Source organism: Streptomyces sp. NPDC087300, from assembly GCF_044744425.1.
Taxonomy (GTDB): domain Bacteria; phylum Actinomycetota; class Actinomycetes; order Streptomycetales; family Streptomycetaceae; genus Streptomyces.
This window is the reverse complement of sequence record NZ_JBIUYI010000003.1, coordinates 287,472-745,710: the sequence shown is the minus strand read 5'-3', so window position 1 is coordinate 745,710 and position 458,239 is coordinate 287,472. Positions and strand designations below refer to the sequence as shown.

The window sequence follows — 458,239 nt, the reverse complement described above, 5'->3', positions numbered from 1 at the left end:
GACAGGTGCCACAGCGCGACCTTGTTCCTGCGCCGGGCGTCGGTCCTGACCTCCACGAGCGGACTGCCGTCGAGCGCCACGTCGTTGGAGAGCGTGATGACGGCCTCGTAGCCGCGGCGCCCCGCGATGTCGAGGTAGTCCCGCACCTGTTCGGCCTTGAGGGGATTGCCGTTGGTCTTCGTCTCCACGAGGGCCGTCCACAGCTTGCCCGCGCGCTCGACGCGGATGACGCCGTCGGGGCGCCGGGGGTGGTCCGCGTTCGGCAGGACGACCTCGGTGAACGTCTCCATGCGGCCCGCGGGCGCGCCGAAGGCGGCCGTCAGCCTGCGGCCGAACTCCGGCACCTGCGCCATCACCGACAGCAGGATGGACGTCGCCCGCACCTCACGGTCCTTGTCGCTCTTCAGTGAGGAGAGCGGGAAGAGCCGCGCGGTCCGCCACTCGTCGTTCTCCGCCAGCGACGGTTTGCCGGGTGCCCTCGGGAGCCTGGCCTTCTTCTTCGCCGTACGCAGCCGACGGGGCTGCGGGGCGGCAGGCCCCGGCACGGGTGGCGCGGGCGGCGCGAGGGAGGCGGTGGCGGGCGCGGTGGCCGGTGCGGCGGGGGCGGGGAGTGCCGGAGGAGCGTCGGCGGCCGTCTCGGGAGCGGCGGAGGCGGGCTGCGGCGGTACGTCCTGGTCGTCGTCCTCGTCGATCTCGATGCCGTAGTCCGTGGCGAGGCCCGCGAGGCCAGTCTCGTACCCCTGACCGATCGCGCGGAGCCGCCACTCGCCCGCGCGGCGGTAGATCTCGGCGAAGACGAAGGCGCTCTCGACGGTCGCGCCCGCGATGGCGAAGCCGACGAGGTCGTCGCCCGACCCGCCGGTGAGCGTGAGCCGGAGGTCCTGCAACTCGCCGAAGCCCGCGCGCCGGTACCGGCTGGCCGCGATGACCACGCGCTCCACCGTGCCGGGCAGCGCCGACAGATCGAGCCTGATCCGGTCCTCGCTGCCGTTGTCGGTCGGTGTCTGACCGAGCAGCTGGACGGACCCGTCCGCGGCCACCGGACGGTTGTAGAAGTAGAAGTCGTCGTTCCCGCCGACTCTGCCGTTCTCGCGGAGCAGCAGGACGGACACGTCACAGTCGCCCTCACCGCTCGCGCTGCTCCAGCCGAGCCGCGCCATGAAGGAACCGCCCCCGTCGGCGAGTGCCGGCAGAGCCGTGTTGGCACCTTTGGTCAGTTCGCGCACGCGCGCCCCCGAGGTAGGGAAGGGCGGCGCGGTCGAAGGCCGAACGGCCCTCCTGGTAACGGAAGTTGAATACTCCTCTGACATAGGAGCTTGAGCCGTGAACGGTCACTCTGGCAAGGCCGCGACAGCCCCCGGCTCCTGCGTCGATCCTTTGTTCCCGCGATGGCTGCCCGGGGTGATCCCGTACTCCTTCCGGAAAGCCAGATGAAACCCGACCAGGCTGCCGTAGCCGATGCGTCGTGCGATGTCCTGTTGGGGCAGGGACGTCTGGGTCAGGAGGCGTCCGGCCTCTTGTAGGCGGCGGGTCGTCAGGTAGCGCATCGGGGGCTCGCCCACCAGGTCACGGAAGGTCTGGGAGAACACCGAGCGGGACATGCCGGCCTCGCGTGCGAGGGATTCCACCGTCCACGGCTCGGCGTAGGAACCGTGGACCGCCAGCAGCGCCTTGCTGATGCCCGGGTGGTGCAGGGCCCGCAACGCGGGTGATTCCGCGGCGAGTTGCTCCATGGCGATCCGCAGGGACAGGACGAACACCGTCTCGAAGGCCCGCAGGGTGACGAGGCGGGTTCCCGGTGCCGTGCGCTCGATCTCGGACGGCAGGGAGTCCAGGGTGCGCAGCAGTAGCGGCTCGTCCGCCAGCATGTGGCGGCGCAGCACGATGATCCGGGGCAGCGCGGCGTAGAGGCCGGGGTCGCTGAGCGCGTTGTAGTGCAGGCTCGCGCAGAGCATGCGCGTACCGAAGGGGGGAGTTCCGACCCTGACGATGCCGGACCCGCCGGGGCGGCGGTGCGGCATCAGGTCCGGCAGCGGGACCGTCCGGACCCCGTGCGCGGAGGCGAAGGTGTGCCCGGTGCCGTGCGGGAAGATCGCCAGGTCGCCCTGGTGCAGGGCCACGGGGGCCGCCTCACCCCCGAAGTCGACGACGCAGCCGCCTTCGACCATGTGATGCAGGATCGCGCACGGGTCGTCATGGCCCTCGACGCCCCAGTCGCCGCCCGCCTCCCACCGGCTGTGGAAGACGTCGGCCAGCCACAGCGGGCGCAGCAGTTCACTCAGCAGGTCGTCGGGCACGGACGATCCTTAAAAGGGTTGGGGGTTTGGTTAATTGATCGTATGTGCTGTGCCCAGGACGATGGGGGCGAGGGCGGGCCTTGGGGCGGGCCTTGGGGCGGGCCTTGGGGTCGGCCTTGGCCCGTTTCCGTACCCGCCCCCCCACGCATCGCACCCGTGTCAGGAGAGACATGACTCGCCCCAGCGGTCAGGAACACCCCGCGTCACCGCGTGACCGACGGCGGGCCCTTGCCCTTCTCGCCTGTACGCAGTTCGTCCTGCTCCTGGACACCTCGATCATCAACGTGGCCGCGCCCTCCATCGGCGCGAGCCTGGACGTCCCGCCCGCCGACCTCTCCTGGGTGGCCAACGCCTATCTGGTCGCCTTCGGCGGGCTCCTGCTGCTCAGCGGGCGCGCCGCGGATCTGCTGGGGCAGCGCAGGGTGTTCGTCTGCGGCCTCGCCGTCCTCGCGGCCGCCTCGCTGCTCGGCGCCCTGGCCGACGGCGTGCCGCTGCTGATCGCCGCGCGGGTGGTCCAGGGCGTCGGCGCCGCGATGGCCGGTGCCGCGGCGTTCGCCCTGGTGCTCACGCTCTTCGGCAACGGCCCCGAACGGCACCGTGCGCTGGGCGTGTTCGCCGCCATGGCCGGTGCGGGTGGGGCCGCGGGCACGGTGCTCGGCGGGGTGCTCACCAGCTGGCTCGGGTGGGAGTCGACGTTCGTCCTCAACGTGGTGGCCGGCATCGCCCTGATCCTGCCCGCGCCCCGGCTCCTGCCGCGCGGGACGGCGGCCGCGGGCGCGAAGGAGTTCGACGTGCCCGGCGCGGTGACGGTCACCGCGGGCCTCGGGCTGCTCGCCTACGCCGTGGTCAACGCGGGCGGAGCGGGCTGGAGTTCACCCGCCACGCTGACCACGGGCACCGTCGCCGTGCTGTTCCTCGCGGCCTTCGTCCTGATCGAACGCGGCGTGACCCACCCGCTCGTACCGCCCTCCTTCCTCGCCCGGCCGACACTGCGCCTCGCCAACGTCCTTGCCGCGCTCTGGCAGATGTCGCTGTTCCCGATGTTCTTCCTGGTGAGCCTGTATCTCCAGGCGGTACTGGGGTACGAGCCGGTGCTCGGCGGCCTCGCCTTGCTACCGCTCTGCGCCGTGGTCATCGCCGTCGCGTCGCGCACCGACCGGCTGATCGCCAGGTTCGGCCCGCGCGTGGTGACGGGGGCCGGCTTCGGCCTGGTCACCGTCGGCATGGCCTGGCAGTCCCTGCTCTCCGTGGACGGCTCCTACCTGGTGGACGTCCTGCCGCCGAGCCTGGTCCTCGGCGCCGGGCTGCCCCTGGTCTCCATCGCCACGAACATCGCGGCCACCGTCGACACCCGCGAGGAGGAGGCCGGTCTCGCCTCCGGGATGGTCAACACCAGCCTCCAATTCGGCTCGGTGCTCGGCCTCGCCGTCCTCTCGGGAATCGCCGCCGCCGACACCGGCGCCTCCTCCGCGGCCCACGACACCGCGCTCACCGAGGGCTTCAGCACCGCACTCCTGGCCGGGGCGGTACCGGCCGCGGTCGGCCTGCTCCTGGCGTTCCGGCTGAGGTTGCGCGCCGCCCACGGAACCCAAACCCACCAAGACATGACCAACCCCATCAAGACCCCATAAGGAAAGGCACGACATGACCCAAGAGCACCGCAAGCACGTCCTCGTCACGGGAGCCAACGGCTTTCAGGGCGGCGCGGTGGCCCGGCTCCTCGCCGGACAGGGGCACCAGGTGCGCGGTCTCGTCCGCGACGAGACCAAGGCGGCGGCCGCCCCCGTCCCGGGCGTCACACCGTTCCGCGGCGACCTCGGCAGCCGCCAAGACCTGCGCGCCGCCTTCGAGGGCGTCACGCACGCCGTCGTCGTGATGCCCCTGGAGTACGACCTCGACGTGGTGACCGGTTACGCGCGCGACATCGCCGACGCCGCCCAGGAGGCGGGCGTGCGGCGCCTTGTCTACAACGCCAACACCCCGATCCCCGAGGGCACGACGCCGTACGCGGGGTTCGAGACGCGGCGTCGGGCGGCGGACGCGCTGCGCGCGGGGCCGGTCCCCGTTGTCGTCGTCGAGCCGCCGGTCTACCTGGAGAACCTCTTCAGCCCCTGGAACGGCCCCGCCCTCGTCAACGACGGCGTCCTCGCCTATCCGCTGCCCGCCGAGCAGCGCGTGGCCTGGATGTCCCACGACGACCTGGCGCGCGTCCTCGCGCGCGCCCTCGACGAGGACGTACCGGCCGGTCAGATCCTGCGCGTCGGCGGCGCGGACGTGCTCACGGGGCCCGAGCTCGCGGCTGTTTTCGGGCAGGCGCTCGGGCGCGAGATCCGCTATCTCCCGCTGGACGTCGACCGGTTCGAGGCGGGCCTCGCCCAGGTCATCGGCGCGCCGGGCGCGGCCGGGGTGGCGGGGATCTACCACTACGTGGGCGCGGGCGACGCCGACGGCTTCCTCGCCGGGACGCACTCGACGCCCGCGACGGTGCAGACGGACCTCGGGGTCCCGCTCACGCCGGTGGCCGAGTGGGTCCGGGCGCAGCCCTGGGAACAGTGGGCCGCACCGGCCGAGTGACCGAAGGCGATGTCCACTTCTTGGTCTTTCACCTGATCAGGACCGTATCCTCACAGCCCCCGTCGGAGGGCCGCCGCGAGATGTGGGAACGTGGCCGGGTGAGTGAGACGAAGACTGAACACCTGCAATACCGCTTCGACGGGCCAGAAGACGCCCCGGTGCTCATCCTCGGCGCATCGCTCGGGACCACCTGGCACATGTGGGACCGGCAGATACCCGAGCTGACCCGGCAGTGGCGGGTGTTCCGCTTCGACATGCCCGGCCACGGCGGGGCGCCCGCCCACCCCTGCGGGTCCGTGGGGGAGCTCGCGGCGCGGCTGCTGGCCACGCTCGACGAGCTCGGGGTGCAGCGGTTCGGCTACGCGGGCTGCGCCTTCGGCGGTGCCATAGGCGTCGAGCTCGCGCTGCGGCACCCGCAGCGCGTCGCCTCGCTCGCGCTGATCGCCGCCTCGCCGCGGTTCGGCACCGCCGACGAGTTCCGCCAGCGCGGCGTCATCGTGCGCAGCAACGGACTCGACCCGATCGCCAGATCCGCGCCCGACCGCTGGTTCACGCCCGGTTTCGCCGCCGCGCAGCCCGCGATCACCGACTGGGCGGTGCAGATGGTGCGCACCACCGACCCCGGCTGCTACATCGCCGCCTGTGAGGCGCTCGCCGCCTTCGACGTACGGGCCGAGCTCGGCAGGGTCGGGGTGCCCACGCTGGTGCTCGTGGGGTCCGAGGACCAGGTCACGGGGCAGGGGGAGGCGCGCACGCTGGTCGCGGGGATCCCCGACGCGCGGCTCGCCGTGGTGCCGGGGGCCTCGCACCTCGCACCCGTGGAGCAGCCCGCCGCGGTCACCGACCTGCTCGTACGGCACTTCTCCTCGGCGTGGCAGGACCCGCAGGCCGCGATCACCGCGCCGCCGGTCAAGCCCGTGCTCGCCCCGCCGCTGGTGGCGCCCATGGCGGAGATCGCGCCCCTGGAGCAGCCGGAGCCGGTGGAGGGTGCCGTCAGGGCCGATCCGTACGAGGCGGGGATCAAGGTCCGCCGCGAGGTGCTCGGCGACGCCCACGTCGACCAGGCGCTCGCCGCCGCCGACGACTTCTCGGGCGACTTCCAGGAGCTGGTCACGCGCTACGCGTGGGGCGAGGTCTGGAGCCGTCCCGGGCTCGACCGCCGCTCCCGCAGCTGCGTCACGCTGACCGCGCTGGTCGCGGGCGGTCACCTGGACGAGCTGGCCTTCCACACCAGGGCCGCGCTGCGCAACGGACTGACCCCGGCCGAGATCAAGGAGGTGCTCCTGCAAGCGGGCGTCTACTGCGGTGTCCCGGCGGCCAACGCGGCCTTCAAGGTCGCCCAGGGCGTGATCCGCGAGGAAACCACGCCCCAGGAGTAGCAGGATGGAGGCATGACGACCTCCACCCAGCGCATCACGTTCACCAAGATGTCCCACGCGTGCGTGCGTCTCGAAAAGGACGGACGCACGCTCGTCATCGACCCGGGCGGCTTCAGCGAGACGGACGCGGCGCTCGGCGCCGACGCGATCCTCGTCACCCACGAGCACCCCGACCACTTCGACGAGGGGCGGCTGCGGGCCGGCATGGCGGCCAATCCGGCCGCCGAGATCTGGACCCTCGGGTCCGTCGCAGGCCAGCTCTCGGCCGCCTTCCCCGGGCGGGTGCACACCGTCGGGAACGGCGACACGTTCACGGCCGCGGGGTTCGACGTCCAGGTGCACGGCGAGCTGCACGCGGTGATCCACCCGGACCTCCCGCGGATCACCAACGTCGGCTATCTGGTGGACGGTTCGGTGTTCCACCCCGGTGACGCGCTGACCGTCCCCGACCAGCCGGTCGAGACGCTGATGCTCCCCGTGATGGCCCCCTGGAACAAGATCTCCGAGGTCATCGAGTACGTACGGGAGGTGAAGCCGCGGCGCGCGTACGACATCCACGACGCGCTGCTCACCGATCTGGCCCGGCCGATCTACGACAACCAGATCGGCGCCCTGGGCGGCGCCGAGCACCTGCGGCTCACGCCGGGCGAGTCGGCCGACCTGTGACTGTCAGTGCCGCCCGGTAGGTTGTGAGGCATGCGCATTGCGACCTGGAACGTGAACTCGATCACCGCTCGGCTGCCGAGGCTCCTGGCCTGGCTGGAGAACACCGGCACGGACGTGCTGTGCATCCAGGAGACCAAGACCACCGCCGAGGCGTTCCCCGCCGACGAGCTCCGCGAGCTGGGCTACGAGTCGGCGGTGAACGCGACCGGCCGGTGGAACGGCGTCGCGCTGGTCTCCAAGGTGGGCCTCGACGACGTCGTCAAGGGCCTGCCCGGCGGCCCCGACTACGACGGCGCGGAGGAGCCCCGCGCGATCTCCGCGACCTGCGGCCCGGTCCGCGTCTGGTCGGTCTACGTGCCGAACGGCCGCGAGGTGGAGCACGCGCACTACGCGTACAAGCTCCAGTGGTTCGAGGCCCTGAAGACGGCGATCGCGAAGGACGCGGCGGGCCCGCGCCCCTTCGCGGTCCTCGGTGACTTCAACGTGGCGCCGACCGACGACGACGTGTGGGACCCGGCGCTCTTCGAGGGCGCCACGCACGTGACGCCCGCCGAGCGCGCCGCCCTCGCGGCCCTGCGCGAGACGGGCCTGACCGACGTCGTGCCGCGCCCCCTCAAGTACGCCCACCCGTTCACGTTCTGGGACTACCGGGAGCTCGGCTTCCCCAAGAACAAGGGCATGCGCATCGACCTGGTCTACGGGAACGAGCCCTTCGCGAAGGCCGTCTCCGACGCGTACGTGGACCGCGACGAGCGCAAGGGCAAGGGCGCGTCGGACCACGCGCCCGTGGTCGTCGACCTGGACGTGTAGAGGTCGGGTGACCAGCCCGTCCGGCGTTTGAGGACGAACGCGGCGAAGCCGGTGATCTACCGCGCCAGAAGGCGCAGATCCACCGACTCCGCGAGCGCCGCGAGCCCCGCGTCGCCCGGATGCAGATGATCCCCGCTGTCATAGGCGGGGAGGATCCGCGCCGGGTGCGCGGGATCCCGGAGCACCGCGTCGAAGTCGAGCACCGCGTCGAAGTCATCGCCCCCGCGCAGGTAGGTGTTGACCGCCTCCCGCTGGGCATTGGCCGCCGCCGTGCAGAGCGACTCGCCCTCGCAGGGCGCGATGGTCGCGGCGACGGCCCGAAGGCCGCGCGCGTGGGCGCGGTCCGCGATCTCCCGCAGACCCGCGATCACCTGGTCCGCCGAGGAGCCCCAGCGCACGTCGTTGATCCCCTCGAAGACCACGACGGTGCGCGCCGACGTCTGGGCGAGGACGTCGCGGTCCAGGCGGTGCAGGGCGCTCACCCCGCCGGTGTCGGTGGAGACGCCGTCGCCGGGGTAGCGGTCGGCGACGATGCGGTTCGCGGAGATGCCCTGGTTGAGGACGCCGTAGCGCGGCACCTCCGACTGGTTCAGGAGACGGGTCGCCAGGACGTTGGGCCAGCGGTGGTTGGCGTCCTGCGTCGACTTCACGCCGTCGGTGATGGAGTCGCCGAGCAGCACCACGGAGCCGGGACCGCCGCTCACGTCGACGCCGGTGAGCAGCGGCCAGCTCGTGATCGTCGAGGTGTACGCCGTGCCGGAGCTCTCCGCGGCGTGGTCGCCGGGCGTGCTCACGTACGAACGCTGGATGGCCTGGCTGTGCACGGGCGCCGTGGTCACCGTTCCCGGCAGGTGGAAGCTGACCAGGAGGTTCGCGTCGGCGGGCACGGCGAAGCCGAGCGGGTCGCTGAACGCCTGGGCGCCCGCGGGGATCTCGGTGCCCCCGGCGCCGCGGAAGGACAGCCGCCGCGGCGCGCCCTCGGCGCCCGCCCCGCTGCCCTGCACGGCCACGGTCGCGCTGCCGATCCGTACGGGAGCGGCGGCGAAGGTGTTGTCGAGCCTCATGCGCACCCGGGGACCGCCGGTGCTCGTGTGCACGACGAGCCGTACGGTGCGGTCGGTCCAGGGGCCCACCGTGGTGTACCCGGCGGTCGACGCCGACCAGCTGCCCGTCCAGCCCGTGGCGGGGGCGCGCACCGACAGGGCGAACACGTGCAGGTCCGCGGCGCCGGGGTCGCGCGGCAGGTCCACCGAGGCGACCTCGCGGCCGGGCGCGAGCGGCACCGTCACGACGTACAGCCGTGCCTGCTCGGCGAGTTGGCCGCCGGGGGTGTTGATGTGCGGCAGGGCGACGGACTTGGTGGCGGGCGGGCCCGAGCGCCAGTCGGGCGCGGTGAGCCGGTAGGCGGCGCGTGAGCCGTCCCGGTAGCGCACCGTCCCGGTGCCGGTCGCCTCGCCGCCGGTGCCCGCGACCAGGAAGGCGAGGGCGTCGCCGCGGCCGCGCACCCGGACCGACTGACCGTCGGCGCGCACGTTGTCGTCGTCGCCCGGCCGGGTGCGGGGCCAGCTGAGGCGGCTGCCGTCGACGGCCAGGGTGCGGCCGGGGGTCCAGCCCGCGGCCGTCAGGTCACGGGCGGAGAGTGAGCCGCCCGCGCCGTCGAAGTCGGCGTCCGCGGGGCGGGCGTCGTCGCTGACGGCCCGGTTGTCGAAGAGCCGCTCCAGGGGGAGCGGCCGTGGTCCGTGTCCGGTGGCGGCCTCGGCGGACGCAGCCGGGGCGATGCCGGTGAGCAGGGCGAGCACGGCGGCCGCTCCCCAGATTCTTCGGCGCACGAAAGACCCCTCCCGTGTGATGGCGGATGCGCCATGAAGCTAAGGAGGCGGCAGAGGCGCGTCAATGAGACGCGCGTGAACATGACGCGAACTCGGCAGGGCGATGGGGTGCGTTGGAGTGGCCGGGCCGGGCGGGCGGGCCTTGCGCGCGCCCGGCTGTTTAGTAGAGTAACTCAAGCAATTACTCAATCAATGAGCGTGACAACCGATGGGAGTCGGTGTGGGCGAGGTGGAGGCAGAGGGCCGGTTATGGGACCGGGGGACCCAGGACTGGGCCGAGTTCCAGGAGGCCCAGTTCCAGTCGTCCTTCGAGGATGCGCTGGGCCAGGCGGAGGTCGGACCGGGGTGCGAGATGCTCGACGTGGGCTGCGGATCGGGGCTGCTGCTGCGGCTCGCCGCGGCGCGCGGTGCCACGACGGCGGGGCTCGACGCCTCGCCGGGACTGCTCGGCATCGCCCGCGAACGACTGCCCGAAGGATCCGACCTGCGCGTCGGTGACCTTCAGGAACTTCCGTACGGCGACGGGGAGTTCGACGTCCTCGTCTCGTTCAACGCGCTGCGCTACGCGCGCGATCCGGTCGCCGCGGTGCGCGGCTTCGGCCGGGTCGTCAGGTCCGGCGGCGCGGTGGTCGTCGGCGGCTGGGGCGAACCGGCCAAGTGCGAGACCACCGCGATGCTCTTCGACGTGCTCAAGCTGCTGCCCGAGCCCCCGGCGGGCTCCGGCGCCGGTGCGGCCAACACGCCCACGCAGGTGCGGCGCGCCGTGCGCGAGGCAGGGCTGCCGATCGTCTTCACCAAGGAGCTCTCCTGCCCCTTCGGCTACCCGGACCTGGCGACCGCCTGGGCGGCCCTCGGCGCCACCGGCCTTTTGCGGCACGCGAGTTCGGTGGCGGGCGAGGGCGCGGTCCGGGCCGTCTTCGACCGGCACTTCCTGGGCTCGGTGCGCGCCGACGGCACCGTCGTGCAGCACAACACCTGCGAGTACGCGATCGCCCGGGTTCCGTGAGGCGGTGCCCACGTCCGCGTTCCCCAGCCCGATGTCCTTGACGCGAAAGGGAGTTCGTCCATGCACACCACGTTGATCGTCGCGCGGCACCTGCCAGGGAGCGAGGCCGAGATCGCCCGGCTCTTCGCCGAGTCGGACGCCGGCGGGCTGCCCGAGCGGATCGGTGTCCGCACCCGCAAGCTCTACACCTTCCACGACGTGTACATCCACCAGGTCGAGTCGGAGGCGGTCGCGGGACCGCACATCGAGCGCCACCGCAAGGACCCGCTCTTCCAGCAGATCAGCAAGGCGCTCGACGAGTACATCCAGCCCTACCAGGGCAATTGGGGCTCCATCCACGCCGCGTCGGCGACGCAGTTCTACCAGTGGGAGCGGGGCCGCGGCGTCGTCCCTGTCGAGTAGCCGGGCCATGGCCGACCCCAAGGAGTGCCGGGCACGGGCCGAGGGCGCGGGCGGCCGCGGGCTGGCGCTGGTCTGCGCGCTCGCGGTCCTGCCGCTCGCCGCCGCGGTACTGCTGCTGTGGCAGGGGGTGGGGTCCGTGCCCGCGTCCGGCGCGGGCGCCGCGCGCGAGGGCGCGGCGGGCGGTTCCGGCGACGGCACGACCGGCTGGCGCCTGCTGCTCGCCCTCGCGGTGATCATCGCCGCCGCGCGGGCCGCGGGCGCCCTGTTCAGCCGCTTCCTCGGCCAGCCCAGAGTGATCGGCGAGATGGTCGCGGGGATCGTCCTCGGCCCCTCGGTCCTCGGCATGCTCACCCCCGGCCTCTACCGCGCGCTGTTTCCCACGGCGCTGCTGCCGCATGTCGAGGCGGTCTCCCAGATCGGCCTCGCGCTCTTCATGTTCCTGGTGGGCCTGGAGTTCGGCGCGGCCCGCCACGAGGGGCAGGGGCGCACCGGCATGGCCGTCGGCCTCGTGGGAGTCGCGCTGCCGTGCGCCCTCGGCGTCGGACTCGGCTGCGCGATGTACCGGACGCTCGCCCCGCACGGCGTGGAGTTCGTGCCCTTCGCCCTCTTCATCGGCGTCGCCATGAGCGTGACCGCCTTCCCCGTGCTCGCCCGACTGCTGATGGAGCGCGGACTGCTGCAGTCGCGGGCCGGTTCGCTCGCGGTGCTCGGCGCCGCCGTCGCCGACCTGGTCTGCTGGCTGCTCCTCGCCCTCGTGGTGACGCTGCTGCGCAGTTCCTCGCCGCTGGGCGTGGTGCGCACGCTCGCGCTGACCGCGCTGTTCCTGGCGGGGATGCTGTTCCTCGTGAGGCCGTTGCTGCGCAAGCTGCTCGGCCGCCCCGAGCGGTGGCTGCCCGACGGCGGCCTGCTCGCGCTCGTCCTGGTCGGGGTGCTCCTGTCGGCCGTGGCGACCGAGCGGATCGGGGTGCATCTGATCTTCGGCGCCTTCCTGTTCGGGGCGGTCTGCCCGGCGGGCGTACCGGCCCTGGACGCCGCGCAGGACCGGATGCAGGAGTTCACCACGTCGGTGCTGCTCCCGCCGTTCTTCGCGTACGTGGGGCTCAAGACGGACCTCGGACTGCTCACCGACGACGCCGGACTCTGGCTGTGGGCGGGGGCGACCCTGTTCGTGGCGGTGGCGGGCAAGATCGTGGGCTGCGCCACGGCGGCCGCGCTGATGGGCGTGGAGCGCGCGGACGCGCTGCGGGTCGGCACACTGATGAACTGCCGCGGCCTGACCGAGCTGGTCATCCTCACCATCGGCCGTGAACTCGGCGTGCTCTCACCCGCCCTGTTCACCGTGCTCGTGCTCGTCGCGCTCGCCGCGACGGTGATGACCGCGCCCCTCCTGGACGTGCTCGACCGGCGGACGGCCGACGTGACACTTCTATCCATCCACCACTGACTTCTGTAATGATTGACCAAGACCGTCGTTTTCCCCACCGACGGCCTCGAGGCACGTCACAGCAGAGGTGAGCGAACATGACCACGACCACGGCGCCGCCCGCGGCCGGCAAGGCGGCGGAGAGCGTGCTGCTCAGCAGCCTGTTGGACTTCGCGCAGGCGCACCAGGACCAACTGGTGAGGACCGCGGCCGACTTGGGCATCACCGTGCCCCAGGCGCGGGCGCTCTACCACGTCGTCACGGCGCCCACCGTGCGCAAGCTCGCTGTGAAGCTGCGTTGCGATGCCTCCTATGTCACGGGACTGGTGGACCGTCTGGAGGAGCGCAAGCTCATGAAGCGGCAGGTGGACCCGGACGACCGCAGGGTCAAGATGCTCACCCTGACCGCCGCGGGTCGTCGCATGCACACGAAGGTGGCGCGCACGATGGACACGGCGCCCGCCCTCGAAGCCCTCACCGACGAGGAGAAGACGCGGCTCGGCGCCCTCCTGGAGAAGGTCTCGGCACAGGCGCCCCCGGGCCGCTGACGCGCACCCCTCCCGGGCGCCGGGGGTCTCCTCCTGAACGCCACGGACCTCCTCCCGGGGACCGCGGACTTCCTCCCGGGAGCCGCGGGCCGGCTACGCATCGCCCGTCCCCTCCGCGAGCAACTCATCCGCGTACGTGGCCCGGTGGCGCCCCGACCTGAAGCGCGGATCCGCGAGGACCCGGAGCAGGAAGGGAAGCGTCGTACGCATCCCGCGGCCCTCGATCCGGAACTCGCCGAGCGCCCGCTCCATGCGGGCAAGCGCGGCCGCCCGGTCGGGGCCCCAGGTGATCACCTTGGCGAGCAGCGGATCGTAGGCGCCGGAGACGCGCGCGCCCGCGAAGCCGTAGCCGTCGACCCGTACGAAGGGTCCGCCGGGCGGCTCGTAGACGTCGAGGACGCCCGGCGTGGGCGCGAACGCCCGTTCCGGATCCTCCGCGTTGACCCGGCACTCCACGGCGGCCCCGCGCGGCCGCACGTCCTCCTGGCGCACGGAGAGCGGCAGTCCCGCCGCCACCCGCAGCTGTTCGGCGACCAGATCGATGCCGGTGACCATCTCGGTGACCGGATGTTCCACCTGGATACGGCAGTTGACCTCGATGAAGTGGAAGCGGTCGTGGTCGTCCACGACGAACTCGAAGGTGCCCGCGCCCTCGTAGCCCGCCGCCAGCGCGCCGCGCACGGCGGCCTCCGCCATCTCGCGGGCCGCCTCCGGCGGGAGCGTCGGCGCCGGCGACTCCTCGATCAGCTTCTGACGGCGGCGCTGCACGGTGCAGTCCCGCACGCCGAGGTGGACGGCGCCGCCGTGCCGGTCGCAGAGGACCTGCACCTCGACGTGGCGGGCGGGGCGCACCAGGCGCTCCAGATAGACCCGGCCGTCGCCGAAGAGCTGCTGCGCCTCGGCGCGGGCGGCCCGGAAGGCGTCCCGCAGTCCGGCCGCGTCCTCGGCCGTGCGGATGCCGCGCCCGCCGCCGCCCGCGGCCGCCTTGACCAGCAGCGGATAGCCGACGGCCGCGGCGAGCGCGAGGGCGTCGGCCGCGTCGTGCGGGGGCTCCTCGCTGCCGGGCGGCAGCGGCACGCCGACGCGGCCCATCAGGGCGCGGCCCGCGGGCTTGTCGCCGAGCCGCTCGATGACGGCCGCGGGCGGGCCCACGAAGGCGAGGCCGTTCTTCGCGCAGACCTCCGCGAAGTCCCGGTCCTCGGAGAGGAGTCCGTAGCCGGGGTGGACCGCGTCGGCGCCGGTGCGCAGCGCGGCCTCGACGATGTTGTTCATCCGCAGATAGCTGTGCCTGGCGGGCGCGGGACCGATGCACACGGCCTCGTCGGCCATGCGCACGACGGCGCTGCCGGTGTCCTCCGTGGAGTGCACGGCGACCACCGCGATGCCCAGTTCGCGGCAGGTGCGCGCGATGCGCAGCGCGATCTCGCCCCGGTTGGCGATCAGTACCTTGCGGAACACAGCGCCTCCCCGTGCCGTACCGAGCCGTCCATGTTCCGGTAGCGCCGGGTGCGCCGGGCGACCAGCTCGTCGGGGGAGAGCGCGAGGCAGTCCCGCAGGGCCCACCAGAGCGCGCCGCGCAGCCGCTCGGCGGCCAGCGCGGGATCGGTGTGCGCGCCGCCGGACGGCTCGCGCACCACGCCGTCCACGATGCCGTGCCGCAGCAGCCGCTCGGGCACCAGGCCGAGTTCCTCGGCGGCCCGGGGCGCGGCCGCGGGATCCTGCCACAGGATCGCCGCACACCCCTCCGGACTGATCACCGAGTACGTGGCGTTCTCGCAGATCAGCACGCGGTCCGCGACGGCCAGACCGAGCGCGCCGCCGCTGCCGCCCTCGCCGATGACGACGGCGACCACCGGGACCGGCAGGGTGCTCATCAGGCAGAGGCTCTCGGCGATCGCGAAGGCCTGGCCGTTCTCCTCCGCCTCGATGCCCGGATGGGCGCCCGGGGTGTCGATGAGGGTGACGACGGGCAGACCGAGCCGGGCGGCGAGGCACATCAGGCGCCCCGCCTTGCGGTAGCCGGCCGGGGACGCCATCGCGTAGTTGCGGGCGGCGAGTTCGGCGTGGGTGTGCCCCTTCTGGTGGCCGATGAGCATCACGGGCACGCCGTCCAGGGTGCCGATGCCGCCGACCATGGCCGCGCAGTCGGCCGAGGCGCGGTCGCCGTGCAGCTCCTCGAAGCCGTCCAGGACGCGGCCCGCGTAGTCCAGGACGGTGGGGCGGGCCAGCTCGCGCGATCCGGTGACCACCGGCCACGGGGCGCGGTCGGGGAGCAGCTCCGGGTCGGTCACGACGTACTCGGGCGGCTCGTTCGGCGCGGGTTCCGGCGCGGGTTCGCGCGCGGGCCCCGGCAGCGGCGCACCGCCGGGCCCCGGCACGGCGGGACGCTCGGCCGCCGCGAGCAGCCGCGCCAGCGCGGGGCGCAACGCGCCGCGCCGGTACACGCCGTCCACCAGGCCGTGCGCCAGCAGGAATTCGGCGGTCTGGAAGCCCTCGGGCAGCCGCTGGCGGATCGTCTGCTCGATCACCCGCGGGCCCGCGAAGCCGAGGCGGGTGCCGGACTCGGCGACGATCACGTCGGCGAGGGTGGCGAAGGACGCGGCGACACCGCCGTACGTCGGGTCGGTGATCAGCGAGACGGTGAACACGCCGGCCGCCCGCAGCCGCGCGAACGCGGAGCCGGTCTTGGCCATCTGCATGAGGGAGTGCGCGCCCTCCTGCATCCGGGCCCCGCCCGATGCCGTGACGACCAGGAACGGGGTGCGGGTGCGCAGCGCCTCCTCGGCGGCGCGCGTGACGAGTTCGCCGACCGCGCTGCCCAGGCTGCCGCCGAGGAAGCGGAAGTCCATCACGGCCACCACCACGGGCCGCCCGGCCAGGGTGCCCCGCGCGCAGACCACCGCCTCGTCGAGACCGGTGGCGGCGCGGGCGCGGGCCAGGCGCTCCGCGTACGGCAGGGTGTCGGTGAAGTCGAGCGGGTCGGTCGCGGCGACCGGGAAGTCCAGCCGCCGTACGGAGCCCGGGTCCAGGAGCGTACTCAGCCGTTCCGGCGCGCTCAGCCGCTGGTGGTGGCCGCAGTCCGGGCAGACCCGCAGCGCGCGCTCCAGACGCCTGCGGTAGACGACCCCGCGGCAGGCGGCGCACACCGCCCAGTCGGAGTCGCCGTCCGCCGCCCGGGACGTGCCGTCCGCCGCCGCCGGTTCGGCCCCGGCGGCATGGTGCGGTCGTGCGCTGCTCACGGTCATCGTGTACCCCCTGTGCACGAAGCCTGTGTGATTCATCTGCTGCGCCCGACCCTAATCGCGGCCGGTGGGGCCGCTCAACGCATCCGGCCCAAGGACAGATCCGGACCGCTGGGGGTGGCATGGCGGCGTAGGGCGGGTGGGGGAGGGGGCATCCCTCCTTCGACAGATGCGAGAGGGGCCGGTCGGGGGAGGAAACGCCCTCCCGGTAGTCGAGTTGGCTGTCCGAATCGGCATATTGCGACATTGACGTCGTGCGGGATGACCGGAGTAACGTCACTCGTAGCGTGGTGGGACCGGTGAGTGACACTTACTTGTCCGCCGCGGGCCGAAGGCGGAAGGGCAGTGCTGGACGATCATGACCGCACACCTGACCAGTACGGGGGACCGTGACCGGCGCACAGCTGTGGCCCGCCACAGGGCCCGACCCCGCCCGGCCTGCGGGCGACCGCGGCGCGCACAGCGCACGCCCGGCCCGCCCGCGTGACCGCGTGACCGAACCGGGGAGACCGCTGTGAACGAGGTTGCCACTGATCACTTACGCCGCGGACCCGAGATCGCCGAGGCCCTCGGGGCCCGTCTCGAGTCCGTGCTCCACCTCTACGAACAGCGCCTGCTCGCCTCGGGCGTGGGGGTCGACGACCCGCGCGTGCTGAGCTTCTGCACCCTTCAGGCACGGGCCGTGATCGAGGACTCGCTGCGGGCGCTCGGCAGCTGCCGCCCGCTGGAGCGGATGCGTTCGGTCGACGCCGAACGCGGCACGGGCGACGGCAACGGCACGGTCTCCTTCCCCTACCAGGCCGACTGGCGCCTGGAGGACCCGCGCACCGCGGTGATGCTCCTCTTCGACGTGGTCGTGGAGGCGGTCGCGGCGTCCATGACGCACCATCCGGAGACCTCGCGGTGCACCGTGGAGGCCGCCGTCAGCCTGCACCACAGCATCATGTGGCGGTTCCAGGCCGCCCTGGAGACCAAGACCAGGGAGATGCTCCACGAGACGGCCCAGAGCTTCCTGGAGAACCGCCGCAGGATCTCCCGCGACCTGCACGACCGGGTCGGCTACGCGGTGAGCGTGGCCAAGCAGAACGTCGAACTGGTGCGGCTCTACCGGGCGTTGGACGCACCGTCGGCCGACGCCAAGCTGGTGGAGGCGGAGACCTCGCTGCGCACCGCGCTGGAAGAGGTCAGGCAGCTCGCGTCCGAACTGCGGGTGCACGCCCGCATCGAGGGCCTGGAGAACGCGCTGCGACACTGCGCGCAGGCCCTGCGCACGCCGGGCGCCGCCCTGGACATCGTCGTCACCGGGCACGAGAGCTGGCTCTCCGACGACACCATGGACGAGCTCTTCCAGGCGCTGCGCGAGGCCCTGCGCAACGCCTTCGCGCACTCCATGGCGAGCACCGTCACCGTGCGCGTCGACATCGCGCCGCACGAGACGCGGGCGGTGGTGGAGGACGACGGGGTCGGCTTCGAGGTGGCCAGGCGGCCCGGCGGCGTGGGGCTCGCCTCGATGCGCGAGCGCATCGAGCGCCTCGGCGGCTCGGTCGCCGTCTCCAGCCACACGGGCAGGGGCGTCTTCGTCGAGTTCCTGCTCCCCACGAAGAGCGGATGAGGGCGCGGATGCAGACCGTGGTGACCCGCATCGTCATCGTCGACGACCACACGCTCGTGCGCGACGGGCTGAGCGAGATGCTCAACGCGGAGCCGGAGTTCCTGGTCGTCGGCGAGGCGGGGGACGGCGTGCGGGCGGTCGAGGTGATCGGCGCCAAGTCCCCCGACGTGGTGCTGCTCGACGTCGGGCTGCCGGACGGCGACGCGGCGGGGACGCTGCGGCGCATCCTCGACGTGGCCCCGGCGGTACGGGTGATCATGGTGAGCGTGTACGACGAGCCGCGCACCGTCCAGGAGTTGCTCAGGGGCGGCGCGCGCGGCTATCTGCTCAAGACCGTCTCGCGGCAGGACCTGGTCGCCGCCGTGCGGGCGGTGGTCGCCGACGACGAACGCGTGGTCCTCTCGGTCTCGCGGGCGAGCATGGCGCACGTGCACACCCCGGCTCCCTCCGAGCCGGGACTGCTCTCCGCCCGCGAGCGCGAGGTCATGACCCTGGTCGCCCAGGGCATGACCAACGGCCAGACGGCACGTCAACTCGCGGTGGCCGAGGGCACCGTGAAGCACCATCTGCGCAACATCTTCGCCAAGTTGGGCGCCACCTCGCGGATCGACGCCGTGAACAAGGCGATCGCGGCCTCGCTGATCCCTCCGCAGCAGGACCGCGGCTGAGCGCTCAGGCGGCGGCGGGTTCGATGGCGAGCAGCGGCTGCCCGAACTCGACCGGTTCCCCGTCGGGGACGAGGAGTTCGGAGATCAGGCCCGCCGTCTCCGCCGCCACCGGGGTCATCAGCTTCATCGCCTCGACGACGCCGATCTGCTGGCCGGGGGCGACGGCGTCCCCCGGCCTGACGAAGGGCGGGGCGTCCGGCTGCGGGCGGTGGTAGAAGGTGCCCACGCAAGGGGAGAGCACCCGGGCCCGGGTGTCCTCCTCCTGGTGCGGCTCCGCCCCGGACCCGGACCCGCCCGCGCCCGCGTCGTGGCTCGCGGCGGGCGCGCCCTGCTGATGCGCCGCGGGTGCCCCGTGCCACTCCACGACCAGCGCGGTGCCGCCCGCGCTGAGCCGCAGCCGGCTGAGCCCCGGCCCCGCGAGCCTGACCAGGCGCTCCGCGCCCCGGCACAGTTCGTCCAGCTCGGCGCCGGTGCCGTCGTCGGCGCGTCCGGTGCCGCTCATACCGCCCCGCGCCGGGTGTCGGCCTCGATGCGGTCCCTGATCAGGGCCATCTGCACCTTGCTGTTGCGGTTGATGTTGTCCCGCATCCAGGCGTCGTCGACCGGGGCCTCGGGCTTCATGGCGAACTCCTGCCGCCAGCGCATCAAGGTGCCGTCCGCCACCTCCTCGTACGCCCAGTGGATGCGCATGAACGCGAACGGGCCGGTCTCCACGCGGTGTGCGCGCACGGTGCGTCCCGCGCGGTCCATGACCCGTTCGGAGACCCAGCTCCACTCCTTGCCGTCGTCGTCCGGGTGGAGGGTGAGGCGGAACAGGACGCGGTCGCCGTCGCGTTCGAGGACCTCGACCTCCTTGTACTCGCTGAAGAGGTCGGTCCAGCGCTCCACTTCGTTGGTGCGTTCCCACACGACGTCGAGCGGCGCGTGGATGACGATCTCGTTCTCGGTGAGCTCGGGCACGGTCAGGCTCCCTTCGGTGTGCCGGTCGGTGCGCCCGCCTCCTCGGCGAGGCGGCGGTTGACGACGGCGAGCAGCTCGCCGGGCGCCGTCGCCTCCTCGGCGTCCTTGCCGAGCTGTACGCCGTAGCGGTTCTCCAGCTCGGCGACGATGCCCAGGGTGCCGAGCGAGTCGACGCCGAGATCCTTGAACGCGGCGTCGGGCTCGGCGAGTTCGGCCGGGCGCAGCGCCACTCCGGCGCACTGCTCGACCAGCACGGCGAGCGTCTCGAACGTGAGGGGTGTTCCTGTGGTCATGAGGTCTCTCCCAACGAGGCCGGACGGCCCAGTACCAGGGCGGAGTTGTTGCCGGTGAGGCCGCGCGCCAGAATCAGCGCGGTGCGGACCGGCACGGTGCGCGCCCGTCCGGTGACGAGGTTCAGGTCGCGCAGGGCCGGGTCGACGGCGCCGACCCGGGGCGTCGGCGGGATCACGCCGTGCCGCAGCGTGCTCATGGCGAGGGCCACGTCGAGTGCGGCCGCGCCCGAATAGGCGCGTCCCGTACCGGACTTGGGTGCCGTCACCGGCACCGACCGCAGGCGCGCGCCGAACACCGCACGCAGCGCGGCCACTTCGGCGGCGTCCGCCTCGGGCACGCCCAGCGCGTCGGCGAAGACCACGTCGACCTCGTCCGGGCGGACGCGCGCCTCGGCGAGCGCGATCCGGGCCGCCGCCGCGAGCCCCTCGGCCGAGCGGGCGAAGCGGCGCGCGCCGGTGAACGTCGTGCCGTGCCCGAGGACTTCGGCCCCCGGCTCGGCGCCGCGCGCGGCCGCCGCTGCGGCCCCCTCGACGACGACCATCGCGCCGCCCTCCGCCGGGACGAACCCGGGGGCCCGCGCGGTGAACGGCAGATAGCCGCGCCCCGGCGCGCGCTCGGCGCTGAGCAGCCCGTGCCCGAACTGGCAGGCCATGGAGAACGGGGAGAGCGGTGCCTCAGCGCCGCCCGCGAGCATCGCCGCGGCCCCTCTGCCGATCTCCCTGCGGGCGTACGCGACCGCGTCGAGGCCGCCCGCCTCGTCGGTGACCAGGACGCCGCTCGGGCCCTTGAGGCCGTGCCGCAGCGAGATCTGGCCGGTGGACGCGGCGTAGAACCAGGCGATGGACTGGTAGGGGCCCACGTGCCGGGGCCCCTTGCTCCACAGCCGCTGGATCTCCTGCTGGCCGAACTCCACGCCGCCCGCGCAGCTCGCCGTGACCACCCCGAAGGAGTACGGCGGGAGGTCGGCCGGCGAGAGGCCCGCCTCGCGCAGCGCCATGTCGGATGCGGCGAGCGCGAGATGGGTGAACCGGTCCGTCTGCGCGACGATCCGGCCCTCCAGGTGTTCCAGGGCCTCGAACCCCCTGATCTCGCCCGCGAGCGCGAGCGGGGTGCCCCGTGGGTCGTAACGGGTGAGCGGGGCGATGGCGCACAGTCCTTCCCGCGCCGCCTTCCACACCAGGTCGATGCCGATTCCGGTGGGGGCGACGGCGCCGACCCCCGTGATGACCGTGCGACGCGTCACCTCAGCTCCCTCCGGTCCAGGACGACGGCCGACTGGAAGCCGCCGAACCCGCTGCCCACCGAGAGGACGGTGTCGAGACGGGCCTGACGCGCCGTCACCGGTACGTAGTCCAGGTCGCATTCGGGGTCGGCGTGCTCCAGGTTCGCGGTAGGCGGCACGAGCGAGGCGTCCATCGCGAGCACGCAGGCCGCCAGTTCGATCGCGCCGATCGCGCCGAGCGAGTGCCCGACCATCGACTTGATGGAGCTGACCGGCACCTCGCGGGCGCGCCCGCCGAGGGCGAGCTTGAAGGCGGCCGTCTCGTGCCGGTCGTTCTGCTTGGTGCCCGAACCGTGCGCGTTGACGTAGTCGATCGCGTCGGGGCCGCGGCCCGCCTGCTGCATCGCGCGCTCGATGGACTCGGCCAGCTCGATGCCCTCCCTGGTCAGCCCCGTCATGTGGTACGCGTTGCTGCGCGTGGCGAACCCGCCGACCAGGCAGTGGACTTCGGCGCCGCGCCGCCGCGCGTGCGTCAGCTCCTCCAGGACGAGGACGGCGGCGCCCTCGCCGAGCACGAAGCCGTCGCGGTCCCTGTCGAAGGGGCGCGAGGCCCGCTCCGGCGCGTCGTTGCGCTCGGACGTGGCCCTGATCGCGTCGAAGCAGGAGACGGTGATGGGGGAGACGGGCGACTCCGAAGCGCCGGTGATCATGACGTCGGCGCGGCCCTCCGCGATGGCCTGGAAGGCGTAGCCGACCGCGTCGAGCCCCGATGTGCAGCCGGTGGACACGGTGTGCACCACGCCCTGGGCGCCGCTGAGTTCGGCGATCTCACCGGCCAGCGGCGCGGGCGAGAAGACCCGGTGCAGGGCGGGCGAGGTGCGCTCGTGGTCGACCTCCCAGCTGCTGCCGCGCTCGGAGGCGCGGATGTAGTCCGACTCCAGGAGGGTGGTGCCGCCGACCGCGCTGCCCAGCGACACGCCGGTGCGCCAGGGGTCCTCCGCCGCCGGGTCGAGGCCGGCCGCGGCGAGCGCCTCGCGGGCCGCGACCGCGGCGAACTGCACATAGCGGTCCATGCGCGCGGTCTCGTGCGCGGTCAGGCCGTGCTCGGCCGGGTCGAAGTCGCACTCCGCCGCCATCCGCGAGCGGAAGCCCGTCGCGTCGAAGAGCGTGATGGCGCGGGTCGCGGTGCGCCCGGCGCCGAGGAGCTCCACGAAGGCGTCCGAGCCGATCGCGCCGGGCGCCACGACGCCCACCCCCGTGACGGCGACCTGCCTGGTCATGTCCCGTCCCGCTGTTCGGTGTCGACGTGCCCGAGTTCGGGCCGGGGCGCGAGCGGGCCGAGGTGGAAGACGATGCGTACGTCGACGTCGCCCGCGTTGCGGACCCGGTGGCGCATCCCGATGGGCACCAGCAGGGCCTGGTCGGTCCCCAACCGGTGCGGCACGTCGTCGAGTTCGACGACGACGTCGCCCTGCACGACGTAGAGGAACTCCTCGGAGTACGGGTGGTAGTGCTCGGCGATCCAGTCACCCGGTGCGATGCGGGCGACGCCCATGAAGCCGGACGTGGCGCCCACGGCCTTCGGCGTGAGCAGGGTGCGCAGCTCTCCGCCGCGCCGGGTGTTGGGCGCGGCATCGCGTGCGTCGACGACGCGCACGGTGTGCGTGGTCATGGTTCTCCTTGTCCCCGTTGGGTGCGGATCAGAGCGGTGCGGCCGTGCGCAGGCGCACCGCGAAGGGTTTGTGGACGTAGCCGGCCGAGGCCGCGGTGACGGGTGCGGCCAGGTCCGGCTGGCCGGGGCTCTCGGCCCAGGCGCGGTAGTGCGCGGCCGATGCCCATTCGCTGGTGATGAGCCATTCGTCGGGGTCGGTGAGGGACTGGCACAGCTCGTCGCCCAAGTGGCCGTCCGCCTGGGCGACTTGGTGGCGGATCTGCTCGTACGCCGTCACGAACCGGTCGGCGCCGCCGCTCTCCACCCGGACGAGGAAGAGCACGCGGAGGCGCGGCTCCCGCTCGCTCATACGGTGCCCTCCACCACGTGCAGGCTGGTGCCGGGCACGGGCCGGTAGCCGTGGTAGGTGAGCCCGGCCGCGGCGAAGAGCTCGGCGAGGCCGGCCGCGGTGTGCTTCTTGCCGCCGACGTTGAGCAGCAGGAAGAGGTCCATGGCGGTGGTGACCTTGAGTTCCGTGCTGTCCTCGACGAGGTTCTGCACGAGTGCGACGCGCGATCCGGGCCGTCCCGCCGCCGCCATGGCGCGCAGTGCGGCGAGCGAACTCTCGTCGTCCCACTCCAGGACGTTCTTGCACAGGTAGAGGTCCCGGTCCTTCGGCACGGACTCGCGGCAGTCGCCGCCGATGATCTCGCAGCGCTCGGCCAGCGGGCCCTCGCGCAGCTCGGGCAGCGCGCCCGCGACCACGCCGGGCAGGTCGAACAGCGTGCCGCGCAGGGTCTGGTGACGCTCCAGGAGGGTGTGCACGAGGTGGCCCTGGCCGCCGCCGATGTCGACGACGGAGGCGACCCCGGTGAGGTCGAGGGCGTCGGCGACCGGCGCCGACGTGATGCGGCTCGACTGGGTCATCGCCCGGTCGAAGGTCTCGGCGGCCTCCGGGTCGTCCTCGGCGAGGTGCGCGAAGAACTGCTTGCCGAAGAGCGTGTCGAAGACCCGCTCGCCGCTGCGCACCGCGTCGGCGAGCAGCGGCCAGGCCTGCCAGGTCCAGGGCGCGGTGGCCCACAGCACGATGAACCGCATGCCGCCCGGCGCGTCCTCGCGCAGCAGCCGGGAGAGGTCGGTGTGCGCGAACCGGCGCCCGTCCCGCTCCACGAAGACGCCGTGCGTGGTCAGGGCGCGCAGCAGGCGCTCCAACGTCGGTGCGTGCGCGCCGAGTTGGGGAGCGAGTTCGGCCGCGGTGCGGGGTTCGTCGTCGAGCGCGTCCGGTACGCCGAGCGTGACGGCGGCCCGCAGTGCGCCGGCGAAGCCCAGGCTCATGCCCAGCTCACGGAGTTTCGTGGCGGCTTCCGGCGTGGGGCGCAAGGGAGTTGACGTCATGGTGAGGTGCTCCTCCGGTGAAGCAATTTGGGGACCAATCCATTGACTTACTCAATCAACGACTCTACATAATGGCTCAAGCCGCGCAAGAGGCAACCGAGAGAGTGAGGGCAGCTCCACATGGCCGAGATCTCCGCCGACAACGAGTTCGCCACGTTCATCAACCTGTTTCCGACCAAGCCGCGGGACCAGCAGAAGCTGGTCGACCTGATCGTCAAGGCGCACGAGGAGCTGATCCGGCACCGGCCCGGCTACATCTCCGGCAACGTGCACCGCAGCGTCGACGGCTACCAGGTCGTCGACTACACGCAGTGGCGCCGACGCGAGGACTTCGAGGCGATGGTGCGGGACCCCGCGTCCGCCCCGCACTTCATGCCGATCGGCGAACTGACCCAGGGCAGGCAGGGCGCGTACGACGTCGTCTACACCCACGTCACCCAACAGGCCGAAGGAGTACGGCAGTCCGGCACCGAGAGCACCGCCATGAGCACCGCCAAGAGCCGGACCAAGAGCGCCACCAAGAGCGTCACCGAGAGGGGAAACGGCGATGAGTGACCAGCAGCGCCACTACGACGTCGTGGTGGTCGGCGGCGGCCCGGCCGGCGCCTCCACCGCGGCCCTGCTCGCCACCGAGGGCCGCAGCGTCCTCGTCCTGGAACGCGAGAAGTTCCCCCGCTACCACATCGGCGAGTCCCTCATCCCCGGCGTCTGGCCCACCCTCGACCGGCTCGGCCTGCGCGAACGCCTGGAGAACATGGGGCTCGTCAGGAAGTACGGCGGCACCCTGGTGTGGGGCCGCGACCTGCCGCAGTGGACCTTCTCGTTCGCCGACGGCGGCCCCTACCCGTACGCCTACCAGGTCCGCCGCGCCGACTTCGACGCGCTGCTCCTCACCCGCGCCAGGGAGCTCGGCGCCCACGTCGTGGAGGACGCCACCGTCAAGGAGCCGCTCTTCGACGGGGAGCGGATGACCGGCGTGCGCTACCAGCCGCGCGGCGGCGACCCGGTGGCGGCGCACGCCGGTCTCGTCGTCGACGCGTCGGGCCAACAGCGCTGGCTGGGGCGCCACTTCGACCTCATCCGGTGGCACGAGGACCTGCGCAACATCGCCGTATGGGCGTACTTCCAGGGCTGCCGCAGGTACGAGGGGCAGGAGAGCGGCAACGTCCTGATCGAGTACCGGCCCGGCGGCTGGCTCTGGTTCATCCCGCTCGGCGACGGCACCACCAGCATCGGCTACGTCACCCCGACCGCCACGCTCGCCGAATCCGGCCTGACCGCCGAGAAGCTCTGGGCCGAGCAGACCGGCGAATCCCGCGAGGTCGCCCGGATGATGGAGCCCGCGACGCGCGTCAGCGGCTTCCGCACCATCAAGGACTGGTCGTACAACCTGGAGCGCTTCCACGGTCCTGGCTGGCTCGCCGTCGGCGACGCCGCCTGCTTCGTCGACCCGCTGCTCTCCACCGGCGTCACCCTCGCCCTGCGCGGCGGCGCCACCGCGGCCACCGCCGCCGGGATGATGCTCGACACCCCCGCCACCGCGCACGAGACGGGCCGGCGCTACGAGGAGAGCTACCGCCGCTTCCTCACCGGCATCCTCGACTTCGTCCGCGCCTTCTACGACCAGCGCAAGAACCGCGGCGAGTACTACGAGGACGCCAAGAAGATCCTCGACCGGGGCGAAGGGCTGCCCGCCGACGTCGACTTCGTGACCCTGGTCTCCGGCCTCTCCGACGGCGGCGACTTCTTCGAGAGCCCGCCCGAGGACCGGTGGGAGCTCCTGGAGAAGCTGCGCGACCGCGTCTCGGCACCGCCGATGACCGTGGAGCGGGGCCGGTGACGCCCGAGGAGCAGAGCGCGCTCCTGATGCGGGTCTCCACCGGCAGCTGGCTGATCCACGCGCTCAACGCCGTGGCGCAGCTCGGCGTCCCCGACGCTCTGGACGACGAGCCGCGCCCCGTCGAGGAGTTCGCGGCGGGACTCGGCGCCGACGCCGACGCGCTCGGCAGGACCCTGCGGGCCCTCGCGGCCCTCGACTTCTTCACCGAGGGACCGCGCGGGCACTTCGCCCTCAACGAGGCGGCGCGGCTGCTGCGCGCCGACTCGCCCGCCCCGCTGCGGGCCTTCCTCTCGGTCGGGGTGGAGCGGGTGCTGCCGCTCTTCGGGGAGCTGGAGCACACCCTGCGCACCGGCAGGCCCGCCGCCGAGAAGATCTACGGGATGCCGTACTTCGAGTACCTCGACAGCCATCCCGAGGCCGACCGCGCGTTCACCAGGTCGCTCGGCCGCAGCGCCGCCGCCTTCTTCGACACGGCCCTGGACCGGATGGACCTGGACGGCGCGCGGCACCTGGTCGACCTGGGCGGCGGCGACGGCACCCTGATCGAGCTGGCGCTGCGCAGACACCCACGGCTCACCGCCACCCTCCTCGACCGGCCGGGCATGCTCGGCGCCGCACGGGAACGGATGCGCGAGGCGGGCCTGGCCGACCGGTGCGCGCTGGTCGGCGGCAGCTTCTTCACCGAGGTGCCCGCGGGCGGCGACGTCTACTGCGTCGCCCGCTGCCTGCACAACTGGGACGACGACACGGCCCGCACCCTGCTGCGCACCGTGCGCTCCGCGATGGCCCTGGACGCCCGCCTGCTGATCGTGGAGGACGTCGTGGCGGAGGGCCCGGCGACCGCGACGGCCGGCTACTCGGACCTGGTGATGATGCTCATCGGCGGCCGTGAACGCACCCTCGCCGAGTACCGGGCGCTGCTCGACGACACGGGGCTCGCCCTGACCGGCGCCCGGCCCATCGGCACCGTCGCCGCGCCCCGCCTGCACCTCGTCGAGGCCGTCCCCGTCCCCCCGGAGTGAGGAAGCACGATGACCGATCACGTATCCGTGCTCGTCGTGGGCGGGGCGCTGGGAGGACTCTCCTCGGCCCTCTTCCTGGCCCGCGCGGGCGTCCCCGTGCTGCTGGCGGAGCGGCACACCGCGACGTCGGACCAGCCGCGCTTCCGCGGGCCCACGATCCGCTCGATGGAAGTGCTGCGCGGCGTCGGCCTGGAGGACCGCGTCCGCGCGGCGGGCACCAGTGACCGCGAGATCGGCGGCATCGCCTGGGTCGGCGACAGCCTCGCCGACCCCGTGGTCCGCTGGAACGTCGAACCCTGGGAGGAGGATCTGAGCGGCGTCAGCCCCACCGTGGCCTGCGCCTGCGACCAGGACAAGTTCGAACCGCTGCTCCTCGACCGGGCCCGCGAGCTGGGCGCGGGCATCCGCTTCGGCACCGAACTCACCGCGTTCGAGCAGGACGCGGACGGTGTCACCGCCGTCCTGCTCGACCGGGCTGCGGGCACCGAACGCGCCGTGCGCGCCGCCTACTTGATCGCCGCGGACGGCACCCACAGCTCGGTGCGCGAGAGCCTGGGCATCGCCCGGCAGGGCCCGGGACTGCTCGGCCACCGCATCAGCATCTACTTCGACGCGGACCTGCGCCCCGAACTGGACGGGCGGGCCTTCTCCGCCTGCTTCGTCGAGGGCATGGGCGCCAGCCTGCTGCCGCGCGACTCGGGCCTGTGGCAGCTCTCCGTCCCCTACCGGCCCGAACAGGGCGAGCGCCCGGCCGACTTCACGCCCGAACGGTGCCGGAGCCTGGTGCGGTCCGCGCTCGGCAGGGACGACGTGCACGCCGAACTGCGCAGCACATCGCCCTGGGAGATCGCCATGCTCGTCGCCGAACGCTTCCAGGAGGGCCGGGTCTTCCTCGTCGGCGACAGCGCCCACGTGATGCCGCCGACGGGCGGGTTCGGCGGCAACTCCGCGATCCAGGACGCCCACAACCTCGCCTGGAAACTGGCCGCCGTGCTCGCGGGCACCGCGGGCCCGGGGCTGCTCGACACCTACGGCCCCGAGCGGCGCGCGGTCGCCGAACTCACCGTGGCCGCCACGGCCAGCAGGCTGCCCGCCTCCTGGGTCGGAGACTCCGCGCACGGCGCCGCGCACGGCCTGCCCCCGACCGGCGGACCCACCCCCGCGGGCGGCATGCCCCCGGCCGCCGACCACAACACCGTCTCCCTGGGCTACCGCTACCGGTCGGCGGCCGTCCTGCTCGACGAGGACGACGGCGCCCCCGTAGAGGACCCGCGCGCACCCACCGGCCGCCCCGGCACCCGCGCGGCCCACGTCGTCCTCGAACGCCCCGACGCCACCTCGGTCTCCACGCTCGACCTGTGGCGCGACACCTGTGTCCTGCTCGCAGGTGAGCGGGGTCAGGAGTGGCTCACCGCCGCCCGCGAGGCCGCCGGTGAACTCGGCATCGCGCTGCCCGCGCACCGGGTGGGACCGCCCGGCGGTGACGCGGACCTCGCGGACCCGACGGGCCGCTGGCCCACGGCGTACGGCGTGCCGGGCCGGGGCGCGACCCTGATCCGCCCCGACGGCTTCGTCGCCTGGCGCGCCCGCGCGCTGCCCGACCATCCGCGGGCGGTGCTCACGGACGCGCTGCGCAGGCTGCACGACCGGGGGCGCGGCGGCGCGAACGGGGCGGGCGCGCGGCCCGGCCCGGCGGGGAGGCCCACATGAACAGGACGGGCGTACTCTTCCCCGGCTTCTATCCCGGCAGTTCGCTGCCCCCGGACCCGGCCGTCCTCACCACGGCGGCGCGGGCCGCCGAACGCGCGGGGTTCGACGGGTTCTGGGTCCCCGAGCGGGTCACGGGCCTGGTGAGCGACCCGGTCGTCGCCCTCGCCTACGCGGCCGCCGTGACCGGCGGGATCGGGCTCGGGACCGCCGTGCTCACCCTGCCGGGGCGCCCGCCCGCGCTGCTCGCCAAGCAACTGGCGAGCCTGGACAGGGTCAGCGGCGGCAGGCTCACCGTCGCCCTCGGACTCGGCCGCGCCGACCCGGCGGAGCAGCAGGCGTTCGGCGTGCGCAGGACCGACCGCGCCGCCCTGTTCGACGAGGCGCTGCCGCTGCTGCGCGGCCTCTGGCGGGACGACCCGGTGACCCACGAGGGCGCCGCCGCCCGCTACGAGGACCTGGCCGTGCTGCCCAAGCCGGCGCGGCCGGGACCCGCCCTCTGGCTGGGCGGCGCGAGCGATGCCCAACTGCGCAGGGCGGGACGGCTCGCCGACGGCTGGCTCGGCGCGTCGACGACCACGCCGCGCGCCGCCGAGCGGGCCCGCACCGTGATCGCGGCGGCCGCAGCGCGCGCGGGCCGCGCCATCGGCGACGACGGCTACGGCTCCGTGGTGCCCTACCGGCGCCGCGACGAGCCGCTCGGCCCCGTGCAGCGGATGGTGCTCGACCGGCTGCGCGCCGAGCGCGTGGTCGGCTCCGTCGAGGAGTTCGCGCCCACCCTCGACCTGCTGCCCGAGCGGCTGCGGGCGCTCGCCGCGGCCGGACTCTCCACCTTCGTGCTCGTGCCGTTCGCCGAACCGGCCGACTGGGAGGAGGAGTTGAGCGCCCTGGCCGGGGCGGTGCTCACCGCTCGCACGCCGCGACGACCAGCTGCCACGTCCGGATGAAGTCCTTGCGGGCCGCGGGTGAGAGCCGGGCGAGCGCGTCGTGCAGCGGGGCGAGCCTGAGCCGCGCGCACTGCTCGATCAGCGAGCGGTGCGGCTCAAGGACGCTGACGATGGTGCGCCGCCGGTCGGCGTCGTCCTCGGTCCGCGCGACGAGCCCGCCCCGGTGCAGTTCGTTGACGAGCTGGCTGGTGGTCGTCGGGCCGAGCGCGAGCCGCTCGGCCAGCTCGCCCACCGATGCCGGGCCGTCCATCGCCAGCGAGATCAGCGGCTCCATGTGGCGGTTGGCGAGCCCGGCGTCACCGAGCAGGGCGCGCAGGGCCGCGGGCGCGGCCTCCCCGGGATCGCGCACGCGCCGCGTGAAGCGCGTGACGAGCCGGACGAGGTCCCGCACGTCGTCGGCCAACTCGGTTGCTGCTGCGGCCGGTTCGGATCCGGCGGAACGGGGGCCCATGGCTTGAAGTCCAGCACGTGCGGTGCTGTACTGCAAGACGCATCGAACTTCGAGCTAATGGGATTCAGAGGCAATTCGGAGGCCGCGATGGGCGCCCCAGCCGCGCACGACTTACCGGAGCACACACCCAAGGAACGCCTGGGGAAGGAGATCTGGGTCCCCGCGGGCGTGGTCGTCCTCGGCGCGATCATGGCGGTGCTCGACACCACGATCGTCAACGTCGCCCTCAGCACCCTCAGCGAGGACCTCGACACCGGCCTCACCACGCTCCAATGGGTGGTGACCGGCTACTTCCTCGCGATGGCCATGGTGATACCGCTCGTCGGCTGGGCCGTCGAACGCTTCGGCACCAAACCCCTGTGGCTGCTCTCGCTCACCCTCTTCGCCCTGGGCTCCGCGCTCTGCGGCACCGCCTGGAACATCGAGAGCCTGATCGCCTTCCGCGTCCTCCAAGGGCTCGGCGGCGGCATGCTGATGCCGCTGGCGCAGACGATCCTGGCCACCGCGGCGGGACCCCAGCGGATGGGCCGCGTGATGAGCATCATCGGCGTGCCGATGCTCCTCGGCCCGGTCCTCGGTCCCGTGCTCGGCGGCTGGCTCGTCGGCATCGACTGGCGGCTGATCTTCTACATCAACGTCCCGCTGGGCGTCCTCGCGGTGACCGCCGCCGTGAAGTGGCTGCCCCGCACGCCACCCAGGGAAGGCGGCGGAGGGCGCCTGGACACCCGGGGCCTCGCCCTGCTCTCCGCCGGGCTCGTCGCCCTGCTGTACGGCCTCTCGCGCGCGGGCGCCGAGGGCTTCGACGACGGCATCGCGGCCGTAGCCCTCACCGTCGGAGTGCTGCTGGTCGCCGCCTTCACCGTGGCGGCGGGCCGGCGGGGCGCCGACGCGCTCATCGACGTACGGCTGTTCCGCAACCGCACCTTCGGCGCCGCCTCGCTCACCAACCTCCTGTTCAGCGTCGGCCTGTTCGGCTCCATGCTGCTGCTGCCGCTCTTCTACCAGACGGCCAAGGGCGAGAGCGCGCTCACCGCGGGGCTGCTGCTCGCCCCGCAGGGCCTCGGGGCCGCGCTCGCCATGCCGGTCGCCGGGGTGCTCACCGACCGCCTCGGCGCGGGCCGGGTGGTGCCCGCGGGGGTGACCCTGGCCCTCGCGGGGACCTTCCTCTACACCCAGGTCGACCCCGACACCTCGTACACCCTGCTCGCCCTGTCCCTGCTGGTCCGCGGCTTCGGCCTCGGCGCGACCATGACCCCCGCGCTGTCCTCCGCGTACGCCACGCTCACCAAGGACGCCGTGCCCCGGGCGAGCAGCACCCTCACCATCGTCCAGCAGATCGGCGGATCGTTCGGCAGCGCCGTCCTGAGCGTCGTGCTCAGCAGCCGCATCAGCGCCAACCTGCCCTCGGGGGCGGGGAGTTCCGGAGGAGGCGGGGCGGGCGAGCTGCCCGACGCCGTACGGCAGCGGTTCGAGGAGCCGCTCACCACGGCCTTCGCCGAGACCTTCTGGACGGCGTTCGGACTCGTCGCGCTCATCTATCTGCCGGCGTTCTTCCTGCCGAGGAAGCCGCTGCGGAAGGAGACAGGAGCACCCCATGAAGCCACGCAAGGAGCCGCCGACCACGACCGGCCACAACGGGGCTGACCGGACCGATGGAGCTGATCCGACGGACGGAGTCGACCTGCCAGGCCGGGCCGAACCGGAGGCGCCCGTCCCCGACTTCCCCCTGGACCGCGCGCCCGACCGCCCCCTCGACCCGCCGCCCGCCTACGCCAGACTCCGCGCCGAGCGGCCGCTCTCCCGCGTACGCCTGTGGAACGGCGACGACGTCTGGCTCGTCGTCCGCTACGAGGACCAGCGCGCCATCCTGTCCGACACCCGCTTCAGCGCCGACCCCACCCTGCCCGGCTACCCGCAGCAGAGCGCCGCCGTGGCGATGGTCTCCCGGATGCAGCGCGACGCCCGCCCCTTCGCCACCCTGGACGGCGAGGAGCACGCCTTCCACCGCCGCATGCTGGTCCCCGAGTTCACCGCCCGGCGCATGCGGGCGCTGCGGCCCGCGATCGAGGCGTTCGTCGAGCAGCTCCTGGACGCGATGGCGGCCAAGGGCCCCGAAGCCGACCTGGTCGAGGCGTATGCGCTGCCGCTCCCCTCCCTGACGATCTGTCAACTCCTGGGCGTGCCCTACCAGGACCACGCCCTCTTCCAGCGCCTGGCCGAGGTCCTGGTCTCCCGGCTCTCCTCCAAGGAGCAGGCCATGGCCGCGGGGCAGGAGCTGAACAGCTATCTGGACTGGCTGATCGGCTTCAAGGGCGAACGGCCCGGCGACGACATCGTCAGCCGCCTGGTCGCCGAACAGCTGCGGGACGGCCGGATCAGCCGCGCCCGGCTGATCTCCACCGCCCGGCTGCTGCTGCACGCGGGACACGAGACCACCGCCCACCAGATCGCCCTCGGCACCCTCGAACTGCTGCGCAATCCGGACCAGTTGGCCCAGTTGCGCGACACGGCGGACCCGGCGCTCGTCGAGTCGGCGGTGGACGAGCTGCTGCGCCGCCTCAGCATCACGCACGCCGGGCGCCGCAGGGTCGCCCTCGCCGACGTGAGCGTGGCGGGCCGGCTGATCCGCGCCGGGGAAGGCGTCGTCCTGCCGCCCGAGTCCGCCAACCACGACGCGGCCGTCTTCGACGGACCCGACCGGCTCGACCTGCGCCGCCCCGCCCGCCCGCCGCACCTCGCGTTCGGCCACGGACCGCACCAGTGCATCGGCCGCACCCTGGCCAGGCTGGAACTCCAGGTCGCCCACCCGGCGTTGCTGCGCCGCTTCCCCCGGCTCCGGCTCGCCACCGCCTTCGAGGAGCTGCCCTTCCGGCACGACATGCTCATCTACGGCGTACACGCCCTGCCCGTCACCTGGTGAGAGCGGGACGGGCGGGAACTCAGTGGTCCGCCGACACCAGACCCGAGCGGTACGCGATGATCACGAGCTGCACCCGGTCACGGGCGCCGAGCTTGGCGAGCAGCCGCGTCAGATACGTCTTGGCCGTGGCCACGCTGATGCAGAGCCGCTCGGCGATCTCGGTGTTGGACAGCCCGCCGCCGACCAGCGTGAGCACCTCGCGCTCCCGCTCGGTGATCCCCTCGACCAACACGTCACGGCTCGGCGGGGCCGTGCCGGGCCGGTCGGCGAACTCCTTGATGAGGCGCCGGGTGACGCTCGGCGCGATCAGGGCGTCCCCGGCCGCGACCACCCGGATCGCGGCGAGGATGTCGTCGAGCGCCATGTCCTTGACCAGGAACCCGGAGGCCCCGGCGCGCAGCGCGGCATAGACGTACTCGTCGTCGTCGAACGTGGTGAGCACGATGACCCGGGTCGGCTCGGCGCCCGCCGTGATCAGCCCGGTCGCCTCGATGCCGTCCATGCCGGGCATGCGGATGTCCATCACCACGACGTCCGGGCGGAGTTCGGCCGTCAGGCGCACGGCGTCCGCGCCGTTGTCGGCCTCGCCCACCACCTCGATGTCGGGGACATCGGTGATGACCATGCTGAGTGCCGTACGGATCAGGGGCTGGTCGTCGACGAGCAGTACGCGGACGGTCATCCCGCCACCGCCGCTGCCACGGCCGCGGGTACCGGCAGGACGGCCGTCACCAGGAAGCCGCCGCCGGGGCGGGGTCCCGCGCTGAACTCCCCGTGCAGCAGGGCGGCGCGTTCGCGCATCCCGGCGAGGCCGAAGCCGCCGCCGGAGACGGGGGCCGCGACCGTGCCGCGGCCGCTGTCGGCTATCTCGATGACGAGCTCCTCGGTGCGGTGGTCGACGCTCACCCGGCACGCGTCGGCGCCGGAGTGACGGACCACGTTGGTGATCGACTCCTGGATGATACGGAACGCCGAAAGGTCGACGTCGGGCGGCAACGGCCGCTGCTCGCCGCTCCGTACGACCTCCACGCGCACCCCTGCCGCGCTGGTCACCGCGGCCAGCCGGTCGAGATCGGCGAGGCCCGCCGCGGGCCCGCGCGGCGCCTCATCGCGCCCGCCGCCCCCGGCCCCACCCGGTGCCGCGCCGCCCGCCGCCGCGTCCGTATCGGCCTGCCGCAGCGCGCCGAGCATCCGCCGCAGCCCCGAGAGCGTCTCGCGGCCCGCGGTCTCCACGGCCACCATCGCCTCGCGCGCCCTGGCCGGCTGGGTCTCGACGACCCGCGCGGCGGCGCCCGCCTGGAGGGCGATGATGCCGATGCTGTGCGCGACCGTGTCGTGCATCTCGCGGGCGATGCGCAGCCGTTCGGCGGTCACGGCCTGCGTCGCGGCCTGCTCGCTCATCCGCCGCGCGTAGACGCGGGACTGCCGCACCGACTTGCCGACAAGCCAGCCGACGGCGGCCAGCAACGAGAAGGTCTGCCAGCCCGTCCAGCTGGTGTCGACGGTGTGCGCGAGCTGGACGGGGAGCCCCGACCACTGCCGGGTGAGCGCGTAGCCGGGCAGCACGCAGAGCGCGACGACGAGGGCGGTCCAGCGGGCGGGGCGCGCGCCGACCGCCACGATGAAGGCCATGGCGACGTCGATCGTCAGGTAGTGCAGGAACGTGATGCCCGTCTCGCCGTTCGCCAGCGTCGTCGCGAACGTCGCGGCGACGAAGAGCGCGAGCGACGTCAGCGGCCGCCGCCCCAACAGCCGCGCGGCGGCGACCACGACGCAGAGGCTCGCGGCGACGAGCACCCAGTCGCCCACGCCGAGCAGCGGGTCGCCCGTCGGCATCCCCGGAATGCCGAACTGGGAGCGCAGGGCGTTGGCCGACCCCAGGCACCAGGCCACGGCGGCCCACGCGCCCACGGACACGCGCTTGAGCGGGGAGAACAGCGAAAGGGCAGGCATGCGCCGAGCGTAACCGCGGGCCCGTCGCGCGGGCATCGGACCTGGGCCGTACAACCAGGGTCGACACCCGGGCCGCGGAATGCCAGTCCTGGTCCGACGACGCGGGGGGTGCTCTCACGACACCGTGGTGTGCGTGATCGAAGTCAACGAACTGACGAAGCGGTACGGGTCCGAAACGGCCGTCGACGGCCTGAGTTTCACGGTGCGCCCGGGGCAGGTGACCGGCTTCCTGGGACCGAACGGCGCGGGCAAGACGACCACGCTGCGCATGCTCCTGGGACTCGTCGAGCCCACGGCGGGCACGGCGACCATCGACGGGAGCCCCTTCCGGGCGCGGCCGCGCGGACTGCGGCACGTCGGGGCGCTCCTCGACGCAGGTGACGTGCACGGCGGGCACAGCGCACGGGCCCATCTGGCCGCGCTCGCCCGCACCAACGGGATTCCGGCCGCCAGGGTCGGCGAGGTGCTCGCCGAGGTGGGGCTCGCGGACGTGGCGGGGCGCCGGATCGGCGGCTTCTCGCTCGGCATGCGCCAGCGCCTCGGCATCGCCACCGCGCTGCTCGGCGAACCGCCGGTGCTCCTCTTCGACGAACCGCTCAACGGCCTCGACCCGGAGGGCGTGCAGTGGGTCCGCGGACTCTTCCGGCGCCTCGCCGCCGAGGGCCGCACGGTGTTCGTCTCCAGCCATCTGATGTCCGAGATGGAGCACACCGCCGACGAACTGGTCGTCATCGGCCGCGGCCGGCTCATCGCCGCGGAGAGCCTGTCCGCGTTCGCCGCCCGCTCCTCGCGCGCCACGGTGACCGTGCGGACCCCCGACGAGGCCGGGCTGACCCCGCTGCTCACCGCCGAGGGCGCGAGCGTCGCCCCCGACGGCGCGGGACGCCTCGACGTGACCGGCATGGCGGCCCCGCGCATCGCCGAACTCGCCCTGCGCCACCGGGTCCTGCTGCACGAGCTGACCCCGCACACCGCCTCCCTCGAAGCGGCGTTCATGGAACTGACCGCCGACAGCGTCGAATACCTCGCAGGAGAACCCCGATGACCACCACCACGACGCCGCCGCTCCCGCTGACCGCGGCCACCGAACCGCGCCCCCGCTTCGTGGACCTCGTCGCCGCCGAGTGGATCAAACTCCGCTCGCTGCGCTCGACCCCCTGGGCGCTCCTGATCACCACGCTCGCCGTCGTCGCCTTCAACGTCGGCGAGGCGTACGACACCTACCGCTACTGGTCGGCCGAGGAGGCGGACGAGGCGGGCCACCGGGCCAGGTTCATCCGCGACGGCATCCCGCTCCAGGAGGCGTTCACGACCAACGCCACCATGGTCCTGCTGCTCGCCGCGGGCGCCTTCGGGGCGCTCGCGATCGTGGGGGAGCACCGAAGCGGCCTGATCCGTACGACGTTCACGGCGGTGCCCGCCCGCCGTTCGCTGATGGCGGCCAAGGCGCTGGTCGTCGCGGCGGTCACCGCCGCACTCGGTGCGCTCGTCGCGGGCACCTCCTTCTGGCTCACCCAGGCGATCCTGTCCGGCAAGGGCGCGGGGGTCTCCCTCGGCCACCCGGGAGCCTGGCGCGTCGTCGTCGCGTCCGCGCTGCTCGCACCCGTGGCCGCGCTGGCGGGGCTGGCGCTCGGCGCGCTCCTGCGCCACCCGGGCAGCGCGGTCGTCGCCGCCTTCGTCCTCCTGGTCCTGCTGCCCGGCGTGCTCAGCGACGACCGCCACTGGTCCGCGGTGGCCGGGCACACCACGCCGTACCAGGCGTGGCTGCGCCTGGTCGAGACCGGCGCACCGGCCACCCCCTTCCCGTGGACGACCGGCGGGGCCTGGCTCGTCCTCGCGCTCTGGCCGCCGCTCGCGGCCGCCGTCGCCGTCCTCGCCGCGGACCGCCGCGACGTGTGAGCGCCCGGGTGACTCATGCGGGCGTGCCGCGGAGCCGAAGAAGGGGAGTAGTCCCCACGGGCCGGTGAGCGCGGCCCGGCGGGGCGTCGGGAGCCGCCGTCCGGCGGCGGGGAGTGAGGAGAGCGCGTGGTGCGCAGGGGCCTGGTGGCCGTGCTGGTGATCGTGGCGCTGGCGGCGGCGGTCCTCGCCGTGACGGCCGCCCCGTGGTGGTGGGCCGCGGCGGGCCCGCTGCTCGCGGCGGGCGCCGTGGGGACGTACGACGTGACGCAGCGCCGCCACTCAGTCCTCCGGAACTACCCCGTCGTCGGGCATCTGCGCTACCTCATGGAGGCCGTGCGCCCCGAGCTCCAGCAGTACTTCATCGAGCGGGACTACGACGGCCGCCCCTACGACAAGGACACCCGGTCCACGGTCTACGAGCGGGCCAAGGGCGTCGCCGACCAGGACCCCTTCGGCACCGAACTCTCCGTCTACGGGCCGGGGTACGAGTTCTTCACCCACTCGATGGCGCCGAGCCCGCTGCCCGACCACCCGCCGACGGTGCGCGTCGGCGGCGCCGACTGCACGCGGCCGTACGAGATGGCCCTCCTGAACGTCTCCGCGATGAGCTTCGGCTCGCTCTCCGCGCAGGCGATCCTCGCTCTCAACCGGGGCGCGGCCGAGGGCGGCTTCGCCCACGACACGGGGGAGGGCGGCATCTCCGAGTACCACCTGCGCCACGGCGGCGACCTGGTCTGGGAGATCGGCACCGGCTACTTCGGCTGCCGCACCCCCGACGGCGGCTTCGACCCGGACGAGTTCGCCCGCAAGGCCGCCGGCGACACCGTGCGCTGCGTCTCCCTCAAGCTGTCCCAGGGCGCGAAGCCGGGGATGGGCGGCGTGCTGCCGGGGGCCAAGGTCAACGCGGAGATCGCCCGGGTGCGCGAGGTGCCGCAGGGTCGCACGGTGATCTCGCCGAGCTACCACAGCGTGTTCTCCACGCCCCGCGAACTGGTCCGCTTCATCGCACGGATGCGCGACCTCGCGGGCGGCAAGCCGACCGGCTTCAAGCTCTGCGTCGGCAGCCGCGGGGATGTGCTGGCCCTGTGCAAGGCGATGATCGAGGAGGACGTCACGCCGGACTTCATCGTCGTCGACGGCGCCGAGGGCGGTACGGGCGCGGCGCCCATGGAGTTCGTCGACCACGTCGGCACGCCGCTCACCGAGGGCCTCACCACCCTGCACAACGCGCTGGTCGGCAGCGGTCTGCGCGAGCGCGTCCGGATCGGCGCGAGCGGCAAGGTGGCCACCGGCGCCGACATCGTCAAGCGGATGATCCAGGGGGCGGACTACACCAACGCGGCCCGCGCGATGATGTTCGCGGTCGGCTGCATCCAGTCGCAGCGCTGCCACACCAACCGCTGCCCAGTGGGCGTGGCCACCCAGGACGCGCGGCGCGGGCAGGCGCTCGACGTCGAGGACAAGTACCGGCGGGTGGCCAGGTTCCAGCGGGCGACCGTGCACAGCGCGATGGAGATCATGGCCTCGCTCGGCGTGCGCGACCCGGCGCGGCTGCGCCCGGCCATGCTACGGCGGCGCGTCTCGCACGACGCGGTCCGCTCGTACGCGGACCTGTTCACCTGGCTCGAACCGGGTCAGCTCCTGACCGCGAAGTCCCTGCCCGCGGAGTGGCACCGCGACTGGGACGGCGCGGATCCGGACACCTTCACCCCGTGATCCCGTGCGCCCCGCCGCCCGGCACCACCCGGATCACCACCGCGTACGAGCCGAGCCCGAGCAGCCCGCTGCCCGGCACCTGCTCGCCGCGCGAGGTGTGCAGCGTGCCGACGGCGCCCGACTCCGGGTCGAAGGCGATGTCGCGGACCGTCCCCACCAGGTCGCCGAGTTCGGTCAACAGGCGCTTGCCGAGCGGGTTGTGGACCTCGGGGGCGGCCGCGGAGGTGAAGCGGGCCGCGGCGAGCGCCTCGACGACGACCGCGTCGGGCCCGACCGCGTGCACGTCCGACCAGGGGATGACGTCGCCGCCCGAGGAGACGCCGGTGAGCCGCAGCGCGCTGATGCTCGCGTGCTCCGGGTCCACGACGAGCCCGGCCACGGTGCCGACGCGCGAGGCGTCGGAGGCGCTCAGGACCGGGCATCCGAGCGTCCGGCTGAACAGCATCACGAGGTCCCCTCCGCTCCGGCGGGGTCGTGCCCGCCCTTCTCCATGAGCCGTTTGCGGCCCACCGCGGCGGGCAGCTCGGCGATGTCGTCGACCACGTATTCGATGTCGGCCGCGGGGACCAGCAAGGTGTCGCCGGTCATCGCGGGCCGGGCGCCGAGCGGCAGGAACACCTTCCGCTGGTGCCTGCCGAGCGCCTCGGCCGAGTCCACCTCGATGGCCACCGCCCGGCCCTCCCGGCCCGTCTCGACCACCACGTCCAGCACGGTGCCCACCCGCAGCCCGCGGTCCGTGAGCACCCCGGCCCCGCGCACCAGACCGGCCGCGGCCTCGTCCCAGGAGGCGACCGCGGCCTTGTCCTCCAGGGCGTCGGCCGAGGTGATCATCACCGCGTCGGCCCCCAGCGAGTGCACCGCGGCCCACGGCAGGCTCTTGCGCAGCGGACCCGCGAGGAGTCCCCGCCCGGCCAGCGTGAATCCGGCGATCCTGCCGTTGGCCGCGTCGAGCACCACGTCCTTGACCTGGGCGACCGCCTCGCCGCCGAGCGTGACCACCGGGCGTTTGGTGATCCGCGCGGCACGTTCCAAGGGGTTCACCGCGCCCGGATCCATCGCACCGGGATTCACCGCGTCCGGATTCATCGCACCCTCCCGCCCCGCGGCCGCCGTCCGCGCCGCACCACGATCACGCCGCCGCTGCGCCGCCGCGCCTGCACCCCGAGCACTCCGCCCACCAGCACGCCCGCCGCGACGACCACCACGACGAGCCAGATCCACCACACCATCGCCGGCCTCCCGATCCCGATCCGGTCCCGGATCACCTCACCGAGGCCCCCACGAGTACCCATCTCCGGCCGTTCGAGACCTCAGGGTGATTCACCTGATTCCGTGATCAACTGATGCAAGATAGATTCTTGGAAATACGGACATTCGCGCCCAGCTGCGCATCCGGCTGTGCCACCCGATGGAGAGGCCGATCATGAACATTCCGTTCCTCGACAAGTGGCGCAAGCGGCACTCCGCGACCGAGCGTGCGGAGGGGCTCGCGGCCGCGTTCGACGAAGATCCCGAGGGTGTCGCCGAACTGCTCTCCGAGTGCGAGCTGCTGCGCTCCCAGGCCGGCGCCGCCGGGCTCGAACTCGACGACTCCCCGGCCTCGTTGGCCGCCCTCGACCAGCTCCTGCCGCTCTGGCGCGACGACCCCGAACTGCTGCCCTGGCTCGGCAACGACGCGGGCCTGTACCTGGGATCGGTCGTCGTGCGCACGGTGCCCGGCGCCTCCTGGTACGTGTGGCCCGGCGGCAGCCCCGTCGTCCGGCTCGCCTCCGGCCGGGAGATCCCCGTGGTGGAGGCGGGGCTCGACTGGGCGGTGCAGGGAGCCCCCGAACTCTCCCAGGTCTACGCGGAGTCCTCCGAAACGTAACCGTAATTGCCTCAAATACGGTTAATGCCCATACGTGCGTGTCGTCCTGTAAGTCCCGTTTAAGCGTGGATAGTTTGCGCGGACGTACACAGCTGAGAGTGGGCAGGTCTTGCCATGGCCGTCGATCCGTTGATCGAGCTGCGTGATGTGAACAAGTACTACGGAGAGCTCCATGTCCTCCAGGACATCGACCTCACCGTCGGCAAGGGGGAGGTGGTGGTGGTCATCGGCCCTTCGGGGTCGGGCAAGTCGACGCTCTGCCGGACGATCAACAGGCTCGAGACCATCCAGTCCGGCGAGATCAGACTCGACGGGCGGCCGCTGCCCGACGAGGGCAAGGCGCTCGCCAGGCTCCGCGCCGAAGTGGGCATGGTCTTCCAGTCCTTCAACCTCTTCGCGCACAAGACCGTGCTGCAGAACGTCTCCCTCGCGCAGACGAAGGTCCGCGGCCGCAAGAAGGAGGAGGCGGAGCAGCGCTCCCGCGAACTCCTTGAGCGCGTCGGCCTCGCCGCGCACGCCGACAAGTACCCGGCGCAGCTCTCCGGCGGCCAGCAGCAGCGCGTGGCCATCGCCCGCGCCCTGGCCATGGACCCCAAGGCGCTGCTCTTCGACGAGCCGACGTCGGCCCTCGACCCGGAGATGATCAACGAGGTCCTGGAGGTCATGCAGCAGCTCGCCCGCGACGGCATGACGATGGTCGTGGTCACCCACGAGATGGGCTTCGCCCGCTCCGCCGCCAACCGGGTCGTCTTCATGGCCGACGGCAGGATCGTCGAGGACCGGTCCCCCGAGGACTTCTTCACGAACCCCGAGAGCGAACGCGCCAGGGACTTCCTCTCCAAGATCCTCAAGCACTGACGGGGGGTGACGTGCTCTTGAAGCGACACAGCAGCATCACGCGTACCACCCGGCTGGCCGCGGCGCTCGTCCTGGCCGCCCTCGTCTCCACCGCCTGCGGCAAGGAGGGCAGCCCGCCGACCAAGGGGCCCGCCGCGGAGGAACTGCCCGAGTACCAGGTGGCGACCGGCTTCCAGCTGCCCGATTCGGGGACCTGGCGGAAGGCGAAGGGCCGCGGCCGTTTCGTGGTCGGTGCCAAGGAGGACCAGCCCTACCTCGGCGAGAAGGACCCGGCGACGGGCACGTACTCCGGTTTCGACATCGAGATCGCCAAGATGATCTCGGCGTCGCTCGGCCTCGACCCGCGGCGGATCGAGTACAAGACCATCGCGTCGGCGAACCGCGAGACCGCCCTGCAGAACGGGCAGATCGATTACTACGTAGGCACCTACACCATCAACGACAACCGCAAGAAGCTCGTCGGCTTCGGCGGCCCGTACTACATGGCGGGACAGGGCCTGCTCGTGCGGCACGACGAGGAGGACATCAAGGGCCCCGGCGACCTGGCCGGCAAACGCGTCTGCTCGGCGGCGGGATCCACCCCCTACCAGCGCATCCAGCAGGACTACCCGAAGGCCACCCTCGTCGCGTACGACACCTACTCGGTCTGCGTCGACAACCTGCTGACCTACCAGGTCGACGCCGTCACCACCGACGACGCGATCCTGATCGGCTACGCGGCCAAGGTGCCCGACGAACTCAAAGTGGTCGGCAAGCCGTTCTCGAAGGAGCCGTACGGCATCGGCGTCCCCAAGGGCGACAGCGCCCTGCGGTTCGCCGTCGACGACGCGCTCGCGGCCCGCGAGAAGGACGGCGACTGGAAGAAGGCGTACGACGCCACGCTCGGCCTCTCCGGAGTCCCTGCGCCGCAGCCGCCCGCCATCGACCGCTACCCGGCGAGCTGAGGAGGCGTCACGTGGACGTACTGACAGACAACTTCTCGACCTTCGGCAAGGGCTTCGTCGGCACCGTCGAACTCACCTTCTTCGCCTCGATCCTGGCGCTGGTGCTCGGCTTCCTCATGGCGTCGTTCCGGGTCGCGCCCGTCGGATCCTTCCGGGTGTTCGGCACGGTGTGGGTGACGGTCCTGCGCAACACCCCGCTCACGCTGCTCTTCTTCGCGGTGCTGCTGGGTCTGCCGCGCTTCGGACTCGTGCTGCCCTTCAAGGTGTTCGCGGTGCTCGCGCTCGGCTGCTACACCTCCGCCTTCATCTGCGAGGCGATCCGCTCGGGCATCAACACCGTGCCCAGGGGGCAGGGCGAGGCGGCCCGCAGCCTGGGCATGTCCTTCGGTCAGACGCTCTCGATGGTCGTGCTGCCGCAGGCGTTCCGCTCCGTCATCGCGCCGGTCGGCTCCAACCTCATCGCGCTCGCCAAGAACTCGGCGATCGCGGGCGCGTTCAGCGTCACCGAGCTGCTCGGCACGTACAAGACGCTCAGCGAGCTCGGCTACAACATCATCTGGACCTTCGTCTGGATCGCCCTCGGCTACCTCATCATCACCCTCGCCATCAGCGCGATCTTCAATGTCCTCGAGAAGCGCTGGGGAGTCGCCCGATGAAAGCCCTCTCCCACGATGCCACCGCCCTCTACGACGTCCCGGGGCCCAAGACCGTACGGCGGCACAAGCTGTACGGGGTGCTGTCCACCCTGGTGGTCCTCGGGCTCGTCGCCTGGATCCTGTATCTGCTCTTCGACACCGACCAGTTCACGGCGACGAAGTGGACGCCCTTCGAGTACAAGGGCATCCAGGAACTGCTCCTGCGCGGCCTCGGCAACACGCTCAAGGCCTTCGCCATCTCGGCGGTCCTCGCGCTCGCCCTCGGCGGACTGCTCGCCATGGGACGGCTCTCCGACCACCGGCCCGTGCGCTGGGTGGCCACGCTGCTCGTGGAGTTCTTCCGGGCGATGCCGGTCCTGGTGATGATCTTCTTCGTCTTCGTGGCGCTGAAGGTCCAGCCGCTGCCCGCACTCGTCGCCGGACTCACGCTCTACAACGGTTCGGTGCTCGCCGAGGTCTTCCGATCCGGCGTCAATTCTGTGGAGAGGGGGCAGCGGGAGGCGGCCTTCGCGCTCGGCATGCGCAAGACCCAGGTGATGTCGTACGTCCTGGTGCCGCAGGCCGTACGCGCGATGTTGCCCGCCATCATCAGCCAGTTGGTGGTGGCCCTGAAGGACACCTCGCTCGGCTATCTGATCACCTATGAGGAGTTCCTCCATGCCGGGAAGCTCATCGCGTCGAATCTCGACTACGATTTGCCGTTCATCCCCGTGGTCATGGTGATCTCGCCGATCTACATCGGGATGTGCATGTTGCTGTCGTGGTTCGCCCAGTGGGTGTCCAGGCGACAGCGGCGCAATCCCAAGACCGAGGCCGCGGAAGTCGCCCCGGCCGAACCAGGGACGCTGCTGCCGGGTACGCAGTAGCTCGCAGGGCCCATGCCCACCCGGCAGCAGCCGGTGATCACTGCTCGCGCAGCGGGACGGACACGTACGACGGGTCCGCCTCGGGCGAGGAGAAGGTCAGCTGCGCGCCGGACGGGTTGTGCTCGATGTAGAGCGGGTCGACCGTGTCGACGACCAGGGCGAGCCGGTGCCCAGCCGGGACGTCGTAGGCCGTGGAGAACAACTCCAGGTCCACGCCGAACGGCTTGCCGGGCGTCTTGCCGTGGAAGGTGTACGGCGCGTTGCTGACCAGCTTGCCGAGGCCGAGCGGGCCCACGTCGTAGAGGTACGCGACGAGGGTGCCGCTCTCCTTGGTGCTGGAGAGCGTGGTGTGCAGCTTCGCCGTCCCGCGCACGCGCTGGGGGCCGTCGTACCGCTCGGACTGCCAGACGCCCGCGTAACGCCGCGGCAGCAGCGGCATCGAGGCCACCGGCGGGAGCTTGAAGAACTGGTCGAGGGCGTTCGAGAGGATGGCGATGCCGCCGTTGGCGCCCGAGTCGACGTTCGTCCGGATCGTGGTGGAGCCCGCCATGGCGATCTTCTCGCGGGTCGGGCCGACCGACTTCCAGTCGGGGTAGCCCTCGTAGCCGCCCGTGGAACGGGACTTGAGCTGGACCGGCTGCTCCTTGTCGACGCCGTTGTCCTGGCCCTTGAGGTAGTGGTCGAACCAGCGCTCGGTGTTGGTCCAGGTGTCGTTGGGCAGGCCGAGCAGTCCGGTCGCCTCCGCCGTCGCGTGGTCGCCGGGGCGGAACTCCAGGCGCTTGGGTCCGGTCAGGCGCTCGTAGAACTTCGCGTACTGGTTGGGCGGGAAGAGCGTGTCGCCCCAGGCGTTGCCCAGCATGACGGCCGCGCCGTTCGCGTTGATCTGGTCGAGGTAGGTCGCGGGGGAGCGCTTCTTGCCCCACGCGATCATCTCGTCCTCCTTGTCCAGGTTGGACCCGAGGAAGTCCTTGAGGGTCTGCCGGAGTTCGGGGCTCGGCCGTCCGGTCAGCGCGCCCGCGCCGCCGAGCAGGGCGGCGGCCTGGAAGTGCTGGGTGCGGCCGCTGTAGATCGAGTCGATCAGGTCGCCCCAGCCGCTCATCGCGGCGACGGCCTTGATCCGCTTGTCGTGCCCCGCGGCCAGCAGGCTGATGCCCGCGCCGTACGAGACGCCCGCCATGCCGACCTTCGACGGGTCGGCGGGGGTGTTCTTGAGGGTCCAGTCGATGACCTTGGAGGCGTCGGCGATGTCCTCGGGGCCGGCGGTCTCGATCTCGCCGCCGGACTGCCAGAAGCCGCGAGAGTTGTAACTCACCACGACGTAGCCGGAGTTCGCGAGCTTCTGGGCCTGGGCGACGTACTCGATCTGGGGCATGGCCCAGCTGGTGGGCAGCACGATCGAGGGGTACTTCGCGCCGGGCTTCGCGTCCTTGGGGGTGAAGACGTTGGCCTTGAGGACCGTGCCGCCGTCGCCCGGGATGTCGACGAAGCGTACGTCGGCGGCGCTCGCGGCCCGCGGCGCCGCGGCCGGGGCCGCCTGTGCCGCCGGGGCCAGGCCGAAGGCGGCCCCGGCGACGAGGGTCGCCGAGACGGCGCCCACGGTGGTCGTGCGCAGGGCGCGGTGCGGGTGCGACTGGCTCACGGGTCACTTCCTCACTCGTTGAAAGTGCAAAGTGACCCGACGGTAACCGCGATCCTTTACCGGGGGTAACCCGTCGGTAAGTTACGCCCCGGTAACGATCGTTGAAGCGTGCACGCTTACTTCAGCGCGCTCTTCGCCTGCCAGTTGGACCAGGAGATGTTCCACTCGCCGTAGCCGTTGCCCGGGTCCGGGACGCCCTTGGAGCCGCTGCCCGTGACCTCGAACGGGTCGCCTATCTGGGCCTGGCCGTAGAGCCAGCCCGCGTCGCCGTCGCTCATGCCCACACAGCCGGAGCTGTGGTTGGTGTTGCCGAAGTACGAGGCGTTCCAGGGGGCCGCGTGCGCGTACATGCCCGACCAGGTGAGCCGCATCGAGTAGTCGACCATCTTGTCGTAGGCGTCGCCCAGGCCCACGGTCTCGGAGCGCATGTTGATCGTGCCCTCCTTCGACATCAGGACCGAGGTGCCGCCCCAGGACGCCTTGTCGCCGCCCGGCGTGCCGGCCGACATCGGCAACGACTTCAGCTTCTTGCCGTCGCGGATGAGGGTCGCCGTCTTGCTGTCCAGGTTCACCTTGACGACCTGGTTCTTGCCGATGGTGAAGTTCGTCGCGTAGTCGCGCACGAACCAGTCGTCGCCGCCCGAGTCGATGCCGTTGAGCCGCGCGTCCAGCTTCACCTTCGTACCGGACTTCCAGTACTCCTTGGGGCGCCAGTCGACGCGGTCCTTGCCGTCGTAGTTCTTGATCCAGCCCCAGGAACCCTCGGTGTTGTTCGAGGTCGTCACCTTCAGGTGCTTCTCGACCTCGGCCTTGTTGCGCACCGGGTTGTCGAAGGTGATCGACAGGGGCTGGCCGATGCCGACGGTGGTGCCCTTGCCCGGTGCGAGGGTCACCTTGTTGACCTTGTCGGGCGCGGCCGTCTTGAAGGAGTGCTTCGCGCTGCCGCCCTTGTCGGTGGTCGCCTCGACCTGGTAGGCGGTGCCCGGCGCGGCCTTGCGCTCCGAGGTCCAGCTGGTGCCGTTCTTCGACAGCTTGCCCGGCAGCTTCGCGCCCTTGGCGTCGGCGACCGTGACGTCCTTCAGTTTCCCGTCGGCGAGCTTCACCTCGACCGGGCCGCCCGCCTTGGCCTGCTGCCCCGAGAGGTTCACCGAGATCTTCGGTTTCTCGGCGGCCTTGTCGTCGCCGGAGGAGCCGCTGCCGCCCGAGCAGGCGCTCAGGGCGGCGGCAAGGACCGCGACTCCCGCGGTCGCCACGTGGCGGGTGCGAAGGGGGCGTCGGCGGCTCGAAGAGCTCTGGGGGGTCAAGGAAACGTACCTCCGTGCGAGTGTGTACTGCACGGAGAGAGTCCTGAAGACGCCTTCAGGCTGCACGATGTCCGGAAATTGCCTGCTAGATCACAGCAGGTCCCGGATGGTGTCGGCGCACGGTGAGCGCGGTGTCACTTGGCGCGATGGGAGCTGCGGCCCGAGGGCACCGGCAGCGGGGCCTGCGCCGCGCGCGTCACGTCCCCGACGAGCTCGACGACGTCGGGTCCGTACGCCTGGGAGTTGACGACCTTCAGGAGCAGCACGAAGGAGTTGTTGCCGTGCTTGCGGGCGAGCTTCTCGTGGTGGCGCGCGAGATAGCGGGTGGCCGCCTGGCTGGTGACCGCGCGCTGGCCGCAGAAGAGGAAGACGGGTCTGGCCTCCTGCCCCTGGTCGGCGGTGAGCCTGGCGAGGACGACGTACTCGCACAGGCCCGACTCCAGGCGGTAGCGCTCGCTGCCGATCTGGAAGGCGCCGCGGTCGGGTATCGGCTCCGGCTCGGTGTTCACGCGGACGCCGGGCAGCAGCGAGTGCATGTGCGCGGCCATCCGGCGGTTCGCCACCGGGCTGCCCACGCAGAACTCGGTCCGCTCGCCGAAGCCCTGCTGCGCCGCGTCGTGCGCGACGATCTGCGCGTGCGACCCGCACTCCTTGATGACGGCGGCCAGCTCGACGAGCGCGAACACGTCGTGGCGCACCACGGTCAGCTCGGGACCGCCCGCGTCGCGGTTGACCACGAGCAGCGACTCGGAGTTCTCGGGCAGCCCGAAGAAGGCCTGCTTGCGGCGGAGCCTGCGCTTCCACAGGGAGGAGCGGGCCACCCAGCCAAGGACGGCACTGATGCCGACCGCGATCAGGCCGAGGACGATGGTGCGCACGTCGTCAGTCATGGGGGCGCATGCTAGCGGGCCGACGGACCCGTGTTCGAAGAGGTCCTGACGCGACGGGGGGCGCGAAGTTACGCTGCGCAGACGGCTGTTGACTGGAGGTACGAATGCGTCGCGCTGTCGTACGGAATCTGACGCTATTGGCGGTCGGAGGGGTATTGGTGTCGGTCGGTGCGGCCACGCCCCCTTCGCCTACGCGCTCAGCGGAACCGGCTCCGCAGAAGGTGCCGGTCGCCGTGGGCTACGGAGGCGCGGTCGCCAGCGTCGACGCGGACGCCTCCGCGGCGGGCATCGAGGTGCTGCGCAAGGGCGGCAACGCCGTGGACGCGGCTGTCGCCACCGCCGCCGCGCTCGGGGTGACCGAGCCCTACTCGGCGGGCGTCGGAGGCGGTGGCTACTTCGTCCACTACGACGCCAAGACCCACGAGGTCAGCACCGTCGACGGCCGCGAGACCGCGCCGCGCACCGCCGACTCCGGGCTCTTCCTGGAGAACGGCAAGCCCCTCGCGTTCGACGACGCGGTCACCAGCGGCCTGAGCGTGGGCACCCCCGGCACGCCCGCCACCTGGCAGTCGGCGCTCGACAAGTGGGGCAGCAAACGGCTCGGCACGCTCCTGAAGCCGGCCGAGCGCCTCGCCCGCGACGGATTCACGGTCGATCCGACCTTCCGCTCGCAGACCGAGTCCAACCAGAAACGTTTCAAGGACTTCCCCGCCACGGCGAAGCTCTTCCTGCCGGGCGGGCAGCTCCCGGTGGTCGGCTCGACGTTCAAGAACCCCGATCTGGCCCGTACGTACGAGCAGCTGGGCCGCGAGGGCGTCGGCGCGCTGTACCGGGGCGGCATCGGCAAGGACGTCGTGCGCACCGTGAACAAGCCGCCGGTCGATCCGGCGTCCGGCCGCGTGGCCCGGCCCGGCGACCTCTCCGCCAAGGACCTCGCCGGGTACCGGGTCAAGCACCAGAAGCCCACCAAGGCCTCCTACCGCGGTCTCGACGTGTACTCCATGGCGCCCTCCTCCTCCGGCGGCACGACCGTCGGCGAGGCGCTCAACATCCTGGAGCGCACCGACCTGTCCAAGGCCTCCGAGGCGAAGTACCTGCACCGCTACATCGAGGCCAGCCGGATCGCGTTCGCCGATCGCGGGCGCTGGGTGGGCGACCCGGCCTTCGAGGACGTACCGACCAAGGAGCTGCTCAGCCAGCGGTTCGCGGACGCGCGGGAGTGCCTGATCAAGGACGACGCGGTGCTCAAGAGCCCGCTCGCGCCCGGCGACCCGCGCCACCCCGCGGCGTGCGCGGCCGGTGACAAGGCGGCCCCCACGACGTACGAGGGCGAGAACACCACCCACCTGACGGCCGCCGACAAGTGGGGCAATGTCGTCTCCTACACCCTCACCATCGAATCGACGGGCGGCAGCGGCATCACCGTGCCGGGCCGCGGCTTCCTGCTCAACAACGAGCTGACGGACTTCTCCTTCGCGCCCGCCGACCCCGCGGTGCACGACCCGAACCTGCCGGGTCCCGGCAAGCGGCCGCGCTCCTCGATCGCCCCGACGATCGTGCTCAAGCACGGCAAGCCCGTGGTGGCGCTCGGCTCGCCGGGCGGCGCCACCATCGTCACCACCGTCCTGCAGACCCTGACCGGCTTCGTCGACCGGGGCCTGCCGCTGGTCGACGCGATCGCCGCGCCGCGCGCCAGCCAGCGCAACGCCGCACAGACCGAGCTCGAACCCGGCCTGTGGGACAGCCCGTTGCGCGGCCGGCTCGAATCGATCGGCCACTCCTTCAAGCAGAACCCGGAGATCGGCGCGGCCACCGGCGTGCAGCGCCTGCCGAACGGCAAGTGGCTCGCGGCCGCGGAGAAGGTCCGCAGGGGCGGCGGCTCCGCGATGGTGGTGCACCCCGCCAAGTGACCCGCGGCGCCCCCGTACGGCTAGGGTCTTTCGTTTGGATCAGGCCGGGCTCGCGGGGTCTGGCACGCACTCCCCCAAGCTCTCGGCTTCGCTCGAGCAGGGAGGTGCCCCCTCCGGCGTTGTCGTCGGTTGTCAACGCTCCGCGTTGTCGCCCTCCTCCGCCTTGCGATCGCACGCACCAGACCCCGCTCCCTGATCCGGCCTGATCCAAACGAAAGACCCTAGGAGGCGGGTGACGCCGCGCAGTTCTGCTCCAGCTCGTTCGCGGCCCAGCGGATCGGCGACTCCGGGTCGTCGTGCAGATACCGCAGCGTGGGCAGCGCCTCGCGGACCGCGGCGAGCTGGGCGTCGCCCCGGCCGCCGCGCGCCTGGCGGACGTCGGCGAGGTCCGCGATGAGCAGGAGCAGGGTGCTGCGGGACCTGTTGTCCGGGTCCGTCATCAGGTCGACCAGGAAGGGGATCGCGGGGACGGCGGCGGTCGAGGCCGCGTCCTTGGAGACGAGCAGCCGGTAGAGGTCGTGCACCGCGTCCATGGCGGTCTTCTTGTCGTCGGATGTGACCTTGCCGATCAGCTCCGGGATCATGGTTCCCGGCCCCCGGGCGGTCCACAGGGAGCCCCAGTCGACGCCGTCCAGGCGCAGCTGGAGATCGCGGTGCGGCCAGAGCCTCGCGAGGTCGAGACCGAGCGCGGACGTGCCCTGCTGGTGGGTGACGTTCAGCGTGCCGTCCGGGTCGAGGCCGAGGAACCTGATGCCGGTGCCGATGCGCAGACCCGCCACCGCGTCCGACGCGAGGTCCCAGACGCGGACCAGGCCGTCGTCCCAGGCGGCCGCGAGCGCGGGCCCGGTCGACAGCCGGGCGGCGCTCAGCGCCCGTACGGGGGAGCGGCGGCGGGCGAAGGGGGCCCGCAGCGGCTTGCGGCGGGTGCTCCAGTAGCGGATCACGCCGTTCTCGTCGCCGCTGAGCACCAGGCGCTCGCCGCTCTCCAGCTTCAGGCAGGTGAGCGCGGTGACGGGCGCGCGGTGCAGGGCCAGGGTGATCGTCTCGGGCGACTCGTCGTCCGTCTCCAGGACGTGCACCGAGCCCTCCGAGTCGCCCGCGGCGAGCGTCGTCACGTCCTGGTCGGCGGCCACCGACCGTACGACGGCCGGGAGTTGGACGAGCGAGGCGGCGGAGCCCGGCACCGCGTGCGGCGTGCCGCGGCCGTGCGGGAGGACGCTCCAGCGGCCCCGGGAATCCCTGGCGCCCACCGCGAGGGAGAGCGGCCCGAGGTCCTCCAGGGGTGCGGGCGCCTCGGTGGGCTGCCGGATCGCCTTGTCGCCGGTCCAGTCGACGCCGAGGGTCTCGGCGACCGCGACGAGGGCGTCGCGGGTGCGGGCGTTGATGACGACGAGGAAGCCGGCGCCGGGCCCGCGCCCGTGCCGGATCACCGCGTCGGGGCCGCCGTAGGACAGCGCGTCGGTGTCCATCTCCTGCCAGGGCAGCAGGCCGAGTTCACGGTACGAGGCGGTCAGCCTGTGCAAGATCTCCGGGTCGGCGTCGGCCTCGGCGGCGGGCACCCGCAGGGTCCAGCCGTAGTGCGCGGGCAGCCGCTCGAAGGCCAGCTGCGTCAGGAACTCCGAAAGCGAGCGGCTCTGCACGACCCACGCGCCGCCGACGCTCACGACGACGCGGGGGTCGGGCAGTTCGGCGTCGGCGGCGAGATAGCCCCATGCGTGGCTGTAGTGGTACTCGGACATGAAGACGCAGACCCGGCGGTCGGCGCCGGGTGGCGCGAGGTCGTCGTCCGGGGCGAGCTCGATGTCGGAGACCGCCGGGGGCCACTGGGTGTGGACCCAGTACAGGCGCGGGTTGAAGGCGAAGGAGTTGACCGGCGAATCCCACCACTCGGTCAGGGCCTGGGGGACCGGGAGTTGCCAGTCGATGCCGTCCCGCCGGTTCTCGCCGCCCCAACGGGAGTGGCCGGGCTCGCCGCCGGGGTCCTCGTAGCCCCACTCGCGCTGCACCGCGTCGAGCAACTCCCATCGGGAACCGCCCTGTTGCCACTGTCGGAGCCGTTCCGCGAACTGTCCGTAGTCGATGATCTCTGCTGTCACCGGTGAATCGTACGGATGATCTAGTGCGCGGAATGTTCCCGTGAGGTCACAGTGCCGTGAGGATCCTGGGACCGTCCTCGGTGATCGCCACCGTGTGCTCGGCGTGCGCGGCGCGGCTGCCGTCGTTCGTGCGCAGCGTCCAGCCGTCCGGCGCCGCGTGGTAGTGGTCGCCGCCGCCCGCGATCACCATCGGCTCGATGGCGATCGCCATGCCGGGGCGCAGGGGCATGCCGCGCCCGGGGCGGCCCTCGTTCGGCACCCCCGGGTCCTCGTGCATGTGGCGGCCGATGCCGTGGCCGCCGAAGTCCTCCGGGATGCCGTACCCGGCGGCGCGGCAGACGGTGCCGATGGCGTGCGCGATGTCGCCGATGCGGTTGCCGGCGACGGCCGCGGCGATGCCCGCGTCCAGGGCGCTCTCCGCCGTGCCGATCAGGCGGGTGTCCTCGGGGCGCGCGGTGCCCACCGTGAAGCTCCTCGCGGAGTCGCCGCACCAGCCGTCCAGCTCGGCGCCGAAGTCGATGGAGACCAGGTCGCCGTCGCGCAGCCGGTACGCGGTCGGGATGCCGTGCACGATCGCGTCGTTCACCGAGACGCACAGGACGGCGGGGAAGGGGGTCGGGGCGAAGTGCGGCCGGTAGCCGAGGAAGGGCGAGGAGGCGCCGGCCTCGCGCAGCACCGCGTGCGCGGCCTCGTCCAGGTCGAGCAGGGAGGCGCCGACCCGCGCCGCCGCGCGGGCGGCGGCCAGGCCTTGTGCCACGATGCGGCCCGCTTCGCGCATCGCGTCGATCGAGGTTTTCGTCTTGAGTTCCACCATGCCAATTACTATACCGGTATTTCAATGGGGATCCGCTACGATGGGTCCATGGTTCGAAATCCCTTGACCTCTGAGGAGCGCGAGCGCGGTGAGCGGCTCGGGCATCTGCTGCGGGACGCGCGCGGGGCGCGGAGCATGGTGTCGGTCGCGGCGGAGGCCGGGGTCTCCGCGGAGACCCTCCGCAAGATCGAGACGGGGCGGGCGCCCACGCCCGCGCTCTTCACCGTGGCGGCGCTCGCCTCCGTGCTCGGGCTCTCGCTCGACGAGATCGTCGTGCGGTGCGAGCTCGTGCCGGTGTGACTCGTGCCGGTGTGACTCGTGCGGGTGTGACTCGTGCCCTTGTGACTCTTGCCCTCATTCCGGAAAACTGCGTGTAGTCGTCCCGTAACGCGACTGGTGTTATCTTCCGGACCGGAAGACTCCAGGCTCCACGGGGCGGTGCTGGTCGGATGGCAGTGGGACAACTCCCGGATCAGGTCAGGGAGTTCGCGAAATACTTGAGGGAGCTGCTGGCGCGGCTCGACCAGGGCGCCGGCTGGTGCGGCGTGTTCTGGCAACGGGACCCGGACGGCATGCGCGCCTGTCTGGACGGCGACGAGGTGCCCCCCTGGGACGTGGTGCAGGCGCTGCTCCACGACCTCGCTGCGGACCGCGGCGTGCCGGAGGCCGAGCGGGAGACCGGGCACGCCCGCGTCCTGCACCGGGCCTCGCTCACCGCGTACGACGCGCGCCCCGGCGGCCGCGAACTGCTCGGCGAGCGGCTCGACATGATGCTCAGGGAACAGCGCTACGCGACCGACCGCGAGGCCGACCTCGGCAGACGGCTGAAGGACGCACAGGACCCCGACGAGGCGGACCGCATCAACCTGGACCTGGCCTGGGTCCGCGACGACCACGAACGGGCGACGGCGCGCTGCGTGGAACTCCAGGAACGCCTGGACCGCCTGGAGGCGGCGCGACGGCCGTCGTGGGTGGATCTGAGCCGGACGGATGCGGGTATCGGGGGCGGGGACGGGGGCCTTGGCGGCCGGCCGGGGGCGGAGGGGGGTGCGGGGCGGTCTGGGGCGGATGGCTTCGGTGGTCGGCCCGGTGCGGGCGGCTTCGCGGACCGGGGCGGCCGGGATGGCTTTGCGGGGCAGCCTGGTGCGGATGGTTTCGACGGGCGGTCCGGGGCGGATGGTTTCGCTGGGCACGGTGGGGCTGACGGCCTTGGTGGATCGGGTGGGGCTGACGGCTCTGGTGAGCCGGGGCAGAGGGCCGGGGCTGATGGCCACGGGGAGGCGTTCGGTGCGGGTGCCGTGGACCGTGGCGTCACGGACGGCGTGCACCGCGTGCCCCCGCAGGCTCCCGCCCCGGAGCCCGAGTCCCGGTCGCGTCGGCGCGCGCGGGGCGGGGCCCGGTTCGCGGGGTTCGGTGGAGGCGGCGGCGCGGCGGCTGCCCCCGAGCCCGTCCCCGGGGGAGAGGTGCCGGAGAGTCACGCGGCGCCCCGTGGTGCCCGGTTCGCGCGCCCGGAGGGCGACGTGGGGCCGGTCGCGGGCGGGGGCCGCGAGGGCACGTTCGAGGACGGGTTCGGTGGTGGGTTCGTGGACGAGGAGGAGCGGATCACCGCCGCGGCCGTGCAAGAGCTCGTGCGGCTGCGCGGCGAGGGTCGCAGCGGCGAGGCGCACGGCGTGCTCGTCGAGGCCGCGATGTGGCCCGCGACGCGCCTGCCCGGCCTCGCCGGTGAACTGCACCGCGCGGGCCTCGGCGCCGACTGGGCCACCCTGCTCTGGGAGGTCGCGTCCCTGCCACCGGACCGGCTGGTCGCGGTGGCCGACGCGCTGGCGGGCGCGGGCCGCCCGGACGACTGCAGGAAGCTGCTGCGCCAGGGCGTCGCACGCCCCGCGCCCGAGATGGCGGAGGCGCTGCTCGGCCTGATCGACGCGGGCCGCGAGCGGGAGGCCCGCGCGCTCCTCGACTCGTATCTGCGCGTGCGCACCCCCGAGGACGCCGCGCGCTGCGCGCACACAGACCCCGGCCGTCTCATACCCCTGCTCCTGGAGACGGCGAAGGCGGTCTCCGACGAGCACCACTGGGACCTCGTGCACGCACTGCGCGTCGCGGGGTTCAGCGCCTGACCCGGTCCGGATCCCCGCGCCCCCGGTCCGTTTCTCGCCCGCTCGGGTGCGAAACGTGATCGACTCAGCCGGTTCACGACGATGGTCTTGCTCAGCCCGTCGGCGGAGGCTTACGTTCTCCTATCTACGCATCAAGTCTACGTGCGTAGAAGCTCTCTGACGTCCTCTCAAGGGCATGTGAAGGAGCAGCTCATGGTCAACGTCGTACGCGCCGCACTGGTCCAGGCGACCTGGACGGGCGACACGGAATCGATGATCGCCAAGCACGAGGAGCACGCCCGCGAGGCGGCACGGCAGGGTGCGAAGATCATCGGGTTCCAAGAGGTCTTCAACGCCCCCTACTTCTGCCAGGTCCAGGAGGCCGAGCACTACCGCTGGGCGGAACCCGTGCCGGACGGGCCCACCGTGACGCGGATGCGGGCCCTCGCCCGCGAGACCGGCATGGTGATCGTCGTCCCGGTCTTCGAGGTCGAGCAGTCCGGCTTCTACTACAACACCGCGGCCGTGATCGACGCCGACGGGTCGTACCTCGGGATGTACCGCAAGCACCACATCCCGCAGGTCAAGGGCTTCTGGGAGAAGTACTACTTCAAGCCGGGAAACGCGGGCTGGCCGGTCTTCGACACGGCGGTCGGCAAGGTCGGCGTCTACATCTGCTACGACCGGCACTTCCCCGAGGGCTGGCGGCAGTTGGGCCTCAACGGCGCCCAGATCGTCTACAACCCCTCCGCCACGTCCCGCGGCCTCTCCGCCTACCTCTGGCAGCTGGAGCAGCCCGCCGCAGCCGTCGCCAACGAGTACTTCGTCGCCGCGATCAACCGCGTCGGCCAGGAGGAGTACGGCGACAACGACTTCTACGGAACGTCGTACTTCGTCGACCCGCGCGGCCAGTTCGTCGGCGAGCGCGCCAGCGACAAGGCCGAGGAACTCGTCGTCAGGGACCTCGACTTCGGCCTCATCGAGGAAGTACGCCAACAGTGGGCGTTCTACCGGGACCGGCGTCCCGACGCCTACGAAGGGCTGGTGGAGCCGTGACGGATCTGTACGACCGCCATCGGGCCGTGCTGCCCGACTGGCTCGCGCTGTACTACAGCCGCCCGCTCGAACTCACCCACGGCGAGGGCCGGCACGTCTGGGACGCCGAGGGCAAGCGGTACCTGGACTTCTTCGGCGGCATCCTCTCCACCATCACCGCGCACGCCCTGCCCGAGGTCACCAAGGCCGTCGCCGAGCAGGCCGCGCGGATCATCCACTCCTCGACGCTGTACCTCAACCGCCCGATGGTGGACCTGGCCGAACGCGTCGCCGCGCTGTCCGGCATCCCCGACGCCCGGGTCTTCTTCACCACCTCGGGCACCGAGGCCAACGACACCGCCCTGATGCTCGCCACCGCGTACCGCCGCTCCAACCAGATCCTGGCGATGCGCAACAGCTACCACGGCCGCTCCTTCACGGCCGTCGGCATCACCGGCAACCGCGCCTGGTCGCCGACCAGCCTCTCGCCGCTCCAGACGCTGTACGTGCACGGCGGCGTGCGCGCCCGCGGCCCCTACGCCGCCCTGAGCGACGCCGAGTTCACCGAGGCCTGCGTCGCCGATCTGCGGGACGTGCTCGGGCAGGCGCGCGGGGGAGTGGCGGCGCTGATCGCCGAACCCGTCCAGGGCGTCGGCGGCTTCACCTCGCCGCCCGACGGGCTGTACGCCGCGTTCCGCGAGGTCCTCGACGAGCAGGGCATCCTGTGGATCTCCGACGAGGTGCAGACGGGTCTGGGCCGCACCGGTGACCACTTCTGGGGCTGGCAGGCCCACGCGGAGAACGGCCCGCCGGACATCCTCACCTTCGCCAAGGGCATCGGCAACGGCATGTCGATCGGCGGCGTCGTGGCCCGCGCCGAGCTCATGAACTGCCTGGACGCCAACTCCATCTCGACGTTCGGCGGCTCCCCGGTCACCATGGCCGCGGGCCTCGCCAACCTCACGTACCTCCTGGAACACGACCTCCAGGGCAACGCGCGTCGCGTCGGCGGACTGCTCATCGAGCGGCTGCGGGCGATCTGCGCCCAGCTGCCCGGCGTGCGCGAGGTGCGCGGACGCGGCCTGATGATCGGCATCGAGCTGGTCAGGCCCGGCACGGACGAGCCGGACCTCGCGGCGGCGTCCGCCGTGCTGGAGGCGGCCCGCGAGGGCGGACTGCTCATCGGCAAGGGCGGCGGCCACGACACCAGCGTGCTGCGCGTCGCGCCGCCGCTCTCACTGACCGTGGCGGAGGCGGAGGAAGGCGCCTCGATCCTCGAACAGGCCCTCGGCAGCGTCTAGTTCACGCCCGGGTTCCCGTCAGTTCCGCAGGTACAGGAAGCAGGAACAGGAAGGGGAGTACCCCCATGAGTACTCGCACTCTGATCACCGGCGGTCTCGTGATCACGGCCGCCGAGGAGGTCCACGCCGACGTACTGATCGAGGACGGCCGCATTGCGGCGCTCGCCGCGGCGGGAACCCAGGAGTGGCGCGCGGACCGTGTCCTGGACGCCACGGGGAAGTACGTGATCCCGGGCGGCGTCGATGCCCATACGCACATGGAGTTCCCGTTCGGCGGCACCGCCTCCTCGGACACCTTCGAGACCGGCACCCGGGCGGCGGCCTGGGGCGGCACCACCACGATCATCGACTTCGCGGTGCAGTCGGTGGGGCGCTCGCTGCGTGAGGGGCTCGACGCCTATTACGCCAAGGCGGCGGGCACCTGCGCGATCGACTACGGCTTCCACATGATCGTCTCCGACGTCAACGAGTCGACGCTCAAGGAGATGGACGGCCTGGTGGGCGAGGGCGTCACCTCGTTCAAGCTCTTCACCGCGTACCCCGGGGTCTTCTACAGCGACGACGGGCAGATCCTGCGCGCGATGCAGAAGGCCGCCACCAACGGCTCCCTGATCATGATGCACGCGGAGAACGGCATCGCGATCGACGTCCTCGTACAGCAGGCGCTCGCCCGCGGCGAGACGGATCCGCGCTACCACGGCGAGGTGCGCAGGGCGATCCTGGAGGCCGAGGCGACCCACCGGGTGATCCAGCTCGCCCGGGTCGCGGAGGCGCCGCTGTACGTCGTGCACGTCTCGGCCGAGGAGGCCCTGGCGGAGCTGGCCGCCGCGCGGGACAAGGGACTTCCGGTCTTCGGCGAGACCTGTCCGCAGTATCTGTTCCTGTCCACCGACAACCTCGCGGAGCCGGACTTCGAGGGCGCGAAGTACGTCTGCTCGACGCCGCTGCGACCGCGTGAGCACCAGGCGGCGCTGTGGCGCGGGCTGCGGACGAACGACCTCCAGGTGGTGTCGACCGACCACTGCCCGTTCTGTTTCACCGGCCAGAAGGAGCTGGGCCGCGGCGACTTCTCGAAGATCCCGAACGGCATGCCGGGCGTCGAGAACCGCATGGACCTGCTCCACCAGGCCGTCGTGGAGGGGCACATCACCCGCCGCCGCTGGATCGAGATCGCCTGCGCGGCCCCGGCCAGGATGTTCGGGATGTACGGCAAGAAGGGCACGATCGCGCCGGGCGCCGACGCGGACGTGGTGATCTACGATCCGGCCGCCGAGCAGGTGATGTCCGCCTCGACCCACCACATGAACGTGGACTACTCGGCGTACGAGGGGAAGCGGACCACCGGGCGGGTGGAGACGGTCCTCTCGCGCGGTGAACTGGTCATCGACCAGCGGGAGTTCACCGGGCGCGCCGGGCACGGGTCGTACGTCACGCGCGGTACGACCCAGTATCCCGGCTAGGGTCTTTCGTTTGGATCAGGCCGGGCTCGCGGGGTCTGGCACGCCCTCCCCCAAGCTCTCGGCTTCGCTCGAGCAGGGAGGTGCCCCCTCCGGCGTTGTCGTCGGTTGTCAACGCTCCGCGTTGCCGCCCTCCTCCGCCTTGCGATCGCACGCACCAGACCCCGCTCCCTGATCCGGCCTGATCCAAACGAAAGACCCTAGCCCAGGAGCCCCTGCTCCAGCCGCGCCGCCATGTGGTTGCGCGCGGGCTTGCCGCTCGCGGTGCGGGCGACGGCGCTGCGCGCCACCTCGACGACGGAGCGCGGGGCGAGTCCGAAGTCGGCCGCGACCCGGTGGGCGATCGCGGTGGTGTCGAGGTGCGCGGCCCGCTCGGGGACGACGAGGAGGGTGAAGGACTCCTCGTGCGGCAGGGCCACGCACTCGGCGACGCCGGGCAGTTCCAGCGCCACCTGCTCGACGTCGGCGGCGAACACGTTCACGCCGCTGACGCTGATGCGGTCGCTCCTGCGGCCGCTCAGATAGAGCCGCCCGGCGCGTAGACAGCCCACGTCGCCGGTGTCGAACCAGGTGGTGCGGTGGTCGGTGGTCCCGTCGTACCCGTTGAACAGCGTGGCGCCGCGCAGTTGGACGGCGCCGACCTGCGCCTCGGCGCACTCCAGGCCCGCCGCGTCGACGATCCGCAGGTCGAGGCCGGGCATGGTGGTGCCCAGGCACGCGGTGCTGACGGGCCCTTCGGTGCGAAAGCCCGTCTCGGCGTCCGTGTAGCGGTGCGAGGTGGCCATCAGCGCGGCCTCGGCGAGGCCGTAGCAGAACACGAGCGCCGTCGGGTCGAAGCCCCAGTGGCGGGTCGCGCTCACGAAGGTGTCGACGGACGGCTTGCGGATCGGTTCGGCCCCGCAGAACACCGTGCGCCAGGCGCGGAACAGGCCGGGGTCGGGGGCCTCCTGGCCCGCCGCCTCGCCGATCCGGGCCGCCAGATAGCGCAGCATGAAATCGGGGAAGGCGCTGTGCACCGCCTCGGCGTCCCGCACCAGGCGCAGGGCCGCGAGGGGCCTGCGCAGGAAGGTGCCGGGCTCCTCGACGACCAGGTCGATGCCCTGGACCAGCGAGGTCAGCACCCCGATGAGGCCCATGTCGTGGTGGAGCGGCAGCGCGATGAGCCCGGCGTGGCCCGGCTTCATGCCCGCGACGTCACGGATGGCCTCGATGTTGCCGAGGACCGCACGGTGGCTGAGCGGGATGGGCCGCGGCATGCCGGTGGAGCCGCTGGTGTACTGGATGAAGGCCAGGTCATCGGGGCCGCCGGGCGCGGGCCCTGGAGCGGCCTGAGGGCGCAGCACGAGCCGGAGTTCGGTCAGGCCGTGCCCGGAGACGCGGAAGCCGTGGCGCGCGTCCTGCTGCCGCATCACCGTGGCGAAGTACTGGGTGAGGATCGCCCCGGGGACGTGCGGCTTGACGGAGACCGGGACGGCGCCCAGGTGGATCAGGCCGAGCAGGGCGAGCACGCCCTCCTTGGAGCTGCCGATACGCAGCATCACGCGGTCCCCGCGGCGTACGCCCTGCTCCGCGAAGCCGCCCGCCGCCGCGGCGATCTGCGCGGCGAACTCGGGGTAGGCCAGGCTCTCGCGCCGGGCGGAGGTGCCGAAGGTGACGGTCGCCTCCGTGCGGTCGGCCTGCCCCGCGAGGGCCTCCTGGAGAGTGGTCGCGATCATCGGTCCTCCTTCGGCAGGTCGAGCAGTGCGTGCAGGTCGGCCCGCCGGATGCGCTTGGTGTCGCGGTCCACGAGCCCGAGCCTGACCCGGCCCCTGGCCACCACGGTGGTGTCGGTGCGCTCGACGTCCTGGGCGAGGGTGAAGCTGTACGCCGAGCGCTCCACCAGCGAGGTGCGGACCACCAGACGGCCGACCGGGTCCCAGTCGACCGCCTTGAGGTAGTCCAGCTTGAGCTGGAGGACCACGGCGACCGGCGTCCCTTCGCTCAGGTCGCCGCCGTGGGCCCGGCCCCACTCCCAGCGGCCCGTCTCCAACAGCTGGACGTACACGCTGTTGTTGAGGTGCCCGGCCCAGTCGAAGTCGTTGGGGCGCAGGGCGACTTCGCAGGCGTGTTCCAGGCGCGGCGGTGCGGTGGTGGTCATGGCGTGTCCCTTCCGTCACTCGGCGGCCGGGCCAGGAGCACCACCACCGCGCCCGCCAGATCGCCGGTGTGGCTGATCGACAGCTCGACGTCGATCCGGTTCCGCTCGCGCCAGGCGGCGAGCTCCCCGTGCAGGCGCAGCCGGGGCTGGCCCGCGGGTCCGTGCACCACCTCGACCTCGGGGAAGGTGTGCGCGGGCCCGCCGCCCATCGAGCTGAGCGCCTTCACGAACGCCTCCTTGGCCGCGAAGAGGCCGGCCAGGGAGGCGTCCGGGGCGGGGCGGGCGCGGCAGTGCGCGCGCTCGCCCCCGGTGAACAGGGCGCCGCTAGCGAGCAAGTGCCGCTTCTCGCGCAGCTCCGTCACGGACTGCAGATCGAATCCGGTCGACATCGTTCGTCCGCAGGCTGGCGAAGTAGGCACGCTTGAGGTCCTCGTACGACTGGGTGTGGATGCCGGTCACCTCGCGGACCAGGGCGAACACGCTGGTCAGCTTCTTCATGTGGACCGAGCCCTCGTGCAGCGCGTCGTCGCCGAGGCCGAACTCCTCCTCGGCGGTGCGGGTCCGCTCCCACCAGTTGACGAAGCCCTCGCGCTCGGTCTGCGCCTCGCGGGCCGAGCCGAACGTCTCGCCGCCGTCGGGCCGCACCCAGGTGTACGCCATCGAGAGGACGTCCTTGATGGGGTAGACCCCGGACTCGACGAGGGCCTTGGCGAAGGAGGCGAAGTACTGCCGGTGCTGCACCTCGTCCTTCATGATCGTGTGGAAGACGTCGCGGACCAGGCCGTCCTCGGTGGTGCGGGACTGCCAGCCGTACGACACGCAGGCCTCGATCTCGACGCACGCCTGGAGGATGCAGACCCGGGCGTAGTTGTCGGTGGGGAAGGCGCCCCGGTGCTCGATCACCTCGTCCTCGTCGATCGGTTCGACCCCGGCCATCTCCATCAGGCGGCCGAAGGCGACCTCGTGGTGGGCCTCCTCCTCCAGCCAGTACCGCGCCGACCAGGCCGCGGCGATGTGCAGCACGTTGGCGCCGAGCGGGTTGGACTCGCGTATCTCGTTGGCGAGTTTGACGCCGTCCACGGCGAGCCTGATGCCCGCGGGCTGGGTGGTGAGTTCGGCGCGCGAGGCGTGCCACAGCGCGGCCTTGTCGCCCTCCGCGGGCCGGTTGAGCCTGCGGCCGTCGAAGAGTTTGTCGGTGCCCCAGCGGCGCTGCTCGTGGTAGCTCTGCTGGACGCGCAGCACATCGCTGACGGTGGCTCCCGCGCGGAGCTCCTTGACGATGTCGGTCATGATCAGCATGGGTCGGGACGCCTTCCGGTCAGGATGAGGTGGTGGCGAGCTGCTTGCCGAGCGCCGACACGACGTCCTCGGCGGTGTGGTCGAGGGTCATCGTCGGCAGCTCCACGTCGTCGTCGACACCGACGTCGGCGAGGGCGCCCGCGAAGGCGTCGAGCAGGTCGATGGAGTTGATGGCGTCGGGCGACGCGACCAGGACGGCGGAGAGCGGCCGCCCGTCGAAGACCTCCTCCTGCGGCAGCCCGAGCCTGCGTGCGACATGGGTCCTGAGTTCGGCGAGCATGGCTGTCTCCCTGTGGGTCGTTCGGTGGGTCAGTGCTGCGGTGCGGCGGCCGGCGCGGTCCAGCCGGGCGTGCGCCCGAGGGCTGCGAGGACGAGGTCGAGGGTGCCCGCTTGCCTGGCCGGGGTCAGGGCGGGCACGAACGCCGCCCCGGGGCCGAGCCTGCGGTCGTCGTCGGGGACCCGCAGGGCGAAGACGAGCGCGGCCTCGGCGACGGATTCGTCGGTACCCGGGTCGGTGCCGAGGGTCTTGGCGACGTCCCAGCCGTGCACGACGTAGTCGAGGAAGTGGAACCCGATCGCGACCGAGGCCGGGAACGTGGTCGTCGTGCTGATCTCCGGCAGGGCGAACTCGCGGGTGAGCACGCCGGGCAGGGCGAAGGCGTCGAGGACTTCGGTGGCGGCGGCGCGGTAGGTCCGCACCGGGTCGTCGCCGAGGTCGGCGGGCCGCCACTCGGAGAGGTCGGTGCCCCCTCCCGCGGCGGCGGCCGCGAAGCCGTGGTGCTGGCCCGCCATGTGCGCGACCAGTTCGCGGAGGTCCCAGCCCGCGCACGGGGTGGGGGCCGCCCAGTCGGCGGGCGTCGCCCGTTCCAGGATGCGAACGCTTTCCAGCACTGCCGTCCGGTCGAGCTTCAGGATGTCCATGCGGATCCTTTCGGCGAGTGGTCGTCCCACACGGCGATATGAGCCGCGGTCGCTCACGTGGGGAGCGCGGACGGAAAAACAATAGCACGACCGTACGTTTAGTTATTGGCGAATGAAAGGGCCGAGGGGTCCCGCCCGCGCGGCCGGACCCCTCGGCCTGGTGCTCCGTGCCCGTGCCGCTACCCGGCGGCCTCCGCGGCCTGCTCGGTGATGAACGCGGCCAGCCTGCCGATGCCGTCGGTGATCTCCGCCAGGCTCAGGGAGCTGCAGGAGAGCCGCAGTTGATGGTCGCCGCCGCCGTCCAGATAGAAGTCGCTCATCGGCGTCCAGAGCACGCCGTAGCCGCGCGCGGAGCGCTCAAGGGCCTTGGTGTCGGCCACGAACGGGACGCGTACGACGAGGAAGAAGCCGCCGTCGGGGCGGTTCCACTCGACGCCCAACTCCTGCCTGCGCTCGGCGGGGAAGTGCCTCTCTAGCTCCGCGAGGATGGCGTTGAGGTTGCGGCGGTAGTACGTGATCCCCGCCGCGTTGGCCTCGCGGAGGCGGCAGCCCGACTCGACGAGGATGCCGCCGATGACGGCCTGGCTGATGGCCGAGGTGTTCACCGTCGTCATGCTCTTGATCTTGGAGAGCTGGTCGGCGAGCAGCGTCCGCTCGCCCGTCGGGCCCACCACCTCCTGGTCGGCCACCACATAGCCGACGCGCGCGCCGGGCAGCGCGGTCTTGGAGAACGACCCCAGGTGCAGCACGCGGCGCTCGCGGTCCAGGGCCTTGAGGGTCGGCCGTGCGGACCCCTCGCGCACGAAGAACCCGTACGGATCGTCCTCCAGGATCAGCAGGTCCTCCTGGGCGGCGATCTCCAGGAGCCGCTCGCGGGCGGCGACGGTCATGCTCGCGCCCGACGGGTTGGCGAAGTCGGGGACCACGTACAGGGCGCGCGGCCTGCGCCCCTGCGCCCTGGTCTCGCGCACGGCGGCGAGGATCGCGTCGGGGTCGGGGCCCGCGGTGCCCTCGGCGACCGGGCGCACCGCGATGTCGAGCAGCCGGGCCGCGCCGGTGACGCCGACGTAGCAGGGCGAGCTGACCAGCAGGGTGTCCTCGGGCCGCGCGAACAGGGCGCGCAGGGAGAGCAGCATCGCCTCCTGGCAGCCGGTCGTCACGACCACCGACTCCGGGCTCACCTCGATGCCCTCGTCGTTGGCGAGGGTGCGGGCGATGAGGTCGTGGATGACGCCGTTGGTGCGGCCGTACTGGAAGAGCAGCGTGCGCACCTGGTCGCGCGACCAGCCGCGCTCCTGCTCCAGGTGGTCGGAGTAGGAGCGCAGGTGGCGCGCGAGGTCCTCGGGCTCGAAGGCGCCCTCGACGGGCCTGCCCGGCGCGAAGGAGATCGCGTCGGGGAAGCGGGCGACGACCTCGTTGAGGAAGTTCATCGCGTCGAGCACCGGATCGGTCAGCGCGCCGTGCAGCTCGTCGAGGCCGAGCGCCCCGGGGACGGGGGTCGCGGGGGTGGTGTCTGCCATGGGATCAGCTTTCCGTGGTGGCGCCGGCGAAGGCGGTGCGCAGATAGGTGGCGGCCTGCTCGACGGCGCGGCGGCCCGCGTCCAGGGTCCCCGACATGGCGAAGAAGCCGTGCGCCACGCCCGGGTAGCGGGTCGCTTCGACGCGTACGCCGCTCTCCCGCAGCCGCGCGGCGTACTGCTCGCCCTCGTCGCGCAGCGGGTCGTACTCGGCGGTGATCACCAGGGCCTGGGGCAGTCCGGAGTGGTCGGGCGCCCGCAGCGGGGAGACCAGCGGGTCGGTGCCGTCCTCGGGCGAGGCCAGGTAGTTGTCCCAGTACCACTGCACGGACTTGTCGTTGAAGAGCAGCGGATCGGTGTTCTCGCGGCGCGACGCGGTGTCGGCGAGGTAGTCCGTGTTGGGGTAGACGAGCAGCTGGGCCAGGAGGTCGGGGCCGCCCGCGTCGCGCGCCATGAGCGAGACCACCGCGGCGAGGTTGCCGCCCGCGCTGTCGCCGCCGACGGCCACCCGCGCGGGGTCGCCGCCGAACCGGCCCGCGTGCTCGACCGCCCAGCGCACGCCCGCGAGGCAGTCCCGCGGCGCGGCGGGGAACTTGTGCTCGGGCGCGAGCCGGTAGCCCACGGCGACGGTGAGGCATCCGGCGGCGTTGGCCAGGCCACGGCAGATCGCGTCGCTGGTCTCCAGGGAGCCGAGCGTCCAGCCGCCGCCGAAGAAGTAGACGAGGACCGGCAGCGGGCCCTCGCCCGCGGGCCGGTAGACGCGCACGGGAAGCGGTCCCGCGGGCCCTGGTATCGACTCGTCGGTCACCTCCGCCACCGGCTCGGGGGTCCCCGAGTCGGCCTGGATGGCGGCGAGATCGGCTGCCCGCGCCTCCTCCAGGGTCATCGTGTACAGGGGACGGACCCCCTGCTCCACGCGCTGGTCGTACAGCGCCTGGAGTTGTGGATCGAATGCCATGGTGCCTCCGGACCAGGGCCGCGGTCCGGCGGACCGCGGTGGGTTTCAGGGTGTGTCGGGCAGCAGGGACGATTCCGTCGCGACGTCGCGGAGACGGTTCAGGATGCCCTCGGCCGCTCTGGCGTAGCAGGTGAAGTTGTCGTGCAGTACGGATTCGGAGTTGGCCATCTCCAGCAGGGCGACCAGCTCGAAGGCGAGTTGGGGGATGTCGGTGTCGTCACGCACCTCGCCCGCCCTCCTCGCCTCGTCGATCGTCTGTTCAAGATATTTGAACCAGCTGCCGTGGGCACCGGCGACCGTGTCGTGCACCTTGCCCTCGCGTGCGTCGTACTCGGCCGAGACGGAGTAGAAGAAGCAGCCGCCGGGGAAGACCCGCTGCTCGGAGTAGGTGAGCCAGCTGGCGCACAGGCTCCACAACCGGTCCACTCCGGCGGGCAGTTCGCGGTTGGGCTGCACGACGTACTCGATGTAGATCTTGATGGCGGCGCGGACGGTGGCCAGTTGCAGCTCTTCCTTCGAGCCGAACAGCGCGAAGACTCCGCTCTTGCTGAGCTTGAGTTCACCTGCCAGACGCCCCAGTGACAGCCCTTCGAGGCCTTCCACCGATGCGATCTCCACGGCGCGCCGCAGGATCAACTGCCGGGTCTGGTTTCCGCGTGCGATCCGCCCGTCGGTGCGGGTCGTGGTCACGCACCACCTCCTCAATCTCCCTGCTCGGGGGGTCGGTGTCCCAGCGGCCGGGATGCACACCCTACTAAGTGGACGACCGTGCGGACATTGTGCAAGAGTACAGTTACTGTACGGCCGTGCGTTTAGTTTGGTGCACGGGTTGAGTGAGTACGGGGGAGACGAAGAGTGACGGCGCTGACGTTGCGCGAGTACCGGGCCGAGGCCGAGGGGCGGCTTCCCGGCCCCGTGTGGGACTTCCTCGAAGGGGGCAGCGGCACCGAGTCGATGCTCACCGAGGGGCGTGCCGCGCTCGACCGGATCCGGCTCCGCCCCCGCGCCCTGGTCGACGTCTCCGCGTGCGACCCGGGCGTGACCCTGCTGGGTGCGCGGCTCGCCGCACCGCTGGGCATCGCGCCCATGGCGTACCACCGACTGGCGCACCCCGAGGGTGAGGTGGCGACCGCGCGAGCGGCCGGCGCGGCGGGCACGCTGCTCACGGTCAGCATGTTCGCGAGCCGCACCCTGGAGGACATCGCCGCGGCGGCGAGCGGCCCCCTGTGGCTCCAGCTGTACTGGCTCAGGCGGCGCGAGCTGCTCGTCGAGCTGGTGCGGCGGGCCGAGGACGCCGGCTATCAGGCGCTGGTCCTGACCGTCGACGCGCCGCGCGTGGCCCACCGGCCGCGCGACGCGCGCAACGGTTTCGCCGTGCCCGCGGGTATCCGCGCGGTGAATGTCGACCCGGCCGTCATGTCGGCGTCCCACGGGGGAGCGGCGGGCGAGTCCGCCATTGCGCGGCATTCGAAGGAGCAATTTGACCCGTCCATTACCTGGAAGGATCTTGCCTGGCTCCGCGAGCGCACTTCTCTGCCGCTCGTATTGAAGGGCGTCCTCGCGCCCGAGGATGCCGAGCTCGCCGTCAAATACGGCGTGGACGGACTTGTCGTCTCGAATCACGGGGGCCGTCAGCTCGATTTCGCGGTCCCGGCGGCCGACGCCCTTCCGGAGATCGTCGAGGCGGTGGGCGGACGTTGTCGGCTCATCCTCGACGGGTCGATCCGGCACGGTGCCGATATCGCGAAGGCGCTCTGTCTGGGCGCCGACGCGGTATTCGTGGGGCGGCCCGCGCTATGGGGACTCGCGCACTCCGGAAGTGCCGGGGTGGGCGGCGTGCTGCGGGTGCTGCTGGATGAGTTCGAAGAAGTGATGGCGCTCATGGGAGCGGCGCGAGTGGGGGACTTCGGGAATTCAGGAATTGTTCATTATTGAACTTGGCATTTGAACGATTCAGCCGATTCCCATTCACCGGATTCATCGGGGTGGATGGGGGTTTTGGCGTGCCCGAAAACGGAAATGTGAGCCGTTTCGGCGGCCCTACTTGCAAGTAGTAATTTAACAGAAATCGACTCTTGATTACTCGATGGTAGTAAGTAACGATGGAGACGTCGCCGAGGGAATAACGGTGGATCTGACACCGAGGGGTTACGGCGACTACCTGCCCGACATGTCTCCGGACAGTGTTGTCATCACGGCATTCGGGTTGTTCGTTGGGGTTTTTAGATGGGTGGGATTGCAGTGGGGGAAACGGCACCCAAAAGGTGCACCGAAGGCGCCTGGGTCGATGACATATTGCTCCAGGGCGACGGAAAGGACATCGCACTTCACCTGGGTGAACCCGTACACCGCGCGGAGCTCCGCGAGCTCGTCGCCGCCGAACAGGCCCGCTTCGAAGCGGCCGGACTGGTCGCGGGAGGCGTGGTCGCCGTCCGGCTGCCGCCCTCGCTCGGCTGTATCGTCGCGATGCTCGCCGGCTGGCGGGCCGGCGCCCAAGTGGCGCTGCTCGACTACCGGCTGACCACCCACGAAGTGGGCAAGGCCGTCGCACGGCTGACCCCGCAGCTCGTGGTGGAGCCGGTCACCGACGTCAGCGGAACGCTCCGCGGCTTCTTCGACGTACGCACCCGCGTCACCCCCCTGCGCACCGGCCGCCCGGCCGCGTCCAAGCACGTCCTCCTCCAGCTCAGCTCCGGTTCGACGGGCCCCTCCAAGGTCATCGGCAGGACCGTGGGCAGCCTCCTCGCCGAGATCGACCGGTACGGCAGGCTCGACGGCTTCCCCCACCGGGGCGAACGCACCGTCGTGCTCGCCTCGATCGTCCACGTGCTCGGCCTGGTCGGCGGCCTCCTCTACGGCCTTGCCAGCGGGACCCAGGTGGTCCTGCCCGCGCGCCAGACGGTCGACGGCATCCTCAAGGCCGTCGCCGCGGGCGACGAACCGACCACCGTCCTCGGAGTCCCCTCGCAGGCGGCGGTGCTCGCCGCCGCGCAGAACCCGCCCCCGCTGCCCCAGCTGCGCCGCATGATCACCGGCGGCGAGCTCGTCAGGGCCGACGTGTGGGAGCGCTTCACCAACGGCTACGGCGCCGAACTCGGTGTCATGTACGGCATGACCGAGGCCGGCGTCATCGCCGCCGACCTCACCGGCGCCACCCGCCCCGGTCTGACCCCCGCGCCCGGCATGCGGGTCCGGGTCGAGGACGGCCAGATCCTGCTCGGCCTGCCCGAGACCCCCTACGTCGGACCCTCCGACCCCGCCCGCTTCGTGGACGGCTGGCTGCGCACCAAGGACGCGGGCAGCTTCGACGACGCCACCGGACTCCTCACGGTGCTCGGCAGGCTCGACTCACAGGTGTCCGTCGGCGGACTCAAGGTGGACCTCTCCGAAGTCGAGGCGTCCATCAGCGCCCTGCCCGGCATCACCGGGGCCGTGGTCGTCCAGGGCACCGGCATCGAAGCCTTCGTGATGGTCGAGGAGCGTGCCGTCTTCGACGGCCTCGCCGACTGTCTCGCCGCCCGCCTCGCCCCCTACAAGCGGCCGCGCACCCTGCACGTGCTGCCCGAACTGCCCCGCACCGCGACCGGCAAGCCCGTGCGCAACGCCGACGTCCTGCGCGCCGCGGCGCGTTCGGCCGCCGGTGTCTGACCGGCTCAGCCGAACTCGCTCGCGGACACCCTGCGCACGTCGAGACGCACGTCGTCGGCGCACGGGGCACTCCCGGTGCCCCCGTGCAGCGCGACACCGATGACGTGCCGCCCGCCGTCCACCACGACAGCCGCGGACACCACACCCGGATCACCGGGCAGCCGCCGCGGCACCACAGGAGCGCCACCCGGCGGCGGCCACTGCCCCGGCAGCGGCACCCGGCGGCTCATGCCGCCCTGCCGCAGGCCCTGGCCGAGCGCCTTGCCGACCGACTCCTTCTGCGTCCACAGCCACAAGAACGCCACTGACTGATCGTCCTCGGGCAGTGCCGTGACCCATGCCGCCTCGGTGGGGTCCAGCCATGCCCGGGACATCGCCGCGGCGCGCAGTCGCCGCACCACTTCCACATCCACCCCCACGGGCGCGAGACCGGTCACCGCGACGGCCAGCGCCCCGCGAGCGTGCGTGACGCTGACGTGCAGCGACTTGCCCGCCCCCGCGAGGACCGGGCGGCCGCTCGCCTCGTGCTCCAACCAGATCTCGGACGGCGCGACACCGGCAAGACCGGCCGCGGCCCGCACCGCCAAGGTGTGCGCCCCGCGCCGCTCGTCGCCGTCCGTGGTGCACCACAGCACCGTCACCGTGTCCGGGGAACCGCCCGGATGCCTGTCCATGAAGAGGGAGTCAATCAAATGTCCGCTGAGGTTGAGAAGTTCATCATCGAGGCCCTCCAGAACATGAACTACGACGTTTCCGACGTAACCGGCGAGACCCCGCTCGGCCCGGCGGGCCTGGACCTGGAGTCCCTCTCCGTCGCGGAGATAGCCATCCAGGTCGAGGACACCTACGGCGTGAAGTTCGAGGAGGACGAGATGGAGACCGTCGCGCTCCTGACCGTCTCCGGCCTGGTCAAGGAGATCGTCGAGCGCGCGTCCGCCGCCGCCGCGACGGCCGGGTGAACCCAGGAACCGTCCTGGCCCGCCGGGCGAACCCTCCCCGCCCCGGTGCCCACGGCAGCGGGCGGGAGGGAATGTCCCGCGGCCGGTGAGCGAGGCGGTCCGAGCGCGCGCACCCCGCCCACGGCGCCTGCCCTCGCCCACGGTGCCCGCGCGCACCCCCTCGCTCGTACGCACCCCCTCGCTCGCGCGCACCCCTCGCTCACCGAGCGTCCTTACGCCACGAGCACGACCCAGAGAGTGGAGACACCGGGGAATGAATCCCAAGAACGAGCGCGCAGAGCTCGCCGGCGACCAAGGTCTCGGCGTCGGCAACGTGCTGACCACGCTGCTCGAGCGGGGCACCGGCCTCGACGCGCCGAGCATCACCTTCGACACCGAGGTCGACGGGCACCCCGCCTGGCAGGCCCACACCCTCGCCGGGCTGGGGGAGCGGGTCGCGGCGCGGGCCGCGGCACTGCACGCCCGCGGCGTCCGGCCCCGTGACGTGGTCGCCGTCTATGTGACCGCGGGCGCCGACCAGGTGCTCAGCTACCTCTCCCTGACGCGGGTCGGCGCGATCCCCGCCCTGGTCAACGGACGGGTCCCGGCCGAGCAGGCCGGCGAGTACATCAAGCGGCTGCGGGCCGTCGGCGTCATCGCCGACACCGCGCACTGGGACTCCCTCAAGGACCGGGACATCGAGACGCCGCTCCTGGCGGACCCCGCGGACCTCGGCAAGGGCGATCCGGCGGCCGCCCCCAAGCCCTACCGCCACCACGGCAGCGAGCCCGCGGTCATCACCCACTCCTCGGGCACCACGGGACTGCCCAAGGCCGTCACCCACTCGCACCACAGCCTCTTCGCGGCCATCCGCCACCGGCTCTCGCTGCCCAAGGGCCAGGGCGTCGACCGGATGCTGGGCGCACTGCCCTCGGCGCACGCGGCCACCGTCATCGCGGTCAACCTCGCGCTGACCAACCGTACGCAGCTCGCCGTGCTCTCCCAGCAGGCCGGCGGCCCGGTGCTCGACGCCATCGAGTCCTGGCAGCCGCACAGCGTCCTCGGCTTCGCCACCACCTGGTCGGAGCTCGCGGGAGAGGACTTCACCCACCGCGACCTGGACTCCGTGCGCACCTGGTGGAACACCGGGGACTGCGCGCACGAGGCGCACATCCGCAAGCTCATCGCCGTCGGCATGCGCGAGTCCGTCACCTCCAAGGGCCGGGTCCGTACGCGGGGTTCGTTCTTCGTCGACGGCCTCGGCTCGTCGGAGATGGGGCACTCCCAGTTCCACATCACCCACACGCCCGAGACCACCCGCTACGGCCGCTGCATCGGCAAGCCGCACGCGTTCTCCGACGTGGCCGTCGTCGACGACGAGGGCGAGCGGCTCGGCACCGGACAGGTGGGACAGCTCGCGGTCAACGCGCCCACGCTGTCGCTCGGTTACTGGAACGACTCGGTGACCACCTACCGCACCCGCAGGGACGGCTACTTCCTCACCGGGGACCTCGTCTTCCGTGACGAGGACGGCTACTACTACCACGTCGACCGGATGGTGGACTCCGTCGAACTCGCCGACGGCAAGCGGCTCTTCACGATGCTGTGCGAGGAGCAGGTGCTCGCGGACTGCGCCGACGTGCGCGAGTGCACCGTCGTCGCCGTACGGCAGGACGAGCGGGTCGTCACCTCCGTGCTGCTCTTCCTCGACCCCGAGGCCGACCAGGAGGCCGACCGCACCGCGGAGGTGCTCGCCGCCCTCGAACCCCATGTGGCCGCCACCGTCGACCGCGTGGTCGTCGTCAGCCCGGACCGCATCCCGCTCGGCGCGACCGGCAAGGTCCGCAAGATCCTGCTGCGCCAGCGCTTCCTGGACGGCGAACTCCTCTCCGCCCGGGGCACCGCGGGGGTGGCGGCATGACACGGCCCACCGCCGCTTCCGGCGCCGTCGTCACGGGTCTCGGCGCCTTCACCCCGCTCGGCCGCGGCGCGGCGGAGAACTTCGACGCGCTGTGCCACGGCAAGTCGGGCCTGCGCAGGCCGCCCGAGGGCCACCTCCTGGCCGGCAGCGTCGACGTCGCGGGCATCGCCCCCGCGATCGAGGCACGCGAGGTGCTGCCGCCCAGCGAGGGCCGCCTCGTCGACCGCTACGCCCTGATGGCGCTGGCCGCCGCGGACGACGCGCTCGCCGACGCGGGCCTGGTCGTCGGCCGCGACGTCGACCCGCACCGGGTCGCCGTGATCGTCTCCAGCGGCGCCGGCGGCCTCTCCACGTACGAGGAGCAGGCCCAGGCCAGGGCCCAGCGCGGCCCGACCGCGGTCAGCCCCTATCTGCTGCCGGGCATGCTGCCGAACATGGCGGCCGCCCGCATCGCCATCAAGCACGGGATACGCGGCTGGAGTTCGGCGATCGCCACCGCCTGCGCCGCCGGTGCGCACGCCGTCGCCGAGGCCGCCAGGCTGATCCGCTACGGCGAGGCCGACGTGGTGGTCTGCGGCGGCGCCGAGGCTCCGCTCAACCCGACGTCCGCCCTCGCGTTCGCCCACGCCAGGGCCCTCGCGCAGGGCTGGGGCGACGACCCGGAGGCGGCCAGCCGCCCCTTCGACCGGCGCCGCAACGGCTTCGTGCTCGCCGAGGGCGCGGGCGTGCTCGTCGTCGAGCGCGTCGGCCACGCGGACGCCAGGGGCGCCGCGGGCTACGCCGACCTGCTCGGCTGGGGCGCCACCACCGACGCCCACCGGCCCACCGCGCCGCGCCCCGACGGCGACGGAGCCGCGCACAGCATGCGCGGCGCGCTCGCCACGGCCGGGCTCACGCCCGAGGACATCGGCTACATCAACGCGCACGGCACCGCCACCAAGCTCGGCGACGTCGCGGAGACCAAGGCCGTCCGTGCCGTGTTCGGCGCGAACGCCCCCGCGATCAGCAGCACGAAGTCGATGACGGGACACCTGCTGGGCGGATCCGGCGCGGTCGAGGCGGCGTTCAGCGCCCTGGCCATCTCCCGGGGCGTCCTGCCGCCGACCCACAACCTCGACGAGGTGGACCCCAACTGCGACCTCGACCACGTGCGGGGCGAGGCACGGCAGCAGCGCGTGGAGGCCGCGATCTCCAACTCGTTCGCCTTCGGCGGCCACAACGTCAGTCTGCTGCTCGGCACGGCCAGCAGCCGCAAGAAGCGCTAGAGGAAAGGGAATCGTGAACATCGGAGCTGTCGACCACATCGAGTTCTACGTCGGGGACGCCCAGCAGTCGGCGTTCTTCCTGTGCACCGCGTTCGGCTTCCGGGTGTGCGGCCAGGCGGGCCCCGAGACGGGCCAGGCCGACCGGCGCTCGCTGCTGCTGCGCCAGGGCGGCATCGAGGTCGTGCTCACCTCCGCGCTGACCCCCGAGCACCCGGCGGCCGCGTACGTCGCCCAGCACGGTGACGGCGTGGCCAACATCGCCTTCGAGGTCGACGACGCCGCCCAGGCGTTCGCGCTGGCGGTGGAGCGCGGTGCCACCGCCGTCGAGGAGCCGCGCACGCACGCCAAGGAGGGCACCGAGGTGGTCACCGCCGCCGTGCTCGGCTTCGGCGACGTCGCCCACCGCTTCGTACAGCGCACCGGCGACCGGGCCGAGTTCCTGCCCGGCGTGATGGACATCTTCGCCGAGGACCCGGACGAGGGCGCGCACCTGCTCAACTCCGTCGACCACGCGGCGATCTGCCTGCCCGCCGGCCAACTGCGCCCCACCGTCGCCTTCTACGAGAAGGTCTTCGGGTTCAGCCAGATCTTCGAGGAGTTCATCGAGGTCGGCGAGCAGGCCATGGACTCCAAGGTGGTGCAGAGCCCGTCCGGCAAGGTGACCTTCACGCTCATCGAGCCGGTCACCGACCGCAAGCCGGGGCAGATCGACGGCTTCCTCGCCCGGCACGGCGGCGCGGGCGTGCAGCACCTGGCGCTCCTCGCCGACGACATCGTCGCCGCGGTGCCCGCCCTGGAGGCGCGCGGCGTGCGGTTCCTGGAGACCCCCGACGCGTACTACGACGAGCTGGAGGAGCGTCTGGGCCGTCCCGAGCTGAAGATCGAGGACCTGCGGCGCACCAACGTCCTGGTCGACCAGGACCACTGGGGCCAAGTCTTCCAGATCTTCACCCAGTCCCTGCACGTCAGGAAGACCTTCTTCTGGGAGGTCATCGACCGGCACGGCGCCCGCACGTTCGGCAGCGGCAACATCAAGGCCCTCTACGAGGCCGTCGCCCGCGAGAAGGCCACCGCCTGACCGGACGGAGCCGTCCGCGCTCCCCGCTCCCGCACCACTGCGGCGCAGCACCCTCACCACCCTCAGTACGACCTGCGCCGCAGCATCCGCATCGCAGCACTCGCACCGAAGGAAGACCCGTGACCGTTCACGATGCCACGCTGTTCGAACTGACGGAGGAGGAGCGCGAACTCCTCCCCACCGACGAGGACGTCCTCTTCTACGCCCAGCACGGCTGGTACCTGTCCAAGAAGCTCTTCACGGACGAGGAGATCGACCTCCTGGAGTCGGCGAGCGAGAACTTCTACGCCGGGCACCGCGACCGCACCCTGCCGGTCCGCCCGCCCAAGCTCGCCTACTGGGAGCCGGAGCACGGCCCGGTCCAGCGGCACAACGACTACATCCACTACGAGGACGACACGATCGGCCGCATCCTGCGCAAGCCGCTGCTCGGCGCGGTGGCCGCCAGGATCGCCGAGGCCGAGCAGATACGGGTGTTCCAGTCCACCCTGATCTTCAAGCCGCCGGTGGCCGAGGAGCAGTCGAACATCGTGCCCTGGCACTTCGACCGGCACTACTGGGCCACGTCCACCTCCGAGCGGATGCTGACGGCGTTCATCCCCTTCCACGACTGCGGCGAGGAGATGGGCACCATCACCATGGTGGACGGCAGCCACCAGTGGAAGGAGATCGCGGAGAACGACACGACCTCGCTGCACTTCGCCGAGCGCGACCGCAGCGAACTCGACGTGATGCTGGAGGAGAACGCGAGCTACAACGGCGTCGAGGTCGTCAAGATCCCCGTCCACATCCCCAAGGGCCACGTCAACTTCCACCACTGCCGCACCTACCACGGCAGCGGCGCGAACGTCAGCGACCGCCCGCGCCGCGCCATCTCCTTCCACCTCCAGGACGGCGAGAACCGCTACCGCGACTTCCGCCGCTCGGACGGCACCGCGGTCGCCTACAACCACGACGTGCTGGTGCGCAGGACCGCCGCGGGCACGCCCGACTACAGCGACCCCGAGTTCCTGCCGCTGCTGTGGAGCAGCCGCTGATGCGCAGTGCCGCGGTGGTCGGAACCGGACTGATCGGTACCTCCATCGCCCTGGCCCTGCGGGGCCGGGGCGTGCCCGTCCACCTCATCGACCGCGACCCCGAGGTGGCGCGGACCGCCGCGGAACTCGGGGCCGGCGAGGTCGGTTTCCCGCGCACGCCGGTGGACATCGCCGTCCTCGCCGTACCGCCGCAGCACGTCGCCGCGACGCTGCACGAGTACCAACTGCGGGAACTGGCGGTCGACTTCACCGATGTGGCCAGCGTCAAGGTGCGGCCGCAGGAGGAGGCGGCGGAGCTCGGCTGCGATCTGACCCGCTATCTGGGCGGCCATCCGATGGCGGGCCGGGAGCAGTCGGGGCCGCTCGCGGCGCAGGGCGACCTGTTCCGCGGCAGGCCGTGGGTGCTCACCCCGGCGCCGCAGACCGGTGCGGCGACCGAGCGGCGGGTGCGGGAACTGGCCGCGCTCTGCGGGGCGAGGCCGCTGGTGATGGCGCACGCCGCGCACGACAGGGCGGTGGCCCTCACCTCGCACGCCCCGCACGTGGTGGCGAGCCTGGTGGCCGCCCGGCTGCTCGACGGCGACGACTCGCAACTCCAGCTCGCCGGGCAGGGGTTGCGGGACGTGACGCGGATCGCCGGGGGCGACGCGGAGCTGTGGACCGACATCCTCGGCTCCAACGCCACGGCGGTCGCGGAGGTACTCGCCGAGGTCGCCACCGAGCTCGGCACGCTCGTGGACGCGCTGCGGGTCATGGGCGCGGCCTCGCCCGCCGTACCGCCCGAGCGGTACGGAACCAGCAGGGCGCACCTCACCACGGCCCTGGTGCGCGGGGTGCGGGGGCGCGGCAGGATCCCGGGGCTCGCCCCGGCCGCACCGCGCCTGACCGGTGCGGCGGCCGCCACCTGAGGCACCGGTGACCGGGGTGCCGACGCCGGGCCGTGGGACACGGCCACAACGACTTTCGATTCAGTGGAGAGACTGACTATGACCAGCCGACGGCTCGACGTCTGCCTCATCGGTGCCGGGCCCCGCGGGCTCTCGGTCCTTGAACGGCTGTGTGCGAACGCCGTGTCGGCCCCGGCGGAGACGGTGATCACCGTGCACGTGGTCGACCCGTTCCCGCCCGGCGCCGGGCAGGTGTGGCGTAGCGACCAGTCCGCACACCTGCTGATGAACACGGTGGCCTCCCAGGTCACCATGTTCACCGACGAAAGCGTGGAGGTCCGTGGTGAGCTCGCGCCGGGGCCCAGCCTCTATGAGTGGGCGCGCTTCCTCGTCCTGATCGGCCCGATGGACGACCGGCACTACGCGGATCACGTGCTGGCCGAGGCCCGCGCGCTCGGACCCGACTCCTACCCCTCGCGGGCCTTCTACGGCCACTACCTGGAGTGGGTCTTCCAGCGGGTCGTGAAGACGGCGCCGAACCGGCTGACCACCGTCGTCCACCGGGCCCGTGCGGTGGCCCTGGACGACGAGCCCGGCCCGGCGGACGGGCCCGGCGGCGCGGACCGGGGCGGCCTGCTCGACGGCCGCACGCAGAGCGTCCTGCTCGACGACGGCACCCTGATCGAGGGGCTGGACGCCGTCGTCCTGGCCCAGGGCCACCTGCCGGTGCGCCGCTCGGCGCGCCAGCGCGAACTCGGCGGCTTCGCGCGGACGCACGGCCTCGGTTACGTGGTGCCCGCCAACCCCGCCGACGTGGACCTCTCGCCCGTGGCGGCGGGCGAGACGGTCGCGCTGCTCGGGCTGGGCCTGAACTTCTTCGACTACATGGCGCTCCTGACGCTCGGCAGAGGCGGCAGGTTCGAGCGGCGTGCCGAGGACGCCGGTGGCGGGCTCGTCTACCGGGCGTCGGGCCGCGAGCCGCGGCTGGTCGCCGGGTCCCGGCGTGGCCTGCCCTTCCACTCGCGCGGCGAGAACCAGAAGGGCGCGCACGGCCGGCACGAGCCCGCCGTGCTGACCCCCGACGTGATCAAGGACCTGTGCGAGCGGTCCGGGCGCCACGGCGGCATCGACTTCCGCGCCACGCTGTGGCCGCTGGTCTCCAAGGAGGTCGAGACGGTCTACTACACCGCGCTGCTCACCGGCCGGGGCCGCCCGGTCGACGCCGAACTGCTGCGTACCCGCTATCTGGCGGCGGAGCCGGGCGGCGCGCGGGAGCAGGAGATCCTGGACGCGTACGGCATCGAGGCGGCGGACCGCTGGGACTGGGACAAGATCGCCCGTCCCTGTGCCGGACGGGAGTTCGGCGAGCCCGCGGAGTTCACCGACTGGCTCGTCGGCCATCTGCGCGAGGACCTCAGGGCGGCCCGCGCGGGGAACGTGGCGGGGCCGCTGAAGTCGGCGCTCGACGTCCTGCGCGATCTGCGCAACGAACTGCGGCTGATCATCGACCACGGCGGCCTGACGGGCCGTTCGCACCGCGCGGACCTGGACGCCTGGTACACGCCGCTGAACGCCTTCCTCTCCATCGGGCCGCCCGCCCGGCGCATCGAGGAGGCCATCGCGCTGATCGAGGCCGGGGTGCTGCGCGTGCTCGGCCCCGACGTGCGGGCGGCGCAGGACGAGGACGCGCGGGCGTTCACCGTCGAGTCCGCCGCGGTGCCCGGCTCGCGGACCTGGGCGAGCACCCTGATCGAGGCCAGGCTCCCGGAGATCGACCTGCGGGTGACCGCCGATCCGCTGCTGCTGCGGCTGCTCCAGGAACGCCAGTGCCGTTCGTACGAGGTGACCGACCCCGACGGCTCCGTGTACGAGACGGGCGGACTCGCCGTCACCGACGCGCCGTTCCACCTGATCGACGCGGCGGGCCGGGCCCATCCGCGGCGCTTCGCCTTCGGGGTGCCCACCGAGTCCGTGCACTGGGCGACCGCGGCGGGCATCCGGCCCGGCGTGAACTCCGTGACGCTCCAGGACTCCGACGCCATCGCCCTCGCCGTACTCGGCCTCGGCCGGGGCGCGGGCCAGGAACGGGACGAGGACCAGCAGGACAGCGAGATGTGGGGAGAGCTGACAAGGTGACGAGCTCCGTGCACCCGATCGACACCGGACTGCTCAGCCCGGTCCGCGCGGGAACCCCGGCCGAGGCCGCGACGTCCGACGGCGCCTGGCTCCAGGCCATGCTCGACGCCGAGGCGGCCCTCGTCCGCGCCCAGGCGGCGCTGGGCAACGTGCCCGCGCGGGCCGCCGGGACCATCACCGAGCTGGCCCGCGCCGACCTTCTGGACCTGCGGGAACTCGCCGTGCTCAGCAGGGGCGCGGCCAACCCGGTGGTCGCCCTGGTGCAGGCGTTCACCCGCCTGGTGGCCGACAAGGACCCGGCGGCGGCCGACCACGTGCACCGGGGTTCCACCAGCCAGGACATCTTCGACACGGCGCTGATGCTGGTCGCCGACCGCACCCTCGCCGTCCTGCTGGCGGACCTGGAGCACATCGCGGGCTCGCTGCACGCGCTGGCCGAGGAGCACACGGACGCGCTGATGGCGGGCCGCACGCTCGCGCTGCACGCGGTGCCGACGACGTTCGGCCTCAAGGCGGCGGGCTGGCTGACCGCGGTGGCCGAGGCCGCGGACCGGCTGCGGGTGCTGCGGGACGGCGGCCTCGTCGTCCAACTGGGCGGCGCGGCGGGCACGTTGGCCGGCTACGTCGAGTACGAGAAGCTGCACAGGGGCGGCCCGTTCGTGGAGGGTTACGCGCGGCGGCTGACCGACCGGTTCGCCGCGGAGACGGGCCTGAGCGCCCCGACGCTGCCCTGGCACAGCAACCGCCTGCCGATCGCGGCGATCGCGGCCGAACTCGCCCTGGTCGTCGGGGTGCTCGGGAAGATCGCGGTGGACGTGCAGTCGCTGGCCCGTACCGAGGTCGCCGAGGTCGCCGAGCCGGCCGCGGCGGGCCGGGGCGTCTCGTCGGCGATGCCGCAGAAGCGCAACCCCGCGCTCGCCACCCTGATCCGCTCGGCGGCCCTCCAAGTCCCGGCGTACGCGAGCGTGCTGACGCAGGCGATGCTGTCGGAGGACGAGCGCTCGGCCGGTGCCTGGCACGCCGAGTGGCAGCCGCTGCGGGAGTGTCTGCGCCTCGCGGGAGGCGCCGCGCACACCGCGCGCGAGCTGGTGGCCGGCCTGGAGGTGCGTCCGGCGCGGATGCGCGAGAACCTCGGACTGACCGGCGGTCTGATCGTCTCCGAGCGCCTCGCGGCGGTGCTCGCGCCCGCGCTCGGCAAGGCCGTGGCCAAGGAGGTCATGAGCCGGGCCGCCCGCGAGTCCGCCGCCTCCGGCCGCTCCCTGGTGACGGTGCTCGCCGGGGAGCCCGAGGTCGCCGAACGCTTCGACGCCCGCGCCCTGGAGGAGCTGCTCGACCCGGCCGGATACACGGGCGCGGCAACGGAGTTGACGCACGAGGCACTGCGTCGCCACCCCTCCGCATCCGTGCGGACGGAGGGGGACGCATGAGCCGCGCGGAGCTGGTCGTCGGAGGTGTCCTGAACGCGGTGGCGCGGCCCGCGCCGGGGCTCGCGGGGCGGCTGGCCTTCGGGCTCTTCCGCACCCCGGTGCGGCGCGGGAAGGTACTGCCCGCCGAGCGCGCCGCCCATGAGCGCGCCGTGACCGAGGAACTCACCGTCAACGGCAAGCAGGTGCGGGTCTACCGCTGGGGCACCGGCGAGCGTCCCGTCCTGATGCTGCACGGCTGGCAGTCGAGGGCCTCGCGGTACGCCGCGTTCGTGCCGCGCCTCGAAGCGCTCGGCCTCACCCCTATCTCCTTCGACGCCCCCGGACACGGGAGTTCGGGGGGCCGCTCCACGACGATCCTGGAGTACCGGGAGATCATCGGCCGACTCCAGCGGACGTACGGGGCGTTCCACTCGGCCGTCGCGCACTCCCTCGGCGCCACCAGCATGCTCCTGGCGCTGCGCGGCGAGGTGCGGGCCGGTCGGCTCGTCACCGTCGCCGCGGTGAAGGACTTCGGGCACTTCCCCGACGAGTTCGCCCGGATCCTGGGGCTCCGGCGTGCGCTGCGCGAGGACCTGCGCGACCGCATCGAGCACCGCCTGTTCGCCGAAGTCACCGACCCCTGGAGGCTGTTCGACGCCACCCGCGCGACGGAGGAGATCGACGTGCCGATGCGGATCATCCACGACACGGACGACGAGATGGTGCCGGTGGCGCAGGCGCACGCGCTGAAGGCGGCCTACGGGGAGCGCGCCGAGCTGGTGATCACCGAGGGGCTCGGGCACCGGAAGGTGCTCGGCGCACCGCAAATCGTCGAATCCGCCCTGGAGTTCATCGCGCGTTAGAGCGGCCGTCAGCCGTCCGTGCCGGTCCTCCCTTTTAAAAGAACGACCGGTCGTTTAGTTTTATCGGGCATCCGATGCCGGCTGCGGATCCGACCACGAAGGGAACCACCCATGACCACCAGTTCACCTCCCTCGCCCGGGGCGGGGCAGAGGGACGTCGCAGGTGTTGGCGACGGGCAGGCGCAGCAGGCCACGACCGGCTCGTCGGCGGCCGCGAAGCTCGCGCTGTTCGTCGCGTCCGGTGCCACCTTCCTCGCCGTGCTCGACACCACGGTCGTCAACATCGCCTTCTCCGACCTGCGCGGCGACTTCACCGACGCCTCGCTGTCCCAGCTGACCTGGGTCGTCACGGCGTACACCGTAGTGTTCGCCGCGCTGCTCGCGGTCGCGGGCCGCGTCGCCGACGTCATCGGGCGCAAGAAGCTGTTCCTCTGGTCGACGGTCCTGTTCACCGTCGCCTCGGTGCTCAGCGGGTTCGCCACCGGCGTGCCGATGCTGGTGGGCGCCCGTGCGCTGCAAGGCGTCGGCGCGGCCGGGATGATCCCCTCCGCGCTCGGTCTCGTCCTCCAGCACACCCCGCCGGCCCGCCGCCAGGTCGCCGTCGGCGTGTGGGGCGCGGTCGGCTCCATGGCCGCGGCCGTCGGGCCGAGCCTCGGCGGACTCCTGGTCGACGTGTGGGGCTGGCGCAGCGTCTTCCTGATCAACCTCCCGATCGGCCTCGTCATCGTGGCCATCTCCGCCCGCCTGACCGGCGACACGCCGAGCGGCCGCAAGCTGCCCGACCCGGTCGGCACCCTCGCCCTGGCCCTCGGCATCGGCGGCGTCGTCTTCGGCGTGACCCAGGGCACCGACTGGGGCTGGGGCAGCGGCTCGGTCCTCGGGCTGATCGTCGGCGGCCTCGCGCTCGCCGTCGTGGCGCTGCTGCTCTCCGGGCGGCAGAGCGCGCCCGCCATCGAGCTGGACCTGTGGCGCAACCGCACCTTCGCCGCGACCAACGTCTCCTCGCTGCTCTTCGGCGCGGCCATGTACTCCTACCTGCTCAGCTCCCTGCTGTTCCTCAACGCCATCTGGGGCTACTCCGAGCTGAAGGCGGGCCTCGCGGTCACGCCGGGTGCCTTCAGCGCCGCGCTCGGCGCGATCGTGGTGGGCCGCAGGGTCGGGCCGCGCTCGCAGTGGGCCGCGGTGGCCGGCGGGTCGCTGCTCTTCGGCGCCTCGTGCGCCGCGATGTACCTGTTCCTCGACACCGACCGGCAGTACGCGGCAGTCTGGCTGCCCATCGGCATCCTGGGCGGCCTCGGCATCGGTGCCGCGCTGACCGCCATCTCCAACGCCGCCACCGCCGCACTGGAGCCGCAGCGCTTCGCGTCCGGCACCGGCCTGCTGATGACGACACGTCAGATCGGCGGCGCGCTGGGCATCGCGGCGCTCGCCGCGATCCTCGAACGCCACAACGTCCTGGACGACACGGGGTACTTGCAGGTGTTCCTCGCCTGCGCCATCGGCTCCGTCGCGGCCGCCGCGGCGGCGCCCTGGATCCGCGCCCGAACGCAGTAGCACCGCAGGTGGGGGGTGACCGGTCCGCCCGGACCGGTCACCCCCACCACCTCCCGACCACGAAGCGAAGAGAGAGCGCAATGCCACCCATCGACCGGTCCGACCGAGGCGCCGCACGCGCGGAGCATTCCCTCCTGGCCGAGCTCCAGCCGGTGGTGGAGGAGAACCTCCACCGCCACCACGGGGTCGCCAAGGAGTGGTTCCCGCACGAGTACATCCCCTGGAGCCAGGGCCGGGACTTCGAGGGTCCGCTCGACGGCGCGGCCTGGGCACCGGAGGAGGCCACCCTCCCCGAGGTCGCCCGCACCTCGCTCGTGGTGAACCTGCTGACCGAGGACAACCTGCCCGGCTACCACTTCGCCGTGGCCGAGTTCGGCAAGGACGGGGCCTGGGGCACCTGGGTCAACCGCTGGACCGCGGAGGAGGCCAGGCACGGCACCGCGCTGCGCGACTACCTCCTGGTCACCCGCGCCGTCGACCCGCGCGCCCTGGAGCGGGCCAGGATGGCGCACATGGAGGGCGGCTACGACCGGCCCGACAACTTCAGCGCCGTGCACGCCATCGCGTACGCCGCGTTCCAGGAGCTCGCCACCCGCATCTCGCACCGCAACACCGGCCATGTGAGCACCGATCCGGTCTGTGACGCCCTGCTCGCGCGGATCGCGGCCGACGAGAACCTCCACATGGTCTTCTACCGCAACCTCGTCGAGGCCACGTTCGAGCTGGCGCCCGACACCGCCATGGAGGTGGTCAGGGACGTCGTCATCGGGTTCGAGATGCCCGGTTCGACGATCAAGGACTTCGGGCGCAAGTCCGCGGAGATCGCCCTCGCGGGCATCTACGACCTGCGCCTGCACCACGACAGCGTGGTCATGCCGATCCTGCGCAAGCTGCGCGTCTTCGAGCGCGACGGGCTCGGCCCCGCGGGCGAGGCGGCCCGTGAGGAGCTCGCCCTGTTCCTGTCGAGGCTGGACACCCAGGCCACCTCCTTCACCGACCGGCGTGAGGGCATCAGGGCGTCCCGTGCCAAGCGAGCGGCCGCGATGGCCTCCTGAGGGCCCGCCCGATCTCTACGGCCCCTCCGTGGAGGCGATCTCCGCGGCCCCCCGTGGAGGCGGGCAGGCCCCGTCCGCTCCGTACCGGCACCTACTCGAGAACAGGACAAGCTCATCAGTACCGACAAAGTTCAGCTGTCGCCGTACCAGCGAGACATCTGGTTCGCGGAATCCCGGGCGCCCGGCAGCCCGCAGTTCAACGGTGCCGTCTACGAGCGGTTCACCGGAGCCGTCGACACCGAGCTCCTGCGCGCCTGCTTCACGCGCGTCCTGGAGCGGCACGACACCTTCCGGCTCCGCTTCGACGACGCCGACGGCGTGCCGTGCCAGTGGCTCGCCGACACCCTGCGGGACGACGGCGACCCCGTCGTCGACATCGTCGACCTCGCCGCGGAACCCGACCCCGAGGCGGCCGCACGGGCCTGGCGCGAGCAGACCATGGCCGTCCCGTTCGAGCTGCGCGAGAAGCGGCTGTTCCGCGCCACGCTGCTGCGCGAGGGCGACGACGCGGTCCAGCTCTTCCTCAAGGGCCACCACCTGCTGCTCGACGGGCGGGGAGCGGAGGTCCTGCACACCGAGCTGATGGAGGACTACGCGCGCCGCGCCCGGGGCCAGGCGCCCCGCGACCGCGGCCCCGCCCCGTCCGTGCTCACCGTCGTCACCGGCCGCGACGAGTACTTCGCCGCCCAGGAGTACGCGGACGACCGGGCGTACCACCGCAGTGAACTGGCCCTGATGGAGCCGGACTTCTTCACCCGGCACGTCCCCGAATCCGGCGCGTCGTTCGGACTGCACGCCTTCACGCTGCCGGGCGCCGTGGTCGAGAGCATCAAGGAGAGCGGCAGCACCCCCTTCGCGTACGTCGCCGCCGCGCTCGGCACCTGGCTGGCCCGGGTGCACCGGTCCACGCAGGCCGTGATCGGCATACCGCTGCTCAACCGGCGCACCCGCGCCGAGCTGACCGCCATCGCGCAGTACGCCAACACGCTGCCGCTGCGCATCGAGGTGCCCGAGGGAAAGCCGCTCGCGGACATCGCCGCCGCCGTCCAGGAGTCGGCGGGCGACCTCCAGCAGCACCAGCGGCTGCCGATCGGGGACCTGCTGCGGGAACTGCCCGCCGACGGGTCGAGGGAGCGCAGGCTCTTCGACGTCACGCTGTCCTATCTGACGCTGCGCAATCCGCTGCCGCTGGACGGCGTGGAGCGCGGGGGAGTGTCGTTCACCGCGCCACCGCACGAGCAGGAGGCCCTCGCGGTCGCCGTCGTCGCCTCCCGGGCCAGCTCCGACCTGCGCATCGAAGTGCGCTACGCCACCGACGTGTTCGACGACGACCTGACCGTCACCTCGCTCGTGGAGCATCTGACGTCGCTGATCGCGCACGCGCTCGACAAGCCCGAACTGCCCGCGGGCGAGCTGTACATGCTCGCCGCGCGCGAGCAGGAGGACCTCCAGCGCTTCGCCAGGGGCCCGCGCGTCCCGTTCGCCGACGACACCACCCTGCACGCCCTGTTCGAGGAACGGGCGGCCCGCTTCCCGGACTGTCCCGCGCTGCTCGGCGACGACGAGCAGGAGACCATCGGCTACGCCGAACTCGACGCGCTCGCCAACCAGGTGGGCCGCACCCTGCGCTCGCGCGGCGTGGGCCGCGACGACCGCGTCGCGGTGCTCATGGAGCGCGGCCCGCGGATGCTCGCCGCCGTCCTCGGCGTCCTGAAGTCCGGCGGCGCGTACGTCCCCGTCGACCCCGGCTACCCGGCGGCACGCATCGGCCACCTCCTCCAGGACAGCGCGGCCAAGGTCGTCATCACCGACGCCGAGGCCCCCGGCCTGCCCGTACCCGAGGGCACGCCCGTCTGCCCCGTCGACGACCTGATGCAGGGCCCCGCGGGCGCCCTCGAACCCGTCGCGGGCCCCCGCGACCTGGCCTACGTCATCTACACCTCCGGCTCCACGGGCCGTCCCAAGGGCGTGATGGTCGAGCACCGCTCGGTGGTCAACCGCCTCGCCTGGATGCAGCGCGCCCTGCCGATCGGCGAGGACGACGTACTCCTGCAGAAGACGCCCATCTCCTTCGACGTCTCCGTGTGGGAGCTGTTCTGGTGGGCGGTCGAGGGCGCCCGCGTGGCGCTGCTGCCGCCGGGCGCCGAGAAGGACCCGCGCCGGCTGCTGCGGAGCATCGCCCGGCACCGGGTCAGCGTCGTGCACTTCGTGCCCTCCATGCTGGGTCCCTTCCTCGACCTCCTGGAGGAGTCGCCGCGCCACCGGGCGCAAGCCGGTTCGCTGCGCCACGTGGTGTGCAGCGGCGAGGCGCTGTCCCCGGGCCGCGTCGACCAGTTCAACCGCGTCTTCGCCGGTGTCGCGGGGGCACCGGCGCTGACCAATCTGTACGGGCCGACCGAGGCGACCGTGGACGTCTCCGCCCACACCTGCCCCGCCGACCCGGCGCGGCCCGTCACCCGGGTCCCCATCGGCCGCCCCATCGACAACACGGAGCTGTACGTCGTGGGCCCCGACGGCACGCCCCAGCCCATCGGCGTACCCGGTGAGCTGTGCATCGGCGGCGTCGGGCTCGCCCGCGGCTACCTCGGCAGACCCGAGCTGACCCGGGAGAAGTTCGTGCCCGCGCCGTTCGTCGAGGGCGGCAGGCTCTACCGCACCGGCGACCTCGCCCGCTGGCTCGCCGACGGCACCCTGGAGTACCTCGGCCGCATCGACGGCCAGGTGAAGGTCCGCGGCAACCGCGTCGAACTCGGCGAGGTGCAGGACGCCCTGGCCCGCATACCCGGCGTACGCGACGCCGCCGTGGTGGACCGCACGGCCCCCGACCGCGGCACCTTCCTCGTCGGCTACTACACCGCCGGCGACGACCTCGACGCGCACTGGCTGCGCGGTCAACTGGCAGCAGAACTCCCCGAGTTCATGCTTCCCGCGCACCTCCTGCGGATCGACGCGATACCGCTGACCCCCAACGGCAAGCTGGACCGGCGGGCCCTGCCCGACCCGGCGGCGCGCCGCGGCGAGCCGGGTGCCCCGCCCCGCACCGAGACCGAACGGGTGCTCGCCGACATCTGGGCCGAGGTGCTCGGCGTGGCCCACGTGGGCGTCCACGACGACTACTACGCACTCGGCGGCGACTCGCTCCTCATGCTGCGCCTGCGCGCACTCGCCGAACGGCAGGGCGTCCACTTCTCGCTGAACGACCTCGTGTGGCACCCGACGGTCGCGGCCCTCGCCGCGCACGCCACCACCGGGCCCGCGGACACCGCCACCGAACTGCCGCCCTTCGGGCTCGTCTCCCGCGTGGACCGGGCCCGCATCACGGACGCCGTCGACGCCTTCCCGCTGACCCGGCTCCAGCTCGGCCTCGTCTACCACAGCCGCCAGAGCGAGCGGTCCGCCGTCTACCACGACGTGTTCCGCTACCGGCTCGCGACGGCCTGGGACGAGCCGCGCTTCCGCGCCGCCTTCGCCCGGCTCGCGGCCCGGCACCCCGCGCTGAGCTCCTCCTTCGACCTCGGCGGCTTCACCGAGCCGCTGCAGATCGTGCACGCGGACGCGCCCGGCGGCCTGGACGTGGTCGACCTGCGCGGCCGTACGGAGGCGGACACCGAGGCGGAGATCGACGAGCACATCGAGCAACGCCGCTACCACCGCTACCAGTTCGAGCGGGCCCCGCTGTACCTGTTCCGGGCCCATGTCCGCGACGGCGGCGTCGACCTGGTGCTCAGCTTCCACCACGCGCTGCTCGACGGCGGCAGCGTCGCCAACCTCCTCACCGAACTCCTCCAGGACTATCTGCACGCCCTGGGCGCGGACATCGAACCCGTCACGGACGACGCCCCGCCCGCCGCCGCCCACCACGTGCGCGGCGAGCGCGAGGCGCTGGCCGACCTGGCCGCGCGCGAGCACTGGACGACGCTGACGGCGGGCGCCGACGCGCTGCGCCTCGACGGCTTCGGGCCCGCCGAACCGCCGCGCGGCGAAGGCCTGGTGGTCCGGCTCGTCGACCTGCCCGACGACGTCGTGAGCCGCGCCCGGGAGCTGGCGCGAGAGCAGGCGCTGCCGGTCAAGTCCCTGCTGTTCGCCGCGTACGCCCTGACGCTGCGCCTGTTCTCCGGGGCCGACGACTTCACCACCGGACTCATCACCCACGGCAGACCCGAGCGCGCGGGCGCGGAGCGGATGGTGGGGCTCTTCCTCAACACCGTGCCCGTGCGGGTCACCGACGCCGAGGGCAGCTGGCTCGACGTGGCGCGCGAGCTGTTCCGGCAGGAGCGCGCGGGCCGCCCCCACCAGCGCTACCCGCTCAGCGCCGTCCAGGAGGACCGCGGCGCCCCGGTGCTGCACACCGCCTTCAACTACGTGCACTTCCACGTCCTCACCGATGTGCTGAGCCTGCCCGAGGTGGCGCTCAAGGAGTTCACGACCTGGGAGGAGACCGACTTCCAGCTCCTCGTCAACGCCTTCACCCACCCGGTCGACGGCGGTGTGACGCTGCGCATCGACGGCGAGGGCCGCGGCATCACGCCCGCCCAGGCCGAACTCTTCGGCGACACCTACACCGAGGTGCTGCGCCGTCTCGTCACCGAGCCCGACGAGGCACCCGACTTCGCCTTCCTCGCCGGGGATGCGACGGATGCGACGGACACGACGGACACGACGGGCACGGCGACCGGTGCGAAGGACGGCACGGCCTTCGACGAAGACGTGGTGCGGCTCTTCCTGCGCCAGGCCGAGCGCACCCCCGAAGCACCAGCCGTCTCCACCGGCGAACACGCCTGGACCTACCGGGAGTTGGCGAACCGCGCCCAGCACGTCGCCCGGCGGCTCGGCGCGCTCGGCGCCCGCCCCGGCGCCCGCGTCGGCATCGCCATGGACCGTTCGCCGGAGACGATCGCCGCGATCCTCGGCACGGCGCTGGCCGGTGCCGCCTGCGTGCCGCTGGACACCAGCTATCCGGCGGCCAGGATCGCCGCCATGGTGGCGGACGCGGCGCCCTTCCGGATCATCGCCCGCGCCACGGACGCGGGACGGCTCGGGGAACCCGCGCTGCTGCTCACGGCCGAGTCGCTGTTCGACGAAGAGCCGTCGGACGCACCGGAGTTGAGTCTCCACACCCCCCTCGCGCCGGACAGCACCGCCTACATCCTCTTCACCTCCGGCTCCACCGGACGCCCCAAGGGCGTCGTGATGCCGCACCGGTCGCTCGCCAACCTGATCGGCTGGCAGACCCGGGCCGCGAGCGCGGCCACGGGCGCCGTCACCGCGCAGTACGCGCCGCTCAGCTTCGACGTCTCCTTCCAGGAGATCTACTCCACGCTCTGCTCGGGCGGCACCCTGCGCCTGATCGCCGAGGACGAGCGCCGGGACATGCCCGCGCTCCTGCGGCTGCTCGACCGCGAGGGCGTGGCGCGGATCTTCCTGCCGTACGTCGCCCTCCAGCAGCTCGCGGAGGCGTCCGCCGCGCTCGGCGTCGTACCGCGCGCGCTGCGCGTCATCTGCTCCTCCGGAGAGCAGCTGCGGGTCACCGACGAGATCAGGGCGCTGCTCGCCGCGCTGCCCGGGGCCCTCCTGGAGAACCAGTACGGGCCCACCGAGTCGCACGTGGTCTCCGCGCACACCCTGACCGGCGACCCGGCCGCCTTCCCGGCCCTCGTCCCGATCGGCACGCCCATACCCGGCGCCGGCGTGCTCGTGCTCGACCCGCGGGGGCGCCCCGTCCCCACGGGCGTACAGGGCGAGCTGTTCCTCACGGGCGCCGCGCTCGCCGACGGCTACCTCGGCGATCCCGCGCCGACCGAGGAACGCTTCGTACGCGTCGGGCCGCCCGGCGGCGAGGTCAGGGCCTACCGGACCGGCGACCTGGGCCTCGTGCTGCCCGGCGGTGCCCTCGTCTACGCGGGCCGGGCCGACACCCAGGTGAAGATCCGCGGCTACCGCGTCGAACCGGCCGAGGCCGAGGTCGCCCTCGTGCGCGCGGCAGCCGGACTCGCGGGCGGCGGCATCAAGGAGGCCGCCGTGGTCGCCCGCCCCGACGCGGACGGATCCACCTGCCTCGTCGCCTTCCTCGTCGGCGACCCCGAGGCCGCCGACCTGGCGGCGCTGCGCGGCGAACTGCGCGCACTCCTGACGGAGTTCATGGTGCCGGGCCACTTCGAGTGGCTGCCCGCACTGCCGCTGACACCCAGCGGCAAGCGGGACGACGCGGCGCTGCGGGCCCTGCGGATCGGCCGGACGGGCCCGACGGACGGGCAGGCGCCCAGGGACGCGTACGAGCGGACGCTCGTGGGGCTGCTCGGGGACCTGCTCGACACCGAGGGTATCGGCGTCCACGACGACATCTTCGCGCTCGGCGCCACCTCGCTCACCACCATGCGGCTCGTCGTCCTCATCGAGCAGCGGTACGGCGTGACGATCCCCATCTCCGGGTTCATCGCGGCGCCCACGGTGGCCGCGCTCGCCGAGCTGCTGCGGTCCGGCGGCGCCACGCTCTCCTTCGACCCGCTGGTGCCGATCCGTGCCGACGGCGACCGGGTGCCGCTCTTCCTCGCCCACCCGATGGGCGGCAACGTGCTCTGCTACGTGCCGCTGGCCCGCCATCTGCCGGACGGGCAGCCGCTGTTCGCCTTCCAGGCGGCGGGCGGCGACCTCGGCACCGAGCCGCTGCGCTCCGTCCCCGACATCGCCGCCAGCTACATCGAGGCGATGCGCGGGGTGCGGCCCCAGGGTCCGTACGTCATCGGCGGCTGGTCCTTCGGCGGCTTCGTGGCCTTCGAGATGGCCCGCCAACTGCGCGCCTCGGGCGACGAGGTGGCCGAGGTGATCCTCCTGGACACCGTGGCGCTCGGCCCCGCCGAGGAACGCCAGGGCTACACCGATGAGGCGCTGCTCGGCTGGTTCTTCTGGGAGCTGCTCCTGCTCGGCCGCGGCGGCGACTCACCCCTTGAGGCCATCCCCGCCGAACTGACCACCCTGGACGAGAAGTTCGACTTCATCGCGCGCACCGCAGCCGACGAGGGCATCCTGCCCGCGGACAGCAACGGCTCGCTCGTCGGCAGGCTGTTCCGGGTGTACGAGGCCAACTGGCGGGCCACCCAGCACTATCAGCCCGCGCCAGGCGCCGACGACATCACCCTGGTCCGCGCATCCGAGCCGCTGCCACAGGTCCTGCGGGCGATGCACGGCGCGGGCGGCACCCAGCACACCGACCCGGCCAACGGGTGGCACACCATGACCACCGGCCACGTGAAGGTCGTCCACGTACCCGGCGACCACCTCTCGATCATGGAGGAGCCGCACGTGGCCGACGTCGCCGCGGCGGTCGCCGAACTGGCCGAGTCGAGCACCGCCGAGAAGGGACAGCGACGTGCCTGAGCGCACCAACCCCCGAGCCATCGTGATCGGAGCCGGCATCGGAGGCCTCGCGGCCGCCGTGGCACTGCGCCGCGTGGGCGTGGAGGTGGAGATCTACGAGCGGGCGCCCGAGCTGCGCCCCGCGGGCTTCGGCATCTCCGTGATGAGCAACGCGGTGGCCGCCCTGCGCGCCCTGGACATCGACCTGGGCCTGGAGAAGCGCGGCCAGACGATCCTGCACACCGAGATCATGACCGACAAGGGCCGCACGCTGCGCTCGCTGCCGCTGGAGACGGCGGGCGACCGGCTCGGCGCCCCCAGCGTCGCGATGTACCGGGGCGACCTCCAGGCGGCGCTGCTCGACGCGCTCGGCGGACTGCCCGTCTCGCTGGGCGCGGTCGCCACCGGCTACGACACGAGCGGCGACGGCGTACGCGTCACGTTCGAGGACGGCAGGGAGGCCACCGCCGACATCCTGATCGGCGCCGACGGCATCAACTCCGCGATCCGCCGGGCCGTCACCGGGGACACCCGGGCCCCGCGCTACGGCGGCTTCCTGTGCTGGCTCTCCGTCACCCCCTTCACCCACCCGAAGATCACCAAGGGGTTCAACGCCCACTACTGGGGCCTCGGCAGCCGGTTCGGCCTGCACGACGTGGGCAAGGGCCGCGCCTACTGGTGGGGCACCGTGAACATGCCCGCCGACGCCGCCCGCACCTGGGGCGGCGACAAGGACCAGATCGTGCGCGCCTACCGGGGCTGGGCCGACGAGGTGCGCGAGGCGATCAGGACCACGCCGGTCGAGGACATCGTCGCCGTACCCGCCCAGGACCGCCCGTTCCTGGAGCAGTGGGGCGACGGCCCTGTGACGCTCCTCGGGGACGCCGCCCACCCCATGCTGCCCAGCCTCGGCCAGGGCGGCAGTACCGCCATCGAGGACGCCGTGGTGCTCGCGCAGTGCCTGGCCTCGCGCAAGGACCCGGTCGCGGCCCTGCGCGCGTACGAGAACCTGCGGCGCGAGCGCACCAGGGAAATGGTGGAGGTCTCCCGCAAGTTCGGCGGTTTCGAGCAGCTGGAGAACCCCGCGCTGCGCGCCGTCCGCGACGTCTATCTGCGCTACGCCCCCCAGTCCGTGCTCTTCAAGCCGTTCCAGCGGGCCCTGACGCCCCAACTGCTCGACGAATGACCCATCGACCTGACTTACGGGAGCAGCCATGAACCACCCCGATTCCGGCGCCGAGGCCAAGAGCGTCGTGCACCGCTACCTCAAGGCTCTGCGCGAGCGTGACGCCGCGGCCATCCCGCAGCTCATCGCCGCCGACGCCGTCTACCGCATACCGGGCGACCACCCGGTGGCGGGCACCTGGAAGGGGCTCGCGGAGATCGCCGAGAAGTTCCTGCTGCCCATGGGGGAGCGCTTCGACCCGACGGCCGACTACGCGGTCGACGTCCTGCACGTCATCGCCGAGGGCGGCGAGGTGTCGGTCGAGTGCGTCACCCGGGCCACGACCCGTGACGGCGCGCCCTACGAGCTGGACATCAGCGCCCAGTTCACCGTCGAGGACGGTCAGATCCGCAGCATGCGGGAGTACTTCGACACCCAGTACTTCGCCCGTACGCTCTTCGGCAAGGGCTGAGGGGTGACCGCCGCCAGAACCCGCTTCGGCGGGAAAGAGCTCCGGATGAGCAGGCTCTCGCGAAGAGCCGACGAACGGTATCTGTTCGTTCCGTTGGACCACTCCGTCTCCGAAGGACCGGTCGCCGACGCCGTCGAGTTCGACCGGCTGCTCGGCCGGATCGTGGCGGGCGGCGCGGACGCCGTGATCGTGCACAAGGGCAGGGCGCCCAGCATCGACCCGCGCCACCTGCGGTCCTGCGCGCTGATCGTGCACCTCAGCGCGGGCACCGTGCACGCGGCCGACGAGCACGCCAAGGTGCTCGTCGGCGGCGTGGAGGACGCCGTCAGGCTCGGCGCCGACGCGGTCAGCGTGCACGTCAACGTCGGCTCCGAGACCGAGGCGGCACAGCTCGCCGACCTCGGCCGCATCGCCACCGAATGCCAGCACTGGAACCTGCCGCTGCTGGCGATGATCTACCCCAGGGGCCCCAGGATCGCCGACGCCTGCGACCCCGCCCTGCTCTCCCACGTGGTGAACATCGCCGTCGACCTGGGCGCAGACCTGGTCAAGACGTCGGCGGCCGCGCCGCTGCACCGGATGGCGGAGGTCGTGGCGAGCTGCCCGGTCCCCGTCCTGGTGGCGGGCGGACCGCAGAGCGGCGCCGACCTGAGTGCCTACGCCAGGGCCGTCCTCGACGCCGGCTGCGCCGGACTCGCCGTCGGACGGCGGGTGTTCACCAGCCAGGACCCCGAGCGCCTGGTGCGCGAGCTCGCCGACACCGTGCACGGGCCGCGCGAGCCCGCGGAGCTGGCGGGGCCGGTCCCCGGACTGCCCGCGCTGTACGGCACCGTCGCCACGGCCTGACGCCCGCGCCCGCCCCGCCCACGACCCACCCTTACCGAGCCCACCGAGGAACACACGTGAAATTCGCCTGGATCGACATCCGTTCCGTCGCCCCCGAGCAGGTCGCCGCAGTCGTCGACGCGGCCGTGCACGCCCGGCTCGACGGCATCGTGGACTCCCACTCCGAGGTGCTCGCGACCCTGCCGCCGACGGTGCGCAAGGTGCTGCTCCCCGCGGGCGCCGCGACCGCGGACACCAAGGCCAAGGCCAAGGGGGAGAAGACCAAGGACGGCAAGGCCGACGCGCCCAGGGCGGGCGAGGCCCCCGACCTGCTCGCCGTGACGATCACCGACGAGCAGGAACTCAACGCGCTGCGCCTGAAGTTCCTCGCGGGCGACAAGTCCGCCACCGCGTACGTCGAGGTGACCGACCAGCGCACCCTGGACCTCGCCTGTGGCGCGGCCACCGACCTGCCGTACACCGTCGTGCGCTTCCGTGACCCGACCAAGATCCCGCTGGAGATCGTCATCGCGGCCGCCGACCGCTCCGAGGGGCGGCTGATATGCGAGGTCGGCTCGGTCGAGGAGGCCGAGATCGTCGTCGGCGTCCTGGAGAAGGGCTCCGAGGGCCTGCTGATGGCGCCGTCCGGCGTCGACGACGTCTTCAAGCTCGCCGAACTCCTCGCCGCCAAGACCGAGCCGCTCGACCTCACCTCGCTGACCGTCGAGTCGATCGAGCACTCGGGCATGGGCGACCGCGTCTGCGTCGACACCTGCACGCACTTCGAGAAGGACGAGGGCATCCTGGTGGGCTCGTACGCCCACGGCTTCGTCCTCTGCGTCAGCGAGACGCACCCGCTGCCGTACATGCCGACCCGCCCGTTCCGCGTCAACGCCGGTGCCCTGCACTCCTACACCTACGGCGCCGACAACCGCACCAACTACCTGAGCGAGCTCCAGGCGGGCGCGAGCGTCCTCGGCGTGGGCGCCGACGGCCGGACGCGGCGGATCGCGGTGGGCCGCGTCAAGCTGGAGTCCCGCCCGCTCCTGACCATCAAGGCGAAGTCCCCCGAGGGCGTCGAGGTCAGCCTGACCGTCCAGGACGACTGGCACGTGCGGGTCCTCGGCCCCGGCGCCGCCGTCCTGAACGTCACCGAACTCAAGGCGGGAGACCAGCTGTTGGGGTACACGCCGACCGACAAGCGGCACGTGGGCTGGCCCGTCGCCGAGTTCTGCATCGAGAAGTGAGCGGGTCCCGTGGAGAGCGAACCCGACAACGCACCCCTCGCCGGCGCACTCGCGCGGGCGCTGGCGGACCGGCCCGCCGACACGGTCTGGGCACGGGCCGAAACCGAGGTGACCTGGGGCCGACTGCGCACTGAAGTCGTCGCACTGGAAAGGGACTTCGCGGCGCGCGGCATCGGCCCCGGATCGGCCGTCGCCGTACGGATGACACCGAGCTTCAGCTACCTGTGGACCGTCATCGCGCTCTGGTCCCGCGGCGCGCAGGTCGTCCTCGTCGACCCGCGCTCGACCCGGGCCGAGGTGGACAGGATGCTCGCCCTGTGCGCGCCGGGCCACCTCGTCGAATCGGGCGAGACGGGGGCGGTCCGCGTCGAGTTCCGGGACACCTGCGCGTCCCGGACCGTCGCCCGCCCCGAGGGGCGCCCGGCGCGCACCCCGCACGCGCTCATCCAGTTCACCTCGGGCTCCACGGGACACCCGAAGGCCATCGGCCGCACCGCGGCGTCCCTGCTCGCCGAACTCGACCGGTTCGCCGCCCTGCCCGAGATGCCCCGGGCCGGTGAACGGGTGCTGCTCGGCAACTCGTTGACGCACTCCTTCGGTCTGCTCGGCGGCGTGCTGCACGCGCTCCGCGCGGGCGCCACCCTGCTGTTCGCACCGGACGCCAGGCCCCGGACGCTCCTGACCACCCTCGCCGAACAGCGGGCGCACGTCCTGTTCGGCGTGCCGTTCCACTTCGAGCTGCTCACCCGCGTGTCCGACTCGGTCGCCCTGCCCGCACTGCGCCTCGCCGTCTCCGGCGGGGAGGCGCTGCGCGTCGAGGTGTACGAACGGTTCGAGGAGCGGTACGGGGTCAGGATCGGCCAGGCGTACGGCATGACCGAGACCGGCATCGCCGCCGTCGACCTGGCGGGCGCGCACCGGCCCCCGGTGGTGGGACTCCCGGCCCCGGGCATGGCACTCGAAGTACGGGCGGGCGAGCTGTACATCCGCACGGACGCCTCCCCGTACGCGTACGACGAGGGCGGCGCGGGGGAGCGGTACGCGGACGGCTGGCTGCGCACGCACGACCGCTGCCGCATCGACGCCAACGGAGTGCTCTCCCTGCACGGCAGGACCGACGCCCTGGTGGTGGTCGGCGGGCTCAAGGTCGACCTCAGGGAGGTCGAACTGGCCCTGAGCGCGCACCCCGGCGTCACCGAGGTGGTGGTGCTCTTCGAGAACGCCGTCGAGGCGTTCGTGGGTGTGCGGGACGGCACGACGGCCCGCGACCTCCAGGACTGGTGCCGCGAGCGGCTCAGCCTCTACAAGGTCCCGCGCCGCTTCGAGGTCGCCCCCGCGATCCCGCGCACCAGCAACGGAAAGCTGCTGCGCGACCGCGCTTCGCTCGTCGCCCGCATGGGCGCGGCCGTCCCGAGCGGGGCCCCGGCATGATCATCCAGCCGATGACGCACGGCTCCCTCTGCGTCAACGCCCATCCGGACGGCTGCGCCCTGCGCGTGCGCGAGGACATCGCGTACGTACGGGAGCGGCCGCTGCCCGCCGGTGCCGCGCGGCCCCGCTCGGTCCTCGTCATCGGGGGCTCGGCGGGCCTCGGCCTCGCCACCCGGCTCGTCGCCGCCGTCGGCCTGGGCGCCGCCACGCTGAACGTGTGCCGCGAGAGCCCCGGCGCGCCCGGCCGCACCGGCACCCCCGGCTGGTACAACACGGCAGCACTGGAAGGGGAGTTGGCGCGCATCGGGCGCTACGGCCGCACGGTCGTCGGTGACGCGTTCAGCGACGAGGTCAAACACCGCACCGCCCAGGCCGTCCGCGACGACCTCGGGCAGGTGGACCTGGTCGTGCACAGCCTGGCCGCGCCGCGCCGCACCCACCCCGAGACCGGCCGCACCCACCGCTCCGCGATCAGGCCGCTCGGCGCCCCCTTCACGGCCAAGACCTACGACAGCGCCACCGGCGAGGTCGGCACGGCGACCCTGGAACCCGCCTCCGAGCAGGAGATCGACGACACGGTCGCCGTCATGGGCGGCGACGACTGGCGGCGCTGGACGGACGTGCTCGGCGCCGCCGGTGTCCTCGCGCCCGACGTCACCACGCTCGCCTTCAGCTACCAGGGCAACACCGCGCTCGCCCCCACCTACCGGGCGGGCACCCTCGGCCGGGCCAAGGAACACCTGGAGGCGACCGCGCACGCCCTGGACGCCGGGCTCAGGACCACCGGCGGCCGCGCCGTCACCGCCGTGATGCGCGCGATGGTCACCCAGGCCAGCCGGGTCATCCCGGCCCAGACGCTCTACACCGTGATCCTCGGCCGGGTCATGCGCGAACGCGGCCTGGAGGAGGGCCCCGTCGCCCAGGCCCACCGGCTGCTCGGCGAACACCTCTACCCGGGCACCCCGGCGAGCAGGTCGTTCCCCGGCGCGGACGAGCACGGGCGGCTGCGCCTGGACGACCGCGAGCTGCGCCCCGACGTACAGGCCGAGGTCGACCGCAGGCTCGCGCAGGTCACCACCGAGAACATCGGGCGGCTCGGCGACCCCGACGGGTACCGCGCGCAGTGCCTGGCCCTCAACGGCTTCGGCCTGCCGGACGTCGACTACGCGGCCCCCACGGACCCCGTCCGCGACCTCGCGGAACCGATCCACGTGGCGCCTCGGGCGCCCGACACCACCAGGAGAACCGCCGTGCGGCACGAGCACGAGGCGGCCACGTGATCACGACGGACGAGATCCGCTGGCTGCTCACCCACTACTCGATCGTCCCGCTCACCCTGGCGGAACTCGACGAGGACACCCCGCTGACCCTCGACTCGCTGGCCCTGGTCTGGTTCCAGCACGCCATGGACGAGGAGCACGGCGTCAGCGTCGACCCCTACGGCGCCGACCTCGACCTCTTCACCTCGGTCCGCGGCATCCACACCTTCCTCGCCTCCCTCCAGGCGGGCACCGATGCCCGCTGAGAGGAGCGCGGCGCGCGCACCGGGCGGCACGGACGTGTGGATCACCGGGTACGACACGTTCACCGCCTTCGGCCACGGCGCCGACGCGCTGCGCGAGGGCGTGTTCGCCGGGCGGCCCGCCTTCGCCCCGGTCGAGCGCTTCGACACCGGTCCGTTCCGCAATCGCTACGCCGCGGCCCACGGCACCGGTCCCGCGCCCGCGCTGACCGGGACCGTCGTCGACTGCGCGCGCGGCGCGCTGGGCGCGGCGAAACTCGACCCGGCCGCGGTCGACGCGCACCGCGCCGCCGTACTCATCGGCACCCAGGGCGACTTCACCGGCATCCACCGCTTCTGGCAGGACACCGCGGCGGGCCGGACCCCGGACCCCGCCGACGCGCACCGCAGCTTCGCGGGCGGCGTCCCGGCAGCGGTCGCGGCCGACCTCGGATTCGCCGGTCCCCGACTCGCCTTCATCAACGCCTGCGTGGCCTCGCCCAGCGCCGTCGCACACGCCTGCCGGCTCATCGAGGCGGGGCGGGCGGACCTCGCCGTGGTCGGCGGCGGCTATCTGGTGGAGGAGGAACAGTTCGCCAAGTTCGACTCCGGGCGCACCTTCGCCAGGGACGGACGGGTACGCCCGTTCGCCCGGGGCCGCAGCGGCATGCTGCTCGGCGACGGCGTGGCCGCGCTCGTCCTGGAGTCCGGCGAGCACCTGCTGCGGCGCGGCGGCCGACCGCTGGCCCGGGTCGCCGGGTTCGGCGCGGCGGCCGACGCCCACCACGTCGTCAAGCCCCACCCCGAAGGACACGGCATGGCGCGGGCGGTCGTCCGCGCCCTCGGCAGGGCCAGGACCGCGCCGACCGGCATCCAGTACGTCAACGCCCACGGCACCGGCACCGAGATCAACGACCTGGCCGAGACGGCCGCCCTGCACGCCGCGTTCGGCACCCACGCCGGGCGGCTCATGGTCAGCTCCACCAAGAGCGTGACGGGCCACATGCTGGAGGCCACCGGCGCGGTCGAACTCGTCGTCGCCGTCATGGCCGTCGAGTCCGGCACCGTGCCGCCCACCGCGGGTTTCGACGCGCCCGACCCCGGCTGCGACCTCGACTACGTGCCCGACGGGCCGCGCCGGGCCGACCTGCGCCGGGTGCTCTCGCTGAACGCGGCCTTCGGGGGCATGAACACCGCGATCATCCTGGAGCAGCCGTGACGGTCCTCGAAGGAAGGCCCGCGCTGGCCGTGGCCGCCGCGGCGTGCGTCGGGCCCCTGGCGGCGGGCGCCGAACCGCCCGCCGTGCCCGGCTTCGTCGCCTCCGCCTTCAACCCGCTGGTCCGCGAGACGGTCCGGCGCTGCCTGGGCGAACCGGGCGCGGACAACCCCCTCGTCGGTCCCCACCCCGATACGACGGCCGTCGTGCTCGCCACCGTCGCCGGGGACGCCACGACGTCCGACCTGGCGAGCCAGCGGCTGGTCTCCGGCCGGGTGCACAACCCGCTCCTCTTCCTCCAGTCGGTCACCACCTCGATCCTGGGCCACCTCACCATCGAGTACGGCCTCACCGGGCCCGTCTCCTGCCTGGCCGCCGACAGCGGCGTCGGCGACGAGGCGCTGGACGCGGCCGAACTGCTGCTCCTGGACGACGACATCGACCAGGTCCTGGTGATCGGGGCGGAGCTGGCGCCCAATCCGCGCACGGAGGCGGCGTTCGCCCACCTCGCGGCGTCGGGCGGCACGGGGGCGCCGCCCGGGGGAGACCTGGCGGTGGCGCTGCTCCTGAGGACCGCGGGAGCGCCGGGCGTTTCCGCACCGGACACCGCCGCGTCCGACGCCTCGCCGGAGCGTGCGGGCACCGGTCACCTGGCCGCCCTCGTCCGGCACACCGACCGCGCACGGAACGCACTGGGAGCGACGCGATGAAGCAGCCGATGGACCGGATCATGGCCGACCTGCCCGCCGAGCTGGCGGCGGAACAGCTGGTGAACCGCCTGGGCATCAGGATCACCGAGTGGTCGCGCGAGCGGGTGGTCGGCACGATGCCGGTGGCGGGCAACCGGCAGCCGTTCGGCCTGCTGCACGGCGGCGCGAGCGCGGCCCTCGCCGAGACCCTCGGCTCCCTCGCCGCGGCGGCCTACGTGGCCCCCGACGGCATGCTGGTGGGCCTCGAACTGAACTGCACCCACCACCGAGCGGCCCGCACCGGCCTCGTCACCGGCGTCTGCGAACCCCTCCACGAGGGCGCCCAGATCGGCACGTACCAGGTGACGATCACGAACGACCGCGACCAACTGGTGTGCACGGCCCGTCTGACGTGTTTGCTGCGTGAGGGGAAGGGGGCGGGGTGAGGTTCCACGGGGTCTCTTCGGCGCCGATCCGCACAGTACGCGGGGCTGACCGATACCCAGACCGATGCGCTGTGGAGGCTGAGCCGTGAGCCGGAGATGACCGCGAGCCGGCTGCCCTTCGCCCGCCTCGACCACGAGAGCAGGCTGCGCCTGCACGCGCTTCTCCGCCGAGCGATCGACGACGACGCGACAGGGGAGACCACCGAGGTCACGGTGACCCCGCAAGAGGAACAGCGGTGAGCGGCAGGACCGCCTGGAGCAGTGGTCACAGGTAAGAGCACTGGCCGCGGAACTGGCGGCCGACGGCCACCCGGTGGACATCCTCATCAACAACGCGGGGGCCGCCTTTCCCCGGTACGAGCGGACGGCGGACGGCGTGGAACGCGCCTACGCGCTCAACCACCACGCGCCGTTCCCGCTCACGCACGCCTTGCTGGCCGAAGGGGCGCTCGCGCCCCAGGCGCGGATCATCAACTTGTCCTCGTTCGTGGAGAAGCGAGGCACACTCGACGCCGCCGATCCGGACGTGGCGGGAACGTCGTGGAGCAACCGCTTCTACCACCAGATCAACGTCTACGCGACGAGCGGGCTCGTCAGCCTCCTGGCGGCGCGAGAGCTCGCACGCCGCCTGCCTGATGGCATGAGCCTGTACAACGCCAATCCCGGCATGGTCAAAGGCACCGCGCTGAACAGCGATGCGGGCGGGCTGATGCGGTTGAGCGCCCCGCTGTTCCGGCCGTTCTCCCTCACCCCGGACGAAGGGGTGCGGACCCCCGTCTGGCTCGCCACCGCTTCGCCCGCACCACACCCCAGCGGCGGTTTCTTCAGCAAGTCCCGGCCGGACACCCCTTCGCGCCCGGCTCTGAACGACACCCTCACCCACACCGTGTACACCAAGACCGCGGGCCTCCTCGGGGTGCTGCCCCTCACGAGGTCGTAGACCAGGTTCGGACCCTGTCCGCGGGTCAGGCCGGCGGGGCGGGGGCGTATCGGGCGAGCATGGTCCGGACGGCCTCTTCGACGGCGTGGTGGATGTCGGCGGCCGCCGGGTTCCAGTCGGTCAGCAGCATGCGGGGCCACAGGACGTAGTTGGCGATCATGCCGAGGAACTGGTTCGCGGCGCTCTCGGCGTCGGGGGCGTCGGCGCCGCCCGCCTCGTGCTCGGATTCCAAGTACTGCTGGACGGAGGCGAAGTACGGCAGTTTGCCGAGCTGGAACTGCATTCGCCCCAGCTCGGGGAAACGGGGCAGTTCGGCGATGACGATCCGGAACAGACCCGCCATGCGGGGCTGGCCGATCAGGTCGGCGTAGCGGTGGCCGATGGCCGTCAGGCCGGAGCGCAGATCTCCCGCCTGCGGCCGCGCGGCGGTATCGCCGGCGTCGCGCTGCCAGGACTCGGTGACGATGGCCTCGAAGAGGGCCGCCTTGGTGGGGAACTGCTTGAACAGGGTGGACTTCGAGACCTCGGCCGCTTCGGCGATCCGGGCGAGGGAGGTGCCGTCGTAGCCGCGGTCCAGGAACAGTTCCGTGGCTGCGGAGGTGATCGCCTCGCGCTTCTGCCGGGCGAGCCTGCGGTGATGCGCGGTGAGTTCTGCTGCCATGCGGAGAGTATGCCGCAGTCCCGAGGCGAGTCACTTGACTCGCCTCGGGGGTCCGCTTACGGTGCACCGGTAAGGCGAGTCGAGTGACTCGCCTCGGATCTCTGGCGCCTGGGCGCATCCTGGCTGCCTGCCGCACGGTGGAGGAAGTTCATGACAGTCGACAAGATCGCTCTGGTGACCGGTGCGAATCGCGGCCTCGGGCGCAGCGCGGCCATCGCCCTGGCCACGCGCGGGGTGCGAGTCGTCGTCACCCACCGCGGTGATGCGGCCGGGGCCGCGAAGACGGTGGAGTGGGTGCGGGCCGTGGGCGGGACCGCCGCTGTTCTCCGGCTCGACATCGGCGACGTCTCCTCCTTCGCGTCTTTCACCTCCGAACTGGGCGCGCAGCTGGAGCGCTGGGGTGCTTCGCGGCTCGACATCCTGGTCAACAACGCGGGAGTGGGAGTCTTCGGGCCGCTGGAGACCGTCACGACCGACGACTTCGACACGGTGATGGGCACCAACGTCCGGGGCACGTTCTTCCTCATCCAGTCGCTGGCGCCGCTGCTGGCCCAGGGCGGTCAGGTCATCAACGTCTCGACGTCACTGACCCGCCACACCAGCCCCGCCACCTCGGTCTACTCCGCATCGAAGGCCGCCGTCGAGGCGCTGAGCCGCACCCTCGCCGCGGAACTCGGACCTCGCGGCATCCGGGTCAACTCCGTCGCCCCAGGGCCGACCGCCACCGACTTCAACGGCGGCGCGATGCGGGACGACGCCGTAATGCGCGAGGCGCTGGCCGGACAGACCGCGCTCGGCCGCGTCGGCGAGCCTGAGGAGATAGGTGACGCCATCGCCACGCTGGCCTCGGAGGGACTGCGCTGGGTCACCGCGCAGCGCGTCGAGGTCTCCGGCGGCGCGCTTCTGTGAGGCGGGGTGAGGGCCGGTAGGGAAGCGGGCGGCGGCTTCTCGGCGACCTTCCGGGTCTCCGACACCTGCCGGCCCTCCGACTGCCGGGCCTCCGACACCTGCCGGGCCTCCGACACCTGCCGGGCCGGCGCGCTCACTCCGGGCAGGGGGCACCCGGCGACGGCGCAGCCAGGCCACCGCCTGGTTGAACAGCGCCACCGGCCCCTCGACATGCGTCCACGCCCGCCCGTGCAGGAAGGCGGGCGCTCAGGGATCTTCCGTCGAACGTTGCCGCCGCGCCTCCCCGCCCTACGGCCTACGTCCCACGACGAGCCGCAGGCCCAGCGCCGCGTCCTGCCAGGGCGTGTGGACCTGGGCGAGGCCCGCGGTTCGCAGGGTTTCCTCCATGTCGGCGGACGGCTCGGACGGCACCGCGCCGCCCGCCACGGCGAGTTCGAGCCGGACCGCCGCGGCGCCCAGCGGGCGCTTGGGCGGGAGCGGGCACGGGACGACGAGCCAGCCGCCGGGCAGCAGTGCGCCCGTGGCGTCGGCCACGGCCCGCCGCAGTCCCTCGGCCGTACGGCCGCCCGCGGGCAGCCAGGCCAGGGCGAGCCGGTCGTCCGGGGCGAAGCCCGCCCGTTCCCCGGCCCGGACCTGGATCCGGTCCGGGGCCTCCCGCTCCCTCGCCGGATCGCGGGGCCGCACCACAGGCGGCACCCCCCTCTGCTCCGGTTCCAGCGCGAGCACCGGCACCGAAGGGACGTGCCGGGCGAGCTGCGCGGCGGTGCGGCCCCCGTCGGCGGCCGCGCAGCCGATCCGCGCGCCGGGCGCGTCCAGCGTCCAGGGCAGGCCTTCGAGCCGTCCGAGCAGACTGTCGACGAGCGCGTCGGCGAGCACCGCGGCCTCGCCCCCGCAGCCCGGCACCAGCGTGCGGCCCAACCCCCGTGTCCCCGCGCGCAGTCGGGCGCCCGCGATGACGGTACGTCGCAGTCGCGCGGCGAAGGCCGCCGCGCGCGGGCCGCCGATGAGGACGCGTTCCAGGCCAGGTTCGACGGTATGACGACCGGTGTCGTCCCCGTGGATCAGCGCGGCATCGGTCAGGATCCGCAGGAGTCCTATGGTCAGGTCCTCGGAGAGGCCTTCGGCCGCTTCCTTCGTCGTCGCGGGTCGCACCAGACGGTTCAGGAGGCCGGTCTCGTGCGCGACCGCGCACGCCACCAACGCCCATGCCCCGTCGGCCAGTTCGGCGAGCCGTCCCTCGAAGAGGCCCTCGGGCCCCGGCGGCAGCGCGTCGGGCGCCTGCCCGGACCGTACGGCGGTGAGCAGCGCGTGGGCGCGGTCGAGCAGCGCGGCCACCGCGCCGAGCTCCTCGGCGGTGACGTCGTCGTCAAGACGCGCCGCGGCGGTCACCTCCCGCACGGCCTCGGCGAACCGCCCCGCGTCGGCGAACCGTTCCGCACCGGCACCGGCACCCGCACCCGCGCCCCGCCGCTCCACCGCGTGCAGCGCCCACCAGGCGTCCGCACACCGCGCGACGGACCGCTCGGCGGCCTCCTCGCGGGCCCGCCGGCCCTCCAGGCCGACGATCGCGCGCTGCCCGAGCTGGATGAGCAGCGTCTCCTGGGAGCCCTGCCCGGAGATCAGGCCGAGGATGTCGCGCATGAACCGCTCCCAGGGGAACGCGGACATGTACGCCTCGCCGCCCTGGAGGCCCATCACCAGGCGGCCCACGCTCAGTGCCGCCTCCGCCGCCTGGTGCTTGGCGACGGTCGCGAACTCGTCGAAGTGCGGGTCGCGGCCGGGTGACCGGGTGCCGTCCAGGGCGCGGTGGATGCCCGCGCGCGCACTCTGGAGCAGCATGCGCATCTCGCCGACCGTGCGCTCCACGTTGGTGTAGTCGAGTACGGGACGGCCGCCGCGCCTGCGCGGCGTGAGCGACTCCACGCAGGCGTCGACGACCCCGTCGAGCGCGCCGAGCACCCCGCAGGCGCTCATCGTGCGGCGGATGCGGGCGTAGGTGTTGAGCTCGCTGAGCGCGTCGGCCCGCCACACCAGGCGCCACGCGGGCAGCCGCACGTCGTGCAGGACGACCTGGCCGAGGCCCATGGTGTGCAGGCCCATCGTGTCCATGTGCACGGCCCGCACGCCCGGATCGTCCGTCTCGACGGCGAAGGCGAGCATGTCGTTGGACGCCTCGTCGCGCACGAACAGGATGAACAGATCGGCGAACCTGGCCCCGGCGAGGAACCGCTTGGCGCCGTTGAGCACCCACTCCTCGCCGTCCAGGCGCGCGGTGGACCGGTAGTCGTAGGGGTCCCGGTTCTCGTAGGCGCCCTGTACGCCGAAGCGCCGCCCCGCCATGAGGTCGGGGACGTACGCGTCGATCAGTTCGGGGCTGCCGCTGGACAGGAGCAGCTCGGTGATCTCGACGGTGATGTCGAGCAGCACGGCGAAGCCGGGGTCGCGCGAGAGCCGGGCGAGCTCCTCGACCACCACGCCCCAGGCGAGCTTGTCCCGGCCTTCGCCACCCGCCTCGGCGGGCAGCGAGAACCGCAGCAGACCGAGGTCGCCCGCCTGCTCGAAGAGGCGCTTGTCGAGCGCCTGGCGGCCGTGGTTGAGGAAGTACGAGCCGGGATTGACGTGGTCGAGGACGAAGCCCCCGAACCTGTGCCGAGCCTCCAGCCTGACCCGCTCCACCTCGTCGTCGAGCGTGGCGTGGGCCAGGTCCCCGCGGTTCATGACGTCGGCCGCGTGGGCCCGGGGCGTCATGCCGCGGCCCCGGGCGCCGAGCGGGCCGCGTCGGTACGCATGGCCTCCACCAGGTCGTCGAGGGTCTCGTCGCCGAGGAAGCGGTCGAGGGCGATGGTGGCGCCGGTGCGCTCCTCGACCTCCACGGAGAGCTGGGCGGCGGTGAGCGAGTCGATGCCGAGCTCGCCGAGCGGCCGGTCGGCGGGGAGGTCCTCTTCGATGCCGAGCAGCTCCCCGATGAGCGCGGAGAGCCAGGCTCCCGCGGACTCGGCGGTGCCGTGGGCGTGGTCGGTGGTGGTGATGGCGTACTCCCTGGATTCGTTCCTGTGCCGGCCCACGCCGGTCGGGTCAGCCGCGGTGCTGGGGCGCGATCCGCAGCGGTACGAGCGAGAACGCCCGGTCCCCGTCGTCCAGTTGGACGAGATCGCGCACGAGGAGCTCCTCGGCGTCGGGGTCCGGCGCGACGGGCCTGCCCAGCCGGGTGAGGACGCGGCGCAGCGCGAGGGAGACCCAGTGCCGCCCGGCGGCGAGCCCGCCGAGTGCTTCGCCGCGCACGCGCCAGGTGTGCAGGACGCAGGCGGCCGCGTGGAGCAGGCAGTGCGTGCGGGCCGCCTCGTAGGCGTCGGCCGTGCGTCGCGTGCCGAGCGCGCCGAACGCCGCCCGGTTCTCGTCGCGAACCAGCAGCAACGTGCGTACGAGAGGGGCGAGTTCGGCGTCGTCGGCCAGTGCATCGGCGCTCTCGTCGAGGAGGTCGACGATCTCGTCGGCGCCGCCGAAGGTCAGCGCGGGCCGCAGCTCGCGCGGGGCCGGGGACGGCGCGGGCTCGCCGAACCCGAAGAGCAGCGCGAGCGGCAGCTGTGCGGGCCTGCGCGGCCGTCGGGCAGCCGCCGCCAACTGGGCGCGGACCGTGTCGAGTTGTACGAGTTCGGTGCCCTCGAAGACGGGGGTGATGGATATGTCGCGCAGCAGTTTCTGGAACGCGCCGCCCGCGACGCCCTCGCGCAGATGGGCCCGCGCGCTGAGCACTTCGCCGCAGGCGTGCACGGCGTCCACGCACAGACCGGGCACCGCGTACTTCGCCACCGCGGACCACAGGGCCATCCGGGGCCGCGCCACGTCGAGGCCGCGCGCGGCGGCCAGTTGGGTGCACTCGGCGACCAGCAGATCGCTGAAGGCCCTGGCGAGCAGCGCGCGCACCGGGGGCAGGGCGAGCGCGGGCTGTCCGTACAGGACGCGCTCGCGAGCGTGCCGCAGCGCGATGCGCAGGGCCGTGTCGGCCGTGCCGAGGCTGCTCGCGCCGACCAGGGTCCGGGTGAACTGGAGCATCCCTGAGACCATTTCGATGCCGCGCCCCGGCCGCCCGAGCACGGCGTCGGCGCCGACCCGGCAGCCGTCGAGGACGAAGCCGCTCAGATCGTGCCCGCGCAGACCGTGCGTGCGGACCTTCGGCAGCCGCCGCACCCCGGCGCCGCCGATGCGCTCGAAGTCGAGCAGGAACAGGCCGTACGACGGGTCGGACGCGGCGAGCACGGTGGCGAACGCGGACCTGCCGCCGTTGCCGACCAGCCACTTCCTGCCGTGCAGCAGATGCCCCGCGCCGTCCGGGACCGCGCGGGTCGCGGTGGCGAGCAGATCGCTGCCCGCCGCCTCCTCGCTGATGCCCGCCGTGCCCCAGGCCCGGCCGAGCACCAACTCCGCGACGCGGGCGCGCTGTTCGTCGTCTCCCCAGATCCACACGGGCGTCGCGGCGAGCAGCGTCGAGCCGAGGCCCACGGAGACCGCGAGGTCCCGGCGCGACACGGCGCGCGCCACGGCCGCGAACGATTCGAAGGAGGCGAGGCCGCCGCCTTCGGAGACGGGCACCAGATGCCGGTGCAGACCGGCGGTCCAGGCCGCCTCGTAGGCGGCGACGGGCTCGCTCTCGTCCTCGTCCGCGCGCACGCCCCCGGCCAGCGACATGCCGGTCCCGGGGTCGAACGGGCAGCCCAGCGTGCGTTCGAGACGGGCCGCGCCCTCGAAGGCGGGCGGCGTGCCCCCGGCGGTGCCCGGCATCTCCTCCTCGACGCCGACGGCGGTCATATCCGCTCCACCACCAGGGCGCACGGCCCGCCGTCGTCGTCGGCGAGCCTGATCTCGTGCACGAAGGCGAGCCCGCCGTCGTACCGGTACGCCGTGCTGCGCACCTCCAGGAGGTCCCACAGCTGTCCCGACCGCAGCCACGTCACGTCGACCGCGCGGATGTCGTCGGCCAGCGCGCGGCGCAGCGCGGGGGCCGAACGGCCGTGCCGCAGCACGAGTTCCTCCCTGGCGCCCGCGGCGAACCCGAGGGTCTCCGCCCAGTACCACTGGTCGGCGACCTCGCAGTGGTGGCGGTGCACGCGGTACGTCGTGGTGCCCGCGGCGAGCCGCTCCCCTTCCCGCTCGAACCTGCCGCGCAGCGCCCGCACCTGGGAGCGGTGCGGCGAGCGCTCGACCTCGTCGTCCTTGAAGTCGGCGAGGAGCGCGTCGGGCAGCGGCGCGGGCGCCCCGGAGAGCGCCTGGTCGCCGCCGAGCCGCAGCGGCACCGAGGCGCCCCGGGTGCGCACCGCGACCCCGGCGGGCCCGGAGAGCGTCATCTCCACCTCCAGCTGCGAGGAGGCGGGGCCGCGCAGCCGGGCACGTACGTCCACGACCGCCGCGTCGGCGTCGTGGAAGCCGAGCGGTGTCTCGTACTCCAACTGCCATGACCACAGCACGAATCCGACCCGGTGCTCGTCCACCAGGGCACGGTGGCTGCACACGTGGTCGCGCATCCAGCGGGCGCCGGCCTGGAAGGCGAGCCTGCCGACCGCGGTGGTCTGGAGCTGCGTCGGGGTGAACTGGCCCGCGTCGAGCACGGTCTCGTAGGTCGAGGTGCGCGGCATCGGCTAGCCCCCGGAGATCGCGGTGACGATGTCCACCCGGTCGTCCTCGGTGGCCTCGCGGTCCAGCTCGCCCCGGGTGAGCCGCTCGCCGTTGAGGGCGATCAGATGAGTGGGGCGCACGGTCCCCTCCCGGTCGAGCAGCACCTCGCGCAGGCGCGGGTAGCGCTCGGTGAGCCCGGTGAGTCCGGCGCGCACGGTGGCGCCGCCGATCTCGATCTCGTTCTCGTAGTCGGTGAAGCGGAGCAGTACGCCCCTGACCTTGACGATCATCGTCCGGCCCTTTCGTCGGTGCTTGCGAGTTCCGCCAGTTCGCCGGCGAGATAGTGCTTGCGGGCCAGCCAGCGCTGGACCTTGCCGCTGGAGGTCTTGGGGATGGTGCGCGGCCGCACCAGGACGACGGCGCCCGGCCGGAGGTTCAGCTCCTTCGACACGGCCCTGCGGATGCCGTCGATGGCCTCCGTGTACCGCGCCTCGTCGGCGACGTCCGCCTCGTACACGACGACGAGCCGCTCGGCGCCTCCCTCGGCGCCGTCGACCGCGAACACGGCTCCGCAGTTGCGCCGGATGCCGGGCACGTCGGCCTCGCAGACCCGCTCGACGTCGACCGGGTGGAGGTTGCGGCCGTTGATGACGACGAGGTCCTTGAGCCGTCCCGCGACGAAGAGTTCGTCGTCCAGGACGAACCCGAGGTCGCCGGTGCGCAGATAGGGGCCCGCACCGGCCGCGGTCCGCGCGCCGAACGTCTCCGCGGTCTCCTCGGGGCGCCGCCAGTACCCGTCGGTGACGCTCGGCGAGTCCACCCAGATCTCCCCGACGGACCCGTCGGGGAGCGCCTCGCGAGTGGCCGGGTCGGCGATCAGGAGACGGGTGCCGGGGCCCGGCCTGCCGCAGCTCACCAGGGATCTCGACGGCTGCCCGGCCGTCGCGGGCCGCGCCGTGCCGTGCGCTTCGAGTGCCTCGCGGTCCACGGCGAGGGACTGCCAGCCGCCCAGCGGCTTGGCGCCCGTCACGTACAGGGTCGCCTCGGCGAGGCCGTAGCAGGGCAGGAAGGAGGCGGCGCGGAACCCGGCGGGCCCGAAGCGTGCCGCGAACCGCTCCATGGTCTCGGCCCGCACCGGCTCCGCGCCGGTGAAGGCGAGTTCGACCCCGGACAGGTCGAGGTCCGCGACCTCGGCGTCCTTCGCGCGCCGCACGCAGAGGTCGTACGCGAAGTTCGGGGCGCCGATGATCGTCGCGCGGTACCGGGAGACCATGCGCAGCCAGGACAGCGGGCGGCGCAGGAACGTGACGGGTGACATCAGGGTCACCGGGATGCCGGTGGCGAGCGGCGTGAGGATGCCGCCGACCAGGCCCATGTCGTGGTACGGCGGCAGCCACAGACCCCCCGAGCTGCCCGGATGGATCCCGAAACCGCGCGCGATCTCCTCGCAGTTGGCCCGCAGCCTCGCCTGGTCGAGCATGACGCCGCGCGGCAGCGCCGTGGAGCCCGAGGTGTACTGGAGCAGCGCGGGCACCCCGGCCACGGGCGCGGGCGGCGGCGCGACGGCGCCGGCCACGGCGTCGAGCGTGTCGACGGCGAGCAGGCACGGGGCCCGGCCGCCGAAGGTGGTGGTGAGCCAGTCCGCCATGAGCGGCGCGATGTCCGAGGTGGTCAGGACGGTGCTCGACCCGGCGTCCTCGATGATGGCGGCGAGCCGGGGCAGGGTGCGCGCGAGCCGGGTCGGGTCCGGCGGGAAGGCGGGCACCGCCGGTACGCCCGCGTAGAAGCAGCCGAACAGCGCGGCGAGGTAGTCGGGTCCCGGCGCGAACAGGAGCAGCACCGGTTCGGGGCGCCCGTCGGTGGCCGCGAGGACCCCCGCCGCGACGGCGCGTGCGCGTGCGTCGAGCGCGGCGTGGGTGAGTTCCTCGGCGGACTCGTCCTCGTGGACGAACCGGTGGGCGACGACGTCGGGCGCGTGGCGCGCCCGCTCGTGCAGGAGCTGTGCGAAGCCGAGCCCTTCGAGGCCGCTGAGGTCAGGGACAGCTGACACTGGGCGCCTGTTCGACCGGGAGCGTGTCCCACTTGCCGGGTCTGCCCTGCCACTGCTCGCCGTCGGGCAGCGGCTCCACGCGCGTGGTGGCCAGGGGGAGTTCGGTGGCGAGACGGGCGTTCCATTCGAGCGCGGGCGCGAGTTCGGGCGGCAGCTCGTCCTCGGGGTAGATCGCGTCGGCCGGGCACGCCTCGACGCAGTTGCCGCAGTCGATGCACTCCTCTGGGTCGATCACCAGGAACGTGCCGGCCTCCCGGAAGCAGGCGACGGGGCAGTAGGTGACGCACTCCGCGAACTTGCAGTGCACGCACTGCTCGGTGACCACGTGCGTCACGCGCCCGCCTCCTGAACTCCGTTGTTGGCGGCGGTAGTTGTGGACGCGCCCACGAGCAGCTCGCCGTGCGCGTCGGCGAACCGGTGCCCCGCTTCGAGGCCGATCTCGTACGCCTTGACGAGCCCGTCGGCGGTCGCCGACGCGTAGTCGACGCCGAGGTTCTTGAGGTCGTCCGCCGGCTTGACCACCAGGACGCGGGCCCCTCCGATGACGGAGCCGTCCACGATCTCCTCGGACGCGTAGAGGTCGCGGAAGAGCGGGAAGGGGTCGGAGCCGATGGCGATGAGCACGTCCACGCCCTTGGCCGCCACCTCGCGCGCCGGACAGGAGCAGGTGTAGGAGGCGTCGACGTACGCCTCTCCGTCGATCTCGGCGGGGACGGACCAGGCGTGCAGCATGCGCGTCGAGGCGTAGGAGACCGCGTCGTAGTTCTCCGGGGTCAGCCGCGGCTCGCCGCCGCCGGGCTCGGCGCGGGAGGGGAAGACCACGGTGGCGAGGTTCTCCGCCACCCAACTGCGGTCCCCGGCGAAGACGTTGCGCAGCAGGTCCCTGCCCAGTGCCTTCGCCCCGGACCCCTGGGTGATCTCGGCGGCGGCCGCGTTGGTGACCTTGCCGGTGGCCAGCAGGAACTCCGGGGCGGCCGCGGCGAAGAGGCCCTCGCGCAGGACCGGGCCGTACTCCTCGATGCTGTCGAGGACGACGGCGCTCATGCCCTTCTCGGCGGCGGCCGCGGTGGCCTTCAGCCAGTAGTCCACGCCGGTGCGCCGGGCCCTGCCGACCGCGGCGAGGCCGCCGGACAGGACGGAGGACGACGCGGTGCCGTACACGTCGGCGCGCAGCCCGCGTTCCTCGAAGGCGGAGAGCACGCCGTGGCCGTAGACCCCTTTGAGCATCCCCGACGCGACGGCGATGCCTATGCGCTCCGTGGCGCCTGCGTCAGTCATTGCGTCCCTTCCCTGGCTGGTCGGTGGTGTCGGCGAACTGCCCGTTGCAGCCGGACAGGAGCGTGGCGTCGATCAGGCCGTCCAGGTCGTCCTTGAACGACTGGTTGGGGCCCGGATACCTGTCCGCCGCTGCGTCCGCGTCGGCGGGGTGCTGCGTCGCGAAGTGCGGGAGCGTCATGGCGTCCTCCAAGCAGGGGAGAGCTGACGTCGCGAACGTTAGCACGACCGTCCGTTCACTTTTCTGGTTCGAAGTTACTCCGGGGGAATCAATATGAGCGAACGGTCGTGCTAACATCTCGGCATTCCTGATCATCTGGAGGGCGTGGGATGAATCCCGCTACAGCAGCCGCACATGCTGCCCCGAGCGAGCAGGCCGAGGAGATGTTCGACCTCTTCCGCCGCCCTCAGGGCCGCAGCAGGGCCAGGCCCGACGAGCGCGAGATCATCGAGAGCGCGCGGACCTCGGAGCTGCCGGTCAACGGCAAATCGGCCGTCGTCTACCGCTGGGGCGACGGCGCACGGCCGGTGCTCCTGGTGCACGGCTGGGAATCGCGTGCCTCGCGCTACGCCAAGACCATCGCCCGGCTCACCGGCCTCGGCTTCAGCCCGGTCGCCTTCGACGCGCCGGGCCACGGCGAGGCCACCGGCGACAGCACGACCATGATCGAGTACCGCGACATCATCGTCGAACTCCACCGCGTGCACGGGGACTTCGAGGCGGTCGTCGGGCACTCCTTCGGCGTGACCGCGACCTACTTCGCGCTCCAGCACGGCGTGCGCACCGGCCGCATCGTGGCGATCAGCCCGGTCCCCGACTTCGCCTACCTGGTCGACAGCTTCTGCGCGGCGGCCGGGCTGCCCGCCCAGGCCAACGACGAACTGCGCGGGCGCATCGAGCGGGAGGTGTACCCGGGGCAGCGGGACATGTGGACGCGGTTCTCCGTCTTCCACGGCACCGCGGGCCTCGGCGTACCGCTCCTCGTCATCCACGACGAGAACGACGGTTCCGTCGACCCCGGCCAGGGGGCACGCCTCGCCGAGTTCTTCGGCGCGCGTCTGGTCACCACGCGGCGGTTCGGGCACCTGCGCATTCTGGGCGCGCCCCAAGTCGTCGAAGAGGTAACGGAGTTCGTCATGGCCGGTGCCCGTGAGCCCGGCAGGAGGACCGAGGTGGTGGCGGGATGAGCGGGATACTCGCGGGCAAGCGCGTGCTGGTGACCGGGGTGCTCATGGAGTCCTCGATCGCCTTCCACACGGCACGGCTCGCCCAGGAGCAGGGCGCCGACGTGGTCCTCACCGGATTCGGCAGGCTCAGTCTGGTCGAGCGCATCGCCAAGCGGCTGCCGCGCCCCGCGCCCCTGATCGAGCTCGACGTGCGCGACAAGGGGCACCTCGACAGCCTCGCGGACCGGGTCAAGGAGAGCGTCGGCGGTGACGCGCGCCTGGACGGCGTGGTGCACTCCATCGCCTTCGCCCCGCAGGACGCGCTCGGCGGCAACTTCCTGGAGACCGGCTGGGATTCGGTGGCGACCGCCGTCGAGGTCTCCGCGTACTCCCTCAAGTCCCTCGCCATGGCCTGTCTGCCGCTCATGGAGGAGCGGGGCGGCTCCGTGGTGGGCCTGGACTTCGACGCGAGCACTGCCTGGCCCGCGTACGACTGGATGGGCGTGGCCAAGGCCGCCCTCGAGTCCACGTCGCGCTATGTCGCGCGCGACCTCGGGCCGCGCGGCATCCGCTGCAACCTCGTCGCGGCGGGCCCGATCAAGACGATGGCGGCCAAGTCCATCCCGGGCTTCGAGACGTTCCGCGAGGTGTGGCGCACCCGCGCGCCCATCGGCTGGGACCTGTCCGACCCGGAGCCCGCGGCCCGCGCGGTGGTCGCGCTGCTCTCGGACTGGTTCCCCCGCACGACGGGCGAGATCGTGCACGTCGACGGCGGCGTGCACGCCATCGGGGCCTGATCCCCCGCGGGGTTCGCGCCCCGCCCCTGAACGCGTCGTGCGAGGGCCCGTCACCCCCGGTCGGGCCTTCGCACGGCGTCCCCCTACGAGGCGTCGTTGATCGCCTCGGGCAGCAGCGACGGGTCGGTGGCCACGCCGCGCAGCCGGTTGAGGATGGCCGTGGCCGCCTTGTCGTAGCTGGTGAACTCGTCGTGCAGGACGGACTCGGCGTTGGCCATCTCCAGGAACGCGATCAGCTCGAAGGCGAGCTGCGGGACGTCGGCGTCCTCCGCGATCTCCTCCGTCTGCTGCGCCTCCCAGATGGTCTGCTCCAGATAGGTGGACCAGTTGGTGCGGGCCGCGGCGAGGGTGTCGTGCACCTTGCCGTCGCGCGCGTCGTACTCGGCCGACGTCGAGTAGAAGAAGCAGCCGCCGGGGAAGACGCGCTCGCGCGAGTAGGTGAGCCAGCTGGTGCACACGCGCCACAACCGGTTGATCCCCGGCGGGAGTTCACGGGCCGGCTGGACCACGTGCTCCAGATAGACCTTGATGGCCGCGCGCACCGTGGCGAGCTGGAGGTCCTCCTTGGAGCCGAACAGGGCGAACACGCCGCTCTTGCTGAGCTTGAGCTCGCCCGCGAGCCTGCCGAGGGAGAGCCCTTCGAGGCCTTCGACCGATGCGACCTGCATGGCGCGCTTGAGGACCAGCTGACGGGTCTGATTCCCGCGGGCGACCCTTCCGTCGACGTGTGTCGCTGCCATGGTTGTGCCTACCTATCCACTGGGCCAGGTGCTCGCGGTGCCCGATAGACGCCCAGTGTACCGAGTAAGTGGACGATCGTGCGGTCAGTGTGTGAGAGTGTGGTAACTGAACGACCGTGCGTGCAGTGTTATTGCCCGTGGCCGCAGTCGCACGCCACATCTCAGTGACGGGGGATCCCATGTTCCGGTCGATGGTCGACGTCCTCGCCTCCCGAGCGGGAGAGCACCCGGACAGGACCGCCTTCCGCTTCCTGGCGAACGGGGAAGCGGACGACGCGGACGTGACGGAGGTGTCGTACGCGCGCCTCGACCGCAGGTCACGCGCGATCGGCGCCGCACTGCACGAGCGCGGACTCACCGGGGCCCGCGCCGTCCTGCTGCACCCGCCGGGCGTCGAGTTCATCGCCGCCTACCTGGGCTGCCTCGCGGCCGCGACGGTCGCCGTGCCCGGCCTGCCCCCGCAGGGCCGCGTGCTCAAGGCCCGCGCGGTCTCCCGGGTGCGGCGCCTGATCGCCGACGCGGACGCCAGGGTGATCCTCGCGACCAAGCCGGTCATCGCCGCGCTCGACGCCATGTCCGAGCACCTCCCCGAACTCGACGAGATCACCTGCCTCGCCACCGAGGACATCCCCGACGACGCGGGCGGCTCCTGGCGCGCGAGCGACCTCACCGCCGACTCGATCGCCTTCCTCCAGTACACGTCGGGGTCCACGTCCGCGCCGCGCGGAGTGATGGTCACCCACGGCAATCTGATGGACAACCAGGTGGTCCTCTCCCGCGGCATGGGCCACACGCCCGAGATCGTCGAGGAGTACGGCGGCGAGCTCTACGTCAGCTGGCTGCCGCTCTACCACGACCTCGGACTCATCGCCCCGGTCCTCAACAACCTCTATCTGGGCGGCACTTCGACGCTCTTCTCGCCGCTGCACTTCCTCCAGAAGCCCGAGCGCTGGCTGACCGCGCTCTCCCGGTACCGGCCGCACACCAGCGGAGGACCCAACTTCGCGTACGAGCTCTGTCTGCGCGACGCCACCCCCGAACTGGTCGGCGGCCTCGACCTGAGCCGCTGGCGGGTGGCGCTCAATGCCGCCGAGCCGCTGCGGGCCGGCACGCTGCGCCGCTTCGCCGAGACCTTCGCCCCCGCCGGGTTCAGGGCCGGTGCCCTGCATCCGGGCTACGGCCTCGCCGAGGCCACGCTCATGGTCAGCGGCGGCCCGGTGGGCCAGGAACCGAGGACGGCGGCGGCGGGCGACGGGGCGGCGGCGGACGGGGAATGGGTGAGCTGCGGCCCGCCCGGCGTCGGACTCACCGTCGTGATCGCCGACGCCGAGCGGCGCACGGAGCGCCCCGAGGGCGAGGTGGGCGAGGTCTGGGTCGCGGGAGCGAGCGTCACCCAGGGGTACTGGCGCAACGCACGGGCCACCCGCGAGGTGTTCGGCGCGTCCCTGACGGACGGCAGGGACGGCTTCCTGCGCACCGGCGACCTGGGGTTCCTGCGGGACGGCGAACTGTACGTCACCGGGCGGCAGAAGGACCTCCTGGTGATCGACGGACGCAACCACTACCCCCAGGACCTGGAGCTGACCGTGGAGACGGCGCACCCGGCGGTGCGGGCGGGCTGCGTGGCGGCGTTCTCGGTGGCGGGCGAGGGCGACAGCGGGGCGGGGGAGCGGCCGGTGGTGGTCGCGGAAGTGGCGGCGGGCGCGTCGGCGAACGCGTCGACGAATGCCGCCGCGGACGTTGCGGACACTGGGGACGCCTCGGCGGGTGGCGCGGAGTGGCTCGGCGAGGTCGAGGCGGAGATCCGCGGCGCGGTCGGCCGCGCCCACGGTCTGGCGCTCGCCGTGGTCGTCCTGATCGAGCCGGGCACCGTTCCCAAGACGTCCAGCGGCAAGATCCAGCGGGCGGCCGCGCGGGCGGCGCACCTGGGCGGAACGCTCGCGGTCGTCGGCCGGTAGCGCGCTCCACCGGGCGCTCGGCGGAGCGCGCGTACGACAGAAGACACCCGTGACCGAGCCCGCGGAGATGCTGCCCCGATGACCGCCAGAATCCCTGAGAAGTCCGCCGAGGAGCCCGCCGAGGAGTCCGCGGAACGGCCCTCGGAGCGGCCCGCGGGCTCCTCCCCGGCCCCGCCGGTCGACGCCACGCCGGAGGCGGTCCGCGCATGGCTGACGGACGCCGTCGCCCGGACGGCCGGTGTCGACCCCGCGCAGGTCGCCGCGGACCGTCCGCTGGCCGAACTTGGTCTCGGCTCACGGGACTTGGTGGCCCTCGGCGCACGCCTGTCCGACCTGCTCGGCAGGCCGCTCGCGCCGACGCTCGCGTACGACCACCCGACGATCGGGGAACTCGCCGACGCGGTGGCGTCGGGCGGAACGGCGGCACCCGTCGGCGCCGCCGCGCCCGCGCAGGAACCCGGGCGGGCGGCGGCCGACGACGTGGCGATCGTGTCGATGGCCTGCCGCTTCCCCGGCGCGGACGACCCCGCGCAACTGTGGCGGCTGCTCGCCGACGGCGTGGACGCGGTGTCCGACGTCCCAGCCGACCGCTGGGACGCGGCGGCATTGCTCGACGCGGACCCGGACGCCGCAGGCCGGGCGTACTCGCTGCGCGGCGGATTCCTCGACGGCATCGACCGTTTCGACGCCGCGTTCTTCGGCATCCCGCCGCAGGAGGCCGCCGCGATGGACCCCCAGCAGCGGCTGCTCCTCCAGACCGCGTGGGAGGCGATCGAGGCGGCGGGGATGCTTCCGGAGTCGCTGAGGGGGAGCGCCACCGGCGTCTACGTCGGCCTCTTCGAGAGCGGCTATCTGGGCGCCGCCGCCCTCGACCAACTGGACGGGTACGTCGCCACGGGCACCTCGGCGAGCGTGGCCTCCGGACGCATCGCGTACTCCCTCGACCTGCGCGGACCCGCCGTCACCGTCGACACGGCCTGCTCCTCCTCGCTGGTCGCCCTGCACCTGGCCGCGCAGGCGCTGCGCGACGGCACCTGCGACCTCGCGCTCGCGGGCGGCGCGACGCTGCTCGTGAGCCCCCGCACGCACGTGGAGTTCAGCAGGCTGCGGGGCATGTCACGGTCGGGCCTGTGCAGTCCGTTCGCCGCGGACGCGGACGGCGCGGTGTGGGGCGAGGGCTGCGGCCTCGTCCTGCTCAAGCGCCTCGCCGACGCGCGGCGCGACGGCGACCGGGTGCTCGCGGTGGTCAAGGGCTCCGCCGTCAACCAGGACGGCCGCAGCCAGGGCCTGAGCGCGCCGAGCGGCCCGGCGCAGGAGCGCGTGGTGCGGGCCGCGCTGGATGCGGCGGGGCTGCGCCCCGACGACCTGGACCACGTGGAGGCGCACGGCACCGGCACGACGCTGGGCGACCCCGTCGAAGGCGGCGCCCTCGCCCGGGTGTTCGGCCCCGGCAGGCCCGCGGACCGGCCGCTCGCGGTGGGCTCGCTGAAGTCGAACATCGGCCATACGCAGGCCGCGGCGGGCATCGGCGGCATCATTAAGACGGTCCTCGCGCTGCGCCACGAACTACTTCCGGCGTCCCTGCGCGCCGACCGGCCGACCGACCGGATCGACTGGGCGGGCGGGGGCCTGGAACTGTGCGCGGCGCCCCGCCCATGGCCGCGCGGCCCGCGCACGCGTCGCGCGGGGGTGAGCGCGTTCGGGGTGAGCGGGACCAATGCGCATGTGGTCCTTGAGGAGGCTCCGGGGAGGCGGGAGGAAGCCTCGGGGGTGCGGAAGTCCGTCCCCACCCTCTTCCCCCTCTCCGCCCGCACCCCCGAGGCCCTGCGCGCGCAGGCCGCGCGGCTGAGAGCCGCGCTGGCCGACGGCGGTCCCGCGACGTCGCTCGCCGCCGTCGCGGGGACGCTGGCCCACCGACGTACCCACTTCGAGCGGCGCGCCGTCGTCGTGGCTCGGGACCGCGCGGAGCTGCTGGCCGGTCTCGACGCGCTCGCGGCGGGACGGGACACGGACGCGGGTACGGGCACGGTCACGGACGGGATCGTCGTCGGACCCGAACAGGTCAGGCCCCAGGGGAAGTTGGCCTTCGTGTTCCCCGGTCAGGGCACGCAGTGGGCGGGGATGGCGCGCGATCTGCTGGCGCGCTCCCCGCTGTTCGCGGACGAGATCGACCGCTGCGACGCGGCCCTGCGCCCGCACACCGGCTGGTCCGTCGGCGCCGTGCTGCGCGGTGAGCAGGGCGCGCCGCCGCTGGAGCGGGTCGATGTCGTGCAGCCGACGCTGTTCGCCGTGATGGTGGCGCTCGCCGCCGTGTGGCGGGCGCGCGGCGTGCGGCCCGACGGTGTGGTCGGGCACAGCCAGGGCGAGGTCGCCGCGGCCTGCGTCTCCGGCGCGCTCGGGCTCAACGACGCGGCCGCCGTCGTCGCGTTCCGTGCCCGCGCCCTGCGGGCCGTCGCGGGCAGCGGCGCGATGGCGATGGTGGCGCTCGGCAGGGACGAGGTGGTGCGACGGCTCGCCGCGTACGGCGGACGACTCTCCGTCGCCGCCGTCAACAGCCGTACGGCCACCGTGGTTTCGGGCGACACGGAGTCGCTCGCCGCGCTCGTGGCCGACCTGGAACGCGAGCGGGTCTTCGTACGCAGGACGGGCATCGACTACGCCTCGCACAGTGCCCAGGTGGAACCCGTACGGGAGGCCATGCTGGCGGACCTGGCGGGGATCACGACGTCTCCCGCTTCGACGGCTTGGTACTCGACGGTCACCGGCGAGCCGGTCGCCGACGAGCTCGAAGCCGAGTACTGGTACCGGAACCTGCGGCAGCCCGTCCGCTACGCCGACACCGTCGAGCGGATGGCGGCCGACGGGTACCGGTGCTTCGTGGAACTCGGCCCGCACCCGGCGCTGACGCACGCGACCCGCGCCGTCGCCGAGGACACCGGCCACGACCTGGTCGTCGTCGGCTCCCTGCGGCGCGACGCGGACGGGCCCGCCTGCCTGGACCGGGCCACGGCCGAACTGCATGCCACGGGACGGCGGATCGCCTGGCGGCGCCTCGTGCCCGAGGGGCCCGCCGCCGAGCTGCCGACGTACGCGTGGGACGCGCGGCGCCACTGGACCGACGCGGCGGACGCGGCCGGCCGGGGCGGCACGCCGTTCGTGGGCACGCACATGGAGTCCAGCGACGATCCTGACCGGCACCTCTTCGAGACACGTGTCGACCTCGGCGACAGCAGGTACGCGTATCTCGCCGAGCACCGGATCACCGGCGAAGTCTGGCTGCCCGCCGCCGCGTTCGTGGACATGGCGCTCGAAGCGGCGGCCGCGCTGCGGGAGTCCGGTGGCGCGCCGTCCGCAGGGCGGGACGGCGGCGGACGCGTCGAGCTGTCCGGCCTCCGCTTCGAGCGGCCGCTCGCGCTCGCACCGGACGCACCCGTGCTGCTCCAGCTGGTCCTGGGGCCCGCCGACGCGGGCGGGGCAAGGGAGTTCACCATCTCGGCGCGTACGACGGGTACGGCTGACGCGGCGCGCACCCCGTGGCGGCGGCATGTCACGGGACGGGTGCACGCCCCGGACGCGGTGGCGGAGGCGACGTACGACGTGGACACGGACGAGGCGGATACCGAGGGCACCGACCCCGTCGACCTGCCCCGGCTCTACGCCTCCCTCACCGCGCTCGGCATCGACTACGGCCCCGCCTTCCGCGGCCTGGAGCAGGCGCTGCGCGGCCCGTCGCGGTCGTACGGGCGGCTGCGCGCGACCCCCCGCGCGGGGCACCTGCTGCACCCCGCGCTGCTCGACGCCGCCTTCCACGCCGCCGCGCTGCCGACGGACGCGCCCTCGGGCCGCGCGTACGTCCCCGCCGAGATCGGGCGCCTGCGGTTCACGGGCCTGCGCACCGCGCCGGTCCGCGTCGCGTGCGAACTGCGCGGCGCCGACGCGGACCGGGACGGCTACTCCGTCGACCTGCGTCTCCTGGACGACGAGGGACGCCTCGTCCTCGCCGTCGAGGGGCTCCGACTCGCCGCACTCTCCCCGCTGGACGGGTCCCTCTTCGAGGTGCGCTGGCAGCCGCGTCCGCCGGTCGGCGAGCCGCGGACGGCAGAGACCGGCGGCCCCTGGCTGATCTTCGCCGACGACTCCGGCGTCGGGGAAGAGATCGCCCGACGCCTCGGACCGACACCGCACGTGGTCGTGCGCAAGGGCGCGGCGTACGGCTCCGAAGGACCTGGACACTTCACGGTCGACCCGGAGGATCCGCGGCAGCTGGCGCGTCTGCTCGACGAGGCGCCGGAGTTCGCCGCCGGGCCGCCGGCGCGCGTGGTGCACCTGTTCGGACTCGACGCACCGGCACTGGCTCCAGGTGCCGGGCCGTCCGGGGCGGCCGAGACGGTCGCCGAGGCCGCCGCGCTCTGCTGCCTCAGCCCGCTGAACCTGGTGCGGGCCCTCTCCGGAAGGACCGGCGGCGGCGCGTCGCCCCGCGTCCATCTGGTCGCCAGGGGCAGCCAGGCCGTCCGCGACAGCGCGGAGGTCACCCACCCGGAGCAGGCGCTCACCTGGGGCTTCGGCGCCTCGGTGGCCCAGGAGCGGCCGGAATTCGCCCTCACCCTCATCGACCTGCCGTCCACCGGGGGAGCGCAGGAGCTGTGGGCGGAGCTGTGCGGCGCCGACGACGAGCGGATGGTGGCGCTGCGCCCCACGGGACGCTTCGTGCCACGCCTCGTACGGGCGACCGCTGCCGCGCCCCTCGCGGAAGAGGCGGGCCGCGTTCGCCCCGACGGCGGCTACCTGATCACCGGCGGCCTCGGCGGCCTCGGCCGGGTCGTCGCCGAACGCCTCGTACGGCAGGGCGCCAGGCACCTGGCCCTCCTGGGCCGCCGCGCCCCCGACGCGGACGCGGCCCGCTGGATCGCCGGACTGCGCGACGGCGGCGTCGCCGTGCACGTCGCCCAGGCCGACGTCACCGACCGCGAAGGTCTGCGCGCCGCGCTCGACGAACTGCGCCGCGCGCTGCCCGCGATCGCGGGGGTCCCCGGGATCGCCGGGATCGTGCACGCCGCGGGCGTCCTCGACGACGCGACCCTGCCGAACCTGACGCCCGAACGCGTCGCCCGCGTACTCGCTCCCAAGGTGATCGGCACGGCCCTGCTCACCGAACTCGCCCCCGAGGCGGAGTCGTTGGTGCTCTTCTCGTCGGTGGCGGGCCTGCTCGGTTCGGCGGGACAGAGCCCGTACGGCGCGGCGAACGCGTTCATGGACGCGTGGGCGCACCACCTCGCGCGCGAGGGGCGTCGGGCGCTGAGCCTCGACTGGGGCGTGTGGGCGGACGTCGGCCTGGTCGCGGACTCCGGGGTGCGGACCGCGGCGATCGGCCGTTCGGGCCTGCTCGCCCTCTCGCCCCGGGCGGGCGGCGACCTCTTCGAACGGGCGCTGGCCACGGACCGCCGCCAGCTCGCGCCGCTCGCCCTCGACTGGGAGGCGTTCGCACGCGACCCGGACCAGGCGCGGTCACGGCCCCTCCTGCACGGCCTCGTCCCGCTCCCCGCGGACGCGCCCGCCGCCGAAGGCCTCGCCGCCCGGGTGCTCGCCGCCGCGACGGAGGAGGAGCGGACCGCCCTGCTCGAAGCCCACGTACGACGGAAGGTCGCCGATGTCACCGGCGGCGACGCCGACGGCCTCACGCCGGCCACCGGCCTGAAGCAGCTCGGGCTCGACTCCTTGATGACGGTCAGACTGCGCAACGTCCTCGGCCGCGACCTCGGCGTCGAACTGTCGGCGTCCGCCGTCTTCTCGGCGGACGACGTCCGGGGGCTCGCGCGGGAGCTGCGGGTCAAGCTGGAGGGCGGGGCGTCGGCGTCGGTCTTGGCTTCGGCATCGGCCTCGACTGCGGCGGATGCGGGCGCCGGTACCGGTACCGATGTCGGCGTCGTGCCCGATGCCGAACTGCGCCCCGCCACCCGTGACGTGGTGCGGCTGCTCCGCACCGCGCAGCACGGCGCGCCCAGTGCCGCGCACTCCCTCGGCCTCGCGCTCCGGCTCACCGAGCCGACCACCCGGGAGCGGCTCGCGGACATCCTGGAGCGGCTCGCGGGACGGCACGCTGCGCTGCGGACGGGTGTCGTCAACGGATCCGACGGCGCACGTCAGTTGAGGACCGTGCGGGCTCCAGGGGCGCCACTGCTGCGGTGGACCGACCTCGGCGACGCACCCGGAGGCTCCCCGGGAGGCGACGCGGCCGATGACGCCCCCGGCGCGCGACTCGCCGCACTCCTTGAGCCGCCCTTCGACCTGACGGCCGCGCCGCTCTGGCGCTTCGAGCTGCTCGACCGGGGAGCGGCCGGACAGATCCTGCTCTTCGGTGCCCATCACAGCGTGAGCGACCTCCAGTCGCTGCTGCTGGTGGCGGCCGAGATCGACACCGAGCTCACCGGCACCCGGCTCGGCGGCGAGGTGTCCAACCGCGACGTCGACCTGCTCCTCCAGGCGCAGCCCGTCAGGCCGGCGGCGGCCGAGGACGGGGCGGCGGCCCGCCGCGAGGAGTTCGACGGCAGCGACCGCCTGGATCTGACGCTCACCCAAGAACGCCCGGACGTACGCTCGTTCAGGTCCGGCAGCCTGACCCTGGAGATACCCGAAGGGCTCATGCGGCGCGTCGCGGACCGGGCGCGGCAGCTCGCGATCACTCCGGCCGCCTTCTGTCTCGGCGTGCTCACGGTGCACCTCGCCAGGCTGCGCCGGCGCGACCGTTTCGTACTCGCCGTACCGGTCGACACCCGCATCCACGTGGACGCCTTCGACGCGGTCGGCTTCTTCGGCGTGCCGGTGCCGTTCCCCGCGCAGGCCGCACCGGGCGAGCGCATCGACGAAGTACTGTCCCGCACCGACGGCAGGCTCGAACGGATCCTGGCGAAGGGCGCCATGTTCTCCGACTCCCTCGCCGCGCTCGCCGCGCAGGGTCTGCACCGGGAGAACGCGCCGTTGGTCGAGGTCTACTTCAACTACGTACGCTCCGCCGCGAAGTTCGAGCGTCTGGAGGTCCTCCCGGCCGGGACCGGGCACTCCGACCTCGACCTCATGATCATCATGATGCCGGACGCGGGCCTGGTGCGCTTCGACCACAACGTCGACATCATGGACGAGGCGGCCTGCGACGAACTCGCCGCCGCCTACCTCGACTTGCTCGCGGACGCCGCGGACGACCCGACCGCACCGGCCAGGCCGCCCGCCCCGCGCCCCTCGGCGGTCGCGCCCGGCTCCCTCGCGCTCGCCGCCACCTTCGCGCTCGGCAATCTCCGGCTCCTGTGCGAGGCGGCGCTGGCGGAGGGTGTGACGGACGACCCGTCGTACGGCCTCGGGGGCTCGGGTGGACCCGGCGATCCGGGTCCTGTCGTCGCCGAGGCGCCCTACCACCACGTACTGGCCGCCCTGAAGGATCCCTCCGGTGTCTTCGTCCAGCCGTCGACGGCGTACGGAGTCGTGCTGTTGCGTGCGGCCGACCTGGAGCGGTTCGGTCCGGCGGGGGACGAGGCGTTCACCGAGCTGGGAAATGAACTACCGCTAGCCATACGCCAGTTGGCCGAGTCGACCCGACGGCCGCTGATCGTCGGATTTCTCCCCGCCGCGCAGCACGACGTACGGCACGAGCGGTGGGAGCGGGACGTGGCAGGGCGGCTGGCAGGGGTGCCGGGCGTCGCGGTGCTGTGTGCCGAGGACTGGACCCGGCACCACGACGTCGCCGAGCGGTTCGACGCGCGTACCGAGGAGTTGGCGCATCTGCCCTTCACCCCGGAGTTCCAGGCCGCCGTGGCGCTCACCCTCGCCGAGACCGTGCGCGCCGTGGGCCGCGCGGCGCCGAAGGTGATCGCGGTCGACGGCGACGAGACGCTGTGGAGCGGTGTCGCGGGCGAACTCGGCTCGGACGGCGTGGACCTGAGCGGGGTCAGGGAGCTGCTGGCCCGGCGGCTGCTCCAGTGGCGGGCGGCGGGCGTCCTGCTCGTCCTGGTCAGCAACAACGACGAGGACACCGTGCGCGCGGTCCTCGACCGTCCCGACAGCGTGCTGCGCGCGGAGCACTTCAGCGTGATCTCCGCGGAGTGGGGCCGCAAGGCCGACCGGATCGCCGCGGCGGCCGGGACGCTGGGGCTCGGGCTCGACGGTTTCCTCTTCCTCGACGACAACCCGGTCGAGATCGCCGCCGTACGCTCCGCGCTGCCCGAAGTCCTCTCGGTGACCTGTCCGGCGGCCGACGAACTCGACGCGTTCCTGCGCCGGTTGTGGCCGCTCGTGCCGGTGGCGGCGACCGCGGAGGACGCCCTGCGGGCGGACTTCTACCGGCAGGAACGGCACCGGGACGCGGCGCGCGAAGCGGCCGGTTTCGAGGAGTTCCTCGACGGCCTCGCGCTCGACGTCACGGTGCGGCCGCTGACCGATGAGGACGCCCCGCGCGCCGCCCAACTCGTCCGGCGCACCAACCAGTTCACCCTGCGCGGCCGCTCCGCCGACGGCGGCGACCTGGAGCGGTGGCGGCAGCGGGGCGAGGTGTGGACGGCGGCGGCCCGCGACCGGTTCGGCGACTACGGCCAGATCGGTCTGCTGGCGGTCCGCGCGGAGGGTGGCAGGCTCGACGTACTGGCGTGGTCGCTGAGCTGCCGGGCGCTCGGGCGCGGTGTGGAGGAGCGGCTGCTCCAGTGGCTGGCGGACCGGGCCGACGAGCTGGGCTGCGCGACGGTACGGCTGACGGCGGAGCGCACCCCGCGCAACGCACCGGCCAGGCGCCTGATCGCGGCCCTCGCCGGCGCCGACCGGGCCGCGGACGCCCCGCACGTGGAGGCTGAGTCCACCCCGGAGCGCTTGAGGGCCTTCCGGTCCTGGCACCGGTGACAGGGCGGGCCCGGTGGGCCGGACAGGGAAGCGCACGCCAGGAGAGGGAAATCGAGGAGAGGCAGCTCATGGGGGACGCGGACGTGGACGTGAATATGAACGCGAACGACGAGGATCCGGCGGCGCGCGGGCTGGCCGAGACCGGGCAGCGTACGACGGGCGAGTCGATCGAGCGGGGTGGCGGCGGCATCGGGGTAGCAGGGCTGCTGGCGAAGGTGGGGGCGACTGCCTCGAAGGTGGCGGCCGCCGGGAGCGCGGCTGCTGGGAACGGGGCTTCCGGGGACGCTGTCTCCGGGGACGCCCCTGTTGGGAGTGCCGCCTCAGGGAACGGGGCTGCTGGAACCCTGGCCGAAGCCATCTCCGCGATCGCCGCCCGCTTCCTGCCGGGCGTTCCCATGGGCCCCGACACTGACTTCTTCGACGTGGGCGGCACCTCGGTCGACGCGGTGGAGCTCGTCGCCGCGCTCTCCCGCGAGATCGGCGTCGAGGTCGGCCTGGACGACGTGTTCGCCGATGCCAGACCGCGCAGGCTCGCCGAGCGGACCCTCGCGCAGGACCCCGCGTACGCCCCGTCGCCCGCTTCCTTGCATGCCGCCTCCCACGTGGCTCCTCACGTGGCCCCCGAAGCGGCTCCGCACGCGCCTTCCCACACCCCCGCGACGCACCCCCCGCACCTGCCGATCCCGGCCGCCCGGCCCCTGCCGGTCCCCGCCGCCCCCGCCCCCGCATCCGCCCCCGACGAGGACCTCGCCCTCGTCCTCGCCGATCTGGCCCGCGCCGACACCCTGCCCTGGGCGCGCCGACCCGAGCCCGTCGCGCCGCGCCGGGTCCTGTTGACCGGGGCGACCGGCTTCCTCGGTGGGCACATGTTGCTCGATCTGTTGCGGCACAGCGACGCCCACGTGGTGTGTCTGGTGCGCGCGGCCGACGAGGAGGCGGGGCTGGCGCGGCTCGGTGCGGCGCTGAGCGGGTTCTCGTTGCCGTGGTCGTCGGAGATCCGCAGGCGCGTGACCGTGCTGCCGGGGGATCTGCGCGAGCCGCGGCTCGGGCTCACGGAGGAGCGGTGGCGGGCGCTGGCCGACGAGGTCGACTCCGTCGTGGGGGTGGGCGCCGCCGTGGACTTCCTGCGGGGCTACGCGTCGCTGCGCCGCAGCAACGTGGCCGGGCCGCTCGCCCTCGCCGAACTGGCCGCGGCGGGACGGCCCAAGCCCCTGCACCACATCTCCTCGATCGCGGTCTTCAACGAGGTCGGCATCGAGTCGATGGGCGAGGACGACCCCGTCGCGCACATCGACGCGCTGGCCGCCGGGTACGACAAGTCGAAGTGGGCCGCGGAGGCCGCGCTGCGCAGGGCCCGCGAGCACGGACTCGTGGTCACCATGCTGCGCCCCGGCGGCATCGGCGGGCACACGAAGACCGGCGCGGGCAATCCGCAGGACCTGAGCAGCGGCATGATGTCGGCGTTCAGCAGGTTCCGTACGGTGCCGGGGTTCCGCTACATCAACGCCGCCCCGGTCGACTGGGTGAGCCGGATCGCGGTCGCCGTGGTGTGCGAGCCGGACGCCTGGGGCTACAACTACAACCTGACGGGCGTGCCGAGCGCCCTGTCCGACGTGGTGCGCGACATGAAGTTCGCCGGGATGAACGTCCGCGTGCAGGACTGGGACGAGTGGCGCCAGGACGTCGTACGCCGCCTGAAGGCGGAGCCCGTGCCCGAACTCGACTTCCTGGCAAGGGTGTTGGAGAGCCCCACGGCGAGGAAGCTGTGCGAGGCGACACTGAAGGGGCCCGCCGTCACCTGCGAGCGCACCGAGGCGTTCGTCGCCGAACAGGGGCTGCCGGCCGCCGTACGGTACGGCATGCGCGAGCAGACCGAGGCGTTCGAGCGGCTCGCGCGCGACGGCCTCGCCCGGCTTCCCGACCGGTCCGACCCGCCGTACCTGTGGTTCCCCGAGACGATGGAAGGCGCGCTCGGCCCGGTCGGCGCGAGCGCCGACAGCCGCTGCACGCTGTCGCTGACCCTGTCGATCGCGAGCATGTACCAACTGGTGCGCGAGCGCCGCGTCGACGTCCGCGGCGAGCTGTCCTGCCCCCTGCTGCACCCCGAACCCCTCGTGGTGGAGCGGGGCGACCTGTGGGTCCGCCCCGAGGAGGGCATCCCGCTGGAGCACGGCATGCGCCACCCGCTGCTGCGCTACCGCTTGCTGCTGCGCGACGCCGACGGCCGTCAATGGTGGCTGGAGGGAAGGAAGTTCGCCCGCGCGCGGCGTGACCTGTGGCGCCAGACGCGCGCGCTCAGCGTACGGCTCGGGCGCGAGGGGCAGCCCGCGACGCTGGCCGGCGAGGTCGTCGTGCCCTCCGACAGCTATGTGCGCGACCAGGTCGACGGCATCCGGGTCGACCCGCGCCTGTCGGGCCAGGAGAAGCGCGTCGCCAAACTGACCTGGCTCGCCTGGTTCGGCCTGGAGATCGGCCGCGGCCTGCTCGCCCCGTTCGCCCGGGTCGGCGCCGACCTGCTCGACCTGCGCGGCACCACGACACCGACGGAGCGCACCCGATGACCACCACCTCGCGAGCCACCCTGCGGCCGCTGTACGCACGCCTCGACGACGCGTCCGTGGAGGAGATCCCCTTCCACGCGGGCGACGGCACCAAGTTGGGCCTGACCCGGGTCACCAGGGGCCACCAGGACCGCCCCGCCGTGCTCCTGCTGCACGGGCACACCGCATCGTCGGACATGTTCACGCAGCCCGAGACCCGCAACCTCGTCGAGGTGCTGCTCGACGAGGGGTACGAACCGTGGCTGCTCGACTGGCGGGGCAGCTGCCGCCTGCCGTACAACGAGACGGGCCGCAGATACACGTACGACGACGTCGCCCTCTACGACATCCCCGCCGCCGTCTCGTACATCAGGCAACGGACCGCGGGACGCCCGCTGTTCGCGGTGGCGCACTGCATCGGCGCGCTCTCCCTGTCGATGAGCATGACCGCGGGGCTCGTGCCGGGACTCGCGGGTGTCGTCGCCCAAGGCGTGTTCCTCACGCCGAAGCTCGCCGGGCGCACCTCGCTGAAGATGTCGGTGGCCGGTGAGCTGTTCCGCTCCCGCTTCGACCACATCCCGGTGGACTTCCGCAAGGTCGGCTTCCGGTCGCGGTACACCGCGCTGTTCGCGCTCGCGTCGCGCGGGGCGAGCTGCCCCGACCCCACCTGCCAGATCCTGTGCAACTCGGCCTGGGGCGTGGGTGCTTCGCTCTACGAGCACGACAACCTGTCGTCCGCCACGCACGACCGCTTGGCCGAGCTGCTCGGCCCCGCGCCGCTGTGGATCCTGCCGCACCTGCGCCGCGTCACCCTGGCGCGCAGCGTGGTGCGCTGGAACCAGGACGACCACCGCTACCGCGCGCTGCCGGAGAACGCCCTGGACCGGGCGTCCGTGATCGATACTCCGGTGCTGCTGCTCTCCGGCAGCGAGAACGGCATGTGGCTGGACTCGCAGAAGCTCTGCCGCGACGTACTCGCCGCCCGCCAGCCCCAGTTGGACGTGCGGTACACGGAGATCCCGGGGTACGGCCACTTCGACGCGTTCGTCGGCAGGGGAGCGGCCCTCGACGTGTTCGGGCACATCCTGGAGTTCCTCGGCGAGCGGGCGTGACGGGTGTAGTGAGCGTGACGGGCATGACGGAGCGCGGGACCTGGCCGGGTCCCGCGCGTCGGTCGGGCCGGGGCGCGCTCAGTCCGCCGCGGGGACCGCGTCGGGCCGCGTCCCCGGGCGCCCCTCGGCGGCCGGGCCGTGCTCGACGAAGTCCAGTACGGCGCGCACCACTTCGGGGTCGCCGAGGATCCTGCGGTGGCCGAGGCCCTGCGTGGTGATCAGCCGCGCCTGGTCGCCGAAGGCCGCGGCGATCCCGCGCCCCTGGGCGACGCCGATCCGGGTGTCGTCCTCGTCGTGCACCACGAGGACCGGCGCCGTGATGACATCGGTGGCGTGCGAGACGGAGAACGGCATGCGGTCGGCGGGCACGCCCGGGAAGAGGTCCTTGCCGATCCGGGTCATCAACTCGCCCTTGAGGGAGGGTCGGAGCTTGAGTTCCGAGCAGAACTCGTCGACCAGGTACTCGAAGTCGCAGACCCCGCTGATGGCGACGATCCGCTCCGCCTTCACCCCCTCCTTGAGCGCGTAGAACGAGCCGAGCGCGCCCAGCGAGTGCGCGACCAGGGCCTCGAACGTGCCGTACTGGTCGTGGAGTTCGGTCAGGATGCTGCGGTACTCCAGGATGGTGGTGCTGCGGCCCGTGCCGTCGCCGTGGCCCGGCGCGTCGAAGGTGACGACGCTGTAGCCCCGGTCGAGCAGTCCGCCGATGAAGTCGCTGAAGCGCGAGCCGCGCGACTGCCAGCCGTGCACGAGCAGGACGGGGCGCTCGCCGGTGCCCCACCGGTAGGTCACCGCGGACTTGCCGTTGACGCGGACGCGCCCGCGGTGCGCGGCGTCGAACAGTTCGCGCTCCGCGGAGCGCATCTTGCTCCGGGCCAGCGGCATGTGGAACAGGGCGTAGGCGCCGGTGCCCGCGAGCCGCCCCGAGACGCGGGAGACGGTGTTGAGGGTCGTACTCACAACTGCCTCGGTGGGGTCCATGTCCAGTACTCCTCGGTCGGCGGTAGCAGGAACGTGGTATATTAGCACGACCGTCCGTGCTTTTATATTCAAGGGTTCACGGACCCGAGCGCACATGAGGGGAACGCCATGCCGTCCACCATCTGGTTCGCGCCATGGACGTCGGGACCGGCGGCGGAGGCCGCGCGGGGCGAGGACGTGACGGGCGCCGCCGTCGTCAGCGTCACCGAGTTCACCCCGCACCGGCCGTGGACCGCGGTCGGCGTCAACATCGCGGGGGCCGTCCTGCGCAAGTCCTGGGGCGATGTCACGGGCGCCCTCGGGCTCTGGCTCTGGGTGGACCCCGACCCCCGCCGCCCCCGCTCGGGGTCGGTCTCGGTCTGGCGCGAAGGGAAGGACCTCCAGGGCTTCGTGGCGCGCCACGACCACCTGCGCGTGATGCGCTCGTATCGTGACCGGGGCACGATGCGCTCGGCCCTGTGGGAGACCGCGCGCTTCGACGCGGAGGCGACACGGGCGGAGGTCCGGTCCTTCCTCTCCGGGCGGTCGCCGTGGCCGCGCGATCCCGCCGTACGAGGTGGGCGCGCGTAGACGCCCTCTTGCCACGGCCCCGGAACGGGTCCAGGATCGTCCCTCCCGCGGGTGGTCGCCGAGGCGTCGCACCGCACGGGAGTGCGCGAGCTCAGTACCTGAACGAGGAGGTCCTGCCGTGGATTTCGGCCTTGTGCTCCAGACCGACCCGCCCGCTTCGACGGTCGTCGAACTCATGCAACGCGCGGAACGCAACGGCTTCCGCTACGGGTGGACGTTCGACTCCGCGGTGCTCTGGCAGGAGCCGTTCGTCGTCTACAGCCGCATCCTGGAACACACCGAGCGGCTGATCGTGGGACCCATGGTCACCAACCCGGGGACCAGGACCTGGGAAGTGACCGCCTCCACCTTCGCCACCCTCAACGACATGTACGGCAACCGCACCGTCTGCGGCATCGGACGCGGCGACTCCGCGATGCGCGTGGCCGGGCGCAAGCCCAACACCCTGGCCCGGCTCGGCGAGGCCATCGACGTCATCCGCGATCTCGGCGAGGGCCGCTCCGCCGACGTCGGCGGGCAGACGCTGCGGCTGCCGTGGGTGCGCGAGGGGAAGCTGCCGGTGTGGATGGCGGCGTACGGGCCCAAGGCCCTCGCCCTCGCCGGGCAGAAGGCCGACGGGTTCATCCTCCAGCTCGCCGACCCCTACCTCACCGAGTGGATGATCAAGGCGGTGCGGGACGCGGCGGCCGAAGCGGGCCGTGACCCGGCCGACGTGAAGATCTGCGTCGCCGCGCCCGCCTACGTGAGCGACGACCTCGCGCACGCCCGCGAGCAGTGCCGCTGGTTCGGCGGCATGGTCGGCAACCACGTCGCCGACCTCGTCGCCAAGTACGGCGAGCATTCCTCGATGGTGCCCGAGGCCCTCACCGAGTACATCAAGGCCCGCGAGGGCTACGACTACAGCCACCACGGCCGCACCGACAACCCCGACACCGCCTTCGTCCCCGACGAGATCGTCGACCGCTTCTGCCTGGTCGGCCCCGTCGCGTCCCACCTCGAACGCCTGCGGGAACTGCGCGACTTGGGCGTCGACCAGTTCGCGCTGTACGCGATGCACGACGCCAGGGAGGACGTCATCGACGCGTACGGCACGCGGATCGTCCCCGCGTTCGCGTGACCGCACCCGGAGCGTGCGGCGCCGGTCAGGTGCGCGGGCGCACCGCGGTCACCAGCCAGACCGCCGCCCGCATGCGGACGCCCGCCGGGGTCGCGTAGGGGCGCAGGGTGTCCTCCGCGGCCACGCGTTGGGCGAGGGAGAGGGTGCGGCCCGGGGTGCGGGTCAGGAGGAAGTCGACCGCGTCCGAGGGGTCGCGGCCCCAGTGGGTCTCGACGGTCAGCGGGGTGACGCTCACGTCGTCGTACGCGGCCAGCGACCCGCGGATGTGGTCGGGGTCGGAGAGGGAGGCCATGGCGGTGCGGGCGTCGGCGGTGTCGGGGGCCGGGGCGGTGCCGGTGGGCTCGCTCGCGTCGAGCAGATCGGACAGCAGGGCGAGAGCCGTGGACTCCTCCGTGCCGGCGTCGCCCTTGAGCCGCGGGCAGGCGAAGACCAGGCGGCCGCCGGGCATCAGGGCGCGGGCGATGTTGTCGAAGGCCGCGGCGTGATCGGCGAAGAACATCACGCCGCCCCTGCTGATCGCCACGTCGTACCCGGCCACGGGGAACGGGTACGTCTGCGCGTCGGCCTGCTGGAACGTGACGTTCCTGACGCGCTCGGCCTTGGCCCGTGCCCGGGCGCGTGCCAGGAGCGGCGCGGAGATGTCGACGCCGACCGCGTTGCCGAGGCCCGCGAGCCGGGCCGCCGTGCGCGTGACGGTGCCCGCGCCGCAGCCGATGTCCAGGACCCGGTCGCCGTTGCGGAGGGCGGCCGCTTCGAAGAGGCGGTCGTCGAGCGCGGAGCTCATCGCGTCGTAACGGTCCTGCTGTTCGGCCCAGTGGTGGCCCAACGGGCCGTTCCAGAGCTCTTCCTGACGGGCATTCGGATTCGCGGTGGCGGTCGTGGCGGTCGTGGTCACGGTGGTCCTCATGGTCGCTCCCTCTGCTGTCCGGGTACCGATGCTGGCCGCGAGGGGTACCCCCGGTCGTCGTACACGGGAAGGGAGTTAGGCCTACCTCACCCGGGCCGCGCCTCGACGGGACTACTCCCGTGGGAGTAGCCGGGGAGGGGTCCGTGCGGGGGACGCCGTTGTCGGTGGCGGCGGTTAGGGTGCGGAGCATGAAGGGGGCCGGGGCGCGGGACGCCCACGCAGTTCCGGGGTGGCGCGGGCCGGCCGCCGACGTGACGCTCGGCGTCCTCATGGCGGCGCTCGTGATCGTCGCGTCGGCGTACCAGGGCGAGGCGACCGCCGTCGACTACGCCCTCCTGTGCGCCGGTTCCCTCGCGCTCACCGCGCACCGGTCCCTGCCCCGCGTCGTGCTCGCCGTCACCACGGCCTGCCTCACCGGCTTCGTGCTGCACACCGAGCCCAGTGCCACGGCCGCGTTTCCGGTGCTCGGCGCGGTGCACATGGCCGCCCACCGGGGGCACCGCGGCGCGGGCCTCGCCGCGAGCGCCGTGTTCCTCGTGGGGTTCTTCGCGGCGGACCCGGGGGACCCCGGCATCGTCGAGCGGACCCTGCTGCTCGCCGGGTGGTTCGTGTGCGCGCTCGCCATGGGCGTCGCGGGCAAGACCTGGCAGGCGTATCTGCGCCAGACCGAGGAACGCGCCCTGGAGGCCGAGCGGACCCGCGAGGAGGCGGCGCTGCGCAGGGCGGGCGAGGAACGCCTGCGGATCGCGCGCGAGCTGCACGACTCGCTCACCCACAGCATCTCGATCGTCAAGCTCCAGGCGGGCGTCGCCGTGCACTTGGCGCGCAAGCGCGGCGAGGAGGTGCCGCCCGCGCTGCTCGCCATCCAGGAGGCGAGCGGCGAGGCGATGCGTGAACTCCGCTCCACGCTTGAGGTGTTGCGCACCGACGAGCCCACCGGGAGTCCCGCCCTGCTCGTGGAGCGGGCCCGCTCGGCGGGGCTCGCGGTCGAGCTGACGGTGACCGGGCGCGAGCGCCCCCTCTCGCCGGAGCTGGACAGGGCCGCCTACCGCATCGTGCAGGAGTGCCTGACCAACGCGGCGCGGCACGCGGGCGGCTCGGCGCTCGTGCGGGTGCGCATCGGCTATGGGGAAAGGGAGTTGGGGATCCGGGTGGAGGACGACGGGGCCGGTGACGCGGCGCGCCCGCCGGTGGAGGGCACCGGCCTGACCGGGATGCGGGAGCGCGTCGCGGCCCTGGGCGGTGCGCTGTCGGCGGGGCCGCGCGCGGAGGGCGGGTTCGCGGTCCGGGCCGAACTGCCGCTGGACGGGCGACTCGACGGCATGCCGGACCGAACCTCGGACGGAACGCCCGGCGTGCGGCTCGAAGCGCGGATCGACGGGAGCGCCGGCCAGGTCGCCGGAAGCGCCGCGAGCCCCGGACCGGTCGGCGGGCAGCGGCTCAAGGGAGCGGCGCAGTGATCCGCGTCGTGCTCGTCGACGACCAGGCCCTGATGCGCGCCGGCTTCAGGGCGCTGCTCGACGCGGAGGACGGCATCGAGGTCGTGGGGGAGGGCGCCGACGGCGCGGAGGGCGTCGCCGTCGTACGCGAGCAGGTGCCCGACGTCGCGCTCCTCGACGTGCAGATGCCCGTGATGACCGGCATCGAGGCCACCCGCAGGATCGTCGCCGAACCACGCCTGGCCGCCGTGCGCGTGGTGATCCTCACCAACTACGGCCACGACGAGTACGTCTTCGATGCGCTGCGCGCCGGGGCCAGCGGATTCCTGCTCAAGGACACCGAGCCCGCCGCCCTGTTGCAGGGCATCGAAGTCGTCGCGCGCGGCGAGGCGTTGCTCTCGCCCTCGGTGACGCGCAGCCTGATCGGCGAGTTCGTCGCCCGGCCCCCCGACCGGACGAGCGCGCCCGGCCTGGAGACCCTCACCCGGCGCGAGCGCGAGGTGACCGCCCTGGTCGCACGCGGTCTCACGAACGAGGAGATCGCCGCGCACATGGTCATCAGCCCGTTCACGGCCAAGACCCATGTGAGCCGCGCGATGACCAAGCTGGCCGCGCGCGACCGGGCCCAACTGGTCGTGTTCGCCTACGAGTCGGGCCTGGTGACGGCGAGGAACGGCGAGGTGTAGACCGAATTGCCCCGAAACCGTGCTCCGCGACCGTCATGGCATGATCGCGGCGTGACCGTCATACCGAGACCGCTCAGACATGCCGTGGCCCTGTCGGCGACCGCGCTCCTCGTGGCCGGCTGCGGGCTGTCCGCGGAGCTCGACCGCGAGGCGAACCCGGAGCGCGAGCCGACGGCGACGGACACCGGGTCCGGGCCCGGGTCCGCGGGGCCAGCCCCGACCGCATCGGCCTCCCACGGCCCCGAGGACGTGGAGCTCGGCCCCGACGCGCCTGCCACCGGCACCCCGCGCTGCCCGAAGTCCGGTGTGACGATGTCCCCCGGCATGGTGACCGCGACGATGGGCCTGCGCGCGATGTCGGTGACCGTGACCAACTGCGGCAAGGGGACGCGGCAGCTCAACGGCTACCCGGACATCCGCGTCCGCGGCGTGGACAAGCAGCTGTTCCGCGTGAACGTGCTCAAGGGCACCGAGCCGGTCACCACCATGGACGACCCCGGACCGCGCCGGGTCACCCTGAAGCCGGGCGAATCCGCGTACACCTCGCTGGTCTGGCGGTACTCGGCCGTCGACGCCGCCACCCTCGCGGGCAGCGGCGTCTATGTGGAGATCGGCACCGGCAAGGGCGCGGCCCGGCAGACCATCGAGCCGGACGGCGGCCTCGACATAGGCGAGACGGGCATGCTCGGCACCACCGCCTGGCAGCGCAGCCCCGAGGACGAACTGGCCGGGCGCCCCGGCGACCGGCCTACGGCACCCGCGCCGTCCACTCCGGCGAGCTGAACTTCGTCGCGGCGAGATCCCGCGCCCGCGCCAGCTCCTCGTCGGTGACCTTGCCGTCCGTCAGGCCGTACCGCCCGCGGAAGGAGTCGATCATCCGCTCGATGACCGCCTCGCGCGGCAGCCCCGTCTGGCGACGCAGCGGGTCCACGCGCTTCTTGGCGCTCTTGGTCCCCTTGTCGGACAGCTTCTCCTTGCCGATGCGCAGCACCTCCAGCATCTTGTCCGCGTCGATGTCGTACGACATCGTCACGTGGTGCAGCACCGCGCCGGGGCCGCCGCCGGGCGCCACCATGCGCTTCTGCGCGGCCCCCGCGATCTTCCCCGCGTCCGTCGCGATGTCGTTCAGCGGCTGGTACCACGCCTTGATGCCCATGTCGGCGAGTGCGCCGAGCACCCAGTCGTCGAGATAGGCGTAGCTGTCCTGGAAGGAGAGCCCCTGGACGAGGGCCTCGGGCACGGACAGGGAGTACGTGATGGTGTTGCCGGGCTCCACGAACATCGCGCCGCCGCCGGAGATCCTGCGGACGACGTCGATGCCGTGCCGGGCCGCGCCCTCCGGATCGACCTCGTTGGCGAGCGACTGGAAACTGCCGATGATCACCGAAGGGGCGCCCCACTCCCACACGCGCAGCGTCGGCGGGCGCCGGCCCGCCGCGACCTCCTGGGTGATCACCTCGTCGAGCGCCATGTGCAGGGCGGGCGCCTGCGGGCCCTCGTGCACGAGCTGCCAGTCGTAGTCGGTCCAGTCCGTCGCGTGCGCCAGGGCGCGGCGCACCGCGACGCCGATCCCGTCCGACGTCAGGCCGTACATCACGGTGCCCTCGGGGAGCGCCGCCTCGATCCGGGCGGCGAGGCCCGCGGTGTCCGTGTCGGCGGGGGCGCCGTCGAGCGCTCCGTTGATCGCGTCGAGCGCCTCGTCGGGCTCCAGGAAGAAATCACCGGCCACGCGCGTGTGCCGCAACGCGCCGTCCTCGACGTCCAGATCCACCACGACGAGCTTGCCGCCGGGGACCTTGTACTCACCGTGCACCGTGCTGCCTCCATGCCCAGGGGTCGGTTCGGCCTGCCGCGGCCGTTCCGAATTATTCCTTACGTCGACTGTGTCCTGTCAGGGCGCCGACCGTGTCCTGCCCGGGGCGGACGATCGCCCGGCGGGCGCCTCGCCACCGGCGCTAGCCTGCGGATCATGTTCACGACGCGTCCCACACTCCAGGGCACCTTCGGCATGGTGTCGTCCACCCACTGGCTCGCCTCCCAGTCCGCGATGGCCGTCCTGGAGGACGGCGGCAACGCCTACGACGCGGCGGTCGCCGCCGGGTTCGTGCTGCACGTGGTCGAGCCGCACCTCAACGGGCCCGCGGGCGAGGTCCCGATCATCCTCGCGCCCACGGGCGGAGAGGTGCGCGTGCTCTGCGGCCAGGGCCCGGCCCCCGCCGGGGCCACCGTGGCCCACTACCGCTCGCTGGGGCTCGACCTGGTGCCCGGCACCGGACCGCTGGCCGCCGCGGTGCCCGGCGCCTTCGACGCCTGGCTGCTGCTCCTGCGCGACCACGGCACGAAGACGCTCGCCGACGTCCTGAAGTACGCCATCGGGTACGCGGAGGACGGGCACGCGCCCGTGGAGCGCGTCGTGGAGACCGTGGCGACGGTCCGCGAACTCTTCGAGCGGGAGTGGCCCACCTCCGCAGACGTCTATCTGCCGGACGGCGAACCGCCGCGCACCGGCGAGCTGTTCCGCAATCCGGCGCTCGCGGCCACCTGGCGACGGCTCATAGCCGAGGCGCGGGAGACGGCGGCGGCCGACGGGGGCGGCCGGACCGCGGAGATCGACGCCGCGCGCGAGGTCTGGCGCACCGGCTTCATCGCCGAAGCGCTGGTGCGGCAGGCCGGGCGGCCCACCATGGACACCAGCGGACAGCGGCACACCGGGACGCTCACGGCGGACGACCTGCGCGACTGGTCCGCGGGGTACGAGGCCCCCGTCACCTACGACTGGCACGGCTGGACGCTGTGCAAGGCAGGCGCCTGGAGCCAGGGGCCCGCTCTCCTCCAGCAGTTCGCCCTGCTGCCCCGCGCGATGACGGAGCTGCCCGCGTACGGCTCCGCCGAGTACATCCATCTCCTGGTCGAGGGCTGCAAGTTGGCCATGGCCGACCGCGAGGCCTGGTACGGGGACGCGGGCGGCGGGGCAGGGGACGTGCCCGTCGCCGAGCTCCTGTCGGCCGAGTACAACGCCCTGCGGCGACGGCTCGTCGGCGAGAAGGCCTCGCACGAGCTGCGCCCCGGGAGCCCCGGCGGACGCGAGCCCAGGCTCTCGGCGCACGCCAGGGCGGTGGCCGCGGGGGAGCGGCCGCACGCCGACGCTGCGGGCGGCGTCGCGGCAGCGGGGGCGGGCGAGCCGACCGTGGCGGGCGACGGCGGGACCCGCGGCGACACCTGCCACCTCGACATCGTGGACCGCTGGGGCAACATGATCTCGGCGACGCCCAGCGGCGGCTGGCTGCAGTCCAACCCCGTCGTGCCCGAGCTCGGCTTCCCGCTCGGCACCCGGCTCCAGATGGCGTGGCTGGAGGAGGGGCTGCCCAACTCGCTCGCCCCCGGACGGCGGCCGCGGACCACGCTCTCGCCGTCCCTCGCGCTCAAGGACGGCGTGCCGGTGCTGGCGTTCGGCACCCCGGGCGGTGACCAGCAGGACCAGTGGCAGGTGCACTTCTTCCTGGGTGTGGCGCTGCGGGACGCGGTGCGCGGCGGCCTCGACCTGCAAGGCGCGATCGACGCCCCCAACTGGCACACCGACGCCTTCCCCGGCTCCTTCCACCCGCGCGAGATGCACGCGGGCAGCCTCACGGTCGAGTCGCGCACGGACCCCGAGGTGGTGGCGGAGCTGCGGCGGCGGGGGCACGACGTGACGGTGGGAGGACCGTGGTCGGAGGGGCGGCTGTGCGCCGTGGCGCGCGATCCGCGTACCGGTGTCCTGTCCGCGGCGGCCAATCCCCGCGGGATGCAGGGGTACGCCGTGGGGCGGTGAGAGAGTGGGCGGGCGACGGGGAGCGGCACGGGAGGTTCACCGTGAGGTAAGGGGGCGTTCAGGTGGGGCGTACGGGATGTCAGTGGGGCGTGCTCTCATGGACGCATGATCGAAAAGTTTCTGATGCACGGCGTGCACGGCGTTGAAGAGGCCCTCCGCAAGGCCGCCGCGGCCGAGGTCATGCCCCGGTTCCGGCAGCTCGCGGAGGGCGACGTGGTCGAGAAGTCCGGGCCGCACGACGTGGTCACGGTCGCCGACCGCCGCGCCGAGGAGCAGCTGACCGCCGACCTCGCCGCGCTGCTCCCCGGCTCGGTCGTGGTCGGCGAGGAGGCGGTGCACGCGGACCCGACGCGGTACGAGGCGATACGCGGCGCGGCCCCGGTCTGGATCGTCGACCCGGTCGACGGGACCCGGCAGTTCGTGAACGGCGACCCCGGCTTCTGCATGCTGGTCGCCCTCGCGGTCGACGGCGAGGTCCAGGCCTCCTGGACGTACGCGCCCGCGCTGGACGAGTTCGCGGTGGCCATCCGCGGCAAGGGCGCCCTGCTCGACGGGCGGCCGCTGGTCGCGGGCTCGCCCGAGCCCGGCGCGGACATCGAAGTGGCCACCTCGCACCCGGACTTCACCACCGACGACCAGAAGCGGGCGCTGAGCGGGCTGCGCACCGAGGGCGTGCGGCCGCGGCCCTGCGGCTCGGCGGGTCTCGAATATCTCGCCATCGCCAAGGGCGAGTTGGACGCGGTCGCCTTCTCCTGGGAGCTGGCCTGGGACCACGCGGCGGGTTTGCTGCTCGTCGCCGAGGCCGGGGGCGCCGACCTGACCCTGACGGGCGAGCCGTTCCGGATAGCCGGCGGCAACGCGCTGCCGTTCACCGCCGCGCGCGACGCCGCCACGGCACGGCGTGTACGGGACCTCCTCGCCGGCCCGGCCTGAGCGTCCGCACGGGACGCCCGGAGCGTCCCGGCGGGCACGAACTGAACCGCACGGGCCGCAGGGCCGGGGGCCCGCGCCCGCCCAGGGGGACCGCGCCGACCGCGGCGGAGGTGCCCCGGCCTATCCTGGGCGCCAGTGGCCATCGGCTGACGAAGGAGTCCGAAGGTGCCGTCGATGCTTGATGCCGTCGTCGTGGGGGCGGGACCGAACGGGCTGACCGCCGCCGTCGAGCTGGCCCGCCGCGGCTTCTCCGTGGCCGTCTTCGAGGCCAGGGACACGGTGGGGGGCGGTGCGCGCACCGAAGAGCTGACGCTGCCCGGCTTCCGGCACGACCCCTGCTCCGCCGCCCACCCGCTGGGCGTCAACTCCCCGGCGTTCCGCGCCATGCCCCTGGAGCGGTACGGCCTGGAGTGGCTGCACGCCCCGCTGCCGATGGCGCACCCCTTCCTGGACGGCACCGCCGCCGTGCTCTCGCGTTCCATCGCCGAGACCGCCGCCTCGTTCGGGCCGCGTGACGCGGGGGCCTACCGACGCCTGGTGGAGCCCTTCGTCGGCAAGTGGGACGTCCTGCTGCGGGACTTCATGTCGCTGCCGCTCAGCTCCCTGCCCCGGGACCCCGTCACGCTGGCCCGGTTCGGGCTCGCCGGTCTGCCGCCCTCGACCTGGCTGATGCGGCGCTTCCGCGACGACCGCGCACGCGCGCTCTTCGCCGGTCTCGTCGCCCATGTCATCGCGCCCCTCGACGGCATTGTCACCGGCGGCGTCGGCATGGTCTTCGCACTGGCCGCGCACGCCCGCGGCTGGCCGGTCGCGCGCGGCGGCTCGCAGTCCATCTCCGACGCGCTCACCGCGTACCTGAAGGACCTCGGCGGCACCGTCCACACGGACTACGAGGTCAAGCGGCTCGACGACCTGCCGCCCGCCCGCGCCTATGTCTTCGACACCTCGCCGACCGCCCTCGCCAGGATCGCCGGCCTCGGCCGCGCCTACGAGGGCTACCGGTACGGGGCGAGCGTCTTCAAGGTCGACTACGCCCTCGACGGACCCGTGCCGTGGACCGCCCAGGAGCCGCGCACCGCGGGCACCGTCCAGATCGGCGCGAGCAGCACCGAGATCGGCGCCGCGCTGCGCGCCGCGTCGCGCGAGGGCCGCGCCCCGGACAAGCCGTTCCTGATCACGGTCCAGCCCAGCGTCGTCGACCCTTCGAGGGCCCCGGCGGGCAAGCACGTCTTCTGGGCGTACGGCCACGTCCCGGGCGGCTGGGACGGTGACCTGACCGAGGTGGTCGAGCGGCAGCTGGAGCGCTTCGCGCCCGGCTTCCGCGACCGCGTCCTGGCCCGCGCCACCGCGGGCCCGCCCGAGCTCGCCGCGCGCAACGCGAACTACGTGGGCGGCGACATCGCCTGCGGAGCCGCCAGCGGACTCCAGCTGCTGCTGCGCCCCAAGCTCTCCCTCTCCCCGTACCGCACCCCGCACCCCGCCGTCTTCATCTGCTCCTCGGCGACCCCGCCGGGACCCGGTGTGCACGGCATGTCGGGGCACAACGCGGCGAAGGCGGTCTGGAAGCGGCTCAGGAGCGCGTGAGCGGGCCGCCCGAGGGCGGCGGGGGCGTGCACGGGTCCTGGTGACGCGAGGTTGATGTCGGATTCTCGCCAGCCCGGACGGTCGGGATCGACGATCCTTGAGGCATGCACACCGACACCGAGCGCTGCGTGCGCGCCGTTCAGTCGAAGGACGCCCGCTTCGACGGATGGTTCTTCACGGCCGTCACCACCACACGGATCTACTGCCGTCCCAGCTGCCCGGTCGTGCCGCCGAAGGCCGAGAACATGACCTTCTACCCGAGCGCGGCGGCCTGCCAGCAGGCCGGGTTCCGCGCCTGCAAGCGGTGCCGCCCCGACAGCAGCCCAGGCTCGCCCGAGTGGAACCAGCGGGCCGACCTGGTGGCCCGCGCCATGCGGCTGATCGGCGACGGAGTCGTCGACCGCGACGGCGTCCCCGGTCTCGCCGCCCGGCTCGGCTACAGCGCCCGGCAGGTCGAGCGCCAGCTGCGCGCCGAGCTCGGCGCGGGACCGCTCGCGCTCGCCCGCGCCCAGCGCGCCCAGACCGCGCGGCTGCTCATCGAGACGACCGCGCTGCCCATGGCGGAGATCGCCTTCGCCGCGGGATTCGCCTCGATCCGCGCGTTCAACGACACCGTGCGCGAGGTCTTCGCGCTGGCCCCCGGCGAGCTGCGCGCCCGAGCGCCGAAGCGCGGCGGTGCCCCGGCGGGCGCGGCCGCGGCCGTGGCCGTGTCGTCAGGGGCCCCCGGCGTCCTCTCGCTGCGGCTGCCGTTCCGCAAGCCGCTCAACCCCGACAACCTCTTCGGGCACCTCATCGCCACCGGCGTGCCCGGCGTCGAGGAGTGGCGCGACGGGGCGTACCGGCGCACCCTCTCCCTCCCCTTCGGGCACGGCATCGTCGCGCTCACCCCGCACCCCGACCACATCGGCTGCCGGCTCAGCCTCACCGACCCGCGCGACCTCACCATCGCCATCAGCCGCTGCCGCCGCATGCTCGACCTGGACGCCGATCCGGCCGCCGTGGACGGCCAGTTGAGGCGCGATCCGCTGCTCGCGCCGCTCGTCGACAAGGCGCCGGGACGACGCGTGCCCGGCACCGTCGACGAGGCGGAGTTCGCGGTGCGCGCCGTGCTCGGGCAGCAGGTCTCCACGGCCGCGGCCCGCACCCACGCGGCCCGCCTCGTCACCGCGCACGGCACGCCCGTCGACGACCCCGACGGCGGCCTCACCCACCTCTTCCCCACTCCCGGCCAGCTCGCCGCGCTCGACCCGGAGACCCTCGCCCTGCCGCGCAGCCGCCGCGCCACCCTGACCACGCTGGTGGGCCGCCTAGCCGACGGCAGCCTCAAGCTCGGCGCCGAGAGCGACTGGGAGGAGTCCCGCGCCCGGCTGGCCGAGCTGCCCGGGTTCGGCCCCTGGACGGTCGAGGTGATCGCGCTGCGGGCCCTCGGCGACCCGGACGCCTTCCTCGCCTCCGACCTCGGGATCCGGCGCGCCGCACAGGAGTTGGGCCTGCCGCACACCCCGGCCGCGCTCACCGCGCGCGCCGCGGCCTGGCGCCCCTGGCGGGCGTACGCGGTCCAGTACCTGTGGGCCATCGACGACCACCCGATCAACTCCATCCCCGCGTAAGGGACGTACTCATGGAACGCCTGCACACCGTCATCGACAGCCCCTACGGGCCGCTCACGCTGGTCGCCACCGACGGCGTCCTCAGCGGTCTCTACATGACCGAGCAGCGCCACCGCCCGCCGCAGGAGACCTTCGGCGACCGCGATCCGGCGCCGTTCGGCGAGGCGATCAGCCAGCTGGCGGGCTACTTCGCCGGTGAGCTGACCGAGTTCGACCTGCCGCTGCGCCTGGCCGGCACGCCGTTCCAGCAGTCCGTGTGGCAGGAGCTGCGGCGCATCCCGTACGGGGAGACCCGCTCGTACGGCCAGCTCGCCGAGGCCCTCGGCAAGCCCAACGCCTCGCGTGCCGTCGGCCTCGCCAACGGCAAGAACCCGATCGGCGTGATCGTGCCCTGCCACCGCGTCGTCGGCGCCGACGGCAGTCTGACGGGGTACGGCGGCGGGCTCGACCGCAAGCGGCAGCTGCTCGCCTTCGAGGGCGGTACGGAGGGCGGCGCGGACGCCCTGTTCTGAGCGCCGGGCCGCTCCGAACCCTGGGGAACGCGTGGGGGCGGGGCCGTCGGATCAGGCCACCCGGTGGCCGTCCTCCAGCTCCGCCGTGCCGCCGCCGTGCGCCAGGACGTCGAGCGCGGCCTCGACCCGCCGGCCGAGCTCGCCCGGCAGCAGCCCGGCGAGGTCCGCGCGCTCCACCAGGCGCCAGGAGAGCAACTCCTCCTCCTGGAGCCGGATCGACTTCAGACGCTCCTCGTCGAGCACCCCGCCGTCGTACAGATAGGCGACCAGCGGCGGCCGCACCCGCTCGGCGCCCGCGGGCACCCAGTCCACCGCGAGCAGCGGGCCGAGCGTGACGTCGAGCCCGATCTCCTCCGCGGTCTCCCTGCGGGCGCCCTGCCGGGGCGTCTCCCCGGCGTCGGACTCGACGGTCCCGCCCGGCAGCGCCCAGCCCTCGCGGTAGTTGGGCTCGACGAGCAGGACGCGCCCCTCGGCGTCGCGGAAGAGCGCGGCGGCCCCGACGATCACCCGGGGGAGTCCTGCGATGTACGTGGCGAAGTCCTGGATGGTCACGGGGGAAGGGTAGCCGGGGGCCACGTCAGCCCGCCGGTGGCCGGGGGTCGGTCCTGATGCGCTCGGTGGCGAGCGTGTCGGGGTGGTCGGGGCCGAGGACCCTGCGGCGCGCGTCGCGCACGCTCCGCGCGATGTCGAGGGCCTCCGGCAGCCGGCCCGCCCCGCTCAGCGCGACGGCCAGTTCGTGGCCGCTCGCCAGGGTGTCGGGGTGGTCGTCGCCGAGCGTGAGCGCCCGTCCTGCGCGGGTGGCACGGGCCTCGGAGACCGCCTCCTCGTAGCGGCGCAGCGCGATGAGGGTGACGGCCAGGTTGTGCCGGCACAGCAGGGTGTCGCGGTGGTTCTCGCCACGGACCGACGTCCAGAGGGCGAGGACCGTGCGGTAGATGGTGTGCGCTTCCTCGTGGCGGCCCATGCGGTCCAGTACGAAGGCGCACTGCTGGTGCGTGGTCAGGGTGTCGGCGTGCTCCCTGCCGAGCACGGAGTCGCGGCTGGAGGCGCAGGCGGAGAAGGTGTCGAGGGCCTCCTCCAGGCGGTCGAGGGCGAGCAGCAGATGGCCCGTCTCGTACTGGGTGGACAGCAGATGCGGATGGTCGGGGCCGAGGTGTTCGTCCTGGCGGGCCCCGAGCCGCTCCAGCCAGCTCAGCGCCGCCTGGTGGTGCCCGTCGCGGCCGTGCGCCACCGCGGCGAGGAACTCGTCGGCGAGCATGGTCTCCAGCGGGACGCGCCGGGGGAGCGGGAGCCGGAAGGGGATGCCGGGCGGGGGCGTGCGCGCGTGGTGGAGCACGGGGCCGCGGCCGGTGAGGTCGATGCGGAAGTCGAAGTCGATGGGTCCCCGCTCCACGCCCTCCAGGAGGAGGAGATGGATCCCGAGGTCTTCGAGCCAGCCCACGTCACCCGGCAGCCCCTGCCAGGTGAGGACCATGATCAGGCTGGTCAGGAACGGGCGTGGGGTGCCCGCCGCACGGGCGTCGGCGAGCAGCTTCCTGCGCCGCACGCGCTCGCTCTCCAGCGCGTACTTCAGGGACTGCGGGGCGGCGGCCGTGAAGACGTGGGGCAGCGCGGTGCGCGTCGTCGCCCGCAGATACCGCTCGGTCGAGTCGAGCATGTGGAACTGCACCGCTGCCGGGGGGTGCCGCTCGGCGATGCCCCTGACGATCTCGTCGAGGACGGCGGTCCAGCCCGCCTCGGTGCCCTGGATGATGCCGTGCGGTCCCATGCCGCGCAGGTCCAGTACTACGTTGGCACCGTCCTCGCCCCGGCCGAGCGGCACGGACAGCGGGCCCCGGGACCCACCGCTCGGGACGGCCGCCTCCAGGAACGCCTCGAAGTGCGCGGCCACTTCGGCCGCCGTCGGCCGCTCGTCGAGCAGCGGCGACGAGCAGCGCCCCAGGATGCCGGTCAGGAAGGCGGGCAGGCCGGGACCCGCGGCCTTCAGGAGCACGAGACCGAGCTTGGAGATGTCGTGGGCCGCGCCGTCCGCGTGCTCCTGCACGCACCAGCCGGTGACGCACACGCCTTCCCGCATGAGCAGCACCCTGCGCTGCCCCAGGTCGCCGTGGAGGATGCCCCGCACATGGGCGTCCGCGAGGACCCCCGCGAGCCGCTGGCCCAGCGCGGCGAACAGCACCGGGTCGTCGTACCGCTCGCCGGCCAGGACACGGCCTTCCATGTGCGGGGCGGGCACCCCGTCCTCCAGACAGAGCCCCGTCGCGAGCCAGGACGGCTGTGCCGCCGGGTCCATGTCCACGATCCGGGGCACCGCCGTGCAGCTGAGCAGGCGCAGCGCCTCGGCCTGCCGGGGCAGCGAGGCGCGGCGCACCGATTCCGGGCGGGTGAGCCGGAGCGCGGCGATCCGGCCGTCCTCGCGCCGCCCGAGGAACATCCCGCTGGTGGACCGCGCGCTCGCGTGCCGGGCGAACAGCCGCCAGGGGCCCGCCCACCGGGGGTTCGCGGGCCGCAGCGAGAGCCACTCCGAACCCGGCGCGTCCACGTACGGGGGAGGCTCGGGACCGGCGTCGGGCGCGGGCGTCTCCCGGTCCCGGGGAACACCCACCCCGAGCCTGCGCAGGAGCCGTTCGTCCACCCAGCCGAACGGCCGCGTGCCGTCCCCGACCCGGCCCGCGCCGTCCGGGTGGGCGAGCCAGGCGGGGAAGTCGGCCGAACGGCCCGCTAGTTCGCCCAGACGATCCGTCACCGTACGGCTGGTGCGCAGGAGTTCGCGGACCGGCGCGGTGCCCAGGAGGATGTCGCGCGCCTCCGCCGTGACGTCGTAACTCCGGTGCTGCGGGGCGAGTTCCACGGCACCGTCGCAGCGCCCCATCAGGCCGCTCAGGAACACCTCCGCCAGATGCCCGGTCGTCACCTCCGGGCCGAGCGCGTCCTGCACCAGCCGCATCACCGGTACGGACACCGGGGCGACCGCGGCGAGATGCGCGGCGAGGCGGTACGCCTCCGGGGACGACGTGTCCCGGAACCGCAGCACCCGCCGTCCCGCGTCCAGGTCCGCGGGCGGCGCCTGAGCGGGCGCGAAGGGCGCCGTCAGGAGCGGAAGGACCGCGCTCGCCCCGGGCGACGCGACCAGGCCCGCCCAGGCGCCGACCGGGCCGGGCTCGGGCGCGAGCACCGGGACGGGGATGCCGTCGAACGCGGCGAGCCCGGACGGCAGCACCGGATCCGCCACGTCCCAGGTGAGGTTGGGCGCGCCGCGCCGCCGGGTGGTGACCTGCCAGCGTTCGGCGCGGATGCCCGAGCCGTCCCACAGGTGCGGCGGCAGCGCGTGCAGTACGGCGGTGGGGCCGAACCGCCCCCACTGCTTGAGGAGTTCGGGCATCCGGCCGTCCCGCCAGGCCGCGCCGACGCCGTCGCTGAGGACGAGGATCAGCGTGTTGCCGCCGGGGTCGGTCACGGTGGCGGGCGGCAGCACGGCGGTGCCGGGCGTGAACGGGCGGCGGCCGAGCAGCGGGGCACCCGGCGTACGGGTGTCGAGACCGTGGACGCGTACGTCACGGAAGGCGCCGCTGCGCTCCAGGAGCAGCCGGGTCTCGGTGGCCAGCCGCTGCCACAGGAGCATCGAGGCGCCGTCGTCCACGAGCAGCGTCAGATCGAGCCAGCGCGCACGGGCGGGGCGAAGCACGGCGTCGGTGAGGCCGCTGTGGGCCGTCGAGTCCGCGGTGGCCGTCTCGTCGAGCTCCCAGCGCCTGCGGTCGGCCACGGTCTGCTTCAACGGTCGCAGCGCACGCCCCAGTTGGAGCTGGCGGGAGCCGAGGGCGCGGGTGCCGGGTGCGCGGACGGGGCGGGCGGGGACGGTGCGGTGGTGCGGGGCGGGGTCGGGGGCGGTGCCGCCGTAGAGGGGGGAGGGGTGGGGGCGCGCACGGCGGACGTCGGCCGTGCGCACGTGCGGGGTGTCGGTCCGCGCGTCGGTGGCCGGGGCCGGCTCGACGGCGTCGGGCTGCCGTCGAGCGGCCGGCTCCTCGGTGCGTCGCCGCCAGGGCACGGACCTGCTGAGCAGCGGCGGGACCCCGCCCGGCGTGACGTCCGGTGGCACCCGCTCGTCGTCGTGCGCCTGTTCCGCCGGTGGAAGCGCCCCCGCCACCCGCGCCAGCGCCGTCGACGCGCCCTCGGGCAACCGCCCGGCCAGCCACAGCGCGTCGAGCAGCTCCTCCTGCGCGAGCTCCACGCCGCTCTCCGTCAACGCGGCGATCACCTGGCGCAGTTGATAGGGCCTCGCGCGGGCCGCGGACGCCCTCAGCACCCGCTTGAGCAGGTCGTCGCCGGACGGCTCGGGTCGCACCCTAGACCGCCCCGCCGAGCCGGTGGAGCACCGCGTCGAGCAGGGCGCCGGGCGGCAGGTCGAGGCCGCCCTTGCGCAGGAACACCGCGTTCAGGAGCTGGTCGGTGGCCAGTTCGCCGGGGGCGCGGCGGCCCAGGAAGGCGCGGAGCAGGTCGTCCACGCCGTCCAGCGCCGCGTCGCCGAGGTGCGCCTCGACGATGTCCCGCAGCCGCTGCTCGTCCGGCTCCGCGAGGTCGAGGCGTACGCAGCGGCGCAGGAACGCGGGCGGGAACTCGCGCTCGCCGTTGCTGGTGATGACCACCACGGGGAACTCGGAGCAGCGCACCCGGCCCCGCGTCACCCGCGCCCGCACCCGCGGGTCCGTGGTGAGCACGTCGACGTCGGACTGGTCCTCGGGCAGCCTGGCCAGCTCGGGGATCTCGAACTCGCCCTCCTCGAAGACCGTCAGGAGGTCGTTCGGCAGGTCGACGTCGCCCTTGTCGAGCTCGTCGACGAGCAGGACGCGCGGGCGCTCGCCGGGGACCAGGGCGGTGCCGAGCGGGCCGAGCCGGACGTACGAGCCGATGTCGGGGCCCGCACTCTCGCCCGTGGCGTCGCCCGTGCCCTCACCCGTGCCCGTAGCGGCGTCCGCGGCGGACTCCCGGCGCAGGTTGGACTCCCTGAGGCGGCCGATCGCGTCGTAGTCGTAGAGGGCGTCGCGCAGCGTGGAGCGGCTGTTGACCGGCCAGGCGAGGACGCGGCCGAGCGACAGCTCGTGCGCGATCGCGTGCGCCAGGGAGGACTTGCCGGTGCCGGGATGGCCGGTGACCAGGAGCGGACGGCGCAGCAGCAGCGCGGCGTTGACCACCTCCGACTCGTCGGGACCGATCAGATACGGGCGGGGTCTGGGCGCGCCGTCCGCGGGGGTGAAGCGGCGCCACGGCGGGGCCTCGGGGAAGTCGACGTGCCGGGCGTCGCCGTCACCCCGGAACAGCCGCCAGTCGCCCTGGCGGGGCGGCGGGGGAGGCTGGGGCGGCGGGGAGCCCTCGTGTGCGGTCATGAACGGCGTGCTCCTTCGTCGGATAGCGGGCGCGGCGCGTCGGGGTCCGTCAGCCTCGGCTCGTGCTCGGACCCCACGCGGTCCTGCCAGGCCAGGTCCTCCCAGACGAGGGAGGGGCGGGCCGGGAAGCCCGCCGGGTCCGGAAGTGCGGCAGCCCTGAACCGGTGGACCCGCGAGGGGAGTTCGTGCAGCCGGCCGGTCGGCGCGAGGGGTTCGAGGCGGTCGGCGTGGTCGTGCCCCTCGGCCTCGCGGTCCCAGAGCACCACGGGCACGCCGAGGGCCAGACAGAGGTCGAGGAGCTGGGTGCGGAGCGCGGGCGGGCCGTGCAGGACGACGTGGTTGGCGTCCCGGTGGGTGGAGTTGAGCAGCGCGGCGACCTGCCGTCCGTCCGCGCAGCTCGGGTCGATGACCAGCGGTCTGCCGTGTCCGTCGCCCCAGCGGCGGCGGTGCTCGACGTCGCGCCGGGGCACCCGGCGGCTCATCTCCGGGCAGCGCAGGGTGAGCGGGAAGGACGCGCCGAGCGGCAGGCTGGGCACGAACTCGTTCGGGCTGCCCGCGTCCCACTCGTCGACGGGCAGATGCAGCCCGGCGCGGTCGACCTCGATGTCCACGGCGGGCAGCAGCCCGTCCCCGGAGCGCTCGGCTCCCTCCCGGATCAGCGCGCCGACCTGCTCGGGCGTGAGCGGCGCGTCGCCCGCCGCGGTCTCCAGGCGGCGCACCGACCCGTCCGCGCGCTGCTGCCACAGGCGGCACCGGTAGCGCTCGGTCCGCTCCGCGCCCGCGCCGGGGCCCGTGCCTTCGCCCTCCGGTTCGGCCCTGACCAGCCGCGCGAGCAGCCGCGTCACCTGGGGCGCCCGCGCGCCCGCCCAGTGCGCGGCGTCGGCCCTGCGCTGGTCGCGCGCCGCGGGATGCACCCCGAGCCGCTCGCAGACCCGCTCGCTCCAGCGGCTCAGGCCCTCGCCGAGGGCGCCGCCCGTCGCCGCGGCGATGAACTCGACCAGGTGCACGAGCGCTGGCACCCGCGGAGTGCCCGCAGGCACGCTGCCGCCGTCCTGGTACTCCTCCAGGTCCGCGATGACCTGCCCCAGCGCCTCCGGCCGCAGCCGTGCGGTGCACAGCGCGGAGGGGAGCGGGATGTAGCGCAGGGCCTCCTGGGCCGCGCGGCCGGGCAGCGTCGGGTCGGTGAGGACGACGCGCCGCAGGTGCTTGGCGAGGAAGGCGTGCTCGCCGCACGAGAGCAGCCCGGCCGCCTCGACCGCGCGTCCGGTGCCGAGCAGCGCGGTGAGCCGGTCGGGGCGCGCGCCGTGGGGTCCCGCGGCGAGCAGCGACTCGCTGAGGGTGGGCAGGGCGCGGTGCCGGGCGAGCAGGACGGCGGTCAGCTCCTCGACACGGGGCGCCGAGCCGTCCTGCGGCGCGGTGAGGCCCAGTTCGGCGGCGAGCCGCCGGGCGTGCTCGGCGCGCACGGCGGGTTCGGGCAGCAACGAGCGCAGCAGCTCGGTGAGTTCGGCCGCGAGCGGATCGTCGGGCGGGGCGGCGCGCCGCGTGCGGCAGTCGGCCACGACGGCGCCCGCCCCCGCCGCGTACAGCTGATCGCGCACGGCCTGCCAGGGCAGCGCCCAGGTGCGCCGCAGGGTGTGCGCGGGGTGCGCGGCGGCGTCCGGTTGGCCGAGCTGCCCCACCACGAGCCCGGCCACGCTGTCCCCCGAGTCGGTCCAAAGCGGTCCGCCGCTGAACCCGGGGCCGATCGCCGCGCCGGACAACGCCGCGTCCAGATAGCCCAGTTGACCGTCGAGCAGTTTCAGGACGGTGTCCGCGAAGGTGATCGGCTCCCCGCAGCCGTGCCAGGCCCGCAGCGACTGACCCTCCGTCATCTCCGTCCAGACCACCGGATCCGCGCCCGGGGGTGCGGGCTCGGCGAGCTGGAGCACGCACAGGTCGCCCTGCCAGGCGGCGGCGCCGCGCAGGGGCGGCAGCCACACCTCGATCTGGGCCTTGATCCGTACCGTGCGCCGCGCGAACCCGACCTGGAGCACCTCGTCCGCGGGTGCCGTCCCGCTCAACGCGGGCCGCCCGAGCGCTTCGTTGACCACGTGCGCGCAGGTCAGGGCGCGGCCGGGGGAGAGCAGCGCGGCCGCGCCGACCGCCGCGTCGCCGTGCCGCCCGAGGACCGCGACCACCGGCGGCGGCTGCTGCGCCGCCCTGAACCAGCCCACGGCTAGGCCCCGGTGGAGTCGCCGGACGTCCCGCCGGCCCCGGCGCCCTGTCCGGTTCCATGCCCGGCTCCGGCGCCGGCGTCCTGTCCGGTTCCAGGACCGGTTCCGTCTCCGGCTCCCGCTCCGGCCGCGGACGGCTCCTCCGCACCCCGCCACGTCGCCGACACCGTCATGGTGGCCGACCCCTTGAGCCCCACGATGCCGAGCTTGAGGTCCTTGCCCACCTCGATGCCGAACTCGACCGTGAACTCCGCGGGCGGCCGCTGGGCCCGGGACACCGAGGCGTGCACCTCGTCGAGGAGCGGCCCGAGCGGACTCAGCGTCGCCCGCAGCGCCCCGGCGGCCAGCGCCGCGCCCCGGCCGCCGCCGGTCGAGACGGGCTCGGGCACGCCGAACTCCGGCGGCAGCGCGCCGGATCCGGCCGCCTGCCCCACGTCGGCGAGCTCGACGCGCAGCGCGGCCCCGGCCAGGTCGAGTTCCAGGTACTCAGGCATGGGATCATTGTGCGGCCAATTCCGCGGTGCGCGCCGCGAGTTCGCTGATCCGGGCGCCGTCGAAGCCGAACACCGCGCTGCTGACCCGGTCCTCCAGCGGCTCGGTCCACTGCGCGGGGATCGCCGCCGCCCCGCACAGGACGCCCGCCACCGAGCCCGCCGTGGCGCCGTTGGAGTCGGTGTCCAGTCCGCCGCGCACGGTGCGCGCGACGGTCTCGGTGAAGTCCCCCTCGCCGTACAGGAGTCCGGCGGTCAGGACGGCGGCGTTCGGCACGACGTGGATCCAGCCGAGCCCCGCGGTCTCCTCGCCCACCGTGTCGAGCGTGTCGGCCCAGCCGAGGCCCGCCTCGTGCAGCGAGGTCACCCGCCGCACGGTGCGGGCGAGCCGGCAGCTCGCGGGGATAACGGTGAGCGCGCTGTCCACCGCGGCGCGCGGGGTGGCCGCGGTGAACGCCGCGGCGACGAGCGCGGCCGCCCACATCGCGCCGTAGACGCCGTTGCCCGTGTGCGAGAGCACGGCGTCGCGGCGGGCGAGCGCGGCGGCCCGGCGCGGATCGCCCGGCGAGGTCCAGCCGAAGACGTCGGCGCGGATCAGGGCGCCGATGTACTCCTGGTACGGATTCTCGTACGTGGCGGTGAGCGGCGGCCGCAGCCCGTTCGCGAGATTGCGGTAGGCGGCGCGCTCCGCGGTGAACGTCTGGAGGTACGGCAGCCGCAGCAGCCAGAGATCGCCGACCTGCTCGGTGCTGAACGCGAACCCGTGGGTCTCCAGGAGGTGCAGGCCGAGGATCGCGTAGTCGACGTCGTCGTCACGGCAGCTGCCGCGGACCCGGCCGCGCACACATCTGCGCCATTCGGGACGCAGCCGTAACTCCGTGTCCTCGTCCGGGGGTTCGGGAAGGTAGTCGGTCAGCGGCAGCGCGCCGGCGTCGTGCAGATAGCGGTCGATGCGGTCCCGTGTCCAGTGGTCGCCCCGCTCCACCGGTTTGCCGAGCATGTTGCCCGCGATCCGCCCGAGCCAGCCGCCGAGCACGCGGTCCCCGAGGTCCGGGGCCGTGGGGGTCGTGGAGGTCATGCGACAGGTCTATCGAATCCGGGAGAGTCCCGCGCGGCCGGGCCGTGCGTACGGGGCGGGCGGGGGAGCGGGCGGGGGAGCGGGGAGGTACGGGGGCGGGCCGAGGCCGCCGGACGCCTCCGGGCGGGCCGGGCCGGGCGGGGCGGCGGCCCAGGAGCGGCCACCACCCCGCACGCCCCGCGCACCCCGCGCACTCCGCACGCTCCGCGCACCGGCGCACCCCGCACCCCACGCACCCCGCACAAGGCGCCCCAGCCCCCCCCAGGCCCCCAGGCACCGTGCGGTCAGTCCTCGTCCTGGCTGCGGGACCTGACGATCCGTCGCAGCCGGGGGTGACGCTCCGGGGTCTGCTCGGTGATCGCGTCGCCGACCATCGTGCGCACCGCGTCCCGCAGGCCGTGCAGCGCGTGGCCGCGCGCGGGTCCCGCGCCCGGGTCCTGGCGCAGTTCCTTGAGCAGCGCCCAGCACAGCGTCAGCATCACCACGACGAACGGCAGCGCCACCAGGATCGTCGCGCTCTGGAGCGAGCTGAGGCCGCCCGCGACGAGCAGCACCGCGGCCACCGCCGCCATCAGCACGCCCCAGGTGACGACCAGCCAGGTCGGCGGGTGCAGCGAGCCGCGGCTGCTGAGGGAGCCCATCACCAGGGAGGCCGAGTCGGCGCTCGTGACGAAGTACGTCATGACGAGGATCATCGCGACCCACGAGGTGATCGTGCCCAGCGGCAGCGCGTCCAGCATCGCGAAGAGCGAGGACTCCGCACCCTCCTTGACCTTCTCGGCCATGTCGACCTTGCCGGTGGAGTCCAGGCGGATCCCCGTGCCGCCCATCACGCAGAACCAGATGACGGTGGCACCGCTCGGCACGAGCAGGACGCCGATCAGGAACTCACGGATCGTACGGCCGTGCGAGATCCGCGCGATGAACGTGCCGACGAACGGCGCCCACGACAGCCACCACGCCCAGTAGAAGATCGTCCAAGCGCCGAGCCAGCTGCTGTCGGTGAACGCGCCCGTGCGCGAGGCCATCGGCAGGAGCTGATGGAGGTAGCCGCCGACGCTGGCCGGGATCGCGTCCAGGATGTAGACGGTCGGTCCCAGCACGAAGACGAACAGCATGAGACAGGCGGCGAGCGCGAGGTTGAGGGTGCTGAGCCACTTCACGCCCCTGTGCACCCCGGAGAACGCCGAGGCCACGAACGCCGCGCCGAGGGAGACGATGATGATCAGCTGGAGCGTGGTCGAACTCTCCACGCCCGTCGTGAGGTTGAGCCCGGTGGCGACCTGGAGGGCGCCCACGCCGAGGCTCGTCGCGGTGCCGAAGACGGTGGCGAAGACCGCGAGCAGATCGATGATCCGGCCCGGCCAGCCCGCCGCCCGCCGGGCGCCGATCAGGGGGACGAAGACGGCGCTGAGCCGGTTGCCCCGGCCCTTGCGGAAGCCCGCGTAGGCGAGCGCGAGGCCCGCGATGCCATAGATGGCCCAGGGGGTCAGGGTCCAGTGGAAGAAGGAGTACTCCAGGGCGGTCCGCGCGGCGCCGCCGGTGCGGGGCTCGGCGCCGGTGGAGGGCGGTGGGTTCAGATAGTGGGTGAGGGGCTCGCCGACGCCGTAGAACATCAGGCCGATGCCCATGCCCGCGCTGAACATCATCGCGATCCACGCGAGGTCGGTGAACTCCGGCCGCGCGTCGTCCTTGCCGAGCCTGATCCGGCCGAACCTGCTGACCGCGATGACCACGCACAGCACGAGGAAGACGTCCGCGGCGATCACGAAGAGCCAGGCGAAGTTCTCCAGGACCCAGGCGAGCGCCGTGCTCGACGCGCTCTCGAAGGAATCCTTGCCGATCGCCGCCCAGGCGACCACCGCGAGGACGGCGACCACGCCGATGCCGATGACGGCGAAGTCCGGACTGCCGTCCGAAGGGGCGCCGCCCGCGGGATCGTTTCCGGTGGACGGCGGGCCCGGCGGACCCTCGTCGGGCAGAGGCTGATCGATCATTTCCGTGCTCATGACGCACCACTATGGTGCGCTAAAGGCCCATTTTTCACCGGGCCACGCCGTCCTGGGCGAAGGGCGGCCATGGGCAGGGAGCCCCTCCTGCGGTTATGGTCGCAGCGGCGCGACTGCCTTGACGCGAGCAAGGCCCGGAAAGCAAGGGGAATGCAAGGTGGCGGACGCTGCAGGGACGGCGGGACACGAGCGGCAGACGCAGCGTGTGCTCATCGCCGCGGACAAGTTCAAGGGTTCGCTCACGGCCGTCCAGGTCGCGGAGCGGGTGACGGCGGGGCTCCACCGGGTCGCGCCCGGCGTGGCGGTCGAGGCGCTCCCCGTCGCCGACGGCGGCGACGGCACGGTCGCGGCAGCCGTCGCGGGCGGCTTCGAGCGCCGCGAGGTGCGGGTGACGGGGCCGCTCGGCGACCAGGTCACGGCCGCGTACGCGCTCAAGGACGGCACCGCCGTGGTGGAGATGGCCGAGGCCTCCGGCCTCCAGCTGCTCCCCGACGGCGTCTTCGCGCCGCTCACCTCCACGACGTACGGCTCCGGAGAGCTGCTGCGCGCGGCGCTCGACGCGGGGGCCCGCACGATCGTCTTCGGCGTCGGCGGCAGCGCCACGACCGACGGCGGCGCGGGCATGCTGGCCGCGCTCGGCGCGCGCTTCCTGGCCGCGGACGGCGAGCCCGTCGCGCCCGGCGGCGGTCCGCTGAAGGACCTCGCGAGCGCCGATCTGTCCGGCCTGGACCCGCGCCTGAAGGACGTCGAGATCGTCCTCGCGAGCGACGTCGACAACCCGCTGACCGGGCCGAAGGGCGCGCCCGCCGTCTACGGCCCGCAGAAGGGCGCGTCCCCCGAGGACGTGGCGGCCCTCGACGCGGCCCTCGCGCACTTCGCCACCGTCCTGGAGAAGGCGATCGGCCCCAAGGCCGCCGAGTACGCGCAGTCGCCCGGCGCCGGAGCCGCGGGCGGCATCGGGTACGGCGCGCTGGTCGGTCTCGGCGCGGGTTTCCGGCCCGGCATCGAGGTCATGCTCGACGTGCTCGGCTTCGCGCCCGCCCTGGAGCGGGCCACCCTGGTCATCACCGGCGAGGGCTCGCTCGACGAGCAGACGCTGCACGGCAAGGCGCCCGCCGGGGTGGCCGCCGCGGCCAGGGCCGCGGGCATCGAGGTCGTCGCGGTCTGCGGCCGTCTCGCCCTCGCCCCCGAGGTCCTCGGCAAGGCGGGCATCCGCCGCGCCTACCCCCTCACGGACGTCGAGCCCGACGTGGCCCGGTGCATCGCGGAGGCGGGCCCCATCCTGGAGACGGTCGCCGAGCGCATCGCCCAGGACTTCCTGACCTGACACACCGGATCCCCGGTACGCCCGGTACCTGATACACCCTGTCCCTGACACACCCTGTTCCGTACGTCCGACGAGGCCCCGCCACACCCTGGCGGGGCCTCGCCGTCGTTCCGTGACGGCTGTCCTGAAGCCCCCGTATCCGACCCGGAACTTGATCGTTTCTTCAGTACGTGAAGAGGAGTCGATCTTGACCGGGTGGGCGGGTCTCGGCGTCGGCGGTCTGGGCATCGCCGCGACCCTGTGCCCGGTGGCCGGCGCGTCCGTCGCCGCGCACGTCGAGGCGCTCGGCGTGGCCCTGACCGGGCACGTGGAGATCTGCCGCCCCGACGAACCCGTCGCCGAGGCCGCCGTCGGCATCGCGCCCGCCCCGGCCCCCGAGGCACCGCACCAGGACCCGCCCCAGCCCCCGGCCCCCGCACCGCCCGCCGACCGCGCGGCCGAGCCCCCTGGCCCCGAGCCGCCGGACCCCGTCCGCACCCGCCCCGCCGCACCGGACCCGGCCCCCGCCGCGCCCCGCGTGCGGGAGCTCGTCGTCCCCGTACGCCTGGAGTCCACGCCGCCGCACGGGCCGCCCGCGCCCGCGCCGCCCCGGGACCCCTCCTTCCCCGCACCGCACTACCGCCCCGCCGAGGGTCCCGAACCCCCGGCGGGCCGGTCCGTGGTGACCACCACGATGGTGGTCACCACTCCGGCGGTCCTCGCCGCGGCCCTGCTGCGGCCGCGCTCGGGCTCCCGCTCGGGCGCCGCTTCCCGTTCCCGCACCCACACCGGAGGATCTTCGTGACGGAATGGCTCGTACTCGCCGTCGCCATGGCGCTGGCCTGCGCGGTCGTTCTGACCGTCACCGTCCTCAGGCACCGCCGCGTGCCCGAGGACGACGACCCGAGTCAGACACCGGACGTCATCGAGTACATGGTGATGATGGTCGGCGTCGTGTACGCGATCGTCCTCGGGCTCGCCATCGCGGGCGTCTGGGAGGCGCGCGGCGCCGCCGAGGACGGCACCCGCCAGGAGGCCCAGGCGCTGCACGAGATCAACAGCCGCGCCACCATCTACCCGGCCGCCGTACGGGACCGGATCCAGCAGGACGTGCGGAGTTACACGCGGCACGTGACGGCCGTCGAGTGGCCGCGCATGATCGAACGCCACGAGCTCACCGACCGGGGCACCGAACTCCTCGACACGCTCCGCGAGGACATCGCCGAGCGCGAGCCCGCCAACGACCTGGAGGCGCAGACCTATCAGCCGCTGCTCGACCAGGTGGCCGCCGCCGACGAGGCACGCAGGGCCCGCGCCGACAACGCGGAGGCGACGCTGCCCGGCGTGGTCTGGTTCGGCCTCCTCGCCGGGGCGATCGTCACCGTCGGCCTGATCTTCACGCTCCAGATCAGACGCTCCGCACGGGAGTTGCTGCTCGCGGGGACGTTCAGCGCCCTGATCGCCTTCCTGCTCTTCCTGGTCTGGAACTTCGACGCGCCCTTCGGCAGGTCCGTGACGGAGTCGGCGAGCGCCTTCCAGGATCTGCTCAGCGTCTAGCGCCGTCTAGCGGACCCTTCGGACCGGCCGCCGGCTCGGTACGTCAGCACGTCAGTACCTCAGTACGTAAGTGCTTTGCCCGCGGCGCCAGGTGGTGGCGGCGAAAGGCGGTGGGCCTCCACCGCGAGCGCCACCTCCACCAGGTCGCGGGGCCGCGCCAGCGAGCGGGCGGTCAGCTGTTCCAGCCTGCGCAGCCGGTTGAAGACCGTGTTGCGGTGGCAGTACAGCCGTCCGGCCGCCCGCCCCGCCGATCCCTCGCAGGCCAGCCACGCGTCCAGCGTCTCCAACAGGACCGCGCGGTCCCCGGGTTCGAGCGCGAGGACCTCGCCGAGCACGTCGTCGACGAGCAGCCCCGCGAGCTCCGGCTGGCTCACCACCAGGGCCGTCGGCATCCGCCGGTCGAGGCGTACGATCCCCGTCGCGTCCGGCGGGCAGGTGCGCAGCGCCAGCTCCGCGAGGCGGCGCGCCCTGCCGAGCTCCGCGAGTGAGCCCACCACCGGGCTGATCCCGCCGGGCCCGGGACAGCGCCCGTCGACCAGGCGCGCGAGCCCGTCGAGCCCCTCGTCCGCGCCGAGCGCGACCACGCCGACCTCGCAGTCCGTCCGCATCCGCCAGATGAAACGGAAGCCGCCGCGCTGGATCTGCCGGTGGAACGCCTCGCGCCCGTCGCGCCGTTCCACGCGCAGGACCACCACCGCGTAGGGGCCGTGCTCGGGCAGGTCGAGCCCGGCCGCCGCGCGCGCCGCGACGCCCGGCGCCGACTGGCCCTCCAGAAGCGCGTCGAGCAGCGCCTGCAACTGCTCGTCCGTACGCCGCCGCAGTTCCATCTCGGTCGCCCGGTACGCGTCGGATGCCACCGCGGCCTGCGCGTCCACCGCCGACCAGACCATCGTCGCCGACCGCATCAGGACCGCGAGCCGCTCCGGGTCGCGCCCGGCCGCGCCCTCCAGGAGCGAGTCCCACACCAGGTAGCCCGCGTTGCGGTACGAGTGCACCAACAGATCGAGCGGCAGGCCCTGTTGGGCCCGGCGCCGGCCCGCCTCCTCCGCGTACTCCAGGTCGCGGCGCGGTGAGGCGCGGGGCGCCGACATCGCCTCGATGCCGATCCGCATCGCTTCCTCGGCCTCCCGCCACTGCACGTCGTGCGGCAGGACGCGGCCGAACACCGGTGAGTGCGCGGAGAGTTGGCGCAGATGCTCGTCGACCAGCTCGGGCAGGCGCGGCAGCAGCGCCGTGCACGCCTCCTTCAGGAGCTTCCAGTCGTGCCCGGTCCGCGGCCTGCGCCCGAACGCGTGCCCGCCCATGGATCCTCCTCCGCCGCGCTCCGGGACGTCGTTGGTGCGGAGGATGCCATGCGGTGGTGCGCTCCGGCAGGCCCCTGACGCGCGACGTTGTGCGCGTGCACAACGGCGGGCCGCCGCCGCTGGTCCGGGGCAGCGATTCGCCCGCGGCCCGTGGACGGGCCGCCGCCGCGGTGCTGGGGTGAGCGCCACGCGGCGGACGGGCCGCGCGGGACAGGGGGTTGGTACGTGGCTGGTTCCGACGTGGACGATGCGGGCGCTGACCCTTCCGGCGCGGCCGGGGCCGGTCTCGTCGTACGCGACCTCTCGGTGGGGTACGGCCCCGTGCGCGCCCTGCGGCGGGTCTCGCTCGACCTGCCCGACGGGGAGGTGGTCGCCGTGCTCGGCGCCAACGGTGCGGGCAAGTCGACGCTCCTGCGCGCCATTTCCCGCACCCTGTCCTTCCAGGGCGGGGCGCTCGCCTCGGGCTCCGTCCACTTCGCCGGACGGCGCCTGGACACGCTCGCGCCGGACCGGGTGGTGGCCGCGGGGATCTCCCATGTCCCCGAGGGCAGGCAGGTGTTCGCCCGGATGACCGTCGCCGACAACCTGCGCGCGGGGGCGCTCGGCTCCACCGGGTCGCGGGCCGCGAAGGCCGACGCGCTGCGGCGCGTCCACGCGCTGTTCCCCGTCCTCGCCGAGCGCGGCGCCCAGCGCGCCGGACTGCTCTCCGGCGGCGAGCAGCAGATGCTCGCGGTGGGCAGGGCCCTGATGGCGTCGCCGAGGCTGCTGCTGCTCGACGAACCGTCCCTGGGGCTGGCCCCGTTGATGGCCGCGCGCATCGCCGACACCATCCGCGAGATCAACGCCCAGGGCACCTCGGTGCTGCTCGTCGAGCAGAACGCGGCGCTCGCGCTGCGGCTCGCCACCCGTGCGTACGTCCTGGACGTCGGCGAGGTCGCCCTGGCGGGCGCGGCGGCCGAACTCGCCGCGTCCGACGAGGTGCGCCGCCGTTACCTCGGCGTGGTCGACGAGGACGCGGCCGACGACGCGTCGCGTGGCCTCGGCGCCCTGCCGACGCTGCCGCGCTGGGTGGAGGCGGGCCGATGAGCGGGCCCGTCGTCGCGAACCCCGACGTGTCCGTACCGCCCCTCGACGTCCGCGAGTTGACCGTCCGTTTCGCCGGGCTCACCGCCCTGGACGCCGTCAGCTTCACCGTCCGCCCCGGCACCGTGCACGCCGTCATCGGACCCAACGGCGCGGGCAAGTCGACCTGCTTCAACGTGCTGTCCGGCGTGTACCGCGCGAGCTCCGGCAGCGTCCGCTTCGGCGGGCACGAGCTCACCGGGATGCGCCCGCACCGCATCGCGGACCTCGGCGTCGCGCGGATCTTCCAGAACCTCGCCCTGCCGCCGCGCGCCACCGTCGCCGACAGCCTGCTCCTGGGCCGCCACCGGCTGACCAGGACCGGCTTCGTCGCGGCCGGTCTGCGCCTCCCCTCGGCCGCCCGCGAGGAACGGCGGCACCGTGAACGCGTCCGCGAGATCGCCGCGTTCGTCGGCATCGAACGACAACTCCACAAGCCCGCCGGGTCCTTGCCGTACGGGCAGCAGAAGCTCGCCGAGCTGGCCCGCGCCCTGTGCATGGAGCCACGGCTGCTGCTCCTGGACGAGCCCGTCGCGGGCATGACCGCCGACGAGCGCCGCCGCACCGCCGCGGTCATCGCGGGCGTCCGCGACAGCCTCGGCATCTCGATCGTCCTGGTGGAACACGACATGGGCGTGGTGATGCGACTGGCGGACGCGGTGACCGTACTCGACTTCGGCCGCCGCATCGCCGACGGCGCCCCCGGCGCCGTACAGAACGATCCGGCGGTGGTCCGCGCCTATCTGGGCGGGGACGAGGGGGCGGAGGGAGACCCGGCCGCAGGTGACGGACCCGCCGGAGACCGCCCCGACGGCAAGGAGGCCCCCCGCCCATGACCACCTTCGTCGAACTCCTCCTCAACGGGCTCTCGTTGGGGTCCGTCTACGCCCTCATCGCCCTCGGCTTCGTCGTCATCTTCCGTGCCACCGAAGTGGTGAACTTCGCGCACGCCTCGCTGCTCCTCGCCGGCGGGTACATCACCGCCTCCCTCCACGACGACATCGGCTTCTGGGCCGCGCTGCTCGTCGGCATCGCGGGTGCCGCGGTGGTCGGTGCCGCCGTCCAGTTCCTCGTCATGCGGCGTTATCGGGGCAGTGACCACAGCGTCCTCGCCATCGTCACCATCGGCGTCGACATCCTGCTCACCACCGAACTCACCCGGCGCCTGGGCACCGACGTCCTCGCGCTCGGCGACCCCTGGGGCGACGCGGTGCTCACCGTCGGACCCGTCTCCCTCGCGCACACCAGGATCGCCGCGTTCCTCGCCGCCGCGCTCCTCATCGGCGTCTTCCTGCTCGCCTTCCGGTACACCTCCTGGGGCGTGGCGATGCGCGCCGCGGCCGAGAGCCCGGGGACCGCCGCGCTGATGGGCGTACGCCTGGGCAGGGTGTCGCTCGGCGCTTGGGCGGTGGCGGGCGGGCTCGCCGCCGTGGCCGCGCTCTTCCTCACCGTGTTCCCGACCCCCGGCCTCGAACGGGCCACGTCACTCGCCGCGTTGAAGGCGTTCCCCGCCGCGATCCTCGGCGGCCTCGACTCCACCACGGGCGCGCTCGTCGGCGGTCTCGTGGTCGGCGTGACCGAGTCCCTCGCCACCGGCTACCAGAGTGAACTCACCTTCCTGGGCAGGGGACTCGGTGACCTCGCGCCCTACCTCGTGATGACCGTCATCCTGCTCGTCAGGCCCGCGGGCCTCTTCGGCACGAAGGAGCTCGCCCGTGTCTGAGGCCGTCACCACCGGGCCGCGCTCCCGCGGTCGTACGCTGATCAGCAGCCGCCGCACGTACGTCCGGGCCGCGGCCGCCGTCCTGCTCCTCGCGCTGCCCTTCTACGTCGACCGCTTCTGGCTCCAGGCGGGCCTCTTCGCGATGGCCGCGGCGATCGGCGCCATCGGCATCAACCTCCTCACCGGCGCGACCGGCCAACTCTCCATGGGGCACGCCTTCTTCCTCGCCGTCGGGGCGTACGGCTACTGCGTCCTTGCGGCGGACGGCGGTGCGGGCCTGACCGGGCTCGGCCTGCCGACCTGGCTCGCCGCGGTGCTCGCCGTGGCGGCCGCCGGGCTCGCGGGCGGGCTCTTCAGTCCCATCGCGGGACGGCTGCGCGGCGCCTACCTCGGCATCGCGACCCTCGCGCTGATCTTCATCGGGCAGCACGTCCTGTTCAACGCCCACGACCTGACCGGCGGCGCCAACGGACGCGACGTACCGCCCCTGAACCTCTTCGGCCTCACCTTCGACGACCGCGAAGTCGTCGTCGCCGCCGTGCCGTTCGGCTCCGCGGAGAAGCTCTGGTACGCGGGCCTCGTGCTGCTGCTCGGCTGCGTGATCTTCGCCCGCGGCGTGCTGCGAGGGCGCCCGGGGCGCGCCATGAACGCGATCAGGGACCACCGCGTCGCCGCGGGCGTCATCGGCGTCCCGGTGGCCCGCTACCGCGCCGGGGTGTTCGTCCTGTCCTCGATGTACGCGGGGCTCGCCGGAGTGCTGCTCGCCCTGGTCTTCCAGCGCACCGTGCCCGACTACTTCGGCATGACGCTCTCCCTGGAATACCTCGCGATGATCGTCATCGGCGGCCTCGGCTCGGTCGCGGGAGCCGTGGCCGGCGCCGCGCTCGTCTCCCTGCTGCCCCAGCTGCTCACCCGCTACAGCGACGCCCTGCCCCTCGTCTCCGCGCCCGGCACCGGCGGGATCGCACCGGGCGAGGCGTCCCGCTATCTGTACGGCGCCGCCGTCGTCGCGGTGGTGCTCTTCCTGCCCGGCGGCCTGGTGAGGATCACCGCACGGCGCAGCAAGCCAACTCCAGGGGAGGAAGCATGAGTTCCAGGGTCAAGGGCACCAGGAAGGCGCTGAGCAGGGCCACCGCGGCCGCGACCGCGCTCGCCGCGCTGCTCGCGCTCGGCGCGTGCAGCTCCAAGGCGAAGGACGACGACGGGGGTGGCGGCACCAGCGCGGGAGGCGTCAAGACCGGCAAGGGCGTCTCCGGCAAGACCATCCACCTCGGCGCGCTCACCGACATGACGGGCGTCTACGCCACCCTCGGCAAGAGCGTCACCCAGGCACAGCGGCTCTACGTCGACCAGGCCAACGCGGCCGGCGGCATCTGCGGCCACCAGCTCGAACTCACCGTCCGCGACCACGGCTACGACCCGCAGAAGGCCGTCGCCGCCTACACCGAACTGGAGCCCGACGTCCTCGGCTTCACCCAGTTCATCGGCTCCCCGTTCGTCGCGGCCGTCAAGCAGCGCGTCGACGGCACGGACAAGGGCCTCGTCCTGCCGCAGGCCTGGTCGGCGAACCTCCTGGGCAGCCCCTACGTGCGCGTGCTCGGCTCCACGTACGACCTGGAGACCATCAACGCGATCGACTTCCTGATGAAGGAGAAGGGCCTGAAGAAGGGCGACAAGCTCGGCCACGTCTACTTCGAGGGCGACTACGGCGAGAACGCCCTCAAGGGCTCGACGTACATGGCGAAGCAGGCGGGCCTCACGGTCGTCGAGCAGAAGATCAAGCCGACGGACAACGACATGACCGCGCAGGTCTCCGCCCTCAAGAAGGCCGGGGTCGAGGCCGTCGTGATCAGCGCGGGCCCGCGCCAGGCCGCGTCCCTGGTCGGCGTCGCGGCGGCCGGCCGCTTCGACGTGCCGATCATCGGCAACAACTCGGCGTTCGCCCCGCAGCTCCTCGCCACCCAGTCGGGCCCCGCGCTCCAGAAGAACTACTACGTCGCCTCGCCCACGCTGCCCATCGGCGCGGACACCGAGGCGGCCCAGAAGCTCGTCGCCGACTACCGCAAGGCGTATCCCAAGGACTCCCTCGACAACGGCGTCGTGGCGGGCTGGACGGCGGCCGCCGTGTTCGGCGAGGCACTGAAGAAGGCCTGCGCGAAGAAGGACCTCACCCGGGAGGGCGTCGACGAGGCCCTGCTGACGATCGACGACTTCGACACCGGCTTCGGCGTCCCGCAGGACTTCACCGACCCCAAGGCCCCGTCGTCGGACAAGAGCGTCATCCTGCGCCCCGACAAGTCGGCGACCGGCGGCATGAAGGTGGTCCGCGAGGCGCGGGCGGCCGAGGAGACGAAGGGCTACACGCCGGGCGCGTGAGGGGCCGGGTACGGCGCGATCCGGCGGTGGCTCGACGGGCGCTGCGCGTCCCCCCCCGGCTGGGAGTGGGCTTGTCCCGCTCGTCGGGTGCGGGGCCGGGGGTGGTGTGCGCAGTTCCCCGCGCCCCTGAGCGCGCGCCGCGCACGCGCCGTCACATCTGCCGTCGCACCTGCTGTCGCACCTGGGGATCGCGCGACAGCAGGTCCCAGTGACGGTCCGCCGGGGCGCGCAGCGCCCGCCACGTCCGGACGAAGAGCCGCGTCGCGTCGAGCCCCGGCCAGTCGCCCGGCAGCAGCTCGGCGGGCAGCCGCGGATCGCGCTCGAACGTGCCGCGCCAGGCGTGCACGAGCCGCGTCCGCAGGACGAACGCCGCCTCGTCCGACGCGGCCCGCGCCCCGCCGAAGCGCCCGCTGAACCCCTCGTGGACGGCGCGCACCGCCGCCAGGTCCCAGGCCCCCGCGACCAGCTCGGCGTCCCGTTCGGCCCGGCACGTCAGCCACGTCGCGTGCCCGGTGAGCCCCTGCTCCCGCAGCAGCCCCTTCAGCGCGTCCACGCCGCCCGCGTCCGCCGCGACCCACACGCCGCGCTCCAGCGGCCCGAAGCCCTCGAAGGCCAGCTGCTGCGCCACCAGGGCATGCCCCTGCGCGGGCCCCCGCAGCAGCAGCTGCTGCCACTCGCCGTGCCAGGGCGTCGCCCGCACCGCGCGTTCGAGCCGGTGCGTCCACGCCGTGAGCAGCGCGACCAGACGCGGCTCCAGGACCAGGACGGTGCGGCGGCCCACCGGCTCCGTGCGCAGCCAGCCCTCCTGCACGAGCCTGCTCACCGCGCGCCGGGTCGCCGCCTCGCCGATCCCGCAGGCGCCGAGCGCGCCGACCACGGCGCGGGACCACACGCGCGCGCCGCCCGCGTACCGCACGTACTCCCCGAGGACGGTCAGGAGCAGGGTCCGCGCGCTGGGCGAGCCGTCCGCGCGGCGGCGGGTCCGTGGCGCCTCCAACGGTCCACCCCCTCCTGTGTGTTGACCTCTCACGGGCTCCGGTATAGGACGTGAGACACAAATCAGCGACCGCCCGATTTTATGTCCGACGTCCTTCCCGGTGAAAGGCGTACGCATGGATCACCAGGGCCCCGCCCCGCTCACCCCCACCCGCTTCGGCACCTTCCTCGCGCCCTACCACGGCCTCGCGTCGAACCCCGCGCTCCAGCTCCGCCGCGACCTCGACCTGGTGCGCCACCTCGACGCCCTCGGCTTCGACGAGGCGTGGATCGGCGAACACCACTCCGCCGGGTACGAGACGATCGCCTCGCCCGAGGTCTTCATCGCGGCGGCGGCCGAGCACACCCGCCGCATCAGGCTCGGCACCGGCGTGAACTCGCTGCCCTACCACCACCCGCTGATCCTCGCGGACCGCATCCGCCAGCTCGACCACCAGACGACGGGCCGCGTGATGCTGGGCGCGGGCCCCGGCCAGCTCGCCTCCGACGCCTTCATGATGGGCATCGACCCGCTGCGGCAGCGCGCCATGATGGCCGAGGCGCTGGAGGCCGTCGTACGGCTGCTGCGCGGCGAGACCGTCACCATGCGCACGGACTGGTTCGAACTGGCGCAGGCGCGGCTCCAGCTGCGTTCCCACCGCCCCGAGGGCGTCGAGCTGGCGGTCGCCTCCACCGTCTCGCCCACGGGCGCCGTGCAGGCGGGACGGCACGGCATCGGGCTGCTCTCCCTCGCGGCCGGCGACCCGACCGGGCTCGCCGCGCTGACCGGGAACTGGGCCGCGTACGAGAAGTCCTGCGCCGAGCACGGCCACACCGCGGACCGGGCAGCCTGGCGGCTCGTCGTGCCGATGCACCTCGCGGAGACCGCCACCGAGGCCCGCGAACAGGCCGCGTACGGGGTGCTGCACCTGGTCCGCTACATCGAGGGCCTCTCGGACAGCACGCTCCCGTGGGGCCGCACCGCGCAGGACGCGCTCGACCGCTGGACCGGCGAGGGCCTCCCGGTCTTCGGCGTCGCGACCATCGGCACCCCGGCGGACGCCGTCGCCCGCATCGAGGCGCTCGCCGAGGCCTCCGGCGGCTTCGGCACGCTGCTCCTGCTCGACCTGCCGACCGGCACACCGGAGGCCAAGCGGCGCAGCTACGAACTCTTCGCCGAGTACGTCGTGCCGCACTTCACCGGCGCCAACCGGGCCCGCGAGGAGTCCATGGCCTGGGCCCGCGCGCACAGCGAACGCTTCCTGGGCGCCATGCGCGCGGCCGTCGACGCCGCCGTCGGGGAGGCGCGATGAGGGCGGCGGTGCTGCGCGCGGGACGCTTCGTCGAGACCGAGGTCCCCGAGCCGCCCGCGCCGGGGCCCGGCCAGGTGCTCGCCGAGACGCTGGCCACCGGCATCTGCGGCTCCGACCTCTCGGCGGTCCGGCACACCGAGGACTTCCTCGCGGCCTGGCGGGACTCGGGCACGGAGGCGTTCCTCTTCGACCCCGGGCAGGACCTCGTGATGGGCCACGAGCTGTGCGCGCGGGTGCTGAGCCCGGGGGAGTGGCAGGGCAAGGTCGTGGTGGGCCTGCCGTGGGCCCTGGACCCCTCGGGAACCCTGCGCACCATCGGCTACTCGACGCACTTCCCCGGCGGCTTCGGCGAGCGCATGACGCTCCAGGAGGCGGCCCTCGTCGCGGTCCCCGACCACGTACCGCCGCGCGTCGCGGCCCTCACCGAGCCGCTCGCCGTCGGCTTCGGCAACGTCGCCCGCGCGGCGCAGGCCCCCGGTACGGGCGCCCTGGTCATCGGGGCGGGTCCCATCGGCCTCGGCGCCACGGCGGCGCTCGCCGAGCGGGGCGTCGCCCCCGTCGTCGTGTCGGAGCCCTCCCCGCGCCGCAGGGCGCTGGCGGCCCGCTTCGGGGCGCACACGGTGGTGGATCCGGCGGTGCGCGACCCCTTCGACGTCTGGCGCGATGCGCGCGCGTCCGGCCAGTCACTGACCGTGTACGAGTGCTCGGGCAGGCCCGGCATGCTGAACACGGTCCTGCACCGTGCCCCGCGCTCCACCCGCGTCCTGCTGATCGGCGCCTGCATGACGGAGGACGTCTTCCGCCCCGCCGTGGGCATCTGCAAGGACATCACGGTGACCATGTGCATGCAGTACCCGCCGGAGGAATTCCCCCGCACGCTGGAGAGGATCGCGGACGGGAGGGTGGACGCGGCGGCGCTGATCACGGGGGAGGTGGGCTTCGGACAGGTGGACGAGGCGATGGAGACCCTGGCCCACCCGGACGACCACGTGAAGGTGCTTGTCATGAAAAGCCCGTCCGGCGTTTGAGGACACGCCCGAAGGGCGCCGGACACAAAGCAACGGGGGCCCGGACCAAAAGGTCCGGGCCCCCGAAGAACACTGCTCAAGCGCCGCTACGGCAACTGCGCACGGGCTTCCCGCCGGTTGTCCCGGAAGTTGTTCACCCTCCGAGCCGTGGCGAAGAGGGGGATCACCGCGCCGAGGACGACCTGGAGCGCGCAGCCGGTCTGCAGGAGGAGCAGGCCGCCGGGCGCGTCGAACGCCCAGGCCGCGAGCAGCCCCATGGCCGCGACGATCCAGGAGAGCATGGCCACCGCGAGGGGACCCCGCGGCTTGGGGTACTCGACCCGGCTGACCATGAGCCACGCCGTCCCGATGATCGCCAGGAGCGTCGCCCAGAAGGGCAGCTCCAGGAGCACGATCGAGACGACCGTGAGCGCCCCGAAGGGCGATGGCATGCCCTGGAACGTGCCGTCCTTCACGGTCACGCACGAGAACCGCGCAAGCCGCAGCACCACCGCCAGCAACACGACGATCGCGCCGACCGCCGCCACCCGCTGGTGTGCGTCGTCGGCGACCATGCCGTAGACGAGGACGAAGTACGCCGGGGCCAGACCGAAGCTGATCAGGTCCGACAGGTTGTCGAGCTCGGCGCCCATCGGCGAGGACCGCAGCTTGCGTGCCACGAGCCCGTCGAAGAGGTCGAAGACGGCCGCGCAGAGCATCAGGATCACGGCGGTCGCGGCGGAGTGCCGCGCCATGCCGCTCTCGTTGCTGCCCTGGAGGTGCGGGATGAGGATGCCCGTGGTGGTGAAGTACACCGCCATGAACCCGCACGTGGCGTTACCGAGCGTGAGGGTGTCCGCTATTGAGAGGCGCAGCGAGAGAGGCATCTCCTCGTCGGCCTCGTCCTCCGCGGCCTCGGGCACCCAGCCCGCTTGTGTCTCAGGATCAACCACGGTCAATGCGAGTCACCCCAGCCACGGTCTTCTGACCGACCTCGACGTCCACCTCGACACCCTCGGGGAGGTAGATGTCGACGCGGGAGCCGAAGCGGATCAGGCCGATCCGCTCGCCCTGCTCCACCTTCGAGCCCTGCGGCACGTAGGGCACGATGCGCCGGGCCACCGCGCCCGCGATCTGGATCATCTCGATGTCGCCGAGCTCGGTGTCGAAGTGCCAGACAACGCGCTCGTTGTTCTCGCTCTCCTTGTTGAATGCCGGGACGAACCCGCCGGGGATGTGCTCCACGGACGTCACCGTGCCCGCGAGGGGCGCGCGGTTGACGTGGACGTTCAACGGGCTCATGAAGATGGCGACGCGGGTACGCCCGTCCTTCCACGGCATGATGCTCTGCACCACGCCGTCGGCCGGCGAGATGACCCGGCCCTGAGTGATCTCGCGCTCGGGGTCGCGGAAGAACCACAGCATGCCCGCCGCCAGCGCGGTGGCGGGCACGGCGACGGCCGCGGCGCCCTTGGACCGGCGCGCGCGGGCGAGGCTGAGTGCCGCGGTGGCGACGGTCGGCAGGAGCCACGGCGATGCTCCGCGAGCAAGGCGTCCCTGAAGAATGCCGTCGCGTGGTGCAGAGGTTTGGCTGTGGGGCATGGATGACCTTCGTAGCGGATGATGCCGCGCAGTGAATGGGGGACGGCGGCTTTCTCCGGATGCTATCGGTTGCGAGGCACAACTGGGCAAGCCAGGAAGCCGAGTCGACGGCCGAAGAGTGTTGACAGGGTGTGATCTTCTTCGCGAAGAAACCACCTCAAACCGGGCATCTAGCCCTGGAATCGATACTCTTCGAGCAGTCGACGACCAATGATCATTTTCTGGATCTCGGCGGTACCTTCACCGATCAGCAGCATCGGGGCCTCCCTGTAGAGGCGCTCGATCTCGTACTCCTTGGAGAAGCCGTAACCACCGTGAATCCTGAACGCGTCCTCCACGACTTCCTTGCAGTACTCGGATGCGAGGTACTTCGCCATCCCTGCTTCCAGGTCGTTTCGTTCCCCTGAGTCCTTTTTGCGTGCTGCATTGACCATCATCGCATGCGCGGCCTCGACCTTGGTAGCCATCTCGGCAAGCTTGAACTGAATCGCCTGGTGCTGGGCGATCGCCTTGCCGAAAGTGTGCCGTTGTTGGGCATACGAGACACCGAGCTCAAATGCACGCTGAGCGACGCCGCAACCACGCGCCGCCACATTGACGCGGCCGACTTCGACGCCGTCCATCATTTGGTAAAACCCTCGGCCGGTGGCTCCGCCGAGCACGCGATTGGCCGGAATGCGTAGCCCGTCCATGATGAGTTCGGTGGTGTCGACCCCCTTGTAACCCATCTTGTCGATCTTGCCGGGGATGGTGAGGCCCGGCCTGACCTCTCCGAAACCGGGCTCCTTCTCGACAAGGAACGTGGTCATCGACTTGTGGGGGGCGGTGCCCTCGGGGTGTCCTTCGTCACTTCGGCACAGGACGGCCACCAAAGTGGATGTGCCGCCGTTCGTCAACCACATCTTCTGGCCGTTGAGGACGTACTCGTCGCCGTCCTTGACGCCCTTGGACGTGATCGCCGACACATCGGAGCCGAGCCCCGGCTCCGACATGGAGAACGCGCCGCGCACCTCGCCGGCCGCCATCCGCGGCAGGAACGTCTCCTTCTGCTCCTGCGTGCCGTGCTGCTTGAGCATGTAGGCGACGATGAAATGGGTGTTGATGATGCCGGAGACCGACATCCAGCCCCGCGCTATCTCCTCCACGCACAGCGCGTAGGTGAGCAGCGACTCGCCGAGGCCGCCGTACTCCTCCGGAATCATCAGGCCGAACAGGCCCAACTCCTTGAGACCGTCGACGATCTGCTGCGGGTACTCGTCGCGGTGCTCCAACTCCGTCGCGACCGGAATGATCTCCTTGTCGACGAAGTCCCGGACGGTGGAGAGGATCTCCCGTTGGATGTCGGTGAGACCGGCGGTCTGCGCGAGTCGGCTCATGACGTCACTTCTCCTGGCTCTTCTTGGGAATGTCCAGCGGCTCCGGGCGGCCGGGCTGCTCTCCCCCAAGGTCTGAATGACCAGGGAGGTGCCCCCTTCCGCGCTCCTTGACGTACGTCTCGGTGGGCACCATCACCTTGCGGCGGAACACGCAGACGATCGTGCCGTCCTGCTTGTAGCCCTTGGTCTCCACGTGGACGATGCCGCGGTCGCTCTTCGACCTCGACGGCGTCTTGTCGAGCACGGTCGTCTCGCCGTAGATGGTGTCGCCGTGGAAGGTCGGCGCCACGTGCTTGAGCGACTCGACCTCCAGGTTGGCGATCGCCTTGCCGGAGACGTCGGGCACGGACATGCCGAGGAGCAGCGAGTAGATGTAGTTGCCCACGACGACGTTCTTCCCGAAGTCCGTCGTCTTCTCCGCATAGTTGCTGTCCATGTGGAGGGGGTGGTGGTTCATGGTCAGGAGACAGAAGAGGTGGTCGTCGTACTCGGTGACCGTCTTTCCGGGCCAGTGCTTGTACACGGCGCCGACTTCGAACTCTTCGTAGGTGCGGCCGAACTGCATGGTCCTATGCCTCCGGAGCCTCGAACTTGGACGTACGCCGCATGCCCGCCGCACGGCCCTTGCCGGAGATGACGAGCGCCATCTTCCGGCTCGCCTCGTCGATCATCTCGTCGCCGAGCATCGCCGAGCCCTTCTTGCCGCCCGCCTCGGACGTGCAGTACTCGTACGCGTCCAGGATCAGCTCGGCGTGGTCGAAGTCCTCCTGCGAGGGCGAGAAGACCTCGTTGGCCGCCTCGACCTGGCCGGGGTGCAGGACCCACTTGCCGTCGAAGCCGAGCGCGGCGGCGCGGCCCGCGACCTCGCGGTAGCCGTCGACGTTCTTGATCTGGAGGTAGGGGCCGTCGATCGCCTGGAGGTTGTTGGCGCGGGCGGCCATCAGGATCTTCATCAGGATGAAGTGGTAGGCGTCGGCCGGGTAGCCGGGCGGCTGCTCGCCGACGACCAGGGACTTCATGTTGATCGACGCCATGAAGTCGGCCGGGCCGAAGATGATCGTCTCGACGCGCGGGGACGCCTCGGCGATCGCGTTGACGTTGTTGAGGCCCCGCGCGTTCTCGATCTGCGCCTCGATGCCGATCTTGCCGACCTCGAAGCCCATCGTCTTCTCGATCTGCGTGAGCAGCAGGTCGAGCGCGACGATCTGGTCGGCCGTCTGCACCTTCGGCAGCATGATGCAGTCGAGGTTCTGGCCCGCGCCCTCGACGACCGTGACGACGTCGCGGTACGTCCACTCGGTGGTCCAGTCGTTGACGCGCACCACCCGCGTCTTGCCCGTCCAGTCGCCCTCGTTCAGGAACTTCACGATGGTGTGCCGGGCCTCGGGCTTGGCGAGCGGCGCGCAGGCGTCCTCCAGGTCCAGGAAGACCTGGTCGGCGGGGAGGCCCTGGGCCTTCTCCAGGAAGCGCGGGTTCGAGCCGGGTACGGCCAGGCACGAGCGGCGAGGACGCAGGCGGTTGATGGGCGCTGTCATGCGGGGACCTCCAGAGGGTCGAGCTTGTTCGCTTTCCGGATCTCGTCGACGATACGGCCGATGATCTCCGTGATGCCGAAGTCCTTGGGCGTGAACACGGCGGCCACACCCGCGCGCTTCAGGTCCTCGGCATCGGCGTTGGGGATGATGCCACCGACGATCACGGGGACGTCGGTGGCGCCCGCCTCGCGCATCCGGACGAGGACGTCGGGCACCAGCTCGGCGTGCGATCCGGAGAGGATCGACAGGCCGACGCAGTGCACGTCCTCGGCGAGCGCGGCGGACACGATCTGTTCCGGGGTGAGCCGGATGCCCTGGTAGACCACCTCGAACCCGGCGTCGCGGGCGCGCACGGCGATCTGCTCGGCGCCGTTGGAGTGGCCGTCCAGGCCCGGCTTGCCGACGAGCAGCCGGAGCTTGCCGCCGAGTTCGTCGCCGGTCAGGGCGACCTTGCGGCGGACCTCGGCCATCGGCGTGCCCTCCTCCGCGGTCACCGCGACGGGCGCCGACGAGACCCCGGTGGGGGCCCGGAACTCGCCGAACACCTCGCGCAGGGCGCCCGCCCACTCGCCGGTCGTGACCCCGGCGCGGGCGCATTCGAGGGTGGCCTCCATGAGGTTCTCCGTACCGGCGGCCGCCTCCTTGAGACGGTCGAGGGCCTGCCCGGTGGTCGGGTAGTGGAACGGGTCGCCCATGCCCTGGCGGTCCGAGGACTCCTGCCGCGTGGTGCGCCAGTCGCCGACGGCCCGCACGACCTTCGCCTCGACGGCGTGGTCCACCGTCATGATCGCGGCGTCCAGGTCGGCGGTGAGCGGGTTGGGCTCGGTCGACTCGTACACGTTCACGCCGACGATCTTCTCGTGGCCGGCCTCGATCCTGGCGCGGCGCTCGGCGTGCGAGGAGACGAGCTGCGACTTGAGGTAGCCGGACTCGACGGCGGCCATCGCGCCGCCCATCTCCTGGATCCGGTCCATCTCGGCGAACGAATCGGAGACCAGCTCGTCGACCTTCTTCTCGATGACGTGCGAGCCCGCGAAGATGTCCTCGTACTCCAGGAGGTCGCTCTCGTGCGCGAGGACCTGCTGGATGCGCAGCGACCACTGCTGGTCCCACGGCCGGGGCAGCCCCAACGCCTCGTTCCAGGCGGGGAGTTGCACGGCACGCGCGCGGGCGTCCTTGGAGAGGGTGACGGCCAGCATCTCCAGGACGATCCGCTGGACGTTGTTCTCCGGCTGGGCCTCGGTCAGGCCGAGCGAGTTGACCTGCACGCCGTAGCGGAACCGGCGCTGCTTCGCGTTCTCGATGCCGTACCGCTCGCGCGTGACCTGGTCCCAGATCCGCCCGAACGCCCGCATCTTGCACATCTCCTCGATGAAGCGGACACCCGCGTTCACGAAGAAGGAGATGCGGGCCACGACGTCCCCGAACTTCTCCTCGGGGACCTGCCCTGAGTCGCGCACGGCATCGAGAACCGCGATGGCGGTGGACATCGCGTACGCGATCTCCTGGACCGGTGTGGCCCCCGCCTCCTGGAGGTGGTAGCTGCAGATGTTGATCGGGTTCCACTTGGGGATGTTGGCCACCGTGTACGTGATCATGTCGGTGGTCAGCCGCAGCGAGGGCCCCGGCGGGAAGACGTGCGTCCCGCGGGAGAGGTACTCCTTGACGATGTCGTTCTGCGTCGTCCCCTGGAGCTGGGTGATGTCCGCGCCCTGCTCCTCCGCGACCACCTGGTAGAGCGCCAGAAGCCACATGGCGGTGGCGTTGATCGTCATCGAGGTGTTCATCTGGTCCAGGGGGATGTCCTGGAACAGCCGCCGCATGTCACCGAGGTGCGAGACCGGGACGCCGACCCGGCCGACCTCGCCGCGGGCGAGGATGTGGTCGGGGTCGTAGCCGGTCTGCGTGGGCAGGTCGAACGCGACCGAGAGGCCCGTCTGCCCCTTGGCGAGGTTGCGGCGGTACAGCTCGTTGGACGCCTCCGCCGTGGAGTGACCGGCGTACGTCCGCATGAGCCACGGCCGGTCCTTCTGACGCTCTGTCATGTTCCGCTGCTCCTAGCTCGGTTCAGACGTTGCGGAAACGGTTGATGGCGTCGATGTGCTTGGCCCGCTTCTCCGGGTCGCGCACGCCCAGACCCTCCTTGGGTGCGAGCGCGAGGACGCCGACCTTGCCCTGGTGGGCGTTGCGGTGGACGTCGTGGGCCGCCTGCCCGGTCTCTTCGAGCGAGTAGACCTTGGAGAGCGTGGGGTGGATCTTGCCCTTGGCGATCAGGCGGTTGGCCTCCCACGCCTCGCGGTAGTTGGCGAAGTGCGAGCCGATGATGCGCTTCAGGGACATCCACAGGTAGCGGTTGTCGTACTCGTGCATGTAGCCCGAGGTGGAGGCGCAGGTGGTGATGGTGCCGCCCTTGCGGGTGACGTAGACGCTGGCGCCGAAGGTCTCGCGGCCCGGGTGCTCGAAGACGATGTCGATGTCCTCGCCGCCGGTGAACTCGCGGATGCGCTTGCCGAAGCGCTTCCACTCCTTGGGGTCCTGGGTGCGCTCGTCCTTCCAGAACTTGTAGCCCTCGGCGCTGCGGTCGATGATCGCCTCGGCGCCCATCGCGCGGCAGATGTCCGCCTTCTGCTCGCTGGAGACGACACAGATCGGGTTGGCGCCGCCGGCCAGCGCGAACTGCGTGGCGTACGAGCCGAGTCCGCCACTCGCGCCCCAGATCAGCACGTTGTCGCCCTGCTTCATGGCCGCGCCGTTGCGCGAGACGAGCTGGCGGTAGGCGGTGGAGTTCACCAGGCCGGGGGCGGCGGCCTCCTCCCAGCTGAGGTGGTCGGGCTTGGGCATCAGCTGGTTGGACTTGACGAGCGCGATCTCGGCGAGGCCGCCGAAGTTGGTCTCGAAGCCCCAGATGCGCTGCTCGGGGTCGAGCATCGTGTCGTTGTGGCCGTCGCTCGACTCCAGCTCGACGCTCAGGCAGTGCGCGACGACCTCGTCGCCGGGGTGCCAGGCGTTCACGCCGGGGCCGGTGCGAAGGACGACGCCCGCCAGGTCGGAGCCGATGACGTGGTACGGCAGGTCGTGGCGCTTGGTGAGCTCGCTGACCCTGCCGTAGCGCTCCAGGAACCCGAAGGTCGAGAGCGGCTCGAAGATCGAGGTCCACACGGAGTTGTAGTTCACCGAGGAGGCCATGACGGCCACCAGGGCCTCACCGGGGCCGAGTTCGGGAACCGGCACGTCGTCCAGGTGGAGGGACTTGCGGGGGTCCTTGTCGCGGGTGTCCAGGCCCGCGAACATCTCCGTCTCGTCCTTGTGCACGGTGATCGCGCGGTACGAGTCGGGCAGGGGGAGAGCGGCGAAGTCGGCAGACGTTGCGTCCTGCGACTGGATCGCGTCCAGGATTTCCTTCACGGTTTTGCCTCCGGCGAAGAAGCGTTCTGCGGGAACGCTGCTTGAGGGTTACGTCGGGGTGCTCTTGCGGTGCTGTGGAGGTGTGCCGTCGGTTCGGCGAAGGGTGGTGCTCGGCGACGCCTTGGTGGGGCGTGGGAGGTGCCTGTGACGCAGGCGTCCGGGCGCTCGGGCCAGTGGCCTGAGGGGACAGCCGGCGTACGGAAGATCTCTGCACGCCGGCCGCCCGGACAACATCAACGTATGACACCGCGTGCCAACGGGCAAGACACTGAGTGCCATAAGTTTTTGACCGATGATCGATCAGTGCAGGTCAGAGGGGGTGGCGGCGCGCCGAAGGGGGCGCTACCGGTGGGTAGCGCCCCCTCAAAAGCCAAGGACGAATCGGGCGAAAGTTGGCCTAATTCCGTTCGCGGAGTGCCTTCTCGATCGTCCGCATGACCTCGTCGAGCGGAGCGTCCGTACGGGCCACGGTGACGAGGACCTCGCCGTGCGCGGAGACCGCGGCGGGGGCGGTGGCCGGTGCCGACGAGCGGCCCGCGCCGATCCCCGTGCCGAAGGTCCGCCGGACGATGCCGAACGCGTGGTCCAGATGGTTCTCCAGGTCGCCCTGGCCGCCCGCCCGCAGCCAGCGGCGCAGGACGTGGTTGTGGGCGGTGACCACCGCGGAGGCGGCGACCTCGGCGAGCAGCGGGTCGTCGTTGCCGTCGTGGTGCGCCTGCTCGTCGAAGTGGCCGAGCAGATACCGCGTGAACAGCCGCTCGTAGCGGGCCACGGAGGCGATCTCGCGCTCGCGCAGCGTGGGCACCTCACGGGTCAGGCGGTAGCGCTCCACGGAGACCGCGGGCGAGGCCGCGTACATCTTCATGACTTCCTTGATGCCGCGGCACACCGTGTCGAGCGGGTGCTCGTGCGCCGGTGCCGCGTTCAGCACCGCCTCCGCGCGGATCAGGGTGTCGTCGTGGTCGGGGAAGATCGCCTCTTCCTTGGAGCGGAAGTGCCGGAAGAAGGTGCGGCGCGCGACCCCGGCGGCGGCGGCGATCTCGTCGACCGTCGTCGCCTCGTACCCCTTGGTCGCGAAGAGCTCCATGGCCGCCGCAGCCAGCTCCCTGCGCATCTTGAGGCGTTGGGCGGCGGCACGGCTGCCCGCGGCGCTCTCCGGAGCGTCGGGGGTGGCGGTGCGTGAGGACTTGGCGGCCTTGGACATGCCACGAACGTACTGCATATGCGCAGCACGGTGCTCGTGTGGGAGGGGGCCGCCCGAGGGTTCGAGCAGCCCGCCCCAGTCCGTCAGGGAGTCCAGGCGGTCCTCGGCCGGCTCAGCGCCGGGCATATTCGCGGAAGCCACGGCCCGTCTTGCGGCCGAGGCAGCCCGCGGCCACCAGGTGTTCGAGCAGCGGCGCGGGGGCCAGGCCCGGGTCGCGGAACTCGCGGTGCAGGACCTTCTCGATGGCGAGCGAGACGTCCAGGCCGACCACGTCGAGGAGCTCGAAGGGCCCCATCGGGTAGCCGCCGCCGAGCTTCATCGCGGCGTCGATGTCGTCCAGCGTCGCGTAGTGCTCCTGGACCATCTTGATCGCGTTGTTCAGGTACGGGAAGAGCAGCGCGTTCACGATGAAGCCCGCCCGGTCCCCGCAGTCCACCGGGTGCTTGCGGACCGCCGTGCAGACCTCGCGGACGGTGGCGTGCACCTCGTCCGAGGTCAGCACCGTGCGGACCACCTCGACCAGCTTCATCGCGGGCGCCGGGTTGAAGAAGTGCATGCCGATCACGTCCCGCGGGCGCGAGGTGGCGCGGGCGCAGGCGACGACCGGCAGCGAGGACGTCGTGGTCGCCAGGATCGCGCCCGGCTTGCAGATCTTGTCGAGCGCCGCGAACAGCTGCCGCTTGACCTCCAGGTCCTCCGCGACGGCTTCGAGGGCCAGGTCGACATCGGCGAACGCCTCGTAGGTACCCGCCGGAGTGATCCGCTCCAGGGTCTCGGCCGCCGACTCGGCGGTCAGCCGCCCCTTCTCCACCGAGCGCGAGAGCGACCTGCCGATACGGGACTTGGCGGCCAGCGCCTTCTCCTCGCTGCGCGCGGCGAGCACCACGTCGTAGCCCGCCTTGGCGAAGACCTCGGCGATGCCGGACGCCATCGTGCCGGAGCCCGCGACGCCGACCGCGCGCACGGCCCGGCCCGGCGTGCGCCGCTCGTCCTCCAGCGGGGTCAGCGCGTCGCGCACCACCTCGGTGCTGCCGGGCTCCGCGTACGTGTAGAAGCCGCGCCCCGACTTGCGGCCGGTCAGACCCGCCTCGCTGAGCTGCTTGAGGATCGGCGCGGGCGCGTGCAGCCGGTCGTGGGACTCGGCGTACATGGCGTCCAGGACCGTACGGGCGGTGTCCACGCCGATCAGGTCGAGCAGCGCGAGCGGGCCCATCGGCAGACCGCAGCCCAGCTTCATCGCGGCGTCGATGTCCTCGCGCGAGGCGTACTTCGCCTCGTACATCGCGGCGGCCTGGTTGAGGTAGCCGAAGAGCAGCCCGTCGGCGACGAATCCGGGCCGGTCGCCGACCGCGACGGGCTCCTTGCCCAGGGCGTACGCGAGGTCGGTGACCGCGGCGACGGCGGCCGGGGCGGTCAGCACCGACGAGACGACCTCGACGAGCTTCATCGCGGGCGCCGGGTTGAAGAAGTGCAGACCGAGTACGCGCTCGGGGCGGGCCGACTCGGCGGCGAGCCGGGTCACGGACAGCGCGTTGGTGCCGGTCGCGATGATCGTCTCCGGCCGCACCACGGCGTCGAGTTCGCGGACGATCCGCTGCTTGATCTCGTACGACTCGGGGACCACCTCGATCACCAGGTCGGCGTCGGCCGCGGCCTGCAGATCGGTGAACGTGCGGAAGCGGGCGAGGGTCCCGCGCCGCTCCTCCTCGGTGAGGCGCTCGCGCCGCACCGCGCGGGCCGTCGACGCCTCCAGGGCCGTCACCGCCCGGGTGGCCGCCGCCTGGCTGATGTCGATGCCGATGACCTCGCGGCCCGCACGGGCGAGCACCTCGGCGATGCCGGTGCCCATCGTGCCCAGACCGATGACGGCGACGGTGTTCATGGAAGCGTCCATGCGTGGACTCCAGGAAGAGAGTGACGACTGAGGGCGCACGCGGGCACGGCAACTGCCGTACGGCGTGCGGAGAGTGGTGCGTGTCGTGTCCGGGCGGCGCGCAGGGCACGCCCGGTGAGGAGCCGACCGGCTCTGTCCCGGAGCCACGTCGTACTGGATGGTGCTGCGGTACCTGAAGTACCGAACCGACAGTCACTCACGACGGCTGCGTCACCAGGCCGCCATGAGGAGGTGCTACGGGGAGTGTGCCCCGCTCACATGAGATTAACCGGCGAGTAACGAGCGCGCCAGCCCTCAGTGTTTGTGATCTACGTCGCCACGGGGCGTCGACGGTTAGGCTCGCGGCCATGGATGAGGAGTTGCGGACGGTGACGGAACGTTTACGCGCCGAGGCGGGCGGCTCGAAGGAGTACGAGAGGCTGATCGCGACCGGCGGCCTCGACGAGCTCGCCGAGGTGCTCGTCTCGCCGGGGCAGCCGCTGTGGGTGCGGGAGTTGGCTGCCGTACGGCTCGGTGTCGCCGGTGACCGGCGGGCCTTCGAGTCGCTCGTGCTCCTCCTCAACCACCGGGACCCGCCGCGCTGCGCGGCGGCGGCGTACGCCCTGGCCCGGCTCGGCGACCCGCGCACGGCGCGCGCGGCGGCGGCCCTCGCGACGAACGAACTCCGCGTCGCCTACGCCCTCCACCCGGTGCGCCTCCTGACGGAGCTGCGCGCCCCGGAGTCGGCCCCCGCCCTGATCACGACGCTTCAGCGACGCCTGGTCCCGCACGACCCGTTCGGCAAGATCGCGCTCGCCTGCGTGGAGGGCCTCGGCGCGCTCGGCGACCCCCGGGGCAGGCCGGTCCTGATGGCGGCACGCGCGCACCCCCGCCTCGCGGCCGCGGCCTCGGCCGCGCTGGCGCGGCTGCCGGAGTGAGGCCGGGGGCGCGGACGCTCGCCGGGTCCGGCGGGCCGCTCGGCGCCTACTCCGCCACCACCGCGAACGCCTCGATCTCCATCAGGAACTCGGGCGCGACCAGCGCGCCCACCTGCATCGCCGAGGCCGCGGGAAGGCGCTCGGGATCCAGGTGGACGTCCCGTGCCACCCGGATCGCGGGCATGTGCGCCATGTCCGTCACGAAGTACGTCATCTTCACGACGTCGTCGAACGTGGCGCCCGCCGCGGCGAGGCAGCGCCGCAGGTTCTCGAAGACCTGGAGGGCCTGCGCCGCGGGGTCGCCCGCGCCGACCAGCTTGCCGTCCTCGTCCAGGGCCAACTGCCCGGACACCGCTATGAATCGGCCCGAGCCCATCACGACGTGGGTGTAGGCGGTGGCGGGGGCGACGCCCTCGGGGGCGTTGATGTGGGTCAGTCGGCTCATGCCCCCATGGTGGACCACGGCACTGACATCGCCCCGCGCCCGGTGCCCTGCGCACCGCCCCGCGCGCTCCGCCTCTCGGCGGGCAGCGGCTCGGGTTCCGGCGTGGCCGCGCACACCGCGTCGACCTCGCCGCCGCTCGACGGCAGCTCGCCGGATGCCAGATACGCCGCCAAGTGCCCGTCCAGACAGGCGTTCCCGCTCAGCGTGACGCCGTGGTTGCCGCCGCCGCGCTCGACGACCAGGCGCGAGCCGCGCAGCGCGCGGTGCAGGGTGATCGCCCCGTCGTACGGGGTGGCCGCGTCGTCGGTCGCCTGGAACATCAGGACCGGCGGCAGCGACGCGTTGGACACGTCGGGCGGGGTGAGCGAGTGCGTGGGCCAGAACGCGCACGGAGCGTTGTACCAGGCGTTGTTCCAGGTGTAGAACGGCGCCTTCGCGTACGCCCGCCGGTTGTCGTCGCGCCAGGTGCCCCAGTCGCGCGGCCAGTGCGCGTCCCTGCACAGCACCGCCGTGTAGACGCTGTAGCCGTTCTCCCCTGCCGCGTCGACCGCTCCGTAGGTGTCGTACGCCGCGAGCAGCGGCTTCGTGTCCTTGTGGTGCACATACGCGGCGAACGCCGCCGCGAGCTCGGGCCAGGCGCCGTTGTAGTAGCCGCCGGGCAGGAAGGTGTCCTCCAGTTCGGCGGCGCCCACCTTCTTGCCCGCGGGCTTCCTCGCGAGCGCGGCCCGCATCGCGTACCACTCGGCCTCGACGGCCGCGGGGTCCTTGCCGAGCCCGTACGCCTTGTCGTGCCGGGCGATCCAGGCCATCAGGGCCTTGTGGCGGGCGTCGAAGGCGTAGTCCTGGCGGAGGTTGGAGGCGTACCAGACGCCCGTCGGGTCGACCATGGAGTCCAGGGCCATGCGGCGCACGCGGTGCGGATAGAGCTTTCCGTAGACGGCGCCCAGATAGGTGCCGTACGAGTAGCCGAAGTAGTTGAGGCGCTCGGCACCCAGCGCCGCACGGATGGCGTCCATGTCCCGGACCGTGCTCACCGTGTCGATGAACGGCAGCAGATCCGGGTACTTCGCCGCGCACGCGTCCGCGAACGCCCGTGCCCTGGCGAGCTGGGCGCGCTCCAGGGCGCGCGTGGTGGGGACGGTGTCGGGCCGCACGGGCGCGAAGTGCTCGGGACGGCAGTTCAGGGCGGGCCTGCTCCTGCCGACGCCGCGCGGGTCGAAGCCGATGACGTCGTACTGCGCGGCCGCCTTCTCCGGCAGCGCCGACGCCACGGACCCCGCCATGGTGAGCCCGCTGCCGCCGGGTCCTCCGGGGTTGACCAGGAGCGGCCCCTGATACGCCTTCGCGGTGTGCGCGACCCGGGACAGGGCGATGGTGATCTTCCTGCCGTGCGGCCTCTCGTGGTCGAGCGGCACCTCCAGCGAGGCGCACTGGAGCCGCGGAGCGCTCTTGGTGGCGCACTTCTTCCAGTCGAGCGCGGTGTGCGTGGCGGTCCCCGGCGGGCCCGCCGCGCCCGCCGGCGGTGGCACCGCCGCGACAAGCCCCGCCACGGCGGCGGCGACCCCGAACAGTGCGACGGCGCGTTTCCTCATCCGGCCTCCCAGGACGACGGGACCCGGCCGTGCACACCACGGCCCCCGACGCATGATCCCGAAATGCCCGCCCGCGAGGGCCTTTTCCGGGCGTGAATACCCTGAAAGGGGCACGCGGCACGCCCGCTCAGGTCCGGGGAGCTCGGAACCGGGCGCTCAGGACGGGGTGCTCAGGTCACTCCTCCTCGATGCCCGCGTGCGAGCGCAGCAGCCTGCGCAGCGACGCCAGCCGCCGCGCCCTCGCCGTATCGGCCTCGCTCCAGCGTTCGAGTGCGCACTCCGCTTCGTGCGGGACGCCCAGATGACGGCAGCCGGCGGGGCAGTCCGCGGTGCCCTCGGTCAGGTCGGGGAAGGCGTCGAGCACGTCGTCGGAGGTGACGTGGGCCAGTCCGAACGAGCGGATGCCGGGGGTGTCCACGGCCCAGCCGCCGTCCGGCAGCGGCAGCGCGACGGCCGAGGTCGACGTGTGCCGGCCCTTGCCGATGGCGCTGACCTCCCCGGTGACCCGCCCGGCCGCCGGGATCAGGGCGTTGATCAGCGTGGACTTGCCGACGCCGGAGTGCCCGACCAGCGCCGAGACCCGCCCGGCCAGCACCTCGCGCAGGGCGTCGGGGGCCTGGTCGGAGCGGGTGACCACGATCGGCAGGTCCAGATGCGCGTAGGTGCTCACCAATTCCCCGGGGCCCTTCAGATCGGCCTTGGTCAGACAGAGCACCGGTCGCAGTCCGCCCGCGTAGGCCGCCACCAGGGCCCGGTCGATGAACCCGGCGCGCGGCGTCGGCGACGCCAACGCGCAGACGATCACCAGCTGTTCGGCGTTGGCGACCACCACCCGCTCGTAGGGATCCGTGTCGTCGGCGGTGCGCCGCAGCACGCTGTCGCGCCGGGCGACCCGGACCATGCGGGCCAGGGTGCCCGGCTTGCCGGACAGATCGCCGATCACGTCGACCCGGTCGCCGATCACCGCCGACTTGCGGCCCAGTTCGCGGGCCCGCATCGCGGTGACCCGGCTCCCGGGGTCGGAGTCGAGGACACAGGTCCACCGGCCGCGGTCGACCCCGATCACCATGGCGGAGCGGGCGTCGGCGTGCTCGGGGCGGTTCTTGCTGCGCGGGCGGGAGCTACGCCGCCCCGGCCGGACCCGTACGTCGGACTCGTCCAAGTGCTGCCAGTCCTGCCTCACGCAAACTCCAGATCGCAGTCGTCGGACAGAAGGTGGGGCGTCGTACGGCTACCGTTCCCTGCCGAGCACCCGCTCGTAGTGGGCCAGCGCGAGGCCGGCCGCGTGGCGCACACCGAACTCGTCGGCGAGCCACTCCCTGCCGGCCCGCACCTCGGCCAGGAACGGGGCCGGATCGTCGAGCAACCGCCTTACGTTCGCGGCTAGTTCGGCCATCTGACCGGGCGCGGCGAGCAGGGAAGGGGTCACCTTGCCCACGGTGTCGCACAGACCGCCGACCCCATAGGCGACCACCGGCGTTCCGGCCAGCATCGCCTCGACGGCGCTGCCGCCCAACTCCTCGTGCACGGACGGCATCAGGAGCACGTCCAGGGCGGTCATCACGGCCGGGATCTCGTCGTTGGGCAGGAACCCGGTGAACACGAAGCGGTCGCCGAGCCCGGCATCGGCCACCGCCTGTTCCATGTCGGCCCGCTGCGGCCCGTCACCCACGACGAGGAAGGTGAAGTCCCGCTCCTTCAGCGCGCGCACCGCCTGTACGGCGTGGCGCCAGCCCTTCTCGTGGGCGATCCTGCCGACGAACCCGATGACGGGCCCGCCGTCCCGCGCCAGCCCGAAGCGCTTCCTCAGCCGCTCCACCTCGGCGGGCGCGGCCTCGGCGCGGTCGGCGTCGACGGCGTCGGGCACCACGTCGATCACGCCCCGGCCCGCGCCCAGTTCGGCGGCGAGGACCGTGGCGGTGCGCTCGGTCAGCGCGGTGATCCCGGCCGCACCGCGCAGCACCCAGCGCTCGACGGCGGTCACCAGGGGGTGCTGGACGCGGTCGACGGTGGACATGGGCCGGTACACCGCGAGCCGGGAGCAGTGCACGGTGACCGTGTAGGGCACGCCCGCGATCCGTGCGGCGACCGGCCCCGCGAGCAACGCCCAGAGCTGGCCGTCCAGATGGACCTGGACCAGGTCGGCGGGCCAGCGGCGGCGCAGCCGCACGCACTCGGTGAGCGCGGCGGCCAGCCACGCCTGGTTGAGGCCGACCAGACCGGTGATCCTGGAACGCACCCGGGGCAGCGGGGCCCTGGTGATCCGCACCACCAGGTTCTCGGAGTCGCGCCGTACCCTCGGCAGGCCGGGGAAGCCGACGGTGAGCACCTGTTGGCTCACCCCCAGCTCGGCCAGGGCGCGGGACATCCGCAGGATCTGCACCTGCATGCCGCCCACCGCGTCGAACTCGGCGGGCCAGCTGTCCACGCAGTCGTGGTGGTAGAACGGGGTGAGCCGGAGAACGCGCACGCTGTACCTCCCTCAGTCCTTCGTGACCACGTAGACGAGCTCGTCCCCGAACTCGATCTCGTCGCACTTCCAGGGCCGTTCCGCGATGCGTCTGGCGAACTCCGCCGAGTGGGTCCGGTACATGCCCCTGGAGTGCCGGCCCAGCGTCTTGGTGGGGAAACTCACCACGAGTACGGGGGAATTGATCTGGTCGAGCAGCTTCCAGCCGAGGCCCTTGCCCTGGGCCTCCAGGCAGGGGACGGCCTTGAACAGGAAGGTGACGTCGGCCGGTTCGGGGTCCGGCTCGGTCAACAGGTCGCGCACTTCCACCCGGTTGCCGACGCCGAGCGTGCCGAGCACCGTGCCGACGAAGCCCATCAGCCGGTGGTCGATGTCCGAGGCGACGTAGGTCGTCCCGGCGGGCAGCGGCATCCAGGGGACGGTCAGCGGGTTCATCCCGCAGGCGAGGTCGCGCACGGTCGCGGGAGCGGTGTCGAGACGGTCGAATATCCCCGCGTACAGCTCGGTGAGGATGGGGAGCCGTTCCCTGGTGGAGGAGTGGGCCCCGAGGGCGGGTTTCAGGGCGGCGCGGATCGCCTCCGCGTCATCGAGCGCGACGGCCTCGCGCACCGCGTGCAGCAGCGCCTCGTACTTGGGCGTCATCGGCATGAAGGCACCGAAGACCTCGTGGAGTCCGCGCTTGGTCCGCTTGGTGGCCCTGGTGACGTCGCCGCCCTCCACGGAGAGGGCCGCCCTGGCCAGCCGGCGTACCGCCTGGTCCGTCACGCTCCGATACCGCCTGCCGGACCGTACCGCCTCCACCACGCGCGTTAACTTGGGGTCCTCGTCGGCCGCGGACTGCGACATGGGCCTTCCTCTCCGTATGGGGGTGAAGGAGCCGGGAGGGACGGAGCGGGCGCCCGCCCCCACCCGTGTCGAGGAACGTACTGATCTTCGGAGCCCCGGATCATGGGCAACGATCACATCGGCCGAAATCACACCAGGCCCGGCACGGTACGCGCGGCCGCGAGGCGCGCGGGCAACTCCTGTATCTCCGTGCCGAGTTCGGGGTCGCCGACACGTCCCTGGCGGATCAGCCACAGGGCGACCTCGGTGACGCGCGAAGGACCGCTGCGCTCCTGGTACGACGGCGCGAGGCGGTTCAGCAGGCCGAGGTCGAAGACCTGGTCCCAGCGGGACGTCTCGGCGAGGAACTCGGCGTCCTCCAGCTGCTCGGCGGCCCACTCCGCGGGCACCGACGCCGGGTCGAAGGGGCGTCCGAGGGCTTGGTGGACCCGCTCGTACATCTCGCGCCAGGACAGCGGGTGCCGGGAGGCCAGGTGGACCAGGACTCCGCGCGCGCTGTCGTTGGCGAGCAGCTCGGCGAGCGCGGCGCCCGCGTCGTCGGCGTGCAGCAGGTTCCACAGCGCCGCGCCGTCGTCGGCGAGCACGGCGGGCGCCCCGGCCGCCGCGTGGGCCAGCCAGCAGCCGTCCTCGGCGAGCTGGCCGTCCAGATCCGCGCCGAGCCGGTAGACCGCGCCCAGGCGCACCAGCAGGGCCCGGGACGTGCCGTCCGACCAGGCGGCGCGGACCGTCTCCTCGACGGCCAGCTTGTCGGTGCCGTACTCGGAGAGCGGGGGCGTCGCCGTGGCCTCGGTGACGGGCGTGGTGGTCGCGGGCCCGGCCGCCGTCACCGAGGAGACCACCACGAGGCGGTCGACCCCGGCGCACGCCCGCAGGGTGACGGCGGTGCCCGCGGCGTCGTGACAGGTCAGATCGATGACGGCGTCGGGCCGTTCGGCGGCGACGAGACGGGCGTAGGCGTCGGGCTCGGTGCGCTCCAGGCGTACGGCGCGTACGCCGTGCGGCAGCAGGGCCGGACTGTAGCCGCGGCTGGCCACCACGACGTGGTGGCGGGCGGCGCTGAGTGCCCTGACGACACCCACGCCGACGTTGCCGGAGCCTCCGATGACGAGAACTCGCACAGCATCCTCCTCGAAATGCAGAGATTGGCCGATAACTCGGGCTTGCGCGGGGCGAGTTGACCGCCCCCGAACCCGTCCTGCCGAGGGCCTCCGTCACCGGACGGCGAACGGATGGTCACCCTTCAGGTGGTCGACGTCGCCCGCCACGAAGGTGGCGTGGGTGTGCAGGTCGGAGCCGTCGACCCAGGACTTCACGGTCTCGGGCAGCCGGATCGGCGGCATGTCGAACCACTCTGTGTAGTGGGTCATCGCCAGCAGGGGCCGCGGGGCCGCGCTCAGGTTGGGTACGCCGCGGTGCCACAGCCTGCCGTCGCGGACGACGACCGAGCCGACGGGGATGGGGAAGCGGACCGGCGGCGCGACCGCCCGGCGCCGCTCCAGCTCGACGGGGAGCACACAGCCCCGGTCGTCGTAGCACTCCTCGGGGTTGAGGACGTGCGAGCCGGGCCAGTACTCGGTGCTGCCGTTCTCCAGCGTGAAGTCGATCAGGGGGACGTCGACGCAGAGGCAGTACGGCGGGTGGCTCACGCCGGGCCACAGGTGCGGCTCGTCCAGATGGACCGGCTGCTCCTTGCTGCCCGGCAGGTTCATGTTGCCGCTGTAGACGGCGTTGCGGGCGTCCGTGCCGAGCACGGCGTGGCTGATCTGGTAGACCACCGGGTTGAGCAGCACCTCGGGGAAGAGCAACGCGTCGCGGGCCGGCGGGTCCTGCTGGAGGTGGCCGGGCACGAAGTTGGTCGGCGCGTCCGGCTGGCGCAGCACCTCGGGCAGGTCGTCGAGCATCGCGGTGCGCAGCTGGTCGGTGAGCCGGGCCCCGAGCATGCCGGTGAGCACCAGGATGCCGTGCTCGGCGAGTATCCCGAGCGCGCGGTCGAGTACGGCGGGGTCGAGGGTCTTGTCGTCCGGTGTCAGGGCGACGGTCAGTTCGCCGGGGGGAGCGGCGAGTGCCATGGCTGGTCTTCCCCTCTCAGGGGTGTCAGGGGTATCAGGGGTCTCGGTCGTCGGGGCCGGGGGTGACGCCGGGGGCGGGGCGGGCGCGCGACGGCACGCCACGCCCACGGCGGCTCCAACAGGCCGGTCGGGTAAGGCGGTTATGTCGGCTCCGGCGGCTCAGCCCGCCTTGTGGGGCTCGTGCGCCTCGTGCAGCTCGTGCAGGTTGTCGCGGACCTTGACGACGGCTTCGAGGATGTCGGCGAGGTCCTTGTCGTCGCCGGTCAGCAGCGCGTGGTGGACCCAGACGGACTCGTCGGCGGCCGCGCGGTCGGTGATCGGCAGGTCGACGCTGTCCGGGCCGATCCGGTCGCCGTACCGCTCGGCGATCATGGGCCAGTGCGCCGCGTCCACGGCGAACAGTTCGCTCTTGTGCACCGGCGGGTAGAAGGCGTCGCCCTCCAGCTCGATGCCCTCGGCGAGGATCGCCGACAGCACCCGGTCGCGGTGCAGTCCCTCCCAGGCGGCGGGGTCGAAACGGTAGATGACCTCGTAGTACTGGCGCTTGGTGATCCTCGGGTCGTCGTCGCCCACGGGGGTGAAGCCGCCGATCTCGGCGAGCCCCGCGGTGAGCTTGGCCGCGCTCGCCGCGCGCTTGGCGTGCAGGGCGTCGTGCTGCTCGACCTGCCCGATCATGAAGGCGGCCTGCAACTCGCTCGCGCGGGCGTTCCAGCCGAGGGTGCGGCCCTCGAATCCGTCGTAACCCGGTTCCTTGCGGCCGCAGTTGGTCAGCGACATCATCCGCTGGTGGACGTCCTCGTCCCTGGCCACCAGGAAGCCGCCCTCACCGGCGGTCATGATCTTGCTGCTCTCGAAGCTGAAGCTGCCGGCCTCGCCGTGGGTGCCCACGCACCGCCCCCGCCACTCGGCGAAGTGACCGTGCGCGGTGTCCTCAAGGATGGCCAGTCCGTGCTTGTCGGCGACGGCCCGCAGCGCGTCCAGGTCGGCGATCTGATTGCCCAGGTGGACCGGGATGATCACCTTGGTGCGCGGGGTGATCGCCGCCTCCACCGCCGCCGGGTCGATGCACCAGGTCGTGGGGTCGATGTCCACCAGGACCGGCACGGCGTTGATGTGCACGACCGCGGCGGCCGTGCCCATCCAGGTGTAGCCGGTGGTGATCACCTCGTCCCCGGCGCGCACGCCGAGGGCGCGCAGCGCGATGGAGAGGCTGATGGTGCCGTTGGCGACCATCAGGCCGTGCGGGGCGCCGAGCTTGCCGGTGAACAGGTCGGCGAAGGCGGTGTGGTGGGTGTTGGGGAAGGGGATGCCGCCGAAGTTCCCCGAGTCCAGCACGGACTTGAGGCGGTCCAGATCGTGCGGCCCGATGTGCGGGCCGTCGTAGAACTCCTCGCTCCGTACGGGAGTTCCGCCGAACAGCGCCAGCTTCTTGCTCATAGCGACTCCTTGTCGGGTGTCACGGCGGCCAGCGTGGCCAGTGCCATCCGCTGGGCCAGGTCCTCGGGGAAGCCCGCCGGACTCCACAGCCGCTCGCACGGGACGGACGCGCCGTCCGGCCGGTACGAGAGGACCTCGGTGGTGTCGGCGGCGGTCAACTGCGAGCGGTACAGCGCGAGATCGGCCTGCTTGGCCTCCTCGTGGCCCCTGAGGTCGACCAGCCAGGGTCGATGGCCCGCGGGCGGCTCGACGGGGCTCTCCAGCGCGTAGGGCAGGTCCTCGTACCAGAGGCAGGGGGTGGCGCCGAGCGACTGGCGCACCGCGCCGCGCACGATCCGGTGATCCACGTGGCCGCCGACGCCCAGCGGCGCGACGACCAGGTCGGCCCCGGCGAGCGCCGCCGCGAGCAGCTGCCGCACGGCGGCCCGGCGCGGATCGCCCGCCTCGGGGGCGATGAGCTCCTCCTCGTCGTCCATGCCGAGGCAGGAGCAGTCCTCCTGCCGCAGCGAGGTGAGGCGAAGACCGTGCCGCCGCGCGTAGGCGCGGTCCTCGCGCTCCCGGAGCGCGCTGACGGCCTCCTTGGTGACGGCGTGCGGGCTGTGCGGCGCGTACAGGGTCGTGCCGAACACGGTGAGCAGGTCGAACCGCCACCCCTGGGCCCTGAGCCTGCGGGTGTGGGCGGCGACCCAGCCGCCGAAGGACAGCGCCACGTCGTCGGGGTGGGGGGAGACGAGGAGGACCCTCACAGCCCTATCTCCCGGTAGATGCCCGCCAGTTGGTCGCCCGCCGCCGCGAGCGAGTACTTGGCGGCGGGCAGCGGTGCGGCGTTCTCCGCCATGCGCTCGCGCAGCTCGGGATCGTCCAGGAGCCGCTCGACGGCGTCGGCCATCTCCGGGGTCCTGAACGGGGGTACGACGAGTCCGGTGGTGCCGTCCTCGATGAGCTTGTTGACCCCGTTGACGTCGTGCGCGACCAGCGGCCTGCGCATGGTCATGCACTCCAGGATGACGATGCCCAGCTCCTCGTACCGGGACGGCAGCACCACGAGTTCGCCCAGCGAGATCATGGACGGGATGAACTCGTGGGACATGAAGCCCGTGATGGTCACCCGGTCGCGCAGCCCGCGGGCGTCGATCAGCTTCTCCAGGTCCGGCCTCGCGGGTCCGTCACCGGCGATGACGAACTGGCAGTCCCGGCCCCTGCGGGTCAGTTCGGCCGCGGCCTCGATGTAGTACTCCACGCCCTTCTCGGCGGCGATGCGTCCCACGTAGAGGACGATCGGGCGGTCGTCGAGGCCGTAGCGGGCCCGCAGTTCGGCCCGGCGCGCCTCGGTGTCGGAGTCCTTGAACTGGTCGCTGGCCAGATACGCGAGCCGGTGCACGCGCTCCGCGGGCAGCTCGGCCTTCTGCCGCATCTCGTCCCGCGCCTTGTCGGTGAGCATCAGGACGGCGGCGGCCTTGCGGACGGCGTGCCGCTCCGCCCACTTGGCGATCGGGTCGGTCACCCGCTCGAAGACCGTGGTCGGGTGCTGGCTCAGATAGCGGCTGGAGTGGATCTGGACCACCAGCGGCACGCCGAGCGCGCGGGACATCACGTACGGGTAGAAGGCCGCGGCGCCCGAGCCGTCGCAGTGCGCGTGCACCGCGCCGATCTCCTTGCGCAACCGCGCGCGGTTGCGCAGCACCCACAGCAGACTGCCCTTGGCCCAGGCGCCGACGAGCCCGAAGTAGCCCTCCAGGTCGGAGGGGATGGGCAGCACCGGAAGGCGCCGGGCGTGCACCTTGATCCGCTGCCCGATCCTGATGTCCTTGGGCACCTTGGGCGGTGACATCGTCAGGACCCGGTGCGGCACGCCACGGCCCGCCATCTCCTCGACCAGGGCGCGCACCAGCAGGTGCATGCCGCCCATCGGGTCGAACTTCGGGTCCCAGTGGTCCTGGTACTCCGAGTACAGAAAGAACGGGGTCAGCGCGAGCACGCCCTTGGCAGGCTCGGTCATGGTCCCTCCATCGATGGGGTGCGGTGGGGATGCTGCGGCGGGCGGGCGGACTCTGCGGGCGGTCATCCCGAGCCCGTCGGCGCCGCCGCGCCGGCCGGGACCGGATCGCCGGAGAGCCGCAGCGTCCGTCCCTCGGCGTGGCTCCGGTAGCCGGTGGCCAGGACGCGGGCCGAGGCGAGCGCCTCGGCGGGGCCGTGCGTCAGCGGGATGCCCTGGCCCACCGCCTCGATGACGGCCCCGTCCTGGTGGTGGTAGCCGCTCGCGCGGATCCACTCCCATTCCGGATGCACCCAGCCCTGCTCGGGGTCCCAGACGTCCTGGTAGCCCTTGTCCGAGTAGGCGCGCAGCCCCATGCCGGTCCACAGGTCGACCTCGACCCTGCCCTGGGTGCCGATGATCTCCGCGGTGACCTGCTCACCGCCCTGGGTGGCCCAGGAGACGTCGCACTGTCCGACCGTGCCGTCGGCGAACTCCATGACCAGCAGCGCCTGGTCCTCCAGGATGTCCCGCGCGGTGCCGGGGCCGCCTTCCGATTCGCCGCCCGGGAGCGGTCGCACCCGTTGAAGGCGGGCGCTGACGGAGGCGACCTCGGCGCCGCCGAGCAGCCACCGGCACAGCTCCACCGCGTGGCAGCCGAGGTCCAGCAGGGCGCCGCCGCCCGCCAGTTCCCTGGACGCGGCCCAGGCGGCCTCGGGGCCCGAGTTGCGGAAGACGACCCTGACCAGGTGCGGCCTGCCGAACGCCTCGGTGTCCGCGACCAGTTGACGGGCCCGGACGAACTTCGGGCTGTGCACGAAGTTGCTTCCGTGGGCCAGGACCCGGCGGTGCCGGCCCGCCAGCTCGATGAGCTCGGTCACCTGCTCGGGCGTGACGCCGAGCGGCTTCTCCACCAGGACGTGCTTGCCCGCCCGCAGCGCTGCGGCCGCCTGCGCGTGGTGCAGGCCGTTGGGCGTGGTGATGATGAGCAGATCGATCGCCGGGTCGGCGAGCAGCGCCTCCCAGGAGGGCTCGGTCCGCTGGGCGCGGAACCGTTCGGCGAGCTCCCGCGCGGCGGCGGGGTCGAGGTCGTGCACCGCCTGGAGCCGGGCGCCGGGATGCGCGGCCACCACCTCGGCGTGCACCCCGCCCATGAACCCGGCGCCGACGACGCCGACCCGCACGGGGGCGGTCACCGGGCACCGTCCAGGACGGCCGCGTCGGCGCTCCGCCCGCCGGGCCGCGGGGCCCGCGCCAGCTCGTCCACCACCGAGTCGACCAGATCCCTGGGCGCCGCCGTCAGCACGGTGCCCTCGCTGCGCAGCACCTTGCCGGGCGATTCGAGGAGCACCATCGGGTAGGAGGCCGCGTCGACCGGCAGATAGCCCCGCTTGTTGTCGAAGGCGAGCCGGTGCCTGACGGCCGACAGTGACACGTCGGACGGGATGTGCAGCGCGACGCCGGTCTTGCCGACGAGCTCCCGGTGCAGCTCGACGAGTTCGGCCGAGGCCCAGCCCGACCGGTGGGAGACCCGGGCGGCGGCGATCATGCCGAGACCGACGGCGGCGCCGTGCGGCACGGCTCCCTGCGAGGAGTGCTCCACCGCGTGCCCGACGGTGTGCCCGTACTCCAGGACGAGTCCCTCGCCGCGCTCGTACTTGTCGTACGCGGTGACCTGGGCCTTGGCGGCCAGGCTCTCGTAGATGATCCAGCGCATCGTGTCGTCGGGATAGCGGCCGTCGGGACGCAGCCCCGCCGACAGCTGGTCGATCATGCTGGGGCGGATGGCGAGCGAGTTCTTCACCACCTCGCACATCCCCGACCTGATCTCGCGGACCGGCAGGGTGCGCAGCATCGCGGTGTCGGCGAGCACCTCGACGGGCTGGTAGAAGGTGCCGACCAGGTTCTTGCCGACGCCCGCGTTCACGGCCTGCTTGAGCGAGAGCACCGAGTCCAGCATGGCCACCACGGTGGTGGGCACGTGGACCAGGCGGATGCCGCGGAAGAGCAGCGCGGCCAGCAGCCCCGCGATGTTCCCGGTGACCCCGCCGCCGAGCGCCACGACGATGCTCTGCCGGTCGGCGCCGCGCCGCAGGGCCTCCTCGGCGAGGTCGTGCAGCGTGGGCAGGCCCTTGTTCCGCTCTCCCGACGGGTGGGTGATCAGCTCGGCGGGCCCCGCCAGGGCCGCGAGTTCCTCGCACAGCCGCTGCCCGTACAGCTCGGCGACCGTGGGGTCGCTGACGACCAGATAGCGGCTGGCGCCGAGCTCGCCGAGGCGCGTGACGATGTCGTCCAGGCAGTCCGTGCCTAATCGGTAGGGGTACTGGACGTCGTCCATGGTGACGGTGGTGACCTGCATGGTCTCTCCCCAATCGTGAAGGCGTGAGTGACGGCTTCGGCTCAAGCGGCCAGGGCCGCGCCGTGCTGGAGAACCTTGGTGAACGCTTCTGCGATGTCCCGCATGTCCGACTCGTCGCCGAGCAGGGCGGCGTGGTGGAAGGTGACGAGCCGGCGTGTCAGACGGCCGCTCACCGGGAGCACGAACCGGGCGGGGTCGATGAGCTTCTCGTGCTGCGGCCCGAGCGCGAACCGGCTGCGGCTCGACGGGTCGTACAGCGGATTGGCGTTGAGCGGCGAGTAGGACGGAGTCACCGGGAAGCCGAGTTCGGCGGTGAGCGCTTCGGTGACCTTGGCGATGTCCGCGCCGGGCAGCTCCGCTTCGGGCAGCTCGGCGGCGTACGTGTAGTACGTGCGGGCGGTGGTGCCCGGCGCGCTGCGCTGCGGCCGGTACCCGGCGTCGACGAGCAGCGCGTCGAGGAGCTCCGCGTTGTGCGCGCGCCGGGCGTTGAACCGGTCGAGCTCGCCCAGCTGCTCGGTCAGGACGGCGGCCTGGAACTCGGACAGGCAGCGGTTGCTGCCCATCAGCTCGCCGGTCTCGACGAGCTCCATCCGGCCGGAGAGGGGCGCCGTGTCGCCGTAGCAGCGGCCGTCCGCGCGCAGGTGTTCCATCCGGCGGGCGAGCACCGGGTCGGCGGTGATGGCCGCGCCGCCCTCACCGCTGGTCAGGACCTTGCTCTGCTGCATGCTGAAGGTGCCGACCGCGCCGAAGGTGCCGACCTTGTGCCCCTCGAACTCGGCGCCGTGGGCCTGCGCGCAGTCCTCGATGAGCACGATGCCGTGCCGGTCGGCCACCTCCTTGAGACGGGTGAGGTCGGCGACGGCCGCGTACAGGTGGACGACGACGATCGCCTTGGTGGCCGGGGTGATGGCCGCCTCGACGGCGTCCGGGTCCAGGCAGAGGGTCTCCGGGTCGATGTCGGCGAACACCGGCACCGCGTTGACGCCCACCACGGTGGAGGCGGAGGCGACCCAGGTGACGCCGGGCAGGATGACCTCGTCCCCGGCGCCGACGCCACAGGCCTCCAGGGCCAGCATCAGGCTCGCCGTACCGCTGGAGGCCGGTACGCAGTGGGCGATGTGGTGGTAGTCGGCGAAGCGGCGGGCGAAGCGGCGCTCGGCCGACTCCACGCCACGGTAGGGGCCGCTGATGGCCCAGCGGCCCGAGCGCAGGACGCGGGAGAGCGCGTCGAGGGCTCCGTCGGCGGGCTGCGGCCACACCGGCCAGGGGCGTCGGCGGACGGGGGTTCCCTCGTCGACCGCGAGCCGTGAACTGTGCAGGGGCATGACACATACCTCCAAGAGGAGAAGGGACGCCCGTCAGGCGATGCCGACCGCGATCCGCCGGGCGTTGGCCTGGATGGTGAGGGTCGGATTGAAGTTCCCGGCGAAGGGGAACGTCGCGCCGTCGGCCGACCACACGTTGTCGTAGTCGTGCAGCCGGCCCGTGCGGTCGGTCACCGAGGTCGCGGGGTCGGCGCCGGCCCGCAGCGTGCCGTGCAGATGGGTACTGCCGGTCGCGAAGCCGCTGTCGACGGCCTCGGTCCGCTCGGCCCCCGCCGCACGCAGGACGTCCCTCGCCCTGCCCTGGAGCACGTCGAGGCGTTCGGCGTCCAAGGGGTGCTGGCGGTAGTCCATGACGATCCGCACCAGACCGTCCCGGTCCCGGCTCTTCGCGAGCCGCACCATGTTGCGGGCCTGCGGCCGGTCGCCGAGCAGACACTCCAGCTGGAGCAGCGAACCGGCGCCCGGCCGGTCGGCCTCGGGGTCCTCCCACGGGTTGGCCTCGTAGATGATCCCGCCGACCTGCCCGGGGAACTCCTCGCCGCGCAGATGGTCCAGGACGCAGACGCTGGAGTAGCGGTGGCGCAGCGGCTGGTGGGCGACGATCCGCTCGCGGACCCGGCCCCGGACGTAGACGCTGTTCTTCATGGCCAGATGGCGGCCCACCTGACCGCTGGAGTTCCCCATGCCGTCCGGCTCGCGCCGGTCAGCCGAACGCAGCAGCAGCGCCGCGGACTGGATGGCGTTGGCCGCGAGGACGAACCGCCCGGCACGGATCGTGTGACGCCCGCGCGGACTGCCGCCCAGTACTTCGAGACGGTGCGCCCGCCCCGCCGCCGAGTCCACGAACCGCACCGCCCGGGTGTCGAGGGCGACCGACACGTCCCCCTCGGCGCGGGCCAGCACGCGGCTGATCACATCGGCCTTGGCGTTGACCGGGCAGGTGAAGCCGGTGCACGGCGTCAGCTCGGCGCACCCCGGGCCGTGCCCGTCCCTGCTCCCGCTGATCGCCATCGGGGTGGCCAGCGGGGTCAGTCCGAGCGCCCGCGCGCCCTGGGCGAGCGCGCCGCCCATCGCGGTGTGCGGCAGGGACCCTCGCGCGTAGTGCGGAAAGACGTAGTCGCCCACCTTGCCGTGCGAAGGGCCGCTCACCCCGAGCCGCTCCTCCACCCAGTCGTAGTGCGGCTCCAGTTCGGCGAGCCGCAGCCCCCAGTGCGCGTAGTCGGCGTCGCCCAGGAGCGCGGGCGGCGGGTCGAGGTCGCGCTGCTCGTAGCGGAAGGAGATGCCGCCGTAGAACACCGTGCCGCCGCCGAACGCCATGGCGCTCCAGGGGTAGCCCTCCTTGCTCCAGCCGTCGCCGTCGCGGGCGTACGCCCAGGTGTCGGGGTCCTCCACGTCGTCGTGGTCGGTGCCCGGCGGGATCGCGGTGCCCTGTTCCAACACGAGTACGGACAGGCCCCGTTCGGCGAGCACGGCGGCGGTGATGGCGCCGGAGGCGCCGCTGCCGACCACGCAGACGTCGAAGGTGCGGCGGGCCGCGTCCGGTGCGGAGACGATGCGCACCCCGGCCTCACAGGTCGCCGAGCGCGGCGGCGAACCGCTCGAGGAGCTCGTCGGTGTGGTCCGCGGTGTGGAACATCATGTTGAAGTCGTCGCCCGTGTCGCAGAAGATCCCGTGCCGCAGCAGCGCCGCTTCGAGCCGCTCGGCGAGTCCCTCCTCCGCCTCGTCGAAGTCCAGCTCGAACATCGGGCCCCAGCCCGGCGCCGCGATGGGCAGGCCGTGCCGGGCGAACAGCTGGAGCACGCTCTTGCGGACCTTCTCACCCGTGCGTTCGGTCACCGCGGCGACGTCGTGCAGGACCAGGAAGTCCAGCGACGCCAACGCGGCGGCGAAGCCGACCTGTTCGTTCTGGTACGTCGACCAGACGTGCGCCTCGCTCAGCTCCTGGGTGAGGCTGCGCTTGCCCACGACGGCGGAGATGCTGTGCCCGTTGGCCATGCCCTTGGACACGGTCACGGCGTCCGGCTCGATGCCGGCCCGTGCGCTGAACCCGCCCTTCCCGGCCCGGAATCCGGTCTTGACCTCGTCCACGACGAACAGGCAGCCGTACTCCTTGGCCACCTTGCACAGCTCCTGGTAGTAGGCGTGGCCGAAGCGGTGCGGCTCCGGCGTCACCACGACCGCGGCGACCTCCTCGCCGTGCCGCTCCAGCCAGGAGCGGTAGAGCCCCAGGTCGTTGTGGAACTCGGTGGCGTACGACTCAAAGGTCTTCGGCTTGGCCTCCGGCACCGCTTCCAGGTGCCAGTCGTGCCAGCCGTGGTAGCCGGAGCTCAGCACCCGGTTGCGACCCGTCGCGTGCTGGGCGAGCCGGGCGGCGGCGGAGACCGCGCAGGAGCCGGTGCGGTAGAACACGGCCTGTTCGGCCCAGGGGAACCAGTCGACGAGCCGCTCAGCGAGGGCCAGCCGGCGCGGGCTCGCGCCGGTGTAGAAGAGATTGCCCTCGGCGAGGACGTCGGTCACCGCCCGTACGACGACCGGTTCGGCGTGCCCGATGAGCACCGAGCCGAAGGAGCCGGTGAGGTCGAGGTAGGCGTTGCCGTCCAGGTCGTGCACGCGGGCGCCGCTGCCCCGGGTCAGTACGCAGGGGTAGTGGCCGTCCTCGTCGGGACGCGGATCGGTGGTGACGGCGTGGGAGCGGCGCAGGTGTTCGGCGGACCGGCTCCAGTCGAGAACAGGGTGGGTGGACACAGTCGTTACCCCTTCGAGTAGGTGGTGGGCCGCTGCGCGGCGGGCTCGGCGGCCGTGCGCTCGGGGAACCAGAACCAGGTGAGGCCCGCGATCAGCAGGCAGGGGAGGCTGAACCACGACGTCAGGCCGGAGACGTCGGTGACGGTGAGGGCGGTGGCCGCGACCAGGTACCAGCCGACCGAGGAGACCTCGGCGCCGAAGCCCGCGACGGAGGTGATGGTCGCGCGGGCCGCTCCGACGATGGCGTCCTGGAGCCAGAGCCCGGACACCACGATGCCCCACTGGATGATCCCGAAGGCCACGGCGATCGAGAGCATGCCCCACTGGTGGTGGCTCTGCGCGCCGATGAGCAGCAGCGGCCCGGTGGCCGCCACGGTGAGGAACGCGGTCCTGCGCGAGACCCCGGTGGAACGCCCGGCGAGCCAGCTGCCCACCGAGGCACACAGCACGGGGATCGCCACCAGGAGCGGGATGAGGCTCTTGGCCGCGCCGTTCTCGTGGGCGAGCAGCGGGAAGTACTCGTCGATGGCCGTCATGCTCTGGAGGATCGCGGCGATCAACACCAGCCGCATGACGGCCCGTTCCCTGCGGACCTCGCCGAGACCGGCCTTGAAGGTGGCGAGATAGCGGTGGAAGCCGCCGCGTTCGGATTCGACCTGGTGGCGCGGTGGATCGGGGAAGCACAGCGCGGTGACCGCGCCCGCCAGGCCGGCCCCGACGCTGACCGCGCCGACCAGACCGTACCCGCCGAGGAGGAAGAGCGGCCCGGCGAGGAGCAGCGCGGTGAGCGTGGCGAGCAGGGAGATGGCCCGTCCGGTGCCGATGACCGGGCCGTAGGTGTCGCCTTCGCCGCGGTCCTGGAGTTCGTCGTAGACGAGGGACTCCAGGGTCCCTGAGGTCAGGGCGTCACAGATGCCCCAGCACAGGAAGCCGACGGCGAAGGTCCAGTAGCCGGGCGCGATGAACCAGAGACCGAAGCCCCCCGCCCGCAGCAGGACGCTGAACGCGAGCAGCAGCCTGCGGGACATCAGGTCGCCGAGGGCGCCCGAGGGGATCTCCAGGACGAAGGTCGTCATCGACCACAGGACGAGCAGCGAGGAGATCGCCGACCCCGACAATCCGTGGTCGGAGAAGAGCAACGGGTAGAGCGGGAACAGCGGAACGAGCTCCATCAGCCCCATGAACGTCCACAGCCGTAAGGCCGTGGCGTTGACACGTGGGCCCCGTGACACGCTCATCCCTGATCTCCTCACTGGAAGGTGCGGCGGTGGCGGCGGAGCAGAGCGTTTCCGTACGGGACGCGCGCGTGGGCCCTAGTCGCGCAGGTTGAAGAAGGAGCGCACGTTGCCGTCGGTGCGGGACAGCGCCAGGTCGATGGCGGTGGCGTAGTCGGCGAGGCCGAACTCGTGGCTGAGCAGCGGCTCGACCGCGATGTCCGTGCCCTTGGCGAGCAGTTCGACGGCGTCGTCGAAGCGGCCGCCGGGGCCCAGCGAGCCGCGCAGGGTGAGCGCCTTCACCGCGATGTGCTGCGGGGACATCGGCCCCGTCTCCTCCACCCGGTAGCCGATCAGACCGACCCGGCCGCCCGGCCTGACCACCTCGATGGCCTCCTGGAGCGCGGCCGGATAGCCGGACGCCTCAAGGACCACGTCGGGCGTGAGCTCGGGGCGCCGGGCGACGAGTTCGGCCAGCTGGCCCGGCGCCGCGGAGCACAGCTCGGTGGCGCCCAACTGCCCGGCGACCGCCCGTCGTTCGGCGACGGGCTCGGACACCACCGTCACCTCGCCGCCGAGGTACTTGGCGACCTGCATGAGCATGAGGCCGATGCCGCCCGCTCCCATGACGGCGACCCGGTCCCCGGGGTTCACCCCCGCCGTGCTCACCGCGTTGAGCGCCACCGCGAGGGGTTCCACCTGGCAGGCGGCCCGCAGCGGCAGCGCGTCCGGCAGCGGCCGGAGGTTGTCGACCGGGATCGTCATGTACTCGGCGCAGGCGCCGTCCTTGGTGAAGCCGAGCTCCTGGAGGTTCTCGCAGAGCACGGGGGTGCCGCGCCCGCAGGCCGCGCAGCTCCCGCAGGCGCAGGTCAGATCGCCCACCACGTTCCTGCCGACCAGCGACTGGTCGTGGCCGTTGGCGCCGTTGATCTCGACGACGGTGCCGCTCCACTCGTGGCCGGGCACGACGGGGTAGCCGAAGCCGTGCCAGACCCCGCGGTAGAGCGAGAGGTCACTGCCACAGATGGAGTTGTACGCGATGTGCACGAGGGCTTCGCCGGGCCGTGGGGTGGGAACGTCGCGCTGCTCGAAGGTCGCCTTCTCGGGACTGTGGAACACGAGTGCCTTCACGGTGTCTGCTCCTCTGTACGGGTGCCCCGGTGTGGGCGGGGCACGAGGGGTGATCGGGAGACGCCTTCTCTCAGCGGGTCACACGTCGGCCCTGCCGCGCCGGTCGAGCGACTCGGCAAGACGCAGCCAGCCCTGCGCGCAACTGCGGGCCAGGGCAGCCACGGCGGCGGCCCGGTGCGGCGGCACGCAGCGGACGAACCGCGCGGCCCCCTGATCGCTGAGCACGGCGGAGCCGAGCCAGTGCAGCAGGATCCGGCCGTCCTCCGTGAACCGCAGCGAGGGGTCCTTACGCAGCCGGCCGAGCAGGTCGGAGGGGACGGGGGCGCGGGCGGGGCCGCGGGGGGAACGGGGGAGGGGCGGGTCGGTCGAGGGGGCGGCGGCTGCGTTTGCCGGGGCGGGTGTGCGAGTGGTGCTTGTCGCGTCTGCTGCGCCGGGCGTGCGTGCCGCGCCGGCCGAATCCGCCGCGCCGACCGCTTGGGCCGCGCCAGCCGCGCGTACGCGTACCGCACCAGCCGTGCCTGCCCCGCCGGTTACGCCCGTCGCACGTGTCGCGTCTGTCGTATCCGCGGTGTCCGGCGCGCCCTGTGGGGCTGTCGCAACTGCCGTATCCGCGGTGCCCGGTGTGCCGTCCGCGCCTGCTGTGCCCGCCGTATCCACCGTGCCGCCCGCGCCCGCCGCGCTGTGCGGCGCGGCAGGTACCGGCTTCGGCCTCGGCTTCGGCTTGCACAGCGCGGGAGGCAGCAGATCGTTGCCCGCCCGCAGTCGCGCCCGTACGTCATGGGCCGTGCTCAGGGAGATCCCCGCGGCCTTGGCCACCGTACGCAGGGACGCCTGCGGCTGTTCGGCGAGGAACTGCCCGGCCAGCTCGCGCCGTTGGGCGATGTCCTGGGGGCGGATGCGGCCGTCCATGCCGAGCCGCGCGTTCGACTGCGCGGTCCGTACGGTCGAACGCTTGCGGACACCGCCCACGGTGCTGGCGGCCAGGCCGGTGACGCGGGCGATGCGGCGGTCCGACCAGTGCGGATGGGAGGCGATGATCCGCGCCGCGGCCCTGCTGCGGTCGGCAGCGGAGAGCGCGAGCCCCTGGGCGTTGTTGAGGGCGACGGAGAGCACGAAGGCATCGGCCTCGCCGCCGTCGAAGAACCGCACCCGCACCTCCGTCTCCCCACGGGCACGCGCGGCCAGCAGCCGGTGCGTCCCGTCGATCACCCGCAGGGTGGGGCGGTGCACCACGATGGGCGGCAGCGGGCCCTCGATCAGGGCGAGCGCCTCGACATGCCGGTCGTCCACGCCTGCGACGCGGGGGGACACCGCCGGCAGCAGCAGATCGAGAGGTACGCGCACCGAACTCCGGTGAAAGAGTTCGGACTTGCTTTCCGGGGGAAGCGGAACGGCCTGGATATCACTCTCGCGCACCGTGGTGGGAGCGCTACCGTGAACCTGCTCTGCCAAGGCTGGGCCCTTCTCTGTGAGGAGCCGAAATCCATCGCGGCGTTGCCCGTCAGTGGTGTCACCGCAGCGGGTTCCTGACGGAGTTCATCTTTGGCGGTGTTCTGCGGCCCGCCTTATCGGCGCAGCCGAAGGCGGCACGAATGAACGGTGAAGTGACTGCCGGAGCGATAGGGAGCGGGGGAGGACGAAGCCTGTTGGTCCGGGTCGGTCGGCCCGGCGGCGTGCAGGCTCTCGTCTGGCGCGCTGCTACGGCCGAACGTGTCACGCGGACCATCACGGCGGCATCCGCCGTGCGCCGCGCCGGGCGGACCCGGCCGTTCGACCTGGACAGACAGTAGCCAGCTGATGATTGACCGTCAACTTGTCCGCTGTTGCGAACAGTTGAACAGACCTGGTCACGGCGTGGCCGGATTCTCACCGGCCCCGTGGTCCCCTGCTTGGCGAAGGCGTACCGTGTCAGCCGTCCACTTCGGCGAAGGTCTCACCCTTCGGTCTGGACAAGGGGAGGGTGACGCATGAGGGACGGTAATACGGGGCGTTCCGAAAGCGGCAGGCTGCTGCTGGATAAACTCGACCAGCGCATCAAAGACCTTATTTGCGCCATCTATCCGGACAAGGACAGCCGCCCCGGTTACGCGCGGCTCGCCCGGGAAATAAGAGAAAGTACCGGCGGGACCATCTCCGGAACGTACCTATGGGAATTGGTCACCGGAAAGAAGCGCAACATAACTCTGGAGCAACTCGGCGTACTCGCGGAGTACTTCGGGGTTCCGCCGGAGTACTTCCTCAATGACGAGGTATCCGAACGGGTAAATGCCCAACTCGCCCTCGCAACGGCTCTCAGGGACAACCGGATCCGCAATCTCGCGCTCAGGGCGGAAGGCCTTTCGCCGTCCACCCTCGACGCGCTGCTGGTCATGGTGAACGAGGCTCGGAAGATCCAGAACCTGCCCCAACCGGCTGACGACGACAGGCACGATCCCCAGCGCACGGAGTGAAACGAGCGTAGGCGCGCCGCCTCCCGCCTCGGTGCGGAGGACAGGTGGACGGGGAGTTGTGCCGCGTATGTCGCCGGAATCCCATCGGCACCCCGCATCACCCTGTCCTCGCGATCGGGAGGGTCAATGCATGTCCTCAGCTCCAGCTACTACCGATGCCCCGCTCCAGGTCAACGGAAAGAGCATATGTCATACATATATGTGAAACTCCGGCAGCGGTGCCAGGCGATCGTGGACGGACTCAGCCTGCCGCATCCCTTCACCGTTGAATCCTTCTGTACGCGCCTTGCGGCTCAGCGTCAGCGTTCACTTCATCTGCACCCCTTACCGCGCCAGGCGGCCAAAGCGGGTGCGTGCGGATTATGGCTGGCCACGGACGTCGACGACCACATCTTCTTCGAGCAGCGCACGGCCCGGCTGCATCAGGACCACATCATCCTGCACGAGGTCGGGCATATGCTCTTCGGCCATCAATCGCTCGAACTGGGCGACGACTTGGACGACTTGGGGGACGCGCCCCAGCTCTTCGGTGACCTCAGCCCGCAGCTGATCCGGCGCCTGCTCGCCCGCACCGACTACACGACTCGGCGCGAGCAGGAGGCCGAGATGCTGGCGAGCCTGATCCGCACCAGGGGCGAACAGCCCACCGGTGAACGGCGGGACGAGCGGCGGCCGGACGGCGTGCCGCACTACCTCGGCGAGGCGCTCGGCGTGGGGGCGACGACCCGTGGCGGCTGACATGACGCAGGTGGCGTCCGTGGCCCAGTACGTCAGCACGGCCGGCATGGGGGCGGTGGTCCTGCTGCGCGCCCCCGCGGCCGCCAGGAGTCCCGCCCAGCGCGGCCTGTGGCTGGCCGTGGCGACGGCCGCGGTCGCCATGGCGCTCCAACTGCCGGTCGTCATCAGGACCGCCCTCGACCTCACGGGCAGCCTGCACGAGGTGGGCCTGACCAGGAACCTCTTCGGGGTCCTGTCGGCGGGCTGCGTCCTGTACTTCGTCACGGGGGCGGCCAGGCACCGCTGGTGGCACCGGGGGCTGATCTCCTCGGTGGCGCTGGTCGTGCTCGTCCTGGTCCTGCTCGACACGGCGCGGGAGCAGCACGCCCACCCGGGCGGGCCGACGTCCGTCAGTACGTACTGGGCCATCCTGATGGGCAGTCACATCGTGGCCAACGTGGTGTGCGTGCACGTGTGTCTGCGGCAGGGCAGCCGTTCGTCGAGTCCCTCCCTGCGGCTCAGCCTGTGGGTGTTCGGGGCGGGCACGGCGCTCGTCGGTGCCTATTGGTGCGTGGCGCTGGGCCGGCTGGTCGTCGGCGGCCCGCCCGTACGGCATCTGTCCCTGTTGATGAGCCTGCACGGCATCCTGCGCGCGGCCGCCCTGCTGGTGCCCATGTGGGGCGCGATGCGACGGCTGCCCGCGCAGATCAGGACCCTGTGGGTGCTGTGGCCCCTGTGGCGGACCCTGGTGCAGGCGGTGCCGCACGTGGCGCTGCACCGGCGGCGCTCCCGGATCGCCGAAGTGGTGTGGCCGCGCGCCCCGCGCCGGCTGGTCGTCTACCGCAGGCTGATCGAGATACGGGACGCGATCCTCTCCCTGCACGGGTACGTCCATCCCGCGCTGCCGCAGCTGGCCAAGGACCGGGTGGAACAGCTGGGCCTGCGCGGGAGCTCCGCCGAAGCGATGGTGCTGGCCTGTCTCCTGCACGAGGCCCTGCGGGCCCAGCGGATGGGGGCGGCCAAGGACTTCGACGCGGTCATCCCGCACGACTGGGACAGCGTGAACATCTCCAGTGAAGAATCGTTTCTCCTGGAACTGGCACGCGCATTCCGTACGCCGGTCGCCGCCTCGCTCGACGGCCGGACGGACGGCCTCGCGCAGATCGGCGACGGATGAGGCCCGTGCGCGCGGGCGCGCACGGGCGAGCGACGGTCGGAAGGTCAGGGGGCGTGCGTCAGATCAGCTCGTCGGCGAGCAGGTCCATCAGCAGGGCGTCCTGCCAGGCGCCGGTCGTGTGGTCACGCGCGTACGCGCGCATGACGCCGACCGGCTTGAACCCCACCTTGCTGTAGCTGCGGACCGCGCCCGCGTTCGCCACCGCCGGGTCGATGGTGATCCGGTGGTGCCCCCGCTCCTCGATCAGCCAGCGCGACACGGTGCGCACCGTGTCCGTGCCGAGGCCCTGGCCGTGCCGGCTCGCCGTGAGGAAGATGTCGATCCCGGCGTGCCGGAACTCCGGGTCTTCCTCCTCCTCGTACTGCACCGCCCCGATGACCTCGCCGTCGAGGGTGATGGCGAGCATCTCCTCGTAGTCGTCGGGGGTGGACCACCAGGCGGCCACCTCGGGCTCTCTGACGATCTTGTCGAGCTTCTTCACGTCGCTGTCAAGTACGGGCCGCAGTAATACTTTTTCACCGTTCAGTTCCACTCCTGCATTGTGCCCGAGGGCGCCGTGCGAAGGGGACCCATTAATTAGAACGGTCGTTCCTCGCGGGGCGCGGGCGGGACCGCCGTGGCGCCTGCGGATGCAGCAGCTCGCGGGAGCCCGCATGCTGATGGTGACGGCTAGAACCAAGGAGGCCGACCATGTCCGTGATGGACAAGCTCAAGCAGATGCTCAAGGGCCACGAGGACCAGGCGGGCCAGGGCATCGACAAGGCCGGCGACTTCGTCGACGACAAGACCCAGGGCAAGTACAGCAGCCAGGTCGACACGGCCCAGGACAAGCTCAAGGACCAGCTGGGCAGGGACCAGGACCAGCCGCCCCAGTCGTGACGCGGGGCCGTTAGAGCGGGCATAGGGGGCGGCGGCGTGCCGAACGCCGCCGCCCCGCTGTCCGTCGCCCCCGCCCCCGCCCGTGCCCTTCGCGGGCGGCCGCGCCCGCGTCCGCCCCCATGGCGCCCCGGCCCGCCGTAGGACCGGCGCGCCGTGCGATGGATGATCGGACCCATGCTCGTCGAGTCCCTGTCCGTCGCCGCCCTCGCCGTGGTCCTGGTCTGCGCCGTGGTCCGCCCCTTCCGCTGGCCGGAGGCGGCCTTCGCCGTACCGGCCGCCGGGCTCGTCGTCGCGACCGGCGCGATCCCGCTCGACCACGTGCGCCAGGAGGCCGAGCGGCTCGGACCGGTCATCGGCTTCCTCGCGGGCGTCCTCGTCCTCGCCAAGCTCTGCGCCGACGAAGGGCTCTTCCACGCCTGCGGGACCTGGATGGCGCGCTGGGCGGCGCGCCGCCCCCGACGGCTCCTGACCGCCGTCTTCGGGCTCGCCTCCGTGATCACCGCGGCGCTGAGCCTGGACGCCACGGTGGTCCTGCTGACCCCGGTGGTCTTCGCCACGGCCGCGCGCATGGGCGTGCCGCCCAAACCGCACGTCTACGCGAGCGCCCATCTGTCCAACACCGCCTCGCTGCTGCTGCCCGTGTCGAACCTGACGAACCTGCTCGCGTTCACCGCGACCGGGCTGAGCTTCACGCGCTTCGCGCTGCTCATGACGCTGCCCTGGATCGTCGCCATCGCCGTCGAGTACGCCGTGTTCCGGCGCTTCTTCGCCGCCGACCTCGACGCCCCGGCCGACGGCGGCGACCCGGCGGAACCGCCCGAGATGCCGCTCTTCGCGCTGGTCACCGTGGTCGCCACGCTCGCCGGGTTCGCCGTCGCCTCGGCCGTGGGCGTCGACCCGGCCTGGGCCGCGGCGGCCGGTGCCGCGGTCCTCGGCGTACGGGCCCTGGTGCGGGGCCGTACGACTCCGGTGGCGATCCTGCGCTCGGCCTCGCTGCCCTTCCTGGCCTTCGTCCTCGCGCTCGGCGTCGTCGTCAGGGCCGTCGTCGACAACGGACTCGGCGACGCGCTCGGCCACGTCCTGCCCGACGGCAGCGCGCTGCCCGCCCTGCTCGGCACCGCGGCCGTCGCCGCGCTGCTCGCCAACCTGATCAACAACCTGCCCGCGGTCCTCGCCCTGGTGCCGCTGGCCGCGCCGTCCGGTCCCGGCGCCGTCCTCGCCGTACTGATCGGCGTGAACATCGGCCCCAACCTCACCTACGCGGGCTCCCTCGCCACCCTCCTGTGGCGGCGCATCGCGCATCAGCACGAACACGACGTCGACCTCAGGGAGTTCACCCGCCTCGGCCTTCTCACCACCCCCGCGGCCCTCCTCCTTTCGACCCTCGCCCTCTGGGGCTCCCTGCGGCTGCTGCCGGTCTGAGCGCGCCCCCGACCAGGGACCCGATTTGGGACGCCGGTGGGCAGGGTGGTTGGCTTTCCGCGAACCCCCCGATAAACCAAGTGCTGGAGGAAGTGCAATGGCGCAGGTCGAGGCGACCACGGAGCGGACCATCGCGGCACAGCCCGACGATGTCTTCGACGCACTGGCCGACTACAACGGCACGCGCGGGAAGATCCTCTCGGACCACTTCAGCGAGTACGAGGTGCGCGAGGGCGGTGACGGCGAGGGCACCCTCGTGCACTGGAAGCTGCAGGCCACCAGCAAGCGCATCAGGGACTGCCTCCTCGAGGTCAGCGAGCCGAACGACGGCGAACTGGTCGAGAAGGACCGCAACTCCTCGATGGTCACCACCTGGACCGTGACCCCGGCGGGCGAGGGCAGGTCCCGCGTGGTCGTCTCCACCGTGTGGAACGGCGCGGGCGGCATCGGCGGTTTCTTCGAGAAGACGTTCGCGCCCAAGGGCCTCGCGCGGATCTACGACGCCGTGCTCGACAAGCTCGCCGCCGAGGTCGAGAAGTAGCCCCAACTCCCGCGTAACCCATCAGGGTTGTTTGCACGCTCACCGTTTCGAGTGGTTTTCGTTCCGGCCCCGTTGTACGCCGTAGGGCTCCGACCGGCGGATACGTCCGTCCGGGCGGCCGGAGACCGCGGAAAGGGCGACTCGTCGCGCTTGCTCACAGTTGTCGCGTAATGCGAGAAATGGGCGGCGCAAGCGCGACGAGGGGAGCAGTACGTGGGCGGGACGACGCTGGTGAAGGCCGTCGAGCAGGACGGCACGGAGGCCGTCGAGGCGGCCGACGCACCACCCGAGGAGGGCGCGGCACAGGCGCCGCACCCGCCCCCGGCCCGGATCTCCGCGACGGACGGGCTCAGCCCCCGCCGCGTCCGGATGGTCTTCGTCGGGCTGATGCTCGCGCTGCTGCTGGCCGCGCTGGAGCAGATGATCGTCGCCACCGCGCTCCCGAAGATCGTCGGTGAGCTGCACGGCCTGGACAAGATGTCCTGGGCGATCACCGCCTACCTGCTGACCTCGACGATCGGCCTGCCGATCTACGGCAAGCTCGGCGACCTCTTCGGCCGCAAGGGCGTCTTCCAGTTCGCGATCGTCCTCTTCGTCATCGGCTCCGCGCTGGCGGGCTGGTCGCGGACCATGGACGAACTCATCGCGTTCCGCGCCCTCCAGGGCGCCGGCGCCGGCGGCCTCATGATCGGCGTACAGGCGATCATCGCCGACATCGTGCCGCCCCGGCAGCGCGGCCGCTACATGGGCCTGATCGGCGCCGCCTTCGGCCTCGCCTCGGTCGCCGGACCACTGCTCGGCGGCTTCTTCACCGACCACGCGTCCTGGCGCTGGTGCTTCTACTTCAACGTGCCCTTCGGCCTGGTCACGCTCGTCGTCGTCAGCCTGGTCCTGAAGCTGCCCAAGCCCGCGGCCAGGGGCAGGCTCGACGTCGTCGGCGCGCTGCTGCTCGCCGCCGCCTCCACCTGCCTGGTGCTGCTGACCAGTTGGGGCGGGACCGAGTACGCCTGGGGCGACCGCGTCATCCTGGGGCTCGGCGCCGGGGCCGTCGTGTCGACCCTGCTCTTCCTCGTCGCCGAGCGCTTCGCCGCGGAACCGATCATCCCGCTGCGCCTGTTCCGTGATCCGGTCTTCAACATCACCGGTCTTGTAGGCATGGTCGTCGGGATCGCCCTCTTCGGAGCGGCCAGTTATCTGCCGACGTTCCTACAGATGGTCGACGGGGCGAGCGCCACCGAGTCCGGCCTCCTGATGCTGCCGATGATGGGCGGCATCGTCGGCGCCTCGATCATCTCCGGACAGCTGATCAGCCACACCGGGCGCTACAAGATCTACCCGGTGCTCGGCGGCGCCCTCTCCGTGGTCGGCATGTGGCTGCTCTCGCGCCTCGAAGTCGACACGCCCCGGCTGGAGTACAGCATCTGGATGGCCGTGCTCGGCGCCGGTATCGGCATGGTCATGCCGGTCCTGGTCCTCGCCGTGCAGAACGCGGTGGGGCCCGCCGACCTCGGCACCGCCACCAGCGCCAACAACTACTTCCGGCAGATCGGCGGCAGCGTCGGCGCCGCCGTCTTCGGCACGCTCTTCGCCAACCGGCTCGCCGACGCGCTCGCCGACCGCATCCCCGCGGACGCCGGAGCGGCCCTGCCCGACGCCGAGTCCATCACCCCGCAGCTCGTCCACACGCTGCCCGCGCCGCTGCGCGACGGCTACATCCAGGCCTACGCCGACGCGATGCCGCGGATCTTCCTCTACCTGGTGCCGGTGCTCGTCCTCGGCATGCTGATCGCCTTCTTCCTCAAGGAGACCCCCCTGTTGTCCAGCGCAGCTTCCCAGAACGCGGCCGCCGCGGAGCCCGTGCCCATTCCCCAGGCCCGTACGACGGCGTACACCGCGGGGGTCCCGGTGTGCGGCACCGTGCAGCACCCCGACGGCACCGTGGTACCCCGCGCGGCCCTCACCCTCATCGACGTCGCCGGGCAGCAGATCGGCCGCGGCGCGAGCGGCGAGGACGGCCGGTACGCCCTGTCGACGCCAGGATCGGGATCGTTCGTGCTGATCGCGGCCGCGGGCGGGCACCAGCCGCAGGCCGTCACCGTCACGGTCGGCGAGCGTCCCGTAGAGCTCGACGTGGTCCTCGGCGGCGCGGGCCGCCTCGCGGGCACCGTCGTCACCGCCGACGGGACGCCCGTCAGGGACGCCGCCGTCACCCTCACCGACGTCCGCGGCGAGGTCGTCGCCACCACCCGCAGCGGCCGCGAGGGCAGCTATGTGATCACGGAGCTGGTGGCGGGCGAGTACACCCTCGCGGCGAGCGCCCCCGCCTTCCGGCCCGCCGCGCTGCCCGTCTCCGTGCAGGCGTCCAGGGAGACCCGCCAGGACGTGGAACTCGCGGGCGGCGCCGTGCTCCGGGGCACCGTGCGAGCCAGCGGCGGGCGGCCCGTGGAGGACGCCCGCGTGACGCTGCTCGACGCGGCGGGCAACGTCGTCGACACCCTGACCACGGGAGCGGACGGCACGTTCCGCTTCGTCGACCTGTCGTCCGGCGAGTACACCGTCATCGCCGCGGGTTACCCGCCGGTCGCCACCGTTCTCCAGGTCGCGGGCGGCGGCCGCACCGAGCGCGACCTCCAGCTGGGCCACGAGGACTGAGCGCGGGACGGGCCGCGGGGGGCGTGCGCCGGAGGTCCCGCCCGCGGCCAATTCCCGTATTGCGCCGCACGACAACCTGCCCCGGTCGTACGGTGGTTGGTGGCGGCTCAGATCTTGCGCTGTCGCGGGAAGGGGCAAGGGCCATGGAACAAGGCACTCCGGGCAGTGGGCCTGTGGCGCGGCGTGCCCTGGCCGGGCGCATTCCGCTCGCCGTGGTCGTCGTCGACGGCAGCGGTCTCGTCTCCCACTGGAGCACCGGCGCGCGACGCCTGTTCGGGTACGCGAAGGAAGCGGCCGTGGGACGCCCCGTGGGCGACCTGCTCCCCGTGCACGGCGCGATCCCCGACGACACCGCGTTCGGGGCGTACGACGGACTCGGCCCCGACCTGGAGAGCTCCCTCGACGGACGCATCTCCTACCCGGCGGCGGGACGCGCCCGCCTCAGCGAGCCGGGCGGCGATCCCGGCGATCACCGCCTCGACGTCCTGTGGTGGGCGTATCCGCTGGTGGGCCCGGGGCCCGAGCGGCTACTCGTGCTCGCGGCCGACGCCGCCGCGCTGGCCGACGCCCATCGGACGGACAGCGGGGACGAGCAGGAGGAAGAGGCGCAGGAGGGGGCCGCCGCGCCCTTCAGGCACTGGGGGAGCATCGCGCCGGGGTTCGCGCTGCACACGGACTTCCCCGGCGCCGACCAGCTCGCGGACCGGCTGCCCGAGATCCTGCCCAGCATGAGCGTCGGCGAGAGCTCCCGCATCGTCGCGCAGGTGCTCGAACTGGGCTATCCGGTCCTTGAGTTCAGCCAGCACGACCGGGTGCCCGTCACGCCCGACTGGGGCGTGGCCCGGCGCGCCGAGCGCAAGGAGCGCAGGGAGCGGGCCGAGCGGGCCGCCGCGCACGGACTGCCGGTCGCCGACGTGCTGGACGACGAGGGCGAGGACCTGGAGTACGCCGCGGTGCGCGAGCACCTGGAGTTCCTCAACGAGGTGAGCGGACGCATCGGCTCCTCGCTCGACCTGTCGCGGACGATCGTCGAGGTCAGCAAGGCCGTCGTGCCGCGCTTCACGGACGTCGCGGGCACCTATCTGCGCGAACAGGTCATCGCGGGCGAGGGATTCCCCGAGGGCCCGCCCGACGAGACCACGATGTGGCACCGGGTCGCCGTGGAGCACACCGACGAGCCGGGCCGCTGGGACGACGTGGTGCCGGTCGGCGAGTCCATGCCGTTTCCCGCGCACACGCCGTTCTTCCAGTGCATGACCTCCGGGGACCCGGTGCTCGTGCCGCGCATCACCGAGGAGATGGGCAACGCCATCGCCTCCCAGTTCGAGAAGCGTGACATCCGCCCGCTGATCAACCACCGCTCGATGCTCCTCGTACCGCTCAAGGCGCGCAACGTGGTGCTCGGCTTCATGATCCTGCTGCGCCACCGGGAGCGGCCCGTCTTCAACGACATGGACCGCGTCACCGGCGCCGAACTGGCCGCCCGCGCGGGCCTCGTGCTCGACAACGCCCGCATGTACACCTACCAGGAGAGCGTCGCCGACACCCTCCAGGACAGCATGCTGCCGCACATCCAGCCCCGCATGCCCGGCGGCGACATCGCCACCCGCTATCTGCCGGGCACGCTGCTCGGCCGGGTCGGCGGCGACTGGTTCGACTCCGTGAAGCTGCCGGGGTCGCGGACCGCGCTCGTCGTCGGCGACGTGATGGGCCACGGCCTGAACTCGGCGGCGATGATGGGCCAGTTGCGTACCGCCGTACAGACCATGGCCGCCCTTGACCTGCCGCCCGAGCAGCTCCTGCGCAACCTCGACGACCTCGCCCAGCGGCTCGGCGAGCACTACCTGGCGACCTGCCTCTACGCGGTCTACGACCCCATCGCGGGCGAGCTGAGCCTCGCCAACGCCGGGCACATCCCGCCCGTCCTGGTGCGCGCGGAGGACGGCCGCAGCGAGCTGCTCGACCTGCCGACGGGCGCGCCCATCGGCGTCGGCGGCGTGCCGTTCGAGTCCGTACGCGTCCGGGTCGCGCCCGGCGACCGGCTGCTGATGTGCACGGACGGGCTCGTCGAGGTCCGCGGCGAGGACATCGGCGTCGGCCTCGCCACGCTCACCGAGTCCGCCGCGCACCCCGCCGCCTCCATGGACGACGCCTGCGACACGATCATCCGGGCGCTCAACACACGCGGCGGCCGCAAGGACGACGTGGCGCTCCTGATGGCCCGGCTCAACGGCATCGCCGCCCAGGACGTCGCGCACTGGCGGTTGACGGCCGACCCCGCCGAGGTGGGCAGGGCCCGCGCGCTGGTCCGCGCCCAGCTGCGGGACTGGTCCCTCGACGCGCTCGCCGACACCGCCGAGCTGCTCGTCAGCGAGCTCGTCAGCAATGTCGTGCGGCACTCCCGCAGCGAGCGACTCACCCTGCGTCTGGTGCGCTCCGCCGTGTTGATGTGCGAGGTCGAGGACGACGACCACACGCTGCCGACGCTTCTGAGCGCGGGCGGCGCCGACGAGTTCGGGCGCGGTCTGCGGGTGGTCAGCGCGCTCGCCAAGGAGTGGGGCACGAGCCGTACGAACGCGGGGAAGACCGTCTGGTTCGAACTGGCGCTGCCCCGGCGGTAGCGGCGCGTCCGGGGGCGCCCGGTCGAACGAGCGGTGAAGGATCGCGCCGGTGTCTTGTCCGCGTGCCCCGGAGCGCGGTAGACCGATCTCGCCGTCGGTAGGGCGGTTCTCGTCGCACCCTGGGGAGCTGGTCATGAGCGTCACGAGTAGGTACCGGGCCGCCTGGGAGTCGTTCTGGAGCGATGCGCCCGAGGGGCAGGGCGGCGTGTTCTGGGACGCCGAGCCCGCGCTCACCGCGGGAATCCATCTCGCCCTCCTCGAACCGCACCTGGTCGCCGCGGGGCTGCCCTTCATCGACCTGGGCTGCGGCAACGGCACGCAGACGCGGTTCATCGCCGACCGCTACCCGCGCGTCCTGGGCGTCGACCTCTCGGCCGCCGCGCTCGACCACGCCCGGCAGGAGGACCCGGCGGGGCAGGCGGACTTCCGCCAGCTCGACGTCGCCGAGCGGAGCGTCGCCGAGCAGCTGCACGCGGAACTGGGCGATGTGAACGTCTATATGCGCGGCGTGCTGCACCAGTGCGACGCGGACGACCGGCAGCCGCTGCTCGACGGCATCGCGCGCCTGGTGGGCGAGCGCGGCAGAGCCTTCGTCGTGGAACTCTCCGAGTCCGCGAAGCCCGTGCTGCTCGGCCTTGCGCAGGGCCCCGCGGGCCCGCCGCCGAAGCTGGCCCCCGTCTTCGCACACGGACTCGCCCCCGCCGAGGTCGTCGACGACGCGGTGCTGGGATACATCGAGGCCGCGGGCCTCACCGTCCTCGCCGAAGGCGAACTCCCGCTGAACACCACCGAGTTCGCGCCCGACGGCACCCGGATCGAACTGCCCTCGTGGTGGCGGGTGCTGGGCGGCGCGGAGTAGGAGGCGCTGCCCCTGTCGTCCGTTCCGGCCTCACATTCCGGGCCGCTGTCTCGTCGGACCACTGAGACGTACGACGGAATGACTGGACGGAGAGTGCGATGCCTGAGGACGAAGCCGAGGTCAGGGCCCTGCTGGAGAGCCGAGTCGACGCCGCGCGGGCGAAGGACGCCGACCGGCTCATGGCGCATTTCGCGCCCGACGTCGTCTACTTCGACGTCGTGCCGCCGATGCGGTTCACGGGGCACGAGGAGGTGCGCAAGAACTTCGTGCGGTGGTTCGAGGGGTACGAGGGGCCCATCGCCCTGGAGACCCGGGAACTCACCGTCGAGGTCGGCGCCGGCCTCGCGTTCGCGCACATGCTGCATCTGGACTCAGGGACCCGTACGAACGGGATGCGCAGCTCGATACTGGTCCGGTCGACCGTGTGCTGCCGGCGGGTGAGCGGGGCCTGGCTGATCACGCACGAGCACATCTCGCTGCCGATCGACCCGGAGACGCTGCGGGCCTGGCTGCCGGCGGAGGCGTGAGACGGGCGCGCGGCAGGCGGGAGGCAGGCGTGCGGCAGGTGGGTGGGCCGGGACGGTGTGTCCGTCCGGGCCCACCCACCGGAGCCGACGCTCAGGCCGGGGGCGCGATCGGCAGCTGGCGCTTGTGGTCGGTGAGCCGGTAGCGGCGGACGATCGACTCGAACGCGGTGTCGGAGACCGGCTTGCCCTCCAGGAAGTCGTCGATCTCGTCGTACGTCACGCCGAGCGCGTCCTCGTCCGGCTTGCCCGGGTCGAGGGTCTCCAGGTCCGCCGTCGGGACCTTCCACACCAGCTCGGCCGGGGCGCCGAGGACCTCCGCGACCGCCCGCACCCGGCGCTTGGTCAGACCGGTCAGCGGCACGACGTCGGCCGCGCCGTCCCCGAACTTCGTGAAGAAGCCGGACACCGCCTCGGCCGCGTGGTCGGTGCCGACGACCAGGCCGTCCTGGGCGCCCGCGACCGCGTACTGCGCGATCATCCGCTGCCTGGCCTTGATGTTGCCCTGCACGAAGTCCTGGTGGCGCTCGTCCTTGAAGGTCACCCCGCCGTCCAGCGCGGCATCCAGGGCGGCGTCGCTCGCGGCCTTCACGTCCACGGTCAGGACCTGGTCGGGGGCGATGAAGCCGAGCGCGAGCTGGGCGTCCTTCTCGTCGGCCTGGACGCCGTAGGGCAGCCGCATGGCGTAGAACGTCGCCTCGTGCCCGGCCGCGCGGGCCCGCTCCACCGCGAGCTGGCACAGCCGCCCCGCGGTCGTGGAGTCCACCCCGCCGCTGATGCCGAGCACCAGGGAGCGCAGCCCCGTCGAGGTCAGCCGCTCGGCGAGGAAGGCGACGCGGCGCTCGATCTCGCGCTCCGGGTCGAAGCTCGCGGACACCTGGAGATCCCGGGCGATCTCCTGCTGCAGTTCGGTGGACGCCGGGTCGGTCACGGCTGCTCCTCGTGGTCGGTCGCGGTGGTGAGGGCGCGACCCGCCGGCGAAGGGACGGCGGGACCCGCACCCCCGACTCTATGCGGACCGCGTACGGGACCGCGGGGCGGTCCGTGAGCCGGTCCGCGAGCTTCTCCGCGAGCCGGGTGGATCAAGGCCGATTGACGCCCCGTACCGGGCACCCGGAGAGTTAGGCTTGCCTAACTCGCACGGCGGTCCGTGTCGGCAGCCGCGCACGTCCGGAGCGGAAGGGGAACGACTGTGACGAACGGTGGAACCGGAGCGGCGGATGCCGGGGACGTGGCGGGGGAGCGGGACGCGGCGGACCCCAGGCAACTGGTCCAGCTCGTCTTCGGCAGCATGGCGGCGCAGACACTGCGTGCGGCCACGCGGATGCGGGTGGTCGAGCTGATCGGTGACAAGGAGCGGACCGCCGCCGAGGTCGCCGCCGAGGCCGCGGCCCGTCCCGAGGGCATGATCCGGCTGTTGCGCGCACTCGCGGGCCTCGGCGTGCTGGAGGAGCGCGCGGCGGGCACCTTCGCGGTGACGGCCACGGGCGCCCTGCTCGACTCCGGGCGCCCCGGCAACGTCGCGGCCCTGGTGCTCACGATGACCGACCCCACGATGCTGCGCGGCTGGGAGCACCTCGACGAGGCCGTACGGACGGGTGAGCCCGCCTTCGACACGGTCTTCGGCACGGACTTCTTCGGCCATCTCAAGGAACACCCCGAGGAATCCGTCCGGTTCAACGCGGCGATGAGCCAGAGCACCAGGGCGACGGCCGACACGCTGCCCCGCGCCTTCGACTTCGCCAGGTTCGGTACGGTCGCCGACGTCGGCGGTGGCGACGGCACCCTGCTCTCCGCCGTACTGATGGAGCACCCGGACCTCACGGGCATCATCTACGACACCGAGGAGGGCGTGGCCCAGGCCCCCGCGACGCTGGAGCGGAACGGGCTCACCGAGCGGTGTTCGCTGGTGGCAGGCGACTTCTTCCGCTCGGCCCCGCAGGGCGCCGACCTCTACCTCCTCAAGAGCATCGTGCACGACTGGTCCGACGACCGGGCGGTGGCCATCCTGAGCAACTGCCGCGCGGTGCTGCCGCCGGAGGGCCGGGTACTGCTCCTGGAGCACGTCCTGCCCGAGGCCGTCGACCCGGGGGCCCCGGGGTTCGCATATCTGAGCGATCTGAACATGCTCGTGAACCTGGGCGGCGGGGAACGCACCCGGGCCGAATTCGACGAGCTCTGCGGCAGGGCCGGGCTCTCCGTCGTGTCCGTGACGCCGCTGGGGGCGCCGAACCCGCTCTCGATGATCGAGGTGGCCGCCGCCTGACGGCGGCGGCCGGGGCCGGGGCGGCGCCGCGTCAGCGGCCCGCCTTCCGCTTGTTCCAGACGTCGAAGCCGACCGCGGCGAGCAGGACCAGGCCCTTGATGACCTGCTGGTAGTCCGTGCCGATGCCGACCAGCGACATGCCGTTGTTGAGGACGCCGAGGACGAGGCCGCCGATGACCGCGCCCAGCACCGTGCCGACGCCGCCGCTCATCGAGGCGCCGCCGATGAACGAGGCGGCGATCGCCTCCAGTTCGAAGTTGAGACCGGCCTGCGGGGTGCCCGCGTTCAGGCGTGCCGCGTACACGCAGCCCGCGAGCGCCGCGAGGACGCCCATGTTCACGAAGACCAGGAACGTGACCCGCTTGTCCTTGACGCCGGACAGCTTCGCCGCGGCCTTGTTGCCGCCGAGGGCGTACACATGGCGGCCGATGACGGCGTTGCGCATGACGTAGCCGAGCGCGATGAGCAGGCCGCACATGATGAGCATGACGACCGGCACGCCGTGGAAGCTGGCCAGCGTGAGGGTGAACGCCACCACGGCCGCGGTCATCGCCACGCACTTCGCCGCCCACAGGCCGGTCGGCAGTACCTCCAGTTCGTACGCCAACTGCCGCTTGCGGTCGCGCCATTCACGCAGCAGCAGGAAGGCGACGGCGAGCAGACCGAGGACGAGCGTCGGGTTGTGGTACTGGGTGTAGGGGCCCATCTCCGGGATGAAGCCCTTGGCGATGTTCTGGAACCCGTCGGGGAACGGCGCGAGCGACTGCCCTTCGAGGACGATCTGGGTGAGCCCCCGGAAGAGCAGCATCCCGGCCAGCGTCACGATGAACGAGGGGATGCCGACGTAGGCGATGAAGAAGCCCTGCCAGGCGCCGGCGACCGCGCCGATCAGGAGCGAGAGGACCAGGGCGAGCATCCAGGGCATGTCGTGCTTGACCATCATCACCGCCGACATGGCGCCGACGAAGGCGACCAGCGAGCCCACGGAGAGGTCGATGTGGCCCGCGATGATGACGATCATCATGCCGATGGCCAGGATGAGGATGTAGCCGTTCTGCTGGATCAGGTTGGAGACGTTGTTGGGGAGCAGTAGCGTGCCGTCGGTCCAGATCTGGAACAGCACGACGATGAACGCCAGGGCGACGAGCATCCCGTACTGGCGCATGTTGGCGCGCACGCTGTGCAGCAGCAGGGCGCCCGCCGTCCGCCCGGCGGGTGGCGGGGCGGCGGACGCGTCCCGGGAGGAGCCCGGGGGAGTGGTCGTGGTCGTCATCGCGGGCCTCAGCTCTTGGTGCTTCTGGTCTGGGTCATCTGGCGCATCAGGACTTCCTGGGTGGCCTCCGCGCGCGTGACCTCACCGGTCATGCGGCCCTCGGCCATGGTGTAGATCCGGTCGCACATGCCGAGCAGTTCGGGGAGTTCGGAGGAGATGAACAGGACCGCCCTGCCCTGCGCGGCGAGCTTGTCGATCACCGTGTAGATCTCGTACTTGGCACCCACGTCGATGCCGCGCGTCGGCTCGTCGAGGATCAGCACCTCGGGGTCGGCGTGGATCCACTTGCTCAGGACGACCTTCTGCTGGTTGCCGCCGGAGAGCCGGCCGACCTCCTCGAAGACGGTGGGCGCCTTGATGTTCATGGACGTGCGGTAGCGCTCGGCGACGGCCCGCTCGTGGTGTTCGTCGACGACGCCGCGGCGCCGCATGCCGGACAGCGAGGGCAGCGAGACGTTGCGGTTGATGTCGTCGATGAGGTTGAGCCCGTAGCGCTTGCGGTCCTCGGTGACGTACGCGATGCCCGCGTCGACCGCGGCGGGGACGGTCCGCGTGACCACCGTCCGCCCGTTCACCGCCACTTCGCCCGCGACGTACGTCCCGTACGAGCGGCCGAAGACGGACATGGCGAGTTCGGTGCGGCCCGCGCCCATCAGGCCCGCGATGCCGACGATCTCGCCGCGCCGCACGGTCAGCGACACGTCGTCGACGACCGTGCGCTGCTGGTCGACCGGGTGCCGCACCGTCCAGCCCCGGACGGCCAGCGCGAGCGCGCCCGCGTCCTCACCCGTATAGGGCGTACGGTCGGGGAAGCGGTGGTCGAGGTCGCGGCCGACCATGCCGCGGATGATGCGGTCCTCCGACAACGCGGCCTCCGCGTCAGGCTGTTCACGGACCGTCAGCGTCTCGATGGTCCGCCCGTCGCGCAGGATGGTCACCGCGTCGGCGACGGCCCGGATCTCGTTCAGCTTGTGCGAGATGACGATGCAGGCGATGCCCTGTCCGCGCAGCTCCAGGATCAGGTCGAGCAGCTGCGCGCTGTCGTCGTCGTTGAGCGCGGCCGTCGGCTCGTCCAGGATGAGCAGCCGCACCTCCTTCGACAGGGCCTTGGCGATCTCCACCAACTGCTGTTTGCCCACGCCGATGTCGGCGACCGGTGTCTGCGGCTTCTCGCGCAGACCGACCCGCTTCAGGAGCGCGCCCGCCCGGCGCAGGGTGTCGTTCCAGTCGATGAAGCCGCCGCGCGCCCGCTCGTTGCCGAGGAAGATGTTCTCCGCGATCGACAAGTAGGGGACGAGCGCCAGCTCCTGATGGATGATCACGATGCCGTGGCGTTCGCTGGCCCGGATGTCCTTGAAGGCCGTGGGGCCGCCGTCGAAGAGGACGTCCCCGTCGTAACTGCCGTGCGGATGAACGCCGCTGAGGACCTTCATCAGCGTCGACTTGCCCGCGCCGTTCTCCCCGCAGATCGCGTGGATCTCCCCGGGGCGCACGGTCAGGTTCACGTCGCGGAGCGCGGTGACGCCGGGGAACGTCTTGGTGATGCCGCGCATCTCCAGGATGGGCGCGCTCACTTCAGCTGCCCTTCCTTGAAGTAGCCTTCGTCGATGAGGAGTTGCGTGTTCTTCCGGTCGACGCTGACCGGCTTGAGCAGGAAGGACGGCACGACCTTCTCGCCGTTGTCGTAGTCCGTGACGTTGTTGACCTGCACCTTCTTGCCGGTCAGTACCGCGTCGCCCATCTCCACCGTCTGCGCGGCGAGCTTGCGGGTGTCCTTGAAGACGGTCTGCGTCTGCTCGCCCCGGATGATCGACTTCACCGACGCGAGCTCGGCGTCCTGCCCGGTGATGACCGGCAGCGGCTCGCTCCTCGTGCCGTAACCCGCGCTCTTGAGCGCCGAGATGACGCCGATGGAGATCCCGTCGTACGGCGAGAGGACCGCGTCGACGCGCCGGTCGCCGTAGCTCTTGCTGATCAGGTCGTCCATGCGCTTCTGCGCGGTGCCGCCGTCCCAGCGCAGCGTGGTCGCCTGGTTCATCCGCGTCTGCTTGCTCCGCACGACGAGCTGCCCGGTGTCCAGGTAGGGCTTCAGCACCTCCATGGCGCCGTTCCAGAAGTACTTGGTGTTGTTGTCGTCGGGGGAGCCCGCGAACAGCTCGACGGAGTAGGAGTCCCCGGAGTCCTTGTCCGGCTCGCCCAGCTTCAACTTGTCGACCAGGTACCGGCCTTGGAGCCTGCCGACCCGCTCGTTGTCGAACGACGCGTAGTAGTCGACGTTCTTCGTGCCCAGGATGAGACGGTCGTACGAGATCACGGGGATGCCCGCGTCGTGCGCGCGCTTGAGGACGTCGGTCAGCGCGGAGCCGTCGATCGCGGCGACGACCAGGAGCCGGTGCCCCTTGGTGATCATGTTCTCGATCTGGGCGACCTGGTTCTCCACCTTGTCGTCGCCGTACTGGAGGTCGGTCGCGTAACCGGCCTTCTTGAACTGCGCGGCCATGTTCCTGCCGTCGGCTATCCACCGCTCGGAGGCCTTGGTCGGCATCGCGAGGCCGATGGTGCCGCCCTTGCCGTCGTCGGGCTTGTAGCGGCTGCCGCCCTTGGCCTCCTGGCCGCACGCGGCGAGCGAGAGGGTGAGCAGCGCGGCCGTCGCGGTGACGGCGAGCGTGCGGGTGCGCATGGGTCAGTCCCCTTCCGGGGTGGGGAATCGGCGCAGCGCGCCGGGGAGTCGCGAGCCGAGCGGCGACATGCCGCCGTCCGCGCCGTGCCGGGCGAGCAGATCGAGGGCGAGGCGGCCGCGGCGCACGCGCTCGCGGGCGGTGGCGAGGGTGTGTTCGCGCAGCTGGGCGCCGTAGGGGTAGATGCCGGGCGACCTGCTGAGGCCGAACTTCACGTACAGCGGGGCACCGCGCCGGATCAGCTCGGCGATCTCGTACATCCGGATGTAGCCGCCGAGGTCGTCGGGCGCCTCGACGTACATGTCCATGGGGGCGCGGCTGACCCGGCGGATCTCGGTGAGGTGGTCCGCGGTCAGGTCGGACGGCACGTTCAGGGAGTCGGCGCCGAGCCGCTCGTAGACCGCGAACGAGGCGGGATTGACCGGGCCCGTCAGGGCGGACAGCTTGAGCGTGGTGCCGGCGGGCAGCACCCCGGCCGCGCGCAGCCGGTGCAGGGTCCACAGCACGCCCTCGTCGGCGACGAGCAGGCACCGCACCCCCAACTCGGTGGCGCGCAGGGCGTCTTCGACGCAGCCCGCGAGCGCGTCGTGCCCCCGGGCGCGGGCTCCGGCCCCGCCGGACTCGGTCCGCGTGGAGCCGCCGATGTCCCAGGTGCCGCGCGGCCCGGTGAACAGACAGAGCTCGATGTCCCGCTCCGCGCAGGACTCCGCCATCTCGGTGATCTCGGCGTCGGTGAGCATCCAGACGCCGCTGCCCTGGCTGATCCGGTGCACGGGCACGTCGAGCCGAGCGCTCTCCTTGAGCACGGCGCCGAGCGCCTCGGGCCCCTCCACCGAGGGGATCTCGGTACGCCAGGTGCCGCCGTCGGGAAACGTGTGGGGCGAGGCGTCGGTGGGGTCGGGCTCGGGCGCGCCGAGTCCGACGAGGGCCAGGGCGGGTTCGCCGGGCAGGCGGGGGCGTACGGGGGAGGTGTCGATCACAGGCTGCCCTTCGTGTCCGATATACCGAACGAGGTTCGAGTCACAGTGCGTGGGGCGCCCCCGAGGGGGCGCGGGGAACCGCGTGACCAGCCACAACCGGCCCGCGGACAAAGCCGTCTCAGGGCCGAAGCAGCACCTTCCCTGTCGAGGGATCACCCCCGCCGACGAGAGAAACCGCCTCCCCGAACCGCTCCAGCGGAAACTCGTGCGTGATCAGCGCCGCGGGATCGACAAGACCGAGCCCGAACGCCCGCACCGCATCCGACCAGGCCGCGGACGACGCCCCGAAGACGGACCGCACCTCCAGCTGGCTGAGGGAGAGATGTACGGGGTCGATCCCCACGGCCCCCGCCGCGAACATCCCGGTGAGCACGACCCGCCCACCGCGCCGGGCGAGCAGACACGAGGACGCGGCGGTGGTCGGCGCCCCCGCGGTCTCCACGACGAGGTCGAACGTTCCCCGCACGGACTCGGCCTCGGCGGGGGACAGCGCCGAGGTCGCCCCGAACTCCCGCGCCCGCGCACCCGACGCCCCGCGCGGATCGACCACCACCAGCTCGCCGGGGCCGGAGGCCGCCAGCAACTGCACGGCGAGCAGCCCGAGCGTCCCCGCACCGACCACCGCGACGCGTTCACCGGGCCGAAGGCCACCCGCCCGCACCGCAGCCGTGACCACCGCGGCCGGTTCGAGCAGCGCGGCGGCGCGCAGGTCGGCGTCCTCCCGCAGTGGGTGCAACAGCCGTACGGGCACGGTCAGATGGTCGGCGAAGGCGCCGGGCTCGGTGAAGCCGGTCTCCGCGTACCCGCCGGTGCACAGGCTCGTCTCGCCGCACCGGCACCGCTCGCAGACGCCGCACGTCCGGAACCCCTCGGCGACCGTGCCGCGCCCGAGGAGGCCGGGGTCGACGCCCTCCCCGACCGCCGCCACGGTCCCCGACCACTCGTGGCCGGGGATCACGGGGTAGCGCACGTACGCGGCGTCGCGATGCCCGTCGTACAGCTCGCGGTCGCTCCCGCAGATGCCCGCAGCGGCCACCCGCACCAGTACCTCGCCGGGTCCTGGGGTGGGGATGTCCCGGGACACCAGGCGGTGTTCGCCGGGCCGCTCGACGACGATCGCGCGACTGCTCACGCCGTGCTCCCGCCCGAGGTCGCGCTTGTGGCCCCGGCCGTGGCGCCGCCCGTGCTCCCGCCCGGTGACCGCTTCTCCCAGCCCTCGGCCCACAGGTCGAACCGGGCCTGCTGCTGCGGGAATTCGGCCGCCGCGTCGACGTCGAGCTCGACGCCGAGGCCCGGCGCGTGGGACAGCTCGAAGCAGCCGGTCTCCGGGTCGACCCGCGGGGCGCCCTTGACGACCTTCTTGATGTCGGCGTCCGCGAAGTCGTTGAAGTGCTCCAGGATCTTGAAGTTCGGTGTGGTGAAGCCGACTTGGAGGGACGCGGCCGTGAGCACCGGGCCGCCGACGTTGTGCGGGGCGACGAGCATGTAGTGCGTCTCGGCGGTGGCCGCGAGCTTCCGCGTCTCCCAGATGCCGCCGATGTGGCCCACGTCGGGCTGGAGGATGTCGGCCGCCTGGCTCTCGAACAGCTCGCGGAACTCGATCCGGTCGTGGATCCGCTCGCCCGTCGCCACCGGCATGTCCACCCGCGCCGCGACCTTCGCCAGGGCCTTCAGATTCTCCGGCGGCACCGGCTCCTCCAGCCACGCGGGCCGGAACGGGGCGAGGTCGCGGGCGAGCCGGATCGCCGTGGCGGGCGAGAACCGACCGTGCATCTCCAGCATCAGCTCGGCGTCGGGACCGATGGCGTCGCGCACCGCCTCGATCAACGACACGGCGTACGCGCTCTGTGCGTGGTCGAGCTCGAAGTGGCCCGTGCCGAACGGGTCGATCTTCAGCGCGCGGTAGCCGCGCGCCATCACCGCCTCGGCGGCCTTGTGGTAGGCCTCCGGGGTGCGTTCCGTGGTGTACCAGCCGTTCGCGTACGCCTTCACGCGGTCGGCGACCTTGCCGCCGAGCAGCTGCCAGACGGGCACGCCGAGTGCCTTGCCCTTGATGTCCCAGCAGGCCGTCTCGATGACGGCGATGCCCGACATGACGATCTCGCCCGCCCTGCCGTAGTCGCCGTACTTCATCCTGCGCACCAGGTCCTCGATCGCGAACGGATCGGATCCGGCGATGTGATTGGCCTCCGCCTCGCGGAGATAGCCGATGAGCGCGTCGGTGCGGCCGAGCATGCGGGTCTCGCCGATGCCGGTCAGGCCCTCGTCGGTGTGCACCTGGACGTAGGTGAGATTGCGCCAGGGCGTGCCGACCACGTGCGTGCTGATTCCCGTAATGCGCAAGGCAGTTGCCCCTCGACTTGTTCGGTATTTCGTCACACGTTCGAAATGGTGGCGCGACCGTATTCACGGTGCCCGGAGGGTGTCAATGGGTCGCGCTCGACGGTCCCTGGCGGGCGTCGGCCAGGACTCGGCGGGGCATTGCGCCGCGAACTGCCGCGCGCCTACGCTGTGTTCGTCATATCGATCAGCGGCCGAAATGCCGGACGCGCAGGGTGGGAGAGGCCGAACTCATGGGACGACTGGTGCCCGCGGTGACCAGGTCGCTGGACATACTCGAACTGTTCCTGGAGGGCGAGGGGACCCTCTCCGCGCCCGAGGTCACCCGCAGGCTCCAGCTGCCGCGCACCACCGTGCACGAGCTGCTGACCACCCTGGCGGCCCGCTCGTACCTCGTCCAGGTCCCCGGCCAGCCGGGCCGCTACCGCCTGGGCGTGCGCACCTACCAGCTCGGCAGCCGGTACGCTGAGCAGCTCGACCTCGCAGCCGAGGGCAAGGAGGTGGCGCGCGAGGTCGCCGAGACCTGCGACGAGACCGTCCACGTCGCCGTCCTGGAGGACACGGACGTCATCTACATCGCCAAGGTCGACTCCACGCACGCCGTGCGCATGGTCTCCGCGGCGGGCCGCCGACTGCCCGCGCACTGCACGTCCGTCGGCAAGATGCTGCTCGCCTCGCTGCCGCAGGACGAGCTCGAAGCACGCCTGCACGGCCGGGAGTTGACCGCGATGACGCCCGCCAGCATCACCGATCCCGCGGCGCTGCTGGCCGCGCTCGCCGGGATCAGGGAGCGCGGCGTCGCGGTCGAGCACCAGGAGTCCAACCCGGACGTCAGCTGTGTGGCCGCGCCGGTGCGGGACCGCTCGGGCCGGGTCGTCGCGGCGCTCTCCATCTCCGTACCGATGATCCGCTGGAGCGGGACCCGCGAGGGCGAACTGGCCGATCTCGCCGCCAAGGGCGCCGCCGATCTGTCCCTCCGCCTCGGCCACCGGTACGCGTGATGGGCCGCGCGTACGAAGTGGCGGTGCGCGCGTGGGCCTCGCTGGGCGAGGGCCCCACCTGGGACGCGGCCGCCGAACGCCTGATCTGGGTCGACATCCTCGCCTCCCGCGTCCACACCTACGCCCCCGCGACCGGCCGCCGTACGGTCATGGCCACCGAGCAGCACGTCGGCGCGGCCAAGCCCCGCGCGGGCGGCGGCCTGGTGGTCAACCTCAGGGACGGCATCGGGCTGTACGGACCCGACGGGTCCTCCTTCCGCTGGCTGGTGCGCGACCCGGTGCCCGGCAGGCGCGGCAACGACGCGGCCGTCGCCCCCGACGGCGCCCTGTGGGCGGGCACCATGCGCTACGACGAGGCGCGGGGCGGCGGCGGCCTGGCCAGGATCGCCCCCGACGGCACGGTCACCGCACAGCCGGGCGAGGTCTCGGTCAGCAACGGCACGGGCTGGAGCCCGGACGGACGCCTCATGTACTACGTCGACAGTCCCACGCACCGCATCGACGTCTTCGACTACGACACCGCAACCCAACGCGCCCTGAACAGGCGCCCGTTCGCGCACATCGAAGAGGGTGCGGGCTTCCCCGACGGACTCACCGTCGACGCCGAGGGCCGCGTGTGGGTGGCCCTCTGGGACGGCGCCGCGATCCGCCGGTACGCACCGGACGGACGACTCGACCGCGTCGTCGGCCTGCCGGTGCGTCGCCCCACCGCGTGCGCCTTCGGCGGTCCGGAGCTCCGGGACCTCTACGTCACCACGGCCCGCACCGGCATCGAACGGCCCCATCCGCTCTCGGGGTCCGTCCTCGTGCTGCCGGACGCGGGCCGCGGTCTGCCGGGTAGCGCCTTCGCGGGCTGAGCCCGGCCGCCGCTCAGCCCTTGGCGGCGAGCTCGCGCAGATACGTTCCGAACTTTTCCAGGCCGTCCACGTCGCGGGGCCCGCTGATGCCTTCGTTGTAGTCGAGGACGAAGAAGTTGTTCTTCTTGACGGCGGGCAGCTCCCTGGTGTGCGGGGACTTCTTCAGGAAGGCGATCTTGTCCTTCGCGGGCTTGTCGCCGTAGTCGAAGACGATGATGACCTCGGGCTCGGCCTGGGTCACCGCCTCCCAATTCACCTGCGTCCAGCGCTCGTCGAGCCCGTCGAAGATGTTCCTGCCGCCGGCCGATTTGATGATGTCGTTCGGCGGCACCTGGCTGCCCGCCGTGAACGGCTGGTCGGTACCGGAGTCGTAGAGGAAGACCGGCACCGGCTTCCCCTCCTTGGGCGCCTTCGCCTCGACCGCCGCCACCCGCTTCTTGAGACCCGCGACGACCCGGTCCGCCCTCTTCTCGACCTTGAATATCTTCCCGAGCCGCTCCAGGTCGCTGTAGAGCGCGTCGAACGGCGTCATCTTCTGTGGAAAACCCGGGTAGTTGAAGCAGCTCTCGGTGTGCAGGAAGCTCTGGATGCCGAGCTTGTCCAGGATCTTCGGGGTGATGCCGCGCTGGTCGCTGAAGCCGGAGTTCCAGCCCGCGACGACGAAGTCGGCCTTGGCGTCGACGACGAGCTCCTTGTTGAGCAGGTCGTCGCCGAGCATCTTCACCTTGGCGTACTCGGCGGCCCAAGGGGACTCGCTCACCGGCGGGTTGGCGGGCGGCATCACGTACCCGTGCACGTGCTCGGTGAGGCCGAGGCTGAACAGCTTGTCGGCGCTGCCGCCCTCGTACGCCACCGCGCGCCGCGGCACCTCGTACGTGACGGGCTCACCGCAGCGCTCGACGGTGCTCTTCTCGGACGCCTTCGCGGCGCCGTCCGGCGCGACGTCGGCGCCGCAGCCGCTCAGGAGCAGCGCGGCCGTGAGGGCCACGGAGGCCGGAGGGATGAATCTGCTGTGGGACATGGGGAGTTGCTGCCTCTCAGTGAATCTCGGGACATCGGGGGAGGGGGCTCAGGGGGTGGGCAGCAGGGAGTACAGGAGCTGCGGGTCGCCCGTCAGCGGATGCGGGACGACGGTCGCCGCGACGCCGAACACCTCGGCGACGAGCTCCTCGGTGAGGACCTCCGCGGGCGTCCCCGACGCGACCAGACGCCCCCGCGACAGCACGCCGAGCCGGTCGCACGCGGCCGCCGCGAGGTTCAGGTCGTGCAGCACCACCAGGACGGTGAGACCGGCGCCGCGCAGCCGCGAGAGGACCTCGACCTGGTGGCGTACGTCGAGGTGGTTGGTCGGCTCGTCGAGCACCAGGATCTCCGGCTCCTGGACGAGGGCGCGGGCGAGCAGCACGCGCTGGCGCTCCCCGCCGGACAGCGTGAGCACACCGCGCCGCGCCAGATGGCCGATGCCGAGCCGTTCCATCGCCGCCGCGCACAGGGCGCGTTCGCGCGCGCCCAGCGCCTGGTTGCCCCGCAGGTGCGGGGCCCGGCCGAGCGCGACGACCTCCTCGACCGTGAAGTCCAGGTCGACGGAGCCGTCCTGGGTCAGCGCGGCTACCCGCCGCGCGCTGTCGCGCACCGGCAGCCCGGAGATGTCGTCGCCGCCGATCCTGACCGTGCCCGCGACCGGGCGCAGCGCGCGGTACACGCAGCGCAGCGCGGTGGACTTGCCGCTGCCGTTGGGACCCACGAGCCCCACGACCTCGCCGCTCGGCACGTCGAGCGACAGCTCGCGCAGCAGGCTCCTGCCGCCGATGTCGACCCCGAGTCCCTCGATGCGCAGGTCCATCTCAACGCCCCCCGAAGACATGGCTCTTGCGGCGCATGAGCCCGATGAACACCGGCACGCCGACGAGCGCGGTGATGACGCCGAGCGGCAGTTCGCGCGGCGCGACCACCGTCCGGGACAGCAGGTCGACCCAGACCATGAAGACGGCGCCGACCAGCGGAGCGACGGCCAGCACGCGGGCGTGCCCCGCGCCCACGACCATGCGCACCACGTGCGGCATGACGAGCCCCACGAAGCTGATCGCGCCGCTCACCGCGACGAGCACCCCGGTGATCAGGGACACCAGGACGAGCAGGAAGGCGCGGCGCCGGTCGGCGCTGACGCCGAGGCTCGCCGCGGTCTCGTCGCCGAGCGAGAGGACGTCGAGGGCGCGGCCCTGGCGGTACAGCACGCCGAGGCCGAGCAGGACGACCGCGGCCACCACGGGCAGCGCGCCCCAACTGGCCGCGCCGAAGCTGCCCATCGTCCAGTACAGGACCATGCTGGTCGCCTCGCTGTCGGGCGCGAAGTAGATGATCACGCTCATCAAGGCCTGGAAGCCGAGGGACAGGGCGACCCCGGTGAGCACCAGGCGCAGCGGCGAGAGGGTGCCCCTGCTCCTCGACGCGGCGTACACGAGGAAGGAGGCGACGAGCGCACCGGCGAAGGCGCCCGCCGACACCGCGTACACACCGAGCGCGGCGAGCCCGCCGGTGACGGTCACCCCGACCGCGCCCACCGACGCGCCCGAGGAGACGCCCAGGACGAAGGGGTCGGCGAGCGCGTTGCGGACCATCGCCTGGATGGCCACGCCGACGGCGCTCAGACCGGCGCCGACCAGCGCGGCCAGGAGCACGCGCGGCGTCCTGATCTGCCAGATGATCTGGTACGTCGTGGTCTCCTCCGCGCCGATCCTGCCGCCGGTGAGCGCGGCCCACAGATAGCGGGCGGTCTCGCCGGGGGTGACGACCGCGGCGCCGAGCCCGATCGCCACCACGACGGAGACGACCAGGAGCAGGAGGAGCAGGGCGCAGGTCAGCAGGAGCGTCGCGGGGGAGGCCAGGCGGTCCCGTACGCCGGCGGGTGCCGGGTGTTCGACGGGCCCGGCGGGCGCTCGGACGGTCACCGTCATACGAGGTCCGCCTCCTCCCGTACCGGACCGGCCCGCAGCACCAGCACGGCCGCCGCGACGGCGGCGACGACGAGTGCCCCGAACACCGCGGCGACGCCCGGGTATCCGGCGAGCCCGAGGCCCGCGCCGCCGAGCGCGGCGCCGACGAAGACGCCCAGGCTCATGCCCGCCGCGTTGATGCCGAGCGCCGCGCCGCGCAGGCCGGGGCCGCAGCGCCGTACGACGAGGCTCACCACGCAGGCCGCGACGACGGCGTGGCTCGCCGCGTGCAGCGAGGTCAGGGCGAGGGCCAGCGGCAGCCAGTGCGTGAAGTAGAAGCCGACGACGGAGACGAGCGCCGCCAACAGGCCGACGAACAGCAGGCGTTCGGTGCCGAAGCGCGGCTCGTCGGCGTTGGTGAGCCGCCCGGTGAGGAGGTTGCTGACGAAGAACGAGGCGCCGCTCAGCGTCCAGACGAACGCGAAGAGCCCGGCGTCCAGACCGAACCGCTCCTCGTAGAAGGCCGCCAGATACGACAGGTAGCCCATGAACACGGCGGTGCGCAGCAGGGCGATCAGCAGCAGCGGCACGACTCCGCGCACCGCGCCCAGGGCCTTGAACGAGGCGACGTAGCCCAGGCGTTGACCTCCGGACGCGGTCTCCCCGGCGTCCGCGGTGTCCTTGCGGCGCGCCACGAACACCACCGCGAGCAGCAGCGAGAGCGCGGTCACCGCGAACAGGTCGCCCTGCCAGCCCCAGAACAGCGCGGGCAGCGCGATCACCGGCGCCGCGAGCATCGCCGTCATCGACTGGGTGGCCGTCACCAGGGTCGCGGCGCGGCCCGCCGCCCTGCCGCTCCCGAAGCGGTCGGCGGCCGCGGCGGTGAGCGCCGGGTTCAGCACGGACGTACTGGCGCCGACGAGCAGGCAGAACGCGGCGAGCAGCAGGAAGTCGCCGCTCGCGCCGAGCGTCGCGGAGAGCCCGAGCGCGGCGAGCCCGCCGGCCGCCGCCCACTCCCTGGGCACCCGGTCGATGAGCGGCGCGAGCGCGGTGCCCACCAGCAGGGCGGCCAGGCCGCCAAGGCCGCGCAGCCCGCCCATCGCGGCGACGCTGCTGCCCGCCTCGTCGGCGATGGGCACCAGATACGTACTGAAGATGGTGAACGGCAGCAGGCCTACGGCGGAGGCGAGCAGCACGGGCCACAGCGCCCGCGCCATGCGCAGATCGCCCGGCACGGGGTCCGCCGAGCGGTCCCGCGCCGTGCCCTCGGAGGCGTCGACGCTCATGCGGCCGCTCCTTGCGCGAGAGCGGCGCGGTACCGGTACATGGGCGTGGGGTCGGCGCTGAACTGGGAGAACGTGAAGGGCTCCGCGTTCAGTCCGGTGACGCCCGCGCCGAGGAAGGCGCGGGCCACGGCGCTGCCGCTCTGGGCGTAGACGATCAGCGGCACCGCGTGCTCGACGCAGTGCGCGAGGATCAGGTCGAAGGTGCCGTTGCTCAGCGTCATGCCGGTGGCGATCACCGCGTCGGCCGTCGCGAGCACCTCGGTCATGTCGTCGCTGACGGGCTCGCCCCAGGCGGTGGTCCGCAGGTTCAGATCGCAGGGCAGGCAGACGCCGCCCCGCTCCCGTACCGCCGCGACCAGCGGGTTGACGACGCCGATCAGGGCGACCCGCGCGCCGGGCGCGATGTCGAGCAGCCCGGCGATCGCGGCGTCCCTGGCCTCGGCCCTGACCTCGGGGGTACCGGCGGGCAGGAGCACGCGCTCGGCGTCGGCGGCGTCGCGGTGCGGGTGCGCCCTGGCCAGATAGGCGTCGAGCGCGGCGGTCCGCACGGGCGCGGACTCGTGCCGAAGGAGCTTGTCCAGGGAGTGCCCGGAGGCGTTCTCGCAGAATTCCGGGGCGAGTTCACCGGCCTCGAAGGAGCAGGCACCGAAGGCGTCGCCGACGCGCAGCAGCAGGTAGTGGTTGTGGTACGTGACGTCGCCCCCTGCCAGGCGGGTCGTGTTGTACAGCCAGAAGGCGCTGGTGACCGTCAGGTCCCTGGGGTCGGGTCCGTGTTCGCCCGCGAGGACGGCGTCGGTGAGCGCGGCGACGGTCCGGGGCATGGGGTGTGACATGTGGGTGCTTTCTCGGGGGAGTCGACCGGCGGGTCAGGAGGAGGAGACGGCGGCCGCGGTGGGCGCGGGCCACGGCGCGGTGGACCAAGGGAGGCGCAGCTCGTCGAGCGAGGTGATCTCGTGGGGCTTCAGCGTGTCGATGTCCAGGGCCCGTTCGTGCCGGGCGTAGGCGCTCTCGACGTAGCGGTGGCCGGTGTCGGCGGCGATGAAGACGTAGGTGCGCGAGTCGTCCCCGCGCCGCTCCCACAGCGCGCCGAGGTAGGCGGCGCCCGCCGAGAGCCCCGCGAAGATGCCGCTGGTGCGCAGCAGTTCGACCGCCCCGGAGACGGCGCACTCGAAGTTCACCCAGTGCACCCGGTCGTACAGCTCGTGCCGGACGTTCCTGAACTCGATCGCGCTGCCGATCCCGGCGATGATCATGTCGGGGTCCGCGACGCGCTCGGACCCGAACGTGACGCTGCCGAAGGGCTGTACCCCGACGAGTGACACGTCACGGCCCGCCGCGCGCAGATAGCTGGCGACGGCGCCGGTCGACGCCCCCGATCCGACCCCGCCGACGAGCGCGAGCGGGCCGTCCGGCAGGTCCCTGTCGACGGCCTCGGCGACCTCGCGGTAACCGGCGTAGTGGATGTCGTCGTGGTACTGCCGCATCCAGTGGTACGAGGGGTTGGCGGCCAGGATCTCGCCGATCCTGCGCACCCGCAGTTCCTGGTCCAGGCGCAGGTCCTGGGAGGGCGGGACCTGTTCGAGGGTGGCGCCGAGTATCTCCAGCTGTACCCGCGTCGAGCGGTCCACGGTCGTGGAGCCCACGATGTGGCACTTCATGCCGTAGCGGTGGCAGGCCAGGGCCAGGGCCTGCGCGTAGATGCCGCTGGAGCTGTCGATGAGGGTGTCGCCCGGCTCGACGGCGCCCGTGTCGAGCAGTTGCCGGACGGCGCCGAGGGCCGAATAGATCTTCATGCTCTCGAACCGGAGACAGGCCAGGTCGGGCGCGAGGGATATGAGGTCGGGTTTCTTCACCGCTTCGGCGATGTGTGCGTGCATGACGGAGATCCCCCAGAGGGACGTGGTGAGGGCAGGAAGTGCCGGGGGAGGGCGTCGCTGTGTCTGCCGCTCCCCGGGACGCCGAGAGCATCACACTAGATGAAAATGATTGTCAAGAGCGTGTAGGGTCGGCGCAACGCTGTCGGCATCGACACATCGACCCATCGCCGTAGGCGTCGACGTAGCGCCGTACGAGGGAGGAAGCGCGTGAAGCTGTACGAAGAGGCCGCGGCAAGGCCCCGCCCGCCGGGCCGGGAGCCCGTGCGCACGGGGGTCGGCACCGCGTTCGGCACCTTCGGTGAACTGCTCCAGGGCCAACTGCCCGAGGGCGACAGGGACTTCCTCGTGACGCTGCCGGTCGCCCGCTGGACCATGGCGACCTTCAGGACGGGGTCGGCCTCCGGCGGCATCGAGGTCCGCCCGGCCCACAAGACCAAGGCGCTCCGGCTGGCCCGGATGATCGCCGAGGAGGCCCCGCCGGGCGTGGGGCGGGCCCGGGGAGGCGTACTCACCGTGAGCAGCGTGATCCCCGAGGGCAAGGGGCTCGCCAGCTCCTCCGCCGACCTCGTCGCCACCGCGCGGGCGGTCGGCCGGGCCCTCGGCGTCCCCATGCCGCCCGCCAGGATCGAGCGCCTCCTGTCCCGCATCGAACCCACCGACGGGGTGCTCTACTCCGCGATCGTCGCCTTCCACCACCGCACCGTGCGCCTGCGCGCGGTCCTCGGCGCGCTGCCCGCGATGGCCGTGGTCGGCATCGACGAGGGCGGCTCGGTCGACACTGTGGACTTCAACCGCGTCCCCAAACCGTTCACGCCCGCCGACCGGCGCGCCTACGCGGACCTGCTCGGACGGCTCACCGAAGCGGTGCGCACGCACGACCTCGCGGAGGCCGGCCGGGTCGCGACCCGCAGCGCCCTGATGAACCAACGCCTCAGGTTCAAGCGCTCGTTGGACCCGATGCGGGCGATCTGCTGCGAGGTCGGCGGCCTGGGCGTCGCCGTCGGCCACAGCGGTACGACGCTGGGCATACTGCTCGACGCCACGGACCCCTCGTACACGCGCCGGGTCACGGCGGCGGCGCAGGCGTGCGGGGAGCTCACGGGCGGCGCGCCGGGAGGCGGCGTGGAGGTGTACCGGACGCTCAGTTTCCGCACGGCGGGCGGGTCGCTGTCGGAGCCGGTCCCGGTGTCGGAGCCGGTGGGGGAGGGGGCGTGGTGAAGGAGCGGCGCCCCGGGGCCGGAGGGCCTGCTCCCCATCCGCCCGAGGGCGGCGCGCACGAGCGGTCCGGTCTCGGAGGCGGCCCACGGCGGACGCAGCCGCGCGCGGCCGTGGTCGAAACGCTGGGCAGGCACGGCGAGTTCGTCTCCGCGCAGGAGCTGCACGCCTTGCTCGCGGCGGCGGGCCGCGGTGTCGGCCTCACCACCGTCTACCGCGTGCTGCGCGAACTCACGGGCGCCGGTCTCGTCGACGTCGTACGCGACACGAGCGGCGAGCGGCTCTATCTGCGGCGGCCCGCCGGTGAGCACCGGCACCACCTCATCTGCCGCCGCTGCGGCGGCAGTCGGCCGATCGACGCGCGGGTCGTCGAGGCATGGGCCGAGCGGCTCGGCGCGCGCACCGGCTTCGCGGAGCTGGAGCACACCCTCGAACTCAGCGGGGCGTGCGGCCCGTGCCGGGGCGCGGAGCCCGCCAAGTCGTGAGAGTTCACTGGGTACGTGACCCCTGCGCGGCGGCACACGCATCCGCGAACTCCCGCGAGCCGCCCCCGTCGTCCTGGCCGCCCCCGTCACCCTGGCCGCCCCCGTCACCCTGGCCGTCCTGGCCGTCCTGCGCGCGATGCACTCCCACGCCCGTGCGCCCCGGCGCGATCTCCGGTCGCAGCACCAGATCCGCGTCGTACTCCCCGCCGTTCTCGTGCCGGAAGGGCAGCGGGCGTTCGGTGGGCAGGGCGCGCAGCCGCTCGCGCAGTTCCGCCGCGCGGCGCGCGTAGCCCGTCGGTGTCAGACGGTCGGCCCCGTAGACCACGAACGGCGGGAGCGCGGCCATGCCCGTGTACCAGAACGTGCCGTGCAGCAGCGGGAACAGCACCTCTTCCATCGAGCCATGGATGCCGCGCGGCCCGAAGCCGGACGCGCGGGCGCCGACCGACGTGACGACCAGGGCGCGCTTGCCGGCCAGACCCCCGTCCCCGTACCGCAGGGTCCGCCCGTCGGGCCCCTCGACGCCGAACCCGAAGCCCTGCACCAGGACGCGGTCGAACCACCCCTTGAGGATCGCGGGCGGCCCGAACCACCAGAGGGGGAACTGGAGGACGAGCGCGTCCGCCCAGGCGATCTTCTCCTGCTCGGCACGGATGTCCGCGCTCAACTCCCGCTCCCGGTAAGCGCGTTCCTGCTCCCGTCCGACGAAGAGCCGCTCGCCGGTCCCGCTGCCGAAGTCCTCGCGGTCCACGACGGCCTTCCAGCCCATGGCGTACAGATCGCTGACGCGATGCTCGTGCCCGAGTTCTTCCAGGGCGCGCAGACCGTCGGCCATCAGGTGGCCGTTGAGGGAGTGCTGTTCGGGGTGGGCGGATATCCAGAGAATCTTCATGCTTCGAGCGTGCGGGGTGCGCTGCCGGACGAACGAGTGGCCAGATGGACAGGTCCCGCAAGGATCTGGCCAGCGGGGAATCAGGGCCGGACCGCCCGGGTTGGTGAGGCCATGACCTCGACACCGCCCTTCAGCCCCCGCGCCCTCCTCGCCGCGAGCCGCCTCGGCGTGCTCGCCACCATCAAGTCAGACGGCCGTCCCCAGCTCTCGCCGGTCATGCCCTTCTACGACGAGGAGGCGGGTGTCCTCTATGTGTCGATGACCGAGGGGCGGGCCAAGACCGTGAACCTGCGCAGGGATCCCCGGGCCACGCTGGAGGTGACCGCTTCCGACGGCAGGCAGTGGGCCACCGCCGAGGGCGTCGCGACCCTCACGGGGCCGTCGCGGGACCCGCACGGATCCGAGGTCGACGCGCTGGTGGAGTACTACCGCAAGGCCGCGGGCGAGCACCCCGACTGGGACGAGTACCGGGCGGTGATGGTGGCCGACCGCCGGGTGCTCATGGTGATGACCGTCGACCACGTGTACGGGGAGAGCCTGCGCTGACGCGTTCGGCGCGGGGCGTCAGGGGGACGCGGGCGGCGGGTCCGCCGGATGGGACTCCGCCCGCATCCCCGTGACCACCACGGTGACGACGCAGAACGCGATGACCGTCTCGGCCCAGAGGAACGCGATGTAGTCGAGCAGCGAACCGATGGGCGGTGAGCCGGGGGCGGTGTTGCGGAAGGCGGCGAGCGCGAACAGGGTCGCGGCCATCCAGCCGAGGGCGGGCCAGGTCAGGCCCTTGCGCCGGGTGACGAGGAACCACGCGCCGATCAGTACGGCGACGGCGAGCGCCCACATCGCGGCCATCATGAACACGGCGAAGATCAGGACGCTGGTGGAGCGTTCGAGCCCGACCTCGAAGACGGCGGCGCCGCCTGCCTCGGCCGCGCCGACGTCGGCCGCGAACAGCGCGTCGTTGTTGGTGAGCGTCATGCGGACGGGCACCGCGTCGTCGTCCCGCACCGCCGCGCCGAACTCGAGCGTCGTCTCGTACGCGTCGAACGGATAGTCCGTGATCGAGCCCGCGGACAGGGTGACCGGCACGTCCACGGTGGAGATCCTGCTGTGCGCGGGAAAGGTGAGATCTCCCCGTACCGACGACGACGTCTGGAGCGTCAGGGTCTCGGCGGGCGAGACGCCGCCCGCCTCCGCCAGGTTCCCGCGCGGGGTGACCAGGAGGCGGAGCACCAGCTCGCGGCCCGCGGCGTCGACGCGCTGGACCGAAGCGGCGATGTCCACCCGGTCGGGAGCCGCGCCGCCCGCCCGGTACCGGGTGTCCAGGGCGTGGCGCTCGCCGAACTGGAGCCAGATCCCGACGGCGGCGGCCGCGGCCACGGCGCACAGCACCAGGACCGCGGTCAGCACTCTGCCGCGGGACCTGGTGAGGCGTCGCATCGTGAGCAAAGCCGCTCCGTAGGGGTGGGCCTGGGTCAGTCGACCGGCTTGCCGGGCTCGTCGTGCGTGGAGCAGTGGATGCCACCGCCGCCCGAGGCGATGGTGTCGATGCCGACCTGCACGACGTCGCGCTTGGGGAAGTGCTCCTGAAGGATGCTCCTGGCCCGCTTGTCGGCCTTCCTGTCGCCGAACTTGGGCAGGAACACCGAGTCGTTGGCGACGTAGAAGTTGGCGTACGTCGACACGAAGTCGTCGCCCTCGCCGGTGATCTCGTACAGGTCGGGCTGCGGCAGGTCGATGACCTCGAAGGACCTGCCCTTGGCGTCGGTGGCCTTGCTCAGCACGGACTTCGCCTGGTCGGCCGCGCGCGACCAGGAGTCGGCGGGGGTGTCCGGGTGCGCCCTGTCGAGCAGCACCACACCGGGCGCCGTGAACCGTACGAGGCTGTCCACATGGGCGTCGGTGATGTCCTGGCCCCGCACGCCCGCCAGCCAGATGACCTTCTTGATGCCCAGGGTCGCCTTGAGCTCGTCCTCGATCTGGTCCCGGCTCTTGCCGCGGTTGCGGTTGTCGTTGACGATCGAGCTCTCGGTGATCAGGAGCGTGCCCTCGCCGTCCGTCTCGAAGGAGCCGCCCTCGGCGACCAGCGGGGCCTTCTCGCGGGGGATGTCGTACTCGGCGAGGAGCTTGCGGCCCACCTGGCCGTCGTTGCCGTGCTCCTGCTTGTTCCCCCACCCGTTGAAGTTGAAGTCGATGCCGGTGACCTTGCCGTCGTCCTCCACGAACACGGGCACGGTGTCGCGGGCCCACAGGTCGTCGACCGCCAGTGGAATGACCTCGACGTCGCGCCCGCACGCCTTCTGCGCGGCCTTCACCTGGTCGGGCCTCGCCATCATCACGACGTACTCGTACTCCGCGATGGCGCGGGCGATGCGGGCGATGTCCTCGCGCACGTAGCGGAGGTCCTCCGCCCACACCGACTCCAGGGCGGGCCAGGACATGAACGTGCGCGCGTGGCTCTCCCACTCGGCGCCCATGCGGCGGCCCTTCGCGTCCGTGTCCTGGTCGGCGGCCGCGCTCGCCACGTCGGTGTCACCGGGGCCGCAGGCCGAGGCGCCGAGGACGACGGCGCCGATGCCGGCGAAGGTGCGGAGCGCCGAACGGCGGGAGGGGAGGAGGGGGGACACGGTGAACTCCGATCATCGTGATGGGGACAAGCTAGCCGCAGGTGCTGCGGGCCGCTCGCCGAGCGCGGTGCGGCGCGGGCGGCGGGGTGGGGGTGTGATCCTCACTGTGACACGGACTGAAAATTCAGTCAAAGACCGTCACGGCAGGCTGTCGCGCCAGCTGCGCGAGCTCCACGGCGATCGCGTCCCGCATCAGCTCGCGCGCGTGCCCCAGCGGCAGCAGCTCGCTGAGCCAGCGCGTGCTGAGCGCCTCGAGGGTGGCGGTGAGCCGTTCGGCGGCGACGGTGCGGGCGGGCTCGGGCGCGGCGGGATGGATGCGGCCGAGGGTGTCGGTCAGCTCGCCGATCCAGATCAGACGCGCCTCGGCGAGCGCCTCCCGCAGCTCGGGATCGAAGACCGCGGTGGCCTGCAACTCGCCCCAGGCCGTGCTGTTCTCACGCACCTCGGGCCGGTCCTGGAACTCCAGCAGGAGTGAACGCTCCAGGTCACGCCGGGGATCGCCGTCGCGCTCGCGGCGCGGGTGCGCCGCGGTGTAGCGCTCCGCCCGGTCGCTGATGAACTCCAGGGTCCGGTGCAGGATGCCCGCGCGGTCCTTGAAGTGGTAGTACACGAGGGCCGTGGAGATGCCCGCCTCCGCCGCGACCTCCGCCACGCGCAGACCCCGGACGCCGTGCCGGGCGATGACCCGGGCCGCCGCTCTCAGGATCTCCGTCCTGCGGTCCGCCCCCACGCCCTGCCCTCCTCGTGCCCCGGTCCGGTCGATCGCCGAGGCGCATCGTCTCACATTGACTGAAAGTTTAGTTAGCGGCACGATCATCCCTCGTACCGGCATCCCCGTACCGCATCCCCTGCGTCGCATCCCCGTGTCGGCCCGCGGCCATCCGCACCACGGCCCCGCCCTCTCGCCCTCTCGCCGTCTCGCCGAAAGAGCCACCGCATGTCCCCTCAGCCTCCCGGCGTGCCCGGACTCCCGTCCGCCCTCGCGGCCCTGTCGGCCGACGACCCCCGCGAGATCGGCGGCTATCGCCTGCACGCCAGGCTCGGCGCCGGCGGCATGGGGGTCGTGTACCTCGCCCACACGCCGGGCGGACGGCCCATCGCCCTCAAGGCGGTACGGGACGAGTTCGCCGCGGACCCCGAGTTCCGCAGGCGCTTCGCCCACGAGGTGGCCAGCGCCCGCAGCATCCACGGTCTGTTCACGGCGCAGGTGGTGGACTCGGGCGTGGACGCCCCCACGCCCTGGCTCGCCACCGCGTACGTCCCCGGACTCTCCCTCCAGGAGATCGTCGGGCGGCACGGTCCGCTGCCCGTCCGTACGGTGCTGCTGCTCGTGGCGGGCGTCGCGGAGGCGCTCCAGGCCATCCACCGGGCGGGCGTCGTCCACCGCGACCTCAAGCCCGCCAACGTGCTGATCGCCGGGGACGGACCCCGCGTCATCGACTTCGGCATCGCCCGCGCCGCCGACGCCACGGGCCTGACCGGCACCGGGCTGCGCATCGGCACCGCCGCGTACATGGCGCCCGAGCAGGCGCAGGGCCTGGCCGTCACCCCGGCGACCGACGTCTTCGCCCTCGGCGCGCTCGCCGCCTACGTGGCCGGGGGAGTGCTGCCCTTCGGGGACGGGCCCGAATCCGCGGCGCTCTACCGGGTGGTCCACGAGGCGCCCGACCTGTCCAGGGTCCCCCCTGACCTGCACGAACTGCTCGGCCGCTGCCTGGCCAAGCACCCCGGGGACCGGCCCGCCCCGGGCGACCTGATCTCCGCGGCGCACGTCCATCCCGCGGTGGGGGGCCGCCCGGAGTTCACCGAGGGATGGCTGCCGCACGGGGTCAGCGAGGAGGTCGCCACGCGTGATGCGCCGCGGGATCCGTATCCGTACCCGGATGTGGATGTGGATGCGGATGCGTACCCGGGCCCGGAGCGCGGCGCCGGGGCCGGGACCGGAGGCACCGAGCGGGTCCACGTCCAGCCCACGGTCGCCGCCGTCCCCGTCCCCGGCGTCCCCGCCACGCGGCGGGCGCCCGACGGCGAGGAGCGGTCCGGCCGGGCGCCGCGGCGGCGCCGACCGTGCAGGACCGCGCTCGTCCTGACGGTCGCGCTCGCGGTCCTGATCCCGCTCGGCGGCGCCGCGTACTACGTCCTGGACCGCCGCCACGACGCGTCGCGGAAGTCGTCCGACGCCCCTGCCGCTTCGGCTCGTGCCTCTTCCTCCCCCGCCTCGAAGGAGCCCTCCGCCCCGCCAGCGACCCCACCTTCGTCTTCGTCCGGGGGCGCGTACGTCCCCGACTACGCGGACGCCGAACTCACCGCCCCCGACCCCGACTACGAGTTCGACCTCGCGGCCGGGAAGGTCGTCCCCGCCGAGACCGCCGAGTGGTACCTGGAGCGGACCGGCACCGAGTTCGTCCTGTCCGACGACAGCGACGCCTTCGTGGCCGCCGGGTACGTGCTGAGTCCCGCCGACTGCGTACGGGGCATCGAGACGGAACCGGTGACCGAGCTCCCGTTCGGCGACCTCGCCGACGAGCGTCCCTTCTGCGTCCGCAGTCCGGACGGGAAGAGCGTCGTCATCGCCCGGCTCGTCGAGGCCGTGCCCGGCGAAGGGCCGGTCACGGTGGTCATGAGCCGCCACCGGAAGAGCGCGTGAGCCACCACGCTGATAGGGCGTGCGCCGCCGTCGAGGCCCCGCCTGCCCGGCGTCCGGCCGAGATCACCGGGCCCGGACCGGCCCGGTAGGGTTCGGATCCATGGCGCCTCGCACTACTCAGATCCTCGAAGCGGCCGCACGGCTGATCGCCCGTCGCGGCGTCCGCGGCCTGCGCGTCGAAGAACTCGCCGCCGAGGCGGGCGTCTCGACGGGGCTGATCTACTACCACTTCAAGGACCGCACCGGGATCCTGCGCCAGACCCTGGAGTTCATCAACGACCGCGCCGAGCGCTACACCACGGGACGCGACCCGGACGCCGAACCGCTCGCTCCCCGCGAGGAGTTGGAGGAGATCCTCCTCCTCGAACTTCAGGACACCCCCGAGGTCAGGGAGAACAGCTCCGCCTGGGGCGAGCTGCGGGCCAGCGCCGTCTTCGACGAGGTGCTGCGCGAGGACCTCGCCAGGGCGACGCTGGTGTGGGTGCAGGAGGTGGCGGCGCTGCTCGGGCAGGTGCGGCCGATGACCCCGGCGCCCGCGCTCGCGGCGGCCGGCGAGCGGCTCACGGCGCTCCTCGAAGGGCTCAGCATGCGCTGGCTCAGCGGCGGGCTCCAGCTGGACCACGCGCGTGACCTGGTGCGCGGCGCGATCGACGCGGAGCTCGCGCTGCTGCGGGAGAAGTAGCGGGGCGCCGCCTCGCGGCGGACAGGCTGACGGAGCCGCTCACCTCGGTGGGCGGTTTTTCGTTTCCAAGTCATTGACTGAAAATTCAGTCAGTGTCACAGTGATGCCGCCCGACGCGCTTTCCGGCGAGCCGTACTTCCCGGAGAGCCGCGCTTCCCGGGGCGTCGCACTTCACTGAGCGCCGCACTTCACGGATCGAGGAACGAATCCATGCCGCTGACCCCCACCGAACGTGACCGGCTCCTGCTGTTCACCGCCGCGGAGCTGGCACGGGCCCGGCACGCGCGGGGACTCCGGCTCAACGTCCCCGAGGCCACCGCGCTGATCGCCGACACGGTGTGCGAGGCGGCCCGTGACGGTCTGCGCCTGGCCGGGGCCCTGGAGCGGGCCCGTGCCGTGCTCGGTCCTGACGACGTCCTGCCGGGCGTCGCCGACGTGGTCACCGAGATCCACGTGGAGGCGGTCTTCGACGACGGCACGCGCCTGGCGGTCGTGAGCGATCCGTTCGGCGCGTGGCCCCGGCGCGAGGACGCCCCCGGCGCCGTCCTGCCTGCGTCGGACACCGTGCCCGCCCCGGCCCCCGCGGTGACGCTGACCGTACGCAACACCGCCACCGTGCCCGTCTCGGTGACCTCCCACTTCCACTTCTTCGAGGCCAATCCGCGGCTCGACTTCGACCGCGCGGCCGCGTACGGCATGCGGCTCGCGGCCCCGGCCGGTGCCTCGACCCGTTTCGACGCGGGGGGATCCGCCGAGGTCGGGCTCGTGCCGATCGGCGGTGCGCGGGTCGCGATCGGCTTCGCGGGCCTGGTGGACGGTCCCCTCGACGCGCCGGGGGCGAAGGAAGAGGCCCTGCGCAAGGCGGCGGCCTGCGGCTACCTGGGCGCGAGCGCCACCGACGACATCGCAGGAGTACGCGCATGAGCAGGCCCACCAGACACAGCGAGCACTGCGCGCCGGGCAGCCGGCACATCGACGCCCAGGAGTACGCGACCGTGCACGGCCCGCGCGCCGGTGACCGCGTGCGGCTGGGTGACTCCGGTCTGACGATCCGGGTCGAGTCCGATTCGCAGAAGCACGGCGACGAATTCCTCGCCGGTTTCGGCAAGACGGCCCGCGACGGGCTGCACCTGAAGGCCGCGGCGGTCCGCGAGATGTGCGACGTGGTGATCAGCAACGTCGTGGTCATCGACGCCGTGCAGGGCATCCGGAAGGTGTCCATCGGCATCCGGGAAGGCCGTATCCATGCCATCGGGCGGGCCGGGAATCCCGACACTCTCGAAGGCGTCGACGTCGTCGTCGGCACGGGGGCCACGATCATCTCCGGTGAAGGGCTGATCGCGACCGCGGGAGCCATCGACACCCACGTGCATCTGCTGTCTCCGCGGATCATGGAGGCGTCGCTCGCCTCCGGCGTGACGACGATCATCGGCCAGGAGTTCGGGCCGATGTGGGGCGTGGGGGTCAACTCGCCGTGGGCGCTGCGGCACGCGTTCAACGCCTTCGACGCCTGGCCCGTCAACATCGGCTTCCTGGCGCGGGGTTCCTCGTCGGACGCCGCGCCCCTCGTCGAGGCATTGGCCGAGGGTGGCGCGTGCGGTTTCAAGGTGCACGAGGACCTCGGGGCCCATGCGCGTGCGCTGGACACGGCGTTGCGGGTGGCAGAGGAGCATGACGTACAAGTCGCGCTGCACAGCGATGGGTTGAACGAGTGTCTGTCGGTCGAGGACACGCTGAAGGTCCTGGACGGGCGGACGATCCATGCCTTCCATATCGAGGGCTGTGGCGGCGGTCATGTGCCCAACGTGCTGAAGATGGCGGGCGTGCCGAACGTGATCGGCTCCTCCACCAATCCCACGCTGCCGTTCGGCCGTGACGCGGTCGCCGAGCACTACGGGATGATCGTCTCCGTCCACGATCTGAAGACGGATCTGCCGGGGGACGCGGCGATGGCCCGTGACCGGATCCGGGCCGGGACGATGGGCGCGGAGGACGTGCTGCACGATCTGGGCGCGATCGGGATCACGTCATCGGACGCGCAGGGCATGGGCCGGGCGGGCGAGACGGTGCGCCGCACGTTCGCGATGGCCGGGAAGATGAAGGCCGAGCTGGGCCCGATGGAGGGCGACGGCGAGCGCGACGACAACGCGCGTGTGCTGCGCTACATCGCCAAGCTGACGATCAACCCGGCGCTGGCGCACGGTCTGGCGCATGAGGTGGGGTCGATCGAGGTCGGCAAGATGGCCGACGTCGTGCTCTGGCGTCCGCAGTTCTTCGGTGCGAAGCCGCAGATGGTCCTGAAGTCCGGGTTTCCGGCCTACGGGGTGACAGGGGATCCCAACGCGGCCACCGACACCTGTGAACCCCTCGTGCTCGGGCCGCTGTTCGGCGGGCACGGCGCCGTCCCCGCCGACATCTCCGTCGCCTTCGTCAGCAGGGCCGCGGCCGAGTCGGGCTCGTTCGGCAGGCCGTACGACGCGATGGCCACCCGGCGCCGCCGCGTCGCCGTGCGCGGCACCCGTGGCATCGGCCCGGCGGACATGGTCGGCAACGACCGCATCGGCGAGGTCCAGGTCGACGCGCGCACCGGCCTCGTCACGCTCGACGGCGCGCCCCTGCGGTCCGGCCCCGCGCAGGAAGTCTCCCTCAACCGCCTCTACTTCCTCTGACCCCGCCCGCCCCTCCCGAATCACCCCACCCCAACTCCTCCCACCCCTCCCTCCCAAGAAAAGAGACACCCGATGACCGCGTACCGCATGCCCGCCGAATGGTCCGAGCACGAGGGCTGTCTGATGGCCTGGCCCACCCGCGTCGACCTGTGGGACGGCGTCCTCGACCAGGTGAAGGGCGAGTACGCCCAAGTCACCCGCGCCATAGCGGAGTTCGAGCCGGTCACCATGGTCGCGCCGCCCGGCCACGGGGGCGAGGCCCGCGCGCGGTGCGGCGACGGCGTCGAGGTGATCGAACTGCCCCTGGACGACTCGTGGTTCCGGGACTCGGCCCCGCTGTTCGTCCTCGACGGGGACGGCCACCGCGCCGGGGTCGACTTCCGCTTCAACGCGTGGGGCCGCAAGCACCACCCGTACGACTCCGACGACCGCGTCAGCGGCCTCCTGCTCGATCGCCTCGGCATCGACCGCATCGCCTCGGACATGATCCTGGAGGGCGGCTCGATCACCGTCGACGGCGAGGGCACGCTGATCACCACCGAGCAGTGTCTGCTCCACCCCAACCGCAACCCCGGCATGAGCCGCGCGGAGATCGAGGCCGAGCTCGTCGCCCGGCTCGGCGTCGAGAAGGTCATCTGGCTCCCGTACGGCGGTCTGCTGGACACCGAGACGGACGGACACGTCGACGGGGTCTGCGCGTTCGCCGCCCCCGGCAAGGTCGTGGTCTCCCTGCCCGAGGACCCCGAGCACCCCGACCACGCCCGGATGCGCGCCAACCGGGCCGTCCTGGCGGCGAGTACCGACGCGCGGGGCCGCTCCCTGGAGATCGTCGACGTCCCGCAGACCGGGTACGCCGAGGTGGCCGGTGCCGACGTCGAGGTGTCGTACCTCAACTTCTACGTCGCCAACGGCGGTGTCGTCGTGCCGGTCGCCGGGCTGCCCGCCGACGAGGACGCGCTCGCGGTGATCGCGTCGGCGTACCCCGGGCGCAAGGTCGTCGGGGTGCGGGCCGCGGCCGTCGCGTACGGCGGCGGGGGAGTGCACTGCATCACCCAGCAGGTCCCCGTCGCGTCCCCCAGCGCGTGACGTCCGGGTGAGCGCCCCCATGACCATGCCATCCCGGCCCCGCGCCGCGAGACGCGGCAGGCTCCGGCGGCTGACCGCCGCGGCCGCCGCCCTGGCCTCGCTGGCCGCGCTCGCGGCGTGCGCGGGCCCGCCGAGGAACGCCTCCGGCATCGACTACGCCCTGTCGGCCGCGACCCCGCGCGCCAAGGGCGACATCGACTCCTTCACCTGGGCCCTCTACGCCGAACCGCCCACGCTCGACTACACGGTGGCGTTCGACTACCCGCAGAACATGGTCCTCTCCAACGTGTGCGAGAGCCTCATGCGCTGGACGCCCGGACTCACCACCGAACCGGGCCTCGCCCGCGAGGCGTCCCACCCGGACCCCACGACCTGGGTCTACGACCTGCGCGCGGGCGTGCGGTTCCACGACGGCGGGACGATGACCGCCGACGACGTGGTGTTCAGCCTGGACCGGCAGCGCGACCCTGACAACGCCGCCGCCTGGGCGCAGATCTTCCAGAACGTCACCTCGATCCGGAAGACCGGGCCCCTCCAGGTCACCGTCAGGCTCAAGAAGCCCGACTCGCAGTTCCCCCAGTACATGGCGACCGCCGCCGGAGTGGTGGCCTCCGAGGCGGGGGTCCGGGCGGCGGGCAAGGACTACGGCACGTCGGGCGGTCTCGCCTGCACGGGCCCCTTCTCACTCGGCGCCTGGCACAAGGGCCAGTCCATCGAGCTCGACCGCTTCGACGGCTACTGGGGCAGGCGCGCCAAGTCCGGCAAGGTGATCTTCCGTTTCCTGCCCGACGCGTCGGCGCGGACCAACGCCCTGCTGAGCGGCGAGGCCGACGGCAGCTATCTCATCCCGACCGAGAGCTACGCCAGGCTGCGCGGCAGCGGCGTCGGCGAGCTGTACTTCGGCGAGGGGCTCAGCACGGTCAACGTGGCCGTCACCAGCACCCGGGGCGCCCTCGGCGACCCGCGCGTACGCCGGGCCCTCTCGCTCGCCCTCGACCGCACCGGCTTCGTCCAGGTCGGCCTGGGCGGCGCGGGCACCCCCACCGGCGCGCTCACCACCGCGGCCGCCTGGGCCGGCGCGCCCGAACGCACCAGGAAGCGGGCCTTCGCGGGCCTGCGGCCGGGCGCCCCGGACATCAAGCGGGCCAGGAAGCTCGTCGAGGAGGCGGGCGCCACCGGCAAGCCCCTGACGATCGCGACGAGTTCCGTCGGCCAGGACGTCTCGCTCCTCGCCACCGCCGTGCAGGCCGCGGGGACCCGGATCGGCCTGGACATCCGGCTCAAGTCCATCGCGCCGAACGCGTTCACCGCCCTGTTCACCGACCCGGGGGCGCGCAAGGGCATCGACATGTTCCCGCTCACGTACTACGGCTCGATCACCGATCCGCTCGACCTCCTGGTGAACTTCAAGACCGGCGCGTACCTGAACTTCGCCGGGCACAGCGACAAGACGTACGACCGGCTCGTCGACCGGGCGGGCGCCGTCGACGACCCGCGGCGGCGCCTCGCGCTCGAAGCGACGATCCACCGGCGTGCCGCGCGGGACCTGCTGTGGATCCCCGTCGCCGAGTGGCCCACCGCCGTCTTCCTCAACAAGAGGATCACCGGGGCGCCCACCACCATCTCGTACATGTACCAGCCGTGGGCCGCCGGAGTGGGGGCCGCGCGATGACCTTCGTCAGATTCGCGGTGCGGCGCGTCGCCGAGATGGCCGCCACCCTGCTCGCCGCGTCGTTCGTCGTCTTCGGCGCGATGTACCTGGCGCCGGGCAGCCCGGCGAGCTTCCTGCTCTCCGGCCGCTCGGCCTCACCGGAGGCCGTGCGGGCCATCAACTCCCAGTACCACCTGGACGATCCGTTCGCCGTCCGGTACTCCTCCTGGCTCGGCGGCGTCCTGCGGGGCGACTTCGGACGGTCCATCACCTACCGCACCGATGTCTCCCGGCTGCTCGCCGACCGGCTCCCCACCACCCTGCTGCTCATCGCGATGGCGCTGACCGTGGTCGTGGTCGTCGGTCTCTTCCTGGGCAGGCTGGCGGCCGTCCGCGGCGGGCTCACCGACTCCGCGGTCCTGGTCGCCACCACGTTCGCCGTGGGCACCCCCTCCTTCGTCGCGGCGGTCCTGCTCCAGGGTCTTTTCGCCGTGCGCCTCGGCTGGTTCCCCAGCGGCGGCACGGGCGAGGGAGCGGCCGACACGGTCCTGCACCTGACCCTGCCCGCCGTCGCGCTCGCCCTCTATCTGATCGGCATGCTCGCCCGGGTCACCCGCTCGGCCATGCTCGAAGAACTCGGCAGCGAGCACGTCACCGTGGCCCGCAGCAGAGGCGTCCCCGAACGCCGGGTGATCCGCCACCACGTCTTCCGCAACTCGCTCGGCACCGTCCTGACCACCGGCGGACTCGTCGTCTCCACGCTCCTGGTCTGCACGGTCCTCGTCGAGACCGCCTTCAGCGTCGGCGGCATCGGCCAGCTGCTCGAACTCTCCACCACCACCAAGGACTTCCCGACCGTCCAGGCCATCGCGCTGATCATCGTGGCCCTCTTCATGGCCGTGAACCTCGTCGTCGACCTGCTCCTGCCGCTGGTCGACCCGCGGCTCACGCTCGGCACCAGGGGGCACGCCGCATGACCGCCGTCCTCACCCGCCGCCCCGGCCTGCGCGGGATCCGCGCCGCCGGTTCGCCGCTCCACCTGATCTGCCTGGCCTTCGTCGTGCTCGTCACCACCGCCGCGCTGCTCGCCCCCTGGCTGGTGCCGTACGACCCCAACGTCGTCGACCTCGGCAGCGCGCTCGCCGGCACCTCGGCCGACCATCCGCTCGGCGTGGACGCCGCGGGCCGCGACACCCTCTCCCGGCTGCTGCTCGGCGCACGGACCTCGCTGCTCGGCCCGCTCGGCGTGGTCGTCTTCGCCACCCTGGCCGGGGTCGCCGTCGGCACCGTCGCCGCCTGGCGGGGCGGCTGGCTCGACTCGCTGCTCTCCCGCGGCACCGAACTGGTCTTCGCCTTCCCGGGGATGCTGCTGGCGATCCTCATCATCGCGGTCTACGGGGAGGGCCTGCTCGCCCCGGTGATCGCCCTCGCCATCGCCTACCTGCCCTACGTCAGCCGCCTCACCCGCTCCCTGGTCCTCGCCGAACGGGCCAGGCCCTACGTCAGCGCCCACCTCGTCCAGGGCCACTCGGCCGTCCAGATCTGCCTGCGCCACGTCCTGCCCAACATCGCCCCCGTCGTCCTCGCCCAGGCCACCATCAACTTCGGCTACGCGCTGATGGACCTCGCGGGACTCTCCTTCCTCGGCCTCGGCGTGCCCCCGCTCACCCCCGACTGGGGCCGCATGGTCTTCGACGGCCAGACCGCCGTCCAGCACGGCTATCCGCTCTCCGCGGTGCTCCCCTGCGTCCTCATCGTCCTGACGGTGGTCGCGTTCAACGTCGTCGGCGAACGCTGGGCCGACCGCGTGGCCAGGAGGGACCGATGACCACACCCGCCACCCCGCCGCCCCCGCGCGCGCTCGACATCCAGGGGCTCCGCATCACCCTGCCCGGCACGGCACGCCCCGTGCTCGACGGCGTCGACCTCACCGTCGCCGCGGGCGAGACCGTCGCCCTCGTCGGCGAGTCGGGCTCGGGCAAGACCCTCACCTCGCGCAGCGCCCTGCGGCTGCTGCCGCCCGGCGCCGTCACGGAGGGCACCGTCCGCGTCAACGGCGAGGACGTGCTCGGCGCGAGCGCGGAGCGGCTGCGCGCCCTGCGCACCGGCACGGCCGCCATGGTCTTCCAGGACCCGCGCGCCGCCCTCAACCCCCTGCACCGCATCGGTGACTTCCTCACCGAGAGCGTCCGCACCCGGCACGGCACGAAGCAGGGCAGGAAGCACCGCGCGGAAGCGACCGCGCGGGCCGCCGAACTCCTCGGCGCGGTCGGGCTCGACGCGGACGTCCTGCGCGCCTACCCCGGCCAGGTCTCCGGCGGCATGCTGCAACGCGTCATGATCGCCGCGGCCCTCATGGGCGACCCGGCCCTGCTGCTCGCCGACGAACCCACCACCGCCCTCGACGTCACCACCCAGGCCGAGGTCGTCGCCCTCCTCGGCCGGCTGCGCGAACGCTTCGGCACCGCGCTGCTCTTCGTCACCCACGACCTCGACCTCGCGGCGGCCATCAGCGACCGCGTCTACGTCATGTACGCGGGCCGGATCGCCGAACACGGGCCCGCCACCGCGCTCTTCGGGCAGCCGCGCCACCCCTACACCGCGGCCCTGCTCGCCTCCACGCCCCGCCTGGAGACGGCCGGGGACAGGCTCACGGCCATCGAGGGGCAGCCGCCCGACCTGCGTACGGCCCTGACGGGCTGCGCCTTCGCGGCCCGCTGCCCGCTCGCCACCGAGGTGTGCGACACGCGGGCGCCACGGCAACGGCCCGCCCCCGACAGGCCCGAGCACCGGGCCGCCTGCCACCACAGCGACCGGCTCGAAGGGAGCACCGCCGATGCCTGATCCCACGAGCCGTACGAGTCCTGCGAGACCCACGGGCCCCACGGGTGCGAAGGTGCTCGAAGTCAACGGCCTGCGGCGCAGCTTCGGCACGGTCAGGGCCGTGGACGACGTGAGCTTCGCGGTGCCCGAGGGCGGCTCCCTCGGCGTCGTCGGCGAGTCCGGCTCCGGCAAGAGCACCACGGCCCGGATCATCGTCGGCCTGGAACGGGCCGACACGGGCGACATCCGCGTCCGCGGCGTCACCCGCCCCGCCGGCGTACGGGGCCGGACCCGGCGGCTCGCCAGGGCCCGCGAGGTCCAGATGGTCTTCCAGGACCCCTATCTCTCCCTCGACCCGCGCACCAGCGTCGACGCGGTGCTCCGCGAGACGCTGCGCCTGCACTTCCCCCGCATCGACCACGGCAGGCGGGTGCGGGAACTCCTCGACCAGGTCGGCCTCGGCACCCGCGCGGCCGACGCGCTGCCCCGGCAGCTCTCCGGCGGACAGCGCCAGCGCGTCGCCATCGCGCGGGCGCTCGCCGTGGAGCCCGCGGTGCTCGTCCTGGACGAGGCCGTCGCCGCGCTCGACGTGTCGGTCCAGGCCCAGATCCTCAACCTGCTCGCCGACATCCGGGAACGCACCCCGGTCGGCTACCTCTTCATCACCCACGACCTGGGAGTCGTCCGGCACGTCACGGACGACGTGATCGTGATGCGGCACGGCGCCGTCGTCGAGGCGGGCCGCACCGCGGACGTCCTCGCCGAGCCCCGGCACCCGTACACCCGGCTGCTCCTCGACTCGGTGCCCCGGCCGGGCTGGGACCCGGAGCGCATCGCGGCGGCCCGCCGCTCCCTGACCGACAACAGCCCCAACAGGAGGTCCAAGTGAACGACCACACCTCGCGCGGCCACCGGAGGCCGTCCCCGAGCAGGCGCACGTTCCTGACGGCGGCCGCGGTCGCCGCCGCGGGCGCGGCCCTGGGCGCCGCCGACGGACGGGCCGGCGCGGCCCCGCACGGATCCGCCGCCGGCCCCTTCGCCGTACCGGCCGAGGACGCCCGCCACACCAGGACCTGGATGGCCTGGCCGGACAGCTCCGGCATCTGGGGCCGCCAACTGGGCGGAGTCCAGGCGGACATCGCCCTCATCGCGCGCACCGTCGCCAGGTACGAGCCCGTCACCCTCTGCGCCAATCCCGCGAGCGCCGCCAAGGCCCGTTCGCTGTGCGGGAGTTCGGTCGAGGTCGTCACGGACGTCCCGGTGGACGACTGCTGGGCGCGCGACACGGGCCCGGTGTTCCGCACCGACGGCGCGGGCGGACTCGACGCGGTCGGCCTGCACTTCAACGGCTGGGGCGGCAAGCAGACCCATGCCAGGGACGCGCGGGTGGCCGAGCGCATCGCCGCCCGCGTCGGCGTGCCGTTCACCGGCGCGGGCCTGGTGGGCGAGGGCGGCGCGGTCGAACAGGACGGCGCGGGCACCCTGATGGCCACGCGGAGCAGTCTGCTCAACAAGAACCGCAACCCCGGCAGGACCGAGGCGCAGCTGACGGCCGCGCTGTGCGGGGCGTACGGCGCCGAGCGGGTCATCTGGTTCGACGGGGTGTACGGCCAGGACATCACCGACGACCACGTCGACGCCACCTCGCGCTTCCTCGCTCCCGGCCGGGGGCTCGTGCAGTGGCCCCTGGACAGCGACGACGACGCGTACGCCAAGGACGCCCGCCGCCAGTACCGGGTCCTCGCCGCCGCCACGACGCCCGACGGCGACCCGATGGCGGTGACCAGGCTCCAGGGTCCCGACTACGGGAAGATCCGCTCCCGCGACCCGGAGTTCCTCGCCTCCTACGCCAACTACTACCTGTGCAACGGCGCCGTGATCTGCGCGCACTTCGGCGACGGCGGGGCGGACGCGGCGGCGAAGGCGGCCCTCGCCCGGCTGTACCCGGGGCGAGCCGTCGTACAGCTCGACATCGACCGGCTCGGCGCGGGCGGCGGTGGAATCCACTGCGTCACCCAGCAGCAGCCCGCCCCGTGACGCGGCGCGCCGAGCCCCTCGCCGGGCGTACGCCAGGACAGTCCTTTTGTGTCCGTTCGTTCCGCCCGGGATGCCCCTGAGTCCCTGGAGAAGGGCGAGCCGGATGCGACACGATGGAACGGTCGGTTCGCCCCATTTCCGAGTGTGACCAGCCCGGAACGAGCCGATGAGCAAGGAGCAACCATGAAGTCTTGGCGTACTCGTATCGGTGTCGGTCTCGCTGTCGGTGCGGCGGCGGTCGCCATCCCGCTGACCAGCGGCACCGCGTTCGCGGCCGGCCCCCCGCCCGGCGACGGCTGGCAGCCCGTCGGCGGTGAGTCGTACGACTCCTGGCAGGCCTGCTACGACCAGATGCAGAGCGACCTGCCGCTCAACCCCCAGTACCACGAGGCCACCTGCGTCGCCGACCCCCAGCCCGGCCTGCCCAACTTCTACACGGAGTGGATGCGCTGAGCCGGTCCGCCCCGGACCTCCGACGGTCCGGGGCGGTGGACCGATGCCGGGCACGTCGCCCATGGTCCGGGCATCCGGCGACGAGTACGGTGGGGCGCCATGAAGATCCTCATCAGCGCCGACATGGAGGGCGCCACGGGAGTGACCTGGCCGGCCGACGTGCTGCCGGGCACCGCGCAGTGGGAGCGATGCCGGTCGATGTTCACCTCCGACGTCAACGCCGCCGTGCTCGGTTTCCTCGACGGCGGCGCCGACGAGGTGCTCATCAATGAGGCGCACTGGACCATGCGCAATCTGCTGCTCGAAGAACTGGACGAGCGGGCCGAGATGCTCACCGGGCGGCACAAGTCGCTGTCCATGGTGGAGGGCGTGCAGCACGGCGACGTGGACGGCATCGCGTTCATCGGCTACCACGCGGGCGCCGGCATGGAGGGCGTCCTCGCCCACACCTATCTCGCCAACCAGATCACCGGCGTGTGGCTCAACGGCGTGCGCGCCAGCGAGGGCCTCCTGAACGCGCACGTCGTCGCCGAGTACGGCGTCCCCGTCGTGCTCGTCACCGGCGACGACCTGGCCTGCGAGGACGCGCTCGGCTACGCGCCCGGCGCGCTGAAGGTCGCGGTCAAGGACCACGTCTCGCGGTACGCGGCGGTCTGCCGCACCCCGGCCCGCACCGCCTCAGACATCAGAGCCGCCGCGAAAGAGGCCGCCGCGCTCGCCGGACGCACGGAACCGACGGCCGACGGCCCCTTCACCGTGGAAGTCGAGTTCGACGCGGAACACCTGTCGATGGCGGCGACCGTGGTACCCGGTGTGCGCCGTACGGGGGAGCGCAAGGTCGCCTACGACAGCGGGACGATGTACGAGGGGATCCGTACCTTCAAGGCGGTTACGACGATCGCCTCCGCCGCCGTGGAGGAGCAGTATGGCTGACCAGCAGCAGGCTCAGGAGCAGGACGACGACCACGCGGTGGACGCCCGCGCCCTCGACGAGGTCGTGACGTTCACCTCGGAGCTCATCCGCATCGACACCACCAACCGGGGCGGCGGCGACTGCCGCGAGCGGCCCGCCGCCGAGTACGCCGCCGAGCGCCTCGCCGACGCGGGCCTCACCCCCGCGCTCCTTGAACGCACCCCCGGGCGCACCAACGTGGTCGCCCGCATCGAGGGCACCGACCCGTCCGCCGACGCGCTGCTCGTGCACGGCCACCTGGACGTGGTGCCCGCCGAGGCCGCCGACTGGTGCGTGCACCCCTTCTCCGGGGAGCTCAGGGACGGCGCGGTCTGGGGCCGCGGCGCGATCGACATGAAGAACATGGACGCGATGATCCTCTCCGTCGTACGGGGCTGGGCGCGTGCGGGGGTGCGGCCCCGGCGGGACATCGTGATCGCCTTCACCGCGGACGAGGAGGCGAGCGCCGTCGACGGCGCCGGGTTCCTCGCCGACCGGCACGCCGGGCTCTTCGAGGGCTGCACCGAAGGCATCAGCGAGTCCGGTGCCTTCACCTTCCACGACGGAAGGGGCAACCAGATCTACCCGATCGCGGCGGGCGAGCGCGGCACGGGCTGGCTCAAGCTCACCGCGCGCGGCACCGCGGGCCACGGCTCCAAGGTCAACCGCGCCAACGCCGTGAGCAGGCTCGCCGCCGCCGTCACCCGCATCGGGGAGTACCGGTGGCCGGTCCGGCTCACCCCGACCGTGCGCGCCTCGCTGGTCGAACTCGCCACGCTGTACGGCCTGGAGACCGACCCGGAGGCCCCCGGATTCGATGTGGACGCGCTGCTCGAGAAGCTCGGACCGACCGCCGCGCTCGTCGAGCCCACTGTCCGCAACAGCGCCAATCCGACGATGCTCCAGTCGGGTTACAAGGTGAATGTGGTTCCCGGGGAAGCCGTGGCCTATGTCGACGGCCGCTTTCTGCCCGGCGGCGAGGAAGAGTTCCGCCGCACGCTTGACCGGCTCACGGGCCCTGACGTCGACTGGGAGTTCCACCACCGCGAGGTGGCGCTCCAGGCGCCGGTCGACTCACCGACGTACGCGAAACTGCGCGCGGCCGTCGAGGAGTTCGCGCCCGAGGGGCACGTCTTGCCGTACTGCATGTCGGGCGGCACGGACGCCAAGCAGTTCTCGCGGCTGGGCATCACCGGCTACGGCTTCTCGCCGCTGAGGACACCGGAGGGTTTCGACTACCAGGCGCTCTTCCACGGAGTGGACGAACGTGTTCCCGTCGACGCACTGCACTTCGGCGTCCGCGTCCTCGACCGCTATCTGCGCACGGCCTAGGAAAAATGGGGGAAGTAGAGGACATGATGCAGACCCGGGCGTACGGATCATGGCCGTCACCGATCGACGCCGAGCTCGCCGCCACCCACGACGGGGCGCCGGGGTTCGTGGGCTTCGTCGGAGCCGAGGCGTGGTGGACCGAACCACGGCCCGTGGAGGCCGGCCGGCGCGCGCTGATGCGGCGGCTGCCGGACGGGACGGAGCAGTCCGTGCTGCCCGCCCCGTGGAACGTGCGCAGCAGGGTCGTCGAGTACGGCGGCCGCCCCTGGGCCGGCACCGAGCGCCCCGAAGGCCCCCTCGTGGTCTTCGTGGACTTCGCCGACCAGCGGCTGTACGCCTACGAGCCGGACGCCCCCGGTGACCGGGCGCCGCGACCGCTGACCCCCCTCTCCGAGGTGGGCGGCGGGCTGCGCTGGGCCGATCCGGTGCTGCGCGCCGAGCGGGGCGAAGTCTGGTGCGTCCTGGAGGAGTTCACCGGACCCGGGCCCACCGACGTGCGCCGTGTCATCGCCGCGGTACCGCTCGACGGCTCGGCCGCGGGGGACCGGGGCGCGGTGCGTGAACTCTCCGACGACCGGCACCGGTTCGTCACCGGACCACGGCTCTCGCCCGACGGCACCCGGGCTGCCTGGCTCGCCTGGGACCACCCGCGGATGCCGTGGGACGGCAGCGAGCTGATGCTCGCCGAGGTGCGCCAGGACGGCACCTTCGGCCCCGCCCGGGTGTTCGCGGGCGGCCCCGAGGAGTCCGTCGCGCAGGTCGACTGGGCGCAGGACGGGCGGCTGCTCTTCGCCAGCGACCGCACCGGCTGGTGGAACCTGTACCGCGCGACACCCGAGGACAGCGCCCGCGCCCAGGCCCTCTGCCCCCGCCAGGAGGAGTTCGCCGGTCCGCTCTGGCAGATCGGCCTGAGCTGGTTCGCGCCCCTGGACAGCGGCCTGATCGCCGTCGTGCACGGCAAGGGCGCCACCGCGCTCGGCATACTCGACCCCGAGACGGGCGAGGTCGTCGACGCGGCGGGCCCCTGGACGGAGTGGGCGGCCACCGTCGCCGCGCACGGCCCCCGCGTCGTCGGCATCGCGGCCAGCCCGCGCAGCGCGTACGAAGTGGTGGAACTGGACACCGGTACGGGCCGCGCCCGCGTGGTCGGCGCCGCCCACGACGACCCGGTGGACCCCACGTACTACCCGGAGCCGCAGATCCGCACCTTCGCGGGCCCGGCGGGCCGGGAGATCCACGCGCACGTCTACCCGCCGCACCACCCGGGCCACCTGCCGCCCGACGACGAGCTGCCGCCCTACGTGGTGTGGGCGCACGGCGGCCCCACCAGCCGCTCGCCGCTCGTACTCGACCTGGCCATCGCCTACTTCACCTCGCGCGGCATCGGCGTCGCCGAGGTCAACTACGGCGGCTCCACCGGGTACGGGCGCGCCTACCGCAACCGGCTGCGCGAGCAGTGGGGCATCGTCGACGTCGACGACTGCGCGGCCGTCGCCCTCGCCCTCGCCGACGAGGGGACCGCCGACCGCGACCGGCTCGCGATCCGCGGCGGCAGCGCGGGCGGCTGGACCACGGCCGTCTCGCTGACCGGCACCGACGTCTACGCCTGCGGCACGATCATCTATCCCGTGCTCGATCTCGCCGCCTTCGGGTCGGGGGAGACCCACGACTTCGAGTCGCAGTACCTGCACTCCATCGTGGGCCCGTTCGACGCGGTGCCGGGGCGGTACGCGGAGCGCTCGCCGGTGACCCGGGCGGACCACCTCACCACGCCGTTCCTGCTGCTCCAGGGGCTCGACGACGTGATCTGCCCGCCCGCGCAGTCCGAGCGGTTCCTCGCCAGGATCGAGGGGCGCGGCATCCCGCACGCCTACATCGCCTTCGAGGGGGAGGGGCACGGCTTCCGCCGCGCCGACACCATGGTCCGCGCCCTGGAGGCCGAACTCTCCCTGTACGCCCAGGTGTTCAGGCTCGATCTGGCGGGCCGCATAGCGACGCTGGAGCTCGCCAAGTGAGACCGCTCGTCCGGCCCGCGCGCCTCACCCCCGGCGCGCGGGTCGCCGTCGTGGCGCCCAGCGGCCCCGTCCCCGACGACGGGCTCCAGACGGGCCTTGACATCCTGCGCGGCTGGGACCTCGACCCGTTCGTCCTGCCCCATGTCCTGGACCGTCACCCGGAGTTCGACTACCTCGCGGGCGCGGACGCCGCCCGCGCCAGGGACCTGGAGCGGGCCTGGTGCGATCCTTCGGTGTCCGCCGTGTTCTGCGCCAAGGGCGGGTACGGCTCCCAGCGGATGGTCGAGCTCGTCGACTGGGCCGCGATGCGCGCCGCCCTGCGCTCCCACGGGCCGAAGGTGTTCCTCGGCTACAGCGACATCACCCCGCTGCACGAGGCGTTCGCCAACCGCCTCGGCGTCGCCACGCTGCACGGGCCGATGACGGCCGTGCTCGACTTCCTCAAGAACGCGCGGGCCCAGGAGCACCTGCGCACCACCCTGTTCGCGCCCGAGGAGGCCCAGGTGATCCGGGCCGTGTCCGAGGCGTCGCGCGCGCTCGTCGGCGGCCGGGCCAGGGGCGTCACGCTCGGCGGCTGCGTGTCGCTGCTCGCCGCCGAACTCGGCACCCCGCACGCGCGGGCCTCCGCGCGCGGCGGCCTGCTGTGCATCGAGGACATCGGCGAGGAGGCGTACAGCGTCGACCGCATCCTCACCCAACTCCTGCGCGCCCGCTGGCTGGAGGGCGTCGCGGGCGTCGTGCTCGGCTCCTGGCAGGAGTGCGAGCCGGCCGACCAGGTGCGGGCGCTCCTCGCCGACCGGCTCGGCGGTCTGGGTGTACCGGTCCTCACGGAGTTCGGGTTCGGGCACTGCGAAGGGGCGCTGACGATCCCGTTCGGCGTACCGGGTGAACTGGACGCGGACGCCGGGACGTTGACGCTGGACGTGCCCGCCCTCGCCTGAGGTGCGGGCCGTCTCCGGCGCGGCGGCCCGCGACAGGTCCTTCACGGAATCTCCCGACAGAAACCGCTGTCACGGTCGTTGACCTCCGTATGACACGTGTCACAGCATGACGTCGGCTGGTACTGACCGGTCAGTAGCCGCCGTTGGCCGCCCGCCCTCGGCCGTCCTCAGCGTGGAGGTCCCCTTGTCCCGTCGCCGTGCCCTGACCCTCGCCGCAGCGGCCGCGCTCGCCGCGCCCCTCGCCGTCGCCGCGCCCGCGCCGGCGGGCGCGAGCGGCCAGTACACCGTCACCGCGCTGAAGTTCACCGTCCAGGCGGGCGGCAGGAGCTGCACGGTCGACGCCGATCTGTACCGGCCCGCCGGGGTGGACGCCGCGCACCCCGCGCCCGCCGTGCTCTCCACCAACGGCTTCGGGGGCAGCAAGTCCGACGGCTCGACCGCGGCGGTCGGCAAGGCGTTCGCCGAGCGCGGTTACGTCGGGCTCGTCTACTCCGGTCTCGGCTTCGGCAAGTCCGGCTGCCTGATCACCCTCGACGACCCGCGGATCGACGGGAAGGCCGCCGCCGGGCTCCTCGACTTCCTCGGCGGGCAGCGGGCCGCCGACGACGGCACCGAGGTCGACTACGTGACCTCCGACGGCGAGGGCGACCCCCGCGTCGGCATGATCGGCGGCTCGTACGGCGGCGCCGTCCAGCTCGCGACCGCCGCAGTGGACCACCGCGTCGACGCGCTGGTCCCGATGATCACCTGGAACGACCTCGCGTACTCGCTCGACCCGAACAACGCCGCCGACCGGCGGGTGCCCGGCGCCGCCAAGTGGCAGTGGATGAACGGCTTCTACCTCATCGGTGAGGGCCAGCCGCTGCTCGTCCCGAGCCTGGACCCCTCCCGCATCAACCGGCTCGACTGCCTGCACTTCGCCACCGCCGCCTGCGAGACCATCCGCACGCTCAACTCGGGCCGCTACCCGGCCGACAAGACCGAGGCGCTCCAGAAGTACGCGCGGAGCGTCTCCCCGGTCTCGTACCTGGACAAGGTGAAGGCGCCGACGCTGCTCGTGCAGGGCCAGGCCGACACCCTCTTCAACCTCAACGAGGCCCAGGCGACGTACCGGACGCTCACCGAGCAGGGCACCACGGCCAAGATGATCTGGCAGTCCTGGGGGCACAGCGGCGGCATGAACGACCCGGCGTCCGGCGAACTCAACCTCGCGGAAGGCAACTTGGAGACGTCCTACGTCGGCAAGCGCGTCCTGGCCTGGTTCGACCGCTACCTCCAGAAGAAGAGCGGCGTCGACACCGGCCCGGCCTTCGCCTACTACCGCGACTGGATCGGCGACCCGGAGCACACCTACGCGACCGCCGCCGAGGTCCCGGCGCTCAACCGCAAGCTGTACCTGTCCGGCGACGGCAAGCTCGTCGACGACCGCGCCAAGGTGCGGCGGGGCAGCCGCGAGTACCGCAACTGGCTGATCCCCACGAGCCATTCGGAGTCCTCGCTGGCCGGTCTCATCGGCCTGCCCGACCCGGCACCGCGCGACACCGAGGGCACCTACCTCGACTGGACGACCGAGCCGTTCGCCGACGCGGTGGACGTGGTGGGAGCGCCCAGGGCCACGCTCAAGGTGATCTCGCCGAAGACCGAGCGGGTGCAGCACTCCGGGGACGCGGCCGACAAGCTGGTCCTGTTCGCCAAGCTCTACGACGTGGCGCCCGACGGCACGAAGACGCTGGTGCACCGGCTCGTCTCGCCGGTCCGGGTGCCGGACGTGACCAAGCCCTTCACCGTCTCGCTGCCCGGCATCGTGCACCGCTACGAGAAGGGGCACCGGCTGCGGTTCGTGGTGGCCGCGAGCGACGGGGCGTACGGCGGGAACAGGGGCGTCAAGCCGGTCACGGTGACCAGCGCGCCCAAGGACACCGGCGTCCTGGAGCTGCCGGTCGTCGGGGACTGACGTCACCCGCTCGGCCCAGTGCCCCACCCCGGAGACACGTCCACCGCGCGCGATCCCGGCCCAGCTGCCCATGCTGGTGCCGGGGGAGGCCGGACGTACCTCCGACGGAAAGGTCCACACCATGAGCCCCAACACCTCCACGGGCGGCTCGAAGAGCAGCGGCTCGGGCGGCGGGCTGATGACACCCGGCAGGGTGGCCGTCGCCGCGATCGCCGTCCTCACCCTGGTCTTCATCTTCGAGAACACCCGCAGCACCAAGATCCGACTGCTGATCCCCGAAGTGACCCTGCCCCTGTGGATGGCGCTGCTCGGCACGGCTCTGATCGGTGCCCTGTGCGGGGCCTACTTCATGAGGAGGCGCAAGTGAAGGTGTCAGTGCGGCCGGGGCTCCGGCGCGCGGGCGTGGTCCTGGGCGGCGCGGCCGCCGCGACCCTCCTCACGGTGACCACGGCGGCCGCGGCGGGACCGCCGATGCCCGAGCTGCGGGGGCGGGGCCTGATGCACGTCTTCTCGACCCTCGACTACCGCACCCGGGTCGAGGTCCGTGACGTCGGCGGCTCCCACCGCAACGTCCTGTGGCCGCTGAGCTGGAAGGTCTGCACGCAGTCCCCGGCGCCGGGCGCCAAGCTCGACGGGGAGACGGTCACCGTCGGCGTCGTGAAGAACGGTGAGAGGTGCCCCCGGAAGTAGCCGGCCGTGGCGGCACCGGAAGCAGCTGACCGCGGCGGCCCTGGAAGCAGCTGACCGCGGCCCCGCAGGGTCGTTTCGGCAGTGAATTCCTTCACTCGCACGGGTGGGTTCCGCTTCTCGGCCATTCCGGAACCCGCTCTCCGCCCGATACACCCTGATCCGTGACAAAGAACCTGATGCGCGGCATGGCCGCGCTCGTCTTCGCTGCCCTGCCCCTCCTCGCCACCACCCAGTCCGGCTACGCCGCCGAGCACGCCCCCGCGCTCTCGGCGCGGGACACCTTCGACATCCGCAGCGGCCTGCACGACAAGTGCCTGGCCACCAACGGCGACAACGTAGAAGTGCAGACCTGCCGGGGCACCGGCAACCAGCTCTGGTTCTGGGAGGACGGCAAGCTGCGCAACCTCGCGGAGCTGCACTGCCTGGACGTACGCAACGGAGAGATCGACGCCGCCGTCCAGGCCGTCGGCGACTGTCACGGCCTGCCCAACCAGCAGTGGAAGCAGGACGGTTCGTGGCTGCGAACCGATGTGAACCGCCAGTGCCTGAGCATCCAGGGACGCGGTGACTCCAGCGAGCACGCGGGGGTCAACGTACGGGACTGCGAGAACGCGGCCTGGCAGTTCTGGAAGCTGTAGCCGCGAGGACACCCGGCGGGTGGCACCGGCAGGGGACGGATAGCGTGGCTTGATGTCCGATCGAGCCACCTATCTCACCGAAGGCCCCCGCGTGGGCATACGTCACTTCACCCACGCGGACTCCGCCGAGTTCACCGCGCGTACGCGGGAGAGCCGGGACCTGCACAGGCCCTGGCTCTTCCCGCCGTCGGGGGACGACACCTACCGCGCCTACGCCACGGTGCTCATCGAGGACCCGACGAAGGCCGGGTTCCTGGTCTGCGAGCGCGACAGCGGCGCCATCGGCGGCTTCATCAACATCAACAACATCGTCCGGGGAGCCTTCCGCTGCGGCGCCCTCGGCTACGGCGCGTTCGCGCACGCCGCCGGGCGCGGTCTGCTGACCGAGGGGCTCGGGCTCGTCACGGCGTACGCCTTCGGAGCCCTCGGCCTGCACCGCCTCGAAGCCAACATCCAGCCGGACAACGCCGCCTCCCTCGCGCTCGTCCGCCGCGCGGGCTTCCGCCTGGAGGGCTTCTCGCCGGACTTCCTCTTCATCGACGGCGCCTGGCGCGACCACGAACGCTGGGCCCGCACCGCCGACATGGCGGATCCCGAAGAGGGTTGAAAACGCGGGCCCGCCTCGCGGAGGATGATCCGCATGCGGAACATCGTGGTCGTCGACGCCCCCTCCAACCTGGGCCTGCGCCCGCCCGCCCCCGGCACCGTGCCCGGCTGCTACAAGCTGGCGGGCGCCATGCGGGAGCGGGGGATCCTGCGCAGGCTCGGCGCGTTCGAGGGCGGCGTCGTGGTGCCGCCGCGCTACGACCGCGGTGACTGGCAGGAGGGCGACGGCGTCTTCAACGCGGAAGCCATCGCCGCGTACACCGTGCGGCTCGCCGACCGCATCGAACACCACGTGCGCGCGGGCGACTTCACCGTCGTGCTCGGCGGCGACTGCTCGATCCAGCTGGGCGCCGCGGTCGCCCTGCGCCGCATCGGGCGGTACGGCATCGCGGCAGTCGACGGCTCCGCGGACTTCCGGCACACCGGCAACTCCGACGGGATCGGCGCCGCGGGCGGCGAGGAGCTCGCCCTGGCCACCGGGCGCGGCCAGGATGACCTCACCGACATCGAAGGGCTGCGGCCCTATCTGCGCGACGAGGACGTACGCCTCTTCGGCATGCGGGACGACGACGAGGACCGCGCCGAGTTCAGGGACCTGAAGATCTCCAACGCCACCGTCGGCGAGATCAGGGAGTGGGACCCCGACGAGATCGCCCGCGCCGTCGTGACGACCCTCGAAGTGCCCGTCCTCGACGGCTTCTGGGTGCACCTGGACGCCGACGTGCTCGACCCGACCGTGATGCCCGCCGTCGACAGCCCCGACCCGGGCGGCCTGCTCCCCGACGAACTCCTCGCGCTGCTGAGGCCGTTGGTGAACTCGCCGCGCTGCGTCGGCCTCAATCTGACCATCTACGACCCCGACCTCGACCCGGCGGGCACGGCGGGCGACCTCCTCGCGGATCTGCTCGTGGCGGCCTTTGCGGAATCCTGACCGGGAGAACCCCTGGTCGCCGCCCGGTCGAACGTGTTCCATGGTGATCGTGAAGACCACCGTGCGCCGTGACGTACTGACCCTGCCCGCCGCCCCGTTGGGTCCGGAGAACCCCCTGCCCGCGCTGCGGCCGCTCGACGAAGTGCACACACTGGACGAGCGTGCCAAGGAAGGGCTGCCACGCGACATGGCGCGGCAGCTCGGGTACGAGCCGCTGCGCGGCATCCTGCCCGCGCGGCTCCTCGACGGGTACGGCCGCGAGCGGACCGAGACGCCGATCGACACGATCGTCATCGAGAACGACCGGCTGCGCGCCACCGTCCTGCCCGGCTACGGCGGCCGCGTCCACTCCCTCTTCCACAAACCCACCGGGCGCGAACTCCTCTACCGCAACCCGGTGCTCCAGCCCGCCGCCTTCGCGCTCAACGGCGCCTGGTTCTCCGGCGGCATCGAGTGGAACATCGGCGCCACCGGACACACCACCCTGTCCTGCGCGCCCCTGCACGCCGCCCGGGTGACCGCGCCCGACGGCGGCGAGATGCTGCGCCTGTGGGAGTGGGAGCGGCTGCGCGACCTGCCCTTCCAGGTGGACCTGTGGCTGCCGGAGGGCTCCGACTTCCTGCACGTCGGCGTGCGGATCCGCAATCCGCACGAGAAGCCCGCGCCCGTCTACTGGTGGTCGAACATCGCCGTGCCCGAGGAGCGCAGGGTGCTCGCGCCCGCCGACGAGGCATGGCGGTTCGCGTACACGGGCGGCCTGAACCGGGTGCCGGTCCCGGAGTGCGACGGGGCCGACCGGACGTACCCGACGCGCAGCGAGTACCCCGCCGACTACTTCTACGACGTGCCCGACGGCACCCGGCGCTGGATCGCCGCGCTCGACACCGAGGGGCACGGCCTCGTGCAGACCTCGACGGACCTGCTGCGCGGCCGCAAGCTCTTCGTCTGGGGCGCGGGCACCGGCGGCCGGCGCTGGCAGGAGTGGCTCACCGAGCCCGGCACCGCGGGCTACGCCGAGATCCAGGCCGGTCTCGCCCGCACCCAGCTCGAACACGTACGCCTGGACGCCGAGAGCGAGTTCAGCTGGCTGGAGTCCTACGGGCCGCTCTCGGCGGAGCCCGGTCTCGTGCACGGCGACGACTGGGCGGGCGCCCGGGGCGAGGCCGCGGCGCGGCTCGCCGAAGCGCTGCCGAAGGAGGGCGTCGACGCCGCCTACGAGGCGTGGCTGACCAGCGCCGACACCGAACCCGGCGAGACGCTCGCCACCGGCTCGGGCTGGGGCGCGCTCGAAGTCCTGCGCGCCGAGTACAAGCTGCCCGGCACGCCGTTCGCCGAGTCGACGCTCGGCCCCGAGCAGACGCCGTGGCTCGAACTGCTGCACACCGGCGCCGTGCCGGAGCCGCGCCGCGTAGCCCCGCCGGGACCGAGCCTGGTGTCGCCGCACTGGCGCGACATGCTGGAGACCGCGCCCGCGCGCCCGCAGGCCGAGTACCACCTCGGGATCGCGCAGTGGCACGCGGGCGACCGGGCGCAGGCCGTCCGCAGCTGGGAGCGCGGGCTCGAACTCGCGCCGTCCCGCTGGCCGTTGCTGCGCTGCCTCGCCGTCGCCGACCAGGCGGAGGGACACGCCGAGCGGGCCGCCGACAGCTACGCGGCGGCCTTCGACGACCTCTGCGAGGAGCGCAGGGACGACGGCGAGCTCTGGACGGCGGCGACCGCGGCGCTCGGCAGGGAGGCGCTGGCCGCGCTGCTCGCGGTGGGGCGGACCGAGGCGGCCCGCGCGGTGTGGGAGCGTCTGCACGCGCGCACCCGGGCCGAGGGCAGGTTCCGCCTGACCGAGGCCCAACTGCTGTTCGCCGAGGGGGACATGGACGGCGTACGGGCGGTGTTCGACGAGGGCTTCGAGGCGGCCGACCTGCGGGAGGGCGCGGAGACCGTGGGCGAACTGTGGGCCGCGGCGACCGGCGAGGAGATACCGGCGCGCTACGACTTCCGGATGCGGCCGCCGGGGGAGTGACGCGGAAGGGGCCCCCACCCGGCGGTGGGGCCCCGCGATTACCGCGTACGGAAGGGGAGTTACACCAGCTTCCCGTTCCTGGCCACGACCTTGCCGCCGTGCACCACCATGTCCCGCCGCGGCATGTCCACCACGACCTGCGGCAGGCACTCGGCGCGGACGAGCACGAAGTCGGCGGGGGCACCGGGCTCCAGGTCGGCGCGGTCCAGGCCCATGACGTCGGAGCCGCCGTGCGCGCCCACGCGGTAGCAGTCGGCGAGTTCCTCGTCGAGGCGCACGTCGGTGACCCAGCCGAGGATGTGCGTGCGGTGCAGCATGTCCGCGTTGCCGAACGGGCTCCACGAGTCGCGCACGCCGTCCGAGCCGAGCCCGACCCGCACCCCGTGCTCGCGCAGCTTCGCGATGGGCAGCACCAGTGACTCGTTCGGCGCGACCGTGGTCAGAGAGATGTCCAGGTCGCCCAAGTCGGCGGCCATGGCGTCCAGTTCGCGGTCGGCCAGGTTCGGCAGGCAGAAGACGTGGCTGACGGTGACCTTGCCGCGCAGGGAGAGCGCGCGGGTGCGGTCGATGATGGCCCGCAGGACCTTTGTGCCCTTCTCGTCGCGGTCGTGCAGATGGATGTCCACACCCACCCCGTGCCGGTCCGCGAGGCCGAAGACCAGATCGAGCTGCTCGTCCATGGCGTGGTCGAAGCTGATCGGGTCGATGCCCCCGACCAGGTCGATCTGCCCCGAACGCGCCGCCTCTTCGAGCAGTTCGGCCGTGCCGGGGGTCCGTACGACGCCGTGCTGCGGGAACGCCACGATCTGCACGTCGAGCGCGTGCCGCAGCCGGTCGCGGGCCGTGTTGACGCCCTCCACACCGGCCAGGTCGTAGGCGGGCGCCACGTCCACGTGGGCGCGCATCGCGCGGGTGCCGCGGGTCACGGCGTGCGCCATCAGGCCGTGGGCGCGCTCCCCGACCGGGCGGGACTGGCTCTTGAACAGCTCCACGTCCTGGGCGCAGTAGTCGGCGATGCCGCTCGCGGGCTTCCGCGTCACCCAGGACCCGCCCCAGCTGGTCTTGTCCGGGTGGATGTGGGCGTCCACGAGCGAGGGCAGCGCGACGCGCCCGTCGCAGTCGATCACCTCGGCGCCGTGCGGGGCCCGGCCCTCGGCGATCCTGCCGTCGACCACCGTCAGGTCCACGGCCTCGCGCGCGCCGAACGGGCGCACGTCGCGGAAGACCACGGCCTTGCGGTGCCTGCCGTCGCGCGCGCCGGACGCGGCCGCGGCGGGCGGCGCGGACGACAGGGCGGCTCCCGTGCCGGCGAGCGCGGCGGCTCCTGCGAGCATGCCGCGGCGGGACAGTGGCGTCATGAGGGCTCCTTCGAGAGGGGTGAGGGAGGTGCGGTCGGAAGGTTCGGGGGACGTGGTGCGGGAGGCGTGGTCCGGGGGCGCGGTGCGGGCGGTCAGACCGGGATGCCCGCGCGGACCACGCGTACGGGCTTCTTCAGGACCGAGACGTCCGCCAGCGGGTCGCCGTCGAGGATGACCGCGTCACCGGCGAAGCCGCGCGCGAGACGGCCGACGCTGCCCTGAAGTCCCAGGAGGCGCGCGGCACTCGTGGTCGCCGTGCGGATCGCGTCGAGCGCGGACAGGCCCGCGGCACGCATCAGCTCCACCTCGCCGCCGATCGGGTCCACCGTGCCGCCGGAGGAGTCCGTGCCCGCGGCGAGCGGCACCCCCAGCTCGTGGGCGGCGCGCACCGCGCGCTTGAGCACCGGCAGATAGGTGCGGCCGCGCTCGGCGAGCACCGGGTCGTCGGACTCGGCGAGCCCGGCGATGGCGGTGAGCGTCGGCGTGAAGTACGTGCCCCTGCGGCGCATCTCGTGGAGCGTGCGCTCGCCGACGAACACGCCGTGCTCCAGCGAGCGGATGCCCGCCATGACGGCGTCGTGGCAGCCCTTCTCGCTATAGCTGTGGCAGAGCACGCCCTTGCCGCCGCGCCGCGCGGCCGCGACGACGGCGGACAGCTGCTCGCGGTCGTACACCTGGGCCAGCGGGTCCTGCTCGGGCAGCCCGGCGCGCTCGTTCACGCGGGTCTTGACGACGTCGGCGCCCCTGGAGAGGTTGACCTCGACGACGCGGCGCAGCGCCTCGGGCGAGCGCACGCCGTTCTTGAGCTTCGCGAGCGGGGTCAGCTCGGGGTCGGCGAGGACCGTGTCGCCGAGGTCCGGCGTGACGAAGACGCCCGCGGCGCGCAGCCTGGGCGCCAGCTCCGGCACCTGGCGGGCCAACTCCCGTACGGCGATGTCCTGGAAGAAGTTGGTCGAGCCGCTGCGGGCGGTGGTCGCGCCCTTGCGCACGGCGTCGCGCGCCTCGGTCGCGGTGTTCAGGTGGATGTGCGCCTCGACGAGGCCGGGCAGCACCCACTTGCCGTGCGCTTCGAGCACCCGCGCGCCCGCGGGCACCCGGGTCCTGCCGCGCGCGCCCGCCGCGCGGACCACGCCGCCGACGATGACGACCACCGCGTCCTCGGTGACCCGGCCGGTCGCCGGGTCGAGCAGGGTGGCGCCGTCGATGACGAGATCGCCGCCGGTGGCGCCGTGACCCTCCGGCCGCCGCGAGCCCGGCGCGCCGGCCGGGACCGCCGCGCCCGCCGGTGCCGCGGCCGCGAGCGCCGCCGTGGTGCCCGCCAGCGCCGCGGCGCCCGCGAGGATGCCGCGCCGGGTCAGGCGGGATGCGGGCGGCGGGGTGTTCTCAACGCACATCTGGGGACTCCTGGGGAGGCGAGCGGAGGGGACGCGTCCGCCAGTTTGTATACCAAGCGTGAGGTGCCTGCAAGGGTGGGCGGGGAGCTTGCCGTATATCGCATGGTAATTCCCGGGAGGGGCGAGCCGCCCGGCTTGCCTTGGTATACCGACGGGGTTTCGCCGAGACGGTCAGGACGAGACGGTCAGGAATGGAGAAGCGCGCCGCCGCGGGCCGTCCTAGCGTGAGGGGTGTCGATCTGGAGGAGGCAACCGTGTCGTTGCGGGTAAGCGTGGTCATGCTCGGCGTCGAGGACGTCGAGCGCGCCAAGAAGTTCTACGTCGAGGGGCTGGGCTGCGAGCTCGCCCAGGAGTTCCCCGGGTTCGTCAGGCTCGGCCTGGGCGGGGGATCGTCGGACATCGCGCTGTACGAGTGGGCGGCGGTCGCGCGGGACGCGGGCGTCCCCGAGGAGGGCTCAGGCTTCCGGGGCGTGTCGCTCCACTACACCGCCGACTCCCGGGAGGAGGTGGACGAGACCGTCCGCGCGGCGCGGGCCGCGGGCGCCACCGTGCTCAAGGAGCCGACAGCCGCGCAGTGGGGCGGGTACGACGCGCACTTCGCCGACCCGGACGGCCATCTTTGGAAGGTCGCCACGGCCGCGTGACGACAGGGTCGACTGGGGCCAGGGCCGCGTGACGTCAGGGCCGACTGAGGCCAGGGCCGCGTGAGCGAGAGCCGCGTGACGTCAGAGCCGCCTGACGGCTGGGCCGCGTGACGTCAGAGTCGCCTGACGCCCCGGCCGCCCGACGGCGCGGCCTCTCAGTCCTCGCCCCCTGCGCTCTCCTCGAAGAGCGCCCGCAGCGCCACCGCCCGGCTGTCCCGCACGTGCAGCAGCGTGCTGGCCGCCGCGGTCTCCTCGTCGCCCGCCGCGATGTGCCGGTAGACGAGCCGGTGCTGGGACCGCATGTGGTCCGGCTCCGCGCGCATCCCGAAGAGCAGCTGGAGCTGCCAGCTGAGCTGTTCCATGGTGCGCCCGAGCAGCGGATTGCCGGCGAGGGCCACGATGCCCTCGTGGAACGCCGTGTGCGCGGCGGTCTCGCGCGGCCCGTCATCGGCCCGCGAGGCCGCCTCCGCGTGGTCGAGGGTGGCCCGCAGCGCGGCGAGTCCGGGCGGTTCGGCCGGGGCGCTCTCGGCGACCCGGCGGGCCGCGAGCCGGGACGCCTGGACGGCGAGCGGTTCCCACACCTCGTACAGATGCCGTACGTCGGCGGGTTCGAGGCGGCGCACCCGTACGCCGCTGTGCGGCAGGAGTTCGAGGAGACCCTCGGCGACCAGCGCCCGCAGCGCCTCGCGGACCGGGACGCGGGACATCCGCAGCTCCTCGGCGACCTCGCGCTCGACCAGGCGCGCGCCCAGTGCGTAGCGGCGGTCGACGATGCGCTGCCGGACGGCCTCGCGCGCCTGGGCGCTCAACGACGTCCGTTCCGTACCGCCCGCCGTGCTGCCCGCCACGTGCACCGTCCTCCGTTCGGCCCGGGGCCGCCTGCCCCGCCGTGGAGGATACGGGTCAGTCCGTGCCGCCGCGCCGGTCCACGTACTCGAAGACGGCGCCGTCCGGGTGCATCGCGATCAGGTTGCGGCCGACGGGGGTGGGGACCGGGCCCGCGATGACCCGGGCGCCGGAGGCGTTCAGGACGGCGTACGCCTCGTCCACGTCCCGCACCGCGATGGTCGCCGAGACCTTGCGGAGCACTTCGAGCTCCGCCTCGGGTCCGCTCATCAGCAGGAAGCAGCCGACCGCGGCCACGGACACGCCGCCGCGCTCGAAGCGCATGGCCTTGGCGCCCGCGAGCCGCTCGTAGAACACGACCGAGGACTCCAGGTCCTCGACGCAGATCCGCAGCGTGGTTCCCAGGATCTCCATGATTGGACGCCCTCACCTCTTCGACCAGCCCCACCGGCCCCGCAACGATTTCATGATTGCCGGTGCTCCCGCCACCGGCATCGGAGACTGCGTCCCGCGGACTTCCGCCCCGGCTCTCCCGGTCAACTCCCGGGCCCCGCAAGCCCGTCGGGGGCGGCACCGTCCGGTGCCGCCCCCGACCGTCGCGCCCGCCGTCAGGACTGGGGACGGCTGCCGTGGTTCGCGCCGTTCTTGCGGCGGGCCTTCTTCTTGCGGCGTCGCTTCGAGGACATGGATACCTCCGTGGTTCCGATGGTGCTTCCCGGGTGCGAACCCGGGCGATCATGCGCCGCCTACCCCCGGGGAAACGCGGCCATGGTGTGGCCTTCGTCACGTCCGTGGCGCGGCGGTGTGCGGTGCTCCGTTACGCGGTCGGGGCTCCGGGTACCCGGGCGCCATGACTGCCCTAGAGAAACCTCTGACCGACGAACTGGTCCGGACGATCCGTGCCGAACTCCGCGAGGAGCTGCGGGACGCGCTGCGCGAGGCGACCAGGAAGCAGCGGCGCCGGGCGACGCTCTACGGCGCCGCCGGTGCGGCCGCGCTGTACGCGGGTGCCGCGGCGGCGCTGGCGGTCGGCCTCGTCATCGATCTCGGGCTGCCCGGGTGGGCGGCCGCGCTGATCGTCGCCGGGGTGCTCGGCATCGGGGCGGCGCTGTTGCGCGGTGCCGCGCGGTCGGGTGGGGTGCCCGCGCCGTCGTCCGGTGAACCGACCGCCACCGCGACCGCGCCTGCTGCGACCGCGCCGCCGGTGACGCCGCCCACCGTGCCGCCCGGCACGCCGCCCGTGCCGGACGTGGCGCCGACGCCCGCGCCGTCCCGGAAGCGCTGAGCCGCTCGCCCTTTTGCTCCTTCGCTCCTTCGCCCCTTCGCTCCTTAAGAAGCGCCCCAGGCCGTCTTCGTCAGTACCTCCGCCGCGATGTCCCGTACGGCGCGGCCGTCCGTGGCGATGCGGTGGGCGTCCGGCGCCGCGTGGTCGGCCAGGCGGCGGGCCGTCAACGCGCTTCTGCGGAGCTGCTGTTCGAGTTCCGAGCCGCGTTCGCGGGCCGTGAGGCGTGCCTCGACCGTGGCGTCCGTCGCCGTCAGCAGGACGCGGATGATGCGCGGCCCCGCGAGGGCGCGGACGAACGGCCGCTCCTCGGCCGCGAGCACGCTCGCCGTGTTCGTGTACACCAGGCGGCGGCAGCCGAGTTCCGTGTAGTTGGCCCAGATCGCCGCCAGGTTCCGCTCGGTGATCCGTGCCAGGTGCGGGTCGTCCTCTGGCGTCGGGTGCACCGCGTCCAAGAGGTCGCCCTCGATCAGCGCGTGGGCGATGTCGGCCGCCCGCAGCTGGGCGGCGACCTCCCAGCCGACGGACGACTTGCCGACTCCGGACCGGCCCCCGATGAGCAGCACTTCGGCGTGCGGCACTTCGCCCTGCTCCGCTTCCACTGGACCTTCAACGTTCGCCATGCGCGCGAGCGTGCCAGCCGGCGCGGGCCGCGCGCGACCGGATTCCCGCGCGACCGGATTCCCGCACGCCCCGCCTCAGGCCTCAGGCGACGCGGAACTCCTCGACGTCCCCCGTGCGCAGTGCGAGGCCGTGCCCGATGCCGCCGTCCGGGCGGACGACGCCGCCGGTCGGGTCGAGCGCCCCGGCGAAGAACATCGACTCGATCCGTACGTGGTCGTGGAACCACTCGATGTGCCGCAGGTTCGGGACGCACGCGGCGACGGCGGCATGCGCGTGCGGCGCGCGGTGCGCGGAGACCTCCAGGCCGTGCGCCTGCGCGAGGGCGGCGGCGCGCAGCCACTCGGTGAGCCCGCCGCAGCGCGTCGCGTCGAGCTGCAGACAGTCCACGGAGGGGATCATGCGCGCGAAGTAGGGCAGGTCGTAGCCGTACTCGCCCGCCGTCACGTCGCACACCAGCGCGTCCCTGACCAGCGCGAGGCCGCTCAGGTCGTCCGACGACACCGGCTCCTCGAACCAGCCGACGCCGTGTTCGGCGAGCACCCGGCCCACCCGTACCGCCTGCTTGCGGGTGTAGCCGCCGTTGGCGTCGACGTACAACTCGGCCTGCGGGCCGATGACATGACGCGCGGTGCGGACCCGGGACACGTCACGGGCCACGGCCCGGCCCCAGCCCTCACCGATCTTGATCTTGACGCGCGGGATGTGCTGCCCGTGCACCCAGCCGTTCAACTGCGCCGCCAGATGCGTGTCGTGGTACGTCGTGAAGCCGCCGCTCCCGTAGACGGGCACCTCGTCGCGGGCCGCGCCGAGCAGGCGTACGAGGGGGAGTTCGAGGAGGCGGGCCTTGAGGTCCCACAGGGCGATGTCCACCGCCGAGATCGCGCAGGCCGCGGCGCCGGGGCGGCCGGTGTCGCGGACCGCCTTCGTCATCGCGTCGTGCGCGGCGGGGATGTCGAGGGCGTCGCGCCCCGTGACGGCGGGGGAGAGCAGCTCGTCCACCAGGGCGGCGGCGGACACGGGCGCGTAGGTCCAGCCGGTGCCTGTCGCGTCGCCCGCGGTGATCTCGGCGACGACGACGGTCGTGCTGTCCCAGGCGAAGGTGCCGTCCGCCTCCGGGCCGTCGGCGGGCACGGTGTAGGCGGATACGGCGGGGCGTTCGATGCGGACGGCGTCCTTCATCCGGACCCTTTCCAGGTCGTGGTGTGTGCTGGTCACGGTGTCGCGGGGCCGGGGAGTCCGGGCAGGCCGGGGCCCTGCACCTGCGGCAGCACCTTCGTGCGGTAGAAGTCGAAGAAGCCCCGCTGGTCGGGGCCGATCTGGCCCACGTAGACCCGGTCGAAGCCCGCGTCGGCGTACGCGGTCAGCGCCGCCACGTGCTCGTCCACGTCGTCCCCGCAGGTGAAGGACGCGGCGGCGAGCTCGTCGGTGAGCAGCGGGTCCAGCTGCTCGAAGTGGCGTGGTGTGGGCAGGATCCGGGCCGTCTCGCCGGGCAGCAGCCGGCTGCCCCACAGTGCGCGGGCCCGGCGCACCGCCGCCTCGCGGTCCGGGCCGTGGCAGACCTTCAGGCCGCCGCTGACCGGCCTGCCGCCCCCGCCGCCCTTGCGGTAGTGGGACACCAGGGTCTCCTCGGGCGCCATCGTGACGAAGCCGTCGCCGACGCGTGCGGCGAGCGCCGTCGACTGCGGGCCCCACCCGGCGATGTCGATGGGCACGGGCTCGTCGGGCACCGTGTACAGGCGGGCCCGCTCGACCGTGAAGTGCGTGCCCTGGTGGTCGACCTCCTCGCCGGCGAAGAGGTTCCGCATGATCTGGACGGCCTCCTCCAGCATGTCCAGACGTACGTGCGGGGGCGGCCAGGGACCGCCCAGGATGTGTTCGTCGAGCGCCGCGCCGGTGCCCACGCCGAGCCGGAAGCGGCCGCCCGTCATCACCGCGGCGGTCGCCGCGGCCTGCGCCACGACCGCCGGGTGCATGCGGACGGTCGGGCAGGTCACCGCCGTCTGGATGGGCAGGGACACCGCCTGCGCGAGCGCGCCGATCACCGGCCAGACGAAGGGGCTCTGCCCCTGCGCCGTATTCCACGGGTGGTAGTGGTCGGAGATCCACAGCGCCTGGAACCCGGCCTGTTCGGCCATCCGGGCCTGCTCGACCAGTTCGGCGGGGCCGAACTCCTCGGTCGCCAGGAAGTAACCGTATTCGGACATGGGGGTGCACCTCCGATGGGGCGGGCTGAGCCGTGGACCGGCGTGCGGAACCGTGCGGATACGGCCGCGGATGCGCAGGCCGACGCGGCTCCGGGTAACCCCGACGGGCGCGGACAAACGGCGCGGAGCGCGGGGACGAACGGCGCGGAGTTTGGTGTCCGCCGCACAGGGGCACGCGGGAAGCTCGAAACGTACGGGAGCGTGCACCGCACCGGGGCGTGAAGAGCGCCCGTCAGGGCCGCACTTGTCAGGACCGCACCGGATCCGACCTCGCAGGAGGCGCACCGTGAGCCGATCCCGCATCGTCATCGTCGGAGCCGGTTTCGCCGGCTACCGCACCGCACGCACCCTGTCCCGGCTGACCCGCGGCAGGGCCGACATCACGCTGCTCAACCCGACCGACTACTTCCTCTACCTGCCGCTGCTGCCCCACGTCGCCGCCGGTGTCCTGGAGCCGCGCCGCGTCACCGTCTCGCTCACCGGCACGCTGCCGCGCGTACGCCTGGCGCTCGGCGAGGCCGACGGGATCGACCTGGAAGAGCGCACGGTGACGTACACCGACCCGGAGGGAACGCGCGGGAAACTGACGTACGACCGGCTCGTGCTCTGCGTGGGCAGCGTGAACAAGCTGCTGCCGGTGCCGGGCGTCGCCGAGCACGCGCACGGCTTCCGCGGCATGCCGGAGGCGCTGTACCTGCGCGACCACATCACCCGCCAGATGGAGCTCGCCGCCGCCGCGCGGGACGTGGAGACCTGCCGCGCCCGCTGCACGTTCGTGGTCGTCGGCGCGGGCTACACCGGCGTCGAACTCGCCGCGCACGGCAAGATGTTCACCGACGCGCTGGTCCGCAAGCGACCGCCGCGGCACGACATGCGCCCGCGCTGGCTGCTGCTCGACATCGCGGAACGCGTGCTCCCCGAACTCGACGTACGCCTGTCGGCCACCGCCGACCGCGTGCTGCGGCGGCGCGGCGTCGAGGTCCGCACCGGGACCTCCGTGAAGGAGGCCACGGCGGACGGAGTGCTCCTGGACGACGGGGAGTTCGTCGCCACCCGCACCCTCGCCTGGTGCGTCGGCGTGCGGCCCGACCCGCTCGTCGAGAGCCTGGAGCGGCCCCTTGAGCGGGGCAGGCTGCTCGTCGACCCGTACCTCAACGTGCCGGAGCATCCGGAGGTGTTCGCCTGCGGGGACGCCGCCGCGGTGCCCGATCTGCACAAGCCGGGGCAGTACACGCCGATGACCGCGCAGCACGCCTGGCGGCAGGGCGCCGCGGCGGGCCGCAACGTCGCCGCGTCGCTCGGCTTCGGCACCCGTGCCGCCTACCGCCACCGCGACCTGGGCTTCACCGTCGACCTCGGTGGTGTCCAGGCCGCCGCCAACCCGCTCGGCGTCCCGCTCGCGGGGCCGCTCGCCGGTGCCGTCACCCGCGGCTACCACCTGGCGGCGCTGCCGGGCAACCGGGTGCGGGTCGCCGCCGACTGGCTCCTGGACGCCGTACTCCCGCGCCAGGCCGTGCAGTTGGGCCTGGTCCGCTCGTGGACCGTGCCCCTGGACACCGGCTCGCCCGAGCTGCCCAAGGCGCCGAACCCGCGCACCAAGGAGGAACCCGCATGATCAGCAACAGTGAAATCGCCGACGTGGCACGTCAGTTGCGCGTCGACTCCGTACGAGCCGCGGCCGCCGCGGGCTCCGGGCACCCGACCTCTTCGATGTCCGCGGCCGATCTCCTCGCGGTGCTCATCGGCCGCCACCTCCACTACGACTTCGACCGGCCCGACCACCCCGGCAACGACCGTTTCATCCTCTCCAAGGGCCATGCGTCACCGCTGCTCTACGCCGCGTACAAGGCGGCAGGGGCGCTCACCGACGACGAACTCCTCACCTTCCGCGAGGAGGGCAGCAGGCTCCAGGGGCATCCGACGCCGCGGGCCCTGCCGTGGGTCGAGGTCGCCACCGGGTCGCTCGGGCAGGGGCTGCCCGTCGGCGTCGGCATGGCGCTGTCCGGCAAGCGGCTCGACCGGATCCCCTACCGCGTCTGGGTGCTGTGCGGCGACAGCGAGATGGCCGAGGGCTCCGTCTGGGAGGCGGCCGAGCACGCCGGGTACGAGAGCCTCGACAACCTCACCGCGATCGTCGACGTCAACCGGCTCGGCCAGCGCGGCCCGACCCGCCACGAATGGCGCCTGGACGCCTACGCCGACCGCTTCGCCGCCTCCGGCTGGCACGTCGTCGAGATCGACGGGCACGACATCGACGCCGTGGAACGGGCCTACAACGAGGCGGCGTCCACGGCCGGGCAGCCCACGGCGATCCTCGCCCGCACCGTCAAGGGCAAGGGCGTCGCGGCCGCCGAGGACCGCGAGGGCCTGCACGGCAAGCCGCTGCGCGACCCGGAGGCGGCGGTCCAGGAACTGGGCGGCGTGCGCGAGGTCCGCGTCCAGGTGCGCGGGCCCGCCGCCGCGCGCACGATGCACGCCGTGCGCAGCGGACACCTGGAACTGCCGCGCCACGAGGTGGGCGACGCCGTCGCCACCCGCACCGCCTACGGCCAGGCACTCGCCGCGCTCGGCACCGCACGCGGCGACGTCGTCGCACTCGACGGCGAGGTCAGCGACTCCACCAGGGCCGAGTACTTCGCCAAGGAACACCCCGACCGCTTCTTCGAGTGCTACATCGCCGAACAGCAACTCGTCGCGGCCGCCGTCGGGTTGGCGGCGCGCGGCTGGGTGCCGTACGCCTCGACGTTCGCGGCGTTCTTCAGCCGCGCCCACGATTTCGTCCGCATGGCGGCGGTCAGCGGCGCGGGCATCAACCTGGTCGGCTCGCACGCGGGCGTCGCCATCGGACAGGACGGCCCTTCCCAGATGGGCCTGGAGGACCTGGCGGCCTTCCGCGCCGTGCACGGCTCCACCGTCCTCTACCCGTGCGACGCCCACCAGACGGGGCGGCTCGTGGCGCAGCTCGCCGACCTCGAAGGCGTGCGCTATCTGCGCACGTCACGCGGCGACACCCCGGTCATCTACGGGCCGGGCGAGGAGTTCCCCGTCGGCGGCTCCAAGGTGCTGCGCGCCGGTGACTCGGACCGGCTCACCGTCGTCGCGGCGGGGGTGACCGTCCACGAGGCGCTCGCCGCCGCCGACGCGCTGGACGCCGAGGGCATCCAGGTCCGCGTCATCGACCTCTACTCGGTCAAGCCCGTCGACCGGCGGACCCTGCGCGAGGCGGCCGAGCGCACCGGCTGTCTGCTCACCGTCGAGGACCACAGGCCCGAGGGCGGCATCGGCGACGCGGTGCTCGACGCGTTCACCGACGGCAGCCCGGTGCCGCGCCTGGTGCGGCTCGCGGTGCGGTCGATGCCGGGCTCGGCCTCGCCCGCCGAGCAGCTGCGCGCGGCGGGCATCGACGCCGCGTCGATCGCGGCCGCGGCGCGGCTCCTCGTGGAGCAGGGCGTGGTGCGGTGAGCGCGGTCAGCGGCGCCGCGCCGCCCTGAACCAGGCGTTCGCCGCGGGCCGGAACATGAACGCCACCGCCGTCAGGACCGCCGCGAGATGCAGCACGCGGCTCGCGCCGAACAGCACGTCGAGGACGTCCAGATCGCGGAAGACATCGGCGAGCGCGTGCCCGTCGGCGAGCCACTGGACGGGGCCGATCACCAGGGACAACGTGCCCAGTACGCCGAGTCCGCCGGTCAGCGCCAGGCGCGCCCAGCCCGCCCCGCGGCGCATCCGCACCGCGACCAGCACGGCCGCCGAGAACACGGCCAGGCGCAGGGCCAGGCCGAACGCGATGCCGTCGGCGGACCCGTCGGCCGCGGCCCCGGCCACGGCGAGCACCGTCTCGAAGACGCCCGCGGCGACCGCGGTGAGCCAGAGCGCGAAGGCCGCTCTGACGGCGGTGGGGGCCGGTGGTTCCTCCGGACCGAGGAGCATGCGGGGCAGCAGCCGCGGCTCCTTGGTGTGCGGCAGCGGACGGGGGCGGGCGCCGGGCGCGGCGTGCGGGCGGTCCAGGTCGGCGTTCCGGTTCGGGTTCATGGCGGGCCTCACGATCGGGTCGCTGGTCGGTCGGACGGCATCGGGTCGCTGGTCCGGTCGGACAGCACCGATCCTTCCGGCCGCCGCGCTCCGGCACACGCCCGCCGTCCCCCCACTTCCGGTGGTGCCAACCACCCTCCCCACCAGGGTGAACACCACCGTGCGCACTGGTAGCCGTGCCGCAGGACCGGGCGCGGCCGGCCACCCCGCCGTACGCGCCCCCGGCCCGGCCCGCCGCGAGCCGCGCGCTACGCGACTGAGTGGCCGTCACCGGACCGACGAGGTTTGGCCAAGGCCCGGCGGGTCACCCGGACCCGGAGGTGGCCATGGCGAATACACCACGTAAACCCACAGACGCACGACGTGACGCGGAGCGTGACGGAGCGGAGCGCGAGCTGCCCGGCCCCATGGTGGTGCTGCGGTACGCACGCGATCAGCTCGCCGAACTCACCGGCATGGAGCCGGAGTCGGTGTCGTCCTTCGAACGCACCGACGAGGGCTGGGAGTTGGAGATCGAGGTGCTCGAACTGGCCCGGGTCCCCGACACGATGAGCCTGCTCGCGAGCTACGAGGTGAAGCTCGACCCGCGCGGCGAACTCACCGGCTACCGGCGGCTGCGCCGGTACGAACGGGGCCGCTCGGAACCGCGCGGCACCGGCCGCCAGTAAGCCGCTCCGGTCACACGTGTCGACGCCGTCGAAGTCCCGCACGGCGAAGCCCCATCCAGCGAGGCACCACGCAGCAAAGCACCACGCGGCGAAGCACCACCCAGCGAAACCCCATTCAGTGAAGTCCACCACGAGAAGGAGGACCGGTCGGCATGACCGTAGTCCCGGCACAGCAGTCCGGCGGCGGAGGCGGCAGTAGTGGCCTGTACGACGTCGTGGAGCTCATCCTCGACCGCGGGCTCGTCATCGACGCCTTCGTCCGCGTCTCCCTCGTCGGCATCGAGATCCTGAAGGTCGACATACGTGTCGTCGTCGCGAGCGTCGACACGTATCTGCGCTTCGCCGAGGCGTGCAACCGCCTGGACCTGGAGTCCGGGCCGCACAAGAGCCCCGGCCTGCCCGACCTGGTGGGTGAGATCACCGAGTCCGGCGCCCGCGGCAAGTCCAAGGGGGCGCTGTCCGGCGCGGCCGAGACCATCTCGGACGCCTTCAAGCAGGCCCGTGAGGAAGGCCAGGGCGAGGAACGCCCGCGCGCCCGGCGCTCCACCGCAGCCTCCCGCAGGAAGGAGGAGAAGGAGTGAGCACCTACATCTACGGCATCGCGGGCAGCTCGCACCCGGCGCTGCCCGACGGCATGGAGGGCATCGGCCGGCCGGCCTGTCTCGTACGCGTCCTCAAACACGGGGAGCTGGCCGCCATCGTCAGCGACGCCCCCGAGGACCTCAAGCCCAAGCGGCGCGACCTGCTCGCGCACCAGAACGTCCTGTCCGAGGCGGGCGCCGCGGGTGCCGTGCTCCCGATGCGCTTCGGCAGCCTCGCGCCGGACGACGAGGCGGTCGTCGCCGTCCTCGGGGAGCGCGCCGACCACTACGAGGAGCGTCTGAAGACCCTCGACGGCAAGGTCGAGTACAACGTGAAGGCCGCCCACGACGAACAGGCGGTGCTGCACCAGGTGCTCGCGGAGAACCCGGAGCTGCGCGCCATGGTGGAGGCCAACCAGCGCCAGGGCGGCGGCAATTACGAGCAGAAGCTGCAACTCGGCGAGATGATCACCAATGCCGTGCGGGCCCGCGAGGCGAGCGACGGCGTCGAGGTGCGGCGCGCCCTGGAACCGGCCGCCGAAGCGGTCGGCGTCGGCCCCGAGGGGACCGGCTGGCTGGCCAACCTCTCGTTCCTCGTGATCCGCAAGTCCGCCGACGGATTCCTCGCGGCGGTCGACGAACTCCGCTCCAGGGAACCGCACTTGGACCTGCGGGTGCACGGCCCGCTGCCCCCGTACAGCTTCGTCGACCCGGGGCCCGCGGAACCCGCGGGGTGACCCCATGGGACTGATCGGCGAACTGCTCCTGCTGCCCCTGGCCCCGGCCCGCGGCTCCCTCTGGGTGCTGAGACAAGTGGTCACCGAGGCGGAACGGCAGTACTACGACCCCTCGGCCATCCGACGCGAACTCTCCCTCCTCGAAGAACGCCTGGAGGCGGGCGAGATCGACGAGGCCGAGTTCGATCGGTGCGAGGACGAGCTCCTCGCCCGCCTGCAGCACAGGACAGGACAGGACTTCTAGGTGATGAACCGACTGGCAGTGGGCCTCGCCGTAGGCGCGGGGTATGTACTCGGACGTACGAAGAAGGCGAAGTTCGCGTTCGCCGTGGGGACGATGGTGGCGGGCAAGAGGCTCCATCTGAACCCCAAGGCGCTGGGCGCCCTGGTGACGCAACAGCTGCAGAACAACCCGCAGTTCAAGGAGATCGGCGACCAGCTGCGCGAGGATCTGCGGGGCGTGGGCAAGGCCGCGACGGGCTCGCTCGTCAATCGGCAGCTCGACGGCCTCGCCGACCGTCTGCACGACCGTACCCAGGGCGTCCAGGACCGGCTCTCCGGCGTCGTCCCCGAGGACGTCAAGGGCGGCGCGAAGGGCACGGCGAAGGGCGCCACCAAGGGCCGGATCGGCGGCCGCGACGAGCACGAAGAGCACGATGAACGGGACGAGCGCGACGAGCGCGACGAGGAAGCGGACGGCGACGAGAGCGGTACGGCGGAGCGGGACGAGGACGAGCGGTCCGGGCGTTCCCAGCGGCGCGGAAAGGCGCCGGCCAAGAAGACGGCCGCCAAGACCGCCGCGAAGTCCGTCCCCAGGTCCGCGCCGAAGGCGGCCGCGAAGAAGGCCCCGGCGAAGCGCACCCAGGGGACCAAGTCCGCCCAGGGGAACGGCAGGAAGAAGACCGCGGCGGCCGGCGGTGCCGCCCGCAGGACGGCTTCGTCGGCCCGCACGGGCGGCGGCCGGACGAAGGGAGACCGCGACCATGGCTGAGTCACCCCTGAGCAACATCGCGCGCGGCCCCGCCGTCGACCGCCTGAAGGACGAGGCGCAGGCCTACCTGATGGCCCAGGCGGAGCGCGCGCTCGTCGGCCTCGGCCACCGTCTTGGCGACGCCACCGGCAAGCTGAACGACATCGCGGACGGCACGAGCCCCGGCTTCGGCAAGCTCGCGCTCGACGCGGGCCGCAAGGTCGCCGAGGGCAAGGGTCCGGTGCGCAGCGCGCTCGAACTGGGCGGCAGCCACCTCAAGGACTCTGTGAAGGGTGCCTTCAAGAGCCTCGGCGGCAAGCGCAAGAAGGGCGGCGCGGGCCAGAAGCCGACGGTCATCATGGAGTTCATCGACGTCGGCGTGCCCCTCCGCGAGGCGTACGACCAGTGGACCCAGTACCAGGAGTTCTCCACCTTCGCCAAGGGCGTCAAGGGTGCCACCGTGGCGAGCGACACGGACTCGGACTGGAAGCTCAAGGTCTTCTGGTCCAACCGCAGTTGGAAGGCGCACACCACCGAGCAGGTGCCCGACCAGCGCATCACGTGGACCTCCGAGGGCGGCAAGGGCACGACGAAGGGCGTCGTCACCTTCCACCCGCTCGGCGAGAACCTCACCCGGGTGCTGCTCGTCATCGAGTACTACCCGAAGGGCCTCTTCGAGAAGACCGGCAACATCTGGCGCGCCCAGGGCCGTAGGGCCCGTCTCGACCTCAAGCACTTCGCCCGGCACATCTCGCTGCGCGGCGAGGCGAGCGACGGCTGGCGCGGCGAGATCCGCGACGGCGAGGTCGTCCGCAGCCACGAGGACGCGGTGGCGGAGGAAGAGAACGAGAACGAGAACGAGAACGACGCAGAGGCACGCGACGAAGAGGCACAGGACGAAGAGGCGTACGACGAGGACGGGGAGCTGGAGCCCGAAGACGAGCACGACGAGCACGACGAGGAGGGTGAACCCGAGGACGAGTACGAAGAGGAGTACGACGAGGACGAGCGGGAGGCCGAGCCCGAGGGCGAGTACGAGGACGAGGCCCGCGCGGAGGACGGCGACGAGGTCGACGCCGACGAGGAGGAGTACGCCGACGAGGCCGACGCGGAAGCCGACGCCGAAGAGGGCGAGCGGCGCGAGTACGCCGAGGCCGGCAGCGGCGGTGGGGGACGGGGCCGCCGATGACGGCGGCACCCGGACGGCTGCCCGACCCCTACGGACGCGACGGCGGCGGCGCCAACCTCGCCGACATCCTCGAACGCGTCCTGGACAAGGGCATCGTCATCGCCGGTGACATCAAGATCAACCTGCTCGACATCGAACTCCTCACCATCAAGCTCCGCCTCATCGTCGCCTCCATCGACAAGGCCAAGGAGATGGGCATCGACTGGTGGGAGGACGACCCGGCGCTCTCCTCGGGGGCGCGCCGCGCCGAACTCTCCCGGGAGAACGCCGAGTTGAAGCAGCGTCTGGCGGAGCTTGAGGAGCGGGGGGCCCTGGAGCCCGCCGATTCGTCGACCGAGAAGGAGCCACGTGCGCGACGCAAGCGATGACCTGCGATACGTCTACGCGGTGTGCCACCCGCCCGCCGCGCCCCTCGCCGCCGACCTCACCGGGGTCGGCGGCGTCCCGCCGCGCCAGCTCCGCCACGAGGGGCTGGTCGCGCTGGTCGGCCCCGTGCCGGAGCGGGACTTCGCCGCGGAGCCGCTGCGCGCGCACCTGGAGGACCTGGACTGGCTCGCCGAGACGGCCCGCGCCCACCAGCGCGTGATCGCGGCGCTCACCACCGTCACCTGCCCGCTGCCGCTGCGGCTCGCGACCGTCTTCCGGGACGACAGCGGCGTCCGCGCCATGCTCCAGGACGGTGCGGAGCGCTTCGAGCGCGTGCTGGCGCGGATCGACGGACGCGTCGAGTGGGGGGTGAAGGTCCATCTGGACGGCGAGGCGGCGGCGGGGGACGCCCCGCGGGCCGCGCCACAGCCGGACAAGCCCCGTTCCGGGCGCGACTATCTGCGCCAGCGGCGCAGTCAGCGTACGGCGCGGGAGGAGAGCTGGGAGCGGGCCGAGGGGTTCGCGCAGCGGCTGCACGACACCCTTTCGCTGCGCTCGGACGACGCGCGGCTGCACGCCCCGCAGGACGCCGCGCTGTCCCGGGCGCCGGGCAGGAACATCCTCAATGCCGCCTATCTGGTGCCCCGTTCGCAGTCGGAGGAGTTCGTCGAGCTCGTGGACCGCACGAAGGACGAGGAGCGGGAGGCGACGGGTCTGCGCGTGGAGCTCACGGGTCCCTGGGCGGCCTACTCCTTCACCGGCGACGACACGGATGCCGACGGTACGGAACACGGAGACGCGGCCCCCGACGGTAGGGAGTCCGCGTCATGACCGTCGTGGAGCGCCGTGAAGTCGCCCTGGTCGACCTGCTCGACCGGCTGCTCGCCGGCGGGGTCGTCATCGCGGGGGACATCACCCTGCGGATCGCGGACGTCGACCTGGTCCGCGTCGACCTCAACGCCCTGATCAGCTCGGTGAACGAACAAGTCCCCTCACCCTGGCCGGAGATGGAGTGAACCGTGGCCGCCGATCGCCGCAACCGCATGGACCTCGACCCCGACACCGTGGAGCGGGACCTCGTCAAACTGGTCCTGACCGTCGTCGAACTCCTCCGTCAGCTGATGGAGCGGCAGGCCGTGCGCCGCTTCGACACCGGTGATCTGACGGAGGACCAGGAGGAGCGGATCGGCCTCACGCTGATGCTCCTGGAGGACCGGATGGCCGAACTCCGGGACCGGTACGGGCTGCGGCCCGAGGACCTGAATCTGGACCTCGGGCCGCTTGGCCCCCTGCTTCCCAGGGACTGACGGGGGCTATGCCCCGACGGTCACCGGTCGGGGGGCGGTCACCACCTGTACCAACGGGACCTCGAACCCGAGGCCGTCGTGCTGCGCATCAGGAAGCCGAGCAGCCAGATGACGAGCACGGCAATGGCGATCCACCAGAGAACCTTCACGGCGAATCCCGCTCCGAAGAGGAGAAGGGCCAGCAGAAGGACCAGCAGAATGGGAACCATAGTGTCTACCTCCTGGCGACCGAGTGTCCCCAAACGGCAGTTCTACGCGTCCTGTCGAAGGGTGACACCGCCCTCGAAGGGCGGCACGCTCCGCTACTTCCGGCAGAGGACCTCGCCGTGCAGTACCGCGAACCAGGCGTCCTCCTGCTCGCCCCACTCCCGCCAGGCGTCGGAGACCGTTCGCAGCAGGGCCGCGTCGGCGTGACCACCCTCGACCGCGCGCTCGGCGTAGGCAGAGGCCACGGTGCGGTCGGCCCACAGGCCGCTCCACCAGGCGCGCTCCTCCTCGGTGGCGTAGCACCAGGTGGCCGCGGTCGCCGTGATGTCCGTGAAACCGGCCTCCAGGGCCCAGGACTTGAGACGGCGTCCCGCGTCGGGCTCGCCGCCGTTCGCACGGGCCACGCGCCGGTAGAGGTCCAGCCAGTCGTCCATGGCGGGGGTGTTGGGGTACCAGGTCATCGCCGCGTAGTCCGAGTCGCGCACCGCGACGATGCCGCCCGGCTCGCAGACCCGCCGCATCTCGCGCAGCGCCCGCACCGGATCGCCCACGTGCTGGAGCACCTGATGGGCGTGGACCACGCAGAAGCTGTCGTCGGGGTAGTCCAGGTCGTGCACGTCGGCGACCGCGAACTCGACGTTGTCCAGGCCGCGTTCGGCGGCCGTGGCGCGCGCCTGGTCCAGGATGCCCGGCGCGTGGTCCACGCCCGTGACGTGCCCGTCGGGGACCAGCGCGGCCAGGTCGGCGGTGATGGTGCCGGGACCGCAGCCGATGTCGAGGACTCGCATGTGCGGCTTGAGCGAACCGATCAGATAGGCGGCCGAGTTGGCGGCGGTGCGCCAGGTGTGTGAGCGCAGCACGGACTCGTGGTGTCCGTGCGTGTAGACGGCGGTCTCCTTCGGCATGGCGGCAGCTCCTTCGTGTACGGGTGTCAGGAACCGTACGCCGCCATGCCGAATAATGAGACCCGCGTATCAGTATGTGGTCACTGTGTGGTCATCGAATGGTCACCGCACGGGCGAGAGCGGCCGGTAGACGGTCAGCGCCTCCGGCAGCTTGTCCAGGAGCAGCGAACCGTGGACGTGCCGCACCTCGCCGTCGTACGCCACCGCCGTACCGGGACCGAGGCCGTCCACCCGCAGCCGGGGCAGCCGCGCGGCCGCCTGGGCGGGGGAGCGGACCTCGGGTCCGGTGACGGCGGCCGCGAGCAGCCGCGCGCCAGGCCTGCGCCCGCCGTGCACGATCCGCACGTCGAGCAGCCCGTCCGCCAGGTCGAGCCTGCGGCCCGGCGTGAGACCGGGCCTGTGGTAGGTGCAGTTGCCCGCGAAGAGCAGCCACAACGCCCGCTCCTTGCCCCGGAACTGGGCCACCATCGGCCGTTCGTCGGAGCGCAGCACCTTCAGCGCCGCGAGCACGGAGGCGGGCTTGCCGCCGACCCGCGGCGACCAGTGCTCGCGCAGCCGCACCAGCTCCGGGTACACGCCGAGGCTGAACGTATTGAGGAAGTACCCCTCCACCGCGGCCCGCTCGGGATCCTCGTCCGACCCCGCGGCGCCGGCGCCCGCCCCGTCCACGCCGCTGCTCCTGAAGCGGCCCACGTCGACGGCGACCGCCTCGCCCGCCTCCACCGCGCCCGAAAGATCGCGGGCGTCCTCGACCCCCAGGTCGTACGCGAAGTGGTTGAGCGTGCCGCCGGGCAGCACCGCGAGCGGTATCCCGTGCTGGAGGGCGACCGTCGCCGCGGCGTTGACCGTGCCGTCGCCGCCGCACACGCCGAGGACCCGCGCGCGGGCCGCGGCCTTGTCCAGCTCGGCGACCAGATCGTCCGGTTCGGCGACGACGACCTCCGCCTCGGGCAGCGCGGAGTGCAGCGCCTTGACGCGGTCCGCGGTGCCCGCCCCCGCATTGGCGACCAGGACGAGACCCGCGCCGCCGGGCAGCGCGGGAGCCGCCACCCGGGGACGTCCCGGCGGCGCGAGCTGCGCCCGGGTCGGCACCAGACCGCGCACCGCGAACGCCGCGCCCGCGCCGAGCGCACCGCCCACCAGGACGTCGCTCGGGAAGTGCGCCCCGGTGTAGACACGGGACGCCGCGACGGCGGCGGCGAGCGGCGCGACGGCCGCGCCCCAGGCCCGCGATTCGAGCGCCACACCCGTCGCGAAGGCGACGGCGGACGCCGCGTGGCCCGAAGGGAACGACGTGGTGACCGGCTGCCGTTTGAGTTGCCGGATCAGCGGCACCGCGTCGAGCAGCGGCCGGGGGCGGCGCACCGAGCGTTTGCCCAGCGTGTTGATGGTCGCCGAGGCGAGGGCGAGGGAGGCGATGCCGCGCAGCGCGGCGCGCCGGGCCCGGGGGGTGCGGGTCGCGGTGATGCCCGCGGCCGCCGCGACCCACAGCGCGCCGTGGTTGGCGCTGCGGCTCAGCCGGGGCAGCACGCGGTCGCCGCCCGGCCAGTGCCGTACGGCCACCGCCTCGAAGACCTTGCGGTCGAGCCCGACCAGGCGGGACTTGAACGGGCGGTGTCCGGCGGCGGCGATGGACAGGTCGATGTCGGAGACGTCCGAGGAGTCAGGGCGCATGGACCCTCGCGTACCCCGAGCGTCGCGATTCAGGCCATCGGCGCCGGGAACCGCAGGTGGGAGGTGCGGCGGCGCGGACCGGGCCCCCGGCGGGAAACGGTTTGCCCGCGGGGCGTCCCGACCCGGACAATCACCGCCATGGGACATCTGGAAGCCGCGCACATCGAGTACTACTTGCCGGACGGGCGGGCGCTGCTCGGTGACGTCTCCTTCCGGGTCGGCGAGGGCGCGGTCGTCGCCCTGGTCGGGGCGAACGGCGCGGGCAAGACCACCCTGCTCCGGCTGATCTCCGGCGAACTCCAGCCGCACGGCGGCAGCGTCACGGTCACCGGCGGGCTCGGCGTGATGCCGCAGTTCGTCGGCTCGGTGCGCGACGAGACCACCGTGCGCGACCTGCTCGTCTCCGTCGCCACGCCGCGCATCCGCGAGGCCGCCAAGGCCGTGGACGCCGCCGAGCACAAGATCATGACGGTCGACGACGAGGCCGCCCAGCTCCAGTACGCCCAGGCGCTCTCCGACTGGGCGGAGGTCCAGGGCTACGAGGCGGAGACGCTGTGGGACATCTGCACCACGGCCGCGCTCGGCGTCCCCTACGACAAGGCGCAGTTCCGCGAGGTCCGCACGCTCTCCGGCGGTGAGCAGAAGCGGCTCGTCCTGGAGTCGCTGCTGCGCGGCTCCGACGAGGTCCTCCTGCTCGACGAGCCGGACAACTACCTGGACGTACCCGGCAAGCGCTGGCTGGAGGAGCGGCTCAAGGAGACCCGCAAGACCGTCCTGTTCGTCTCCCACGACCGGGAGCTGCTGGCCCGCGCCGCCGAGAAGATCGTCAGCGTCGAGCAGAGTCCGGGCGGCGCCGACGCCTGGGTGCACGGCGGCGGCTTCGAGACGTTCCACGAGGCCCGCAAGGAGCGCTTCGCGCGCTTCGAGGAGCTGCGCAGGCGCTGGGACGAGAAGCACGAGCAGCTGAAGAAGCTGGTCCGCAACCTGCGCCAGGCCGCCGAGATCAGCCACGAGCTCTCCTCGCGGTACCAGGCGGCCCAGACCAGGCTGCGCAAGTTCGAGGAGGCGGGACCGCCGCCCGAGCCGCCGCGCGAGCAGGACATCACCATGCGCCTCCAGGGCGGCCGCACCGGTGTGCGCGCCGTGACCTGCGAGGGCCTGGAGCTCACCGGGCTGATGCAACCCTTCGACCTGGAGGTCTTCTACGGCGAGCGGGTCGCCGTCCTCGGCTCGAACGGCTCGGGCAAGTCGCACTTCCTGCGGCTGCTCGCCGACGACCCCGACCACCCGGTGAAGCACACCGGGGCCTGGAAGCTCGGCGCGCGCGTCGTGGCGGGCCACTTCGCGCAGACCCACGCCCACCCCGAGCTGCTCGGCCGCCCGCTCCTGGACATCCTGTGGCGCGAGCACGCCCAGGACCGCGGCGCCGCCATGTCACGCCTGCGGCGGTACGAGCTGACGGCCCAGGCCGAGCAGAACTTCGAGCGGCTCTCCGGCGGCCAGCAGGCCCGCTTCCAGATCCTCCTGCTCGAACTGGAGGGCTGCACGGCGCTGCTCCTGGACGAGCCGACCGACAACCTCGACCTGGAGTCCGCAGAGGCCCTCCAGGAAGGCCTCGAAGCCTTCCAGGGCACGGTCCTCGCCGTCACCCACGACCGCTGGTTCGCCCGCTCCTTCGACCGGTACCTGGTCTTCGGCAGCGACGGCAAGGTCAGGGAGACCCAGGAGCCGGTGTGGGACGAGCGGCGGGTGGAGCGCGCGCGGTAGCCAGGGGGCGCGCTAGCCCGGGGGCGCCCCGACCACGCGCGGTGCATCCTGGGTAGGGAGGCCCGAACGGGTACCCGGGGCAGGGAGCGACGTGCCGGAGCGGCCGGAGCGATCGAGGAGGCGGAGCGTTCGATGGACGGAGTCGACCCGGGCCGGCTGGACGACCAGCAGCTCATCAAGGAGCTGGAGACGATCCACCGCACCCGCCACACCACCCTGCTGCACGGTTCGGACGACGCCCTGCGGGTGCACGGCGACCGCATGGCGCTCCTGGAGGGCGAGTATCTGCGCCGCCACCCGCGCAGGTCGGTCGCCGCGGGGCGGACCCGGGCGGGCGCGCGGGAGCGGGAGAAGCAGGAGAAGGGGAACGGCGACTCATGACGGACGACCAGCGGCACGACACGAGCGGCGCGGACGGCACGAGCGGTACTGGTGGGCCGGGCGGCGCGGCCGATCCCGCGCTGCTCGACCGGCACGCGCAGGCCCTCGGCCTGTTCACCGACCGGGTGCACGCCGTCCGCGCCGACCAGTGGGACGCGCCGACGCCCTGCACGGAGTGGACCGTGCGGGACCTCGTCGCCCACCTCACCGGCGAACAGCTGTGGGTGCCCCCGCTCGTCCGCGACGGCGCCACCACCGCGTCGGTCGGGGACGCCTTCGACGGCGACGTGCTCGGCTCCGACCCCGTCGCCTCCTGGGACACCGCGGCCGCCGCGTCCCGCGCGGCGTTCCGCGCTCCGGGCGCCCTGGACCGCACCGTCCACCTCTCCTTCGGCGCCACCTCCGCCGCCTTCTACTGCGGGCAGATGACCACCGACCTCGTGGTGCACGCCTGGGACCTGTCCAGGGCGATCGGCGCCGACGAGTCGCTGCCGGCCGCGCTCGTCGACTTCTCCGTACGCGAAGTCGAGCCGTACGCCGCCGAGTTGGCCGGCAGCGGTCTCTTCGTCGCCGCGGTCGAGCCGCCGTCGGACGCCGACGCGCAGACGAGACTGCTCGCTCTCCTCGGCCGCAGGGCGTGATGCCGGCCGCCGGGTGCGAAGCGCTCCCGGCGGCCGGCGATCAGCGCGGGAAGCGGTTCGTCACCTTGGTGAACTCCGCGAGCAGCGCGTCGCGGAACGCCTTGAGGTCGTCCGGCTTCCGGCTGGTGATCAGCGTGTTGGGGCCGTCGGCGCAGACGTGCACCGGCTCGTCGACCCAGCTGCCGCCCGCGTTGCGGATGTCGGTGCGCAGGCTCGGCCACGAGGTCAGCGTCCTGCCGCGCAGGACGTCCGCCTCGACGAGCGTCCACGGCGCGTGACAGATCGCCGCCACCGGCAGACCCAGCGCGAAGAACTCCTTCACGAACCCCACGGCCTGCCGGTCCGTGCGCAGGAGGTCCGGGTTGGCGACGCCGCCGGGCAGGACGAGACCGTCGAACGCCTCGGCGCCGACGTCGCCCACGACCTGGTGCACGCGGAAGGTGTCCGCCTTGTCGAGGTGGTGGAACGCCCGCACCTGGCCGGGCTCCGTCGACACCAGGACGGCCTCGCCGCCCGCGTCCGTCACGGCCTGCCAGGGATCGGTCAGTTCGACCTGCTCGACGCCCTCGGGCGCCACGAGAAATGCGATGCGCATGGGAGGGTTCAACGTCCTTTCTCTGCACGTGATCCGTGTACGTGACGGCTGTAGGTGATCCGTACGCGAGCCGCGGTCAGGCCCCGGCGATTCCCGGCCAGCCGTCGGGATCCGCGCCGCTGATGTCGGCGAGCGCGGACGACGGATCCTGGGTCAGCGCCAGATCGCCGAGGCTGATCATGCCCACCGGGCGGCCGTCCTCGACGACCGGCAGCCTGCGGACCGCGTGGTCGCGCATCAGGCCGACGGCGGCGGACACCGCGTCGTCGGGCGTCACCACCACCGGGTTGGGCGTGCAGATCGCCTGCGCGCTGACCGTCAGCGGATCGGCGCCGTCGGCCACGGCGCGCAGCGTGATGTCCCGGTCGGTGAGCACACCGAGCACCCGGCCGTCGGTGGCGACGAGCACGTCGCCGATGTCCTGGGCGCGCATGAGCTGTGCGGCTTCGACGAGGGAGGCGTCGGGACGCACCGCCACGACGCCGGTCGTCATGACGTCCCTTACGAAATCTGCCATCGTTCCGGCCCTTCCCGCGTACGTCTGTCGTTCCTGAGTGCGTCTAGGTCCTGAGCGTCTTGAGTGTCACCCTGGCCGGGTTCCCCTGTGGCACAGGGCTATGCGTCCTGGCCCGCCGTCACGCGGAAGGTTCGTCCCGACGCGCGTTTGTCCCGCCAGGCGGGGGAGACCCGGCTCCCACACCCCCACGACATGGGGAGGGCAGGGTTCATGGCGGTTCTCGCCGTATTCATTCCGCTGGTCATGCTGGGCGTGATCCTGGCACTCGGCCGCTACGAGGAGTTCCTGCTGCCGCCCGCACAGCGGCCGGACGAGGTGGACGGCGTGCCACGCCACGCCCCGTAGCCGCCCTCAGCGCCGGCCTTCGCCCTTCCTGCCCCCGCCCGGCAGGAATTCCTGGACCTTCGCCTTCAGGCCCTGCCTGACCATCGACGCCCGGTCCGCGTCCCCCTTGAGGATCGAGGCCGCCGTCGCCTCCATCTGCTCCCACGTCGCGTGCGGCGGGATCGGCGGCACCGCGGGGTCGGTGCGGAACTCCAGGACCGCGGGCCCCTCCGCGTCGAGCCCGGCCCGCCAGGCCGCCTCGACGTCCTCGGTCCTCTCCACCCGGATCCCGGTCAGACCGAGCGAGCGGGCGAACTCCGCGTAGGGCACGTCCGGGAGCGACTGCGAGGGCAGGAACGACGGGGCGCCCTCCATGGCCCGCATCTCCCAGGTCACCTGGTTCAGGTCCTGGTTGTTCCAGATGCCGACGACGAGGCGCGGATCGTCCCAGAGGTGGCGGTACTTGGCGGCAGTGATCAGCTCCGCCATGCCGTTCATCTGCATCGCGCCGTCGCCGACGAGCGCGATCACGGGCCGGTTGGGGTGCGCGAACTTCGCCCCGATCGCGTACGGCACGGCGCAGCCCATCGTGGCGAGCGTCCCCGACAGCGAGGCGCGCATGTCGCCGCGGATCGTCAGATGGCGCGCGTACCAGTTCGCCACCGACCCCGAGTCGGCCGTCAGGATCGCGTTGCGCGGCAGCAGCGGGTCGAGGGCGTGCGCCACGTACTCCGGGTTCAGCGGGTCCGCGGTCAGCCCGGCCCTGCGCTCCATCACCCCCTGCCAGCGGGTGACGTTGGCGCAGATCTCGTCGTACCACTCGCGGCCGGTCTTCCTGCGGCTCTCGTCGATCAGCGGGATCAGCTCGCGCAGCGTGGCCCGCGCGTCGCCGACGAGGTTCACCTCGTACGGATAGCGCATCCCGACCATGTGCGGGTCGATGTCGATCTGCACGCCGCGCGCCCTGCCGAACTCCGGCAGGAACTGCGCGTAGGGGAAGCTGGACCCGATGGTCAGGAGCGTGTCGCAGTCGCGCATCAGCTCGTAGCTGGGGCGGGTGCCGAGCAGGCCGATCGAGCCGGTGACGTACGGGAGTTCGTCGCTCAGCGCGTCCTTGCCGAGCAGCGCCTTCGCGACGCCCGCGCCGAGCACCTCCGCGATCTCCTGGACCTCGGCGCGGGCGCCCGCCGCGCCCTGGCCGATCAGGATGGCCGCCTTGTCACCGGAGTTGAGGACCTCGGCGGCCCGGTCGAGCGCGGTCGGCGAGGGCAGCGCGGTCCAGGCGCTGCGGTCCAGGCTGGAGGGGACCATCTTGAACGCGTGCGGGGGCGGGCTGTAGTCGAGCTCCTGGACGTCGCCGGGGACGATGACGGCGGTCGGGCAGCGGCGCGCGTACGCGGTGCGGATGGCCCGGTCGATGACGTTCGGCAGCTGCTCGGGGACCGTCACCGTCTCCACGAACTCGGACGCCACGTCCTTGAACAGCGTGTGCAGATCGACCTCTTGCTGGTACGAGCCGCCCATCGCACTGCGGTGTGTCTGGCCGACGATCGCGAGCACCGGCACATGGTCGAGCTTCGCGTCGTACAGGCCGTTCAGGAGATGCACCGCGCCGGGGCCCGACGTGGCCACGCACACCCCCAGACGCCTGCCGAACTTGGCGTATCCGACGGCTTCGAACGCGGACATCTCCTCGTGCCGCGACTGCACGAACCGGGGCGTGTCCTCCGCCCTGCCCCACGCCGCCAGCAGGCCGTTGATGCCGTCGCCGGGATAGCCGAATACCTGCTCGACGCCCCAGGCACGCAGCCTCTCCAGGATGTGGTCGGAGACCTTGACGCTCATGACGTAACCCTCCGCAGGGGTCGGGGAAAGGCGGTCACGTCCGGGTGTCCGGCACGACCCGGCGGAAACCTCGCGGTGTTTGGCCCCACGAGTGCGGGGCAGGCGAAGAGGAGTGCTTCGGACAGGAGGCACGTCCGTGGGAGCGGCAGGTATGCCGTCCCCGGGTGTGCTTCGTCGTACTCCGACACGCGCTCGTACTCCCACGGTGACCGTCCAGTCAAGGCACGCACCTATTGAGGGAGTTGCGACGCAGCATGCGATCCCACACGACCACCGTTCCGACCGTCCCGGCCAGGAACGCTCCGACCGTCCCGGCCAGGAACGCGAGCACCGCACCCGCCAGGACCAAGCGGCATCCGCACGACGACGCCCCGGACACCGCCGCCGCCTTCGAGCGGCTCGTCGAGATGCCGGAGGGTCCCGAGCGGGACGCCCTGCGCCAGGAAGTCGTCGAGGTGTGGCTGCCCATGGCCGAACGTCTCGCGGGGCGCTTCCGCAACCGCGGCGAGTCCCTCGACGACCTGCGTCAGGTCGCGGCCCTCGGTCTGGTCAAGGCCGTCGACCGCTACGACCCGCGCCGCGGCACCGCGTTCGAGAGCTACGCCGTGCCGACCGTCACCGGTGAGATCAAACGTCACTTCCGCGACCACATGTGGACCCTGCACGTGCCGCGCCGCGTCCAGGACCTGCGCAACCGGGTGCGCTTCGCCCGCCAGGACCTCGCCCAGACGGTGTCGGGACGCGCGCCGACCACCGCCGAGATCGCCGAGCACGCCCAGATGAGCGAGGAGGACGCCAAGGCCGGTCTGGAGGCGCTGGACAGCTTCACCGCGCTCTCCCTCGACGCGGAACTCCCCGGCAGCGAGGACGGTTACTCGCTCAGCGACGCCCTCGGCGGCCCCGACCCCGCGCTCGACGTCGTCGTCGACCGCGAGTCCGTCAAGCCGCGCATCGCCCAACTGCCCGAGCGCGAGCGCACCATCCTCTACATGCGGTTCTTCGGCGACATGACCCAGAGCCGCATCGCGGACGAGATGGGCATCTCGCAGATGCACGTCTCACGCCTGATCACCCGCTGCTGCGACCGGCTGCGCGACCAGGTCATGCGGGACGCCGCGTAACGCGGGCCGACATGCAGGAACCGCCCCGGAGTCAAGGATCCGGGGCGGTTCCTGCGGACGCGGGGCCCGTCAGGCGGCGTTCTGCGTCTCCTGCGGCGCGGGGGCCTCCTGCGGCTGCGGCTCCGGCGCCCTGCGGTGCCGGAGCCAGCGGACGCCCTCGTGCAGCAGGGTGATCGAGAAGGCGATGCCGAGGCCGAGCGCGACACCGAGCAGCGGCTGGTCCTCGAACGCGGCGCCGCCCACGTAGCCGAGGCAGGCCGAGTAGATCGCCCAGGACGACGCGGCGATGGCGTCGAAGAAGGTGAAGGAGCGGCGCGGGAAGCCGGTGGCGCCGGTGGTCAGGGTCGCCGCGGTGCGGCCGCCGGGAATGTAGCGCGCGACCACGAGCACCAGGCCGCCGCGCTCCTCCAGCATCCGGCCCACCCGGTCGTACGCCTTGCGGCTGCGGCTGTCGGGCTTCAGCTTGGCGAAGATCTTCTGGCCGGACGCACGGCCGATCCAGTACGAGATGTGGTCACCGGTGAAGGCACCGATGGCGGCCACGACAATCACGAGCACGAGCTGGGGATCGCCGGTGGAGGCGGCGAACACTCCCAGGGTGATCACCAGCGTCTCGCTGGGGACCACCGGGAAGAAGCCGTCCAGTGCGGCGATGCCGAAGAGCACCAAGTACACCCACGGAGTGGTGACGAAGCCTTCGACTGCATGGATGATCGCGTCGTTCATGACGACCAGCGTAGGAATCGGGACCGGCGCCGCGCTGCGCACGATCGGCACGACTTACCCCTGACTTTCGTCGAGTGCCCGGCGGCCCGCCGCACTCCTTAAGGAGGAGCCCGACCCTCACCCGGGCGGGGGGCAAGCGCGCGCGGGTGGGTCCCGGGCACGCTCTGATGGGCTCATACGGCCAGGTCCTGGGTACGCACAGTCGCGAAGGGACAGAAAGCCACGTGAGCGCACGGAGGTACGCATGCGGCGGACGGACTCCGAAGGGCGCGGGCCCGTCCGGTACGGGCCGCCCCCACCGGAGCCAGGGCTACCGGTCCTGCCCGAACTGGCGGCCGCCGCCGCGGCGGCGGCGGGCAGGTCCCACGGCGAACCCCCGGGCGGGGGTCCCGCGCTCCTCGACGCCGCCCGCGGCTACTGGGCCCGGCGCGGACTGCCCGCCGAGCGCGACCACGTCGTCGCGGCCCCCGGCGCCCCGACCCTGCTGCTCGCGCTGACCGCGGCGCTCGGCGGCGACGTCCTGCTGCCCCGCCCCTGCCCGGCCTGGTGGGCGCCCCAGGCGCGGCTGCTCGGCCGCGCCGTCTACCACGTGCCGACCCCCGCCGAGTGCGGCGGCGTCCCCGACCCTTACGCGCTCCTGGAGACCGTCCGCCGGGTCCGCGCCGAGGGGGGAAGCCCCCGGCTCCTGGTGCTCTCCGTCGCCGACGACCCGACCGCCACCGTGCCGCCGCCCGACGTGTTGCACGAGGCCGTCGAGGCGGCCGCCGACCAGGGCCTGCAGGTGATCAGCGACGAGACCTGGCGCGACACCCTGCACCGGCCCCGCGACACCGTCCTAATCGGCCCCGCGGAGATGGACCACGCGCGCGTGACGGTCATCGCCGACCTCTCCGGGGCCTTCCTGCCCCCGGCGCTGCCCGCGGCCGTCGCGCGCTTCCCCGCCACGGCCGCGGGCAGCGCGCTGCGGGCCCGCACCCTGGACGTCCTCACCGCGCTCGGCGCCGTACCCGGCGGCCCCGCCGCGGCCGCCGCGGCGTACGCGCTCGGGGAACCCGACGAGATCTGCGAACGCCTCGCCGCGGCCGTCCGGCTGCACGCGCGCGTGGCCGGCGCCGCGCAGCGCGCCGTGCTCGCCGCGGGCGGCCTGGCCAGACCCCCGCAGGCCGGCCGGCACCTGTACGCCGACCTCGGCCCGCTGCGCCCCGCGCTCGCCGCGCGCGGCGTCGGCGACGCGCAGGACCTGGAGGACTTCCTCGGCGAACGGCTCGGCATGCCCGCACCCGGCGGCCACCGATTCGGCGACGCGATCGACGCCCTGCGCGTACGCCTGTCCACGGGGCCGCTGCTCGGCTCGACCCCCGAGGAACGCGTCGCGTCCCTCGGGGCACCCGACCCGCTCGAACTGCCGCACGTGGAAAGGGCGTTGAGCATGCTCGGAGCCGCCTTCGACGATCTCCGCGCGGAAGCACAGCGAATGGAGCCTCCTCGGTGACTCAGCCGACGCAGCAGACCCGACAGGCGCAGCAGCCGCAGCAGGCTGAGCGGACACGACAGGCACAGGGGGGTCGGACGGCCGGTCCGCCCGCCTCCCCGGCCGCGCCCGCCCCGTACGCACCCGCCGCGCCGTACGCACCCGGCGGGGTCCGCACGTGGCCCAAGTCGTTCGCCGACCGGCTGACCGCCCCGCTGCCCGGACTGCGCGCCTTCGCGCGGTTCGCCCGTGAGGGCGCTCTGCGGCCGCGCCCCGCCGGGCTCGCCGACATCCAGCGGCTGCCCTTCGACCCCGGCCCGCTGCCCCGCGTCGACGCGGGCACCGTCGCCGTCACCTGGGCGGGACACGCCAGTTGGGTGCTGCGCATCGGCGGGCTCACCGTGCTCACCGACCCCGTCTGGTCCCGCAAGATCCTCGGCACCCCGGCCCGCGTCACGCCGGTCGGCGTCGCCTGGAGCGCCCTGCCGCGCGTCGACGCGGTCGTCATCAGCCACAACCACTACGACCATCTGGACGCCCCGACCCTGCGCAGGCTCCCCAGGGACACCCCCGTCTTCGTGCCCGCGGGACTCGGCCGCTGGTTCACCCGCCGCCGCTTCAGCCGGGTCACCGAGCTCGACTGGTGGGAAGGGGCCGAACTGGGCGGCGTGCGCTTCGACTTCGTGCCCGCGCACCACTGGTCCAAGCGGTCCCTGGTCGACACCTGCCGCACGCTGTGGGGCGGCTGGGTGCTCACCGACGCGTGCGGGCAGCGGGTCTACTTCGCGGGCGACACCGGGTACGGCCACTGGTTCGAACGGATCGGCGCCCGCTACCCCGGCATCGACCTCGCGCTCCTGCCGATCGGCGCGTACGACCCGAGGTGGTGGCTCAGCGACGTGCACTGCGACCCGGAGGAGGCGGTCCGCGCCGCCACCGACCTCGGGGCGCGGCGGATGGCACCCATGCACTGGGGCACGTTCCTGCTCTCCGCGGAGCCGGTGCTCGAACCGCTCACCCGGGTGCGTACGGCATGGCAGCAGGCGGGCCTGGCCCGCGAGGACCTGTGGGACCTGCCGGTGGGGGCCTCGCGGGTGCTCGCGGCCTGAGCACCCCGGGCGGGGCGTGGCGTGGCGGCTAGGACGCCGAGTGCCGGAGCCTGCGCCACACCGTCGGCGCCACGCTGATGAGCACCGTCAGGCCGACCGCGACCGCGACGCCCTGCCACGGCTCCCTGAAGAGGGAACCGCCGAGGATGCCGATCAGCTGGTACGTCACCGCCCAGGCCAGACACGCGGGCGCGTTGCCGCGCGCGAACCTGCGCAACGGCATCTTCGCCATCAGACACGCCAGCATCACCGGGATCCGGCCCGCAGGAACGAGCCGGGACAGCACGAGGACCATCACCCCGTGGTCGTCGAGCTTCTCCTGCGCCTGCCGCAGCCGCTCCTCCGGCGCGCGGTCGCGGATCGCCGCGAGCCAGCGCGAACCGTTCTTCGAGCGCATGCCGCGCCGCCCGAGCCAGTACAGGCCCATGTCGCCGATGAACGCGGCGAGCGCCGCGACACCGAAGACGATCAGCAGCGAGAACGGCGACGTCTGGTGGAAGGCGACCACCGCCGCCGAACTCACCAGCGCGCCCGTCGGCACCACCGGCACCAGCGCGCCGATCACCACCAGCAGGAACAGCGAGGGATAGCCCACCGCCTGCTGGGTGCTCTCCGGCGTCACGTGGGCCGCCGCGGCCCACATCACTTGGCGACCTCCGGGCGCACGCTCTCGCCGTGCGCGAGCCGGTGCACGCTCACCTCCGGCGCGAGACGGGCCGCCTGGCGCACGAACTCCTGCCCCGGCGTGTGGAATTCATGGGGGCGCACGGCGTCCATCCCGATCGGCCAGTACGTTCCGTAGTGCACCGGGACCGCGCTGCGCGGCGCGATCCTGGCCAGCGCCTCGGCGGCGCGGGAGGGGTTCAGATGGCCGTGGCCGAGGTAGGGGCCCCAGCCGCCGACCGGCAGCAGCGCCACGTCCACCTCGCCGACCTCCGCCGCCATCCCGTCGAAGAGCCCGGTGTCGCCCGCGAAGTACGTGCGGGCCTCGCCGGTCACCACGAAGCCCAGCGCGGGGGAGAGGTGCGGGCCCACCGGCAGCCGCCGCCCGTCGTGCAGCGCGGTGACCACGCGTACGACGAGGTCGCCGATCCGCACCTCGTCGCCCGGCGCGACCTCCGTGAAGCGCAGCCGGGGGAGCCTGCGGGCAAGCCCCGGCACCGAACGCGCCGCCCCGCGCGGGACCAGCGCACGCGTGCCCGGCGTGAGCCGGGCGAGCGACGGTACGTGCAGATGATCGGCGTGCAGATGCGAAAGGAGCACGACGTCGGCGACGGCGGCGCCCGGCGGTGGCGGCGCGCCCCTGCGGCGGCGCAGATGCGCCAGGCGGCGGGCGAACAGGGGGTCTGTCAGTACGCGGACGCCCGAGTCCTCGACCGTGCAGGTGGCGTGGCCCCACCATGTGACCTCGACGGGCACCCGGTTCCTCCTTCGTGCGACTGTCTCCGAGCCTACGGCCAGGAGTAGTGTCCATGGCTGACGCAGAGGTGAGCAGGGGTGAGGGGGACACCATGGAGGACGCCGCGGGCACCGGTACCGGAACCGGTACGCGCTCCGGCTCCGTCACCGGCCTCGCCGTGGTGCGGGTGGCGGCGATCGCCAGCCTGACGCCCCTGGAGGAGCTGGAGGCCGACCCCTTCCTCGTCGACTCCCGCAGCCAGCACGCGATGTGCGCGCGGTGGGCGGCCGAACGGGGCTACGTCGTCACGCGCGAACTCGTCGTACGGGGCCTGCGCGCCGACCACGCCGTGCTGTGGGGGGACGTCGAGGCGGGCCTCGTGGACCTCTTCGTCGTACCGAGCCGCCGCGTCCTGGAACGGGCGCTGCGTTCCGCCGACGAGTTCACCGCGGAGTGCGTGCGGCGAGGGGTGCGGGTGGAGACCGCGGGGCTCGCGGAGCCGGCGTACGACTCCGAGATGAAGGCGCACGTGCATCGGCGGCTTTCCATGCCTACGGCGGGGTACGACGGCCGCTAGGGTTTCGGCACCGACGAGACTGTGGCACGGCCCCCTGCCCTCCGCCCCGTCACGCCCCCCTCTGCCCCTCTGCCCCCCCTGCCCCTCGGCACACCGCGAACCCCCTCCGCGACCAGCCTCTCCCCAGATCCCGCCCCCGCCCGCAACGCGATGCCCCTCGGCAGGCTGGCTCCACCCCGCCGCTCCGCACCGCCACCCGCGCGGCTACAGCCCGCCGCCACCTCGCCCACATTCCCGGCCGCTCCGCGGCGCGCCTTCCCACCCGCCCGCCCGGTCATCGACCTCGGCCCCGCCACTCCGAACGGCCCTGCTCCGCGGCGACCAGCTTCCCCGTGGCTGCCGCCCTGCACCACCGGCCGCCGCTCCGCGCCGCCAAGCCCCGTGGCTGCTGCCCCCGCCACGGCTCACCCACATTCCCGGCCGCTCCGCGGCGCTTTTCCCACCCGCCCGCCCTGCTATCCACCTCGGCACCGTCACCCCGCCCCCGCCACTCCGCGCCGCCAAGCCCCCGTGCCTGTCGCCCTCGGCCCTCCGCTCCGTGCCGCCGTCCCCACCAGCCCACCCGGTCATCCGCTTCAGAATCGCCACCCCGAACCCCACCGCTGTGCGCCGCCAAACCGGGTGGCTACTGCCCTCCGCGACAGCCCACCTACATTCCCGCCCGCCCGGTTGTCCGCCTCGGCCCCGCCCCCGAACCGCGCCTCCCCGTGGCTGCTGCCTCCCCGCCCGCCCGCATCCCCGGCCGCTCCGCAGCGTTGCTATCCACCTCGACGACACCCCCGCACCCCGCCGCCCGCGGCAACGCCCCCGTGGCCGCCGCGCCTAACCACAACCCCCGCCACCCCACAGCGCCCCTCCGGTACGGAGTGTTGGGTGGGCGGGTGGGGAAGATCTGCCGCGGAGCGGCGGCTTGTTGGAGTGGAAGGGGCGGGGAGCAGGGATACGGGGCGGAGGCGGGGGCTTGGGGCGTGGGGGATCGTGGGGTGCACGGGGACTGTGGGGTGCACGGGGGAATGTGGGTGGGATCTTGGTGGGGGAAGGGGTGTGGGACGCTGGTGTCCGGTTCGGGTGGAAACGTGAGGTGGCACGGCGTGAGCGGCGTAGGCGGCGCGGGGCAAGAGCGGTGGCGCAGAGCCGGCAGCACGCTCTGGCGCGTGGTGGCCGTATGGGCCGTCAGCACGCTGACGATGCTCGTACTCGCCGGCATCCTCCCGGACTTCAAGCTCCAGTCCGACGACGGCGACAGCGCCACCCGCATCGCCGTCACCGCCGCCCTCGGCGCCGGTGCCTTCGGCGTGCTCTCGGCCGTGGTGTGGCCCCTCCTCGTCCGCGCGCTGCTCCTCGTACCCGCTCTCGTCCTCGGACTGCTCGCCTTCTTCCTCAACGGGTCCCTGCTGCTCGTCGCCCTGCGGCTGATCCCGGAGGGGAGGGGCGAGGTCGGCGTGGAGACCGCGGTCGTCGTGGCCGCGGTGATGTCCGCCGTCGCCTCCGCCACCGGCGGTGCCCTCGCCGTCCGGGACGACGACGCCTACCGGCGCCGGCTCTACCGGCTCGCCGACCGCAGGCGCAGGCGCGGCCGTGACCGTGCCGGCGAGCGGCGCGGCGGGCCCGTCACGCCCGGCACCGTGTTCATCCAGCTCGACGGCGTCGGCCACGACGTCCTCTGCGACGCGGTCGGCAAGAACCTCATGCCCACCCTCGCCCACTGGCTGGGCGAGGGGGGTGGCGATCCCACGCACCGGCTCATCCCCTGGCGTACCGACTGGTCCAGTCAGACCGGGGCCAGCCAGCTCGGCATCCTGCACGGTTCCAACCACGACGTGCCCGCCTTCCGGTGGTACGAGAAGGACACCGGCGAGGTCATGGTCAGCAATCGGCCCGCATCCGCCGTGGAGCTCCAGCGCCGCGCCGTCGCGCGGACCGGGGACGGCGGGCTGCTCACCGTGGACGGGGCCAGTCGCGGCAATCTCTTCAGCGGGGGCGCCGAGCAACTGGCGCTCGTGCTGTCCGTGGCGGCCAGGCGCGGCAAGGAGAACCGGTCGCGGGCCGGGTACTTCGCGTACTTCTCCGATCCCGCCAACGCGGTCCGCACCGCGCTCTCCTTCGTCGCCGAGGTGTTCAGGGAGATCGGGGAGTCCACGCGGGCCAGGATCAAGAAGCGGCGGCCGCGCATCGGCCGCGGCGGGCTCTATCCGTTCATCCGCGCCTTCGCGACCGTCGTCGAGCGGGACGTCGTGGTCGCCGCCGTCATCGGGGACATGCTCGCGGGGCGCAGCGCGGTCTACGCCGATCTGGTCGCCTACGACGAGGTGGCGCACCACTCAGGGCCCACCGGACCCGACGTGGAGAAGGTGCTCGCCCGCCTGGACCGTTCGCTCGCGCTGCTCGCGCAGGTCGCCGAGCACGCCCCGCGCGCGTACCGGATCGTGGTGCTCTCCGATCACGGGCAGAGCCCGGGGGAGACGTTCCGCGCGCGGTACGGGCTGACGCTCGCCGATCTGGTGCGGGCGGGCTGCGGCCTTCCCGTGCCGCGCAGGGCGCAGCGCACGCACAGCGGCGCCGAGGCCCGCGCGACGGTGCGGGCCGCGCTGCGCCGCCCGGTCGAGGAGGGCGCCGACGAGCGGCGGCCCGCGCGCCGCGCCGAGCCGGTCGTGCTGGCCTCCGGCAACCTCGGGCTCGTCTCCTTCCCCGACGTGCCGCACCGGATGACCCGTGAGGAGCTGGACCGGCGCCATCCCGCGCTGCTGCCCACGCTCGCCAACCATCCGGGCATCGGCTTCCTCCTGGTCCGCAGCGCGGAGCGCGGTCCCGTCGTGCTCGGGGCGCGCGGCGCGGAGGTGTATCTGGACGAGGAGCCCGCCGATCTCGGGCCGCTCGCCGATTTCGGGCCCGGCGCGGCGGAGGCAGTACGGCGTACCGACGGCTTTCCGCACACCGCCGACATCATGGTCAACTCCTGGTACGACCCGGCGGAGGGCGAAGTGCTCGCCTTCGAGGAGCAGATCGGCTCGCACGGCGGGCTCGGCGGGGCGCAGGCCAGGCCGTTCCTGCTGTCGCCGCTCGCGCTCTCCGAGCCGGTGGCGCCGGGGCAGGAGCTGGTCGGCGCCGAGCAGGTCCACCGCGTACTGCGGTGCTGGCTCGGCGAGGACCTGGGGCCTGAGGTACCGCTGGGCACGGGGCGGGAGGCCGTCGCGGAGGCCCCTGTTCCGGTGGACGATTCCTCGCCGAAAGCCCCTGGTGACACAGCATTTGCGGCCGCCGAGGCCGCCACGCAGGACAAAACACACTGATTTGGTGGAGCGTTCGCCGTGTCCGACCATGGCTTCCGCTCGGCGATCCCGGGCGCCCGGCACGACGAGAGGCGCACCACCCCATGCACGACACCGGAACCGCGGCAGACCCGGCTCCGGCCCCCGACCAGGGAGAAGGTCAGGAGGCGCAGAGCCGGCACGCCCGGCGCTTCGGCCTCCCGATCGCCACCTGCCTCGTCATGGGCAACATCATCGGCGGCGGCATCTTCCTGCTCCCGGCCTCCGTCGCCCCGTTCGGCACCATCAGCCTGGTCGCCTTCGCCGTCCTGTCGGCGGGCGCCATCGCGCTCGCGTTGGTGTTCGGACGCCTGGCCGAGCGTGACCCGCGTACCGGCGGACCCTATGTGTACGCGCGGGCTGCCTTCGGAGACTTCGCGGGTTTCCTGGCCGCCTGGTCGTACTGGATCACCACCTGGGTGTCGAACGCGGCGCTCGCCGTCGCGGCCGTCGGGTACCTGGACGTCCTGATCCCCGTCAACGACCACAAGTGGTCCGCCTGTCTGGCCGCCCTCGTCCTGCAACTCCTGCCCGCGCTCGCCAACTTCGCGGGCACCCGCTACGTCGGCGCGGTCCAACTGGTGGCGACCGTACTGAAGTTCCTGCCGCTGCTGCTCGTCGCGATCGGCGGCCTGTTCTTCTTCGACAGCGCCAACCTCGGGCCGTTCCAGGCGAGCGACGACAGTCCGATGGGGGCCGTCTCGGCGGCCGCCGCGATCCTGCTCTTCTCCTACCTGGGCGTCGAGTCGGCCGCCGTCAGTGCGGGCGAGGTCCGCGACCCGCGGCGCAACGTCGGGCGCGCCACCATCCTCGGCACCCTCGGCGCCGCCCTGGTCTATCTGCTCGGCACGCTCGCCGTGTTCGGGACGGTAGCCCACGACAAACTGGTCACCTCGACCGCGCCCTTCTCCGACGCCGTCGACGTCATGTTCGGCGGCTCCTGGGGCGGCACCGCGGTCGCCGTGGCCGCGCTGGTCTCGATGGTCGGTGCCCTCAACGGCTGGACGCTGCTGAGCGCCCAGACGCCGTACGCGGCCGCCAAGGACGGGCTCTTCCCGGCCGCGTTCGGCAAGAAGAAGCGCGGTGTGCCGACCGTCGGTGTCCTCGTCACCGTCGTCCTCGCCTCGCTCCTGACCGTCTACAACTACACGGCGGGTTCCGGCGGCGTCTTCGAGTCGCTCGTCCTGATCACCACGTTCACGGCGACCGTGCCGTATCTCCTCGCGACCGCCGCGCAGATCTACTTCCTGGTCTCCGGGCAGCGCGAGCGCGTCGACCGCGGCCGCCTGGTGCGCGACGCGACGCTCGCCGGTGTGGCGTTCGCGTTCGCGATGTGGCTCGTCGCGGGGTCCGGCTACGCGGCCGTCTACCAGGGCGTGCTGTTCCTCTTCGTGGGCGTGCTCGTCTACGCGGTGATGGCGGCCCGCAAGCAGCGGGCCGCCACCTCGGACGACTGATCCCAAGTTCGCACGACGGGCCGCCTCCACCGCCCCCAACGGTGGGGGCGGCCCGCGGTCGCGCCTACCTCGCCAGCGGCGCGACGACCCAGCGCTGCGTGCGGAACATGCTGTCCCGCTCGCCGATCTCGATCAGCTTGCGGGCCGCGGGGTACGCCTCGTTGCCCTCCACCTCGTAGCCGACCTCGAACGTGCCGGGCACGTCCTTGACCTCGGGCTGACGCTGTTGCGCCGCGCCCTGTGCCGTCTCGCCCGCGGTGACGGCCGCGAGTTCGGCGAGCAGCTTCTTCTGCGCCGCGTCGAGCGCCTTGCGCGGGTCGCGCTCCAGCGGCGCCGCCGTCGCCTTGCCGCCCTTGGGCGGCGGCGGGGAGACCTCCGTGCTCGGCTCGCGCGTGACGCCGGTGGCCTTGCGGGTGGCGATCTGCGACTGGACGACGGTGCCGTCGTTGTCCAGGCCCACCCGGATCAGGCCGCGCCCGGGGGTGATGACGGGCACGCCGTCGAAGACCTGGCGGAACGTCACGTGGGTCTGCAGGGACACCGGGCGCCCGACCTCGGAGCCGTCCTTGGTGCCGGAGTTCTGCATCAGGTCGTGCACGCTGTCGACGACGAGTTCGGCGCCCTCGGCGTACTGCTCGGCGAAGGTGCGCGCGGCCTCGACGGCGCGGTCGGTGGGCAGCTGCTGGGTGTTGCGGTGGTTGGGCTCGGCGAGCTTGATCCACCGGTCGCCGCCCGGCGCGGTGGAGATGACCCGGTCGCCTGAGGTCGCGTTGACGACGCCCTGCCGTTCGACCTGCACCTCTTGCAGCGCGGCCGTCGGGAACCCGGCCTGCCGGCCCAGCGAGGTCAGTTCCGCGCTCGGGTCGCGGGGCGCGAGCTGCACGATCTGCTGGCTGCCGGGGAGCTGGGTGAGCGGCTCCCTGACGCCTTCGCGCGCGTAGTACCAGCGCCACGCGTACCAGGTGTCCGGCACGTGGTCGCGGTAGAAGTTGCGCTCGGTGTTGAGCCGGTTGACGGCCTCGGCCTGGGTGGTGCCGACCGCGGCGACCGAGGGCGCCTGGCCGTGGTAGATGTCCCAGCTCGCGTTCAGCCAGGCGTCGCAGTACGTCTGCCCGGCCCGCCACTTCTCCCAGAACTTCTTGCCGTAGTCCCCGCTGTCGATGCTGGTGGTCTCGAACCCGAAGATCATCCGGAAGCCGATGTTGGGGCCCGCCCAGGTGCGGATCGGGGAGTGGCCGCCGGTGACCTTGAGCGAGTCACAGGTCGACCAGAAGACGTAGTTGGCCTTCTCGTTGCCGAGCGCCATCCGGTTGGAGATCGCGTCGCTGCGGCCGTCCCAGACGGCGCCCAGTGGCGCGAAGAAGACGCCGTTGCCGTCCATACCGCCGTGGCCCGAGTGGTAGACGGCGCACACCGCGTCCATCCCGTAGCGGTCCTGCCAGTTGTCGTACGTCTCCTCGTACGCCCACACCTGGGCGCCGCCGTCGGCGAACCAGAAGTTGCGGTCGTAGAACTGCTGGAGGTACGCCAGCCAGCCGGTGGCGTCCTCGTGCGTGTGGTAGAGCGTCGCCTGGTTGACGAACTTCTGGATGCTGAACGCACCCCACCAGCCGAAGGTCGAGTCGCGGTCGCCCGCCGCTCCCGGCTTCTCGGGCTCCAGCGGAGAAGGACCCCGGTCCGAGTAGTTCATGCGCATGGCCATACCCCCTGAGTGGATCTCCTCGTTCCGTGCGCGAGGGGGCCTCAAAGTGTCACCGCCGACGGCCCTTGCCCAGTTGCCATTCCGGCCATTGGGCCCCCGTCACGGACCTGTTCTCGCACCTCAGAGGCATCTGTGGCGCTGCGGCCCACACAACTTGTTCGTATCGGCCGATGCGTACCTGCGCTCCCTGCTCGAACACATCCAAGGCCCCGCCGCACCCCGCGCGGCCCGATTTCATCCGGAGTGTGATCGGATGAGGGCCACGGAAGTTCCGATCACGGAACCGCACTGAAGGGAACGCAATCGTGGCAACCACGCGCTCCGCGCACACGGTCTGGGAAGGTTCGCTGACGGAGGGGTCGGGCACCGTCACGTTCGACTCCTCGGCCATCGGGGAGCAGGCGGTGTCCTGGCCCTCGCGCGCCGAGGAGGCGAACGGCAAGACCAGCCCCGAGGAGCTGATCGCGGCCGCGCACTCCAGCTGCTTCTCCATGGCCCTCTCGCACGGCCTGACGGGCGCGGGCACCCCGCCCACCCGCCTGGTCACCTCGGCCGACGTGACCTTCCAGCCGGGCACCGGCATCACCGGCATCCACCTCACCGTCGAGGGCACCGTGCCGGGCCTCGACGAGGCCGCCTTCACCTCGGCCGCCGAGGACGCCAAGGCCAACTGCCCGGTGAGCCAGGCGCTCACGGGCACGACCATCACGCTTTCGGCCAAGCTGGCCTGACGCGACGCCTGTTGACCGTGCCGCCGTCCCCGCCGGGGCGGCGGCACCGTCATGTCCGGGGGTTGACAAGAGCCCGCTCAAGTTTTGTGATGGAGAGTGGAGTAGACCTGGATACGGGGGACTTGGGCTCGCGGCGGAAGGGACTGGACCATGGCACGTGCGGTCGGGATCGATCTCGGGACGACGAACTCAGTGGTGGCCGTGCTGGAGGGCGGTGAGCCCACCGTCGTCGTCAACGCGGAGGGCGCGCGCACCACGCCGTCGGTCGTCGCGTTCGCGAAGAGCGGCGACGTCCTGGTGGGCGAGGTCGCCAAGCGGCAGGCGGTCACGAACGTGGAGCGGACCGCGCGTTCCGTCAAACGCCATATGGGCGACGGGGGTTGGCGCTTCCCGGAGAGCGGCTCCGTGGACGGCACCCGCTACACCGCGCAGGAGCTGTCCGCGCGCGTGCTCCAGAAGCTCAAGCGCGACGCCGAGTCCTATCTGGGCGAGGACGTCACCGACGCGGTGGTCACCGTGCCCGCGTACTTCGACGACACCCAGCGCCAGGCCACCAAGGAGGCCGGCGAGATCGCGGGCCTCAAGGTCCTGCGCATCATCAACGAGCCGACGGCGGCCGCCCTCGCGTACGGCCTCGACAAGGGCGACGACCAGACCGTGCTCGTCTTCGACCTCGGCGGCGGCACCTTCGACGTGTCCCTCCTGGAGATGGGCGACGGCGTCATCGAGGTCAAGGCCACCAACGGCGACACCCAGCTCGGCGGCGACGACTGGGACCAGCGGATCGTCGAGTTCCTGGTGCGGCAGTTCAAGAACGGGCACGGCGTGGACCTCGCCAAGGACAAGATGGCGCTCCAGCGGCTGCGCGAGGGCGCGGAGAAGGCGAAGATCGAGCTGTCCTCGTCGAGCGAGACGGACATCAACCTGCCCTACATCACCGCCTCCGCCGACGGACCGCTGCACCTCGCCGAGAAACTGACGCGCGCTCAGTTCCAGGAGCTGACCGCGGACTTGCTCGACCGCTGCAAGCAGCCCTTCCACCAGGCGGTCAAGGACGCGGGCATCAAGCTGTCCGCCGTCGACCACGTGATCCTGGTGGGCGGCTCCACCCGGATGCCCGCCGTGAGCGAACTGGTCAGGGAGCTCACCGGCAAGGACCCGCACAAGGGCGTCAACCCCGACGAGGTGGTGGCGCTCGGCGCCGCCCTGCAGGCCGGGGTGATCCGCGGTGACGTGAAGGACGTGCTGCTGCTCGACGTGACCCCGCTGTCCCTGGGCATCGAGACCAAGGGCGGCATCATGACCAAGCTCATCGAGCGCAACACCACGATCCCCACCAAGCGTTCGGAGACCTTCTCGACCGCCGAGGACAACCAGCCCTCGGTGGGCATCCAGGTCTTCCAGGGCGAGCGGGATATCGCCGCGTACAACAAGAAGCTCGGCGTCTTCGACCTCACCGGGCTGCCGCCCGCGCCGCGCGGCGTCCCCAAGATCGAGGTCACCTTCGACATCGACGCCAACGGAATCATGCACGTCTCGGCGAAGGACGAGGCCACCGGGCGCGAGCAGCGCATGACGGTGACCGGCGGCTCCGCGCTGCCCAAGGACGACATCAACCGGATGGTCCGCGAGGCGGAGGAGCACGCGGAGGAGGACCGCAAGCGCCGCGAGGCCGCGGAGACCCGCAACCAGTCCGAGCAGCTCGTCTACCAGACCGAGCGGTTCCTGCGCGACAACGAGGAGCGCGTCCCCGCCGACACGAAGAGCGAAGTGGAGGCGGCGGCAGCCGAGTTGAAGGACCTCCTCAAGAACAGGCCGGACGACACCGCGGCCCTGCGCACCGGCGCCGAGAAGCTCGCCACCGTCAGCCAGCGGATGGGGCAGGCGATGTACGCGAACTCCGGCGGGGGCGCCTCGGACCAACAGGCCCCCTCGGAGTCCACCACCGAGGAGGGCGTGGTGGACGCGGAGATCGTGGACGAGGAGGACAAGGGGGGCGCCGGGGACAGGGGCGCCCCGTAAGGGGCGCGGGGCTGAGGCATGTGCGGCTCCGCCGCGTGGGTGCGACCAGCCACGACGCACCCGCGGGAGACGTCACGAATCAGCCCGCTCCCATCCCCTCCGGTCGGGCCGGGCCCCCACCCTCTTGGGGTCCCGGCTCCGATACACCACATACGGCCGGAAGAGATACTGCACCGGCGCGCTGAACATGTGGATCAGCCGGGTGAAGGGCAGCAGCGCGAACAGGAGCAGGCCGATGACCGCGTGGATCTGGAAGGTCAGCGGGACGCCCACCATCCGGTCGACGTCGGGCTGGAGCGTGAACAGGCTGCGGGCCCAAGGAGCGATCGACTCGCGGTAGTTGTAGCCCTCCTCAAGGCCCGAGTTGGTGAGCTTGGCCCACATGCCCATGACGATCGCCGCGAGCAGCACGACGTACATCACCTTGTCGTTGGCGGTCGTCGCGCGGAAGACGGGCGCCTTGGTGCGGCGGCGGTAGAGGAGCATCAGGATGCCGGCGACGGCGAGCGCGCCCGCCGCCGTGCCGCCCCACAGTGACAGCTTGTGGTACGCGCTCTCGGTCAGGCCGACCTTGTCCGTCCACGACTCCGGCACGAACAGGCCCATGAGGTGGCCCACGAGCACGAAGAGGATGCCGTAGTGGAACATCGGCGACGCGATGTTCAGGAGCTTGGACTCGTAGACCTGCGAGGAGCGGGTCGTCCAGCCGAACTTGTCGTAGCGGTAGCGCCAGATGATGCCCGCCACGAGCAGGACGAAGGCGACGTAGGGGAGCACGCTCCACAGCAGTGTCTTCATGAGGGTCGCTCCCCGATGAGTGCGAAGGGTTCCATGCCGCCGAACGGTTCGAGTCCCACGTCCTCGCGCGGCGGCCCCGAGCGGGCCAGCGCCAGCGCCTCGGCGCGGTCCTTCGGCGAGGGCCCAGGCAGCGAGGCGCAGACCGCGTCGAGCACGGCGGCGTACGGCGTACCGAAGCCGGTCAGGGCCAGCCTGAGCAGTTCGAGACCGCTGCGGTTCTCCGCCAGGAGCACCGGGCCCGCGTGCGCGGAGAACTCCAGGACCGCGGGCAGGAAGTCGGGCAGTTCCTCGCCGCTGAACTCGAGGCCGTGCTCGCGGTAGACCTCCTTGAAGCGCACCAGGGCCATGCCGCGCCGCCGCGTGTCGCCGTCCCGCCACCAGCTCAGATAGAGGCTGTGCCGGTTCTTGAAGTCGAAGACCTGGACGTAGTGCGCGGCCAGTTCGCGCGGCCCGGTCGCCTCGGCGTGGTCGAGGAATCCGGCGAGCGGGGCCGGCGCCGCGGCCCGCAGCAGCGGGAGGCGCGCGCGGAACTCGTCGTCCGGGTAGGCCAGGCAGAACGCCGCCGCCTGGTAGAGCACCGCGTGCCGCGTCACCGGTCGTCCTCCTTGGCCGCGTGGGCCTCCTCGGCCGCGCTCGGCTGTTCGTCGGCGGTCTGTCTGGCCCGCAGGGCGTGGAAGTTCTCGATGGTCACCAGGGGGAGCTGCTTGCGCCCCGAGTCCTGGCCGAAGGGGCCCTCGCCGCCCATGCCGGGGCCGTCCTCGTAGTCGAGGCTGCACGAGTCGGGGAGTGCGGACTCCTCCAGGCGCCGGGCGTCGCCGACCGCCGCGGTGGGGATGACGTAGCGGTCCTCGTACTTGGCGATGGCGAGCAGCCGGTACATCTCCTCGATCTCCTGGGCCGACATGCCCACCGACGCGCCCGCGGCGCCGTCGGGCCGCTCGCCGAGGTTGATGGCCCGCATGTGCGCGCGCATCGCCGCCAGCTTCTCCAGGGAGGAGCGCACCGGTCCGACGTCGCCCGCCGTGAAGATCTCCGCGAGGTATTCGAGGGGGATGCGCAGGGTGTCGATCGCCCCGAAGAGGTTGTCCAGGTCCTCGCCGTCGTGACCGGTCTCGCTCAGCGAGTCCACCACCGGGGAGAGCGGCGGGATGTACCAGACCATCGGCATGGTGCGGTACTCCGGGTGCAGCGGGAGCGCCACCTTGTACTTGCTGATCAGCGCGTGCACGGGGGAGCGGCGGGCCGCCTCCAGCCAGTCGTAGGAGATCCCGGAGCGCTCGGCGTCCCTGCGCACCTGCGGGTCGTCGGGGTCCAGGAAGACGCCCAACTGCGCCTCGTACAGCTTGTGTTCGTCCGGCTCCGAGGCCGCCTCGGTCACCTTGTCGGGGTCGTAGAGGATCACCCCGAGGTAGCGCAGGCGTCCCACGCAGGTCTCGGAGCAGACGGTGGGTAGCCCCACCTCGACGCGCGGGTAGCACATCGTGCACTTCTCGGCCTTGCCGGTGCGGTGGTTGAAGTAGACCTTCTTGTACGGGCAGCCCGTCACGCACTTGCGCCAGCCGCGGCAGCTGTCCTGGTCGACCAGGACGATGCCGTCCTCCTCGCGCTTGTACATCGCGCCCGAGGGGCAGGACGCCACGCAGGCCGGGTTCAGACAGTGCTCGCAGATCCGCGGCAGATAGAACATGAAGGTCTGCTCGAAGGCGAACTTCACCTTGTCGGCGGCCTGTTGGCGGGTCTTGGCGACCATCGGGTCCAGGTCGCCGTGCTCGGTGGCGCCGCCGAGGTTGTCGTCCCAGTTCGAGGACCACTCGATCTTCATCGGCTTGCCGGAGATCAGCGACCGCGGCTCGGCCACCGGGTAGTCGTCGCCGAGCGGGGCGTCGGTGAGGTTCTTGTACTCGTACGTCCAGGGCTCGTAGTAGTCCTTGATCTCCGGGAGCTTGGGGTTGGAGAAGATCTCCAGGAGGGACTTGATCCGGCCGCCGTTCTTCAGCTTGAGCGCGCCGCGCTTGTTCAGCTCCCAGCCGCCGCGCCACTTCTCCTGGTCCTCGTAGCGGCGCGGATAGCCCTGGCCAGGGCGGGTCTCGACGTTGTTGAACCAGACGTACTCCATGCCGTCACGGTTGGTCCACGCCTGCTTGCAGGTGACCGAACAGGTGTGACACCCGATGCACTTGTCGAGGTTCATCACCATCGCGATCTGTGCCATCACGCGTCGTTGGGTGGCTTCGCCACGGGGCATCAGTACTGCACCTCCTGGCTGCGGCGGCGGATGACCGTCACCTCGTCGCGCTGGTTGCCCGTCGGGCCCAGATAGTTGAACGCCCATGACAACTGCGCGTATCCGCCGATGAGATGGGACGGCTTGAGGATGAGCCGGGTGAGCGAGTTGTGGATGCCGCCGCGCTTTCCGGTGGTCTCCGTCTTGGGGACGTTCACGGTGCGTTCCTGCGCGTGGTGCATGTAGACCGTGCCCGCGGGCATCCGGTGCGAGACGACCGCGCGCGCCACCACGACGCCGTTCCTGTTGACCGCCTCGATCCAGTCGTTGTCCTTGACGCCGATCGCCTCGGCGTCCTGCGGTGCCATCCAGATGCACTGGCCGCCGCGCGACAGGGAGAGCATGAACAGGTTGTCCTGGTACTCGGAGTGGATGGACCACTTGTTGTGCGGCGTGAGGTAGCGGACCGTCACTTCCTTCTCGCCGTCAGGGCCGAGTCGCGGCTCGCCGAAGAGCCGGTTCATGTCGAGGGGCGGCCGGTAGACGGGCATCGCCTCGCCCAGCTCGTGCATCCAGTCGTGGTCGATGAAGAAGTGCTGGCGCCCGGTGAGGGTGTGCCAGGGCTTGAGGTGCTCGGTGTTGAGCGTGAACGCCGTGTAGCGGCGCCCGCCCGACTCGCTGCCGCTCCACTCCGGCGAGGTGATCACCGGTACGGGGGCGGCCTGCGTGTCGGCGTACGTGATGCGCTTGCCCTCGTGTTCGGCGGCCAGGTGCGCCATCTCCTGGCCGGTGCGCGCCTCAAGCGTGTGGAAGCCCTGCGTCGCCAGGCGCCCGTTCGTCGTGCCGGACAGGGCGAGGATGGTGTTGGCCGCCTTCACCGCGGTGTCCAGGGCCGGGCGCCCGTCGGCGGGCCCGCCGCGCACCACGCCGTTGCGCTCCTTGAGGTCCTCGACCTCCTGGTCGGGGTTGAAGGAGATGCCCTTGACCGGCAGCCCGAGCTTCTCCACCAGCGGTCCCAGTGCGGTGAACTTCGCGCCGATCGCCGTGTAGTCGCGCTCCACGACCGTCAGGTTCGGCATGGTCCTGCCCGGCACCGGCTCGCACTCGCCCTTGCGCCAGTCCAGGACGATCCCGCCGGGCTGCGCGGTCTCCCCGGGGGTGTCGTGCTGGAGCGCGGTGGCGACGAGGTCCTTGCGTACGCCGAGGTGGTCGACCGACAGCTCGCTGAGCCGGTCGGCGATCACGCGGAAGGTGTCGAAGTCGGTGCGGGCCTGCCAGGGCGGGTCGACGGCCGGGGTGAAGGAGTGCACGTAGGGGTGCATGTCCGTGGTCGAGAGGTCGTGCTTCTCGTACCAGGTGGCGGCGGGCAGCACCACGTCGGACAGGAGCGTCGACGAGGTCTGGCGGAAGTCGAGCGAGACGAGCAGGTCGAGCTTGCCCTCGGGGGCCTCGTCGCGCCAAGTCACCGTCGAGGGACGCTCGTTCGGTGCCGCCTCCTCGGCGCGCAGCGAGGAGTGCGTGCCGAGCAGGTGCTTGGTGAAGTACTCGGCGCCCTTGGCGGACGAGCCGAGCAGGTTGGCGCGCCACAGGGTGAGGACCCGCGGCCAGTTCTCCGGCGCGTCCGGGTCCTCGCAGGCGAACTTGAGGGTGCCCGCCTTCAGTTCGTCCACCGCGCTGGCCACCGGGTCGCCGGTGGCGGCGCCGAGGTCGAGGGAGTTGCGGTCGAAGGTCGGGTACGACGGCATCCAGCCGGAGCGCGCCGAGAGCGCCAGGCAGTCGGCGCCCGTCATGCCCGCGAACCGGCCCTCGCCCAGCGGGGAGGCGAGCACGTCGGCGGCGAACTTGTCGTAGCGCCACTGGTCGGTGTTGAGGAACCAGTACGCGGCGCCGATCATCTGGCGCGGCGGCCTGCTCCAGTCGTTGGCGCTGGCCAGCGTCGCCCAGCCGGTGGCGGGTCGGCACTTCTCCTGCCCCACGTAGTGCGCCCAGCCGCCGCCGTTGCGGCCCTGGCAGCCGGTGAGCTGGAGCAGCGCGAGGAAGGAGCGGTAGATGGTCTCGGAGTGGAACCAGTGGTTGGTGCCCGCGCCCATCAGGATCATGCAGCGGCCGCGCGACTGCTCGGCCGTCCTCGCGAACTCCCGCGCGATCTTGACGCACTTGGCGGCGGGCACGGAGGTGTGCGCCTCCTGCCAGGCGGGCGTGCCGGGCGCGGCCACGTCGTCGTACGAGGCGGGCCACTCGCCGGGCAGGCCATCGCGCGCCACGCCGTACTGCGCGAGCAGCAGGTCGAAGACCGTGGTGACCAGCGGCCCTTCCTGGCCGCCGAGCCGGGTGGCGGGCACCCCGCGGCGCACCACCTCGCCGCGGCCCTGGCCGTGCGTGCCGCCCTCGGTGTCGAAGCGCGGGAGCAGCACCTCGGTGCCGGCCGCGACCGCCGAGCCGTGCAGGCTCAGGAGCGGCTCGATGCTGCCGAGCTCAAGGTTCCACTTGCCCTTGCCCGAGTCGGTCCAGCGGAAGCCGAGCGAACCGTTGGGCACGGCGGGCCGCCCGGTGTTCGCGTCGAGCACCGCCGTCTTCCACTCGCCGCCCTCGCCGTCGTCACCGAGGTCGCTGGCGCGCAGGAACTTCGAGGGGACGTACGCGCCGTCGCGCTCGGTCAGCGTCACCAGGAACGGCAGATCGGTGAACTTGCGCACGTAGTCGGTGAAGAACTCCGTCTGCCGGTCGACGAAGAACTCCTTGAGGATCACGTGCCCCATCGCGAGGGCGAGCGCCCCGTCGGTGCCCGGATGCGGGTGCAGCCACTCGTCGGCGAACTTGGCGTTGTCGGCGTAGTCGGGCGCCACGACCACGACCTTCTGGCCCCGGTAGCGCGCCTCCGCCATCCAGTGCGCGTCGGGCGTCCGCGTCACCGGGACGTTCGAGCCCCACATCATCAGATACGCGGCGTCCCACCAGTCACCCGATTCGGGCACGTCGGTCTGGTCGCCGAACACCTGGGGCGAGGCCACCGGGAGATCCGCGTACCAGTCGTAGAACGACAGCATCGGCGCGCCGATCAGGCTCATGAAACGGGCCCCGGCCGCGTGCGACACCATCGACATCGCGGGGATGGGGGAGAACCCGGCGACGCGGTCGGGGCCGTACGTCTTGATGGTGTGGACGTGCGCGGCCGCGATGATCTCGACGGCCTCGTCCCACGTCGCCCGCACCAGACCGCCCTTGCCGCGCGCCTGCTGGTACCGGGCCCGGCGCTCCGGATCGCCCTGGATGTCGGCCCAGGCCAGGACGGGGTCGCCGAGGCGGGACTTCGCCTCCCGGTACATCTCCAGGAGCACGCCGCGCAGATACGGGTAGCGCACCCGGGTGGGGGAGTACGTGTACCAGGAGAACGCGGCGCCGCGCGGGCAGCCGCGCGGCTCGTACTCGGGGCGGTCGGGGCCCACGCTCGGATAGTCCGTCTGCTGGGTCTCCCAGGTGATGATGCCGTCCTTGACGTACACCTTCCAGCGGCAGGAGCCGGTGCAGTTCACGCCGTGCGTGGAGTTCACGACCTTGTCGTGGCTCCACCGGTCGCGGTAGAACGCGTCCGCGTCCCGGCCGCCGGTCAGCTGGACGCTGTGCAGGTCGGGGGCGGCGGTGCCGCGCCGGAAGAACTTGCCCGCCCGCAACAGGGCGGCGGCGGGCTCGGTCGTCTCTGTCACCGTGGAGCTCCCTAGGTCTGCCTTTCAACGAACCTAGGCGCGGGCGGGGCGGAGCACCTGTCGGCAGCGGCCGTACGGGTTGGGGGGGCGGGGGGTGTGGGCCCTGTCGTGCGGGTCCTGGGAGGCGCCCACATACCCGGGTGCCGACGTCGCATTACCCCCGACGTAATCGACCGCCCCGCGCCGCCCGGGGAGAGTGGTCCCACCGGATCCGGTCCGGCGCACTCCGGCCCGGATCCGGGTCCAGGAACCGACCTTTCCCCTGCTTGGAGGCTGATCCCTCATGTCCGCCCTGTCTGCGTCCCCGCTCACCGCCCTGGCCCGCACCACCGACCCGCGGACCATGCTGCGCCGCTTCCTCGCGCTCGACGCGGTCGTCACCGCGGCCAACGGGCTCGCCTACGCCGCCGCGTCGGGCCCCCTCGGGCGCTTCCTCGGCGTCGACCAGGAGCTGCTGCTCACCCTCGGCGTCTTCCTGACCCTCTACGCCGCGGGCGTCGGCTTCCTCGCCGCCCGCAAGAGTCCGCCGGTGTTCCCGGTCAGGGCGGTGATCGAGGTGAACGCGGCCTGGGCGGTGCTCAGCTTCGTCGCCCTCGCGGGCTGGCTCTCGCCCGGCACGGCGGGCGCCGTGTGGATCCCGCTCCAGGCCGTGACCGTGGGCGGCTTCGCGGCGCTCCAGTACGTGGCGTTGCGCGCCGGGCGCTAGGCCATCAGCCGCTGGAGGTACTTCGACGTCGCCGGGTCGGCCGGGAGCAGTGTCTCGATGGCCAGCTCGGCGACCGTCACGTCCATGGGCGTGTTGAACGTCGAGATGGACGAGATGAAGGACAGGATCTGCCCGCCGTGCTCGATGCGCAGCGGCAGCGCGAAGTACGGCACGTCCGTGTCGGCGTCGAAGGCGTCGGTCCCCGGGTCCGCCACCGGATAGGCGGCCACCTCGTCGTACACGGCACGCAGCGCGTCGGAGCGCTGCAACGCGATCTGCCGCTCCATCTGGTGCAGCAGATGCCCGCGCCACTCGCGCAGATTGCGGATCCGCGGGGCGAGGCCCTCCGGGTGCAGGGTGAGCCGCATGGCGTTCAGCGGCTGCGCGGCGAGCAGGTGCTCGGGCACGCCGTCGAGCAGCGTCGCGAGGCTGCGGTTCGCCGCGACGACGTCGTACGTCGCGTCGACGACCAGTGCCGGATAGGGCTCGTACCCGGTGAGCAGCCGATCCAGGCTCTCGCGCAGCGCGCCCATCGAGGGGTCGTCGAGCGGGGTCTCCCGGAAGTGCGGCGCGTAACCGGCCGCGAGCAGCAGGGAGTTGCGGTCGCGCATCGGCACGTCGAGGTGGTCGGCGAGGCGCAGCAGGAACTCCTCACTCGGCCGCGACCTGCCGGTCTCCACGAAGCTGATGTGCCGCGCCGACGAATCGGCGCGCAGGGCCAGCTCCAGCTGGCTGACGCGGCGGCGCTCGCGCCAGCCGCGCAACAGAGGACCCACTCCGGTTGCGTTCCCCCGGGCGCTGCCCCGGGCACTCCCCTTGATGGACGCGGCGGTTGTCATACGTAGACGGTAATCGAAAGCGAGTGTGGCAAGGTGAGCCGGAGACGTACGCCGAGCCGTGCAGGCCCCGGAGTCCGCCGTCGTGCCGGGCCCGGACGACCAGGAAGGAAGCGTGGCCCATGACCCCCGAACCGCTTTCGCTGAAGGAGATCGAGGACCGGCTCGCCGAGCTGCCCGGCTGGTTGGTCGACGACGGCCTGCTCAGCCGCACGTACCGGCTCGGCTCGCACTTCGCCGCGGCCGCCCTGGTCCTGCACATCGCGCAGACCCAGGAGGAGCTGAACCACCACTCCGACCTGACGCTCGGCTACAACACCGTCGCGGTGTCCGTGCGGACGCACGACGCGGGCGGCGCGCTCACCGACCTCGACTTCGAACTGGCCCGCAGGGTCGCGGCGTTGGCGCCCGGCCACGGCGCGGAATGACGTCGGTGCTCGACTACAGCAAAGAAGCCGACCGCTACGACGCGTCGCGCGGCGGCGAGCCCCGCGCGGCGGCCGCCGCGGACGCGGTCGTCGGGCTGCTGCCCCCGGACACCCGCACCTTGCTCGACGTCGCCTGCGGCACCGGCCTCGTCACGCGGCGCCTCGCCGCGCGCCCCTGCCTGCGGGTGACCGGGGTCGACGCGGCGTACCGGATGGCCCGCATGGCGGCGGGCCGGGTGCCGGGCGCCGTGGTGCTCGGCGACAGCCGCCGACTGCCCTTCCCCGACGGCGCGTTCGACGCCGTCAGCACGGTGTGGCTGCTGCACCTGCTGTCCGGCGCCGAGGAGACGGCGTCCGTCGTCGCCGAGTGCGCGCGGGTGCTGCGGCCCGGCGGGACCCTCGTCACCACCGTCGACAAGGCCGCGTCGCACGACGTGGGCAGCGACATCGACGCCGTGCTCGCGCCCCGCCCGATCCGGCCCGCGGCGGACCGTGCCGACCAGGTCGCGGCGGCCGCCGCGGCGCACGGTCTCACGCCCGCGGGGGAGTCCCGCTTCCGAGGCCACGGACAGGGCCGCTCGCCGCGCTCCACGGTGGACGACCTGCACCGCGGCTGGTTCACCCGGATCGCCCCGGACGGACCGCTCGCCGAACGGTTCGCCGCGGGCCTCGCGGACCTGCCCGACCAGGAACTCCCGCGCCCCGACCCGTGGTTCGGGCTGCGGGCGTTCAGGAAGGACGGAGGCTTCTAGGGTCTTTCGTTTGGATCAGGCCGGCCGGTCCGTGAAGGCTCCCGTCCCCGCGAACGCCAGCCCGGCGAAGCGCTCGCCGATGCGGCGGTGCGTGGCGGCGTCCGGGTGCAGCTCGTCGGGCAGCGGCAGTTCGGCGGAGTCGGCCTCGCCGTACAGCTCGCGGCCGTCGAGGTAGTACAGGTTCGGGTCCTCGGCGGCACGCTCCCGTACGATCCTGGCGAGCTCCTCCCTGATGACGCCGAGCGTCAGCTTGCCGCGCGCGACCTCCGCGGGATCGCCCGTCGCCACGAAGCGCAGCCGTCCCTCGCCGAGTGCGGAGAGGTCGGGGGCGCAGGGGCCGGGCGTGTCCTCGTGGATGGGGCACAGGATGGGCGAGACGACGAGCAGCGGCGCGGTGGGATGACCCTCGCGCACCGTGTCGAGGAAGCCGTGCACGGCGGGGCCGAAGGCGCGCAGCCGCATCAGATCGGCGTTGACCACGTTGATGCCGATCTTGAGGCTGATCAGGTCCGCCGGGGTGTCCCGTATCGCGCGGGCGGTGAACGGGTCGAGCAGCGCGCTGCCGCCCAGGCCCAGATTGATCAGCTCCACGCCGCCGAGCGAGGCGGCGAGCGCGGGCCAGGTGGTGCTGGGGCTCGCGGCGTCGGAGCCGTGGCTGATCGAACTGCCGTGGTGCAGCCACACCTTGCGGCCCCGGTCGGGCATGGGCTCGACCGGCGCGTCGGCGCGCAGCTCGACCAGCTCGGTGGTCTCGTTGTGCGGCAGCCAGATCTCGACGTCCTTCTCGCCCGCGGCGAGACCGTCGAAGCGGACGGTGCCGACGGGGCCGGGACGGTGCTCGGCGGCGCCGGTGGCCAGGTCGATGGTGAGCGTGTTGCCGCCCGCGACGGTGGCCTGTCCGGCCGGACGTCCGTCGACGAGCAGGTCGTACACGCCGTCGGGGCGCGGCGGGGCGCCCGGGTAGACGCGCTTGGTGGCCAGCGCGTCCAGCTCGACGGCGGTGGCGCGGGTGCGGAAGACGAGGCGTACGCCGGAGGGCTGCGACTCGACTATGGCGAGCTGTCCGTCGGCGCACTGGGCGCGGGCCCTGGCGGGCAGCCGGTGCGGCAGGACGCCGTGCGCGGTGTGCTCCAGGTCGAGCGCGCCGCGCAGGAGGTCGGGGGTGAGGGGGACGGCGGTCATGGAGGTGTGGGGAGTGCTCATTGCCTCAGCCTGTTGATCAGAGGGTCGGGATGGTTCGTGTGCGTGTGTGCCTGTGTGCCGGGTTCAGGGCGTGGGCCCGCTACGGAGCAGGGCGTCGAGCCGGTCCAGGGTCCACGCCCAGGATTCCTGCGAGTCCGGCGCGCTGTGGCTGAAGCCGCCGGCCAGCTCCAGGCTGACGTACCCGTGGAAGACGCTGCCGATGAGCCGCACCGCGTGCGTCTGGTCCGGCTCCGCCAGGTCGTAGCCGCGCAGGATCGCCCGCGTCATCTGCGCGTGCCTGCCGCCCGCGCTCGCCGCGGCCGCCTCCGGGTCCAGCCGGAACTGGGTCGCGGTGTACCGCCCTGGGTGCTCCCGTGCGTAGTCGCGGAAGACGTTCGCGTAGGCGGTCAGCGCGTCCTTTCCCGCGCGGCCCGCGAGGGCGGCGGAGCCCCGGTCGGCGAGTTCCGCCAGGGCGAGCAGGGCGATCCGGGTCTTGAGGTCGTGGGAGTTCTTCACGTGCGAGTACAGGCTCGCGACCTTGACGTCGAAGCGCCGGGCGAGCTCGGAGACGGTCACGTGCGCGAAGCCGACCTCGTCGGCCAGCTCGGCCCCCGCTGCGACCAGGCGGTCCGTGGTCAGTCCTGCCCGTGCGGCCATGGGTCGCCCTCCCTCTGCTCTTCGTTCTTCCTAACGCAATAATGCACATGCCTAAAGGTATTAGGCAAATGAGGTGAGGCTTCAGGCGCGCTGCTTCATGGCTGCTTGCCGAAACGGCAAGGCGGGTGGTCCGGAACAGGGAAACAGGCGCAGGCTGGCACCGTTCTCCCGCGAAGGCGGGCAAAGACACCGCAGGAAGGCGGCGCGGAACGATGGCGCACGGACACACCATCGGCCACGGCCACGGTCGGGCCCACAAGCACTCCCACGGCACCGATGACATCGACTGGGTCCGGATGGGCGAGCACCTGGAGCGGTACGCGAAGGTCGCCGCGCCGATGTACGGGGAGGTGACCGCGTGGCTGCGGCAGTGGACGCCGGAACCGGCCGTCGTGGCCGACGTGGGCGCGGGCCCGGGTGGCGTCGCGTTCCTGCTGGCCGACGCGTTCCCCGGGGCACGGGTCGTCGCGGCCGACCCCGAGGAGCCGCTCCTTGAGCGGGCCCGCGAGCGCGCCCGGCGGGACGGCGTCGCCGACCGGTTCGACACGGTGCGGTTCGAACTCCCTCAGGACATCGGCCAGTTGCCGACCGCGGACCTGATGTGGGTGGGCAAGTCGCTGCACCACGTGGGTGACCAGGGCGCCGCGCTCACCGCGCTCGCGGAGCGGCTCGCCCCCGGCGGCGCGATCGCCCTCCTTGAGGGCGGCCTGAGCGCACGCAGCCTGCCCCGCGACATCGGCTTCGGCAAGCCGGGCCTCCAGTCCCGCATGGAGGCGGCGGACGAGGAGTGGTTCGCCGAGATGCGCGCGGGCCTGCCGGGCGCCAAGGAGGTCGTGGAGGACTGGGCGGCCCTGCTCGAAGCGGCGGGCCTGCGGCACGTGGCCACCCGCAGCTTCCTGCTCGACCTGCCCGCCCCGCTCTCCGAGGAGGCCCGCGTCCACCTCGTGAACGACCTGACCCGCCGGCGCGAGATGTACGACGAGATCCTCGACGCCGACGAACTGGCCACGCTCGACCGCCTCATCGACCCGTCCGACCCGGGCGGCCTCATGCTGCGCCCCGACGCGTTCCTGCTGCTCGCCCAGACGGTGCACGTGGCGGTCAAGGACCGGGACCAGGGCTAGCCCGACGCTCGCCCCGAGGGCGCACGGAATATCCCAACGCCCTGTGTGGAGGCCCCTGTTGACGTAACGTCGGGCACGTTCCTGCTGGGCGGACAGGGGGTGCGGCCGAGTGAGCGAGCTGATGCGGTGGGAGTCCGACGAGGGGCCCGTCGTGGTCGAGGTGGATTCCCGGGACCCCGGGTTCCGGTCCGTGTCGCGGCGCGGCGGGGACGGTGAGATCCACGAGGTCGAGGGGCGCTTCGAGTCGGCCCTGAACAATGTGCGCGGTGCCGCGATGTCGGCGCTGCGGACCTTCAGGGACCGGGCGCTCGACCCCGAGACCATCGAGCTGGAGTTCGGGGTCAAGCTCAGCGCCGTGGCGGGCGCCGTCATCGCCAAGACGGCCGCCGAGGGACACCTGACGGTCAAGCTGACCTGGTCGCGGCGGCCGGCTCCCGGCATCCCGGCACAGGGGGCCGGGCCGGCCGGGGAGCAGGGCGCACGGCCGCCGGAAGGGGCCGCGCCCGGCACCAGCGCCGACGACGGCGGACACGGCGGCCGCCAGGACGGCGCCGGACAGGCCGTACCGGGCGAATAATGTCGGACGTGGACTGGCGTGCCAGGATCGGCACGGTCGACGGCGTTCCCCGAGGGGCGGGCATGCTGGTCGACGGCGGGCGGCTGATCACCTGCGCCCATGTCGTCCAGGGCCTCGCCGAGGTCTCCGTGACGCTGCCGGGAATCGCCGACGCGCTGCACGGGGCCGTCACCTGGGCCGGCCAGTGGCGGCGCGTGGGGGACCGCGGGGATGTGGCCGTGGTCGAGCTCGACCGGATGCCGGACGTGCCGCCGTGCGCGTTCGCCCCGCTCGACGTCCTGCGCCCGCGCGCGGGCCGCACCGCACGCGAACTGCGGGCCCTCGGCTTCCCGTTCGGCCACGACAAGGAGGGCACGCACGTCACGCTGCGCACCAGCGCGGACCGGCTGCTCGGCCAGGAGTGGCTGGAGGTCGAGGTCGGCGAGGGCCACGCCCAGTGCCTCGACGAGGGGTTCAGCGGCGCCGCCGTGTACGAACCGGAGACCGGCCTCGTCGTCGGCATCGTCACCGACGCCGTGCTCGACGGCGTACCTGCGGGCCGCATCGGCCGGATGCTGCCCCTCGACACCATCCGCCGCCACTGGGAGGAGCTCGACGACCTCCTGCCGCTCGACTGGCTCCCGGACGCGCCACGCCGCGAACTGCGCGCCCTGTTCCACGGCGTGCGGATCGACGCGCCGAACCTGGAGCTGATCGTCCGCAGGGCCTTCCCCACCTTCCGCCGCCCGCTGCCCGAATTCCGCTCCGTGTGGGGCGCCGTCCGCTACGTCGCCGAGGAACTCACCGGCGAGGATCGCCTGGTGCGGCTACTGACCTCGCTGCGCGCGGCCGCGCCGCCGGGGGCCGACATCGGCGCGTGGCTGCGGCGCTGGATGCCCGAGCACGACGACTACGAAGGGGAGGCGGCCGGTGCGGGCGGGGCCGTCGGTGCGGCCGGGGCCGTCGCGCCCACCGGATCCGTGATGTTCCGCGCCGAGTCGATGACCCGCGGCGCCGGCTTCGACCTCTCCGTCTGCACCGTGGTCGACGGCGTGCCCGTCGGCAGGTCGGGTCCCGTCCGGATCCGGCCCCGCCAGTTGCGTACGAAGGTGGAGGCGCTGCTCGCCGAACAGGTCGGCCGGGTCCACGAGTTCGACTGGATGGCGGAGTTCGTGGTGCCGGAGCGGCTGATGAGCGAGCCGTTCGAGGAGTGGCAGATCCGCGAACCGGGCGCCGCCCGCCCCCGGCCGCTGCGCTCGGTGCCCGTCGTCGTCCGGCACATGGACCGCCTCAAGCCGCTCACCGTCTCGCGCCTCACCCGCAGACGCTGGGAGACGGTGCGGGCCCGCGGCGAGACCAGGCCCCGGCGCGTGGCGTGCGGACTGCCGTACGGCTACGACGAGTTCCACGACTGGCTGGACGCGGACGACGACGTGTGCGCCCTCGCGTACGCCGCGACACCCGTGGGGGACTGGCTGGCCGCCGCTCTCGACACGGGAGTGCCGATCATGCTGTGGCGGCGGCACGACTGCGGTGAGGGCGGCCATGCGGGCTGCACCCCTGACGAGTTCCTCGACCGGCTCACGGGAGCGGTCGCCGCGCTCGACCCCGACCGGCTGCCGTGCGAGGTGATGCGGCTGCGCAAGGAGGCCCGCTCCCCGGACAAGGGCGACGCCGAGCACTGCGGCCACCGGCTGACCCTGTTCTGGGACGACCCGGAGCGCAAGCCGGACCCGCCGCTGGCGATGGGGGCGGGCGGAGAGCCGTGAACGGAGCGAGTGCGGTGAGCCTGGCGGACGTTTCCAGTACGGGCAGCGTGCCGTGTACGGGCAGCGTGCCGCGTACGGGGAACGCACCGAGCGTGGGAGACGTGCCGAGTACGGAGAGCGTGCCGAGCGTGGGGGACGTGCCGAGTACGGAGAGCGTGCCGAGCGTGGGGGACGTGCCGAGTACGGAGAGCGTGCCGAGCGTGGGGTACGTCCCGAGTGCGGGAGACCTGTCGAGTACGGGGAGTGTGCAGCATGTCTGAGGCGACCGGGACCGCCAACTGGCGTATCTACCAAGGCAGTCGGACCCCGCACGACGGCGTCGAGCGCCTCCCCGCGCCACCGCCCTGGCGCACCTTCACCGGCGGCCCCGCCCTGCCCGTCCCGCCCGGCGACTCGGGCAACCCGCACGCGGCCGTCAGCTACCGGCCCGCCGAGGACGCGGTCCGGCAGGTCAACGCCGCGCTGTACCTGCGCAGGCCGCTCCTGGTGACCGGCGCCCCCGGCACCGGCAAGTCCTCCCTCGCCTACGCGGTGGCGCACGAGCTGGGCCTCGGCAAGGTCCTGCACTGGCCGATCACCAGCCGCGTCACGCTCCGCGACGGCCTCTACGCATACGACCCGCTGACCCGCCTGTACGCCGCCGAACGCGCCCGGGGCGAGGGCGATGTGGGGCCCGGCGACGACATCGGCGACTATCTGCGCCTCGGCCCCCTCGGCACCGCGCTGCTCCCGTACGAACACCCGCGCGTGCTGCTCGTCGACGAGATCGACAAGAGCGACATCGACCTGCCCAACGATCTCCTCACCGTCTTCGAGAAGGGCTCGTACGAACTCGTCGAGCTGGCCAGGCGCGCCGCGCCCACCGCCAGGGTGATGACCGCCGACAGCACCACCGACCGCGTGGAGATCCGCGACGGCACCGTCACCTGCCGCGCCTTCCCCCTCGTCGTCATGACGAGCAACGGCGAGCGCGAGTTCCCGCCCGCGTTCCTGCGGCGCTGCGTGACCGTCGACCTGAAGCAGCCCGCGAGCGTGGCGGAGCTGACCGCCATCGTCCGCGAGCACCTCGGCCCGGTGCTGGGCGGCGAGGGCGGCCAACTCCCGCCGGGCGCCCAGGAGATCATCGACCGCTTCTTCGAACGCCGCAGCGGCGGACTGCTCGCCAACGACCAGCTCCTCAACGCCATCTACATGTGCCATCACGCGTCGTTCACCGAAGAGCCCGAGGACGTACGGAAGTTGGCGGACCAGGTGATGCCGTTCCTGAGCGGCGAGGCGACCCGGCACGATGACGCTTGACCGGCTCAGGGAGGCGCTGGAGGCGCTGGGTCCGCCGGTCACCCCGCTGGAGCTCGCGGAGATGCTGTGGCTCGCCGAGCGGCTTCCCGCGCCGGAGGCGAGCCCCGGACCGGCATCATCGTCCCTCGCGGACGGCGACCGCTCGGACTTCAGGCAGGGCACGTTCCACGGCCCCGTGGTGGGCAAAGTCATCCATGGAGAGGCGGGCGCGGCCGGGCGCGAGGGTCCCGGCGACGAGCTCACCGGCCCGGCGGAGGGCGACGACGGCCCGCGCCCCGGCCCCGGCGACCCGCGCCGCCGCGCGGCCCTGCACGTCCCCCACGGCATCCTCCACCCCGGCACGGACGCCGACGAGGTCCTCGTCCCCGCCCCGCAGGCCCTGCGCCACGAACTCGCGATCCAGCGCGCCCTGCGTCCACTGAAGCGGCGCGTCCCCGACCCGCGCCGCCGCACCCTGGACGAAGAGGCCACCGCCGCCCGCGCCGCACGCCACCCGGGCCTGCGCCCCTGGGCCCCGGTCCTCGTCCCCGCCACCGACCGGTTCCTGAGCCTGGCCCTGGTCGTCGACACCGGCCCCGCGATGGCGGTGTGGCGTCCGCTCGGCCGCGAGCTGCGCGAGGCGGCGCTGCGCACCGGCGCCTTCCGCGACGTCCGCGTCTGGCAGCTGACCGACCTCGGCCCGCGCGTCGGCGTACGCAGCTCGGCCGTGGGGCCCGCCCTGGACCCGGCGGCGCTCGTCGACCCCACCGGGCGGCAGGTGGTCCTGGTGCTCAGCGACTGCTCGGGTCCGCACTGGTGGGGCGGGCGCGCGGATCCCGCCCTGCACCGGTGGGCCGGGTGCGGCCCCACCGCGATCCTCCAGCCGCTCCCCGAACGCCTCTGGCGCAGGACCGCGGCCCCCGCCGTCCCCGGGCGGGCCATCGCGTCGCGTGCGGGCGCCCCCAACACCGCGCTGCGCTTCACCCCGCACGACGGCCGCGCGGGCAGGGCCGCCCCCGAGGCGATACCCGTGCCGGTCCTCGAACTGGCCCCCGAGTGGCTCGCCGACTGGGCGGGCCTGGTCACCGCGTCCGGCGACCGGCACCGGGACACGGCCATGACGTACGTGAGCGCGGTACGCCCGCCGCACGAGCAACCCCTCGCCACCGAAGGCGACTTGCCGATCACCGAACGCATCCTCCGCTTCCAGGCGGCGGCATCGCCCACGGCGGCGGACCTCGCCGCGCACGTGGCGCTCTCCGTCCCCGCGCTGCCGGTGATGCGGCTCATCCAGCAACGGGTGACACCGGGTTCACGCCCCAGCGACCTCGCCGAGGTCCTCCTGAGCGGCCTCCTGGAACCGGTCGACGCGGAGCGCGGCCTGTACGAGTTCGTCCCCGGCGCACGCGGCGCCCTCCTCGAAACCCTCCCGCGCCCCGAGTCGCTGGCGGTCGCCGACCTCCTGGGCCGCCTGGGCGCGGAGATCGAGGCACGGGCGGGCTCGGCGACCCGGGCGTTCCGTGCGGTGGTGCCGGTGGGGGAGGGAGCGGGCAGCCGGGGCCTCGGGGCGGTGGGGCAGCCGTTCGCGCTGGTGAGCGAGGAGGCGTTGGGGGTGCTGCGGGGGCGGGCGATACGGGTGGTGGAGCGGCCCGTACCGGTCGTCCAGGACCTGGACACGGTGGGTCTGGAGCTGGGTGATGAGGACGACTGGGCGCCACCGGTGGGACTGGCCTCGCCTGACGCGGTGACGGCTCCGCCGGGCCTCTCCAACATCGCTGCCACGGATGCCTTCGTGGGCCGTGCCCATGAACTCGACGGCCTCGACCGGGCGTTCACCGACATCGGCGGGGTCCACCAGGTCGTCCTGCACGGCGCGGCGGGCGTGGGGAAGACCATGCTCGCGCAGGCGTGGGCGCGGCGGTGGGGTGCGCGTGAGCGGCGGCCGCCGGTGTGGTGGGTGAAGGGGGACACGCCCGCGTCGCTGATCCGGGGGATCGCCGAGCTGACCGACGCCCTTCAGCCGCCGGAGGCGGAGGGCGGCCAAGGTCGCGGGCGATGGGAATGGGCCCTCCAGTGGCTGAGCTCCCACACGGGCTGGGCGCTCGTCATCGACGGCGTCGAGAAGCCCGCCCGCGCACGCGTGCTGCTGTCCCGCCTGGGCTCAGGCGGCGCCGTCCTGATCACCAGCCGGTCGGCGACCGGCTGGCCGGACGACGTCTTCCGGCTCGGCCTCGAAGTACCCGCCCTGTCGGAGACGGTCCGGATGTTCAAGGCGCGCGTGGGCCGGGAGGTGGAAGGCGCCACGGTCCTCTGCGACGAGCTGGGCCGGAACCCGGGCGCGGTCGTGCGTGCGGCGGCGCACATCGCGGAGACGGGTGTGCCGGTGACCGAGTACCTCGCCCGGCTCGGGCGGGAAGAGGGCGGGTCGGGAGCGGAGGAAGCGGGGCCGGTCGAGGACCCGGAGCCGGTGAAGGACCCGGTGCCGACGGACGCGATCCGCGACGCGATCAGGGAGACGCTGCGCACGCTCGACGACCCGATGGCGATGGAACTCCTGCTGGTCCTTGCCTGGTTGGGCGCCGATCCCGTACCTCGCGAACTGCTCCTGACCAGTCTCTACCCGGGGCGCGACGTGACGCGCTGTCTGGACGCCCTGGCCGAGAGCGGCCTGGTCCACCCGGACCCGGTGGCGGCCACGGTCACGCTGCCGGGCCGGGTCGGGGCCGTCGCGCGTGTCCCGGTCGAGTCACTGCCGGGCCGGGGCCGTGCCGACGTCGACGCCGCCCGCGACCGGGCCGTCGCCTGCCTCGTCTCCGCGTTCCCGAAGCCCGCGGACGAACCGGCGAACTGGTCGCGTTGCCGAGCGCTCCTGCCCCTCGTGGAGAGCCTGTGCGCGCGGACCGAGCCGAGCGAGGACACCGAGCGGATCGCGGGTCTGTTCACCGGCACCGCGCAGTTCCTCCTCAGCCAGGCGAGGTACGCGCGGGCCGTCGAGTTCCTGGACCGGGCCCTGGCCTGTCGGCGACGGCTCACGGGCGAGCAGTCGCCGGAGGCCGTGGCGGCGATGGCGGAGCTGGCGAAGGCGCACCTCGCGGCGGGGCGCACCGAGGAGTCCGTCCAGCTCTTCAAGGACGCCCAGGCCGCCCTGGCCGGCGGGGAGTGGAGCCTGAGCAGCATCGACGCGCTGGAGCTGCGCGCCGGGCTCGCGGACGCCTTCGCGCGGTCGGGCGACCCGGACCGGGGCGTGTGGGAACTGGAGGCCGTGTGCGAGACGGCTGCCCGGACGCTGGGGTCCCGGCATCGCAGCCTCCTGCGGCTGCGGTCCCGTCTCGCCGGGATGTACGCCAAGGCCGGACGCCACCATGACGCCGTGACCTCCTACGAGCAGGCGCTGGACGACTGGCGCGGGGGGTCGGGCTTCGACAACCTCGAGTCGGTCATGGCGCACCGGGACCTGGCCCTCGCCTGCGCCGCGGCGGGCGACACGGACCGCGCGGTGACCGAGCTGGAGCGGGTGGTGGAGACGCTGGCGGGGGTGCTCGGCGGCGGGCATCCGCGGACGGCCGCGACACAGGCGGATCTGGCCGGGCTCTACCGGCGGCGGGGCCAGGTGGCACGTGCCGTCGACACCTACGAGCAGGCGCTCGCCGCCAGCCGGTCCACCCTGGGCGCGGAGCATCCGCAGACACTGGACGTGCGGGAGCGGCTGGCCGAGACGCACCTCGCCGAGAAGAGAGCGGCAAAGGCCCTGGGCCTGTTCGAAGAGGTCCGGTCGGTGCGGAGCGGGCTCTTCGGGGACGAGCACCCGGACACGCTCAGGGCCGCCGACTTCGTGGCGGCGGCCTACGGCGCCATCGGCGCCAGGGAACGGCAGATCGCCCTCTACGAAAAGACGCTGGCGCTCCGTCGCGAGCTCCTCGGCGACGGCGACCTCGAGACCCTGCTGTCGTACGAACGCCTCGCCGCCGTCACCGACGACGAGGGGCGGTCGCTCGCCGCGCACCGGTGCGCGCATGCGGACCGGTCAAGGGCATTGGGTGAGGACCACCCTGAAACGCTTCTCACGCTGGAACGGTTCGCTCTCGCCCGGATCAGGACCCTGGACGAGGAGAACGTGCGGAACGGCCTCCTGCAACTCCAGGACGTCCTGACGCTCCGGCGCGACACCCAGGGCCCCGCCCACCCCGACACGCTGCGCGTGCTGGACGAGCTTGCCGACGCGTTCCTGCGCAGGGGCGACATCGAGCAGGCGGTCAGGGCGTACGAAGAGACCTGCGCGCATGTGCGGCTGGACCTACCCGGGGCGATCGCCGTCTTGGAGCAGGCGCACGCCCGCCTCACGTCCGCCCTCGGCCCCACCCACCCGGACGTCGCAGACCTGAAAGCACGACTGGCCCGCCTCCGCTGACCCCGAAGGGCCACCGAAAGCGGGCCAATACGCGCTACGAACGGACCCGTGTCGGTCAGACCACGTCGAACGCCGCCGGGTCGGGGCCGATGCGCCGGTCCTCGTTCAGGGCCGAGATCGCCGCCATGTCCTCGGGGTCGAGCTCGAAGCCGAAGACGTCGATGTTCTCCTTGATCCGCGACGGGGTCACGGACTTGGGGATCACCACGTTGCCCAGCTGGATGTGCCAGCGCAGCACGATCTGCGCGGGCGAGCGCCCGTGCTTCCGCGCGATCGCGACGATCGCGGGAACCTCCAGGAGGCCCTTGCCCTGGCCGAGCGGCGACCAGGCCTCCGTGGTGATGCCCTGCTCCGCGTGGAACGCGCGGGAGGCGTGCTGCTGGAGGTGCGGGTGCAGCTCGATCTGGTTGACGGCCGGGACGATCGACGTCTCGCCGAGCAGCCGCTCCAGGTGCTCCGGCAGGAAGTTCGAGACACCGATGGCCTTGGCGCGGCCGTCCGCGTGGATCTTCTCGAACGCCTTGTACGTGTCGACGTACAGGTCCTTCGAAGGGAGCGGCCAGTGGATCAGGTACAGGTCCACATGGTCGAGGCCCAGCTTCCGCAGGGACTCGTCGAAGGCGCGGAGGGTGGAGTCGTAGCCCTGCTCGCTGTTCCAGAGCTTCGTCGTGACGAAGAGCTCGTCGCGGGCGACGCCGGACGCGGCGATGGCCTTGCCCGTGCCCTCCTCGTTGCCGTAGATGGCCGCGGTGTCGATGCTGCGGTACCCGGCCTCCAGGGCCGTCGCGACGGCCTTCTCGGCCTCGTCGTCCGGCACCTGCCAGACGCCGAACCCGAGCTGGGGCATCTCGACGCCGTTGTTCAGGATGATCGGGGGGACCTTGCTCACGAGCTTTCGATCCTTAAGTCGTCGGTTGGTACTCCCATGGTCAACGATCAGACACGGTGTCGCATTCCTGCCCATGTGTGGACCCCGTGATGGCCGGATATCGAAGCGGTGTCGGGGACGAATCGGTCCGGACCATTGACGGTGCTCCGTCATGCCGCGACCCTGTTGCACGTCACTGAACGCCGGACACCCATGTGAACGCATCCGCCACCTGCGCCGTCCCGCGCCCCAGTGGCTTGCTCCTGAAACCCCACCTCTTCAGGAAAGGCAGGGCCATGCACAGCACCGACCAGGAGAAGTCCGTCCAGGAGCCCGCGCACCGGTCCGACACCGGGGCCCCGGGCTGGCAGAGCCCCGAGTACGCGATCGTCGACACCGCCCTCGAAGTCACCGCCTACCGCCTCGCCGACCGGTAGACCCGCCGCCATGCTGCTGCAGGTGCTCGGCACCGCGGCGGGCGGCGGGCTGCCCCAGTGGAACTGCGCGTGCCCCGGGTGCACCGGGGCGCGCGCCCACCCGGAGCGCCGCCGCCGGCACGCCGCACTCGCCGTCCACGCGGGGGAGGGGCGCTGGTACCTCGTCAACGCCACCCCCGACATCGCCGACCAGATCGAGTCGGTGCCCGCCATGAACCCCGGCACCGGCCAGGACGCGCGGCGCACCCCCGTCGCCGGGGTCGTCCTCACCGACGCCGAGCTCGACCACACCCTGGGCCTGGCCCGGCTGCGCGAGGCCCGCGACGGCGTCGACGTCATCGCCACGGCGCCGGTGCGCGACGCGGTGCGCGACGGGCTGCGGCTCGACGCGCTCCTGGAGCCCTACACGCGCGTTCGATGGCGCGAGCTCACCGCGCGGGCGAGTCTGGCGCTGCCCGGCGGCGCGGGAATCGAGCTGCGCGCCGTACCGGTTTCGGCCAAGCGTCCGCGGTACGCCGCGGGCACCGGCACCGACGTGGACACCTGGTCCAGCGCGCTGCGCATCCACGAGCCCGCGACCGGCAGGACCGTGCTCTACGCCCCGTCCCTCGCGGTGTGGAGCGACGCGTTCGAGCGCGCCGCCGCGGAAGCCGACTGCGTCATCGTCGACGGCACCTTCTGGGACGACGACGAGCCGGTACGCGCCGGCTTCTCGGCCCGCACCGCCACCGCCATGGGGCACCGCCCGATCGCGGGACCCACCGGCACGGCCCACCGCCTCACCCGGCTCCCCGCGCGCTGCCTCTACACCCACCTCAACAACACGAACCCCCTGGGCGACCCGCACGCCGAGCAGCACAAGCTCCTCGCCGAGTGGGGCATCGAAGTGGCGTCGGAGGGGATGGTGATCGAGCCGTGACACACGCGGGCGACGAGCTCACGGAACGGCTGCGCGCCGTCTCCGCCGAGCGCTACCACGACCGGCACCCCTTCAACGTACGCATGCACGCGGGCGATCTGACCCGCGAGGAGCTGCGCCGCTGGATCGCCAACCGGTTCCACTACCAGCGGCACATCCCCGTCAAGGACGCCCTGATCCTCGCGAAGTTCGACGACCCCGCGCCGCGCCGGAGCTGGCTGCGCAGGATCACGGACCACGACGGGGAGCGCGAGGGTGAGGGTGGCATCGAGCGGTGGCTGCGCCTCGGCGAGGCGGCCGGTCTGAAGCGGGCTCAACTCCTGGACTCCTCACGGGTGTTGCCCGGGGTGCGGCTCGCGGTCGACGGCTACGTCAACTTCTGCCGGCTCAGGCCCGCACTGGACGCCGTCGCCGCCTCCCTCACGGAGCTCTCCGCGCCCGATCTGATGCGCACCAGGATCGCCGCCTTCGAACGCCACTACCCGTGGATCGACGCGGAAGGGCTCGCCTACTTCCGTACCCGCGTCGGGCAGGGCGGCCGCGACGGGCAGGAGGCGCTCGCCCTCGTCCTGGAGTGGGCCCGCACCCCCGAGGAACAGGACCGGGCCGTCGCCGCCCTCGCGTTCAAGTGCGACGTGCTGTGGTCCCTGCTCGACGCCGTCGACCGGGGCGCCGGAGGTGCGGCATGACCACCTACGACGTCGAACGGAGCGTGTGGCGTCCCGTCCTCGCCCGGTCCGTGCGGCTCCGGCACGACCGGGTGCGCGACGTGGACCTCCTGGTCCTGCCCGAACGGGTCGTCGTGCTGCGGGGCGCCGCCGGGAGCATCGTGGCGCTGTGCGACGGCGAGCGCGATGTCGTCGCCATCGTCGGGGAACTGGCGCGGCGCCACCCGGACGCTCCGGTCGCCGCCAAAGTGCCGGTGTTCCTGGAGCGGTTGCGTGCCGAGGGGTGGCTGCGGTGAGCGAACCCGATCCGCCCTGGGCGCTGCTCGCCGAACTCACCCACGCCTGCCCGCTGCGCTGCTCCTACTGCTCCAACCCGGTCGAACTGGCCTCCAGGACAAGCGAGTTGACGACAACGGAGTGGCGCGACGTGTTCCGGCAGGCCGCCGGACTCGGTGTCGTGCAGAGTCATCTGTCGGGCGGGGAACCCCTGCTGCGCCGCGACCTCACCGAGATCGTCGCGGCCGCCACCGACGCGGAGATCCACACCCAGCTCGTGACGAGCGGCGTCGGCCTGCACCGGGCCCGGCTCGACGCGCTCGTCGGCGCGGGGCTGCACAGCGTCCAGCTGTCCGTGCAGCACACGGACGAGGACGCCGCCCTGCGCATCGCGGGCGTCCGCGCCTTCGCGGCGAAGGAGCGGGCCGCGCGCCTGGTCAAGGCGGCCGGACTGCCGATCGGCGTCAACGCCGTGCTGCGCCGCGCCAACCTCGACGCGCTCGACGACCTGGTGGAACTGGGGCTCGCCTGGGGCGCCGACCGGATCGAGCTGGCCAACACGCAGTTCTACGGCTGGGCGCTGCGCAACCGCGAGGCGCTGCTGCCGGGCCGGGCGCAGGTGGCGCGGGCCCGCGAACGCGTGGAGCGGTGGCGGCAGCGGCTCGAAGGGCGCATGGAGCTCGTGTGGGTGGCGCCCGACTACGTCGACGGCGTCGCGAAACCCTGCATGGGCGGCTGGGGCGCGCTCTCGCTGACCGTCGCCCCGGACGGCAGGGCGCTGCCCTGCCCGGCGGCCGCCGACCTGCTCGGTACCGCGGCACCCAACGTCAGGGACCGTCAACTCGCTTGGATCTGGCGGCAGTCGGAGGCGTTCACGCGCTATCGCGGCGAGGCGTGGATGAGCGACACCTGCCGCGGCTGCGAGCTGCGGTCCGCCGACTTCGGCGGCTGCCGCTGCCAGGCGTACGCCCTGACGGGTGACGCCGCCCGCACGGACCCCGCCTGTCACCGCTCACCCGACCACGCCATGGTCAGCGCCTTCGTCGACCGAGCCGACCGAGCCGACCGAGCCGACCGAGCCGACCGGGCGGACCCGGCCGACGCCGCCGCGAAGGCGCCGCCCGACTACGTGCACCGCGCGCACACCGCCGGATCCCTCCCCGACTGAACTCCCCACCCCCGCAAGGGCATTGGCCTCCGTACGCCCCCCGATTGTCAGGAAACCTTCCTGACATTCCCGCAGAAAGGTACACCCCACGTGAGACTCCACATCCCCCGCTCCCGCCGAACGGGCACCGCCCTGGCCGCCGTGGCCGCGCTGTCCGGCGCGGCGACGCTCTCCCTGGCGGGAGAGCCCTCCGCGGCCGAGGCGTCCCCCGCGCCCGCCGCGCGGGCGTCCGGCACGATCCACGCCGCCCCCTACGAGTACCTCGGCTGGGGCAGCCCGCAGAAGCCCACCGACGTGATGGCCGCGACCGGCGTCAAGTGGTTCACGCTCGCCTTCATCCTGTCCGACGGCGGCTGCAACCCGGCCTGGGACGGCAGCCGCCCGCTGAAGGGGGGCTCCGACGAGGCGGCCGTCAAGTCCATCAGGGGCGCGGGCGGCGACATCGTCGTGTCCGTCGGCGGCTGGAGCGGCGCCAAGCTCGGCGAGAAGTGCACCAGTGCGGGCGCGCTCGCCGGGGCGTACCAAAAGGTCATCGACGCCTACAAGTTGAAGGCGTTCGACATCGACATCGAGGACACCGAGTTCTCCAACGCCACCGTGCGCCAGCGCGTCGTGGACGCCCTGAAGATCGTGAAGTCGAAGAACCCGGGCATCGTCACCTACGTCACCATGGGCACCACGCCGAGCGGCCCCGACGCCACCGGCAAGGACCTCATCAAGCGCGGCGCCAAGGCCGGGCTCGCCAACGACGCCTGGGTCATCATGCCGTTCGACTTCGGCGGGCACAGCGGCACCATGGGCCAGACCTCCGTCAGCGCCATGGAGGGCCTGAAGAACGCGGTCAAGAGCGCCTACGGCTACAGCGACGCCGACGCCTACAAGCACATCGGCGTGTCCTCCATGAACGGCAAGACCGACGAGGCGGACGAGACCGTCACCACGGCCGACTTCAAGACGATCCTCGCGTACGCCAGGCAGCACCACATCGCGCGCTACTCCTTCTGGTCCGTCAACCGCGACCGTGCCTGTGGCTCCGGCGGTGACGCGGACGCCTGCAGCGGCGTCGCGCAGTCGCCGTACGACTTCACCAAAATCGTCGCCCAGTACGGAGGTTGAGATGAAACTCGGCAAGCAGCGGGCCGTCCTGATCGCGACCGCCGTCGTCCTGGTGGCCGGTGCCGTGACCACCGCGACGGCGGGTGCCTCCACCACGGCGGCAGCCGGTGAACCCGGCGCGCCCGTCACCCTGTCCACCGGCTGGACCATCCCCTGGGGCACCTCCTGGCTGCCCGACGGGTCCGGCGCCCTGGTCACCGAGCGCGACAGCTTCAAGGTCTGGCGGATCTCGAAGGACGGCAAGGACAAGAAGGAACTCGGCGCCGTCCCCGAGTCGCAGACCACCGGCGGCGAGGGCGGCCTGATGGGTCTCGCCGTCGACCCGGACTGGGCGACCAACCACTACGTATACGTCATGCACACCTCGTCCGAGGGCAACCGCATCGCCCGCATGACGTACGACGGGACGAGCGTCGACGGCTACAAGGTGCTGCTCAAGGGCATCAAGAAGAACAAGTACCACAACGGCGGCCGGCTCGCGTTCGGCCCCGACGGCTATCTGTACGCCACCACGGGCGACGCCCAGGACAAGCCGCTCGCCCAGGACGAGGACTCGCTCAACGGCAAGATCCTGCGCCTGACCAAGGACGGCAAGCCCGCGCCAGGCAACCCCTTCGACAACTACGCGTACAGCCTCGGCCACCGCAATCCGCAGGGCATCGTCTTCGACGACCAAGGACGCCTGTGGGAAGCGGAGTTGGGGGACGCCAAGAAGGACGAACTCAATCTCATCAAGGCCGGGAAGAACTACGGCTGGCCCACCTGCGAGGGCACCTGTGACGTGGCGGGCATGACCAACCCGAAGCGGACCTGGGGCGTCGCCGAGGCCTCGCCGAGCGGTGTCGCGGTCGTCGACGGCGCGGTCTACATGGCGGCGCTCAAGGGCAAGCGCCTGTGGCGCATCCCGATCAACGCCGACAGCGAGAACGTCGGCACCCCGAAGGCGTACTACATAGGCGAGTACGGGCGCCTGCGCTCGGTCACCACGGTGCCGGGTGCGAAGGAACTGTGGCTGTCCACCACCAACGCCGACAACAACGGCGGACAGCCCGACGGTTCCGACACGATCTTCCGGGTGCCGATCGGCTAGCGGGCGGCCCCGGTGGTGCCGAGGTACGCGTCCCGCACCCTCGGGTCGGCGCGCACCTCGGCCGCCGTGCCGTGCGCGAGGACCCGCCCCAGGTCGAGCACGACGACCCTGGCGCACAGCTCCATCACGAAGGCCACGTTGTGCTCCACGAGCAGCACCGCGCAGCCCGCCTCGTCGGCGAGATGGCGTACGACGGCCGACAGCTGGCCCCGCTCGTCCGCCGTCATGCCGGACGCGGGCTCGTCCAGGAGCAGCACCCTGGGCGGGTCCGCGACCGCGCGCGCCAGCTCCACCATCCGGGCCTGCCCGACCGGCAGGGCGCCCGCGTAGCTCCCGGCCAGCGCGTCGAGTCCGCACTCGCGCAGCACGGCGGCGGCCCGCTCGCGCCGCTTCCTCTCGTACGTACGCCGGGTGGGCGCGGCCACCAGGTCCGCCGCGAACCCGCCACCGCCGCCCCGCCATTCCTGCGCCACGACGAGGTTGTCGGCGACGGTGAGCTGCCCGAAGAGCTGCTGCCGCTGGAAGGTGCGGCGCATCCCGTGCCGGGCCCGCCACACGGGGGAGCGCCGCGTGACGTCCGCGCCGTCCAGCAGGACACGGCCCTCGTCGGGGCGGCGGATGCCGGACAGGACGTCGAACAGGGTCGTCTTGCCCGCGCCGTTGGGCCCGATGAGCCCGCACACCTCACCCGCGCGCACGGCGAGGCCGACGCCGTCGAGGGCGCGGATCCCGCCGAACCGGACGCCGACGCCCGCGGACTCCAGGACGTACCCGCGCTTCTGCCGCTCCTTCATGGCCGCGCCACGCCCTTCGTCGTCCGCCGCGCCTCGCCCGCCGCCATGCCCAGATAGGCCTCGGTGAGCCGGTCCGCCCGCACCTCGGAGCGCGGCCCGCACCAGGAGACGCGGCCCTGCGCCAGATAGGCCACGGTGTCCGCGACGCCCAGGATCTCGGCGGCCTTCTCCTCCACGAGCAGCAACGCCGTTCCCTGGTCGCGGAGTTCGACGAGCAGCCGGAACACCTCGTCGACCACGCGTGGCGCGAGACCGAGCGACGGCTCGTCCGCGATCAGCACCTTCGGCGGGCGCTGGAGGAGCGGCGCGATCGCCAGGAGCTGCTGTTCGCCGCCGGACAGGGAGCCCGCCGTGACGCCGCGCCGCGCCGCGAGGCCCGCGAACCGCTCGTACACGGCGTCGCGTTCGTCCCTGCCCTTGAGGTGCAGGGCCAGGTTCTCCTCGATGGTGAGCGACGGGAAGATCCCGCGGCCCTCGGGGGCGAGGACGACGCCCGCGCGAGAACGCCGGACGGCCCCCTCGCGGGTGGCGTCGCGTCCCGCCACGTACACCTGCCCCTCGGCGGGCCGGATCAGACCCGCCGCCACCCGGCACGTCGTCGACTTGCCCGCGCCGTTGGGGCCGAGCAGGGCGACGATCTCGCCCGGGTGGACGGTGAGGTCCACTCCGTGGAGTACGGGGGCGCCGTCGTATCCGGCGTGCAGCGTGCGCAGGGCCAGGGCAGGGGGCACTTCTCCGCCGGGGTCCCTGGGGCTCCGTCCCAGACCCCGCTCCTCAAACGCCGGAGGGACTGAAACCGTCCGGCCGAGGGCTGGGGTGTTCAGCCCGTCCGGCGTTTGAGGACGAACTCGGCGGAGCCGGTGATGTCCACCAGCCCCGGTGCGGGGTGCCCGAACGCGCCTCCGATGCCTCCGCACGGAGATCGCCGCGCAATAGCCGTCCGGATCGTTCGCCAACGCAAGCCCCGCCAAACCGAAGAGAATCACCGGCACGTGCACGGACTCCGTCACGTAGTCCGTGACCAGGTGCGGCACGATCGCGAAGACGAGGCCCGCGACCACCGCGAACTGCGCCCGCCGCACCCCCGCCGCGACCGCCACCGCCAGCCAGATCAGGCCCGTCATCGCGGTGAAGTCCGTCGCGGTGATGCGGGTGTTGAAGGACGCGTACATCACGCCGCCGAAGCCCGCGAGGCCCGCCGACAGCGTGAACAGGAGCAGCTTCGTGCGGACGACGGAGACGCCCGAGGCCATCGCCGCGGCCGGCGCAGAACGTACCGCGAGCATGGCCCGCCCGGACGGCGAGTTCCGCAGCGCGGCGAGCGCGGCGACCACGGCCGTGACCAGGACGACCATCGCCACGCCCATCGCGCGGTCGTCCGACAGGTCGACCGGGCCGACGACGGGCCGGGGGATTTCCCAGCCCGTGTCGCCGTTGCGCAGCCAGCCCAGCTGGAAGAGGACCTGGTCGGCGAGGAAGGCGAGCGCCAGGGTGGCGAGGGCGAGGGAGCGGCCGCCGAGCCGCAGCGCGGGCAGCGCCACGAGCGCGCCGAGCAGCGCCGCCGCGCAGGTGCCGACGAGCGCCGCCCCGGCGAACGGCCATCCGTGGCTCATCAGGAGCCCGGCGACCAGCGCCGCACCCGTGACGAACGTGGCCTGCGCGAGCGAGACCATCGCGCCGAGCCCGGTCACCACGGTGAAGGAGACGAAGACGAGGGAGATCGCGAGGCCCTGGGTGAGGATGCCGCTCCAGAACGGGGTGGTGACCGTGTAGAAGGAGAGGGCGAGCAGCGCGGCGGCCGCCGTCCACGGCCCCCATCGGCGCGCCCAGGAGCGCCCGGCGAGGTAGTCGACGGGCGGTGCGTCCACCGCCGCCGTGCCCGCCGTCCGACTGCGGCGCGTCATGAACAGCAGTCCCGCGAAGAGGATGAGGAAGGGGACGGCCGTACGGAAGCCGGTGATCTTCTCCGCGAAGTCGGCGTAGCCCGCGACCAGGTTCTGGAGCACCCCGAGCCCGAGCCCGCCGGCGAAGGCCAGCGGGATCGACAGGAAGCGGCCCAGTACGGCGGCGGTCGCCGAGACGAAGAGGAACAGCGTGAAGTCGTGCGAGGAGAGCCCGAGCAGCGGTGTCGCGAGCACGCCCGCGAGACCGGCGAGGCCCGACGACAGCATCCACGCCACCGAGGAGAGCCGGTCCGCGCTCATGCCGCGCAGCTCCACGAGCGAGCGGTTGTCGACGGCGGCCCGCAGCCGCAGGCCGAGCGGGGTGTGCCGCATCAGCACCCACAGGCCGACGGCCACCACCACCGTCGCCACCCAGGTGATCAGCTGGTCGGAGTCGATGCCGACGCCGTCCATGAGCTGCCAGCTCCGGGCGGGACTCGGGCCGACGCCGGGCAGGCCGAACTGGTTCTCGGCGGGTTTGACGGAGGCCCCCGCGTCCTCCAGGAGCTCCACCACCCACAGGCCGAGCGCGGGCAGCGCGACGAGCAGCCCGATCGTCGCCACGATCTGCGCGGTCTCGCCGACCCGCGCCAGTTTGCGGAACATCAGCCGGTCCAGGCCCCAGCCGAGCCCCGGGGCCACCACGAGGACGAGCAGCAGCGCGGTGGGCACGGCGGGCCAGCCGAAGCCGGAGTGCAGTTCGTAGAAGGCGAGCGCGCAGAGGTAGGCGGTGGCGCCGTGCGCGAAGTTGAAGAGTCCCGATGCGGAGTACGACAGGACGAGTCCCGTCGCGAGCAGGGCGTACAGGGCGCCGGACACGAGGCCGCTCAGTACGAATCCCAGCAGGTCGGACATGGGTGGCGTACCCCCTTACGTGAAGAGCTCGAAGGGGAGGACTACTTGAAGGGGATGGGCGAGTAGCACGTGAACGGCGAGGAGACCGAGTACGCCCCGTCCTTGAGCTGGACGAGCGCCCCACAGCCGAACGACTCCGCCTGCCCCTTGGGGAGTTGACGGTCGCCGACCATGGTGTCGGTGTCGGAGTAGCCGTCGGCCGCCCGCTGGAAGGACGCGACGTCGAGGTCCTTGCCCGCCTTCTCGGCGACGGCGAGGAAGAGGTCGGCGGACATGTAGCCGGTCATCATGTGCATGTTGAGCGGCACGTCCTTGCCCGCGGCCTTCCTGATGTCCTTCTTGAACTGCCGCATGTCCGCGCTGTCCTGCTCGAAGGGCTGGAAGGCGAGCAGCACGTGCACCCCGTCGAGGGCCTTCTTCGTCGCGCTCTTGGCGAGCAGGCCGGGGTCGTAGTCGGTGGGGTCGGTGAGGACGCCCTTGAAGCCGGTGCGCTTGACGGCGGTGAACAGGCCGATGTTGTAGGGGGTCTGCATGACGGAGACGACCGCGTCGGGCGCCTTCCCGCCGTCCGAGCGCAGGATCTCCTTGGTGTACGCCGACCAGTCGCTCGGCACCGAGGTCGCGGGCACCGTCGACTTGGCGTACGTCACCTCGTACCCGGCGGCCGCGAAGCTCTGCTTGTAGGTGCGGATGGCGAAGGTGCCCGCGTCGTTGTCGTTGGCGAGGATCGCCACGCTCTTTCCCTTGGCGCCGCCCAGCACCTTCTTCAGGCCCTCGGGCCAGCTCTGGGTGATCGTGCCGCCGGGCATCGGCACCATGCAGCCGCCGAATCCGTACATGTAACTGGGGCCGCAGAAGGGCGGGATGGTGCCCCAGCCGAAGGTGGGCACCTTCTGCTTCTGGAGGAAGTCCGCGCCGGAGAAGGTCACCGAGCTCATCGGGGCGATCGCGAACACCTTGTCCCGCTGGACGAGTTTGCGGGCGGCGGCGAGGTTCTTGCCGGGGTCCTGGCCGTCGTCCTCAGCGCCCAGGTAGTCGATCTTCCGCCCGTGCACGCCGCCCTCGGCATTGGCGCGGGCGAAGCGGGCCTTCGCGCCGAGGTCGGTGTCCTTCTTGCTGTAGCCACTGGCGGTGGTCATGGAGACGATGCCGCCGACCTTGATGGAGTCGTCGGTCACCCCGCGTACGGAGCCGCCGTCCCTGCCGCCGCCCGAGCTGTCGGAACCGCCGCTGTTCGAGGCGGAGTTGCAGGCGGTGGCGAGCAGCAGGGCCGCCACGGTGGCGGTGATGGTGCGGATCGATCGCGACACGGTCGAGCCCCCTCCGTCGTCGAAGTGAGGGTGATTCTGTGTGCGACCTGATGAACCGTCAATAAGGGGCGCGCCGGTAATTGATGAACCGTCAGAAACGGGTGAGGTGCGGCGACGACGGCCCCGACGGCGTCCCTAACTGCGGTAGAGCGCCTCGACCTCCGTCAGATACGCCTGCTCGATCGCCTTCCGCTTCAGCTTCAGCGACGGGGTGAGCAGCCCGTGCTCCTCGGAGAACTGGTGCGCCAGTATCCGGAACGTACGGATCGACTCGGCCTGCGAGACGAGGGTGTTGGCGGCCACCACGGCCCGGCGCACCTCGGTCTCCAGATCCGGGTCGCGCACCAGCTCGCCGGGGGAGAGCAGCGGTTTGCGGCGCATGGTCAGCCAGTGCTCGACGGCCTCCGCGTCCAGGGTGACGAGCGCGGCGATGTAGGGCCGGTCGTTGCCGACGACGATGCACTGCGCGACGAGCGGGTGATCGCGCACCCGCTCCTCCAGCTGCGCGGGCGAGACGCTCTTGCCGCCGGAGGTCACCAGGATCTCCTTCTTGCGGCCGGTGATCGTCAGATAGCCGTCCTCGTCGAGGGAGCCCAGGTCGCCGGTGGCCAGCCAGCCGTCGTGCAGGGTCGCCGCGGTGGCCTTGCGGTCGCCCAGATAACCCTGGAAGACGTTGTCGCCGTGCAGCCACACCTCGCCGTCGTCCGCGATGTGCACCGTGCTGCCGGGAATGGGGAGGCCGACCGTGCCGTAGCGGGTGCGCTCGGGCGGATTGGCGGTCGCGGCGGCCGTCGACTCGGTCAGGCCGTATCCCTCGTAGATCGTCACGCCCGCGCCCGCGAAGAACAGGCCCAGCCTGCGGTCCATCCCCGAGCCGCCCGACATCGCGTGCCGCACCCGGCCGCCCATCGCCTCGCGCACCTTGGAGTAGACGAGCTTGTCGAAGAGCTGGTGCTGCATGCGCAGGGACGCGGAGGGGCCCGAGCCGGTGCCGAACGCCCTGGCCTCCATGGCCTCGGCGTAGCGCACCGCGCACTCCACGGCCTTGTCGAACGCGCCCTCCTTGCCCGCCGCCTCCGCCTTGCGCCGCGCCGCGTTGAAGACCTTCTCGAAGATGTACGGCACGGCCAGGATGAACGAGGGCCGGAACGCGGCCAGATCGGGCAGCAGCGCCGCCGCGTTGAGGTTCGGCTGGTGCCCCATCTTGACCCGGCCGCGCACCGCCGCGACCTGCACCATGCGCCCGAAGACGTGCGCGAGCGGCAGGAAGAGCAGCGTCGTCGCCTCGTCGCCGCGCTTGGAGTGGAAGACCGGCTCCCAGCGCGCGACCATCACGTCGGCCTCGAACATGAAGTTGGCGTGGGAGATCAGGCAGCCCTTGGGGCGTCCCGTGGTGCCCGAGGTGTAGATGATCGTCGCGATCGAGTCGGGCGTGACCGCGCGGCGGTGCCGGTGCACCACGTCGTCGTCGATCTCCCGGCCCGCGCCGTTCAGTTCACCGACGGCGTCCGCGTCCAGCTGCCAGAGCCTGCGCAGCTGCGGAAGCCGGTCGATGACCGAGCCGATGGTCATCGCGTGGTCCTCGTGCTCGACCATCGCGGCGGACACCTGCGCGTCGTGCAGCATCCAGAAGACCTGCTCGGCCGATGACGTCGGATAGATCGGCACGACCTGGGCGCCGATGGTCCACAGGGCGAAGTCGAAGAGCGTCCACTCGTAGCGGGTGCGGGACATGATGGCGACGCGGTCCCCGAACCGGACGCCCTGCGCGATCAGCCCCTTGGCGAGCGCGAGCACCTCGTCGCGGAACTCGCCGGAGGTGACATCACGCCACCGCCCGTCCGTCTTGCGGCCGAGGGCGACGCGCGACGGATCCTCGGCGGCATGGTCGAACACGGCGTCGGCAAGGCCGCCCACCAGCGGCGCCGACGCCATCGGAGGGTTCGTGAACTCGCGCAATGATGCTCCTCGTGGCGCTCCGCACAGCGCCGTGACGCTACCCCACGCCGCGCGCCGTCGGGAGGGGGTGAAACCGCGGGCGGTATGGACCATCAGCACAGGTCAGCCGCTGAAATCCGGCCACAAGGGGAAGGGTCGGACAGATTACTTACGCAGGAGTAAGTTTCGGTGGCGTAATCTCCACCGAATCTGTACGCGTCGCGCACCGCGCGCGCGGTGACCGCGGCCCCGCCGAGGGCGGTTGGCGGCGGTCCCGGCGGGAATCCTTAGAGCCTGGAAATCGGGGGGACCTGATGACTCAAGGCTGTCGGACGCATCCGGCCCCGGTACCGCGGGTGACGGGGAGGGCCGGATGCGCCGCGTAACGGGAAACTCGGCGATCACCGCTTTCGTCTTCATCATCGTGCCCGCCAACAACTCGGGCAACGTGGTGGCGACGCTGATGGACGAGTACTCGGAATTCGTGCTGGAGGCCGCCGCGGTCTACGGCGAAGCCGATGTCATCGCCAAGGTCGAGACGCCGTCCATCGGGCAGCTGCACCGGCTGGTCATGGAGAAGATCCAGAACATCCCTCATGTGCGGGTGACCAGGACCTACATCATCGTTCCCCAGCACCACCAGATCCGATGAGCGCCCTGGTGTCGGCCTCGTTCGCGGCGGCGGGCGCGGCCACCGTCACCGCCCTCGCCTCCGTCGTCGCCTTCGCCTACCAGCACCGTGCCACCCGCCGCGACGAACACAACCTGCGCGTCTTCGACCGGCACCTTTCGCAGTACGAACGCATCTTCGTGACGGCCCGCTCGACGCTCGACGCCCTTCGCGACTACGAGATCGTCACCCGGCGCGCGAGGGACCGATCCGACCCCTTCCTTTCGCAACTCCTTTCCATCGTGTCCCTTTCGGCCAACCAATACTGCGTGGCCGTGGACTGGAAGCACAGTTCGGCCATGGCCTATCTCGACATCGACCTGGAGGAGAAATGCCTGCACGCACGTGATCTGCTGATCCGGTGGCTGTCCCAACGCCGGGTCGCCCACGGCGACATCGCCTTCTGCCGGCGGGGCGAGACCCTCTCGCCCATCGCTCTGCGCGACATCCCGCGGCTGCGGGTCGGCGACTACCGGGAGCTGATCATCGAGCGGCGCGTGGTGGTGACCCCCGCCGCCGGTGACCGGCGTCTGATCGCGGACATCAACCAGGCGCTCTCCAAGGTCGTCAAGGAGCTCAAGAAGGTCATGGCGTACTGATCAGTCCGGCCTCGCGCTCACGTGGTGCGCGATCGCCGCGTCGTCGTCGGCGCCGTACATCTCGTCGATCAGCGGCGCGAACGCGCTCACGACGGCGCCTCTCCTGACCTTGCCGTTCGCGGTCAGCTCGCCGCGCTCGGCCGCCAGCGGCCGGGGCAGCACGCGGAAGTCCTTCAGCTGCTCCGCGCGCGCGAGATCCGCGTTGACCCGGTCGACCTCCGCCCGCAGGAGCGCGTCCCGTGCGGGGGCCGACGAGGCGGTCGCGGTGGTGCTCGGTCCGAGCAGGACGGTGAGGTACTTGCGGGCCTCGCCGACGACGATCGCCTCGTCGATCAGCGCACTCTCCCGCAGCCGGGTCTCGATGGGCTGCGGGCTGATCGTCTTGCCGCCGCGGGTGATCAGCACGTCCTTCTTCCTGCCGATCAGCCGGAGTTCGGCGTGCGGCGTGTACTCCACCAGGTCACCGGTGTGGAACCAGCCGTCCCTGAGTACCTCAGCGGTCTCCCCGGGGGCGCGCCAGTATCCGGTGAACAGGAGCGGCGCGCGGATCAGCATCTCCCCGTCGTCCGCCACCTGCACCTCGAAGCGGGGGTCCGCGAACTTCTTGCCGATGGTGCCCGGACGCGGGAACGGCTGGTCGAAATGCGCGACGGGACACGCCCCGGTCTCGGTGAGCCCGTAGTTCTCGCGCAGATCGAGCCCCCAGATCTGCCAGATCCCGAGGACGCTCTCGGGCATCGCGGCGGACGCGGTGTAGGCGAGACGGATGCGGTCCATCCCGACCGTCGCCCGCAGGGGCAGGAAGACCCCGCGGAGCACGGCGGCGTACGCGAGGCGCAGCGGCAGCGAAGACCGGCGCCGCGACCAGCGGTCCTCGGCCACCCTGCGGCCGATCCGCAGGGCGAAGCCGTAGGCGAGGCGACGCGGGCGCGACCACGTCCGGGTTCGTGTGACCAGTTCGGCGGCCAGCTTCTCGTGGAACCGCGGCGGCCACAGCGCCACGGTGGGCCGCACCGCGCGCAGCACGTCCGGGTAGTCGGCGACGGCGCAGTAGGTGACCACGAGCCGCGAGAGCAGCGGCGCGAACAGGGACATCACGGCCGGTGCCACATGAGCCAACGGCAGGAAGCCCACGACGTCGTGCTCGTGGCGCACGATCTGGGGGTAGAGGCCGATGACGGTCCTGACCGCGTGCTGGAGCGTGCGGTGCGAATGCGTGACGCCCTTTGGCTCTCCCGTGGACCCCGACGTGTAGAAGAGCACGGCGGCGTCGTCGAGGGACCCCTCGGCGACCAGCGCGGACAGGGCGTCCGGACCGTCACCGGCCTGCTCCGCGCCGTGCGCGCACAGCGCTTCCCACGTCGTCCCCGCGACCGCGGCGGGCAGCGCCGGGGGAGCGGCGTCGATGCCGACGACGAGCCGCAGCGCCGGTGCCCGCCCGGCGGTCTCGGCCGCCTTGGCGAGCTCCGTCGTCGTCTCGCCGATGAAGGCGACCGCCTCGCTGTGTACGAGGAGTTGCCCGATCTCGGCGGCCGAGTTCGTCGGATACACGCCGACCACGACGCCGCCGACGCTCTGCACGGCCAGCGCGGCGAAGACCCATTCCGGGCGGGCGCCGCTCATCACGGCGACGCGGTCGCCGCGCCGCACCCCTCGCGCGGTGAGGCCGAGTGCGACAGCGCGCACCTGGTCCGCGTACGACCGCCAGGTGTACGTCCGCACCGTTCCGCCGCGCCAGTGGCGCAGCGCGACCGCGTCGGGTTCCCCGGCCGCCCGGTCGACGAGCAACCCGGGCAGTGTGCGGGCGGGTTCGAACATGGCGCTCATGCGGCACGCTCCCCGAGGCGCTGGAAGCCACCCCGGTACCAGGTCACCGGCTCGCCACCGCCCGTGCGGGCCTCGCGCACGCGGCCGATGAGGATCACGTGGTCGCCGCCGGAGACGACCTGGCGCAGTGCGCAGTGCAGGACCGCCGCCGCGTCGGGCAAGGCCGGATGGCGCTCCTCGTCGTACTCGAAGCCGCCGTGGGCGAACTTGTCCGCGCCCTTCGTCGCGAACCTGACCGCGAGGTCCGCGTGTTCGGGCGTCACGATGTTCACGGCGAACCGCTCGGCGGCCATGAAGACGGGACAGCAGTCCGCTCCCCGGTCCAGGCACACCAGGACGAGCGGCGGGTCGAGGGACAGCGCGGCGAAGGAACTCGCGGTGAATCCGTACGGCGTGCCCGTCTCGCTCCGCGTCGTCACGATGGTCACCCCGGACGGGTAACGGGCCAGCGCCGAACGGAAGTCGGCCGGGTTCACACCCTCGTCCTGATCAGTCATTCCAGGCCTCCCTGGCGGCTCGGGCGGCGGGGTCGTCGAAGACCGTGCGCGCGTCGGTGGTCGTGGCCCTGAGCTGTTCGCCCGGCCGGTCGGCGATGTCCGTGTGCAGGGCCCGCTTCAGCGCCGCGAACACGGCGGGCGGCTTGGCCGCGGCCCGCCGCGCGTCCTCCGTCGCCGTCGCGAGCAACTCGTCCCGCCCGACCACGTGGTCGACGAGGCCGATGGACCGCGCGGCGTAGGCGTCGAGCGGCTCGCCGCCGAGCAGGAGACGCCGGGCCGCGCGGTCACCGAGCACCGCGCGCACCCGCGCCACGCCTTTCGCGGCGGGCAGCAGTCCGTGGTCGATCTCGGGGAAGACGAAACGTGCCTCCCGCGACGCGTACACCACGTCGGTGAACAGCGCCATCTCGATGCCTCCGCCGACGCACCAGCCGTCGACCGCGCAGACCAGCGGCCGGGGAAAGTCCTCCAGCGCGCACAGCAGCGCGTGGAACGACGTCATCCGCTCGGCCATGGATGCGGCGTCCAGACCGACGGCCTCCTTGACGTCGCCGCCCGCGCAGAAGAAGCGCCCGCCCGCGCCCGTCAGGACGAGGGCGGGGGCGTCCGGGGCGGCGGCGAGGGTATTCAGGGTGGCCGTCAGCTCGCGTACGAGCGCGTCGCTGAGCGCGTTCGCGGGCGGACGGTCCAGGGTCAGGACGGCGACGCCGTCCACCGCGTCGGGGACGCGGACGGTGCCGGGCGCCGTGCTGTGCCGGGCCGTGTGCATGGTCATCTCCCGTCAGTTCGCGGCCGCGCCGGCCGTGCGGGCGGAGGGGAAGCCGGGCCTGCGCTTCTGGTAGAGGCCGCTCATCGGACGACCTCCACGGCCTTCGCCAGGTCGCGTCCGGCGTGGAACCCGCGCAGCGCCTCTTCGTGGGCGGGACGCGCGGCGCGGATGTCGGCGAGGACGTCGTCGGCCGGGCGCACCACGTTGCGCGGGTGCTTGAAGCGCGGGATCACGTACTTGCCGAACAGCTCGATGGACCGCATGAGTTGGTCGTGCGGCAGGCTGTCCACGCGCAGGACCAGGGCCTCCACGCCCATGTCCGCGTACCGCTGGACGTGCTGGACGCAGCGTTCGGGGTCGCCGACGACGAAGCCCTGCGAGTGCTCGAACATGTACTCCTCGTCGGTGAAGTCGACGTCCTTGACCGCGCCCATGTACGCGTAGTCCTGCGACAGCTTGGACAGCCGCTCGAAGGCGTCGGTCGCGAGTCCGACCATCTCGAACAGGGGCCTGGCCTGCGCGCGGGCCAGGGCGGTGGTCTCCGCGCAGTGCATGCCGCCGCTGACAAGGACCGTCTTGCGGGGCGTGATCGGGTACGGGTGGGTGGTGGCGGCGAGCGTCTCGTCGTAGAGCTTCAGCATGCTCTCCACGAGGTCGTAGCCGAGGAAGAAGCCGCCCATGATGGCGCCGATGCCCAGCGACGCGGCGGTCTCGACCGAGCCGGGGCTGCCCGCGGCCGCCGAGATGTGCGGGTAGGGCGTCTGTAACGGCTTGGGCACCAGGCTGCGCGGCGGGATCTTGTAGTGCTCGCCGACGAAGGAGAAGGGGTCGTCGAGGAACGCCCGCCGGATCAGCTCGATGCCCTCGCGCCACTGGGCCTTGTTCTCGGTCGGGTCGACCTCGAAGGCGCGCAGCGCGAGCGTCGTGTTGCCGCGGCCCGTGCCGAGTTCGACGCGGCCGTTGGACAGGATGTCCTCGGTCGCGATGCGCTCCGCGACGCGCAGCGCGTGGTTCATCCGCGTCGGCAGCAGCGTCACCAGGTGGATGAACCGGATCCGGTTCGTCAGCGCCATCAAGTACGGATAGAGCACCTCCGGAGCGGAGATCGACGCCGTGCCGATGGCGACGTGCTGTTCGGAGCTGCCGAAGGCGTCGAAGCCGACCCGCTCGGCGAGCAACACCTCCTCGATCAGCTCGCGATAGCGGTGCTCATGGGTGAGCCCAGCCGGGGTGTCGCCTTCAGTCATGAGGATGAAGTCCATGCCGAACCTTCCGTTCGATGTTACTGAGCAATAACGTAATCTCCGGATTCTTCGAGGGTCAAGAGGCGAATTGAGGGAGTGAGTGTTATTGGCCATTCACATTGGCGGGTTCGTGGGGAGCCAGCTGAGGTCGGGCACACGCTGCGACACACGTACTTCCGCGCGGCCCGGGAGACGAGCCTCGCTCGGGCGTTAACCAAGGCGCCCACGCGATCGCGGCCCGCCGGAAGGTCCGGCGGGCCGCGAGGGATCCATGCTGAGCTGGTACTTGTCCGTCGGGGCGTGGCGGATCGGCCGTTCTGGCGAGATGCCACGGACTGTTATCGGACGTTCGCCTAAGCTTCACGCATGACGAGTTCCTCTTCCCCTCGTGCCGCGGCTCCGCGGGGTGCCCGCCGACGGGAGCTGATCAAGGTCGCCGGTGAGCTGTTCCACGAACGTGCCTTCGACGCGGTCACGACCGAGATGATCGGTGCGCGCGCCGGGGTGACCGGTCCGGCGCTCTACCGGCACTTCTCGAGCAAGCAGGCGCTGTTGATCGCCGTTCTGGAGGATCCGCTCAACGACCTCCTGGCCAACGCGCGCAAGACGGCGGCCGAGGTGCGGGATCCGCGCGAGGCGCTGGAAGCGATGATCGACTACCACGTCACCCGCAGCCTCCAGAACGTCCCCTCCACGCTCGTGTTCCTGAAGAACGAACACAACGTGCCCGAGGAGGAACGCCACCGCATGCGGCGGCTGATGCGGCTGTACGCCGAGGAGTGGAGCGCCCTGGTGGAGCGGCTCCGCCCCGGGCTGCCCGACGCCCAGAACCGCGTCCTGACCCACGCCGTCTTCTCGATGATCAACTCGGTGCCGCAGTTCAACAGCGGCCTCGACCCGGAGAGCGTCGCCACCACGATCCGCACCGCCGCGCTCAACGCGCTGCTGATCCCGCCGGGAGCGGTCTGACGCCCGTGCCCGTGTCAGACCGCTCCCCGCATCAGACCGCTCCCCGCGTCGAGGCCGCCGGAGCGCTCACCGCACGTGTTCCTCGACGCGCGGCGCCCGTTCCGGAGCCGCCGTCACGGTCACCGGGACCGTCTTCTCCTTCGGCGTACGCACCATCACCAGGACCAGGACCCCGGCGACCAGTCCTGCCGCGCCCGCCGTCAGTGACGTCGTGTTGAGTCCGGCGGCGAACGCCGAGCGCACCGCGTCCGCGGGGACCGTGCCGTGCAGGGCCGCCGCGCCGCCGCCCGCCGCCGTGTGGGCCGCGTCGTGGCCCAGCGATTCCTGCATGCGCGAGGTCAGGACCGTGCCGAACAGCGCGACGCCGACCGCGTAGCCGAGCTGGCGGAAGGTGTTGACCGCGCCGCCCGCCGTCCCGGCGTTCGCGGGCGGCACCGAGGCGAGGGCGGCCCCGGCCAGGGCGGGGGCGACCAAGCCCGTGCCGATGCCTGAGACGGTCAGACCCGGTATCAGCGACGGCCAGGACGAACCGGCGTCGAGCACTGCCATGCAGAGCCCGCCCGCGCCGATCAGGAGCAGCCCGACGCCGATCACCAGCCGCGGCGCCACCCCGTGCAGGAACCGCCCGCCGACCGCCGCCACCAGGAAGGACGTGCCGGCCAGCGGAAGGAGCACCAGGCTGCCGCGCACCGGGCTCATGCCGAGCACGGTCTGCAGCCAGATGGAGAAGTACGGGATGACGCCGAACGCCGCCGCGTTGTAGCCGATCGCGCCGACCAGCACCCCGGTGAAGGCGGGCTTGCGCAGCAGCCGCAGATCCAGGAGCGGCTGGCTGACGCGGCGTTCGACCAGCACGAAGCAGAGCAGCGCGAGGGCCGAGACCACGAAGGCCGCGGTGGCGGTCGTCGACGTCCAGCCGTGCGTGCCGCCGCGCAGCACGCCGTACGTACCCGCCCCCGCGAAGCCCGCGAACGCCGCCGTGCCCGCCCAGTCGATGCGCCGCCCCGCGGGCCCCTTCGACTCGGGCACCACGCGCAGCGTCAGCCAGATCGACGCCACGCTCACCGGCAGGTTCACGAAGAAGATCCAGCGCCAGCCGGGACCCTCGGTGAGCACGCCGCCCACGATCGGGCCGAGCGCCGCCGAGGCCCCGCTCACCGCGCCCCACACGCCGAGCGCGACGGACCTGTCCCGGCCTTGGTAGGCGGCGCCGAGCAGCGGCAGCGTCGTCGCGAACATCGCGGCCGCGCCGAGCCCCTGCACGGCGCGGGCCGCCACGAGCAGCTGAGCGTCGGACGCGAGCCCGCAGCCGAGCGAGGCCACCGCGAACAGCGCGGTGCCGATGATGTTGAGCCGCCGCCTGCCGAGCACGTCGGCCGCGGCGCCGACGCCCAGGAGCAGCGCGGCGAGCGCGAGCGCGTACCCGTCGATGACCCACTGCAGATCACCGAGCGAGGCGCCGAGCGCCCGTGCCATGTCGGGCAGCGCCACGACCACGATCGTCACGTCCAGCAGCAGCATGAACGTCCCCAGAGACACCGCGGTGAGCGGCCCCCATGTACGCATTCCCGTTCTCCTTCACCCACGTCGCCGGAGGGATCTCCGTGCCCTCGTACGATGGGGCGCGCGCGGGACGAACTCGGTGCCACCGAAGGGCCGGTCGCGGGATCTCGACATGGAGGGGTGCTCTGGTGACGGAATCCGAAGTCTTCGACGAGCTCGACCGTAGGCTGCTGCACGCCTTCGAGGTCGACGGCAGGGCGCCCTTCAGCCGGGTCGCCGCCGTGCTCGGCGTCTCCGACCAGACCGTCGCCCGCCGCTACCGCCGCATGTGCGCGGGCGCGGGCCTGCGCATCGTCGGCGTCAGGGACACCCACCGGCTCGGCAAGGACCAGTGGATGCTGCGGCTGCGCTGCGCGCCGGACGGCGCCGAGGCGATCGCCGCCGCCCTCGCCCGCCGCCGGGACACCGCCCGCGTCCACCTCACGTCCGCGGGCACCGAAGTGGTCTGCATGACGATGCCCCGCGCCCCCGGCGACTACGACGACCTGGTGTTCGACAAGCTCCTGCGCACCCGGCAGATCATCGAGATCACGGCGTACCAGCTGCTGCACCGCTTCTACGGCGGCCGGACCGGCTGGATCGGCAAGCACGGGATGCTCACCCCCGAGGAGGTCGCGGCCCTGCGCCCCGCCTCCTCGCCGGACGCGCGACCGTCGGGCCCCCCGCACATCGCCCCCGAGGACGAACCCCTGGTCTCCGCGCTCAAGGCCGACGGGCGCGTCACCTACCCCGAACTCCAGCGGCTCACCGGGCGCTCCGAGTCCTCGGTCAAGCGCCGCCTCGCCCGGCTCCTGGACACGGGGACGGTCTACATCGACACCGAGTACGACATGGCGCGGTTCGGCTTCGCCACCGCGGCCCTGCTCTGGGTCACCGTCGCCCCCGGCGCACTGGACGCGGTGGGGCGCGCGATGGCCGCACATCCGGAGATCGCGCACGTCTCCGCGACCACGGGTCCCTCCAACCTGCTGGCGAGCGTGGTGACCAGGGACACCGGGGAGCTCTACGCCTACCTCAGCGGCAAGCTCGGCTCGCTCGAAGGGGTGCGGCACGTGGAGTCCGCCCCGTACCTGCGCAGCTTCAAGCAGATCACCTACCCGCCGCCGAGGTAGCGCCGGGTCCCCGGCGGGGCCGTCCGCCCGCCAGGATCGCCGCCGCCAGCGCGTCCGCCGCGCCCTGGGCGGAGGCGCGCCGCTCGCCGTGCAGCAGGACGAAGTCGACGCTGCCCAGTTCGGGCAGGCCCGCCCGGTCAGGGACGCGGGTCAGGCCCGGCGGGATCAGACCGCGGGAGTGCGCCATCACGCCGAGGCCCGCGCGGGCCGCCGCCACCAGGCCGTTGAGGCTGCCGCTCGTGCACGCCACGCGCCAGGCGCGGCCGCTGCGCTCCAGGGCCTCGAAGGCGAGGGCGCGGGTGATGCCGGGCGGCGGGTAGACGATCAGCGGCACCGGGCGCTCGGGGTCCAGGCGAAGCCGCTCGCGGCCGATCCAGACCAGGTCGTCCTGCCAGACCAGCGCGCCGCGCGGGTCCTCCGGGCGGCGTTTGGCGAGCACCAGGTCGAGCCGGCCCGCGTCGAGCTGCTCGTGCAGCGTGCCGGAGAGCTCGACGGTCAACTCCAGGTCGACGTCCGGGTGGTCGTGCCGGAAGGACTCCAGGATGTCGGTGAGATGGGTGAGGACGAAGTCCTCGGACGCGCCGAACCGCAGCCGCCCGCCCAGCCGCGTCCCGGTGAAGAACGCCGCGGCCTGCTCGTGCGCGGCGAGGATGCGGCGGGCGAAGCCGAGCATGGCCTCGCCGTCCTCGGTCAGCTCCACGGCGTGCGTGTCCCGGGTGAAGAGCTGCCGCCCCGTGGCGTCCTCCAGGCGGCGCACGTGCTGGCTCACCGTGGACTGGCGCACCCCGAGCCTGCGGGCGGCCTGGGTGAAGCTGAGCGTCTGGGCGACCGCGAGGAAGGTGCGGAGCTGCGCGGGGTCGTACACGTCGTTCACGGTGCACAGCCTAACCTTGGTCATCGCGATCCGTGATGACAGTCAGAGCGGTGTACGGGATTCCCGATCATGCCGATCGAGGGGATCATGAGGAGGGGACGGCCTCGCACCGAGAACGCCCCCTCCGCACCAAGAGAAACACCCGCACGAAGAGCACCCCGTACCAAGCGCATGGAGCACCGTGAAACGCCTGAAGTGGCCGTCCTGGATGCCGGTCGACCCGTACATCGTGGCGTTGCTCGGCACCGTGGGGCTCGCGGCGCTGCTCCCGGCCCGCGGTGCCGCCGCCGACGTCGCGTCCGGCGCGTCCACCGGCGCCGTCGCGCTGCTCTTCTTCCTCTACGGCGCCCGGCTCTCCACCCGTGAGGCGATGGACGGCCTCCGGCACTGGCGGCTGCACCTCACGGTCCTGGTCTGTACGTTCGTCGCCTTCCCGCTGCTCGGGCTCGCGGCGAAGGGCCTCGTCCCGTACGTCCTGACGCCCGCGCTCTACAGCGGCTTCCTCTTCCTCACCCTGGTGCCCTCGACGATCCAGTCGTCGATCGCCTTCACCTCCATGGCGCGCGGCAACGTGCCCGCCGCGATCTGCGCCGGTTCCTTCTCCTCGCTCGCCGGCATCGTCCTCACCCCGCTGCTCGCGGCGGCGCTCCTGGGCAACAGCGGCGGCGGCTTCTCCGCGGACTCGCTCGTCAAGATCGTGCTTCAGTTGCTGGTGCCGTTCTTCGCGGGGCAGTTGCTGCGCAGGTGGGTCGGCGGCTTCCTCACCCGGCACAAGAAGATCCTCGGCTACGTCGACCGCGGCTCGATCCTGCTTGTCGTCTACACCGCGTTCAGCCAGGGCATGGTCGAGGGCATCTGGCACCAGGTGACCCCGCTGCGGCTGCTCGCGCTGCTCGGCGTCGAGGCGGTGCTGCTCACCGCGATGCTGGCGCTGACCTGGTACGGCGCGAAGAAGCTCGGCTTCCCCCGGGGCGACCGCGTCGCCATCCAGTTCGCCGGGTCGAAGAAGTCCCTCGCCGCCGGACTCCCCATGGCCAGCGTCCTGTTCGGGGCGCAGGCGTCGCTCGCCGTGCTGCCGCTGATGCTCTTCCACCAGATGCAGCTGATGGTCTGCGCGGTGATCGCCAAGCGCCGCTCGCGGGACGCCGAGGAGTTCGCGGAGTCCGAGCAGCCCGAGCACTCCGAACAGTCCGAACAGTCCGGGGAGTTCGTCAGCGAGCCGTCGCGAGCCGGAGCGTCACGAACCGCGGCCGGTACAGCGACACGTTCCGGCTGATGTTCGCCTGCGCGCTCGCGGGCGTCGGGTCGAGCCAGTTGACGTCGTAGCTGAGCGTGATCCGGCCGTCCCCGCCGAGCGCCGCGTGGGCCTGCGGGTTGTAGGCGGCCGTGTCCTGGCGGGCCGCGCCGTCCGCGGGCAGCGGCGCCTGGAAGCCCTTGGCGGGCCCGTGCCAGGGCCCGGTGGGCGAGCAGGACCAGTACGAGGTGACGGTGGTCAGGCCCTCGGCGCCCGCGGCCATGGTGAACAGGACGTACGTCCCCTTCTCGCGCACCACCGTGAACGCGCTGCCCACGCCCTTGCGCCTGCCGTCCCCGAGCACCGGCTCGTGGCCGTCCTGCTCGCCCCAGCCCTCCCCGTCCCAGTACTCCCACGCCGAGGCGTCGGCGAGCCTGCCGTGCGGGACGCGGGCCACATAGGCGTGCGACGTGGGCCGGGACGCCGCCTGGGCGTCGGTGCCGCCGAAGACGTACGTCCAGCCGTCGGCGTCGACCGTCGTCGTGCCGTACAGGACGCGCTTCTCCGGGTCGCCCACCGACTGCTGGTCGGAGACCTTCACGATGTTCTCGACGCGCAGGCCGGGCAGCGAGAGCGTGGCGACCTCCGTGGCGATCGGCACGCCGTAGATCCACGGTCCTTGGCTCGCCATCCGGGTCCACAGCATGACGCGGACGACCTGTTCGTCCGAGCCGGGGGAGCGCGGCTCCACCCGTGCCGCCACCGGCCAGCGCCACTGCTGCGGCGCGGGGTCGGGGAACAGGGGCGCGGCGAGGGTGCGCTCCAAAGTGCCCGAACGGGACATCAGGACCGCGGAGTTGCGGAGCATCGGGGTGTTCGTGTCGCGCCAGGTGTGCGGCTGGCCCGCCGGGTTGGGCGGCGCGTGCACCTGTCCGAGGAAGGTGTCGGAGAACAGCCACAGGACCCGGCCGTCCGGCAGCCGCACCGAGTGGGTGCCGTCGCCGCCCGTCCAGTCGTCGGTGCGCGCGGCGTCGTCGCCGTAGCGGGCGAACTCCCCGGTGACCTTCTCGTCGGCGGACCAGGACGCCACGGTGCGCGGGCGGCAGGCCGCACCGCCCTCCCGGTCCTTGTCCGGGAGGGCGACGAGCAGTACGGCCGCGCAGGCCAGGACCAGCAGCAGGACCGGCCAGATCCTGCGGCGTGCTCCCGCGGCGGGACGTTCTCGGGCGGACACGCCCGGGACGTTAGTTGCTGCCGCGCACGCGGTCCATGGGGAGCCGGACCACGGTGTCCCGTGTCACAGCCGCAGCGGTGGTACGCAGGGTGTCCATCTCGGTGTCACTCAACGCGCGGTCGTAGAGCCGTACTTCGTCGATGGCGCCGGTGAAGAAGGCGCGGCTGTCCATGCGCTGGCCGATGTGCACGCCGAAGGGCGAGTTGCGGCTGACCGAGCCCGGCACGTCGGCGGTGCTGATCCGGGTGCCGTCCAGGAAGAGCGTCAGCTCCCCGGCGCCCCGGCGCAGCGCGATGTGGTGCCACTGGCCGTCGTTGTACGCGCCGGTGGTGCGCACGGACGCGGACCTCGGGGCCGCCGCGCCGTCCCGGGTGGTGATCAGGCCGGTGAGGCGGTTGCTCGCGGGCTCGCCGCGCAGCCACACCTGCGGCTGGGTGGTCCCTATGCCGCCCATCCACAGCAGCGGCTGCTCGCCGGTGGTGGCGGAGTAGCGGAACCAGAGGGATGCGGTGAAGTCCTTCGTGCCCAGCGGGAGTTGACCGCGGAAGGGCAGGCGCACGGCGTCGTCCGTGCCGTCGAAGGAGAGCGCGCCGCCGAACCGGCCCTCGGTCTCGGCGGCCCCGCCGAGCACCGCGGCGGGACGGGCCCACGGCGCGTGGTCGCGGGTCGTCGGGTCCGGGCCCCTGCGCGGGGTCAGCCAGTCCTCGGTGAACCGCGCGAAGCGGATCTCGTCGCGCGCGTCGACCGCGCCGCCCTCGTACAGCAGGCCCACGTGCGCGCCGTCGGCCCGCACCAGGTCCGAGTAGCCGGACCAGTCCGTGGTCACCGTCGTGCCCCGGTCCACGCTGTCCCAGGTGCGTCCGCCGTCGTACGAGGAGCGGATCTGCATGGTGCGGCGCCGGTCGGGGTCGCCGGGGCAGGCGAGCAGCATGCGCTTGCCGAACTGGAGCGTGGAGCCCTGGACTTGGGGCGTGTAGAGGTCGGGAAGGGCGCGGAAGGGCGCGGCGAACGAGTTGCCGCCGTCCCTGCTGATCGCGTGCGTGCGGTGGCCGAGGTCGGTGCCGTCCTGTTCGCGGCCGCTGACGTAGACCGTGCCGTCGGGCCGCTCCGTGAGCGTCATCTCGGACGGCTTCTGGCGGAACGTGCCGTCGTCGGCGATCGGGTACGAGTCCTTCGCGCCGATCCGCCAGTGGTCCCCGCCGTCGTCGCTGACGATCAGCGCCGCGTGGTTGGCGGTGACCCGACTGCCGTTCCAGGTCTCGGCGTTGACGGCGAAGGCGAGCCGTCCCGCGTGCCGGCCCCGGGTCAGCTGGATGCCGTGCACGGGCCCGGTCGCGTACCAGGAGTTCCAGTCGGCGGGCAGGATCTCGTCGCTCAGGTTGCGCGGCGCGGACCAGCTCGCGCCGTCGTCGTCGCTGTACTGGAGGTGCGGGGTGCGGTCGCACGGCACGTCGCAGTTCTTGCCGTCCGTGCGGCCGGTGTTGTACGTCTCCGCGAGCAGTACGCGGCCGGTCTCGCGGTCCACGACCGGCGCCGGATTGCCGTGCGTGTCGCCCGCGCCCTCGTTGATCACCTGGAGCGGGCCCCAGGTCCTGCCGCCGTCGTGCGACCGCTTGAGCACGAGGTCTATGTCGCCCGCGTCGCTGCAGTCGTTGACGCGGCCCTCGGCGAAGGCGAGGAGCGTGCCCTTGGCGGTCTTCACGACGGCCGGGATGCGGAAACAGGCGTACCCCGGATCCTGGGACGCCTTGAACAGCACCCGCTGCTCGAACGGCGCCGTCCGCTCGGGCGCCGCCTGCGCCGCGGGGACGGGCAGCAGCGCGCCCACCGCGACGGCGGTCACGGCGGCCGCCGCGCTGCGGAGCGATCTGAGGCGTACACGGAGACTCGATGGCATGGTGCGACCCGCCCTTCATGGCGATGGCGACGCATGGCTGTGACGACTCGTGGCTGGGACGGCGTGGGGCCGGCACCCGATGCCGGTGACCGGACATCCTGACATCCCACGTCCACTGTGCGTGCCACAGACGCTACTTGGGGGCTTCGGCACCCCACAAGAAGCGTGCGTCAGGGGATCAGTACGACCTTGCCCCGATTGCTCCGTCCCTCGATCACCGCGTGCGCCTGCGCCGCGTCGGCGCAAGAACGCGATCACCGTCACGGACAAGGGGAAGCGGCTCGTGGCGCGCTGCGCGACGGCGGCCGCGGCCGCCAACAGGCGTAGGGCAGGGGCCCGGCCGGCGCAGGGGGCGCTCCCCGCCGGCCGGGACGCCGCCGCCGTGCGGCGGGGGAGTCCGGGTCAGCCCTGGGAGGCCGCGGCCCGCAGGGCGACGCGGTGCTCGCCCGCGTACACGTTCATGGAGGAGCCGCGCAGGAAGCCGACCAGGGTCAGGCCGGTCTCGACGGCCAGGTCGACCGCGAGCGAGGACGGCGCGGAGACGGCGGCGAGCACCGGGATGCCCGCCATCACCGCCTTCTGCGCGAGCTCGAAGGAGGCACGCCCGGAGACCAGCAGGACCGCACGGGACAGCGGGAGCCGCCCGTCCTGAAGGGCGCGGCCGACCAGCTTGTCGACGGCGTTGTGCCGCCCCACGTCCTCCCGTATGTCGAGCAGCTCGCCCTCCTCCGAGAAGAGCGCGGCGGCGTGCAGACCCCCGGTCCTGTCGAAGACGCGCTGCGAGGCGCGCAGCCGGTCGGGGAGGCTCGCGAGCAGTTCGACGTCGAGCCGGACCGGGGGAGCGTCGGAGATCGGGAAGCGGGCCGTGGTGCGCACCGCGTCCAGGCTCGCCTTGCCGCACAGGCCGCAGGACGAGGTGGTGTACACGTTGCGTTCGAGGGTGATGTCGGGGAGCACGACGCCGGGCGCCGTCCGCACGTCCACCACGTTGTACGTGTTCGAGCCGTCCTCGGTGGCCCCCGCGCAGTACACGATCGACTGGAGCTCGGCGGCGGAGCCGAGCACGCCCTCGCTCACCAGGAAGCCCGCCGCGAGCGCGAAGTCGTCGCCCGGGGTGCGCATGGTGATGGCGAGCGCCTTGCCGTTGAGCCGGATCTCCAGGGGTTCCTCGGCGACCAAGGTGTCGGGGCGCTGCGAGACCCGCCCGTCCCGGATCCGGATGACCTTGCGTCGCTCCGTGACTCGTCCCATGTCTTGATCAGTCCCGGTTCTGTACGTGCTGGTAGCCGAAGCGGCCCTTGATGCAGAGGTTGCCGTGGGTCACCGGGTTGTCGTGCGGCGAGGTGACCTTCACGATCTCATTGTCCTGCACGTGCAGTGTCAGGTTGCAGCCGACTCCGCAGTAGGCACAGACCGTGGTCGTCTCGGTCTGCGCGGACTCGTCCCAGGTACCCGCGGCCCGCATGTCGAACTCCGACTTGAAGCTGAGCGCGCCCGTGGGGCAGACCTCGACGCAGTTCCCGCAGTACACGCACGCCGAGTCGGTCAGCGGCGCGTCGTGCTCCACGGCGATCCGGGCGTCGAAGCCGCGGCCCGCCACCGCGATCGCGAAGGTGTTCTGCCACTGCTCACCGCAGGCGTCCACGCACTTGTAGCAGAGGATGCACTTGTCGTAGTCCCGCACGTACAGGTCGTTGTCGACCTTGGGCTCCTCGTTCAGCCGGGCCGCGTCGGCGCCGAACCGCTCGGGCTTCGCCTCGTACTCCTTGAGCCAGAGCGCGACCTTCGGCGTCGTCGACAGGTCGACGGAGGAGGCGAGGAGTTCGAGCACGATCTTGCGGCTGTGCCGGGTGCGCTCGGTGTCGGTGAGCACGCTCATGCCCGGCTCCGCCCTGCGGGAACAGGCGGGGGCCAGGGTGCGGGCACCCGCCACCTCCACGACACAGACCCGGCAGGCGTTCTTCGGAGTGAGCGTGTCGCCCTCGCAGAGCGTCGGCACGACCTTGCCCGCGGCCCGGCAGGCGTCGAGGATCGTGGCTCCCTCCGGCACCCGGGCCTCCTGGCCGTCCAGGGTGAACTCCACCAGACGGCGCGGCGGTTGAAGCGGGATCGCGGTCATTCGTACGCCCCCAAGCGGTCGATGGCGGATTCCACGGCGTTCCACGCGGTCTGGCCAAGACCGCAGATCGAGGCGTCCCGCATGGCCTGCCCCACCTCGCGGAGCAGCGCGATGTCACCCGCGGCGGCGGCGCCGGTGCGCCCGACGATGCGGTGCAGGGCCTCCTCCTGCCGCACGGTGCCGACCCGGCACGGCACGCACTGGCCGCACGACTCGTCACGGAAGAACTCCGCGATGCGCAGCAGGACGCGGGGGAGCGGCACGGTGTCGTCGAGGGCCAGCACCACGCCGGAACCGAGGGTGGTCCCGGCGCCCCTGGTGCCCTCGAAGGTGAGCGGGATGCCGAGTTCGTCGGGCCGTACGAAACCGCCTGCCGCGCCGCCGAGCAGGACGGCTCGGAGGTTGCCGGGCTTTCCCGCGAGGGCCAGGAGCTCGCCGAGGGTGGCGCCGAACGGCAGCTCGTAGGTGCCGGGCCGTTCGACGCTCCCCGAGACGCAGAAGAGCTTGGGCCCGGTGGACTTCTCCGTGCCGATCGCGGCGTACGCGCGGGCGCCCATGGTGAGGATGGGCAGCACGTTGACGAGGGTCTCCACGTTGTTCTCGGCGGTGGGCTTGCCGAACAGGCCCTTCTCCACGGGGAACGGCGGCTTCGAGCGTGGCTCCCCCCGGTACCCCTCGATGGAGTTGAACAGGGCGGTCTCCTCGCCGCAGATGTAGGCGCCGGCGCCGCGCCGGATCTCGATGTCGAAGGCGTACCCCTGGCCGAGCACGTCGTCGCCGAGCAGGCCACGCGCGCGTGCCTGGGCGACGGCGTGCTCCAGGCGGCGCAGGGCGCGCGGATACTCGCCGCGCAGATAGAGGTAGCCCCGGTGGGCGCCGACCGCGTACCCCGCGACGGTCATCGCCTCGACCAGCGCGTACGGATCGCCCTCCATGAGCACCCGGTCCTTGAAGGTGCCGGGCTCGGACTCGTCGGCGTTGCAGACGAGGTAGTGCGGGCGGTCGGGCTGGGCGGCGGTGGCCGCCCACTTCCTGCCCGTGGGGAAGGCGGCGCCGCCCCTGCCGAGGAGTCCGGACTCCGTGACCTCCCTGATGACCTCGGCGGGGCCGATGGCGAAGGCGCGGCGCAGGGCGGTGTAGCCGCCGTGCGCGCGGTAGTCGTCCAGGGACGACGGATCCACGGTGCCGATGCGCTTGAGGAGGATCAGTCCTTCTTGGCCTGCTTGGGGGACGGAGAGGGACGCCGGGGGCTCGGCGGGGGCGGCATCGGGGGTGAGGGCGGCTCGGGTGAGGGTGTCGGGTGCGGCGGGGGCGACGGTGGCGGTGACGTAGGTTTCCTCCCCGCTCCCGCCCCTACCCGGATTCGGTCCGGCCGGGGCGGAATATTCAGCCCGTCCGGCGTTCGAGGACGAACTCGGCGGAGCCGGTGATGACTCCGGCCCCGGTGCGGAACGCCGACACCCCGCCCGTACCACCAGCGCCGCAGGCGCCCTCTCGCACAGCCCCAGGCAGGGGCTCGCCTCCACCCTCACGCCCGGCGCGGAGCCGAGCCGCTCCGTCACGGTTCCGCACAACTCCGCGCCCCCGCACGCCAGATCCGTACACACCCGCACCACCGTCGCGGGCCTCGGCCGCACCGAGAACATGGAGTAGAACGTGGCCACCCCGTAGCCCTCCGCGGGCGGAACCGTCAGGCGCCTGCACAAGTAGTCGAGGCCGCCCTCGCTGATCCAGCCCGCCCGGTCGTTGAGCGCGTGCAGCCCCGGCAGCAGCAGGTCCCGCCGTTCGCGCGCCGCCCGGCCGCCCCTGGCCCAGCGCAGGTCCGCGTCGCTGCGGTCGGCGGCGCCCTCCCACGCGGACCCGGGCGGACCGAGCACCGCGTCGACGGCCGCCCGCTCCTCGTCCGTCGGCTTGCTGTCACCGAAGCGCAGATCCATACGTCACCTCACCTCACCTCACGGACACGGTCAGCTTGTCGATCCGGATCGCCGACGCCTTGAACTCCGCCGTCCCCGCGATCGGACAGTTCGCCTCGATCGTCAGCTGGTTGGTGTCCACCTCGTCGGGAAAGTGCATGGTCATGAAGGCCAGACCGGGGCGCAGGCCGGGGTCGACCCAGACGGGGGCCGTCACCGTGCCGCGCCGTGAGGAGACCCTGACCTCCTCGCCCACCACGACGCCGTACCGTTCGGCGTCCTCCGGGCACAGCTCGACATACTCGCCGCGCCGCAGCGGAGAGGCGAAACTTCCGCTCTGCACACCGGTGTTGTAGGAGTCCAGGCGCCGGCCCGTGGTCAGCCGGATCGGATACGTCTCGTCGGTCAGGTCGACCGGCGGGTCGTGGACGACGAGGCCGAAGGGGGCCAGGGCGCCCCGGCGTTCGGGGTCCGGGTCCCACAACCTGCCGTGCAGGTAGGTCGGTTCGACGCGGTCCTCGTCGGGGCAGGGCCACTGGATGCCCTGGAGGGCTTCGAGACGGTCGTACGTCATGCCGTGGTGGTCGGGCGAGACGGACCGCAGCTCGTCCCAGACGGCCCGCGCGTCCGCGTACTTCCACTCGTGCCCGAGGAGCCCGGCCAGCTCGCAGATGATGTCGATGTCCTCGCGGGCCTCGCCGGGCGGCCGCACCGCCCTGCGCACCCGCTGCACCCGCCGCTCGCTGTTGGTCGTCGTGCCGTCGGTCTCCGCCCAGCCCGCGGTGGCGGGCAGGACGACGTCCGCCAGCTCGGCGGTCTTGGTGAGGAAGATGTCCTGCACGACGAGGAAGTCGAGGGCCCGCATGCGGCGCACGGCCTGCTCGCTGTCGGCCTCCGACTGCGCGGGGTTCTCGCCGATGCAGTAGACGGCCTTGAGCGTGCCCTCCTCCATCGCCTCGAACATCTCGGTGAGGGTGAGGCCGTAGCGGGGCTGGATGACGGTGTCCCACGCCGACTCGAACTTCAGCCGGGCGGCGGGGTCGAGGATGTCCTGGAAGCCGGGCAGACGGTTGGGGATGGCGCCCATGTCACCGCCGCCCTGCACGTTGTTCTGCCCGCGCAGCGGCTGCAACCCCGAGCCGAAGCGGCCCACGTGCCCGGTCAGCAGCGACAGGTTGATCAGGGCGCGCACGTTGTCCGTGCCGTTGTGGTGCTCGGTGATGCCGAGCGTCCAGCACAACTGGGCCCGCTCGGCCCGCGCGTAGGCGTGCGCCAACTCCCTTATCGCCGCGGCCGGTACGCCCGTCACCTTCTCGGCGAGCGACAGCGTCCACGGCTCGACCAGGGCCGCGTAGTCGTCGAAGCCCGTCGTCGCCCGCTCGATGAAAGCCCGGTTGGCGAGGCCCGCGTGGATGATCTCGCGGCCGATCGCGTGCGCCATCGGGATGTCCGTGCCGACGTTGAGACCGAGCCAACTCTCGGCCCACTCGGCGGTCTTGGTGCGGCGCGGGTCGACCGCGTACATCCGCGCGCCGTTCCTGATGCCGCGCAGCACGTGCTGGAAGAAGATCGGGTGCGCGAAGCGGGCGTTGGAGCCCCACATCACGACGAGGTCGGTGTGCTCCACCTCTTCGTACGAGGAGGTGCCGCCGCCCGAACCGAAGGCCGCGGAGAGGCCCGCGACGCTCGGCGCGTGACAGGTGCGGTTGCAGGAGTCGACGTTGTTGGTGCCCATCACGACCCGGGCGAACTTCTGCGCCACGTAGTTCATCTCGTTGGTCGCGCGGGCGCAGGAGAACATCCCGAAGGCGCCGCGGGCCGCGCCGAGCCCTGCCGCCGCGCGGGCCAGCGCCTCGTCCCAGGTGGCCCGGCGGAACGGCTCGTCGCGGGAGTCGCGGACCAGCGGGTGGGTGAGTCGGGTGTACGTCTTGGGGGTCCGGTCACGTTTCTTGCTCATGCGGCAGTCCTCATCGGCGTCATGCGGCTGTCCTCAGGGCGAGCAGGTCCGAGATGGCGTGCACGGTGCGCAGCGTCGGCACGGGGACACCGGTGATGTCCGCGAGCTCCACGACGGCGGCGAGCAGCACGTCCAGTTCGAGGGGCTTGCCGCGCTCCAGGTCCTGGAGGGTGGAGGTGCGGTGGTCACCGACGCGCTCGGCGCCCGCGAGCCGGCGCTCCACGGAGATGTCGGGCTCGCAGCCCAGGGCCGCGGCCACCGAGAGCGTCTCGGTCATCATGATCTCGATGACGCGCCGGGTGCCGCCGTGCAGGCACATCTCGCGCATCGTGGCGCGGGCGAGCGCGCTGATCGGGTTGAAGGAGATGTTGCCGAGCAGCTTGATCCAGATGTCGGCGCGGAGTTCGGGCTCGACCGGGCACTTGAGGCCGCCCGCCACCATGGCCTCGCTGAAGGCGGCGCAGCGCGCGGAGCGTGAGCGGTCCGGCTCGCCGACGGAGAACCTGGTGCCTTCCAAGTGGCGTACCACGCCGGGGTCTTCGAGTTCGGTGGCCGCGTACACCACGCAGCCGACGGCCCGTTCGGGCGCGAGCACCGCACTGACCGCGCCGCCCGGGTCGACGCTCTCGACGCGGTGTCCTTCGTGCGGGCCGCCGTGCCGGTGGAAGTACCACCAGGGGATGCCGTTCTGCGCGGCGACCACCGCGGTCGACTCGTGGAGCAGGGGCTCGATCAGCGGCCCGCACGCCGCGTACGAGTGGGCCTTCAGGCCCAGGAAGACGAAGTCGACAGGGCCGATGTCCGCCGGGTCGTCGGTGGCGTGGGCCCGCGCGGTGAAGTCGCCGCGCGGGCTGAGGACTCGTACTCCGTGCTGCCTCATGGCCGCCAAGTGGGGTCCACGGGCTACCAGATGGACGTCGGCACCCGCGCGGTGCAGCGCGGCTCCGACGTAGGCGCCGATCGCACCGGCACCGAGGACTGCGACTTTCACGGTGGGGCGCTCCGTTCGGTTGAGGGATCCGAGGAACGTGGGGGAGTGGGGGGAGTGCGTACGCCGTGGAGCGGGGGCCGCCGCGGGGGCCGTAGGGAGAAGACGTCTACGGAATATTGTCTACAGTATGGAAGTTGGGGCGGCAAGGGGCGCGGAGGACATTGCATACCGTCGACCGATCGTGTGAACCCCCTTCCCAACTCCGCCGTCGGTTCCTACCGTTCGGGATCATGAGGCCCCCCGTCGCACCCCCCGGCTGGAGCCGCTGGCTCGTGCCGCCCGCCGCCCTATCGGTGCATCTCTCCATCGGCCAGGCATACGCCTGGAGCGTCTTCAAACCGCCCCTCGAATCCGCCCTCGACCTCAGCGGCACCCAGAGCGCGCTGCCCTTCCAGCTCGGCATCGTGATGCTCGGCCTGTCCGCCGCGTTCGGCGGCACGCTCGTCGAGCGCAACGGACCGCGCTGGGCCATGACCGTCGCCCTCGTCTGCTTCTCCTCCGGCTTCCTGCTCGCCGCCCTCGGCGCCGCGACCGGCCAGTACTGGCTGATCGTGTTCGGCTACGGCTTCGTCGGCGGGATCGGCCTCGGCATCGGCTACATCTCCCCGGTCTCCACCCTGATCAAGTGGTTCCCCGATCGCCCCGGCATGGCCACCGGCATCGCGATCATGGGCTTCGGCGGCGGCGCGCTCATCGCCTCGCCGTGGTCGGCCCGGATGCTGGACTCCTTCGGCACCGACGGGCACGGCATCGCGCTCGCGTTCCTGGTGCACGGCCTGACGTACGCCGTCTTCATGTCGCTCGGTGTGTTCCTGGTGCGCGTGCCGCGTACGGAAGGAGCGCACCAGGCGGGCGGGCCCGGCGCGCTCGACGGGCCGCAGGTCTCCGCGCGCTCCGCCGTGCGCACCCCGCAGTTCTGGTGCCTGTGGGTGGTCCTGTGCATGAACGTGACCGCGGGCATCGGCATCCTGGAGAAGGCCGCCCCGATGATCACGGACTTCTTCGCGGACACCGCCACGCCCGTGTCCGTCTCCGCGGCGGCCGGCTTCGTCGCCCTGCTCTCGGCGGCCAACATGGCGGGACGCATCGGCTGGTCGTCGGCGTCCGACCTGATCGGCCGCAAGAACGTCTACCGGGTCTACCTCGGTGTCGGCGCGGTCATGTATCTCCTGATCGCGCGCTTCGGGGACGGCTCGAAGCCGCTCTTCGTCATCTGCGCGCTGGTGATCCTCTCGTTCTACGGCGGCGGCTTCGCGACCGTCCCCGCCTATCTCAAGGACCTCTTCGGGACCTACCAGGTCGGCGCCATCCACGGCAGGCTGCTCACCGCCTGGTCCACGGCGGGGGTCCTCGGACCGCTGATCGTGAACCGGGTCGCCGACCACCAGGAGGAGGCGGGCAAGCACGGCTCCGCGCTCTACGGCCTCTCCTTCACGATCATGATCGGCCTGCTCGTCGTGGGCTTCGTCGCCAACGAACTCGTCCGGCCCGTCCACCCCCGCCACCACGTGCCCGCCCCGAAGGAGGACCCCGATGGCCAGCACGACCCGCACGCCACAGAGCGCACCGCCCCCTAGCCGCCGCGCGCTGACCCTTTTCGCGTGGCTATGGGTGGGTATTCCGCTCGCCTACGGTCTCTACGAACTCGTACACAAGGCCACTCAGCTGTTCACCGGGTGACACGATGATGAGAAGCATCCAAACGAGGCGCGCCTTTCCTGTCACATTACGTACCCCGTTACTCGTCAGTCGCTGAGCAGACTGGAGGATCCCGCAGCTCCGGCAACACAAAGGGGATCCGTACATGCACGGCTCGCGCATCGTCGCCGTCGGCCACTATCAGCCCGCCAAGGTGCTCACCAACGCGGATCTGGCGGGGGTGGTCGACACCAGCGACGAGTGGATCCGCTCCCGGGTCGGCATCCGCACCCGCCACGTCGCGGGACCCGAGGAACCCGTCGACGAGCTGGCCGCGCACGCGGGCGGCAAGGCGCTGGCCGCCGCGGGCCTGACCCCGGACGCCATCGACCTGGTCCTGGTCGCCACCTCCACGGCCATCGACAGGTCGCCGAACATGGCGGCCCGGGTCTCCGCGCGGCTCGGCATCCCCTCGCCCTCCGCGATGGACCTCAACGTGGTCTGCGCGGGCTTCACGCACGCCCTCGCCACCGCCGACCACACGGTGCGGGCCGGGGCGGCGACCCGCGCGCTGGTCATCGGCGCGGACAAGATGTCGCAGGTCACCGACTGGACGGACCGCACCACCTGCGTCCTGACCGGTGACGGCGCGGGCGCCGCGGTGGTCGAGGCGTGCGGTCCCGGCGAGGAGCCCGGCATCGGTCCCGTCCTGTGGGGTTCGGTGCCCGAGATGGGCAACGCCGTCCGCATCGAGGGCACCCCGCCGCGCTTCGCCCAGGAGGGCCAGAGCGTCTACCGCTGGGCCACCACGCAGCTGCCGCCGCTGGCCCGCGCGGCCTGCGAGCGCGCCGGTCTCACCCCCGCCGACCTCGCGGGCGTGGTCCTGCACCAGGCGAACCTGCGCATCATCGAGCCGCTCGCCGAGCGCATCGGCGCCGTGAACGCGGTCGTCGCGCGCGATGTCGTCGACTCCGGCAACACCTCGGCCGCGAGCATCCCCATGGCCCTGTCCAAGCTGGTGGAGCGCGGCGAGATCAGGTCGGGCGACCCGGTGCTGCTCTTCGGCTTCGGCGGGAACCTGTCGTACGCGGGGCAGGTCGTGCGCTGTCCCTGAGCCGCGCCGCGCGTAGGCGACGGGAACGCGTCACGCGTGCGGGTGTGACGGGCTCAACTCCCCCTGGCACTGGCCCCTGTAGCTCGTAGACTGTAGACAAAAGGCAATCGTCGAGGAGGGGACCGCGATGTTGTCCACAGGACTGCCGCAGGGGGCGGTGCCCAAGCTCGAACGCCCCGGGCCGCTCAGGGAACGTGTCTACGAGGCGCTGCTCGAACTCATCACGACCCGCTCGCTCCAGCCGGGACAGCACCTCGTCGAGAGCGAGCTCGCCGGGCACCTGGGCGTCTCACGGCAGCCGGTCCGCGAGGCCTTGCAGCGCCTCAACACCGAGGGCTGGGTCGATCTGCGCCCCGCCCAGGGCGCCTTCGTGCACGAGCCGACCGAGGAGGAGGCGGACCAGCTCCTGACGGTCCGTACGCTCCTGGAGGCCGAGGCCGCCCGGCTCGCCGCCGCGAACGCCGGCACCGCGGGCATCTCCGCGCTCGACGAGCTCTGCGCCAAGGGCGAACAGGCCGTCGCCGACGGCGACGTGGACCAGGTGGTGACGCTCAACGCGGACTTCCACGCCAAGGTGATGGAACTCGCGGGCAACGTGGTGCTCGCCGAACTCGCCGGGCAGGTGGACCGCAGGGTCCGCTGGTACTACACGCCGGTCGCCCGGCAGCGCGGCAGCCAGTCCTGGATCGAGCACCGCGAACTGATCGCGGCGATCGCCGGGCGCGACGAACAGCGGGCCACCGACATCATGCGCGCCCACACGGAACACACCCGCAGGACGTACCACCAGCGCGACCGGGGCTGAGCCCGGCAGGCCGGAACGCGCGCACCGCTCCGACCGTTCTTCCGGAGGGAGATCCGGCGACAGGGTGGGAGAGGCGACGTGACCAGCGACGTGAGCAGCACGAACCATCGCATACGGCCCGTGATCAGCGAAGACGTCCCGACGGCCGTCAGGACGCTGGCGCGGGCCTTCGCCGACTACCCCTTCACCCGGCACGTGGTCGACGCCGACGGCCACGAGGAGCGCGTCCGCCGCTTCCAGGAAATCTTCCTCACCCGCATCGGGATGGTCTACGGGCGCGTCTGGGTCGCGGGAGCCGGGCGGGCGGTGGCCGTGTGGACCACGCCCGAGCGCGACCCCGGGCCCGGCTTCGCCGCCGTGGGGCCGCTGATCGGCGAGCTCGCCGGTTCCCGCGCGGCCTGGTTCGATGCGGCCGACCGCGCGCTGCGGCCGCTCCGCCCGCGGCGTCCCGTGTGGTTCCTCGCCACGGTCGGCGTGGACCCCGACGCGCAGGGCCAGGGCCTGGGCCGCGCGGTGATCAGGCCCGGCATCGAGGCGGCCGACCGCGCGGGTTACCCCGCCTTCCTGGAGACGTCGACCGAGCGCAACGTGGCGTTCTACGAGCGGCTCGGCTTCGCCGTCACCGCGGAGATCAACCTGCCGGGCAACGGCCCGCGCACGTGGTGCATGCTCCGCGAACCCAGGTAGGGATCGGGAGCACAGGGCTTCGCAGGGGCGTCTCCAGAGCCGTCCCCGCGGCGCCGTCCGCCCACCTTTGTCCTGTGACTGGAGAAAGTCATGGGTAATTCCCGCGCAACTTCTTCCCACCCCCGGCAGGCACTGCTACGTTCCCCTCGAAAGCTTGAAGGAGGCCCGAAGGCAACGGCGTTGTCGAAGGGCGTGGAGAACTGGCAGCCCGAAGAGGCGGGAGGGGCGCGTGAGACGTATGACGGCTCGACCCGCCAACGCGCACCAGGCGCGATTGTTGCGGCTCTTGCGTGACGGGGGACCCAACTCCCGTGCCCAGCTGGGCGATCAGGTCGACCTCTCCCGGTCGAAGCTGGCCGTCGAGGTGGACCGGCTCCTGGAGACCGGACTCGTGGTCGCCGACGGACTCGCCGCCTCGCGCGGCGGCCGCCGCTCCCACAACATCCGCCTCGCCCCCGCCCTCCGCTTCCTCGGCGTGGACATCGGCGCGACCTCGATCGACGTCGCGGTCACCAACGCCGAGCTGGAGGTGCTCGGGCACATCAACCAGCCCATGGACGTGCGCGAAGGCCCGGTCGCGGTCTTCGAGCAGGTCCTCGCCATGGCGGCCAAACTGAAGGCCACCGGGCTCGCGGAAGGGTTCGACGGCGCCGGGATCGGCGTCCCCGGGCCCGTCCGCTTCCCCGAGGGCGTACCGGTCGCCCCGCCGATCATGCCGGGATGGGACGGCTTCCCCGTACGGGAGGCCCTCAGCCAGGACCTGGGCTGTCCCGTCATGGTCGACAACGACGTGAACCTCATGGCGATGGGGGAGCAGCACGCGGGCGTCGCACGCTCCGTGGGCGACTTCCTCTGCGTCAAGATCGGTACCGGCATCGGCTGCGGCATCGTCGTCGGCGGCGAGGTCTACCGCGGTACGACGGGCAGCGCCGGCGACATCGGCCACATCCAGGCCGAACCGGACGGACGCCCCTGCGCCTGCGGCAACAAGGGCTGCCTGGAGGCCTACTTCAGCGGCGCGGCGCTCGCCCGCGACGCCGAGGAGGCGGCCAGGGAGGGACGTTCGGCGGAGCTCGCCGCGCGGCTCGACGAGGCGGGGCGGCTCAGCGCCGTCGACGTCGCGGCGGCCGCCGCCGCGGGGGACGCCACCGCGCTCGACCTCATCCGGGCGGGCGGCAACCGCACCGGGCAGGTCATCGCGGGGCTCGTCAGCTTCTTCAACCCCGGTCTCGTGGTGATCGGCGGCGGGGTGACCGGCCTCGGCCACACGCTGCTCGCCGCCATTCGCACCCAGGTCTACCGCCAGTCGCTGCCCCTGGCGACCGGCAACCTCCCCATCGTGCTCGGCGAGTTGGGGCCGACCGCCGGAGTCATCGGCGGCGCCCGGCTCATCAGCGACCACCTGTTCTCCCCGGCCTGACCTCCCCCGGCCCGGCCGCTACACCCGCACGCGCCCCGCGCACGCGGCACCACCACACCAGCACCGGTTACGCGCGCGGCGGCGCCGCGCCCGGAAACACCCCACCCAGCACAGCGCCCTGCTCTGCCCTGCCCTGAAACCGGCACGCACGCACCTGCCTAGGGGAACCGTCATGGCACCAGAACCACCCCTGCTCACCATGTCCGGCATCACCAAGTCGTTCCCCGGAGTCCGCGCCCTGGACGGCGTCGACCTCCAGGTCCTGGCGGGCGAAGTGCACTGCCTCCTCGGCCAGAACGGCGCCGGGAAGTCCACTCTCATCAAGGTCCTCGCGGGTGTCCACCAGCCCGACGACGGAGAGATCGCCTGGCGCGGGGAGCGCACCACGCTCCGCTCGCCGATCGCCGCCATGCGGCGCGGCATCGCCACCATCTACCAGGAACTCGACCTGGTGGAGGGGCTGTCCGTCGCCGAGAACGTGTACCTCGGGCACGAGCCGACGTCCGCCGGATTCGTGGTCCGCGGCCGCGCGGCCAGAGCCTCAACTGCCGCTCTCCTCAAGCGACTTGGCCATGGCGAGATCGACCCGGGGCGGCTCGTGGGTGACTTCTCCGCCGCCCAGCAGCAGATTGTCTCGATGGCCCGCGCGCTCTCCCACGAGGTGCGGCTCATCGTCATGGACGAGCCGTCCGCGGCCCTCGACCCCGACGAGGTCGACAACCTCTTCCGCATCGTCACCGACCTCACGGCGGACGGCGTCGCCGTCGTCTACATCTCCCACCGCCTCGAAGAGATCCGCCGCATCGGCGACCGGGTCACCGTCCTCAAGGACGGACGCGCCGTCGCGGGCGGCCTGCCCGCCAAGAGCACGCCGACCAAGGACGTGGTGGCGATGATGACGGGCCGCAACGTCGAGTACGTCTTCCCGGAGAGGCCCGTCCGAGACGCCGCCCAACAGGATTCGCCCGAACCGGTGTTGAACGTGCGCGGCCTCGCGCGGGACGGCGAGTTCGCGGCGCTCGACCTCGATCTGCGCCCCGGCGAGATCGTGGGCCTGGCCGGACTCGTCGGCTCGGGGCGCTCCGAGATCCTGGAGACGATCTACGGTGCGCGCAAGCCGAGCGCGGGTCAAGTCGCGGTGGAGGGGCGGGTGTTGCGGCCCGGCAGCGTGCGCGCGGCCGTCCGTGCGGGGCTCGGGCTCGCCCCCGAGGAACGCAAGGCGCAGGCCCTGCTGATGCTGGAGTCCGTCACCCGCAACGTGTCGGTCTCCTCCATGTCCCGATTCTCGCGCGGCGGTTGGCTCGACCGTGGTGAAGAGCGCGCGGCCGCGCACGCCGCGACACGCGAACTGTCCCTGCGCCCCGACGATCCGTCCGTCCCCGTGCGCACCCTGTCCGGCGGTAACCAGCAGAAGGCCGTCCTGGCCCGCTGGCTGCTGCGCGGCTGCCGCGTCCTGCTGCTCGACGAGCCGACCAGGGGCGTCGACGTCGGGGCCCGCGCCGAGCTCTACGCGGTGATCCGCCGCCTGGCCGACGAGGGCCTCGCCGTCCTCATGGTCTCCAGCGAGGTGCCCGAGGTGCTCGGCCTCGCCGACCGCGTCCTGGTCCTCCGCGAGGGCCGCGTCGTGCACACCGCGCCCGCCCGTGACCTCGACGAACACCGCGTACTCGACCTCGTACTCGAAGGGAGCCCGGCGGCATGACCCAGCCAGCCCCGGCGGCCGAGGCCGCCACCCGCAAGAGCACCCCCGCCGACGGCGGACGGCCGTGGCGCAGCAAGCTGGTCCGCTTCGACGTGCGCACGTTCTCGTTGCTCGGCGTGCTCGTCGCGCTGATCGTGATCGGCGGGATCACCCAGCCCGACTCGTTCCTCGACACCGACAACGTGCAACTGGTCCTCACCCAGGCCTCCGTCATCGGTGTCGTCACCGTCGGCATGACGTTCGTGATCATCTCCGGTGGCATCGACCTGTCGGTCGGCGCGATCGTCGCGCTGGCCTCGGTGTGGGCGACGACGGTGGCCACCCAGGAGTACGGCTTCGCCGGCATCCTGTTCACGGCCGTCATCGTCGGCATGGGATGCGGCCTGGTGAACGGCCTGCTCATCGCGTACGGCGGGGTGGTGCCGTTCATCGCCACCCTCGCCATGCTGGCCTCGGGCCGCGGCCTCGCGCTCCAGATCACCGACGGCAAGACCCAGATGGTCACCGTGGACAGCGTCCTGGACCTGGGCCTGCGCGACTCCTACGTCCTCGGCATCCCGCCGCTCGTCCTGGTCTTCGCCGGTGTCACCGTGATCGGCTGGCTGCTCCTGAACCGCACCACCTTCGGCCGCCGCTCCGTGGCGGTCGGCGGCAACGCGGAGGCGGCGCGCCTGGCCGGCATCGACGTCCGCAGGCAGCGCCTCTACCTCTATCTGCTCTCCGGGCTGTGCTGCGGCATCGCGGCCTTCCTCCTGATCGTCCTGGCCGGCTCGGGCCAGAACACCAACGGCAACCTCTACGAGCTGGACGCCATCGCCGCGGCGATCATCGGCGGCACCCTGCTGAGCGGCGGTCGCGGCACCATCATCGGCTCCGTGCTCGGCGTGCTGATCTTCACCACGATCCAGAACATCTTCGCCCTCAACAACCTGGAGACCGCGACCCAGCAGATCGCCAAGGGCGCGATCATCGTCGCCGCGGTGCTCGTCCAACGACGTACGGCCACCACCTCTTGAGCTGAGGAGTTCACCCATGCCATCCCACACGAGCCGCAGAGGGCTCCTGTTCGGAGCCGCCGCCCTGTCGGGCGGAGCACTCCTCGCGGGCTGCACCAGCAACGAGTCCAAGGACGAGGACACGGGCGACAAGGAACAGCGGGTCGCCGACGACAAGCCGGGCAAGGAGGTCACCATCGGCTTCGCGGGCCCGCAGGCCGACCACGGCTGGCTCAACGCGATCAACGACAACGCCAAGAACCGGGCGAAGAAGTACCAGGACGTCACCCTGGAGTCCACCGAGGGCTCCAACGACACCGCGGCCCAGATCGGCCAGGTCGAGACGCTGATCAACAAGAAGGTCGACGTCCTGGTGATCCTGCCGGCCGACGGCAAGGCGCTCACCCAGGTCGGCCTGAAGGCCATGAAGGCGGGCATCCCCGTCGTCAACCTCGACCGGGTCTTCGCGTCCCCGCAGGCGTACCGCTGCTGGATCGGCGGCGACAACTACGGCATGGGCCTCAACGCCGGGCACTACATCGGCGAGAAGCTCAAGGACAAGAAGAACGCCAAGGTCGTGGAGCTGGCGGGCCTGGACAACCTGGAGCTGACCAAGCAGCGCAGCAAGGGCTTCGACGACGCGCTGAAGAACTACCCGAACATCAAGAAGGTCGCCCGCCAGGCCGCCGACTTCACCGTCGAGTCGGGCCAGCAGAAGATGGCCCAACTGCTCCAGGCGCAGAAGAACTTCGACGCGCTGTGGAATCACGACGACGACCAGGGCGTGGGCGCCCTGCGGGCCATCAAACAGGCGGGCCGCGACGACTTCCTGATGGTCGGCGGCGCGGGCGCGCTCTCCGCCTTCCAGGCCATCAAGGCCGACGACGGCGTCCTGAAGGCCACCGTCCTCTACCCGCCCACGATGGCCGCGTCCGCGATCGACCTGGCGCGCGCGCTCGGGCAGAGCAAGGGCGTCAGCGGCATGGCGGAGTTCGAGATCCCGTCCTTCGTCACCTGCTACTCGGCCGTCGTCGACAAGGACAACGTCGAGCAGTACATGCCCACCGGCTTCAAGTGATGTGCCCGTTAGGACCCCCCACCGAGCGTCGACGAGGAGGAGTACCGCATGCGTGAGACGGAACCCGAGGCGGGGAAGCGGCAGTTGGGGGTGGGCATGGTCGGCTACGCGTTCATGGGTGCCGCCCACTCCCAGGGCTGGCGCACCGTCGGGCGCGTCTTCGACCTGCCGGTCGAACCGGTGCTCACGGCCGTCTGCGGCCGCGACGGCGGCGCCGTGCGCGCCGCCGCCGACCGGCTCGGCTGGTCCGCGGCCGAGACCGACTGGCGCGCCCTGATCGCCCGGGACGACGTCGACATCGTCGACATCTGCACGCCCGGCGACAGCCATGCGGAGATCGCCGTCGCCGCGCTCGCGGCGGGCAAGCACGTGCTGTGCGAGAAGCCCCTGGCGAACACGGTGGAGGAGGCCGAGGGCATGGCCGAGGCCGCCGCGCTGGCCCGCGCCCGGGGGCAGGTGGCCATGGTCGGCTTCAACTACCGGCGGGTGCCCGCGCTCGCGCTCGCCCGCCGGATGGTCGCCGAGGGGCGCATCGGCGCGCTGCGGCACGTCCGTCTGACGTACCTTCAGGACTGGCTGGTCGACCCGGAGTTCCCGCTCACCTGGCGCCTCCTCAAGGAGCGCGCGGGCTCCGGGGCGCTCGGTGACCTCGGGGCGCACATCGTGGACCTCGCGCAGTACCTGGCGGGGGAGCAGGTGGCCGGGGTCTCCGCGCTCACCGAGACCTTCGTACGCGAACGGCCCCTGGTCGACGAGACGGCACAGGCGTCCGGCGGGCTCACGGCCGAGGGCGGCAGCAGGCGCGGCGCGGTCACCGTGGACGACGCGGCCGTCTTCACCGGCCGCTTCCCCTCCGGCGCGCTCGCCAGCTTCGAGGCGACCCGCTTCGCCACCGGGCGCAAGAACGCCCTGCGGCTCGAACTCAACGGCTCCAAGGGCTCGTTGGCGTTCGATCTGGAGCGGCTCAACGAGCTCTCCTTCCACGACCACGGCGAGCCCGCCGCGTCGGCCGGGTTCCGCCGCATCCTGGTGACCGAGCCCGACCACCCCTACCTGGACGCGTGGTGGCCGCCGGGCCACGGCCTCGGCTACGAGCACACCTTCGTGCACCAGGCCCGCGACCTGCTGCACGCGATCGCCACCGGCACCGAGCCCGCGCCCTCCTTCGCCGACGGGCTCTCGGTGCAGCGGGTGCTCGCCGCCGTGGAGGAGAGCGCGGCGAAGAACTCCGTCTACACGCCGATCCCCGCCTGAGGAGGCCGCGTCATGCCCCGTAGGTTCACGCTCTTCACCGGCCAGTGGGCCGACCTGCCGCTCGAAGAAGTCTGCTCGCTCGCCCGTGACTTCGGCTACGACGGCCTCGAACTCGCCTGCTGGGGCGACCACTTCGAGGTCGACAAGGCACTCGCCGACCCCGGCTATCTGGAGAGCAGGCACGCCCTGCTCGACAAGTACGGCCTCAAGTGCTGGGCGATCTCCAACCACCTGGTCGGCCAGGCCGTCTGTGACGCGATCATCGACGAGCGGCACCGGGCGATCCTGCCCGACCGCATCTGGGGCGACGGCGAGGGGGAGGGCGTGCGGCAGCGGGCCGCCGCCGAGATCAAGGACACCGCGCGGGCTGCGGCCGCGTTCGGCGTCGACACCGTCGTCGGCTTCACGGGATCGGCGATCTGGCACCTGGTCGCGATGTTCCCGCCGGCCCCCGAATCCATGATCGAGCGCGGCTACGAGGACTTCGCCGAGCGCTGGAACCCGATCCTGGACGTCTTCGACGCCGAGGGCGTCCGCTTCGCCCACGAGGTGCATCCGTCCGAGATCGCCTACGACTACTGGACCACGCACAAGGCGCTGGAAGCGGTCGGCCACCGGGCCGCCTTCGGGCTCAACTTCGACCCCTCGCACTTCGTGTGGCAGGACCTCGACCCGGTCGGCTTCCTCTACGACTTCCGCGACCGGATCTACCACGTGGACTGCAAGGAGGCCCGGCGCCGCCTGGACGGCCGCAACGGCAGGCTCGGCTCCCATCTGCCGTGGGGCGATCCGCGGCGCGGCTGGGACTTCGTGTCGGCGGGCCACGGCGACGTGCCGTGGGAGGACGTCTTCCGCATGCTGCGATCCATCGACTACCAGGGCCCGGTCTCGGTGGAGTGGGAGGACGCGGGCATGGACCGCCTCCAGGGCGCGCCGGAGGCGCTCAAGCACCTGAAGGCGTTCGACTTCGAGCCGCCGACTGCGTCGTTCGACGCGGCGTTCAACAGCTAGGCCGACCCCGGCCAGGGCCGCCACTTTGTCCTGCTCCAGGAAGAAGCTCAACTCCACTGCTGTGCAAACACTTTCGGCCCAAGACAAAGCTCGCTACCGTCCTTGAGATGTACAGGACATAGGACTCCGGGGTGACGGCGCACCCCGGCGCACGGAGCACCGCACGACACCCGCCCCCATCCGGAGGAACCCCCGTGCACAGGAAACGCCTGAGACTCCACAAAGCCCTCGCCCTGGCCACCGGCACGCTGCTCACCGGCGCCTCACTGGCCATCGCCGTACCCCAGGCGGGTGCCGTCCCCGCGGACCCGCCCACGAAGGCAGCCCCGGCCGCCGCCCCGGTCGCCGAGGACTTCCAGCAGGTCACCCTCGCCAAGGGCGCGCCGGAGACGGGCGAGCCGATGACGCTCACGGTGCTCCCCGACCGCTCGGTCCTGCACACCTCGCGCGACGGCACGCTCCGCCTCACCGACGCCGCGGGCAACACCAAGGTCGCCGGCAAGATACCGGTCTACTCGCACGACGAAGAGGGCCTCCAAGGCGTCGGCCTCGACCCGAAGTTCAGCGAGAACCGCGCGATCTACCTCTACTACGCGCCGCCGCTCGACACCCCCGCGGGCGACGCCCCGGAGAACGGCACCGCCGAGGACTTCAAGAAGTTCGACGGCGTCAACCGCCTCTCCCGCTTCGTCCTGAAGGCCGACGGCACCCTGGACAACGCCAGCGAGAAGAAGGTCCTCGACGTCCCCGCCAGCCGCGGCACCTGCTGCCACGTCGGCGGCGACATCGACTTCGACAAGGACGGCAACCTCTACCTCTCGACCGGCGACGACTCCAACCCCTTCGCCTCCGACGGCTTCACGCCCATCGACGAGCGCGCCAGCCGCAACCCCGCCTTCGACGCGCGGCGCAGCGCGGGCAACACCAACGACCTGCGCGGCAAGATCCTGCGCGTCAAGGTCGCCGACGACGGCTCCTACACGGTCCCGGACGGCAACCTCTTCGCCAAAGGCACCGAGAAGACCCGCCCCGAGATCTACGCGATGGGCTTCCGCAACCCCTTCCGGATGAGCGTCGACAAGCCGACGGGCATCGTCTACGTCGGTGACTACGGGCCCGACGCGGGCGCCGCCGACCCCAAGCGCGGACCCGCGGGCCAGGTCGAGTTCGCCCGGGTCACCAAGGCCGGCAACTTCGGCTGGCCCTTCTGCACCGGCAAGAACGACCCCTACGTCGACTACGACTTCGCCACCGGCACCTCCGGCGCCACCTTCGACTGCGCGGCGCCGAAGAACGAATCGCCGCACAACACCGGCCTGACCGACCTGCCGCCCGCGCAGGAGGCCTGGATCCCCTACGACGGCGGCTCCGTCCCCGAGTTCGGCAGCGGCTCCGAGTCCCCGATGGGCGGACCCGTCTACCGCTACGACGCCGCGAACACCTCCCCGGTGAAGTTCCCCGAGGCGTACGACGGTGACTTCTTCGCGGGTGAGTTCGGCCGGCGCTGGATCAAGCGCATCGAACAGGGCGCGGACGGCACCGTCTCCAAGATCAACCCGTTCCCGTGGACCGGCACCCAGGTGATGGACATGGAGTTCGGCCCCGACGGCGCGCTCTACGTCCTGGACTACGGCACCGCCTGGTTCGGCGGCGACGAGAACTCCGGCCTCTACCGCATCGAGAACGCCACCGAGGGCCACTCCCCGGTCGCCGAGGCCGCCGCGTCCGTGACCAGCGGCAAGGCCCCGCTGCGCACCAAGTTCACCGCGAAGGCCACGGACGCCGACGGCGGCACCCTGACCTACGCCTGGGACTTCGGCGACGGCGGCAAGTCGACCCAGCAGAACCCGACGTACACGTACAAGAAGAACGGCGTCTACACGGCGACCGTGACCGTCAAGGACTCCACAGGACGCACCGGATCGGCCAGCGCGCACCTCACCGTCGGCAACACCGCTCCCAAGGTCACGCTCGAACTCCCCGCAGACGGCCAGCTGTTCACCTTCGGCGACAAGGTGCCCTTCAAGGTGAAGGTGACCGACCCGGAGGACGGCGCGATCGACTGCACCAAGGTCAAGGTCACCCACATCCTCGGCCACGACAGCCACGGCCACCCCGTGACCTCGGCGAACGGCTGCTCCGGCACCATCCAGACCTCGGCCGATGGCGAGCACGACCCGAACGCCAACATCTTCGGGGTCTTCGACGCCGAGTACACCGACAAGGGCGCCAACGGACAGCCCGCGCTGACCACCCACGACCAGAACGTCGTCCAGCCCAAGCACCGCCAGGGCGAGCACTACGGCGACTCCAAGGGCGTCTCGATCGTCAATCACACCCCGGCGCACGGCGGCAAGACCGTCGGTGACATCCACAACGGCGACTGGATCTCCTTCAAGCCGTACGTCCTCGGCAACGCCACCAAGCTGACCGCGCGCGTCGCCTCCGCGGGCGCCGGCGGCACCCTGGAGGTCCGCAGCGGTTCGGCCGGCGGCAGGCTCCTGGGCAGCGCGAAGGTCACGCCGACCGGCTCGTGGGAGACGTACGCGGACGTCAGCACGGTCATCTCCAAGCCGCCGAAGACGACCACGACCCTGTTCTTCGTCTTCAAGGGCTCGGGCAGCGGAGCGCTCTACGACGTGGACGACTTCACCTTCACCACCAGCTGAGGAAGGGGCGAGCACCATGCGCAGACGCGCACGACTCATGACCGCGACCGCGGCGGCCGCACTCCTCATCGGGTGCGCGACGGGCCCCGCGGCCTCGAAACCGGGCCCGGACCGCGGCAAGGAGGGGGAGCGAGTCCTGGTCTTCTCCAAGACCGCGGGCTTCCGGCACGACTCCATCCCCACCGGCATCGCGACCGTCAAGGAACTCGGCGCCGCGGGCGGCTTCGCCGTCGACGCCACCGAGGATGCGGCCGCCTTCACCGCCAAGAACCTCGCCCGGTACGACGCCGTGGTCTGGCTCTCCACCACCGGTGACGTGCTGAACGCCGCACAGCAGTCGGCCTTCGAGAAGTACATCCGCGGCGGCGGCGCCTACGTCGGCGTGCACGCGGCGGCCGACACCGAGTACGACTGGCCCTTCTACGGGGGGCTCGCGGGCGCGTACTTCCAGTCGCACCCCGCGATCCAGCCCGCCAAGGTCCACGTGGAGGACCACGCGCACCCGGCCACGGCCCACCTGGGCACGGGCACCTGGGACCGCACCGACGAGTGGTACAACTACCGCGCCAACCCGCGGGACAAGGCCCGCGTCCTCGCCTCCCTCGACGAGTCGTCGTACAGCGGCGGCACGATGGCGGGCGACCATCCCATCGCCTGGTGCCAGAGCGACTACCAGGGCGGCCGCTCCTTCTACACCGGCGGCGGCCACACCAAGGAGTCCTACGCCGAACCGGCCTTCCGTCAGCACCTGCTCGGCGGCATCCGCTGGGCGGTCGGCGCGGTCCAGGCCGACTGCCGTCCGGAGAAGGGCTACACGCCGATCTTCGACGGCACGGCGGCCTCCCTGGACGGCTGGAAGCAGGCGGGCCCCGGCTCCTTCGCGCTGAAGGAGGAGGACGGGACACTGACGACCACCGGCGGGATGGGCATGCTCTGGTACGACCGGCGTGAGCTCGGCTCGTACTCGCTCAAGCTCGACTGGCGCATGGCCGGCGACGACAACTCCGGGATCTTCGTGGGCTTCCCGCCCTCCGACGACCCCTGGTCCGCCGTCGACAACGGCTACGAGATCCAGATCGACGCCACCGACGTCCCCGAGAAGACCACCGGCTCCGTCTACGGCTTCAAGTCCGCCGACCTCAAGCAGCGCGACAAGGCGCTCAACCCACCGGGGCAGTGGAACACCTACGAGATCCGCGTCGAGGGCGAACGCCTTCGCCTCTATCTCAACGGCGTGAAGATCAACGATTTCACCAACTCCGATCCGGCGCGCAGCCTGCGCCAAGGGCACATCGGCATCCAGAACCACGGTGACGCCGACGAGGTCTCCTTCCGCGACATCCGGCTGAAGGACCTGCCCGCACGCCACTCCGGTCCACCCGCTCCGGCCGACCCGGGCGCGGGTCGCTAGACGGCGGCGGGCGGAGGACGCCGGACCTCCGCCCGCCGTCTTGCCCCCTCTCCGCGCCATAGCCGCTCGATCGCGGCCGCGTGGCCGCATGACCCATAACCCCATCGCTCGACCGATCCGATGTTCCTCAGCTCCACTGATCCGATGTTCCTCAGCTCCATCGTTCGCCCGTTCGTCTGTTCGTCTGTTCTTTGAGCTATGGCAGGAGGCAGCCGTGTCCACAACCGCGCTCTCTACTTCTTCCGCCGGGACGCCATTGGTCGGCATCTGGCTCATCGGGGCGCGCGGTTCGGTCGCGACCACGACCGTCGCGGGCTGCGCGGCACTGGCGGCCGGGCTGCACGCGCCGACCGGCATGGTCACCGAGACACCCCCCTTCACGGACTGCGGCCTGCCAACGTTGTCCTCCCTCGTCTTCGGCGGCCACGACACCACGAGCTGCCCCCTGCCCAAACGCGCCGAGGAACTGGCCGCCGGCGGCGTCCTGCCGCACGGCCTCCCCTCCGCGGTCCGCGCCGAACTGGCCGCCGCCGACACCGAGATACGCCCCGGCGGACCCCTGCCCGGCGACACCCGCACCGACGAAGAGCTCATCGAAGCCTTCGCCGCCGACCTGCGCGACTTCGTACGCCGCCGGGGCCTGGCCCGCGCCGTCGTGGTGAACGTCGCCTCGACGGAACCCCTCCCCGCCGACGGCGACCCACGCCTGCCCGCCAGCACCCTCTACGCAGCGGCCGCGCTCCGAGCCGGCTGCCCCTACGTGAACTTCACCCCCTCGACCGGTCTGCACCATCCCGCACTCACCGAGGCCGCCCGCGCCTCCGCCCTGCCCCACGCCGGCCGCGACGGCAAGACCGGACAGACCCTGTTGCGCTCCGTGCTCGGCCCGATGTTCGCCCAGCGCGCGCTTGCCGTACGCGCCTGGTCCGGCACCAACCTCCTCGGCGGCGGAGACGGCGCGGCCCTCGCCGACCCGGCCGCCGCCGCGGCGAAGAACGCGGGCAAGGAACGCGTCCTCACCGACACCCTCGGCAGCACCCCCGAGGGCGAGGTCCACATCGACGACGTGCCGTCGCTCGGCGACTGGAAGACGGCCTGGGACCACATCGCCTTCGACGGCTTCCTCGGCACCCGCATGGTCCTCCAGACCACCTGGCAGGGCTGCGACTCGGCCCTCGCCGCTCCGCTGATCCTGGACCTGGCCCGCCTCGCCGCCCGCGCCCACGAACGCGGCCTGCGCGGCCCCCTCCCTTCCCTCGCCTTCTACTTCAAGGACCCCGACGACGGCTCGCCCGCCGCACTCGGCGAGCAGTACGCCCAGCTGCTCGACCTCGCCGAGTGCCTGCGGGAGACCCGATGAGCACCCCGCGAGACTGGGCCGAACTCCTGCGCCTCCCCGCCCTGTTCACCGTCCCCGGCGACGCTCTCGCCGGGGCGGCGGCCACCGGACTGCGCCCCAACCACCGCACCTTCCTCGCCATCGCCTCCTCCCTCTGCCTGTACGAAGCGGGCATGGCCCTCAACGACTGGGCCGACCGGGCGGACGACGCCGTCGAACGCCCCGAACGCCCCCTGCCCTCGGGCCGCATCACCCCACCCGCGGCCCTCGCCGCGGCGACGGCCCTCACCGCGACGGGCCTCACCCTGGCCTCCCGGGCCGGCCGCCCCGCCCTGACCACGGCCACCGCCCTGGCCGGCACGGTCTGGGCCTACGACCTGGGCCTCAAGCACACCCCCGCGGGCCCGGTGGCGATGGCGGCGGCACGGGGACTGGATCTGGTGTTGGGAGCGGTGGCTACGGGGGGTGGCGGCAGCTTGGGGCGTGGGCGTGAGGGGCGGCGTGGACTTGGACGCGGACTTGGACGCGGCGCGGGTTTGCGGTGGGCTGCCGGTGCCGGTGCCGGTGCCGGTGCCGGTGCCGGTGTGGGTGTGGGCGCCGGGCGTCGACAGGGCGGAGGTGCGGTGCCCCCTGCCGTGCTGTCGTCCGCCGGGGTGCTTGCCGCCCACACCCTGGCCGTCACCGCGGTCTCCCGCCGCGAGGCCCAGGGTGGCTCCACGGCGGCACCTCTCGCGGCACTCGCAGCGACCACGGTGCTGGCCCAGCGGGTGGGCCGGGGGCCGGTCACCGGCCGTCCCTCGGACCGACGCCTCCTCACACTCCCGGCAGGCCGACGGCCTGCAGCCACCTTCGGTCTGCCGGGCCCACGGGGCGCGTCGAGCCCACCGAATCCGCTGAACCGGCCGAGCGTGCCGAATCAGCCGAGCGTGCCGAATCAGCCGAGCGTGCCGAGTCTCCCCGGACTTGCTCCCGTGGCGCCGCTCACCGTCCGGAGCGCCGATCGAGGCACTGCCCTGCGCGCTCTGCGCGGCGCACTCACCGCCGCCTACGTCGGCACCGTCGCCAAGCCCCTGTTCCATGCCGTCCTCAACCCCTCACCTCCTCTCACCCAACGAGCCGTCGGCGGGGGGATCCGCGCCATGATCCCGTTGCAGGCCGCGCTGGCCGCCCGCGCGGGCGCCGCCGGAACCGCCCTCGTGACCGCCGCACTCGCCCCCGCGGCCCGCAAGTTCGCACGGAAGGTGAGCGTGACATGAGCGAATCCGACCCCAGGCGGACCGACACCGGGCCCAGCGGAGCCACGGCGCCCAACCGTGGCGAGGCCAGCCGTGGCACCGCGCCCGCCCGTGGCGAGGCCCACCGTGGCACCGCGCCCAACGGACTCCGCTTCGGCTACGGCACCAACGGACTCACCGATCTCCGCCTCGACGACGCCCTCGGTCTCCTCGCCGACCTCGGCTACGCGGGCGTCGGACTGACGCTCGACCACATGCACCTCGATCCCCTCGCCCCTGACCTCGCCGCCCGCACACGGCAGGTGGCCCGCCGACTCGACCGGCTCGGTCTCACCGCCACCGTCGAGACCGGCGCCCGCTATGTCCTCGACCCACGCCGCAAACACGGCCCCTCCCTCCTGGATCCGGATCCGGAACGGCGCGCCGACCGGGTCCGCCTGCTCATCAGGGCCGTCCGGGTCGCCGCCGACCTGGGCGCCCACGCCGTGCACTGCTTCAGCGGCATCACCCCAGAGGGCACGGACGACGACACCGCCTGGAAGCGCCTCGCCGATGCCCTCGGCCCGGTCCTCGACGCCGCGTCCGGCGCCGATGTCCCGCTCGCGATCGAGCCCGAACCCGGGCACCTCCTCTCCTCACTCGCCGACTTCCACCACCTCCGCCACGCCCTCGGCGACCCCGAACTCCTCGGCCTCACCCTGGACATCGGCCACTGTCAGTGCCTCGAACCGCTCCCTCCGGCCGACTGCGTCAAGGCCGCCGCACCCTGGCTGCGACACGTCCAGATCGAGGACATGCGCCGAGGCGTTCACGAACACCTGCCCTTCGGCGACGGCGAGATCGACTTCCCGCCCGTACTCGAAGCACTGGCCGCCACCGGCTACCAGGGACTGACCGTCGTCGAGCTGCCCCGGCACTCCCACGCGGGTCCCCAACTCGCCGCGCACTCCATCGACTTCCTGCGCCGCGCCGCCGAAGGAGGAACCCCGTGACCGAGGCCCCCGGAATCGCCGCCCTCCGCACCCGCCTCGAAGCCCAACTCGGCGGGGCCGCCCGCGCCTGGCTCGACCAGGCCACCGCTGAGGCCGACGCCGAAGCCGCCGCCTCCCGGGTCCCCAGGCAGGGCGGCCCCGCGCAAGGAGACGTGCCCACCTGGGAGCTGCGGTTCGCCGAGGCCGGCCGCCGCTGCGGCCCCGACCACGCCGACGCCGCACGCATCCTCCTCCTGCACACGGCCGCGGCCGACCCGGACACCCTCACCCGCGTCTACGCCCAGGGCACCGCCGCCGAACGCCGCGCCGTCCTGCACGCCCTGCCCCACCTGGTGCCGGGCCCCGAGGCGCTGCCCCTGGTCGAAGACGCCCTGCGCGCCAACGACACCCGCTTGGTCGCCGCGGCCGTCGGCCCCTACGCCGCCGCGCACCTCGCCCCGCACGACTGGCGCCACGCCGTTCTCAAGTGCCTGTTCACCGGCGTCCCCGTGGAGGCCGTCACCGATCTCGCACGGCGCGCCCACGGCGACGCCGAACTCGCCCGGATGCTCGGCGACTACGCGAACGAACGTACGGCAGCGGGCCGTCCCGTCCCCGTTGACCTGCACCGCGTCCTGGCCCTGACCGCCCCCACGGCTCCCTCGACCGGCGAGGAGTAGGAGTTCCGATGCGCATCTTCGACCCCCACATCCACATGACCTCCCGCACCACCGACGACTATCAGGCGATGTACGCCGCGGGCATCCGCGCGGTCGTGGAGCCCGCCTTCTGGCTCGGCCAGCCCCGCACCTCGCCCGCCTCGTTCTTCGACTACTTCGACTCCCTCCTCGGCTGGGAACCCTTCCGCGCCGCCCAGTACGGCATCGCCCACCACTGCACGATCGCGCTCAACCCCAAGGAGGCGAACGACCCCCGCTGCACCCCGGTCCTCGCCGCGCTGCCCCGCTATCTCGTCAAGGACAACGTCGTCGCGGTGGGGGAGATCGGCTACGACTCCATGACGCCGGCCGAGGACACCGCGCTCGCCGCCCAGCTGCAACTGGCCGCCGACCACGAGCTGCCCGCGCTCGTGCACACCCCGCACCGCGACAAGCTCGCCGGACTGCGCCGCACGATCGACGTAGTGCGGGAGTCCGCACTGCCGCTGGAACGCGTCCTGATCGACCACCTCAACGAGACCACGGTCAAGGAGGCCAAGGACAGCGGCTGCTGGCTCGGCTTCTCCGTCTATCCCGACACCAAGATGGACGAAGAGCGGATGATCGCGATCCTGCGTGCTGTCGGCACGGAGAAGGTCCTGGTCAACTCGGCGGCCGACTGGGGAAAGAGCGACCCGCTCAAGACCCGCAGGGTCGCCGACGCGATGCTGGCCGCCGGGTACGACGAGGACGACGTCGACCTGGTGCTGTGGCGCAACCCCGTCGCGTTCTACGGGCTCAGCGGCCGGCTCGACCTCGACGTCGCCGGTACGGAGGCCACCCACGAGGGCAACTCCATCCTGCGCGGCGGTGCGTGAACCATGCGCTTCCGGCACCCCGACGGCTCCACCGTCCACCTCGCGTACTGCACCAACGTGCACCCCGCGGAGACCCTCGACGGCGTCCTGGCCCAGCTTCGCGACCACTGCGAGCCGGTGCGCAGACGGCTGGGCAGGGACCGGCTCGGCATCGGCCTGTGGCTCGCCAAGGACGCCGCGCACGCCCTGATCACCGACCCCGCTGCGCTGCGCGGACTGCGCACCGAACTCGACCGACGCGGCCTCGAAGTCGTCACCCTCAACGGCTTCCCCTATGAAGGCTTCGGCGCCGAACAGGTCAAGTACCGCGTGTACAAGCCGGACTGGACCGACCCGGAGCGGCTCTCCCACACCACCGACCTGGCACGGCTGCTCGCGACGCTGCTCCCCGACGACGTCACCGAGGGCACCATCTCCACGCTGCCCCTGGCCTGGCGCACTCCTTTCGACACCGTCCGGGCGGAAGCCGCCCGCACGGCGCTCACCGCACTCGCCCAACGCCTGGACGCGCTGGCCGAGTTGACCGGACGCTCCATCCGGATCGGACTCGAACCGGAGCCCGGCTGTACCGTCGAGACGACCGCCGACGCGATCGCACCCCTCACCGCGGTCGGCCACGACCGCATCGGCATCTGTGTCGACACCTGCCACCTCGCCACCTCCTTCGAGGACCCGGAGACCGCCCTGGACGGTCTGACCGCCGCGGGCATCCCCGTCGTCAAATCGCAGCTCTCCGCCGCCCTGCACGCCGAACACCCCCATCTCCCGGCCGTGCGCGAGGCCCTCGCCGCCTTCGACGAACCCCGCTTCCTGCACCAGACACGCACCGTCAACGGCACCGGACTGCGCGGCACCGACGACCTCGGTGAAGCCCTCACCGATCACGCCCTGCCCGACACCGGCCCGTGGCGCGCGCACTTCCACGTCCCCCTGCACGCGGCCCCCGCCGCACCGCTCACCTCCACGCTCCCCGTGCTCAAGGACACCCTGACCCGCCTCGTCGGCGGCCCGAGCCCCCTCACCCGTCACCTCGAGGTCGAGACCTACACCTGGCAGGCGCTGCCGCCCGCACTGCGCCCGCGTGGCCGCCCGCAGCTCGCCGAGGGCATCGCCGCGGAACTGACCCTCGCCCGTGACCTCCTCACGGACCTCGGCCTGAAGGAATTGCCATGACCCCAACCCCCTTGCTGGTCCTGGACGTCGTCGGCCTCACCCCGCGCCTCCTCGATCACATGCCGCGCCTCAAGGCTCTCGGCCGGTCCGGTGCCAGAGCACGGCTCGACACCGTCCTTCCCGCCGTTACCTGCGCCGCCCAGTCCACCTTCCTCACCGGCACCACCCCCGCCGAACACGGCATCGTCGCCAACGGCTGGTACTTCCGCGAGCTCGGCGACGTCCTCCTGTGGCGCCAGCACAACGGCCTGGTCGCCGGCGACAAGCTGTGGGACGCCGCCCGCCGCGCGCACCCCGGCTACACCGTCGCCAACATCTGCTGGTGGTACGCCATGGGCGCCGACACCGACTTCACCATCACCCCCCGCCCCGTCTACTACGCCGACGGCCGCAAGGAACCCGACTGCTACACCCGGCCCCCGGCCCTGCACGACGAACTCACCGACAAGCTCGGCACCTTCCCCCTCTTCCACTTCTGGGGACCCGGCGCCGACATCGTGTCCAGCCGCTGGATCGTCGATGCCACCCGCCACATCCTCACCACGCGCCACCCCGACCTGGCCCTTTGCTACCTCCCTCATCTCGACTACGACCTGCAGCGCTTCGGCCCCGACGACCCGCGCTCCTTCCAGGCGGCGGCCGACCTCGACGCGACCATCGCCCCACTGCTCGACGACGCCGAGGCCGAGGGCCGCACCGTCGTCGCCCTCTCCGAGTACGGCATCACACGGGTGAACAAGCCCGTCGACATCAACCGCGCGCTGCGCCGCGCCGGCCTGCTCGAGGTGCACACCCAGGACGGCATGGAGTACCTCGACCCGATGGCGTCCCGCGCCTTCGCCGTCGCCGACCACCAGATAGCCCACGTCTACGTGCGGCGCCCCGAAGACCTCGACGCCACCCGCGCCGCCCTGGAAGGCCTCCCCGGAATCGAGCAACTCCTCGACGACGAGGGCAAGAAGGCACACCACCTGGACCACCCGCGCTCCGGGGAGCTCGTCGCCGTCGCGGAGCCGGACGCCTGGTTCACGTACTACTACTGGCTCGACGACGCCCACGCGCCCGACTTCGCACAGCTCGTCGAGATCCACCGCAAACCCGGCTACGACCCCGTCGAGCTCTTCATGGACCCCGAGGACCCCTACGTCCGGGTGAAGGCCGCGAGCGCGCTGGCCCGCAAGAAGCTCGGCATGCGCTACCGCATGGCGGTCGTGCCGCTCGATCCGTCACCTATTCGCGGCAGCCATGGCCGCCTCCCCACGAGCGAGGACGACAGTCCGCTCATTCTGTGCTCCACCCCCCGCGCCGTAAGCGGCCGTGTCGCGGCCACCGAAGTGAAATCGCTGTTGCTCCAGCTCGCGGGCCTGCACTGAGCCCCGAGTCCCGCGCCGCTGAATCTGCTTGATCTCCACTGAACCAGACCGCTCGGGCCCTGCCATCAGGGTCCGACCCCGAGTGATCCCTGATCCCTCCTTCGAACCCATCCCTGATGTGACCCCGGGAGAAGACCACATGAGCCGCAACCCCCTCTCCGACGACCCCGAAATCGCCCAGAGACTCAGCAGGCGCGGCATGCTCGGCGTGGCCGCGGGAGCCACCGCCGCCGCCCTCATCGGCGCGACCACACCGGCCGCCGCGGCGGACTCGACGACGGATGCCTCGGCCGCCGCGACGACCGGTAAGGGCAAGGGCAAGGGCCATCCCGTCCTGCCGCCCGGCCGGCTCGGCATCCAGCTCTACAGCCTGCGCGACAAGGTCTCCAGCGTCGGATTCGGCCCGGTGTTCGCCGAGTTGGAGAAGTACGGATACGACGAGATCGAGTTCGCGGGGTACACCCAGGGCTCCGCGGGCGCCATCACGCTCGCCCAGCTCAAGCGGCTTGCCAGGGACCACGGACTGCACCCCATCGGCTCGCACGTCGGCTATTACGACGACAACAACCCCAACGCGTACACCTTCGCGCAGAACCTGACCAAGGTCCTCGACGACGCCGAGGCGCTCGGCCTCAAGCACATCGGCACCGCCTCGGGGCCGTTCCGCTACGGCTCGACCGTCGACGCGTGGAAGCGCGCCGCCGAGGACTTCAACACCTATGGCGAAGCGGCCCGCAAGCGCGGCATGAAGTTCTACCAGCACAACCACGCCGAGGAGTTCTCCTTCGCCACCGACAAGCCGAAGGTCCGCCTCTACGACGTCCTGCTCGCCGAGACCGACCCCGACGCCGTGTACCTGGAGATGGACATCTACTGGGCCTTCTGCGCCCAGTTCCGGTTCGGTAAGCGGCCCGACGGCACCCCGGCCGCCTTCGAGCCGCTCGACTACGTGCTCAAGCAGCCGCACCGCTATCCGCTGTTCCACGTCAAGGACGGCGTCCGCGACGAGACCACCCGCGACGGCTACCGCATGTCGGACGTCGGGGACGGCGACATCGACTACAAGAAGTTCCTCTCGACGGTGACCGCGCGCACCCACAACGGCAAGCGCTACCACCACTGGCAGACCGAGCACGACAACCCGGTCGAGTCCTACGCCTTCGCCCGCAAGTCCAGCGAGCACCTGCACTCGCTGCGCACCGGGCGCTGCGGCGACTGACGGGACGGGGCCCTTCCGCCGCACGGCGGAAGGGCCCCGGTCCGTTCTCGTGGCGCCGAGCTAGACCAACGCGCCACGCGCGTGTGGCGCCCCCGGTTGCCGCAGCAGCAAGGAGAGGCCGGCCGCCACCAGCGACACCACACCGGCCGTCGTATAGGCGCCGACGTAGCCCCAGGTGTCCACGACCATGGCGCCCAGGCCGCCGCCGAACAGGCCGGAGACCAGCTTCGCGCTGTAGACCATGCCGTAGTTGGAGGCGTTGTTGTTCTCTCCGAAGTAGTCCGGTACGAGCGCCGCGAACAGCGGGTAGAACGCTCCGCCCGAGAAGCCGGAGAGGAAGGCGAAGACCAGGAACAGCGGCTGGTTGCCGATCTCGCCCGCCCACAGCACGCCGAACTGCGCGAGCGCGAGCACCAGACACACATACGTGAGGGTCCGTTGCCTGCCGAGCCGGTCGGAGAGCCAGCCGACCACGCCGCGCCCGGTGCCGTTGATCACCGACATGACGCCCATCGACGACGCCGCGATGAGCGGGCCGAAGCCCATCTCCTTGGCGAAGGGCACCTGGAAGGAGATGCCGAAGATCGACACTCCGGCGCAGCAGAGCATGCACACCCACATCAGGGGGACCACTCCGGTGCGCAGTGCCTCGCCCGGGGTGAACTGCCGTACCGCCGGCGGGTTCTTGGCCAGCGCCACGGCCGTGCGCGTGTCACCGTCGAGCCGCAGCGGGTCCACCTCGGCGGGCCACCAGTTCTTCGGCGGGTCCTTGAAGAAGAGGCCCGCCACCAGCGTCACGCCGAGGACGTAGAAGCCGACGAGGTCGAGCACGGTGCGGTAGTTGGACGTGTCGAAGCCGTACGAGAACAGGAAGATGAACGGCACGGCCCCGTAGGCGAAGGCGCCGTTGACGAAGCCCGTCTTGCCGCCGCGCCGCTCCGGGTACCACTTGCCGACCATGTTCACGCAGGTCGAATAGATCAGTCCGGATCCGACGCCGCCCAGCAGGCCGAAGCCCACCATCGCCATCGCCACGTTGGGCGCGTGACTGAGGCTGACGAAGCCGAGCAGTGACAGGACCGAGCCCGTCAGCATGGCCGCTCTGCTGCTCAGGATGCCTTTCTCGCGCAGTTTGCCCGCGGGGAAGGAGACCGCGGCCTGGAAGAAGATCCAGACGCTGAGCACCCAGAAGGTGTTCGACGACGTCCAGTGGTGGGCCGCGGACAGGGTGTCCTCGGCCGCTCCGTAGGCATACTCGAAGACGCTGATGGCGAGCATGGCCGCCCACGGCAGCGCCACCATCGTCCAGCGTGGGCGACCGAGGATCTCCCGGTCGCTCTCGCCGATGCGGTAGACGCGACCGCGCGCGTCCGTGACTTCTCTGTACGACGCGCCGGGGTCGGCCGACGCGTGTCGTGCGGCGATGGGCTCCGCCGTCATGTCAAGCCATCTCCTCACCGAGGGGTTGCGGATTGGGGCTTATTCCTTTGGATTTCGGCCTGCCGGGCGGGGACAGGAAGAGCGCGACGAATCCGGCGAACAGGGATATCGACCCGGCAAGGGTGAACGCTCCGGTGTGGCCCCAATGGCCCACCACCACGGAGCCCATGCCGGAGCCGAGCAGACCGGAGACGAGCTTGGAGCTGTAGACCAGGCCGTAGTTGGAGGCGTTGTTGTTCTCTCCGAAGTAGTCCGCCGTCAGCGCGGCGAACATCGGGAAGATGGCGCCGCCGCCGAATCCGGAGATGCTGGAGAAGATCAGGAAAAGGGGCAGGTTCTTGATGTCGGCGGACCACAGGATTCCGTACTGGGCGAGGCCGAGGACGATGCAGACGAAGATAAGACAACGCTTGCGCCCATAGCGGTCCGAAAGCCAGCCGATGACACCGCGCCCGGTGCCGTTCACGATCGCTTTCAGGGACATGGCCGTGGCGACGATGCCGCCCGCGAATCCGGCTTCCTTTCCGATGTCCACCTGGAACGCGATGCCGAAGATGTTCACCCCCGACGTGCACAGCAGGCAGAACCACATCAGCGCCACACGGCCGGTCTGCCAGGCCTCCTTGGGTGTGTACTGCCGTACGGCCGGTGGGTTCATCCGCAGGGCGCGCCGGGTCCGTGGGTCGTCCGACGGCCGCAGCGGGTCCACGTCGGCCGGCCACCAGTTCTTCGGCGGGTCCTGGAAGAAATACCCCGCCGCCGCGACCATCGACGCGAGCAGGACGCCGACGGACACCAGGACCCAGCGGAAGTTCGTCAGATCCATGTAGCCGGTGAAGAGGAAGACGAACGGCACCGAGCCGTAGGCGAATCCGCCGTTGACGAATCCGGTCTTGCCGCCCTTGCGTTCCGGATACCACTTGCCGACCATGTTCACGCAGGTCGCGTACACCATGCCGGCGCCCATGCCGCTGAACATGCCGAAACCGAGATAGGCGACGACCACGTGCGGGGCGAAAGCCAGTGACAGATAGCCCAAGAGCGTGCCGATCGCACCGAACATCATGGCCCAGCGCGCGGGAAGCCTTCCGGTCTCCCGGAGCTTGCCCGCGGGAAAGGCCACCGCGGCCTGGAAGAAGACCCAGACGCCCAGCATCCAGAAGATGTGCTGGTCGCTCCATTGGTGCGCGGTGTGCAGGGTGTCCTCGGCCGAGGCGAACGCGTACTCGGCCGAGCTGATGCCCATCATGCCCACCCACGGCAGGATGACCATCCACTTGCGTTTGCGGCCCATCAGGTCGACATCGGTCTCGCCGACCCGGTACACCCGGCCGTTGGCGTCCCTCACCTCCCGGTAAGGGACGGTCGTTGGTATGTCGGTTGTGGTCATGTCGCTCAGCACCCCTTGCGTCGGAAAGATCCTGGCCAGCGCCCCCTGTGCCATCCCTTTCGTGCGCGCACGGGTCCCGGGCCCGGCCGACGCGCACCGTCGGCCGGACCCGCACCGCTCACCTCATCGACCGCCCCCCAGCAACCCCGCGGCTCGGGCCCACCGGTACTTCGCGCCGAGCGCGGCGACCGGCTTCTCCGTTGTGTACGGGTACGCCACGACGCCCCGCTCGAAGAGGTACTGGCAGGCCTCCTCCACCTCGACATCGCCCGCGAGCGACGCCACCACGGGCTTCTCGATGCCGCGCTCGCGGAACTCCGCGACCACCCGGGCGGTGAGCTCGGCGAAGACCATGGGAGGGGTGACGATGGTGTGCCAGTAGCCGAGGACGAGCGCGTGGATGCGCGGATCCTCCAGGCCGAGCCGGATCGTCGCCTCGTACGTGGAGGGGGGCTCGCCCCCGGTGATGTCCACGGGGTTGCCCGCGGCCCCGAACGGCGGGATGAACGCCTTGAAGGCCGCGTCCAGGTCGTCGGGGATGTCCATCAGCCTCAGGCCGTTGTCGGTCACGGCGTCGGAGAGCAACACGCCCGAGCCGCCCGCGCCGGTGATGATGACGATGTTGTCGCCCTGCGGAGTGGGCAGGACCGGCAACGCGCGCGCGTACTCCAGCATTTCGTTGAGCCCGGGGGCGCGGATCACACCGGCCTGCTTCAGGATGTCGTCGTAGACGGCGTCATCGCCCGCCAGGGCGCCGGTGTGGGAGCCCGCGGCCTTCGCGCCCGCCGCCGTACGACCCGCCTTGAGGACCACGACCGGCTTCTTCGGGACGGTCGCCCGTGCGGCCTCCACGAAGGCGCGGCCGTCCTTGAGGTCCTCCAGGTGCATGGCGATGCACTGGGTGTTGGGGTCCTCGCCGAACCAGGTCAGCAGGTCGTCCTCGTCCAGGTCCGACTTGTTGCCGAGCCCGACGATCGCGGAAACACCCGTCTTCGTAGTGCGTGCGAAGCCGAGGATGGCCATCCCGATGCCGCCCGACTGGCTGGTGAGGGCCACTCCGCCCTTGACGTCGTAGGGCGTGCAGAACGTGGCGCACAGGTCCTGCCACGTGGAGTAGTAGCCGTAGATGTTCGGGCCGAGCAGCCGCACCCCGTGCCGCTCGCCGATCTCGACGATCTCGTCCTGGAGGGCGTGTTCGCCCGTCTCCGCGAAGCCGGAGGGGATCAGGACCGCGTTGGGTATGCCCTTGCGGCCCACCTCCTCCAGGGCCGACGCCACGAACTTGGCGGGGATCGCGAAGACCGCCACATCCACCTCACCGGGAACGTCCGTGACACTCTTGTACGCCTTGCGGCCCAAGATGTCATCGGCCTTGGGATTCACCGGGTGGATCTCTCCGGAGAAGCCGCCGTCGATGAGGTTGCGCATCACCGAATTGCCGATCTTGCCCTGCTCGTTGGAGGCGCCGATGACGGCGACCGAGCGGGGCTGCATCAGGCGACGCATCGAGGTGAGCATCTGCGCGCGCGTGTAGGTGCGCCGCGGCTTCGGGGCCCCTTCGGAGAGGATGATCCGGATGTCCGCCGCGATCGCGCTCTCCGGAGTGGCGATCACCGGGTTGAGGTCCACCTCGGCGATCTCGGGGAAGTCCGTGACCAGTTGGGAGACCCGGCGGATCTGTTCGGCGATCGCCCATCGGTCCACCGGTGCCGCTCCGCGCACCCCACGGAGGATCTCCGCCGCCCGGATCGAGTCGAGCATCGAGACGGCCTCGTCGGAGTCCACGGGCGCCAGACGGAACGTGACGTCCTTGAGGACCTCCACGAGGATGCCGCCGAGCCCGAAGGCGACGACCTTGCCGAAGGTGGGGTCCGTCACCGCGCCCACGATGACTTCCTGCGTCCCGGGACCGCTCGGGAGCAGCTCCTGCACCTGGACGCCCTCGATACGGGCCTGTGGGGCGTATGCGCGGGCGTTCTCGACGATCCGGCAGAAGGCGGCCCGCACGTCCGTGGAGCCCTCCACGCCGACCACCACGCCGCCCGCGTCGGTCTTGTGCAGGATGTCGGGGGAGACGATCTTCATGACGACCGGTCCGTCGAAGCGGGCGGCGTGCGCCACGGCTTCCTCGACGTCGGTGGCCAGTTCCTCGCCCGGTACGGCGATTCCGTAGGCGTCCGCGATCACCTTGCCCTCGGGCGCCGTCAGCGCGGTGCGTCCCTCGGCGCGCACCGCGTCGAGGAGCGTGCGCACTCGCAGCACGCGGTCTTCGGCCATCACTCAGATCACTCCGTCCGTCTTGAGCAGGCGCAGTTCCTCGTCGCCGAGGCCGAGCTCCCCGATGAACACCTCCGCGTTGTGCTCGCCGAGCAGCGGCGAACTGACCACGTCCACGGGGGAGTCGGAGAGCTTCAGCGGCGAGCCGACGGTGGTGAACGTGCCGCGTTCGGGGTGCGGGACCTCGACGACCATCTCGTTGGCGATCAGCGAGGCGTCCTCGATGATCTCCCTGGTGGAGAGGATCGGGCCGCAGGGGATGTTGTGGGCGTTGAGCCGCTCCAGGACGTCCCACTTGGGCAGCGTCGAGGACCACTCCTCGATGAGCTGGAACATCTTGCCGAGCTTGGGAAGACGCGCCTCCGGAGTCGCCCAGTCGGGGTCCTCCGCCAGCTCCGGGCGCCCGATGAGCTCGGTGATCGGCCGCCAGCCCACGGGCTGCACGATGACGTACACGTAGTCGTTGGGTCCGCCGGGGGCGCACTTGACGGCCCACCCCGGCTGCCCGCCTCCCGAGGCGTTCCCGGAGCGCGGTACCTCGTCCCCGAAGTCCTCGTTCGGGTACTCGGCGAGCGGCCCGTGCGCGAGCCGCTGCTGGTCGCGCAGCTTGACCCGGCACAGGTTGAGGACGGCGTGCTGCATGGCCACGTTCACGCGCTGGCCACGGCCCGTGTTCTCCCGCTGGAAGAGGGCGGCGAGGATGCCGGCGACGGCGTGGATGCCCGTCCCGGAGTCACCGATCTGCGCGCCGGTGGCGAGCGGGGGGCCGTCCTCGAAGCCGGTGGTCGACATGGAGCCGCCCATGGCCTGGGCGACCACTTCGTAGGCCTTGAAATTCGTGTACGGGCCCTCTCCGAAGCCCTTGATCGAGGCGTAGACGATGCGCGGGTTGATCTCCTGGATGCGCTCCCAGGTGAAGCCCATCCGGTCCACGGCGCCCGGCCCGAAGTTCTCGACCATCACGTCGGAGCGCCGGATCAGCTCGGTGAGGAGCTCCTTGCCGCGCTCGGTCTTGGTGTTGAGGGTGATGCTCCGCTTGTTGCAGTTGAGCATCGTGAAGTAGAGCGAGTCGACGTCGGGGAGGTCGCGCAGCTGCTTGCGCGTGATGTCTCCGGACGGCGCCTCCAGCTTCACCACGTCGGCGCCGAGCCAGGCGAGCAGCTGGGTGGCCGAGGGGCCGGACTGGACGTGTGTCATGTCGAGGACGCGAATGCCTTCAAGAGCCTTGGTCATGGCTTCAGGGCTCCTCACTTGTACATGGTCTGGTTCATGGTTCCGGGGGCGTACGCGTCCGGGTCGACCCAGACGTTGATCAGGGAGGGCTTGCCGGACTCGCGGGCGCGGCGCAGTGCGGGGGCGATGTCGGCGGGGTCGCGGACCTCTTCGCCGTAGCCGCCCAGCATCTGGGCGAACTTGTCGTAGTGGACGTCGCCGAGGGTGTTGCCGACCCGCTCGCGCTGTTCGCCGTACTTGGCCTTCTGGCCGTAACGGATCTGGTTCATCGAGGAGTTGTTGCCGACGATGCCGACGAAGGGCAGGTCGTAGCGCACCAGCGTCTCGAAGTCCCAGCCGGTGAGGCTGAAGGCGCCGTCTCCGAAGAGGGCCACTACTTCCTTGTCGGGCCGTGCCTGCTTGGCCGCGAGCACGAAGGGGATGCCGACGCCGAGCGTGCCGAGCGGGCCCGGGTCCATCCAGTGCCCCGGCGACTTGGGCTGGACGACCTGTCCGGAGAAGGTGACGATGTCGCCGCCGTCGCCGATGTAGATGGAGTCTTCGGTAAGGAAGTCGTTGATTTCGCTCACCAGGCGGTACGGGTGGATGGGTGAGGCGTCGGAGCGCAGGCTGGGGAGTCGCTTCTCGATGGCCGTCTGTTCGGCGGCGCGCAGCTCGTCGAGCCACTCCTTGCGCTTGGCAGCCCCTCCGTTGAGCCGCCCGGACGCCGCCTCGGCGACGGACTTCAGGATGAGCCCGGCGTCGCCGACGATGCCGAGATCGATGTCCCTGTTCTTGCCCACGGTGCGGTAGTCCAGGTCGATCTGGACGACGGTGGCGTCCTGGGAGAGCCGTTTCCCGTAGCCCATGCGGAAGTCGAAGGGCGTGCCCACGATGACGATGAGGTCGGCGTTGGAGAAGGCGTAGCGCCGCGAGAGCTGGAAGTGGTGCGGGTCGCCGGGCGGCAGCGTGCCGCGCCCCGCGCCGTTCATGTAGGCGGGCACGTTGAGGGTGCGCACGAGGTCGATGGCGGCTTCGGTGCCACGGGTCGTCCACACCTGGCTGCCGAGCAGGATCGCCGGCTTCTCCGCGTGCACGAGGAGGTCGGCGAGCTTCTCCACGGCCTCCGGGTCGCCCGTGGAGCGGGTCGAGGCGCGGTACTGCCCGGCCTGGGGGACACGGGCCTTGTCGACCGGCACCTTGGCGTCGAGGACGTCGCGGGGTATCTCCAGGAAGGAGGGCCCCGGAGCGCCGTGGTAGCACTCGCGGAACGCCATCGACACCATGTCGGCCGCGCGCGCCGTGTCCGGCACGGTCGCGGCGAACTTGGTGATCGGCGTCATCATGTCGACGTGCGGCAGGTCCTGGAGGGAGCCCATCTTGTGCTGGGTGTGGGCCCCTTGGCCGCCGATGAGCAGCATGGGGGACTCGGCGCGGAAGGCGTTGGCGACACCGGTGACGGCGTCGGTCGTGCCGGGACCCGCCGTCACCACCGCACAGCCCGGCTTGCCCGTGATCCGCGCGTAGCCGTCGGCCGCGTGGGCAGCGACCTGTTCATGGCGCACGTCGACGACGTCGATGCCCTCGTCGACGCAGCCGTCGTAGATGTCGATGATGTGGCCGCCGCAGAGGGTGTAGATGACCTCCACGCCCTCCGCTTTGAGTGCTTTGGCGACCAGGTGCCCACCGGAGATGTGGTTCTGGCTGTTGTCGTCGGGCATGGCGAAGTCCTGTCCCTTCGTAGGGGAGTTGGAGTGCGCTCGCAGGCTGTCGCGGGTGCTCTCGCGGTAGATTGCATACAGTCGACGAATACTGTATGAAGCTTGTTATCCCGCATCCGGTGAGTGGTGTCCAGGGGGCATGCGGCACTTTTAGGTCAGGAGCCGAAATGGACCTGTTCGAGCACCAGGCAAGGCAACTCTTCGAAGATCACGGCATCGTGGTGCCGCGCGCCGAGGTCGTCGACACGGCCGAGGAAGCACGCGCGGCAGCGGCCCGTCTCGGCGGCCGCGCTGTGGTAAAGGCCCAGGTCAAGACCGGCGGGCGCGGAAAAGCGGGCGGCGTGAAGATCGCCGCCGACCCCGCGGCCGCGCACATCACGGCACGGCAGATCCTCGGCATGGACATCAAGGGCCACACCGTGCGCTCGGTGATGATCGCCCAACCCGTGGACATCCAAGCCGAGTTCTACGTCTCCTATGTGCTCGACCGGGCCGCGGGGTGCTTCCTCGCGATCGCCTCGGCCGAGGGCGGCATGGAGATCGAGGAGGTGGCGGCCAGTCGCCCCGAGGCCGTGGCGCGCCTGGCGATCGACCCGGCGGAAGGGGTGACACCGGCGAAGGCGGCCGAGATCGCGGCCGCCGCGGGGCTCCCCGACGACACAGCCGACACTCTGGTCAAACTCTGGCGCGTTCTGATCCGTGAAGATGCTCTCCTGGTGGAGGTGAACCCACTCGTACGGACCGCGCGGGGGGACATCCTCGCCCTCGACGGCAAAGTCACCCTCGACGACAACGCGCGCTTCCGGCAGGAGAGATGGGGCGCGGAGCGCGAGACGCACCACGAGGAACTGGAGGCGCTGGCCGCGGCCAAGGGGCTCAACTACGTGAAGCTCGACGGCGAGGTCGGCATCATCGGCAACGGCGCCGGACTCGTCATGTCCACCCTCGACGTCGTCGCGGGCTGCGGCGCACGGCCCGCCGACTTCCTCGACATAGGAGGAGGCGCATCGGCCCAGATCATGGCCGACGGCCTCTCCGTCATCCTCTCCGACCCCTCGGTCACCTCCGTCTTCGTCAACGTCTTCGGCGGCATCACCGCCTGCGACGCCGTCGCCGACGGCATCGTCCAGGCGCTGGAATCCGTACGTCTGACCAAACCCCTGGTCGTCCGCCTCGACGGCAACAACGCGGCGCGCGGCCGCGCCATCCTCGACGCCCGCGCTCACCCCCTCGTCCAGCAGGCCACCACCATGGACGGCGCCGCACGGCGCGCCGCCGAACTCGCCCACTAGGGAAGGACCGTCATGGCGATCCACCTCACCAAGGAGAGCAAGGTCCTCGTCCAGGGCATGACCGGCGCCGAGGGCATGAAGCACACCCGCCGCATGCTCGCCGCCGGCACCGACGTCGTCGGCGGCGTCAACCCCCGCAAGGCGGGCCGCGCGGTCGACTTCGACGACCGCGCCGTCCCCGTCTTCGGCTCCGTGCGCGAGGGCATCGAGGCCACGGGAGCCGATGTCACGGTCGTCTTCGTGCCGCCCGCCTTCACCAAGGCGGCCGTCGTGGAGGCCGCCGACGCCGGGATCGGGTTGGCCGTCGTCATCACGGAGGGAGTCCCCGTGCACGACTCCGTCGTCTTCCTGTCGTACGCGAAGGAGCGCGGCACCCGCGTCATCGGGCCCAACTGCCCCGGCCTGATCACCCCCGGCCAGTCCAACGCGGGCATCATCCCCGCCGACATCACCAAGCCGGGCCGCGTCGGCCTCGTCTCCAAGTCAGGGACGCTCACCTACCAACTCATGTACGAGCTGCGCGACATCGGCTTCTCCACCTGTGTCGGCATCGGCGGCGACCCCGTCGTCGGCACCACGCACATCGACTGCCTCTCCGCCTTCGAGGACGATCCCGACACCGAACTGATCGTCCTCATCGGCGAGATCGGCGGCGACGCCGAGGAGCGGGCCGCCGCGTACATCGAGGAATCCGTCACCAAGCCCGTCGTCGCCTACATCGCCGGATTCACCGCGCCCGAGGGCAAGACGATGGGCCACGCGGGCGCGATCGTCTCCGGCTCGTCCGGAACCGCGCAGGCGAAGAAGGCGGCCCTGGAGGCCGTCGGCGTACGCGTGGGCAACACTCCGACCGAGACGGCCCGGTTGGTGCTCGGCCTCCTGTGATCCCTTCCCGCCCCGACCGTGCACCGTGAGCGGAGACCACCAGATGACATCCCGAAGCACCTCCCGCGACCCTCTCGTCCTCAAAGCGGGCACCGCCTGGAGCGACGCCTGGCAGCGCTGCCTCACCGCGGCGCCCGAGGCCTTCCGCGACGACCGCGTCCTGAACCTCTGGAACGGCACCTGGCAGGCCGACGGCAGGCCCCTGCCCGCCACCAGCCCCGTCGACGGCAGCCCCATCGCGGGCCCTCCCCGACTCGACGCCGACACGGCACGCCGGGCCGTACGCGCCGCACTCGACCAGCACCGCGCCTGGCGCCACGTCCCCCTGCCCGAACGGCGCGCCCGCGTCGCGGCGACCCTCGACTCCCTCGTCCGGCACCGGGAGTTGCTCGCGCTGCTCCTCGTCTGGGAGATCGGCAAGCCGTGGCGCCTGGCACAGGCCGACGTCGACCGGGCCATCGACGGCGTGCGCTGGTACGTCGACGGCATCGACGCCATGGTCGAGGGCCGGGTGCCGCTCGAAGGGCCCGTCTCGAACATCGCGAGCTGGAACTATCCGATGAGCGTGCTCGTTCACACCATGCTGGTACAGGCATTGGCAGGGAACGCGGTCATCGCCAAGACCCCGACCGACGGCGGCGTCGCCTGCCTCACCCTCGCGTGCGCCCTCGCAGCCCGCGAAGGAGTCCCCCTCACCCTCGTCAGCGGCAGCGGCGGCGAGCTGTCCGAAGCACTCGTCCGCGCGCCCGAGATCGGCTGCGTCTCCTTCGTCGGCGGCCGTGACACGGGCGCGGCGGTCGCCACCGCCGTCGCCGACCTCGGCAAGCGGCACATCCTCGAACAGGAAGGACTGAACACCTGGGGCATCTGGAACTACAGCGACTGGGACGCGCTCGGCGCCGTCGTCCCCAAGCTCTTCGACTACGGCAAACAGCGCTGCACCGCGTACCCGCGCTTCGTCGTGCAGCGCGCGCTGTTCGACGAGTTCCTCGCCGCGTACCTGCCGGCGGTCCGTACCGTACGCGTGGGGCATCCGCTCGCCGTCGCCCGGCCCGACGAGGCCTTCCCCGAACTCGACTTCGGGCCGCTCATCAACGCGGCCAAGGCCAAGGAACTCACCGACCAGGTCACCGAGGCCGTGGACCGGGGCGCCGTGCCGCTCCACCGCGGTGACGAGGCGGCGGGGCTCTTCCTGCCCGGCCAGGACACCGGCGCGTACGTCCACCCCGTCACGCTCCTCAACCCGCCACCGTCCTCCCCGCTGCACCACGCGGAGCCGTTCGGCCCGGTCGACACGATCGTCCTGGTCGACACGGAGGCCGAGCTGCTCGCCGCCATGAACGCGTCCAACGGCGCGCTCGTCGCCACCCTGTCGACGGACGACCCGGCGACGTACGAGCGTCTCGCACCCCAGATCCGGGCCTTCAAGACGGGCCGGGGGAAGCCGCGCTCGCGCGGTGATCGCGAGGAGCTCTTCGGCGGATTCGGCGCGTCCTGGCGCGGCGCCTTCGTCGGCGGCGAACTGCTGGTGCGCGCGGTCACCCAGGGCGCGGCGGGGGAGCGGGCGCCCGGGAACTTCCCGAGCTACCACCTCATGGCGTGACGTAAGGAGCCCCGGCCTGCCTGGTCCGGCAGGGTTCAGCCGATGCCCTGGCGGTCCGGCAGCAGGGCGAACGCGCGGTCCGCGGCCTCCGGAACCGAGCGCTCCACGGCCTGTGCCAGGAGCTCCCGGTGCCTCAGGAGCGGCTCGCGCCGCTCCTCGGGGGCGAGCAGCAGCAGATCGGCGAGGCCCGCCAGCATGCGCCGGGTCACCTGTGGGTTGCCGACCGCGCATCCCCTGATCTCGGCGAACCCGAGGTCGACCAGGGCGGTCCAGTCCGGCACCGACTGCACGAGGCGCATCTCCCCGCGTCGGTCGCGGTGACCGAGCGCGCCCAGCGGATAGGGGGCGATGGCCGCAAGGAACTGCACGATGCGGTCCAGGGCCTGCACGGCGGTGGTCGGATCGTTCACCGCGGGTGACAGGGCGCGCAGCGCGATGTCGGACAGCTGCCGCAGACCGAAGCCGAGATCCTGGTGGAAGGTCCGCTCCACACCGACGGAGACGGTGTAGCCGAGGGCGCGGCGGGACGGCGCCGCGCCACCGTGCACCGTGAAGACGGGCGTCCCCGGCACCACGAAGTCGCCGATCCGGGGGATCAGCCGCAGCACGACGCCCTGGCGCCGGGCCGCGCGCACCGTCCGCGCGATGTTCACGTCGCGCAGGACGCCCGCCCTGCCGTAGTGGGTGAGCCGCGCCGTCTCGGGGCCCAGCTGCTCGGTGTCCACGGGAAGCTCGGTGGGCTGCTTCAGCGCGACCCGGAACGACTCCCGGGCGATCCGGTCGATGACGAAGCCGATCCGCATCATCCGGACCGTCCCGTTCACATAGGCCACGAAGAGGAGCAGGCTCAGGAGCACCATGATCATGGCGAGCACCGACTCGACGAGCGGCACCATCGTCACGATGCGCGGGTCCTGCTCGCTGTCGAACGACGTCAGCGTCATCAGGGAGAACAGGAACGTCGCCATGAAGACCGTCAGGGTGGCCTTGGTGATCCGCGACCTGACGTAGAGCCGCACCACCCGGGGGCTGAACTGGCCGCTGGCCATCTGCACGGCCACCAGCGAGATGCTGAAGACGACACCGATGAAGGTCATCATCGCGCTGCCGATGGTGCTGATCACGGCCTTCGCGTCGTCCGCGATGCCGATCAGGTCCTTGATCGCGTCGTACTGCTCGTCGTCCCGCAGCGCCGACACGAGCTGCTCGTCCACCTGTGCCGCGAGCAGCCACAGGACCATGGTGCCCACGAGCCCGGCGGTCGGCGCGAACCACATGGTGTCCCGCAGATGCTCGCGCAGCGGGGACAGGACGCGGGGCCGCCGCACCTTCACACCGTCCAGCGCTCCAGCCATTCCGGTAATCAACCCGTCACTCATGGTGAGACTGTAGGCGGGGCGACGCGGGCCGCCGCGCATGCCACGGTCGAGGGCGGATACGCAGGTGAAAGGCACTCCGAAACCTTGGTATTGTTGTCCATGTCGCCGCGGGGAACACCCCAGGGCGGCAGACACCTAGTCCGGGTGGCGGAATGGCAGACGCGCTAGCTTGAGGTGCTAGTGCCCTTTATCGGGCGTGGGGGTTCAAGTCCCCCCTCGGACACCAGTTGGATCAGCTGAGACCCCAGTTCACCTGGGGTCTTTTGCGTTGTGGGCGTAGGCGTAGGTTCCGGCGCGGGCCCCGGCGTCCGCCCGGCAGGGGCCGCCTCTCCCGCCACTCAGCCCGCCCCCTCCTCCGCCCACAGTGACCGCACATGCCCCAGATGCCGGGCCATGCACCGCTCCGCGCCCTCTGCGTCGCCCGCCAGCATCAGGTCGAGGAGTTCGATGTGCTCCTCGGCCGACGGGGTCAGCTGGTCGCGTTCGTCGAGAGTCGTGAGGCCGTAGAGGCGGGAGCGTTTGCGGAGGTCGCCAACCGTTTCGACCAGGCGGTCGTTGCCGGAGAGGGCCAGGAGCGAGAGGTGGAAGCGGCGGTCGGCCTCCAGGTAGGCGATGAGGTCGTGCTCGCGGGCGGCGCGGACGATTTCCTCGGCGATCGGGCGCAGCACCTCCAGGTCCTCGCGGGCCGCCGTGCGGGTGATCCGGCCGATCATGGGGACCTCGATCAGACCGCGGATCTCCGTGAACTGGTCGAGGTCGCGTTCATTGACCTCCGTGACCCGGAAGCCCTTGTTGCGGACGGGCTCGACCAGGCCCTCGCGGGCCAGGTCGAGCATCGCCTCGCGCACCGGGGTCGCCGAGATGCCGAAGTCCTCGGCGAGACCGGGCGCCGAGTAGATCTCGCCGGGGCGGAGCTCTCCGGAGATCAGGGCGGCGCGCAGGGCGTGGGCGACCTGGTCGCGCAGCCGCTCCCTGGTGGTGATGAGGTTCTTCTGCTTCAGGTGCCCCATGGTGTCCCCTCCGGAGTTCCGGCCGTGCTCGCCCACCGGCCCCGGGCTCGTCGCGGAGTCGTTGCGGATCACCAAAGTACAATGTGACGTTGTCAGTTGGTCCCTTCGGGGAGAAACCGGCGGACCGGGTGGTCAGAGGCGGAAGCCCGCGGGGAAGGGGTCGTCGGGGTCCAGGAAGTACTGGGCCGTGCCGGTGATCCACGCCCTGCCGGTGATTTGCGGGACGACCGCGGGGAGTCCGGCCACCGTCGTCTCCTCTGTCAGCCGACCCGTGAACTCCGTGCCGATGAAGGACTCGTTCACGAAGTCGCGGTCCAGGGGGAGTTCGCCGCGGGCGTGCAGCTGGGCCATCCGGGCCGACGTGCCCGTGCCGCACGGGGAGCGGTCGAACCAGCCCGGGTGGATGGCCATGGCGTGGCGTGAGCGGTGCGCGTCCGAGCCGGGCGCGGCCAGGTACACGTGTTTCACCCCCGCTATCTCCGGTTGCTCGGGGTGGACGGGGCGGTCCGGCGAGTCGTTGATCGCCGCCATGACGGCGAGGCCCGCCGCGAGCAGGTCGTCCTTGCGGGCGCGGTCGAACGGCAGCCCCAGTGCGTCGAGTTGGACGAACGCGTAGAAGTTGCCGCCGAAGGCCAGGTCGTACGTCACCGTGCCGTGGCCCGGCACCTCGACCTTGCGGTCCAGGGCCACGCTGAAGGCGGGGACGTTGGTGAGGGTGACGGACTTCGCCGCGCCGTCCCGTACGGTCACGTCGACGGAGACGAGGCCCGCCGGGGTGTCCAGGCGGACCGTGGTGACCGGCTCGGTGACCGGGACCATGCCCGTCTCGACCAGGACGGTGGCCACCCCGATCGTGCCGTGACCGCACATCGGCAGCAGCCCCGACACCTCGATGTAGAGGACGCCGTAGTCGGCGTCGGGGCGGGTCGGGGGCTGGAGGATCGCGCCGCTCATCGCGGAGTGGCCGCGGGGCTCGTACATCAGGAGCGTCCGCAGTTCGTCCCGGTGCTCGATGAAATGCAGCCTGCGTTCGGCCATCGTGGCGCCGGGAATCACCCCGACGCCGCCGGTGATCACCCGCGTGGGCATGCCCTCGGTGTGTGAGTCGACGGCGTGGAAGACGTGCCGGGTGCGCATGGAACTCCCTTCGGTGGGGCGGCGGTTGGGGTGTGCGCGGCTCAGTGGTGGCCTGCCGCCCGCGCCTTCTCGGTGGCCGCTCGGACCATGGCCTCCACCTGGCCGGTCAGCGGGGTGCGCGGCGGGCGGGTCGGGCCGCCGCGCAGGCCCACGATGTCCATCGACAGCTTGATGGACTGCACGAACTCCGTCTTGGAGTCCTGGCGCAGGAGCGGGTGCAGCGCCCGGTACAGGGGGAGCGCCGTGGTCAGGTCGCCGGAGCAGGCCGCGTGGTAGAGCTCGGCGCAGGTGGCGGGGAAGGCGTTCGGGTAGCCCGCGATCCAGCCGACCGCGCCCGCCACGGCCAGTTCGAGCAGGACGTCGTCCGCGCCGATCAACAGGTCTAGCTCCGGGGCCAGTTCGGCGATCTCGTAGGCCCTGCGGACGTCGCCGCTGAACTCCTTCACCGCCACCACCGAGCCCTCGGCGTGGAGTTGGGCGAGCAGCGGGGGGACCAGGTCGACCTTCGTGTCGAGCGGGTTGTTGTAGGCGACCACGGGCAGTCCGGCGCGGGAGACCTCGGCGTAGTGGGCGCGCACGGCGTCGTCGTCGGCGCGGTACGCGTTGGGCGGCAGCAGGAGTACGGAGCCGCAGCCCGCCTCCGCCGCCTGCTCGGCCCAGCGGCGGGACTCCGCGCTGCCGTAGGCGGAGACGCCCGGCATGACGCGGGCCCCGTCGCCAGCGGCCTCGACGGCGGTGCGGACCACGCGGGCGCGCTCGTCGGGGGTGAGGGTCTGGTACTCGCCGAGTGAGCCGTTCGGTACGACCCCGTCGCAGCCGTTGGCGAGGAGGTGGCGCACGTGTGCGGCGTACGCGTCGTGGTCGACGGAGAGGTCGTCGCGCAGGGGCAGCGCGGTGGCGACCATGATGCCGCGCCAGGGTCGTTCCGTGGTCCAGTTGGCGGAGGTCATGAGGCGTGCCCTTCTGTGGCGTCCGGTACGGGGAGTGAGGCGAGCGTGCCGAGCGGGATCGGGGTGGACAGGGGGAGTCGGGGCGGCGGGGGCGTGGCGGCGGGCCGGGCGGGAGTGCCGGCCCTGGTGCCGGTGGCCTCGGCGGCCAGGCAGGTCACCGCCGCGTCGCACACGCGGCCCTGGCACCAGCCCATGCCCGCCCTGGTGAGGAGCTTGACGGTGCGGGCGTCGCGCGCGCCGTACTCGGCGACCGCCTCGCGCACGCGGCCCGCGGGCACCTCCTCGCAGCGGCACACGTCCGTGTCGTCCGTGAGCCAGTCCGTCCAGCCGGGGCGCGGCGCGTGCGCGAGCGCCATCGCCTCGGCGAAGGCGCGCATGCGGTCGCGGCGACGGCGCAGGGTGCGCAGTGCGCGGAGCGGGACGGAAGAGCCGGGGAGCTGGGGGGCCACCCGCGGTGCGGGCATGCGGCCCGTGCGGCGGGCGGTGATCGCGAGCGCGGCCAAGGCGCCCTCGGTGATGGCCAGTTGGGCGCCGCCGATGCCGCCCGTCTCGCCCGCCGCCCACATGCCCCGCAGCGACGTCTCCTGCAACGGGCTCAGGGCGAGGGCGTGCGTGCCGTCGGCGGTGCGGCGCGTGGCGCAGCCGAGGGCGGTCGCCGTTTCGATGCGCGGTATCAGACCGTGGCCCACCGCCAGCGCGTCGCAGCGGATGCGGCGAGCGGTGCCCGGTACGGGGCGCCAGTCGCGGTCGAGGCGTGCGACCGTCACCGCCTCCACCCTGTCCGTGCCGTGCGCCTCGATCACCGCGCTGCGGGTGCGGAGGCGGACCCGGTCGCGCAGGAAGGCCGTCCCGTGCAGGGCTGCCTCCGCCAACTTCCCTGGGTTCGCGGCTAGTACGCCAGGGTGGGCGGCGTAGCCGAGATAGCTCGACGCCTCGACGATCTCGGGTACGTGTGCGCCCGCGGCCGTGAGTGAGGAGGCGGTGGCCAGCAGGAGCGGACCGCTGCCCGCGACGACGATCCGTCGTCCTGGCAGGGCGAGCCCCGACTTGAGCATCGCCTGCGCGCCGCCCGCGCCCACCACGCCGGGCAAGGTCCAGCCAGGGAACGGGAGTTGACGCTCACCGGCGCCTGTCGCGAGAAGGATCGCACGGGCCCGTACGGTCACGGGGTGCCGGTCGTCGGTGTCGGCATCCGCGCCGTCCTCGCCGGTGAGGGCGTGGACCGTCCAGTCGTCATCGGACCGGCGCGTCACCGTCCAGACGTGGTGGCCGAAGAGGCGGTCGACCGAACCCGCGGCCAGCCGGTCGCGCAACGCGGCGAAGACCGGCCAGTCGTGGTGCAGGGCCTCGGGGCGTGTCGCACCCGCCGCCGGATGCGGATGCCGGTAGAACTGGCCGCCGGGTCCTGGTGCGGAGTCCAACAGAGCTACGGTCAAGCCCAGTTCGGACGCGGTGACGGCGCCCGCGAGGCCCGCGGGTCCGGCGCCGATGACCGCCACGTCGTACGGCTCGGACGCCGGGGCAGGTGTCGGCCGGGAGGTCGGTTCGGGGTTCGCGTCAGGTGTCGAGCCCTGCATGGCCGTGTCCTTCCTGGGTCGTGACGGCGTCGCCGGGGCGGGCGGTGACCAGGCAAGCGCGCCTGTTGGGGCGGTCGTTGACGGTGGCGAGGCAGTCGTGGCACTGCCCGATGCCGCAGAAAGCGCCGCGCGGGCGGCCACCGACGCGGGTGGTGCGCCAGGCGAGGATGCCCGCGGACCAGAGCGCGGCGGCGATGGACTGCCCAGGCAGGGCCGTGAGCGTGCGCCCGTCGAAGGTGAACTCGAAGGCGGCGTCGGTCGCGGCGCCCACGAGTGCGACGGGGTCGGTGCGGTCGTCGGTCATGGGGTCGGCTCCTCGGCTGTCCGCCCGGTGGAGTCGGGGAGGTCGGTGAAGCGGTCCGGGGTGAAGGGTTTCGGGTCCAAGGGGGGCGCGCTGTCCGTCAGTTGCGTTGCCACGAGCAGGCCCGTGGCGGGGGCCAGGCCGATTCCCGCGCCCTCGTGGCCGCAGGCGTGGAAGAGGCCGGGGACGCGGGGGTCGGGGCCGATCGCGGGGAGGTGGTCGGGCAGGTAGGGGCGGAAGCCCGCGTACGTGCGGATGGCGCGGACCCCGGACAGGACCGGGAACAGCCGGGTGGCCTGGGCCGCGAGGCGTCGCAGCACCTCCACCGACAACGTCCGGTCGAAGCCCACGCGTTCACGGCTCGCGCCGATCAGTACGGGCCCCGCGGGGGTGCCCTCCACCACGGCGGACGTCTGGAGGGCCGCCGAGCCGCTCGCCACGTCGGCGACGTAGTCGGCGGAGTACACCTTGCGCCGTACGACACGGGGCAGTGGTTCGGTGACCAGGACGAATCCGCGCCGGGGGAGCACCGGCAGGTCAACTCCCGCCAGCCGGGCGATACGTCCGCCCCAGGTGCCTGCCGCGTTCACCAGGCGGGGCGCGAGGATGTCGCCGGTGGGTGTGCGCACGCCGCGTATCTCGCCGTGGGGGCCTTTGAGGACGTCGGTGACCTCCTCGCCGAGCCGTAAGGTCAGCCGGCCGCGCCCCTGCTCGTGGTCGGCCGCGGCCCGCAGCAGGTGCGCGGCGGCGAGGGCGGGTTGGACCTGGGCGTCCTGCGGGTAGTGGAAGCCGCCCGCGAGGCCGGGGGCGAGGTGCGGTTCCAGGTCGGCGAGGTGGTCGCCGGACACCTCATACGCCTCGACGCCCGCGTCCTGTTGCCCCGCGGCGAAGCCGCGCAGCGCGGTCAGGTCCGCCTCGGTGGACGCGACGACCACGCCGCCCTTGGTCTCGTACTCGATGGCAGGGGGAAGTTCCTTCGCGAGGTCGCGCCACAACTGGGCGGAAAGCAGGGCGAGTTCGAGTTCCGACCCCGGTTCCTTGTCGGACACGAGGAGATTTCCCTCGCCCGCTCCCGTGGTGCCGCCCGCGACGGGGCCGCGGTCGATGACGGTGACGTGGAGGCCGGACCGGGTGGCGTAGTAGGCGCAGGCGGCGCCGACCACGCCCGCGCCGACGACGATGAGATCAGGGCGTTCCGAGGGGGTTCTCGTGAGCACGCCAGTAATATTTCACATGGCACAGTGGCTGCCAAGTACCTGTGCATGGTGGGGAGTTCGCGTGGGGTGATCAGTCGCGGCGCTGATGGTCGCCCGGCGTGTAGCCGAAGGCGCGGCGGAAGACGTCGATGAACGCGCTGGTGGACGACCAGCCGCAGCGGTGCGCGACGGTGGTGACCGGCAGGCCGTCGGTGAGCATGCGCAGGGCGTGGTACAGGCGCAGTTGGGTGCGCCACTGCGGGAACGTCATGCCCAGTTCGCGGCGGAAGAGTCGGCTGAGCGTGCGCTCGCCCGCCCCTGCGCCCGCCGCGAGGGCGGCCAGGCCGCGCGGGTCGGCGGGGTCGCGGTGCAGCAGCTCGCAGACGGCCGCGAGGCGGGGGTCGGTGGGGGTGGGCAGGTGCACCGGCTGCTGCGGTGAGGCGCGCAACTGGTCGAGCAGGACCGCCCGCAGGCGCCCGCGTTCCGGGGTGTCGTCGTGCGGTGCGCGGGTGCAGGCGAGGATCAGCTCGCGCAGCAGCGGTCCGACGGCGAGGACGGTGGGGACGTCGAGCCCGAGCGGGTTGGTGTCGGCGGGCAGGCCGAGCAGGTGCAGGGCGAGGTGGCCGTGGGCGCGGTGCGCGTGGACGCATCCTGCGGGGACCCAGATGGCACGGGTGCCGGGCGCGAACCAGGTGCCCGCGTCGGTGGTGACGGCGAGCACGCCGGAGCCCGCGTAGACGATTTGATGGTCGTCGTGCCGATGTGGGTCGATCCGCTCGCCCGGCGCCAGTTCCTGGGTACGGGTGGGGGCTTCCGGGGTGTGGCGGATATTCGGCATGAGTTGGCACTTTATCGGAAGCGCGCCAGGACGGGGCGTGGCGACGATGGGCCGGTGCCAGAGAAACGAACGTCGTCAAAGGGTGGGGCCGGGCCTTCGGGCGGGGCGGAGTCTGCGGCCCGCTTGGAGGAGGCGGCGGCCCCCGTCGAGCCCGCAGCTCACATCGAAAACACGGCCCACACCAAGCACGCACCCCACGCCAAGCACGCACCCCACACCAACCCCCCGCCCCCGACCACCCCCTCATCCGCCCCACCGCGCCCCGCGAGAACCCGCCCCGCGAGAACCCGCCCCCTAACCCTCCTCTCCCTCGCCCACGCCTGCGTGGACATCTACCAAGGCGCCGTCGCCGCCCTCGTGCCGTTCTTCGTGGCCGAGCGTGCCTATACCTATGCCGCCGCGTCCGGCATCGTGCTCGCCGCTTCCTTGTTGTCCTCCGTGGTGCAGCCGCTGTTCGGTGCGCTCACCGACAAGTGGCGGATGCCCTGGCTGCTGCCGGTCAGTACGTTGGTCGGCGGGGTCGGTGTCGCGTTCGCCGGGGTGAGTGACGACTACGTCGTGACCCTCGCGGTCGTCGCGCTGTCCGGGGTCGGTGTCGCCGCCTATCACCCGGAGGCCGCCCGCGTGGCACGCGGGGCGAGCGGCGGGAGTCACACCGGCATGAGCTGGTTCTCGCTCGGCGGCAATCTCGGGTTCGCCGCCGCGCCCCTGCTCGTCTCCGCCGTCGTCGCCACGGGCGGCCTGCGCGCGTCGCCGCTCCTGGTCGTGCCCGCCATCGCCGGTGCGGGCCTGTGTGTGGCTGCGTTGCGGGGGATCAAGTCCCGTGCGGAGGGTGGGAGTTCGCGTCGTGCCGAGACCGAAGGTCGCGACGACTGGGTCTCCTTCGCCAAGCTGTCGGGCGCCATCGTCTGCCGCTCGATCGTCTTCATCGGGCTCAGCACGTTCATCTCCCTGTACGTGCGTGAACGCGTCGGCGGCGGCGACACGGCGGGTACGGCCGCGCTCTTCGTGCTCTACCTCGGCGGCGCCGTCGGCACCGTGGCCGGCGGGCGGCTCGCGACGCGTCACGGGCGGGTGCCCGTCGTCCAGTGGTCGTACGCGCTGACCGTCCTCGCCGTCGCCGGGGTCGTGTTCGTCCCCGGGCCGCCGCTGTACGTCTTCGTGGCCCTCGCGTCGGCGGGTCTGTACGTGCCCTTCTCCCTGCACATCACCCTGGGTCAGGACTACTTGCCGCGCCGGATGGGGACGGCCGGCGGGGTCACCCTCGGGCTCACCGTCAGCATCGGTGGCCTCGCCAGCCCGCTGATCGGCGCGCTCGCGGACGCGACGGATCTGCGGACCGCCCTCGCGCCGCTGATCGTCCTGCCCGCGCTCGGCTGGCTCCTCCTGCGCACTCTGCGGGAGCCGGGGGTCAAGGGCTTGGAAGGTGCCTGAATCCGGAACTTCCGGTAGCCGCACAGGGGTTGTCAGTGCAATTTCACATTACTACGTTACGCATCACATGGCGCTGCGGTGACCCCGCAACCACCGCCTCACGTACGTGAGTTGACCGATGCGCCACCCCACCTCCCGTTGAGGAGCCCCTGGTGTCCCAGTTACGTACTCTGCGAAGATCCGTGCTCGTCGGCGCGCTCGCGGCGACCCTCTGCGTCTCGGCCGCCCAGGTCGGTCACGCGGCTGAGTCCGCCCCCGACCGCGCCCGTGTCGCGGGGCGGGCCGCCGCGCCCACCGCGCCGAACCCCCTCGACGTGGTCGAGCACCGCGCCAAGGCTCCCAAGCCCGGAGACCGTACGCTCCCCGCGCCCGGCGGACTCAAGGACGGCCGGATACCCGGCCCCCGCACGCCGAAGGCCGAAGCGCGCACGGCCGGTGCCGTCCCCTGCACCCTCGACGCCGTCACCGGCCTCGCCCCGGAACGGTTCGCGGACTTCCTCGCCGATCCGGCCGTCACCGCCGACGGCTGTCTGCGCACCCTCGTCTGGACCTGGGACAAGCGGCTCGCCCCCGTCATGTCGGACGCCCACGTCCAGGCCGTGTCCGGGCGGATCGCGCGCCTCGCCGCCGCCCACGACGGCAAGAACGGCAGTCATCTCCTGGAGATGTTCACCTATCTCCACGCCGTCGCCTACCAGGACTTCTCGCACGACGAGATCGACGTCACCGACGCGCCGACCGTGGACGCGATGCGCCGCGCCGTCGACGCCTTCGGCGCGGCGCCGCGCACCTTCGACGCGACCAGGACGAACGCGGAGTCGCTGCGCGAGGCGCTCTACGCGGCCAGTGCGCCCGGTCTCCGGCAGCATCAACTCCCGCTGATCAAGCGGGTGCTGACCACCATGGACGCCGCCCACCCCGACACGGCGAAGGACGCGTCCTGGGCCGGTGCCGCGCTCGCCGGGCTCTCCCTGAGCTACCTCGGCGTGTACCCGGGCAACAGGGACGCCGCGTTCCACGCCGCGGTGAAGGCCGACCCCGCCTACCGCGCCGCCTTCAAGGGCTTCGCCCAGTACACCCACCTCAAGGGCACGGCCAACGCCTGGGTGGTGCGCGACGCGCTCCTGGAGTACGGCAGGTTCGGCCAGATCGACGGGCTGACCGCGGAGATCACCACCGGACTCGGCGGGCTCGTCGACGTCACGGTCCGCAACTTCGGTGAGGGCAGCGCCCCTTGGGTCAAGGTCGTCACCTGGCTGATCGAGTACGACGCCTGCGCGCCGTACAAGGTGTGCAGGGCCGACATCGAGCGGCGCCTCTTCCCCCAGACCTATACGTACGACAAGGGCGGGATGAAGGTCCGCACCGCGCTCGACCGCAAGACGGTCGACCAGCTCTACTACGCGAGCAAGCAGGTCAAGGCGCAGTTCCACCGCGTGGTCGGCACCGAGGAGCCGCTCGCCGGCGACCCCAACACCACGCTGACCACCGTGCTCTACGCCTCGCGCGCCGACTACGAGAACTACCACCCGCTCCTGACCGGGATGGACACGAACAACGGCGGCGTCTACATCGAGCGCGGCGCGACCTTCTACACCTACCAGCGCCGCGTACCGCAGGACTCCTCGCTCACCCTCGAAGAGCTCTTCCGGCACGAGTACACGCACTACCTCAACGGCCGCTGGGCGGTGCCGGGCTTCTTCGGCGAAGGCCCCTGGTACCAGGGCGACCGGACCACCGCGATGGACGAGGGCACCGCCGAGTTCTTCGACGGCGCCACCCGTGACGACGGCATCAAGGTCCGCAAGTCGCTGGTCCAGGGCATCATCGACGACACCGCGAACGGCGGGCCCCGGATGAGCGTGAACCAGCTCCTGCACGCCACGTACGACGGGGACGGCTTCCGCTTCTACGACTACGCGGGCACGTTCTTCGAGTTCCTGTGGAGCGAACACCCCACGCTGCTCAAGGAGATGTACGGCTACCTGCGCGCCGACGACCCGGCGGGCTTCGACTCCTGGCGCGACCGGCTCGGCAAGGACGCCGGGCTGCAGCGCGGGTACGACACCTTCCTGGACCGGCAGATCGCCCAGGTCGACGACCTCTTCGTGCCCGACACGACGTACGTGCCGCTGAGCGAGTTGCGCGACACCACGGCCGACCAGGTCCGCGCCTCCTTCACCGCGACGACCAGCAGTACGCCCGACTGTGTCTCCAACGGGGCACCGGAGCGGCCGCGTTACCTCTGCACCGGACGGATCACCGCGAACCTCGGCGCCGCGGGCGACCCCGACGCCGTGTTCAAGGACATGTCCGAGACAGTGGACTACTTCTTGCTCGACCGGGCCGCGGGCGGCGACAACAACCTGGCCGACATGAACTGCTCGTTCGGCAAGGTGGACATCTGGTCCAACGGCCGTGCGGGCACCGCGAATTACAGCTGCGAGGGCCCGCTGAGGGGCTGAGCCGCCACGGCCTCCGGACGCTTCGGCTCTCCGGGGGCCGTGCGCAGACGGCGGTGCAGCATCGGCAGGGCGCAGAGCGCGCACAGCAGCGCGAGCGCCCCGGCGCCGATGCCCATCGAGAACCCGGCCGTCGCGCCGAACGCGTCGTACACGACCCCGGAGACCGCCGCGCCGATCGCGACGCCGCTCTGCAGGCCCGCGATCATCCAGGTCATCGCCTCGGTGAGGCGGTGCTCCGGAGTCGTACGCTCCACGATGCCCATGATCACCACCATGGTGGGGGCGAAGAAGACACCGGCCGCGAGGACCACGGCGGCCATCCCGGCGACGCTGTCCACCCACAGGAAGGGCAGCGTCGTCAGGGCGGTGCCGCTGACGCCGATGAGGAGCAGGCGGGGCAGCGGCAGCTGCGGGGTGCGGGCGCCGAAGAGCAGCCCGGAGATGCCCGAGCCGAGCGCGTACGCCGCGAAGACGAGCCCGGACAGGGCCTTGTCGCCCTGCCGTTCGGCGAAGGCGAGGCCCATCGTGTCGACCATGCCGGGGATCGCGCCGCCGCAGAGCAGGACGAGCGCGAGGACCAGCACGTGCGGGGACCGGATGACTGAGGAGGAGCGGCCCGCGGGCCGCTCGGCGCGGGGCAGGACCCGCGGTTCGGTGCGCTTCTGCGGGACGAACAGCGCGACGCCGACGACGAGCAGGATGCCCGCGGCGACCGGCGCGGCCTGCGGGAACAGCGCGGTGGACAGGACCACGGCGAGCGCCGGGCTGATCACATAGGTGAGTTCGTCGACCACGGACTCCATGGAGTACGCGGTGGCGAGCCGGGGCGTGCCCCGGTAGAGCTCGGTCCAGCGGGCCCTGACCATGGCGCCCATGCTGGGCATGAGACCGGCGAGCAGGGCAGCGGGGAACAGCGTCCAGGTCGGCGCGCCGTAGGTGGCGCAGAGCAGCAGCGCGGCGAGGCCGAGCACGCTGACGGCGGTCGCGATCGGCAGGACGCGGCTCTGCCCGTGCCGGTCGACGGCGCGGGAGACCTGCGGTCCGAGCAGCGCCATGGAGAAGGTGAAGGCACCCGCGACAAGGCCGGACAGGGCGTACTCGCCGGTCGTCTCGGAGAGCATCGTGAGGATGCCCATGTGGGTGAGGGGCAGCGGGAGGCGGGCCAGGAGGCCGGCGCCGCTGAACGCCTTGGCGCCGGGGGCGGCGAAGATCTCGCGGTAGGGCCTGGACATGACGTGACCTGTTTCCGGGATCGGTCTTCCGGGCGCGCGGGCAGGCGGGAGCCCGGCGCGTGCGGAAAGCGGGGACGCGACAAGAAGGACGCGACAAGAAGGACGCAACAAGTGGGACGTGCGTTCCGCTTTCTATCACGTCGTGCGGCCGGAGCGCCGGGGTACGGTCGACGGGCAGATCCACAGAGGGATACGCAGGCCGGGAGAAGGACACTGAACAGCAACGCCGCGCCCACCGACGGGCGCAGGGCCAAGGGGGAGCTGCGCCGTCGCGCGCTGATCGAGGCCACCGTGCGCGTGATCGCGCGCGACGGGGCGGGCGGCGTCACGCACCGCACCGTCGCCAAGGAGGCGGGGCTGCCCACCACCGCCACGACGTACTACTTCGACAGCATCACCGACCTGCTGACCGCGGCGCTGACCAGCTGCATGGAGGAGGACTCGGCGCGCATGGAGCGGCTCGCCGAGGAGCCGGGCGACGGGGCGGCGCGGCTGCGCACGCTGGCCGGACTCATGGCGGACCTGCTGACCGCACCCGGGCATCTGCTCGCCGAGTTCGAGATGTACCTGCTCGCCGTACGCCGCCCCGAACAGCGCGCGGCGACGCGCCGCTGGCAGGAGGCGCTCGCCGCGTTCGCCCGGCGGTTCACCGACGACCCCGTGCGCGTCAAGCTCTTCGCGCGCGCCTACGACGGTCTGCTCCTGCACGGGCTGCTCGCGGACGAGCCGCCTACGGCGGGGGAGTTCGAGGAGATGCTGAGGGAGTTGCTGCCGCCGGGCTGAGCGGTCCTGGCGCCGGCGGCCGGGCGGGCGGGGTCAGGCGCCCGCGCCCGCGAGCAGTTCCGCCGCCGCGATCCCCGACACCCGGGTCGCCCCGTGCGTGATCAGATGGGCGGCGCCGAGCGCGTCGCCCGCGGGGACGCCCATCTCGACGACCAGGGCGTCGGGGCGGCTGCGTAGCAGGCGGGTGAGGGTGTCGGTCATCCAGCGGTGCCGGGCCGCGTCCCTGACCACGACCACCAGGTCGCGGCCGGTCGCGGGGGCGAGGGCCGCGCTGTCCAGGACGTCGGAGGTGTGGGCGAGTTCGGGCTCGGTCAGGCGTACGGACGTGGTGCCGGGGCGCAGATCGCGCAGCGGGTCGGCGACGCCCCACGGGGTGTGGCCGTCCACGGCGAGGTTCATCGTGGGGGAGAGTTCCACGACGTGCGGGGCGCCGGTGAGGGGCAGGGTGGCGGGGGCCGTGCCGGGGCGGTGCCTGACGAGGACCGCGCGGCGCGCCGCGACCAGGCCGATGTCGGAGCGGTCCAGGGCGCGTGCCACCGCCCGGGAGCGCTCGCCCGACCAGCGCGCGAACTCGGTGACGCGCCGGGCCGCCTCGACCAGGCGCTCCTCGGGGAGCGTGCCGTTCAGGACGGCCTTGACCAGGGCGGTGGAGAGCAGGTCGACCGTGGACTCCTCGGCGCTCTCGCCGCCGACGCACACCGCGTCCACGCCGCCGGCCACCGCCTTGACCGTCGCTCCGTCGATGCCGTAGCGGTCGGTGACGGCGCCCATCTCGATGCCGTCGGTGACGAGGAGTCCGTCGAAGTGCAGCTCCCCGCGCAGGAGTTCCACCAGGATGCGGTGGCTCAGCGTGGCCGGCAGGTCGGGGTCGTAGGCGGGCACGACCAGGTGCGCGGTCATCACCGCGCGGACGCCCGCCTCCATCGCCGCGATGAACGGCGGCAGGGCGGTGAGCGCGATCTCCTCGGCGGAGCCCGTGACTTGGGGCAGTCCGTAGTGCGAGTCGACGACCGTGTCGCCGTGGCCGGGGAAGTGCTTGGCGCAGGCGGCGACGCCTGCCTCCTGAAGTCCCCGGATCCAGGCGGCCGTGTGGCGCGAGACGAGGTCGGTGCGGGCGCCGAAGGAGCGCACGCCGATCACGGGGTTGAGCGGGTTGGAGTTGACGTCGGCGCTGGGCGCGAAGTTGAGGGAGACGCCCGCCGCGTGCAGATCGCGGCCGATGTCGTGGGCGACCCGCTCGGTCAGGTCGATGTCGTCGACCGCGCCGAGGGCGAGGTTGCCGGGCCGCGACGATCCCGTCCACGCCTCCAGGCGCGTCACGTCGCCCGCCTCCTCGTCGATGCCGACGATCAGGTCGGGGTTCTCGGCGCGCAGCGAGGCGGTGAGGCGCGCGACCTGCTCGGGCGTCTCGATGTTCCGCGCGAACAGGACCACGGAGCCGAGGCCGTCGGCGATCCTGCGGCGCAGCCAGTCCGGGGCCGTGGTGCCCTCGAAGCCCGGCTGGAGCACGGAGTGGGCGAGCCGTTCCAGAGTGGGGTCACTGCTCGATGCCATGGCGCGACCTCCGAGGACGGGTGCGTGGTGCGTGGGTTCGTGTTCTCGTTGCGTGATTCCTGTGGCTCCTGCTGATTGGTCCAGGCCAATCAGATAGTGGATATTGGCTCGTACCAAACACGGCTGTCAAGAAGCCCGAACCGGTCGAGACAGGCGAATTCAACATCATCTGGGGAGACTTGGGGAATCCTTGGGACGCACACGCATCCACCGTCACCGAGGGGAGAGGGTCATGCGCAGGTACGAACTGGTCGGAAGGCGTGACATCAGACCGGTCGCCGACGCCCCCGTGCCGACACCGGGACCGTTCGAAGTGCTCGTCAAGGTGCGGGCCTGCACCGTCTGCAACCGCAGCGATCTGGCCTACTTCCACTACTACGGACTGCGCGAGCACGCCTCCCAGGGGTGTTTCGGCCACGAGATCGCCGGCGAGGTCGAAGCGGTCGGCGACGGCGTCCGCCGGGTCGCGCCCGGCCGGCGTGTGTTCGTCCGCACGCCGCTCACCACCGGATACGCCGAGTACGCGCTGGCCCGCGAGATAGCCGTGGGCGCCCTGCCCGACGCCGTGCCCTTCGAACAGGGCGCCATCCTGCAACTCCTGCCGCTGGCCGTGCACGCCACGCGCGGCATCCGGCTCGGCGACCGCGTCGCGATCGTCGGCCAAGGGCCCGTCGGACAGATGGCGCTGCGGATCGCGGTGCTGCGCGGCGCGGCCGAGGTCGTCGCCGTCGACCTCGACGACTGGCGCCTCGCACGCTCGGCCGAAGCGGGCGCCGACTCCGTGCGCCGCGTGGACGGGAGCGCCGAGCAACTCGCCGCCGTGGGGACCGAGTTCGACGTCGCCGTAGATGCCGTGGGCACCCCCACCACGCTCAACGCCTGCGTCGGTCTCGTACGTCAGAACGGCCTCGTCGTCCTCCTCGGCACGCACCACGTCGACACCCACGTCACCCTCGATCTGGTCACCTGGGAGCGCAAGGGGCTGCGCGTGCACAGCTCCGCCGAACCGCTGGACACCGCGCGCGCCGAAGCGCTCGCCGTCGCCGAGCGGCTCGCCCACCGCCGCCCCGACGCCCTGCGCCTGCCCGATCTGCTCACCCACACCTATCCCCTCGACGACCTGCCCAAGGCCATGGAACAGCTCTCCGCGAGCCGTGCCCTCTACCCGGACGCGGAGCGGGCGCCGTACGACGGGCCGCCGCCCGAGACGCTGAAGGTGGCGATCGTCCCGTGAGCGAGGCACCGGTCACGTGAGATGGGGCATCGCCGGATACGGCGACATCGTGACCCGCCGCGTCCTGCCCGCGCTGCGCTCGCTCGGCGAGGAGCCCGTGGCGCTGTGGGGCCGCGACGCGCACCGCGCGGCGCGGACGGCCGAGCGGTACGGGGTCGCCGTCTCCGGCACCGACCAGGCGGTCCTGCTCTCCGGCGTGGACGCCGTGTACGTGGCCACCCCCGTCGTACGCCATGTCCCGTTCGCCCGCGCCGTGTTGGCCGCGGGGCTGCCCGTCCTCGTCGAGAAGCCGCTCGCCGGGGCGCTCGACGCAGGCGCCCCGCTCGACGTGGCCCGGCGCTGTGCCGGTGTGGCCTACTACCGCAGGCTCGCGCCCGCCGTACGACGCCTGCGCGAGGAACTGCGCGACTGGACGCCCGAGCGCGTCGAGGTGCGCTTCCGGTGCGCGTTCGCGCCGGGCCCCGCGGATCCGATGCGCTGGCGCTCCGAACCGGCCGTCTCGGGCGGCGGCGTACTCGCCGACGCGGGAAGCCACCGGATCGACCTGCTGCTCCACCTCTTCGGGCGGCCCCAGGAGGTGACGGCCGCGCTCGGCCGCCGCTTCCCCGGCGGGGCGGAGCGGCGGGCCGAGGTCGTCCTGCGCTGGCGCTCGGGCCTGCGGGCGCACCTCCTGGCGGAGTGGTCCGAGGAGCCGCCGACGGACCGCTTCGAGCTCACCGGAGAGGGCCGCACGGTGACCCTCGACCCGCTCGACTCCGGGCGCGTCGAGGGCATCGAGGCGGCGCCCCTCGTGCTGCCTCCCGAGGCCAATCCGCACCGGCCGCTGCTCGCCGACTTCGTGCGGGCGGCGGCCTCGGGCGGAACGCCGGTGTGCCCGGTGCCCGAGGCCCGCCTGGTCGACGAGGTGATCGTGGCGGCCGGGCGCTCGCACGCGAGTGGCTGCCGTCCCGTCCGGCCGTGGGGCAACTGAACGCCATCTGTACGTAGGGGTGTTCAGGCTCCGTCGTCCGCCGACCAGGGCCTGAGCCAGCGCGGGTCGGGAGTGTCGTCGGAGCGGACGAACCGGGTGTCGACGGAGAGCCGCATCGCGTCCGTCGTCGTGTCCAGGGAGGCATGGATGACGCGGGGAAGATGCACCATCACATCGCCCGCGGCGAAGTCCGCGCTCAGCCAGCGGCGGCCCAGCGTCCGGGCGGTCAGCTCCAGGTCGTGGCAGATCTGGCGGCGGTCGTCCGGGCGGTCCGTGGTGTCGCGCAGCGGCTCGTACTCCTCGGCCCCCAGCCGGTGGGAGCCCTCCAGATAGACGAGGCCCCCGGTGCGCGGAGGGCAGTCGCCGACCGGGATCCACAGGGTGACGATCCGCGGCGAGCCCTTGTCCATGTAGTCGAGGTCGACATGGGCGCGGGAGGCGCGCCGGGTGCCGCGGTGGAAGTGGCGCAGGATGCGGCGCGGCAGCATCTCCGCCTTGAAGTCCAGGAGCTGGGCTGCGAGTTCGCCGAGAACCGGATTGCCGACGAACCGGTCGAAGGGCGCCGAGCGCACGAAGGCGTACGCCGGATGGCCCGCCACGCCGTACTCCGGGACGTCGTCCGGAGTGCTGCCGGAGTAGACGCCCTCCTCGGGGGTGGTGCCCGGCGCGAGGAAGCCCGGCGGAAAGAGGGAGAAGTACCGGCCGCGCAGCCCGAGCACCTCCGCGCGGTCCAGGAGCCCCGGCAGATACAGGTACCCGTCGGCGCCGAGGCGCTCGCGCAGCGCGGCCGTGTTCCCCGGTGGCAGCAGGTCCGCGCTGGAGCGCAGCGGCCCGAAGAGCTCCGGGGTGAAGGGTATGGGTACGCCGTTCGACGACAAGTCCACGATGCATCCTTCGAAGCTGGGAGTCCCGGCGCGTCAATAGACGCCTTCCACCGCCTCCTGCGCGCCCGCCGCGTCCTCCTGGAAGGGCCGCACCGCGGCCACCCCGTCCCAGGGGAACCACGGGTGCGGGCCCGTCCTGATCGCGCTGTCCCGCTCCAGGAGATTGGGCAGGAAGAGGTCTTCGAGCAGCGTGGTGGCCCGTACCCTGCCGCGTTCCCCGACGGCCACCTCGCGCCACGGGTCGGCGGGGTCGACCACCTTGAGGACCGCGAAGGGCGGCGGCAGGTGATAGGAGTGCCCGGTGCCGCCCGGCAGGTCGGGCGCGCCGGGCACCGCGTCGGCCTGGAGGGCGTGGCCGACCAGCGTGTTGCCGTACGTGTCGATCCACTGCACGCCGACCAGGTGCTCCTCGCGCAGGAACTCCGCCTCGGCGGCGGTGCACGAGGTGCCGCCCGTGCACACGGCACGGATGCCGTACGTGTGCAGGGGGCGCGGCAGCCGCATGGCGAGCTCCAGGAGCAGCCGCGAGGTCGTGAACAGCAGCGAGGGGCGCTCGGCGGCGAGCAGCGCGAGGGTCTGGTCGATCAGGTGCGCGGTGTACGCGTCGGCCTCGCCGCCCGCGCGCAGCGCGGCCTTCACCCAGCGCGGATCGAAGTCGATGGCGTGCACGGCGCCGCGCCAGCTGTCGGCGAGCCCCTCCACGAAGTGCCCGTACGCGTGCGGCCCGCTCGGGGTCATCGCGAGCACGTCGCCGCCCGCGACGCCGCGCGCCTCCAGGACCGTGCGGTAGATCTCCACGTCGTACGCGAGGCGGCTGACGTTGACGATCCGGCAGGGCGTCCCGGTGGTGCCGCCGGTCTCGAAGACCCGGAAGGGGCGGTCCGCGTAGCCGCGCGGGCGCAGGTCGCGGGCGCTCGCCGCGCGCAGCTCCGCCTTGTCGAAGAGCCCGAACAGATCGAGCGCGGCGAAGCCCGAGACGTCCTCGACCGGGTCGAAGCCGAGTCCCGCCCTGCGCGCCACCCAGAAGGGGCTGCCGGTGGCGGGGTCGAAGTGCCAGCGCATCATGCGGCGCGTCCACGCGTCGAGATCCACGGCGAGCTCGGGCACCCGCTCGCGCAGGGTGTCGTGCAGGGTGCCGAACGCGGTCGTCATGCGGGACCTCGCTTCGCGGGGTGGTACACGAACAGGGAATCGGCGGTGATCGCCTTCACCGCGTCGGGTGCGGCGCCGAGCACGGCGGCGAAGGGGAACGGCACCTCGTGACCGATCAAGGGGTGTGCGTCCGGGTGGGTGAAATGGCCGTCGAGCAGCGCGAGTTGAGGACGGGCGTAGACGTCGTACGTGCCGCCGACGAGGGCCGGCGGGCGGCGGGTGAGGATCCGGTCGCCGGGGCGCAGCCGGTCGCGTACGACGCCCTGGATCATCTCCACCGCACCGGGCTCGCGGAAGGCCACGAAGGGCCAGGCGTCCCGCACATCGGTGTGCGGGTGGTGGATCGCGTCCAGGGCGGCGGCCAGTGCCGTCGCGAGCGGCTCGGGATCCTGCCGCGCGCCGTCGGGGGCGTCGACGCACACCACCGTGCGCACGTTGCTGCAGAACCGCCCCGAGTCCGCCGCGATCAGCGGCAGGAGCCACTCCACGGCCTCGGCGACCGGCAGGTCCGCGGGGACGAGCGCGCAGCCGCGGCCGGGCCCGTGCAGCGTGAGCGAGTCCAGGGCGCGCACCGAGCGGGCGAGCCCCGCGCCCCCGTACACGATCTGCCGGTCGGTGAGGCGGATCAGGCCGTGCAGGACGCGCTGCTCGCCGGGGTAGAAGCCGATCAGCTCCGGCGGCCAGCCCGCCGCGAGCATCGCGCCGATCAGACGGGCCGCGGCGAGCGGCTCGCGGCGGCTCGGACGCACCCAGACGCCCGTGGAACGCTCGGCCTGCGCGAGCACCGACTCCAGGCAGGTGAAGGTGTTTCCGGGCAGCGCGACCAGCGCCAACGCACCGTCAGGGCGCGGTACTTCACGTGAGCGCAGGCTCTCGCGGAGCATCCCCGTCCAGCGGGTGGCCAGCGGGCGTGGCACGCCGCCGACCTCTTCGAGGGCCTGGTGGAACGCGCCCGCGCTCTGCGTGCCGAGTCCGCCGACGGTGACCGTGCCGTGCTCGAACAGGTCGAGGGCGAACAGCAGCAGCTCGCGGCGGCTGCCGGGGGCGAGCGTGGTGGCGGCGAAGGGGGTGTGCCGGCCCGTCGCGTCCCACCAGCGCCGGTCCGAGGCGGCGACGATCTCGGGGACGAGCGCGAGACCGAAGCGCGATTCCCCTCTGCCGGGCAGGGGAGCCGTGTCCAGGGAGGTGCGCCACGCACCCCTGCGGAACGCCTCGACGATCGGCGCGGGGGACCCTGCCGTCACGACAGCTCGCTGCGGAGCGCGGCAACCACCCGGATCTGCTCGGACTCCGTGAGCGACGGATACAGCGGCAGGGCGATGTGGTGCCGGGCGAACCAGCGGGCCCGCTCGAACGGGCCCTGAGCGGCCTCGCCCTCGGTGTCTCCTCCGGCGCCCCCTCCGGCGTCTGCTCCGGCGTCTCCTGGCGCTCGGGCCGCGAAGTAGGGGTGGTCGCACAGCAGATGGTCGTAGACCTCGCCGGCCAGGGCCACGCCGTGCCGCTCCCGCAGCCGCTTCTTCAGGAGCGCGCGGTCGAGGGGGCCTTCGGGGTCGGGGTAGGCGAGGTACTTGTAGTAGTTGCTGTCCGCGCCGGTGGGCACGGGGTGCGGGCGGATGCCGGGCACGTCGGCGAGCAACGCGTCGTAGCGGGCGGCGAGTTCGCGCCGCGCCGCGAGCGTGGCGGCAAAGCGTTCCAGGTCGACGGTGCCGACGGCGGCGTGCAGTTCGCTCAGCCGCCAGTTGCCGCCGGGCCGGTCGTGCAGCGTGGAGCCCTGGGCGCTCTTGCCGTGGTCGCGCCAGCGCCGCACCTGCTCCAGGTCGTCGGCGCTCCCCGCGCTGAGCAGCCCGCCCTCGCCGCTGATCGCGACCTTCGTCGGGAAGAAGGAGAAGGCGCCGAACCTGCCGAGGCTGCCGGCGGGGCGGCCGTCGAGGGTGGCGCCGAACGCGTGCGCCGCGTCCTCGACCACCGGGATGCCGCGCTCCGCGCAGAGCGCGAGCACCGCGTCGACGGCGGGCGAGACGATGCCGCCGATGTGCACCGGCAGGACGGCCGCGGTGCCGGGGTACCGGTCGAGGGCCGTGCGCAGGGCGTCCGGGTCCAGGCCGAGACCGTCGGGCTCGATGTCGACGAAGCGCACGGCGGCCCCCGCGCGCACCGCGGCGGCGGCCGTCGCGAAGAACGTGTTGACCGGCACCAGCACGGTGCGGCCCGCCACGCCGATGATGCGCAGTGCGATCTCCAGGGCCGCGGACCCGGACGCCACGGCCGCGGTGTCGGTACCGGTCCAGGCGCGCGAGAGCTCCTCGAAGCGGGCCACTTGCGGGCCCTGGGTGAGGACGCCGGAGGCGAGCGCGCCGTCCACGCGGTCGAGCACGGCGCGCCGCTCGGAGACCGCGAAGTGGATGCGCTGGGCGGGGACTTCGGGGTCCTGGGCGCGCGGCCCCGCCAGGGCGCGGGTGAAGAAGTCCGCGGCGTGGCCGACGTGGGTGCCGTGCCCCATGGCGAGTTCGTGCACCTCGACGTCGGCACCGGCGGCTTCGAACGCTGCCTCTACATGGCGTCCGGCGGCGCGCGCGTCGGCCGGTTCCAGGTAGGAGTCGGCGGTGCCGTACTGGAGCTGGAGCGGGGCGGGGGCGTGCGCGGCGTAGAGGTCGGGCAGGTCGGCGTACTCCAGGATGCCGGGCAGGACCGCGCCCTCGTACCCGGTCAACAGCCGCTCGTAGAGCGCCGGGTAGCTGCCCAGGTGGCTGGCCGCGCAGAGCGGCAGCCGTCGGTCGGCGCCGAGCAGCGCGGTGTGCAGGGCGACCGCGGCGCCCAGGCTGTGGCCGAACAGGCCGACACACTCCGGGTCCACGAGCGGATGGGTACGGAGGAGGTCCAGCGCGCCCAGGGCGTCGCCGACGAGCGCGCCGAGCAGCGATCTGCCGGTCAGCGCGAACGCGTGGGCGAGCAGGGCGCCTTCGTCCCTGCCTGCCCTGCGCTCCTCGTCGAGACCGCCGCCGATGCCGTGGTCGAGGGAGAGGGTCACGAAGCCCGCCCGCGCCAGCTGTTCGGCGACGTTGCGGTCGGGGTGGTCGGGGGGCACGTCGCCGGTGAGCTGGTCGAGGCGGGCGTTCTTGCCGCCGAGTACGAGGACGGCGGGCCCGCCCGCGATGTCCCGCGGCGCGAGCAGCGTGCCGTGGAAGGTGCCGCGCGACGGGGACTCCAGGACGAGGTGCTCACGGCGAAGGCCGTCCTCGTCCGAGACGGTGGACCGGGCGACGGTCAGCGGCGCGTGCTCGACGCGCGCCAACCGGGCTGCGGTGGCGCGGAGTTGGCGGGACCAGGTGCGGTGCGCCGACGGCGCCGCCGAGGGCCCCGCGGTGAACCGCAGGGCGGGCTCGGCGGCGAGCAGCCGACGGAGGTGACGTAGCTGCATCCGCGGCTCAGACGAAGTCGCCGTGCAGCGTGCTCGGCACTTCCAGCGCGTAGGCGTCCAGGGCCTCGTCCAGTTTGATCTGGCCGCGCTTGAGGAGTTCGAGCAGTTCGTTCTGCGGTCGGTAGAAACATGATTTGCACAGGTCGGTCCTGCGCGGGTTGGAGGCTTCCCACTCGGCGCGCGGGCCGCCGTCGAGTACGTCGGAGTAGCCTTGTTCGACGACATTGCCGATCAGATAGCGGCTGTTGAGGTGCACCTGCGGGCACGGATAGAGATTGCCGTCGGCGCCGACCGCGGTGACGAACCGGCTGTAGTGGCAGTTCTCGAAGTCGCCCTCGACCTCTTCGACCTGGTCCATCGGGCCGCGGTCGAGTTTGGGCACCGACACCTCGAAGGCCTCCGTGGAGAGTTCCGCGGACCTGGTGAGGGATTCGGAGATCTCCGCCATCACGGATTCGATGGTCTCGTGGCCCATCGCGCTGTAGAACTCGGGTTCGAAGCGCACGTAATGCGCCCCCGAATCACGGGCGATGCGCGCCGCCTCCAGGATCTCCCGGTAATTCTGCAGGGTGATCACGTAGTTGAAGCCGATGCGGAAGTCCGGGTCGACGGCGGTCTCCCTGAGCCTGCCGACCGAGCCGATGAACTTCGAGAACGTCTGCTCGCGGTCCCGCGTGATGTCGTCGAAGGTGGCTTCGGTGCCCGCGTTCAGGCCGATGCGGACCCAGGTGTGGGTCTCGGCGACACAGGCGGCGACCTTGGGGCGGCCGAGCCGCGAGCCGTTGGTGATCAGACCGATCCGCAGCCCGGCCTCGTTCCCGGCGCGGCAGATGTCGGTGTAGCCCGGGTGGATCGTGCACTCGCCGCTGCCGCAGAAGGTCACGGCACGCCCGTCGTTCTCGGCGAACTCGCGGAGCAGCGTGACCGCCTTGTCGGTGGCGATCGAATCCTTGAACGAGAACAGGTCGTAGAACTGCTCTTCGTTGGGGGAGTGGAAGTTGCAGAAATTGCAACGCATATTGCAGGCGCCCATGATGCCGATCCGCATATGGACCGGCTTGATCTCTTCCCCGGCCACGAAGCGCCGCAGCAAATCGCCGTGGGCCAGGACCTTCTGTGGTGAGTGAGCCTGATCGAGGCTCACGATGGGGAGGCCTTCGCGATTTTGAGGGGCCGCCATTTGAATGTCGCCGGAACCAGGTGTGCTGTTCACGAACCCCCCACGCAAGATCGATGTGCGTATATGTTGTTCGAGCTTGTTGGCGACATTAGGGAGACCCGACAAGGCTGTCAACGGGTCTAGACAACACGGTGGTTGATGGCGGAATTAGGTCCGCCGGTCTCCCCGAAGGTGCGGCTGGCATGGTACTTGCGAGTCCTTCGCACGTCGGCCGGGGCGTGGCGGCCGGCTCCGGGGGGATCGCTCAGTGGTGCCGATGGGGCCCCTGGTGCGATCGGTGCGAGCGAACTCCTTTAAGGCGGTGCTTCATTGGCCGCCAAGCGGCTGTCAAGAGGGGGAAACCCGTCGATTGCGGGGCGCGGGGGAGCCACCTCGGTCGCCCTGGTGATCTCCCCGCACGCCCCGGTGATCTTCTCGTGTGTCCCGTTGGTCTCTCCGCGAACTCAGGTGCTCAGCCCGCGTGTTCAGTCCGCGTGTTCAGCCCGCGTGTTCAGGCGGAGGCCGGTCCCGAGGTGCCGCCCGCCGTCAGGATGCTGAGGGTCTCGGTGACCCAGGCCGTGAGCCCGTCCTTGGTGAGGCCGAGCCCGCTGAGCGGGCCCGTGCCGTCCTCGAACTCGACCAGGGCCAGCAGGAGATGCTCGGTGCCGATGTAGTTGTGGCCGAGGCGGAGGGCCTCGCGGAGCGTCAGTTCGAGGGCCTTGCGCGCCCCGGCGTCGTACGGAATGAGCTCGGGCACCTCGGCGGCCGTGGCGGGCAGCGCGGCCAGGGCCGCGGCGTGGACGTCGTCAAGCGAGACGCCCTGCTCGGTGATCGCCTTGGCGGCCAGGCTCTCCTGGTCGGCGAGGAGCCCCAGGAGCAGATGCGCGGTGCCGATCTCGTCGTGGTGCGCGGCCTTGGCCTCGTTGTGCGCGGCCATCACCACGTTCTTGGCCCGCGGGGTGAAGCGGCCGAAGCCCTGGCTGGGGTCCAGGTCGGAGGCCTCGCCCGGGTTCTTGGGGACGAAGCGCTTCTGGGCCGCCTGGCGCGTGACGCCCATGCTCTTGCCGATGTCGGTCCAGGAGGCGCCGGAGCGGCGGGCCTGGTCCACGAAGTGGCCGATGAGGTGGTCGGCCACGTCGCCGAGGTGGTCGGCGGCGATGACCGCGTCGGAGAGCTGGTCCAGGGCGTCGCTGTGGACCTTCTTGATGGCGTCGATGAGGTCGTCGAGGCGGATCGGGGGCTGCGGAGTCGTGCGTTCGGATTCCGTCATGTGACAACCGTAGGTTGACAGTTGGAGGGGTGTCAACCTTCGGTTGACAGTGGGTTCGGGGGCGTCGGATCGCCCGGATCGAGGGGGTACGGCACGACGTCGCAGGCAGGTACGGCGTCACATCGACGGGGTGCGGCACGGCGTCGCAGGCAGGTACGGCGTCACATCGACGGGGTGCGGCACCAGGTTGGGCCCGCGCGTGGTGCCCCAGGGGCCGGCCCACATGGGAACGCCCCGCACTGTGGTGGCCGCGACCATGGGAGGAACCGCCGCGCGCTCTCTAGCGTTCCGCCCATGACGAGCGAACACCCCGGACCCGGCGGTCCCGGCCCCGACCGCCCCTCGTCCGCACTCGCCGGGCACCTCCGTACCGACGGCGTGGACCTCACCGGACGTACCGTGCTGGTGACCGGCGGCGGCAGCGGGATCGGGCGGGCCTGCGCCGAGGCGTTCGCCGCCGCGGGCGCGCTGGTCCATGTCGCCGACGTGGACGCCGAGTCGGCGAAGGCAGTGGCCACCGCCGTCGGCGGCGAGCCGCACGTCGTGGACCTCACCGACGCCGACGCGGTCCCCGCGCTGCCGTCCGGCATCGACATCTTGGTCAACAGTGCGGGCACCCAACACGTCGCGCCCATCGAGGAGTTCCCGCCCGAGCGCTTCGAGCGGATCCAGCGGCTGATGGTGACGGCGCCCTTCCTGCTGCTGCGGCACTGTCTGCCGCACATGTACCGGCGCCGCTGGGGCCGGGTGGTCAACATCTCCAGCGTCCACGGGCTGCGGGCCAGCCCCTTCAAGTCCGCGTACGTCGCCGCCAAGCACGGCCTGGAAGGGCTCAGCAAGGTCGCCGCGCTCGAAGCCGCCCCGCACGGGGTGACCTGCAACTGCGTCAACCCGGGATATGTGCGTACGCCGTTGGTCGAGGGGCAGATCGCGGCGCAGGCGGCCCTGCACGACATCGACCCGGCCGACGTCGTCGCCGATGTGCTGCTCGGCCGCTCCGCGGTCAAGCGGCTCATCGAACCCGAGGAGGTCGCCGCCGTCGCCGTCTGGCTCTGCGGGCCGCACACCGGCTACCTCACCGGGGCCTCGCTGCCGGTCGACGGCGGCTGGACGGCGGGCTGACCGCGCGCGAAGAGCCGCGAGGGCCCATCACGGGCCACTGACCCACGGGCCACTGGCCCACCACACACCACCGGCCCCCCCACGGACTACTCCTCCCCGCCAGCCCGAAGCACCCGCCGTACGGCCCCGCGCAGCCAGCGGTGCGCCCCGTCGGCGGTGTGGCGCGGATGCCACGCCATGCCGATCGTCACCGGGGGCAGCGGCACCGGGATGTCGAGGAGGCGAAGGCCCAGGGCGCGTGCCGCGTCGGCCAGCGGCGAAGGAGGCTCGCCCGGCAGCGCGGTCGGCACCAGACAGACCACGTCGCCGGCCGCGGCCAGCGCCATCGCCGCCAGATGACCGGGCAGGACGACGCCGACCCTGCGGCTGAGCCCGCGCTCGGCCAGGGCCGCGTCGAGCGGTCCCGTGAAGCGCCCGCGACGGCTGACCGCCACATGCTCGGCGGCGGCGAGACCCGCCGCCGTCAGGGGCCCTTCGGCGAGTGGGTGCCCGGCCCTGACACCGGCCGCCATCCGCAGCGTGACCAGCTCCTCGACCCGGGTCTCCGGGTCGACGTGGTCGATGGACCCGACCTCCAGATCGACCCGGCCCTCGCGCAGTGCGGGGCCCGCCTCCCACTCCTCGGCGAGCACCCGCAGCGAGATCCCCGGTGCCTGGCTCCGGGCGAGCCCGAGCAGGCCCGGCGCCAGCGCGGCGCCGACCAGGTCCGCGGCCTGGAGGGTGAAGGTGCGCCGCAACGTGGCGGGGTCGACCCCGCCGCTCGGGGTGAGCAGCGCCGCCAGACCGCGCACCACCTCGGCGGCCTCGTCCCGCAGCGCCTGCGCGCGGGGCGTGGGCACCATCGCCTGACCCGCCCGCACCAGCAGCGGATCCTGGAGCACCCGGCGCAGCCTGGCCAGGGTGCGGCTCATCGCGGCGGGCGACGTGCCGAGTCGCGCGGCGGCACGGGTGACGCTCTGCTCGGCCAGCAGCGCGTCGAGGGCGACCGCGAGATTGGCGTCGAGGTTCGGGATTCTGCTGCTCACCTGCGTTATTCCGATCCGGGCAATGATGGGTTGCTGAAGTTCCCATTGTGGCAACAAGGTGGGGGTTCGCACGATGAGGGGGCTTGGTCGAACCGACACAGAACCGTGAGGAATCCATGATCGTCCTTACCGCCCCCACCGGGAACATCGGCCGCAGGCTGTTGTCCCTCCTCGTCGAGGAAGCGCCCGCGCGCGGCGAGCGACTGCGCGTCGTGGTCCGCGATCCAGCCCGGCTCCCCGACGCCGTCCGCGACCGCGTCGAGGTGGTCACCGGCTCGCACGGCGACGCCGCGACCGTCGAGCGCGCCTTCGACGGTGCCGACGCCGTCTTCTGGCTGGTGCCGCCGGACGCCTCGGTCACGCCCGACGAGGCGTACCGCGGCTTCACCCGCCCCGCCGCGCGGGCGTTCGCCGCCCACGGCGTGGGCCATGTCGTCGGCGTATCCGCGCTGGGCCGTGGCACCCCGCAGGCCGGCCGGGCCGGTCTGGTCACCGCGTCCCTCGCCATGGACGACCTGATCGCCGAGTCCGGTGTCTCCTACCGGGCCCTGGCCAACCCGTCCTTCTACGAGAACCTCCTGGAGGACGCCGCGTCGATCCGCGAGGACGGCGTCTTCACCGACACCGCCGCCGCGGACCGGCCCGCGCCGATGGTGGCCGTCGCCGACATCGCCGCGACGGCGGCCGATCTGCTGCTCGACCGCTCCTGGAGCGGCGTCGACAGCGTTCCGGTACTCGGCCCGCAGGACCTGTCGCCCGACGACCTGGCCCGCATCATGACCGAGGAGCTGGGCAGGCCGGTCCGCTACCGGCGCGAGACGCTCGACGAACTGCGGACCACGATGCTCGGCTACGGCCTCGACGCGGAGTTCGTCGAGGGCATGGTCGCGATGAAGCGCGCCAAGGACGAGGGCCTGGACGCGGGCGCCCGGCGCGCCCCGCAGGCGGGCCGGGCCACGCCGTTCGCGCAGTGGTGCGCGCAGACCCTGGCGCCCGCCGTCCTCGCCACCCAGGAGGCAGCCGATGTCCGCTGACCGCACGGCACCGCCGGTCACCGCGTTCATGCTGGTCAAGACCACGCCCGAGTGGCTGGCGATGACCGTGGAGGAACGCGTCGGGGCCTTCACCACCCAAGTGCTGCCGGTGATCGAGGCCCGCACCCACGGCGTCCGGTCCCGCTTCTACGACACGGAGTTCTACTCGGCGCGGATCACCGACATCTGGGTCTGGGAGGCGGACGACCACGACGCCTACCGGCTGCTGATCGACGCCCTGCGCGAAACCCCCTTCTGGGACCGGTACTTCGAGGTCGTGGACCTGCTCGTGGGCACCGAGAACGGCTACGCCCGTACCTACGGCCTGGAGGCGGTGGCCACCATCACCACCTGACGCCCGATGAAAACCCTGGGTCGGGCCCCCGGCCCCCGTGGTCGCAGGGCGGAACCACAGGCTCTGCGGGCCCCCGTGCGTGCCGCCGCGTCCCCCCTGTCGCACCCGCCGCCGCCACCCCCGGCACCCGTGCCCGACCTGGGGCCGATACCCCAGGGTTTTCACGGTCGCCCCCGCCCCCGCGAGGGGCCAAGGTGGAGGCACGGTCGCGGAGCCGCGGCGGGCCTGGAAACACCGAGTAATGGGGGAGAAGAACACCGGTGACCGGACGTACTACGGGGGTGTACGCACGGACGGGCCGCCCGGTAACGGGGGAACGACCGTCGCTGGGGCGGGGGACGGGGGTGCCCGAAGGCACCCCCGCTCAGGCCCGGGACGCGTCGAGGAGTGGGTGCGCTGCGCTGATCGCCGTACGGCTGCGGGTGGCCGGACGATGGCGTGAAGTGGGCCTGAAACGCGCGCAGTTCGACCCCGGCGGCTCGGTCAAGGACCGGACCGCCTACACGCTCGTGGCCGGTCTGGAGGACTGGGGGGTGCTCGGTCCTGTACGTCCGGTGGGCGCATCCGCCTCGGGGAGCCTCGGCGCCGCCCTCGCTCCTGTGCGCCGGAGCGGCGACTGCCCTGTCGTCGCCGAGCCCCGCGGTGTCCGGCCCGGCGCCGTCTTCGTGGGCGCCTCCATGGGCAGCACTCTCATTGGGGTCGCCCGGTACTCGCGCGGGCCGACCGCGACCGGCGCGTGCCGCCCCTGCGACTTCGCCCGCCCCCGCGACCACGACCAGGTCAGGCACGTACCCACCGCCGACGCGGCGGGGCTCGTCCTCGACGCGGCCGAGCCCTCCTGAACGCGCGCCGGACGGCCTGACCGGCGCCGACCGTCACACCACTCGTCACACGTACGCCACACCACGGCGCCGTCCTCGCGCGGCGCGCACCACAACGGGGGATCCGACCAGCATGTCCGCTCACGACGACCACAGCGTTCCGCTGCCCGAATCCGACACCCTGACCTATCTCTCCGGCGCCGAAGTGCGCGCGGCCTGCGCGGAGATCGACCCGCTGGCCTGCATGCACGAGACGCTCGTCGCGCACGCCGAGGGGCGGACCGTGCTGCCGCCCGAGACCCACCTCGGCTGGACGCCGCCGGGCGGTGGCGAGGCCCGCGGCATCACCATGGCGGGCCTGGTGGACGGGGAGGTCACCGTCGCGGGCACGAAGATCATCAACGCCAATCCGGCCAACGTGGCCCACGGCCTGCCGCGCGCCAGCGGGCTCACCGTGCTCTTCGAGCCGAGGACCGCGCGCCCGCTGTGCGTCATGGAGGGCGCCCACATCAGCGCCCTGCGCACCGCGGCGGTCTCCGTGCTCGCCGCTCGCCACCTGGTCCGTCCCGGCGCCCGCACCGCGGCCCTCTTCGGCGCGGGGGTCATCGCTCGCGAGCACGCGCTGATGCTGGCCCGCGGGCTGCCGGGGATCGAGGAGATCCGCGTGTACGACTCGGTGCCGGGCCGGGTCGCGCAGTTCGAGCGGGACACGGGAGCCGCCCTCGGCGCGTACGAGGTGAAGGTCACCGCCGCCGTCGACGCGCACACGGCCGCGCACGGCGCCGATGTGCTGATCGCCTGCACCAGCACGCGGCGCGGTTACGTCGAGCGCTCCTGGCTGGCCCCCGGCGCGCTCGTGGTCAACGTCTCGCTGGACGATCTGACCGAGTCGGCGCTGACCGGCGCCGACCGGCTCTACGTCGACGACTGGGACCTGATCCGCGAGGACCCGTACCGCCTGCTCGGCAAGCTGCTGCGCGAGGGCCGCGTGCGGCAGGACGAGGCCGCGACGCTCGGCGACGTGCTCACCGGTGCGCGCCCGGGACGCACCGGCGACGACGAGGTGATCGTGGTCAACCCCTTCGGTCTCGCCGTCGAGGACATCGCGCTGGCCCACCGGGTCTTCCGCGTCGCCCGCCACCGGGGACTCGGCACCGCGCTGCCCCGCTGAGCCGCCCCGACCGTGGGGCCCTGCCCGGCCCCGCCCGTAAACAGCGGTTGCCCGCGCCCGCGTGCGCGGCGCCGCCCCGTCGTGACAGCGACCCTGAGGAGGGCCGGTGAACCCCGTCGAAGGAACGGTTCTGGTGGTCGGCAGCGGCACCCAGGAGTACCAGGCGTACCTGCTGCGCTCGGGCGCGCTGCGGGCCGATCTCTGGCTGCTCGACGCGGCGGCCCCCACCTGGCAGTCGCCCCACCTCACGGGCGCCACCCAGATGGACCCCGGTGACGTCAACGCGCTGATATCGGCGGCCCGTTCGGTCGCGGAGCGCAGGAAGGTGCGCGGCGTCCTCTGCTACGACGAGGCGCTGATCCTGCCCGCCGCGCAGGCCGCCGAGGCGCTCGGCCTGCCGGGGCCCTCCGTGACCGCCGTGCGCAACTGCCGCGACAAGCACCGCACCCGCGCGCTGCTGCGCGACGCGAGCCTGCCGCAGCCGAAGTTCGCCCTGGTCGCCGACCTCGCGGAGGCGGCAGCGGCGGCGGAATGGATCGGTTATCCCGTGGTGGTCGAGCCCCGTGTTCCCGGCGTTCTCAGCGCTCTCGGCGCGAGCCGGGGCGCCGCCCTGGTCCGCTCGGCGGCCGACCTCGCGGACCTCTTCGCCGACGCGCGGTCGGCGCCCTGTCCGAGCGCCCCGACGCACCGCGTGGGCATCCTCGTGGAGGAGTACGTGGAAGGGCCCGGGATCAGCGTCGACGGCGCCGTCCACGACGGTGCCTACGCGCCGATGTTCGTGGCCCGCAAGGAAGCCGGCCTCTCCCCGTACTTCGAGGAGACCGGGCACGTGGTCGACGCGCGCGATCCGCTCCTGGACGACCCCACGTTGCGCTGGGTGCTGGCCAGGACGCACCGCGCGCTCCGGATCACCGACGCGGTCACGCACACCGAACTCCGGCTGACCCCCCGGGGGTTCGTGGTCATCGCGGTGAACGGCGGCCTCGGCGGCGACCTCGTGCCGTACCTGGGCGGGCTCGCCACCGGCATCGACCCCGGCCTCGTCGCCCTGGACGTCGCCCTGCGCACCCCGCCCGACCTCACACCCGCCCACGCGCGCACCGCGGGCATCCGCTTCCTCTATCCGCCGGGGCACTGCCGAGTCGACCGCGTCACCGTGCCCGCGCCCGACGAGGCGTCAGGACTGCTACGGGCCAGCGCACTTGCCGACCCTGGCGCCGCACTGTGCCTGCCGCCGCACGACCGCCTCCAGCGGTACGCGTACGTCTTGTGCACGGGCGACACCCCCGCGGAGTGCGCCGGGCGACTGGACGAGGCCGAGGCCCAAGTGCGTTTGCACGGGCGGCCGTTGGAGCTGATCCCCGGCGGACGGAAGGCGTCGTGAACCGACCTCGGCCCCGATCCCTACCCCGGCATCCGGGCGGGTCGGCAAGAGCTAGGCCGGGACCTCCGATGCCTGGGCGAGCAGCCGTACGAGCTGTGCCCTGCGGTGCACCCCGTCCAGCTTGCGGTAGATGTTGCTCAGGTGGAACTCGACGGTCTTCACGCTGAGGAACAGCCGCTCGGCGACCTCGTGATTGGTCAGCCCCCGGCCCACCACGAGCGCCACCTGGAGCTCCTGCGGGGTCAGCCGCTCCAACGGGGCGCGCTCGGGCCGCACTTCGGTGCCGCCCGCCGCGTGCAGTTCGGCGGCCACCCGCGCCGCCCAGCCCGTCGCGCCGAGCCGCTCGAAGGTGGCGAGCGCCCGCTCCAGGAGCCGCCTGGCCTCGCTGCGCCTGCCCTGCCTGCGCAGCTGCTCGCCCCACGCGAACTCCGTCCTGCCCCGCTCGAAGGGCACCGGCCGCTCGGAGAGCAACGCGAGCGAACGTCCCATGTGCCGCGACGCGGCCTCGGGGTCGTTCGGTTCGAGCAGCCCGCGGCAGCGCGCCGCGGCGCCCGCGGTCACCGGGCGGTGGCCGCGGCCCGCCTCGTACTCCAGGACGGCGAGGACATCGCGGGCCTCCGCGGTCATGTGCAGATGGACGTACGCGTCGGCCAGGTCGGCCGCCCAGGTCAGATAGAGGCCGTCGCCGCGCCCGTGCCGCTGCGAGAACGCGCGCACGTCCTCCAGGCAGTGCACGGCCTCCTCGAAGCGGCCGAGGCCCAGTTCGAGCAGGCCGAGTGCGCCGCGGGCCCGTGCCGCGTCCATCGGCAGCTCGGTGGAGAGCGCCCACTCCTCGGCCTGCGCGGCGTGCCGGCGGCAGTCCTCCTCGCGGTTGAGCGCCGCCTCGGTCCTGGCGAGCGCGGCGAGCCCGCGCGGCACCTCGATGAGCCGCCCGGTCGCCTCGGCGAGCCGCACCGCCTCGTCGGCGTGGGCGAGCGACGGCGTCCAGCGGCCCCGCCAGAACTCCACCACGGCCAGCGTGCACAGCAGATGGGAGAGCAGCCCCACCGCGCTCGAACCGCGCGCCGTGTACGCGGCGCGGTCCAACAGGCCGTGTGCCTCGTCGAGTTCCTCGGCCGCCAGATGGCACAGGCCGCCCACCCCGGAGAGCGGATAGGGGAACGCGGGATCAGGTGAGGCGAGCGGCTCGGCCAGCTCGCGCAGGAGCACCCGGCCCGCGTCCGCGTCACCGCCGAGCAGCAGCACCAGGGTGTGCAGCAGCCGCACGGGCAGCATCGCCTCCTGGGACGAGCCCGCCATCTCCATCGCGGCCGCCGACGAGTGCCCAGCCGCGGTGAGGTCGCCGACGGCGAGTTCGGTCAGCGCGATGCCGCCGAGCATGACCGCGGCGAGCGCCGGGTCGACCTTCTCGGCCTCGTCGACCGCCGACTTGAGCAACTCGCGCGAGCGGGTGGGCTGGCCGCGCTGCACATCCAGATAGCAGCGCAGCTGGCGGATGTCGAGCCGGGTGCCGAGCTGCTCGGCGTGTTCCAGGGCGCGGTCCAGGATCGCCGCCGCCTCGTTGAGGGACCCCGCGGCCTGCGAGGCCCGCGCGGCGTCCAGGAGCCGCTCCGCCTTGCGCTGCCCCGCGGGGGTGAACCGCGCGGCCCGCTCGTAGAGCCGGGACGCCAAGGGGTACGTGAGGGTCTCGGGGGCGCCGGACGCCGCGTTCTCCAGGAGCGATGCGACGTGTTCGTCCGGCCCTGCGCCCGAGGCGGCCAGATGCCAGGCGTACTGCTCCAGAGCGGGCGCGGTGGCGCCCTGGAGGGAGCGGGCGATGGCGTGGTGGGCCCGCCGTCTGCGCACCGGCGTCGCCCCGTGGTAGACGGCGGAGCGGACCAGCGGGTGCCGGAAGGCGTACCCGTCGCGCTCCTCGACGACCAGGCCCGCCGCCTCCGCCGCTTCGAGCGACTCGTAGCTGAGCCCGTGCGCCCGCAGCGCCGCCTCGGTGCCCGCGAGCGGCCGGGTGCCGAGCACGGCGAGGAGCAGCATCGCGTCCTGCGCCTCGGACGGCAGCCGGGCGACCGCGCTGCCGAAGGTGTGGGCGAGCATCTCGCCGATGGGCAGCGGCGCCCCCGAGCCCTCCTCGTCGCCCCCGGCGTCGCTCCCCGCGAGCAGCGCGGGCAGTTCGATGAGCGCGAGGGGGTTGCCCCGCGCCTCGGCGAGCAGCCGGGCCGTCTCACGCTCGGTCAGCTCGGCGGTGCCCTCCTCGGCGATCAGCCGGTGCGCCGAATCGGGATCGAGGCCGCCGAGCGTCAGCGTGTCGATGGAGGCGAGCCGCGACGCCGGTTCCTCCGGGGCGTCGCGGGTGGTGAACAGGACGACGACGCCTTCGCGGCCGAGCCTGCGGGTGGCGAAGGCGAGCGCGTCAAGCGAGTACGGGTCGAGCCAGTGCGCGTCGTCGACGGTGACCAGGACGGGGCCCTCGTCGGCGAGCGCGCCGAGCAGGCTCAGGGTGCCCGCGGCCACCGCGAACCGGTCCTGCGCCTCGGCGGGCCCCAGGGCGAGGGCGCCGGTGAGCGCTGCGACCTGCCGCTCCGGTATGCGGTCGAGGAAGTGCAGGACGGGCCGGAGCAGATCGGCGAGGCCCACATAGGGCAGGTCCGACTCGACCTCGACGCCGCGGGTGCCGATGCGCAGCAGATCGTCCGCGGTGTCGGCGACGTACGACACGAGGCTGGTCTTGCCGATGCCCGCCTCACCGCGGATGACCAGCGCGCCGCTCTCGCCCCCGCGTGCCTTGTCGATGAGGGCAAGAAGACGTGCGCATTCCGCGGAGCGCCCCAGGAGCATGACTTCAGCGTACCGGCGGGGCAGGACTTCGGAGAGTGGTCGAACGGTACGTATCCGTCCACGAGTTGGCCAGGTCCCGGCCTCGCGGGCGGTCCGTCCTTTTGCTCGCGTACTGCCTCTGTCAACCCAAAGATCCCCCCGCTACCCTCCGCGCATGATTTCCACGGTGGTGTGGGGAACGGGCAACGTCGGCCGTGCGGCCATCCGTGCCGTCGAGGCACATCCGGAGCTCTCGCTCGCGGCGGTGCTCGTGCACAGCCCCGCCAAGGTCGGCCGCGACGCGGCCGACCTTGGCGGGCTCGCGCGGCACTTGGGCGTCGCGGCGACCGATGACGTCGAAGCGGTGCTCGCGGCGGGACCGGGCGCGGTGGTGTACGCGGCGTCCGGTGACATCCGGCCCGACGAGGCGCTCGCCGATGTCGTCAGGGCGGTCGGGGCCGGGGCCGTGGTGGTGACGCCCGCGCTGTATCCGCTCTACGAACACCGGGGCGCACCGGCCGAGTTCAGGGACCCGGTGCTCGCCGCGATCGCGTCCGGCGGCGGCTCGCTGTTCGTCTCGGGCGTGGACCCCGGCTGGGGCAACGACGTGCTGCCGCTGCTGGTCAGCGGTCTCGGCTCCACCGTCGACGCCATCCGCTGCCAGGAGATCTTCGACTACTCCACGTACGACCAGGAGGACTCGGTCCGCCATCTGATCGGCATGGGCCACCCCATGGAGTACGAACCGTTGATGCTCGCCCCGAGCATCCCGACCATGGTGTGGGGCGGGCAGATCCGGCTGATGGCCAGGGCGCTCGGCGTGGAGCTCGACGAGATCCGCGAGACGCTGGAGCGCCGCCCCCTGGACGCCGCCGTACGGACCAGGACGATGGGGGAGTTCGCCGCGGGCACCCAGGGCGCCGTGCGGTTCGAGGTGCAGGGCGTCGTCGAGGGCGAACCCCGCATCGTCATCGAGCACATCACCCGCATCCATCCCTCCTGTGCCCCCGACTGGCCCGTGCCGCCCGACGGCGGCGACGGCGCGCACCGCGTGATCGTCGAGGGCCGCCCGCGCATCGAGGTCACGGTGGAGGCCACCGACGAGGGCGAGAACCGCTCGGCGGGCGGCAACGCCACCGCGGCGGGGCGGCTCGTCAACGCCATCGACTGGCTCGTGGCCGCCGACCCCGGCCTCTACGACGCGCTCGACGTCCCGCTGCGCCCCGCGGCCGGCCGACTCGGAAGGAAACAGCCATGAACATCGACATTCCCGACGGCAAGGAGCCGATCGGCTACGTGTGGGGCGAGATGGTGCCCGGCATCGGCATCGCCGCGTCGAACTTCTCGCTCGCGGTGTACGAGCACACCACGCTCGGACTGCGCGAGTTCGAGGCGGCGCGGCTGCGGGTCGCGCAGCTCAACGGGTGTGCCTTCTGCCTGGACTGGCGCACCGAACGCGACGGCGAGAAGGTCGAGGAGGAGTTCGCCGACGCGGTGACCGAGTGGCGCACCACCGGCGCCTTCGACGAGCGCACCCGGCTCGCCGCGGAGTACGCCGAGCGGTACACCCTGGACCACCACGGTCTCGACGAGGAGTTCTGGAAGCGGATGACCGCCCGCTACAGCCAGGCCGAGATCGTGGAGCTGTCCATGTGCATCGGCTCCTGGCTCGCGTTCGGGCGGCTCAACCACGTGCTGGGCCTCGACAGCATGTGCGTGCTGCCGAGGCCCTGAACGCACGTCGGGTGACTAGCAGGTGCCCGCGGGACGGGCCCGGGTGACCAGGTCGGTGTGGCCCGTCGTGCCGTCGATCCACACCACGCGCCTGCCGGTGTCGGCAGCGCCGAAGCTCTGCTCACCGCGGTTGCAGGAGACCCGGCCGAGCCCCTTGCCGTCCAGGTCCGTCTGGACGAGCTTGGTGAGGTTGCTGTTGCTCCAGCCGCGCTCGGGCTTCCACTGGGTGAGCGTCAGCGCGCTGTCGGAGGCGTCCACGCCCCAGAAGTAGGCGTCGTCGCTGTCCTCGGGGATGACGTCGGTCAGTCCCGAGCCGTCCAGCTTCGCGCGGCGCAGGCCCTGCCGGTTGTCGTCGGCGATGTCGTCGACCAGCCAGTACAGGTACGTGCCGTTGATCGCCGGGGTGGAGATGCCGAGGCGGCTCTCCTTGGCGGGGACCAGCTTCCGCTTGCCGGTGCGCACGTCGGTGATCTCGGTCGAGACCTGCTGGACGCCGTCCTTGTCGGTGTAGACCTTGGCGTACCCGAGCTTGGCTCCGCTCAGCGTGGGCAGCGCCGTCAGGACGTCGTAGCGTCCCTCGTCGACGAAGTGCGGCTCGCGCTCGCCGGGCTTGATGTAGGCCACGCGCTGCTGGCCGAAGGGGCTGGACTCCTGCCAGGCGACGGTGTCACCGGAGACCTTGACGTTGCCGACCGTCGTCCCCGCCGACCAGAGCTTCTTGACCGGACCGCCCTTGAGCGGACGCGTGAGCACGTCCACGCCGTCGGCGCCGTACGCGGCCCAGGCCACCGTCTTGCCGTCGGTGTCCGGGTAGACGTGGAAGCGGCCGTCGTTGGGGCTGAGCAGCTTCGGCGTGCCCTTGCCGTCCGTGCGGCCCGCGTAGACGGAGTACGGCTCGCCGCCCTCCTCGTCGGACTTGGACGTGGCCCACCAGCCGCCGCCCGCGCCCGCGCCGGTCGACTTGGTGTTCAGGTCGCCGAGGAGCTTGTCGGAGTCGGCGCCGATGGCCTTCTCCCAGCCCTTGACGATGCCGTGCGCGTCGAAGGCCCGGGTGACCGCGCGCAGGTCCGCGCCCTTGACGCCGAGGTCCTTGGCGGCGGCGACCACCGCGTTGCGGGCCTCGGTGAAGCCGTCGAGCGGGGTGAGGTACTCGGTGAGCGCCTTGTAGACGATCCGGTCGGCCCGCTTGCCGCCGAGGTCCTCACGGATGTCCCACAACGCCCCCGAGAAGATGGTGGAGTTGAGGTGCACGCCGCCGCTGTCGGTGGCGTAGGTGACGCCGAGGAAGTCCTTGGCGGTGGTGCGGCCGTCGTTGAGGTCGCGCATCGCGCACTCCTTCGGCCCCTGGGTGCGGCAGAGGTTCTCGCCGATCAGGGAGGCTTCGGGGGAGTGCTCGTTGCCGGTGGCGGTGACGTCGATGGCGTTGCCGAAGTAGTCGGCGACGGCCTCGTTCAGGGCGCCGGACTGGCCGGTGTAGACGAGGCCCGCGGTGTGCTCGACGACGCCGTGGGTCATCTCGTGGCCGACCACGTCCAGGTCGGCGGAGAAGACCTTGTTCTCCTCGTCGCCGCCCCCGTAGACCATCTTCTGGCCGTCCCAGAAGGCGTTGACGAAGGGCTGGCCCTGATCCGTCACGCCCACCAGGGAGTTGATGGCCATGCCCTTGCCGTCGAGGCTGTCCCTGCCGTGCTTGGCCTTGTAGTAGTCGTAGACCTGCCCGGCCGCCCAGTGCGCGTCGACCGCGCCCGCCTCGGTGGCGTCCTTGCCGAACTCGGGCGTGGGCGAGGTGACGTCCTTGAGGCCCGCGGGCCACTTGCCCGACGCGTCGTTGGCGTCCACGTCCCGCGCGTCGTACGTGGTGATCGGGTTCTTGCTGCCGCCCCACTGGCGACGCTGGTCGATCAGCCCGTACGTCCCGGACTTCGCGTCCTTGGTGACGTCGAGGCCGACCTTGGCCCCGTCCAGCTTCACGCCCGAGCCCGCGGTGCCGGGGTGACCGGCGGGGGCGTCGTCGAAGGCCTGGATGCCGGAGTAACTGAGCACCGGGAAACCGGCGTTCGCGTCGACGTAGATCTCCTGCTTGACCGGCGCCCCGGTCGCCGGGTCCTGGCCGGTCACGGTGACGTGGTACGTCAGGACGCCCTTGCCCTCGGGCAGGACGACCAGGCCGTGCGACTTCCCGGTGAGCTGACCGGTCCCGCCCTGACGGCTCTTCCCGTCGTGGCCCTTCGCCTTGGCCGCGGCGGGGCTCAGCTTGGTCCAGCTGCCCGCACCGCCCTCGGCGAGCCCGGCGCGGGCGGCGGCGGTGGCGCGCTCGACGGCCGTACGCTCCGACACCTCGGCGTCCGAGCCGACGCTGAGGCCGGTGAAGTACTTGCCGGAGGTGCCGGTGACGACGCGGTCCCCGTCCTTCTCCGCGAGCCGCACCAGGTACTGGCCGCCGAGCACCGGTATGCCCTTGTGCTTCTGCTGGAAGCGCACCGCGTCACCGGTCCGCCCGTGCACCGTCTTCCCCGCGGTCAGATCACGCCGGGGATCGGCGATGCGGTAGCGGCTCTTCTTCTCTTCGAGGTGCTTCTTCGCGGCGGCGGCCGCGGGGCCCGAGTCCGCCGCGGGCTCCTCGATGCCGTCCACCAGGGCGGGCGTCGCGGTGCGCTGACCGGGTATCAGGTCGGGCACGGGGTCCGGGCCGGGATCGGCGGCGTGGGCGACCGGCACGGCCAGGGCGAGCAGCGCGGAGACGCCGAGCAGGGCGACGCCACCGGCCGCGCCGGGTATGCCGGCGCTACGAAGTCCCTTGGGTCTCTTGGGTGTTGTCCTCATGAGTGACTTGTTCACGTTCCCCTCTACGGCAGGGCCGCAGGTCGTGCGGCCCTCTTGATCATGAAGATGTCAGACGAATGTGGATCAAGTGATAACGCCGTGTCACAAGTTGCGCCAGGTGCATGCCACTACGCGTACTTGGACAAAGAGTTGAACGCTCACGACTCCGGCACCGGGGTCACCGGCATGGGCGCGGTCACCATGCCGGGGGCGGCAACTGTGGTGCACCGGCACATGTGACGTCGACCTGCGGCTTCCTACCGTGTGGCGACATCGGGTCGTCCCCGCCCAACCACCATCCCGGAAGTGGTGCACATGCCCGCCACCGCTCGACCGCCGCGCGCCATCGTCAGGATCGTCGCCGCCAGCCTCGTCGGCACCACCATCGAGTGGTACGACTTCTTCCTCTACGGCTCGGCCGCCGCGCTCGTGTTCAACACGTTGTTCTTCCCGTCGAGCGACCCCCTCGTCGGCACGCTCCTGTCCTTCCTCACCTACGCCGTGGGCTTCGCGGCCCGGCCGCTCGGGGGTGTCGTCTTCGGGCACTTCGGTGACCGGGTGGGGCGCAAGAAACTGCTGGTCATCAGCCTGCTCATGATGGGCGGCGCCACCTTCGCGATGGGGCTGCTCCCCACCCACGCGAGCATCGGCGTCGGCGCGCCCGTCCTGCTCACCGTCCTGCGGCTGGTGCAGGGCTTCGCGCTCGGCGGGGAGTGGGGCGGCGCCGTACTCCTCGTCTCCGAGCACGGCGGTGACAAGAGCCGCGGGTTCTGGGCCTCCTGGCCGCAGGCGGGCGCGCCGGGCGGCAACCTGCTCGCCACCGGGGTGCTCGCGCTGCTCGCCGCGGTCCAGTCCGACGAGGCGTTCCTCGCCTGGGGGTGGCGCGTGCCGTTCCTGCTGTCCGGGGTGCTCGTGATGATCGGCCTGTGGATCCGCATCTCGGTCACGGAGTCGCCGGTCTTCCTGGCGGCGCAGCGTGAGGCGGCCGCGGCCGCCGCCGCGGGGGCCGAGCAGCCGCCGCCGGTCGTCGAGGTGTTCCGCAAGAGCTGGCGCGAGGTGCTCACCGCGGTCGGCACCCGCTTCGGCGAGAACATCTCCTACTACATCCTCACCGCCTTCGTCCTGGTCTACGTCACCGTCCACCTCGAACTCCCCAAGAGCGACGCCCTGAACGCGGTGCTCATCGGGTCCGCGTTCCACTTCGTCACGATCCCGCTGTGGGGCGCGCTCTCCGACCGGATCGGGCGGCGCCCGGTGACGCTTTTCGGCGCGGTCGGCATGGCCGGCTGGGCCTTCGCCTTCTTCGCGCTGCTGGACACCCGCTCCTTCCCCGTCATCGCGCTCGCGGTCACCGTCGGACTGCTCTTCCACGGCGCGATGTACGGGCCGCAGGCCGCGTTCATCTCCGAGCTGTTCGACACCAAGGTGCGCTACTCGGGCGCCTCGATGGGCTCCCAGCTCGCGTCCATCATCGGCGGGGCGCTCGCGCCGATCATCGCCGTGGAACTGCTCAAGGACTACGAGTCGGCGCTGCCCGTGGCCCTGTACATGTCCGGCGCGGCCCTCGTCACCGCGGTGACGGTGCGGTTCGCGAGGGAGACCAGGGGCCGCGATCTGTCCAGGGACGAGGCGGCGGAAGGAGCCGGCGCTCGCCCAGTGGCCGAGCGGCAGGGCTCCGTGTCGCTGGGCGGCTGACCGGAACGGAGTTCAGTGGCTGGGTCCGGCCCACCGGCTGGGTCTGCCTCACCGGCTGGGTCCGGCCCACCGGCTGGGTCTGCCTCACCGGCTGGGTCCGGCCCACCGGCCGGGACGGCCACACAGGCTGGGTCCGGCCCACCGTCCGGGACCGGCCCACTGTCCGGGACCGGCCCACCGGCCGGGACGGCCTCACAGGGTGGGTCCGGCCCACCGTCCGGGACCGGCCTATCGACCGGCGCCGCCCCAGCGACCGGCGCCGCCCCAGCGACCGGCGCCGCCCCAGCGACGGGGACCGCCATACAGACCGGCACCGCCTGAGCGACCGGCACCGCGCCATCGAACCAGCGCCGACCCGTCGAACCGGCACCACCACACCGACCGCCACCCACCCATCGACCACCACCACCCCGCCGGGAGACCATCGCCCCATGCTCCCCACCACCCCAGGCACGGACCGCGCCGAACCCCCGGCGGGCCCGCGCGGTCTGCTCGATCTGCTCGACCGGGGTGCGCCCGCCGAGGAGTTCGCGGGGCCCGCGGCCCGCGCCCGTGCGGCGGGCGCCGATGCCGGTGAGCTCGCCGCGCTCGACGAGGCCACCGCCGTGGCGCTGCGCGTGCACCGCACGCTGGGCGCGCACCGCCGCCGCGAGGCCGAACTCACCGCGCTCTTCGACACCGCGAGCGACCTGGCGGCGCTGCGCGACCCCGACGCCGTGCTCCGCGCCATCGTGCGCCGCGCGAAACTGCTGCTCGGCACCGACGTCACGTACCTCTCGCTGAACGACGAGAGCGCGGGCGACACGTACATGCGGGTCACCGACGGCAGCGTCGCCGCCGCGTTCCAGCAGCTGCGGCTCGGCATGGGGGAGGGGCTCGGCGGTCTCGTCGCGCAGACCGCCCGCCCCTACGTCACCGGTGACTACCAGCAGGACCCCCGCTTCCACCACACCGACGCCATCGACGGCGCCGTCCGCCAGGAGGGGCTGCGGGCGATCCTCGGGGTTCCGCTGCGGCTCGGCCCGCGCGTCATCGGGGTGCTGTACGCCGCCGACCGCGCGGCCCGCGCGTTCGCGACGGAGGAGATCGTGCTGCTCTCCTCGCTCGCCGACCACGCCGCCATCGCCATCGACGGCGCCCGGCTGCTGGAGGAGACCCGCGCCGCCCTCGTCGACCTCAACGCCGCGACGGAGACCATCCGCGCGCACAGCGCCGCCATGCGCCGCGCCGAACAGGCCCACGACCAGCTCACCGATCTCGTGCTGCGCGGCGGCGGCGCGGACGACGTGGCCGACGGGATCGCCGCCCTGCTGGACGGCGGCGCCCTCATCCACGACGCGGACGGCGTCGAACTCGCCCGCACCGGCACCGGGCCGCTGCCCCCGCCCGCCCAGGCCGTCGCCGCGTCACGGGCCAGCGGACGCGCGGTCCCGCAGGACGGCACCTGGGTGTGCGCGGTGCTCGCGGGGCCCGAACTCCTCGGCAGCATCGCCCTGACGGGGCGGGCCGAACTCGCCGAGTCCGACCGGCGCCTCTTCGAGCGCGCGAGCGTCGTCACCGCGCTGCTCCTGCTGCTGCGCCGCTCCGTGGCCGAGACCGAGGACCGCGTGCGCGGCGAGCTCCTCGGCGATCTGCTCTCCGACGCCGGCGACCCCTCGGGGTTCGCGGGCCGGGCCCGCAGACTCGGCGTACGCATCGAGGGTCCGCTCGCGGTGTTCGTCGCGCACAGCGAGAGCGTGCCCCGGCAGCGACTACTCGCCGCCGCCCACCGCTCGGCCCGCGCGCGCGGCGGCCTGGCCGGGCTGCACCACGACGACGTGGTGATCGTGACGCCCGCCGAGCGTCCGGGCACGGCGGCCGTGCCGCTCGCCGCCGAACTGGGCCAGGCCGCCGGCGCCCCCGTCACCGTCGGCGCGGCGGGCCCCGCCACGGGGCCCACGGGGCTGCCCGCCACGCACACCGAGGCCCTGCGCTGCCTCTCCGCGCTGCGCGCCCTCGGCCACACCGGCCACGGCGCGGCCCTCGCCGACCTCGGCTTCGTCGGCCTGCTCATCGGCGAACGGGCCGACCTGGGCGGCTACGTCAGGGCGACGCTCGGCCCCCTCATCGACTACGACGCCGAACGCGGCACCGAACTGGTGCGCACCCTGGAGGCGTACTTCGGCCAGGACCGCAGCCTCACCAGGGCCAAGACCGCGCTGCACGTCCATGTGAACACGGTGGTGCAGCGTCTGGAGCGGGTCGCGCGCATCCTCGGCGACGACTGGAACACCCCCGCCCGCACCCTGGAGCTCCAACTCGCCCTCAGGCTGCACCGGTTGACGCCACCGGGGTGAGCCTCTCGCGCAGCCTGCCGAGCAGGGCGCGGGCCGCCGGGGTCGCCGGGCCGTCCGTCCGCCGGGCCAGCGCGATCCGGCCGCGCGACCTCGGCTCCGTGATCTCCAGCGACCGCAGTCCGAACGCCGCGGCCTCCGCGTCGGAGAGTCCGGGCAGCACCGCCACGCCGAGACCGCGCACCGCGAGCCGCACGAGGACCTCGGGAGCCGCCGCCTCGAAGGCGATCCGGGGCCTGAACCCGGCCTGCGCACAGGCCCGGTCGAGGACGCCGCGCACCCCGGTGCCGCGCGGCAGGCTGATCAGCGGGCGCTCCGCGAGCTCGGCGAGCGGCACCTCCGTACGGTCGGCGGGCTCCAGGAGCGGGTCGTCGGGCGCCATGACGGCGACCAGCGGCTCGTCGATCACGACGTGCAGGGAGATGCCGGACGGCTCCTCGTCCGCGCCGACGCCGAGGAGCGCCATGTCCAGCTCGCCCCCGCGCAGCGCGGCGAGCATCCGCTCCGACGAGTCCTCGGTGAGGGAGATCTCGACCTGGGGGTGCGCGTCGTGGAAGTCGGCGAGCACCGACACCACGTCGAACTCGCTGATGGCGGCGCCCGACACGAGACCGAGCGTGACCTGACCGCGCAGCAGCCCGGTGAACTCGTCGGCCGTGCGCCGCGCCCCCTCGACGGCGGCGAGCGCGGCGCGCGCGTACGGCAGGAGCGCCCTGCCCACCTCCGTCGGCGTCACCGCGCGGCCCGAGCGGTCGAGGAGACGGTGGCCCAGCTCCCGCTCCAACTGCCGTATCTGCGCGCTCAGTCCGGGCTGCGCCAGATGCAGCCGGGCCGCGGCGCGGGTGAAGTTCGCCTCCTCCACCACGGCCACGAAGTACCGCAACTGCCTCAGTTCCATAACCGATGATGCTAGTGGCCAGCACAGCAGGCTCTTGGACTTATCGCCGGACCTTGATCAGCCTGGAGACATGGGTAACGACGACACCGAAGTCAGGGCCGCGATCGCCGCCGAACGCAGGGAACTCGCCGACCTCTTCGACGGGCTGCGCGCCGATCAGTGGGACACGCCGTCGCTCTGCGCGGGCTGGCGCGTGCGCGAGGTCGTGGCCCATATGTCCCTGGGCTTCCGCTACTCCCTGCCCGGCGTCCTCACCGAACTCGTCAAGGCGCGCGGCAGCCTGCACCGTATGACCGACCGCCGCGCCCGCGCGGACGCCGCGACGTTCACCACCGCCGAACTCGCCGCCCTGCTCAGGGACAACGCGCACCACCCCTGGACGCCCCCGGTCGGCGGCTATGTGAACGCGCTCGGCCACGACGTGGTGCACGGGCTCGACGTCACCGTCGCGCTCGGCCTGGAGCGGCGGGTCCCCCTCGACCGCGTCCGCCTCCTCCTGGACCAGGTCACGCCCAAGACCCTGAAGTTCTTCGGCGCCGACGTCACGGGCCGCGCCCTGCAGGCCGACGACCTCGACTGGTCCTACGGCACCGGCACGCCCCTGCACGGCTCCGCGCAGGACCTGCTGCTCCTCACCTACGGCCGCAAGATCACGATGACCTGAACTCGCCGCACTGCCCGGCCAGTTGTCACATCCGGACCTGTTGGATACGTCATACATGCGACCTACGCTGGTACCCGCCTGAAAGGGAGTCGCATGAGCGGACGCATCGAGCGCACCGGGGCACGTGGACTACCCGCACGGCCGGGCAAGGCGGGCAGAGGGGAGCGGCTCGCCGACTGGGCGGACGGGCGGCTCGGCATCAACACCCTGGCCAAGAGCCAGATGCGGAAGATCTTTCCCGACCACTGGTCCTTCATGTTCGGGGAGATCTGCCTCTACAGCTTCCTGATCCTCATCCTCACCGGCACGTATCTGACGCTCTTCTTCGAGCCGAGCATGGCCGAAGTGACCTACGACGGACCCTACGTACCGCTCAAGGGCCTGCTCGTGTCCCGGGCCTACGAGTCCACCGTCGACATCAGCATGGAGGTGCGCGGCGGGCTGCTCATCCGGCAGATCCACCACTGGGCCGCGGTCGTCTTCGTCGCCGCGATGCTGGTGCACATGATGCGGGTGTTCTTCACCGGCGCCTTCCGCAAGCCGCGCGAGCTCAACTGGATGTTCGGCTGGACGCTGCTGTTCCTCGGCATCATCACCGGCCTCACCGGCTACTCGCTGCCCGACGACATGCTCTCCGGCACCGGCATCCGCTTCGCGCAGGGCGCCATCCTCTCCATCCCCGTGATCGGGACGTACCTCTCGTTCTTCCTGTTCGGCGGGGAGTTCCCGGGGGACGACATCATCGCGCGGCTCTATCCCATCCACATCCTGCTGCTGCCCGGCATCATGCTCGGGCTGGTCGTCGCGCATCTGATCCTGGTCTTCTACCACAAGCACACCCAGTTCGCCGGGCCCGGCAGAACCGAGAAGAACGTGGTCGGGGCGCCGTTCCTGCCCATCTACATCGCCAAGGCGGGCGGCTTCTTCTTCCTCGTCTTCGGGGTGCTCGCGATCATGGGCGCGGTCGCCTCCATCAACCCGGTCTGGGCGATCGGCCCCTACCGGCCCGACCTCGTCTCCACCGGCGCTCAACCCGACTGGTACCTCGGCTTCTCCGAGGGGCTGATCCGGGTGATGCCCAGCTGGGAGATCAACGCCTGGGGCCACACCCTCCAACTGGGCGTCTTCATCCCCTTCACGCTCTTCCCGCTGATCCTGCTCGCGATCGGCGTGTATCCCTTCATCGAGTCCTGGGTCAAGGGCGACAAACGCGAGCACCACATCGCGGACCGGCCGCGCAACGCCCCCGTACGCACCGGGCTCGGCGTCGCCTGGCTCGCGGTGTTCGCCGTCCTGATGGTCGGCGGCGGCAACGACCTGTGGGCGACCCACTTCCACCTCTCCATCAACGCCATCACCTGGTTCGTACGGGTCGGCTTCTTCGTCCTGCCCGTCCTCGCGTTCTTCGTGACGCACCGGATCTGTCTGGGCCTCCAGCGCAGGGACCGGGACAAGGTGCTGCACGGCCGCGAGACCGGCACCATCAAGCGGCTGCCGCACGGCGAGTACATCGAGATCCACGAGCCGCTCTCCCAGGCCGAGTTGTACACCCTGACCGCCCATGAGCAGCCCCGTCCCTACGAGGTGGGTCCGGCGGTCGACGCCAACGGCGTGGCCCGCAAGGTGCACCGCTCCGAGCGGCTGCGCGCCCGCCTGGCACGGGCCATGTACGGCCCCAAGGCGCAGGTGCCGAAGGCCACCGCCGAGGAGTACCTGGCGATCCAGCGGGGCGACGGCGAGCACCACTGAGCGAAGGGGCGAGGGAGCGAGGCGGGCGGGAACCACCGGCGAGGCGCACCGAGGGAGGGACACGACCATGGGCGGGGCTGCGGGCGACGCCCGGGGAAGTCTGGGGCGTGCTCACCGACTTCGCGGAGTATCCGCGGTGGAATCCCTTCATCACCCATGCCGAGGTGACCTCGCACGGCGGCCGTCTGGAGAAGGGCGCCACGATGCGCGCCACCCTGCACGCGGTTCACCCAGAGCGAGCGCTTCACCGGTGTCGCCGTGCCCTTCGTGACGGGGCGGCTCGACGACGACACGCTCCCGCAGTTCCGTGCCATGAACCGGGCCCTGGAGAAGCGGGTGGCGCAGCTGCGGTGAGCGGGGCACGACAGTCGTACGACGGGGGCGGCCGGCGGCCGGGCCGTGGCGGGGGACCGGCCGCCGCGTCCCGGATCAACTCGGTTAGCCTCACGGAGTGATGGCATCCGACAAGACTCCGAAGCTGTTCGCGATCAGTGACCTGCACGTGGCGTACCAGGACAACAGGGACTACGTGGAATCCCTGCGGCCGGAGACCGACGAGGACTGGCTGATAGTCGCCGGTGACGTCGCCGAGCGCATGGCCGACATCGAGTGGGCCCTGCGCACGCTCACCGAGCGGTTCGCCAAGGTGGTGTGGGCACCGGGCAACCACGAACTGTGGACCCCCAAGGACGACCCGGTCCAGCTGCGCGGCGAGGCGCGCTACCAGCATCTGGTCGCGCTCTGCCGCTCGTTGGGGGCGGCCACCCCCGAGGACCCCTACCCCGTGTGGCGCGGCGCCGGCGGACCGGTCACGGTGGCGCCGCTCTTCCTGCTGTACGACTACACCTTCCGGCCCGAGGGCACCCACACCAAGGAAGAGGCGCTCAAGGCCGCCCACGAGGCGGGCGTCGTCTGCACCGACGAGTACTTCCTGCACCCGGACCCCTTCGAGACCCGCGACGACTGGTCCAGGGCCCGCGTCGCCCTCACCGAGAAGCGCCTGGCAGGACGCACCCCCGGCCTGCCCACCATCCTGATCAACCACTGGCCGCTGCTCCGCGAACCCACCCGGATCCTGCGCTACCCCGAGTTCGCCCTGTGGTGCGGCACCGAACTCACCGACGACTGGCACCTGAAGTACGAGGCCGAGGCCGTCGTCTACGGCCATCTGCACATCCCGCGCACCACCTGGCACGACGGCGTGCGCCACGTCGAGGCGTCGGTCGGCTACCCCCGCGAATGGCGCAGGGACTTCCACCCGGACCCGCACCTGCGGCAGATCCTGCCCGTGCCGCCAGAGGCCGCGGAGAAGGGCTGACGGCCCGGACGGGCCGACCGCGTCGTACGGAGACGCCGCGGCGGCCGTCACGGGTCAGGACGAGGTGGGCAGCGGCCTGCGCGCGAGGAGTTCGGCCAGGCCCTGCCGGGTGGCCGCGAGGACGACGCGGTCGCTCGGCCGCAGCTCGTAGTCCGGGTCGAGCTCCCACTCCAGGCCCGAGGGGCGCTCCAGGGCGACCACCCGCCACGCCCCCGGCCGGAACACCCCGGCCACGGTCCGGCCCGCCAGGCGCGGCTGCTGGGCGACGTCGAGCACCGCGAAGAGCAGCACCGAACGCTCCACGGGCAGCGCCCCGAGGATCTGGCGGCCCATCATCGCCCCGGCGAACGCGGGCGCGGCGAGCGCGGACACGCTGCGGCTGCGGGTCAGGGCGCCCGGGTGCGCGGCCCGCAGGGTGCGGTAGACGGCGGTGGCGAACTCGTCGTCGTACAGGCGCAGCGCCACCCGCAGGTCGGGCTTGACCGCCCTGGCGTACAGGGCCGCTTCGAGGTTGATGGTGTCCGCGCTGGTGAGCGCGAGCAGGGCGTGCGCGCGATGGATCTTGGCCGCCTCCAGGACGCCCTCCTCCGTCACGTCACCGATCACCGTGGGTACCCGGAGCCTGCGCGCGAGCGAGACGCCGCGCGCCTCCGGGTCGGCCTCCACGCACACCACGGGGATGTCCAGCTCGCGCAGCCGGGCGAGCACCCGGGTGCCGATCTTGCCGAGCCCGAGCAGCACGACGTGCCCCGAGAGGCCGCGCGGCGGGCGGCGCAGCGAGGAAGCGGTGCGGAACGTGCCGAGGGCCTCCAGGACGGCCGCGAAGAGGATCGGCAGGAGCAGCAGACCGACCAGACCGGCGAGCAGCTGGAGGATCTGCCGGCTGGTGGGCCCCTCGGTGGCCGGGTCGTTGATCGAGAACAGGTCGAGGAGGGTCAGATACGTCGCGTGCAGCGGGCTGGTGTCCTCAGTCGTGACGATCGAGGCGATCGCCATGCCGAGGACGGCGGCCGCGAACCCGGCGACCGACCAGCGCAGCCGCCGGGAGAACAACTGGCGCAGCGGCACGCCGCGCCCCGCGAGGAACCCGGGCGGCGGCGTGGTCCCGGAGTACGACACGGCCTCCAGGACCAGCGCGCCGCGCCCCGGCGCCGCGGCCACGGCGTCGTCGTCGGGCAGCAGCACCGGCCCCGCGTCGCCGCCCGCCCGGTCCGAACCCTCCGACCCCGCAGGGTCGTTGGCGGTCGAGGAGAGCAGGGCGAGCGTGGCGAGCCCCCGCCGCGTCGCCGCGCCGGTCACCGGCGGCGTACGTTCCACGGCGCGCAGCAGCAGCCCGTCGGCGTGCACGACCTTGCTGGTCCCCGCGACGGCGGTGGCGGCGAGCGCGGGCGCCGCGGTGTCGGCGTCGGACAGGACGGTGACGCTGGAGGCGGCCGCCGCCAGGCCCGCGACGGCGGCCGCCTGGTCGAGCAGGTCCTCCAGGTACTGGCCGAGCTTGCGGTTGTAGAGCCTGATCACCAGGCGCAGACAGGGGTTGAGGCGCCGGGCGGCGAGCGCGGTGCGGATGTTGGTCTCGTCGTCGTCGTACATGAGCGCGAGCGCGGCGGCCTGCGGTACGCCCGCGTCGACCAGCACGTCGTCGGTGAGCTCGACCGCTTCGAGGGTGCGCAGGGCCCCGTTGCTGTCGCCGTCACCGTTGGCCGAAGGACCGTTGCCGTTCCCCGTGGTGCGCGAGACGGCCGCGGTGATGCGCCCGATCAGTGCGGTGGTCCTGGCCCGCCCGGTCGCCTGCGCCCGCTCACCGCGCCCGGCGGGCGGCACGACGAGGGTCACCTGTTCGCCGTAGACCAGGCGCAGTTCGGCGGCGAGCCGGTGGGCGAGGGCGTTGTCCCCGCCGCACACGACCATGTGGCCGGTGGCGGGGGACGGCGGGCGCTGCGGGGGAAGCGACGATGCGTACGACACACGGAGAAGAGTGCCTCAACGGGTCCCGTGGTTCCCCCCGGCGCACAGATGAGGGCACGTCAAAGGGTGCTCGGCGTGCCCGAGTTGCGCCCCGTATCGACACCGATGGGGTGCCTCGCCCCGGTCGGGCGGGCGAGTCGTCCGGGCCGTTGTCGGCGGCGCCGGACGTACCGCAGGATCTTGCTGTGCCACCCTCCGCCACGGCATGTGCCACCCTCCGCCACGACGAGGAGAACCACCGATGATCCAGCCCTGGTTCGGCGACGCCAAGCTCGGGATCTTCCTGCACTGGGGCGTCTACAGCGTGGACGGAGTGGCCGAGTCCTGGTCGTTCTTCGACGGTGTCGTGCCCTACGACACGTACATGGCGCAGCTCGACCGGTTCACGGCCGCGCGGTACGCACCCGACGAGTGGGCGGAGCTGTTCGTCCGCGCGGGTGCCCGCTACGCCGTCCTGACCGCCAAGCACCACGACGGCGTCGCCCTGTGGGACACCTCCGCGAACGACCTCTCGGTGGTCAAGCGGACCCCCGCGGGCCGCGACCTCGTCGCCCCGTACGTCGCCGCGCTACGCGCCCGCGGCATCAAAGTCGGCCTGTACTACTCCCACTTGGACTGGTCACACCCCGACTACGCCACCGTGCGTCCCCCGGGCCAGGACCCGGCCGAGCGCGGCAACCCCTACGCCATGCCGGCGGCGGGCGACGAGGACCCCGCGCGCTGGGCGGAGTTCCTCGCCTTCCACCGCGCCCAGGTGCGGGAGCTGCTCGAACGCTTCGAGCCCGACCTGCTCTGGTTCGACGGGGAGTGGGAGCGCGGCCCGGAACAGTGGCGGATGGCCGAACTCGCCGTGGAGATAGCCGAACTGAGCCCGCACACCGTCGTCAACGGCCGCCTCACCGGACACGGCGACTACGCCACGCCGGAACAGGGCGTGCCCGTCGAACCACCGCCCGGCGACTGGGAGTTGTGCCTCACCGTCAACGACTCCTGGGGTCATCAGCCGCACGACATCCACTACAAGACGCCCCGTCAGTTGGTCCGCGTCTTCGTCGAGACCATCGGAGGCGGCGGCAACCTCCTGCTCGCCGTGGGCCCCCAGGAGGACGGCACGCTGCTGCCCGAGCAGACCGAGCGGCTCGCGGCGCTGGGGGAGTGGAAGGAGCGGCACGCCGACGCCGTCCACGGCACGGTCCGCGGTCTGCCGCACGGCCACTTCTACGGCCCCTCCACCCTCTCCGCCGACCGCCGCACCCTCCACCTCTTCCTCTTCGACCGGCCCAACGAGTACGTGGTGCTGCGCGGCGTCCGCAACGCCGTCACCTCGGCGCGCGTGCTCGGCACCGGCACCGCCGTGCGCCACGAACGCGTCGGCGGCCTCGGCGACGTGCCCGGCTGGGAGTACGTCCACCTGACCGACGACGACCTCGACCCGCTCTGCACCGTGCTCGTCCTGGAACTCGACGGCCCGCTCGACCTGTACCTGGCGCACACCCGCGACTGACGGGGGTGGCATGCGTTGCGCACATGACTGATGCATCAGTCAGAAGCGCAATGCCCGGTCTGGCTGCGGGATACCCGTACCCATGTTGTGCTCATCGCAACGCATGGGTACGGTGGCTCACCATGCAGTCAGAGCAGCGGGACGACGTCGCCGAACGCGTACGGAAGGTCATCACCGACGCCGGTGTGACCCAGCGCGAATTCGCGCGCCGGATCGTCATGGACCCCTCCAAGCTGTCCCGCTCCCTGGGCGGCACGCGCAGGTTCACCGCGGCCGAGCTGGCCCGCATCGCCGCCACCGGCGGGGTCGACGCGGGCTGGCTGCTCGGCACGGCACCCGCCGCGGTGCCCGCCCGTCGCCGACGCGCCACAGGCACCACCCTGGAGGGCGGCCGCCCGCTCCAGATCATCCGCGAGACCGTCCGCCTCATCGCCGAGCACGGCTTCCACGCCGTCCGCGTCCAGGACATCGCGGAGGCCTGCGACACCAGCACCGCCGCCATCCACTACCACTTCCCCGGCCGCGACGACCTGCTCGAAGCGGCCGTGCGCTGGTGCATGGACGAGGACACCGCACGGCGCGCCGCGCGTGTCGCCGACGCGGCCGACGCGGCGGAGGAGCTGCGCCAGCTCATCGAGCTCCAGATCCCGCGCACCCCGCAGCAGCGCTGGCAGTGGAGCGTCTGGCTCGACCTGTGGGCGGAGGCCGCCCGCTCCACCGCCGTGGGCCGGCTGCACGCCGACTACTACCGGCAGTGGCGCGGCACCGTCGCCGACGTCGTCCGGCGCGGCATCGCCGAGGGCGTGTTCCGCCTCGCCGACCCGGCGGCCGCGGCGCTGCGCCTGACCGCGCTGATCGACGGCCTCGCCACCCAGGTCCTCGCGGCCGACCCGGACGGCCCGGGGACGAGCCCCGACGACATGCACGAGGCCCTCGTCGCCTACGTCGACACCACGCTGACCGCGCACTGACCTTCCGTACGGACCGCAGGGACCGTACGACCCCGCCGTACCCGACACCCCACGTCATCCCACCCCACTCCACCCCGAGGGAGATCTCCGCATGCCCGTGAACGACAACGTGATCATCACCTGCGCCCTGACCGGCGCGGGCGACACCGTCCGCAAGAGCCCGCACGTACCCGTGACACCCGAGCAGATAGCCACCTCCGCGGTGGAGGCCGCAGAGGCCGGTGCCGCCGTCGTGCACATCCACGTCCGCGACCCCGAGACCGGCGACCCCTCGCGCGACCCGCGCCTGTACCGCGAGGTCGTCGAGCGCATCAAGGAGACCGGCACCGATGTCGTCATCAACCTGACGGCGGGCATGGGCGGCGACCTCGTCATCGACCCCGTCGACCCGCTGAAGGACCTCGGGGAGCTGCCCGGCACCGACCTCGTCGGCGGCCTCGACCGGCTCCCGCACGTCGAGGACCTGCTCCCCGACATCTGCACCCTGGACTGCGGCTCGCTCAACTTCGGCGACAACCTCTACATCTCCACCCCCGACATGCTCCGCCAGGGCGCCCGGCGCATCCAGGAGCTGGGCGTACGGCCCGAGCTGGAGATCTTCGACACCGGCCAGCTCTGGTTCGCCAAGCAGCTGCTCGCCGAGGGGCTGCTCGACAACCCCACCGTCTTCCAGCTCTGCATGGGCATCCCGTGGGGCGCGCCCGCCGACCCGGGCGTCCTCCAGTCCATGGTCAACATGCTCCCCGAAGGCGCCCAGTGGGCCAGCTTCGCGCTCGGCCGCATGCAGATGCCGTGGGTCGCCCAGTCCATCCTGCTCGGCGGGCAGGTCCGCGTGGGCCTGGAGGACAACCTCTACCTCGGCAAGGGCAACAAGGTCAGCAACGCGCAGCTCGTCGAGCGTGCGGTGCGGATCACGGAGAACCTCGGGTCGCGGGTCGCCACGCCGGACGAGGCCCGCCAGAAGCTGGGCCTGCGGCCGCGTTCGTAGGTAATCGCAGGTGGGGGACTGCGGGCCCGTCGTGGCTGGCCGCGCAGTTCCCCGCGCCCCTGAAGGGGCACTCCCCGCAGGTCCCTTCAGGGGATGACTCTCCCCCCGCAGCAACGATTGGAACCCAGACCCCCATGACCACCACCACCCCTGAAGAAGTCCGCCGCGTCGCCTGCATAGGCGCGGGCGTCATCGGCGGCGGCTGGGTCGCCCACTTCCTGGCCCGTGGCTACGACGTGACCGCCTGGGACCCGGCGCCCGACGCCGAGCAGAAGCTGCGCCGCCTGGTCGATGCCGCCTGGCCCGCGCTCACCCAGCTCGGGCTCGCCGACGGCGCGTCGCAGGACCGGCTGACCGTCACCGCGACCCTCGAAGAGGCCGTCGCCGACGCGCAGTTCGTGCAGGAGAGCGCCCCGGAGAAGCTGGAGCTCAAGCGCGACCTGCTGGCGAAGCTGGACGCCGCGACGCCCGCCGGGGTCGTCATCGCCTCCTCCACCTCCGGCTACCCGATGACGGACATGCAGACCGATGCGGCCACCCCCGGCCGTCTGGTCGTCGGGCACCCGTTCAACCCGCCGTACCTCATCCCGCTCGTCGAGGTCGTCGGCGGCGAGCGCACCGATGCCGAGGCGGTGGCGTGGGCCTCCCGGTTCTACGACGTCGCGGGCAAATCCGTGATCACCATGAAGAGCGAGGTGCCCGGCTTCATCGCCAACCGCCTCCAGGAAGCCCTGTGGCGCGAGGCCCTGCACATGGTCGCCAACGGCGAGGCCACGGTCCAGGAGATCGACGACTCCATCACCGAGGGCCCCGGCCTGCGCTGGGCGTTCATGGGCCCCATGCTCACCTTCGCGCTGGCCGGCGGCGAGGGCGGCATGGCCCACATGCTCGACCACTTCGGCCCCTCCCTGAAGTCGCCGTGGACGCGCCTGGAGGCCCCCGAACTCGACAAGAAGCTGTACGACGCGGTCGTCGCGGGCTGCGACGAGGAGGCGGACGGCCGCACCATCGCCGATCTCGTCGCCGAGCGCGACCAGGGCGTCATCGACGTCCTGCGCGCCACCGGACGCCTGAACGGGGGCACCAAGTGACCGACGCCCTGCCGCTGCTCCACCGCCAGGTCCGCCCCGAGTGGATCGACTACAACGGCCATATGAGCGAGGCGTTCTACGTCCTCGTCTTCGGCTACGCCACCGACGCCATGATGATCGAGACGGGCCTGCACGCGGGCTACCGCGAGTCCACCGGCTGCTCCCTCTACACGGTCGAGGCCCACATCCGGTACCTGAACGACGTCCCCGAGGGCGCCCACCTCGCCGTCCGCACCCGCATCCTGGGCGCGGACGCGAAGAAGGCGCGCTTCACGCACGAGATGTACGTGGTGGACGAGGCGGAAGCCGAACCGTCCACGGACGCGACCCCGGTGGCGACCACGGAACTCCTCGCCCTCCACGTCGACCAGAACGCGGGCCGCACGACGCCGTTCCCGGACGAGATCCGCGATCAGCTCACCGGCCTGACGGAGACAGCCCCGGACTGGGCGGGCCGCTCGATCGCCGAGGTACCCCGGGTCTCTTAGGGGCGCGGGGAACTGCGCGCCCAGCCACGACGAACCCGCACCTGGACGCCCCCGCACACGACACCCGCACCTCACCGCTCAAGAGGCCGATGCGCGGTCTCAGGCAACCGCAAGTAGACAACCGAAGAGACGACACACAGCACGGCCACGTACACGGGGAACAGCCCAGGAGACCCGATCTCCTTGAACAGGGTCCCCATGTACGGGGCCGTGCCCCCGAAGAGCGCGACGGTCAACGAGTACGGGAACCCGATCCCGGCCGCCCGGACCCGCGCGGGGAACACCTCCGCGTTCACCGCGGCCGAGATCGACGTGAACCCGGTGAGCACCACCATCCCCGCGCACTGCACGAGCAGCAGTGAACCGAACGACCCCGTGAGGGACTTGAGCAGCGGCACGCTGAGCACGGCGAAGCCGATGCCGAAGAAGAGCAGCAGCGGCCTGCGTCCGAACCGGTCGGAGAGCAGTCCGCCGAGCGGCTGGAGCAGCGCGAAGAACGCCAGCGAGATCGTGCCGGCGAGCAGCGCCTGACTCTTGCCGATGTCGGTGTTCAGCTCGGCGTACGTCGGCAGGTACGACGTCCACGTGTAGTACGCGAGCGTGCCGCCCGCCGTGATGCCGCAGATCAGCAGCGACTGGCGCGGATGGTGGCGCAGCGCGTCGAACAGGCCGGGCCGCTCGTCCTGTCCCTCGGACGCCCGGTGCGTCTCGTGCGCGCCCTGCCGGATCCAGAAGCCGACCAGGCTGAGCACCGCGCCGATCAGGAACGGCAGGCGCCAGCCCCAGCCGTCCATCTGGCCCTCGGTGAGCGTGGCGACAAGGAGCGCCGCGACACCGGACGCCGCGAGCTGGCCCGCGCTCGTGGAGACGTACTGGAAACTGGAGAAGAGCCCGCGCCGCCCGGGTCCCGCCGACTCCACGAGGAACGTCGTGGAGGCCGCGAACTCGCCGCCCACCGAGAGCCCTTGGAGCAGCCGCGCGGCGACCAGCACCACCGGGGCGAGCAGGCCCGCGGACGCGTACGTCGGGGTCAGGCCGACCAGCAGGCTGCTGCCGCCCATCAGCAGGATGGTGACGGTGAGCGCCGCCCGCCGGCCGCGCCGGTCGGCGACCGCGCCCATCAGCAGGCCGCCGACGGGCCGCATGAAGAAGCCCACCGCGAAGACGGCGAAGGTGGAGAGCAGCGGGACGAGGGAGTTGCCCGAGCCCTTGGGGAAGACCTGTCCCGCGATGTACGTCGCGAGGAACGTGTACGCGTACCAGTCGTACCACTCCACCGCGTTGCCCACCGACGCGGCGAGCAACTGCCGTACGGGGCGCCGCTCGTGGGCGGGGACGGTGGGGGCCACCTGCGCGTCGTGCTGTGTCATGATCACGACCTTCCCCGGTACGGCGGCGCCCCACACGTACCGTCCGTCAGGCGGACGGCACGCGCGGCGGCACCGGGGCCCGGCTCAGCCGGTCGTCGGACGGTAGGAGTACACCGCGGTCGTCACCAGGCACGGCGACGGCGGGACGACCTCGACGCGCAGCGTGCGGCGCTCGGAGTCGTAGTCCACGCCCTCCGTCTCGAAGCCGCCGGAGCAGATGCTGCGCTGCGGCGACGCGAAGAGGCTGGAGACGTGGCCGGTCACCGGCTTGCCGTCCAGCGGGCGCTCCAGGTCGACCTGGAGGACCGGGCGGTCCACGGGGAACAGCTCCTTGGACGCGTCGTTGGAGGCGCACACCAGCCGGGTGTCCGAGGCGAAGTCGCAGCCCTGGATGTCGCGCACCGGCTTGTCGAGCGAGATCTGCCCGGCCTGCGCGAGGGTGCCGCCGGCGGGCGGGGTCGAGGAGTTGAGCAGCGGGGCGGGGAAGACCTGGAGGCGGTTCTGGTCGCCCCACTCGCCCGAGACCAGCCACTGGGCGTCGGGCGAGACGGCGGCGAAGGAATTGTTCAGCTTCTCGCCCGCGTCCAGCGGATGCTCGTAGAGGTAGCGCTGCCCGCCGGGGGTGGTGACCGCGTACATCTTCGACTTCGCGTCGTCGCCGCCCTGGTAGGCGTCGAAGGTGTGGCCCTTCGCGATGTCCGGGTCGCCTATGTGCCCCCAGCCCTTGATGCGCAGGTCCAGCGGTATCGAGCCGAGCCCCCGGTACAGGAGCCCGCCGTCCGCGCGGCTGGCAAGACCCTGGCTGCCGGTGAGCGAGTTGACGTACGACGTGCCGGACTCCTGCCAGCCGCCGGGGGACCGGGGCGCGGCCGACGCGGCCGAGGCCGTCGTCAGGGCCAGGGAGACGGCGCCGAGCAGGGCGGCGGACGCCCTCAGTGATCTTTTCGGGCTCATCGGTGTGCGTACCTCCGTGGGGGATCGGGTCGCTGCGGCGCCATCGTACGTAACGTGGGCGGAGGCGATACATGGTCCGACAGAAGGTGGTTGAGGCGTGAGACTGGTCATTCTCGGCGGCGGTGGATTCCGCGTCCCGCTCGTGTACGGGGCGCTGCTCGGCGACCACGCGGAGGGCCGCGTCACGGAGGTCGTCCTGCACGACCTGGACGCGGCGCGGCTCGGCGCGATCGCCCGCGTCCTCGCCGAACAGGCCGACGGCGTGCCCGACGCGCCCTCGGTCACCGCCACCACCGATCTCGACGAGGCGCTGCGCGGCGCCGACTTCGTGTTCTCCGCGATCCGCGTGGGAGGCCTGGAGGGCCGGGCCGCCGACGAGCGCGTCGCACTCGCCGAGGACGTGCTCGGCCAGGAGACGGTCGGCGCGGGCGGCATCGCGTACGGCCTGCGGACGGTGCCCGTCGCCGTCGACATCGCGCGCCGGGTCAGGGAACTCGCCCCGGACGCCTGGGTCATCAACTTCACCAACCCCGCGGGCCTGGTCACCGAGGCCATGTCCCGGCACATCGGCGACCGCGTCATCGGCATCTGCGACTCGCCCGTCGGCCTCGGCCGCCGGGTCGCGCGGGTGCTCGGCGGCGACCCCGACGACGCGTTCATCGACTACGTGGGCCTCAACCACCTCGGCTGGCTGCGCGGCCTGCGCATCGCGGGCCGCGACGAACTGCCGCGCCTGCTCGCCGACCCGGAACTCCTCGGCTCCTTCGAGGAGGGCAGGCTCTTCGGCGCCGACTGGCTCAGGTCGCTGGGCGCGATCCCCAACGAATACCTGCACTATTACTACTTCAACCGCGAGGCCGTCCGCGCCTACCAGGAGGCCGAGCAGACCCGCGGCGCCTTCCTCCGCGACCAACAGGCGGGCTTCTACGCCGAGATGGCCGGCGCCGAAGCCCCCGCGCTCAAGACCTGGGACGACACCAGGGCCGAGCGCGAGGCGACGTACATGGCGGAGAACAGGGAGGCGTCGGGCGCGGGGGAGCGGGCCGCGGAGGACCTCGAATCGGGCGGGTACGAGAAGGTCGCCCTGGCCCTGATGCGGGCCATCGCCCGCGACGAGCGGGCCACGCTGATCCTCAACGTCCGCAACGGCACGACGCTTTCCGCCCTGGACGCGGACGCCGTCATCGAGGTCCCGTGCTCGGTGGACGCCAACGGCGCGCACCCGCTGTCGGTCAGCCCGCTGCCCGGCCACGCCACCGGCCTGGTCTGCGCGGTCAAGGCCGTCGAGCGCGAGGTGCTCGCGGCGGCGGACAGCGGCTCGCTGGCCACCGCGGTCAAGGCGTTCGCGCTGCACCCGCTCGTCGACTCGGTGACGGTGGCGCGCCGTCTCGCGGAGGGGTACCGGGGGGTGCATCCCGGTCTGGCGTACCTGAGATGATCACGACATGAGTCCCGTCGTCTCCATCGGTGCCGCGGCCCGCCGCCCCTGCACGCTCGTCGTGTGCAGGGGCTGCTGCTGCGGCGACGCGCGCAAGAACCCCGGCATCGACCACGTCTGGCAACTGGAGCGGCTGCGCTCGGCGGCGGCCGCGTCGAGGGGCCGGTTCGCGGTGCGCACGAGCGACTGCCTCGGGCCGTGCGGGCAGGCCAACATCGTGGTGGTCCAGCCGTCCCACGAGGGCCGCAGGCGAGGCGGCCGCCCGGCCTGGGTCGGCTTCGTCACGGACGACGAGTCCCTGGAGGGGATACTCGCGTGGGCCGAGGCGGGCGGGCCGGGCCTGGCGAAGCCGTCACCGATGCTGGAACTCCAACTGGTGGACCCGCGGGCGACGACCTGAGCGCAGGAGCGCGGGGAACCGCGCGAGCGGCCACGGACGGCCCGCAGGAGCGCACCGGCCCCGGCGCACGCTCACTCGGCGAGCACCTGGTCCACGAAGCCCCGCAGGTTCCGGGCGGTCCGCTCGTTCTGTTCCTCCAGTGTCAGGCTCTCCTCGAACCGCCGCGCCAGGAGACGACATAGCCGCGGTCCGGCGCCTTCGGGTCGCGCCAGCCGAGGAAGTCCAGGTCGGACCAGGGGGTGTCGGCGAAGCCCGCGGGGAGGGTGAGCCTGCGGGCCTCGCCCTTCGAACAGTTCACGAAGGACGCGCGGATCTCGTTCTCACTCACGGGCCGCATGATCCTGAAGCTGTCAACGGCCCGCCGCGACCGTCCGCTCAGCTGTCCCCGGTGACCGCGGGCCCTGGCGTGCGCGCCGCACGGAACTGCGTGGTCCGCCGCAGCCGGAAGCCGAGCGACTCATAGAGGCGGATGGCCCCGGTGTTCCGCGCCGCCGTGTGCAGGAACGGGGTCTCGCCGCGCTCCCTGATGCCGTGCGCGACGGCGAGGATCAGCCGGGTCGCCAAGCCGTGCCCCCGGTACGCCGGGTCGGTGCAGACCGCGCTGATCTCGGTCCAGCCCGGCGGGTGCAGCCGCTCCCCGGCCATCGCGACGAGCGCGCCCCCACGCCGTATGCCCAGATAGGTGCCGAGCTCGACGGTCCGGGGCAGGAACGGTCCCGGCTGCGTGCGGGCGACCAGGTCGAGCATCTCGGGCACGTCGGCGGGCCCGAGCCGCACGGCCTCCGGGTCCGGCGCGGCGGCGATCCCGTCGTCCACGAGTTGCACGCCGTCCAGCGAGAAGGTCAGCTCCCAGCCTTCGGGCGGTGCCACCGTGGTCCCTGGCAGCGGCACCTCGGTGCCGGGACCGGCGAGCGCGGCCAGGTCCGCCCAGTCCGCTTCCCCCGGGTCGTCGGGCAACGCGAGCCACGGGGACACGTCGAGCGGATAGCGCGCCACTCGCCCGCGCCACTCGGCGAGGTGCGCGTGCGGCCCGGTGAGCGAGGCGTAGGCGGGGTTGTCCAGGGGGTGCGGGGCGTGGTCGCGCGGCTGGGCCGAGAGCTCCGGCTCCGGGAGGACCCGGGTCATGCGGCCACCTCGATCACGATCTTGCCGAGGGCGTGGCCTTCCTCGACGGCGCGCAGCGCCTCGTCCGCGCGGTCGAGCGGGTACGTCGCCGTCACGTGCGGGCGCAGCACGCCCGCCACGGCGAGCAGCGCGACCTCGTCGAGGACCTCGGCGGTGCGGGCCCGGTCGACCGGGGCGCCGCCGAGCTCGGTGACGGTCTCCTTGGCGGCCGCGGTGATCAGCCGGGCGCGGTCGTCGAGCAGCCCGGCGACCTCCGCCAGGTCCGGCCCGCCGACCAGGTCGAAGACGGCGTCGACGCGGTGGTCCGGCGCCGACTCCCTGATCCGCTCGGCCAGTTGGGGCCCGCGCGCCACGTGGACCGCGCCGAGCGACTCGACGAACTCCTTCTTGCCCGCGCTCGCCGTGCCGATCACGCGCAGCCCGAAGTGCACGGCTATCTGCGTCGCGGCCACCCCGACACCGCCCCCGGCGCCGGTGATCAGCAGCGTCGAGCCCGCGGGCAGATCGAGCTGCCGCAGACCGTCGTACGCGGTGGCCGCCGCGACGGGCAGCGTGGCCGCGTCGGGGTAGGAGAGGGTGTCCGGCTTGTGCGCGGCGATGGCGGCGGGGACCAGCGTGTACTGGGCGTAACCGCCGGTGACCGGGTTGCCGAAGACCGGGTCGCCGACCGCGAACCCCTCGACCCCGGGGCCGACGCGCTCCACGACGCCCGCGACCTCGCTGCCCAGGACCTCGGGCCCGGACAGCGCCCCCTGTCCGGGCCGCCGCTTGCCCGCGCGCAGCTTCCAGTCGACCGGGTTGACGCCCGCCGCGCGCACCGCGACGAGCAGTTGCCCCGGTCCGGGCTCCGGCTGCGGCAGGTCGAGGAAGGTCTCCACCTCGGGACCGCCGTGCTCGGTGAATGCGTATGCCTTGGGCATCTGGACTCCCTCATCTCGATCACTTCGAGCTCGCGTCGATCGCACGCCGATCGGCTGCCTCTAGGCACGACCACCAAGATCGCCCGACTATTCCCGCGGTGACGGAGCGTTCACGAGGCCGCAACGCGTTCACGAGGCCGCAACGCGTGCACGTTGACGAAGTCGCAACACGTTCACGAGGCCGCAACGCGTTCACGTTCACGAAGCCGCGACGCCCTCGTGGGGCAGGGACGCGCAGAAATTGAACGGTCGTAAAAGTTTTGCCGGACCGACCTCTTGACCTTCACCGTTCAACCAATCAACACTCAGGCCCCGTAGACCCGCACTGGCGCGGATGGCGCATTCAGATCTTGGCGTCGCCGACCAGTCCGGCATGCCCAAGAGCCGCGTTCCGGAGGTCAATTCGCCATGCCCGCCACCACTCGTCGTGAACTTCTGAAGCAACTGGGCGGCACCGCTGCCGCCTTCGCCTTCGTCGCCGCCGCGGGCCCGCTCGCGGCGGCCGCACCCGCCGCCGCGGCCCCGTCCGGGAGCCCCGCGACCGGCGCGGCGAAGGCGGGACCGCGCGTGCGCGAGCTGCTCGCCCGCCTCACGCTCGACGAGAAGATCAGCCTCGTGCACGGCGCCGCCGACCCGCGCAGACTGGGCCAGGCCGGCTATCTGCCGGGCGTCGCCCGCCTCGGCATCCCCGAGCTGCGCCTGACCGACGGCCCCGCGGGCGTCAACGTCGCCGCGTCGGCGACCGGACTCCCGCCCGTCTCCACCCTCGGCGCCGCCTTCAACCCCGGGCTCGCCCGCGAGTACGGCGCGGTGATGGGCCGCGAGGGCCGCACCCTCGGCATGGACGTGCTGCTCGCCCCGCAGATCGAGCTCTCCCGGACCCCGTTCTTCAGCCGCAACAAGGACCAGTCAGGCGAGGACCCGTACCTGAACGCGCTCATCGGCGAGGCCCAGGTCGAGGGCGTACAGGCACAGGGCATGCTCGCGCAGGCCAAGCACTTCCTCGCCAACAACCAGCGCCTGCACGAGTTCGACCGCGAACACCCGGAGAATTCCTACGACTTCGTGGTCGACGAGCGCACCCTGCACGAGCTCTACCTGCCCGCCTTCGAAGCCGTCGTCCGCGCGGGCTGCGCCTCGGTGATGTCCGCCTACAACCACCTCAACGGCCCCTGGAACAGCGAGAACCACCGGGTCCTCACCGAGATCCTGCGCGGTGAACTCGGCTTCGAGGGCTTCGTCACCTCCGACTGGGGTTCCACCCACTCCACCGCCGCGCTCCAGGCGGGCCTCGACATGCAGATGTGGGACGGCTCGTACTTCGGCGAGCCCCTGAAGAAGGCCATCGAGGACGGCTCCATCCCTGTCGGGGCCCTGGACACGGCGGTCGCGCGGATCCTCGGCCGGTACGACGCGTTCGGCATGCTCGACGGCAGCCGCGTGCCCGCCCGCAAGCGGATCGACGTCGAGGCGGGCGCCCGCGTCGCCCGCGAGGTCGCCGTCCAGGGCGCCGTGCTGCTCACCAACGACGGCGGACTCCCGCTCTCCGGCGCGGCCCTGCGCAGCCTCGCCCTCATCGGCCCGACCGCGGGCCAGGTCGCCGTCTCGGTCTCCGGCGAGCGCGCGTACGGCTTCGAGGACCGCATGGTCAGCCCCCTGGACGCGCTGCGCCGCACGACGGGCCGCAAGATCGCGTACGAGGTGGGCGTCGACCTCACCGGCACGGCCGTGCCCGCCTCCGCGTTCC

At 72.5% G+C, this 458,239-nt stretch carries 396 protein-coding genes, 1 tRNA gene and 2 pseudogenes (2 of these 399 only partly in view); 222 read left to right on the top strand and 177 right to left on the bottom strand.

Annotated elements, in window-relative coordinates:
- Both ACIO9J_RS14120 and ACIO9J_RS14115 read right to left on the bottom strand, forming a co-directional pair.
- A protein-coding gene (locus ACIO9J_RS14120) for a TerD family protein (protein ID WP_401998600.1) crosses the window boundary here: on the bottom strand, positions 1-1,217 show its 5' portion. The gene continues 787 nt to the left of window position 1, outside the view; the window shows 1,217 of its 2,004 coding nt (coding positions 1-1,217); the start codon lies at positions 1,215-1,217; the stop codon falls past the left edge of the window.
- 114 nt (positions 1,218-1,331) lie between these two features.
- A complete protein-coding gene (locus tag ACIO9J_RS14115; protein WP_401997601.1) occupies positions 1,332-2,297 on the bottom strand; it encodes an AraC family transcriptional regulator in 966 nt (321 codons plus the stop codon).
- 170 nt (positions 2,298-2,467) lie between these two features.
- Between ACIO9J_RS14115 and ACIO9J_RS14110 the strand changes: the two genes are divergently transcribed.
- The 5 genes from ACIO9J_RS14110 (at position 2,468) to ACIO9J_RS14090 (ending at position 7,726) form a co-directional block, all read left to right on the top strand.
- Complete coding sequence (locus tag ACIO9J_RS14110; protein ID WP_401997598.1) at positions 2,468-3,928, top strand: MFS transporter; 1,461 nt, start codon at positions 2,468-2,470, stop codon at positions 3,926-3,928.
- Positions 3,929-3,941: 13 nt separating this feature from the next.
- A complete protein-coding gene (locus ACIO9J_RS14105; protein WP_401997595.1) occupies positions 3,942-4,871 on the top strand; it encodes an SDR family oxidoreductase in 930 nt (309 codons plus the stop codon).
- A 98-nt stretch (positions 4,872-4,969) separates the two neighbouring features.
- Positions 4,970-6,250, top strand: coding sequence for a 4-carboxymuconolactone decarboxylase (pcaC, locus tag ACIO9J_RS14100; RefSeq protein WP_401997592.1), 1,281 nt, complete (start codon positions 4,970-4,972; stop codon positions 6,248-6,250).
- A 33-nt stretch (positions 6,251-6,283) separates the two neighbouring features.
- A complete protein-coding gene (locus ACIO9J_RS14095; RefSeq protein ID WP_401998597.1) occupies positions 6,284-6,916 on the top strand; it encodes an MBL fold metallo-hydrolase in 633 nt (210 codons plus the stop codon).
- 30 nt (positions 6,917-6,946) lie between these two features.
- Positions 6,947-7,726 carry an exodeoxyribonuclease III gene (locus ACIO9J_RS14090; RefSeq protein WP_401997589.1) on the top strand — a complete coding sequence of 260 codons (780 nt, stop codon included), beginning with the start codon at positions 6,947-6,949 and terminating at the stop codon, positions 7,724-7,726.
- 56 nt (positions 7,727-7,782) lie between these two features.
- Here the strand turns inward: ACIO9J_RS14090 and ACIO9J_RS14085 are convergent, their stop codons facing one another.
- Entirely contained in the window at positions 7,783-9,555 is a 1,773-nt protein-coding gene (locus tag ACIO9J_RS14085) for a GDSL-type esterase/lipase family protein (protein ID WP_401997586.1), read from the bottom strand.
- A 208-nt stretch (positions 9,556-9,763) separates the two neighbouring features.
- Here ACIO9J_RS14085 and ACIO9J_RS14080 point away from each other — a divergent pair, with 208 nt between their 5' ends.
- The 4 genes from ACIO9J_RS14080 (at position 9,764) to ACIO9J_RS14065 (ending at position 12,934) form a co-directional block, all read left to right on the top strand.
- Positions 9,764-10,561, top strand: coding sequence for a class I SAM-dependent methyltransferase (locus ACIO9J_RS14080; RefSeq protein WP_401997584.1), 798 nt, complete (start codon positions 9,764-9,766; stop codon positions 10,559-10,561).
- 60 nt (positions 10,562-10,621) lie between these two features.
- On the top strand, positions 10,622-10,963 hold the full coding sequence (locus ACIO9J_RS14075; protein ID WP_401997581.1) for a TcmI family type II polyketide cyclase: 342 nt from the start codon (positions 10,622-10,624) through the stop codon (positions 10,961-10,963).
- 7 nt (positions 10,964-10,970) lie between these two features.
- Complete coding sequence (locus ACIO9J_RS14070; protein WP_401997578.1) at positions 10,971-12,407, top strand: cation:proton antiporter; 1,437 nt, start codon at positions 10,971-10,973, stop codon at positions 12,405-12,407.
- Between the two features lie 77 nt (positions 12,408-12,484).
- A complete protein-coding gene (locus ACIO9J_RS14065) occupies positions 12,485-12,934 on the top strand; it encodes a MarR family winged helix-turn-helix transcriptional regulator (RefSeq protein ID WP_401997575.1) in 450 nt (149 codons plus the stop codon).
- Positions 12,935-13,027: 93 nt separating this feature from the next.
- Here ACIO9J_RS14065 and ACIO9J_RS14060 read toward each other — a convergent pair whose 3' ends face one another.
- Together ACIO9J_RS14060 and accD are read right to left on the bottom strand one after the other, a co-directional pair.
- Positions 13,028-14,392, bottom strand: a complete 1,365-nt coding sequence (locus ACIO9J_RS14060) for an acetyl/propionyl/methylcrotonyl-CoA carboxylase subunit alpha (protein ID WP_401997572.1) — start codon at positions 14,390-14,392, stop codon at positions 13,028-13,030.
- Positions 14,374-16,173 carry an acetyl-CoA carboxylase, carboxyltransferase subunit beta gene (gene accD / locus ACIO9J_RS14055; protein ID WP_401997569.1) on the bottom strand — a complete coding sequence of 600 codons (1,800 nt, stop codon included), beginning with the start codon at positions 16,171-16,173 and terminating at the stop codon, positions 14,374-14,376. The genes ACIO9J_RS14060 and accD overlap by 19 nt, the downstream gene beginning before the upstream one ends.
- Before the next feature lie 517 nt (positions 16,174-16,690).
- On the opposite strand from accD, the gene ACIO9J_RS14050 reads away from it, so the two are divergent.
- Together ACIO9J_RS14050 and ACIO9J_RS14045 are read left to right on the top strand one after the other, a co-directional pair.
- On the top strand, positions 16,691-17,788 hold the full coding sequence (locus tag ACIO9J_RS14050) for a sensor histidine kinase (RefSeq protein WP_401997566.1): 1,098 nt from the start codon (positions 16,691-16,693) through the stop codon (positions 17,786-17,788).
- 8 nt (positions 17,789-17,796) lie between these two features.
- Entirely contained in the window at positions 17,797-18,456 is a 660-nt protein-coding gene (locus ACIO9J_RS14045; protein ID WP_401997563.1) for a response regulator, read from the top strand.
- Positions 18,457-18,460: 4 nt separating this feature from the next.
- Here the strand turns inward: ACIO9J_RS14045 and ACIO9J_RS14040 are convergent, their stop codons facing one another.
- Genes ACIO9J_RS14040 through ACIO9J_RS14005 form a run of 8 tightly spaced genes read right to left on the bottom strand, consistent with a single transcriptional unit; the run spans position 18,461 to position 23,978 of the window.
- Positions 18,461-18,958, bottom strand: coding sequence for an acetyl-CoA carboxylase biotin carboxyl carrier protein (locus tag ACIO9J_RS14040; RefSeq protein WP_401997561.1), 498 nt, complete (start codon positions 18,956-18,958; stop codon positions 18,461-18,463).
- On the bottom strand, positions 18,955-19,416 hold the full coding sequence (locus ACIO9J_RS14035; RefSeq protein WP_401997558.1) for an SRPBCC family protein: 462 nt from the start codon (positions 19,414-19,416) through the stop codon (positions 18,955-18,957). The genes ACIO9J_RS14040 and ACIO9J_RS14035 overlap by 4 nt, the downstream gene beginning before the upstream one ends.
- A gap of 2 nt (positions 19,417-19,418) precedes the next feature.
- Complete coding sequence (locus ACIO9J_RS14030) at positions 19,419-19,709, bottom strand: acyl carrier protein (RefSeq protein ID WP_401997555.1); 291 nt, start codon at positions 19,707-19,709, stop codon at positions 19,419-19,421.
- Entirely contained in the window at positions 19,706-20,953 is a 1,248-nt protein-coding gene (locus ACIO9J_RS14025; protein WP_401997552.1) for a beta-ketoacyl synthase N-terminal-like domain-containing protein, read from the bottom strand. The genes ACIO9J_RS14030 and ACIO9J_RS14025 overlap by 4 nt, the downstream gene beginning before the upstream one ends.
- Positions 20,950-22,212: a beta-ketoacyl-[acyl-carrier-protein] synthase family protein gene (locus tag ACIO9J_RS14020; RefSeq protein ID WP_401997550.1), complete on the bottom strand. Its 1,263-nt coding sequence runs from the start codon at positions 22,210-22,212 to the stop codon at positions 20,950-20,952. The genes ACIO9J_RS14025 and ACIO9J_RS14020 overlap by 4 nt, the downstream gene beginning before the upstream one ends.
- The gene (locus tag ACIO9J_RS14015) at positions 22,209-22,604 is read right to left on the bottom strand and encodes a cupin domain-containing protein (protein ID WP_401997547.1); all 396 of its coding nucleotides are present in this window, start codon (positions 22,602-22,604) and stop codon (positions 22,209-22,211) included. Before ACIO9J_RS14015 ends, ACIO9J_RS14020 begins: the two co-directional genes overlap by 4 nt.
- Before the next feature lie 28 nt (positions 22,605-22,632).
- A complete protein-coding gene (locus ACIO9J_RS14010; RefSeq protein WP_401997544.1) occupies positions 22,633-22,953 on the bottom strand; it encodes an antibiotic biosynthesis monooxygenase family protein in 321 nt (106 codons plus the stop codon).
- Positions 22,950-23,978, bottom strand: a complete 1,029-nt coding sequence (locus ACIO9J_RS14005) for a methyltransferase (RefSeq protein WP_401997541.1) — start codon at positions 23,976-23,978, stop codon at positions 22,950-22,952. Before ACIO9J_RS14005 ends, ACIO9J_RS14010 begins: the two co-directional genes overlap by 4 nt.
- Before the next feature lie 120 nt (positions 23,979-24,098).
- Between ACIO9J_RS14005 and ACIO9J_RS14000 the strand changes: the two genes are divergently transcribed.
- The 5 genes from ACIO9J_RS14000 to ACIO9J_RS13980 are packed head-to-tail and all read left to right on the top strand — an operon-like array spanning position 24,099 to position 29,494.
- Complete coding sequence (locus ACIO9J_RS14000) at positions 24,099-24,533, top strand: antibiotic biosynthesis monooxygenase family protein (RefSeq protein ID WP_401997538.1); 435 nt, start codon at positions 24,099-24,101, stop codon at positions 24,531-24,533.
- Positions 24,526-25,818: an NAD(P)/FAD-dependent oxidoreductase gene (locus ACIO9J_RS13995; RefSeq protein ID WP_401997535.1), complete on the top strand. Its 1,293-nt coding sequence runs from the start codon at positions 24,526-24,528 to the stop codon at positions 25,816-25,818. Before ACIO9J_RS14000 ends, ACIO9J_RS13995 begins: the two co-directional genes overlap by 8 nt.
- Complete coding sequence (locus ACIO9J_RS13990) at positions 25,815-26,840, top strand: methyltransferase (RefSeq protein WP_401997532.1); 1,026 nt, start codon at positions 25,815-25,817, stop codon at positions 26,838-26,840. Before ACIO9J_RS13995 ends, ACIO9J_RS13990 begins: the two co-directional genes overlap by 4 nt.
- A 9-nt stretch (positions 26,841-26,849) precedes the next feature.
- Positions 26,850-28,550, top strand: coding sequence for an FAD-dependent monooxygenase (locus tag ACIO9J_RS13985; RefSeq protein WP_401997529.1), 1,701 nt, complete (start codon positions 26,850-26,852; stop codon positions 28,548-28,550).
- A complete protein-coding gene (locus tag ACIO9J_RS13980) occupies positions 28,547-29,494 on the top strand; it encodes an LLM class flavin-dependent oxidoreductase (protein WP_401997526.1) in 948 nt (315 codons plus the stop codon). The genes ACIO9J_RS13985 and ACIO9J_RS13980 overlap by 4 nt, the downstream gene beginning before the upstream one ends.
- Here ACIO9J_RS13980 and ACIO9J_RS13975 read toward each other — a convergent pair.
- Entirely contained in the window at positions 29,451-29,945 is a 495-nt protein-coding gene (locus ACIO9J_RS13975; protein WP_401997523.1) for a MarR family winged helix-turn-helix transcriptional regulator, read from the bottom strand. The genes ACIO9J_RS13980 and ACIO9J_RS13975 overlap by 44 nt on opposite strands.
- 87 nt (positions 29,946-30,032) lie before the next feature.
- Here ACIO9J_RS13975 and ACIO9J_RS13970 point away from each other — a divergent pair, with 87 nt between their 5' ends.
- Both ACIO9J_RS13970 and ACIO9J_RS13965 read left to right on the top strand, forming a co-directional pair.
- Entirely contained in the window at positions 30,033-31,589 is a 1,557-nt protein-coding gene (locus tag ACIO9J_RS13970) for a DHA2 family efflux MFS transporter permease subunit (RefSeq protein WP_401997520.1), read from the top strand.
- On the top strand, positions 31,540-32,865 hold the full coding sequence (locus ACIO9J_RS13965; RefSeq protein WP_401997518.1) for a cytochrome P450: 1,326 nt from the start codon (positions 31,540-31,542) through the stop codon (positions 32,863-32,865). Before ACIO9J_RS13970 ends, ACIO9J_RS13965 begins: the two co-directional genes overlap by 50 nt.
- A gap of 19 nt (positions 32,866-32,884) precedes the next feature.
- Here ACIO9J_RS13965 and ACIO9J_RS13960 read toward each other — a convergent pair whose 3' ends face one another.
- Together ACIO9J_RS13960 and ACIO9J_RS13955 are read right to left on the bottom strand one after the other, a co-directional pair.
- On the bottom strand, positions 32,885-33,547 hold the full coding sequence (locus tag ACIO9J_RS13960) for a response regulator (RefSeq protein ID WP_401997515.1): 663 nt from the start codon (positions 33,545-33,547) through the stop codon (positions 32,885-32,887).
- Positions 33,544-34,818, bottom strand: a complete 1,275-nt coding sequence (locus ACIO9J_RS13955; RefSeq protein WP_401997512.1) for a sensor histidine kinase — start codon at positions 34,816-34,818, stop codon at positions 33,544-33,546. Before ACIO9J_RS13955 ends, ACIO9J_RS13960 begins: the two co-directional genes overlap by 4 nt.
- Positions 34,819-34,951: 133 nt before the next feature.
- Between ACIO9J_RS13955 and ACIO9J_RS13950 the strand changes: the two genes are divergently transcribed.
- From ACIO9J_RS13950 to ACIO9J_RS13940, 3 genes are all read left to right on the top strand, one after another.
- Positions 34,952-35,863, top strand: coding sequence for an ABC transporter ATP-binding protein (locus ACIO9J_RS13950; RefSeq protein ID WP_401997509.1), 912 nt, complete (start codon positions 34,952-34,954; stop codon positions 35,861-35,863).
- A complete protein-coding gene (locus ACIO9J_RS13945; protein WP_401997506.1) occupies positions 35,860-36,717 on the top strand; it encodes an ABC transporter permease subunit in 858 nt (285 codons plus the stop codon). The genes ACIO9J_RS13950 and ACIO9J_RS13945 overlap by 4 nt, the downstream gene beginning before the upstream one ends.
- 126 nt (positions 36,718-36,843) lie before the next feature.
- Positions 36,844-38,433: an FMN-binding glutamate synthase family protein gene (locus tag ACIO9J_RS13940; protein WP_401997503.1), complete on the top strand. Its 1,590-nt coding sequence runs from the start codon at positions 36,844-36,846 to the stop codon at positions 38,431-38,433.
- On the opposite strand, the gene ACIO9J_RS13935 is transcribed toward ACIO9J_RS13940, so the two are convergent.
- From ACIO9J_RS13935 to ACIO9J_RS13925, 3 genes are read right to left on the bottom strand one after another with little or no spacing between them, the layout of a single operon-like run.
- Positions 38,423-38,878, bottom strand: coding sequence for a PRC-barrel domain-containing protein (locus ACIO9J_RS13935; protein WP_401998594.1), 456 nt, complete (start codon positions 38,876-38,878; stop codon positions 38,423-38,425). The genes ACIO9J_RS13940 and ACIO9J_RS13935 overlap by 11 nt on opposite strands.
- Entirely contained in the window at positions 38,878-39,519 is a 642-nt protein-coding gene (locus ACIO9J_RS13930; protein WP_401997500.1) for a PRC-barrel domain-containing protein, read from the bottom strand. The genes ACIO9J_RS13935 and ACIO9J_RS13930 overlap by 1 nt, the downstream gene beginning before the upstream one ends.
- On the bottom strand, positions 39,516-39,662 hold the full coding sequence (locus ACIO9J_RS13925) for a hypothetical protein (protein WP_401997497.1): 147 nt from the start codon (positions 39,660-39,662) through the stop codon (positions 39,516-39,518). Before ACIO9J_RS13925 ends, ACIO9J_RS13930 begins: the two co-directional genes overlap by 4 nt.
- A gap of 194 nt (positions 39,663-39,856) precedes the next feature.
- On the opposite strand from ACIO9J_RS13925, the gene ACIO9J_RS13920 reads away from it, so the two are divergent.
- From ACIO9J_RS13920 to ACIO9J_RS13900, 5 genes are all read left to right on the top strand, one after another.
- Entirely contained in the window at positions 39,857-40,300 is a 444-nt protein-coding gene (locus ACIO9J_RS13920; protein WP_401997494.1) for a DUF6278 family protein, read from the top strand.
- A gap of 114 nt (positions 40,301-40,414) precedes the next feature.
- Positions 40,415-41,158 (top strand): amino acid ABC transporter ATP-binding protein, encoded by a 744-nt coding sequence (locus ACIO9J_RS13915; RefSeq protein WP_401997491.1) that lies wholly within the window; start codon positions 40,415-40,417, stop codon positions 41,156-41,158.
- A 35-nt stretch (positions 41,159-41,193) separates the two neighbouring features.
- Complete coding sequence (locus tag ACIO9J_RS13910) at positions 41,194-42,102, top strand: glutamate ABC transporter substrate-binding protein (protein WP_401998591.1); 909 nt, start codon at positions 41,194-41,196, stop codon at positions 42,100-42,102.
- An 11-nt stretch (positions 42,103-42,113) separates the two neighbouring features.
- Entirely contained in the window at positions 42,114-42,758 is a 645-nt protein-coding gene (locus ACIO9J_RS13905; RefSeq protein ID WP_401997489.1) for an amino acid ABC transporter permease, read from the top strand.
- Positions 42,755-43,624 (top strand): amino acid ABC transporter permease, encoded by an 870-nt coding sequence (locus ACIO9J_RS13900; RefSeq protein ID WP_401997486.1) that lies wholly within the window; start codon positions 42,755-42,757, stop codon positions 43,622-43,624. Before ACIO9J_RS13905 ends, ACIO9J_RS13900 begins: the two co-directional genes overlap by 4 nt.
- A 37-nt stretch (positions 43,625-43,661) precedes the next feature.
- Here ACIO9J_RS13900 and ACIO9J_RS13895 read toward each other — a convergent pair whose 3' ends face one another.
- From ACIO9J_RS13895 to ACIO9J_RS13885, 3 genes are all read right to left on the bottom strand, one after another.
- Entirely contained in the window at positions 43,662-45,263 is a 1,602-nt protein-coding gene (locus ACIO9J_RS13895; RefSeq protein ID WP_401997483.1) for an alpha/beta fold hydrolase, read from the bottom strand.
- Between the two features lie 116 nt (positions 45,264-45,379).
- Entirely contained in the window at positions 45,380-46,516 is a 1,137-nt protein-coding gene (locus ACIO9J_RS13890) for an Ig-like domain-containing protein (RefSeq protein ID WP_401997480.1), read from the bottom strand.
- Between the two features lie 185 nt (positions 46,517-46,701).
- Entirely contained in the window at positions 46,702-47,457 is a 756-nt protein-coding gene (locus tag ACIO9J_RS13885) for a hypothetical protein (protein ID WP_401997477.1), read from the bottom strand.
- A 104-nt stretch (positions 47,458-47,561) separates the two neighbouring features.
- Here ACIO9J_RS13885 and ggt point away from each other — a divergent pair, with 104 nt between their 5' ends.
- Positions 47,562-49,367, top strand: coding sequence for a gamma-glutamyltransferase (ggt, locus tag ACIO9J_RS13880; protein ID WP_401997475.1), 1,806 nt, complete (start codon positions 47,562-47,564; stop codon positions 49,365-49,367).
- A gap of 221 nt (positions 49,368-49,588) precedes the next feature.
- Here the strand turns inward: ggt and ACIO9J_RS13875 are convergent, their stop codons facing one another.
- Both ACIO9J_RS13875 and map read right to left on the bottom strand, forming a co-directional pair.
- A complete protein-coding gene (locus tag ACIO9J_RS13875; protein ID WP_401997472.1) occupies positions 49,589-51,463 on the bottom strand; it encodes a hypothetical protein in 1,875 nt (624 codons plus the stop codon).
- A gap of 46 nt (positions 51,464-51,509) precedes the next feature.
- Positions 51,510-52,277 carry a type I methionyl aminopeptidase gene (map, locus tag ACIO9J_RS13870; RefSeq protein WP_401997469.1) on the bottom strand — a complete coding sequence of 256 codons (768 nt, stop codon included), beginning with the start codon at positions 52,275-52,277 and terminating at the stop codon, positions 51,510-51,512.
- A 48-nt stretch (positions 52,278-52,325) separates the two neighbouring features.
- On the opposite strand from map, the gene ACIO9J_RS13865 reads away from it, so the two are divergent.
- The 5 genes from ACIO9J_RS13865 (at position 52,326) to hydA (ending at position 58,169) form a co-directional block, all read left to right on the top strand.
- Positions 52,326-52,577 (top strand): helix-turn-helix domain-containing protein, encoded by a 252-nt coding sequence (locus ACIO9J_RS13865; protein WP_401997466.1) that lies wholly within the window; start codon positions 52,326-52,328, stop codon positions 52,575-52,577.
- A gap of 149 nt (positions 52,578-52,726) precedes the next feature.
- Positions 52,727-54,394 carry a hypothetical protein gene (locus tag ACIO9J_RS13860; protein ID WP_401997463.1) on the top strand — a complete coding sequence of 556 codons (1,668 nt, stop codon included), beginning with the start codon at positions 52,727-52,729 and terminating at the stop codon, positions 54,392-54,394.
- A 192-nt stretch (positions 54,395-54,586) separates the two neighbouring features.
- Complete coding sequence (locus ACIO9J_RS13855) at positions 54,587-55,429, top strand: nitrilase-related carbon-nitrogen hydrolase (RefSeq protein WP_401997460.1); 843 nt, start codon at positions 54,587-54,589, stop codon at positions 55,427-55,429.
- Positions 55,426-56,709: an aspartate aminotransferase family protein gene (locus tag ACIO9J_RS13850; RefSeq protein WP_401997457.1), complete on the top strand. Its 1,284-nt coding sequence runs from the start codon at positions 55,426-55,428 to the stop codon at positions 56,707-56,709. Before ACIO9J_RS13855 ends, ACIO9J_RS13850 begins: the two co-directional genes overlap by 4 nt.
- A 65-nt stretch (positions 56,710-56,774) precedes the next feature.
- Complete coding sequence (hydA, locus tag ACIO9J_RS13845; RefSeq protein WP_401997454.1) at positions 56,775-58,169, top strand: dihydropyrimidinase; 1,395 nt, start codon at positions 56,775-56,777, stop codon at positions 58,167-58,169.
- A 197-nt stretch (positions 58,170-58,366) separates the two neighbouring features.
- On the opposite strand, the gene ACIO9J_RS13840 is transcribed toward hydA, so the two are convergent.
- The 9 genes from ACIO9J_RS13840 to ACIO9J_RS13800 all read right to left on the bottom strand — a co-directional run bounded on the left by ACIO9J_RS13840 (position 58,367) and on the right by ACIO9J_RS13800 (position 65,688).
- A complete protein-coding gene (locus ACIO9J_RS13840) occupies positions 58,367-59,881 on the bottom strand; it encodes an AMP-binding protein (protein ID WP_401997451.1) in 1,515 nt (504 codons plus the stop codon).
- Complete coding sequence (locus tag ACIO9J_RS13835) at positions 59,878-60,303, bottom strand: acyl-CoA thioesterase (RefSeq protein WP_401997448.1); 426 nt, start codon at positions 60,301-60,303, stop codon at positions 59,878-59,880. Before ACIO9J_RS13835 ends, ACIO9J_RS13840 begins: the two co-directional genes overlap by 4 nt.
- The gene (locus ACIO9J_RS13830; protein WP_401997445.1) at positions 60,300-60,638 is read right to left on the bottom strand and encodes a holo-ACP synthase; all 339 of its coding nucleotides are present in this window, start codon (positions 60,636-60,638) and stop codon (positions 60,300-60,302) included. Before ACIO9J_RS13830 ends, ACIO9J_RS13835 begins: the two co-directional genes overlap by 4 nt.
- Positions 60,628-61,602, bottom strand: a complete 975-nt coding sequence (locus tag ACIO9J_RS13825; RefSeq protein ID WP_401997442.1) for a ferritin-like domain-containing protein — start codon at positions 61,600-61,602, stop codon at positions 60,628-60,630. Before ACIO9J_RS13825 ends, ACIO9J_RS13830 begins: the two co-directional genes overlap by 11 nt.
- Positions 61,603-61,621: 19 nt before the next feature.
- Entirely contained in the window at positions 61,622-61,882 is a 261-nt protein-coding gene (locus tag ACIO9J_RS13820) for a hypothetical protein (protein ID WP_098245795.1), read from the bottom strand.
- Between the two features lie 29 nt (positions 61,883-61,911).
- Positions 61,912-62,523 (bottom strand): TIGR03086 family metal-binding protein, encoded by a 612-nt coding sequence (locus tag ACIO9J_RS13815; protein WP_401997438.1) that lies wholly within the window; start codon positions 62,521-62,523, stop codon positions 61,912-61,914.
- 179 nt (positions 62,524-62,702) lie between these two features.
- Positions 62,703-64,043: a PLP-dependent aminotransferase family protein gene (locus ACIO9J_RS13810; protein ID WP_401997435.1), complete on the bottom strand. Its 1,341-nt coding sequence runs from the start codon at positions 64,041-64,043 to the stop codon at positions 62,703-62,705.
- A gap of 4 nt (positions 64,044-64,047) precedes the next feature.
- Positions 64,048-64,998, bottom strand: coding sequence for an alpha/beta hydrolase (locus ACIO9J_RS13805; RefSeq protein WP_401997432.1), 951 nt, complete (start codon positions 64,996-64,998; stop codon positions 64,048-64,050).
- Between the two features lie 45 nt (positions 64,999-65,043).
- Positions 65,044-65,688 carry a TetR/AcrR family transcriptional regulator gene (locus ACIO9J_RS13800; protein ID WP_401997429.1) on the bottom strand — a complete coding sequence of 215 codons (645 nt, stop codon included), beginning with the start codon at positions 65,686-65,688 and terminating at the stop codon, positions 65,044-65,046.
- 165 nt (positions 65,689-65,853) lie between these two features.
- On the opposite strand from ACIO9J_RS13800, the gene ACIO9J_RS13795 reads away from it, so the two are divergent.
- Positions 65,854-66,933, top strand: coding sequence for an alpha-hydroxy acid oxidase (locus tag ACIO9J_RS13795; protein WP_401997427.1), 1,080 nt, complete (start codon positions 65,854-65,856; stop codon positions 66,931-66,933).
- Between the two features lie 360 nt (positions 66,934-67,293).
- On the top strand, positions 67,294-68,646 hold the full coding sequence (locus tag ACIO9J_RS13790; protein WP_401997425.1) for a class I adenylate-forming enzyme family protein: 1,353 nt from the start codon (positions 67,294-67,296) through the stop codon (positions 68,644-68,646).
- Positions 68,647-68,651: 5 nt separating this feature from the next.
- On the opposite strand, the gene ACIO9J_RS13785 is transcribed toward ACIO9J_RS13790, so the two are convergent.
- On the bottom strand, positions 68,652-69,320 hold the full coding sequence (locus tag ACIO9J_RS13785; protein WP_401997422.1) for a 4'-phosphopantetheinyl transferase family protein: 669 nt from the start codon (positions 69,318-69,320) through the stop codon (positions 68,652-68,654).
- Between the two features lie 18 nt (positions 69,321-69,338).
- On the opposite strand from ACIO9J_RS13785, the gene ACIO9J_RS13780 reads away from it, so the two are divergent.
- From ACIO9J_RS13780 to ACIO9J_RS13665, 24 genes are all read left to right on the top strand, one after another.
- On the top strand, positions 69,339-69,605 hold the full coding sequence (locus ACIO9J_RS13780) for an acyl carrier protein (protein WP_384545353.1): 267 nt from the start codon (positions 69,339-69,341) through the stop codon (positions 69,603-69,605).
- Positions 69,606-69,858: 253 nt separating this feature from the next.
- A complete protein-coding gene (locus ACIO9J_RS13775; RefSeq protein ID WP_401997419.1) occupies positions 69,859-71,505 on the top strand; it encodes an AMP-binding protein in 1,647 nt (548 codons plus the stop codon).
- On the top strand, positions 71,502-72,770 hold the full coding sequence (locus ACIO9J_RS13770; RefSeq protein ID WP_401997416.1) for a beta-ketoacyl-[acyl-carrier-protein] synthase family protein: 1,269 nt from the start codon (positions 71,502-71,504) through the stop codon (positions 72,768-72,770). The genes ACIO9J_RS13775 and ACIO9J_RS13770 overlap by 4 nt, the downstream gene beginning before the upstream one ends.
- Positions 72,771-72,783: 13 nt before the next feature.
- Positions 72,784-73,848, top strand: coding sequence for a 4-hydroxyphenylpyruvate dioxygenase (gene hppD / locus ACIO9J_RS13765; RefSeq protein ID WP_401997413.1), 1,065 nt, complete (start codon positions 72,784-72,786; stop codon positions 73,846-73,848).
- Positions 73,849-73,967: 119 nt separating this feature from the next.
- Positions 73,968-74,885, top strand: coding sequence for a phytanoyl-CoA dioxygenase family protein (locus tag ACIO9J_RS13760; RefSeq protein ID WP_401997410.1), 918 nt, complete (start codon positions 73,968-73,970; stop codon positions 74,883-74,885).
- The gene (locus ACIO9J_RS13755; RefSeq protein WP_401997407.1) at positions 74,885-75,793 is read left to right on the top strand and encodes a prephenate dehydrogenase; all 909 of its coding nucleotides are present in this window, start codon (positions 74,885-74,887) and stop codon (positions 75,791-75,793) included. Before ACIO9J_RS13760 ends, ACIO9J_RS13755 begins: the two co-directional genes overlap by 1 nt.
- A gap of 78 nt (positions 75,794-75,871) precedes the next feature.
- Positions 75,872-77,908 (top strand): FAD/NAD(P)-binding protein, encoded by a 2,037-nt coding sequence (locus tag ACIO9J_RS13750; RefSeq protein WP_401997404.1) that lies wholly within the window; start codon positions 75,872-75,874, stop codon positions 77,906-77,908.
- On the top strand, positions 77,905-79,335 hold the full coding sequence (locus tag ACIO9J_RS13745; protein ID WP_401997401.1) for an adenylosuccinate lyase family protein: 1,431 nt from the start codon (positions 77,905-77,907) through the stop codon (positions 79,333-79,335). The genes ACIO9J_RS13750 and ACIO9J_RS13745 overlap by 4 nt, the downstream gene beginning before the upstream one ends.
- Positions 79,332-80,177 carry an alpha/beta fold hydrolase gene (locus tag ACIO9J_RS13740; protein ID WP_401997398.1) on the top strand — a complete coding sequence of 282 codons (846 nt, stop codon included), beginning with the start codon at positions 79,332-79,334 and terminating at the stop codon, positions 80,175-80,177. The genes ACIO9J_RS13745 and ACIO9J_RS13740 overlap by 4 nt, the downstream gene beginning before the upstream one ends.
- A 111-nt stretch (positions 80,178-80,288) precedes the next feature.
- On the top strand, positions 80,289-81,731 hold the full coding sequence (locus tag ACIO9J_RS13735) for a DHA2 family efflux MFS transporter permease subunit (protein WP_401997396.1): 1,443 nt from the start codon (positions 80,289-80,291) through the stop codon (positions 81,729-81,731).
- An 80-nt stretch (positions 81,732-81,811) separates the two neighbouring features.
- On the top strand, positions 81,812-82,786 hold the full coding sequence (locus tag ACIO9J_RS13730; protein WP_401997393.1) for an acyl-ACP desaturase: 975 nt from the start codon (positions 81,812-81,814) through the stop codon (positions 82,784-82,786).
- Positions 82,787-82,900: 114 nt separating this feature from the next.
- Positions 82,901-90,160 carry an amino acid adenylation domain-containing protein gene (locus ACIO9J_RS13725; protein WP_401998585.1) on the top strand — a complete coding sequence of 2,420 codons (7,260 nt, stop codon included), beginning with the start codon at positions 82,901-82,903 and terminating at the stop codon, positions 90,158-90,160.
- Complete coding sequence (locus ACIO9J_RS13720; RefSeq protein ID WP_401997390.1) at positions 90,153-91,325, top strand: FAD-dependent monooxygenase; 1,173 nt, start codon at positions 90,153-90,155, stop codon at positions 91,323-91,325. Before ACIO9J_RS13725 ends, ACIO9J_RS13720 begins: the two co-directional genes overlap by 8 nt.
- Positions 91,326-91,353: 28 nt before the next feature.
- On the top strand, positions 91,354-91,776 hold the full coding sequence (locus tag ACIO9J_RS13715) for a nuclear transport factor 2 family protein (RefSeq protein ID WP_401997388.1): 423 nt from the start codon (positions 91,354-91,356) through the stop codon (positions 91,774-91,776).
- A gap of 3 nt (positions 91,777-91,779) precedes the next feature.
- Entirely contained in the window at positions 91,780-92,622 is an 843-nt protein-coding gene (locus tag ACIO9J_RS13710) for a 2-amino-3,7-dideoxy-D-threo-hept-6-ulosonate synthase (protein WP_401997385.1), read from the top strand.
- 56 nt (positions 92,623-92,678) lie between these two features.
- Positions 92,679-93,848: a 3-dehydroquinate synthase II family protein gene (locus ACIO9J_RS13705; RefSeq protein WP_401997382.1), complete on the top strand. Its 1,170-nt coding sequence runs from the start codon at positions 92,679-92,681 to the stop codon at positions 93,846-93,848.
- Between the two features lie 9 nt (positions 93,849-93,857).
- A complete protein-coding gene (locus ACIO9J_RS13700) occupies positions 93,858-95,279 on the top strand; it encodes a class I adenylate-forming enzyme family protein (RefSeq protein WP_401997379.1) in 1,422 nt (473 codons plus the stop codon).
- Between the two features lie 11 nt (positions 95,280-95,290).
- A complete protein-coding gene (gene fabV / locus ACIO9J_RS13695) occupies positions 95,291-96,559 on the top strand; it encodes an enoyl-ACP reductase FabV (protein ID WP_401997376.1) in 1,269 nt (422 codons plus the stop codon).
- Positions 96,556-96,804 carry an acyl carrier protein gene (locus ACIO9J_RS13690; RefSeq protein WP_401997373.1) on the top strand — a complete coding sequence of 83 codons (249 nt, stop codon included), beginning with the start codon at positions 96,556-96,558 and terminating at the stop codon, positions 96,802-96,804. Before fabV ends, ACIO9J_RS13690 begins: the two co-directional genes overlap by 4 nt.
- The gene (locus ACIO9J_RS13685; protein WP_401997371.1) at positions 96,794-97,999 is read left to right on the top strand and encodes a beta-ketoacyl-[acyl-carrier-protein] synthase family protein; all 1,206 of its coding nucleotides are present in this window, start codon (positions 96,794-96,796) and stop codon (positions 97,997-97,999) included. Before ACIO9J_RS13690 ends, ACIO9J_RS13685 begins: the two co-directional genes overlap by 11 nt.
- On the top strand, positions 97,996-98,706 hold the full coding sequence (locus ACIO9J_RS13680) for a beta-ketoacyl synthase N-terminal-like domain-containing protein (protein WP_401997368.1): 711 nt from the start codon (positions 97,996-97,998) through the stop codon (positions 98,704-98,706). The genes ACIO9J_RS13685 and ACIO9J_RS13680 overlap by 4 nt, the downstream gene beginning before the upstream one ends.
- Positions 98,703-99,131, top strand: a complete 429-nt coding sequence (locus tag ACIO9J_RS13675) for a PaaI family thioesterase (RefSeq protein WP_401997365.1) — start codon at positions 98,703-98,705, stop codon at positions 99,129-99,131. The genes ACIO9J_RS13680 and ACIO9J_RS13675 overlap by 4 nt, the downstream gene beginning before the upstream one ends.
- A gap of 96 nt (positions 99,132-99,227) precedes the next feature.
- Positions 99,228-99,371, top strand: coding sequence for a hypothetical protein (locus tag ACIO9J_RS13670; protein ID WP_401997362.1), 144 nt, complete (start codon positions 99,228-99,230; stop codon positions 99,369-99,371).
- A 13-nt stretch (positions 99,372-99,384) separates the two neighbouring features.
- Positions 99,385-100,071, top strand: a complete 687-nt coding sequence (locus ACIO9J_RS13665) for an SDR family NAD(P)-dependent oxidoreductase (protein ID WP_401998582.1) — start codon at positions 99,385-99,387, stop codon at positions 100,069-100,071.
- A gap of 25 nt (positions 100,072-100,096) precedes the next feature.
- Here the strand turns inward: ACIO9J_RS13665 and ACIO9J_RS13660 are convergent, their stop codons facing one another.
- Entirely contained in the window at positions 100,097-100,732 is a 636-nt protein-coding gene (locus ACIO9J_RS13660; protein ID WP_401997359.1) for a TetR/AcrR family transcriptional regulator, read from the bottom strand.
- Between the two features lie 150 nt (positions 100,733-100,882).
- Between ACIO9J_RS13660 and ACIO9J_RS13655 the strand changes: the two genes are divergently transcribed.
- The gene (locus ACIO9J_RS13655) at positions 100,883-101,641 is read left to right on the top strand and encodes an SDR family NAD(P)-dependent oxidoreductase (RefSeq protein ID WP_401997356.1); all 759 of its coding nucleotides are present in this window, start codon (positions 100,883-100,885) and stop codon (positions 101,639-101,641) included.
- Positions 101,642-101,929: 288 nt separating this feature from the next.
- On the opposite strand, the gene ACIO9J_RS13650 is transcribed toward ACIO9J_RS13655, so the two are convergent.
- From ACIO9J_RS13650 to ACIO9J_RS13610, 9 genes are read right to left on the bottom strand one after another with little or no spacing between them, the layout of a single operon-like run.
- A complete protein-coding gene (locus ACIO9J_RS13650) occupies positions 101,930-104,389 on the bottom strand; it encodes an acyl-CoA dehydrogenase family protein (RefSeq protein ID WP_401997353.1) in 2,460 nt (819 codons plus the stop codon).
- The gene (locus ACIO9J_RS13645) at positions 104,386-104,706 is read right to left on the bottom strand and encodes an acyl carrier protein (RefSeq protein WP_401997350.1); all 321 of its coding nucleotides are present in this window, start codon (positions 104,704-104,706) and stop codon (positions 104,386-104,388) included. Before ACIO9J_RS13645 ends, ACIO9J_RS13650 begins: the two co-directional genes overlap by 4 nt.
- Before the next feature lie 10 nt (positions 104,707-104,716).
- Positions 104,717-106,447, bottom strand: a complete 1,731-nt coding sequence (locus ACIO9J_RS13640) for an acyl-CoA dehydrogenase family protein (RefSeq protein ID WP_401997347.1) — start codon at positions 106,445-106,447, stop codon at positions 104,717-104,719.
- A complete protein-coding gene (locus ACIO9J_RS13635; protein WP_401997344.1) occupies positions 106,444-107,271 on the bottom strand; it encodes an acyl-CoA thioesterase in 828 nt (275 codons plus the stop codon). Before ACIO9J_RS13635 ends, ACIO9J_RS13640 begins: the two co-directional genes overlap by 4 nt.
- A 3-nt stretch (positions 107,272-107,274) precedes the next feature.
- Positions 107,275-107,541, bottom strand: a complete 267-nt coding sequence (locus ACIO9J_RS13630; RefSeq protein WP_401997341.1) for a MoaD/ThiS family protein — start codon at positions 107,539-107,541, stop codon at positions 107,275-107,277.
- The gene (locus tag ACIO9J_RS13625; RefSeq protein WP_401997339.1) at positions 107,538-109,301 is read right to left on the bottom strand and encodes a fatty acyl-AMP ligase; all 1,764 of its coding nucleotides are present in this window, start codon (positions 109,299-109,301) and stop codon (positions 107,538-107,540) included. The genes ACIO9J_RS13630 and ACIO9J_RS13625 overlap by 4 nt, the downstream gene beginning before the upstream one ends.
- Complete coding sequence (locus tag ACIO9J_RS13620; RefSeq protein WP_401997336.1) at positions 109,285-109,635, bottom strand: 4Fe-4S dicluster domain-containing protein; 351 nt, start codon at positions 109,633-109,635, stop codon at positions 109,285-109,287. The genes ACIO9J_RS13625 and ACIO9J_RS13620 overlap by 17 nt, the downstream gene beginning before the upstream one ends.
- Positions 109,632-110,579 (bottom strand): hypothetical protein, encoded by a 948-nt coding sequence (locus ACIO9J_RS13615; RefSeq protein ID WP_401997333.1) that lies wholly within the window; start codon positions 110,577-110,579, stop codon positions 109,632-109,634. The genes ACIO9J_RS13620 and ACIO9J_RS13615 overlap by 4 nt, the downstream gene beginning before the upstream one ends.
- Positions 110,572-110,757, bottom strand: coding sequence for a hypothetical protein (locus ACIO9J_RS13610; protein ID WP_401997330.1), 186 nt, complete (start codon positions 110,755-110,757; stop codon positions 110,572-110,574). The genes ACIO9J_RS13615 and ACIO9J_RS13610 overlap by 8 nt, the downstream gene beginning before the upstream one ends.
- 149 nt (positions 110,758-110,906) lie before the next feature.
- Here ACIO9J_RS13610 and ACIO9J_RS13605 point away from each other — a divergent pair, with 149 nt between their 5' ends.
- Together ACIO9J_RS13605 and fabI are read left to right on the top strand one after the other, a co-directional pair.
- The gene (locus ACIO9J_RS13605) at positions 110,907-111,764 is read left to right on the top strand and encodes an alpha/beta fold hydrolase (protein WP_401997327.1); all 858 of its coding nucleotides are present in this window, start codon (positions 110,907-110,909) and stop codon (positions 111,762-111,764) included.
- On the top strand, positions 111,761-112,540 hold the full coding sequence (gene fabI, locus ACIO9J_RS13600; protein ID WP_401997324.1) for an enoyl-ACP reductase FabI: 780 nt from the start codon (positions 111,761-111,763) through the stop codon (positions 112,538-112,540). The genes ACIO9J_RS13605 and fabI overlap by 4 nt, the downstream gene beginning before the upstream one ends.
- Positions 112,541-112,623: 83 nt before the next feature.
- On the opposite strand, the gene ACIO9J_RS13595 is transcribed toward fabI, so the two are convergent.
- Positions 112,624-113,280 carry a TetR/AcrR family transcriptional regulator gene (locus tag ACIO9J_RS13595; protein ID WP_401997322.1) on the bottom strand — a complete coding sequence of 219 codons (657 nt, stop codon included), beginning with the start codon at positions 113,278-113,280 and terminating at the stop codon, positions 112,624-112,626.
- Positions 113,281-113,459: 179 nt separating this feature from the next.
- On the opposite strand from ACIO9J_RS13595, the gene ACIO9J_RS13590 reads away from it, so the two are divergent.
- The 4 genes from ACIO9J_RS13590 to ACIO9J_RS13575 all read left to right on the top strand — a co-directional run bounded on the left by ACIO9J_RS13590 (position 113,460) and on the right by ACIO9J_RS13575 (position 127,767).
- Positions 113,460-115,238 carry a fatty acyl-AMP ligase gene (locus ACIO9J_RS13590; protein WP_401997319.1) on the top strand — a complete coding sequence of 593 codons (1,779 nt, stop codon included), beginning with the start codon at positions 113,460-113,462 and terminating at the stop codon, positions 115,236-115,238.
- A gap of 78 nt (positions 115,239-115,316) precedes the next feature.
- Positions 115,317-124,115 (top strand): SDR family NAD(P)-dependent oxidoreductase, encoded by an 8,799-nt coding sequence (locus ACIO9J_RS13585; RefSeq protein WP_401997316.1) that lies wholly within the window; start codon positions 115,317-115,319, stop codon positions 124,113-124,115.
- Positions 124,116-124,183: 68 nt separating this feature from the next.
- Positions 124,184-126,676: a thioester reductase domain-containing protein gene (locus ACIO9J_RS13580; RefSeq protein ID WP_401997313.1), complete on the top strand. Its 2,493-nt coding sequence runs from the start codon at positions 124,184-124,186 to the stop codon at positions 126,674-126,676.
- Entirely contained in the window at positions 126,673-127,767 is a 1,095-nt protein-coding gene (locus tag ACIO9J_RS13575) for an alpha/beta hydrolase (protein ID WP_401997310.1), read from the top strand. The genes ACIO9J_RS13580 and ACIO9J_RS13575 overlap by 4 nt, the downstream gene beginning before the upstream one ends.
- Positions 127,768-127,845: 78 nt before the next feature.
- Here the strand turns inward: ACIO9J_RS13575 and ACIO9J_RS13570 are convergent, their stop codons facing one another.
- The gene (locus ACIO9J_RS13570) at positions 127,846-128,748 is read right to left on the bottom strand and encodes an alpha/beta fold hydrolase (RefSeq protein ID WP_401997307.1); all 903 of its coding nucleotides are present in this window, start codon (positions 128,746-128,748) and stop codon (positions 127,846-127,848) included.
- A gap of 108 nt (positions 128,749-128,856) precedes the next feature.
- Between ACIO9J_RS13570 and ACIO9J_RS13565 the strand changes: the two genes are divergently transcribed.
- Positions 128,857-129,318 carry a hypothetical protein gene (locus tag ACIO9J_RS13565; RefSeq protein ID WP_401997304.1) on the top strand — a complete coding sequence of 154 codons (462 nt, stop codon included), beginning with the start codon at positions 128,857-128,859 and terminating at the stop codon, positions 129,316-129,318.
- A 118-nt stretch (positions 129,319-129,436) separates the two neighbouring features.
- Positions 129,437-130,435 (top strand): TIGR03842 family LLM class F420-dependent oxidoreductase, encoded by a 999-nt coding sequence (locus tag ACIO9J_RS13560; protein WP_401997301.1) that lies wholly within the window; start codon positions 129,437-129,439, stop codon positions 130,433-130,435.
- Positions 130,436-130,460: 25 nt separating this feature from the next.
- On the opposite strand, the gene ACIO9J_RS13555 is transcribed toward ACIO9J_RS13560, so the two are convergent.
- On the bottom strand, positions 130,461-131,342 hold the full coding sequence (locus tag ACIO9J_RS13555; RefSeq protein WP_401997298.1) for a class I SAM-dependent methyltransferase: 882 nt from the start codon (positions 131,340-131,342) through the stop codon (positions 130,461-130,463).
- 188 nt (positions 131,343-131,530) lie between these two features.
- Between ACIO9J_RS13555 and ACIO9J_RS13550 the strand changes: the two genes are divergently transcribed.
- The 3 genes from ACIO9J_RS13550 to ACIO9J_RS13540 are packed head-to-tail and all read left to right on the top strand — an operon-like array spanning position 131,531 to position 134,250.
- On the top strand, positions 131,531-132,802 hold the full coding sequence (locus ACIO9J_RS13550) for a sensor histidine kinase (RefSeq protein ID WP_401997295.1): 1,272 nt from the start codon (positions 131,531-131,533) through the stop codon (positions 132,800-132,802).
- Positions 132,799-133,467, top strand: a complete 669-nt coding sequence (locus ACIO9J_RS13545) for a response regulator (protein ID WP_401997292.1) — start codon at positions 132,799-132,801, stop codon at positions 133,465-133,467. The genes ACIO9J_RS13550 and ACIO9J_RS13545 overlap by 4 nt, the downstream gene beginning before the upstream one ends.
- Before the next feature lie 51 nt (positions 133,468-133,518).
- Positions 133,519-134,250 (top strand): DUF4232 domain-containing protein, encoded by a 732-nt coding sequence (locus tag ACIO9J_RS13540; protein WP_401997289.1) that lies wholly within the window; start codon positions 133,519-133,521, stop codon positions 134,248-134,250.
- On the opposite strand, the gene ACIO9J_RS13535 is transcribed toward ACIO9J_RS13540, so the two are convergent.
- Positions 134,216-135,280, bottom strand: a complete 1,065-nt coding sequence (locus ACIO9J_RS13535) for a biotin/lipoate A/B protein ligase family protein (protein ID WP_401997287.1) — start codon at positions 135,278-135,280, stop codon at positions 134,216-134,218. The two genes, ACIO9J_RS13540 and ACIO9J_RS13535, sit on opposite strands and share 35 nt — an antisense overlap.
- Positions 135,281-135,436: 156 nt before the next feature.
- Between ACIO9J_RS13535 and ACIO9J_RS13530 the strand changes: the two genes are divergently transcribed.
- The 5 genes from ACIO9J_RS13530 to ACIO9J_RS13510 all read left to right on the top strand — a co-directional run bounded on the left by ACIO9J_RS13530 (position 135,437) and on the right by ACIO9J_RS13510 (position 141,917).
- Positions 135,437-137,278: a gamma-glutamyltransferase family protein gene (locus tag ACIO9J_RS13530; RefSeq protein ID WP_401997284.1), complete on the top strand. Its 1,842-nt coding sequence runs from the start codon at positions 135,437-135,439 to the stop codon at positions 137,276-137,278.
- Positions 137,279-137,383: 105 nt separating this feature from the next.
- Positions 137,384-138,211, top strand: coding sequence for an inositol monophosphatase family protein (locus tag ACIO9J_RS13525; RefSeq protein ID WP_401997281.1), 828 nt, complete (start codon positions 137,384-137,386; stop codon positions 138,209-138,211).
- Positions 138,212-138,385: 174 nt separating this feature from the next.
- Positions 138,386-139,795 (top strand): phytoene desaturase family protein, encoded by a 1,410-nt coding sequence (locus ACIO9J_RS13520; protein WP_401998579.1) that lies wholly within the window; start codon positions 138,386-138,388, stop codon positions 139,793-139,795.
- A 104-nt stretch (positions 139,796-139,899) separates the two neighbouring features.
- The gene (locus ACIO9J_RS13515) at positions 139,900-141,405 is read left to right on the top strand and encodes an AlkA N-terminal domain-containing protein (protein ID WP_401997278.1); all 1,506 of its coding nucleotides are present in this window, start codon (positions 139,900-139,902) and stop codon (positions 141,403-141,405) included.
- 11 nt (positions 141,406-141,416) lie between these two features.
- Positions 141,417-141,917, top strand: a complete 501-nt coding sequence (locus tag ACIO9J_RS13510) for a methylated-DNA--[protein]-cysteine S-methyltransferase (protein WP_401997276.1) — start codon at positions 141,417-141,419, stop codon at positions 141,915-141,917.
- A gap of 51 nt (positions 141,918-141,968) precedes the next feature.
- Here ACIO9J_RS13510 and ACIO9J_RS13505 read toward each other — a convergent pair whose 3' ends face one another.
- The 7 genes from ACIO9J_RS13505 to ACIO9J_RS13475 form a co-directional block, all read right to left on the bottom strand.
- Entirely contained in the window at positions 141,969-142,469 is a 501-nt protein-coding gene (locus ACIO9J_RS13505) for an NUDIX domain-containing protein (protein ID WP_401997274.1), read from the bottom strand.
- A 25-nt stretch (positions 142,470-142,494) separates the two neighbouring features.
- Positions 142,495-146,259, bottom strand: a complete 3,765-nt coding sequence (locus ACIO9J_RS13500) for an SAV_2336 N-terminal domain-related protein (RefSeq protein ID WP_401997271.1) — start codon at positions 146,257-146,259, stop codon at positions 142,495-142,497.
- Between the two features lies 1 nt (position 146,260).
- Positions 146,261-147,298 (bottom strand): AAA family ATPase, encoded by a 1,038-nt coding sequence (locus tag ACIO9J_RS13495; RefSeq protein WP_401997268.1) that lies wholly within the window; start codon positions 147,296-147,298, stop codon positions 146,261-146,263.
- Positions 147,295-149,511 (bottom strand): trypsin-like peptidase domain-containing protein, encoded by a 2,217-nt coding sequence (locus ACIO9J_RS13490; RefSeq protein ID WP_401997265.1) that lies wholly within the window; start codon positions 149,509-149,511, stop codon positions 147,295-147,297. Before ACIO9J_RS13490 ends, ACIO9J_RS13495 begins: the two co-directional genes overlap by 4 nt.
- A gap of 2 nt (positions 149,512-149,513) precedes the next feature.
- On the bottom strand, positions 149,514-150,005 hold the full coding sequence (locus ACIO9J_RS13485) for a CU044_2847 family protein (RefSeq protein WP_401997262.1): 492 nt from the start codon (positions 150,003-150,005) through the stop codon (positions 149,514-149,516).
- Between the two features lie 4 nt (positions 150,006-150,009).
- Positions 150,010-151,080 carry an ADP-ribosylglycohydrolase family protein gene (locus ACIO9J_RS13480; protein ID WP_401997259.1) on the bottom strand — a complete coding sequence of 357 codons (1,071 nt, stop codon included), beginning with the start codon at positions 151,078-151,080 and terminating at the stop codon, positions 150,010-150,012.
- Positions 151,081-151,364: 284 nt separating this feature from the next.
- On the bottom strand, positions 151,365-153,089 hold the full coding sequence (locus ACIO9J_RS13475; RefSeq protein ID WP_401997256.1) for a BCCT family transporter: 1,725 nt from the start codon (positions 153,087-153,089) through the stop codon (positions 151,365-151,367).
- A 157-nt stretch (positions 153,090-153,246) separates the two neighbouring features.
- Here ACIO9J_RS13475 and ACIO9J_RS13470 point away from each other — a divergent pair, with 157 nt between their 5' ends.
- The 3 genes from ACIO9J_RS13470 to ACIO9J_RS13460 all read left to right on the top strand — a co-directional run bounded on the left by ACIO9J_RS13470 (position 153,247) and on the right by ACIO9J_RS13460 (position 155,952).
- The gene (locus ACIO9J_RS13470; protein WP_401997253.1) at positions 153,247-154,416 is read left to right on the top strand and encodes a glycerate kinase; all 1,170 of its coding nucleotides are present in this window, start codon (positions 153,247-153,249) and stop codon (positions 154,414-154,416) included.
- Between the two features lie 187 nt (positions 154,417-154,603).
- On the top strand, positions 154,604-155,200 hold the full coding sequence (locus tag ACIO9J_RS13465; protein WP_401997250.1) for a hypothetical protein: 597 nt from the start codon (positions 154,604-154,606) through the stop codon (positions 155,198-155,200).
- Positions 155,197-155,952, top strand: a complete 756-nt coding sequence (locus ACIO9J_RS13460; protein WP_401997247.1) for a hypothetical protein — start codon at positions 155,197-155,199, stop codon at positions 155,950-155,952. The genes ACIO9J_RS13465 and ACIO9J_RS13460 overlap by 4 nt, the downstream gene beginning before the upstream one ends.
- A gap of 59 nt (positions 155,953-156,011) precedes the next feature.
- Here the strand turns inward: ACIO9J_RS13460 and ACIO9J_RS13455 are convergent, their stop codons facing one another.
- On the bottom strand, positions 156,012-157,256 hold the full coding sequence (locus tag ACIO9J_RS13455) for a PucR family transcriptional regulator (RefSeq protein WP_401997244.1): 1,245 nt from the start codon (positions 157,254-157,256) through the stop codon (positions 156,012-156,014).
- A 225-nt stretch (positions 157,257-157,481) separates the two neighbouring features.
- On the opposite strand from ACIO9J_RS13455, the gene ACIO9J_RS13450 reads away from it, so the two are divergent.
- From ACIO9J_RS13450 to ACIO9J_RS13430, 5 genes are read left to right on the top strand one after another with little or no spacing between them, the layout of a single operon-like run.
- Positions 157,482-158,342: an ABC transporter ATP-binding protein gene (locus ACIO9J_RS13450; RefSeq protein WP_401997241.1), complete on the top strand. Its 861-nt coding sequence runs from the start codon at positions 157,482-157,484 to the stop codon at positions 158,340-158,342.
- Entirely contained in the window at positions 158,339-159,214 is an 876-nt protein-coding gene (locus ACIO9J_RS13445) for an ABC transporter ATP-binding protein (RefSeq protein ID WP_401997238.1), read from the top strand. The genes ACIO9J_RS13450 and ACIO9J_RS13445 overlap by 4 nt, the downstream gene beginning before the upstream one ends.
- Complete coding sequence (locus ACIO9J_RS13440; protein WP_401997235.1) at positions 159,211-160,101, top strand: branched-chain amino acid ABC transporter permease; 891 nt, start codon at positions 159,211-159,213, stop codon at positions 160,099-160,101. Before ACIO9J_RS13445 ends, ACIO9J_RS13440 begins: the two co-directional genes overlap by 4 nt.
- A 37-nt stretch (positions 160,102-160,138) precedes the next feature.
- The gene (locus ACIO9J_RS13435; RefSeq protein WP_401998577.1) at positions 160,139-161,191 is read left to right on the top strand and encodes a branched-chain amino acid ABC transporter permease; all 1,053 of its coding nucleotides are present in this window, start codon (positions 160,139-160,141) and stop codon (positions 161,189-161,191) included.
- On the top strand, positions 161,188-162,477 hold the full coding sequence (locus tag ACIO9J_RS13430) for an ABC transporter substrate-binding protein (RefSeq protein ID WP_401997232.1): 1,290 nt from the start codon (positions 161,188-161,190) through the stop codon (positions 162,475-162,477). The genes ACIO9J_RS13435 and ACIO9J_RS13430 overlap by 4 nt, the downstream gene beginning before the upstream one ends.
- A 151-nt stretch (positions 162,478-162,628) precedes the next feature.
- Here ACIO9J_RS13430 and ACIO9J_RS13425 read toward each other — a convergent pair whose 3' ends face one another.
- The gene (locus ACIO9J_RS13425) at positions 162,629-163,474 is read right to left on the bottom strand and encodes a PaaX family transcriptional regulator C-terminal domain-containing protein (RefSeq protein WP_401997229.1); all 846 of its coding nucleotides are present in this window, start codon (positions 163,472-163,474) and stop codon (positions 162,629-162,631) included.
- A gap of 115 nt (positions 163,475-163,589) precedes the next feature.
- On the opposite strand from ACIO9J_RS13425, the gene ACIO9J_RS13420 reads away from it, so the two are divergent.
- Together ACIO9J_RS13420 and ACIO9J_RS13415 are read left to right on the top strand one after the other, a co-directional pair.
- Positions 163,590-164,765 carry an LLM class flavin-dependent oxidoreductase gene (locus ACIO9J_RS13420; RefSeq protein WP_401997227.1) on the top strand — a complete coding sequence of 392 codons (1,176 nt, stop codon included), beginning with the start codon at positions 163,590-163,592 and terminating at the stop codon, positions 164,763-164,765.
- Positions 164,762-165,793: a zinc-binding dehydrogenase gene (locus ACIO9J_RS13415; RefSeq protein WP_401997224.1), complete on the top strand. Its 1,032-nt coding sequence runs from the start codon at positions 164,762-164,764 to the stop codon at positions 165,791-165,793. The genes ACIO9J_RS13420 and ACIO9J_RS13415 overlap by 4 nt, the downstream gene beginning before the upstream one ends.
- Before the next feature lie 86 nt (positions 165,794-165,879).
- Here the strand turns inward: ACIO9J_RS13415 and pssA are convergent, their stop codons facing one another.
- The 9 genes from pssA to ACIO9J_RS13370 form a co-directional block, all read right to left on the bottom strand.
- Complete coding sequence (pssA, locus tag ACIO9J_RS13410; RefSeq protein WP_401997222.1) at positions 165,880-166,731, bottom strand: CDP-diacylglycerol--serine O-phosphatidyltransferase; 852 nt, start codon at positions 166,729-166,731, stop codon at positions 165,880-165,882.
- On the bottom strand, positions 166,718-167,374 hold the full coding sequence (locus ACIO9J_RS13405) for a phosphatidylserine decarboxylase (RefSeq protein WP_401997219.1): 657 nt from the start codon (positions 167,372-167,374) through the stop codon (positions 166,718-166,720). Before ACIO9J_RS13405 ends, pssA begins: the two co-directional genes overlap by 14 nt.
- 170 nt (positions 167,375-167,544) lie before the next feature.
- Positions 167,545-168,750: an acyl-CoA dehydrogenase family protein gene (locus tag ACIO9J_RS13400; RefSeq protein WP_401997216.1), complete on the bottom strand. Its 1,206-nt coding sequence runs from the start codon at positions 168,748-168,750 to the stop codon at positions 167,545-167,547.
- A 4-nt stretch (positions 168,751-168,754) separates the two neighbouring features.
- Positions 168,755-169,315: a MaoC family dehydratase gene (locus tag ACIO9J_RS13395; protein ID WP_401997213.1), complete on the bottom strand. Its 561-nt coding sequence runs from the start codon at positions 169,313-169,315 to the stop codon at positions 168,755-168,757.
- A gap of 4 nt (positions 169,316-169,319) precedes the next feature.
- Positions 169,320-170,285, bottom strand: coding sequence for an HpcH/HpaI aldolase/citrate lyase family protein (locus ACIO9J_RS13390; RefSeq protein WP_401997210.1), 966 nt, complete (start codon positions 170,283-170,285; stop codon positions 169,320-169,322).
- Positions 170,282-172,330 (bottom strand): protein meaA, encoded by a 2,049-nt coding sequence (locus tag ACIO9J_RS13385; RefSeq protein ID WP_401997207.1) that lies wholly within the window; start codon positions 172,328-172,330, stop codon positions 170,282-170,284. The genes ACIO9J_RS13390 and ACIO9J_RS13385 overlap by 4 nt, the downstream gene beginning before the upstream one ends.
- 22 nt (positions 172,331-172,352) lie before the next feature.
- On the bottom strand, positions 172,353-173,690 hold the full coding sequence (gene ccrA / locus ACIO9J_RS13380; RefSeq protein ID WP_401997204.1) for a crotonyl-CoA carboxylase/reductase: 1,338 nt from the start codon (positions 173,688-173,690) through the stop codon (positions 172,353-172,355).
- A 397-nt stretch (positions 173,691-174,087) separates the two neighbouring features.
- Positions 174,088-174,912, bottom strand: coding sequence for a TetR family transcriptional regulator (locus ACIO9J_RS13375; RefSeq protein ID WP_401997201.1), 825 nt, complete (start codon positions 174,910-174,912; stop codon positions 174,088-174,090).
- Between the two features lie 94 nt (positions 174,913-175,006).
- Entirely contained in the window at positions 175,007-176,788 is a 1,782-nt protein-coding gene (locus tag ACIO9J_RS13370; protein WP_401997198.1) for a 3-hydroxyacyl-CoA dehydrogenase family protein, read from the bottom strand.
- Positions 176,789-177,135: 347 nt separating this feature from the next.
- On the opposite strand from ACIO9J_RS13370, the gene ACIO9J_RS13365 reads away from it, so the two are divergent.
- A complete protein-coding gene (locus ACIO9J_RS13365; protein WP_401997195.1) occupies positions 177,136-177,705 on the top strand; it encodes an adenylosuccinate lyase in 570 nt (189 codons plus the stop codon).
- A 46-nt stretch (positions 177,706-177,751) separates the two neighbouring features.
- Here the strand turns inward: ACIO9J_RS13365 and ACIO9J_RS13360 are convergent, their stop codons facing one another.
- The 18 genes from ACIO9J_RS13360 to ACIO9J_RS13275 all read right to left on the bottom strand — a co-directional run bounded on the left by ACIO9J_RS13360 (position 177,752) and on the right by ACIO9J_RS13275 (position 198,658).
- Positions 177,752-178,150, bottom strand: a complete 399-nt coding sequence (locus tag ACIO9J_RS13360) for a RidA family protein (protein ID WP_401997192.1) — start codon at positions 178,148-178,150, stop codon at positions 177,752-177,754.
- Complete coding sequence (locus ACIO9J_RS13355) at positions 178,147-179,742, bottom strand: alpha/beta hydrolase (RefSeq protein WP_401997189.1); 1,596 nt, start codon at positions 179,740-179,742, stop codon at positions 178,147-178,149. Before ACIO9J_RS13355 ends, ACIO9J_RS13360 begins: the two co-directional genes overlap by 4 nt.
- Before the next feature lie 175 nt (positions 179,743-179,917).
- Positions 179,918-180,925, bottom strand: coding sequence for a ribosome small subunit-dependent GTPase A (rsgA, locus tag ACIO9J_RS13350; protein ID WP_401997186.1), 1,008 nt, complete (start codon positions 180,923-180,925; stop codon positions 179,918-179,920).
- A 48-nt stretch (positions 180,926-180,973) separates the two neighbouring features.
- Positions 180,974-182,212 (bottom strand): glycosyltransferase family 4 protein, encoded by a 1,239-nt coding sequence (locus ACIO9J_RS13345; RefSeq protein WP_401997184.1) that lies wholly within the window; start codon positions 182,210-182,212, stop codon positions 180,974-180,976.
- Between the two features lie 12 nt (positions 182,213-182,224).
- Positions 182,225-183,058: a hypothetical protein gene (locus tag ACIO9J_RS13340; protein WP_401997181.1), complete on the bottom strand. Its 834-nt coding sequence runs from the start codon at positions 183,056-183,058 to the stop codon at positions 182,225-182,227.
- Positions 183,059-183,186: 128 nt separating this feature from the next.
- Positions 183,187-184,176: an NAD-dependent epimerase/dehydratase family protein gene (locus ACIO9J_RS13335; RefSeq protein WP_401997178.1), complete on the bottom strand. Its 990-nt coding sequence runs from the start codon at positions 184,174-184,176 to the stop codon at positions 183,187-183,189.
- Between the two features lie 93 nt (positions 184,177-184,269).
- A complete protein-coding gene (locus ACIO9J_RS13330; RefSeq protein WP_401997175.1) occupies positions 184,270-185,127 on the bottom strand; it encodes a phytanoyl-CoA dioxygenase family protein in 858 nt (285 codons plus the stop codon).
- A 159-nt stretch (positions 185,128-185,286) separates the two neighbouring features.
- Positions 185,287-186,564, bottom strand: coding sequence for a DegT/DnrJ/EryC1/StrS family aminotransferase (locus tag ACIO9J_RS13325; RefSeq protein ID WP_401997172.1), 1,278 nt, complete (start codon positions 186,562-186,564; stop codon positions 185,287-185,289).
- The gene (locus ACIO9J_RS13320; protein ID WP_401997169.1) at positions 186,561-187,310 is read right to left on the bottom strand and encodes a PIG-L deacetylase family protein; all 750 of its coding nucleotides are present in this window, start codon (positions 187,308-187,310) and stop codon (positions 186,561-186,563) included. The genes ACIO9J_RS13325 and ACIO9J_RS13320 overlap by 4 nt, the downstream gene beginning before the upstream one ends.
- On the bottom strand, positions 187,307-188,563 hold the full coding sequence (locus tag ACIO9J_RS13315) for a glycosyltransferase family 4 protein (protein WP_401997166.1): 1,257 nt from the start codon (positions 188,561-188,563) through the stop codon (positions 187,307-187,309). The genes ACIO9J_RS13320 and ACIO9J_RS13315 overlap by 4 nt, the downstream gene beginning before the upstream one ends.
- A gap of 62 nt (positions 188,564-188,625) precedes the next feature.
- Positions 188,626-189,735, bottom strand: coding sequence for a Gfo/Idh/MocA family protein (locus ACIO9J_RS13310; RefSeq protein WP_401997164.1), 1,110 nt, complete (start codon positions 189,733-189,735; stop codon positions 188,626-188,628).
- Positions 189,732-190,898: a 2-deoxy-scyllo-inosose synthase gene (locus tag ACIO9J_RS13305; protein WP_401997161.1), complete on the bottom strand. Its 1,167-nt coding sequence runs from the start codon at positions 190,896-190,898 to the stop codon at positions 189,732-189,734. Before ACIO9J_RS13305 ends, ACIO9J_RS13310 begins: the two co-directional genes overlap by 4 nt.
- 41 nt (positions 190,899-190,939) lie before the next feature.
- Positions 190,940-192,223 (bottom strand): DegT/DnrJ/EryC1/StrS family aminotransferase, encoded by a 1,284-nt coding sequence (locus ACIO9J_RS13300; RefSeq protein ID WP_401997159.1) that lies wholly within the window; start codon positions 192,221-192,223, stop codon positions 190,940-190,942.
- A gap of 33 nt (positions 192,224-192,256) precedes the next feature.
- Positions 192,257-193,783 carry an FAD-dependent oxidoreductase gene (locus ACIO9J_RS13295; protein WP_401997157.1) on the bottom strand — a complete coding sequence of 509 codons (1,527 nt, stop codon included), beginning with the start codon at positions 193,781-193,783 and terminating at the stop codon, positions 192,257-192,259.
- Between the two features lie 7 nt (positions 193,784-193,790).
- Positions 193,791-194,969: an aminotransferase class III-fold pyridoxal phosphate-dependent enzyme gene (locus ACIO9J_RS13290; protein WP_401997154.1), complete on the bottom strand. Its 1,179-nt coding sequence runs from the start codon at positions 194,967-194,969 to the stop codon at positions 193,791-193,793.
- 5 nt (positions 194,970-194,974) lie between these two features.
- The gene (locus tag ACIO9J_RS13285; protein WP_401997151.1) at positions 194,975-196,207 is read right to left on the bottom strand and encodes an MFS transporter; all 1,233 of its coding nucleotides are present in this window, start codon (positions 196,205-196,207) and stop codon (positions 194,975-194,977) included.
- 75 nt (positions 196,208-196,282) lie between these two features.
- Positions 196,283-197,314: a zinc-binding dehydrogenase gene (locus tag ACIO9J_RS13280; RefSeq protein WP_401997148.1), complete on the bottom strand. Its 1,032-nt coding sequence runs from the start codon at positions 197,312-197,314 to the stop codon at positions 196,283-196,285.
- A 78-nt stretch (positions 197,315-197,392) separates the two neighbouring features.
- Complete coding sequence (locus tag ACIO9J_RS13275) at positions 197,393-198,658, bottom strand: ParB/RepB/Spo0J family partition protein (RefSeq protein WP_401997145.1); 1,266 nt, start codon at positions 198,656-198,658, stop codon at positions 197,393-197,395.
- A gap of 623 nt (positions 198,659-199,281) precedes the next feature.
- Here ACIO9J_RS13275 and ACIO9J_RS13270 point away from each other — a divergent pair.
- The 3 genes from ACIO9J_RS13270 (at position 199,282) to ACIO9J_RS13260 (ending at position 201,658) form a co-directional block, all read left to right on the top strand.
- Complete coding sequence (locus ACIO9J_RS13270; RefSeq protein WP_401997143.1) at positions 199,282-199,764, top strand: hypothetical protein; 483 nt, start codon at positions 199,282-199,284, stop codon at positions 199,762-199,764.
- A gap of 186 nt (positions 199,765-199,950) precedes the next feature.
- Entirely contained in the window at positions 199,951-200,502 is a 552-nt protein-coding gene (locus ACIO9J_RS13265) for a hypothetical protein (RefSeq protein ID WP_401997140.1), read from the top strand.
- Between the two features lies 1 nt (position 200,503).
- On the top strand, positions 200,504-201,658 hold the full coding sequence (locus ACIO9J_RS13260) for an MAB_1171c family putative transporter (protein WP_401997138.1): 1,155 nt from the start codon (positions 200,504-200,506) through the stop codon (positions 201,656-201,658).
- A gap of 58 nt (positions 201,659-201,716) precedes the next feature.
- Here the strand turns inward: ACIO9J_RS13260 and aac(6') are convergent, their stop codons facing one another.
- The gene (gene aac(6'), locus ACIO9J_RS13255; RefSeq protein WP_401997135.1) at positions 201,717-202,190 is read right to left on the bottom strand and encodes an aminoglycoside 6'-N-acetyltransferase; all 474 of its coding nucleotides are present in this window, start codon (positions 202,188-202,190) and stop codon (positions 201,717-201,719) included.
- 158 nt (positions 202,191-202,348) lie between these two features.
- Here aac(6') and ACIO9J_RS13250 point away from each other — a divergent pair, with 158 nt between their 5' ends.
- The 7 genes from ACIO9J_RS13250 to ACIO9J_RS13220 all read left to right on the top strand — a co-directional run bounded on the left by ACIO9J_RS13250 (position 202,349) and on the right by ACIO9J_RS13220 (position 211,159).
- Positions 202,349-202,537, top strand: coding sequence for an antitoxin (locus ACIO9J_RS13250; protein WP_401997133.1), 189 nt, complete (start codon positions 202,349-202,351; stop codon positions 202,535-202,537).
- A 174-nt stretch (positions 202,538-202,711) separates the two neighbouring features.
- On the top strand, positions 202,712-203,959 hold the full coding sequence (locus tag ACIO9J_RS13245; RefSeq protein WP_401997130.1) for an SLC13 family permease: 1,248 nt from the start codon (positions 202,712-202,714) through the stop codon (positions 203,957-203,959).
- Positions 203,960-204,056: 97 nt separating this feature from the next.
- Entirely contained in the window at positions 204,057-204,500 is a 444-nt protein-coding gene (locus ACIO9J_RS13240; protein WP_401997127.1) for an SRPBCC family protein, read from the top strand.
- Between the two features lie 213 nt (positions 204,501-204,713).
- A complete protein-coding gene (locus tag ACIO9J_RS13235) occupies positions 204,714-207,152 on the top strand; it encodes an MFS transporter (protein ID WP_401997124.1) in 2,439 nt (812 codons plus the stop codon).
- Between the two features lie 143 nt (positions 207,153-207,295).
- A complete protein-coding gene (locus ACIO9J_RS13230) occupies positions 207,296-209,773 on the top strand; it encodes a SpoIIE family protein phosphatase (RefSeq protein WP_401997121.1) in 2,478 nt (825 codons plus the stop codon).
- A gap of 133 nt (positions 209,774-209,906) precedes the next feature.
- On the top strand, positions 209,907-210,632 hold the full coding sequence (locus tag ACIO9J_RS13225) for a class I SAM-dependent methyltransferase (RefSeq protein ID WP_401997118.1): 726 nt from the start codon (positions 209,907-209,909) through the stop codon (positions 210,630-210,632).
- Between the two features lie 98 nt (positions 210,633-210,730).
- Complete coding sequence (locus ACIO9J_RS13220; protein WP_401997115.1) at positions 210,731-211,159, top strand: YybH family protein; 429 nt, start codon at positions 210,731-210,733, stop codon at positions 211,157-211,159.
- 91 nt (positions 211,160-211,250) lie between these two features.
- Here the strand turns inward: ACIO9J_RS13220 and nadE are convergent, their stop codons facing one another.
- Complete coding sequence (nadE, locus tag ACIO9J_RS13215; protein ID WP_401997113.1) at positions 211,251-212,087, bottom strand: ammonia-dependent NAD(+) synthetase; 837 nt, start codon at positions 212,085-212,087, stop codon at positions 211,251-211,253.
- 261 nt (positions 212,088-212,348) lie between these two features.
- Between nadE and ACIO9J_RS13210 the strand changes: the two genes are divergently transcribed.
- Positions 212,349-213,422, top strand: a complete 1,074-nt coding sequence (locus ACIO9J_RS13210; RefSeq protein ID WP_401997110.1) for a methyltransferase — start codon at positions 212,349-212,351, stop codon at positions 213,420-213,422.
- Positions 213,423-213,453: 31 nt separating this feature from the next.
- Here the strand turns inward: ACIO9J_RS13210 and mmsB are convergent, their stop codons facing one another.
- The 6 genes from mmsB to ACIO9J_RS13180 all read right to left on the bottom strand — a co-directional run bounded on the left by mmsB (position 213,454) and on the right by ACIO9J_RS13180 (position 220,696).
- Entirely contained in the window at positions 213,454-214,695 is a 1,242-nt protein-coding gene (mmsB, locus tag ACIO9J_RS13205; protein WP_401997108.1) for a multiple monosaccharide ABC transporter permease, read from the bottom strand.
- 8 nt (positions 214,696-214,703) lie between these two features.
- A complete protein-coding gene (mmsA, locus tag ACIO9J_RS13200) occupies positions 214,704-216,248 on the bottom strand; it encodes a multiple monosaccharide ABC transporter ATP-binding protein (protein WP_401998574.1) in 1,545 nt (514 codons plus the stop codon).
- Positions 216,249-216,265: 17 nt separating this feature from the next.
- On the bottom strand, positions 216,266-217,375 hold the full coding sequence (gene chvE, locus ACIO9J_RS13195) for a multiple monosaccharide ABC transporter substrate-binding protein (RefSeq protein ID WP_401997105.1): 1,110 nt from the start codon (positions 217,373-217,375) through the stop codon (positions 216,266-216,268).
- A gap of 3 nt (positions 217,376-217,378) precedes the next feature.
- The gene (locus ACIO9J_RS13190) at positions 217,379-218,353 is read right to left on the bottom strand and encodes a hypothetical protein (RefSeq protein WP_401997103.1); all 975 of its coding nucleotides are present in this window, start codon (positions 218,351-218,353) and stop codon (positions 217,379-217,381) included.
- 118 nt (positions 218,354-218,471) lie between these two features.
- On the bottom strand, positions 218,472-219,485 hold the full coding sequence (locus ACIO9J_RS13185) for a zinc-binding dehydrogenase (RefSeq protein ID WP_401997100.1): 1,014 nt from the start codon (positions 219,483-219,485) through the stop codon (positions 218,472-218,474).
- Entirely contained in the window at positions 219,482-220,696 is a 1,215-nt protein-coding gene (locus tag ACIO9J_RS13180; RefSeq protein ID WP_401997097.1) for a mandelate racemase/muconate lactonizing enzyme family protein, read from the bottom strand. Before ACIO9J_RS13180 ends, ACIO9J_RS13185 begins: the two co-directional genes overlap by 4 nt.
- A 230-nt stretch (positions 220,697-220,926) precedes the next feature.
- Between ACIO9J_RS13180 and ACIO9J_RS13175 the strand changes: the two genes are divergently transcribed.
- Together ACIO9J_RS13175 and ACIO9J_RS13170 are read left to right on the top strand one after the other, a co-directional pair.
- Entirely contained in the window at positions 220,927-221,694 is a 768-nt protein-coding gene (locus ACIO9J_RS13175) for an IclR family transcriptional regulator (RefSeq protein ID WP_401997094.1), read from the top strand.
- On the top strand, positions 221,694-222,551 hold the full coding sequence (locus tag ACIO9J_RS13170; protein ID WP_401997091.1) for an SMP-30/gluconolactonase/LRE family protein: 858 nt from the start codon (positions 221,694-221,696) through the stop codon (positions 222,549-222,551). The genes ACIO9J_RS13175 and ACIO9J_RS13170 overlap by 1 nt, the downstream gene beginning before the upstream one ends.
- A gap of 13 nt (positions 222,552-222,564) precedes the next feature.
- Here ACIO9J_RS13170 and ACIO9J_RS13165 read toward each other — a convergent pair whose 3' ends face one another.
- The 6 genes from ACIO9J_RS13165 to ACIO9J_RS13140 form a co-directional block, all read right to left on the bottom strand.
- Positions 222,565-223,572, bottom strand: coding sequence for an ABC transporter substrate-binding protein (locus ACIO9J_RS13165; protein ID WP_401997088.1), 1,008 nt, complete (start codon positions 223,570-223,572; stop codon positions 222,565-222,567).
- A 48-nt stretch (positions 223,573-223,620) separates the two neighbouring features.
- Positions 223,621-224,394: an ABC transporter ATP-binding protein gene (locus ACIO9J_RS13160; RefSeq protein ID WP_401997085.1), complete on the bottom strand. Its 774-nt coding sequence runs from the start codon at positions 224,392-224,394 to the stop codon at positions 223,621-223,623.
- Position 224,395: 1 nt separating this feature from the next.
- The gene (locus ACIO9J_RS13155; protein WP_401998571.1) at positions 224,396-225,415 is read right to left on the bottom strand and encodes a FecCD family ABC transporter permease; all 1,020 of its coding nucleotides are present in this window, start codon (positions 225,413-225,415) and stop codon (positions 224,396-224,398) included.
- A gap of 86 nt (positions 225,416-225,501) precedes the next feature.
- The gene (locus ACIO9J_RS13150) at positions 225,502-226,770 is read right to left on the bottom strand and encodes an MFS transporter (RefSeq protein WP_401997082.1); all 1,269 of its coding nucleotides are present in this window, start codon (positions 226,768-226,770) and stop codon (positions 225,502-225,504) included.
- Positions 226,767-227,603: a Rossmann-like domain-containing protein gene (locus ACIO9J_RS13145; RefSeq protein WP_401997079.1), complete on the bottom strand. Its 837-nt coding sequence runs from the start codon at positions 227,601-227,603 to the stop codon at positions 226,767-226,769. The genes ACIO9J_RS13150 and ACIO9J_RS13145 overlap by 4 nt, the downstream gene beginning before the upstream one ends.
- Before the next feature lie 33 nt (positions 227,604-227,636).
- Positions 227,637-228,647 carry a pyridoxal-phosphate dependent enzyme gene (locus ACIO9J_RS13140; protein ID WP_401997076.1) on the bottom strand — a complete coding sequence of 337 codons (1,011 nt, stop codon included), beginning with the start codon at positions 228,645-228,647 and terminating at the stop codon, positions 227,637-227,639.
- A 213-nt stretch (positions 228,648-228,860) separates the two neighbouring features.
- Between ACIO9J_RS13140 and ACIO9J_RS13135 the strand changes: the two genes are divergently transcribed.
- Positions 228,861-229,865 (top strand): kinase, encoded by a 1,005-nt coding sequence (locus tag ACIO9J_RS13135; protein WP_401998568.1) that lies wholly within the window; start codon positions 228,861-228,863, stop codon positions 229,863-229,865.
- Complete coding sequence (locus tag ACIO9J_RS13130; protein WP_401997073.1) at positions 229,859-230,347, top strand: Fur family transcriptional regulator; 489 nt, start codon at positions 229,859-229,861, stop codon at positions 230,345-230,347. The genes ACIO9J_RS13135 and ACIO9J_RS13130 overlap by 7 nt, the downstream gene beginning before the upstream one ends.
- Positions 230,348-230,351: 4 nt before the next feature.
- Here the strand turns inward: ACIO9J_RS13130 and ACIO9J_RS13125 are convergent, their stop codons facing one another.
- A complete protein-coding gene (locus ACIO9J_RS13125) occupies positions 230,352-231,239 on the bottom strand; it encodes an NAD(P)H-dependent oxidoreductase (RefSeq protein ID WP_401997071.1) in 888 nt (295 codons plus the stop codon).
- A gap of 111 nt (positions 231,240-231,350) precedes the next feature.
- Between ACIO9J_RS13125 and ACIO9J_RS13120 the strand changes: the two genes are divergently transcribed.
- On the top strand, positions 231,351-231,785 hold the full coding sequence (locus tag ACIO9J_RS13120) for a PPOX class F420-dependent oxidoreductase (RefSeq protein WP_401997068.1): 435 nt from the start codon (positions 231,351-231,353) through the stop codon (positions 231,783-231,785).
- Between the two features lie 18 nt (positions 231,786-231,803).
- On the opposite strand, the gene ACIO9J_RS13115 is transcribed toward ACIO9J_RS13120, so the two are convergent.
- The 3 genes from ACIO9J_RS13115 to ACIO9J_RS13105 form a co-directional block, all read right to left on the bottom strand.
- A complete protein-coding gene (locus ACIO9J_RS13115) occupies positions 231,804-232,679 on the bottom strand; it encodes a DUF4436 family protein (protein ID WP_401998565.1) in 876 nt (291 codons plus the stop codon).
- Positions 232,680-232,714: 35 nt separating this feature from the next.
- Positions 232,715-233,866 (bottom strand): agmatine/peptidylarginine deiminase, encoded by a 1,152-nt coding sequence (locus ACIO9J_RS13110; RefSeq protein WP_401997065.1) that lies wholly within the window; start codon positions 233,864-233,866, stop codon positions 232,715-232,717.
- Positions 233,867-233,990: 124 nt separating this feature from the next.
- Positions 233,991-234,596, bottom strand: a complete 606-nt coding sequence (locus ACIO9J_RS13105; protein ID WP_401997062.1) for a TetR/AcrR family transcriptional regulator — start codon at positions 234,594-234,596, stop codon at positions 233,991-233,993.
- A 207-nt stretch (positions 234,597-234,803) separates the two neighbouring features.
- Here ACIO9J_RS13105 and ACIO9J_RS13100 point away from each other — a divergent pair, with 207 nt between their 5' ends.
- The 23 genes from ACIO9J_RS13100 to ACIO9J_RS12990 all read left to right on the top strand — a co-directional run bounded on the left by ACIO9J_RS13100 (position 234,804) and on the right by ACIO9J_RS12990 (position 259,990).
- Complete coding sequence (locus tag ACIO9J_RS13100) at positions 234,804-236,513, top strand: serine/threonine-protein kinase (RefSeq protein ID WP_401997059.1); 1,710 nt, start codon at positions 234,804-234,806, stop codon at positions 236,511-236,513.
- Positions 236,514-236,613: 100 nt separating this feature from the next.
- Complete coding sequence (locus ACIO9J_RS13095; RefSeq protein ID WP_401997056.1) at positions 236,614-237,195, top strand: TetR/AcrR family transcriptional regulator; 582 nt, start codon at positions 236,614-236,616, stop codon at positions 237,193-237,195.
- Positions 237,196-237,405: 210 nt separating this feature from the next.
- Positions 237,406-238,119: an urease subunit gamma gene (gene ureA, locus ACIO9J_RS13090; RefSeq protein WP_401997053.1), complete on the top strand. Its 714-nt coding sequence runs from the start codon at positions 237,406-237,408 to the stop codon at positions 238,117-238,119.
- Positions 238,116-239,864, top strand: coding sequence for an urease subunit alpha (locus tag ACIO9J_RS13085; RefSeq protein WP_401997051.1), 1,749 nt, complete (start codon positions 238,116-238,118; stop codon positions 239,862-239,864). The genes ureA and ACIO9J_RS13085 overlap by 4 nt, the downstream gene beginning before the upstream one ends.
- A gap of 72 nt (positions 239,865-239,936) precedes the next feature.
- Positions 239,937-240,950, top strand: a complete 1,014-nt coding sequence (locus ACIO9J_RS13080) for an agmatine/peptidylarginine deiminase (protein WP_401997049.1) — start codon at positions 239,937-239,939, stop codon at positions 240,948-240,950.
- 19 nt (positions 240,951-240,969) lie between these two features.
- Positions 240,970-242,622 carry an ABC transporter substrate-binding protein gene (locus ACIO9J_RS13075; RefSeq protein WP_401997046.1) on the top strand — a complete coding sequence of 551 codons (1,653 nt, stop codon included), beginning with the start codon at positions 240,970-240,972 and terminating at the stop codon, positions 242,620-242,622.
- The gene (locus ACIO9J_RS13070) at positions 242,619-243,578 is read left to right on the top strand and encodes an ABC transporter permease (RefSeq protein ID WP_401997043.1); all 960 of its coding nucleotides are present in this window, start codon (positions 242,619-242,621) and stop codon (positions 243,576-243,578) included. Before ACIO9J_RS13075 ends, ACIO9J_RS13070 begins: the two co-directional genes overlap by 4 nt.
- Positions 243,575-244,429 (top strand): ABC transporter permease, encoded by an 855-nt coding sequence (locus ACIO9J_RS13065; RefSeq protein ID WP_401997040.1) that lies wholly within the window; start codon positions 243,575-243,577, stop codon positions 244,427-244,429. Before ACIO9J_RS13070 ends, ACIO9J_RS13065 begins: the two co-directional genes overlap by 4 nt.
- The gene (locus tag ACIO9J_RS13060; RefSeq protein WP_401997037.1) at positions 244,426-245,445 is read left to right on the top strand and encodes an ABC transporter ATP-binding protein; all 1,020 of its coding nucleotides are present in this window, start codon (positions 244,426-244,428) and stop codon (positions 245,443-245,445) included. Before ACIO9J_RS13065 ends, ACIO9J_RS13060 begins: the two co-directional genes overlap by 4 nt.
- On the top strand, positions 245,438-246,313 hold the full coding sequence (locus ACIO9J_RS13055) for an ABC transporter ATP-binding protein (RefSeq protein WP_401997034.1): 876 nt from the start codon (positions 245,438-245,440) through the stop codon (positions 246,311-246,313). The genes ACIO9J_RS13060 and ACIO9J_RS13055 overlap by 8 nt, the downstream gene beginning before the upstream one ends.
- Positions 246,310-247,461 (top strand): agmatine/peptidylarginine deiminase, encoded by a 1,152-nt coding sequence (locus ACIO9J_RS13050; protein ID WP_401997032.1) that lies wholly within the window; start codon positions 246,310-246,312, stop codon positions 247,459-247,461. The genes ACIO9J_RS13055 and ACIO9J_RS13050 overlap by 4 nt, the downstream gene beginning before the upstream one ends.
- A gap of 183 nt (positions 247,462-247,644) precedes the next feature.
- Positions 247,645-247,914 carry a hypothetical protein gene (locus ACIO9J_RS13045; RefSeq protein WP_401997029.1) on the top strand — a complete coding sequence of 90 codons (270 nt, stop codon included), beginning with the start codon at positions 247,645-247,647 and terminating at the stop codon, positions 247,912-247,914.
- 99 nt (positions 247,915-248,013) lie between these two features.
- Entirely contained in the window at positions 248,014-248,847 is an 834-nt protein-coding gene (locus ACIO9J_RS13040; protein WP_401997027.1) for a M55 family metallopeptidase, read from the top strand.
- A complete protein-coding gene (locus tag ACIO9J_RS13035) occupies positions 248,840-250,198 on the top strand; it encodes a M20/M25/M40 family metallo-hydrolase (protein ID WP_401997024.1) in 1,359 nt (452 codons plus the stop codon). The genes ACIO9J_RS13040 and ACIO9J_RS13035 overlap by 8 nt, the downstream gene beginning before the upstream one ends.
- 26 nt (positions 250,199-250,224) lie before the next feature.
- On the top strand, positions 250,225-252,213 hold the full coding sequence (locus tag ACIO9J_RS13030) for a prolyl oligopeptidase family serine peptidase (RefSeq protein ID WP_401998562.1): 1,989 nt from the start codon (positions 250,225-250,227) through the stop codon (positions 252,211-252,213).
- Entirely contained in the window at positions 252,210-253,154 is a 945-nt protein-coding gene (locus tag ACIO9J_RS13025; RefSeq protein WP_401997021.1) for an LD-carboxypeptidase, read from the top strand. Before ACIO9J_RS13030 ends, ACIO9J_RS13025 begins: the two co-directional genes overlap by 4 nt.
- A gap of 184 nt (positions 253,155-253,338) precedes the next feature.
- Entirely contained in the window at positions 253,339-255,108 is a 1,770-nt protein-coding gene (locus ACIO9J_RS13020) for a CocE/NonD family hydrolase (RefSeq protein WP_401997018.1), read from the top strand.
- A gap of 121 nt (positions 255,109-255,229) precedes the next feature.
- A complete protein-coding gene (locus tag ACIO9J_RS13015; RefSeq protein WP_401997015.1) occupies positions 255,230-255,475 on the top strand; it encodes a DUF1049 domain-containing protein in 246 nt (81 codons plus the stop codon).
- Entirely contained in the window at positions 255,472-255,798 is a 327-nt protein-coding gene (locus ACIO9J_RS13010; RefSeq protein ID WP_401997012.1) for a hypothetical protein, read from the top strand. Before ACIO9J_RS13015 ends, ACIO9J_RS13010 begins: the two co-directional genes overlap by 4 nt.
- A gap of 161 nt (positions 255,799-255,959) precedes the next feature.
- Positions 255,960-256,436: an RICIN domain-containing protein gene (locus tag ACIO9J_RS13005; protein WP_401997010.1), complete on the top strand. Its 477-nt coding sequence runs from the start codon at positions 255,960-255,962 to the stop codon at positions 256,434-256,436.
- Between the two features lie 52 nt (positions 256,437-256,488).
- Positions 256,489-257,043 carry a GNAT family N-acetyltransferase gene (locus tag ACIO9J_RS13000; RefSeq protein ID WP_401997008.1) on the top strand — a complete coding sequence of 185 codons (555 nt, stop codon included), beginning with the start codon at positions 256,489-256,491 and terminating at the stop codon, positions 257,041-257,043.
- Positions 257,044-257,076: 33 nt separating this feature from the next.
- Positions 257,077-257,973 carry an arginase family protein gene (locus ACIO9J_RS12995; protein WP_401997005.1) on the top strand — a complete coding sequence of 299 codons (897 nt, stop codon included), beginning with the start codon at positions 257,077-257,079 and terminating at the stop codon, positions 257,971-257,973.
- Between the two features lie 40 nt (positions 257,974-258,013).
- Positions 258,014-259,990 carry a DUF5107 domain-containing protein gene (locus ACIO9J_RS12990; protein ID WP_401997002.1) on the top strand — a complete coding sequence of 659 codons (1,977 nt, stop codon included), beginning with the start codon at positions 258,014-258,016 and terminating at the stop codon, positions 259,988-259,990.
- A gap of 59 nt (positions 259,991-260,049) precedes the next feature.
- On the opposite strand, the gene ACIO9J_RS12985 is transcribed toward ACIO9J_RS12990, so the two are convergent.
- Together ACIO9J_RS12985 and ACIO9J_RS12980 are read right to left on the bottom strand one after the other, a co-directional pair.
- Positions 260,050-261,348 carry an amidohydrolase family protein gene (locus tag ACIO9J_RS12985; RefSeq protein WP_401996999.1) on the bottom strand — a complete coding sequence of 433 codons (1,299 nt, stop codon included), beginning with the start codon at positions 261,346-261,348 and terminating at the stop codon, positions 260,050-260,052.
- Between the two features lie 92 nt (positions 261,349-261,440).
- Positions 261,441-262,742 carry an amidohydrolase family protein gene (locus ACIO9J_RS12980; protein ID WP_401996996.1) on the bottom strand — a complete coding sequence of 434 codons (1,302 nt, stop codon included), beginning with the start codon at positions 262,740-262,742 and terminating at the stop codon, positions 261,441-261,443.
- Between the two features lie 254 nt (positions 262,743-262,996).
- Between ACIO9J_RS12980 and ACIO9J_RS12975 the strand changes: the two genes are divergently transcribed.
- Positions 262,997-263,386: a VOC family protein gene (locus tag ACIO9J_RS12975; RefSeq protein ID WP_401996993.1), complete on the top strand. Its 390-nt coding sequence runs from the start codon at positions 262,997-262,999 to the stop codon at positions 263,384-263,386.
- Positions 263,387-263,541: 155 nt separating this feature from the next.
- On the opposite strand, the gene ACIO9J_RS12970 is transcribed toward ACIO9J_RS12975, so the two are convergent.
- From ACIO9J_RS12970 to ACIO9J_RS12960, 3 genes are all read right to left on the bottom strand, one after another.
- On the bottom strand, positions 263,542-264,240 hold the full coding sequence (locus ACIO9J_RS12970) for a GntR family transcriptional regulator (RefSeq protein ID WP_401996990.1): 699 nt from the start codon (positions 264,238-264,240) through the stop codon (positions 263,542-263,544).
- 49 nt (positions 264,241-264,289) lie between these two features.
- The gene (locus ACIO9J_RS12965; RefSeq protein ID WP_401996988.1) at positions 264,290-264,646 is read right to left on the bottom strand and encodes a VOC family protein; all 357 of its coding nucleotides are present in this window, start codon (positions 264,644-264,646) and stop codon (positions 264,290-264,292) included.
- A 194-nt stretch (positions 264,647-264,840) separates the two neighbouring features.
- Positions 264,841-264,918: a 50S ribosomal protein bL37 gene (locus tag ACIO9J_RS12960; protein WP_370443954.1), complete on the bottom strand. Its 78-nt coding sequence runs from the start codon at positions 264,916-264,918 to the stop codon at positions 264,841-264,843.
- Positions 264,919-265,082: 164 nt separating this feature from the next.
- On the opposite strand from ACIO9J_RS12960, the gene ACIO9J_RS12955 reads away from it, so the two are divergent.
- Positions 265,083-265,517, top strand: coding sequence for a phage holin family protein (locus tag ACIO9J_RS12955; protein ID WP_401996985.1), 435 nt, complete (start codon positions 265,083-265,085; stop codon positions 265,515-265,517).
- Positions 265,518-265,561: 44 nt separating this feature from the next.
- Here ACIO9J_RS12955 and ACIO9J_RS12950 read toward each other — a convergent pair whose 3' ends face one another.
- The 3 genes from ACIO9J_RS12950 to ACIO9J_RS12940 form a co-directional block, all read right to left on the bottom strand.
- A complete protein-coding gene (locus ACIO9J_RS12950; RefSeq protein WP_401998559.1) occupies positions 265,562-266,095 on the bottom strand; it encodes a hypothetical protein in 534 nt (177 codons plus the stop codon).
- A 124-nt stretch (positions 266,096-266,219) separates the two neighbouring features.
- Positions 266,220-267,317 (bottom strand): enolase C-terminal domain-like protein, encoded by a 1,098-nt coding sequence (locus ACIO9J_RS12945; protein ID WP_401998556.1) that lies wholly within the window; start codon positions 267,315-267,317, stop codon positions 266,220-266,222.
- A 32-nt stretch (positions 267,318-267,349) separates the two neighbouring features.
- Positions 267,350-268,342 carry a TIGR03557 family F420-dependent LLM class oxidoreductase gene (locus ACIO9J_RS12940; protein WP_401996982.1) on the bottom strand — a complete coding sequence of 331 codons (993 nt, stop codon included), beginning with the start codon at positions 268,340-268,342 and terminating at the stop codon, positions 267,350-267,352.
- Between the two features lie 286 nt (positions 268,343-268,628).
- On the opposite strand from ACIO9J_RS12940, the gene ACIO9J_RS12935 reads away from it, so the two are divergent.
- Together ACIO9J_RS12935 and ACIO9J_RS12930 are read left to right on the top strand one after the other, a co-directional pair.
- Positions 268,629-269,957 (top strand): NAD(P)/FAD-dependent oxidoreductase, encoded by a 1,329-nt coding sequence (locus ACIO9J_RS12935; RefSeq protein WP_401996979.1) that lies wholly within the window; start codon positions 268,629-268,631, stop codon positions 269,955-269,957.
- Positions 269,954-271,804, top strand: coding sequence for a transketolase (locus ACIO9J_RS12930; protein ID WP_401996977.1), 1,851 nt, complete (start codon positions 269,954-269,956; stop codon positions 271,802-271,804). Before ACIO9J_RS12935 ends, ACIO9J_RS12930 begins: the two co-directional genes overlap by 4 nt.
- Positions 271,805-271,810: 6 nt before the next feature.
- On the opposite strand, the gene ACIO9J_RS12925 is transcribed toward ACIO9J_RS12930, so the two are convergent.
- A complete protein-coding gene (locus ACIO9J_RS12925; RefSeq protein ID WP_401996974.1) occupies positions 271,811-272,374 on the bottom strand; it encodes a hypothetical protein in 564 nt (187 codons plus the stop codon).
- 326 nt (positions 272,375-272,700) lie between these two features.
- On the opposite strand from ACIO9J_RS12925, the gene ACIO9J_RS12920 reads away from it, so the two are divergent.
- The 10 genes from ACIO9J_RS12920 (at position 272,701) to ACIO9J_RS12875 (ending at position 278,192) form a co-directional block, all read left to right on the top strand.
- Positions 272,701-273,042, top strand: coding sequence for a gas vesicle protein (locus ACIO9J_RS12920; protein WP_401996971.1), 342 nt, complete (start codon positions 272,701-272,703; stop codon positions 273,040-273,042).
- Between the two features lie 152 nt (positions 273,043-273,194).
- Positions 273,195-273,623, top strand: coding sequence for a gas vesicle structural protein GvpA (locus ACIO9J_RS12915; protein WP_401996968.1), 429 nt, complete (start codon positions 273,195-273,197; stop codon positions 273,621-273,623).
- The gene (locus ACIO9J_RS12910; protein ID WP_401996965.1) at positions 273,620-274,360 is read left to right on the top strand and encodes a GvpL/GvpF family gas vesicle protein; all 741 of its coding nucleotides are present in this window, start codon (positions 273,620-273,622) and stop codon (positions 274,358-274,360) included. Before ACIO9J_RS12915 ends, ACIO9J_RS12910 begins: the two co-directional genes overlap by 4 nt.
- 4 nt (positions 274,361-274,364) lie before the next feature.
- Positions 274,365-274,604 (top strand): gas vesicle protein GvpG, encoded by a 240-nt coding sequence (locus tag ACIO9J_RS12905; protein WP_401996962.1) that lies wholly within the window; start codon positions 274,365-274,367, stop codon positions 274,602-274,604.
- A 3-nt stretch (positions 274,605-274,607) separates the two neighbouring features.
- The gene (locus tag ACIO9J_RS12900) at positions 274,608-275,351 is read left to right on the top strand and encodes a DNA primase (protein WP_401996959.1); all 744 of its coding nucleotides are present in this window, start codon (positions 274,608-274,610) and stop codon (positions 275,349-275,351) included.
- On the top strand, positions 275,344-276,519 hold the full coding sequence (locus tag ACIO9J_RS12895; protein ID WP_401996956.1) for an SRPBCC family protein: 1,176 nt from the start codon (positions 275,344-275,346) through the stop codon (positions 276,517-276,519). Before ACIO9J_RS12900 ends, ACIO9J_RS12895 begins: the two co-directional genes overlap by 8 nt.
- Complete coding sequence (locus ACIO9J_RS12890; RefSeq protein ID WP_401996953.1) at positions 276,516-276,887, top strand: gas vesicle protein; 372 nt, start codon at positions 276,516-276,518, stop codon at positions 276,885-276,887. The genes ACIO9J_RS12895 and ACIO9J_RS12890 overlap by 4 nt, the downstream gene beginning before the upstream one ends.
- Complete coding sequence (locus ACIO9J_RS12885) at positions 276,868-277,716, top strand: GvpL/GvpF family gas vesicle protein (RefSeq protein WP_401996950.1); 849 nt, start codon at positions 276,868-276,870, stop codon at positions 277,714-277,716. Before ACIO9J_RS12890 ends, ACIO9J_RS12885 begins: the two co-directional genes overlap by 20 nt.
- Positions 277,713-277,901, top strand: a complete 189-nt coding sequence (locus ACIO9J_RS12880) for a gas vesicle protein (RefSeq protein WP_401996947.1) — start codon at positions 277,713-277,715, stop codon at positions 277,899-277,901. The genes ACIO9J_RS12885 and ACIO9J_RS12880 overlap by 4 nt, the downstream gene beginning before the upstream one ends.
- Positions 277,902-277,928: 27 nt before the next feature.
- On the top strand, positions 277,929-278,192 hold the full coding sequence (locus ACIO9J_RS12875) for a gas vesicle protein K (protein ID WP_098247675.1): 264 nt from the start codon (positions 277,929-277,931) through the stop codon (positions 278,190-278,192).
- A gap of 38 nt (positions 278,193-278,230) precedes the next feature.
- On the opposite strand, the gene ACIO9J_RS12870 is transcribed toward ACIO9J_RS12875, so the two are convergent.
- The 3 genes from ACIO9J_RS12870 to ACIO9J_RS12860 all read right to left on the bottom strand — a co-directional run bounded on the left by ACIO9J_RS12870 (position 278,231) and on the right by ACIO9J_RS12860 (position 280,978).
- The gene (locus tag ACIO9J_RS12870; RefSeq protein ID WP_401996945.1) at positions 278,231-278,401 is read right to left on the bottom strand and encodes a hydrophobic protein; all 171 of its coding nucleotides are present in this window, start codon (positions 278,399-278,401) and stop codon (positions 278,231-278,233) included.
- Between the two features lie 93 nt (positions 278,402-278,494).
- Positions 278,495-279,304: a class I SAM-dependent methyltransferase gene (locus ACIO9J_RS12865; RefSeq protein WP_401996942.1), complete on the bottom strand. Its 810-nt coding sequence runs from the start codon at positions 279,302-279,304 to the stop codon at positions 278,495-278,497.
- Between the two features lie 102 nt (positions 279,305-279,406).
- Positions 279,407-280,978 carry a bifunctional phosphatase PAP2/diacylglycerol kinase family protein gene (locus ACIO9J_RS12860; protein WP_401996939.1) on the bottom strand — a complete coding sequence of 524 codons (1,572 nt, stop codon included), beginning with the start codon at positions 280,976-280,978 and terminating at the stop codon, positions 279,407-279,409.
- A 138-nt stretch (positions 280,979-281,116) separates the two neighbouring features.
- On the opposite strand from ACIO9J_RS12860, the gene ACIO9J_RS12855 reads away from it, so the two are divergent.
- The 3 genes from ACIO9J_RS12855 (at position 281,117) to ACIO9J_RS12845 (ending at position 283,767) form a co-directional block, all read left to right on the top strand.
- The gene (locus ACIO9J_RS12855; RefSeq protein WP_401996936.1) at positions 281,117-282,745 is read left to right on the top strand and encodes an ABC-F family ATP-binding cassette domain-containing protein; all 1,629 of its coding nucleotides are present in this window, start codon (positions 281,117-281,119) and stop codon (positions 282,743-282,745) included.
- 132 nt (positions 282,746-282,877) lie between these two features.
- The gene (locus ACIO9J_RS12850) at positions 282,878-283,126 is read left to right on the top strand and encodes a DUF6158 family protein (RefSeq protein WP_401996933.1); all 249 of its coding nucleotides are present in this window, start codon (positions 282,878-282,880) and stop codon (positions 283,124-283,126) included.
- Positions 283,123-283,767 carry a TIGR03086 family metal-binding protein gene (locus ACIO9J_RS12845; RefSeq protein ID WP_401996931.1) on the top strand — a complete coding sequence of 215 codons (645 nt, stop codon included), beginning with the start codon at positions 283,123-283,125 and terminating at the stop codon, positions 283,765-283,767. Before ACIO9J_RS12850 ends, ACIO9J_RS12845 begins: the two co-directional genes overlap by 4 nt.
- Before the next feature lie 40 nt (positions 283,768-283,807).
- On the opposite strand, the gene ACIO9J_RS12840 is transcribed toward ACIO9J_RS12845, so the two are convergent.
- Positions 283,808-284,362: a type 1 glutamine amidotransferase domain-containing protein gene (locus ACIO9J_RS12840; protein WP_401996929.1), complete on the bottom strand. Its 555-nt coding sequence runs from the start codon at positions 284,360-284,362 to the stop codon at positions 283,808-283,810.
- Between the two features lie 76 nt (positions 284,363-284,438).
- On the bottom strand, positions 284,439-284,879 hold the full coding sequence (locus tag ACIO9J_RS12835; RefSeq protein ID WP_401996927.1) for a CBS domain-containing protein: 441 nt from the start codon (positions 284,877-284,879) through the stop codon (positions 284,439-284,441).
- A 192-nt stretch (positions 284,880-285,071) separates the two neighbouring features.
- Here ACIO9J_RS12835 and ACIO9J_RS12830 point away from each other — a divergent pair, with 192 nt between their 5' ends.
- On the top strand, positions 285,072-285,224 hold the full coding sequence (locus ACIO9J_RS12830) for a hypothetical protein (protein ID WP_401996925.1): 153 nt from the start codon (positions 285,072-285,074) through the stop codon (positions 285,222-285,224).
- Positions 285,225-285,230: 6 nt separating this feature from the next.
- On the opposite strand, the gene ACIO9J_RS12825 is transcribed toward ACIO9J_RS12830, so the two are convergent.
- The gene (locus ACIO9J_RS12825) at positions 285,231-287,048 is read right to left on the bottom strand and encodes a thiamine pyrophosphate-requiring protein (protein WP_401996922.1); all 1,818 of its coding nucleotides are present in this window, start codon (positions 287,046-287,048) and stop codon (positions 285,231-285,233) included.
- A 254-nt stretch (positions 287,049-287,302) separates the two neighbouring features.
- Between ACIO9J_RS12825 and ACIO9J_RS12820 the strand changes: the two genes are divergently transcribed.
- Positions 287,303-288,169: an RNA polymerase sigma factor SigF gene (locus ACIO9J_RS12820; RefSeq protein WP_401996919.1), complete on the top strand. Its 867-nt coding sequence runs from the start codon at positions 287,303-287,305 to the stop codon at positions 288,167-288,169.
- Between the two features lie 69 nt (positions 288,170-288,238).
- On the opposite strand, the gene ACIO9J_RS12815 is transcribed toward ACIO9J_RS12820, so the two are convergent.
- Positions 288,239-288,895: a DedA family protein gene (locus ACIO9J_RS12815; protein ID WP_401996917.1), complete on the bottom strand. Its 657-nt coding sequence runs from the start codon at positions 288,893-288,895 to the stop codon at positions 288,239-288,241.
- Positions 288,896-289,139: 244 nt separating this feature from the next.
- Between ACIO9J_RS12815 and ACIO9J_RS12810 the strand changes: the two genes are divergently transcribed.
- Positions 289,140-290,387: an aminotransferase class I/II-fold pyridoxal phosphate-dependent enzyme gene (locus ACIO9J_RS12810; RefSeq protein WP_401996914.1), complete on the top strand. Its 1,248-nt coding sequence runs from the start codon at positions 289,140-289,142 to the stop codon at positions 290,385-290,387.
- Positions 290,384-291,475 (top strand): MBL fold metallo-hydrolase, encoded by a 1,092-nt coding sequence (locus tag ACIO9J_RS12805; protein WP_401996912.1) that lies wholly within the window; start codon positions 290,384-290,386, stop codon positions 291,473-291,475. The genes ACIO9J_RS12810 and ACIO9J_RS12805 overlap by 4 nt, the downstream gene beginning before the upstream one ends.
- A gap of 28 nt (positions 291,476-291,503) precedes the next feature.
- Here ACIO9J_RS12805 and ACIO9J_RS12800 read toward each other — a convergent pair whose 3' ends face one another.
- Both ACIO9J_RS12800 and ACIO9J_RS12795 read right to left on the bottom strand, forming a co-directional pair.
- Entirely contained in the window at positions 291,504-292,118 is a 615-nt protein-coding gene (locus tag ACIO9J_RS12800; protein ID WP_401996909.1) for a DedA family protein, read from the bottom strand.
- Entirely contained in the window at positions 292,118-292,894 is a 777-nt protein-coding gene (locus tag ACIO9J_RS12795; protein WP_401996907.1) for an MBL fold metallo-hydrolase, read from the bottom strand. Before ACIO9J_RS12795 ends, ACIO9J_RS12800 begins: the two co-directional genes overlap by 1 nt.
- Before the next feature lie 92 nt (positions 292,895-292,986).
- On the opposite strand from ACIO9J_RS12795, the gene ACIO9J_RS12790 reads away from it, so the two are divergent.
- From ACIO9J_RS12790 to ACIO9J_RS12780, 3 genes are all read left to right on the top strand, one after another.
- A complete protein-coding gene (locus tag ACIO9J_RS12790; RefSeq protein WP_401998553.1) occupies positions 292,987-293,451 on the top strand; it encodes a hypothetical protein in 465 nt (154 codons plus the stop codon).
- A gap of 1,187 nt (positions 293,452-294,638) precedes the next feature.
- Positions 294,639-296,741 carry an alkaline phosphatase family protein gene (locus ACIO9J_RS12785; RefSeq protein ID WP_401998550.1) on the top strand — a complete coding sequence of 701 codons (2,103 nt, stop codon included), beginning with the start codon at positions 294,639-294,641 and terminating at the stop codon, positions 296,739-296,741.
- An 83-nt stretch (positions 296,742-296,824) separates the two neighbouring features.
- Complete coding sequence (locus ACIO9J_RS12780; RefSeq protein WP_401996905.1) at positions 296,825-298,216, top strand: amino acid permease; 1,392 nt, start codon at positions 296,825-296,827, stop codon at positions 298,214-298,216.
- A gap of 64 nt (positions 298,217-298,280) precedes the next feature.
- Here ACIO9J_RS12780 and ACIO9J_RS12775 read toward each other — a convergent pair whose 3' ends face one another.
- The gene (locus tag ACIO9J_RS12775; protein ID WP_401996902.1) at positions 298,281-299,906 is read right to left on the bottom strand and encodes a DUF6345 domain-containing protein; all 1,626 of its coding nucleotides are present in this window, start codon (positions 299,904-299,906) and stop codon (positions 298,281-298,283) included.
- Positions 299,907-300,223: 317 nt separating this feature from the next.
- On the opposite strand from ACIO9J_RS12775, the gene ACIO9J_RS12770 reads away from it, so the two are divergent.
- Positions 300,224-300,649 (top strand): OsmC family protein, encoded by a 426-nt coding sequence (locus ACIO9J_RS12770; protein WP_401996900.1) that lies wholly within the window; start codon positions 300,224-300,226, stop codon positions 300,647-300,649.
- Between the two features lie 150 nt (positions 300,650-300,799).
- Positions 300,800-302,671 carry a molecular chaperone DnaK gene (gene dnaK / locus ACIO9J_RS12765; protein WP_401996897.1) on the top strand — a complete coding sequence of 624 codons (1,872 nt, stop codon included), beginning with the start codon at positions 300,800-300,802 and terminating at the stop codon, positions 302,669-302,671.
- Positions 302,672-302,743: 72 nt separating this feature from the next.
- Here dnaK and narI read toward each other — a convergent pair whose 3' ends face one another.
- The 4 genes from narI to ACIO9J_RS12745 are packed head-to-tail and all read right to left on the bottom strand — an operon-like array spanning position 302,744 to position 309,397.
- The gene (gene narI, locus ACIO9J_RS12760; protein ID WP_401996895.1) at positions 302,744-303,469 is read right to left on the bottom strand and encodes a respiratory nitrate reductase subunit gamma; all 726 of its coding nucleotides are present in this window, start codon (positions 303,467-303,469) and stop codon (positions 302,744-302,746) included.
- Entirely contained in the window at positions 303,466-304,062 is a 597-nt protein-coding gene (narJ, locus tag ACIO9J_RS12755) for a nitrate reductase molybdenum cofactor assembly chaperone (RefSeq protein WP_401996893.1), read from the bottom strand. Before narJ ends, narI begins: the two co-directional genes overlap by 4 nt.
- Entirely contained in the window at positions 304,059-305,714 is a 1,656-nt protein-coding gene (gene narH, locus ACIO9J_RS12750; protein WP_401996891.1) for a nitrate reductase subunit beta, read from the bottom strand. Before narH ends, narJ begins: the two co-directional genes overlap by 4 nt.
- Entirely contained in the window at positions 305,714-309,397 is a 3,684-nt protein-coding gene (locus ACIO9J_RS12745; RefSeq protein ID WP_401996889.1) for a nitrate reductase subunit alpha, read from the bottom strand. Before ACIO9J_RS12745 ends, narH begins: the two co-directional genes overlap by 1 nt.
- Before the next feature lie 292 nt (positions 309,398-309,689).
- On the opposite strand from ACIO9J_RS12745, the gene ACIO9J_RS12740 reads away from it, so the two are divergent.
- Positions 309,690-310,103 carry a hypothetical protein gene (locus ACIO9J_RS12740; RefSeq protein ID WP_401998548.1) on the top strand — a complete coding sequence of 138 codons (414 nt, stop codon included), beginning with the start codon at positions 309,690-309,692 and terminating at the stop codon, positions 310,101-310,103.
- Here ACIO9J_RS12740 and ACIO9J_RS12735 read toward each other — a convergent pair.
- The gene (locus ACIO9J_RS12735; RefSeq protein WP_401996887.1) at positions 310,100-310,942 is read right to left on the bottom strand and encodes a helix-turn-helix domain-containing protein; all 843 of its coding nucleotides are present in this window, start codon (positions 310,940-310,942) and stop codon (positions 310,100-310,102) included. The two genes, ACIO9J_RS12740 and ACIO9J_RS12735, sit on opposite strands and share 4 nt — an antisense overlap.
- Before the next feature lie 119 nt (positions 310,943-311,061).
- Here ACIO9J_RS12735 and ACIO9J_RS12730 point away from each other — a divergent pair, with 119 nt between their 5' ends.
- Both ACIO9J_RS12730 and ACIO9J_RS12725 read left to right on the top strand, forming a co-directional pair.
- Positions 311,062-311,367, top strand: a complete 306-nt coding sequence (locus ACIO9J_RS12730) for a 4a-hydroxytetrahydrobiopterin dehydratase (RefSeq protein ID WP_401996885.1) — start codon at positions 311,062-311,064, stop codon at positions 311,365-311,367.
- A 5-nt stretch (positions 311,368-311,372) separates the two neighbouring features.
- On the top strand, positions 311,373-312,119 hold the full coding sequence (locus tag ACIO9J_RS12725) for a class I SAM-dependent methyltransferase (protein WP_401998545.1): 747 nt from the start codon (positions 311,373-311,375) through the stop codon (positions 312,117-312,119).
- Between the two features lie 15 nt (positions 312,120-312,134).
- Here ACIO9J_RS12725 and ACIO9J_RS12720 read toward each other — a convergent pair whose 3' ends face one another.
- Both ACIO9J_RS12720 and ACIO9J_RS12715 read right to left on the bottom strand, forming a co-directional pair.
- A complete protein-coding gene (locus tag ACIO9J_RS12720) occupies positions 312,135-313,322 on the bottom strand; it encodes a GDSL-type esterase/lipase family protein (RefSeq protein WP_401996883.1) in 1,188 nt (395 codons plus the stop codon).
- Between the two features lie 63 nt (positions 313,323-313,385).
- Positions 313,386-313,958: a TetR/AcrR family transcriptional regulator gene (locus ACIO9J_RS12715; protein WP_401996881.1), complete on the bottom strand. Its 573-nt coding sequence runs from the start codon at positions 313,956-313,958 to the stop codon at positions 313,386-313,388.
- A 212-nt stretch (positions 313,959-314,170) separates the two neighbouring features.
- Here ACIO9J_RS12715 and ACIO9J_RS12710 point away from each other — a divergent pair, with 212 nt between their 5' ends.
- From ACIO9J_RS12710 to ACIO9J_RS12690, 5 genes are all read left to right on the top strand, one after another.
- Positions 314,171-315,082, top strand: coding sequence for a class I SAM-dependent methyltransferase (locus tag ACIO9J_RS12710; RefSeq protein ID WP_401996879.1), 912 nt, complete (start codon positions 314,171-314,173; stop codon positions 315,080-315,082).
- A gap of 109 nt (positions 315,083-315,191) precedes the next feature.
- The gene (locus ACIO9J_RS12705) at positions 315,192-315,659 is read left to right on the top strand and encodes a CU044_2847 family protein (protein ID WP_401996877.1); all 468 of its coding nucleotides are present in this window, start codon (positions 315,192-315,194) and stop codon (positions 315,657-315,659) included.
- A complete protein-coding gene (locus ACIO9J_RS12700; protein ID WP_401996875.1) occupies positions 315,659-317,407 on the top strand; it encodes a trypsin-like peptidase domain-containing protein in 1,749 nt (582 codons plus the stop codon). Before ACIO9J_RS12705 ends, ACIO9J_RS12700 begins: the two co-directional genes overlap by 1 nt.
- Before the next feature lie 252 nt (positions 317,408-317,659).
- A complete protein-coding gene (locus tag ACIO9J_RS12695) occupies positions 317,660-318,706 on the top strand; it encodes an AAA family ATPase (protein WP_401996873.1) in 1,047 nt (348 codons plus the stop codon).
- The gene (locus ACIO9J_RS12690) at positions 318,696-323,093 is read left to right on the top strand and encodes an SAV_2336 N-terminal domain-related protein (RefSeq protein ID WP_401996870.1); all 4,398 of its coding nucleotides are present in this window, start codon (positions 318,696-318,698) and stop codon (positions 323,091-323,093) included. Before ACIO9J_RS12695 ends, ACIO9J_RS12690 begins: the two co-directional genes overlap by 11 nt.
- 55 nt (positions 323,094-323,148) lie before the next feature.
- Here the strand turns inward: ACIO9J_RS12690 and ACIO9J_RS12685 are convergent, their stop codons facing one another.
- The gene (locus tag ACIO9J_RS12685; protein ID WP_401998542.1) at positions 323,149-323,940 is read right to left on the bottom strand and encodes an aldo/keto reductase; all 792 of its coding nucleotides are present in this window, start codon (positions 323,938-323,940) and stop codon (positions 323,149-323,151) included.
- A 317-nt stretch (positions 323,941-324,257) separates the two neighbouring features.
- Between ACIO9J_RS12685 and pqqA the strand changes: the two genes are divergently transcribed.
- The 7 genes from pqqA (at position 324,258) to ACIO9J_RS12650 (ending at position 329,635) form a co-directional block, all read left to right on the top strand.
- The gene (gene pqqA, locus ACIO9J_RS12680) at positions 324,258-324,398 is read left to right on the top strand and encodes a pyrroloquinoline quinone precursor peptide PqqA (protein ID WP_401996867.1); all 141 of its coding nucleotides are present in this window, start codon (positions 324,258-324,260) and stop codon (positions 324,396-324,398) included.
- Between the two features lie 10 nt (positions 324,399-324,408).
- Positions 324,409-325,317, top strand: a complete 909-nt coding sequence (gene pqqB, locus ACIO9J_RS12675) for a pyrroloquinoline quinone biosynthesis protein PqqB (protein WP_401996864.1) — start codon at positions 324,409-324,411, stop codon at positions 325,315-325,317.
- Entirely contained in the window at positions 325,314-326,006 is a 693-nt protein-coding gene (pqqC, locus tag ACIO9J_RS12670) for a pyrroloquinoline-quinone synthase PqqC (RefSeq protein ID WP_401996861.1), read from the top strand. Before pqqB ends, pqqC begins: the two co-directional genes overlap by 4 nt.
- Entirely contained in the window at positions 326,003-326,281 is a 279-nt protein-coding gene (gene pqqD, locus ACIO9J_RS12665; RefSeq protein WP_401996858.1) for a pyrroloquinoline quinone biosynthesis peptide chaperone PqqD, read from the top strand. The genes pqqC and pqqD overlap by 4 nt, the downstream gene beginning before the upstream one ends.
- Positions 326,278-327,429, top strand: coding sequence for a pyrroloquinoline quinone biosynthesis protein PqqE (gene pqqE, locus ACIO9J_RS12660; RefSeq protein WP_401996856.1), 1,152 nt, complete (start codon positions 326,278-326,280; stop codon positions 327,427-327,429). Before pqqD ends, pqqE begins: the two co-directional genes overlap by 4 nt.
- Positions 327,430-327,519: 90 nt before the next feature.
- On the top strand, positions 327,520-328,545 hold the full coding sequence (locus ACIO9J_RS12655; RefSeq protein WP_401996854.1) for a chitinase: 1,026 nt from the start codon (positions 327,520-327,522) through the stop codon (positions 328,543-328,545).
- Between the two features lies 1 nt (position 328,546).
- The gene (locus ACIO9J_RS12650) at positions 328,547-329,635 is read left to right on the top strand and encodes a PQQ-dependent sugar dehydrogenase (RefSeq protein ID WP_401996852.1); all 1,089 of its coding nucleotides are present in this window, start codon (positions 328,547-328,549) and stop codon (positions 329,633-329,635) included.
- On the opposite strand, the gene ACIO9J_RS12645 is transcribed toward ACIO9J_RS12650, so the two are convergent.
- From ACIO9J_RS12645 to ACIO9J_RS12630, 4 genes are all read right to left on the bottom strand, one after another.
- Complete coding sequence (locus ACIO9J_RS12645; protein ID WP_401996849.1) at positions 329,632-330,429, bottom strand: ABC transporter ATP-binding protein; 798 nt, start codon at positions 330,427-330,429, stop codon at positions 329,632-329,634. The genes ACIO9J_RS12650 and ACIO9J_RS12645 overlap by 4 nt on opposite strands.
- On the bottom strand, positions 330,426-333,227 hold the full coding sequence (locus tag ACIO9J_RS12640) for an ATP-binding cassette domain-containing protein (RefSeq protein WP_401996846.1): 2,802 nt from the start codon (positions 333,225-333,227) through the stop codon (positions 330,426-330,428). Before ACIO9J_RS12640 ends, ACIO9J_RS12645 begins: the two co-directional genes overlap by 4 nt.
- Before the next feature lie 41 nt (positions 333,228-333,268).
- Positions 333,269-334,537, bottom strand: a complete 1,269-nt coding sequence (locus ACIO9J_RS12635) for an ABC transporter substrate-binding protein (protein ID WP_401996844.1) — start codon at positions 334,535-334,537, stop codon at positions 333,269-333,271.
- Positions 334,538-334,672: 135 nt separating this feature from the next.
- Complete coding sequence (locus ACIO9J_RS12630) at positions 334,673-336,472, bottom strand: AMP-dependent synthetase/ligase (protein ID WP_401998539.1); 1,800 nt, start codon at positions 336,470-336,472, stop codon at positions 334,673-334,675.
- A gap of 376 nt (positions 336,473-336,848) precedes the next feature.
- On the opposite strand from ACIO9J_RS12630, the gene ACIO9J_RS12625 reads away from it, so the two are divergent.
- Together ACIO9J_RS12625 and ACIO9J_RS12620 are read left to right on the top strand one after the other, a co-directional pair.
- The gene (locus ACIO9J_RS12625) at positions 336,849-337,127 is read left to right on the top strand and encodes an Lrp/AsnC family transcriptional regulator (RefSeq protein ID WP_401996841.1); all 279 of its coding nucleotides are present in this window, start codon (positions 336,849-336,851) and stop codon (positions 337,125-337,127) included.
- Positions 337,124-337,744, top strand: coding sequence for a hypothetical protein (locus tag ACIO9J_RS12620; RefSeq protein ID WP_401996838.1), 621 nt, complete (start codon positions 337,124-337,126; stop codon positions 337,742-337,744). Before ACIO9J_RS12625 ends, ACIO9J_RS12620 begins: the two co-directional genes overlap by 4 nt.
- Here the strand turns inward: ACIO9J_RS12620 and ACIO9J_RS12615 are convergent, their stop codons facing one another.
- The 4 genes from ACIO9J_RS12615 to ACIO9J_RS12600 all read right to left on the bottom strand — a co-directional run bounded on the left by ACIO9J_RS12615 (position 337,745) and on the right by ACIO9J_RS12600 (position 342,099).
- Entirely contained in the window at positions 337,745-339,571 is a 1,827-nt protein-coding gene (locus tag ACIO9J_RS12615; protein WP_401996835.1) for an AMP-dependent synthetase/ligase, read from the bottom strand. It abuts the gene before it with no gap.
- On the bottom strand, positions 339,568-340,068 hold the full coding sequence (locus ACIO9J_RS12610) for a flavin reductase family protein (RefSeq protein WP_401996832.1): 501 nt from the start codon (positions 340,066-340,068) through the stop codon (positions 339,568-339,570). The genes ACIO9J_RS12615 and ACIO9J_RS12610 overlap by 4 nt, the downstream gene beginning before the upstream one ends.
- Positions 340,061-340,843 (bottom strand): enoyl-CoA hydratase/isomerase family protein, encoded by a 783-nt coding sequence (locus tag ACIO9J_RS12605; protein WP_401996829.1) that lies wholly within the window; start codon positions 340,841-340,843, stop codon positions 340,061-340,063. Before ACIO9J_RS12605 ends, ACIO9J_RS12610 begins: the two co-directional genes overlap by 8 nt.
- Before the next feature lie 74 nt (positions 340,844-340,917).
- Entirely contained in the window at positions 340,918-342,099 is a 1,182-nt protein-coding gene (locus tag ACIO9J_RS12600; RefSeq protein ID WP_401996826.1) for an LLM class flavin-dependent oxidoreductase, read from the bottom strand.
- A 348-nt stretch (positions 342,100-342,447) separates the two neighbouring features.
- Between ACIO9J_RS12600 and ACIO9J_RS12595 the strand changes: the two genes are divergently transcribed.
- Positions 342,448-343,050, top strand: a complete 603-nt coding sequence (locus tag ACIO9J_RS12595) for a TetR/AcrR family transcriptional regulator (RefSeq protein WP_401996823.1) — start codon at positions 342,448-342,450, stop codon at positions 343,048-343,050.
- Positions 343,051-343,116: 66 nt separating this feature from the next.
- Here the strand turns inward: ACIO9J_RS12595 and ACIO9J_RS12590 are convergent, their stop codons facing one another.
- Positions 343,117-344,616 carry an MFS transporter gene (locus tag ACIO9J_RS12590; protein ID WP_401996820.1) on the bottom strand — a complete coding sequence of 500 codons (1,500 nt, stop codon included), beginning with the start codon at positions 344,614-344,616 and terminating at the stop codon, positions 343,117-343,119.
- A 122-nt stretch (positions 344,617-344,738) separates the two neighbouring features.
- Between ACIO9J_RS12590 and ACIO9J_RS12585 the strand changes: the two genes are divergently transcribed.
- On the top strand, positions 344,739-345,725 hold the full coding sequence (locus tag ACIO9J_RS12585; RefSeq protein ID WP_401998536.1) for an Lrp/AsnC family transcriptional regulator: 987 nt from the start codon (positions 344,739-344,741) through the stop codon (positions 345,723-345,725).
- On the opposite strand, the gene ACIO9J_RS12580 is transcribed toward ACIO9J_RS12585, so the two are convergent.
- The gene (locus tag ACIO9J_RS12580; RefSeq protein WP_401998533.1) at positions 345,703-346,590 is read right to left on the bottom strand and encodes a LysR substrate-binding domain-containing protein; all 888 of its coding nucleotides are present in this window, start codon (positions 346,588-346,590) and stop codon (positions 345,703-345,705) included. The genes ACIO9J_RS12585 and ACIO9J_RS12580 overlap by 23 nt on opposite strands.
- 190 nt (positions 346,591-346,780) lie before the next feature.
- Here ACIO9J_RS12580 and ACIO9J_RS12575 point away from each other — a divergent pair, with 190 nt between their 5' ends.
- Positions 346,781-347,875 carry a bile acid:sodium symporter family protein gene (locus ACIO9J_RS12575; protein ID WP_401996817.1) on the top strand — a complete coding sequence of 365 codons (1,095 nt, stop codon included), beginning with the start codon at positions 346,781-346,783 and terminating at the stop codon, positions 347,873-347,875.
- Here the strand turns inward: ACIO9J_RS12575 and ACIO9J_RS12570 are convergent.
- From ACIO9J_RS12570 to ACIO9J_RS12540, 7 genes are all read right to left on the bottom strand, one after another.
- Positions 347,811-349,067, bottom strand: a complete 1,257-nt coding sequence (locus tag ACIO9J_RS12570; RefSeq protein WP_401996815.1) for a DUF4185 domain-containing protein — start codon at positions 349,065-349,067, stop codon at positions 347,811-347,813. The genes ACIO9J_RS12575 and ACIO9J_RS12570 overlap by 65 nt on opposite strands.
- A gap of 10 nt (positions 349,068-349,077) precedes the next feature.
- Positions 349,078-350,964 carry an exo-alpha-sialidase gene (locus ACIO9J_RS12565; RefSeq protein ID WP_401996812.1) on the bottom strand — a complete coding sequence of 629 codons (1,887 nt, stop codon included), beginning with the start codon at positions 350,962-350,964 and terminating at the stop codon, positions 349,078-349,080.
- Between the two features lie 402 nt (positions 350,965-351,366).
- On the bottom strand, positions 351,367-352,215 hold the full coding sequence (gene fdhD, locus ACIO9J_RS12560) for a formate dehydrogenase accessory sulfurtransferase FdhD (RefSeq protein ID WP_401996809.1): 849 nt from the start codon (positions 352,213-352,215) through the stop codon (positions 351,367-351,369).
- A gap of 7 nt (positions 352,216-352,222) precedes the next feature.
- Positions 352,223-353,083, bottom strand: coding sequence for a 2Fe-2S iron-sulfur cluster-binding protein (locus ACIO9J_RS12555; protein WP_401996806.1), 861 nt, complete (start codon positions 353,081-353,083; stop codon positions 352,223-352,225).
- Positions 353,080-355,020 (bottom strand): NADH-ubiquinone oxidoreductase-F iron-sulfur binding region domain-containing protein, encoded by a 1,941-nt coding sequence (locus ACIO9J_RS12550; RefSeq protein WP_401996804.1) that lies wholly within the window; start codon positions 355,018-355,020, stop codon positions 353,080-353,082. Before ACIO9J_RS12550 ends, ACIO9J_RS12555 begins: the two co-directional genes overlap by 4 nt.
- Positions 355,021-355,033: 13 nt before the next feature.
- Positions 355,034-356,956 (bottom strand): molybdopterin oxidoreductase family protein, encoded by a 1,923-nt coding sequence (locus ACIO9J_RS12545; protein ID WP_401996801.1) that lies wholly within the window; start codon positions 356,954-356,956, stop codon positions 355,034-355,036.
- Positions 356,957-356,975: 19 nt separating this feature from the next.
- The gene (locus ACIO9J_RS12540; RefSeq protein ID WP_401996798.1) at positions 356,976-357,947 is read right to left on the bottom strand and encodes a 2-dehydropantoate 2-reductase; all 972 of its coding nucleotides are present in this window, start codon (positions 357,945-357,947) and stop codon (positions 356,976-356,978) included.
- Positions 357,948-358,177: 230 nt separating this feature from the next.
- Here ACIO9J_RS12540 and ACIO9J_RS12535 point away from each other — a divergent pair, with 230 nt between their 5' ends.
- The 20 genes from ACIO9J_RS12535 to ACIO9J_RS12440 all read left to right on the top strand — a co-directional run bounded on the left by ACIO9J_RS12535 (position 358,178) and on the right by ACIO9J_RS12440 (position 382,578).
- Positions 358,178-359,524, top strand: a complete 1,347-nt coding sequence (locus tag ACIO9J_RS12535) for an OFA family MFS transporter (protein ID WP_401996795.1) — start codon at positions 358,178-358,180, stop codon at positions 359,522-359,524.
- A gap of 227 nt (positions 359,525-359,751) precedes the next feature.
- The gene (locus ACIO9J_RS12530; protein ID WP_401996792.1) at positions 359,752-360,699 is read left to right on the top strand and encodes a beta-ketoacyl-ACP synthase III; all 948 of its coding nucleotides are present in this window, start codon (positions 359,752-359,754) and stop codon (positions 360,697-360,699) included.
- A 127-nt stretch (positions 360,700-360,826) separates the two neighbouring features.
- Positions 360,827-361,504, top strand: a complete 678-nt coding sequence (locus tag ACIO9J_RS12525) for a GntR family transcriptional regulator (protein WP_401996789.1) — start codon at positions 360,827-360,829, stop codon at positions 361,502-361,504.
- Positions 361,505-361,624: 120 nt separating this feature from the next.
- Positions 361,625-362,191, top strand: coding sequence for a GNAT family N-acetyltransferase (locus tag ACIO9J_RS12520; protein WP_401996786.1), 567 nt, complete (start codon positions 361,625-361,627; stop codon positions 362,189-362,191).
- Between the two features lie 238 nt (positions 362,192-362,429).
- Positions 362,430-363,611, top strand: coding sequence for an ROK family protein (locus ACIO9J_RS12515; RefSeq protein WP_401996783.1), 1,182 nt, complete (start codon positions 362,430-362,432; stop codon positions 363,609-363,611).
- A gap of 172 nt (positions 363,612-363,783) precedes the next feature.
- Positions 363,784-365,313, top strand: coding sequence for a sugar ABC transporter ATP-binding protein (locus ACIO9J_RS12510; RefSeq protein WP_401996781.1), 1,530 nt, complete (start codon positions 363,784-363,786; stop codon positions 365,311-365,313).
- Positions 365,310-366,329 (top strand): ABC transporter permease, encoded by a 1,020-nt coding sequence (locus tag ACIO9J_RS12505; RefSeq protein ID WP_401996778.1) that lies wholly within the window; start codon positions 365,310-365,312, stop codon positions 366,327-366,329. The genes ACIO9J_RS12510 and ACIO9J_RS12505 overlap by 4 nt, the downstream gene beginning before the upstream one ends.
- A 16-nt stretch (positions 366,330-366,345) precedes the next feature.
- On the top strand, positions 366,346-367,386 hold the full coding sequence (locus ACIO9J_RS12500) for a substrate-binding domain-containing protein (protein WP_401996775.1): 1,041 nt from the start codon (positions 366,346-366,348) through the stop codon (positions 367,384-367,386).
- A 48-nt stretch (positions 367,387-367,434) separates the two neighbouring features.
- Positions 367,435-368,640 (top strand): Gfo/Idh/MocA family protein, encoded by a 1,206-nt coding sequence (locus ACIO9J_RS12495; RefSeq protein WP_401996772.1) that lies wholly within the window; start codon positions 367,435-367,437, stop codon positions 368,638-368,640.
- A gap of 12 nt (positions 368,641-368,652) precedes the next feature.
- On the top strand, positions 368,653-369,651 hold the full coding sequence (locus ACIO9J_RS12490) for a sugar phosphate isomerase/epimerase family protein (protein ID WP_401996769.1): 999 nt from the start codon (positions 368,653-368,655) through the stop codon (positions 369,649-369,651).
- Between the two features lie 194 nt (positions 369,652-369,845).
- A complete protein-coding gene (locus tag ACIO9J_RS12485) occupies positions 369,846-372,320 on the top strand; it encodes a PQQ-dependent sugar dehydrogenase (protein WP_401996766.1) in 2,475 nt (824 codons plus the stop codon).
- Positions 372,321-372,336: 16 nt separating this feature from the next.
- Complete coding sequence (locus tag ACIO9J_RS12480) at positions 372,337-373,731, top strand: ThuA domain-containing protein (protein ID WP_401996763.1); 1,395 nt, start codon at positions 372,337-372,339, stop codon at positions 373,729-373,731.
- A 214-nt stretch (positions 373,732-373,945) separates the two neighbouring features.
- Positions 373,946-375,091, top strand: a complete 1,146-nt coding sequence (locus ACIO9J_RS12475) for an inositol-3-phosphate synthase (protein ID WP_401996760.1) — start codon at positions 373,946-373,948, stop codon at positions 375,089-375,091.
- Positions 375,088-376,326 (top strand): SCO3242 family prenyltransferase, encoded by a 1,239-nt coding sequence (locus ACIO9J_RS12470; RefSeq protein ID WP_401996758.1) that lies wholly within the window; start codon positions 375,088-375,090, stop codon positions 376,324-376,326. Before ACIO9J_RS12475 ends, ACIO9J_RS12470 begins: the two co-directional genes overlap by 4 nt.
- Positions 376,323-377,297: a sugar phosphate isomerase/epimerase family protein gene (locus ACIO9J_RS12465; protein ID WP_401996755.1), complete on the top strand. Its 975-nt coding sequence runs from the start codon at positions 376,323-376,325 to the stop codon at positions 377,295-377,297. Before ACIO9J_RS12470 ends, ACIO9J_RS12465 begins: the two co-directional genes overlap by 4 nt.
- The gene (locus ACIO9J_RS12460; RefSeq protein WP_401996753.1) at positions 377,294-377,956 is read left to right on the top strand and encodes an EboA domain-containing protein; all 663 of its coding nucleotides are present in this window, start codon (positions 377,294-377,296) and stop codon (positions 377,954-377,956) included. The genes ACIO9J_RS12465 and ACIO9J_RS12460 overlap by 4 nt, the downstream gene beginning before the upstream one ends.
- Positions 377,957-377,964: 8 nt before the next feature.
- Positions 377,965-378,813 (top strand): TatD family hydrolase, encoded by an 849-nt coding sequence (locus ACIO9J_RS12455; protein ID WP_401996750.1) that lies wholly within the window; start codon positions 377,965-377,967, stop codon positions 378,811-378,813.
- A 3-nt stretch (positions 378,814-378,816) separates the two neighbouring features.
- On the top strand, positions 378,817-379,986 hold the full coding sequence (gene eboE, locus ACIO9J_RS12450) for a metabolite traffic protein EboE (protein WP_401996747.1): 1,170 nt from the start codon (positions 378,817-378,819) through the stop codon (positions 379,984-379,986).
- Positions 379,983-381,359, top strand: a complete 1,377-nt coding sequence (locus ACIO9J_RS12445) for a nucleotide pyrophosphatase/phosphodiesterase family protein (RefSeq protein WP_401996744.1) — start codon at positions 379,983-379,985, stop codon at positions 381,357-381,359. The genes eboE and ACIO9J_RS12445 overlap by 4 nt, the downstream gene beginning before the upstream one ends.
- 139 nt (positions 381,360-381,498) lie before the next feature.
- Positions 381,499-382,578: a sugar phosphate isomerase/epimerase family protein gene (locus ACIO9J_RS12440; RefSeq protein WP_401996741.1), complete on the top strand. Its 1,080-nt coding sequence runs from the start codon at positions 381,499-381,501 to the stop codon at positions 382,576-382,578.
- A 60-nt stretch (positions 382,579-382,638) separates the two neighbouring features.
- Here the strand turns inward: ACIO9J_RS12440 and ACIO9J_RS12435 are convergent, their stop codons facing one another.
- From ACIO9J_RS12435 to ACIO9J_RS12415, 5 genes are all read right to left on the bottom strand, one after another.
- Positions 382,639-384,018 (bottom strand): OFA family MFS transporter, encoded by a 1,380-nt coding sequence (locus ACIO9J_RS12435; RefSeq protein ID WP_401996738.1) that lies wholly within the window; start codon positions 384,016-384,018, stop codon positions 382,639-382,641.
- 1 nt (position 384,019) lies between these two features.
- A complete protein-coding gene (locus tag ACIO9J_RS12430; protein WP_401996735.1) occupies positions 384,020-385,408 on the bottom strand; it encodes an OFA family MFS transporter in 1,389 nt (462 codons plus the stop codon).
- Positions 385,409-385,531: 123 nt separating this feature from the next.
- Complete coding sequence (locus ACIO9J_RS12425; RefSeq protein WP_401996732.1) at positions 385,532-387,685, bottom strand: acetate--CoA ligase family protein; 2,154 nt, start codon at positions 387,683-387,685, stop codon at positions 385,532-385,534.
- Between the two features lie 3 nt (positions 387,686-387,688).
- A complete protein-coding gene (gene frc, locus ACIO9J_RS12420) occupies positions 387,689-388,918 on the bottom strand; it encodes a formyl-CoA transferase (RefSeq protein WP_401996729.1) in 1,230 nt (409 codons plus the stop codon).
- Positions 388,919-388,932: 14 nt separating this feature from the next.
- Positions 388,933-390,618 carry a thiamine pyrophosphate-binding protein gene (locus ACIO9J_RS12415; RefSeq protein WP_401996726.1) on the bottom strand — a complete coding sequence of 562 codons (1,686 nt, stop codon included), beginning with the start codon at positions 390,616-390,618 and terminating at the stop codon, positions 388,933-388,935.
- Between the two features lie 167 nt (positions 390,619-390,785).
- Here ACIO9J_RS12415 and sucC point away from each other — a divergent pair, with 167 nt between their 5' ends.
- Genes sucC through ACIO9J_RS12400 form a run of 3 tightly spaced genes read left to right on the top strand, consistent with a single transcriptional unit; the run spans position 390,786 to position 394,398 of the window.
- Positions 390,786-391,910, top strand: coding sequence for an ADP-forming succinate--CoA ligase subunit beta (gene sucC / locus ACIO9J_RS12410; RefSeq protein ID WP_401996723.1), 1,125 nt, complete (start codon positions 390,786-390,788; stop codon positions 391,908-391,910).
- Between the two features lie 12 nt (positions 391,911-391,922).
- On the top strand, positions 391,923-392,795 hold the full coding sequence (gene sucD, locus ACIO9J_RS12405) for a succinate--CoA ligase subunit alpha (protein ID WP_401996720.1): 873 nt from the start codon (positions 391,923-391,925) through the stop codon (positions 392,793-392,795).
- Positions 392,796-392,838: 43 nt separating this feature from the next.
- Positions 392,839-394,398, top strand: a complete 1,560-nt coding sequence (locus ACIO9J_RS12400; RefSeq protein WP_401996717.1) for an aldehyde dehydrogenase family protein — start codon at positions 392,839-392,841, stop codon at positions 394,396-394,398.
- Positions 394,399-394,433: 35 nt separating this feature from the next.
- On the opposite strand, the gene ACIO9J_RS12395 is transcribed toward ACIO9J_RS12400, so the two are convergent.
- Positions 394,434-395,777 (bottom strand): DUF2254 domain-containing protein, encoded by a 1,344-nt coding sequence (locus ACIO9J_RS12395; protein WP_401996714.1) that lies wholly within the window; start codon positions 395,775-395,777, stop codon positions 394,434-394,436.
- Positions 395,778-395,915: 138 nt separating this feature from the next.
- Between ACIO9J_RS12395 and ACIO9J_RS12390 the strand changes: the two genes are divergently transcribed.
- Positions 395,916-396,003: transfer RNA gene (locus tag ACIO9J_RS12390), tRNA-Leu, on the top strand.
- A gap of 112 nt (positions 396,004-396,115) precedes the next feature.
- Here ACIO9J_RS12390 and ACIO9J_RS12385 read toward each other — a convergent pair.
- The 7 genes from ACIO9J_RS12385 to ACIO9J_RS12355 all read right to left on the bottom strand — a co-directional run bounded on the left by ACIO9J_RS12385 (position 396,116) and on the right by ACIO9J_RS12355 (position 402,786).
- Positions 396,116-396,787, bottom strand: a complete 672-nt coding sequence (locus ACIO9J_RS12385; protein WP_401998531.1) for a GntR family transcriptional regulator — start codon at positions 396,785-396,787, stop codon at positions 396,116-396,118.
- A 132-nt stretch (positions 396,788-396,919) separates the two neighbouring features.
- The gene (locus ACIO9J_RS12380; protein ID WP_401996713.1) at positions 396,920-397,924 is read right to left on the bottom strand and encodes a proline racemase family protein; all 1,005 of its coding nucleotides are present in this window, start codon (positions 397,922-397,924) and stop codon (positions 396,920-396,922) included.
- Between the two features lie 41 nt (positions 397,925-397,965).
- The gene (locus ACIO9J_RS12375) at positions 397,966-398,874 is read right to left on the bottom strand and encodes a dihydrodipicolinate synthase family protein (RefSeq protein WP_401996710.1); all 909 of its coding nucleotides are present in this window, start codon (positions 398,872-398,874) and stop codon (positions 397,966-397,968) included.
- Positions 398,871-400,451: an NAD(P)/FAD-dependent oxidoreductase gene (locus ACIO9J_RS12370; RefSeq protein ID WP_401996707.1), complete on the bottom strand. Its 1,581-nt coding sequence runs from the start codon at positions 400,449-400,451 to the stop codon at positions 398,871-398,873. The genes ACIO9J_RS12375 and ACIO9J_RS12370 overlap by 4 nt, the downstream gene beginning before the upstream one ends.
- A complete protein-coding gene (locus tag ACIO9J_RS12365) occupies positions 400,432-400,755 on the bottom strand; it encodes a (2Fe-2S)-binding protein (RefSeq protein ID WP_401996704.1) in 324 nt (107 codons plus the stop codon). Before ACIO9J_RS12365 ends, ACIO9J_RS12370 begins: the two co-directional genes overlap by 20 nt.
- Entirely contained in the window at positions 400,752-401,969 is a 1,218-nt protein-coding gene (locus ACIO9J_RS12360) for an NAD(P)/FAD-dependent oxidoreductase (protein WP_401996701.1), read from the bottom strand. The genes ACIO9J_RS12365 and ACIO9J_RS12360 overlap by 4 nt, the downstream gene beginning before the upstream one ends.
- 70 nt (positions 401,970-402,039) lie before the next feature.
- Entirely contained in the window at positions 402,040-402,786 is a 747-nt protein-coding gene (locus tag ACIO9J_RS12355; RefSeq protein ID WP_401996699.1) for an AraC family transcriptional regulator, read from the bottom strand.
- 324 nt (positions 402,787-403,110) lie between these two features.
- Here ACIO9J_RS12355 and ACIO9J_RS12350 point away from each other — a divergent pair, with 324 nt between their 5' ends.
- Together ACIO9J_RS12350 and ACIO9J_RS12345 are read left to right on the top strand one after the other, a co-directional pair.
- Positions 403,111-404,220: an MFS transporter gene (locus tag ACIO9J_RS12350; protein WP_401996696.1), complete on the top strand. Its 1,110-nt coding sequence runs from the start codon at positions 403,111-403,113 to the stop codon at positions 404,218-404,220.
- 152 nt (positions 404,221-404,372) lie between these two features.
- A complete protein-coding gene (locus tag ACIO9J_RS12345) occupies positions 404,373-406,685 on the top strand; it encodes a collagenase (RefSeq protein ID WP_401996693.1) in 2,313 nt (770 codons plus the stop codon).
- Here the strand turns inward: ACIO9J_RS12345 and ACIO9J_RS12340 are convergent.
- On the bottom strand, positions 406,655-407,917 hold the full coding sequence (locus ACIO9J_RS12340; protein WP_401996690.1) for an MFS transporter: 1,263 nt from the start codon (positions 407,915-407,917) through the stop codon (positions 406,655-406,657). The genes ACIO9J_RS12345 and ACIO9J_RS12340 overlap by 31 nt on opposite strands.
- Before the next feature lie 213 nt (positions 407,918-408,130).
- Here ACIO9J_RS12340 and ACIO9J_RS12335 point away from each other — a divergent pair, with 213 nt between their 5' ends.
- Positions 408,131-408,700 (top strand): TetR/AcrR family transcriptional regulator, encoded by a 570-nt coding sequence (locus ACIO9J_RS12335; RefSeq protein ID WP_401998528.1) that lies wholly within the window; start codon positions 408,131-408,133, stop codon positions 408,698-408,700.
- 33 nt (positions 408,701-408,733) lie between these two features.
- On the opposite strand, the gene ACIO9J_RS12330 is transcribed toward ACIO9J_RS12335, so the two are convergent.
- Positions 408,734-410,254, bottom strand: a complete 1,521-nt coding sequence (locus ACIO9J_RS12330) for a glycoside hydrolase family 3 protein (protein WP_401996688.1) — start codon at positions 410,252-410,254, stop codon at positions 408,734-408,736.
- Positions 410,255-410,486: 232 nt separating this feature from the next.
- On the opposite strand from ACIO9J_RS12330, the gene ACIO9J_RS12325 reads away from it, so the two are divergent.
- Both ACIO9J_RS12325 and ACIO9J_RS12320 read left to right on the top strand, forming a co-directional pair.
- Positions 410,487-411,488: a zinc-binding dehydrogenase gene (locus ACIO9J_RS12325; protein ID WP_401996685.1), complete on the top strand. Its 1,002-nt coding sequence runs from the start codon at positions 410,487-410,489 to the stop codon at positions 411,486-411,488.
- Between the two features lie 16 nt (positions 411,489-411,504).
- Positions 411,505-412,458, top strand: coding sequence for a Gfo/Idh/MocA family protein (locus ACIO9J_RS12320; RefSeq protein ID WP_401996682.1), 954 nt, complete (start codon positions 411,505-411,507; stop codon positions 412,456-412,458).
- 23 nt (positions 412,459-412,481) lie between these two features.
- On the opposite strand, the gene ACIO9J_RS12315 is transcribed toward ACIO9J_RS12320, so the two are convergent.
- The 6 genes from ACIO9J_RS12315 to ACIO9J_RS12290 all read right to left on the bottom strand — a co-directional run bounded on the left by ACIO9J_RS12315 (position 412,482) and on the right by ACIO9J_RS12290 (position 420,341).
- Complete coding sequence (locus tag ACIO9J_RS12315; RefSeq protein WP_401996679.1) at positions 412,482-413,342, bottom strand: phytanoyl-CoA dioxygenase family protein; 861 nt, start codon at positions 413,340-413,342, stop codon at positions 412,482-412,484.
- A gap of 33 nt (positions 413,343-413,375) precedes the next feature.
- Entirely contained in the window at positions 413,376-414,494 is a 1,119-nt protein-coding gene (locus ACIO9J_RS12310; RefSeq protein WP_401996676.1) for a hypothetical protein, read from the bottom strand.
- Positions 414,491-415,738 carry a hypothetical protein gene (locus ACIO9J_RS12305; RefSeq protein ID WP_401996674.1) on the bottom strand — a complete coding sequence of 416 codons (1,248 nt, stop codon included), beginning with the start codon at positions 415,736-415,738 and terminating at the stop codon, positions 414,491-414,493. The genes ACIO9J_RS12310 and ACIO9J_RS12305 overlap by 4 nt, the downstream gene beginning before the upstream one ends.
- Positions 415,735-417,912, bottom strand: coding sequence for a DegT/DnrJ/EryC1/StrS family aminotransferase (locus tag ACIO9J_RS12300; RefSeq protein ID WP_401996671.1), 2,178 nt, complete (start codon positions 417,910-417,912; stop codon positions 415,735-415,737). The genes ACIO9J_RS12305 and ACIO9J_RS12300 overlap by 4 nt, the downstream gene beginning before the upstream one ends.
- Before the next feature lie 7 nt (positions 417,913-417,919).
- Positions 417,920-419,056, bottom strand: coding sequence for a radical SAM protein (locus ACIO9J_RS12295; protein ID WP_401996669.1), 1,137 nt, complete (start codon positions 419,054-419,056; stop codon positions 417,920-417,922).
- A gap of 526 nt (positions 419,057-419,582) precedes the next feature.
- The gene (locus ACIO9J_RS12290; protein ID WP_401996666.1) at positions 419,583-420,341 is read right to left on the bottom strand and encodes a Clp protease N-terminal domain-containing protein; all 759 of its coding nucleotides are present in this window, start codon (positions 420,339-420,341) and stop codon (positions 419,583-419,585) included.
- Positions 420,342-420,719: 378 nt separating this feature from the next.
- Between ACIO9J_RS12290 and ACIO9J_RS12285 the strand changes: the two genes are divergently transcribed.
- The gene (locus tag ACIO9J_RS12285; protein ID WP_401998525.1) at positions 420,720-421,463 is read left to right on the top strand and encodes a 3-hydroxybutyrate dehydrogenase; all 744 of its coding nucleotides are present in this window, start codon (positions 420,720-420,722) and stop codon (positions 421,461-421,463) included.
- A gap of 86 nt (positions 421,464-421,549) precedes the next feature.
- On the opposite strand, the gene ACIO9J_RS12280 is transcribed toward ACIO9J_RS12285, so the two are convergent.
- Entirely contained in the window at positions 421,550-422,488 is a 939-nt protein-coding gene (locus ACIO9J_RS12280; protein ID WP_401996663.1) for a LysR family transcriptional regulator, read from the bottom strand.
- A 116-nt stretch (positions 422,489-422,604) separates the two neighbouring features.
- On the opposite strand from ACIO9J_RS12280, the gene ACIO9J_RS12275 reads away from it, so the two are divergent.
- The 5 genes from ACIO9J_RS12275 (at position 422,605) to ACIO9J_RS12255 (ending at position 427,253) form a co-directional block, all read left to right on the top strand.
- On the top strand, positions 422,605-423,522 hold the full coding sequence (locus tag ACIO9J_RS12275; protein WP_401996660.1) for an NAD(P)H-binding protein: 918 nt from the start codon (positions 422,605-422,607) through the stop codon (positions 423,520-423,522).
- Positions 423,512-423,877, top strand: a complete 366-nt coding sequence (locus tag ACIO9J_RS12270) for a darcynin family protein (RefSeq protein WP_401996658.1) — start codon at positions 423,512-423,514, stop codon at positions 423,875-423,877. Before ACIO9J_RS12275 ends, ACIO9J_RS12270 begins: the two co-directional genes overlap by 11 nt.
- 443 nt (positions 423,878-424,320) lie before the next feature.
- The gene (locus ACIO9J_RS12265; RefSeq protein ID WP_401996656.1) at positions 424,321-424,719 is read left to right on the top strand and encodes a hypothetical protein; all 399 of its coding nucleotides are present in this window, start codon (positions 424,321-424,323) and stop codon (positions 424,717-424,719) included.
- Positions 424,720-424,831: 112 nt separating this feature from the next.
- Positions 424,832-425,869, top strand: a complete 1,038-nt coding sequence (locus ACIO9J_RS12260) for an ornithine cyclodeaminase family protein (RefSeq protein ID WP_401996653.1) — start codon at positions 424,832-424,834, stop codon at positions 425,867-425,869.
- Between the two features lie 106 nt (positions 425,870-425,975).
- Positions 425,976-427,253 (top strand): ATP-grasp domain-containing protein, encoded by a 1,278-nt coding sequence (locus ACIO9J_RS12255; protein WP_401996652.1) that lies wholly within the window; start codon positions 425,976-425,978, stop codon positions 427,251-427,253.
- Between the two features lie 51 nt (positions 427,254-427,304).
- On the opposite strand, the gene ACIO9J_RS12250 is transcribed toward ACIO9J_RS12255, so the two are convergent.
- The gene (locus ACIO9J_RS12250; RefSeq protein WP_401996649.1) at positions 427,305-430,085 is read right to left on the bottom strand and encodes an AAA family ATPase; all 2,781 of its coding nucleotides are present in this window, start codon (positions 430,083-430,085) and stop codon (positions 427,305-427,307) included.
- A gap of 154 nt (positions 430,086-430,239) precedes the next feature.
- Between ACIO9J_RS12250 and ACIO9J_RS12245 the strand changes: the two genes are divergently transcribed.
- Positions 430,240-431,322 (top strand): dihydrodipicolinate reductase, encoded by a 1,083-nt coding sequence (locus ACIO9J_RS12245; RefSeq protein WP_401996646.1) that lies wholly within the window; start codon positions 430,240-430,242, stop codon positions 431,320-431,322.
- Positions 431,319-431,798, top strand: coding sequence for a carboxymuconolactone decarboxylase family protein (locus ACIO9J_RS12240; RefSeq protein ID WP_401996644.1), 480 nt, complete (start codon positions 431,319-431,321; stop codon positions 431,796-431,798). The genes ACIO9J_RS12245 and ACIO9J_RS12240 overlap by 4 nt, the downstream gene beginning before the upstream one ends.
- A gap of 15 nt (positions 431,799-431,813) precedes the next feature.
- On the opposite strand, the gene ACIO9J_RS12235 is transcribed toward ACIO9J_RS12240, so the two are convergent.
- Positions 431,814-434,621 carry a M4 family metallopeptidase gene (locus ACIO9J_RS12235; RefSeq protein WP_401996641.1) on the bottom strand — a complete coding sequence of 936 codons (2,808 nt, stop codon included), beginning with the start codon at positions 434,619-434,621 and terminating at the stop codon, positions 431,814-431,816.
- Between the two features lie 315 nt (positions 434,622-434,936).
- On the opposite strand from ACIO9J_RS12235, the gene ACIO9J_RS12230 reads away from it, so the two are divergent.
- Both ACIO9J_RS12230 and ACIO9J_RS12225 read left to right on the top strand, forming a co-directional pair.
- Complete coding sequence (locus ACIO9J_RS12230; RefSeq protein WP_401996638.1) at positions 434,937-436,316, top strand: MFS transporter; 1,380 nt, start codon at positions 434,937-434,939, stop codon at positions 436,314-436,316.
- 431 nt (positions 436,317-436,747) lie between these two features.
- Positions 436,748-438,652 carry a helix-turn-helix domain-containing protein gene (locus tag ACIO9J_RS12225; RefSeq protein ID WP_401996635.1) on the top strand — a complete coding sequence of 635 codons (1,905 nt, stop codon included), beginning with the start codon at positions 436,748-436,750 and terminating at the stop codon, positions 438,650-438,652.
- On the opposite strand, the gene ACIO9J_RS12220 is transcribed toward ACIO9J_RS12225, so the two are convergent.
- Positions 438,621-439,547, bottom strand: coding sequence for a LysR family transcriptional regulator (locus ACIO9J_RS12220; protein ID WP_401996632.1), 927 nt, complete (start codon positions 439,545-439,547; stop codon positions 438,621-438,623). The two genes, ACIO9J_RS12225 and ACIO9J_RS12220, sit on opposite strands and share 32 nt — an antisense overlap.
- Before the next feature lie 70 nt (positions 439,548-439,617).
- Between ACIO9J_RS12220 and ACIO9J_RS12215 the strand changes: the two genes are divergently transcribed.
- The 4 genes and pseudogenes from ACIO9J_RS12215 to ACIO9J_RS12200 all read left to right on the top strand — a co-directional run bounded on the left by ACIO9J_RS12215 (position 439,618) and on the right by ACIO9J_RS12200 (position 443,278).
- Positions 439,618-440,211 (top strand): maleylpyruvate isomerase family mycothiol-dependent enzyme, encoded by a 594-nt coding sequence (locus ACIO9J_RS12215; protein ID WP_401996629.1) that lies wholly within the window; start codon positions 439,618-439,620, stop codon positions 440,209-440,211.
- A gap of 93 nt (positions 440,212-440,304) precedes the next feature.
- The gene (locus ACIO9J_RS12210; protein ID WP_401996626.1) at positions 440,305-441,960 is read left to right on the top strand and encodes a cytochrome bc complex cytochrome b subunit; all 1,656 of its coding nucleotides are present in this window, start codon (positions 440,305-440,307) and stop codon (positions 441,958-441,960) included.
- A pseudogene (locus ACIO9J_RS12205) lies at positions 441,957-442,157 on the top strand (SRPBCC family protein); the annotation flags it as partial. The gene ACIO9J_RS12210 and the pseudogene ACIO9J_RS12205, both read left to right, overlap by 4 nt.
- Before the next feature lie 257 nt (positions 442,158-442,414).
- On the top strand, positions 442,415-443,278 hold the full coding sequence (locus ACIO9J_RS12200; RefSeq protein WP_401996624.1) for a metallophosphoesterase family protein: 864 nt from the start codon (positions 442,415-442,417) through the stop codon (positions 443,276-443,278).
- Positions 443,279-443,332: 54 nt separating this feature from the next.
- Here ACIO9J_RS12200 and ACIO9J_RS12195 read toward each other — a convergent pair whose 3' ends face one another.
- Positions 443,333-445,186 carry an NAD-binding protein gene (locus ACIO9J_RS12195; RefSeq protein ID WP_401998522.1) on the bottom strand — a complete coding sequence of 618 codons (1,854 nt, stop codon included), beginning with the start codon at positions 445,184-445,186 and terminating at the stop codon, positions 443,333-443,335.
- A 298-nt stretch (positions 445,187-445,484) separates the two neighbouring features.
- Between ACIO9J_RS12195 and ACIO9J_RS12190 the strand changes: the two genes are divergently transcribed.
- From ACIO9J_RS12190 to ACIO9J_RS12170, 5 genes are all read left to right on the top strand, one after another.
- Positions 445,485-446,747 carry an alpha-L-fucosidase gene (locus ACIO9J_RS12190; RefSeq protein ID WP_401996621.1) on the top strand — a complete coding sequence of 421 codons (1,263 nt, stop codon included), beginning with the start codon at positions 445,485-445,487 and terminating at the stop codon, positions 446,745-446,747.
- Between the two features lie 122 nt (positions 446,748-446,869).
- Positions 446,870-447,718, top strand: a complete 849-nt coding sequence (locus tag ACIO9J_RS12185; protein ID WP_401996618.1) for a TetR family transcriptional regulator C-terminal domain-containing protein — start codon at positions 446,870-446,872, stop codon at positions 447,716-447,718.
- 91 nt (positions 447,719-447,809) lie between these two features.
- Positions 447,810-448,706, top strand: a complete 897-nt coding sequence (locus tag ACIO9J_RS12180; protein WP_401996615.1) for a 3-keto-5-aminohexanoate cleavage protein — start codon at positions 447,810-447,812, stop codon at positions 448,704-448,706.
- 134 nt (positions 448,707-448,840) lie between these two features.
- Positions 448,841-449,797, top strand: coding sequence for a 3-hydroxyacyl-CoA dehydrogenase NAD-binding domain-containing protein (locus ACIO9J_RS12175; RefSeq protein ID WP_401996612.1), 957 nt, complete (start codon positions 448,841-448,843; stop codon positions 449,795-449,797).
- Complete coding sequence (locus ACIO9J_RS12170) at positions 449,794-450,285, top strand: thioesterase family protein (RefSeq protein ID WP_401996609.1); 492 nt, start codon at positions 449,794-449,796, stop codon at positions 450,283-450,285. The genes ACIO9J_RS12175 and ACIO9J_RS12170 overlap by 4 nt, the downstream gene beginning before the upstream one ends.
- A 71-nt stretch (positions 450,286-450,356) precedes the next feature.
- On the opposite strand, the gene ACIO9J_RS12165 is transcribed toward ACIO9J_RS12170, so the two are convergent.
- Both ACIO9J_RS12165 and ACIO9J_RS12160 read right to left on the bottom strand, forming a co-directional pair.
- Positions 450,357-451,655, bottom strand: coding sequence for an MFS transporter (locus ACIO9J_RS12165; RefSeq protein ID WP_401996606.1), 1,299 nt, complete (start codon positions 451,653-451,655; stop codon positions 450,357-450,359).
- 84 nt (positions 451,656-451,739) lie between these two features.
- Complete coding sequence (locus ACIO9J_RS12160; RefSeq protein WP_401996603.1) at positions 451,740-452,609, bottom strand: hypothetical protein; 870 nt, start codon at positions 452,607-452,609, stop codon at positions 451,740-451,742.
- Between the two features lie 97 nt (positions 452,610-452,706).
- Between ACIO9J_RS12160 and ACIO9J_RS12155 the strand changes: the two genes are divergently transcribed.
- Positions 452,707-454,047, top strand: a complete 1,341-nt coding sequence (locus ACIO9J_RS12155; protein WP_401996601.1) for a 6-phospho-beta-glucosidase — start codon at positions 452,707-452,709, stop codon at positions 454,045-454,047.
- Positions 454,048-454,054: 7 nt separating this feature from the next.
- The gene (locus tag ACIO9J_RS12150; protein WP_401996598.1) at positions 454,055-454,447 is read left to right on the top strand and encodes a (2Fe-2S) ferredoxin domain-containing protein; all 393 of its coding nucleotides are present in this window, start codon (positions 454,055-454,057) and stop codon (positions 454,445-454,447) included.
- Positions 454,448-454,604: 157 nt separating this feature from the next.
- Here ACIO9J_RS12150 and ACIO9J_RS12145 read toward each other — a convergent pair.
- The 3 genes and pseudogenes from ACIO9J_RS12145 to ACIO9J_RS12135 all read right to left on the bottom strand — a co-directional run.
- A pseudogene (locus ACIO9J_RS12145) lies at positions 454,605-454,784 on the bottom strand (FBP domain-containing protein); the annotation flags it as partial.
- A gap of 38 nt (positions 454,785-454,822) precedes the next feature.
- Positions 454,823-455,572: a GNAT family N-acetyltransferase gene (locus ACIO9J_RS12140; RefSeq protein WP_401996595.1), complete on the bottom strand. Its 750-nt coding sequence runs from the start codon at positions 455,570-455,572 to the stop codon at positions 454,823-454,825.
- Complete coding sequence (locus tag ACIO9J_RS12135; RefSeq protein ID WP_401996592.1) at positions 455,569-456,492, bottom strand: NADP-dependent oxidoreductase; 924 nt, start codon at positions 456,490-456,492, stop codon at positions 455,569-455,571. Before ACIO9J_RS12135 ends, ACIO9J_RS12140 begins: the two co-directional genes overlap by 4 nt.
- Positions 456,493-456,900: 408 nt before the next feature.
- Between ACIO9J_RS12135 and ACIO9J_RS12130 the strand changes: the two genes are divergently transcribed.
- On the top strand, positions 456,901-458,239 hold the 5' portion of the coding sequence (locus ACIO9J_RS12130) for a beta-glucosidase (protein ID WP_401996589.1). It continues 1,244 nt past the right edge of the window; the window shows 1,339 of its 2,583 coding nt (coding positions 1-1,339); it begins with the start codon at positions 456,901-456,903; its stop codon lies beyond the right edge, outside the window.

Excerpts from the sequence above, each read along its gene's own strand:
- ACIO9J_RS14110 (WP_401997598.1), top strand. The coding sequence starts at position 2,468 with ATGACTCGCCCCAGCGGTCAGGAACACCCCGCGTCACCGCGTGACCGA.
- ACIO9J_RS14105 (WP_401997595.1), top strand. The coding sequence starts at position 3,942 with ATGACCCAAGAGCACCGCAAGCACGTCCTCGTCACGGGAGCCAACGGC.
- ACIO9J_RS14090 (WP_401997589.1), top strand. The coding sequence starts at position 6,947 with ATGCGCATTGCGACCTGGAACGTGAACTCGATCACCGCTCGGCTGCCG.
- ACIO9J_RS14080 (WP_401997584.1), top strand. The coding sequence starts at position 9,764 with ATGGGAGTCGGTGTGGGCGAGGTGGAGGCAGAGGGCCGGTTATGGGAC.
- ACIO9J_RS14075 (WP_401997581.1), top strand. The coding sequence starts at position 10,622 with ATGCACACCACGTTGATCGTCGCGCGGCACCTGCCAGGGAGCGAGGCC.
- ACIO9J_RS14070 (WP_401997578.1), top strand. The coding sequence starts at position 10,971 with ATGGCCGACCCCAAGGAGTGCCGGGCACGGGCCGAGGGCGCGGGCGGC.
- ACIO9J_RS14065 (WP_401997575.1), top strand. The coding sequence starts at position 12,485 with ATGACCACGACCACGGCGCCGCCCGCGGCCGGCAAGGCGGCGGAGAGC.
- ACIO9J_RS14045 (WP_401997563.1), top strand. The coding sequence starts at position 17,797 with ATGCAGACCGTGGTGACCCGCATCGTCATCGTCGACGACCACACGCTC.
- ACIO9J_RS14040 (WP_401997561.1), bottom strand. The coding sequence starts at position 18,958 with ATGAGCGGCACCGGACGCGCCGACGACGGCACCGGCGCCGAGCTGGAC.
- ACIO9J_RS14030 (WP_401997555.1), bottom strand. The coding sequence starts at position 19,709 with ATGACCACAGGAACACCCCTCACGTTCGAGACGCTCGCCGTGCTGGTC.
- ACIO9J_RS14020 (WP_401997550.1), bottom strand. The coding sequence starts at position 22,212 with ATGACCAGGCAGGTCGCCGTCACGGGGGTGGGCGTCGTGGCGCCCGGC.
- ACIO9J_RS14015 (WP_401997547.1), bottom strand. The coding sequence starts at position 22,604 with ATGACCACGCACACCGTGCGCGTCGTCGACGCACGCGATGCCGCGCCC.
- ACIO9J_RS14010 (WP_401997544.1), bottom strand. The coding sequence starts at position 22,953 with ATGAGCGAGCGGGAGCCGCGCCTCCGCGTGCTCTTCCTCGTCCGGGTG.
- ACIO9J_RS14005 (WP_401997541.1), bottom strand. The coding sequence starts at position 23,978 with ATGACGTCAACTCCCTTGCGCCCCACGCCGGAAGCCGCCACGAAACTC.
- ACIO9J_RS14000 (WP_401997538.1), top strand. The coding sequence starts at position 24,099 with ATGGCCGAGATCTCCGCCGACAACGAGTTCGCCACGTTCATCAACCTG.
- ACIO9J_RS13995 (WP_401997535.1), top strand. The coding sequence starts at position 24,526 with ATGAGTGACCAGCAGCGCCACTACGACGTCGTGGTGGTCGGCGGCGGC.
- ACIO9J_RS13985 (WP_401997529.1), top strand. The coding sequence starts at position 26,850 with ATGACCGATCACGTATCCGTGCTCGTCGTGGGCGGGGCGCTGGGAGGA.
- ACIO9J_RS13980 (WP_401997526.1), top strand. The coding sequence starts at position 28,547 with ATGAACAGGACGGGCGTACTCTTCCCCGGCTTCTATCCCGGCAGTTCG.
- ACIO9J_RS13975 (WP_401997523.1), bottom strand. The coding sequence starts at position 29,945 with ATGGGCCCCCGTTCCGCCGGATCCGAACCGGCCGCAGCAGCAACCGAG.
- ACIO9J_RS13970 (WP_401997520.1), top strand. The coding sequence starts at position 30,033 with ATGGGCGCCCCAGCCGCGCACGACTTACCGGAGCACACACCCAAGGAA.
- ACIO9J_RS13965 (WP_401997518.1), top strand. The coding sequence starts at position 31,540 with ATGAAGCCACGCAAGGAGCCGCCGACCACGACCGGCCACAACGGGGCT.
- ACIO9J_RS13960 (WP_401997515.1), bottom strand. The coding sequence starts at position 33,547 with ATGACCGTCCGCGTACTGCTCGTCGACGACCAGCCCCTGATCCGTACG.
- ACIO9J_RS13955 (WP_401997512.1), bottom strand. The coding sequence starts at position 34,818 with ATGCCTGCCCTTTCGCTGTTCTCCCCGCTCAAGCGCGTGTCCGTGGGC.
- ACIO9J_RS13945 (WP_401997506.1), top strand. The coding sequence starts at position 35,860 with ATGACCACCACCACGACGCCGCCGCTCCCGCTGACCGCGGCCACCGAA.
- ACIO9J_RS13935 (WP_401998594.1), bottom strand. The coding sequence starts at position 38,878 with ATGCTGTTCAGCCGGACGCTCGGATGCCCGGTCCTGAGCGCCTCCGAC.
- ACIO9J_RS13930 (WP_401997500.1), bottom strand. The coding sequence starts at position 39,519 with ATGAATCCGGACGCGGTGAATCCCGGTGCGATGGATCCGGGCGCGGTG.
- ACIO9J_RS13925 (WP_401997497.1), bottom strand. The coding sequence starts at position 39,662 with ATGGTGTGGTGGATCTGGCTCGTCGTGGTGGTCGTCGCGGCGGGCGTG.
- ACIO9J_RS13920 (WP_401997494.1), top strand. The coding sequence starts at position 39,857 with ATGAACATTCCGTTCCTCGACAAGTGGCGCAAGCGGCACTCCGCGACC.
- ACIO9J_RS13915 (WP_401997491.1), top strand. The coding sequence starts at position 40,415 with ATGGCCGTCGATCCGTTGATCGAGCTGCGTGATGTGAACAAGTACTAC.
- ACIO9J_RS13900 (WP_401997486.1), top strand. The coding sequence starts at position 42,755 with ATGAAAGCCCTCTCCCACGATGCCACCGCCCTCTACGACGTCCCGGGG.
- ACIO9J_RS13885 (WP_401997477.1), bottom strand. The coding sequence starts at position 47,457 with ATGACTGACGACGTGCGCACCATCGTCCTCGGCCTGATCGCGGTCGGC.
- ggt (WP_401997475.1), top strand. The coding sequence starts at position 47,562 with ATGCGTCGCGCTGTCGTACGGAATCTGACGCTATTGGCGGTCGGAGGG.
- map (WP_401997469.1), bottom strand. The coding sequence starts at position 52,277 with ATGGTGGAACTCAAGACGAAAACCTCGATCGACGCGATGCGCGAAGCG.
- ACIO9J_RS13865 (WP_401997466.1), top strand. The coding sequence starts at position 52,326 with ATGGTTCGAAATCCCTTGACCTCTGAGGAGCGCGAGCGCGGTGAGCGG.
- ACIO9J_RS13860 (WP_401997463.1), top strand. The coding sequence starts at position 52,727 with ATGGCAGTGGGACAACTCCCGGATCAGGTCAGGGAGTTCGCGAAATAC.
- ACIO9J_RS13855 (WP_401997460.1), top strand. The coding sequence starts at position 54,587 with ATGGTCAACGTCGTACGCGCCGCACTGGTCCAGGCGACCTGGACGGGC.
- hydA (WP_401997454.1), top strand. The coding sequence starts at position 56,775 with ATGAGTACTCGCACTCTGATCACCGGCGGTCTCGTGATCACGGCCGCC.
- ACIO9J_RS13840 (WP_401997451.1), bottom strand. The coding sequence starts at position 59,881 with ATGATCGCGACCACTCTCCAGGAGGCCCTCGCGGGGCAGGCCGACCGC.
- ACIO9J_RS13835 (WP_401997448.1), bottom strand. The coding sequence starts at position 60,303 with ATGACCACCACCGCACCGCCGCGCCTGGAACACGCCTGCGAAGTCGCC.
- ACIO9J_RS13825 (WP_401997442.1), bottom strand. The coding sequence starts at position 61,602 with ATGCTGATCATGACCGACATCGTCAAGGAGCTCCGCGCGGGAGCCACC.
- ACIO9J_RS13820 (WP_098245795.1), bottom strand. The coding sequence starts at position 61,882 with ATGCTCGCCGAACTCAGGACCCATGTCGCACGCAGGCTCGGGCTGCCG.
- ACIO9J_RS13815 (WP_401997438.1), bottom strand. The coding sequence starts at position 62,523 with ATGGACATCCTGAAGCTCGACCGGACGGCAGTGCTGGAAAGCGTTCGC.
- ACIO9J_RS13810 (WP_401997435.1), bottom strand. The coding sequence starts at position 64,043 with ATGGCAGACACCACCCCCGCGACCCCCGTCCCCGGGGCGCTCGGCCTC.
- ACIO9J_RS13805 (WP_401997432.1), bottom strand. The coding sequence starts at position 64,998 with ATGGCATTCGATCCACAACTCCAGGCGCTGTACGACCAGCGCGTGGAG.
- ACIO9J_RS13785 (WP_401997422.1), bottom strand. The coding sequence starts at position 69,320 with ATGGACAGGCATCCGGGCGGTTCCCCGGACACGGTGACGGTGCTGTGG.
- ACIO9J_RS13780 (WP_384545353.1), top strand. The coding sequence starts at position 69,339 with ATGTCCGCTGAGGTTGAGAAGTTCATCATCGAGGCCCTCCAGAACATG.
- ACIO9J_RS13775 (WP_401997419.1), top strand. The coding sequence starts at position 69,859 with ATGAATCCCAAGAACGAGCGCGCAGAGCTCGCCGGCGACCAAGGTCTC.
- ACIO9J_RS13770 (WP_401997416.1), top strand. The coding sequence starts at position 71,502 with ATGACACGGCCCACCGCCGCTTCCGGCGCCGTCGTCACGGGTCTCGGC.
- ACIO9J_RS13755 (WP_401997407.1), top strand. The coding sequence starts at position 74,885 with ATGCGCAGTGCCGCGGTGGTCGGAACCGGACTGATCGGTACCTCCATC.
- ACIO9J_RS13750 (WP_401997404.1), top strand. The coding sequence starts at position 75,872 with ATGACCAGCCGACGGCTCGACGTCTGCCTCATCGGTGCCGGGCCCCGC.
- ACIO9J_RS13740 (WP_401997398.1), top strand. The coding sequence starts at position 79,332 with ATGAGCCGCGCGGAGCTGGTCGTCGGAGGTGTCCTGAACGCGGTGGCG.
- ACIO9J_RS13735 (WP_401997396.1), top strand. The coding sequence starts at position 80,289 with ATGACCACCAGTTCACCTCCCTCGCCCGGGGCGGGGCAGAGGGACGTC.
- ACIO9J_RS13730 (WP_401997393.1), top strand. The coding sequence starts at position 81,812 with ATGCCACCCATCGACCGGTCCGACCGAGGCGCCGCACGCGCGGAGCAT.
- ACIO9J_RS13715 (WP_401997388.1), top strand. The coding sequence starts at position 91,354 with ATGAACCACCCCGATTCCGGCGCCGAGGCCAAGAGCGTCGTGCACCGC.
- fabV (WP_401997376.1), top strand. The coding sequence starts at position 95,291 with ATGACGCACGGCTCCCTCTGCGTCAACGCCCATCCGGACGGCTGCGCC.
- ACIO9J_RS13685 (WP_401997371.1), top strand. The coding sequence starts at position 96,794 with ATGCCCGCTGAGAGGAGCGCGGCGCGCGCACCGGGCGGCACGGACGTG.
- ACIO9J_RS13675 (WP_401997365.1), top strand. The coding sequence starts at position 98,703 with ATGAAGCAGCCGATGGACCGGATCATGGCCGACCTGCCCGCCGAGCTG.
- ACIO9J_RS13670 (WP_401997362.1), top strand. The coding sequence starts at position 99,228 with ATGACCGCGAGCCGGCTGCCCTTCGCCCGCCTCGACCACGAGAGCAGG.
- ACIO9J_RS13660 (WP_401997359.1), bottom strand. The coding sequence starts at position 100,732 with ATGGCAGCAGAACTCACCGCGCATCACCGCAGGCTCGCCCGGCAGAAG.
- ACIO9J_RS13655 (WP_401997356.1), top strand. The coding sequence starts at position 100,883 with ATGACAGTCGACAAGATCGCTCTGGTGACCGGTGCGAATCGCGGCCTC.
- ACIO9J_RS13650 (WP_401997353.1), bottom strand. The coding sequence starts at position 104,389 with ATGACGCCCCGGGCCCACGCGGCCGACGTCATGAACCGCGGGGACCTG.
- ACIO9J_RS13640 (WP_401997347.1), bottom strand. The coding sequence starts at position 106,447 with ATGACCGCCGTCGGCGTCGAGGAGGAGATGCCGGGCACCGCCGGGGGC.
- ACIO9J_RS13635 (WP_401997344.1), bottom strand. The coding sequence starts at position 107,271 with ATGCCGCGCACCTCGACCTACGAGACCGTGCTCGACGCGGGCCAGTTC.
- ACIO9J_RS13630 (WP_401997341.1), bottom strand. The coding sequence starts at position 107,541 with ATGATCGTCAAGGTCAGGGGCGTACTGCTCCGCTTCACCGACTACGAG.
- ACIO9J_RS13615 (WP_401997333.1), bottom strand. The coding sequence starts at position 110,579 with ATGACTGACGCAGGCGCCACGGAGCGCATAGGCATCGCCGTCGCGTCG.
- ACIO9J_RS13610 (WP_401997330.1), bottom strand. The coding sequence starts at position 110,757 with ATGACGCTCCCGCACTTCGCGACGCAGCACCCCGCCGACGCGGACGCA.
- ACIO9J_RS13605 (WP_401997327.1), top strand. The coding sequence starts at position 110,907 with ATGAATCCCGCTACAGCAGCCGCACATGCTGCCCCGAGCGAGCAGGCC.
- fabI (WP_401997324.1), top strand. The coding sequence starts at position 111,761 with ATGAGCGGGATACTCGCGGGCAAGCGCGTGCTGGTGACCGGGGTGCTC.
- ACIO9J_RS13595 (WP_401997322.1), bottom strand. The coding sequence starts at position 113,280 with ATGGCAGCGACACACGTCGACGGAAGGGTCGCCCGCGGGAATCAGACC.
- ACIO9J_RS13590 (WP_401997319.1), top strand. The coding sequence starts at position 113,460 with ATGTTCCGGTCGATGGTCGACGTCCTCGCCTCCCGAGCGGGAGAGCAC.
- ACIO9J_RS13585 (WP_401997316.1), top strand. The coding sequence starts at position 115,317 with ATGACCGCCAGAATCCCTGAGAAGTCCGCCGAGGAGCCCGCCGAGGAG.
- ACIO9J_RS13580 (WP_401997313.1), top strand. The coding sequence starts at position 124,184 with ATGGGGGACGCGGACGTGGACGTGAATATGAACGCGAACGACGAGGAT.
- ACIO9J_RS13575 (WP_401997310.1), top strand. The coding sequence starts at position 126,673 with ATGACCACCACCTCGCGAGCCACCCTGCGGCCGCTGTACGCACGCCTC.
- ACIO9J_RS13570 (WP_401997307.1), bottom strand. The coding sequence starts at position 128,748 with ATGGACCCCACCGAGGCAGTTGTGAGTACGACCCTCAACACCGTCTCC.
- ACIO9J_RS13565 (WP_401997304.1), top strand. The coding sequence starts at position 128,857 with ATGCCGTCCACCATCTGGTTCGCGCCATGGACGTCGGGACCGGCGGCG.
- ACIO9J_RS13555 (WP_401997298.1), bottom strand. The coding sequence starts at position 131,342 with ATGAGGACCACCGTGACCACGACCGCCACGACCGCCACCGCGAATCCG.
- ACIO9J_RS13550 (WP_401997295.1), top strand. The coding sequence starts at position 131,531 with ATGAAGGGGGCCGGGGCGCGGGACGCCCACGCAGTTCCGGGGTGGCGC.
- ACIO9J_RS13530 (WP_401997284.1), top strand. The coding sequence starts at position 135,437 with ATGTTCACGACGCGTCCCACACTCCAGGGCACCTTCGGCATGGTGTCG.
- ACIO9J_RS13525 (WP_401997281.1), top strand. The coding sequence starts at position 137,384 with ATGATCGAAAAGTTTCTGATGCACGGCGTGCACGGCGTTGAAGAGGCC.
- ACIO9J_RS13520 (WP_401998579.1), top strand. The coding sequence starts at position 138,386 with ATGCTTGATGCCGTCGTCGTGGGGGCGGGACCGAACGGGCTGACCGCC.
- ACIO9J_RS13515 (WP_401997278.1), top strand. The coding sequence starts at position 139,900 with ATGCACACCGACACCGAGCGCTGCGTGCGCGCCGTTCAGTCGAAGGAC.
- ACIO9J_RS13510 (WP_401997276.1), top strand. The coding sequence starts at position 141,417 with ATGGAACGCCTGCACACCGTCATCGACAGCCCCTACGGGCCGCTCACG.
- ACIO9J_RS13495 (WP_401997268.1), bottom strand. The coding sequence starts at position 147,298 with ATGACCGCACACGAGGGCTCCCCGCCGCCCCAGCCTCCCCCGCCGCCC.
- ACIO9J_RS13485 (WP_401997262.1), bottom strand. The coding sequence starts at position 150,005 with ATGCCTGAGTACCTGGAACTCGACCTGGCCGGGGCCGCGCTGCGCGTC.
- ACIO9J_RS13480 (WP_401997259.1), bottom strand. The coding sequence starts at position 151,080 with ATGACCTCCACGACCCCCACGGCCCCGGACCTCGGGGACCGCGTGCTC.
- ACIO9J_RS13475 (WP_401997256.1), bottom strand. The coding sequence starts at position 153,089 with ATGAGCACGGAAATGATCGATCAGCCTCTGCCCGACGAGGGTCCGCCG.
- ACIO9J_RS13455 (WP_401997244.1), bottom strand. The coding sequence starts at position 157,256 with ATGGGCGGGCACGCGTTCGGGCGCAGGCCGCGGACCGGGCACGACTGG.
- ACIO9J_RS13445 (WP_401997238.1), top strand. The coding sequence starts at position 158,339 with ATGAGCGGGCCCGTCGTCGCGAACCCCGACGTGTCCGTACCGCCCCTC.
- ACIO9J_RS13440 (WP_401997235.1), top strand. The coding sequence starts at position 159,211 with ATGACCACCTTCGTCGAACTCCTCCTCAACGGGCTCTCGTTGGGGTCC.
- ACIO9J_RS13430 (WP_401997232.1), top strand. The coding sequence starts at position 161,188 with ATGAGTTCCAGGGTCAAGGGCACCAGGAAGGCGCTGAGCAGGGCCACC.
- ACIO9J_RS13420 (WP_401997227.1), top strand. The coding sequence starts at position 163,590 with ATGGATCACCAGGGCCCCGCCCCGCTCACCCCCACCCGCTTCGGCACC.
- ACIO9J_RS13415 (WP_401997224.1), top strand. The coding sequence starts at position 164,762 with ATGAGGGCGGCGGTGCTGCGCGCGGGACGCTTCGTCGAGACCGAGGTC.
- ACIO9J_RS13405 (WP_401997219.1), bottom strand. The coding sequence starts at position 167,374 with ATGCCCCACAGCCAAACCTCTGCACCACGCGACGGCATTCTTCAGGGA.
- ACIO9J_RS13400 (WP_401997216.1), bottom strand. The coding sequence starts at position 168,750 with ATGAGCCGACTCGCGCAGACCGCCGGTCTCACCGACATCCAACGGGAG.
- ACIO9J_RS13395 (WP_401997213.1), bottom strand. The coding sequence starts at position 169,315 with ATGCAGTTCGGCCGCACCTACGAAGAGTTCGAAGTCGGCGCCGTGTAC.
- ACIO9J_RS13390 (WP_401997210.1), bottom strand. The coding sequence starts at position 170,285 with ATGACAGCGCCCATCAACCGCCTGCGTCCTCGCCGCTCGTGCCTGGCC.
- ACIO9J_RS13385 (WP_401997207.1), bottom strand. The coding sequence starts at position 172,330 with ATGACAGAGCGTCAGAAGGACCGGCCGTGGCTCATGCGGACGTACGCC.
- ACIO9J_RS13375 (WP_401997201.1), bottom strand. The coding sequence starts at position 174,912 with ATGCAGTACGTTCGTGGCATGTCCAAGGCCGCCAAGTCCTCACGCACC.
- ACIO9J_RS13370 (WP_401997198.1), bottom strand. The coding sequence starts at position 176,788 with ATGGACGCTTCCATGAACACCGTCGCCGTCATCGGTCTGGGCACGATG.
- ACIO9J_RS13365 (WP_401997195.1), top strand. The coding sequence starts at position 177,136 with ATGGATGAGGAGTTGCGGACGGTGACGGAACGTTTACGCGCCGAGGCG.
- ACIO9J_RS13360 (WP_401997192.1), bottom strand. The coding sequence starts at position 178,150 with ATGAGCCGACTGACCCACATCAACGCCCCCGAGGGCGTCGCCCCCGCC.
- ACIO9J_RS13355 (WP_401997189.1), bottom strand. The coding sequence starts at position 179,742 with ATGAGGAAACGCGCCGTCGCACTGTTCGGGGTCGCCGCCGCCGTGGCG.
- ACIO9J_RS13340 (WP_401997181.1), bottom strand. The coding sequence starts at position 183,058 with ATGTCGCAGTCCGCGGCCGACGAGGACCCCAAGTTAACGCGCGTGGTG.
- ACIO9J_RS13330 (WP_401997175.1), bottom strand. The coding sequence starts at position 185,127 with ATGGCACTCGCCGCTCCCCCCGGCGAACTGACCGTCGCCCTGACACCG.
- ACIO9J_RS13325 (WP_401997172.1), bottom strand. The coding sequence starts at position 186,564 with ATGAGCAAGAAGCTGGCGCTGTTCGGCGGAACTCCCGTACGGAGCGAG.
- ACIO9J_RS13315 (WP_401997166.1), bottom strand. The coding sequence starts at position 188,563 with ATGACCGAGCCTGCCAAGGGCGTGCTCGCGCTGACCCCGTTCTTTCTG.
- ACIO9J_RS13305 (WP_401997161.1), bottom strand. The coding sequence starts at position 190,898 with ATGCAGGTCACCACCGTCACCATGGACGACGTCCAGTACCCCTACCGA.
- ACIO9J_RS13300 (WP_401997159.1), bottom strand. The coding sequence starts at position 192,223 with ATGCCCCTGCACAGTTCACGGCTCGCGGTCGACGAGGGAACCCCCGTC.
- ACIO9J_RS13285 (WP_401997151.1), bottom strand. The coding sequence starts at position 196,207 with ATGAGCGTGTCACGGGGCCCACGTGTCAACGCCACGGCCTTACGGCTG.
- ACIO9J_RS13270 (WP_401997143.1), top strand. The coding sequence starts at position 199,282 with ATGAGGGACGGTAATACGGGGCGTTCCGAAAGCGGCAGGCTGCTGCTG.
- ACIO9J_RS13265 (WP_401997140.1), top strand. The coding sequence starts at position 199,951 with ATGTCATACATATATGTGAAACTCCGGCAGCGGTGCCAGGCGATCGTG.
- ACIO9J_RS13260 (WP_401997138.1), top strand. The coding sequence starts at position 200,504 with ATGACGCAGGTGGCGTCCGTGGCCCAGTACGTCAGCACGGCCGGCATG.
- ACIO9J_RS13250 (WP_401997133.1), top strand. The coding sequence starts at position 202,349 with ATGTCCGTGATGGACAAGCTCAAGCAGATGCTCAAGGGCCACGAGGAC.
- ACIO9J_RS13245 (WP_401997130.1), top strand. The coding sequence starts at position 202,712 with ATGCTCGTCGAGTCCCTGTCCGTCGCCGCCCTCGCCGTGGTCCTGGTC.
- ACIO9J_RS13240 (WP_401997127.1), top strand. The coding sequence starts at position 204,057 with ATGGCGCAGGTCGAGGCGACCACGGAGCGGACCATCGCGGCACAGCCC.
- ACIO9J_RS13230 (WP_401997121.1), top strand. The coding sequence starts at position 207,296 with ATGGAACAAGGCACTCCGGGCAGTGGGCCTGTGGCGCGGCGTGCCCTG.
- ACIO9J_RS13225 (WP_401997118.1), top strand. The coding sequence starts at position 209,907 with ATGAGCGTCACGAGTAGGTACCGGGCCGCCTGGGAGTCGTTCTGGAGC.
- ACIO9J_RS13220 (WP_401997115.1), top strand. The coding sequence starts at position 210,731 with ATGCCTGAGGACGAAGCCGAGGTCAGGGCCCTGCTGGAGAGCCGAGTC.
- mmsB (WP_401997108.1), bottom strand. The coding sequence starts at position 214,695 with ATGACGACCACGACCACTCCCCCGGGCTCCTCCCGGGACGCGTCCGCC.
- mmsA (WP_401998574.1), bottom strand. The coding sequence starts at position 216,248 with ATGCGCGGCATCACCAAGACGTTCCCCGGCGTCACCGCGCTCCGCGAC.
- chvE (WP_401997105.1), bottom strand. The coding sequence starts at position 217,375 with ATGCGCACCCGCACGCTCGCCGTCACCGCGACGGCCGCGCTGCTCACC.
- ACIO9J_RS13175 (WP_401997094.1), top strand. The coding sequence starts at position 220,927 with ATGGGACGACTGGTGCCCGCGGTGACCAGGTCGCTGGACATACTCGAA.
- ACIO9J_RS13170 (WP_401997091.1), top strand. The coding sequence starts at position 221,694 with ATGGGCCGCGCGTACGAAGTGGCGGTGCGCGCGTGGGCCTCGCTGGGC.
- ACIO9J_RS13165 (WP_401997088.1), bottom strand. The coding sequence starts at position 223,572 with ATGTCCCACAGCAGATTCATCCCTCCGGCCTCCGTGGCCCTCACGGCC.
- ACIO9J_RS13160 (WP_401997085.1), bottom strand. The coding sequence starts at position 224,394 with ATGGACCTGCGCATCGAGGGACTCGGGGTCGACATCGGCGGCAGGAGC.
- ACIO9J_RS13150 (WP_401997082.1), bottom strand. The coding sequence starts at position 226,770 with ATGAGCGTCGACGCCTCCGAGGGCACGGCGCGGGACCGCTCGGCGGAC.
- ACIO9J_RS13145 (WP_401997079.1), bottom strand. The coding sequence starts at position 227,603 with ATGTCACACCCCATGCCCCGGACCGTCGCCGCGCTCACCGACGCCGTC.
- ACIO9J_RS13140 (WP_401997076.1), bottom strand. The coding sequence starts at position 228,647 with ATGCACGCACACATCGCCGAAGCGGTGAAGAAACCCGACCTCATATCC.
- ACIO9J_RS13125 (WP_401997071.1), bottom strand. The coding sequence starts at position 231,239 with ATGAAGATTCTCTGGATATCCGCCCACCCCGAACAGCACTCCCTCAAC.
- ACIO9J_RS13120 (WP_401997068.1), top strand. The coding sequence starts at position 231,351 with ATGACCTCGACACCGCCCTTCAGCCCCCGCGCCCTCCTCGCCGCGAGC.
- ACIO9J_RS13115 (WP_401998565.1), bottom strand. The coding sequence starts at position 232,679 with ATGCGACGCCTCACCAGGTCCCGCGGCAGAGTGCTGACCGCGGTCCTG.
- ACIO9J_RS13100 (WP_401997059.1), top strand. The coding sequence starts at position 234,804 with ATGTCCCCTCAGCCTCCCGGCGTGCCCGGACTCCCGTCCGCCCTCGCG.
- ACIO9J_RS13095 (WP_401997056.1), top strand. The coding sequence starts at position 236,614 with ATGGCGCCTCGCACTACTCAGATCCTCGAAGCGGCCGCACGGCTGATC.
- ureA (WP_401997053.1), top strand. The coding sequence starts at position 237,406 with ATGCCGCTGACCCCCACCGAACGTGACCGGCTCCTGCTGTTCACCGCC.
- ACIO9J_RS13085 (WP_401997051.1), top strand. The coding sequence starts at position 238,116 with ATGAGCAGGCCCACCAGACACAGCGAGCACTGCGCGCCGGGCAGCCGG.
- ACIO9J_RS13080 (WP_401997049.1), top strand. The coding sequence starts at position 239,937 with ATGACCGCGTACCGCATGCCCGCCGAATGGTCCGAGCACGAGGGCTGT.
- ACIO9J_RS13075 (WP_401997046.1), top strand. The coding sequence starts at position 240,970 with ATGACCATGCCATCCCGGCCCCGCGCCGCGAGACGCGGCAGGCTCCGG.
- ACIO9J_RS13070 (WP_401997043.1), top strand. The coding sequence starts at position 242,619 with ATGACCTTCGTCAGATTCGCGGTGCGGCGCGTCGCCGAGATGGCCGCC.
- ACIO9J_RS13065 (WP_401997040.1), top strand. The coding sequence starts at position 243,575 with ATGACCGCCGTCCTCACCCGCCGCCCCGGCCTGCGCGGGATCCGCGCC.
- ACIO9J_RS13060 (WP_401997037.1), top strand. The coding sequence starts at position 244,426 with ATGACCACACCCGCCACCCCGCCGCCCCCGCGCGCGCTCGACATCCAG.
- ACIO9J_RS13055 (WP_401997034.1), top strand. The coding sequence starts at position 245,438 with ATGCCTGATCCCACGAGCCGTACGAGTCCTGCGAGACCCACGGGCCCC.
- ACIO9J_RS13045 (WP_401997029.1), top strand. The coding sequence starts at position 247,645 with ATGAAGTCTTGGCGTACTCGTATCGGTGTCGGTCTCGCTGTCGGTGCG.
- ACIO9J_RS13040 (WP_401997027.1), top strand. The coding sequence starts at position 248,014 with ATGAAGATCCTCATCAGCGCCGACATGGAGGGCGCCACGGGAGTGACC.
- ACIO9J_RS13035 (WP_401997024.1), top strand. The coding sequence starts at position 248,840 with ATGGCTGACCAGCAGCAGGCTCAGGAGCAGGACGACGACCACGCGGTG.
- ACIO9J_RS13030 (WP_401998562.1), top strand. The coding sequence starts at position 250,225 with ATGCAGACCCGGGCGTACGGATCATGGCCGTCACCGATCGACGCCGAG.
- ACIO9J_RS13015 (WP_401997015.1), top strand. The coding sequence starts at position 255,230 with ATGAGCCCCAACACCTCCACGGGCGGCTCGAAGAGCAGCGGCTCGGGC.
- ACIO9J_RS13000 (WP_401997008.1), top strand. The coding sequence starts at position 256,489 with ATGTCCGATCGAGCCACCTATCTCACCGAAGGCCCCCGCGTGGGCATA.
- ACIO9J_RS12995 (WP_401997005.1), top strand. The coding sequence starts at position 257,077 with ATGCGGAACATCGTGGTCGTCGACGCCCCCTCCAACCTGGGCCTGCGC.
- ACIO9J_RS12990 (WP_401997002.1), top strand. The coding sequence starts at position 258,014 with ATGGTGATCGTGAAGACCACCGTGCGCCGTGACGTACTGACCCTGCCC.
- ACIO9J_RS12985 (WP_401996999.1), bottom strand. The coding sequence starts at position 261,348 with ATGACGCCACTGTCCCGCCGCGGCATGCTCGCAGGAGCCGCCGCGCTC.
- ACIO9J_RS12980 (WP_401996996.1), bottom strand. The coding sequence starts at position 262,742 with ATGTGCGTTGAGAACACCCCGCCGCCCGCATCCCGCCTGACCCGGCGC.
- ACIO9J_RS12965 (WP_401996988.1), bottom strand. The coding sequence starts at position 264,646 with ATGGAGATCCTGGGAACCACGCTGCGGATCTGCGTCGAGGACCTGGAG.
- ACIO9J_RS12960 (WP_370443954.1), bottom strand. The coding sequence starts at position 264,918 with ATGTCCTCGAAGCGACGCCGCAAGAAGAAGGCCCGCCGCAAGAACGGC.
- ACIO9J_RS12955 (WP_401996985.1), top strand. The coding sequence starts at position 265,083 with ATGACTGCCCTAGAGAAACCTCTGACCGACGAACTGGTCCGGACGATC.
- ACIO9J_RS12945 (WP_401998556.1), bottom strand. The coding sequence starts at position 267,317 with ATGAAGGACGCCGTCCGCATCGAACGCCCCGCCGTATCCGCCTACACC.
- ACIO9J_RS12940 (WP_401996982.1), bottom strand. The coding sequence starts at position 268,342 with ATGTCCGAATACGGTTACTTCCTGGCGACCGAGGAGTTCGGCCCCGCC.
- ACIO9J_RS12930 (WP_401996977.1), top strand. The coding sequence starts at position 269,954 with ATGATCAGCAACAGTGAAATCGCCGACGTGGCACGTCAGTTGCGCGTC.
- ACIO9J_RS12925 (WP_401996974.1), bottom strand. The coding sequence starts at position 272,374 with ATGAACCCGAACCGGAACGCCGACCTGGACCGCCCGCACGCCGCGCCC.
- ACIO9J_RS12920 (WP_401996971.1), top strand. The coding sequence starts at position 272,701 with ATGGCGAATACACCACGTAAACCCACAGACGCACGACGTGACGCGGAG.
- ACIO9J_RS12915 (WP_401996968.1), top strand. The coding sequence starts at position 273,195 with ATGACCGTAGTCCCGGCACAGCAGTCCGGCGGCGGAGGCGGCAGTAGT.
- ACIO9J_RS12905 (WP_401996962.1), top strand. The coding sequence starts at position 274,365 with ATGGGACTGATCGGCGAACTGCTCCTGCTGCCCCTGGCCCCGGCCCGC.
- ACIO9J_RS12900 (WP_401996959.1), top strand. The coding sequence starts at position 274,608 with ATGAACCGACTGGCAGTGGGCCTCGCCGTAGGCGCGGGGTATGTACTC.
- ACIO9J_RS12895 (WP_401996956.1), top strand. The coding sequence starts at position 275,344 with ATGGCTGAGTCACCCCTGAGCAACATCGCGCGCGGCCCCGCCGTCGAC.
- ACIO9J_RS12890 (WP_401996953.1), top strand. The coding sequence starts at position 276,516 with ATGACGGCGGCACCCGGACGGCTGCCCGACCCCTACGGACGCGACGGC.
- ACIO9J_RS12880 (WP_401996947.1), top strand. The coding sequence starts at position 277,713 with ATGACCGTCGTGGAGCGCCGTGAAGTCGCCCTGGTCGACCTGCTCGAC.
- ACIO9J_RS12875 (WP_098247675.1), top strand. The coding sequence starts at position 277,929 with ATGGACCTCGACCCCGACACCGTGGAGCGGGACCTCGTCAAACTGGTC.
- ACIO9J_RS12870 (WP_401996945.1), bottom strand. The coding sequence starts at position 278,401 with ATGGTTCCCATTCTGCTGGTCCTTCTGCTGGCCCTTCTCCTCTTCGGA.
- ACIO9J_RS12865 (WP_401996942.1), bottom strand. The coding sequence starts at position 279,304 with ATGCCGAAGGAGACCGCCGTCTACACGCACGGACACCACGAGTCCGTG.
- ACIO9J_RS12860 (WP_401996939.1), bottom strand. The coding sequence starts at position 280,978 with ATGCGCCCTGACTCCTCGGACGTCTCCGACATCGACCTGTCCATCGCC.
- ACIO9J_RS12855 (WP_401996936.1), top strand. The coding sequence starts at position 281,117 with ATGGGACATCTGGAAGCCGCGCACATCGAGTACTACTTGCCGGACGGG.
- ACIO9J_RS12850 (WP_401996933.1), top strand. The coding sequence starts at position 282,878 with ATGGACGGAGTCGACCCGGGCCGGCTGGACGACCAGCAGCTCATCAAG.
- ACIO9J_RS12845 (WP_401996931.1), top strand. The coding sequence starts at position 283,123 with ATGACGGACGACCAGCGGCACGACACGAGCGGCGCGGACGGCACGAGC.
- ACIO9J_RS12840 (WP_401996929.1), bottom strand. The coding sequence starts at position 284,362 with ATGCGCATCGCATTTCTCGTGGCGCCCGAGGGCGTCGAGCAGGTCGAA.
- ACIO9J_RS12835 (WP_401996927.1), bottom strand. The coding sequence starts at position 284,879 with ATGGCAGATTTCGTAAGGGACGTCATGACGACCGGCGTCGTGGCGGTG.
- ACIO9J_RS12830 (WP_401996925.1), top strand. The coding sequence starts at position 285,072 with ATGGGGAGGGCAGGGTTCATGGCGGTTCTCGCCGTATTCATTCCGCTG.
- ACIO9J_RS12825 (WP_401996922.1), bottom strand. The coding sequence starts at position 287,048 with ATGAGCGTCAAGGTCTCCGACCACATCCTGGAGAGGCTGCGTGCCTGG.
- ACIO9J_RS12820 (WP_401996919.1), top strand. The coding sequence starts at position 287,303 with ATGCGATCCCACACGACCACCGTTCCGACCGTCCCGGCCAGGAACGCT.
- ACIO9J_RS12815 (WP_401996917.1), bottom strand. The coding sequence starts at position 288,895 with ATGAACGACGCGATCATCCATGCAGTCGAAGGCTTCGTCACCACTCCG.
- ACIO9J_RS12810 (WP_401996914.1), top strand. The coding sequence starts at position 289,140 with ATGCGGCGGACGGACTCCGAAGGGCGCGGGCCCGTCCGGTACGGGCCG.
- ACIO9J_RS12800 (WP_401996909.1), bottom strand. The coding sequence starts at position 292,118 with ATGTGGGCCGCGGCGGCCCACGTGACGCCGGAGAGCACCCAGCAGGCG.
- ACIO9J_RS12790 (WP_401998553.1), top strand. The coding sequence starts at position 292,987 with ATGGAGGACGCCGCGGGCACCGGTACCGGAACCGGTACGCGCTCCGGC.
- ACIO9J_RS12785 (WP_401998550.1), top strand. The coding sequence starts at position 294,639 with ATGCTCGTACTCGCCGGCATCCTCCCGGACTTCAAGCTCCAGTCCGAC.
- ACIO9J_RS12780 (WP_401996905.1), top strand. The coding sequence starts at position 296,825 with ATGCACGACACCGGAACCGCGGCAGACCCGGCTCCGGCCCCCGACCAG.
- ACIO9J_RS12775 (WP_401996902.1), bottom strand. The coding sequence starts at position 299,906 with ATGAACTACTCGGACCGGGGTCCTTCTCCGCTGGAGCCCGAGAAGCCG.
- dnaK (WP_401996897.1), top strand. The coding sequence starts at position 300,800 with ATGGCACGTGCGGTCGGGATCGATCTCGGGACGACGAACTCAGTGGTG.
- narI (WP_401996895.1), bottom strand. The coding sequence starts at position 303,469 with ATGAAGACACTGCTGTGGAGCGTGCTCCCCTACGTCGCCTTCGTCCTG.
- narH (WP_401996891.1), bottom strand. The coding sequence starts at position 305,714 with ATGCCCCGTGGCGAAGCCACCCAACGACGCGTGATGGCACAGATCGCG.
- ACIO9J_RS12735 (WP_401996887.1), bottom strand. The coding sequence starts at position 310,942 with ATGACAACCGCCGCGTCCATCAAGGGGAGTGCCCGGGGCAGCGCCCGG.
- ACIO9J_RS12730 (WP_401996885.1), top strand. The coding sequence starts at position 311,062 with ATGACCCCCGAACCGCTTTCGCTGAAGGAGATCGAGGACCGGCTCGCC.
- ACIO9J_RS12720 (WP_401996883.1), bottom strand. The coding sequence starts at position 313,322 with ATGAGCACTCCCCACACCTCCATGACCGCCGTCCCCCTCACCCCCGAC.
- ACIO9J_RS12715 (WP_401996881.1), bottom strand. The coding sequence starts at position 313,958 with ATGGCCGCACGGGCAGGACTGACCACGGACCGCCTGGTCGCAGCGGGG.
- ACIO9J_RS12710 (WP_401996879.1), top strand. The coding sequence starts at position 314,171 with ATGGCGCACGGACACACCATCGGCCACGGCCACGGTCGGGCCCACAAG.
- ACIO9J_RS12700 (WP_401996875.1), top strand. The coding sequence starts at position 315,659 with ATGTCGGACGTGGACTGGCGTGCCAGGATCGGCACGGTCGACGGCGTT.
- ACIO9J_RS12695 (WP_401996873.1), top strand. The coding sequence starts at position 317,660 with ATGTCTGAGGCGACCGGGACCGCCAACTGGCGTATCTACCAAGGCAGT.
- ACIO9J_RS12690 (WP_401996870.1), top strand. The coding sequence starts at position 318,696 with ATGACGCTTGACCGGCTCAGGGAGGCGCTGGAGGCGCTGGGTCCGCCG.
- ACIO9J_RS12685 (WP_401998542.1), bottom strand. The coding sequence starts at position 323,940 with ATGCCCCAGCTCGGGTTCGGCGTCTGGCAGGTGCCGGACGACGAGGCC.
- pqqA (WP_401996867.1), top strand. The coding sequence starts at position 324,258 with ATGCACAGCACCGACCAGGAGAAGTCCGTCCAGGAGCCCGCGCACCGG.
- pqqB (WP_401996864.1), top strand. The coding sequence starts at position 324,409 with ATGCTGCTGCAGGTGCTCGGCACCGCGGCGGGCGGCGGGCTGCCCCAG.
- pqqD (WP_401996858.1), top strand. The coding sequence starts at position 326,003 with ATGACCACCTACGACGTCGAACGGAGCGTGTGGCGTCCCGTCCTCGCC.
- ACIO9J_RS12650 (WP_401996852.1), top strand. The coding sequence starts at position 328,547 with ATGAAACTCGGCAAGCAGCGGGCCGTCCTGATCGCGACCGCCGTCGTC.
- ACIO9J_RS12645 (WP_401996849.1), bottom strand. The coding sequence starts at position 330,429 with ATGAAGGAGCGGCAGAAGCGCGGGTACGTCCTGGAGTCCGCGGGCGTC.
- ACIO9J_RS12640 (WP_401996846.1), bottom strand. The coding sequence starts at position 333,227 with ATGTCCGACCTGCTGGGATTCGTACTGAGCGGCCTCGTGTCCGGCGCC.
- ACIO9J_RS12630 (WP_401998539.1), bottom strand. The coding sequence starts at position 336,472 with ATGGCGTCGGCGCCGCTGGTGGGCGGCCTTGCCGACGCCGTGTTCGAC.
- ACIO9J_RS12625 (WP_401996841.1), top strand. The coding sequence starts at position 336,849 with ATGCGCCGCGTAACGGGAAACTCGGCGATCACCGCTTTCGTCTTCATC.
- ACIO9J_RS12620 (WP_401996838.1), top strand. The coding sequence starts at position 337,124 with ATGAGCGCCCTGGTGTCGGCCTCGTTCGCGGCGGCGGGCGCGGCCACC.
- ACIO9J_RS12615 (WP_401996835.1), bottom strand. The coding sequence starts at position 339,571 with ATGAGCGCCATGTTCGAACCCGCCCGCACACTGCCCGGGTTGCTCGTC.
- ACIO9J_RS12610 (WP_401996832.1), bottom strand. The coding sequence starts at position 340,068 with ATGACTGATCAGGACGAGGGTGTGAACCCGGCCGACTTCCGTTCGGCG.
- ACIO9J_RS12605 (WP_401996829.1), bottom strand. The coding sequence starts at position 340,843 with ATGACCATGCACACGGCCCGGCACAGCACGGCGCCCGGCACCGTCCGC.
- ACIO9J_RS12600 (WP_401996826.1), bottom strand. The coding sequence starts at position 342,099 with ATGGACTTCATCCTCATGACTGAAGGCGACACCCCGGCTGGGCTCACC.
- ACIO9J_RS12595 (WP_401996823.1), top strand. The coding sequence starts at position 342,448 with ATGACGAGTTCCTCTTCCCCTCGTGCCGCGGCTCCGCGGGGTGCCCGC.
- ACIO9J_RS12590 (WP_401996820.1), bottom strand. The coding sequence starts at position 344,616 with ATGCGTACATGGGGGCCGCTCACCGCGGTGTCTCTGGGGACGTTCATG.
- ACIO9J_RS12565 (WP_401996812.1), bottom strand. The coding sequence starts at position 350,964 with ATGCCATCGAGTCTCCGTGTACGCCTCAGATCGCTCCGCAGCGCGGCG.
- fdhD (WP_401996809.1), bottom strand. The coding sequence starts at position 352,215 with ATGGGACGAGTCACGGAGCGACGCAAGGTCATCCGGATCCGGGACGGG.
- ACIO9J_RS12555 (WP_401996806.1), bottom strand. The coding sequence starts at position 353,083 with ATGACCGCGATCCCGCTTCAACCGCCGCGCCGTCTGGTGGAGTTCACC.
- ACIO9J_RS12550 (WP_401996804.1), bottom strand. The coding sequence starts at position 355,020 with ATGGATCTGCGCTTCGGTGACAGCAAGCCGACGGACGAGGAGCGGGCG.
- ACIO9J_RS12545 (WP_401996801.1), bottom strand. The coding sequence starts at position 356,956 with ATGAGCAAGAAACGTGACCGGACCCCCAAGACGTACACCCGACTCACC.
- ACIO9J_RS12535 (WP_401996795.1), top strand. The coding sequence starts at position 358,178 with ATGAGGCCCCCCGTCGCACCCCCCGGCTGGAGCCGCTGGCTCGTGCCG.
- ACIO9J_RS12530 (WP_401996792.1), top strand. The coding sequence starts at position 359,752 with ATGCACGGCTCGCGCATCGTCGCCGTCGGCCACTATCAGCCCGCCAAG.
- ACIO9J_RS12525 (WP_401996789.1), top strand. The coding sequence starts at position 360,827 with ATGTTGTCCACAGGACTGCCGCAGGGGGCGGTGCCCAAGCTCGAACGC.
- ACIO9J_RS12515 (WP_401996783.1), top strand. The coding sequence starts at position 362,430 with ATGACGGCTCGACCCGCCAACGCGCACCAGGCGCGATTGTTGCGGCTC.
- ACIO9J_RS12510 (WP_401996781.1), top strand. The coding sequence starts at position 363,784 with ATGGCACCAGAACCACCCCTGCTCACCATGTCCGGCATCACCAAGTCG.
- ACIO9J_RS12505 (WP_401996778.1), top strand. The coding sequence starts at position 365,310 with ATGACCCAGCCAGCCCCGGCGGCCGAGGCCGCCACCCGCAAGAGCACC.
- ACIO9J_RS12500 (WP_401996775.1), top strand. The coding sequence starts at position 366,346 with ATGCCATCCCACACGAGCCGCAGAGGGCTCCTGTTCGGAGCCGCCGCC.
- ACIO9J_RS12495 (WP_401996772.1), top strand. The coding sequence starts at position 367,435 with ATGCGTGAGACGGAACCCGAGGCGGGGAAGCGGCAGTTGGGGGTGGGC.
- ACIO9J_RS12490 (WP_401996769.1), top strand. The coding sequence starts at position 368,653 with ATGCCCCGTAGGTTCACGCTCTTCACCGGCCAGTGGGCCGACCTGCCG.
- ACIO9J_RS12480 (WP_401996763.1), top strand. The coding sequence starts at position 372,337 with ATGCGCAGACGCGCACGACTCATGACCGCGACCGCGGCGGCCGCACTC.
- ACIO9J_RS12470 (WP_401996758.1), top strand. The coding sequence starts at position 375,088 with ATGAGCACCCCGCGAGACTGGGCCGAACTCCTGCGCCTCCCCGCCCTG.
- ACIO9J_RS12465 (WP_401996755.1), top strand. The coding sequence starts at position 376,323 with ATGAGCGAATCCGACCCCAGGCGGACCGACACCGGGCCCAGCGGAGCC.
- ACIO9J_RS12455 (WP_401996750.1), top strand. The coding sequence starts at position 377,965 with ATGCGCATCTTCGACCCCCACATCCACATGACCTCCCGCACCACCGAC.
- eboE (WP_401996747.1), top strand. The coding sequence starts at position 378,817 with ATGCGCTTCCGGCACCCCGACGGCTCCACCGTCCACCTCGCGTACTGC.
- ACIO9J_RS12445 (WP_401996744.1), top strand. The coding sequence starts at position 379,983 with ATGACCCCAACCCCCTTGCTGGTCCTGGACGTCGTCGGCCTCACCCCG.
- ACIO9J_RS12440 (WP_401996741.1), top strand. The coding sequence starts at position 381,499 with ATGAGCCGCAACCCCCTCTCCGACGACCCCGAAATCGCCCAGAGACTC.
- ACIO9J_RS12435 (WP_401996738.1), bottom strand. The coding sequence starts at position 384,018 with ATGACGGCGGAGCCCATCGCCGCACGACACGCGTCGGCCGACCCCGGC.
- ACIO9J_RS12430 (WP_401996735.1), bottom strand. The coding sequence starts at position 385,408 with ATGACCACAACCGACATACCAACGACCGTCCCTTACCGGGAGGTGAGG.
- ACIO9J_RS12425 (WP_401996732.1), bottom strand. The coding sequence starts at position 387,685 with ATGGCCGAAGACCGCGTGCTGCGAGTGCGCACGCTCCTCGACGCGGTG.
- frc (WP_401996729.1), bottom strand. The coding sequence starts at position 388,918 with ATGACCAAGGCTCTTGAAGGCATTCGCGTCCTCGACATGACACACGTC.
- ACIO9J_RS12415 (WP_401996726.1), bottom strand. The coding sequence starts at position 390,618 with ATGCCCGACGACAACAGCCAGAACCACATCTCCGGTGGGCACCTGGTC.
- sucC (WP_401996723.1), top strand. The coding sequence starts at position 390,786 with ATGGACCTGTTCGAGCACCAGGCAAGGCAACTCTTCGAAGATCACGGC.
- sucD (WP_401996720.1), top strand. The coding sequence starts at position 391,923 with ATGGCGATCCACCTCACCAAGGAGAGCAAGGTCCTCGTCCAGGGCATG.
- ACIO9J_RS12400 (WP_401996717.1), top strand. The coding sequence starts at position 392,839 with ATGACATCCCGAAGCACCTCCCGCGACCCTCTCGTCCTCAAAGCGGGC.
- ACIO9J_RS12395 (WP_401996714.1), bottom strand. The coding sequence starts at position 395,777 with ATGAGTGACGGGTTGATTACCGGAATGGCTGGAGCGCTGGACGGTGTG.
- ACIO9J_RS12385 (WP_401998531.1), bottom strand. The coding sequence starts at position 396,787 with ATGGGGCACCTGAAGCAGAAGAACCTCATCACCACCAGGGAGCGGCTG.
- ACIO9J_RS12380 (WP_401996713.1), bottom strand. The coding sequence starts at position 397,924 with ATGCGCACCCGGCACGTCTTCCACGCCGTCGACTCACACACCGAGGGC.
- ACIO9J_RS12375 (WP_401996710.1), bottom strand. The coding sequence starts at position 398,874 with ATGACCTCCGCCAACTGGACCACGGAACGACCCTGGCGCGGCATCATG.
- ACIO9J_RS12370 (WP_401996707.1), bottom strand. The coding sequence starts at position 400,451 with ATGCAGGGCTCGACACCTGACGCGAACCCCGAACCGACCTCCCGGCCG.
- ACIO9J_RS12365 (WP_401996704.1), bottom strand. The coding sequence starts at position 400,755 with ATGACCGACGACCGCACCGACCCCGTCGCACTCGTGGGCGCCGCGACC.
- ACIO9J_RS12355 (WP_401996699.1), bottom strand. The coding sequence starts at position 402,786 with ATGCCGAATATCCGCCACACCCCGGAAGCCCCCACCCGTACCCAGGAA.
- ACIO9J_RS12340 (WP_401996690.1), bottom strand. The coding sequence starts at position 407,917 with ATGTCCAGGCCCTACCGCGAGATCTTCGCCGCCCCCGGCGCCAAGGCG.
- ACIO9J_RS12330 (WP_401996688.1), bottom strand. The coding sequence starts at position 410,254 with ATGGCATCGAGCAGTGACCCCACTCTGGAACGGCTCGCCCACTCCGTG.
- ACIO9J_RS12325 (WP_401996685.1), top strand. The coding sequence starts at position 410,487 with ATGCGCAGGTACGAACTGGTCGGAAGGCGTGACATCAGACCGGTCGCC.
- ACIO9J_RS12310 (WP_401996676.1), bottom strand. The coding sequence starts at position 414,494 with ATGACGACCGCGTTCGGCACCCTGCACGACACCCTGCGCGAGCGGGTG.
- ACIO9J_RS12300 (WP_401996671.1), bottom strand. The coding sequence starts at position 417,912 with ATGCAGCTACGTCACCTCCGTCGGCTGCTCGCCGCCGAGCCCGCCCTG.
- ACIO9J_RS12290 (WP_401996666.1), bottom strand. The coding sequence starts at position 420,341 with ATGACGGAATCCGAACGCACGACTCCGCAGCCCCCGATCCGCCTCGAC.
- ACIO9J_RS12275 (WP_401996660.1), top strand. The coding sequence starts at position 422,605 with ATGATCGTCCTTACCGCCCCCACCGGGAACATCGGCCGCAGGCTGTTG.
- ACIO9J_RS12270 (WP_401996658.1), top strand. The coding sequence starts at position 423,512 with ATGTCCGCTGACCGCACGGCACCGCCGGTCACCGCGTTCATGCTGGTC.
- ACIO9J_RS12260 (WP_401996653.1), top strand. The coding sequence starts at position 424,832 with ATGTCCGCTCACGACGACCACAGCGTTCCGCTGCCCGAATCCGACACC.
- ACIO9J_RS12250 (WP_401996649.1), bottom strand. The coding sequence starts at position 430,085 with ATGCTCCTGGGGCGCTCCGCGGAATGCGCACGTCTTCTTGCCCTCATC.
- ACIO9J_RS12245 (WP_401996646.1), top strand. The coding sequence starts at position 430,240 with ATGATTTCCACGGTGGTGTGGGGAACGGGCAACGTCGGCCGTGCGGCC.
- ACIO9J_RS12240 (WP_401996644.1), top strand. The coding sequence starts at position 431,319 with ATGAACATCGACATTCCCGACGGCAAGGAGCCGATCGGCTACGTGTGG.
- ACIO9J_RS12235 (WP_401996641.1), bottom strand. The coding sequence starts at position 434,621 with ATGAGGACAACACCCAAGAGACCCAAGGGACTTCGTAGCGCCGGCATA.
- ACIO9J_RS12230 (WP_401996638.1), top strand. The coding sequence starts at position 434,937 with ATGCCCGCCACCGCTCGACCGCCGCGCGCCATCGTCAGGATCGTCGCC.
- ACIO9J_RS12225 (WP_401996635.1), top strand. The coding sequence starts at position 436,748 with ATGCTCCCCACCACCCCAGGCACGGACCGCGCCGAACCCCCGGCGGGC.
- ACIO9J_RS12220 (WP_401996632.1), bottom strand. The coding sequence starts at position 439,547 with ATGGAACTGAGGCAGTTGCGGTACTTCGTGGCCGTGGTGGAGGAGGCG.
- ACIO9J_RS12215 (WP_401996629.1), top strand. The coding sequence starts at position 439,618 with ATGGGTAACGACGACACCGAAGTCAGGGCCGCGATCGCCGCCGAACGC.
- ACIO9J_RS12210 (WP_401996626.1), top strand. The coding sequence starts at position 440,305 with ATGAGCGGACGCATCGAGCGCACCGGGGCACGTGGACTACCCGCACGG.
- ACIO9J_RS12200 (WP_401996624.1), top strand. The coding sequence starts at position 442,415 with ATGGCATCCGACAAGACTCCGAAGCTGTTCGCGATCAGTGACCTGCAC.
- ACIO9J_RS12195 (WP_401998522.1), bottom strand. The coding sequence starts at position 445,186 with ATGGTCGTGTGCGGCGGGGACAACGCCCTCGCCCACCGGCTCGCCGCC.
- ACIO9J_RS12190 (WP_401996621.1), top strand. The coding sequence starts at position 445,485 with ATGATCCAGCCCTGGTTCGGCGACGCCAAGCTCGGGATCTTCCTGCAC.
- ACIO9J_RS12185 (WP_401996618.1), top strand. The coding sequence starts at position 446,870 with ATGCAGTCAGAGCAGCGGGACGACGTCGCCGAACGCGTACGGAAGGTC.
- ACIO9J_RS12180 (WP_401996615.1), top strand. The coding sequence starts at position 447,810 with ATGCCCGTGAACGACAACGTGATCATCACCTGCGCCCTGACCGGCGCG.
- ACIO9J_RS12175 (WP_401996612.1), top strand. The coding sequence starts at position 448,841 with ATGACCACCACCACCCCTGAAGAAGTCCGCCGCGTCGCCTGCATAGGC.
- ACIO9J_RS12165 (WP_401996606.1), bottom strand. The coding sequence starts at position 451,655 with ATGACACAGCACGACGCGCAGGTGGCCCCCACCGTCCCCGCCCACGAG.
- ACIO9J_RS12160 (WP_401996603.1), bottom strand. The coding sequence starts at position 452,609 with ATGAGCCCGAAAAGATCACTGAGGGCGTCCGCCGCCCTGCTCGGCGCC.
- ACIO9J_RS12150 (WP_401996598.1), top strand. The coding sequence starts at position 454,055 with ATGAGTCCCGTCGTCTCCATCGGTGCCGCGGCCCGCCGCCCCTGCACG.
- ACIO9J_RS12140 (WP_401996595.1), bottom strand. The coding sequence starts at position 455,572 with ATGACCCGGGTCCTCCCGGAGCCGGAGCTCTCGGCCCAGCCGCGCGAC.
- ACIO9J_RS12135 (WP_401996592.1), bottom strand. The coding sequence starts at position 456,492 with ATGCCCAAGGCATACGCATTCACCGAGCACGGCGGTCCCGAGGTGGAG.